The sequence below is a fragment of the Pseudomonas sp. IT-347P genome (assembly GCF_949768005.1).
Classification (GTDB): Bacteria; Pseudomonadota; Gammaproteobacteria; order Pseudomonadales; family Pseudomonadaceae; genus Aquipseudomonas.
On the sequence record NZ_CATKPQ010000033.1, the window covers coordinates 285796 to 747168 of the forward strand.

Below are 461373 nucleotides of genomic sequence, written 5' to 3' on the forward strand. Positions count from 1 at the left end.
GATGGCGGGGGCGGGCAGCCAGTGGATCAGCGGGCATGCGTTGCCGCTGTTGATGGCGGTTGGAGCGTTCGGGTTGGTGCTGCTGCTTCTGCGCCAGGGTGCGTTTGGCGCAGTTACTGAGCCTGCCTGAGATCTTTTGCTTTTCAAAGCATCCGCTCAAGGCCGACCGTGGTGCTGAACCACGCATTGAAGCGCCGCCACCAACTTCCCGGTTCTTTGTTCAGCGTATGCATCTGGCCATTGTCCTCGGTGACCCAGACGATCTGGCCATCTTGCAGTTTCGCCTGATAACTCAACGCCGGCGCCATACCTTGCAAGGCCAGTTCGCGCACATGCTCAGCCAGTTCGGGGCTGTCGACCAAGACCCCGACTTCGGTGTTCCACAGTACCGAGCGCGGGTCGAAGTTGAATGAGCCGATAAACGATTTCTGCCGATCAAAGATCATCGCTTTGCTGTGCAGGCTTGAATCGGAGCCGCGAAACGACTTGCTATAGAAAACATGCGGGCCGCTACCGCCACCGTCTCCAGGCTGGCGTCGCAGTTCATAGAGTTTTACCCCATGCTCCAGCAGCGCCTTGCGATACGGCGCATAGCCTCCGTGCACCGCTGGCACGTCCGTCGCTTCCAGTGAGTTGGTCAGCAGACTGACAGACACCCCCGCATCGGCGCGCCCGGTCAGATACACCAGCCCTGGCTGCCCCGGTACAAAGTATGCGGAGATCATGATCAGTTCTTTGTTGACGCCAGTGAGTTCGGGCGCCAACTGCGTGGTCAGCAGCAATTGCGGATCCGGCTCACCCTTGGCCAGCACCTTGCTCGGCGCATCCCACAACGCCTGATTCCACGCCCAGATCAGCTCCTTGCGCCAGATGTCCATGCGCGGCGCGGTCTTGAACGTCATCAACTGCTGGTACAGCGCGTGATTCTGCTTGCGGGTTTCCTCCAGCGATTCTTCAAGACGCGTGCGGGTGTTCTCCAGGTCCTTGGCGGTCGGTTGGCTGGAGAGGAATTCGTCGATCGGTTTGCTCAGCGCGCTGTTCCAGTATTGGTCAAAACTGTGCCCGAGCTGTTCGGCCACCGGCCCGACGCTGAGCATGTCGATGTCGGTGAAATTCAGGTTCGGCTCGGCGTCGAAATATTCATCTCCCAAATTGCGCCCGCCAACGATGGCCACGCTGTTGTCCGCCAGCCACAGCTTGTTGTGCATGCGCCGGTGTTGCAGCGACAGGTTGAACAAGCGGCCCGCCGCGCGGGTGACGCCGGTGCTGCGGCCCAGGTGCAGCGGGTTGAACAGGCGGATCTGGATCTGCGGATGAGCTGCCAGTGTGGCGATGATCTGGTCCAGACCATCACTGGTGGTGTCATCGAGCAGAATGCGCACGCGCACACCACGGTCGGCCGCCTTGAGCAGTTCCTCTACCAGCATTCGCGTACTGATGCCGTCGTGAACGATGTAGTACTGCAGATCAAGACTGGTCTGGGCGTTGCGGATCAGCTCGGCGCGAGCGGTGAATGCTTCGCTGCTGTTGGACAGCAGGCGAAAACCCGAGCGGCCCTGGTAGGGCGCCGCTTGCGCCTGAATCGAGCGACCGAAGCTGGAGTCGGACGCTGGCAACGCCTGACTGGGCTCACGCGGAATATCGAGACTGGAACAGCCGCTCAGAAACGAGGCGAGTAACAGCAAAGCGAGTAGGGGCTGTCTGAAGCTCACGTAGGATCATTCCGGTTGGCGGCAAGGGTCGGCATATGGACGCGGTTCTCTGGAAAAAAGTCAGTCGGCTTCGGCCAATAATCTGATAGCCGTCGCGCCGACCTTGCGCACGGCCTCTTCGATCTGCGCTGTCGGTTTGGCAGCGTAGTTCATCCGCAGGCAATTGCGGTATTTGCCCGAGGCGGAAAAGATGCTGCCGACGGCGATCTGTACGCCCTGGTCGTGCAACTCACGATTCAGTTTCAGGGTGTCGAAACCTTCCGGTAATTCGACCCACAACATGAAGCTGCCTTGCGGTCGGCTGGCGCGGGTGCCCGCCGGGAAATAGCGGGTCACCCAGTCGATCATCAGGTCGCGACTGCGCTGGTACTGCGTGCGCATACGGCGCAAATGCGGTTCGAAATGGCCGGCCTTGAGAAATTCGGCGATGGCGATCTGTGGCTGCGGCGCGGTCGAGCCGGTGCTGATGTATTTCATGTGCAGCACCCGCTCGAGGTACCTGCCCGGGGCGACCCAGCCAATGCGCAGCCCCGGCGCCAGGGTCTTGGAAAACGAACTGCACAGCAGCACGCGGCCGTCCTCATCGAAGGATTTGATCGTGCGCGGGCGCGGGTAGGTATAGGACAGTTCGCCGTACACATCGTCCTCGATGATCGCCACGTCGAAACGCTGCGCGAGGTTGAGCAGGGCGCGTTTGCGTGACTCCGGCATGATGTAGCCGAGCGGGTTGTTGCAGTTGGGCGTGAGCTGGATGACCTTGATCGGCCATTGTTCCAGCGCCAGTTCCAGCGCTTCGAGGCTGATCCCTGTGAGTGGGTCAGTGGGTATTTCCAGGGCTTTCATGCCCAGGCCTTTGAGGGTCTGCATGGCGCCGTGAAAGCTCGGTGAATCCACCGCGACGATGTCGCCCGGCTCGCAGATCGCGTGGATGCTGGTGGACAGCGCTTCATGGCAACCGGTGGTGATCACCAGATCGCTGGCGCTCAACTGGCAGCCGGAGTCGAGCATCAGTCGGGCGATCTGTTCGCGCAGTTCGAGGGTGCCGTGGATGTTGTCGTAATACAGGCCGGGCATGTCCTGACGGCGGCTGATCCGCGCCAAACCGCGCAACAGTGGTTTCATCGTCGGCGAGCTGATGTCGGGCATGCCGCGACCCAGTTGCACGACATCCTTGCGCGGCACCGCGCGAATCAACTCCAGCACCTGATCCCACTGCGAAATCTCCACCGGCCGTTGGGCCGGACGGCCGACGGCGGGCAGCTCCGGCAGTTCGCGGCCGACCGGCACAAAGTAGCCGGACTTGGGTTTCGGCGTGGCCAGGCCACTGTCCTCGAGCATGCGATAGGCCTGCTGCACGGTGCTCAGGCTGACCCCGTGTTCGACGCTCAAGGCGCGCACCGAGGGCAGCCGGTCACCCGGGCGATAGAAGCCGTTTTCGATGCGCGTGCCGAGCAATTCGGCGAGATTTACATAAAGGGTCATGGCGCTGCCTCGGTGCGGTGATTCGATAAACCAGTACAGATGCGGCAGAAATCGACAATTCAGTCTTCAGGGCGGCAAATCTGTATGGAGTTAATACAGTTGCTTTGAATCTGTAACGGTTTTGCTCGCCCGCGCATCATGGAATCTCTGGCTACCCAAGTAAACAGGAGCAACGAAAATGAACGGCTTGAGCGATGTGCGGCTGACGTTACACAGTCAGGAACTGGCGGCAGGGCGGAGGGACAGTGCACGCAATGAGATGTTGCGTAATGCACCGTCCGGCCTGAGTCGCTGGGGTCTGTTCTGGCATCGTCTGCACACGCGCAAGGCGTTGCTGGTACTGACGGCGGATCAGCTCAAGGACATCGGGCTGACCCGTGAGCAGGCGCAGGAGGAGGGGTTGAAACCGTTCTGGCGGATCTGAGATCTGTATTGTTCTTGCCGGCCCTTTCGCGAGCAAGCTCGCTCCCACAGGGGATCTATGGTGGATGGGAAACTTGTATCCACTGAAGATTAATGTGGGAGCGAGCTTGCTCGCGAAGGCGTTCTTAGGGTCGCTGAAAAGCTGTCAGACCAACTCTTTCATCCGGTGCCACAACATCCCCAACGCCAACAACGGCGAGCGCAAATGCTTGCCGCCCGGGAAGGTGATGTGTGGCACCTTGGCAAACAGATCAAAGCCTCCGCTGTGCTGCCCGCTGATCGCCTCGGCCAGCAACTTGCCCGCCAGGTGCGTGGCATTCACGCCGTGGCCTGAGTAGGCCTGGGCGTAATACACGTTCGGCTGATCATTGAGCCGGCCAATCTGCGGCAAGCGGTTGGCGCCGATACCGATCATGCCACCCCACTGATAATCGATCTTCACCCCGGCCAGTTGCGGAAACACCTCGAGCATCTTCGGTTGCATGTACGCGGCGATGTCTTTCGGATCACGCCCCGAATAATGGCAGGCACCGCCAAACAACAAGCGCCGATCCGCCGAGAGTCGGTAGTAATCCAGCGCCACACGCTGGTCGCAGACCGCCATGTTTTGCGGCAGCAGGTTATGCGCCTGTTCTTCGCTCAACGGTTCAGTGGCGATGATGTAGCTGCCGGCGGGCAGGACTTTGCCGCTGAGTTGCGGGTTCAGGTCGTTGAGATAGGCGTTGCAGCCGAGCACCAGCGTTTTTGCCCGTACCGAGCCTTGCTCCGTGTGTACCTTCACTTCCGGGCCGTAGTCGATACGGGTAACTGCCGAATGTTCGAACAGCTTCACACCCGATTGTTGTGCCGCTGCGGCCTCACCCAAGGCCAGGTTCAGCGGATGCAGATGACCGGAGCCCATGTCGATCAAGCCGCCAACGTAGCGTGTGGAGCCGACCACCGTGTGCATCTCGTCGGCTTGCAGCAAGCGGGTTTCGTAGCGATAACCGAGGCCACGCAATTCTTCGGCGTCTTCGGCAAAGCCTTCGAGGTCGGACGGTTTGTTGGCGAGGTCGCAGTAGCCCCAGGTCAAATCACAGGCGATCTGAAAACGCTCGACGCGCTGGCGAACGATTTCCACCGCTTCCAGGCCCATCCGTTTCATCTCGCGCACGCCGTCGGCGCCGATGACGTTGGCGAACTGATCAAGACCGTGTCCGACCCCGCGAATCAATTGCCCGCCGTTGCGGCCGCTGGCGCCCCAGCCGATCTTGTGTGCTTCCAGCAACACCACGCTGAGGCCGCGTTCAGCCAGTTCCAGCGCCGTGTTCAACCCGGAAAAGCCGCCGCCGACCACGCAGACATCGGCCAGCACTTCGCCTTGCAGCAGCGGGTGATCGGGCTGCGGCAGGCTGCTGGCGGCGTAGTAAGAGGCAACGTGGGGTTGGCTCGCGGAGGTATAGGCGCGGGCAGTCATGGGCGTCATCCAACGGCTAAGTGTCGAGAAAATTTGACGGAGCATAAGCCGCACGCCCGAACGTGGGCAACATTGGTCGGTCTGTGGTGCCTGGATCGCGGCTTTTGCGGCACAATTGCCGCCTCTTCCTCCTCGGTCACCGCTGCAATGAGCTGCAACAGCCAGAAAATCCGTACCTTGCGTCAGCAGATTCCCTCGTTCGAGTGTGTGCCCGGCTGTCACGATTGCTGCGGCCCGGTCACCACCTCGCCCGAGGAAATGGCGCGTTTGCCGCGCAAGACCCGCGCCGAGCAGGATGCAGCGATGCAAGAGCTCAACTGTGTGCATCTGGGGCCGAATGGCTGCACGGTGTATGAAGAGCGGCCGTTGATTTGCCGGTTGTTCGGCACGACCAAGACCTTGCCTTGCCCGAATGAGCGGCGGCCGGTCGAGCTGATTCATCCGCGGGTCGAGAAGCAGATATTCGATTACATGGCGGCGAATCGGCAGGTGTTGGTGTAACGCGTTCACTCGGTACCGAGTTGACGCCATCGCGAGCAGGCTCACTCCTACAGGGGAACGCATTCCAACTGTAGGAGTGAGCCTGCTCGCGATAGGGCCGGATCAGGCCCGGCAATCTTCAGTCTGGAATCGGCAGGCTCAAGCTCTCCTTCACTTCTTCCATCACGATATAACTCTTCGACTCCCGCACATGCGGCAGCTTCAACAGAATGTCGCCCAGTAGCTTGCGGTACGACGCCATCTCGGAAATCCGCGCCTTCACCAGATAGTCGAAATCCCCCGACACCAAATGACATTCCAGCACATGCGGCAACTTCAGCACCGCGCGGCGGAATTCCTCGAACGTGTCGCCGGACTTGTAGTCGAGGCTGATCTCGACGAACACCAGCAAGCTACCCTTCAAGTGCTGCGGATTCAGCCGGGCGTTGTAGCCCATGATGATCCCCTCACGCTCCAGACGCCGCACCCGCTCGGTGCAGGGCGTGGTGGACAGACCGACCTTTTCCCCGAGTTCGGTAAAGGAAATCCGCCCGTCCGCCTGCAGGATGCGCAAGATGTTGCGGTCGATCTTGTCCAGCTCACGTTTGGTCTGAGTGTTGGTACGCATAGGGGATGCGCCTCCGTGAAAAGGGTTTTTGCCGAGAATTGTCGCCAAATATAGGCGCTTATATAGTGAAAAGCACTGGCATTTCTTTTTTACACTGCGCGCATCATTGCTCTAACAACAGACGTACGCGGCCCTGCCGCGATGAGGGATACAAAATGCGCGTAATGGTCTTGGGTAGCGGCGTCATCGGTACCACCAGTGCTTACTATCTGGCCCGTGCCGGGTTTGAAGTGGTGGTGGTCGACCGGCAGCCTGCTGCGGCCATGGAGACCAGTTTCGCCAACGCCGGCCAGGTCTCGCCAGGCTACGCCTCGCCATGGGCCGCGCCGGGCGTACCGCTCAAGGCAATCAAGTGGCTGCTGCAACGCCACGCCCCTCTCGCGATCAAGGCCACCGCCGACATCGACCAGTACTTGTGGATGGCGCAGATGCTGCGCAACTGCACCGCCAGCCGCTACGCGGTGAACAAGGAGCGCATGGTGCGTCTGTCCGAGTACAGCCGCGACTGCCTCGACGAACTGCGCGCTGAAACCGGCATCGCCTACGAAGGCCGCAGCCTCGGCACGACTCAGTTGTTCCGCACCCAGGCGCAGCTGGATAACGCCGCCAAAGACATCGCCGTGCTGAAAGAATCCGGCGTGCCGTTTGAAGTCCTCGACCGCGCCGGCATTGCCCGCGTTGAACCGGCGTTGGCGGGTGTCACTGACATCCTCGCCGGTGCCCTGCGCCTGCCGAATGATCAGACTGGCGACTGCCAGATCTTCACCACGCGTCTCGCCGAAATGGCGGTGAAGCTCGGTGTCGAATTCCGTTTCGGCCAGGACATTCAGAAACTCGATTACGCCGGTGATCGCATCAACGGTGTGTGGATCGACGGCAAGCTGGAAACCGCTGACCGCTACGTGCTGGCGCTCGGCAGCTACTCGCCGCAACTGCTCAAGCCGCTGGGCATCAAGGCCCCGGTTTATCCGTTGAAGGGTTACTCGTTGACCGTGCCGATCACCAACCCGGCAATGGCCCCGACCTCGACCATTCTCGACGAGACCTACAAGGTCGCGATCACCCGTTTCGATAACCGCATCCGCGTTGGCGGCATGGCCGAGATCGCCGGTTTTGACCTGTCGCTGAACCCGCGTCGCCGCGAAACCCTGGAGATGATCGTCAACGACCTTTATCCTCAGGGCGGCAATCTGTCCGAGGCGAGTTTCTGGACCGGCCTGCGCCCGACCACGCCGGACGGCACGCCGATCGTTGGCGCCACGCCGTTCAAGAACCTGTTCCTCAACACCGGTCACGGCACGCTCGGCTGGACCATGGCGTGCGGTTCCGGTCGTTTGCTCGCTGATCTGATGGCAAAGAAAAAACCGCAGATCAGCGCCGAAGGCCTCGATATTTCCCGTTACGGCAACAAAACCCAGGAGTCCGCAAAACATGTCAATCCAGCGCCAGCTCACCAATGAGCGCATGAGTCAGATCGTCAGCCACAACGGCACCGTGTATCTGGCCGGGCAGGTCGGCGACGACTTCGATGCGGGGATTGAACAGCAGACCCGCGACGTGCTGGCCAATATCGAGCGCCTGCTCGATCTGGCCGGGACTGACAAACAACACCTGTTGTCGGCGACGATCTATTTGAACGACATCGAAGCGCATTTCGCCGGGATGAATTCGGTGTGGGATCAGTGGCTGCCAAAAGGCGCTGCCCCGGCCCGCGCCACCGTCGAAGCGAAAATGGCCAAGCCGAGCATACTGGTAGAAATCTCTATCGTCGCCGCGCTGCCGTAAGCCGTTGTAAAGATCCCTCTCCCGGCGCTGTTGGCGGTTCACCGTCAGTCGGCGCCGGTTTTTATTTCCCATGACCGCCTAGAAGTCTGCCGCCATGCGTCCTGCCCGTGCCCTGATCGACCTAGAAGCCCTGCGCCACAACTACCGAATTGCTCGCGAAGTCACCGGCGCCAAGGCGCTTGCCGTGATCAAGGCCGATGCCTATGGCCATGGCGCGGTGCGTTGCGCCCAGGCGCTGGAAGCCGAGGCCGACGGTTTTGCCGTCGCCTGCATTGAGGAAGCGCTCGAGCTGCGCGCCGCTGGTATTCGTGGGCCAGTGTTGTTGCTGGAAGGGATTTTCGAGGCCGATGAGCTGGCACTGATCGTCGAGCATGATTTCTGGACCGTAGTGCATTCGCTGTGGCAGCTCGAAGCGATCGAACAGGCAACCCTGAGCAAGCCGATCACCGTGTGGCTCAAGCTTGATTCGGGCATGCATCGCGTTGGCCTGCATCCGAAGGATTATCCGGGGGCCTACCAGCGTCTGCTGGCCAGCGGCAAAGTGGCGAAGATCGTGTTAATGAGCCATTTCGCCCGTGCCGATGAATTGCACGAGCAGAGCAGCGCCGAGCAGGTCGCGGTGTTCGAAGCAGCGCGTCAGGGCCTTGCCGCCGAAGTCAGCCTGCGTAACTCGCCGGCCGTGCTCGGTTGGCCGCAGATTCACAGCGACTGGGTGCGCCCGGGCATCATGCTCTATGGCGCGACCCCGTTCGAAGAGGCCAACGCCGTGGCTGATCGCCTGCAACCGGTGATGACTCTGGAGTCGAAAGTCATTTGCGTCCGTGAACTGCCCGCCGGCGAGCCGATCGGCTACGGCGCCAAATTCATTACTGACAAGCCGATGCGTATCGGCGTGGTTGCCATGGGATACGCCGATGGCTATCCGCGTCAGGCCCCAACCGGCACGCCGGTGCTGGTGGCTGGTAAACGCAGCCGCATTCTCGGTCGCGTGTCGATGGACATGCTCTGCATCGACCTCACTGATGTGCCGGAAGCCGGCCTCGGTTCGAGCGTCGAGTTGTGGGGTAAAAACATCCTCGCCAGCGAAGTGGCGCAGTGGGCGGACACCATTCCGTACCAGATCTTCTGCAACCTGCGTCGGGTGCCAAGGCTCTATTCCGGGGCTTGACGCCGCTACGGGGGCCAAGTGTTGTAAATACTGAACGCTGTCGCCATGATAACGCTCAATATTCTTACAACATCAGGAGGCTCCCGCCTTGGACGTCGGTGAACGACTGCAATCGATCCGCAAGCTCAAAGGGCTTTCCCAGCGTGAACTCGCCAAACGTGCGGGCGTCACCAACAGCACCATTTCGATGATCGAAAAGAACAGCGTCAGCCCTTCGATCAGTTCCCTGAGGAAGGTGCTGGGCGGGATTCCCATGTCCATGGTCGAGTTCTTTTCCGAAGAAATCCTGCAGGAAGTCCCGACCCAGATCGTCTACAAGGCCAACGAGCTGATCGACATTTCCGACGGCGCCGTGACCATGAAACTGGTCGGCCGCGCGCACCCCAGCCGCGCCATCGCCTTCCTCAACGAAATTTACCCGCCGGGCGCCGATACCGGCGAAGAAATGCTCACCCATGAAGGCGAGGAAACCGGAATTCTGGTGGAAGGTCGCCTGGAACTGGTGGTGGGTCTGGAAACTTTTATTCTCGAAGCCGGCGACAGCTACTATTTTGAAAGTACCAAGCCGCATCGTTTCCGTAATCCGTTCGACGCGCCTGCGCGACTAATCAGCGCAGCCACGCCGGCGAATTTTTAACAAAGAGGTGCCAAGTCATGATGGCAAAGGCATCCGGACCGTTTTCCTACCGCGCGGTATAACCCCTTCGACTATGGGGTTGTTTCAGTGTGGCGGGCTACCCGCTATACTTCCGCCCGCCTGCGAACCGTGGCCGCAGGCGTGAATAGCCACCATTGAGGGTGAACGCGTGAACCTAATTATGAAAATGCTGGCCGCACCAGCAACCGTACTGGCCCTCTGGGCTGTCAGCGCTCAAGCTGCGACGAATGACGACATTGCCAAACGCCTCGAGCCGGTCGGCCAGGTGTGTGTTCAAGGGCAGGAATGCAAGGGGATGGAAGTTGCCGCTTCCGCAGGCGGCGGTGGCGGGGCGAAGTCCCCTGATGACGTGATTGCCAAGCACTGCAACGCTTGCCACGGCACAGGCCTGTTGGGCGCACCAAAAATCGGTGACACGGCAGCCTGGAAAGAACGCGCTGACCATCAAGGTGGCCTCGACGGCATCCTCGCCAAGGCCATTACCGGTATCAATTCGATGCCACCAAAAGGCACCTGCGCCGATTGCTCGGATGAAGAGTTGAAAGGTGCAATCCAGAAGATGTCTGGTCTGAAATAAGGCGCTTCTAACGAAAAAAAACCGTCTTTGGACGGTTTTTTTGTGCCTGCAATATCACTGGAGGTTTTTCGCGATATAGGCGCCGGCAGAGTTCAGCACGGCCTTGTACACGGCATAGGCATCAGTATCTTCGGGTGCTATTTGCTCGCAGCGCCCTCTAGTTATTTGTCTCAGATCACATCCCGGGATCGACATAATGAGAGGAGAGTGAGTCGCGATGATGAATTGCGCGCCGCCGCGCGACAGCTCTATTATCCGGTTGATAAACACCAATTGTCTCAACGGGGATAACGATGCTTCCGGCTCGTCGAGCACATACAGTCCCTGGGCTTTGAATCGGTGGTGGAACAGCGCCTCCATTGCTTCACCGTGCGACATGCAATGCAAATCCACACCGCCGTAATAGGTCTTTATTTCGGGATCAAAGCTCCCCTCTGCATCAAGCTTGCGGATCGCAGTGTTCAAGTTATAGAAGGTTTCTGCTCTGTAGAAAAAAACGTCCTTCTCCCTTCGGTAGCCTTTTGAGAGCGTCAGGGTGTCATGCAGATTCGAATGGGTGTTCTCAGTCGAGAAATTGAAATTCTTGCCACCGCCTTCTGGATTGCATCCCAACTTGATGGCAAGAGCTTCAAGTAGGGTGGATTTTCCAGAACCGTTTTCTCCGATAAATACGGTAATTTTGTTATTGAATTGAAGAGGAAAGAGGCCACGTAAAAAATGAGCCTCCGTCTTGTCTGGCTTCAGGCGTATCTGCTGGATGAATAAATCATTCATATTGGTGCCCCCTGAATACTCTACCGACGGATACCTTTACTCCAATCATCGTTATACCAAGTCTTATCGAACTCGTGCTGGCCATGGTAAAAATTCCGACGTAGCCAAGATACGCAATAAGACGCTCGCCGAATAACTCCGGCGTTGCAGTGGCGCTAAAAATGATGACTGATACTGTTCCGGCCGAGATAGCCATTTCCGGCCAGAAGCACTGAATGGCGTTGGCTTTTTGATATTTGTAGCGTGCCTGTACTGTGTTGCTCAAACATTCATTACTATTGTTGATAAGTGATTGAAAGCTCCGCTCATCAATCGTGGGTGAGCTGAAAGTGCTGATTAACGATTCCTTGTACAGCTCTTCATTGATCATTTCGGCTTTATACAGACTCTGGATTTTTGGTTTTGCAAATCTCAACTGCACACAAGTCAATGTAATGATAAATATCAAGGGGATGAAAAAATAAGCGTTTTCACGGAGTAAGATATAGGCTGTGGCAAATGTCAAAATACAAGATCCTGCCAGATGAATTGAGTCATGAAGGACTGAAGCAATTTTTTCCGCATCTTCTTTGATCATCGTCACGCGAGAGCTTAAAGGACAAGGTCTTTCATCATGCACGATGAAATTGATGATTGAAAATCGAGCTTTCGCTTCCATGAGTGCCGCCATGGAGCTGCCCAGCGTTTGCGTCGCGAGCTTGGATAAAAAAACAGCGGTGAGAATGAAATACAGCGTAGTGCTGACAGCGCCACTACTAAGAGCTGTAAGTCCCTCTGCCACGATCGAAGGTATTAGCAACTGGCATGTGGCTGCTAAAGTTAGGCATATTGTCGAAAACAAAAACAATGGCACGTTTTTTCGCAAGCACATAAGCATATTTCAACGCCCCCCGTACTGTAGGTTATAGCTCAGAATTCGTTTGCGACGATAAGAGGCTTCTCTGCTGGAGTAGTAAATGGATATAAGCGACATCGTTGGGCTGAGCACGCGCTCTAGGTAGATGGCCGAGGCAAAGATATCGCCTGTTGTCATAGCGCTTTCACTTATTAAGTTAGCGGAAATCACGAACAAAACAACTATTGCTACCAAATAACATGTTCCTGAAATTGATTCGAAAAAAGATGCTTTCAGGTTTGAACGAAAAGCGAGGCGCTCAATGTTTTTGATGTCCATCTTGACTCTTTCGTTGTACGGTTTGGCATCGAATACATGTGCACAGATTGCTCCGATTGTAATGGTGTTTACTTGTACAAATTCTTCAAAAAGGGTATCGCTATGTCTCTGGGTTATAAAATATGCAGCTAAGGCATATAGCAGGCCGCTAAGGGGGGCGAGCGCCAGAAGAGGATGATACTGAGCCGTTATTACCAGCGCGAAGATTATGATGCTGACGTTGAGTGACGTGTCAAAGAATACCGAATGGTGTAGATACATCGAGCCGTCAACATCACCGTCGATAAGTTCGATCTGCTCACCTGGATTTCCCCTATATGTGGATGCATTGCTTCGCAGGTGCGTCAGAATTGTCCTTTTCTGGATATATCTTGTCCTGGCAGCAGTCCTTTGCAGATAAATGTTGGCTGCTAGCTTCAAGGGAGGCGTCGCGATGATAAGAAGCGAAGCGCCCGCGAGTGCATATAAATATAAGCGGTCTTGGGATACATACAAATTAATTGAATTGCCGATTAGGTAGGGCGACGCGCTTGTTAGAACTGAGATGCCCAGGCCAAAGCAGCAAAGTATCAGGTTGCTTTTCATGGTTTGATAAATTCCATTTGGTGCGGAAGAAATGGAAACTCATAGTTACGGTCAATCAAACCAATGGAACCGAGCAGTGAGCCCACGCGTCCTATCCATAATCCTAATGGATCTGCGGTTTTTGTTCTCAAGACTCTTGAGTCTTTTTCGCTTAAATTGATGATATTCGACCACAGAAAAACTTGTGGATCGAGCAGTGTTTCCGGTGATATTTTTTTGATGATATTCAGAATCCCATAAGCACCATGGCATAAAGAGTCATTGATGGGTCTCTTTCTCTTTTCGAGATTCGAATAAGAGAATGCGGCTTTTGGTGGGTGCTTTTCCAAGAAATCTAGCGCAGGCTGTACTCCATTGTTTGCGAAATAACTGATCGCCAAATAATTACCGGGTAAACCGTGGCTCCAAGCAAACTCACCGGCGCTTGATTCCGAGCGTTTTCTGTAGTCGCGCCAATTTTCAATTGACTCATCATATTCGTTAATCTCCCAAGACAAAAAGCCTAGGAATAATTCGTGGATTGAATCTTTTTTTGCGATAAGTTTATTGAAATAAAATAATGAGTATGCGCACCCCATTATTCCGTGAGACAGGCCACTCAATAAAGCGTCGCTTCTCGTTGTAATTGCATTGTCGAATGTGGGTAGTTTGCTTCCAGATATAAAGGTGAGTTCGGTCTCTATTTTTTTATATAAGGAGTTAGCTAAATCGGAAAACGATAAATCTTCAGTAAGATCGAATAGCAGTGTGAGTACATTCAGAGTGCCGAACATTCCAGAAAGAAAATCAGAGCCCCAAAAATATTTTTGCCACCATGGTTCTCCCAGTACGTCTTCAACATATTTTTTATACAGCTGTAGTAGTTGGCTTTGCCTTTCATCGTTAAAATAATTTAAGCCTATCAGGAGCGGCACGATGGCGGACGATAGACCGAAGTGAAAGCCCCCTAAGTGCGTACCCTTATTTGTCAGTTTTTTAACTATTCTATTGTGGCAATGATTTAGTAATTCAGTTACCAGAGCTTTATCTATGACGCTGCTTTGACTGGCCGCCACTACGCAGCCATAAAGAATACCAGACAGCCCGTAGTAGAAGTCATCTCCTAATTCCGAGAACTCCATATAGCCACCTGGTGATGAGTGAAATCCTAGCCAGAGCCCATTACTTGAAATTTCGGTACGTAACAGATCATTGATCAAGCATGCGTTGATTTCCGATGATTTCCTGATTTTGTTAATGATCTCGTCAATATTTGAATAGTGGGAGCCCTTCACATCGTCGTGTTGTTTGAAGGCGTGGTCTGTGAGTTTATTTCCGTGTTCATACATGTTTTTCATTGCTAAGAGGGTGTTTGAAGTTAGTTTCTCTTCAAATGCAGTTCTGTTTTTGTCCAATGTTTTGATGTATTGGATGCTGTTGTCTATTCCGTTTATATAGTCTTTGCTCTCGAGGTGCCCTGAACCGCTGTAACCGGGTTCGTAGAACTCAAGAGAACCGGCCTGTCCTCGAGCAAAAGGTATGTCCAGATCCAAGCATGCTGAGACCTCCGCATTGAGAAAGCCTATCGCGGGGGCTGTGTCGTTATTAAGGATGTTTTCCAGAAAGGCCGTTCGTTTGTCAGTGCAACGCATTAAGGTTGCATGCAGGGAACATTGAATGGCGTAGTGATATGTCGCGGTCGGTCTGGGGATATACCGGTTTTGTCGGCCTCTAAAAGATTTAATTGTTTCGATAATTGAGGGTTGCGCATTGTTCAATATAGAAAATAGGGTGGTCAGGCCATCGATGATTTCTTTCTCGTAGTCCCACGGCTGCGCCGGTTTCCCGTTAAAATATAAAACATTCTGATTTGGAAAGATTTTGACTCCGTCCATGCCAAACTGGCTGTGACCTGTTTCGTCTTCTAAGTGTTGGTACAGGTTTAAACTGACATATTGCTCTGATAGCCCACCCAGCGCACTCAAGTCTACACCGATACCATCGGTGCCTTTCCAGGTCCAATTCGGAAGAATACTTGTTTGGGTAACGTTCCACCGAACTTCTCTCGGGATTGTCTCAATGTTTAAGGTGCTGTAAAAAATTGTCTCCAGATCAATGGGTATAGGGCTTGCTCCATGCGCAATCAGATTGTCAGAGGTAATGTCAGCCGCCATAAACGCAGTGCAATAGCCTAATAAAAATCCTGCTCTTTTAAAGTATTGATGTACCTCTTCTTCAGTTTCTGCCTGCTGTTGAGGTGTATGCTCTGACCATCCATGTTCTTTTTTCACCAAATAAATTGGTATTTTCCATTCGCAAAAGTCAGTGCCTGCGGCACTGATCAAGGACAATAGAAAATCGGATGCTTCCGCTTCAAGTTTAAGATTTCTTGGTTTGTAAACTATTTTTATGGAGTTAAAGGAAAGCGTGCAAACGGTCCTCGATCCATAATGCGTTTCGCTAGCCGAGACATCAATTGCGGAGAGGTTGACGTCAGACCCAATATTGAATACTTCGTTAATCTCCTGTCTGTCTTCTATCAAATCAGTAAAAAACTGTAATGTAAATTCGACAAAATTGTGTGATATTTTGGTGAGGACTCGATCTAGCTCCGGATAAGCTTTAATAATTTCGATAAGATAGCTTTTGTTTTCGCTGACTAACTTGTAGTAAGAAGAGGTTTCCATCTCTCTGCCGATGATGGATTTTTCAAATATTTGTTTTTCAGTGATTAAAACGTTATTAGCCGCGTTGGTAATTCTCGCTGCCAGGTTTGTTGCGAAACCGCTGATAATAACTGACTGAGTTTTCAGTGCACTTCCGGATGCTTCTGGAAGTTTTTTTTCGATATGATAAATATAGTAAGACAAATATGGCCATACCGGGCAGTCTGTGGTCAGGCATCGGTGGGAGTTCAATGGTTCAGTTAAAAACTCAATCGGCGTTTTCAATATAAAATCCTAAAGTAAGTGAGAGGGGCGGCACGTATCGACCGCCCCTGGCTAATAACTACATGTAAGTCGCGTAGCAGCATCCTTGCCAACATTGTGAGCAACAACTAGTGCATGGGCGCGAACCACTGCTGGCTGCGCTCAAGTTGCTGAATGCTTGAATTGCCAGCGTTGAAATAGGAGCGCTTGAATTTAGAATGCGTGCCCGCGCACTACGGATTGCTAAGAAGTCGATTTCCATAATCTGTCCTTATAAATTTATGTTTAGCCTAAAGGCGTTGATTGCTAATGAAGTGTTACGTTTATAATGCTAGCTGTGACTCAAATAACTTCAATTAAGAAGTGTCCTGAAGTTATGCGTGATTAAATTCGAATAAATGTAGGAAAGAAGCTCTAGGCTTGTGCGATGATTCTCTTGTTGCTGTTAATTCGTTGTTATTGTTGAAAGTTTTCTGGATGTGTTTGCACCAAGCAACGCACTCGCCCATTTCACTTTTTTCTCACTAATCGCCTTCCCTCTGAAGTAAATCCCCGGCAATCTCGGTCTACCCCTATTCACGGAACGGGCAGGAGGCTTCAGATGGTGCAGTTGTGTTCGATCGAACAAGCAGTGGACGACGTGTTGGCACGCCTGCCAGCGCACATCCACATGGGCATGCCGCTGGGCCTGGGCAAACCCAATCACTTCGTCAACGCGCTGTACCGGCGGATCAAAGGCCTGCCCGAGAGGCAACTGACGATCTACACTGCCCTGTGCCTTGGCCGTCCGAATCTGGGCGATGGTTTGCAGAAGCGCTTTATCGAACCCTTCGTCGAGCGCGTCTTCGGTGATTACCCGGAATTCGATTTTCTCGCCGATCTGCAACGTGACAGCCTGCCCGCCAACATCCGTATCGAACAGTTTTTCATGCAGCCCGGCAGCCTGCTCAACAGCGCGCCGGCGCAGCAGGATTACGTCAGCAGCAACTACAGCCACGCCGCTCGCGACATCAACGCCGCCGGCCTGAATCTGGTGGCGCAGTTATTGGCCAGCAGCAGCGAGCATCCCGATCGACTGAGCCTGAGTTGCAACCCGGACATCACCCTCGACCTGTTGCCGATGATCGCCAAACGCCGCGACGCCGGGGAAACCATTTTGCTGGTCGGCCAGGTGCACACCGATCTGCCGTACATGCCCGGTGACGCCGAAGTCGACATCGACACCTTCGACCTGCTGATCGACGCGAAGGACAGCAGCACGCTGTTTTCCACGCCCAACATGCCGGTGGGGTTTCAGGACCATTTCATTGGCTTGCACGCCAGTACGCTGGTGCGAGACGGCGGCACATTGCAGATCGGCATCGGCTCGATGGGCGATGCGCTGACCGCCGCACTGCTCGCACGTCAGGCAGATAACGCCGGATACACAGCGTTGCTCGATGACATCAACCTCAGTCAGTGGGCGCAGTTGATCGAACGGGAGGGTGGCACCGCGCCGTTTGCCAAAGGCCTGTACGGCTGCAGCGAAATGTTCGTCAACGGCCTGTTGGTGTTGGCGGATGCCGGGATCATCCGGCGCAAGGTCTATCCCGACGTGCAGACGCAGGAACAGGCGAACGCCGGCACCCTCGACGAGGCCGCGCAAACTGACGGCATCTCGGTGCATGGCGGTTTCTTCCTTGGCCCGCGCAGTTTCTATGAACGGCTGCGTGAGCTGCCGCAAAGCAAACTGCTTGAGTTCAACATGACCCGCATCAGCTACATCAACGAACTCTACGGGCAGGAAGAACTAAAGCGTTTGCAACGCCTTGATGCGCGCTTCATCAACACCGTGTTCACCATGACATTGTTGGGTGCGGGCGTGGCGGATCAACTCGAAGACGGCCGGGTACTCAGCGGGGTCGGCGGGCAGTACAACTTCGTGGCGCAGGGGCATGCGTTGCATGATGCCCGCTCGATCCTGATTCTGAGAAGTTGGCGTGAGTCCGGTGGCGATGTCAGTTCCAACATCGTCTGGGAATACGGCCACTGCACGATCCCGCGGCACCTGCGCGACATCGTGGTCACTGAATACGGCATCGCCGATCTGCGCGGTAAATCCGACGCTGTGGTGATCGAGTCGCTGCTGAACATCAGCGATTCCCGCTTCCAGCAGGGCCTTATCGAGCAAGCGCAAAAGGTCGGCAAACTGCCGAAGGATTTCCGCCTCGACCCACGCTTTGCCGATAACACACCGCAGCGTTTGCAAGCGATTGCCGCGCGGCATCCGAACCTGTTTCCGGAGTATCCGCTGGGCTGCGATTTCACCGCGATCGAAAGGGATTTGCTGCGGGCGCTGAACTGGCTCAAGAGCAAATTCAAGCTCACCGAAATCATCGAGCTCGGCAAAGCCGCCCTCGACGCCCCTGAGGCGTCGCTATACCCCGAGCACCTGGAACGCATGCAACTGACTGACCCGGAAGGCCTGAAAGAAGACCTCTTCCAGCGCCTGCTCCTCACCGGCCTCAAAGCCACCACCCAATAACTGCCGGACCCAAAACAACTGTAGGAGTGAGCCTGCTCGCGATGGCGGTGTATCAGTCAAACAAGATGTCGACTGACACTACGCTATCGCGAGCAGGCTCACTCCTACAGGGGGGCTGCGGTGTGGCTTTATTCGATGAAGGTAACGACGCCGTCCTTCAACGATTTCACGCGAGCCAGCGACTCAACGCGGTAGCCCTGCGAGTCCAGTTCGGCGCGGCCGCCCTGGAACGACTTCTCGATCACGATGCCGAGACCGGCAACGGTCGCGCCGGCCTGTTTGATGATCGAGATCAGCGCTTGCGAGGCCTTACCGTTGGCCAAAAAGTCGTCGATGATCAGCACGCGGTCGCTGCTGGTCAGGTGGCGCGGGGAAATGGCCACGGTGCTCTCGGTCTTTTTGGTGAACGAGTAAACGGTCGCCGACAGCAGGTTTTCCGTCAGGGTCAGGGACTGTTGCTTGCGGGCGAAGATCACCGGCACGCCGAGGTTCAGACCGGTCATGATCGCCGGGGCGATCCCTGAGGCTTCGATGGTGACGATCTTGGTGATGCCCGAGTCCTTGAACAGCGTGGCGAATTCGTCGCCGATCAGCTTCATCAGGGCCGGGTCGATCTGGTGGTTCAGGAAGGCGTCGACCTTCAGGACCTGGTCGGAAAGCACAATGCCTTGTTCGCGGATTTTCTGCTGCAATGCTTCCATGAAGCTGTCCTCATTTGGCGCTTGGTGCGCCGAAGGTCTAGTAAAAAAGTGGTCAATTCTAGCGCTTTAACATCGCGCGTATATCGGCCAATGCGTTGTTGCCGCGCACGGCTTTGACTTCGGTCGGTGTGTCGTCGTTGCCTTCCCAGGCCAGATCGTCCGGCGGCAGCTCATCGAGGAAGCGGCTCGGCGCGCAGTCGATGATCTCGCCGTACTGCTTGCGCTTGGCGGCGAAGGTGAAGGCCAGGGTCTGGCGCGCGCGGGTAATGCCCACGTAAGCCAGGCGACGTTCTTCCTCGATGGTGTCGGCTTCGATGCTGGAACGATGCGGGAGGATTTCCTCTTCCATGCCCATGATGAACACGTAAGGGAATTCCAGACCCTTGGACGCGTGCAAGGTCATCATCTGCACGCCTTCGGCGCCGTCTTCCTCTTCCTGCTGACGCTCGAGCATGTCGCGCAGGACCAGTTTGCCGATGGCGTCCTCGACGGTCATTTCGCCTTCCTCGTCCTTCTCGAGGGTGTTTTTCAACGCCTCGATGAGAAACCAGACGTTGCCCATCCGGTAATCGGCGGCCTTGTCGCTGGAGCTGTTGGTACGCAGCCAGTTCTCGTAATCAATGTCCATGACCATGCTGCGCAGCGCCGAGATCGGATCCTCACCGGCGCACTGCTCGCGGACCTTGTCCATGAAGCGCTTGAAGCGCGACAGGCGATCGGTGAAGCGGCTGTCCAGATGTTCGCCCAGACCGATTTCGTCGGTGGCGGCATACATCGAGATTTTGCGTTCGGTGGCGTAGTTGCCGAGTTTTTCCAGGGTGGTCGAGCCGATTTCCCGGCGCGGCACGTTGATCACCCGCAGGAAGGCGTTGTCGTCGTCCGGGTTGACGATCAGGCGGAAGTAGGCCATCAGGTCCTTCACTTCCTGACGGCCGAAGAAGCTGTTGCCGCCGCTCAGGCGGTACGGCACCTGGTGGTGCTGCAGTTTCAACTCGATCAACTTGGCCTGATAGTTACCGCGATAAAGGATGGCAAAGTCGCTGTACGGGCGGTCGGTGCGCAGGTGCAGGCTGAGGATTTCCATGGCCACGCGCTCGGCTTCGGCGTCCTCGTTACGGCAACGAATCACGCGGATCTCGTCGCCGTGGCCCATTTCACTCCACAGCTGCTTTTCGAATTCATGCGGGTTGTTCGAAATCAGCACGTTGGCGCAACGCAGGATGCGGCTTGTCGAGCGGTAGTTCTGCTCGAGCATCACCACTTTCAGCGATGGATAGTCGTCCTTGAGCAACATCAGGTTTTCCGGCCGCGCGCCGCGCCAGGCGTAGATCGACTGGTCGTCGTCGCCCACCACGGTGAACTGGTTGCGCTTGCCGATCAGCATTTTTACCAGCAGGTACTGGCTGGCGTTGGTGTCCTGATATTCGTCGACCAGCAGGTAGCGCACCTTGTTCTGCCATTTTTCGAGGATGTCGGCGTGCTCTTCAAAGAGCTTTACCGGCAGCAGGATCAGGTCGTCGAAGTCCACCGCGTTGAACGCCTTGAGCGTGCGCTGATAGTGGGTGTAGACGATGGCAGCGGTCTGTTCTTTGGGGTTGCGCGCGTTTTCCAGGGCCTGGGCCGGCAGGATCAGGTCGTTTTTCCAGGCGCCGATCATGTTCTTGATCTCATCGACGCCGTCGTCGCCCGCGTATTCCTTCTGCATGATGTCGGTCATCAGGGCTTTGACGTCGGTCTCGTCGAAGATCGAAAAACCGGGTTTGTAGCCCAGCCGCGCATGTTCCTTGCGGATGATGTTCAGACCGAGGTTGTGGAAGGTGCAGACGGTCAGGCCGCGACCTTCGCCGGCGCGCAGCAGGGTGCCGACCCGCTCTTTCATCTCGCGCGCGGCCTTGTTGGTAAAGGTCATGGCGACGATGTACTGGGCGCGGATGCCGCAGTTCTGGATCAGGTGCGCGATCTTGCGCGTGATCACGCTGGTCTTGCCGGAGCCAGCACCGGCGAGCACCAATAGAGGGCCGCCGACGTAGTTCACGGCTTCTTGCTGCCGGGGATTGAGTCGGGACATACGAAAATTCGGGAGTCGTTGACGAAATGGGCCGGCATTTTAACAGGCTCAGAGAATTGTGCTGCTCTGTCCGACTTGTGACGTACCACGCGATTCAAATTTGCCGGTTTTGTTACTTTCGCGGAGGATGCGCGGTGATTTTGCGGCTAATGTACTCATTCGTGACACAAAATAACGGTTTGATAACCGTTGTCATTTGGTCATTGAACGGCGCAACGGCATAATGCCCGGCCCACATCATTGCAGAGTCTAGGGAGCTAGCTTGTCTACGCCTGTCGAACCCTTGCGTTTGCTGCTACTGGCCGAAGAGCCAGCGTGGACAGCGTTATTGCGTGAGTGTCTGGCTCCGATGGGGAGCACGGTGGTGCTGATCAGCGCGCCGAGCTGGGAGTCAGTCAGCAGTTTGTTCGAAGACAACCGCCACGCGGTGTTGTTGACCATTGCGGCGTTGCAACCGGCACCGGGCCGTTGCAGCCTGCCGACGGTGTTGCTGCTGGACCATGAACCGGACACCGCGCCTGTTGGCGTCAGCGACTGGCTGGTGTTCGACGCCCTCGACGCCGGCATGTTGCGCCGTTGCCTGCGCCATGTGCGCGAACGTGGCGTTCTCGAAAACACCCTGCAACGCCTCGCCGAACAGGATCCGCTGACCGGCATCGCCAACCGCCAGGGTTTCCAGACCTTGCTCGCCGCACGTCTCGCGGAAAACGACGGTCGCGGCCTGGCCCTCGGGCATCTCGATCTCGACAACTTCCGCCACGCCAACGATGCGCTTGGCCATCAGGCGGGCGATCGCTTGATCCTGCAAGTCGTCGCGCGGCTGAAAAGTCAGCTCGAAGCGGGCGATCAACTGGCCCGGCTGGGCAGCGACGAATTTGCCCTGCTGATCGACACCCGCCGCGCACCGCAGCGCGCCGAGTGGATGGCCGAACGTATCACCGAAGCTCTCGCCGAACCCTATTGGGTCGATGGCGAAAGCTTGCTGATCGGCTCCAGTCTGGGCATCGCTCATGCCCGTGCGCAGGGCGGCGCCGATCCGTTGATGTGGCACGCCCACATCGCCATGCAGCAAGCCAAGAGCACCCAAGGCTGCACCTTTCATATCTTCAACGAACGCATCAACCGCAATGCGCGGAGCATGGCTGATCTGGAAAGCGAGCTGCGCCGGGCGTTGCGTCGCGATGAGCTGGAGCTGCATTACCAGCCGCGCCTGAATCTCGAGGACGGCCAGATCGTCGGCCTCGAAGCCTTGGTACGCTGGCGTCATGGCGAGCGCGGTCTGCTGCCACCGAGTGAATTTGTCCCGTTGGCCGAGCAGAGTGGTTTGATCGTGCCGCTGGGTTACTGGGTGATTTCCCGTGCCCTGCGGGACATGCAGGCGTTGCGCGAGCGCGGGTTGCCGGCGCTGCACATGGCGATCAACCTGTCGTTCCGCCAGTTTCAGGACAGTCAGTTGTTGCCGACGCTCAGCCGCTTGATCGCCGAGCGTGGCGTCGAGGCGCAATGGCTGGAGTTCGAACTGACCGAAACCGCGGTGATGCGCCGCAGCGATCTGGTCAAGCAGACCATGGACGCCCTCGGCCGTCTCGGCGTGCGCTTCTCGCTGGATGATTTTGGCACCGGGTTCTCGTCGTTCGTGCACCTCAACAGCCTGCCGATCACCTTGCTGAAGATCGACAAGAGTTTTGTCGGCGGCATGGAACAGCGCGAAGAGAACCGCAAACTGGTGCACGCGATGATCAATCTCGCGCACAACCTGCATCTGGAAGTGGTGGCGGAAGGGGTCGAGACGCCGGAGCAACTGGAACTGCTGCGCGGGTTTGGCTGCGATCAGGTGCAGGGGTATCTGATCAGCCGACCGCTGCCGTTGGATGAGCTGGTGGAATATCTAACCTTCGGCTCAAGCCAACAGCCAGCCCTCGAAATCGTCAGCTGACCGCAACTTCGGGTTATGCATAAAACCCTGTGGGAGCGGGCTTGCTCGCGAAGGCGTCGTGTCAGTCAATGCATATGTCGACTGACCCACCGCTTTCGCGAGCAAGCCCGCTCCCACGGGATCTCACTCCGGTTGTGCGACGGCGTATTGCCGTGATGAAGCAGGCTCCAGCCGAATCATCCGCTTCATCTTCCACTCGAATGCCAGCGTCAGACTCACCGCCGCGCACGCCAGGCCCAGCGCCAATCCCCACCAGACGCCCGTCGGCCCCCAGTTCAAGTGGAACGCCATCCACCACGCCGCCGGTGCGCCGATCAGCCAATAGCAGGCGAGCCCGACCAGGAACGTGGTTTTCGCATCCTTGAGCCCACGAATGCAGCCCATGGCAATCGTCTGCGTGCCGTCGAACAGCTCGAACCACGCCGCCACTGCCAACAGGCTCACCGCGAGCCGAATCACCTCGGCAAACGCCGGATCGTTGTGATCAAGGAACAACCCGACCAACTGGTTCGGCAACAACCAGAACACCATGGCGAAACCCAGCATCACCACCGCGCCAAAGACGATCCCGACCCGCCCGGACATCCGCGCATCGCTCAACTGCCCGGCGCCGTAATGCTGACCGACGCGCATGGTGATCGCATACGACATCCCCGCTGGCACCATGAACGCCACAGAGACAATCTGCAGGGCGATCTGGTGCGCGCCCAACTGCGTGCTGCCCATGGTGCCCATGCACAGCGCCGCGAAAGCGAACAAGCCGACTTCTACCGCGTAGGTGCCGCCGATTGGCAGGCCGAGGCGCCACAACTCTTTCAAATACTGCCGGTTCGGCCGCGACAAGCCTGCGCGCAATGGATAAGCGTCATAAGCCGGATGCCGACGGATGTGCCAGGCCAGCGCCAACGCCATGCAGGTGGCGACAATCGCCGTGACCAGGCCAATCCCCGTCAGGCCCATTTTCGGCAGACCGAACATACCGGTGATCAACGCATAATTGAGCAGGAAATTCGCCACGGTGCCGGCCAGGCTGATGACCATCACCGGCGTCGCCCGGCCAATCGCACTGGTGAAGCCGCGCAGGGCCATGAAGCTCAGGTAGCCGGGCAGGGCGAAGGGCAGCGCGATCAGGAATTGCCCGGCGGCGTTGACGTTGGTTTCGGTCTGGCCGAACAGCAGCAATACCGGTTTCAGGTTCCACAGCAACAACCCGGCACCCAATGCCATCAACCACGCCAGCCACAAACCGGCCTGAGTCAGTCGGGCCGCGCCAATAATGTCGCCGGCGCCCTTGCGAATCGCCACCAAAGTGCCGACCGCCGCGATCACGCCGATGCAGAAAATCGACACGAACGAATAGCTCGCCGCGCCGAGACCGCCGCCGGCCAGTGCTTGGGGGCTGATGCGCGCCATCATCAGGGTGTCGGTCAGCACCATCAACATGTGCGCCAACTGTGAAGCGATCAGCGGCCCCGACAGCCGCAGAATGGCCCAGAGTTCGGTACGCACAGGATGCTGCATGGTCATCACCACTCAATTTCAGAGGGAACAGGAGAGCGTCGATTCTCGGCGCTTGGCAGGCGTTGCACAAAGGGATAAAAAGGATGGGTGGCATGATTAAAACTCATCATGAGCGAATTCCGTCGGGATGGCCGCGTCTCGCTATAGGAGCTTTCTGTATGTCCCGTCGTCTTCCTCCCTTGTATGCCTTGCGCGCATTTGAAGTCGCGGCGCGGCACAGCTCGTTCACCCGGGCTGCCGAAGAGTTATCGATTACGCAGAGCGCGGTGAGTCGGCATATCCGGACCCTGGAGGATCACTTCGCCTGTCGGCTGTTTCATCGCAGCGGGCGCAATCTGCAACTGACTGAAGCTGCGCGGTTGCTGCTGCCCGGCATCCGCGAAGGCTTCAGTGCGCTGGAGCGGGCCTGTAATACCTTGCGTGCCGAGGACGACATTTTGCGCATGAAGGCCCCATCGACCCTGACCATGCGCTGGCTGTTGGCGCGGCTCAGCCGCTTCCGTCACTTGCAACCGGGCAACGAAGTACAACTGACCAGCGCCTGGATGGACGTCGATTCAGTGGACTTCAACGATGAACCGTTCGACTGCGCGGTACTGTTGAGCGACGGGCATTTCCCGCCAGACTGGGAAGCCAGCCTGCTGTTTCCTGAAGAACTGATTCCGGTGGGTGCGCCGAACCTGCTGAATGATCAGCCGTGGGATCTGGCTCGACTGGCCTGCACCGAGTTACTCCACCCGACGCCCGATCGTCGCGATTGGCGCAGTTGGCTGGAACACATGGGGCTGTCCGAGCAGGTGTCACTCAAGGGCGGCCAAGTGTTCGATACGTTGGAGTTAGGCATGATCGCAGCGGCTCGCGGTTACGGTGTATCGATGGGTGACCTGTTGATGGTCGCTGAAGATGTCGCCCAGGGACGCCTAAGCCTGCCGTGGCCAACCGCAGTCGCCAGTGGACTGAATTACTACCTGGTGTGGCCAAAGACCCGTCCGGGAGGTGAACGTTTGCGCCGTCTCAGCGACTTTCTGCAGGGCGAAGTCCGCGCCATGGAGCTGCCGGCAGTGGCGCGCTTGAGCTGAAACGTTCGAGCCGCCACAATGCCGGCCTTACGCCATACCCTCGTTGCGCGCTCAAGTATTCGGTTTTACCGCCGACTATGAGCAAGTGGAACCGTCGTGCCGGTTTCCACGATTCACCCCCATTATTAAAAATTTCCGAGCATTGACTGCGATCAAGGAGGATCCGGCAGCTCGGCCAGGAGCTGTCCATGTCTCAACCTCGCGCTCGGATCGCCTCGCAGCTGGGCCTCGCGCTCGCTGTAATACTGGCGATTGTCATCAGTGGCAGTACGGTGTTCGCCCTGCGTTCGCTGGATAACGCCAACCTCGCCACCCGTGAAGAGCATCTGGCCAGTGAGGCGCGGCTGCTGGCCGACCAATTGAGCACCTTCCACGGCACGCTGCGTGAAAGCACGCTGCGCCTGAGCGGATTGTTTGAAAAGCGCTTCGCCAGCGGCTTGAGCGTGCATCCGGACGAGCCGGTGACGGTGGCTGGCGTCCAGACTCCGGGGTTGCGCCTGGGCAATGAGGTGCTGAACAACAACTTCAAGGAAGTCGACGAGTTCAAGCAAATGACGGCCGGTGTTGCCACGGTGTTCGTGCGCAGCGGCGAGGACTTCATCCGCGTCAGTACCAACGTCAGCAAACAGGACGGTACGCGCGCCATCGGCACGGTGCTCGATCATGCCAACCCGGCGTATGCGCGTTTGATGGCGGGGCAGAGTTATGTCGGGCGCTCGTTGCTGTTCGAGCGCTACTACATGTCGCAATACACCCCCGTGCGCGACGGCAGCGGCAAGATCATTGCCGTTTTGTATGTAGGCTTCGATTACACCGACGCGCAGAACGCGCAGTTTGCCAACCTCAAGCGTTTCCGCATCGGTCAGACCGGTTCGCTGGCGCTGCTCGACGAGCAGAACAAATGGCTGGTGCCGATTGCGGGTGTCGAGACGCTGGACAAGGCTGCCCCGATCATCAACGGCCTGGCGAAAACTCCGGGCAAGGGCGAATTCTGGAGTGACAAGGGCGAAGACTTCTACAGCGTTGCCGTGCCGTTCGAGGGCGGGCCATGGTCGGTGGTGGCGAGCATGCCGAAACCCGAGATTCGCGCGGTGACCTGGAGCGTCGGCACGCAACTGGCGATCGGCAGTCTGTTGGCGATGCTGCTGGCTGTTGGCTCTGTGGTCTGGCTGCTGCGCAGCAAACTGGCGCCACTGGGGGATCTGGTGCGTCAAGCCGAAGCCTTGGGCGCCGGCGATCTGAGCGTGCGCCTGAACGTATCGAGCAACGACGAAATCGGTCAGCTGTCCCGTGCGTTCAACCAGATGAGCCAGGCGCTGTCGACCATGGTCGAGCACATCCGCCGCTCTTCGGAAGAGGTCAACAGCCGTGCCCAGGCGCTGTCCGGTCTGTCCGGCGGTGCCTACGAAGGCATGGAGCAGCAGTCCGGCGAGATCACCAGCATGGCCGGCGCGGTGGAAGAGTTCAGCGCGACCTCGCTGAACATCGCCGACAACATGGGCGCGACCCAGCGTCTGGCACAGGAAAATGCCCAGCAGACGCAGATTGGTCGCAGCTCGATGGAAGAAGCTTCGTCCTCGCTTGAGCAAATTGCCGGCGCGCTGAACACCACCGCCACCGTGATCAACACCCTGGGTCAGCGCTCTCAGGAGATCGGCGGCATTGTCAGCGTCATCACTTCGATTGCCGAGCAGACCAATTTGCTGGCACTGAACGCAGCCATTGAAGCTGCCCGTGCCGGTGAACAGGGGCGTGGTTTTGCCGTGGTAGCGGATGAAGTGCGCAGCCTGGCCTCGCGCACCCGCCAGGCCACCGATGAAATTTCCAGCATGATCCACAGCATCCAGCAGGAGACCGGCAACGCGATCAGTACCATGGAGCAGGGCAATGTGTTGATGCAGGAAGGTTTGTCGCGCAACGCCAACGTGGCGTCGGCGCTGGCGCGCATTGATGAGCAGAGCCGTTCGGCGGGGCAGCAGTTTGCGGCGATTACCACGGCGACTCAGGAGCAGAGCAGCACCGCGACGTTGTTGAGCAGCAATTTGCAGAGCATTGCGTTGGCCAATAGTGAACAGCGTGAGGTTGTGTCGAACCTGGCTGTTACCGCGAAAGAGCTGGAGAAACTGGCAGCGGATTTGCGTTCGGAGGTTGATCGCTTCCGTTGATGCGCGCCTGAAATAGCTTTCGCGAGCAAGCTCGCTCCCACAGTTTCCGGAGTAGTTCACAAATCGTGTGAACACCCGAAAAACCTGTGGGAGCGAGCTTGCTCGCGAAGGCAACGCCGCCGATCCATAGCAAATCACCCTATATGCCTCTCATCTCTACTTGCTGAAACGTTTCCGCAGCGCTATAAAAATGGCACAACTCCAATAAAGGCTGCTGCCATGACCCCGCTCAAACTCGCCGTCGCCCTCGGCGCATTCTCTGCTGCTTCCCACGCCATGGCTTGGGACTACGTCCTTCTCGATACCAACAAACCCGCGCAAAACTGGACCCTCACCAGTGCGCAGCTCGGCGTGAATACCGACAAACCCTTCTCCGTAAGCCTGCGTACCTTGCACGGTGGGCGGCAGGAAGGTGTCAGCATCGTCGATATCGATAACGGCACAATGAAACTTTCGGTGGTGCCGACCCGAGGCATGAACGTCTTGCAGGCTTCTGTTGGCAACGTGCGCATGGGTTGGGATTCGCCGGTCAAGGAGGTGGTCAACCCGGCCTTCATCGAACTTAACGGTCGCGGTGGCCTGGGCTGGCTGGAAGGCTTCAATGAGCTGGTGACCCGCTGCGGGTACGAATGGGTCGGCCATCCCGGCATGGACAATGGTGAGCTGCTGACCTTGCATGGTCGCGCCGCCAACATCCCGGCCAGTACCGTCACGCTGCACATCGACGAAAAACCGCCCTACGCCATCAGCCTGCGCGGCGAGCTGAAGGAGCAAGCCTTCAAGAAGGTCGACTTCTCGGTTGTCACTGAACTGGTCACCGAGCCCGGCAGCGCACGCTTCGCACTCAGCGATACGCTGACCAACAACGGCGATTATCCGAAGGAATACCAGGCGCTGTATCACAGCAACTTCAGCACGCCGTTCCTCGAGCAGGGCGCACGATTTGCCGCGCCGGTGAAACAGGTGTCGCCTTTCAATGACAAGGCCAAAGGTGATCTGGCCGACTGGCAGACCTATCGCGCCCCGACCAAGGACTACGACGAAACCGTCTACAACGTCGTGCCCTACGCCGACGCCAAAGGCGAAACCCTGACTGTTCTGCACAACAAGGCGGGCAGCCTCGGTGTCTCCGTGGGCTTCAATACCCAGCAGTTGCCGGTGTTCTCCCTGTGGAAAAACACCGATACCCAAGGGCAGGGTTATGTCACCGGGCTGGAGCCGGGCACCAGTTTTTCCTACAACCGCCACTATCAGCGTCCGCTGAATCTGGTACCGACCATTGCACCCAAGGAACACAAACAGTTCCAGATCAGCTACAGCCTGCTCGCAGACAAGGGTGCTGTGGATAACGCCTTGAAGCGCGTGACCGAGATTCAGGCCGGGCGCGAAACCGAAGTGCGGCAGACGCCGCTGGTTGATCTGACCGAACATTAAGGTGTCGCCGGCCGGTATTGCAGTGCCTCAGCCAAGTGTTCGCGTCTGATGGCATCGGCTTGCTCAAGATCGGCCAGTGTCCGGGCGACTTTGAGCAGTCGATGCGCCGAGCGCAGCGATAAAGTCAGCCGTTCACAGGCTGACTCCAGCCATGTCTCATCGGCTGTGGATAACTTGCAGTGCCGCTTCAACCCTGGCAGATCAAGAAACGCATTGGCACAGCCCTGACGCTTCTGCTGCCGTTCGCGAGCTTCGGCCACCAACGCCGCAGCGCTGGCGCTGTCTTCCCCTGGCTTAACCTGCGGACTCAACGCGGTCGCTTCCCGCGCCACCGTCAGGTGCAGATCAATCCGGTCCAGCAACGGCCCCGAAAGCTTATTGCGATAGCGCTGCACCATGTCCGGTGTGCACGAACACTTGCCGCTCGGTTCGCCAAGATATCCACAGGGGCAGGGGTTCATTGCGGCGACCAACTGGAACCGTGCGGGGAAACGTACGCGATCCTTGGCCCGTGCGATGACTATATGTCCCGACTCCAAAGGCTCGCGTAAAACTTCCAACACCTTGCGATCAAATTCCGGCAGTTCATCGAGAAACAGCACGCCATGATGGGCGAGGGTGATTTCGCCGGGTTGCGGTTTCGAGCTGCCGCCGACCAGTGCCGGCCCGGATGCGGAGTGGTGCGGTTGACGGAAGGGGCGCTGCGGCCAATGGGTCAGCGGTGCGCCACTGGCGACGGACTGAATCGCCGCGACCTCCAGCGCTTCGCTTTCGGCCAGCGGCGGAAGCAGCCCCGGTAATCGGCTGGCCAGCAATGTCTTACCCGTCCCCGGTGGCCCGCTGAACAGCAGGTTGTGCGCACCCGCAGCAGCAATCAGCAACGCCCGTTTCGCCGCCACTTGCCCCTGCACTTCATTCAAGTCGGGATAAGGCTTGCTGGCATGCATCAGTCCGTCGGAGACATAGGGCTCAACCGGCGTATGCCCATTGAAATGCGCCACCGCCTCCAGCAAATGATCCACCGCAAACACCTTCAGCCCCGAAGCCAGACACGCCTCCTCGGCATTCGCCCGCGGCACCACCAGTGCCCGCCCGGCCTTGCGCGCCGCCAGTGCTGCCGGCAATACCCCGCGCACCGCCCTTACTGCGCCGGACAACGCCAACTCACCCAGACATTCCACCTCATCCAGCGTCAGACAGGGCACCTGCACACTCGCCGACAGAATCCCCAAGGCAATCGCCAGATCAAACCGCCCGCCGTCCTTGGGCAGATCCGCCGGCGCCAGATTCAGGGTGATTCGCCGCGCTGGAAACTGCAGCCCGGAATTGATGATCGCGCTGCGCACCCGATCCTTGCTCTCCTTCACCGCCGCCTCGGGCAGCCCGACCATGGTCAGCGACGGCAGACCGTTGGCCAGATGGACTTCGACGGTGACAGCGGGGGCTTCCACGCCAATCTGGGCGCGACTGTGGACGATGGAGAGGGACATGGTCGTTCCTTGAGCTGAATCGGGGAGCCGCTTCCTGCGGGTTTTTGAAGGGTAGTTGGGAGAGCGAATCCAGGCGACACGGATGCGAGGGCAAACCTTCACTGGATGTTGCCAAGGTGCCCTTCCACGTTCAGTAGAGGCGCCACATTAGTTTTCTTCTTCGAGATTTCTTACTTGGCTTCCTCCCCCGGCCAGCCAACCATTCGGTTCGAGTTCTTTACCGTACTTGGCCGCTACCTCAATAAAATGACGCTGATTGGCTGAAATACCTCCGGCTAACCGAAGTGCTTCAGCGTGATATCCAACAATCTCTTCGAGCTTTGCCCGTCTCTTTTTGTCTTTCATTGAGGCCTCGTTTTTTGGGTGACAGATGCTTTGTTGGCCACCGTAGTACAAGGAGGAAAAGTCGCGTAATCAGGCGCAGACGCTGATGTTTGTAGGGCCATGCCCTAATAGGTGTAGGACGCCGGCGAAAGGGGTATGAAGGTCTTGTATCCGGGAGTCGGATGTTCCAGTTTGGCCACTCAATGCAGCCTCTGGAGGCGAAAAATGCACCGCAATGGTATGCGCCCGATTCATCCGGGCGAGGTTCTGAATAAGGAATTCATGGAGCCGCTGGGCATGACTGTCATAGGTCTGGCCTGCCCACGAACTGGCCCGCGTGAGATCGAAAAGCTTGTGAAATGCCAGCTCAGGATCTGCGCCGATCTGGCAATCAGCCTTGCCACTCATCTCGACACTACGCCTGAGTTCTGGATGAATCTCCAATCGACTTACGATTTGCGCAGGGCCCAGCTCCGGCATGCGGGTTTATAGCGATTGCAGCATCCGCGAAGCTCTTTTCCACCATGGCCCCGTCATTGGGCGTTTGGTCTGTTCCCGTTCCACCACCATCAACGGCACATCCTGCAACCGTATCCACGGCTGATTATTCCAGTGCAACAAACTCAACGTCATGTCCGGCCAGTTGAGCAAGCTGAGGTGTGGGCGTTCGCTTGTGCTGGGATGTTGGGCGTCGCGCAGGGTAGGGATGACCTGGTGGGTGAGCCATTCGCGTAGCGCTCGGTATTCGGGGCAGTAGTGGTAGACGAGGAGGGCGTAGATGCCGGATTCGCTGATCAGCAGGGTGTTTTCGATTTGATTGTGGATCAGGGTTTTGCGGGTCTGGTATTGGTCGGGGTCGAGTTTTCGCAGCATGCGTTCGTTGAGGTAGATGTGCAGCAGGCGGCTCAGGTCTCGGGCGCAGAACCAGGGTTGGTTCTGGATGAGGAGGGCGTGGAGGGGGAGTTTGTGGCGGGTGAAGATGTGCGGGGTCAGATAAGACTCTTCTTGATTCATTGAGCAGTTCCTCTTGCTTAAGGGGCTGCCCTCAATAGTCGCCAAACGATTGGGTGGCAGTTGTACGCGGGTTGGCGAACCGGAGCAAAAGGAACCCGGCAGACCCGAAGGTCTCCCACGCACAACCGCCATGAAGCGATGTGGCGGTAAATGTAGCCGCCATCATGGTTGTCGTGCGCCTTAAGCTGTTCGGGTCGCCAAACCCGGTGCTGAACATTCAGCATCAGGTGAGCTTAGAAACCGGGGCTTTTCGGCGCAATCGGACGGCGGTGGTGCAGTGTGTAGGACGTTGCCGGGATGGTTGAAGGGCTGGAGATCAAAAGATCGCAGCCTTCGGCAGCTCCTACAGGGGATTGCGGGGTTACTCGGCTGGGGGATTCAGCTTCGCTTCCATCTCGGCAACCTTGGCTTCGAGGCTTTCGAGGCGAGCGCGAGTACGTGCCAACACAACCATCTGACTATCAAACTCTTCACGGCTCACCAGGTCGAGTTTGCTGAAGGCACTCTGCAGCAGCATCTTGAACTGGCTTTCGATTTCGGCTTTCGGCAGCGGGGTGTCGCCGCTGAAAAGGCGGGAGGCGGTGCCGCTCAGGGCGTCGAGAAAGTCTTTGGGCGCGAGCATGATGGATGTCCTGTAAACAATGGCCGGCAGTGTATCACGCAGTGTCTATAGTCAATCTCGTGGTCAGGGATGCACGCTTTTCGCGCAGGCGGACGGACGGCAACGCACCGTTGTTGTGCGTATCTGGATGAGCGTTCACACGAGGGTGCCTGCAGCAGTGGCCAAGCGATTGAATTCAGTAAGTTTTGGCGAGATGGCAAGGTTTCTGCTTAGTCACCTTCGACCCATGCACTGATGCAGTCGCTGTGACGAATGCAGTGCGGCAGACGGAGCGGGGAGTTTCGTCGGCAGCGGTTAGCTGGCGTCAGTCGGGCAGGTACGGCCGACGATGCGTTACAAAGCCAGGCACTGCGCTTAGACTTGAGTCGGGTTTGTTTTCCTGGGGCAAGTCCACCAATTCGGGAGAGAGTTTTCATGAAGCTAGTCACTGCCATCATCAAGCCGTTCAAGTTGGACGACGTGCGCGAGTCGCTGTCCGAAATCGGCGTGCAGGGCATTACCGTTACTGAAGTCAAAGGCTTCGGCCGGCAGAAGGGTCACACCGAGCTGTATCGCGGCGCGGAATATGTGGTCGATTTTCTGCCCAAGGTGAAAATCGACGTGGCCATCGACGACAAGGATCTGGATCGGGTGATCGAGGCGATCACCAAGGCGGCCAACACCGGCAAGATCGGTGACGGCAAGATCTTCGTGGTCAATCTGGAACAGGCGATCCGCATCCGTACCGGCGAAACCGATACCGACGCGATTTAAGCCGCCACAAACCCCAACGCCCCAGGAGAAAACAATATGACTCTGCGTAAATTCGCAGGGCTAGGAGCCCTGTTGTCTATCGTAATGCCAAGCCTTGCAATGGCGGCAGACGAAGTGGCGGCCCCGGTCCTCAATTCCGGCGACACTGCCTGGATGCTCACCTCGACAGCCCTCGTGCTGTTCATGACCATCCCGGGCCTGGCGCTGTTCTACGGCGGTATGGTTCGCTCGAAAAACATTCTTTCCGTGATGATGCAGTGCTTCGCCATTACCGGTCTGATCAGCATCCTGTGGGTCATTTATGGCTACAGCATTGCGTTCGACACCACCGGCATGGAGCAGGGCGTCGTCAACTTCAACTCGTTCTTCGGCGGCATGGGCAAGGCGTTCCTCGCTGGTGTCACGCCTTCGAGCCTGACCGGCCCTGCGGCGCTGTTCCCTGAGGCGGTGTTCATCACCTTCCAGATGACCTTCGCGATCATCACCCCGGCGCTGATCGTCGGTGCGTTCGCCGAGCGGATGAAGTTCTCCGCGATGCTGATCTTCATGGGCATCTGGTTCACCCTGGTTTACGCGCCGATCGCGCACATGGTCTGGTCCGGCAACGGCGGCCTGATGTGGGACTGGGGCGTACTCGACTTCGCCGGCGGCACCGTGGTGCACATCAACGCCGGTGTCGCCGGTCTGATTGCCTGCCTGGTGCTGGGCAAGCGCAAAGGCTTCCCGACCACCCCGATGGCCCCGCACAACCTCGGTTACACCCTGATGGGCGCGGCGATGCTTTGGGTCGGCTGGTTCGGCTTCAACGCCGGCTCCGCTGCTGCGGCCAACGGGACCGCCGGCATGGCGATGCTGGTCACTCAGATCGCCACCGCTGCTGCCGCGCTGGGCTGGATGTTTGCCGAGTGGATTACCCACGGCAAACCTAGTGCACTGGGCATCGCTTCGGGTGTGGTTGCTGGCCTCGTTGCAATTACTCCGGCTGCTGGCACCGTGGGGCCGATGGGGGCACTGGTGATCGGTCTGGCGGCGGGCGTGGTGTGCTTCTTCTGCGCCACCACCCTGAAACGCAAACTCGGTTATGACGATTCCCTGGATGCGTTCGGCGTACACGGTATCGGCGGTATCCTCGGCGCGATTCTGACCGGTGTGTTCGCAGCTCCCGCTCTGGGTGGCTTCGGCACCGTTACCGATATCGGTGCCCAAGTGTGGATTCAGGTCAAAGGCGTGGGCTTCACGGTGATCTACACCGCGATCGTTACCTTCATCATCCTCAAGGTCCTGGACGCTGTGATGGGGCTGCGCGTGACCGAGGAAGAAGAATCGGTCGGCCTCGATCTGGCACAACACAACGAACGCGGCTACAACCTGTAAGTACGCGCAGCAAAAAACTTGCCCGGTTCGCCGGGCATTTTTTTGTCTGGAATTTGTCGCAAAGAGAGCAGCTGAAAGGATTTTTCGTACGGCTTTGGTCGTGTTTACGACGGGCGTTTTTCTGCGGCCAATGGCTTACGCAATTGCAGGAATATTAGGGCCTTTGTTTTTTCCCAGAGCGCGCTAGAATGCGCCCCGAACGTGCGGAGAACTGTATGTGGCAACAGACTCTGATTACCCTGCGGGCACGGCCCCGGGGCTTTCATCTGGTAACGGACGAGTTACTCGCCGGACTGCCTGAACTCAGGCAGTGTCGGGTCGGTCTGTTGCATTTGTGGCTGCAGCATACCTCGGCGTCGTTGACCATCAACGAGAACGCCGATCCGGCGGTACGTCGCGACTTCGAACGATTCTTCAATCGTCTGATCCCACAAGGAACAGACGGCTATGAGCATAACGACGAAGGCCTGGACGACCTCCCGGCGCACTTCAAGGCCAGCGTGCTTGGCTGCCAGATCAGTCTGCCGGTTTCGGCAGGTCGCCTGGCATTGGGAACCTGGCAAGGCGTTTATCTGGGCGAGCACCGTGATCATGGCGGTGCCCGTAAAGTCCTCGCCACCTTGCACGGTGAAGGGGCGTAAACCGTTGGTCACCAATGGTTACCGATTTTTTTCCGGCGACTTTCGACAGTCGCCAAAGCTGGTCTATAACTAATCTGCTTTTCGCAAGTCATGAGGTAGAACATGAGCGACGATGATCTGGAAAACGACGACCTCGAAGTAGGCGACGAAGACGAGGCCGAGGAAGGCCTGGAAGCAGCAGCGGAAGACGTTGCTGACGACGATGGCGGTGACGATACCCCGGCCCCGGCTGCCAAAGGCAAAGCCAAGGCTGCGGTATCGGTAGACGAATTGCCGAGCATCGAAGCCAAGAACAAGGAGCGCGACGCCCTGGCCAAAGCCATGGAAGAGTTCCTTGCGCGCGGTGGCAAGGTGCAGGAAGTGGAGGCCAACGTGGTCGCCGATCCGCCCAAGAAGCCGGACAACAAGTACGGCAGCCGCCCTATCTGAGGCGTGCTGCTGGCCTGCTGAAAAAGCCCGCCGTCGCTGCGGGCTTTTTCATGCCTGGAATATAGCCATGAATGCACACAACCCCTGTGGGAGCGGGCTTGCTCGCGAAGGCGGTGTGTCATTCAAATCATATGTCGACTGACAGGGCCTCTTCGCGAGCAAGCCCGCCCCCACAGGGGGTAGTGGATCAGTTCGAGGGGGTATTCCAGCGTGCGAGCACCGCTGGCAAATCAGTCAGGCTGCGAATTTCGGCATCCGGCAGGCGATCCGCTTCCCAGACTTTGCCCGCCGGGTTAAACCAGATCGCCCGCAACCCGGCCTGCTGTGCCCCGGCAATGTCATCGCCCGGATGATCACCAACGTGCACCGCCGCTTCCGCGCTCACGCCGCCACCGCGTTGCAGAGCCTCATGAAAAAGCCGCGTATCCGGTTTGGCGATACCGATATCTTCCGCGCACAGCGCAAACTTGAAATAGTCCGCCAGGCCCAAACGGTGCACGTCGGCATTGCCATTGGTGACTACGCCAAGGGCGTAATGATTGGCGAGGATCTCCAGCACCGGCTCGACTTCAGGAAACACTTCGATCTGATGCCGCGCATGCAGAAATACTTCAAAACCCTTGTCCGCCAGGTCGGTTGCTTCGCCATGGGCATAGCCGGCGTCCTCCATCGCATGAAACAACACCCGCCGACGCAGCGCGCTGATCCTGTGCTTGAGCCCCGGCTCATTAGCCAATACACGCTCACGAATCGCCCACAAATGCTCCACCGGCACTGCGCCCAGATTTGGCGCATGTTCGCTCAGCCATTCGCGCAATATCGCTTCGGCACTGGCGATCACCGGAGCGGTGTCCCACAAGGTGTCGTCGAGGTCGAAGGTGATCAACTGGATGCTCATGAATCATCGCCTTTCATGCGTTTGGCCCGTGGATGGGCGCTGTCGTAGACCGCCGCCAGGTGCTGGAAGTCCAGGTGGGTATAGATTTGCGTGGTCTTAATGTCGGAGTGACCAAGCAATTCCTGCACCGCGCGCAGGTCCTGCGAGGATTCCAGCAAGTGGCTGGCGAAGGAGTGGCGCAGCATGTGCGGATGCAGGTTCTGCCCCAGCTCGCGTTCGCCGGCGAGTTTGACCCGCACCTGAATCGCCCGTGGACCGAGGCGTCGGCCTTGCTGGCTGACGAATACGGCGTCGTCCGCCGGGTTGGTCATGGCCCGCAATGGCAGCCATTGCTCCAATGCTTCGCGGGCCTTTTTGCCCACCGGCAGCAGTCGGGTCTTGCTGCCCTTGCCGAGCACTTGAACCATGCCGTCAGCAAGGTCGAGCTGATCAAGATTGAGCCCGGTCAGCTCGGACAGGCGCAGGCCCGACGAATAAAACAACTCGAGAATCGCCTGATCGCGCCGAGCGAGAAAATCATCCTCGACCGCACCCTCCAGCAGTTGCAGGGCGCGATCAGTGTCGAGGGTTTTCGGCAGGCGCCGTTCGCCTTTCGGCGGTGCGAGACCGGTTGCCGGATCGTGGTCGCAAAGGCCTTCGCGATTCAGATAGTGATAGAGGCCGCGCACTGCCGAAAGCAGGCGAGCGAGGCTACGCGAAGACTGGCCCTGCGCATGCAAACGGGCGATCAGGCTGCGCAGGCGCTGAATATCCAGCGCCGCCCAACTGCTGATGTTTTGCTTCACGCACCAGCCAAGGACTTTATCGAGGTCGCGGCGGTAGGCTGACAGCGTGTGCGGCGACACCTGTCGCTCACTGCGCAGGTGTTCGCAGTAAGCGTCCAGTTGCCGTTCCATGTTCAGCGTACCGAGCGCAGGGAGCTGTTGACCCGTGGCAGCACGCGGCCCATGACTTCGGCGATGTAGCTGAGGAACAGCGTACCCACCGAACTCTTGTAGTGCTGCGGATCACGACTGGCGATCGCCAGAATGCCGTGGATGCCTTGATGGCTGACCGCGACCACGGCAGTGGAGCCGATCTGTTTGCGCTGCTCTTCGCCAAACAGGAAATCCAGCTCATGCTCGCGCAAGCTGCCGCTGACGCTTTTGCCTTCGGTGAGCAACCCGCCGATGGCGACTTGCGCGTCAGCGTGGGTGACCCAGCGACCGACCGGTGCCGGGTTGTCACCGAGCAGGATCAGGCTGACAAAGGGCACCTGAAAATCCTGGCGCAGACTGTCTTCGACGCTGATCACCACGTCTTCGAGGCTGGCGGCGTCCATCAGGGCAAGTATCAGGCGACGGGTCTTGTCGAACAGGCGATCGTTGTCGCGGGCGACGTCCATCAATTGCGAGAGGCGATGGCGCATCTCGATGTTGCGGTCGCGCAGGATGGTCATCTGCCGCTCGACCAGGGACACCGTGTCACCGCGTCGATGGGGAATGCGCATGGCGGGCAGCAGTTCTTCGTGCTCGACGAAGAAGTCCGGATGCGCCTCCAGGTATGCGGCAACCGCTGCCGCCTCCAGGCTCTCGGACGCGGATTCGTCGGACTGTCGGGCGGGTACCTGAGGCTTGTCGGTCATGGTTTCTGCTCACTCAAAGACGTACTTGTCCTTCGTATACACGCACTGCCGGGCCGGTCATCAGCACCGGTTGGCCAGGGCCAGCCCATTCAATGGACAGGCGCCCGCCGGGCAGGTCGATCAATAGCGGCGAATCCATCCACCCCTGGCTGATCGCAGCGACAGCCGCTGCACACGCGCCTGTGCCGCAGGCCTGGGTCTCCCCGGCGCCACGTTCCCACACGCGCAGCTGCGCGCGGTGGCGGTCGATGACCTGGAGAAAGCCGACATTGACCCGCGCCGGGAAGCGCGGATGGTGTTCGATTTTCGGCCCCAGCTCATGCACCGGTGCACTGTTGATGTCCTGCACACGCAATACGGCGTGCGGGTTGCCCATCGACACGGCGGCCAGTTCGACCGTGGTGCCATCGACTTCCAGCTGATAGCTGGTCGCTTGCGCCGGCGCTTCAAACGGGATGTCCGCCGGCACCAGACGCGGGGCGCCCATGTTCACGCCGATCTGGCCATCGTTACGCACGTCCAGCTCAATGATGCCGCCCTTGGTCTCGACGCGGATCTGCCGTTTGGCGGTCAGGCGCTTGTCGAGCACGAAGCGCGCGAAGCAGCGCGCGCCGTTGCCGCACTGCTCGACTTCCGAGCCATCGGAATTGAAGATCCGGTAGCGGAAATCCACGTCCGGGTTGCTTGGCGCCTCAACGATCAGCAACTGGTCGAAACCGATGCCGGTGTGGCGGTCGCCCCATTGCTTGGCGTGCTTGGGCTGAATATGCGCGTGCTGGCTGACCAGGTCGAGAACCATGAAGTCATTGCCCAAGCCGTGCATTTTGGTAAAACGCAGCAGCATGGGTTACTCCGGCAGCAGGCTTTCGCCGGCAAACAGCTCGGCCACGGTTTCGCGGCGGCGCACTTCAAAAACCTGATCACCGTCTACCAACACTTCGGCGGCACGGCCGCGGGTGTTGTAGTTGGAACTCATCACGAAACCGTAGGCGCCGGCCGAATGCACGGCCAGCAAGTCGCCTTCTTCCAGCGCCAGTTCACGGTCCTTGGCGAGGAAGTCACCGGTTTCGCAGATCGGGCCGACGATGTCGTATTTGCGTGCGGCGGTGTCACGCGGTTTGACCGCCGTGACATCCATCCACGCTTGATACAGCGCCGGGCGGATCAGGTCGTTCATTGCCGCGTCGACAATGGCGAAATCTTTGTGCTCGGTGTGCTTGAGGTATTCGACTTGGGTCAGCAGCACGCCGCCGTTGGCGACGATGAAACGCCCTGGCTCGAACACCAGCGCCAGATCACGCCCGTTCAGACGTTCGCGTACGGCTTTGATGTAGTCGGCAGCCAGCGGCGGCTCTTCATCGCGATAGCGCACGCCCAGACCACCACCGAGATCGATGTGGCGCAGATGAATGCCGCAATCGCCGAGACGGTCGACCAGGTCGAGCAGGCGATCCAGTGCGTCAATAAACGGCGGCAGCGTGGTCAGTTGCGAACCGATGTGGCAGTCAACGCCGACCACTTCCAGGTTCGGCAGATGCGCGGCGCGCACGTACACGTCTTCGGCATCGGCAATGGCGATGCCGAACTTGTTCTCTTTGAGACCGGTGGAAATGTACGGGTGGGTGCCGGCATCGACGTCCGGGTTCACACGCAGCGAAACCGGTGCGCGAACGCCCAGCTCGGCGGCGACCACTTGCAAGCGTTCGAGCTCATCGGTGGATTCGACGTTGAAGCAATGCACGCCGACTTCGAGGGCGCGACGCATGTCGTCACGGGTCTTGCCGACACCGGAGAAGACGATCTTGTCAGCGCTGCCGCCAGCAGCCAGCACGCGCTCCAGTTCGCCACGGGAGACGATGTCGAAACCGGCGCCGAGGCGGGCCAGGACATTCAGTACGCCGAGGTTGGAGTTGGCTTTGACGGCAAAGCAGACCAGGTGCGGCATGCCGGCGAGCGCATCGGCGTAAGCCAGATACTGGGCTTCGATGTGCGCGCGCGAGTAGACATAAGTGGGCGTGCCGAAGCGGTCGGCGATGGCGGACAGCGCCACACCTTCCGCGAACAGCTCCCCGCCACGGTAGTTAAAAGCGTCCATGGCGATCCCTTATTGGTAAACGTCGTGCTTGTGTGCTTTGGACGGCTGCTTCTGCGAAGACTGGGCTTGCTCGGCCGGGTCCTGATCGTCATCCGGCAGGTACAGCGGGCCTTTTTGACCACAGGCCGAAACGAGGCAGGCAACCGCGACGAGCGCAGCAAGGGAAGAGATCAGGCGCTTCATGGCGAAATCCTTGAAAATGCGTTAATTGCGCCGGAGTATACCGGCCACCCGGCGGCTTGCCTATGTGATGGCCCTCCCGTCCGGCGGGGCTTGCCCAAAGCTGCCCGAACCGCCGCAACCTCTTGTAGGAGTGAGCCTGCTCGCGATAGCGGTTTGTCAGATACATATATGTTGACTGACACGCCGCCATCGCGAGCAGGCTCACTCCTAGGGTTTGGTGTCAGGAGTGGGGCAGGGTGCTTGGTCGTTAATCTTTGCAATCGGCCAAAAGCGTCCGTATCTTTCGGCGCTTGAGCCTGATCAGAACATTTTTTGAGGTTGCCGCAATGAGTTTGTCCGAAGCCCGTTTCCACGATCTGGTCGATGAAACCCAGGAAAAACTGGAAGACATCTTTGATGAAAGCGACCTGGATATCGACCTGGAGAGCTCGGCCGGTGTGCTTACCGTCAAGTTCGAGAACGGCTCGCAGCTGATCTTCAGCCGTCAGGAGCCGCTGCGTCAGCTGTGGCTGGCGGCAGTGTCCGGTGGTTTCCACTTCGACTACGACGAAGAAAGCGAGCGCTGGATGTGCGACAAGAGCGAAGAGCAACTGGGCGAAATGCTCGAGCGCATCGTCAGGCAACAGGCCGGCGCTGAATTCGACTTCGAAGGTCTGTGATTCCGTGACTGACACCGCTCCAGTTCGTCCACCGAAGCCGCTTTACAGCAACATCAGCCCGGCCGTGCCTTCGCCGTGCAGCGGCGTGTGCCGGCTTGATGAGCAAAAGGTCTGTCTCGGCTGCTTCCGTCATGTCGAGGATATTCGCGAATGGCGCTCCGCCGATGATGAGCGGCGGCGGGTAATTTGCGCCCAGGCATCACAGCGCAAGCAGGGCAGCGGGGCGTGACTTGTATATTTTTTGAGCTGTGATAGTGTCCGAACACGCCTCAACCCATCGAGGCCTGGTGAAAACCCCGTCTTTTTTGGCGGGGTTTTGCTTTTTTTGTGTGCAGAAGAAAGGAGTCTGCCCGGATCATGACCGCACCTTCCATCACCCTTACCCGTCTGGACGTGCAACGTCTGGAGCGCCTGATCGACAACCTGAACGAGAAAGACCAGGCTGCGCCGGGCGTGATTGCGCTGCAAACCGAGCTGGATCGCGCTGATACCGTGGTCGGCCACGATGAAGTGCCCGCCGATGTCGTGACCATGAATTCCCGCGTGCATTGCCGTGAAGAAGGCAGTGGCAAGGATTACCACCTGACGCTGGTCTACCCCAAGGATGCCAATGCCGACGAAGGCAAGATTTCCATTCTGGCGCCAGTCGGCAGTGCACTGCTGGGCCTGAAAGTCGGTCAGCACATCGACTGGCCGGCCCCGGGTGGCAAGACCCTCAAACTGACTTTGCTGGAAGTCGAATCGCAGCCGGCCAACGGTGGCGATTTCCGCGAGTAACCCGCCTCAGACCTGTTCGAGCGCTTCGTTCAGGGCGCGTTCCAGGTCAGCCTTGTAGCGTAGATACAGATTGCTTGAACTCTGCCCGTCACCGAGCAGGCCAGAAAGGTCGAGGTCGGTGATGTAGCAGCGATAGCGTTCGCTGTCGCGGCGCTGCTCGACGATTTCCCGGGCGACCACGCTGAACAGCTGGTCGCCATGTTCCAGCTCGCTGAACTCTCGTTGATTGCAATACAGGGTGACCTGCACTTCGCCCGGTGCGGCTTTGCCGACGATCGCTTGTACGTCGTAGAACGGCTTGTTTACCGGCGTCTGCGGTGCTGGTCGCGCTTCGACTCGTCGTGCGCGCCCCGGACCGGAAGGCAATAACTGGTAATACAAAGTTTCGAGGCGGGCATCGGGACCGGCGTCCATCGGCAGCACGGCTTCGCGGCGGAACAGGATCGATTGCAGGAAACGCTGCAACGGTACCAACAGACTTTGCTCGTCGTGATAGGGCAAATGTTGCTGCCACAGCGCGTTGAACTCATCCAATACGTATAACTCGGCCTGCTGCTCGATGATCCGGTAGAACACTTGAATGCACTCCGGCTGACCCATCGGCAGGATCAATGCGAGGTCGTGATCTTCCAGCGCCATCGGATCCAGATGCAGCGGGCTGTAACGCGGCTGTTCTTCGCCGAGGTAATCGAGCAGGGCCGGCAGGGTGGCCAGCGCGACATGGTTGACCTGGCCTGGCACCAACTCCAACACGTGATAGTGCTGCTGCACCTGTATCAGGTAACGATGGTTCAACTCGCTGAGCAGCAGGTTCTGCGCGGTGTCGATGATTTCCTCGACGCGGCGGGCAATGAACTGCGCGCGGTTGTGGCAGAAGCAGCGCACCTTCAACGATGGCTGCAACGGCCCGCGCGGCAGGTTGTTGAGGTAATCGCGCAGGCAATCGAGCAGCGCGTGCGGGCCGTCGAAGCGGTTGACCAGCACTTCGTTCCAGCTGTTCAGCGTGACCTGATCCAGGGTCAGCACAAGGTTTTCGCGCACGCCGGCGTAACTCAGCGAGTCGGTGCGCTCGGTGGTCATCAGGATGTTCAGGTCGCGGTGATGTTTCAGCGGGTCGACGCCGACGTTGATCAGTATCAACACTTCGCTCGGCACTGCGGCGCGCAGCAGCGGCTCTTCGGCCACCGTGGGCAAGGGCAAGGCGATGCACTGTTGCAGGCTGCCGAGCAGGTTGAACAGCTCGAATTCGCTGAGGTCGCTGGTGCCGGGATGCAGGGCCAGACGTGTGCTGCTGTCGATCACACCGTTGCGGTGGCACCAGGTCAGCAATTCAAGCAATTCGCGGCTGCGCTTGATCGGCGCGAAATGTTCCCACTCCAGCGCGGTAAGGCTGCCGTTATACAGGCCCCACTGGGTTTGCCCCGGTTCCTTTTTGTTGCGCGACTGCACCAGGGTCAGGGTGTCTTCAGCCAGATCCGGAGCGATGCCGGGGTTGATGAACTCGACCTTGTCGGCCTTGCGTTCAAAGGCTGCATAGAGTCGGCGGCCGAGTACATTGAGATCCCGCTTGTTGATCAGGCTGACCGTCTGTTCGGTGCGGGCAAACTGGGTCAGGAAGCGATAGCTGTAGTTCAGCTCATTGACCAGCGCGCGGCGTTCGGCGCTGACCTGGCGCACTTTCCACTGACTGCGACTGTCGAGCAGCGTCAGTTGCCGCTGATCCCAATGCCATTCGCTGGCCAGCCGTTCCAGCAACGAGCGTTGCCAGCTCTGGGTGCGACTATTGCCGGTGAGCTTGCGGTTGACCTTCAGGTACAGCGCGCGGCGGACCAGTTCCAGCCGCTCCGGCTCATTGCGTGCTGTGAGGTATTCCTCGATGCGCCGGTACACGACCATGTACGGATCCAGTTCATCCAGATCCAGCTGATTGGCGAACACCGCTTTCTTGAAACGCAGGCTCAGACACTGGACATGCGGGTGTTCGCTGGCATAGACCTCGGTCAGCAGCAGCTTGAGCACCGACTTGTACGGTGACTCGATACCCTTGAACAACTGCCACAATCCGGCGCCGATGAACTCGCCCGGCGGAATGGTCGCCAAGTGCCCGAGGTCGAGGGTTTCGTCGGCCCGGATAAAGCGCTTGGACAGTAGGGTATGGGTGTAAAGGTCGTAGGCGGTTTCTTCGTAAACCGGCACCAGCCACCAGATTGGCGTGCGCCCGGCCAGCCAGATGGCGGTGCGATAAAACTCGTCGAGCAGCAGATAGTGCTGGGTGGTGCCGCAGTTTTCCGAGCTGAGCTGGGCGTCGCGCTCGCCTTTGACGAAGCGCTCCGGGTCAATCAGGAAGAAGTGTGCTTCAGCGCCCTGGCTCGCCGCCCAGGCTTCCAGTAACTGGCATTTCTTGCCCAGTTCAGCGAGTTCGCTTTCGCTCAGATCCGGTGCGTGGCAGACCCACACGTCCATGTCGCTCTGATCGGCCTGCGCCAGGGTGCCGAGGCTGCCCATCAGGAACAGGCCGTGAATCGGTCGCGGCGGATTGCTGCCGTGGCGCGGTTTGTAGGCGAACGAACGGGTCAGGCGCTGCGCTTCGGCGAGGGTGTTGGCGTCCGGCTCGTAATTCGACAGGCCGGCCGGTGTACTGCCCGAGACATAGCCCGGCAGCAGCGGATGGTTGACGTGGAAGAACAGCGGCAACAACGTCAACACGCTCTGCTGGCGGGTCGACAAGCCTTCGAGGGCGCGGCCGAGCCGGCCTTCATTGAGTTTGAGAAAACGCGCGCGCAGTTGGCTGAGTACCTTGCGGTCGATGCCTTCGTCCAGGTCGGGGCGGATTTCGTGGGTGCGCGTCATGTCAGCTCAAACCGGCTCGCAGGCTCGGACGTAGAGGGTCTCGGAATGGGAGGCAGTTTAGCCTTAGCGCAGCCGGACTTTTAGCTGAATTTGTTGTTTGACGTAAGATTGCTATCGCGGGCGGCAGGGTAAGCCCGCGGAAATCCCGTGGCAGGAGTTCCCGTGGGCAAAGTCAGGGGGATCAGGCGGTTTCCTGCTCTCTCAGAATGGTCAGCACGGTTTGCACATTTTGTGCAGCATCGCGACCGAGGCTGGTCAGATAGCCGCCATCGGGCTGGTCGGTCAGTTCTTTTTCAAAGAGGCGTTGGGCGGCGGCAATGTGTTTCGGGGCAGCGGTCTGATGAATTTTCAAACCTTCCTGGGAACTGTCCAGGTTGAAGAGTGCGAGGACTTCCAGTTCGGCAACCAACTCAGGGGTAAGCGACATAAGGACTCCAGACTTTCTAGGAATTGGACGACAGCGCCCCTAAGGTGAACCCGCTTTTGCGGCATGTCCAGTGCTCAGATCAGGGATTTTGTCTTGAGGCGGATTCCAGTGTAGTCGGGGCCCGGGAGTTGGCCGGATGGATACGTTACAAACATTGTAGGAGTGAGCCTGCTCGCGATAGCGCAGTGCCTGTCAGCATATTCTTCACTGACAGAACGCTATCGCGAGCAGGCTCACTCCTACAGGATCGGGGTTACTGCTTTTCCGGTGGTAGTTCTGGCAATGCACGCAACGCCGCTTCGTACCATTCGGTATTGAACGCGCGGTCTTCATCGAGCATCGCGTCAATCTCGTAAGCCAGCACGTGTGCCATCAGATTGAGGATCTCTTCGCGCTCGACGCCCACAAGGGTCAACTTGTTGAAAGTCGCTTTGGCCGCTGGCGGGTTGTCGCTTTCGATCTGGTTCTCGATGGCTTCGATCAAAGTAGCCTCGGTGAACTCTTCTTCGTCGTTGTCGATGTCTGTCGGCTCGCTCATGGCAGGCTCCTCATGGAAAGGCGCCAGTTTACCCGCATTCAGCGGCGTGATGCTGCTGGCGGGAAACGCCTGAGCGATCTATAAACAGGCACTGCCCACCCCGCACGGCCTGGAGGCTATGTGATGCTCAAGCTTTACGGATTCTCAGTCAGCAACTACTACAACATGGTCAAACTGGCGCTGCTGGAAAAAGGCCTGCCGTTCGAAGAGGTGACGTTCTATCCGGCGCAAACCCCGGAATCTCTGGCCATCAGCCCGCGCGGCAAAGTGCCGGTGCTGGGGGTGGATAGCGGTTTTATCAACGAAACCGCAATCATCCTTGAATACCTCGAACAGACCCAGAAAGGCACGCCGCTGCTGCCGAGCGATCCGTTCGAGCGCGCGCAAGTGCTGGCGATTGCCAAGGAAATCGAGTTGTACATCGAGCTACCGGGCCGCGCCTGTTATGGCGAAGCGTTTTTCGGCATGACCCTGCCGGAGGCGATCAAGGAAAAGACCAGGACCGAATTGCTGCTGGGTTTTGCCGCGCTGGGGCGGCACGGCAAATTCGCCCCGTATGTGGCGGGCGAGCGCCTGAGCATCGCGGATTTGTACTTTCTCTACAGTGTGCCGCTGGCCTGTGCGGTCGGGCAGAAGTTGTTCGGGATAGATTTGCTGGCGCAGATGCCACAGGCGAAGGCGCTGCTGGAGCGACTTGAGCAGAATCCGCATGTGCAGAAGATTGGAGTGGACAAGGAAGCGGCAATGCCGGCGTTTTTGGCGATGATCGCGGCCAAGAAATAAATTTTTTGCTGTTCTGAAGATCGTATTCGCGAGCAAGCCCGCTCCCACAGGGGATTTATGTCGGTCACAGATTCTGTGTACGGCATAAATCCAAATGTGGGAGCGGGCTTGCTCGCGAAGCTTTTGGCTTTTAGCGGTTGGCGATCAGTGCCTGACCGCGCGCCACAGCAGCCTTGACCTGCGCCGGCGCAGTGCCGCCGATATGATCACGGGCATTCACCGAACCTTCCAGGGTCAGCACGGCAAACACATCCTGCTCGATCTGGTCGCTGAACTGACGCAATTCTTCCAGGCTCATCTCGGCCAGATCCTTGCCGGTGTCGACGCCGTACTTCACCGCGTGGCCGACGATTTCGTGGCAATCACGGAACGGCAGGCCACGGCGTACGAGGTAGTCCGCCAGGTCGGTCGCGGTGGAGAACCCTCGCAGCGCCGCTTCACGCATGATCGCGTGCTTCGGTTTGATCGCCGGGATCATGTCGGCAAATGCGCGCAGCGAATCGCGCAGGGTGTCGGCGGCGTCGAACAGCGGCTCCTTGTCTTCCTGGTTGTCCTTGTTGTAGGCCAGCGGCTGGCCCTTCATCAGGGTCAGCAGGCCCATCAGGGCGCCGAAGACACGACCGGTCTTGCCGCGCACCAGCTCCGGCACGTCAGGGTTTTTCTTTTGCGGCATGATCGAGCTGCCGGTGCAGAAACGGTCCGGCAGATCGATGAACTGGAACTGCGCGCTGGTCCACAGCACCAGCTCTTCGGAGAAGCGCGACAGGTGCATCATCGCGATGCTCGCGGCCGAGCAGAATTCAATGGCGAAGTCACGATCGGAGACGTTGTCCAGCGAGTTGCCGCCCACGGCGTCGAAGCCCAGCAGTTGCGCGGTGTATTCGCGGTCGATCGGGTAGGTGGTGCCGGCCAGCGCGGCGCTGCCCAGTGGCATGCGGTTGGTGCGCTTGCGGCAGTCGACCAGACGCTCGTAGTCGCGGCTGAGCATTTCGAACCAGGCCAGCATGTGGTGGCCGAAGGTCACTGGCTGCGCGGTCTGCAGGTGGGTGAAGCCAGGCATGATGCTCGCCGCTTCGCGCTCGGCTTGCTCCAGCAAACCTTTTTGCAGACGAGTGATCTCGGCGAGGATCAGGTCGATTTCGTCACGCAGCCACAGGCGGATGTCGGTGGCGACCTGGTCGTTACGGCTACGGCCGGTGTGCAGCTTTTTCCCGGTGACGCCGATGCGATCGGTCAGGCGTGCTTCGATGTTCATGTGCACGTCTTCGAGGTCGACGCGCCAGTCGAACTGGCCGGCCTCGATTTCACCCTGAATGGTCTTCAGGCCATCGATGATGCTGTCGCGCTCGGCATCGGTCAGCACGCCGACCTTGGCCAGCATGGTGGCGTGGGCGATCGAGCCCATGATGTCGTGGCGATACAGGCGCTGGTCGAAAGTGACGGAGGCGGTGAAGCGGGCGACGAAGGCGTCGACGGGTTCACTGAAGCGGCCGCCCCAGGACTGATTGGTCTTGTCAGTGCTCATGAATTCGCTCGTATCGGCTTGAAGAAAAAAGGCGTGAAACGCTGGCGCGGATAATAACAGGGTTGCCAATCCTGTCGCTGACACTGGTCGATACGTTTTTTTCTCATTGTGTGCGCCATAGTCAGCACTGGCCACGGGCGTTTTGCGCAACGATATTTTTCGATTGAGCAATATGAGCCCGACGAGCGTCTACAGTTGGACATAAGGGTCGACGCGGCTGCGGATCGCGCAAAGGTCTGGCCGCCGACTATAAGAAGAGGGGTGGGTGTAATTGTCCTTCGGCATTCCCCGTGAAAAACGCAGGAAACAGCGGGCTTTGAGCAGTACGACCCGGACACTGGCAAATATTGCTGGCCGACGTACGGCACTTTTTGGCGCTCGGGCTAGTCTTAGCGTGGATCGCGGTGACGGACGTCACTTCACCTGTCTACGCTATCCTTGTGCGAGACTCACGCAGGAATCCAGCGCAATATGAATGTCCTGATCGTTGATGACGAACCACTGGCTCGCGAGCGCCTCAGCCGAATGGTGAGCGAGCTCGAGGGTTATACAGTTCTGGAGCCCGGCGCCACGAATGGCGATGAGGCGTTGGCACTGATCGACAGCCACAAGCCGGATATCGTGTTGCTCGATATCCGCATGCCGGGCCTCGATGGCCTGCAGGTGGCTGCCCGTCTGTGCGAACGCGAAACGCCGCCGGCCGTGGTGTTTTGCACCAGCCCCGATGAATTTGCCGTGGAAGCCCTGCAGGCCAGCGCCGTGGGCTATGTGGTGAAACCCGTGCGAACCGAACATCTGCATGACGCCCTGAAACGGGCTGAACGTCCCAATCGGGCGCAACTCTCGGCCCTGACCCGTCCCGCTGCTGAAAGTGGCAACGGCCCACGTAGCCATATCAGTGCCCGCACCCGCAAAGGCATCGAACTGATCCCGCTGGATCAGGTGGTCTATTTTATCGCCGACCACAAATACGTGACCCTGCGCCACGAGGCCGGTGAAGTGCTGCTGGACGAGCCGCTCAAAGCCCTCGAAGACGAATTCGGCGAGCGCTTCGTGCGTATCCATCGCAACGCGCTGGTCGCTCGTGACCGCATCGAGCGTTTGCAACGCACGCCGCTGGGACATTTTCAGCTGTTCCTCAAAGGGCTCAATGGTGATGCGCTGATCGTCAGCCGTCGGCACGTGGCCGGTGTGCGCAAGATGATGCAGGGCTTGTAACCTGGTCACTCCGGGCGACCCCAGTTCCTTTTTACCGGGCATTGCAGGCCAGGGAGGCCGCGCCGACTCTGATTCAAGTCAAAGTGGATTTGGCTGAGCTGTTATTATCCGCCGTATCTATTCAGTACGGATTGATCCATGTCCCCTCGCGAAATCCGCATCGCCACCCGTAAAAGTGCGCTGGCCCTCTGGCAGGCCGAATACGTCAAAGCCCGTCTGGAAGCGGCCCATCCGGGCCTGCTGGTGACGTTGGTGCCCATGGTCAGTCGCGGCGACAAGCTGCTTGATTCGCCACTGTCGAAGATTGGCGGCAAAGGTCTGTTCGTCAAGGAACTGGAAACCGCACTGCTCGAGAACGAGGCCGACATCGCCGTGCACTCGATGAAAGACGTGCCGATGGACTTCCCTGAGGGCCTTGGCCTGTTCTGCATCTGTGAGCGTGAAGACCCGCGTGATGCCTTCGTTTCCAATACCTATGCAAGCCTGGAGGCGTTGCCCGCGGGCAGCATTGTCGGCACATCAAGTCTGCGCCGCCAGGCGCAATTGCTGACCCGTCGTCCGGACCTGCAGATCCGTTTCCTGCGCGGCAACGTCAACACCCGTCTGGCCAAACTCGATGCCGGTGAGTACGACGCGATCATCCTCGCGGCGGCCGGTCTGATCCGCCTCGGCTTCGAAGATCGCATCACCTCGGCGATCAGTGTTGACGACAGCCTGCCGGCCGGTGGCCAAGGTGCAGTCGGCATCGAATGCCGCAGCGCCGACAGCGAAATCCACGCCTTGCTCGCACCGCTGCATCACGCCGACACCTCGTCGCGCGTCACCGCTGAACGTGCTCTCAACAAACATTTGAATGGCGGCTGCCAGGTGCCGATCGCCTGCTATGCCGTACTCGAAGGCGAGCAGTTGTGGCTGCGTGGTCTGGTCGGTGATCCGAGTGGCGGCAAGCTGCTCAGCGCCGAGGCGCGTGCGCCACGTGCGGATGCCGAAACACTGGGCGTGAAGGTCGCCGAAGACCTGCTTGGGCAAGGTGCCGACGACATTCTCAAAGCGGTTTACGGCGAGGCTGGTCACGAGTGACCGGCTGGCGCCTGCTGCTGACGCGCCCTGCGCAAGACTGTGCGGCGCTGGCCGAAACGTTGGCCGCGCAGGGGATTTTCAGCAGTTGTCTGCCGCTTTTGGAAATCGCTCCGCTGCCGGTCTCTGACAAAATACGTCAGGCGATGGCGCGGCTTTCAGCCTGCAGCGCAGTGATAGTGGTCAGCAAGCCGGCAGCGCGAATTGCTGTGGATCTGCTCGGCGACTCGTCTGCGCTGACGATGCCCTGGTTCAGTGTCGGCGCGGCGACTGCGCAGATTTTGCGCGATCACGGACTGGACGCGAGTTTTCCGGAGGCTGGCGATGACAGCGAAGCATTGCTGCGATTACCGCGTCTGCGTGAGGCGGTCAGCCATCCCGGTGCGCAGGTGTTGATCCTGCGCGGGGAGGGCGGACGTGAACTGCTCGCCGAGCGTTTGCGTGAGCTAGGTGCTAGTGTCGAGTATCTGGAATTGTATCGACGCGACCTGCCAGCCTATGCCCCGGATGCGCTGCTGCGGCGGATCGCAGCGGAACGCTTGAACGGGCTGGTGGTCAGCAGTGGACAGGGTTTCGAGCACCTGCGCCAGATGGCCGGCGCTGCCTGGCCGCGCATCGCGCCGTTGCCGTTGTTTGTACCAAGCCCAAGGGTCGCCGAGCTGGCACGTGCCGCCGGGGCTCAAACAGTTGTGGATTGCCGCGGCGCGAGTGCCGCGGCTTTGCTGACGGCGTTGCGGGAGCATCCCGAACCCGTTTTCTAATGCAAAGGATGGATACGTGAGCGAAACAGCCTTGCCAAAAGATGATGCCCAGCCTGTGATTGAACCCCAGGTTGAAACTCCACCGCCGGCCGCAGAGCCGCGTCGAGGCAATGGATTGGCCATCGTCGCCTTGTTGCTCGGCGCCGCCGGTGTCGCGATCGGTGGCTGGGGTGTCTGGCAGGTCCGTCACCTGCAGACCAATACGCAACAACAGTCGGGCCAGGTGCAGGCATTGAACGATCAGGCGCAGAGCCTGAAGCTCAACGAGCAGCGTCTGACCGAGCGCCTCGCGCAGCTGCCGGGTGCCGACGAACTTGCCGAACGCCAGCGTCTGGTGACGCAACTTCAGGGCGATCAACAGCGGCTCAATCAACGCCTGGAAACGGTCCTCGGTGCCAGCCGCAAGGACTGGCGTCTGGCTGAGGCCGAGCATCTGCTGCGGCTGGCCAGCCTGCGCCTGTCGGCGCTGCAGGACATCAGCAGCGCTCAGGCGCTGGTGCAGGGCGCGGACGAAATCCTCCGCGAGCAAAACGATCCCGGCTCCTTCGCCGCCCGCGAGCAAGTGGCGAAAACCCTCGTCGCGCTGCGCAGTACGGCGCAACCGGATCGTACCGGTCTGTTCCTGCGTCTCGGTGCATTGCGTGATCAGGTCATCGACCTCACTGAACTGGCGCCGGAGTACAAGGATCGCGGCGAATCGCTGCTGGGCCTGACCGCCGACGGTGATGGCGCCAATCGTTGGGCGCAGTGGTGGGATCAGGTCTCGCGCTACATCCGTATCGATTTCAATGCCGACAAGAATGTGCGGCCGCTGCTGGCCGGGCAGAGCCTGAGTCAGGTGCGTCTGGCCCTGAGCCTTGCGCTTGAGCAGGCGCAGTGGGCAGCGCTCAACGGTCAGGCGCCGGTCTACACCCAGGCGCTGGCTGAGGCGCGCGATGTGCTCAAGGGCAATTTCAACCCGGACAATCCGCAAAGCAAAGTGATGCTCGAACAGGTCGGTGAGTTGAGCAAGGAACCGGTCACGGTCACCACGCCTGATCTGGCCGGCACGCTGAGTGCGGTGCAAGCCTATCTTGAGCGGCGCAACGTCAATGCCGAAGAGTCGGTGAAACCTTTCGCCAAACCTGCCGCCAACACTGCGCAGGAGAGCACGCCATGAAACGCCTGTATGTGATCGTGTTTCTGGTGATCGCTGCGACGGCGGCGCTGGGGCTGGCGGTTGCCGAGCATTCCGGTTACGTGCTGGTGGCCTACAAAAGCTTCCGCTACGAGTCGAGCCTGTGGGCGACGCTGGCGGTGATCGCAGTATTGTGGCTGCTGATCTGGGGCATCAAGGCGTTGGTCGAGCTGGTCATGACCTCGAGTGGCGTCGTCAACCCATGGTCGCGGCGCAATCGCAGTCGGCGCGTGCAGGTGGCGATCGAGCACGGTCAACTGGATCTGGCCGAAGGTCGCTGGGCCAGCGCTCAGCGTCACTTGTCTCGAGCGGCTGAAGCCGAGCGCCAGCCTTTGCTGTACTACCTCGGTGCTGCCCGTGCGGCCAACGAGCAAGGTCATTACGAAGAGTGCGATCGGTTGCTGGAGCGTGCACTTGAGCGTCAGCCCCAGGCGGAGCTGGCCATCGCACTGAGCCATGCGCAGTTGCAGACTGACCGCGGCGACACCGACGGTGCCTTGGTGACCCTGCAAGCGATGCATGATCGCCACCCTCACAATGCGCAGACACTGCGCCAGTTGCAGCGCTTGTATCAGCAGCGCGGCGAATGGTCGGCGGTGATTCGTCTGCTGCCGGAATTGCGCAAGGACAAAGTTCTGCCGCGCGCGGAACTGGCCGAACTTGAGCGTCGCGCCTGGGGTGAAAACCTGTCGTTGGCGGCGCAGCGTGAAGAGGATGGAAGCGTGGGTTTGCAGTCGCTCACGCGCGCCTGGGAGCAACTGACCTCGGCGCAACGCCAGGAGCCGCCGCTGGTGCTGGCCTATGCCGAACAGCTGCGGCAGTTGGGCGCTCAGGTCGAGGCCGAAGAAGTGCTGCGCACCGCTCTCAAGCGTCAGTACGACAGCCATCTGGCCCGTCTCTACGGTCTGGTACGCGGCAGCGATCCGGCCCGTCAGTTGCAAACCGCTGAAGGCTGGCTGAAGGATCATCCGAACGATCCGAGCTTGTTGTTGACCCTCGGCCGACTGTGTCTGCAAACCAGTCTGTGGGGCAAGGCGCGGGATTATCTGGAAAGCAGCCTGCGAGTGCAGCGCAATCCCGAGGCCTGTGCGGAACTGGCGCGCCTGCTCGCTCAGTTGGGCGATACCGAGCGCAGCAATCAGTTGTTCCAGGAAGGCCTGGGCCTGCTGGACGAACGCCTGCTGGCCGCGCCGCTGCCGGTTCCGGCTCACGCTTGAACAGGCGAGGGAGTTCGCTCCCTTGCTTGACTTTTGTGGCTGAAATTTCAACTTCAGTGAGCGTCTGAGGCAAAGTCCTACAGAGGACTACACTAATTCCTCTCGAACCTGTCGGGTTTTCCCTACACCTCTGGTGAACTGTCGGCAGGACCTTGCCTTGAAAGGCTGACACGCTTTCCTCTACCGTAACCGTCTGTCTCTACTGTTACGGAAAAGCCATGTCGTTGGCCTGCTCACGCTCCTTGTTCTTCATGGCTTTCACTGCGGGGGCCTTTGCTCTGGGAGCTTCCTATTATCTTGAATATGCCGTCGGGCTGACGCCTTGCAGCCTGTGCCTGGTGCAGCGCCTGTTCCTGACCCTGCTGTGTGTCTGCAGCGGTCTGGCGGCGGTGCATGGCCCCAAGCGTGTCGGGTTGTGGTTCTACTGGCTGTTGACCCTGGGTGCGAGCCTGGGTGGCACCACGGCGGCCTGGCGGCAGGTACTGATACAGAGCGATCCGGTGTTGCAGTTGCTCAATTGCACGCCGGCTCCCGAAACATTGCTCGGTGGTCTGCCGTGGATCTGTGCACTGCAAAGGATGTTTAGTGGCGGCGCCGATTGTGCGGAAATTTCCTGGACGTTGTTCGACCTGAGCATTCCGGAGTGGAGCCTGCTGTTCTTTGTCGCGGTATCGATTCTGGCGGTGTATCAATTGTTGCGGCTGGTCTGGAGTGCTCTGCAACGACCGCTGAGCGGCGAAGCGTCGCACCCGGTGCTGCTGCGGGATTAAACACTTGTATGAACTTTATCTCCTGCGTACCTTGAAGCCATAGGCGTGCGGGCATAATCTGGCCCGCACGTGTCATTGGAATTATGTTGCTCGATGACGCTCTGCCCGGCCGTCCCCCAAGCCAAAACCAAAAGAGGGGCGCGGGTGTAGAGCAGCATGACCCACAAGGGAAGAGAGATCGCCATGCTCGAAAGTTGTCAGAATGCTCAGGAACGTTGGGGTGGGGTTCATCTGCTGATCGACCGCTGGTTGCAAGAGCGTGAAGAGCTGATCGGCGCCTACGACAAACTCGGTGCACAGCCTGAGTCGTTGTCCGAGAGTCGCAAGCCCTTGCAGGAATTCTGCGGCGTGCTGGTCGATTACGTGTCGGCCGGACACTTTGAGATCTACGAACAGCTGACCGGTGAAGCCAAGGCGTTCAACGACAAACGCGGACTTGAACTCGCCGAGACGATCTATCCACGCATTGACGTCATCACCGAGAAGCTGCTGGCCTTCAACGATCTGTGCGATGAAGGCAAATGCGTTGCCGAGAAGTTCAAGGAACTCGGTGGCCTGCTGCACGAGCGCTTCGAGCTTGAAGACTGTCTGATTGAAGTGCTGCACACAGCACACAAGGCGGAAGATCCGGTGCAGGCCTGATTCCAGACTCTGGTCGAAAAAACGGTGCGCCCTAAAGCGCACCGTTTTTTATTGCCTGCTCAACTCGTCGCGCCACGCAATTCCACTTCAAACACCAGCGGTGTGAACGGCGCAATCAGGTCACCCGCACCGTCGGCGCCATAGGCCTGATCCGATGGAATCACCAGGCGCCATTTCGCGCCCACTGGCATGTTCTGCAAGGCGGTGCGCCAACCGGCAATCACGCTGTCGAGGTTGAACCATTGCGGCTGACTGTTCTGATCGAACACGGTACCGTCCGGCAGCCGTCCGACATACAGCACCTGCACTTTTCCATCGGGGCCGGCTTTGGCGCCAGTGCCCGGTGTCAGCTCGGTGAGCAGGATGCCGTCAGCCAGTTCCTTCACGCCCGGTCTGGCTTTTTCAGCGCTGAGAAAACGCTGCTCGTTTTCCATTGCCGCATCGCTCGAAGGCTGTGCTGAGTGCTCGGCATTTTGCGCTTCATGATCGGCCAGAATCTGTTCGATGCGGGCTTCGCTCAGTGCCAGCGGTTTACCTTGATAGGCTTGCTGCAAGCCATCGACCAGCGCCTGAATTTGCAGCTGCGGGACTTCCTGACGCAGTCGTTCACCGAGGCTGGCGCCGAGGCTGTAGGCCAGATCGTGAGCATCGTTCGCGGTGGTTTTTTCGTCGGCGTGAGCGAGCGGAAAAATCATGCAGAGGGTTAAAAAAAAGTAGCGCGACATGGGCACTCTCCATCCTGAGATGCGGTGGATTATGCCAGCGCGAACGTCTGCAACGGTGGACTGCTTTTGACTTCGCGCAGAACATTTTCGAATCGGTGCAACGCAACGCAATCGATACTGTCAAGATGCCCTAGCGGCGGTAACTGCAGAGGTCTAGTATGAGCCGCACTCACGTCAGCCAGGAGGTAAACCATGTCGGCCACCAAGAAGCCTGTAAATACTCCGTTGCACTTACTCCAACAACTCTCGGGCAGCCTGCTCGAGCATTTGGAAAACGCTTGCTCGCAAGCCTTGGCTGATGCTGAAAAACTGCTCGCCAAACTGGAAAAGCAACGCGGCAAGGCGCAAGAAAAACTGCATAAATCCCGCACCAAATTGCAGGACGCAGCCACTGCCGGTAAAGCCAAGGCGCAGAACAAAGCCAAGGCTGCAGTGAAAGAACTGGAAGACCTGCTCGATGCCTTGAAAGAGCGTCAGTCGGATACCCGCAGCTACATTCTGCAACTCAAGCGCGATGCTCAGGAAAGCCTGAAACTGGCCCAGGGTGTGGGTCGTGTTCAAGAAGCCGTGGGCAAAGTGTTGTCCACCCGCGCCGCAAAACCGGTAGCGGCACCGGCGAAGAAAGCCGCTGCAAAACCGGCTGCCGTCAAGCCAGCGGCGAAAACTGCAGCGGCTAAACCAGCTGCAAAAACAGCGGCCAAACCGGCTGCCAAGGCACCGGTAAAAGCAGCGGCCAAACCAGCGGCCAAAACTGCTGCAAAACCTGCGGTGAAAAAACCGGCTGCGGCGAGCGCTGCCAAACCGGCGGCGAAAACCACCGCCGCAAAACCAGCGGCCGCCAAGCCAGCCGCTAGAACTGCCGCCGCCAAACCAGCAGCAAAATCCGCCGCGAGCAAAGCGGCCCCAGCGAAAACTGCAGCCGCTAAACCTGCGGCGAAAGCTGTGGCGAAACCCGCCGCAAAACCTGCTGCCAAAACTGCTGCTGCCAAGCCAGCCGCAAAACCGGCTGCGGCTAAACCCGCTGTAAAAACTGCGGCAAAACCTGCCGCCAAGCCTGCGGCAAAAACCGCAGTGAAAGCCGCCGCCAAACCGGCCGCCAAGCCAGCCGTGAAACCTGCCGCCGCCGCGGCTAAACCAGCGACCACAGCTGCCAAGCCTGCGGCTGCCAAACCGGCCGCCAAGCCAGCTGCAAAACCCGCCGTGAAAAAGCCTGCCGCTGCCAAACCAGCTGCCGCGAAACCGGCCACCGCTCCAGCTGCCAAGCCTGCTGCGCCAGCCACGACCACACCAACCGCCGCTGCGCCAGCCACTACCTCGACCCCTTCGACTGCGCCATCGCCAGCCGCTGCGTCGAGCGTCAGCACCAACCCGACCAGCGCTTCCTAAGTGCCGGTCGCCGCGACGCGCAGCACTTGCAGCGCGTCGCGGTTCGGGCTGGCCGCCGCGCCGGCCAATCCTTCAAGCCAGGTGTTTGCGCCTGTATCGTTCCGCGTCCACGCCTGCGCCACTCCTTCAAGCCGTGACAGCAATGCTCGTTCTGCCTCAAGCTCAAGTGACTTGATCTGCTCGCGCATGCTTTTCAACACCGCATCATCGATCGCTCGCGCTTTCCAGTGCATGCGCAGTGTGCGCAGCGGCTGCACCACTTCGGTATCCCAAGGCTCGGTCAGCTTCTGAAGCAGGCTCAAGCGGTGTTCATCACACGTGACGCCGCGTTGTTCCAGCCATAAACCGCACAGCAGCAGGCACACATTGGCCCCCGCCGTTTGCAGTTGCAGGCAGGCATCTTCCACGCCCGGTCGGGCGTAGGTGGCAAGGGAAAAGCTCCACAGGTCAGAGGACATCGTGCTACTCGCGCCAGTTGTGAGCGAAGCTGGTAGACTCCGCCGCCATTATGATCCGACTTCAGAACCTGACTTTACAGCGTGGCCCGCAACGTCTGCTAGAAGACGCCGAGCTGACCCTGCACGCCGGCCACAAAGCCGGCCTCATCGGTGCCAACGGTGCCGGCAAATCCAGCCTGTTTGCCTTGCTGCGTGGCGAATTGCACCCGGATTCGGGCGACTGCCTGCTGCCGGCTGACTGGCGCATCGCGCACATGCGCCAGGAGGTCGACACCCTCGAACGCCTGGCGGTCGACTATGTGCTCGACGGCGACCTGCGTCTGCGCGAGGTGCAACGTGATCTCGCTGTGGCCGAAGCGGCGCACGACGGCGTCGCGCTGGCCCGTCTGCACGCCGAACTCGACAGTGCCGACGGTTACACCGCCGATGCGCGGGCGCGCAAGCTGCTGGCCGGTCTCGGTTTCACCAATGAACAGATGGATCGCCAGGTAGGAGATTTCTCCGGTGGCTGGCGGATGCGTCTGAATCTGGCGCAGGCATTGATGTGCCCGTCGGACCTGTTGTTGCTCGACGAACCGACCAACCACTTGGACCTCGACGCGATCATCTGGCTCGAAGAGTGGTTGAAAAGCTACCCGGGCACCTTGCTGCTGATTTCCCACGACCGCGACTTCCTCGATGAGGTCGTCGATCACGTGGCCCACGTCGATCAGCGCAAAATCACCCTGTACCGCGGCGGCTACACGGCGTTCGAACGCGCCCGTGCCGAACGTCTGGCCCAGCAGCAACAGGCCTACGAGAAGCAGCAGGCGCAACGTGCGCACATGGAAAGTTACATCGCCCGCTTCAAGGCTCAGGCGACCAAGGCCCGTCAGGCGCAGAGCCGGATCAAGGCACTGGAGCGGATGGAAGAGCTGTCGGCGGCCCATGTCGATTCGCCGTTCGACTTCGTTTTTCGCGAGTCGACCAAGATCTCCAGTCCGCTCATCGATCTGTCCGATGCGCGCCTGGGTTATGGCGACAAAACCATCCTGGAGAAGGTCAAGCTGCAACTGACCCCGGGCGCGCGCATCGGTCTGCTCGGGCCGAACGGCGCGGGTAAATCGACGCTGATCAAGAACCTTGCCGGTGAACTCGAACCGCTGGCCGGGCGCCTGACCCGTGGCGAGAACACCGTGGTCGGCTACTTCGCCCAGCATCAACTCGATTCGCTGGATGCCAAGGCCAGTCCGTTGCTGCACTTGCAGCGTCTGGCGCCGGCCGAGCGCGAGCAGACCCTGCGCGACTTCCTCGGCGGTTTCGACTTCCGTGGTGCGCGCATTGATGAGCCAGTGCTGAATTTCTCCGGTGGCGAAAAGGCGCGTCTGGCCCTGGCGTTGATCGCCTGGGAGCGGCCGAACCTGCTGCTGCTCGACGAACCGACCAACCACCTCGACCTGGAAATGCGCCTGGCGCTGACCATGGCGTTGCAGGAATTCAGCGGCGCGGTGCTGGTGGTGTCTCACGATCGGCACTTGCTCAAGAGCACCACCGATAACTTCTACCTGGTCGCTGACGGCAAGGTCGAAGAGTTCGATGGCGACCTCGAAGACTATGCGCGTTGGCTGGTGGAATACCGTCAACGCAACGCGCCGGTCAGCAACACCCCGGTCAACCCGGACAAGACCGACAAGAAGGCCCAGCGTCAGGCGGCCGCTGCGTTGCGTCAGCAACTGGCCCCGCACAAGCGCGAAGCCGACAAGCTCGAAGCCGAACTGGGCAAACTCCACGAAAAACTGGCCAAGGTCGATGCCAGCCTCGCCGACAGCGAGATCTACGAGCCGGCGCGCAAGAATGAATTGCGTGATCTGCTCGCCGAGCAAGCCAGGCTGAAGGTTCGCGAAGCCGAGCTGGAAGAAGCGTGGATGGAAGCCCTCGAGACGCTCGAAAGCATGCAGGCGGAGCTGGAGGCGCTGTCCTGATGGAAGCGTTCAAGCTGCCGCTGCCAGCGGTGTGGGTCGAGCCGATCTGGTTTACGGTGCAGATTCTGCTGATTCTGCTCGCCGGTTATCTCACCCAGCGCTTCGTCGCCAAAGGCCTGACCCGGTTGGGTGAGCGCTATCCGTTCCCGCCGCAGTTGCTGATGCCGCTGCGTGGCGTGTTGCGCTGGCTGATCATGGGCAGTGCGCTGATCTTTGTACTGGAGCGTCTCGGCGTTTCGGCAACGGTGTTGTGGACGGCGCTGTCGGGCTTCGTTGCGGTAGCGGCGGTGGCGTTCTTCGCGATGTGGAGTGTGCTGTCGAATCTGCTCTGCGCGATTCTGATCTTCACGGTTGGACCATTTCGTCTGGGCGATGTGGTCGAGCTGGTCGACACCACCGACAAGCCGGGCGTCAAAGGTCGGGTGGTGGCGATCAATCTGCTCTACACCACGTTGATCGAAGCTGAAGAACTCGGGACGGGCAGCGCCATGGTGCAGGTGCCGAACAGTCTGTTCTTCCAGCGTTCGGTGCGGCGCTGGCGCGGGACCGATGTATTCCCTTCGAGCGGCTTCGAGAAGTAATTCTGCGATATCTGTTCTGTCGCCTTCGCGAGCAGGCTCGCTCCCACATTTGATTGCGCTCTACTGTGGAAGCGAGCTTGCTCGCGAAGGGGCCCTCAGCAGCACCTGCAACATTCAGCAAAAAATCGGTAGTCATCCATTCAAACCCGCATTAGCTTAGGCATTTGTCACGAGCATGAGTCGAGGTGTGCGATGGAGCTTCAAACATGGCTGGCGTTTTTTGCCGCCTGCTGGGTGATCAGTCTGTCCCCGGGTGCTGGCGCCATTGCGTCGATGTCCAGCGGCCTGCAATACGGTTTCTGGCGCGGTTACTGGAACGCCCTCGGTCTGCAGATCGGCCTGGCGGTGCAGATCGCGATTGTCGGCGCCGGTGTTGGCGCGATCCTGACCGCCTCGGCGACGGCTTTCCACGCGATCAAATGGTTCGGCGTGGCTTACCTCGTCTATCTGGCCATCAAGCAATGGCGTGCGCTGCCCATGGACATGAGCGATGACGCGGCGGTACGGCCGATCGGCAGGCCGCTGGCGCTAGTGTTCCGCGGCTTTCTGGTGAACATCAGCAACCCCAAGGCCTTGGTGTTCATGCTCGCCGTGCTGCCGCAGTTCATCAACCCGCATGCGCCGTTGCTGATTCAGTATGTGGTGATTGGCGCTACGATGGTGTTTGTCGACCTGATTGTGATGGCGGGTTACACGGGGCTGGCGTCGAAAGTGCTGCGTCTGCTGCGCACGCCCAAGCAGCAGCGACGCATGAACCGCACGTTTGCCGGGCTGTTCATCGGTGCGGCGGCGTTTATGGCGACGTTGCGTAAAGCGGCGGTGTAAACCTTGCAGGCAGAAAAAAGGCGACCTTTGCGGGTCGCCTTTTTTGTGCCTGAGGCGCAGAGCGTCCCGGCATGCATTCCCACGCAGACCGTCGGAACGATCATGCTTAGCGCAGAATCACCGGCGCAGTGTCACGCGGCAGGTTATTGCGCTGCGGTGCTTCACGCGGCTGCTCGTAACCGCCGCCACCGAGCTGCATGCTCAGTTGCCCGGCCACGTCTTCGCCCAAGGCCTTGGACACGTCACGTACCACCCGTGGGCGATTCAGCGAGATCTTGATGTCGCGATGGTTCACCAGTTTGGTGTCCTGCGCTTCACCCATCGCCGTGAAGGCCGAGGTGATCTCGTAGGTCTTGGTGTTGATCAGGCTGAAGTCCGCCACCAACGTCAGGCCCAGCACTGCCGAATAGCTGTCGGTGTGCGCCAGCTCGTTCATGTCCTGGGTGAAGTCGATGTCCGACACGGTGCCGAACAGCACGTAGTCGGCGCCCTTGAAGTTGCCGGCCTTGATGCGCTTGATCACATCGTAGACGTCACCCTTGGACGACGCGGTGTACGGCGTGCCCTGCACCAGCTGGAACATGCCGGTGCGCAAAATTTCACCCTTGATGTCGCCGGTGAATTTGCGCAACTCGCCTTGCTCGATGTAGCTGGTGCTCGCTTCGATCTCGTTGTAGCTCGAAGAGCCACTGGAGCTGTAGTAACCCTCGCGGTGATTGCTCTGGGCCGAAACGATGTGGATGTATTGCTCCACACGTTCCTGATACGCCAGATCCGTCACCGCGACTTTCGGCGCCGCCTGCACGCTGAACGCGCAAGCCAGGGCCATCATGCCAATCCATGTGCGCATCAATTAACGCTCCGTGGTTTTGCGGATCTCTTTTTCGTCCATCCACTCGGCCAGACCGCTTTCGACGTCGATCAGTTGCAGGCTGAATTTGTAGAAGACGTCCTTGTAATCGCTGCTGCGCTTGACGATCGAGCTGATCGAGCCTTCGATGCGGTACTTGGCGGCAACCATGTTGCCAGTCTTGGCCACGGTGCTCTTCTTGTACAGGCCGCTCTGGTTTTGCAGCTTGAGCTGGTCAACCTGGCTCTGCATGGCGTTGTTGTCGCTGGCGAAACGGGCCACGCCGGTTTTCATCAGCTGCGTCTTGATGCTGGTGGTGATCTCGCGGGTATCGATGTACTCGCTGGTCTTGTTCTTCACGTCGTAGACCTGAACCACCGGACGGCCCTGCAAAATGCCGGACTGTGCCAGCGAGCGGGTCATCGACTCTGCGATCATTTGCAGGTCGGTCGAACCGAATTCGTTGGTCACGGTTTCAACCGCTTTGGTGTCGCCGTAGCTGATGTTCTTGCTGCCCAGGGTCGGCGAAGTGTTGGCGCAACCGGAGGCCAGCAGGGCGATAACGGCGATGCAGGAAAAGCGTGCAAACATGGGAATGCTCTCTAAAACAGGAATAGGGTGGCAGGCTTACGGCGTCTTGATTTCCAGACGGAAGTCCACGGCTTTCGGGGTCGGGGCGATGCCTTGAATGAAGCTGGTCTGGGCGCCGTACATCATTTGGCTTTTCCACACTTCTTCTTCGGCAATCGGGAAGCCTTCCGCGCCGAGCCAGGCGAAGCGGTAGTAGAAAATCTTGTTGCTGTTGAGGGTGTTGCTCAACTGCACGTTGACCGTCATGAAGCCGTTTTCGCGGGCGACGCGCATGGCGCCGACGACGATGTGTTTCTGCGGGCCCATGGCCACGACTTTGCTCGCGGCGCTGCCCGGCTCTGGCGGTGGCGGGGTGGCGCAGCCGCTCGCCAGCAAGGCGAGGGCGGCGACGGCGATGAGTTTGAAGCGCATGCAAAGACTCCGTTCTTAAGGTTGTTTGAGGCTGGCGACGTTGGTCGCGCTGGCGCTCGGGATGACGTGTGCGGCGAGGCCACCGGCGAACACCTGGTTGCCGACGGCGCGCAGGCTGATCACTTGATAACGCTGATCGACCGTGACCTTGACCACCGAACCACCGACGGCGCTCGGCAGACTGACTTGATGCTCGCCCTTTTTCAAACGCAGACGCACTACTTGGGTGTTGTCCGGCAGGGTTCGCCACGTACGGGTATCGGCACCTTCGAGCACAGCTGAAGAGATACCGACGGCCAGACCGGCCAGTGGGTTGGTTTCGTTGATCTTCTTCTGCGCCACGCCTTTGGTGATCGCTCGTACGGTGGTGCGCAGGATAATCCCCGGCATGTCGTCACGCAGGGCGCGGCGGGACATGGCGGTGGTGCTGTTGAGTGCGGTCAGATCGACTTGCTGACCGTCGACACCAATCTGCGCGAATGGCGCGGTGGAGGTGTCGGGTTTGATGATCGGGAACGACAGCGGCGTGATCACCACGTTGTTGGAAATCGGCAATGGCAACGGCACGCGGATCGAATCGCGGGCTGGCGCCAGACCGCTTTGCACCACGATCAGGATGTCGCTGTCGTCGGACTTGCCCGGCTTGTCGAGGTTGACCAGCGCCTGCTCCAGCAGTGGCGTGTTCGGGCGCAGCTCGGCGGCCTTGCGGTAGCCCGGTGCAGCCAGGCCTTTCTCGCCCAGGGCTTCATAGACGAACCCGGACAGATAATGGCTGAACGCACTCTGATAGCTGTTTTTCAGGCCCACCACTTCCGGTGCGTCGAGGCTGGCGACCGGATAGCCTTGCAGGTCCTTGTATTGCGTCTTGATGCCTTCTTTCTCGGCCTCTTCCTCACTTTTGAGGTATTCCTTGTCACGCAGCTCGGCGATCACCGCTTCACGCTCGTGAGTTTTCTTGATCGCGGTCCGTGCGCCGTCGAAGTCGTTGACCGCCAACAGGTTGAGGGCCATCTGCGTGGTCAGCATGACTTTTTCGTAGTCGTAGCCTTCGTAGCGACGCACCTTGTCGTTGACCAGGAAACTGCCGAACTGGGCCAGGTACTTGTCGGTGTCGAGCTTGACCGAATCTTCCCACTTGCCCACCACCTGATCGGCACTGGTCCAGGCATTCTGGCTGCCGGACAGGTCGCCCTTGGCACGCAGCAATTCACCCTTCTCGAAGTAATAGAGCAGGTCTTTGTCGGCGCCGGTGTTGTTCTTTTCCAGCAGGGTCAGCGCGGCGTCAACATTGCCGGTGGCCAGTTGCTGGTTGGTCTGTGCGAGTTCCGAGTCGTAGTTGCGAAACGCCGAACAGCCGGACAGCAGAGTGACAGCGCTGAGCGCAATCAGAGTGGGAGCGCGGAATGCCATGGGGTACTTCTTCCCTGGAGTAATACAGCCGCGAATGCTGGTCGGGCTGATGTGACCCATCGACAGCGGCGTTGGCCTCCTGCCAATTCCTCATAACCAGAGGAGCTTTAATGCCGCTTCGCGATAGCGAGGGCGCGGCATTATAAACGGCGGATGATGGCTATGTAATAGCTTTTTAGTTGCACTTGTTAATTTGGTGCCATTACTTATTTCAGGCTGGATACCACGCTCTTTGCTGGCGCTCCGTTTGACTGGAATGCGCTGCCATTGGCAAACACCCGATCACCCAAGGCACGCAGGCCGATGACCTGGCGGTTCTGGTCGATGCGGATCTTCAGTGGCGCAACCCCGGGCGCGTTGGGCAGGCTGATCAGGCGGTCACCTTTTTTCAAACGCAGGCGCACAACCTGAGTGAGGTTAGGCAGGGTGCGCCAGGTGCGGGTGTCGGCCTGCTCGAAACCGTCCCAGTGAGTGACGTAGGAGGCTTTGCTCGGATCGCGTCGATTGTCCGTGGCCTGAACATCGGCCGCCAGAAATGCCCGATAGGTTGTGCGCTGGATAATGCCCGGCATGTCGTCACGCAGGGTGCGCAGGGACATGTCGGTAATGCTGTTGACCGCGATCAGCTTTTTCTGACGGCCATCGATGGTCATTTGATTGAATGCCGGAGTCGAGCTGTCGGGAACCATCACGGGAAACGAAACATTGGCGACGATGACTTGCCCGTCCGCGAGCTTCACCGGGTAGGGCACGCGCACCGAACTGCGGGCCGGCGCCAGGCCGCTCTGCACGATGATCAGCACATCACTTTCGTCGGCTTTCAGGCCAGGGCTGTCGAGGTCGCGCAAGGCTTGCTGGAAAAACGCCATGTCCGGGCGCAGTTCGATCGCCTGACGATAGCCGGGCGCCGCCAGATCTTTCTCGCCCAGTGCTTCGTAAGTGAAACCGGCGAGGTAGTGACTGAATGCGCTTTGGTAGCCGTTCTTCAACGCCATGACGGCGGGTGATTCCAGCATCACCACCGGGTAGCCTTGCAGATCCTTGTAATGGACGCGGGCGCCGCTGGCCTTGGCCGCTTCTTCGACACGCTCGTATTCCAGCTCCCGTTGCCGGGCGATCAGCGCCTCGCGCTCGTGGGTTTTCTTGATGTCGGCCCGGGCGCCGTCAAAGTCATTCATGGCCAGTTGGTTGAGGGCCATTTGTGTGGTCAGCATGACTTTTTCGTAGTCGTAACCATCGTAGCGGCGCAGCTTGTCATTGATGATGCTGCCCCAATGATTGCCCATGGCCGCGAGCAGCTTGTCGCCGGTGGTTTCGAGGGTGTCCTGGCGTTGTATGACCATCTGCTCAGCGCTGCGCCAGGCGATCTGGCTCTGTGGCAAATCACCGCCCGCGCTCAGCACCGCACCCTTCTCGAAGTAGTAGAGCAAATCTTTCTCTTCATCCGGGTTATGCGCCTCTATCAAGGCCAGTGAGCCGTCGATATTGCCGGCCTTGAGCTGTTGCGTGGTTTGCTGCAGTTCCAGGTCGTAATCGCGGTAAGCGGCGCAACCACTGAGCTGCACAAGTGCAGCGATCAGCAGGAACGGCAGCAGACAGTGGCGCATAACGGGTTCTTCCTTGACCGGAGCAGGCGAAATGATGGCGCATTATAGGGGCGCTTTGTAACTGCCGGAACGCTATGGATGGCGCCACGTTGCGCTAAATGCCGACAAAGCTTGAGGGAAACGCGTTCGAAGTGAACAATATGTAACTTCGCATTTCCATTTGAGAATTCTTCATGACTGCCTCGTCCCGTTTTCTGGCCTGGCTGGTGTTCCCGTTGATTGCCCTGAGCAGCTTCAATCTGCTGGCCGATACTGTGGAAGGCGCCCCGCAAGCGCTGCACCTGCTTGATTACATCAGCGCCGACTACCCGCCGACGGTAGCGGCGGGCAAGGTTGTCGATGATTCCGAATACCGCGAGCAACTGGAATTCATGCGGGCTTTGCAAGGCTTGATCAGCGGCATGCCGGCCAAGCCGGAAAAGGCTGCGCTGGAGCAAGGTGTCAGCGCTTTGCAGGCGGCGATCACTGCGAAGCAGGATGGCGCCGAGGTGGCCCGTCAGGCGCGGCAACTGGGCGCGCAACTGGCGGTGGCGTATGAGGTCAGTCAAGCGCCGATCATTACTCCCGACCCTGCCCGGGGTGCGCCGCTCTATGCGCAGAATTGCTCGGTGTGCCACGGCGACAGCGGCGCCGGTGACGGCCCGGCGGGCCTCGGCATGACCCCGGCGCCGGCTAACCTGCGTGACGCGGCGCGGCTGGATCATCTGAGTCTGTATGCGATCTACAACACCCTCGGTCAGGGCGTTGAAGGCACCGACATGCCGGCGTTTGCCGATCAGCTCGATGATCGTCAGCGTTGGGATCTGGCGACTTACATCGCCGGCTTCAGCGCTGATCCGACGGCGGCCAAAGCCGAAAAGACCTACAACATCGCCGACCTGGCGCGCCAGACCCCGGCCGAAGTGCAGGCCGCCGATGGTCCGCAAGCCGCAGCGACGTTCCGTGCGCAGCGCGCGCAGCCGCCGCAGGTCAAGCGTGGCCCGGCGCAGTTGCTCGACTACACCGCCGCAACCCTGGACAAGAGTCTTGCCGCGTACCGCGCCGGTGAACGCGATCAGGCGTACGACCTGTCGGTCGCGGCCTATCTGGAAGGTTTCGAGCTGGTCGAAAGCTCGCTGGATAACGTCGACGCCAACGTGCGCAAGGACACCGAAAAATCCCTGATGGCTTATCGGCAATCGTTGCAGGACGGCTTGCCGGTCGCGCAGGCCGAGCAGCGTCTGGACGCCGCCAAGGCCAAACTCAAGGAGTCTGCCGGGTTGCTCGGCAGTGACGGTTTGAGCTGGTCGCTGAGCTACATCTCCGGTCTGTTGATTCTGCTGCGCGAAGGTCTGGAAGCGATTCTGGTGCTGGCGGCGATTCTTGCCTTTCTGCGTAATACCGGCCAGCAATCGGCGGTGCGCAGCGTCAACGTCGGCTGGGGCCTGGCGCTGCTGGCCGGCCTCGGCACCTGGGCGCTGGCGGCGTATGTGATCGACGTCAGCGGCTCGCAGCGTGAACTGCTGGAAGGCGCGACGGCGCTGTTCGCCAGTGTCATGGTGTTGTGGCTGGGCGTGTGGATGCATGATCGCCGGCATGCAGCGGCCTGGCAGGATTACATCAAGAGCAGTCTGGTCGGCGGTGGCGGGCGTTTCGGCTTTGCGATTCTGGCGTTCTTCTCGGTGTATCGCGAGCTGTTCGAAGTGATCCTGTTCTACGAAACCCTGTGGCTGCAGGCCGGCCCGGCCGGGCATGACGCGGTGCTTGCCGGTGGTGCGACGGCGCTGGTGCTGCTGGTCGGTCTGGCGTGGGTGATCCTGCGCGGTTCGGCGAAACTGCCGCTGACGCTGTTCTTCAGCATTAACGCAGCGCTTCTGTGCGCGTTGTCGGTGGTATTTGCCGGGCATGGCGTGAAGGCGTTGCAGGAAGCCGGGATCTTCGGCACGCGGCCGGTGGCGTTCTTCGAATTCGATTGGCTGGGCATTCACGCCGATGCCTATTCGCTGACGGCGCAGGCGGTGGCGATCCTGGCGATTGTGGTGTTGTATGGGCGCAGTTGGGTGGCGGAGAAGCGGCGGGTAGTCGTTTAACAGCATTCGCTGCGCTCACATTCGCGGGCAAGCCCGCTCCCACAGGGTTGCGCGTAACCTGTGGGAGCGGGCTTGCCCGCGATGCTTCTGGAAAGAGGAAAACGATAATGCGTGTATGGATCGATGCCGACGCTTGCCCACGGGCGGCGAAGGATCTGGTGGTGAAGTTCGCCCTCAAGCGCCAGTTCGAAGTGGTGCTGGTGGCCGGGCAGCCGCAGATCAAGCCGGGGCTGGCCATCGTCAAACTGATCGTGGTGCCGAGCGGTCCGGACGCGGCGGACGATTATCTGGTCGAGCACGCAGTGCCGGGTGAGCTGGTGATTTGCAGCGATATCCCGCTGGCCGATCGTTTGGTAAAGAAGGGCGTGGCGGCGCTGGATCCGCGCGGCAAGGAATTCGATGCGCAGAACATGGGCGAGCGATTGGCGGTGCGCAATCTGTTCACTGATCTGCGTGAGCAGGGTCAGATGGGCGGCGGCCCGGCGCCGTTTGGCGAGCGCGAGAAGCAGGCATTCGCCAATGCGCTGGACCGGATCCTCACGCGCCTGAGCCGCAAGCCCTGACCCCCAACACCAGTCACTTGTAGGAGTGAGCCTGCTCGCGATAGCGGTCGATCATTCAACAGATATGTTGCCTGACACACCGCCATCGCGAGCAGGCTCACTCCTACAGTAGACCGTGTCAGGCGTCGTTTTCGTGGGTCAGTTCGAGCACGCGATCGACCAGTTTGTTGATCCCCGAAGCGGCCTCACTGATGTTCTGCGCCAGCATGTAAGCCGGGGTCGTCACCAGTTTGCGCGCCTTGTCTTCGATGATTTCGGTCACCGCACAGTCTTCGTGGGTGGCGCCCATCTTGTTCATTGCCGTGGCGGTGTCGGCATCGTTGCCAATAGTGCACGTCACGCCCGGGCCGTAAATCTTCGCCGCCAGTGCCGGCGAAATGCACATCAGGCCGACCGGTTTGCCCGCTTCGGCAAATGCCTCGGCCAGTGCCAGCACTTCCGGTTGCACTGTGCAGCCAGCGCCTTCAATGGCGAAGTTCGAGAGGTTTTTCGCTGCACCGAAACCGCCAGGCACGATCAGCGCATCGAAGTCGTCGACGTCGGCGTCGCGGATGTCCTTGATATTGCCACGGGCGATACGTGCCGACTCCACCAGGACGTTGCGCGACTCGGGCATTTCTTCGCCGGTCAGGTGATTGATCACATGCAATTGCGCAATGTTCGGGGCGAAGCACTGCACCTGTGCGCCGCGCTGGTCGAGGCGCAGCAGGGTGATGACGCTTTCCTGGATTTCGGCGCCGTCGTATACGCCACTGCCGGACAGGATCACTGCAACTTTTTTGCTCATGGGTTTCTCTCCAGATTCATGGCGCTAAATGTCCACTAAATTGTCGTGCGTTGCCATAGGGTTAAAAGGGCGCGGAGCCTAGGATCTGTTCCATACGATTGCGAGCGGGGCGCGTCATGGATCTCATTTTGTATGCGGTGCCGTTTTTCTTTGTGTTGATCGCGGCGGAGCTGCTTGCCGACCGCTGGCGCGGGGTCAGCAACTATCGCCTTGCCGATGCGGTGAACAGCATCAGCACCGGTGTGTTGTCGACCACCACCGGGCTGTTGACCAAAGGCGTGGGGCTGGTGACCTATGCCTTCGCCCTGGAGCATCTGGCCTTGTTCCGGCTGCCCGCGGACAGTGCCTGGGTCTGGGGGCTGGCCTTCGTGCTCTATGACTTCTGCTACTACTGGCTGCACCGCATGGGCCATGAGCGCAACATTCTGTGGGCCGCGCATTCGGTGCATCACCAAAGCGAGGAGTACAACCTCTCCACCGCGTTGCGCCAGACCAGCACCGGGTTTCTGCTCAGCTGGATTTTCTACCTGCCGCTGGCCGTGCTCGGCGTGCCGCTGCTGGTGTTCGTCAGTGTCGCGGCGCTCAATCTGCTCTATCAATTCTGGGTACACACCAGGCACATTCCCAAGCTCGGCTGGTTCGAGTGGTTTTTCGTCACGCCGTCCAATCATCGGGCTCACCATGCACAGAACGCTCTCTACATGGATCGCAACTACGGCGGGGTGTTCATTCTTTGGGACCGGCTGTTCGGCACGTTTCAGGAAGAGGACGACAAGGAGCCGGTGATTTTCGGCGTGACCACGCCGCTGGCGAGCTGGAATCCGCTGTGGGCCAATCTGCAGTTTTATGCGCAGTTGTGGGATGACGCGCGTCGGGCCGAGAGGCGCTGGGACAAGCTGCGGATCTGGTTCATGCGCACCGGTTGGCGGCCAGCGGATGTCGCGGCGCAGTACCCGATCAACAAACCGGATCTGGCCCGCTTCCGCAAATTCGAGGTGCCGCTTGAACGGTGCCAGCAGGGGTACGTGGCCATGCAGTTCTGCGTGTATATCGCGCTTGGCAGTTATCTGATGAATCTGGAGAGAACTCTGCCAACCGCTGCGCTGGTGCTCGGCTGGATGGTGGTGGCGCTGGGCGTGTTTGCGTTGGGCGTGGTGCTGGAGAATCGCCCATGGGCGCTGAAGGTCGAGCTGCTGCGGCTGGTGTTGAACGTGCCGTTGGTGTGGCTGGCGCCGCTGGTCGGGCTATGGCCGGCCAGCCCGGTGATCTGGGCGGGCCTTCTTGGTTACAGCCTGCTCAGTGCAATCGGACTGTATGTTTGTCGCCAGCGCTTTATTCGGCTGGCGTCTTAGGTTCGGCGTCTTTCGCTTGTTCGGCTTGCTGCAATTGCAAGGCTTTGGCGGCTTGCTCGTCGGCGTAAACCTGTTTGGCCAGGCGCGCATTCTTGAAGCGGCGGCGCAGCCACAGGCCGACGCCGAGCACCAGCAACGCACCCAGGACCCATAGCTCGTATTTCTTGATACTGCCGAGCATGCCTTCCAGCACCGCGCCGAAGTGGTAAGCCGCCGCCGCCAGCGCGGTCGCCCAGATTGCTGCGCCGATGCCGTTGAGCAGCAGATAACGTCCCGGCGGATAGCCCGACAGGCCGATCGCTACCGGCATCACCGTGCGCAGACCGTATACAAAACGGAAGCTCAGCACCCAGATGTCCGGATGTTTGCGAATGTGCTCCAGCGCGCGGTCGCCCATCATCTGCCAGCGCGGTTTGCGCGCGAGTAATTTGCGTCCGTGCTTGCGCCCCAGGAAGTACCACAGCTGATCGCCGGCATAGCTGCCGCAGAACGCCACGACCACCACCAGATTGATGTCCATGTATCCACGGAACGCGAGGAAGCCCGCGAGCACCAGAATGGTTTCGCCTTCGAAGAACGTGCCGAGGAACAAGGCAAAGTAGCCAAAGTCATGCAGAAATTGTTGGAGCATTGTCTGGGTGCTGGCGAAATGAACGCGCAGCCTAACCCTTCGGACACATTCATGAAAGTGTCCAAATGTGTCTCGACGTGAACAATTCCTACGCTGAGAATGGAATGCGGCTACATGTCACGGGTCTCACACAACTGTCATCTGTTCGTCATAATGGCCGTCTATAACTGTCACGCTCGCCCGTTTGCGCGGGCTCAGGAGTCTGCCGTGAGCTTTATCCCCGCCAATCGTCTGTTCCCCGCCACTCGCCTGCGTCGCAACCGTCGTGATGATTTTTCGCGCCGGCTGGTGCGGGAGAATGTGCTGACGGTCGATGACCTGATCCTGCCGGTGTTCGTGCTCGACGGTGAAAACCGCCGCGAAGCCGTGGCCTCGATGCCCGGGGTAGAGCGATTGACCATCGATTTGCTGCTCGAAGAGGCGGCCAAGTGGGTCGAACTGGGGATTCCGGCGCTGGCGTTGTTCCCGGTCACTCCACCTGAATTGAAATCCCTCGACGCCGCCGAAGCCTGGAACCCCGAAGGCATTGCCCAGCGCGCCACTCGCGCCCTGCGTGAGCGTTTTCCGGAACTGGGGGTGATCACCGACGTCGCGCTCGATCCATTCACCACTCACGGCCAGGACGGCATTCTCGACGACGAAGGCTACGTACAGAACGACATCACCGTCGACGCCCTGGTCCGTCAGGCCCTGTCCCATGCCGAAGCCGGCGCTCAGGTCGTCGCGCCATCGGACATGATGGACGGTCGCATTCAGGCGATCCGCGAAGCGCTGGAAGTCGCCGGTCACGTCAACGTACGGATCATGGCTTATTCGGCCAAGTACGCCAGCGCCTATTACGGCCCGTTCCGCGATGCAGTCGGCTCGGCGTCGAACCTCGGCAAGGCCAACAAGGCCTCGTATCAGATGGACCCGGCCAACAGTGACGAAGCGCTGCACGAAGTCGGTGCGGACTTGTCTGAAGGCGCGGACATGGTCATGGTCAAACCGGGCATGCCGTACCTCGACATTCTTTTCCGGGTAAAAGATGCCTTCAAAGTGCCGACCTTCGTCTATCAGGTTAGCGGCGAATACGCCATGCACATGGCGGCGATCCAGAATGGCTGGTTGAGCGAGGCGGTGATTGTCGAATCACTGACCGCCTTTAAACGTGCCGGCGCTGATGGCATCCTGACTTACTTTGCTGTCCGCGCCGCTCAATTGTTACGAGAGCAGAAATAGCCCTCCCAGGAACATTCAATGAATACCGAAGGACTCACGGAAGTTGCCGTAAAAGAAGCTCAACCGGTGGTCGAGCAAATCACCGAGACCCCGCCGGAACTGGAGCCTGCGCCACCCGCGCCAGTCACCGAACCTGTCGCGGCGGCGCCAGTGATTGCGATCCCGGGCCTGGATGACAGCAGCCTGTACATCCACCGTGAGCTTTCGCAACTGCAATTCAACATCCGCGTGCTGGAACAGGCGCTGGACGAGTCCTATCCGTTGCTGGAGCGCTTGAAGTTCCTGCTGATCTTCTCCAGCAACCTCGACGAATTTTTCGAGATCCGCGTCGCCGGCCTGAAGAAGCAGATCACCTTCGCCCGTGAACAGGCCGGTGCTGACGGCTTGCAGCCGCATCAAGCACTGGCGCGGATCAGCGAGCTGGTGCACGGTCACGTTGATCGTCAGTACGCGATCCTCAACGACATCCTGTTGCCGGAGCTGGAGAAGCACCAAGTGCGCTTCATCCGTCGCCGCCACTGGACGACCAAGATCAAAACCTGGGTGCGCCGCTATTTCCGCGACGAGATCGCGCCGATCATCACGCCGATCGGCCTCGACCCGACGCACCCGTTCCCGTTGCTGGTGAACAAGAGCCTGAACTTCATCGTTGAACTGGAAGGTATCGACGCCTTCGGTCGCGACTCCGGTCTGGCGATCATCCCGGCGCCGCGCTTGCTGCCACGTATCATCAAGGTGCCGGAAGAAGTCGGCGGCCCGGGCGACAACTATGTGTTCCTGTCGTCGATGATCCATGCGCACGCCGATGACCTGTTCCAGGGCATGAAGGTCAAGGGCTGCTACCAGTTCCGTCTGACCCGAAACGCCGACCTGGCGCTCGACTCCGAAGACGTCGAAGACCTGGCCCGCGCCCTGCGCGGCGAGTTGTTCTCGCGTCGTTACGGCGATGCGGTGCGTCTGGAAGTCGCTGACACTTGTCCTAAACACCTCTCGGACTACCTGCTCAAGCAATTCAACCTGAGCGAGACCGAGCTGTATCAGGTCAATGGTCCGGTCAACCTGACGCGGCTGTTCAGCATCACCGGTCTGGACAGTCATCCGGAGCTGCAATACACGCCGTTCACCCCGCAGATCCCGAAACTGCTGCAGAACAGCGAAAACATCTTCAGCGTGATCAGCAAGCAGGACATATTGCTGCTGCACCCGTTCGAGTCGTTCACCCCGGTGGTCGACCTGCTGCGTCAGGCGGCAAAAGACCCGCACGTTCTCGCTGTGCGCCAGACGCTGTACCGCTCCGGCGCCAACTCCGAGATCGTCGATGCGCTGGTGGACGCCGCGCGTAACGGCAAGGAAGTGACGGCGGTCATCGAGCTGCGTGCGCGGTTCGACGAAGAATCCAACCTGCAACTGGCCAGCCGTCTGCAAGCGGCCGGTGCGGTGGTGATTTACGGCGTGGTCGGCTTCAAGACCCACGCCAAGATGATGCTGATCCTGCGCCGTGAGGCCGGCGAGATCGTGCGTTACGCGCACCTCGGCACCGGTAACTACCACGCCGGCAACGCCCGTCTCTATACCGACTACAGCCTGCTGACGTCTGACGATGCCTTGTGCGAAGACGTCGGCAAACTGTTCAGCCAGTTGATCGGCATGGGCAAAACCCTGCGCATGAAGAAGCTGTTGCATGCACCGTTCACCCTGAAGAAGGGCATGCTCGACATGATCACCCGCGAGACGCAATTTGCGCTCGACGGCAAACCGGCGCACATCATCGCCAAGTTCAACTCGCTGACCGACCCGAAGATCATTCGCGCGCTGTACAAGGCCAGCCAGTCTGGCGTGCGCATCGATCTGGTAGTGCGCGGCATGTGCTGCCTGCGTCCGGGCATCGCCGGGGTTTCGCACAACATTCACGTGCGTTCGATCATTGGCCGCTTCCTTGAGCACACGCGAGTGTTCTACTTCCTCAATGGCGGCGACGAGCAGATGTTCCTCTCCAGCGCCGACTGGATGGAGCGCAACCTGGACAAGCGCGTCGAGACTTGCTTCCCGGTGGAAGGCAAGAAACTGCTGACCCGGGTGAAAAAAGAGCTGGAGCTGTACCTCACCGACAATACCCACAGCTGGAGCCTGCAGTCGGATGGCCGTTACATCCGCAACACGCCGACCGGTAACCAGAACCCCAGGAGTGCGCAGGCGACGTTGCTGGAGCGGTTGGGTAGCCCGATATTGCCGGTGAGCAGCTGAGGCTTGAAAGTCAAAAGCCCCTCACCCTGGCCCTCTCCCGGAGGGAGAGGGGACTGACCGGGTTGGATGGGCGAGTTTTGCCGACCTGAGATATCGAGTCGAACTCAGGTTTTGAACAGCATGCGGTCGGCTCCCTTTCCCCCTCTACCCCCTTGGGGGCGGTCCGACGTTTCGGGAGGGCTGGGGTGAGGGGGATCGATCTTGATTACACCACCTGAACCCAGCCGAACACCCAATAAAAAGGCGATCCAGAAGGATCGCCTTTTTTGCACCTGAGATTTAACTCAGTGAACGGTAAGGACAATCCCCACCCGCGTCAGCCAATCCGCCTCAAGCCCGAAATCTGCCTGAGTCAGCTGGTTCTCATCCAGCCAGTTCTCCGGGAATTCCACATCCAGGGTATTGCCCTTCGCATGCAACACCACCTGCGGCATCGCCTGGGTGCCGCGAATGTGGTGGAAAAGGATCGCAAAGCGCAGCAGCACGCAGAGGCGAATCAGCTTGTCACCGTCATCACCGAAGTCAGCAAATTTGTCCTTGGGAATGTTACGGCGGTGGCCGCGCACCAATAGGGCGAGCATCTGCTGGTCTTCACGGGAGAACCCGGCAAGGTCCGAGTGTTCGATCAAGTAGGCGCCGTGCTTGTGATAGTGATAGTGGGCAATGTCGAGACCGACTTCGTGCACTTTCGCCGCCCAGCCGAGGAGTTCGCGCCAGATGCCGTCATCCAGCTCCCAGTCCTTCGCGACCTGATCGAATGCGTGCAGGGCTTTGCGCTCAACCCGGGCCGCCTGTTCGAGGTCGACGTGGTAGCGCTCCATCAGCGAGGTCAGGGTGCGTTCGCGCACGTCTTCATGGTGATGGCGGCCCAGCAAATCGTAGAGCACGCCCTCGCGCAACGCACCGTCGCAATGATCCATGCGTTGCAGTTCGAGGGCGTCGAAAATCGCTTCGAGAATCGCCAGACCCGCTGGAAAGATTGTCCGGCGATCAGGCTTGATGCCTTCGAAATCGATCTTGTCGACGTCACCGAGCTTGAACAGACGGCGCTTGAGCCACGCCAGACCTTCGGCGTTCACCTCGCCGGTGCCGTGGCCGCCGGCCTTCAGCGCCAGGCCGATAGCGCGGATGGTGCCCGAGGAGCCGATGGCTTCATCCCAGGTCAGGCGATGCAGGGCGTGTTCGATGCTCATGATCTCCAGCCGCGCCGCGGTGTACGCCTGGGCGTAGCGGGCCGGGGTGATCTTGCCGTCCTTGAAATAGCGCTGAGTGAAGCTGACGCAGCCCATTTGCAGGCTTTCGCGCAGCAGCGGCTCGAAGCGCTGGCCGATGATGAATTCGGTACTGCCGCCACCGATGTCGGCGACCAGACGTTTGCCCGGGGTGTCGGCGAGGGTGTGCGACACGCCCAGATAAATCAGCCGCGCTTCCTCACGGCCGGAGATGACTTCCACCGGGTGGCCGAGGATTTCTTCGGCGCGGTGGATGAATTCGAGGCGGTTGCGCGCTTCACGCAGGGCATTGGTGCCGACGATGCGCACGGCGCCCAGCGGCATACCGTTAATCAGTTGGGCAAAACGCTTGAGGCAGTCGAGGCCGCGTTGCATCGACTCTTCGTTGAGCTTGCGCTCATCGTCGATGCCGGCGGCCAGTTGAACCTTCTCGCCGAGGCGCTCGAGAATGCGGATTTCGCCGTTCTGGGCCTTGGCCACGACCATGTGAAAGCTGTTGGAGCCCAGGTCGATTGCGGCGATCAGGGACAGATTCTTGGCTTGGGATTGCGGCATGGTCAGGGGGTCTCGGTCGATAACCTCGACATCGTGCCACGATCAAACGCTGGCGCCAACGCGCACGGTTCAAACCGTTGATTCAGCACAGAAAGTCGGTGACCGCTGCGCGGTCAATCGCGAGCAGACAGGTGAGCGCATTCCCATGTAGGAGTGAGCCTGCTCGCGATGAGGGCCGGGAAGCCCCTGTATTTTCCTCAGCCTGTCGCTTCGACGGTGCCAATAAAATTCGCCAGCTCCGCCGTCTGCGGATTGGCAAACAACACCTTCGGATCCCCCACCTCATGCACTTTGCCATGGTGCATGAACACCAGTTTGTCCCCCACTTCGCGGGCAAAACGCATTTCATGGGTGACCATGATCAGCGTCATGCCTTCCCTGGCCAATTGCCGCACCACGCTAAGCACTTCATTGACCAGTTCCGGGTCGAGCGCCGAGGTGATCTCGTCGCACAGCAACACTTTCGGCGACATCGCCAGTGCCCGGGCAATCGCCACACGCTGCTGCTGACCGCCAGAAAGACGATCCGGGAAGGCATCGAACTTTTCCCCGAGGCCCACGCGTTCCAGCATTGCGCGCGCCAGTTGCGCAGCCTTGGCTTTCGGCACTTTCTGCACCACTTGCGGGGCGAGCATGACGTTTTCGCCCACGGTCAGGTGCGGGAACAGGTTGAACTGCTGAAACACCATGCCGACCTTCTGCCGCAAGCTGCGCAAATCAGCGCGGGCAGCGTCGAGGTATTCGCCGTCGACTTCGATCACGCCGTCGTTGATCGACTCCAGGCCATTAAGTGTGCGCAGCAGGGTGGATTTGCCCGAGCCGCTGCGGCCGATGATCGCCACCACCTGGCCTTCCTCGACGCTGAGGTCGATGCCTTTGAGCACGTGGTGATCGCCGTAGTATTTATGCAGGGCGGAAATTCTAAGCAGAGGCATGCAGTCTCCTTTCCAGGTAGCGCGCACTGAGGGACAAGGGATAGCAGAGCAGGAAATAGCCGAGGGCAACGAGGCCGTAGACCATGAACGGTTCAAACGTGGCGTTGGCGAGCATGCCGCCGGTCTTGGTCAATTCGGTGAAGCCGATGATCGAGGTCACGGCGGTGCCTTTGACCACTTGCACCGAGAAGCCTACGGTCGGCGCCACAGCGATGCGCAGCGCTTGCGGCAGGATCACGTAGCGCAATTGCTCCAGCGGATTGAGCGCCAGACTCGCCGAGGCTTCCCATTGGCCATTGGAGATCGACTCGACGCAGCCGCGCCAGATCTCCGCCAGATAAGCGCTGGTGAATAGGGTCAGGGCAATCGCTGCCGCCATCCACGGCGAGATTTCGATCCCGGCCAGGGCCACGCCGAAGAACACCAGAAACAACTGCATCAGCAGCGGTGTGCCTTGGAACAGCTCGATCCAGGTGCGGGCGATGCTGCTCGGCAGGGAGCTTTTCGAGATGCGCATGATCAGGATCAGCAGCCCGACGATCCCGCCGCCAATGAACGCCACCAGCGACAGCGCCAGTGTCCATTGCAGGCCGGTGAGCAGGTTGCGCAGGATGTCCCAAAAGGTGAAATCGCTCATGCGCGGCTCCTGCTGATGTAGCGCCGGCCGACCCAGTTGAGCAACTGGCGAATCAGCAACGCCATGCACAGGTAGATCAGCGTGGTCAGCGCGTAGGTTTCAAAGGCGCGGAAGTTGCGCGACTGAATGAAGTTGGCGGCGAAGCTCAGCTCCTCAGTGGCGATTTGCGAACACACCGCCGAGCCGAGCATGACGATGATGATCTGACTGCTCAGCGCCGGCCAGACCTTGCCCAGCGCCGGTAGCAACACCACGTGGCGGAACGCTTCGAAGCGCGTCATCGCCAATGCAGCTGCGGCTTCCAGTTGCCCGCGCGGGATCGCTTGAATGCCGGCGCGGATGATCTCGGTCGAATAGGCGCCGAGGTTGATCACCATCGCCAGCACCGCCGCCTGCCACTCGGAAATCTGCAGCCCGAGCGACGGCAGGCCGAAGAAGATGAAGAACAACTGCACCAGAAACGGCGTGTTGCGGATCAACTCGACGTAGACGCCGAAGATTGCCGAGAACGGGCGAATGTTCCACGCCCGTACCAAAGCCCCGACAACTCCGACGCCGACCCCGAGCAGCGCACCGATGGCTGTCAGCTCAAGGGTGAACAGCGCCCCGCGCAGCAGCAGGTCGGTGTTTTCCACCACCGGCATGAAATCGAACTGATAAGCCATAAAGGTCTCCCGCGCAGTCGATCAGAGATCGGCCGGCAGTGGTTCTTTCAGCCAGGTCTGCGAATTTTTCTCCAACGCGCCGTCAGCCTTGGCGGTGCTCAGGATGTCGTTGACCTTGGCCAGCAGCGCCGCTTCGTTCTTGTTCACGCCGACGTAGACCGGCGAATCCTTGAGCTTCACTTTCAGCGCCGGCACGCGTTTCGGGTTCTTTTCGCTGATCGCGACCATCACCACGTTGCCACTGGCGATCAGGTCGACCTGGCCGGCGAGGTAGGCGGCGATGGTCGAGTTGTTGTCTTCGAAGCGCTTGATGGTCACGCCTTCGGGGGCGACTTTGGTCAGCTCGATGTCTTCGATGGCGCCACGGGTGACGCTGATGGTCTTGCCCTTGAGGTCGTCGAGGCTGGCGATGGCAGCGTCTGGCGGACCGAATACGGCGAGGTAGAACGGTGCGTAAGCGCGGGAGAAGTCGATGACCTTCTCGCGCTCGGGATTTTTGCCGAGGCTGGAGATCACCAGATCGACCTTGCCGGTGGTCAGGAACGGAATGCGGTTGGTGCTGTTGACCGGGGTCAGCTCAAGTTTGACCTTGAGTTGATCGGCCAGCAGTTTCGCCGTGTCGATGTCCAGACCCCGGGGCTTCATGTCCGGGCCGACCGAGCCGAATGGCGGGAAATCCTGGGGCACGGCGACTTTCAACGTGCCGCGCTTGACCACATCGTCGAGACCGTCGGCGTGAGCAGAAGCCTGACTGAGCAACAGAGAAGAAAACAGGGCGGCGAGGAGGGCGCTGGAACGCTTGGTCATGGACAATCTCCGGATCGGCGGGAAGTGATTTCTGCGATCGGACAGAGCATGGGTCGTGCCAATACGTGTCTTTCGTCCCGGCAGGCCGCAGTTTCAACGGCTTTGTTCGGTCTTACTGGTCTGAACAGTCAGGTTGTTTTTCGCACTGCCATGGCGCATCTGCCAGGTTCGTCGAACCCTGCTGGGGCACGACTTGCCGGACTCGCCGAATAGCTTTACAACTAGCCGCACATTGGCCTGGCGCGTCTGAAAAACCATGAATTCGATTTCCCGCGCGGTACCCGAAGTGGCGCTGCAAGCGATCCGCAAACTTATCACCGAACAAGGTTTCGGTGCGGGTGATGCCTTGCCGTCGCAACGGGATCTGGCGCTGCAACTGGGCGTCAGTCGGGCATCGTTGCGTGAGGCGTTGTCCTCGCTGAGTGCGTTGGGTGTGGTCAGCATTCAGCCAGGCAAAGGCGTGTTTGTGCAGTCGCCCGTAGAGTTGCCGCGTGGCGCGCAGGCGCCGGGCTGGCCATTTGCGGCGCAAGCGTCGCCGCTGGATATCTTTCAGTTGCGCTATGCGCTGGAAGGCTTTGCCGCCGGGCTGGCGGCGGTCACGTTAAGCACGTTCGATCTGGATGCCCTGGAAGATAATGTCGCTGCGATGCGTGAGCAATTGCGCGCCGGCGACTTTGAGGCTGCGGCGAAACTCGACTTCGAATTCCACCGCCGCATCCTGCTGGCCAGCGGCAATCAGGCGATGCTGAACATCCTCACCGCCAGCGCCGAGATCTTTCTCGAAAGCCAGAAACTGCCGTTCATCCGCGCCGAACGCGCCATGGAAACCTGGCAGGAACATCGCAAGATTTTGCGAGCCCTCGCGCGCCGGGCGTCTGGTGCCGCACAGAAGGCCATGCAGGAGCACGTGCGCAACGCCGCCCTGCGCACCGGCATTTCCTTTATTGCCCCCGCCACGGCGTGACTTGAGCTATACCCAAACTCATCGAGTGCCATAGCAAGACTCAATCAACTGCGGCTTCCTGAACAGGGGAAGGGCGGCTATGATGGGCCACGTTTTTTTGCTTACAACCTGGAGAATTCCATGAGCAGCGATCTTATCAAACACGTTAGCGACGCTAGCTTCGAAGCCGACGTACTCAAGGCCGAAGGCGCTGTCCTGGTCGATTACTGGGCTGAATGGTGCGGTCCTTGCAAAATGATCGCTCCGGTTCTGGACGAGATTGCCGAGACTTACAAAGGCAAGCTGACCGTTGCCAAACTGAACATCGACGAAAACCAGGAAACCCCGGCCAAGCACGGCGTGCGCGGTATCCCGACCCTGATGCTGTTCAAGAACGGCAACGTTGAAGCGACCAAGGTCGGCGCCCTGTCGAAGTCGCAACTGGCGGCTTTCCTCGACGCCAACATCTAAGCGTCGCCGTAAAGTGCGTTAAAAAAGCCTCGCAAATTGCGGGGCTTTTTGCGTATTCAGGGCTAGACGCTCCGAAACTCAGGTGGTACATTCGGCCCCGCACTGGTTTCTCCACTGCCCCCTGCTAGCCGTCGCCGACGCACTCCTTTTCGAATAAGTACGCGATCCTGTCGCCTTCTCTGCGGCGCGGCCTCATTAAGCCAAAAGCTTAATTTCCCCCCCTCCATAAATGATTACGTCATTCCTATATGAATCTGACTGAACTCAAGCAAAAGCCGATTACCGAACTGCTCGAATTGGCCGAACAGATGGGCATAGAAAATATGGCCCGTTCGCGCAAGCAGGACGTGATTTTCTCCCTGCTCAAAAAGCACGCGAAAAGCGGCGAGGAAATCTCCGGTGATGGCGTGCTGGAGATTCTCCAGGACGGCTTCGGCTTCCTGCGCTCCGCTGACGCTTCCTACCTGGCCGGCCCGGACGATATCTACGTCTCGCCTAGCCAGATCCGCCGTTTCAACTTGCGCACCGGTGACACCATCGTTGGCAAGATTCGCCCTCCGAAGGAAGGCGAGCGGTATTTCGCCCTGCTCAAGGTCGACACGATCAACTTCGATCGTCCCGAGAACGCGAAAAACAAGATTCTCTTCGAGAACCTGACCCCGCTGTTCCCGACCGTGCGCATGAAGATGGAAGCCGGTAACGGTTCCACCGAAGATTTGACCGGTCGTGTGATCGACCTGTGCGCCCCGATCGGCAAAGGCCAGCGTGGTCTGATCGTTGCACCGCCGAAAGCCGGTAAAACGATCATGCTGCAAAACATCGCCGCGAACATCGCCCGTAACAACCCTGAAGTTCACCTGATCGTGCTGTTGATCGACGAGCGTCCGGAAGAAGTGACCGAAATGCAGCGCACCGTGCGCGGCGAAGTGGTTGCCTCGACCTTCGACGAGCCGCCGACCCGTCACGTGCAGGTTGCCGAAATGGTGATCGAGAAGGCCAAACGCCTTGTTGAACACAAGAAAGATGTGGTGATCCTGCTCGACTCCATCACCCGTCTGGCCCGTGCCTACAACACCGTGATCCCGAGCTCCGGCAAGGTATTGACCGGTGGTGTCGATGCCCACGCCCTGGAGAAGCCAAAGCGTTTCTTCGGTGCGGCGCGGAACATCGAAGAAGGCGGCTCGCTGACCATTATCGCCACCGCGCTGGTTGAAACCGGTTCGAAGATGGACGAAGTGATCTACGAAGAGTTCAAGGGTACCGGCAACATGGAACTGCCTCTGGATCGCAAGATCGCCGAGAAGCGCGTGTTCCCGGCGATCAACATCAACCGCTCCGGCACCCGCCGCGAAGAGTTGCTGACCGCCGACGACGAACTGCAGCGTATGTGGATTCTGCGCAAGCTGCTGCACCCGATGGACGAAGTGGCGGCCATCGAGTTCCTGGTCGACAAGCTGAAAACGACCAAGACCAACGACGAGTTCTTCTTGTCGATGAAGCGCAAGTAACACGCAAGCCGTTTGAAAAGAAGCGTCCGAAAGGGCGCTTTTTTTTGCCTTGAATTATTTGTATCTGGATTGAAGTTTGCGCGACTGATAACTTCGCGCCTTCAAGGGAATTTGTATCCAGAACAGGTAAGGTTTTTCATGCACACGTTTGGCAATCGCCGTGATATCGACGGATTACGGGCACTGGCGGTTATTCCCGTCGTACTGTTTCATTTCGGATTCACTACATTCAGCGGCGGTTTTGTTGGCGTCGATGTGTTCTTCGTCATTTCCGGATTCCTGATTACCTCGATTCTGTTCCGCGAAATCAGCGCGCAGCGCTTCAGCTTTCTCGATTTCTGGGGCCGCCGTGCCCGGCGCATCCTGCCGGCCCTGACTGTGGTGGTCGTGGTGACACTGGCGCTGGGCTGGCTATTGCTGACGGCCAAAGACCTGGCTGAGCTGGGGCGCACGATTCGTTATCAGTCGCTGTTCATTTCCAACATTCTGTTCATGCGTGAGGACGGCTACTTCGCGCCTGCCTCGGAACTCAAACCGTTGCTGCATACCTGGTCGCTTGCGGTGGAGGAGCAGTACTACATCTTCTTCCCGCTGCTGATGGTGTTGCTGATGCGCTACGTCCGTCATTGGCGCTGGATGCTGTTCGCGGTGCTGCTGGTGTCGTTCGGCTTGAACATCATCTACATCGAACGCCGGCCGGAGTTCGCCTTTTTCTCGTTGCCGACCCGCGCTTGGGAGCTGCTGTGCGGGGCGATGCTGGCGGTAATGCCCGTGACGAAGCATGCCGCGCGACCGTGGCTGCGTCAGTCTGTCGGCCTGGCTGGATTGGCAGCGGTGCTGGTCGCGGTGTTTACCTTCGACAGGTCCACAGTGTTTCCGGGCTGGGCGGCACTGTTGCCGGTATTGGGCACGACGGCGCTGATCTGGTCAGGCGCTCAGGGCGAAACGTGGGCCGGACGCCTGTTGAGTGTGCGGTTTCTGGTGTGGGTCGGCTTGCTGTCTTACTCGTTTTACCTGTGGCATTGGCCGGTTTATGTGTACGCCAACGCGATCTCCATCGACGGCATCCAGCCGCTGGAAGCCATCGGCTGGATCGCCCTGGCGGTGGCGCTGGCCTGGCTGAGCCTGCGTTACATCGAGCTGCCGTTTCGTGAAAAGCGTGTGTTCGCCAGTCGTAACTCGGTGTTGGTCGGTGGTCTGGTATCGATCACCGTGCTGGCGGTTACCGGCTCGGTGATTCGCTCGGCCGACGGCATTCCACAGCGCCTGACGGGCAAGGCACTGGAATACGCGCAATCGCGCGAGTGGAACGCCGGTCAGTCGAAGTGCATGCACTTGAGCACCGATAAGGCGCTGACCAAATCCTGTCTGCTGGGCGGTGATCAACCGATGGCGGCGACCAAGCTGTTCTGGGGCGACAGTCACGCCGCAGCGCTGTTGCCGGCCATCGAAGGCAACGCCGGTCGCATGGTCCAGCCAGTGTGGCTGTACAGTCTGACGGGTTGTCCGCCGATCATTGACGACCACTTGCGCCCTCAGTGCAAAGACTTCAACCAGCGCAACATGGACCGCGTCACGAGTCTGGGGATCAAGGACGTGATATTGGCGGCGAACTGGAGCCTGTACGTTTATGGTCGTGAAGACGGCGATGGCGATCTACAGTTCCTGCTCGATCGCAAGGACAACCCACGCCAGGCGGAGCAGCGCATGGCCGCCGCCCTCAAGGCGCAAGTGGCCGAGCTGCGTGAAGCGGGTGTGCAAGTCTGGCTGTTCAAGGAAGTGCCGCTGCAGCACAAGAGCTACATCGACCGCCTGACCAGCCTGGCCCGCATCGGGCGTTCGGCGGAAGGTCTCGGTCGTCCGCTCAGCGAACATCTGGCGCGCCAGCGGTTTTTCACCGATCTGTTTGGCTCGATGAGCGCTGCCGATTCCGGTGTGCATGTCATCGATCCGACGCCGCTGATGTGCAAGGACGGACTCTGCCCGATCGATGTCGACGGCCACTCGCAATACAAGGATGCAGACCACCTTTCCGACGTCGGCAGCGCCCGACTGAGTCCGTTGTTCGCACCGATCCTGCTGGGTACGAGCCACAATTGAGCGATGCCGGGCACTGACGGGCTGCTGTTTGCCCGTCAGAGCAGGTAGGATGTACGCCTATTTTGAGGGTGCCATCGTCAATGAAATTCAAGGATCTTCGGGATTTCGTGCAGCAGCTTGAGCAGCGCGGAGAGTTGAAACGCATCCAGATTCCCGTCTCGCCGGTGCTGGAGATGACCGAGGTGTGCGACCGCACGCTGCGGGCCAAGGGCCCGGCGCTGCTGTTCGAAAAACCCACCGGCTACGACATCCCGGTGCTCGGCAACCTGTTCGGCACCCCTGAGCGGGTGGCCATGGGCATGGGCGCCGAGTCGGTCAGCGAGCTGCGCGAAATCGGCAAGCTGCTGGCGTTCCTCAAGGAACCGGAGCCGCCGAAGGGCTTGAAAGACGCGTGGTCGAAGCTGCCGATCTTCCGCAAGATCATCTCGATGGCGCCGAAAGTCGTCAAAGACGCGGTGTGCCAGGAAGTGGTCATCGAAGGCGACGACGTCGACCTGGCGATGTTGCCGGTGCAGACCTGCTGGCCCGGCGACGTTGGCCCGCTGATCACCTGGGGTCTGACCGTCACCAAAGGCCCGAACAAGGATCGCCAGAACCTCGGCATCTACCGTCAGCAAGTGATCGGCCGCAACAAGGTGATCATGCGCTGGCTCAGCCACCGTGGCGGCGCCCTCGATTTTCGCGAATGGTGCGAAAAGCATCCGGGCCAGCCGTTCCCGGTGTCCGTGGCTTTGGGCGCGGATCCGGCGACCATTCTCGGCGCCGTGACGCCGGTGCCGGACAGCCTCTCCGAATACGCTTTCGCTGGTCTCTTGCGCGGCAACCGCACCGAACTGGTCAAGTGCCGTGGCAACGACCTGCAAGTGCCGGCCACCGCCGAGATCATCCTCGAAGGCGTGATTCATCCGGGCGAAATGGCCGATGAAGGCCCCTACGGCGACCACACCGGTTACTACAACGAAGTCGACAGCTTCCCGGTGTTTACCGTCGAGCGCATCACCCACCGGATCAAACCGATTTACCACAGCACTTACACCGGCCGTCCGCCGGATGAGCCGGCGATCCTCGGCGTGGCGTTGAACGAAGTGTTCGTGCCGATCCTGCAGAAGCAGTTTCCGGAGATCACCGACTTCTATCTGCCGCCCGAAGGCTGCTCGTACCGCATGGCCGTGGTGACGATGAAGAAGTCGTATCCGGGGCATGCCAAGCGCGTGATGCTCGGTGTCTGGTCGTTTTTGCGACAGTTCATGTACACCAAGTTCGTTATCGTCACTGACGACGATATCAACGCTCGGGACTGGAATGACGTGATCTGGGCCATCACCACGCGCATGGACCCCAAGCGCGATACGGTGATGATCGATAACACGCCGATCGACTACCTCGACTTCGCCTCGCCGGTTTCCGGCCTGGGCTCGAAAATGGGCCTGGATGCCACCCACAAGTGGCCGGGCGAAACCACTCGCGAGTGGGGCCGTGTGATCGTCAAGGACGACGCCGTCACCCAACGGATCGATGCCATCTGGAATCAGTTAGGAATAGATTGATGCGTGTAACCTTGCAGCCCTCCGGAGCAGTGCTTGAGATACAGCCCGGTGAGCGGATTCTCGATGGTGCGCGGCGCTTGGGCTATGAATGCCCGCAAAGCTGCCGCAACGGCAACTGTCACGTGTGTGCGGCGCTGCTGGTTGAAGGCAGCATCGCGCAGGACGGCAAGGTTCACGACCACGGCGAGTTCTACACTTGCATCGCCGAGCCGCTGGAAGACTGCGTCCTGCTGTGGGATGGCGTGCTCGCGCTGGGAGAACTGCCGGTGCGCAGCCTGTCGTGCCAGGTCATCGAATGTCGCGACGTGGGTGGCGACACCTGGCGCGTGCGTTTGCGTGCGCCGGCCGGCAAGCCTCCGCGCTATCACGCCGGGCAGTATTTGATGATCGAGCGCGAGAGCGGCGAGAAATCGGCGTTCTCCATGGCCTCGGCACCTCACGGCGGGCGTGATCTGGAAATCCACGTATTGGCGCGCGAAGCCAGTGCACTGAGCCTGATCGAACAGTTGCAACGCAACGCCATGGTGCGTGTCGAGTTGCCATTCGGCGATACGCATCTGGCGGAATTGCCCGACGGGCCGCTGGTGCTGATTGCCGCGGGTACGGGCATGGGCCAGATTCACAGCCTGATCGAACATTGCCGCGCCAATGGCTTCAAACACCCGGTGCATCTGTACTGGGGCGTACGTCGTCCAGAAGACTTCTATCAGATCGAACACTGGGACGAGTGGCTGAAGCTGCCCAACCTGTTTTTGCACAAAGTCGTCAGCGATCAATGCGGTTGGGAAGGGCGCTGCGGTATGTTGCACGAGGCAGTGTGTGAAGACTTCCCGGATCTGAAGGCCTTGCATGTCTACGCCAGTGGCTCGCCGGCCATGGTCTACGGCACGCTGGATGCACTGGTTGAAGCAGGGATGGATGCCCATCAAATGCGCGCAGACGTATTCGCGTACGCCCCACGCGCCTGATCCTTTATAACTCTATATATAGCCGATCGGTATTTATGTAATTGAATAAATACCGCTAGGTTATATGTCAACAAGGCAATCAATTAACCACAGTGCCATGGCACTCAAATTGCCTTGAAACATATGTGCCTTATTGTTACAGCGGTGCGTTCTATTAAGTAATTCTTCACCCGCGGGGAGCTGAACGCTATTCGCCATGAGCGCCATTGAAAACGCAATCCTGAACCTGGCTTACCCTCCGCGGCTCGATCTTGGGCCGCAGCTGACGCACGAACAACTGCTCGCTTCCATGCATTCGACCATGGCGCGCCACAAGGGCGGGCCGGTGTGGTTGTTCGCGTATGGTTCGCTGATCTGGCGGCCTGAATGCTCGGCGGTGGAGCGGGTACGCGGACGCGTGCATGGTTACCACCGCGGCTTGTACCTGTGGTCGCACGAGCATCGCGGTACACCGGAAATGCCCGGTCTGGTATTCGGTCTGGATCGTGGCGGTTCATGCAGTGGCTTTGCCTACCGCTTGCCGGAAGACAATCTCGATACCGCGCTCTATGCGCTGTGGAAGCGCGAGATGCCGGTACCGTCCTATCGCCCCCACTGGCTCAACTGCCGGCTCGAAGACGGCAGTCAGGTACAGGCGTTGGGATTCGTGTTGGAGCGACACCTGCCCAGCTACGCCGGCAACTTGCCGGATCACGTGCTAAGCCAGGTGTTTGAAAGCGCCAAGGGGCGTTACGGCACCACTCGCGATTATGTCGAGCAGACCGCCCATGCCCTGCGCAGCCACGCCATGCCAGACCGCAATCTGGAGGCGCGGCTCAAGCGCTGTAAGTCACCGTCGGATCAAGCGACTGCTTCACGGCTCTGACTGGCAACTTGCTTGTGCCACAGCGTCGGGGCCAAAAAGGCCATCGACAGCAGGCAAGCGCCTACCAGCAGCACAAAACCACCATCCCAGCCGAAATGGTCAACGGTGTAGCCCATCGCCGCGCTGGCCGCGACCGAACCACCGAGGTAACCGAACAGACCGGTGAAGCCCGCAGCGGTGCCGGCGGCTTTCTTCGGTGCCAGTTCCAGCGCCTGCAGACCGATCAGCATCACCGGGCCGTAGATCAGGAAGCCGATCGAGAACAGCGCGATCATGTCGACGGTCGGGTTGCCGGCCGGGTTCAGCCAGTAAACCAGCGTCGCCACAGTCACCAGTGCCATGAACACCATGCCGGTCAGGCCCCGGTTGCCACGGAAGATCTTGTCCGACATCCAGCCGCACAGCAGCGTGCCCGGAATGCCCGCCCACTCGTAGAAGAAATACGCCCACGAGGTTTTATCCACGGTGAAACCCTTGGCTTCCTTGAGGTAGGTCGGTGCCCAGTCCAGAACGCCGTAGCGCAGCAGGTAAACGAAGACGTTGGCCATGGCGATGTACCAGAGCATTTTGTTGCGCAGCACGTATTTGACGAAAATCTCTTTCGCGCTGAATTCGTCTTCGTGGCTGGCGTCGTAGCCTTCCGGGTAATCGTTCTTGTATTTCTCGATCGGCGGCAGGCCAACCGATTGCGGGGTGTCGCGCATGGTAATGAAAGCAAACACCGCCACGCCCAGCGCTACCGCTGCCGGTACATAGAAGGCTGCATGCCAGTCGTTGAACAGGCCCATGCCAATCAGGAACAGCGGGCCGATCAGGCCGCCGCCGACGTTATGCGCCACGTTCCACACCGACACCACGCCGCCGCGTTCCTTTTGCGACCACCAGTGCACCATGGTCCGCCCACTTGGCGGCCAGCCCATGCCTTGGGCCCAGCCATTGATGAACAGCAGGATGAACATCATGGTCACGCTGGACGTCGCCCAAGGTGCGAAACCGAAAATGAACATGACCCCGGCCGAGACCAGCAGGCCGAACGGCAGGAAGTAGCGCGGGTTGGAACGATCGGACACCAGGCCCATGAGGAATTTCGACAAGCCATAGGCAATGGCGATCGCCGACATCGCCAGGCCCAGATCGCCGCGGCTGTAGCCTTCGTCGATCAGGTATGGCATGGCCAGCGAGAAGTTTTTGCGCAGCAGGTAATAACCCGCGTAGCCAAAGAAAATACCGGCGAAGATCTGCCAGCGCAGGCGTCGGTAGGTACTGTCTATTTTTTCTTCAGGCAATGGAGCCTGATGTGCGGCAGGACGAAAGAAAGCAAACATTCAAGAGCTCCAGATTTCTTGTTTTGACTGCGGATGCGAATGTTACAGTTTCGTTACCGAAAATAGCACCGGTTCGCATCAAGCAAACAGCGGAAAATGTTGGAAGTCGCATGTTCTTTTACGAACCTGTCGCTCAGCTGTAAGAACAGGGCGTTTTTGTCGCGCACAGAACGCTGTGTCTTAGACTCGCGGTCTATAAATCGACTGATATCGCGAGATGACGATGACCCCGAAAGTTCGCAGGCTATTGCCCAGATTGTTGATGGTCGCAGCAGTGACTGTTTCAGTGTTGGCATTGAGCTTCGCCCAAGGTTCTGCGGCGCCGGGCCTGCGCAATGTCACCGTGTTGATTGTCCGTCATGCGGAAAAGCCTGATGTAGGCCGTGAACTCAATGCCTGGGGCGAGCAGCGCGCCGCCGCTTACGCGGACTATTTCACCTCTTTGCAGTTGGATGACCAGACACTCACGCCCCAACGTCTGATCGCTACCGCCGACAGCCCGGAAAGCATCCGCCCGCGTCAGACGCTGATCCCACTGTCCCAGCGCCTGCAACTGCCGATCGAGCAGCCCTACGCCAATAACGATGTCGATAAACTGGTCAACACGCTGCGCAAGAATAATCAGGCGAAAACCGTGCTGATATCCTGGCACCACGGCCACATCAACAAACTGATTGCCGCTTTCGGCGGAGATGGCCCGGCGTTGATCGGTCAGCCGAAATGGCCGGTGGATGTCTACGATTGGCTGATTGTTTTGCGTTTCGATGACAAGGGGCAGTTGGCCCAGTCTCATAGTCAGAAGGTTCAGGAGCATCTGATGCCTGGTGACGTTGCCGGCGCAAGCGGCGGCTAAATCTCCGTAAGAAAAATTACCTGCGACCATTCGTGCAGCGGGTTTGCCCGGTTTCCCGAAGGGATCAAGGAAACGTCCTGCATGCAGCGGCGAAGCTGCGCCATTCAGTTAGAAGTCATTGCTCCGTAACCTTTGTGTTGTTGCTGGATAGGACAACTCACTAGGGAGGGGCAGGATCATGCGATGGTTTTTTGCTGGGTTTTGGTTGTTGGTCGGCTGTTCCGCGCTGGCCTCAGAATTGTTTTTAATACCGGAAAACAATCCCAAGCCGATTTATCCTCTAGAACTGCAAAGGGCAGGTATAACGGGCGAGGTGAATGTTAGTTTCGTCGCCAATGCTGATGGCTCAGTCGGCGAAATCAGCATTCGAGAAAGCACTCACCCTGACTTTTCCGATGCGGTTCGAGTCGCAGTGGCGCAGTGGCGCTTCAAGCCTTGGACGGTTGAAGGGGATAAACCTGAAGAGCAGGAAGTCATCGCGCCAATGATTTTCAGGCTCGATCTGGATCAGCCCATTCACGTCAATCAGCAGCTGAAAGTCTTACGATGCCGTACGGTTAACGAGCATCTGGCCAATATTGCCGAGTATTCATGGGTTGATTCGGCGGTGTTCGCACAAACCCGCGCCTATCTCACGAACGTCTTCCATAAATCTCAGCTACCGGACGCACAGCGTCTGGCGATGATTGCCAAGATGAATCGGCGGGTTGAGACGATCGTCAGGGCTTGTCGAGAGAGCCCGACGCGCAAATTCATAAGCCTGTTACCAACGGAGATCCGTGAGTTGCTTTGATAACAAAGGCCAGTACGACCAAACCGGACATTCTGGCCTTTTATCGAAAGGTCACTCAGCGCACTTGCACCACCACCTTGCCCACCGCCTTGCGCTGGCCAAGATCATTGATCGCCTGCGCCGCATTGCTCAGTGGGTACACCTGCGACACTAGCGGTTTCAGCTTGCCTTCGGCGAACCAGCCGAACAATTGCTGGAAGTTCGCCGCGTTGTCCTGCGGCTGACGCTGGGCGAAGGAGCCCCAGAACACGCCGAGTACCGCCGCGCCTTTGAGCAGGGCAAGGTTGACCGGCAGCTCCGGGATGCGCCCGCTGGCGAAGCCGACGACCAGCAGGCGGCCATTCCATGCGATAGCGCGGATGGCTTGATCGAAGAGGTCGCCGCCGACCGGGTCGTAAATCACGTCAGCGCCCTGGCCGTCGGTGAGGCGTTTGATTTCGTCCTTGAGGCTGGTTTCGCTGTAGTTGATCAGCTCATCGGCGCCGGCAGCCTTGGCCACCGCAAGTTTCTCGGCGCTGCTGGCGGCGGCGATGACGCGGGCGCCCATGGCTTTACCGATTTCCACTGCCGCCAGGCCGACGCCGCCGGACGCGCCAAGCACCAGCAGGGTTTCGCCGGCTTGCAGGTTGGCGCGTTGCTTGAGGGCGTGCATCGACGTGCCGTACGTCATGCTGAACGCGGCGGCGGTGTTGAAGTCCATCGATGGCGGGATAGGCAGGACGTTGTAGCCCGGCACCGCGACCTGCTCGGCGAAACTGCCCCAACCGGTCAACGCCATGACCCGATCCCCGACCTTGAGATGACTGACCTTTTCCCCGACTTCGCGCACCACACCAGCCGCTTCGCCACCCGGCGAGAACGGGAAGGGCGGTTTGAACTGGTACTTGCCCTCGATGATCAGCGTGTCCGGGAAGTTGACCCCGGCGGCGTGCACGTCCAGCAGGATTTCGTTCTTCTTCAGGGCGGGGCTGGCGACGTCTTCCAGCACCAGCGATTCGGCAGGGCCGAAGGCTTTGCACAGCACGGCTTTCATCAGGGCTATTCCTTTGGGAGTGATGGCCGATAAGTGTAGGTGTGTCAGTCAACGGGTCAACGAGCATGCCCGGCCCTGATAGTCAGCCATAAGCTTGTGCTTGCGCGGCGGGTCGTTATGCTAGGCCGCAAACCGGATAAGGAGCGAATTGTGAAAGCGTGGATCATGTTGTTGCTGGCCCTGTCTCTGCCTGTGGCAGCGCTGGCCGAAGAAGCCAAAGAAGGCGAGGCGCCGAAGGTCAATTACATCACCCTGAGCCCGCCCTTCGTGGGCAACTACGGGCTGGATGGCACGCCGAAGCTCAAGGTCTACAAGGCTGATGTGGCATTGCGCGTGACCGGCGAAGAGGCGACCAAACTGGTCAAGGCCAATGAGCCGCTGATCCGTAATCAATTGGTGGCGCTGTTTACCCAGCAAAGCACCGAGGCGATGGGTAGCATCGAAGGCAAGGAAAAGCTGCGTCAGGAAGCGTTGAAGCAGACCCAGCAAGTGATGAATGACGAGACCGGCAAGCCGGTGGTGGAAGATCTGTTGTTCAACAACCTGATCATTCAGTAAGCCATTCGTTGTCCGGGCAGGCCTCATCGCGAGCAGGCTCACTCCTACAGTTGGAATGCGTTCCCCTGTAGGAGTGAGCCTGCTCGCGATGGTGATGTTTCAGGCAACATATTCTTCAAGGCTTGAGGGCAATCACCGCCGCCCATTGCTCCGCCGTAACGGGCATCACCGACAATCTTGATCCCTTCTGCACCAACGGCATCTCGGCCAGCGCCGTCTGCTGCTTCAGATAATCCAGCTTCAACACCCCCGCAAACGTCTCAACGTGCTCGACATCGATTGCACTCCAGGCATTCTTCTCTGGCGTTGCCTTCGGATCGAAGTAATGACTGTCCGGCGCCAGTGCGGTGGGATCCGGATAGGCCGCTGCGATTATTTTGCCGATTCCGGCGATTCCCGGCTCCGGGCAACTGGAATGGTAGAAAAAGAACTCATCGCCCGCCGCCATCGCCCGCAGGAAGTTACGCGCCTGATAATTGCGAACCCCGTCCCAGCGCGCTGTGCCGAGCCTCTCCAGACCTTTGATCGAGAGTTCGTCGGGTTCGGATTTCATCAGCCAATAGGCCATGTCGTGTGCTCCTGAAACGGTCATTGGGCAGGTTGTCGGGCAATTTTATGACAAACCGACAGTCGGTTGACGTCAGCGTTTGCGCGCAGGTTCACGTTGTCGCAAAATGCCGGCCTTTAAAGCTTGACGCTGCTGCACGGCCTACAAACGGAAACCGCTGCTGTCATCGTGATGATGTGCCTTGAGGGGGGCAATCGATGAAACGCAAACCGGATTTGCTATGGACTTTGGTAATTTTGTTCGGCCTGGGCGTCGTGACCACCGGTTACGCACAGAGCCTGTGGTCCAACAAGGCTGATGCGCCGATTGAAGTCGCGCAACAGGTTCAACAGTCGACAGCCTTCAAGCGCTGAAACGACTGCTTCGACGCCGCTGTTCTGCGCGGCGTCCTATCCCGCGAAATACCATGCCTTGTCGCTGACCGTGCCTTGTAACGGTACATCCCAACTCGCCTGCGCCAAGCGTTCGACCTTCTGACATTCATGGGCCAGACCCAACAGCGTCGGCTTGCGCCAGCTTTTTCGTCGAGCCAGATAGGCCAGGCTGCGGTCGTAAAAACCGCCGCCCATCCCCAGTCGCCCGCCGACATCGTCAAACCCGACCAACGGCAGCAACACCAGATCCAGCGCCCAGACCTTGCGTTGCCGGGCTAGATTGGCTCGCGGTTCGAGGATACGGAAGCGGTTGGGTTTGAGTTTCTCGCCGGGGCGAATCCGCTGGAAAACCATTTTGGTCCGCGGCCACGCGCTGAGCACCGGCAAATAAGTCGCTTTGCCGCGGCGCTGCGCTTCACGCAGCAGCAGGCGCGGATCGATTTCGCCGTCGGTGGGCAGATACAACGAGATATGTCTGGCCCGGCGAAAATGCGGGTCTTGCGCCAGTTGCCGGTACAGGCCTTTGGCGGCCTGGCGTTGTTCGCTTTTGCTCAGCGAGCGGCGCGCCTTGCGCAGCAGGCGGCGGAGTTGCGGGCGGGGCAGCAGCGCGGGTTCGGTCATGGTTCGGCTTCGGCAGGGTGGATGCAAAAACGTACGCATAAAAAATCCGATGGCGGTTTTCACCGACATCGGATTCGAATCAGGCTCCCCGGATGAACCGCTGTCAACTTAGCCCTTGAACCCGAAAGTTCAAGGTGGAAGATGCAGTAGACTTTAAGGCTTTCCGTCTAGCGGACATGCACACCAGCCCAACGTGCAACTTCCAGGGTAGTGCGAATCGGCTCAGGGACATCGTCAACTGGCAAGCACCCCAGGGAGTGCCGCGAGTATACCGCAAGCGGCCAGTCGAATCAGCCCTTGGTGGTGTTCTGATCGTCGGCGAGGACCAGATCGACACGATCGAGCAAGTCGCGCACCTGTTCACGGGTCGAGCCGCTGGCCTGGATATCCGGGCGCTCTTCTTTGTGCAAGAGGTCGTGGGTGATGTTCAGCGCAGCCATCACGGCGATACGGTCGGCCCCGATGACTTTGCCGCTGCTGCGGATCTCGCGCATCTTGCCATCCAGGTAGCGCGCGGCACTCACCAGATTGCTGCGTTCTTCCTGCGGGCAGATGATCGAATATTCTTTGTCGAGGATCTGCACGGTGACGCTATTGCTTGAACTCATGAGTCTTGCTCCAGGGCCTTGAGGCGCGAAATCATCGATTCGACCTTACGCCGGGCGATTTCGTTTTTTTCAATGAGGTGAGCGCGTTCCTCGCGCCAGGTTTTTTCCTGAGCTAGTAAGAGTGCATTTTGACTCTTTAGTTGCTCGACTCGACCAATCAGCAATTCGAGTCTGGCCATCAGCGCTTGCAGGTCGGTGTCTTCCATTGTGTCCACTGAGTTGGAGTCTGTCTGATGGGATAGCTGGCGGACAGCCTTTAATAGTCTTGGCGAGTCTGTCGATGTAGGATACAAGGCCTTCATTCTAGACATAGCGCCGTCTGGCGCCTAGCTGCCCATGACCATTGCGAATTCCCCGTACCAAGCCTTTGCCACCCTGCTGACTTCCAGCGGCCACAACGTCTCGCCTGCCGAACTGCACGGCGTGCTGCTCGGACGCAGCTGCGCCGGTGCCGGCTTCGATAACGAAGGCTGGCTGATCGACGCCGCCGAACTGCTCGAAGGCGATATTCAGGACAACGTCCGCAACGCCCTGATCGGCCTGCAAGAGATGGTCAAAGGCGAGCTGACCGGCGACGACGTCACTGTCGTTCTGCTGCTACCGACCGATGACGCGCCGCTGGCCGAGCGCGCCGCTGCACTGGGTGAATGGTGCCAGGGCTTCCTCAGCGGTTTCGGCCTGAACTGTCGCGACAGCAGCATGCTCAGCACTGAAGCCACCGAAGTGCTGCAGGATCTGGCTGCGATTTCCCAGGTGCAAGACGCCTTGGAAGAATCCGATGACGGTGAAAACGACTACATGGAAGTCATGGAGTACCTGCGCGTTGCGCCGCTGCTGCTGTTCTCGGAAACCAAGAAAGCCGACGTGCCGCCAGCCGCCAAGCCGTCGCTGCATTAATCGCGTGCCAGGGAAAGCCATCTGCCCATGACCCATATCCCGAAAGCGGAATACAGCCGTCGCCGCAAGGCCCTGATGGCGCAGATGGTACCCAACAGCATCGCGATCCTGCCCGCCGCCGCGGTAGCCATTCGCAACCGCGACGTCGAGCACGTCTACCGTCAGGACAGCGATTTCCAGTACCTCAGCGGGTTTCCCGAGCCGCAAGCCGTCATCGTCTTGATGCCCGGTCGTGAGCACGGCGAGTACGTGCTGTTCTGCCGTGAGCGCAACGCCGAACGCGAATTGTGGGACGGCCTGCGCGCAGGGCAGGAAGGCGCTATCCGCGACTTCGGTGCCGACGACGCTTTCCCGATCACCGACATCGACGACATCCTCCCGGGCCTGATCGAGGGCCGCGACCGGGTGTATTCGGCGATGGGCAGCAATCCCGAATTCGACCGGCACCTGATGGACTGGATCAACGTGATTCGCTCCAAGGCGCACCTCGGCGCCCAGCCACCGAACGAATTCGTTGCCCTGGATCATCTGTTGCACGACATGCGTCTGTATAAATCGGCGGCAGAAGTGAAGGTGATGCGCGAAGCTGCACGGATCTCGGCGCAAGCCCACATCCGCGCGATGCAGGCCAGTCGGGCCGGACTTTACGAATACAGCCTCGAAGCCGAACTCGATTACGAATTCCGCAAGGGCGGGGCGAAGATGCCGGCCTATGGCTCGATCGTTGCCGCCGGGCGCAACAGCTGCATCCTGCATTACCAGCAGAATGACGCGTTGCTCAAGGACGGCGATCTGGTGTTGATCGACGCCGGTTGCGAGATCGACTGCTACGCCAGCGACATTACCCGCACCTGGCCGGTCAACGGCAAGTTTTCGCCGGAGCAGAAAGCGATCTACGAGTTGGTGCTGGCCTCGCAGGAAGCCGCATTCGCCGAAATCGCCCCGAACAAGCACTGGAATCAGGCGCACGAAGCCACGGTTCGAGTGATTACCACCGGGTTGGTGAAACTCGGTTTGCTGCAAGGCGAGGTTGACGAGTTGATCGCCAGCGAAGCCTATAAGGTCTTTTACATGCACCGCGCCGGCCACTGGCTGGGCATGGATGTGCACGACGTCGGCGAGTACAAGGTCGGCGGCGAATGGCGTGTGCTCGAGGTCGGCATGGCGCTGACCGTGGAGCCGGGCATCTACATCGCCCCGGACAATCAGAACGTCGCGAAGAAATGGCGCGGCATTGGCGTGCGCATCGAAGACGACGTGGTGGTAACCAAAACCGGTTGTGAAATCCTCACCAGCGGCGTGCCGAAAACCGTCGCTGAAATCGAAGCGCTGATGGCGCAAGCAAGGACACACGCGGCATGAGTCGAGTCAATCTGGCAATCATCGGTGGCGGTCTGGTCGGCGCCAGTCTGGCGCTGGCCTTGCAGGCCGGGGCCAAGGCCCGTGGCTGGAAGATCGTGCTGATCGAACCGTTTGCTCCCGGTGACAGTTGGCAGCCGAGCTACGACGCACGTTCGTCGGCGCTGTCCTTCGGTTCGCGGCAGATTTATCAACGGCTGGGCGTGTGGCAGGAAATCTCCCGTCGCGCCGAGCCGATCAAACAGATTCACGTGTCTGACCGTGGCCGCTTCTCCACCGCGCGCTTGTCGGCGATGGAGGAGGGCGTACCGGCGCTTGGTTACGTGGTGGAAAACGCCTGGCTCGGCCAGTGCCTGTGGCAACACCTCGACAAAGACGTGATCAGCTGGCGCTGCCCGGCGGAAGTCACGCGCATGGAGCCGCTGCCTGACGGCTATCGCCTGACCCTCAACGATGAAACCACCCTTGAATGCGACCTCGCGGTGCTTGCCGATGGCGGTCGCTCCGGGCTGCGCGAACAGTTGGGCATCAACGTGCGCAAGCGTCCGTACAACCAGAGCGCACTGATCGCCAACATCACCCCGAGCGAAGCGCACAACGGCATGGCCTTCGAGCGCTTTACCGACGAAGGGCCGATGGCTTTGCTGCCGTTGCCGGAAAACCGCTGCGCACTGGTCTGGACCCGTTTGGGCATGGACGCACAACGTCTGGCCGACTTGAGCGAACGCGATTTCCTCAGCGAACTGCAGGGCGTGTTCGGTTATCGCCTCGGTACGCTGAAGCAGGTTGGCGCACGACATTTGTATCCGTTGTCGCTGGTCGAAGCCGAAGAGCAAGTGCGCTCGCATCTGGCTGTGCTTGGCAACGCGGCGCACAGCCTGCACCCGATTGCCGGCCAGGGTTTCAACCTGTCGCTGCGCGATGCTGATGCCTTGGCCGCCGCGTTGTTGTCCAGTGAAAAACCGCTGGGCGACTTCGCAACCTTGCAGGCGTATCGCGAGCGTCAGCGTCTCGATCAGGATCTCACCGTCGGTTTCTCCGATCAGGTCACCCGGCTGTTCGGCAGCACACAGCCATTGGTTTCGCTGGGGCGCAACATCGGCCTGCTCGGCCTTGATCTGTTGCCACCGGCCAAGCGCTGGTTTGCCCGTCAGGCCATGGGTTTGGGAACGCGTCCGGATGCTTAAGTGGTTGACCGCAAAATTCGGCAAGGCGCGACTGATGCGTTGGGTGATGACGTTTTACCCGCCGTATCTGGGCGCCGGTGTTCGGGTTCGGCATATCAGCGATGACTTCCGCGACGTTCAGGTGTCGATGGGACTGGGCTGGTACAACCGCAACTACGTCGGCACCCAGTTTGGCGGCAGCCTGTATTCGATGGTCGATCCGTTTTTCATGCTGATGCTCATGGAAAACCTTGGCTCGAAGTACATCGTCTGGGACAAGGCTGCCGACATCGATTTCATTGCGCCGGGCAAAGGCCCGGTGTTCGCCCGCTTCAATATCGACGAGACCTTGCTCGCCGAGATCCGCCGGCAGACCGCCAATGGCGAAAAGTACCTGCCGCAGTTGCAGATCGACATTCATGACGGCGCCGGCGATCTGGTGGCGCGGGTCGGTAAAACCCTTTACGTGCGGCTCAAGCCGCAAGCGAGACAGGCTTAAAGCATGGAAATGCGCGCAGATCTGCTGATTGTCGGAGCCGGAATGGTCGGCAGCGCCCTGGCGTTGGCGCTGCAGGACAGCGGTCTTGAAGTCCTGCTGCTCGACGGCAGCCCGCTGAGCGTCAAACCGTTCGACGCCGAAGCCGCGTTCGAACCGCGAGTGAGCGCCCTGTCAGCGGCCAGCCAGCGGATTCTTGAACGCCTCGGCGTGTGGGATGGCATCGCCGCTCGGCGCAGCAGCCCGTACACCGACATGCATGTGTGGGACGGCAGCGGCACCGGGCAGATTCATTTCTCGGCGAGCAGCGTGCATGCCGATGTGCTTGGTCATATCGTCGAAAACCGCGTAGTGCAGGATGCCTTGCTCGACCGTTTGCACGATTGCGATCTGGGCATGCTGGCCAATGCGCGGCTGGAGCAGATGCGTCGCTCCGGTGATGACTGGCTGCTGACATTGGCTGATGGCCGGCAATTGCGTGCGCCGTTGGTGATTGCCGCTGACGGTGCCAACTCGGCGGTTCGCCGCCTGACCGGCGTTGCCACCCGCGAGTGGGATTATCTTCATCACGCCATCGTCACCAGCGTACGCAGCAGCAAGCCGCACCAGATGACTGCCTGGCAGCGTTTCACCGATCACGGGCCGCTGGCGTTTCTGCCGCTGGAACGCGACGGGCAGCAGGATTGGTGTTCGATCGTCTGGTCGACCACTCCTGGCGAGGCCGAGCGCTTGATGGCGCTGGATGAAGCGGCTTTCTGCCGTGAGCTGGAGCGCGCCTTTGAGGGGCGTCTCGGCGAAGTCATCAGTGCCGATCCGCGACTGTGCGTGCCGCTGCGTCAACGCCATGCCAAGCGTTACGTGGCTGAAGGGCTGGCGTTGATTGGCGATGCGGCGCACACCATTCATCCGTTGGCGGGGCAGGGTGTGAACCTTGGTTTCCTTGATGCGGCGGTTCTGGCGGAGGTGCTGTTGCAAGCAGCCGAACGTGGCGAGCGCTTGGCGGATGTGAAGGTACTCAGCCGTTACGAGCGTCGGCGCATGCCGCACAACCTCGCGCTGATGGCGGCGATGGAGGGCTTTGAGCGGTTGTTCCAGGCTGACCCGTTGCCGGTGCGCTGGTTGCGTAATGCCGGGTTGAAGCTGGTGGAGCAGATGCCGGAGGCGAAGGCGCTGTTTGTCCGTGAAGCCCTCGGGTTGACCGGTGATCTTCCGGCCCTTGCCAAACCCTGATTTTTTCGTTGCTGCATATGGCCTCATCGCGAGCCGGCTCACTCCTACAGGGGAACGCATTTCAGATGTAGGAGTGAGCCTGCTCGCGATGGCGCCAGTCCAGGCACCACAATTTTCAAACTGTGCAACATCTGGTAACTCCTTCAAAAAGAGTTCGATTGAGGTGGTAAATGTGAGTCCTTATCATTTGGCCCACATTTTCCGACCGAGAGACCACTCCCATGTTGGCACCCAAGCGTCTTCTGACCGCACTGGCCCTGACCCTGATCGGCAGCACAACGGCCCAGGCTGCTGATGAGGTGGTGGTTTACTCGTCGCGCATCGATGAACTGATCAAACCGGTCTTCGATGCCTACACGGCCAAGACCGGGGTGAAGATCAAGTTCATCACCGACAAGGAAGCGCCGCTGATGCAGCGCATCAAGGCCGAAGGTGAAAACGCCACTGCTGACCTGTTGCTCACCGTTGACGCCGGCAACCTCTGGCAGGCCGAGCAGATGGGCATCCTGCAACCGTTTACCTCGAAAACCATCGACACCAATATTCCGCTGCAGTATCGCTCGTCCACGCACGCCTGGACTGGCCTGAGCCTGCGTGCACGGACCATCGCCTACTCCACCGAACGGGTGAAACCGGGCGAACTGACCACCTACGAAGCGCTGGCCGACAAGAACTGGGAAGGGCGCCTGTGCCTGCGTACGGCAAAGAAGGTCTATAACCAGTCACTGACCGCGACCATGATCGAAGTCCACGGTGCGGCCAAGACCGAGGAAATCCTCAAGGGCTGGGTCAACAACCTGTCGACCGACGTGTTCTCCGATGACGTCGCGGTGCTGGAAGCGATCAACGCCGGGCAGTGCGATGTCGGCATCGTCAACACCTATTACTACGGTCGCCTGCACAAGCAGAAGCCGGAGCTGCCGGTGAAGCTGTTCTGGCCGAATCAGGCCGATCGCGGCGTGCACGTGAACCTGTCGGGCATCGGCCTGACCAAACACGCACCGCACCCGGAAGCGGCCAAGGCTTTGGTCGAGTGGATGACCACGCCTGAGGCGCAGAAGATCTTCGCTGACGTGAACCAGGAATTCCCGGCCAACCCGGCAGTGGCGCCTTCGGAAGAAGTGGCGGCGTGGGGCAAGTTCATCGCTGACACGTTGCCGGTGGAAGTGGCGGGCAAGCGTCAGGCCGAGGCGATCCGGATGATGGATCGGGCGGGTTGGAATTGAGGGTTTTCGTATAACGGTTCATCCTCCAAAATCGCTCCCTCACCCCAGCCCTCTCCCGGAGGGAGAGGGAGCCGATCAATGTTGTCTTCGAAAACTTGAGTTCGACTCGATATCTCAGGTCGATGTAGCTTGCATGAGCACCTAGGTCAGTCCCCTCTCCCCCCGGGAGAGGGCTAGGGTGAGGGCAACAGTCCTGATCTGAAACACCAAGCCCAAGAACACTCACATCCCTCCAGAGTCCAAAAAGTGGCCCACCCCGCCCAACGCCGCTGGTACCCCATCGTCTTCGCCATCGCCGCGCTGGTGCTGTTGCCCCTGAGTGTTCTGCTGCTGTCATGGCAGACCATCGATCAGCAAATCTGGTCGCATCTGTGGGAAACCCAGATGCCGCGCCTGCTCGGCAACACCCTGACGTTGGTCGTCGGCGTCGGTGTCGGCGTGACGCTGCTCGGCGTCAGCCTGGCCTGGCTCACCAGCCTCTGCGAATTCCCCGGTCGACGCTGGCTCGACTGGGCGCTGATGCTGCCCTTCGCCATTCCCGCCTATGTGCTGGCCTTCGTTTTCGTCGGCCTGCTCGACTTCGCCGGCCCCGTGCAGACCTTGCTGCGCGAATGGTTTGGCACAGGCCTGCGTCTGCCCCGGGTGCGCTCCACTGGCGGGGTGATTGTGGTGTTGGTGCTGGTCTTCTATCCCTACGTCTATCTGCTGGCGCGTACGGCATTCCTCGCCCAGGGCAAAGGCCTGATGGAAGCGGCGCGGGTACTGGGTCAATCGCCGTGGCAAGCGTTCTGGCGCGTGGCATTGCCGATGGCGCGTCCGGCCATTGGCGCCGGCGTGGCACTGGCGCTGATGGAAACCCTGGCGGACTTCGGCGCGGTGTCAGTATTCAATTTCGACACCTTCACCACGGCGATCTACAAAACCTGGTACGGCTTCTTCAGCCTGCCGAGTGCGGCGCAACTGGCCAGTCTGTTGCTCCTGGTAGTAATGCTGGTGCTTTATGGCGAGCGTCGCGCGCGCGGGGCCAATCGGGCGAGCAACGAACGGCCACGGGTGAAAGCCCTTTATCACTTGCGCGGATTCAAGGCCTTCGCGGCGATGAGCTGGTGCGGATTGGTATTTGCCTGCGCCTTCGTGATCCCGGTGCTGCAACTGATCGTCTGGTTCTGGCAGCGTGGCCGTTTCGATCTCGATGAACGTTACGCCGGGCTGATACTGCATACCTTGTATCTGGGCGGCATGGCGGCACTGATTACCGTCAGCGTTGCCTTGCTCTTGGCGTTCGCTCGACGACTGGCGCCGACGCAGGCGATCAGCTCCGGTGTGGGTCTGGCCAACCTGGGTTACGCCTTGCCGGGTTCGGTGCTGGCGGTGTCGATCATGCTGGCGTTCAGTTACCTGGATCGCGAGCTGGTGATTCCACTCTCGGGCTGGCTCGGTGGCGCGGGCAAGCCGCTGCTGCTCGGCAGCCTGGCGGCGTTGCTGATGGCTTATCTGGTGCGTTTTATTGCCGTGGCCTATGGACCGCTCGAGAGCAGTCTGGCGCGTATACGGCCATCTTTGCCCGAAGCAGCACGTAGCCTCGGTGTCAGTGGGCCGCGACTGTTTTTCAAAGTGTATCTGCCGCTGTTGTTGCCCGGCACGTTGAGCGCTGCGCTGCTGGTGTTCGTCGATGTGCTCAAGGAAATGCCCGCGACCCTGCTGATGCGCCCGTTTGGCTGGGATACGCTGGCGGTGCGGATCTTTGAAATGACCAGCGAGGGCGAGTGGGCGCGGGCGTCGCTGCCAGCGCTGACCCTGGTGTTGGTCGGTTTACTGCCGGTCATTGGCCTGATCCGCCGCTCGGCGCATCGAAACACTTAGTAGTGAGTCCTGAATCATGCGGCTACAATGCGCGGCATTCGGTGCGGTTCGTCTGACAGACCGGTTCGCTGGGATCGGCTGAGAGCCTTCTATTTCAAGGCTTTCACCCGTGTAGCGGCTGTCCGCACCTTCGCCACGCCCGGAAGGAGAAACCCATGGGACAGCGTACGCCTCTGTATGACCTGCATCTCGCCCTCGGCGCGAAGATGGTCGATTTTGGCGGTTGGGACATGCCACTGCATTACGGCTCGCAGGTCGAGGAGCACCACGAAGTGCGCCGCGATTGCGGGGTGTTCGATGTTTCCCATATGACCGTGATCGACGTCACCGGCACCCAGGCCAAGGCCTGGCTCCAGCATTTGCTGGCCAATGATGTCGACCGCCTGCACCGCCCCGGCCGGGCGTTGTACAGCACCATGCTCAACGAGCGCGGCGGCATCGTCGACGACATGATCGTCTATCGCCTCGAGGACGCTTATCGTCTGGTGTTCAACGCCTCCACCCGCGATCAGGATCTGGCCTGGATGAACGCGCAACTCGGCGCCTACGACGTGCAACTGCACGAACGCGCCGAGCTGGCGATGCTCGCCATTCAAGGCCCGCAGGCCCGGCACAAGATTGCCGAACTGGTGACCCAGTCCCGCGCCACGCTGATCCAGCACCTCAAACCCTTTGAAGGCTACACCGACGGTGACTGGTTTATCGCCCGTACCGGTTATACCGGTGAAGATGGCCTGGAAATCTGCCTGCCGGCCAATCAGGCGCCGGGGTTTTTCAACGATCTGGTCGGCGCCGGCATTTCCCCGATTGGCCTCGGCGCCCGTGACACGTTGCGCGTTGAAGCGGGGATGAACCTGTACGGTCAGGACATTCATCAGGACGTTTCGCCACTGGCCTCGAACATGGCCTGGAGCATTGCCTGGGAACCGGCCACGCGCCAGTTCATCGGCCGTGCTGCGCTGGAGGCGGAAAAAGCCGCCGGCGTCGCGCACAAACTGGTCGGTCTGGTCCTGGAAGAACGTGGTGTTTTGCGCGCTCATCAAGTGGTTCGCATCGCCGATGTTGGCGAAGGGGAGATCACCAGTGGTAGTTTCTCTCCTACGTTGAGCAAATCGATTGCCCTGGCGCGTGTTCCGATGGCAACTGCCGACCGCGCCGAAGTGGAAATCCGTGGCAAGTGGTATCCCGTGCGAGTGGTCAAACCGACCTTCGTACGCCATGGCAAAACTTTGATCTAACCTTTCTCCGGCGGGCAGCCCGCTGACAATTTCTCGAGGACACCGAAGATGAGCGAAATCCCTGCCGAACTGCGTTTTGCCGAAAGTCATGAATGGGCCCGTCTGGAAGCCGACGGCACCGTCACCGTGGGCATCAGCGATCACGCGCAGGAAGCGCTGGGCGATGTGGTGTTCGTCGAGCTGACCGAAGTGGGCAAGGTGTTCGCTGCCGGTGATCAATCCGGTGTGGTCGAGTCGGTGAAAGCTGCTTCCGACATCTATTCGCCGGTCAGCGGTGAAGTCATCGCGATCAACGAAGAACTGAGCGGTTCGCCGGAACTGCTGAACTCCGACCCGTACGGTGCGTGGATCTTCAAGCTCAAGCCAAGCGACAAGGCCGAGCTGGACAAGCTGCTGGATGCTGCCGCTTACCAGGCTGCCATTGGCGAGTAAGCGTTAAGCAACACCGCAAAGCCCCGACCTGTCGGGGCTTTTTTGTGCACGATGATTTCCCCCTGTGGGAGCGGGATTGCTCGCGAAGGCGGTGTATCAGACACATTCATGTCGACTGACACACCGCCTTCGCGAGCAAGCCCGCTCCCACAATGGAAATGCGTCTGATACTGGAATATTGGGCGCGATACGGGCTGCTATGCTGGTTTGACCGTGTTGCGATGACGCCGAGCGCAAGCCAAGAGAGAGCCCGTCATGTCCCGATTGCCGTCCCTGAGCCAGTTACGCGACCCCGACGCTTTTCTGCGTCGTCACCTCGGCCCCGATGCTGCCGAACAACAGGCGATGCTCGACAGCCTCGGCCTCGGCAGTCGCGTTGAACTGATCGAACAGACGGTACCGCCGGCCATCCGCCTCAATCGTGCAATGGACCTGCCGCCGGCCCTCGACGAACAAGCGGCGCTGGCGAAACTGCGTGGTTATGCCGAGCAGAACCAGCTGTTCACCAGCCTGATCGGCATGGGCTATCACGGCACCCTCACTCCCACGGTCATCCTGCGTAACGTGCTGGAAAATCCCGGCTGGTACACCGCGTACACCCCGTATCAACCGGAGATCGCCCAGGGCCGGCTCGAAGCGTTGCTGAATTTCCAGCAACTGACCATCGACCTCACCGGCCTCGAATTGGCCAACGCCTCACTGCTCGATGAAGCCACGGCGGCAGCGGAAGCCATGGCGTTGGCCAAGCGCGTAGCCAAATCGAAGAGCAATCTGTTTTTCGTCGACGAGAACTGTCATCCACAGACCATTTCGGTGGTGCAGACCCGCGCTGAAGGTTTTGGCTTCGAATTGATCGTCGATGCTGTGGACAACCTCAAACAGCATCAGGTGTTCGGTGCGCTGCTGCAGTATCCCGACACCCATGGCGAGGTGCGTGATCTGCGCCCGCTGATCGATCATCTGCATGCGCAGCAAGCGCTGGCCTGCGTAGCCACAGATTTGCTCAGTCTGTTATTGCTGACGCCGCCAGGTGAGCTGGGCGCCGATGTGGTGTTCGGTTCATCGCAGCGCTTTGGCGTGCCGATGGGGTATGGCGGCCCGCACGCGGCGTTCTTTGCCAGCCGCGAGGAATACAAACGAGCGATTCCAGGGCGGATCATCGGTGTGTCGAAGGACGCCCGGGGCAATGTGGCGCTGCGCATGGCATTGCAAACCCGCGAGCAACATATCCGTCGTGAGAAGGCCAATTCGAACATCTGCACCGCGCAGGTCCTGTTGGCCAACATCGCCAGTTTTTATGCGGTGTATCACGGTCCGGAAGGCTTGAAGCGCATCGCCCAGCGTGTGCACCGGCTGACTTGCATCCTGGCAGCCGGGCTTGAGCGCAAAGGGATCAGTCGGGTCAATGTGCAATTCTTCGACACCCTGACGCTGGACGTCGGCGGTGCGCAAACCGCGATCATCGAAAGCGCCCAGGCTGCGCAGATCAACCTGCGGATTCTCGGGCGCGGTCGGGTCGGGCTGAGTCTTGATGAGACGTGCGATGAACACACCGTGGTGAAACTGTTCGATGTGCTGCTCGGCGCCGATCATGGGTTGAACGTCGACGATCTAGACGCCGAAACGCTTGAGTCCGGCATCCCCGACAATCTTCAGCGCAACACTCCCTATCTGCGCCACCCAGTGTTCAATGCCCATCACAGCGAAACCGAGATGCTGCGCTATCTCAAGCAACTGGAGAACAAGGATCTGGCGCTCAATCAGTCGATGATTCCGCTGGGCTCGTGCACCATGAAACTCAACGCCACCAGCGAAATGATCCCGATTACCTGGCCGCAGTTCGCCAACCTGCATCCGTTCGTGCCGCGTGAGCAGGCGGTTGGTTATACGCTGATGATCGAGGAGCTGGAGCGCTGGCTTTGCGCGATCACCGGTTTCGATGCGATCTGCATGCAGCCCAATTCCGGCGCTCAGGGTGAGTACGCCGGGTTGCTGGCGATCCGCAAATATCACGAGAGCCGTCAGCAGGGTGCACGGGACATCTGTCTGATTCCGTCCTCGGCCCATGGCACCAACCCGGCCTCGGCGCAAATGGCCGGAATGCGCGTGGTGATCGTCGAGTGCGACGAGGCGGGCAACGTCGATCTGGACGATCTGAAAGCGAAAGCCGCCGAGGCTGGGGATAAGTTGTCATGCCTGATGGCGACCTATCCGTCGACCCATGGTGTGTACGAGGAAGGCATTAGCGAGATCTGCGAGGTTATCCACAAGCACGGCGGTCAGGTGTACATGGACGGCGCCAACCTCAATGCCCAGGTCGGACTGGCACGGCCGGCGGATATCGGCGCCGACGTGTCGCACATGAATTTGCACAAGACCTTCTGCATCCCCCACGGCGGCGGTGGGCCGGGCATGGGGCCGATCGGTATTCGTGCGCACTTGGCGCCGTTCGTCGCCAATCATCCGGTGGTGCCGATCGACGGGCCACTGGCGCAGAACGGCGCCGTCAGCGCGGCGCCGTGGGGCAGTGCGAGCATTTTGCCGATCAGCTGGATGTACATCGCCATGATGGGCCCGCAACTGGCGGATGCCAGCGAGGTGGCGATTCTCGCAGCGAATTACCTGGCGCAGCATTTATCCGGCGCGTTCCCGGTGCTGTACACCGGACGCAACGGGCGCGTGGCTCACGAATGCATTCTCGACCTGCGGCCCTTGAAGGCGCTGACCGGGATCAGCGAAGAAGACGTCGCCAAGCGCCTGATGGATTACGGATTTCATGCACCGACCATGTCCTTCCCGGTGCCGGGCACCTTGATGGTCGAGCCGACCGAGAGCGAGTCGAAAGCAGAACTGGACCGCTTTATCGGCGCCATGCTGGGCATTCGTGCAGAAATCACCGAAGTACAGAACGGCAACTGGCCGGCAGAGGACAACCCGTTGAAACGGGCGCCGCATACCCTGGCGGATGTCACCGGCGTCTGGGAGCGGCCATACAGCATCGAGCAGGGCATCACTCCGGACGCGCACACCAAGGCCCACAAATACTGGCCGGCGGTGAATCGGGTGGACAATGTTTACGGCGATCGCAACCTGTTCTGCGCCTGCGTCCCGGTCAATGATTACCGCTGACATTCAGACTGTACGCGGTCCTTGTGGGAGCGAGCTTGCTCGCGAAGGCGGAGTGTCAGTCGCCGTAGATTGTGAATGTGAAATGGCCTTCGCGAGCAAGCTCGCTCCCACAGGGTTTTGTGCTGGGCTCAGAAGACAGGCAAAAAAATGCCGCTCGATCGAGCGGCATTTTTGCTTCGGCGAACGGCTTACTCGGAAGCCACGGCGTTCTTCGCCAGAATCGCGTTCGCCAGTTCCATGTCCGTGGCCTGCAAACCCGGATTGTCGGCGCGGACTTTCTGCATCGCGGCTTCCAGATACGGCCCGCGAATGCCGCCTTCACTGGCGACGAAGCTGCCGGCATCGTCCTGTGCGGCGACGATCAGCTTGTGGTCCTTGAAGGTCAGATAAGTCGAACCGGTGGTGGCACCGGACGAAATGACGTTACGCCAAAAGCTGTCCGCCATGGCCGAACCAACGGGAAGGGACAGCAAGGCCAGCGTGGCGACAGCAAGTTTGAGACGCATGATGAGATGACTCCTGGGGGTTAACTAGGGCCTTGGATCGCCATTTCCCCGATCAGGTTCCGTGGCGGCTTATTTCTGCTCGCTTTGTGGCGTCACCCGCAGCACTTCTTCCACCGTCGTCAGCCCCGCCGCGACTTTCTGCGCCCCGGACAAACGCAAACTGCGCATGCCTTCCTTGAACGCCTGTCGGCGAATCGCCGTGAGGTCGGCGTCCGGGGTGATGAACGCCTTGAGGCTGTCGCTCAGTTGCATGATCTCGTAGACCCCGGCGCGCCCGCGATAGCCGGTGTCGCGGCATTCCACGCAACCGATGGCCCGTTGCGCGTTGCCCGGCAACGGTGCTTGCCATGGGCGGGTCAGGGTTTGCCAGTCTTCGTCGGCGAGCGTCAGCGGCGCCTTGCAATGCGGGCACAAGGTGCGCACCAGACGCTGGGCCATGACGCCCAGCACGGTGGCCTTGATCAGGTAATGCGGCACGCCGAGTTCGAGCAGACGGCTGATCGCGCTGGGCGCGTCGTTGGTGTGCAGGGTCGACAACACCAGGTGCCCGGTGAGTGCCGCCTGAATCGCCATTTCAGCGGTTTCCAGGTCGCGGATCTCGCCGATCATGATGATGTCCGGGTCCTGCCGCATCAGCGCGCGCACTCCCGCGGCGAAACTCAGGTCGATGTTGTGCTGCACCTGCATCTGGTTGAACGCCGGTTCGACCATTTCGATCGGGTCTTCGATGGTGCAGAGGTTGACCTCAGGCGTCGCCAGTTTTTTCAGCGTGGTGTACAGCGTGGTGGTCTTGCCCGAGCCGGTCGGCCCGGTGACCAGAATGATGCCGTTGGGCTGGCGGGTCATGTCCTGCCAGCGGCGCAAGTCATCGGCGCTGAAGCCCAATTGGTCGAAATTCTTGAGCAGCACTTCCGGGTCAAAAATCCGCATGACCATTTTTTCGCCGAACGCGGTGGGCAGCGTTGAAAGCCGCAGCTCCACTTCGCCACCGTCCGGGGTCTTGGTCTTGACCCGGCCGTCCTGAGGTTTGCGCTTCTCGGCGACGTTCATGCGGCCAAGGCTCTTCAGGCGACTGACAATCGCCATGGTCACCTGCGGCGGGAATTGGTAGACGTTGTGCAGTACGCCGTCGATGCGAAAGCGCACGGTGCCTTGTTCGCGCCGGGGTTCGATGTGGATATCGCTGGCGCGCTGCTGGAAGGCGTACTGGAACAGCCAGTCGACGATGTTGACGATGTGCGCATCGTTGGCGTCCGGCTCCTGATCGCTGGCGCCGAGGTTGAGCAGTTGTTCGAAGTTGCCGAGGTTGCCGCTCTGCTGATCGGCATTGCTGGCGCCGCTGACCGATTTGGCCAGGCGGAAGAACTCCACACTGAAGCGCTGGATATCCGCCGGGTTGGCCACCACCCGTTTGATTGGCAGCTTCAATACGTGGGTGAGATCGGCCTCCCAACCGGTGACGTAAGGCTGGGCGCTGGCCACGGTGACCGAATCGCGGTCGACGGCCACGGCGAGAATCTTGTGCCGTTGGGCGAAGGCGTAGGACATCAACGGTGTGATCGCGGCGACATTGATCTTCAATGGATCGATTCGCAGGTACGGCTGACCGGCCTGCTGCGCCAGCCACAGGGTCAGGCTTTCCAGATCGAGGTGTTTGCCTGGGCGGCTGAGGTCGTCCAGCTGTTGGCTGGCGATGAATTCCAGCGGATGCATCTGGCCATGGGCGGCGTGACGGCGCCGCGCATTCAGCGCCTGCTCCGCCGAGTCCTGGCAGATAAAACCCTGAGCGACGAGTTCACGCAACACCTCGTTGAGATCCAGCCAGCGGTCCTGAGTGGCAAATTGAACGGACATGCGGGCTTCCTTTTGAGCGACAGTGCGCAAAAGAATAGTCGCGGCCCCGCAGACCGTTGGGCCACTACCCGACGAAGCCGTTGCCGGATTTTTCAGCCGGCCGCTTGCGCCGGCGCTTCCCAGGCGCTGTCGGCGTTTTGCAGGTTGACCGAGCAGACGCTGATCAGGTTACGAAGTTTTTCCGCGATCACTTGCGCGCGGTGCCAGCTCAGTCCGCCCATGACGAGGTCGATCGACAGCAGATCATCCATGCGCTGCACCTTGACCTGCTCAGGCGTGAGGAACTGCAGCGCAAACAGGTTGAGCACCCGCACCAGCAGATCCGGCTCGGCCTCGGCGAGGATCTGATACTGCGCCAGGCAATGGGCGTTGCTGACGTTCCAGACATCGGCGCGGGTTGGCAGGGTGTTGACGGCTTCGAGGTGCGGCATGGCGAGTCTCCAAAATTTCTGGAGGAATTTTTACATTCGGTGGCGGGTATTTCTTGGCTATGATCGACGTTATCGGCGATTGAACGATTGATTCAATTCGCTTAACGATTCAATTGAGGTTTTTCTATGCATAGCGAATTGGACGCCTACGACCGCAGGATTCTCGCCCTCCTGCAGGAGGATGCTTCTCTGTCGAGTGCGCAGATCGCCGAGCAGGTCGGCCTGTCGCAATCGCCGTGCTGGCGGCGGATTCAGCGGATGAAGGAGGAGGGGATCATTCGCGGTCAGGTGACCTTGCTCGATCGCAAGAAGATTGGCCTGAACACGCAGATCTTTGCCGAGATCAAACTCAACGCCCACGGGCGTTCGAACTTCACCGAGTTTACCGAGGCGATTCGCGGTTTTCCGGAAGTGCTGGAGTGTTATGTGCTGATGGGCGCAGTGGATTTTCTGCTGCGGATTGTCGCGGCGGACATCGAGGCGTATGAGCGGTTTTTCTTCGAGAAGCTGTCGCTGGTGCCGGGGATACAGGAAGTGAACTCGATTGTGGCGCTTTCTGAAATCAAGTCCACCACCAGCCTGCCGGTTTGAGGCAAGGCAGCTGGCTTCCTCGCGAGCAGGCTCGCTCCCACAGGGGATTGCATTCCAGTGTGGGAGCGAGCTTGCTCGCGAAAGCGGTGTTACATACGCAGGAGCATTTTCCAGGCACGATTCTGGTAAACCGCAATCGCCTGCTGCTTGCGCGCGTCGAGCAGTTCGTCAGTGAGCGTCGGCTCGTTGGCCAGTTGCGCCAGTTTGTTCAGCTCGCCATACAGGCGATCCATTTCCGGGATGTCCAGCACGTTGCGCGCGTGGTGCAGCCAGACCTGAATGCGCTCGATACGCGGCAGTTGTTCAGCCAGATCTTCCGGCTGCTGCTGATAACGCTGCAATTGCAGAGCGGTGGCTTCTTCGCCCAACAGGCGTGGCAACCAGCTGTGCAACTGCGCGCCGCCCTGACGGTTGCCCCGCACGTTACGGTCGGCGGTCCAGGTGCGAGCCAGCAGCCAGCGTGAAGTACTCAGCGAGAACAGGCCCCAGCGCGGGTCTTCGAGTTCTTCGAGGAATTGCTCTGGCGCGGCTTTGCGCACGTCTTCGTCTTCGATACCGGCCTGCACCAGCGGGCGCCAGTCTTCCAGCAACGCATCCAGCGCGACGCGCAAGTCGTGGGTCGACTGACGCGGCGCGGCCTGGCCGAGGCTGCTGAGCAGGGCGCGCATTTCCGCGAGGTTTTCGACCCAGTCGAGCAGCAGGCGCCAGTGGCCGTTGAAACGATACTGTTCCGCCAGACGCTGGCTGCTGCCGAGCAAGTGCCAGCTCAGCGCAGCGAAGGCGTCGTCGAGTTGGGTTTCCGGGGTCAGCTCCGGCGCCGGCAGGCTCAGCGAGTAGCTGTTGGCGTCGTACAGACGATAGCCGCGCTCAGCCTTGCTGATGTCACACGGCATCAGTGCCAGGGTTTCGGCCAGTTCGGCGGCCAATTCCAGCAGCGCGGCAGGCTCGCCTTCGCGCAACTCGAGTTCCAGCTCGCAGATTTCTTCTTTTTGTTTGCCGACGACAACGTGGCCCAGGTCCAGTGCGGCTTCGATGACCACTTTGGTCTTGCCACGGCCCCAGGCGATTTCGGCGCGCTCGCGGACGAAATCGGTGGTGAAGATCGGCTTGAGGGTTTTCTTGTCCAGCTCGGCCAGCGACTCGGGCCAGCATTCGCCGTCGAGTTTCTTCACGTCGAGCTTGGCTTTCGGCAACTGCCAGTCGTACTCGTTACGCTCGGACAGACCGGCGACGCTCTGGCCCCGGGTCTTGAGGGTCTGAATCACTTCGTCACCGTCCTTGCGCAGGCGCAGGGCGACTTTGGCCTGGGCCAGATCGCGCTCGGGGGTGTCGAAGTACTGGTTCATCAACTCACGGCGTTCCCAGCCACTTTTGTTGCGTTTTTTCAGTAGCGGGTGCTCGCGCAGGGCGGCGAGGGTTTCGCGGCTGACGCGGAGTTTGATTTCGGTTTCTTTCTGCATGGCCGGAAAATCCAGGATCGGGAGCGCAGCCGGGGGAATGTGTGGCTGCCAAGGCCGTGCAGTGTACAGGACTCAAACTTCCTACGCCCTGCGGCGGTTTATTCCGAGCGCCGGATGGTTCTATGATGGACCTCAATTCGGGAGTTGGAGTCAGCGATGCCTTTGCCGTCCATGCAAGACCAGTTCGCTGCGCTGATCGCCGCGCCATCGGTCAGCTGTACCCAACCGAGCCTCGATCAATCCAACCGCGCGGTGATCGATTTGCTCGCCGGCTGGCTGGGTGATCTGGGTTTCAATTGCGATATCCAACAGGTCAGCCCGGGCAAATTCAACCTGCTCGCCAGCTTCGGCAGCGGCCCCGGCGGGCTGGTGCTGGCCGGGCACAGCGACACCGTGCCGTACGACGATGCGTTGTGGCAGACCGATCCGCTGAAGCTGACTGAAGTCGATGGACGTTGGGTCGGCTTGGGCAGTTGCGACATGAAGGGCTTTTTCGCGCTGATCATCGAAGCCGTGCAACCGCTGCTCGATCAACCGTTCAAACAACCGCTGCTGATTCTCGCCACCTGCGATGAAGAAAGCTCGATGTCCGGCGCCCGCGCACTGGCCGAGGCCGGACGCCCGCTTGGCCGCGCGGCGGTGATCGGCGAGCCGACCGGGCTCAAGCCGATCCGCATGCACAAAGGCATCATGATGGAGCGCATCGACATCCTCGGACAGAGCGGCCATTCGTCGGATCCGCGTTTGGGCCACAGCGCTCTCGAAGCCATGCACGATGCAATTGGCGAGCTGCGCGGCCTGCGCCTGCTGTGGCAGCGCGAATTCAACAATCCGCAGTTCAGCGTGCCGCAACCGACGATGAATTTCGGCTGCATCCATGGTGGCGATAACCCCAACCGTATCTGCGGCCAGTGTTCGCTCGAATTCGATCTGCGGCCGTTGCCCGGGATGGACCCGAAAGTCCTGCGTGCGGAGATTCTGCGCAAACTCAGTCCGGTCGCCGAACGCCATCAAGTGAAGATCGACTACAAGCCGTTGTTCCCGGAAGTGCCGCCGTTCGAGCAGGCCGCAGACGCCGAATTGGTGCGTATCGCCGAAAAGCTCACCGGCCACCGCGCCGAAGCAGTAGCGTTCGGCACCGAAGCGCCTTATCTTCAGCGCCTTGGCTGCGAAACCATCGTGCTCGGCCCCGGCGACATTGCCTGTGCGCATCAACCCGGCGAGTACCTTGAAATGTCACGTTTGCAGCCTACCGTGCATCTATTACGGCAACTGATTGAACATTACTGCCTGAGCCCGGACAAAGTTCTATGAATTGAACACTGTCCATGTGGGAGCGGGCTTGCTCGCGAAGGCGGTGTGTCAGACACATAGATGTCTACGGATACACCGCCTTCGCGAGCAAGCCCGCTCCCACAAGGGATCTATGTGTTGCCTGATCAAAAGCTGTAAATTGCCAGCATTCCAACCCGTATTCATGAGGAGAGCGCGCGTGTCGCCAAGCCTGTTCCGACGATAACCATCAGCCCGCTGTGCGTTTTTCGTTTCGCCCCTTTTCCGGCTGCTATTTATTACAGGCCCAGGTTCATGCCCGAATACGTCAATTGGCTTCGTCACGCGTCCCCGTACATCAATGCCCACCGCGATTGCACCTTCGTCGTCATGCTGCCCGGCGACGGCGTGGAGCATCCGAATTTCGGCAACATCGTTCACGACATCGTTCTGCTGCACAGCCTTGGCGTGCGCCTGGTGCTGGTGCACGGTTCGCGCCCGCAGATTGAAACCCGTCTCGCCGCCCGTGGCCTGACCCCGCATTACCACCACGGCATGCGCATCACCGATGCCGCAACCCTGGACTGTGTGATTGACGCGGTCGGCCAATTGCGCATCGCCATCGAAGCGCGTTTGTCGATGGACATGGCGTCGTCGCCGATGCAGGGTTCGCGTCTGCGCGTGGCCAGCGGCAACCTCGTTACCGCGCGGCCGATCGGCGTGCTGGAAGGCGTCGACTATCACCACACCGGCGAAGTGCGCCGCGTCGACCGCAAGGGTATCAATCGCCTGCTCGATGAGCGTTCGATTGTGCTGCTGTCGCCGCTGGGTTACTCGCCGACCGGTGAAATCTTCAATCTCGCTTGCGAAGACGTCGCCACTCGCGCCGCCATCGACCTGGGCGCTGACAAGCTACTGCTGTTTGGGGCTGACCTCGGCCTGATCGACGAAAACGGCAAACTGGTGCGTGAACTCCGTCCGCAACAAGTGCCGGCGCATTTGCAGCGGCTGGGCAGCAACTATCAGGCAGAACTGCTCGATGCCGCTGCCGAAGCCTGTCGGGGCGGCGTGGCGCGTAGTCATATCGTCAGTTACGCCGAAGACGGCGCGCTGCTGACCGAGCTGTTCACCCGTGACGGTGGCGGTACCTTGGTCGCCCAAGAGCAATTCGAACTGGTGCGCGAAGCAGCGATTGAGGACGTCGGCGGTTTGCTCGACCTGATCAGTCCGCTGGAGGAGCAGGGGATTCTGGTGCGTCGTTCGCGCGAAGTACTGGAACGCGAGATCGAGCAGTTCAGCGTGGTTGAGCGTGAAGGCATGATCATCGCCTGTGCGGCGCTGTATCAGATTGCCGATTCCGATGCCGGTGAACTGGCTTGCCTGGCGGTGAATCCGGAGTACCGCCATGGCGGTCGCGGTGATGAGCTGCTGGAACGTATTGAAACCCGTGCACGGGCGCAGGGTTTGAAAACGCTGTTCGTCCTCACCACCCGTACCGCGCACTGGTTCCGCGAGCGTGGGTTCGAGCCGAGCAGTGTTGAACGCCTGCCAGCGGCGCGGGCGTCGCTGTACAACTATCAGCGCAATTCGAAGATCTTCGAAAAGACCCTGTAACCGAGGTGCTCCATTCACGAGCACGCTCGCTTCCACATTTGGTCAATGAAACCATGGGGGAGCGAGCCTGCTCGCGAAGCTTTTATTGCGCCACAAACTTCGCGCTGACGTACGGCGAGTAGTCCGGTAGCACCGTCTCAACCTTGCCCTGTTCCTTCAAAAACTTCGCGGTTTCGCCAATCGCCTTCGCCGTGCCACCGTCGAGCAGCGCTGTGGTTTGCTGCGCCTTGGCATCCGGGAATGCTGAGCCGGCCAGTAACTCAGGCACATCGGCGGCATTGGCACCGGTCAGTTTGGCGATTTTCTGCACGGGCACCGAGTCAGCCGTCCAGCTGTCTTTGTGCGCCGCGTAATCGGCAAATGAATCCAGCGTGACCTTGGCGAACTTCGCGACGACGTCGGGATGTTTTTCGGCAAAATCCTTGCGCGCGACCCAGACTTCGAAGGTCGGTGCGCCCCACTGGCCGACCTGCGCGGCATCGGTCAGGGTCTTGCCGGTCTTGCGGATTTCCCCCAGTGCCGGCGACCAGACAAACGCGCCATCGATATCGCCACGTTTCCACGCAGCGGCGATTTCTGCCGGTTGCAGGTTCACCACTTTGACTTTCGAGGTGTCCAGGCCCCAGTGCTTGAGTGCGCCCAGCAGGCTGTAGTGGGAGGTGGAAACGAAGGGCGTGGCGATGGTCTTGCCCACCAGATCCTGCGGTGTGTTGATACCGCTGCCGTTGCGCACTACCAAGGCTTCGGCGGCATTGATCTGCGCCGACACAATGAACGCCACAATCGGCAGGTTGCGCGAAGCGGCAGCGGCCAACGGGCTGGAACCGAGGTTGCCGATCTGCACGTCACCGGAAGCAATGGCTGTCACAACTTCCGGGCCACTGTTGAAGCGGCGCCAGTCGATTTTCTCGCCAATGGTTTTCTCATAGACACCGTCGGCCTGCGGCACTTTGCTCGGGTCGATACCGGTCTGGTAGCCGACAGTCAGACCGGCGGCATGTGCGGAAAAAGAAATCAGTGCCGACACACAAACTGTAACAAATTGACTTGATAGTGCGCGTTTCGCCATGATGCGTCGCCTTTTCGATGGGTTTGACGTGTTGGGAGTACGACAAAGCTAATCGATCTAAAAAAAGGTCAACAAATACCATTTAGGAATGAGCTTAGGCGCCGATACGCTGTTTCCCAGTGCGGATGGCCATTAATGGGCCATATACCCGAATGGTATGAAAAAGAATGAATAAATTCTTTTTGGGATTATCAGGAAGTCTTTACGCTGCAGGGACCCAATCACTTGCGATTAGACGATGGTCGTAGACATACAAGGTTACGATTGACTTGGCAGTCACGGTCTGGCGCTAATCGCGAATCTTAGGATTCAGGGCAAATCGACCCCGAACCAGGAACACAAGAATTAGAACGAGAGGAGCGATACATGAACAAGTCCACCTTGGCCCTGGCTGTGGCCGTTGGGGTTATGGCGCAGCAGGCAGGCGCCGCCGGTTTCATCGAAGACAGCAAGGCTACTCTGGGTCTGCGCAACTTCTACATCAACACTGACAACCGTGATGGCGCTGGCGCCAACAAGAACGAAGAGTGGGGCCAAGGCTTCGATCTGCGTTTCATCTCCGGTTATACCCAAGGCACCGTCGGTTTCGGTCTCGACGCCATCGGCCTGCTGGGTATCCGTCTTGATTCGGGTGGCGGCACCAACGGCAACAGCGGCACCGCCTACGGTGGCACCGTGTTTCCGAGCGAGTCCAATGGCAAAGCCGTGGACAACTTCTCCAGCCTGGGCCTGACTGCCAAAGCCAAGATCTCCCAGACTGAATTGAAGCTCGGTACCCTGCAGCCAAAACTGCCAGTGATCGTGACCAACGACGGCCGTCTGCTGCCGCAAACCTGGCAGGGTGGCCAGATCACCTCCGGCGAGATCAAGGACCTGACTCTGGTCGGTGGTCAGATCGAAGCGGTGAAAGGTCGTAACTCCAGCAACAACGAAAACCTCTCGATCGGTGGCGCCAACTCCCGTGGCACTGCTTTCCGTGACAGCAACAAGTTCATCTACGCCGGTGGTGACTACAAAATCACCAAAGACCTGACTGCCCAGTACTACTACGGCAACCTGGAAGACTTCTACAAGCAGCACTTCCTGGGTCTGGTGCACAACTGGGCCATCGGCCCGGGCGTATTGAAGTCCGACTTCCGTTACTTCAACAGCTCCGATGACGGCAAGAACGGCACTGATTCGACTTACTACAGCAGCGGTAACTACACCGGTTTCCGTAACGGTCGTGGCGAAGTCGACAACAACCTGTACAGCGGTTTGTTCCTGTACACCGTTGAAGGTCACACCTTCGGTGGCGGCTACCAGGTTTCCAACGGCAGCAGCGATTTCCCTTGGCTGAACCAGGGTGACGGTTCGTCGAACTACACCATCACTGACATGCAGATCCAGAAGTTCGGTCGTGCCGGTGAGAAAACCTGGCAAGCTCGCTACTCGTACGACTTCGCCAAAGTCGGCGTACCCGGCCTGACGGCTGGTGTGGTTTACCTCAAAGGTGACTCGATCGACACCGTTGGCGCCAACGGCCGCGAGAACGCTTCGAACCGTTCCGAGTGGGAACGCGACTTCACCATCGGTTACGTAGTGCCGGAAGGCCCGTTCAAAAACGTCGGCCTGATGTGGAAAAACGCGGTATGGCGCACCGACCTGCCGAACACCCGTTCGCAGGACGAGAACCGCCTGATCGTCAGCTACTCGATCCCGCTGCTGTAATAGCGCGCCTCGATTCGTTGATGTAAAAAAGCCCCGTCCGGCATCGCGCCGGACGGGGCTTTTGCGTTTTCGAGTCAGGCCCACCCCCGTAAGCCTTTCCCGAAGTTTCCCTCTTTACAGCAACTCAAGGCCTTCTCGAACCTTGCGACCGATGTTCGTCGGGATACCTGCCAGCGTCCAGTGAACAGAAGTTTAATATTCACTAATGATCTAGATATCGACTTATTTATTCTTTTTCACGATGGCAAAACCCGGGCTACAGTTGAGGTCTCGAACACCTCATCAGGAGCCGCACCATGAGCCTCAGACTTGGCGACATCGCCCCCGATTTCGAACAGGATTCCAGCGCCGGCAAGATTCGTTTCCACGAATGGCTGGGCGATAGCTGGGGCGTGCTGTTCTCCCACCCGGCCGACTTCACCCCGGTGTGCACCACAGAGCTGGGCTTCACCGCCAAGCTAAAGGATGAGTTCAGCAAGCGCGGCGTCAAAGCCATCGCGCTGTCGGTCGACCCGGTGGACTCGCACCACAAGTGGATCGAAGACATCAACGAAACCCAGAACACTGTCGTCAACTTTCCGATCCTGGCGGATGCCGATCGCAAGGTTTCCGATCTCTATGACCTGATCCATCCGAACGCCAACGACACGCTGACCGTACGTTCGCTGTTCGTCATCGATCCGAACAAGAAGATCCGCCTGACCATCACGTATCCGGCGAGCACCGGGCGCAACTTCCACGAGATTTTGCGAGTGATCGATTCGCTGCAGCTGACCGACAACTACAAGGTGGCCACCCCGGCCAACTGGCAGGACGGTGAAGAGGTGGTGATCGTGCCGTCGCTCAAGGATGAGGAAGAGATCAAGCAGCGCTTTCCAAAAGGCTACAGGGCGGTGAAGCCGTATCTGCGCCTGACGCCACAGCCGAACAAATGAATCAGTGAGATATTTGTTGTAGCTGCCGCCGCTTTCGCGAGCAAGCCCGCTCCCACAGGGGGAACGCATTCCAAAATGTGGGGGCGGGCTTGCTCGCGAAGGCGTCAGCGCAGGCCACCCGGAATTCAGCTTTCAGAACCACGATGCAGGGAATTTGAGGCCGTTACGACGGCCTTTTTTTTCGCCTTGGACACTGCTGACTGCATATCTCTTAAATGCATAACCAAATGAATAAATATGATTTATGGATATATAAATCAGCTGGTAAGGTCACTCCATCGAAGCGAGATCGCAACCCGCGAATCGCCTGTAACACTTAAGGAATTGTCTCAATGCTGGTCGTTTCACTCGGTGGCAGTCCCAGCCTGCGTTCCCGTTCCGGGGTGCTGCTGGAGCGCTCGCAACGCTGGTTGCAGGCGCAAGGTGTGGAAGTGGTGAGTTATCAGGTGCGGGATTTCCCGGCCGAAGACCTGCTCCACGCTCGCTTCGACAGCCCGAAGGTGCTCGATCTGCTGCAACAGATCGAGAACGCCGACGGCCTGCTGATCGCCACGCCGGTGTACAAGGCTTCGTTTTCCGGCGCGTTGAAGACGCTGCTGGATCTGCTGCCCGAGCGTGCCCTGAACCACAAGATTGTCTTGCCGATGGCCACTGGCGGCAGCATCGCCCACATGCTGGTGGTCGATTACGCGCTCAAACCGGTGCTGTCGGCATTGAAGGCCCAGGAAATGCTCCAAGGGATTTTTGCCGAAGACAGCCAGATCGCTTACGGCGAAGGCAGTGCGGCGGCGCAATTGGCTCCAGCGCTGGAGCAACGACTGCATGAAGCGCTGGATCAGTTTGTCGGCGCCATGGCCCGCCGGCCGAAACCGCTGGAACCGGGCTTGTTGAACGAACGTTTATTGAGTGCTCGCTGGAGCATTTAAAAGCCACAACCGAATTTGCTCCACTCACCTTACTTAGCCGCCAACGGTCAAGCAGGTGCAGCCAAAACCCAACAGCAAAAAGGAGAGCGCTATGCGCACTGTATTTTTGCGTCGTGGTCTGGTCGCTCTGTTTGCTGCGGCTGTCACCTTCGGCGCCATCACTCAAGCTCAAGCCGAGACATTGCGGATCGGTTATCAAAAGTACGGCACGCTGGTGCTGCTCAAAGCCAAAGGCACGCTGGAAAAGCGTCTGGCCGCCCAAGGCGTCGACGTGCAATGGACTGAATTCCCCGGTGGCCCGCAACTGCTCGAAGGCCTGAACGTCGGTTCGATCGACTTTGGCGTCACTGGCGAAACTCCACCGGTGTTCGCCCAGGCGGCCGGCGCCGATCTGCTTTACGTCGCCTACGAACCACCCGCGCCGAACAGCGAAGCGATCCTTGTACCGAAAGACTCGCCGATCAAATCGGTGGCCGATCTCAAGGGCAAGAAAGTCGCGCTGAACAAAGGCTCCAACGTCCACTACCTGCTGGTGCGCGCACTGGAAGACGCCGGCCTCAAGTACTCCGACATTCAAACCGTATTCCTGCCGCCAGCCGATGCCCGCGCCGCGTTCGAACGGGGCAGCGTCGACGCCTGGGTCATCTGGGATCCGTACCAGGCCGCCGCCGAGAAACAGCTGCAAGCGCACACCCTGCGCGATGGCAAAGGCATCGTCGACAACCATCAGTTCTATCTCGCGACCAAGCCTTACGCGCAGAAAAATCCTGAGGTGATCAAGACCCTCGTCGAGGAAGTGCGCGCCGTCGGCGAATGGTCGAAAGCCAACCCTGAAGACGTCACCCAACAAGTTGCGCCACTGCTTGGCCTGCCGGCGGACATCACCCTGACCTCGGTGAAACGCCAAGGCTACGGCGCGCTGTTCCTGACCCCGGAAGTGGTCGCCGCGCAGCAGAAAATCGCTGACACGTTCTTCCAGCTCAAGCTGATTCCCAAGCCGCTGAGCATCAAGGATGTGATCTGGACACCTCCGGCCGCTGTGGCCCAAAGGTCGGCCACCCAAGCCCAGTAACTCGAATTCCCAAGGAGACCACTCCATGAGCCTCAATATCTTCTGGTTCCTGCCTACCCACGGCGACGGCCATTACCTTGGCACCGCCGAAGGCGCTCGCGCCGTCGACCACGGTTATCTGCAACAGGTCGCGCAAGCGGCGGATCGTCTGGGCTTCGGCGGCGTGCTGATTCCCACCGGCCGTTCCTGCGAAGACTCGTGGCTGGTAGCGGCGTCGCTGATCCCGGTGACCCAGCGTCTGAAATTCCTCGTTGCCCTGCGCCCCGGGATCATTTCCCCGACAGTCGCGGCGCGGCAGGCAGCGACTCTGGATCGTCTGTCCGGTGGTCGTGCGCTGTTCAACCTGGTCACCGGTGGCGACCCGGAAGAACTGGCTGGCGACGGTTTGTTCCTCAGCCACGAAGAGCGCTATCAGGCTTCGGTGGAATTCACCCGCATCTGGCGCCGTGTGCTGGAAGGTGAAACCGTCGATTACGACGGTCAGCACATCAGCGTAAAAGGTGCCAAGCTGCTCTATCCGCCAATCCAGCAACCGCGTCCGCCGCTGTACTTCGGTGGCTCGTCGGAAGCCGCACAGGATCTGGCTGCGGAACAGGTGGAGATGGTCCTGACCTGGGGCGAGCCGCCAGCAGCGGTCGCGGAAAAAATCGAACAGGTCCGCGCCAAAGCCGCCAAGCTTGGCCGCACCGTGCGCTTCGGCATTCGTCTGCACGTGATCGTCCGCGAAACCAATGCTGAAGCGTGGAAAGCGGCGGATCGGCTGATCTCGCACCTGGACGACGACACCATCGCTCGTGCTCAGGCTTCTCTGGCGCGTTTTGATTCGGTCGGCCAGCAACGCATGGCGGCGCTGCACGGCGGCAGTCGCGACAACCTCGAAGTCAGCCCTAACCTCTGGGCTGGAGTTGGTCTGGTGCGCGGCGGTGCCGGTACCGCGCTGGTCGGCGATGGCCCGACCGTGGCGGCGCGCGTAAAGGAATACGCCGATCTGGGCATCGACACCTTTATCTTCTCCGGTTATCCACACCTCGAAGAATCGTATCGCGTCGCTGAACTGTTGTTTCCGCACCTCGACATCGAGCGTCCGGAACTGCCGAAGAGCGCCGGTTATGTCAGCCCGTTCGGCGAGATGGTCGCCAACGACATTCTTCCCAAAGCCGCGTCGCAGAGCTGAGGCGCGGCCATGAAGAAATTTATCCATAGCCTCGCGCCCTGGGCGTTGCCGGTGTTGTTGCTGGCGGTGTGGCAGTTGTCGGTGTCGGCCGGTTGGTTGTCGACACGGATTCTGCCGGCACCGGTGGCGGTGATCGAGGCCGGTGTGAGCCTGGTGCGCAGTGGCGAAATCTGGACGCACCTGGCGATCAGCGGCTGGCGCGCGGCGCTCGGTTTCACCATCGGCGGCAGCATCGGTCTGGTCTTGGGTTTCATTACCGGCCTGTCAAAGTGGGGTGAACGCCTGCTCGACAGCTCGGTGCAGATGATCCGCAACGTGCCGCATCTGGCGCTGATTCCGCTAGTGATTCTTTGGTTCGGTATCGACGAGTCGGCGAAGATTTTCCTGGTGGCATTGGGCACGCTGTTCCCGATCTACCTGAATACTTATCACGGCATCCGCAACGTCGACCCGGCGTTGGTAGAGATGGCGCGCAGTTATGGTCTGTCTGGTTTCAGCCTGTTCTGGCAGGTGATTTTGCCGGGCGCATTGCCTTCGATTCTGGTTGGTGTGCGCTTCGCTCTGGGCTTTATGTGGCTGACGCTGATCGTGGCGGAAACCATTTCCGCCAGCTCGGGCATCGGTTATCTGGCAATGAACGCCCGGGAGTTTTTGCAGACCGATGTGGTGGTGCTGGCGATCCTGCTTTACGCGGTGCTGGGCAAACTCGCCGACCTTGCGGCCCGTGGACTTGAACGTGTGTGGTTGCGTTGGCACCCGGCTTATCAGGTTGCCAAAGGAGGTGCGGCATGACCGCTCAACAACCTCCACGCCTGCTGCGCGGGATACCGCTGGCGGTGCGCAACCTGCAGAAAACCTTCGGCGCACGGCAGGTGCTGCGTGACATTGATCTGCACATTCCGGCGGGGCAATTCGTCGCCGTGGTCGGGCGCAGTGGTTGCGGCAAAAGTACCTTGCTGCGTTTGCTCGCCGGGCTTGATCTGCCGACTGGCGGCGACTTGCTCGCCGGTGCCGCACCACTGAGTGATGCGCGGGAAGACACCCGCCTGATGTTCCAGGAAGCACGCCTGCTGCCGTGGAAGAAGATCATCGATAACGTCGGTCTCGGCCTCAAGGGCAACTGGCGCCCGCAAGCGTTAGCGGCGCTGGAAGCGGTGGGGCTGGCGGATCGCGCCAATGAGTGGCCGGCAGCGTTGTCCGGTGGGCAGAAGCAGCGTGTTGCACTGGCGCGCGCGCTGATCCACCAGCCGCGTCTGCTGCTGCTCGACGAACCGCTCGGCGCACTGGACGCGTTGACCCGCATTGAAATGCAACAACTGATCGAACGTCTCTGGCAGCAGCACGGTTTCACGGTGCTGCTGGTGACCCACGACGTCAGCGAAGCGGTGGCGATTGCCGACCGGGTGATTCTGATCGAGGACGGCGAAGTCGGCCTCGATCTGCATATCGAACTGCCGCGCCCTCGGGTGCGTGGTTCACATCGACTGGCGACGCTGGAAACCGAAGTGCTTAACCGTGTTCTCTCCCTGCCCGGCGAGCCGCCGGCGCCGGAACCTGTTTCACCACTGCCTACGCAACTGCGTTGGGCTCAATAACTCAAGCAAACGACAGGAATCATTGCCATGACTATCAAAGCCATCAACGTCCGCAACCAGTTCAAAGGCTCGATCAAGGAAATCGTCCTCGGTGACGTGCTGTCGGAAATCGACGTGCAGACCGCTTCCGGCATCGTCACTTCGGTGATCACCACCCGCTCGGTCAAAGAGCTGGAACTGGTGGTCGGCAGCGAAGTGATCGCCTTTGTGAAATCCACCGAGGTGTCGATCGCCAAGTTGTAAGCCGGTGAGCAAAAAACAACCCCGGAGGGCGTGAGCCCTTCGGGGTTTTTTGTGCCTTACCTGAAAACTGCGGCGCGGCCTTCGCGAGCAAGCCCGCTCCCACAGGTTCGGTGTTATTCACAGATTTTGTGTTCACCACAATCATTGTGGGAGCGAGCTTGCTCGCGAAGAGGCCGGTGAATGCTCTAGAGAATTCTCTTGGGTAGATAGGGTGGCAAATACAACCCGATATAGGCATCAAACACCCGCATCCCTTCCTCGGCCATGCGCGGTGTGATCTGCCCGTGCTGCTGCACCGAACGCGCGTATACGCGGTCGCCCAGTTCCATCGCCAAGGCAAACACATCAACATCACTCGGCAGGCGCGGCAACTCGAAGTGATGGTCGAACAGCTTGTGCATCAAGTCGCCCAGTTCGATGTCGTGCTGACGGTCAGCCTGAGTGACTTCGGTCAAACCGTGTTGAGCAAGGATCAACTGACGCGCCGCCGCGTCTTCGTCATAGATCTCCAGCATGCGCTGCTCGACCAGGCGCGACAGATCCCGCCAGTCACGCAGGGCCTCGTGATCGATCGGCGCCTGAAGGCAGGCACGAAACGCGGCGTGCACATCCGCCGTCAGCGCCTCGAGCAGTGCCGGCACGCTGGCGAAGAAGTGATACACGGAGGAGGGCGGAATCTGCGCGCGCTCGGCCACGCTGTAGATCGACAGACTGGCCACGCCCTCGGCGGCCAGCAGCGTGCGTGCGGCGTCGAGTATCGAATCGATGCGCGCCTGACTGCGGGCACGGGGTTTGCGGACGGGGGCGGGTCGCGTCATGGAAGTCTCCTGCGGGGCAGCGGGCATTGTACGAGCCGGGTTCCGTGTTGTCTGCCAGTACGCCTTCGGGAGCAAGCCCCCTCCCACAATGGGTCTCCAGTGAGATGAAATTTTGTGTACACAGGCGGATCCCTGTGGGAGGGGGCTTGCTCCCGAACCGCCGAAGGCGGCCATCCTCCCCATAAACAGGGATGTGTGTTCGGCCATAAAAAAACGCCGTTGGCTGAATCAGCCGACGGCGTTCTTTTTGGTGCTACAACCGCTTAAACGGTATGCAGATACCAGTTGTACTCAAGGTCGGAAATGGAGTGTTCGAACTCCTCCAGCTCGCTTTCCTTGCAGGCGACAAAGATATCGATGTATTTCGGATCGATGTACTTGGCCATCACCTCGCTGTCGTCCAGCTCACGCAGGGCATCGCGCAAGTTGTTCGGCAGGCTCTGTTCGTTCTGCTCGTAGCTGTTGCCTTCCACAGGCGCACCCGGTTCGATCTTGTTGACCAGACCGTGGTGCACGCCGGCCAGTACCGAAGCCATTAGCAGGTACGGGTTGGCGTCGGCGCCGGCCACGCGGTGTTCGATGCGCACGGCATCGGCAGAACCGGTCGGTACGCGAATCGCCACAGTGCGGTTGTCCAGGCCCCAGCACGGCGAGTTCGGTACGTAGAACTGCGCGCCGAAACGACGGTACGAGTTGACGTTCGGGCAGAGGAAAGCCATCTGCGCGGGCAGGGTCTCGAGCACACCGCCGATCGCGTGACGCAGCGCGGCGTTCTGCTCGGGATCCTCGCTGGCAAAAATGTTTTTGCCATCTTTGTCGAGTACCGAAATGTGGACGTGCAGACCATTGCCCGCCTGGCCCGGGTACGGCTTGGCCATGAAGGTGGTGTCCATTTCATGGTCGTAGGCGATGTTCTTGATCAGACGCTTGAGCAGGACCGCGTAGTCGCATGCCTTGATCGGGTCGGCGACGTGGTGCAGGTTGACTTCGAACTGCGCCGGGGCACTTTCCTTGACGATGGCGTCGGCCGGGATGCCTTGCTCTTTGGCACCTTCCAGAATGTCCTGGAGGCAGTCGACGTATTCGTCGAGGTCGTCGATCAGGTAAACCTGCGTCGAGTGCGGACGTTTGCCGGAGATTGGCGAGCGTGGCGGCTGAGGACGGCCGTTCACGTTTTCCTGGTCGATCAGGTAGAACTCGAGTTCGAATGCAGCGCAGATGGTCAGGCCCAGCTCGTCAAACTTTGCAACAACTTGACGGAGCACTTCGCGCGGATCGGCGAAGAAGGGGTCGCCTTCGAGTTCGTGCATGGTCATCAACAGTTGCGCGGTCGGGCGCTTCTGCCATGGCTCGTTGCACAGGGTATCGGGAATCGGATAGCAGATACGGTCGGCGTCGCCGATGTCCAGGCCCAGGCCGGTGCTTTCCACCGTAGAGCCATTGATATCCAGAGCAAATAGAGAGGCCGGCAGGTTGATGCCTTTCTCGTAAACCTTGTGGAGGCTGGTGCGTTCGATGCGCTTGCCGCGCACCACACCATTCATATCCGCAATCAGAAGGTCAACGTACAGAACCTCAGGATGTTCCTTAAGGAACGCGTTCGCTTCGTTAAGCTGAACGGCACGCGGGGGTACCGACATGATGCAACACCTTTGTTGTTAAAAATATCAATCATTGATCTTTTCTGGTTTCAGTCAACCCGAACGGCCTGCCGAAGTCAAGCGAGGCCTTTTTTGCCCTAAAAAAGCGCTGCGAGGGCATTTATGGGGCATTTTCGGGTGGTTTTTTGTCCTTTGGATGCTTGTCACCCACGGGTTTGAGCAGGCCGTGTTGTATTTTTTACGGGGGTGTTGTGTAAAAAAATGAACAAGGCTAAGCTCCGATCAAACCCATAACAGCAATAATACCGGGGTGCTTCATGTCTCGCCTGCCGTTAATCGGCATCACCGACTGCTCGCAACAGTCCGGTCTGCATGCTTATCACATCAGTGGCGACCAATCCGTCGGTAGCGCAGCCAACAAGGCTCGCCCGTTATCGACGATGTTCCCGTCCATGGCCGTTCAAGTGTCAGCGTCCGATATTCTGGACGTACGGGAAAGCATCCTGTTTATGGCGTTCCCCTCCAATATAGTTCGCTTTCATCCCCAAAGCCTGTGCCGTGTTCCCGATCGTGCTCATGATTCTGCACGCCTTGCGTGTGCACAGGAAATGCAACGCCAGCGTAAAGGGCAGGTAAGCTCCTCTTTCATTGTCTATGCGCGGTGCCAGGCGTAAGCCGGCACTGCGCGAGCAAGCCCCCCTTTAACGCGACGCTGCAAGCGTCAAACCTTGCCTGACGTCACGTCAGGAGACTCAGCCCAGAGGCATTTATGAGTAACAACCTCGACCAGCTCACCGATTGGTTGAAAGACCACAAGATCACAGAAGTCGAATGCATGATTGGCGACTTGACCGGTATCACCCGGGGCAAGATCTCGCCGACCAACAAGTTCATCGCCGAAAAAGGCATGCGCCTGCCAGAAAGTGTGCTGTTGCAGACCGTGACCGGCGACTACGTCGAAGATGACATCTATTACGAACTGCTCGACCCGGCCGACATCGACATGATCTGCCGCCCCGACCAGAACGCCGTGTACCTGGTGCCGTGGGCCATCGAGCCGACCGCCCAGGTGATTCACGACACCTACGACAAGCAAGGCAACCCGATCGAGCTGTCGCCGCGCAACGTCCTCAAGAAGGTTCTGAAACTCTACGCCGACAAGGGCTGGCAGCCGATCGTGGCGCCGGAAATGGAGTTCTACCTGACCAAGCGCAGCGACGACCCTGACTATCCGTTGCAGCCGCCGATTGGCCGCTCGGGCCGTCCGGAAATCGGCCGTCAGTCGTTCTCCATTGAGGCGGCGAACGAGTTCGATCCGCTGTTCGAAGACGTCTACGACTGGTGCGAACTGCAGGAGCTGGACCTCGACACGCTGATCCACGAAGACGGCACGGCGCAGATGGAAATCAACTTCCGTCACGGCGACGCACTGTCGCTGGCCGACCAGATTCTGGTGTTCAAGCGCACCATGCGCGAAGCCGCGCTCAAGCACGACGTGGCTGCGACCTTTATGGCCAAGCCAATGACCGGCGAGCCGGGCAGCGCGATGCACTTGCACCAGAGCATCATCGACATCGAAACCGGCAAGAACGTCTTCTCCAATGACGACGGGACCATGAGTCAGTTGTTCCTGCACCACATCGGTGGCCTGCAGAAACTGATCCCGGAACTGCTGCCGCTGTTCGCCCCTAACGTCAACTCGTTCCGCCGCTTCCTGCCGGACACCTCGGCGCCGGTGAACGTCGAGTGGGGCGAGGAAAACCGTACCGTGGGCCTGCGCGTACCGGATGCCGGCCCGCAGAACCGTCGTGTCGAAAACCGTCTGCCGGGCGCCGACGCCAACCCGTACCTGGCGATTGCCGCGAGCCTGCTCTGCGGCTACATCGGCATGGTCGAAGGCCTCAATCCGAGCGCGCCAGTGGTGGGCCGTGGTTACGAGCGCCGCAACCTGCGCCTGCCGCTGACCATCGAAGACGCGCTGGAGCGTATGGAAAACAGCGCGACCATCGAGAAGTACCTGGGCAAAACCTTCATCACTGGCTACGTCGCGGTAAAACGGGCCGAGCATGAAAACTTCAAGCGCGTGATCAGTTCCTGGGAGCGTGAGTATCTGCTCTTCGCCGTCTGATACGCCGGGCGCGGCGCTCAGCCGTCGCGCCTTCACCGATAACAAGGAGAATTGGCATGACCAGCAACAACCCGCAAACCCGCGAGTGGCAAACACTCAGCAATGATCATCACCTGGCCCCGTTCAGCGACTTCAAACAGCTGAAAGAGAAAGGCCCGCGGATCATTACCAACGCCAAAGGCGTTTACCTGTGGGACAGCGAAGGCAACAAGATCCTCGACGGCATGGCCGGTCTGTGGTGCGTGGCCATCGGTTACGGTCGCGATGAGCTGGCCGAGGCGGCTGCCAAACAGATGCGCGAATTGCCGTACTACAACCTGTTCTTCCAGACCGCGCACCCGCCGGCACTGGAACTGGCCAAAGCGATTGCCGACGTGGCGCCGGAAGGCATGAACCACGTGTTCTTCACCGGTTCCGGCTCCGAAGGCAACGACACCATGCTGCGTATGGTTCGCCATTACTGGGCGATCAAGGGCCAGCCAAACAAGAAAGTCATCATCAGTCGCAAGAACGGTTATCACGGTTCGACCGTGGCCGGCGCGAGCCTGGGCGGCATGACTTACATGCACGAACAAGGCGACTTGCCGATCCCGGGCATCGTCCACATCGCGCAGCCGTACTGGTTCGCTGAAGGCGGCGACATGTCCCCGGAAGAGTTCGGTATCTGGGCGGCCAATCAGCTGGAAGAGAAGATTCTCGAAGTCGGTGTCGACAACGTCGGTGCCTTTATTGCCGAGCCGATTCAGGGCGCCGGCGGCGTGATCATTCCGCCCGATACCTACTGGTCGCGCATCAAGGAAATCCTCGCCAAGTACGACATCCTGTTCGTGGCGGATGAAGTGATCTGCGGTTTCGGTCGTACCGGTGAGTGGTTCGGCAGCGATTTCTACGACCTTGCGCCTGACATGATGACCATCGCCAAAGGCCTGACCTCCGGCTACATCCCGATGGGTGGCCTGATCGTCCGTGACTCCGTTGTTGCGGTGCTCAACGAAGGTGGCGATTTCAACCACGGCTTCACCTACTCCGGTCACCCGGTGGCGGCAGCGGTGGGCCTGGAAAACATCCGCATCCTGCGCGATGAAAAAATTATCGAGAACGCGCACAACGAAACGGCACCGTATTTGCAGAAACGTCTGCGGGAACTGAACGATCACCCGCTGGTGGGTGAAGTTCGCGGCGTCGGTCTGTTGGGCGCGATCGAGCTGGTGCAGGACAAGGCCACGCGCAAGCGTTACGAAGGCAAGGGCGTCGGCATGATCTGCCGGCAGTTCTGCTTCGACAACGGCCTGATCATGCGCGCTGTGGGCGACACCATGATCATCGCGCCGCCGCTGGTGATCAGCAAAGCGGAGATCGATGAGCTGGTGACCAAGGCACGCACGTGTCTGGACCTGACCCTCAGTGCGTTGCAAGGCTAAGTGCTAGGCTCTGAGCGGGGGAGCTGCGGCGCACTCGCTCAAAGCTGTCAGAAAGGCTGGTCTTTTCTTGAAAGACCGCCTCGGATCTTGCCAGACTAGCCGCGGTTCCAGTTGTCCGGGTTCGGCCGCTGAACAAAGTGGTTCAAAAAAGAAAAATTTGGAGCATGACGCATGAAGGCATTAGGTAAAAAGCTTGCTGGCAAGACACTTCTCGCGCTGTCCGTGGCGGGCATGATGGCGGGTGCGGTTCACGCGGACGACAAAGTGCTGCACGTCTACAACTGGTCCGACTACATTGCGCCGGACACCGTGGCCAACTTCGAGAAAGCCACCGGGATCAAAGTCGTCTACGACGTCTTCGACAGTAACGAAACCCTGGAAGCCAAGCTGCTGGCCGGCAAATCCGGTTACGACATCGTGGTGCCTTCCAACAACTTCCTCGCCAAGCAGATCAAGGCCGGTGTTTACCAGGAGCTGGACAAGTCCAAGCTGCCGAACTGGAAGAACCTCGACGAAGACCTGCTCAAGGCCGTTGGCGATGCCAGCGACCAAGGCAACAAGCACGCGTTCCCATACATGTGGGGCTCGATCGGCATAGGCTACAACCCGGCCAAGGTCAAGGCTGCGCTGGGCATCGACAAGATCGACTCCTGGGACGTGGTGTTCAAGCCGGAAAACATCGAGAAACTCAAAAGTTGCGGCGTGAGCTTCCTCGATGCACCGACCGAGATGATTCCGGCGGCATTGCACTATCTGGGCAAGCCGACCAACAGCAAGGACAAGGCTGACCTGAAAGCCGCCGAAGACTTGTTCCTGAAAATTCGTCCTTCGGTTGCCTACTTCCATTCCTCCAAGTACATCTCCGATCTGGCCAACGGCAACATCTGCGTCGCCGTCGGTTACTCGGGTGACCTGGAACAATCCAAGACCCGCGCTCAGGAAGCCGGTGACAAGGTCAAACTGGCCTACACCATTCCAAAAGAAGGCGCCGGTACTTTCTACGACATGGTCGCCATTCCCAAGGATGCCGAAAACGTCGAAGCCGCCTACAAGTTCATGAACTACCTGCTCGAGCCGCAAGTGATGGCCGGCATCACCAACGCCGTGCGTTTCCCGAACGGCAACAAGGCGGCCACGCCACTGGTGGACAAGGACATCACCAGCGATCCGAGCATCTACCCGTCGGCTGAAGTGAAGAAGCAGCTCTACGCGATCAGCGACCTGGACGCAGCGACCCTGCGCCTGATCACGCGCAGCTGGACCAAGATCAAATCCGGTAAATAAGCCGGTTTGACGCAACAACCGCTGGCCGTCATTCCCTGTGAGGGCGGCCAGCGGATTAATTAAATGACAGGAAGTTTTGCAGGAACGGTTTTTCGAGGGTAAGTTGCGCGCCGGTTTTGTTGCCGGGCAGCCACGACTGTCATGCAGCGCGGGGCAACTTGGGCCCAACTAATTTAGAGGACCTCCACTTGCCTATTTTTTCTTCTTTGCGCAAAGCCCTGCTGGTTACTGCCGGCCTGACGATCGCTGTCGGAGCCCAGGCCGCCGGTACGGTGCATATTTATAACTGGTCCGATTACATCGGCGAATCGACCCTGGCCGACTTCGAGAAAGAGACCGGGATCAAACCGGTCTACGACGTCTTCGATTCCAACGAAACCCTGGAAGGCAAGCTGCTCGCCGGGCGTACCGGTTACGACGTGGTCGTGCCGTCGAACCACTTCCTCGGCAAGCAGATCAAGGCCGGTGCTTTCCAGAAGCTCGACAAGGCGCAGTTGCCGAATTATGCCAACCTCGACCCGGTGCTGCTCAAGCGCCTGGAGCAGAACGATCCCGGCAACCTCTATGCCGTGCCGTACCTGTGGGGCACCAACGGCATCGGTTACAACGTCGACAAGGTCAAAGCCGTGCTCGGTATCGACAAGATCGATTCCTGGGCCGTGTTGTTCGAACCGGAAAACATCAAGAAGCTGCACAGCTGCGGCGTCGCGTTCCTCGATTCGGCGGATGAAATGATGCCGACCATGCTCAATTATCTGGGCCTGAACGCCAACAGCACCAACACCAAGGACTACGAAAAAGCCACCGCCAAGCTGCTCGCGGTGCGTCCTTACGTGACCTATTTTCACTCGTCGAAATACATCGGCGATCTGGCCAACGGCGACATCTGCGTGGCCATCGGTTTCTCCGGTGACATCTTCCAGGCGAAGAACCGTGCCGAAGAGGCCAAGAAGGGCGTCAACATCGCCTATTCGATCCCGAAAGAGGGCGGCGCGCTGTGGTTCGACATGCTGGCGATCCCCAAGGATTCGTCCAACGTCAAAGAGGCCCACGCCTTCATCAACTATTTGTTGAAACCTGAAGTTATCGCTCAGGTCAGTGATTACGTCGGGTACGCCAACCCCAACCCGGGTTCGGACAAGCTGATGGAACAGTCCATCCGTACCGATGAAGCGGTTTATCCACCGCAGGCAGTCCTCGACAAGACCTACGTGTCGACCGAGTTGCCGCCCAATATTCAGCGTTTGATGACCCGCAGCTGGACCAAGGTCAAGTCGGGCAAATAAGGCACAACTATCCTGGGTTCGTCCGCATTGGGCGAACTGCACTCTTTTTTTCTGGGAGTTTCGTAAATGGCAGTTGCCTCCGGCGCCTATAAGAAAGCCCTCGAGGGCGACCAGACACCTAAACAGGTGCTGGTCAAAATCGACCGGGTCACGAAGAAGTTCGACGAGACGATTGCCGTGGACGATGTGTCCCTGGAAATCAAAAAGGGCGAGATCTTCGCCCTGCTCGGCGGTTCGGGATCGGGCAAATCCACTCTGCTACGGATGCTGGCAGGGTTCGAACGGCCCACGGAGGGGCGCATTTTCCTTGACGGCGTCGACATCACCGACATGCCGCCGTACGAACGCCCGATCAACATGATGTTCCAGTCGTATGCCTTGTTCCCGCACATGACCGTGGCGCAGAACATCGCCTTCGGCCTGCAGCAGGACAAGATTCCCAAGGCCGAGATCGACGCCCGTGTGGCCGAGATGCTCAAACTGGTGCAGATGAGCCAGTACGCCAAGCGCAAGCCGCATCAACTGTCTGGCGGTCAGCGTCAGCGGGTGGCGCTGGCACGTTCGCTGGCCAAGCGGCCGAAACTGCTGCTGCTCGATGAGCCGATGGGCGCACTGGACAAGAAACTGCGTTCGCAGATGCAACTGGAGCTGGTGGAAATCATCGAGCGCGTCGGTGTGACCTGCGTGATGGTGACCCACGATCAGGAAGAGGCCATGACCATGGCCGAGCGCATCGCGATCATGCACCTGGGCTGGATCGCCCAGATCGGCAGCCCGATCGACATCTACGAAACCCCGACCAGCCGTCTGGTCTGCGAATTCATCGGCAACGTCAACATCTTCGAAGGTGAAGTGATCGACGACGCCGAAGGCCACGCGACCATCACTTGCAAAGACCTCGACCGGCAGATCTACGTTGGCCATGGGATCAGCACCTCGGTGCAGGACAAGTCCGTGACCTACGCAATCCGTCCGGAGAAGCTGCTGGTCACCGCCGACCAACCGACCTGCGAATACAACTGGTCGAGCGGCAAGGTGCATGACATCGCCTACCTCGGCGGTCACTCGGTGTTCTACGTCGAATTGCCGAGCGGCAAACTGGTGCAGTCGTTCGTTGCCAACGCCGAGCGCCGTGGCGCGCGTCCGACCTGGGGCGATCAGGTCTACGTGTGGTGGGAAGACGACAGCGGCGTGGTACTTCGCTCATGAACATGCGCAAATTCAAACGCCGCATCAATCGAATAATCCCCAATGGCCGGCAGCTGGTCATCGGGGTGCCATTCATCTGGCTGTTCCTGTTCTTCATGCTGCCGTTCTTCATCGTTCTGAAGATCAGCTTCGCCGAAGCCGACGTGGCCATCCCGCCATACACCGAGATCTACACCTACGCCGAGCAGAAGCTGCAATTGCTGCTGAACCTGGGCAACTACGCGATGCTGGCGGGCGACGAGTTGTACATCGCCGCGTATCTCGGCTCGCTGAAAATGGCCTTTATCAGCACTGTGCTCTGCCTGTTGATCGGTTACCCGATGGCGTACGCCATCGCCACCGCCCGAAAAGAGCTGCAAACGGTGCTGGTGCTGCTGATCATGATGCCGACGTGGACGGCAATCCTGATCCGCGTTTACGCGTGGATGGGCATCCTCAGCAACAACGGTTTGCTCAACGGTTTCCTGATGAGCATGGGGTTCATCGACGAGCCGCTGCAGATCCTCAACACCAACCTCGCCGTCTACATCGGCGTGGTCTATTCGTATCTGCCGTTCATGATCCTGCCGCTGTACGCCAACCTGGTGAAGCACGATCAAAGTCTGTTGGAAGCCGCGTCCGATCTGGGCTCGAGCACCTTCAACAGTTTCTGGAAAATCACCATTCCACTGTCCAAGAACGGGATCATTGCCGGCTGCATGCTGGTATTCATTCCGGTGGTCGGTGAGTTCGTGATCCCGGAACTGCTCGGCGGTCCGGAAACCCTGATGATCGGTAAAGTGCTCTGGCAAGAGTTCTTCAACAACCGTGACTGGCCGGTGGCATCTGCCCTGGCGGTGGTGATGCTGGCGATCCTGATTGTGCCGATCATCCTGTTCAACCGCAGTCAGGCCAAGGAAATGGAGGGTAAAGAATGAAGCGCTTCCGTTTCTCCAGCCTGATGCTGGTCCTGGGTTTATTGTTCATCTACCTGCCGATGCTGATCCTGGTGATCTATTCGTTCAACGCCTCGAAACTGGTGACGGTGTGGGGTGGCTGGTCGATCAAGTGGTACGTCGGTCTGCTCGACAACACGCAGCTGATGGGCTCAGTGCTGCGCTCGCTGGAAATCGCCTGCTACACCGCGGTCGCCGCGGTGGCGCTGGGCACGCTGGCGGCGTTCGTGCTGACCCGTATCACCCGCTTCAAGGGCCGCACGCTGTTTGGCGGTCTGGTGACGGCGCCGCTGGTGATGCCGGAAGTGATCACCGGTCTGTCGCTGTTGCTGCTGTTCGTGGCCATGGCGCAGATGATCGGCTGGCCGCAGGAACGTGGCATCGTCACCATCTGGATCGCCCACACCACATTCTGTGCGGCGTATGTGGCGGTGGTGGTGTCGGCGCGTCTGCGTGAGCTGGACCTGTCGATCGAAGAAGCGGCAATGGACCTCGGTGCACGGCCGTGGAAGGTGTTCTTCCTGATCACCATCCCGATGATCGCGCCATCGCTGGCGGCGGGCGGCATGATGTCGTTCGCGCTGTCGCTGGATGACCTGGTGCTGGCCAGTTTCGTCTCGGGCCCGGGCTCGACCACCCTGCCGATGGAAGTTTTCTCGGCGGTGCGTCTGGGCGTGAAACCAGAAATCAACGCGGTGGCGAGCCTGATTCTGCTGGCGGTATCGATCGTGACCTTCATGGTCTGGTTCTTCAGCCGCCGTGCCGAAGAAGCGCGCAAGAAGGCCATTCAGCAAGCCATCGAAGAAAGCGCTGCCGATTCGTGGAAGCAGCCGGACGTGCGTCGCGCACCGTCGCCGGAAGCGGTGTAAGCCAAAGGGGTTGATCACAAATCTGTGACCAACCCCAATCCCTGTGGGAGCGAGCTTGCTCGCGAAGAGGGCGTGTCAGTCGACTGAAATGTTGGCAGACCCACCGCATTCGCGAGCAAGCTCGCTCCCACATGTTTTTGGGTGGACTTCAAATCCAAGGTGATTGGCGGATGACTTCGACAAAGTTCATCGGCTTGAATCCCGGCTCCTGATCCTTCAGCACATCGGTCTTTACATTGCCGAACGTGGTCTGCGGACGATGGCGCAAGCCGTCGGCAAACGCGCAGATGATGCACTCCTTGAAACCGTCTCCGCGTGGATGCGCATGCACCACCGCCTCACGCTGCACGGTGCTGAACGCGGCGTAATCCATGCCCAGCACGTCCATCTCCACACCGGCGGTCACCAGTGCTACGGTCGGACGCAAATGCTTGGGCACACCCGGCGTGGTGTGCAGGGCAATCGACAGCCAGACTTGCTCGATGTCGTCATCGCTCAGCCCGTACGGCTTGAGAAACGCCGCCGCCGCGTTGGCACCGTCCACTTCAAAGCGCTCGTCATCACTGCGATGACCTTCGACCAGACCCAAGTCGTGGAACATCGCGCCGACGTACAACAGCTCCGGGTTCCAGGCCAGTTGCTGACGCTCGCCGCTCAGTGCGCCGAACAGAAAGACCCGGCGCGAATGGTGATAAAGCAGATCGGATTCGATGTCGCGAATGTATTCGGTGGTGGCCCGGGCGAGGGCGCTGTCGGGAATTTTGATGCCGGCGATGGTCGTGGTCATGGCAGGTTTCCTCACTGAAACGCCGTTGTGGCGCTGATGGGGAAAGTCTGTTCCCGACGCTGAAAGCGAACAATCAATGCATGGCTGCGATCCTTGCCAATAGACCTGCAAATCGTGCCAACTCGGCTCAGATCCCCAAAGGAGCTTCGCAGCCATGAACAAAACCGTCGCCATCGTCGTGTTCGCCGGCGTGCAGTCGCTGGACGTCAGCGGCCCGATGGATGTGTTCGCCGAGGCCAATCGCTTCCTGGCGCCCGAGGATCACTATCGGCTTGAGGTGATTGGTGTCGAACACGGCCCGATGGCCTGTTCCAATGGTTTGAACGTGAGTGCCCATCGGCATTTCAGCGAGGCACTCGACGCCTGCGACCTGTTGTTGGTCGCCGGAGGCCCGCAGCTGCCGTTCATGGATTTTGGCGCGCCGTTCGATGATTGGCTGCGCGGGGCCTGTGCACGGGCGCAGCGCTTCGGCTCGATCTGCAACGGCGCGTTTATCCTCGCCCGCGCCGGTTTGCTGGACGGGCGCACCGTCACCACCCACTGGAACGATGCCGAGGCTTTGGCGCAGTTGTGCCCAAGCACGCGGGTCGAGGCGGATCGCCTCTACGTCGAGGACGGCACGCTTTATACCTCGGCCGGGGTGACGGCGGGGATCGATCTGTCGTTGTACTTGCTGGCGCGTGATCACGGCGCTGAAGTGGCGCTGAGCGTGGCCAAGCGGCTGGTGGTGTTCACCCAGCGCTCTGGTGGCCAGTCGCAGTTCAGCCCGTTCCTGACGCCGCATGCGGAACCGACGTCAGCGGTGGCGATGGTGCAGTTGTATGTGCTGGCCAATCTGACGGGTGATCTGACGATTGCCGATCTGGCCAATGCGGCGAACATGAGTGCGCGCAATTTCTCGCGGGTGTTCGCCCGGGAAGCGAAAGTCACCCCGGCGGAGTTCGTCGAGCGGGCGCGGGTGGATGCGGCGCGGGTGATGCTGGAGAGTACTGCGGCGCCGTTGAAGACCGTGGCGTATCAGTGCGGGTTTCGCGATGCGCAACATATGCGCAGCGTGTTCAATCGCAGGCTGGGCGTGACGCCGCAGCAGTTTCGGTTGAATTTTGCGGTGGTACTTTGACCCTCATCGGAACGCCGCCCGCCCAGCCCTCTCCCGGAGGGAGAGGGGGCCGATTGGGGGATATTGAGGAGATACGCCGACGTGATGTTGCTGTTCCGAATCCATAATCGACTCGATCGCTCAGGTCGGTGCATAGCGAAAGACGCCTCGGTCAGTCCCCTCTCCCTCGGGGAGAGGGCTAGGGTGAGGGGCTTTTAAGGCGTCGCCCGCATCGGCAACAACTTCAAGGTACTGCGCGTATTCGCCGTCACCTCTTCAGCATTGAAATGCGCCTGCACATAAATCCCGTCGACATACGCCTCAGCCTGATCGTCATAGTGACTGTCGAACGGCACGCCGCTCTGACCGACCGGGTTGATCGTCAGCCCATGCGCCGGATCGGCAAAATCCACCAGGCGCCGTGTCGACGGCCCGTAAGTCACCGGCCATGGCGCCGGGCCGATCTTCGCCGACAGATTGTTCGGCACTTCATGACTGCCTGGCGCCGCAAACGGCCCGACATTGAAAATCCGCTCCAGCGGCTTCTGTTGCCCCAGCGGATGACCATGGGTCAGCGTGTGCGCCGCGCCCCATTTCCACTCGGCAGAGTTATCGCCCAGGGTCAGCTTCAAGTGCTGCATGCTCGCCTGCCACGCCGCGCGCATGACATCGGCGCGGGTCTCCTTGTCCGGTGTGCTGCGGTTATCCCACCACGGTGAATCGGCATTCGCTGCCAGTCTCGGCAGCGCCGCATCGATCACCCGTGTCGACAGCGATGTCTCGAAGAAATCATTGCCCAACTCATCGCGCATCGCCGCATCCGCAAGGTCGTAGAGGAACTGGTTGAACAGCGTTGCACTGACCGAGTCCAGCGGATAGTCGCCCGGCCACTGCGCCAGTTGCTCGACCAGTTTCAGCTGCGCCGGATCGCTGACCACCTCGCGCAATACCGGCAGCAACGGAGCGAGCAAGCGCGGGCCGTAACCGGTGGCGGTGCCCAGTTGCAGCTTCTGATTGGCCTCGTTGGTCCACTTCACGCTCTTGTCGCTGAGCTGGCGATTGAGCTGCTGCCCGCGATCGGCGAGGTTGTAGTAACCGGGAATCGCCATCCCGGTCGGCGACACGGGCTGGAAGTTGGCCGAGACGATATAGCCGCGTGCCGGGTTCTCTTCCTGCGGGTTGGCGCTGAACGGGTAGAAGCCATCCTTGTCGGCCTGATTGCTGCTGCCGTCGAGCATGAATTCCGGGCGCACCCCCGCCGGGCGCTTGGGCAGCAGGGCCGAGGCCCACCAGGCGATATCGCCCTTGGCGTTGGCGTAAACCAGATTGAGCCCCGGTGCCTGCACTTTCGCGGCGGCAGCACGGGCCTTGGCCAGGGTGTCGGCGCGGTTGAGTTGATAGAAGCCTTCGAGGATCGGGTTCGGTGTTTCAAGGAAGGCCCACCACATCGCAATTGGCGTCTTGCCGGAAGCAGTGCCGAGGGCATCGTTGACGATTGGGCCGTGGGGCGATTGGCGCAGAGTGAGGGTGACCGGCGTCTGGCCCTTCACATTGATTTGCTGCTGGGTGACGACCATGTCGGTCCACTGGCCGCGATACCAGACCTGATTCGGATTGTCCGGGTTGACCTTCTCGGCGATCAGGTCCAGATCGTCGTTCTGGAACATGGTCAGGCTCCAGCCGAAATCCAGGTTGTGTCCCAGAAACGCGAACGGCACCAGTGCCTGATGGTGGCCATACAACTCAAAGCCCGGCGCCGACAATTGCGCCTCGTACCACACCGACGGCACCGAGAAGCGAATGTGCGGATCACCCGCCAGCAGCGGCTTGCCGCTCTGGCTGCGGCTACCTGCGATGACCCAGGCGTTGCTGCCTTCGAACTGCGGCAGGCCGTTGTCGACCAGCGCTTGTTCGCTGAGGCGGGCGAGAGCGTTGAGGTCTTTCCAGTCGCCGGCAGCGAGGGCTGGCGCTGGCTTGGCGTGACCGTTGACCAGCACGCCTTTGGGCTGCCAGTCGAGGTCGAAAACGTTGAGGTAATCCGCGCCGAGCTGATCGCGCACGTAGGTCAGCAACGGCTCGGTGCGAAACGCCGCGGCAAAGCTGTAGGCCATGTAGCCGGCGACGCTGATGCTGTCTTCAGCGGTGAACGGCCGCTTGGGGATGCCCAGCACGTCGAACTCGATCGGTGCGGCGTGGCTGTCCTGATATTGGTTAATGCCATCCAGATAGGCTTGCAGGCCCTTCCACGCCGGCGACTGCTTGTCGAGGCTGGCAACATAACTGGCGGCGCGTTCACGGATGCGCAGGCTGCGGAACAGTTTGTCGGTGTCGAGCAGTTTCGGCCCGAGCACTTCGGCCAGTTCGCCCCGGGCGAGGCGGCGCATGGCTTCCATCTGGAACAGGCGATCCTGGGCATGCACGTAGCCGAGGGCGCGGTACAGGTCGGTTTCGTTCTCGGCACGAATGTGCGGCACGCCGCGCTCGTCATAGCGCACGGTAACCGAACCCTGCAGGTTGCGCAGTTCAATCTGGCCCTGACGTGTCGGTTGTTTGCTGTAGACATACCCGCCGATGCCAGCAAGCAGAACAACGATGAGCAAGGCCAGTACGGTGAACACGCGCTTCATGGTGACTCCTTGTGCAGGCGGGATTGCCGCCCGTCGGGCTGCAAACAATTAGCACAGTCCTTCTGTGCCGTGCAGCGCTGTCCTTGAAAAGTCCGGAATGCCTTACGGCGTTTCCACCGGCCACGGGCAGTAACAGCCGACCGCCAGGGTGTGCGTGGCATTGACCGGGCGATCTTCCGTCAGGGCATTCAAAATCGGTTCGATAAAGCTGTTGCTGGAGTTGCAGGTCAGGCCTTCGCTGTACGGGCCGAAGTAGGCCAGTTTGCCGCTGCGATCCCAGATTGCCACGGCCGGGCTGGCGGGTACCTGTTCGGAACCGGGCAATATTGTGATGGTTTTCAGACTGCTGAGGGTTGCGGGCAACTGACCGTGGCTGCCGGTTTTTTGCACGGCGAAGAACTCGACGCCCTTGGCGCCGAACTGTTCGACCATCTCGGTCAGGTGCTGTTGGTTACCGACGTTGCACGGGCAGGCCGGGTCCCAGAAATGCACGAGACGGACCTTGCCGGGGCCGGCGAGATTGTCAGGCAGGCGCAACGGATCACCGGAAAACACCGCCGTGTGTTCGCTGAACGCGCGCAGGTAACGCCCCTGAAACCAGTCGTACGCCGCCCACAACACCCCGACGCAGATCAGCGCGAGCAGGCTGGCAAACAGTGCGGTGCGGTAGGGCGAACGCATGGATTTGGTTCCTCAGAGGCGGGCTAGCTTGCCATGTCTGCCTCTACAGATGAATATCGCAGGCCGATAAAGTCTGTTTACCGCTTTGGAATTCCCGCATGCCTGCCACTTTCGACCCCGATCAAATCCGCGCCAGCCTCAAGCCGTTGGCCGAGTGGCAGCCGTTGTCGGACGAGGCCAAGGTCTATCAGCGTTTTTACAAAACCGACTTCCCCGAGCGCGACGTCTGGCGTGGCATGGGCCGTTTCGAGGTCGATGGTTATGAAGTGGTCAGCCATTGCTGGTGGCCGGAAAAGGTCAAGGCGACGCTGTTTCTGCTGCACGGCTATTACGATCACTCCGGGCTCTATCGGCATGTGATCGAGTGGGCGCTGGATCAGGACTTTGCAGTCATAGCCTGCGACTTGCCAGGGCATGGTCTGTCGAGTGGCCCTCGGGCGAGCATTCGCGACTTTTCGGAGTACCAGGATGTCTTGCAAGCCTTGTTCGCCGAGGCGCAGTCGATTGCGCTGCCGCAACCGTGGCATTTGTGCGGGCAGAGCACCGGCGGGGCGATTGTGGTCGATCATCTGCTCAACCATGGCGAAAACAGCCCGGCGCAAGGCCAAGTGATTTTGATGGCGCCACTGGTGCGGCCACGGGCGTGGGGCTGGTCGCAGCTCAGTTATTACCTGCTCAGGCCTTTCGTCCGGGGTGTCGCGCGACGTTTTAGCGAGAACTCCAACGATCCGGACTTCCTGCCGTTTCTGCAGGCCGATCCGTTGCAGCCACGGCGCCTGCCAACGAAGTGGGTCGGTGCGTTATCGCGCTGGATCATTCGCGTCGAGCACGCGAAAAAAAGTCCGCGGCGGCCGCTGATCATTCAGGGGCAGGCGGACATGACAGTAGACTGGCAGCACAATTTGCAGGTGTTGAAATGGAAGTTCGACCGGCCGCAGATTCTGCTGCTGGCCGAGGCGCGGCATCATTTGGCGAATGAGACAGTGGAGATGCGTGAGGAGTATTTCGAGTTCTTGAGCAAGCGCATCAGAGGCAGGAATCTCTAGCGCCTGGTAGGGCCTCTTCGCGCTCCCACAGGGAATTCGGGATGCTCACACATTTTGTGTCCACTGATGATCCAATGTGGGAGCGGGCTTGCTCGCGAAGGCGGTCTGTCAGGCGCCGAAGATTATTGTCCGACCGCCAACCCTGCGCGAATCGCCGCCAGCGCCGCCTGGTAATACGCCTTGCCCTCAGCCGACTCGGCAAACGTCGCAAACTCTTCCAGCTCTTCATCCGACAGATCGCGATAGACGTAGAGCAGCGTGTTGTTCAGGTCCGCGCCGATTTGATCCATCAAGCGCTGGCGTTGGCCATTGAGCATGCCTTGCGCCTGACCACCGCCAAGCAGCCCCGGGATCATCGAACTCAGACTGTCCGCCGCCACGCCGGCAATCGCCAGACTGACCTCGGCGCCAGCCTCTCGGGCAGGCAAGGCCTGGGCGAGGTGGCCGATGATCAGCAGACGGCTGTCGCTGACCTGCATCTTCGGCAGGCCCTTGGCGTTCTTTGCCAATTGATCACGGCGGGTCGCGAGCAATTCGGCGGCGACGATTTTCTTGCCCAGCGCTGATTGAAAGAAGGCCAGGGCCGGTTTCGGGTCGGTGAGCTTCTGCCGCAGTTGCGCCTCGGCGCGTTGATCCATGGCCTGGGGGGCGAAGCGCTGGTTGCTGTTGTTCACCAACGCTTGAAACACGGCGGGCGGCAGGCTGTTCTGGTAGCGCTGCTGCGCGGCACTCAGGGCGTCATTGAAATGCGCACGTTGATCTGGCCAGCCGGCGACCTTGTACAGCTGATCGTGGCCGTCCGCCCAGGCGGGCAAAACGCAGAACATCAACAGTGAAAAAAGCAAACGGCGCATAGGGACTCCTGTCAGCAGCGGACTATTCTCCGTGCGGTGCCGGTACTTGTCGAGAATTCGTAGCAAGCCGCCGCGTGGCTCTGTCGGATTTCTTGCCGCCGACATACTATGCGCGCCATGCCAATATCCTCTGAACACCCACTGCTGTTACGCATCGTCGACGACCTGGCCGAACACGGCTGGTCGCAGCAGAACATATTCCTGCCCGCCGGTTTGACCCGCGAGCTGGCGGCCGAGTGCCGTAAACGTGAGGCCGAGGGTGAACTGGCGCCGGCGGCGGTGGGCCGTGGGCCGTTTTCGGAGATTCGCGAGGGGATTCGTGGCGACCACATTCAGTGGATCGATCCCGGTCAGGCCGAGGCCAGCGACCACTATCTGAACTTGATGGAAAGCCTGCGTGAAGCGCTCAACCGTGGCCTGTTTCTCGGTCTTGAGGACTTTGAGTGCCATTTCGCCTTGTATCCGCCCGGCGCTTTTTATCGCCGGCATGTCGACCGTTTTCGCGACGATGACAAGCGCATGGTGTCGGTGGTGGTCTACCTCAATGACGCCTGGCTGCCGGAGGACGGTGGTCAGTTGCGCATGTACCTGAACGATGAGCGTGTGCATGACGTGCAGCCTACGGGCGGTTGTCTGGTGGTGTTTCTCTCCGGCGAAGTGCCTCACGAGGTTCTGCCGGCAAACCGCGAGCGCCTGTCGCTGACCGGCTGGTTTCGCCGCCGTGGCAACGAGCCGTTCTGACATGCAGAAGATTCTGGTCAGCCGCTGCCTGTTGGGCCACCGCGTGCGTTACGACGGTGGCGCGAGCGGATCGTTTGCTGTGCTTGAGCAGTGGATTGCCGAAGGGCGGGTGGTGCCGTTGTGTCCGGAGGTGGCGGGGGGATTGCCGACGCCACGGGCGGCGGCGGAAATCCCGGGCGGGCAGGGTGGTGAAGTGCTTGATGGTGTCGCGGCGGTGATCACGACCGAAGGCGAGGATGTCAGTGCGCAGTTTCTCGACGGTGCATGGCAGGCGCTGGCGTTGGTGCAGAAGCACGGCATTCGGGTGGCGGTGCTGAAGGCCAACAGTCCATCTTGCGGGAATCTGCTGACGTATGACGGGACGTTCAGTGGCGTGAAGGTGAGTGGCGAAGGGGTGACGGCCGCGTTGCTCAAGCGTCATGGTGTGCAGGTTTTTAGCGAGCTTGAATTGCCTGAGGCTGCGCTAGCTCTGGCGGCTTTGAATTGATCCGGAATCGTTGCCCTCACCCCAGCCCTCTCCCGGAGGGAGAGGGGGCCGACCGAGGTGTCTGGCGCTATCCATCGGCATGAAAGACCTTGGCGATTATGGATCCGACACAGCCATGACAGATCGATTGTGGATTCGACACAGCCATGACCGGTCGATTTCGGATTCGGTAAATCCATTTCAGGTCGGCGTATCTCTGAAGCATCCCCCATTCAGTCCCCTCTCCCTCTGGGAGAGGGTTAGGGTGAGGGGCTTTTAAGGCTTCAACCACTTCTCGGTCAGCGCCGCCAGGCGTCCGTCGTCCTTGATCCGCTGCATCGCGCTCGCAAGGCTGGCCTGAAACGCCGGATTGCCCTTCTGAAACGGAATCGCCAACTCCACCGGCGCCGCCGCTTTCGGCTTCTCTTCAGTCAGCGTTTGCACCAGGACCATCGGCTGTGGCTGTACATCCTTCTTTGCCAGCAACTGCGAATCGACCTTGCCGTAAGACTCGCTGAAGTCGAAACGATCCCTGAGTTCGGGTGTCAGTGCTATGTGGTTGAGCGCGACGTCGTACTTGCCGCTTTCAACGCCCTGGAGCAGGTCGCCCTCGTCGGTGACGATAAAATCGGCGCGTACATCCAGCTCCTGGGCCAGCAGTTGCCCAAGCTCGACCTCGAACCCCGTGAGTGTGTCGCCTTCCTTGTAATTGAACGGCGGTGTATTAGCCTCAAGGGCTATGCGCAGCTCGCCACGGTCGTTGACGTCATCAATCAGTTCGGCGTGAGCCAAAGGGCTCAGAAGGGGTAGCAGGCAGATCAGGCCAGGCAGAAAACGCATGGTCACTCCTTTGAAATCATTATCGCGATGCTCTGAGTCAGGCTCGCTTTGCTATGGTTGTCGAGTGCCTTCGACAACGAATGGTCATGAAGTTGTCATGACCGTGCGGATTTTACGGAAAAACTGGAGAAGAAAATGAAAAGCTTTATGTCACGTGCAGCGTTGGCGGGTGTGCTGATGGGTGTTTCGGTGCTGGCCAGTGCGGCAACACCGGCGCCAAAAGGCGCTGAAGTGTTCATCGTTTCTCCCGAAGACGGGGCCACGGTTTCGCAGACCTTCACCGTCAAGTTCGGCACCAAGGATGTCGCACTGGCACCGGCCGGTGATGCCACCAAAAACACCGGTCACCACCATTTGCTGATCGACGCCAAGGACATCGTTCCGGCCGGTTCGGTCGTCCCTACCGATGCCAACCACATGCACTTCGGCAAGGCGCAGACCCAGGCTGACATCAAGCTCGCTCCGGGCAAGCACACCTTGCAACTGGAACTTGGCGATAGCGGTCACATGGCATTCGACCCGCCAATCGTCTCGAAGAAAATCACTGTCAACGTCGAATAACCTTCGCCGTGCATGAAAAAGGGAGCCCGAAGGCTCCCTTTTTTTGTGGCTCAACGCTAAATCAGAACAACACGCGGCTACGGATAGTGCCGTTGACGTGCTGCAGCTTCTCTTGCGCCAGCTCCGAGTACTCGGCGTCGACGTCGATCACCACGTAGCCGACCTTCTCGTTGGTCTGCAGGAACTGACCGGAGATGTTGATGCCGTTTTCGGCGAAGACCTTGTTGATCTCGCTCATCACACCCGGGATGTTTTCGTGGATGTGCAGCAGGCGGTGCTTGCCAGGGTGAGCCGGCAGGGCCACTTCCGGGAAGTTCACCGACGAAACGGAGGTGCCGTTGTCGCTGTACTTGACCAGTTTTTCCGCCACTTCCAGACCGATGTTGGCTTGCGCTTCGGCGGTCGAGCCACCGATGTGCGGGGTCAGGATCACGTTGTCGAGGCCACGCAGCGGGCTTTCGAACTCTTCGTCGTTGGAGCGTGGCTCCACCGGGAACACGTCGATCGCCGCGCCGATCAGGTGCTTGTCCTTGATCGCGTCGGCCAGGGCGTCCAGTTCGACCACGGTGCCGCGCGCCGCGTTGATCAGTATGCCGCCCTTCTTGATGGCGCGGATTTCCTTCTCGCCGATCATCCACTGGGTCGCCGCGGTTTCCGGCACGTGCAGGGTGACGATATCGGACATGCCCAGCAGTTCGTGCAGGTTGCCGACCTGAGTGGCGTTGCCCAGCGGCAGCTTGGTCACGGTGTCGTAGAAGAACACCTGCATGCCCAGGCCTTCCGCCAGAACCGACAACTGCGTACCGATCGAGCCATAGCCGACGATGCCGAGTTTCTTGCCACGGATCTCGAACGAGTTGGCCGCGGATTTGATCCAGCCGCCACGGTGGCAGGAAGCGTTTTTCTCCGGGATGCCGCGCAGCAGCAGAATGGCTTCGGCCAGCACCAGTTCCGCTACGGAGCGGGTGTTGGAGTACGGCGCGTTGAACACGGCAATACCGCGCTCACGGGCAGCACTGAGGTCAACCTGGTTGGTGCCAATGCAGAAACAGCCGACCGCGACCAGCTTCTTGGCGTGATCGAAAATCTCTTCGGTCAGTTGCGTGCGCGAACGAATGCCGATGAAGTGAGCGTCAGCGATCTTTTCCTTGAGCTGGGCTTCCGGCAAGGAACCTGTCAGGTATTCGATGCTGGTGTAGCCCGCCGCCTTGAGGACGTCGACAGCCGATTGGTGGACGCCTTCGAGAAGAAGGAACTTGATCTTGCTCTTATCGAGAGAAGTCTTGCTCATCTGCGTAAACCTGTATCCCGGAGAAAAATGGCAGGAAATGGTCAACAGACGCTGACCCGGACGACAAGAATGTCGTCTCCGCGGATCTGGCCTTGGGCACTGTCCTGCGGGGTCGATATGCTAGCATAGCCTCCCCGCTAAACACTCATTCCTGCGACGTGAAGCGTTCTCAGGATGACCATGAATTGTTCGAGAGTTCTGTCGATGACCAATCCTGCGCTGATTGATGAACTGAAGACCCTGGTTGAGCCCGGCAAAGTCCTCACCGACGCCGACTCCCTGAATGCTTACGGCAAGGATTGGACCAAGCACTTCGCTCCGGCGCCGAGTGCCATCGTATTTCCCAAAACCATAGAGCAGGTGCAGGCCGTGGTTCGTTGGGCCAACACGCACAAGGTGGCACTGGTGCCGTCGGGCGGGCGCACCGGGCTTTCCGCGGCTGCCGTGGCGGCGAACGGGGAAGTGGTTGTGTCGTTCGACTACATGAATCAGATTCTCGACGTCAACCTCACCGATCGCACCGCCGTTTGTCAGCCGGGCGTAGTCACCGAGCATTTGCAGAACGTCGCCGAAGAAAAAGGCCTGTACTACCCGGTCGACTTCGCCTCGGCGGGTTCCAGCCAGATTGGCGGCAATATCGGCACCAATGCCGGCGGAATCAAAGTGATTCGCTACGGCATGACCCGCAACTGGGTCGCCGGCATGAAAGTCGTCACCGGCAAGGGTGACGTGCTGGAACTGAACAAAGACCTGATCAAGAACGCCACCGGTTACGACCTGCGGCAGCTGTTTATCGGCGCTGAGGGCACCCTCGGTTTCGTCGTCGAAGCGACCATGCGCCTTGATCGCGCGCCGAAAAATCTGACCGCGATGGTCCTCGGTACCGCCGATTTCGACTCGATCATGCCGGTGCTGCACGCCTTCCAGGGCAAGCTCGACCTGACCGCGTTCGAATTCTTCTCCGACAAGGCCCTGGCCAAAGTCATGGGCCGTGGCGACGTACCGGCGCCATTCGAAACCGATTGCCCGTTCTATGCCTTACTGGAATTTGAAGCGACCACCGAAGAAGTGGCCAACAGCGCACTGGAAACCTTCGAGCACTGTGTCGAGCAGGGCTGGGTGCTGGACGGTGTGATGAGTCAGAGCGAAACCCAATTGCAGAACCTGTGGAAACTGCGCGAATACATCTCCGAAACCATCTCGCACTGGACGCCGTACAAAAACGACATTTCGGTCACCGTGTCGAAAGTGCCAGCGTTCCTGCAGGAAATCGATGCAATCGTCGGCGAACACTACCCAGACTTCGAAATCGTCTGGTTCGGCCACATCGGCGACGGCAACCTGCACTTGAACATCCTCAAACCGGATAACCTGAGCAAGGACGAGTTCTTCGCCAAGTGCGCGACCGTCAACAAGTGGGTGTTCGAAACCGTCGAGAAGTACAACGGCTCGATTTCCGCTGAACACGGCGTCGGCATGACCAAACGCGATTACTTGACCTATAGCCGTTCCCCGGTCGAAATCGAGTACATGAAAGCGGTCAAAGCGGTGTTCGACCCGAACGGCATCATGAACCCGGGCAAGATCTTCGCGGTTTGATTGGCAATCCCTTGAATCAATGAAGGCAGGAGTCGGTAAATGAGCTATCAGCACCAGTACGTCGACGGCACGCGCATTCACTTCCCGATCGGGAAAGTCGTGTGCATTGGCCGCAATTACGCCGAACACGCCAAGGAACTGGACAATCCGGTGCCTACCGAGCCGCTGCTGTTCATCAAGCCGGGCAGTTGCGTGGTGCCGCTTGAAGGTGGTTTCAGCATTCCGACCGAGCGCGGTTCGGTGCACTACGAAGCGGAAATCGCCGTGTTGATCGGCAAACCGCTGTCGACCAAACCAAGCCGCGAAGAAGTCCTCGATGCGATCTCCGGTTTCGCCCCGGCGCTGGACCTGACACTGCGCGACAAGCAGGCCGAGCTGAAGGCCAAGGGCTTGCCGTGGGAAATCGCCAAGTCGTTCGACGGCGCGGCGGTGCTCGCGCCGTTCGTGGTCGGCAGCACCTTCGCTGACCTGACCGACATCGGCATTCGCCTGACCATCAACGGCGAAGTCCGCCAGGACGGTAACAGCAGCGCGATGCTCAATCCGATCGTGCCGATGATCCAGCACATGGCCGGCTGCTTCTCGCTGCAGGCCGGTGACGTGATCCTTACCGGCACGCCAGTGGGCGTTGGCCCGCTGAACGTCGGCGATGACATCGTCCTCGAACTGGTCGGCGCGAGCCGCTTCACCAGCAGCGTGCGCTAACCGCCACACTGCAAATCCCCTGTGGGAGCGAGCTTGCTCGCGAAGGCGCCAGGTCAGTCGACATCATCGTTGCCTGACACTCCGTCTTCGCGAGCAGGCTCGCTCCCACATTTGTATGTGATCCATTTTGCAAACGGGCAGGGCAATCCCGCCATTTGCCGTTTTTTTCACATTCTGTACGGATAATTCCTCTCATTCTGGCGTCTGAGCCGGCCTCTTTGTGCTATTACCCATAGCCTGAATTTTCGGAACGCGTCCCTCGATGTCATCTCAAGCTCAGCTCAAACCCACTCGCCGTTCACGTTTCGCCCTGCGCTGGTATGTCTGGCTATTACTGGTGATTGCCGCGGCTTACGCCTTGGCGTTTGCCATGCATTGGGATGATCGTGGTGTGCTGTGGTTGCAGGAGCGCTTCGAGAGCCAGGCCGAGCAGAAAGAAAGCATCTGGCTGCCGGACTATCGGGTGGTGATCGATGCCAAGCCGTTGCCGGGCATGGAGAAGGATGAGGCCTCAGACCTGTCGTATAACCCGCAGACCAAAACGCTGTTTTCGGTCATGGGCAAAAACCCGTTTCTGGTGGAACTGACCCTGCACGGCGAGGTGCTGCGCAAGATGCCGCTGGTGGGCTGGAGCAATCCGGAAGGCCTGACGGTCATGGAAAACGGCCTGATGGCCATTGTCGATGAACGCCAGCACACGCTGTCGATCGTCAAGGTCGACGCCACCACCCGGGAATTGAACATCGGCGATTTTCCGAAATACGATCTCGGCCCTTCGAAAGATCAGAACAAGGCGTTCGAGGCGATCACCTGGGACGCGCACAATCAGCAATTGCTCTTGGGCGAGGAGCGGCCACCGGCGCTGTTCACCTGGAAAAGCGATGGCGGCCAGATTCTCAAGGGCGACAAGCAAAAACTCGCCAGCGATGAACTGGATATTCGCAACCTCTCGGCGCTGGAAGTCGATCCGCGCACGGGCCATACGCTGGTGCTGTCTGCTGATTCGCACCTGTTGCTGGAGCTGGACGAGAAGGGCGAGCAAGTCAGCTTCATGACCTTGCTCGGTGGTTTCAATGGCCTGAAAAACACCATTCCTCGCGCAGAAGGCGTGACCATGGACGAGGCGGGCACGCTGTACATGGTCAGCGAGCCGAATCTGTTCTATCGTTTCGAAAAACAGAAATAGCAGCCTTCGGCCGATCCTGCAGGACTTGTCTTGTGATTTGAGGCAAGTGGCCATTAAGCTTTAATTCAGACGGGCGTGATATTTCATCCGCCTGTTTTGAATCCGAGCCCGCCCGAATGCGTCGACTTGCCCGCCCCAAGCCCCTGATTATCATCCTGTCTGTGATTGCCCTGATCGCGTTGATTGCGATCGGCCAATACATGCGTCTGTTCGAGCGTGCCTGGTTCAACCTGCACACCTTGTGGCAGCCGCTCAACAGTGAAGCCATCGGTCTGGATCAATATCGCGTCGACATCGAGGCGCGGGTGATTGAAGGTCTGGACGACGACGTTTCGGCGCTGACCTTCGATCCGGTACGCAAAAGCCTGTTTACTGTAACCAACAAAAATTCCGAACTGATCGAGTTGTCGCTGCAAGGCAAGATCCTGCGGCGCATCGCCCTGATTGGTTTCGGCGATCCGGAAGCGGTCGAGTTCATCAGCGCCGATACCTACGTGATCACCGACGAGCGTCAGCAGCGGCTGATCAAGATTCACCTGGAAGAAGACACCACCTTCCTCGACGCAGCGGACGCCGAGCAGATGACCCTTGGCGTGCATATGGCCGGCAACAAGGGGTTCGAAGGCCTAGCTTATGATTCGGTGGGCAAACGTCTGTTTGTCGCGAAAGAGCGCAATCCGATGCTGATCTACGAAGTGCATGGCTTTCCGCATTTCAATCCGGAGAAGTCCTACGCGGTGCACGTGATCAACAATCCCAAGCGCGATGCCGGGATGTTCGTGCGCGATTTGTCGAGCCTGCAATACGACGAGCGCAGCGGCCATTTACTGGCGCTGTCGGATGAGTCGCGGTTGATTCTGGAACTGGATGTCGATGGGCGGCCGTTGAGCACCATGTCCATCAGCGGGGGTCGCCAGGGTTTGAAGAAGACCGTGCCGCAGGCGGAAGGCATTGCGATGGATGATGACGGGACGTTGTATCTGGTGAGTGAGCCGAACCTGTTTTACGTCTTCAAAAAACCTGCATCGAACTAACCAACACCACAAAACACTGTGGGAGCGAGCTTGCTCGCGAAGGCGTCGGGTTAGCCAATGAAGATGTTGGCTGATCTACCGCATTCGCGAGCAAGCTCGCTCCCACAGGTTTATTTGTCTGCCCATAAATTTCGGGCAGTCTGGCTTACTCAGCCTTGAGGGTTTTCACGCCTTCGCTGGTCCCCAGCAACAACAGATCCGCCGGACGCGCCGCGAACAGGCCGTTGGTGACCACGCCGACGATCGCATTGATCTGTGCTTCCAGCTCCACCGGGTTGGTGATCTGCAGGTTGAACACATCGAGAATGATGTTGCCGTTGTCAGTCAAAACGCCTTCGCGGTACACCGGGTCGCCGCCCAGTTTCACCAGTTGGCGGGCGACGTGGCTGCGGGCCATCGGGATCACTTCGACTGGCAGCGGGAACTCGCCCAGCACCGGCACCAGTTTGCTGGCGTCGGCGATGCAGATGAAGGTCTTGGCCACGGCCGCGACGATCTTCTCGCGGGTCAGGGCGGCGCCACCGCCCTTGATCAGGTTCAGGTGCGCGTCGCTTTCGTCAGCTCCGTCGACGTAGAACTCCAGGTCGCTGACGGTGTTCAGCTCATACACCGGAATCCCGTGGCCCTTGAGGCGCGCGGCGGTGGCTTCGGAACTGGCGACCGCGCCATCGAACGCGCCCTTGTGCTGGGCCAGGGCGTCGATGAAGCAGTTGGCGGTGGAGCCGGTGCCGACCCCGACAATGCTCTTGTCGTCGAGTTTCGGAAGGATGAAGTCGACGGCGGCCTGAGCCACTGCCTGTTTGAGTTGATCCTGGGTCATGCGGGCTCCGGAAGCGGGCAAGGTGAGAACGGAAAGGCCGGCATTATAGCCGCAAGCGTGGCTAAAACCTCTGGATTCGTGTGGTCGTGCGGGCAAAAGCCGGGTTAGACTCCCCGGTCCCGCTCAACCGCTCAGTGATGCTTTCCGATGCTCGAACAGTACGTCAAAAAGATCCTCACCTCGCGCGTTTATGACGTTGCCGTAGAAACCCCGCTGCAGAACGCTCGCCAGCTCTCCGAGCGGCTGGGCAATGACATTTGGCTCAAGCGCGAAGACTTGCAGCCAGTGTTCTCGTTCAAGATTCGCGGCGCCTACAACAAACTGACACAACTGAGCGATGAAGAGCGCGCCCGTGGCGTGGTCACCGCGTCGGCGGGCAATCACGCGCAGGGCCTGGCTCTGGCGGCGAAAGTGTTGGGCGTGAAAGCCACCATCGTCATGCCAAAGACCACCCCCGAGATCAAGGTCGAAGGCGTGCGTTCGCGCGGCGGCAAAGTGGTGCTGCACGGTGATTCGTTCCCGGAAGCCCTGGCCTACTCGCTGAAACTGGTCGATGAAAAAGGCTACGTCTACATCCACCCGTACGATGATCCGCACACCATTGCCGGGCAGGGCACCGTGGCCATGGAGATTCTGCGCCAGCACCCGCAGCCGCTGGACGCGATTTTCGTTCCGGTCGGCGGCGGTGGTCTGATCGCCGGCATCGCCGCGTACGTGAAATACCTGCGCCCGGACATCAAAGTCATCGGCGTCGAGCCGGATGACTCCAATTGCCTGCAAGCGGCAATGGCCGCCGGTGAGCGCGTGGTGCTGCCGACCGTGGGCATCTTTGCCGACGGCGTGGCGGTGGCGCAGATTGGCCAGCACACCTTCGATATCTGCAAAGACTACGTCGATGAAGTGATCACCGTCAGCACTGACGAGATTTGTGCGGCGATCAAGGATATCTACGACGATACCCGCTCGATCACCGAACCTGCCGGCGCGTTGGGCGTGGCCGGGATCAAGAAATACGTCGAGTCGCGCGGGGTCAGCGGCCAGACCTTCGTCGCCATCGACTCCGGCGCCAACGTCAACTTCGACCGCCTGCGTCATGTTGCCGAGCGTGCCGAACTGGGTGAGGGTCGCGAAGCGATCATCGCCGTGACCATTCCCGAGAAGGCCGGCAGCTTCAAGGCGTTCTGCGAGGCCGTCGGCAAGCGCCAGATCACTGAATTCAATTACCGGTACAACACCGGCAGCGAAGCGCACATTTTCGTCGGCGTACAGACGCACCCGGACAACGACCCGCGCAGCGCACTGCTGGCGAGCCTGACCGAGCAGGGTTTCCCGGTGGTCGATCTGACCGACAACGAACTGGCCAAGCTGCACATCCGTCACATGGTCGGTGGGCATGCGGCGCACGTGATTGATGAGGTGGTGTTCCGCTTCGAGTTTCCGGAGCGCCCGGGCGCACTGTTCAACTTCCTTAATAAGCTGGGCGGGCGCTGGAACATCTCGATGTTCCACTACCGCAACCACGGCGCTGCCGATGGCCGCGTGGTCGCCGGTCTGCAAGTGCCGCATGACGAGCGTCATCTGGTGCCGGCGGCGCTTGAGCAAATCGGTTACCCGTACTGGGATGAAAGCGAGAACCCGGCCTATCAGCTGTTTCTTGGCTGAACGGCTACGCTGAGGGGCATGGCCCAAGGAATAGAAATACATGGAAACCCTGACAACCCTGAAAGTCCTTCACGTCGTGGCGACCGTGGTGATCATCGCGAGCGGATTGGTACTCGCCGCCGTGACCTGGCGCCATCGCAGCGCAGGGCCGGCCAGCACGATGCAGCGACCTTGGTTATTCGTCTGGTGTTTGATGCTGATCGCCATGCTCAGCATGCCCTTTACCGGTTGGTGGCTGGTGCATCTGATCGGCTGGCCATTGGGGCAATTCTGGATTCTGGGGTCCAGCGTGGTCTATGGCGTAGCCACATTCAGTGCGGTCTGGCTGCTCGTTCGGCTTAATCGGCTGTGGACTAGCGGGGTCGGTAACCGCACATTCAATCTGGCGCTGGCGATTGTCAGCGGCATCGGCTTTCTCGCCATTGCGGCGTTGATGGGGGCTAAGCCGGTTTAAGGCTTGAGGCCGAGTTGCCCCATTCGCAAGCAAGCCCGCTCCCACACTGGAGTTGTGAACGACACAGATCCAATGTGGGAGCGGGCTTGTTCGCGAAGGCGTAATCAGTCGCGCAACGAAATCACCGGCCAGCCACGCTTTTCGGCTTCGGCGCGCAAATTCGGATCCGGATCGACCGCCACCGGGTTCGCCACCTGCTCCAGCAGCGGCAAATCATTCATCGAATCGCTGTAGAAATAGCTGTCGTCCAGCGAATACCCGGTCTCTTCCAGCCAACGGTTCAGGCGCGTTACCTTGCCTTCACGGAAACACGGAATGTCGGTGCTGCGCCCGCTGTAGCGGCCGTCGACCATTTCGCATTCAGTGGCGATCAGTGTTTCCACGCCAAGGCGCACGGCAATCGGCGCGGTGACGAAGCGGTTGGTCGCGGTGATGATCACCAGTTTGTCGCCGGCGTCGCGGTGTTTTTTCAACAGCTCCAGCGCCTTCGGCAGCACGATCGGTTCGATGCAGTCGCGCATGTAATCGCTGTGCCATTGCTCGAGCACGGCCATTTCGGTACGGCCGAGGATCTCCAGGCAAAAGTTCAGGTACGCGGCGTTATCCAGTTGGCCGGCCAGGTAATCCTGATAGAACTCGTCGTTGCGCGCCTTGTACGCAATCGGGTCGAGGAAGCCGCGTTCACACAGATAGTCACCCCAGGCGTGATCGCTGTCGCCGCCCAGAAGGGTGTTGTCCAAATCGAATAGAGCCAGGCGCATTGCAGTTACCCGCTGATAAGTCTGTAAAAAGGCGACAAGAATACGGTCTTTTCACAAGAGTGCACATAAGGTAGGAAGCCTCGTTGCCGCCTTATCAACCTTTGTGGAACAATGCGGCGACATGCGTTTGCGAGGTTGTTGCCGTGATCGACCCCGATGGTTTCCGCCCCAATGTCGGGATCATTCTGACGAATGACGCCGGCCAGGTGCTATGGGCTCGCCGTATCAATCAAGATGCCTGGCAGTTTCCGCAAGGGGGAATCAACCCTGAAGAGACGCCGGAAGACGCCTTGTACCGCGAGCTGAACGAAGAAGTTGGCCTGGAACGTGAAGATGTTGAAATACTGGCCTGTACTCGGGGCTGGTTGCGCTATCGTTTGCCGCAACGTCTGGTGCGTACGCACAGCCAACCGCTGTGCATCGGCCAGAAACAGAAATGGTTTCTCCTGCGCCTGATCTCCAACGAGCAGCGGGTGCGGATGGATTTGACCGGTAAACCGGAGTTCGATGGCTGGCGCTGGGTCAGCTATTGGTATCCGTTGGGCCAGGTGGTGACATTCAAGCGCGAGGTGTATCGCCGCGCCCTCAAAGAGCTTGCCCCGCGCCTTTTAGCGCGCGACTGACGACGGAGTTCGACCCCGAGCCATGCTCAATACGCTGCGCAAGATCGTCCAGGAAGTTAACTCCGCCAAGGATCTCAAGGCGGCGTTGGGGATTATTGTGTTGCGCGTCAAAGAGGCCATGGGCAGCCAGGTCTGCTCGGTCTACCTGCTTGATCCCGAGACCAACCGCTTCGTCCTGATGGCCACCGAGGGCTTGAACAAGCGCTCGATCGGCAAGGTCAGCATGGCACCCAACGAAGGTCTGGTTGGTCTGGTCGGCACGCGTGAAGAACCCCTGAACCTCGAAAACGCTTCGGTTCACCCGCGCTACCGCTACTTCGCCGAAACCGGTGAAGAGCGTTACGCCTCGTTCCTCGGTGCACCGATCATTCACCACCGTCGCGTCGTCGGCGTGTTGGTCATCCAGCAAAAAGAGCGTCGCCAGTTCGACGAAGGTGAAGAAGCCTTCCTCGTGACCATGAGCGCGCAGCTCGCAGGCGTTATCGCCCACGCCGAGGCCACAGGTTCGATCCGGGGTCTGGGCCGTCAGGGCAAAGGGATTCAGGAAGCCAAGTTTGTCGGCGTGCCGGGTTCGCCGGGCGCCGCCGTCGGTACCGCGGTGGTCATGCTGCCGCCGGCGGATCTGGACGTGGTGCCGGACAAGACCATCACCGACATCAACGCTGAGCTGGCGCTGTTCAAGACCGCCATCGAAGGCGTGCGCGCCGACATGCGCGCGTTGTCCGCCAAGCTTGCGACCCAGTTGCGCCCGGAAGAGCGCGCGCTGTTCGACGTCTACCTGATGATGCTCGACGATGCCTCGCTGGGCAGCGAAATCACCACCGTGATCAAGACCGGCCAATGGGCCCAGGGCGCGCTGCGTCAGGTGGTCACGGAACACGTCAACCGCTTCGAATTGATGGACGACGCTTACCTGCGTGAGCGTGCGTCGGACGTCAAAGACCTCGGTCGCCGTCTGCTCGCCTATCTGCAGGAAGAGCGCCAGCAGAACCTGGTCTACCCGGAAAAAACCATCCTGGTCAGCGAAGAACTGACGCCGGCGATGCTCGGCGAGGTGCCGGAAGGCACGCTGGTCGGCCTGGTGTCGGTACTCGGTTCGGGTAACTCCCACGTTGCGATTCTGGCCCGGGCCATGGGCATTCCGACCGTCATGGGTCTGGTCGACCTGCCGTACGCCAAGGTCGACGGCATCGAAATGATCGTCGACGGCACCCGTGGCGAGGTCTACACCAACCCCAGCGAAGTGCTGCGCAAGCAGTTCGCCGAAGTCGTCGAAGAAGAGAAACAACTGGCGCTGGGCCTCGACACCCTGCGCGACCTGCCGTGCGTGACCCTCGATGGTCACCGCATGCCGCTGTGGGTCAACACCGGCCTGCTCGCCGATGTGGCGCGGGCGCAGAAGCGCGGCGCCGAGGGAGTCGGGCTGTATCGCACCGAAGTGCCATTCATGATCAATCAGCGCTTCCCGAGCGAGAAGGAACAACTGGCGATCTACCGCGAGCAGCTCGCCGCGTTCCACCCGCAACCGGTGACCATGCGCAGCCTCGACATCGGCGGTGACAAGTCGCTGTCGTACTTCCCGATCAAGGAAGACAACCCGTTCCTCGGCTGGCGCGGCATTCGCGTGACCCTCGACCACCCGGAAATCTTCCTGGTGCAGACCCGTGCGATGCTCAAGGCCAGCGAAGGCCTGAACAACCTGCGGATTCTGCTGCCGATGATCTCCGGCACCCACGAACTCGAAGAGGCCCTGCACCTGATCCACCGGGCTTGGGGCGAAGTGCGCGACGAAGGCACCGACGTGCCGATGCCGCCGATCGGCGTGATGATCGAGATTCCAGCGGCGGTTTACCAGACCAAGGAGCTGGCGCGGATGGTCGACTTCCTGTCGGTCGGTTCCAACGACTTGACCCAGTATTTGCTGGCGGTCGACCGCAACAACCCGCGTGTGGCCGATCTCTACGACTACCTGCACCCGGCGGTGCTGCAAGCGCTGCAAACTGTGGTGCGCGATGCCCATGCTGAAGGCAAACCGGTGAGTATCTGCGGTGAGATGGCCGGTGATCCGGCGGCAGCGGTGCTGTTGATGGCGATGGGTTTCGACAGCCTGTCGATGAACGCCACCAACTTGCCGAAGGTGAAGTGGATGCTGCGTCAGGTGAATCTGAGCAAGGCTCAGGAGTTGCTGGCGGAGTTGATGACCATTGATAACCCGCAGGTTATCCACAGTTCGCTGCAATTGGCGCTGAAGAATCTTGGGTTGTCGAAGATGCATCCGCCGGCGGTCATCAAGGCCCTCTGAAGATCAAAAGCCCCTCACCCTAACCCTCTCCCGGGGGGAGAGGGGACTGATCCGGGGATGCTGCAGAGGTACGCCGACCTGAAAGTGCTGTGCTGAATCCATAATCGAAGCGCACCGACCTGATAGTGCTGTGCCGAATCCATAATTGATCCACACCGACGAAGGTGCTGGGTTGAAGTCGTTTTCGACTCACAGCGACTGAAGATGCTGCTGAATCCATAATCGACTCGGTCTTTCAGGTCGGTGTATGGCTCAAGACACCTCGGTCGGCCCCCTCTCCCTCCGGGAGAGGGCTGGGGTGAGGGTCTGCTTTTAAGCTGTTATCTCCACTTCGCCCAAATGCCCGCCATACGGCCCAAAACTCCGCTCGACCATCCGCCGCGACCCATCCGCCTGCACAATCAACGCCGTACTCGCCCGCGTCCCGTAACTCTGGCTGGCAATAAACACGCTCGACAGCAAAGTCTCAGTGGCCAGACCCACCCCGGTATCTGGCAATTCCGCTTCCTGCGCGGTCTGGGCATTGCTTAGCAAATCGAGCAAGTGCTGCGGCTGCGGATCATCCAGCACTGCGCTCAACGCTGCCTTGGCCTTGAGCAACTTCGGCCACGGCGTATCCAGCCCGGCATTGGATAGCCCGTAAACCCCCGGTTCCAGCATCACTGGCTCCGACAGCCGCGCGTTGAAGTGCCACAGCTCATGACTGTTGCCCAGCAGCAGGTTGAACCCGGCATATTCCACCGAACGCCCGACCACATCGCTCAAATAATCATCAATCGACGCATCACCGGTCAGAAACCGCGCCACCAACTCACCCCGCGACTTGCGCGCTGGCGGCTGCTGCGGATCACGGATATTGGTCAGCGCAGCAAAGCGCCCGTTCGCGCCAATCCCCAGCCAGGTACCGCCGGCCTCCAGATCACGCCCGGCATGCACATGCGGCGCCTCCGGCCACTGCGCCAGTGGCAGGCTTGGCCGGGCGTAGAACTCGTCACGGTTGGCCGCGACGATCAGCGGCTGGGCATGGCCCGGACGCCAGGCGAAAACAATCAGGCACATAAGGTGATCCTTGTGTGTTTTTTGCTCACTCTACGCATCCGGCGGCCGTGCATCCATCGCCAGTGGAGCCAAAGGGCATGCATCCGTTACCATGCCGCTCCGGTTTTGCGGGTGCGGTCTGGGGAGACGGTCATGGAATTTCTGCTCTATCTGGCGCTGGGCGCCTGTGCGGGCGTGCTGGCCGGGCTGTTCGGGGTTGGCGGCGGGATCATTATTGTCCCGGTGCTGGTGTTCAGTTTTACTCTGCAGGGCTTCGATCAGTCGATCCTGACTCATTTGGCGGTCGGCACGTCGCTGGCGACGATCATCTTCACCTCGGTCAACGCTGTGCGTGAGCATCACCGTCGCGGCGCGGTGCGCTGGCCAATCTTCATGTGGATGGCCGTCGGCATTCTGTTGGGTGCCGGTTTCGGTGCGCTGACTGCGGAAGCGATCTCCGGACCCAACCTGCAAAAAATCATCGGTGTGTTCGCCCTGGTGATTTCCGTGCAACTGGCGCTGGACATCAAACCCAAGGCCAGCCGAACGGTGCCGGGCAAACTCGGTCTGACCGTCGCCGGCAGTGTCATCGGTTGGGCCTCGGCGATTTTCGGCGTGGGCGGCGGTTCGCTGACCGTGCCGTTCCTGACCTGGCGCAGCGTGCCGATGCAGCAAGCCGTGGCGACTTCGTCGGCCTGTGGTCTGCCGATCGCGCTGGTCAGTGCACTAAGTTTCATGATTCTGGGGTGGCACGATCCGTTGTTGCCAGCCCATAGTCTCGGTTTTGTCTATTTGCCGGCGTTGTTGGGCATTGCCCTGACCAGCATGGTTTTCGCCCGCATCGGCGCACGGTTGGCGCATCGGTTGTCGCCACGCTTGCTGAAACGGCTGTTCGCCGCTTTGCTGTTCAGCGTGGGTGTGAGCTTTCTGCTTTAACCGCGTCGCAATCCTGGCTTAATCCTGAGGTGGCAGCGTCGCCCGGGAATTCTGCTTTCAACTCTAACGAGGAGTCGCAATGCTGCCTTACCCGCAGATCGACCCGGTGGCTCTGGCCATCGGTCCGCTGAAAATCCACTGGTACGGTCTCATGTACCTCGTCGGCATCGGCGGTGCGTGGCTGCTGGCATCGAGCCGGCTCAACCGCTTCGACCCGACCTGGACCAAGGAGAAACTCTCCGATCTGGTGTTCTGGTTATCGATGGGCGTGATCGTCGGCGGGCGTCTGGGTTACGTGCTGTTCTACGATCTGAGCGCTTATCTGGCCAACCCGACGCTGATTTTCGAAGTGTGGAAGGGCGGCATGTCGTTTCACGGCGGTTTCATCGGGGTGATGCTCGCGGCGTTGTGGTTCGGCAAGCGAAATGGTAAGTCGTTCTTCCAGCTGATGGACTTCGTTGCGCCCATGGTGCCGATCGGTCTGGGTGCCGGGCGTATCGGCAACTTCATCAACGCCGAGTTGTGGGGCAAGGCCACCGACGTGCCGTGGGCCATGGTCTTTCCGCCATTCAGCGACCCGGCGCAGCTGCCGCGTCACCCGTCGCAGCTGTACCAGTTCGCGCTCGAAGGCGTGGCGCTGTTCCTGATCCTGTGGATCTTCTCGCGTAAACCGCGTCCGACGATGGCAGTGTCCGGCATGTTCGCGTTGTTCTACGGCATCTTCCGTTTCATCGTCGAATTCGTTCGCGTGCCGGATGCACAACTGGGCTATCTGGCCTGGAACTGGCTGACCATGGGCCAGGTACTCTGCGTGCCGATGATCGTCGGCGGGCTGTTCCTGATCTGGCTGGCCTATCGTCGCGCACCGGCAGCACCGCTCGCACCGACGGCTTAAACTACGAACCCCGGCGCGCGACGCCGGGGCTCAAAGGACACAGGTAACTCATGAAGCAATATCTCGAACTGGTCTCGCACGTCATCAAGAACGGCAGCAAACAGGCCAACCGCACCGGCATCAACACCATCAGCTTCCCGGGTGCGATGCTGCGTTTCGATCTGCAGGAAGGTTTTCCGGCGATCACCACGCGCAAAATGGCCTTCAAATCGGCCATCGGCGAGATGTGCGGGTTTCTCCGTGGCGTGAACAACGCCGCCGAATTCCGGGCGCTGGGCTGCAAGGTCTGGGATCAGAACGCCAACGAAAACGCGCAGTGGCTGGCCAACCCGTTCCGCCAGGGCGACGACGACCTCGGCGAAATCTACGGCGTGCAATGGCGCCAATGGCCGGCGTACAAGCAGATCCCGCTGAGCAATACCGCCGCCATCGAACAGACTCTGAGCAACGGCTACAAGCAGATCGCTCAAGGCGAAGAAGACGGCCAGGCCTACGTGGTGCTGTACAAAGCCATCGACCAGGTGCGCCAGTGCGTCGACACGATCATCAAGGATCCGGGCAGCCGGCGCATCCTGTTCCACGGCTGGAACGTTGCTCAACTGGATGAAATGGCCCTGCCGCCATGCCATCTGCTCTACCAGTTCCACCCGAATGTCGAGACCAAAGAGATTTCGCTGACCCTGTACATTCGCTCCAATGATCTGGGGCTGGGCACGCCATTCAACCTCACTGAAGGCGCCGCGCTGCTGAGCCTGATCGGTCGCCTGACCGGCTACACGCCGCGCTGGTTCACCTATTTCATCGGTGATGCGCACGTCTACGAGAACCACCTGGACATGCTCAACGAACAGCTCAAGCGCGAGCCGTTTGCCATGCCGAAGCTGAAAATCTCTGATCGCGTGCCGGAGTTTGCCAAGACTGGCGTGTATCAGCCGGAATGGCTGGAGCTGGTCGAGCCGAGCGACTTCTCGCTGGAAGGTTACGAGCACCATGCGCCGATGACTGCGCCGATGGCGGTCTGACAGTCCTCACGCATAACCCTTGTGGGAGCGGGCTTGCTCGCGAAAGCGGTGTATCAGTTAACGACGATGTCGACTGACATACTGCCTTCGCGAGCAAGCCCGCTCCCACATTTGGTTTTGTGTAGGGCTCAGTGGCCGTGGCTGCGGCCTACGTGGGAATGCTCAACCTCCGTCGCCACAACCCCGCCACTCACTTCCAGCCGCTGCAAAATCCCGCACTGATCCGCCCCCGGTCCTTCGCCACAGCGTTGGCGCAGGTCGAGCAACTGTGTTTGCAACGCCAACAGCCCGTCAATACGCGCCTTCACGTGCTGGATATGCTCGTCGATCAAGGCATTGACGCTCTCGCACTGATCCTGCGGGCTGTCGCGCAAGGCGAGCAGGCTGCGGATTTCTTCGAGGGTCATGTCGAGGGTGCGGCAGTTGCGGATGAAGGTCAGGCGTTCGGCGTGCGCCTGGGTGTAGACGCGGTAGTTGCCGTCGCTGCGGGCCGGTTCCGGCAGGAGGTTTTCGCGCTCGTAGTAGCGGATGGTTTCCACGGCGCAGTCGGTGAGTTTCGCCAGTTCTCCGATCTTCATGACGGCCATCTCCAAAAGGGTGCTTGACCCTATAGTGGCTACAGGGTCTTTACTTGGCAACAGGCACCTTCATGGACGCGACCAATGAGCGATTCGCAGCACACCCACAAGCCCGGCGACGGGCACGATCACAGTCATAAATTGCAGCCTGTGCATAAACATTCACATGGCGGCGACTCCTGCTGCGGATCGCAAGCCGCAGCACCGGCACCGGTGCATTCGCATGAAGACGCCTGCTGCTCGTCGAAAGCCGCCGCGCCTGCGTTGGTGCAACTGAGCGAAACAACCAGCGCTGATGCGCGGCTCAGCAGCTTCCGCATCGAGGCAATGGATTGCCCGACCGAGCAGACGCTGATCCAGAACAAGCTCGGCAAACTCGCCGGTGTACAGCAGCTGGAATTCAACCTGATCAACCGCGTGCTCGGCGTGACCCATAACCTGCCGGGTACCGAGCCCATCACCGAGGCGATCAAGTCCCTGGGCATGCACGCCGAACCGCTGGAGGCGGGCGTCGAAGCGTCAGCCCCGGCGCCGGTGAAAAAACATTGGTGGCCGCTGGCACTGTCCGGTGTCGGTGCGCTCGCCGCTGAAGTGATCCACTTCACCAATGCTGCGCCAAACTGGGTGGTGGCGATCATTGCGCTGGTGTCGATCCTCAGCGGTGGCCTGAGCACCTATAAAAAGGGCTGGATCGCCCTGAAGAACCTTAACCTCAACATCAACGCGCTGATGAGCATCGCCGTGACCGGTGCCATCCTTATCGGCCAATGGCCGGAAGCGGCGATGGTGATGTTTCTGTTCACCGTGGCCGAGCTGATCGAAGCGCGCTCGCTGGACCGTGCGCGTAACGCGATCAGCGGCCTGATGCAGATGACGCCGGAACAAGCCACGGTGTTACAGGCTGACGGCACCTGGATTGAACAAGATGTGAAAAGCGTCGAACTCGGTGCCCGGGTGCGGGTGAAACCTGGCGAGCGCATTGCGCTGGACGGCGAAGTGGTCAGCGGCAGTTCGACCATCGATCAGGCGCCGATCACCGGGGAAAGCCTGCCGGTCGAGAAAACCGTCGGCGATAAAGTTTTCGCCGGCACGATCAACCAGGCCGGTTCGCTGGAATACGCGGTCACCGCAGCGGCAAACAACTCGACGCTGGCTCGGATCATCCATGCTGTCGAGCAAGCCCAAGGCGCACGCGCACCAACCCAGCGCTTCGTCGATCAATTCTCGAAAATCTACACGCCCGTGGTGTTCGTGTTTGCCTTGGCCGTGGCGATCATTCCGCCGCTGTTCATGGGCGCGGTGTGGTTCGACTGGATCTACCGCGCGCTGGTGCTGCTGGTGGTTGCATGCCCATGTGCACTGGTGATTTCCACTCCGGTGACCATCGTCAGCGGCCTCGCGGCAGCGGCGCGCAAAGGCATTCTGGTCAAGGGCGGCGTGTACTTGGAGGGCGGTTTCAAGCTCGACTACCTGGCGCTGGATAAAACCGGCACGATCACCCACGGCAAACCGGTGCAGACCGATTACCTGTCGCTGGACCCGACCGCCGACGCCACAGCCCCGGCGATTGCTGCGGCGTTGGCCGGTCGCTCCGATCACCCGGTGTCGCTGGCGATCGCCAACGCCGCTGTGGATAAAAACTTCGACGTGCTGAATGTGGATAACTTCGAAGCATTGGGCGGGCGTGGCGTCAAAGGCGAAATCAACGGCCAGACCTACCACTTGGGCAACCATCGTCTGGTTGAAGAACTGGGCCTGTGTTCGCCCGCGCTGGAAGAAAAACTCTTCGCGCTGGAGAAACAAGGCAAATCCGTGGTGCTGCTACTCGACGGCTCCGGCCCGTTGGCGCTGTTCGCCGTGGCCGACACCGTCAAGGAAACCAGCCGCGAAGCGATCCGCCAGTTGCATGAACTCGGGGTGAAAACCCTGATGCTCACTGGCGACAACGTCCACACCGCTGAGGCGATTGCCGCACAGGTCGGCATCGATGAAGCCAGAGGCGACTTGCTGCCGACCGACAAACTGCAAGCCATCGAAGACCTTTATGCACAGGGCCGGCGGGTCGGCATGGTTGGCGACGGCATCAACGACGCTCCGGCACTGGCCCGCGCCGAGATCGGTTTCGCCATGGCCGCCGCCGGCACCGATACCGCGATCGAAACCGCCGATGTCGCCTTGATGGACGACGATCTGCGCAAAATCCCGGCGTTTATCAGCCTGTCGCGCCATACCGCGAGCATCCTGAAACAGAACATCGTCCTGGCCCTGGTGATCAAGGCGATCTTTCTTGCGGTAACCTTCGCCGGGCTCGCCACCATGTGGATGGCGGTATTCGCCGACATGGGCGTGAGTCTGCTGGTGGTGTTCAACGGGTTGCGCCTGCTGCGCAAATAGATGAGGAAGGGTTGTGCTGAGTGCCGAGCTGAAAGCGTTTTACATGGTCGCCCGCCTGGGCAGCATCACGCTGGCGGCGAAAAAACTCGGCCTCAGCCAACCGACCGTGACCACGCAGATCCGCAATCTGGAAAGCCAGTATTCGGTGGAGTTGTTCTACCGTGGCGGCCGGCGCCTGAGCGTCAGCGACGAAGGCGCGCGGTTGCTGCCGATGGTCAAGGCGCTGTTGCAGCAGGAAGCCGACATCGAGTTTTTCCTGCGCAACAGTGGCCAGGTGCAGGGCACGTTACGGATTGCGGCTACGGCGCCGTATTACATACTTGATCTGGTGAAGACCTTTCGCGAGCGCTTGCCGCAGGTCGAGGTGTCGGTGGAAATCGGCAACTCGCAGCAGGTGCTCGAAGCGCTGGAAGAGTATCGCGTGGACGTCGCCGCTTCGTCGCAGTTGCTCGATGACGCGCGGTTGATTCGCCGGGTGCTCGGCACGGATCCACTGGTGTTGGCGGTGCATCGCAACCATCCACTGGCCACTCAGGAGCATGTGACCCTGAGTGCGCTGGCCGGGCATACCTTGTTGATGCGTGAGTCAGGTTCGACCACACGGCGGCTGACGGAAGAGTTGCTCGCCAGCGCCGGGGTCAGTTTCGGCCCATTGCTGGAGATCGGCAGCCGTGAGTCGATCCGTGAGGCGGTGCTGCGCAATATCGGCATCAGCATCATTGCCCGCCAGGAAGTGCCGCATGATCCGCAGTTGCGCGTGTTGACCATCGAGCATGCACCGCAGATTCCCGAGTATCTGTATTGCCTGAAAGAGCGTAAGGGCGCGCGGTTGCCGGCGGCGTTTCTAGGGTTGGCGCAGGAAATGTCCCCGGCCTGAGATCTTCAGTGCCTGTGCCGGCCTATTCGCGAGCAAGCTCGCTCCCACATTGGATTTGCGTTGTGAACACTATCCCCTGTGGGAGCGAGCTTGCTCGCGAAGGCGGCAGCTCAGGCAACACAGAATCTGAACCAAAATCCCTGAATACCACTATCAGCAGTTTTTGCCTCGTTGCCACATGACGGACGCATTACAACTCTAGGATTGGTCCCATCTGCTTGATGAGGTCTGTCCATGAATCCTGCCATCGCAACTGCCCTGACTAACCCCGGCGCACCCATGAAAGTGCGCGGCGTGCAGAAACGCTTCGGCGCGTTCACCGCACTGGATAACGTCTCCCTCGACGTCGCCGCCGGTGAACTGGTGTGCCTGCTCGGCCCATCGGGCTGCGGCAAGACCACGCTGCTGCGCTGCATCGCCGGTCTGGAGAAACAGGACAGCGGCGAGCTGTACCTCGGCGACCGGGATGTCTCGCACCTCGCCCCGCAAGCTCGGGATTACGGGATTCTGTTCCAGTCCTACGCGCTGTTCCCCAATCTGACGGTCGAAGCGAACATTGCCTACGGCCTCGCCGGCAGCGGTCGCGACGAAGTGCGCGGTCGCGTTGCGCAAATGCTGGAACTGGTCGGCCTCACCGGCAGCGAGAAAAAATACCCCGGCCAATTGTCCGGCGGTCAGCAGCAACGTGTCGCGCTGGCCCGCGCGCTGGCCCCGGCGCCGTCGCTGCTATTGCTCGACGAACCGATGTCGGCCCTCGACGCCCGCGTCCGCGAGCATCTGTGCACCGAGTTGCGCCAGCTGCAGCGCAACCTCGGCATCACCACCCTGATGGTCACGCACAATCAGGACGAGGCCATGCTGATGGCCGACCGCATCGCGGTGATGAACAACGGCCGCGTCGAGCAGTACGCCACCCCGCAGGAAATCTACAACCGCCCAGCCACGCCGTTCGTGGCCGAGTTTGTCGGCCAGGGCAACTGGCTGCCGTTCCAGCGCAGCAGCGACAGTCACGCGCAGGTCGGCGGGATGAACCTGCGCCTCAGCGACGGCAGCATTCAGCGTGCCTCGGGCCGTTTGTTCTGCCGTCCGGAAGCGATCAACGTCAATCCGCCGGTGCATGAAGAAAACCTGTTCCCGGCCAAGGTTCGCGAGATCACCTTTCTCGGCAACCGCTGCCGCATGAGCTTCGAACTCGATCAACTGCCGGGTCACGCACTGCTCGCCGAACTCGCGCCGGAAGCCATGCCGCGCCTCGGCGCCCAGCAAATCATGGTCGCCTTGCCGCCGCGCAGCCTGCAGGTGTTTGCCTGATGAACAGCAACCTCGCGCTGCCGCTACCGCACAAGCAGGTGCGACAGTCTTCGAAAGCCGAGATCGGCGACCGCCTGTTTGTCGTCGGCGGCAAAGTCCTTTTGCTGGTGTTGCTCGGCGTCGCGGTGTTGCTGCCGTTGCTGGCGATTTTCTGGCGCGGCTTCAGCAGTGAAGCCGGGCAGGGCGGTGGCTGGGTCGCGGCGAAGGAACTGGTGAGCAGCGAGAATTTCCACTGGCTGCTTGGCAACAGTCTGAAAGTTTCCCTCAGCGTCGCGGCCATCGTCGTACCGCTGGCCTACCTGTTTGCCTACGCGCTGCAACGCACAATGATTCCGGCGAAAGGCATCTGGCGCGGCATTTCCCTGCTGCCGCTGATGGCGCCATCGATGCTGCCGGGGATTGCGCTGGTTTATCTGTTCGGCAATCAGGGCATGTTGCGCGGACTGCTCTCGGACAACATCTACGGCTTCTGGGGGATTGTGCTGGGTGAGGTGATTTACACCTTTCCCCATGCGCTGATGATTCTGCTCTCGGCATTGTCGCTGGCCGATGCGCGCTTGTTCGACGCGGCGTCGAGCATGGGCGCCAGTCCGGCCAAGGCGTTTCGCAGCATCACTTGGCCGGCGACGCGTCAGGCGGTGTTCGCTGCGTTCTGCCTGGTGTTTACCCTGACCATCACCGATTTCGGTGTGCCGGTGGTAGTCGGTGGCGACTATCAAGTGCTGGCGCTGGAAGCCTATAAAGCCGTGGTCGGCCAACAACAATTCGGTCGCGGCGCGTTGATCGGTATGGTGCTGTTGTTACCGGCGCTGTTCAGCTTCGGCGTCGATGCCTGGCTGCGTCGACGTCACGGCGACTCCATGAGCGGGCGGGCGCAGGTGTTCAAACCGGCGCCGTCGAAAGTGCGCGATGGCTGTTATCTGGCGATTGTCTTGCTGATCAGCGCCGCGTTGATTCTGGTGTTCGGTATGGCGGTGTTCTCGTCGCTGGTGAAGTTCTGGCCGTACAACCTGTCGCTGTCGCTTAACCACTATCAGTTCAACGAAACCGCTGGCGGTGGCTGGCTGGCCTACAGCAACAGTTTGAAAATGGCCTTGGGCACGGCGTTGATCGGCAGCGTGCTGATTTTTACCGGCGCCTATCTGATGGAGAAAACCCGCAGTCAGCGCGGCCTCAACCTGGCGTTGCGCATGCTCAGTTTCGTGCCGATGGCGGTGCCAGGGCTGGTACTCGGTCTGGGTTACGTCTTCTTTTTCAACCTCAGCGGCAACCCGTTGCACGTGCTCTACGGGACGATGGCGCTGCTGATCGTCTGCACCATTGCGCATTATTTGACTACTGCACAAATGACCGCGACCACCGCACTGCGCCAACTCGATGCCGAGTTCGAAGCGGCTGCGCTGTCGCTCAAGGCGCCGCTGTACCGTCACTACCTGCGCGTCACCGTGCCGATCTGCCTGCCGGCGCTGCTGGACATCGTGCGCTACCTGTTCGTCTCGGCGATGACCACGGTGTCGGCGGCGATCTTCCTCTACAGCCCCGATACCATTCTCGCGGCGGTCGCAGTGCTGAACATGGACGACGCCGGCAACGTCGGCGGCGCGGCAGCGATGTCGAGCCTGATTCTGTTCACCTCGGCGGGCGTGTCCTTGCTGCTGGCGTGGGCTTCGCGCGGCTTGCTGCGCCGTTCCCAGGCCTGGCGGCAAACCGCGCCCGGTCACTGATTGCAAATCCGATCAACTCATCTACAGGAAAACGCTCATGTTCAAGCCTATGGCCCTGGCCGCTGCTGTGCTCGCGACTTTCAGCCTGAATGCCTTCGCGGCAAAAACCGAGTTGACGGTGTACACCGCCCTCGAAGCCGAACAACTGAAGTCCTATAAAGAAGCGTTCGAAAAGGCCAACCCGGACGTCGAGATCAAATGGGTGCGCGATTCCACCGGGATCATCACCGCCAAACTGCTCGCCGAAAAGGCCCGTCCACAGGCTGACGCGGTGTGGGGCCTGGCCGCTTCCAGCCTGGCGATCCTCGACCAGCAGGGCATGCTGCAAAGCTACGCGCCGAAGGATCTGGGCAAGATCGGCGCGAATTACCGCGACGCTGCCAACCCGCCAGCCTGGGTCGGCATGGATGTCTGGGCCGCGACGATTTGCTTCAACACCGTCGAGGCCGAGAAGCAGGGCCTGACCAAACCCGTGAGCTGGCAGGATCTGACCAAGCCTGAGTACAAGGGCAAGATCGTCATGCCTAACCCGGCCTCGTCCGGCACCGGTTTCCTCGACGTCAGCGCCTGGCTGCAAACCTTCGGCGAGCAGCAGGGCTGGGCCTACATGGACGGTCTGCACCAGAACATCGGCCAGTACGTTCACTCCGGTTCCAAGCCTTGCAAACTGGCGGCGGCGGGCGAGTTTCCGATCGGGATTTCCTTTGAATACCCGGCCGTTCAGTTGAAGCGCCAAGGCGCGCCGCTGGACATCATCCTGCCCAAGGAAGGTCTGGGTTGGGAGATCGAGGCGACCGCCGTGATCAAAGGCACGCCCCATGAAGAAGCGGCGAAGAAACTGGCTGACTTTTCTGCCAGCGCCGAGGCGATGGATCTGTACAAGGAGAACTTCGCTGTCCTCGCCCAGCCGGGGATCGCCAAGCCGCAGACCGAACTGCCAGCGGATTACGAGCAGCGTCTGATCAAGAATGACTTTGCCTGGGCCTCGAAGAATCGTGACGAGATTCTGACCGAGTGGCGCAAGCGTTATGACGGCAAGTCCGAGAAAGTCGCCGCCAAGTAAGATCTTTATCGACTGACAGGGCCCCTTCGCGAGCAGGCTCGCTCCCACATTGGATCTCCAGTGAACACAAATTTTGTGGGCACAAAAAATCCCCTGTGGGAGCGAGCCTGCTCGCGAAAGCGGTCTCCCATGCAGGACATTTCTAAATGACACAACACAAAGACCTGCTGATCGTCGGGGCCGGCATCCTCGGCCTGTCCCACGCCTACGCAGCCGCCAAACGCGGCCTCAAGGTTGCCGTTTTCGAACGCACCGCCACGCCCCTCGGCGCCTCGGTGCGCAACTTCGGCCAGGCCCTGGTCACCGGCCAGCCACCGGGCACAATGCTTGAACTGGCCAAGGCCAGCCGCGAGATCTGGGGCGATTGGGCGCAGCTCGCCGGGTTGCAGATCAAGCGCAACGGTTCCTACCTGTTCGCCCGCACTGAGGCCGAAGAACATCTGCTGGAAGCCTTCTGCAACGGTCGCGCCGTGGAACACGGTTACAACATCCAGTTGCTGCGTGGCGCCGCATTGCGCGATGTGTACAACGGCCAGTTCAGCCACCACCGCGCCGCTCTCCACGGTATCGATGATCAACAGTTGTACTCGCGCGAAGCGATCCCGGCGCTGATCGACTACCTGCGCCGCGACCTTGGCGTCGAGTTTCACTTTTCCACGCTGGTACGCGATGTGGAGCCGGGACGCCTGCACAGCACCGCCGGCAGCTTTACCGCGAAGCAGATCATCGTCTGCTCCGGCCACGATTATCATACCCTGCTGGCTGAGCCGATTGCCGCACTCGACCCGCAGATCTGCCGCCTGCAAATGCTCCGCGCCAAACCGCAGATCAATCTCGATCTGCAGCATGCTTTGCTCACCGGCCTGAGTTGCGTGCACTACGGTGCCTTCGCCGATTTGCCGGAAGCGGCGGCGGTGCAGGCGCAAATCCTGCGTGAGCAACCGCACCTGCACGACAACGGCATTCACCTGCTGATCAGCCCGACGCCGTACGGCGAGCTGATCATCGGCGACTCGCACCATTACGGCAGCGACCCTGCACCGTTCAACGCCGAGCAAGTGGATAACTGGATGATTGAACTCGCCGAGCAGACGCTGGGCTGCAAGGTGCAAGTGGTCGAGCGCTGGCAGGGCGTCTATGGTTCTCGGGGGCCGGGGCCGTTTTCGTTGCTGCGCCCGGCAGCGGGTTTGAGTGTGGCGCTGATGCACACCGGGGTCGGCATGAGCGTCGGCCCGGCCATGGCCGAGCACAACGTTGCACAGTTGCTGGAGGAAATTGAATGACAGCTCACGAGCAAGTCGTCGCGCGGGTATTCGGGCTGTATGAACGCTTCGGCACCAGCGATTACATCGGCGAGCCGGTGTCTCAGATCGAGCACATGTCCCAGACCGCCGAACTGGCGATCGCCGAAGGCTTCGATGACGAAGTGGTGCTGGCGGCGTTCTTTCATGACATCGGTCATCTGTGTGCCGAGGGCGCGCAAAACATGGGCGGCTATGGCGTGCTCAGCCATGAGCGGCTGGGGGCGGATTATTTGCGCGAGGCGGGTTTCAGCGAGCGCCTGGCGCGGCTGGTGGAATATCACGTGCAGGCCAAGCGGTATCTGACCTTGCGTGAGCCGGGGTATTACGCGCGCTTGAGTGAGGCGAGTCGGCGGACCCTGGAATTTCAGGGCGGGGTGATGACCGAGGCGCAGGCGGATGTGTTTGCGCGTGATCCGTTGTGTGCGGTGAGTTTGCGGATGCGCCAGTGGGATGAGCTGGCCAAGGAGAGGGCGGTGCCGGTGATGGATTTGGCGGTGCTGAAGCGCAAGGCTGAGGTTTTGTTGTCGGCCGGCTGATTGCTACCCTCACCCCAGCCCTCTCCCAGAGGGAGAGGGAGCTGACCGAGTTGTTTTTGGGGCATGCATCGACCTGAGATATCCAGCCGAACTCAGGTTTGAAAAGCATGCAGATCCGCTCCCTTTCCCCCTCGCCCCCTTGGGGGAGAGGGCTGGGGTGAGGGGGGCGCGATCTAAAGCTCAAGCACCCGATCAACCAACCCCTCAATCTGCTCCTGCCTTTCCGCTTGATTGAGCTTTGGGTGTGGATTGAGAGACGACCACTGCGGATGCGCCCGCGCCTTGTTCAGCGCTTCCGGCAACTTGCCCTCACGCCAGGTTTTGTCCTGTGGTGTTGCGACCTGAACCGCATCCATCGCCGCATGCCCACGCTGATCCAGCGCCAACACCAACTGCCGCTGGCGCAGCGCCAACAGCCGCAGCACCCCATCATCCACGGTCAATTCTCGCTGCCCCTTGATCTTGCCGAGCAAACGGCTGCCATAACTGCGCGCCGTTTGCAGCGCACCGCCAGCAATCGCCCCGGCCAGCGCCGCCGCGCCGAGGGTAATCCCGCCGACCAGCAAATCCACGCCAGCCCCCGCCGCTGCACCGGCAGCAATACCGCCGCCGACGCGTACGCCGAGTTGCTTCAACGTTTCCGGGTTGAACAGGTCATCACCCCAGCGTCCATCGAGCAACGGCAAATCACTCGCCGCGGCATCCTGTGGTCGGAACGCATACAGCTTGAGCAACGCCTCAACACACTTCTGCTCGCGCTGGCGCACAGCCTTGCGCAGCTCGCTGATGGCTTGCTGTTCCTGCTCCGCTTCGCTGACCACGCTGCGTCGGCACGCGGCGCAATCGATCAATAACTCAGCAATCAACCGCGCCGCACTTTGCTGACGTGCAAGGCGCTGAGCCCGTTGATCAGCAATCAACCGCTCAAGTTGCGGCCGGGCATTTTCCAGCAGCAACGCGAGACTTTCATACAGCCGGCGCTCGCCATCCTCGGGCGGCGCCACGCTGTCGAAACGCACCAGCGCATGCAATCCAAGCCGCGCCAGCGCCTCGCGCCAATCCGGCTCGCGATGGTTGGCGCTGCTGACAAAATTCAGCACCGGCAGCAGCGGCTTACCGCAACTGGCGAGTACTTCCAGCTCATCACGATACTTGGCCAACACCGGTTCGCGCGCATCGATCACATACAAACCGGCGTCGGAGGCGAGCAGTTGCCGCAGCACTTTGGCTTCCTGCTCGAAACGCTGGCGCGCCTCGCTGCCGTCGAGAAAACGCGTCAGTCGCGCTGGGCCGTCGAGGCGTTCGCCGGGGCGCTCCAGGCGTTCGAGAAAATCCAGCAGGGCGATCGCGTCTTCCAGTCCTGGCGTGTCGTAGAGGTCGAGCAACGGCTCACCGTCCACCGACAACCGCGCGCCTTCGACATGCCGTGTGGTGCTCGGGCGATGGGAGACTTCGCCGAAGCCGACATCGCGAGTCAGCGTGCGCAACAGCGAAGTTTTGCCGACGTTGGTGTGGCCGACCACCGCGAGTTTCAGCGGCGCTTTCCAGGCATCAGTCATGACCAGTCTCCAGCCAGTGCAACGGCGCGCAATCGGCAAACTTCAGGTCAAGCTGTTGCAGCGCGACATGCCAGTCGCCGAGGCGTTCGCCGTCCAGTGCTTCGCCGGGCGGCGCTTGCAGCAGCCACACGCGCGTCTCCCCGGCACTGCGCGCCAGTTCAGCGATCAAGGCGAGGCTGCCGCGATCCGGCGAGCGCCGTGGATCGCAGGCAATCGCCAGGCGTGCCGGCGGGAAGCGGCTCAGTTGTTCGAGGAGTTTGTGGCGGGACTCGCGGCTGTCGAGGATGCCGGCGTTGCTGACGTTTTTCGGCAGCGCGGGCGGCCATGGACGTTGTTCGTCGAGTTCGATGGCGACCAGCAACGCACCTTCGCTGGCGAGTTCGCCGACGGTGCTTTCGACGCGGTGCAGTTGCGCCGGCTCCGGGTCGTTGACGCCGAGGCGTTCGCTGGTCGGCATCAGCCGTTCACGCAATTGCGCGTAGCCGGGCAGGTTCAAGTCCAGACGCAGCGCGGCTTTACCGCTGTTCCAGCGCCAGAAACACAACAGCGTCAGCAGCAGACGCGGCAGCACGCCGTAGACCACCAACACGCCGACCAGCCAGGTTGCCCAGGCCTGACGAGCGCTTTCAATATCGAGCGCGCCGTCGCCGCTGGCGCGGATCATCTCCACCGTTGGCACGTTGAAGCCGAGCAGCGATGGCAGATAACCGAGCGCGTGGGTGACGTGGATAAAGGTGTCGGCGCTGAGAATCGTGGTTTCCCAGACGAAGCCGTAGCGCCGGGTCGCCATCAGCGTCAGCAGCAGAATCAATGCGCTGGACATCGCCAGCAGCCACAAGCCGTTGACCAGCGTACCGAGCGCCCAGCGATTGAGTTTTTTGCGCTGCAGCATCAACAGCAGTGCCGGCGCCAGTTGCGCGGCTTTGGCGTCGCGGGCCATTTTTTCGCTGAGCCATAACCACAATCGGCCGAGCGTGGCGCCGTGCTCGCCGGCAAAGACCAATCCCAAGAGCCAGCTCAGCAGCAGAATCAGGTTCAGCCCGAGCAGGCTGCCCAAGGCCCAGAACACATTGACCGGCGTTTGGCTCAACGCAGCGAAGGCCAGACCGGCGCCGCTCAATACCGCGAAAATCATCAGCAGCACCAGCGCCAGACGCGCGCCTTGCAGCCAGTGTTTGAGTGCCGCCGTCAGCCCGTCGCGCTCGGCCAGCCACAACGCCCGGCGTTGAATGCGGCTCGGCAGATCGCCGCCGGTGGTGCGCGCCAGTCGGTTGGCTTCCAGATCATCCAATGGGCCTGCGTGTTCTTCGCGCAGGCGCACGGTTTCGGTGAGCCAGAGGTTTTGCAGTGGAGTCAGTTCAGTCACGCGGCTTTCCGTCGCTTAATTGATTGAAGAGCATAACCGCTGTGGCGCTTATCGGGGTAAGCGCGGCTCTGGTATCCTCGCCGGCATGACTAAATCACTCCCCCTCAGCCTGATCGCAGCCCTCGGTGAAAACCGCGTGATCGGCGTCGACAACAGCATGCCCTGGCACCTGCCGGGGGACTTCAAATACTTCAAGGCCACGACGTTGGGCAAGCCGATCATCATGGGTCGCAAGACCTGGGATTCGCTCGGTCGGCCATTGCCGGGGCGCTTGAACATCGTGGTCAGCCGTCAGACCGGTCTGGTGCTCGAAGGGGCGGAAGTTTATCCGTCGCTGGAAGCAGCTGTGGTTCGCGCCGAAGAATGGGCGAAGGAACAGGGCGTCGATGAGTTGATGCTGATTGGCGGCGCGCAGCTGTATGCGCAAGGGCTGGCGCAGGCGGATCGTCTGTACCTGACCCGAGTGGCGTTGAGCCCGGAAGGGGATGCGTGGTTTCCCGAGTTTGATCTGAACCAGTGGAAGCTGGTTTCGAATGTTGAAAACCCGGCGGTTGAAGATAAGCCGGCATACAGCTTCGAAGTCTGGGAAAAAGCCTGAGAGCTTCGTCGGAACGCCGCCCGGAGCAAGCCCGCTCCCACATTGGAATGCATTCCAAATGTGGGAGCGGGCTTGCTCGCGAAGAGGCCGGATCAGGCAAAGAAGAGCTTAAGCCTGAGCCAGCTCCGCATGCTCATCGGCATCCAGCAATTCTTTATCAGTCTGCTGCATCACCTGACTGGTAATCGCCCCGGCGGTAATCGAACCGCTCACGTTCAACGCCGTGCGGCCCATATCGATCAACGGCTCAACCGAAATCAGCAAGGCCACCAGCGAAACCGGCAAACCCATCGCCGGCAGCACGATCAGTGCCGCGAACGTCGCACCGCCACCGACACCTGCCACACCCGCCGAACTCAACGTGACAATCGCCACCAGCGTCGCGATCCACAGCGGATCCAGCGGGTTGATACCAACAGTCGGCGCCACCATCACCGCCAACATTGCCGGGTACAGGCCGGCGCAACCATTCTGGCCGATAGTCGCACCAAACGACGCAGCGAAACTGGCGACCGACGACGGGATGCCCAGGCGACGGGTCTGCGCCTCGATGCTCAGCGGAATGGTCGCCGCACTGGAGCGGCTGGTGAACGCGAACGTCAGCACCGGCCAGATCTTGCGGAAAAAGCGTAGCGGGTTGATCCCGGCGGCCGACACCAGCAAACCGTGCACGACGAACATCAGGCCCAGGCCGAGGTACGAGACCACGACGAAACTGCCGAGTTTGATGATGTCTTGCAGGTTGGAACCGGCGACCACTTTGGTCATCAGTGCCAGCACGCCGTATGGGGTCAGCTTCATCACCAGACGCACCAGACGCATCACCCAGGCTTGCAGGGTGTCGATGGCGTTGATCACTTTCTGACCTTTCTCGACGTCATCCTTGAGCAGTTGCAGCGCCGCGACCCCGAGGAATGCGGCGAAAATCACCACGCTGATGATCGAGGTCGGCTTGGCCCGCGCCAGGTCGGCGAACGGGTTTTGCGGGATGAACGACAGCAGCAGTTGCGGCACATTCAGGTCGGCAACCTTGCCGGCGTAGTCGGTCTGAATGGTTTGCAGACGGGCCATTTCCTGAGTGCCGGCGACCAGACCTTCGGCGGTGAGGCCGAACAGGTTGGTCAGGCCGATGCCGATCAGCGCCGCAATCGCGGTGGTGAACAGCAGGGTGCCGATGGTCAGGAAGCTGATCTTGCCCAGTGACGAAGCGTTGTGCAGGCGCGCCACGGCGCTGAGGATCGAGGCGAACACCAGCGGGATGACGATCATTTGCAGCAACTGCACGTAGCCGTTGCCGACCAGATCGAACCAGCCGATCGACGCTTTCAGCACCGGGTTGCCAGCACCGTAAACGCTATGCAGGGCGACGCCGAACGCCACGCCGAGCACCAGCGCGAGCAGGACTTTTTTCGCCAGGCTCCACGTGGTGTGGCGGGTTTGCGCCAGACCGAAGAGCAGGGCGAGGAACACCAGCAGGTTGAGAATCAACGGTAGATTCATGAGAACTCCAGAAAGACTGTGCCAACAGCCTTCCGGGGCTGCTGCGAACCGGCAAGCCTAACAGCTTGATTTGCAATGATTTAATACCAAAATCTTAGGGCGTCCGTCGTTTTTGGAATAAGCCCGTGTCGCTCTCGGCAATGCATCTGGCGCAATAGGGACGCGGACGGTCGCTGACAGGCGAGGACTGTCACACTTATTTGTTAGCGTCGATCTCTTTGAATCAGGGAGAAGAGGCGTATGAAGTTCGCACCGAAATTTCTGGCTGTCGCACTGACGGTGGGCATGGGCCTGGCTACTCAGGCGTTCGCCACCGACCTGAAACACTGGCCGGCCGATCAGGCCAAGGCGCTGGACGCGATGATCGCCGCCAACGCCAACAAGGGTAACTACGCGGTGTTCGACATGGACAACACCAGTTACCGCTACGACCTCGAAGAGTCGTTGCTGCCGTTCATGGAAAACAAGGGCCTGATCACCCGCGACAAACTCGACCCCTCCCTGAAACTGATGCCGTTCAAGGACACCGCCGACCACAAGGAAAGCCTGTTCAGTTACTACTATCGCCTTTGCGAAGTCGACGACATGGTCTGCTACCCGTGGGTGGCGCAGGTGTTCTCCGGCTTCACCCTCCAAGAGCTGAAGGGCTACGTCGATGAGCTGATGGCTTCGGGCAAGCCGGTGCCGGCGACGTATTACGAAGGCGATGTGGTGAAGAAACTCGACGTCAATCCGCCGAAGATCTTCACCGGCCAGCAAGAGCTGTACAACAAGCTGATGGAGAACGGCATCGAGGTTTACGTGATGACCGCTGCCTCTGAAGAGCTGGTGCGCATGGTCGCGGCGGATCCGAAGTATGGCTACAACGTCAAACCGCAGAACGTCATCGGCGTGACCACGCTGCTGAAGAACCGCGAGACCCACGAACTGACCACTGCACGCAAGCAGATTACCGCGGGCAAGTATGACGAGAAGGCCAACCTTGGCCTCGAGCTGACGCCGTACCTGTGGACCCCGGCCACCTGGATGGCTGGCAAGCACGCGGCCATCCTGACCTATATCGACGAGTGGAAGAAACCGGTACTGGTTGGCGGCGATACCCCGACCAGCGACGGTTACATGCTGTTCCACGATGTCGACGTGGCCAAGGGCGGGATTCATCTGTGGATCAACCGCAAGGACAAGTACATGACCCAGTTGAACGGCATGATGGCCAAACACGCGGCAGCGCAGGCCAAGGAAGGTTTGCCGGTAACGGCGGACAAGAATTGGGTGATCGTAAAGCCTGAAGAAATCCAGTAACCCTACATAGATCCAAATGTGGGAGCGGGCTTGCTCGCGGATGCGTCGTGTCAGTCACCCTTTGTATATCTGACACACCGCTTTCGCGAGCAAGCCCGCTCCCACAGTTTTGATCTTCAGTGACTTAGGGATTTCGGCCGGATAAAAAATGCCCCGCACTTTGGCGGGGCATTTTTGTTTCGACGATTTGACGCTTACAGCCCGTCGAGCATCGCTTTGTTGCGCACCGCACCTTTGTCGGCACTGGTCGCCAGCAGGGCATAGGCCTTGAGGGCGGTGGTCACCTTGCGTGGACGCTGTTCGACTGGTTTCCAGCCTTTCTTGTCCTGCTCGGCGCGACGTGCTGCCAGTTCTTCATCGCTGACCAACAGGTTGATCGAGCGGTTCGGAATGTCGATCAGCACCTTGTCGCCGTCCTGCACCAGACCGATCGCGCCGCCGGCGGCGGCTTCTGGCGAAGCGTGGCCGATGGACAGACCCGACGTACCGCCGGAGAAACGCCCGTCAGTGAGCAGCGCACAGGCTTTGCCCAGACCTTTGGATTTCAGGTACGAGGTCGGGTAGAGCATTTCCTGCATGCCCGGGCCGCCTTTCGGACCTTCGTAGCGAATGATGACGATGTCGCCTTCCTTCACTTCATCCGCGAGGATGCCGCGTACGGCGCTGTCCTGGCTTTCGAAGATCTTCGCGTTGCCTTCGAACACATGGATCGATTCATCGACACCGGCGGTTTTCACCACGCAGCCGTCCAGCGCGATGTTGCCGTACAGCACGGCCAGGCCACCTTCTTTCGAATAAGCGTGTTCGAAACTGCGGATGCAGCCGTTTTCGCGGTCGTCATCGAGGGTTTCCCAACGGGTCGACTGGCTGAACGCGGTCTGGGTCGGGATACCGGCAGGGCCGGCCTTGAAAAAGTGGTGCACGGCTTCATCGGTGGTCTGGGTAATGTCCCACTTGGCGATGGCTTCTTCCATGCTGCGGCTGTGCACGGTCGGCAGGTCGGTGTGCAGCAGGCCGCCACGGGCCAGTGAACCGAGGATGCTGAAAATGCCGCCAGCGCGGTGCACGTCTTCCATGTGGTACTTCTGGATATTCGGTGCAACCTTGCACAACTGCGGAACGCTGCGCGAGAGACGGTCGATGTCGCGCAGGTCGAAGTCGATCTCGGCCTCTTGGGCAGCCGCGAGCAAGTGCAGGATGGTGTTGGTCGAACCGCCCATGGCGATGTCGAGCATCATCGCGTTCTCGAACGCCTTGAAGTTGGCGATGTTGCGCGGCAATACGGATTCGTCGTTTTCGCCGTAGTAGCGTTTGCACAGCTCGACGATGGTGCGGCCAGCCTGCAGGAACAGCTGTTCGCGGTCGCTGTGGGTGGCGAGGGTCGAACCGTTGCCCGGCAATGCCAGGCCGAGGGCTTCGGTCAGGCAGTTCATCGAGTTGGCGGTGAACATGCCGGAGCACGAACCGCAGGTCGGGCAGGCGCTGCGCTCATATTCAGCGACTTTCTCGTCAGAAGCGCTGGAGTCGGCAGCGATCACCATGGCGTCGACGAGGTCGAGGCCATGGGCTGCGAGTTTGGTCTTGCCGGCTTCCATCGGGCCGCCGGAAACGAAGATCACCGGAATGTTCAGGCGCAAGGCAGCCATCAGCATGCCCGGGGTGATCTTGTCGCAGTTGGAAATGCAGACGATGGCGTCGGCGCAGTGGGCGTTGACCATGTACTCGACGGAGTCGGCGATGATCTCGCGACTCGGCAGCGAATACAGCATGCCGTCGTGACCCATGGCGATGCCGTCATCCACGGCGATAGTGTTGAATTCCTTGGCCACGCCACCGGCGCGTTCGATCTCGCGGGCAACCAGTTGACCCAGATCCTTCAGGTGCACGTGGCCCGGCACGAATTGGGTGAACGAGTTGGCAATGGCGATGATCGGCTTTTTGAAGTCGTCATCTTTCATCCCCGTGGCGCGCCACAGTGCGCGGGCACCGGCCATGTTGCGGCCGTGGGTGGATGTTTTCGAGCGGTAATCTGGCATGGAGCACTCCGGGCGGCTAATCAGGTATCAAAGGGGAGTGAGCTTCTATTGACGTCTGGAACACTCAGAAATGGCCGTGTGTCCGTGAAGTTGCCGATGACGTTGCGGGATCGCCGCTGGTCTCAGCCTGAGCTCATAAACCCGCCGGGGGATGAATGGCGATGAATCAGCCGATTCTACACCGCTGGCGTCTGGAGGGAATGGCGCAAAGTGTTGTTCCAGCGCAGACGGCATATTTGAAATGACGACCGGCGGGCTTAATCGCCACCGGTCGGCGCCACGACATTGGCTTTGAGGTTTCTGGCGCGCCGGCTGAGGCGGTCATTGAGCACCAGCGCTGTCACGCTCAGCAGTACAAAGCTGTAACCCAGCGTCGATTGCAGATTGGCCGGACTGAGGCTGATCAACGCGCTGATCAGTCCGCCGCAAATAAAGATGATCGTACTGCCCGCCGAGGCCGAGGTGCCGGCGTTTTCCGGAAACAGCCCCATGGCCCCAGTGGTGGCGGCGGGACGCGCAATGGTGGTGCCGGCGGTGCAGATCAGCATTGGCAGCAACACGGTGGCTGGCGCCAACGCATGATTGGCGGCCAGGTACAGCATCGCCAGTCCCGACAGCAGGATCAGGCTCAGCCCGGTGAAGATTTGCTGAACCGGCGTGATCCGTCGATTGAGTACGGCGGCGAGGATCCCGCCGACCACATAGGCCGCACCGTAAACCAGCAGGATCAACGAAAAGTCATAAGGTGCGAGTTGCAGTTGGTCCATGAAAATCAACGGCGAAATCACGATGAACGAGAAGTGGCAGGCGAAGGCGAACGCCGAAATCATCCAGTAGCTGACAAATTCAAAGTCCCCCAACACGCGTCGGTAGGACTGAATGAAGCCGATCCGCGCGCCACTCGAGGTCGGACGGCTGCCCGGTAAAAACAGCCATGCCTTGATCAGCACCGTGGCGGACAGTGCGGTAAAGACCCAGAAACTGCCGCGCCAACCCAGTGTGGCCTGGAGAAAGGTCCCGGCCAGCGGCGACACCGAGATGAATACTCCAGTCGCCGTGACCATCAGAATCCGTAGCCGGTCGCGCTCCTCACCTTCGAACAGATCCTGCACCAGTGCCTGTGACAGTACGAAGCATCCGCAGCCCAGGGCCTGCATCACCCGGAATACCAGGAACAGCGTGTAATCGGAGGTCATCACGCAACCGAGCGCACCCAACATCGATACGCTCATGCCGACGAGTAACAGACCCTTGCGCCCGATCACGTCCGAGAGTGGGCCGATCAGGACCTGAGCAAACGCGATCCCCACGGCGAACAGGCTGATGGACAGCGCAATGTCTGCCGGTGAACGGAGAAAGTGCGTCGCCATTGCCGGAAAGGAAGGCAGCAGCACATCCAGCGGAAACACACCCAGCAGCACCATGGCCAGCAACAGGCTGACTGCGGCGCGGCGCTGCTTTGTGGTTGCCACGGATTGTCCTTTATCCATCGATCAGTCCAGCCTTGGCGAAAAGTTTCTGGTTATGGGGGAGTGCAAAAAAACCGGCTTTGCGTAGTGCGTCCAGCGTTGCAATGGCGCCTGATCGTGCACGGGCGCGGTTGGCTTGCACCGTAGCCATGCCGCCGACGATGTCCATCACGACAGTGTCGGCAATGCCTGCCCCTCGCAGGCTCTGTTGCAGCCAGCGTTCATCGGCCTCGAAAAAAATCCCGATGATCTCCAGCAGTGTCCGGCTTACAAACGCACGCTGGCGACTGTTCATCGACAGCCAGAAATAATGGAACACCTCGCTGAAGTAGCGACTGTGGCGTGCCTCGTCATTCAGATGGTCGCGCAGCATGTCGTTCACGCTGGACACCAGGCTGTCGCGGCAGACGTCCAGCAGCTCCCGGGCAATGATGGTCTCCGAGACGAAACCGAGCAGAAACCATGCCAGTGGCCGGTTGTTCTCCGGGGTGCGGGCGATCAATGCGTTCAGGCGGCTGATGCGCTTCGGCAGCGCCGGACGTCCGGTGAACCCGTAGAACGCGGCGATCTGTTCGGCCAGACGATTGGAGAACAGCGCGTGATAACCCTCGTCGGTGTAGAGTTGCAGCGCCGCGTGCTTCATCGCCAGAGGCACGTAAATGGGCAGCTCCCGGTGCACGATGACCTCCACTGCACGGTTGACGATGCGGTGTTCGAGCAAGGTGGTGTAATCGAGAAAATGCACCAGATGATTGGCTGCCAGTCGATGCTGTACTTCGTGCCCCGCCGCCTGGATGTCAGGATGTGCCAGATAAGGCAGAAAAGCCGGTGGGAACCAGTGGCGGGTTTGCAGTTGCAGCGGCACGTCGTCGGGCAATTGATAATCATGGGTGCTGCTGCGCACCGAGGCCCGGCTCTCCCAGTCTCCCAGGGTGAATTTGAGTGCCCAGGACACCGGTGCTTCATCCGGGGCGGCTATTGACTGGCTCATGCCTGCACCTCGCGCAACAGCTCGCGCATTTCGTGGCACATCACTTGCCCGTCGCTTTGTCCACAACCAACAAAAAACAGTGGTTGTTCAGCACTGCCCTCGATATTGAGCAGTGCTTCGACCTGCTGGTCGGCAAATGCACCCGTCAGCCAGGTGTTGAGGCCCAGCGCGGTGGCCACCAGCTGAAAGGTTTGCGACAGGTGACCGGCCTCGACAAAGGCCATGCGATAGGCCCGCGAGTGCTCGTACTTCCACCAGAGCCGGTCAAGACGAGCGGTGATGAACAACCCCAATGGCAGGTTGTTGATGAAATGCTGGCCACCGAGCAATTGGCCCAGCGCTGGTTGAGGCAGCGGATTGACCCGGCTCAGGGTGTGGTCGGCCGGATGATAGGCATAGATGCCCGGCTCGAGGTCATCGACGTTCTGCGCCAGCAGGAAACCTTCGCAAGCGTTCAGGCCACCTGCGCTTGGACTGCTTCGACGTGCGCTGAACCCGGGCGCGGAGCTGTCGTCGCGATCGTGCTCGCGTTCATGGAGATAACCGAGGGCAAGGTAAAGCAGGGTGCCGACGTCGTTCAGGGTTATCGCTGCGCCCGTGTAGCTGCGGCAGGTCTTGCGCTGAAACAGCACGTTTCCCAGGCTGTCGTCATTTAATGCGCATGGCGGGGGCAGGGTTATCCGCTGTCCGGTTTCAAGTGTCGGGCGATCTGTCGCGGGTGCCGGTGTGGCCAATACTTCATTGCAGTGCGCGAGATAGTCTCTGGACCACTCGTGAATATTCTGTGGAGTGTATTCGCAGGGGATATTTTGCGTGCCGATGTGATAAATCTTCGACAGTTCATCCCAGCCCCATGGCGGAATGTCTATTTTTGAAACGGTTAGAATGTCCGCGCTCAATAGTTGTGTGTCTATTATGTTATGAGTGTCGAACAGTTCGGGGTTGTTGATTAGTTGTGCGAGGCGAGTTGCGTAGTTAAGGTCAAGTTCGTGTTGTGTATGGTTTTTGTAGTTCCATACAACTTGTCCGGGCGAGCGTGGCAATATGAATAAGTAAGGGTTGATGTGCATGTAGGTCGATTCACTTTGGAAGAAGTCAAAAGGACGCCGGGTTGCCGGCACTCCCCAGCGTCCTGACCTACTTAACGGGATTTAGGCGCAACCAGAAAAGCCAGGTTTGCCATTTTTGTACTTTCCAGAGAAATACTTTTCATGATGTGAACTCCTTGTCCGTTGATTGTTGAAGACACCTCGTGGTGACAACTTCATAATAGTTTGTAATGGATTATTGGCAAGGGGATATTAAGTAGGAAATTTCCAGTAATTTTGTCGGAGTGGTCTTTGGTCCGAAACGAACTTGTAGGGCGAATTTCGATAATTAAAAGATGTAAGGAAATGTCCTGCAAGTCTGCAGGAATATAATTGTAGGAAGTTTGCGGATATAGCGAAGGGGAAGGGCGTTTGCGCGCAAAAGCAAACGGGGAGCCTGCTGGCTCCCCGTTATTTGCCGGTATCAGCTGTTGGGCAGCAGGCGGCAGGTAATGCTCTTGATGTAGCGTGTTTCGGCGATGGCCGGATGCACCGGGTGATCCGGGCCCTGGCCGCCACGCTCCAGCAACTGGATATTGCGATCCAGGTGACGGGCGCTGGTCAGCAGGATGTTCTGCAGGTCATCTTCTGGCAGGTGCATCGAGCACGACGCGCTGACCAGGATGCCGTCCTTGTTGAGCAGGCGCATGGCTTGCTCGTTCAGGCGACGATAGGCGCCTTCGCCGTTTTTCATGTCTTTCTTGCGTTTGATGAACGCTGGCGGGTCGGCCACGATCACGTCAAAGCGCTCTTCGCTGGCTTTCAGCTCTTTCAGGGCTTCGAAGACGTCGCCTTCGATGCAGGTCATCTTGTCAGCAAAACCGTTCAGCGCGGCGTTGCGTTCAACCCCATCGAGGGCGAAAGCCGAGGCATCGACGCAGAACACTTCGCTGGCGCCGAACGCAGCAGCCTGCACACCCCAGCCACCGATATAACTGTAGAGGTCGAGGACGCGTTTGCCTTTGGCGTAAGGCGCAAGGCGTGCGCGGTTCATGCGGTGGTCGTAGAACCAGCCGGTTTTCTGGCCCTGGATAACCGGAGCTTCGAATTTCACGCCGTTCTCTTCCAGCGCCACCCACTCCGGCACCAGGCCGAACACGGTTTCGACGTAGCGGTTGAGGCCTTCGGCGTCACGGGCGGCCGAGTCGTTCTTGAACAGGATGCCGCTTGGCTTGAGCACTTGGGTCAGCGCCGCGATCACGTCATCTTTATGCGCTTCCATGGTCGCCGAGGCGATCTGCACCACAAGGATGTCGCCGAAACGGTCAACGACCAGACCTGGTAACAGATCGGAATCACCGTAGACCAGGCGATAGAACGGTTTGTCGAACAGGCGCTCGCGCAGCGACAGGGCTACGTTCAGGCGGTGCACCAGCAGCGATTTGTCCAGCGCAACTTTAATGTCGCGCGACAGCAGGCGAGCGCAGATCAGGTTGTTCGGGCTCATCGCCACGATGCCCAACGGCTTGCCGCCAGCGGCTTCGAGGATGGCCTGGTCACCGGCATTGAAGCCGTGCAGTGGCGTGGCGGCTACATCGATTTCGTTGCTGTAGACCCACAGGTGACCGGCGCGCAGGCGACGGTCGGCGTTGGCTTTGAGGCGCAAGCTAGGCAGGGACATGACGTCGCTCCGGAAAAAAGAGCGGGAGTATAACGTGTTGGCGCTTGTGCCGGGCTTGGCGTGCGATGAAACGCTGATGGCCCCTTCGCGAGCAAGCTCACTCCCACACTGGTCTTGTGTCGGCCACAAATTCCCTGTGGGAGCGAGCTTGCTCGCGAAGGCGGTTTTGACTGCTACGCAGAAAGTGCGTCGATCAGCTCTTTATTGAACGCCGGAATATCATCCGGCTGACGACTGCTGATCAGGTGACCGTCCTTGACCACTTCTTTATCGACCCAGTTGGCCCCGGCATTCACCAGGTCATCCTTGAGTGTCTTGTAACTGGTCATGGTCTTGCCGTTGACCAGCCCCGCCGAGATCAGCAGCCAGCCGCCATGGCAGATCACCGCAATTGGTTTGCCGGCAGAGGCGCCGGTCTTGACCAGGTGCTGGGCGTCCTGATCGATGCGGATGGTGTCGGAGTTCTGCACGCCACCCGGCAGGACGATCGCATCGTACTGCTCGCTGCTGGCACCCTGGAATGTCTGGTCGACCTTGAAGTCGTCCGCCGGTTTGTCGTGGTTCCAGCCTTTGACCTTGCCGGCCTCGGCGGAAAGGATGTCGACCTGGGCGCCGGCCTGCTCCAGTGCTTGCTTGGGTCCGGTCAGTTCGACCTGTTCGAAACCGTCTGTTACCAAAATGGCGACGCGTTTACCGTTGAGTGAAGTGGCCATCGATAAGCTCCTGAGTCTGTGGGAGTTTGTCGCCGCAATGGACCGCAGTGATCCGTGGGGCATTACAGATTCCGAAGCCGCGGCCTGAATGAAAGTTCCTGACAATTGCCCACTGGTGTGTCGTCGTGCGGTTTTTAGAGGTTAGAATCGCCGCCTGTCCCAGAGTGTGTACTTATGTCCCAAGAGCTGACCACCGAACAGATTCAACAATCGCTGCAAGGCATCAGCGTGCCTGCGCAACCGCAGATCATGGTGGATCTGCAAATGGAGCAGTACATGCCCGACCCCGACCTGGAGGTGATCGCCAAACTGATCTCCCAGGATCCTGGCTTGTCCGGTTCGCTGCTGAAAATCGTCAACTCGCCGTATTACGGCCTGAGCAACAAGATTACCTCGATCCAGCGGGCGGTGAACCTGTTGGGCAGCCGTTCGATCATCAACCTGATCAACGCGCAGTCGATCAAGGGCGAGATGAACGACGACACCATCGTCACCCTCAACCGTTTCTGGGACACCGCCCAGGACGTGGCGATGACCTGCCTGACGCTGGCCAAGCGTATCGGTACTCAGGCCGGTGATGAGGCGTATGCCTTGGGCCTGTTCCACGATTGCGGCGTGCCGTTGATGCTGCAGCGTTTCCCCAACTACATGACCGTACTGGAAGAGGCCTACGCCAGTGCCAGCGCGGACTGCCGGGTGGTGGATACGGAAAACCGCGTGTTCAACACTAACCATGCCGTGGTCGGTTACTACACCGCCAAGTCGTGGCGCCTGCCGGAGCATGTCAGCGCCGCCATCGCCAACCACCACAACGCGTTGGCGATATTCAGCGACGAATCGTCAAAGAACAGTCAACTGAAAAATCTCTTGGCGATCCTGAAAATGGCCGAGCATATCTGTGCGTCTTACCGGGTGCTGGGCAACCAGACCGAAGACTTCGAATGGCATGCCGTCGGCCCGCTGGTGCTGGACTATGTCGGTCTGTCGGACTACGACTTCGAAACCCTCAAACAGACGATCCGCGACCTCGGCGCGCATTGATGCGAGGACGCCATGCCTGAACTGCCGGAAGTCGAAACCACCCGTCGCGGGATTGCCCCGCACCTGGAAGGCCAGCGTGTCAGTCGGGTGATCGTGCGTGACCGGCGGTTGCGCTGGCCGATCCCCGAAGATCTCGATGTACGCCTGTCGGGGCAACGCATCGTGCTGGTCGAGCGTCGCGCCAAGTACCTGTTGATCAATGCCGAGGCCGGCACGCTGATCAGCCACCTGGGCATGTCGGGCAATTTGCGTCTGGTCGAAGTCGGGCTGCCGGCGCTCAAACACGAACACGTCGATATCGAACTGGAATCGGGGCTGGCGCTGCGCTACACCGATCCGCGCCGGTTTGGCGCGATGCTGTGGAGCAGCGATCCGCTCAACCACGAACTGTTGATTCGTCTCGGCCCGGAGCCATTGACCGATCTGTTCGATGGCGAGCGCTTGTTCCAGCTCTCGCGCGGGCGTTCGATGGCGGTCAAACCGTTCATCATGGACAACGCGGTGGTGGTCGGGGTCGGCAATATTTACGCGACCGAAGCGCTGTTTGCCGCCGGAATTGATCCGCGCCGCGAGGCCGGGGGCATTTCCCGGGGGCGTTATCTGAAGCTGGCGATCGAGATCAAACGCATTCTGGCCGCTGCTATCGAGCGCGGGGGGACGACGTTGCGTGATTTCATTGGCGGCGACGGCCAGCCGGGGTATTTCCAGCAGGAGCTGTTTGTCTACGGCCGTGGCGGTCAGCATTGCAAGATATGCGGTACCGGGCTGCGCGAAGTGAAGCTCGGGCAACGCGCCAGCGTGTTTTGCCCGCGCTGTCAGACCTGAAAAAAATCCTTGGGTCTATAGTGAGATGTCTCACTGCTTAGCCCGAAGGATCGTGCCATGAAAGTCCTGAAAATCGTCTTCGTCACTCTGCTGCTGTGTTCCAGCCTGAATGTTCAGGCCACGGAAAACGGCAGCGGTGACCCGCGCTACACCCTCCAGAATCCACCGGCCTACGCCATGCTCGGCGATTTGCTGATTGCCCGACCTTTATTGGTGGTGGCAACGGTGATCGGTGCGGGGGCGTTTGTCGTGTCGTTGCCCTTCACCGCGTTGGGTGGCGGGGTGGGCGATGCGGGGCAGGCGCTGGTGGTCGATCCGGCGAAAGCCGCGTTCGTGCGATGTCTGGGGTGTATCGGGGAAGGGTTTGAGCAGCGCGAGTAAGCAGATCAGGGTTTTGTTGTGTGGCTGACGGCCCTTTCGCGAGCAAGCTCGCTCCCACATTGGAATGCATTTCAAATGTGGGAGCGAGCTTGCTCGCGAAGAGGCCCGAAAGAGCGCCACAAATCCGGCGGATCAGGCCTTGCCGGTAATCTTGCGGTACTTCTCCATCAACTGTTCTTCAGTCTCCGGATGCGCTTCGTCCAGCGGAATGCAATCCACCGGGCAGACTTGTTGGCACTGCGGTTCGTCGTAGTGGCCGACGCACTGGGTGCACAGGTTGGGGTCGATCACGTAGATCTCTTCGCCTTGGGAGATGGCGGCGTTCGGGCACTCGGGTTCGCAGACGTCGCAGTTGATGCAATCGTCGGTGATGATCAGGGACATGCTAACTCCAGCCGGGGCGGCAGGCCCGGGCGCTATAAATCAATGCGCGCAATTGTGCCGCATTGGCGAGCGCAGTGCACGTTGCTGCGATCAAGGGCACTGACAGCTGCGATCAAAAAACCAGGATCGTCTGATCGCAGCCCGAGCCTTCGGCAGTTCCTACTTCTTGAAGCGCAGGGTCAGCGCGTCAGCCACGGCAGGGTGGACGAACTTGCTGATATCGCCGCCCAGCGCGGCAATTTCCCGCACCAGCGTCGACGAAATGAACGAATAACGCTCGGACGGGGTGAGAAACAGACTCTCCACGTCAGGGGCCAATTGGCGGTTCATATTGGCCAGCTGGAATTCGTATTCGAAGTCCGACACCGCGCGCAAACCACGCAGGAACACATTGGCGTTCTGCTCTTTGGCGAAATGCGCGAGCAGCGTCGAGAAACCGACCACTTCTACGTTCGGCAGGTGTTTGGTGACCTCGCGAGCCAGTTCGACCCGTTGTTCCAGCGGGAACAGCGGGTTTTTCTTCGGGCTGGCAGCGACCGCAATAATCACGTGGTCGAACAGGCGCGAGGCGCGTTCGACCAGATCGCCATGGCCCTTGGTAATAGGGTCGAAGGTACCTGGGTACAACACTCGGTTCATCGCGTCGTCCTGGCGGGAGTCCGTTGGGGAGTCGGATGGTATCGCAGCCGTCTCGGTCGGCCAAGTCGCCTGTTGGGTAAGAAAGCACTATAGACGCCGCGATTAATTGGTTTTTTCACGGGTTTCTCAGCCGATCGGCGAGGGAAGTCGCCAGTTGCGCGGTCAGCCCATACACCGACAGCTGCGGATTTGCGCCGACGCTGGTGGGGAACAGCGAGCCGTCGTGAATCGATAGATTGGTCAGTTGATGATGTCGGCCGAGACTGTCGGTGACCGCGCTCTTCGGCTCTTCGCCCATCGCGCAGCCACCCATGAGATGGGCGCTGCCCACGCGCGTGCGGTACAGCTCAAGGCTCAGACCATCGATCAGCGTGCGGGCTTCGGCCAGGGTTTTCACGTAACGGGCGTCGGCGTGCAGTGGCATCACCGCTTTTGCGCCGCCGGCGAACTGGATTTCCGCCATGACGTGAAAGGCCCGGCGCAGGCCGTCCCAGGCGTAGGGTGAAATTTGGTAGTCGAGCACCGGCGAACCATCGCCACGCAACTCGACTGAACCGCCCGGGCTGTCCGGGTGAAAGCCGTCGCGCAGCAAGGCCAGCATGGCGTGGGTGTGCGGCAGGTCGGCCATGTGTTGGGCACTTTCCTGACCGAAGCCACCGAGCAACATGGCCGCCAGGGCCGGATGCAGTGGCGGCACTTCGAGCTTGAACGCCATCGGTCCGGTGACGCCGTCCTTCCACTGGAAATGGTCGGAATAGATCGACTGCGGCGCCCCGTAAAACGGGTTGATAACCTCGTCGAAGCGCCCGGCGGACATGTTCACCGGGTGCAGGAAGGTGCGTTTGCCCAGGTTTTCGTGCGGGTCCGGCGCGTCCGAACGCAGCAACAGCGCCGGGCTGTTGATGCCACCGCCGGCCAGTACGTAATGCCGCGCCTTGACGTTGATCGTGCGTCCGGTCGGTTCGACGCAGCGCTCATCCATCGCCACGCATTGCAGGCCAGTGATCTTTTCCCCGCTGATCAGCAGCTTCTGTGCCCGGGCCAGATAAAGCAGTTCGCCACCCTTTTCCAGCATCGCCGGAATGGTCGTGACCATCATCGATTGCTTGGCGTTGGTCGGGCAGCCCATGCCGCAGTAGCCGAGGTTCCAGCAGCCGCGCACGTTGCGCGGGATCACGTGCCAGCTGTAACCCAGTTGCTCGCAGCCTTTGCGGATCACGTCGTTGTTGGCGTTGGGCGGAATCATCCACGGGGCGACACCGAGGCGCTGCTCCATCTTCTCGAACCACGGCGCCATTTCTGCGGGGCTATGGCCTTTGACGTTGTGTTCCCTGGCCCAGTGTTCGAGGGTCGGTTCCGGGGTGCGAAAGCTCGATGTCCAGTTGATCAGCGTCGTGCCGCCGACCGCGCGGCCTTGCAGGATGGTGATCGCGCCGTCCTTGCTCATGCGGCCGATGCCTTCCTGATAGAGGCTGCTGTAGGCCTGGTCTTCGAGCATTTTGAAATCGGAGCTGGTTTTCAGCGGGCCTTCTTCGATGAGCAGCACTTTGTAGCCGGCGGCGCTGAGGATGTCCGCCGTGGTGCCGCCACCGGCGCCGCTACCGATGATGGCCACGTCGGCTTCAAGGGTGAGGTCGTCGCTCAGTTGGGCGCCGTTGTAGGTTTTCCAGCCTCGGGCGAGGCCTTCGCGGAACGGGTCGGGTACGGGCATCGATCAGGTTCTCTTGTTTTTGTTGTTCTGGCGGGCCTCATCGCGAGCAGGCTCACTCCTACAGGGGAATGCATTTCAAATGTGGGAGCGAGCCTGCTCGCGAAAGGGACGACACGGTTTCAGACGGCAGGCGGGCCGGGATAACCGCAATGCGCCCACGACTCCGCGCGGGCGTACCAAGCCAGCATCACCATCTGCTGCAACGAGCTATGGCCCATGCGCAACAAACTCAATGAACTGTTTTCCCAGCGATCAAGAAAATGCCGCATCGCTTCGGGACTGGCGTTTTCCCAACTGCCCCAGATCCCTGTGAGTGGCCCGCGGGTTACCGCCATGCCCAGCACATCGAACAGTTGCCGGGTGAGTTTGAGCATTTCCGGCGACAGGTGATCGAGGCTGTAGTCCAGTGACTTGAGTGTGCCGTCGACGGCGGCCGGCATTTTTTCCGCCGCCACGGCGCCATCGAGCATCACCGGAATCAGTGCGCGCAAAAACAGCAGGTCGCCGTCGCGCAACGAGGCAAATCCGTTGGCCGCGACGCTCGATGAGCAGCCACTGAGGCTGGCGCCGAGTCCGGCGGTGGCGAGAAACGCTGTGGCGCCGAGGCTGAATTTCAGCAGGCCACGGCGCGACAGTGCAGGTGTTTCGGTCAGGCTTGGGTGCATTGTTTTTATTACCCGGCGGTGACGAATGTTTAGCGAATGAACAGCTTCTGAATCAATTTCTGAATCGATGTGCCGTAAGGCGGGTAAATCAGTCTGGCTGCATTGAACCGCTGTTTGATCAACACGCCTTTGGCTTTGCTGAAAGTCAGAAAGCCTTCGTGCCCGTGGTAGTGGCCCATGCCCGAAGCGCCGATACCGCCAAACGGCATATCGTCCTGAGCCACGTGCAGCAACGTGTCGTTGAGGCACACGCCGCCGGAATGGGTTTCGTGCAGCACGCGGTTCTGTTCGCGTTTGTCGTAGCCAAAGTAGTAAAGAGCCAGAGGACGTGGCCGCTGATTGATGTAAGCAAATGCCTGGTCAAGATCCTGATACGGCACGATCGGCAGTAGCGGGCCGAAGATTTCGTCCTGCATCACCGTCATTTCATCGCTGACATTCAGCAGCACACTGTGCGGCATGCGTCGACCCTGACCCTGTTCGAACAGCGGAATCAACAGCGCGCCCTTGCTGGTGGCATCGCTGACGTAGCCATTGAGCCGTGCCAACTGGCGTTCGTTGATGATCGCCGTGTAGTCCGGATTGTCGGTGAGTGTCGGGTAAAAAACCTGCACGGCCTGGCGATAGGCTTCGACAAAAGCGCCGACGCGGTCTTCCGGCACCAGCACGTAATCCGGGGCAACGCAGGTCTGGCCAGCGTTGAGGGTTTTACCGAAGGCGATGCGCTCGGCGGCATCCTTGAGCGGCACATCGCGGGAGACGATGGCCGGCGACTTGCCGCCCAGTTCCAGGGTGACCGGGGTGAGGTTTTCGGCAGCGGCGCGCATCACGTGTTTGCCGATACTGGTGGCGCCGGTGAACAGCAGGTGATCGAAGCGCAGGCGCGAGAACGCCACGCCGATGTCGGCTTCCCCGAGTACCACGCAGACCAGGTCCTCGGGGAAGATCCGTGCCAGCAATTCTTTGAGCAATAGTCCGGTGGCCGGGGTTGATTCACTGAGCTTGAGCATTACCCGGTTACCCGCCGCCAAAGCGCCGACCAGCGGGCCGACGGCCAGATACAATGGGTAGTTCCATGGCACGATGACGCCGACCACGCCCAATGGCTGATAGACCACTTTCGCCGAGGCCGGCTGGAACGCCAGACCGACCTTGCGCCGCGAGGCTTTCATCCAGCCCTTGAGATGGCGGCTGGCGTAGTGAATGCCGTGCAGGCTTGGCATCAGTTCGGCGAGCAGGGTTTCATCGGCGCTGCGATGACTGAAATCGGAGCTGATCGCCGCGATCAAGGCCTGACGTTCGTTGCTGAGCAAATCACTCAACGCCTTGAGCCATTGCTGGCGCTGAGCAGCGGGCGGCATCGGATTGGCGGCATACGCCGCCCGCTGCGCCTCGAACAACCGGTCCAGTTCGGCCAGCGGTTGTTGCAGCGTTTGCAGGTAGGCAATGTCGGCAGTCATGGTCTGCTCCGGATTTATTGTAGTGACGACTTTTTAGAGTCCATGCTCTAGAAAGTCAAATGACTTCCTTGCACAGCATTGTTTTATCCATTTCCGGTTAGGTCGTAAGATGCCCCCCAACGCACTCTGAATTAAAGCTCAAGCCATGGCCCCACGAATAAAAACCAGCGAGCGTATCGTGCTGAACAGCCTCGAGCTGTTCAATCAGCAGGGCGAGCGCAGCATCAGCACCAATCACATTGCCGCCCACATGGAGATTTCTCCGGGCAATCTGTACTACCACTTCCCCAACAAGCAGGCGATCATCGCCGTTTTGTTCAGTGAGTACGAAAGCCTCGTGGACAGCTTTCTGCGCCCGCCGCAGGGACGCGCGGCGACGGTCGAGGACAAGCGGTTCTATCTCAAGGAATTGCTCTCGGCGATGTGGCGCTACCGCTTTCTGCACCGCGATCTCGAGCATCTGCTCGACAGCGATCCGGAACTGGCCGCCCGCTATCGGCGCTTTTCCCAGCGCTGCGTGATCCAGGGCGCGGCGATCTACGAAGGTTTTGTTGCCGCCGGGATCCTTGATATGGATCGCGTGCAGATCGAATCCCTGACCCTCAATGCCTGGATCATCCTGACGTCCTGGGTGCGCTTTCTGTGCACCACCCGCGAAAACTCCAACCACCTCAGTGAACAAGCCATTAAACGTGGCGTGTATCAGGTGCTGGTGCTGGAAGCCGGGTTTGTCACCGAGCAGGCGCGTGATGAGGTCAATGCGTTATTCGAGGAGTTCTACGTGCCGCTGGCCCAGGCTCTCGAAGACGTCAAGTAAACCGTTCCGTTGAAACCTCCCAGGAGCCCGTTATGCCGATTGCGCAACTGATCAGCCCTGAAGCACTGGATGCCCGCAAGGCGCAGCCGGGGCTGGTGATTCTGGATTGTCGTTTTGCCCTCGAAGACCCGGACTACGGTCAGCGCAGCTATGCCGAAGGGCACATTGCCGGGGCGAGCTTCGCCGACCTTGAGCGTGACCTCAGCGGCACCGTGGTCAAAGGTGTGACCGGTCGTCATCCGTTGCCCGCGCCAGCGGCGCTGATCGAACGCCTGCAAGCCTGGGGCATCAATCCTGACAGCGACGTGGTTCTGTATGACGACGGCCCCGGTGCCTATGCTGCGCGGGCGTGGTGGTTGCTGGCATGGCTGGGCAAGCGCGACGGCGTATTCATTCTCGATGGCGGACTCAAGGCGTGGCATGCGGCGGGGTTGCCGCTGAGCCTGGATGCGCCGACGGTCAATCGCGGCACCTTCAGTGGTCAGCCGGACATGCGCCTGTTGCTCAGCGCCGAGCAACTGCAACAGCGGCTCGGTCAACCGACACTGACGTTGATCGATGCCCGGGCTTTGCCACGTTTCAAAGGCGAGGTCGAGCCAATTGATCCGGTTGCCGGGCACATTCCCGGCGCGCAATGCGCGGTGTTCACCGACAACCTTGGCAGCGATGGACGATTCCTGCCGGCGGATCAACTCAAGCAGCGTTTTGCCGGCAAACTCGGTGAGCGTTCGCCAGCGGATCTGGTTGCGTATTGCGGTTCTGGTGTGACGGCGTGTCACAACCTGTTTGCCCTGTGCCTGGCGGGTTATCCACTGGGAGCGCTGTATGCCGGATCGTGGAGCGAGTGGATCAACGAGCCTTCGCACGGTATTGCCACCGGCGAATAGTCACCCCACATTCCTGTAGGAGTGAGCCTGCTCGCGAAGGCGTCGGATCAGTCGACATTAATGTTGAATGAACAACCGCTTTCGCGAGCAGGCTCGCTCCCACATTGGTTATTCGTTGTCTGAAGGAAACTGTCGGGCGCTCCGGTACGCGGCGGGCCCGACGCCATAAGCCTGTTTGAACTGCCGGCTCAAATGGCTCTGATCGGCAAAACCCAGTTGCGCGGCGACCTCCACCGGCAAGCAGCCGTGCTGCAGGAGCGTGCGAGCCTGGGCGATGCGTTGTTGCATCAGCCAGGTGTGCGGCGGCATGCCGGTGGCGCGGCGAAACACCCGGGCGAAATGAAAGGGCGACAGATTGACCGCCGCCGCCAGTTCTTCCAGTGACGGTGGCGCCGCCAGTTGTGCGCGCAGCAGTTCTTTGCCCAACAGCACCGCACGGTGTTCCTTGCCGACTCGACCAGGCACTGGCACAGCCGCATGGCGCTGCAACAGCAGCAACATCATCTCGCGCCATACCGTTTGCTGTTGCAGCGCGGCGGCCGGGCTTTCGAGCAAACGGTGCAGCCGCGCAAACCCGTTGACTAGATCCGGGTCGCGATAAAGCGTGGCGCCGAACGCCGGCAGGTTCGTGGTGGACAGCTCCAGTTCATCCAGCAGCGAAACGATTTGCGCGGTATCAGGATAAAACGCCCGATATAGCCAGCCATCCTCGGTGCCCTTGTGTCCGGTGTGCAACTCGTCGGGATTGATCAACACCAGCGTGCCGCTGCCGGCCAGATGTTCGGCGCCGCGATAGCGATAACGCTGCGCGCCAGCCATGATCATGCCGATCACGTAGTTGTCATGCACATGCGGGGCGAAACGCTGCTCAATGTAGCGCGCCGACAATAACTCGACCCCGGCCAGCGGCGCTGTTTGCCAGAAACGAATCGACTCGACCTGACTGATCATGACGGCAGGTTTGCCAGCCACTGCGGGATGCGTCGTTCCAGGTAGTAACCGGGCTGACGAATCGAACCGTCGACGAAGCCGACGTGCCCGCCGCGGGCCTGCAATTCGAAGGCCGTCGACGTCGACAGCTCACTGGCCTGCGGCAAACTGTGGGGGAACACGAACGGGTCGTCCGCCGCTTGAATGATCAGGGTTGGGGTGCGGATCTCACCGAGAAAGTAACGGCTCGAAGCGCGGCGATAGTAATCCTCGGCATCATTGAAACCATGCAACGGTGCGGTCACGCGGCCATCGAAATCCCAAAAGGTGCGCATGTTTTCCAGCGAACCGAGGGCTGCCAGCGCGGCAAGTCCGTCTTCGCGCCCATCGTGTTGAAACTGCCGCTGCTTGTTCTTGATGTAGGCGACCATCTCGCGCATGAAGTGCGCCTGATAGACCCTGGAAAACCCTTGGCCGATGCGGTCGGCGCATTGGTCGAGGCGAAACGGTACGGACACCGCCACGGCACCGAGCACGCCGCTGGCGCTGCCTGTTTCCCCGAGGTGTTTGAGCAGGATGTTGCCGCCCAGCGAATAGCCGACGGCATACAACGGCGCCAACGGTCGTTTGGCGCGCAGATGCCTGATGGTTTCGGCGAGGTCTTCGCTGGCGCCGGAGTGATAGCTGCGCGGCAGCAGATTCGGTTCGCCCGAGCAGCCGCGCCAGTTCAAAGCGACACTGGCCCAGCCTTGATCAGCCAGCGCCTTCTGAATGCCGGCGACATAAGGCGAATTGGAGGAACCGGTCAGCCCATGCAGTACGAGTACCAGCGGTGCATCTACTGAATGCGGGCCGTGCCAGTCGAGGTCGAGAAAGTCGCCATCTTCCAGCCACAAGCGTTCGCGTTCACGTTCGATATGTACGGTTTTGCGCCACAGCGGCCCCCACAAGGTCTGCAGGTGCGGATTGCCGAGGCCGAAGGCGGGGGTGAAGCGTTCTGAGGAAGCGGACACGATGATTCTCGATGCAGAGCGGCGGCCCTGTTGGAAGGGGCGCCGCCTATTCAGACCGGTCGATTAACCGGCGATCTCTGCCGTACGTTGCCACAGCGCGTAGTAAACCCGGCCGGATTTCTGTTCGCGGTGCAGGCGCCAGTTGCCCGGCAAGCCCAGCGTCGATGGCGCCGTTTCGCTTTCAGTGTAGATCCACGAGTCGGGCGCCAGCCACTGACGCTCTTCGAGCAAAGTGCAAACCGCCGGCAGCAGGTTCTGGTTGAACGGCGGGTCGAGGAACACCAGGTCGAAGGCGCTGGCGGTCTGGGTTTCCAGATAGCGCAAGGCGTCGGCGGTCTGCACCTGGCCGTTGGTGCAGCGCAGGGTGCCGAGGTGTTCTTTCAGGCTGGAGACGGCAATGTTGCTGGCATCCAGCGCCTGACCCATGGCCGCACCACGGGACAACGCTTCGAGAAACAGCGCGCCGCTGCCGGCGAATGGATCAAGCACCTTGGCTCCTTCAACGTACGGCGCCAGCCAGTTGAACAGGGTTTCACGCACACGATCCGGCGTCGGGCGCAGGCCCGGTGCATCAGGGAAACTCAGCTTGCGGCTGCGCCATTGGCCGCCAATGATGCGCAACTGGTTCACACCGTTATGGACGTTGTGCGCAGGTTTTTTAGGCGATCGGGTAGCCATTAATGCTCCGGAACCCCGAGCGGTTGCTCGGCAGGTTTATCAGATGGGGCCGGTAACGGCTTTTGTGGCACGGTCGGACCAGCAGTGACGATGACCATTTTGTCCGTGCTCAGGTGTTTGTTCAGGGCGTCGCGGACTTGCTCGACGGTCAGGCTCTGCGACTGACGCATGAAGTCATCCAGATAGCTCAACGGCAGATTATAGAAGCCCATGGCGCCGAGCTGGCCGACGATATCGGCATTGCTCGCGGTGGACAGCGGGAAGCTGCCGGCCAGTTCGCGTTTGGCATCGTCGAGTTCTTTCTGCGTCGGCCCGGTTTTCAGGTAGTCGGCGAGCACGTCCTGCACCAGTTTCAGGGTGCCTTCGCTCATTTCTGCGCGGGTCTGCAGATTGATCATGAACGGGCCGCGTGCCTGCATCGGGCTGAATGCCGAGTACACGCCGTAGGTCAGGCCGCGCTTCTCGCGCACTTCACTCATCAGACGCGTGCCGAAACCACCGCCACCGAGGATCTGGTTGCCCATCGACAGTGCGGCGTAGTCCGGGTCGTCACGGTCGATGCCCAGTTGCGCGAGCATCAGGTTGGTCTGTTTCGACGGGAACTCGATGTGGTTGACGCTGGCCTTCGGTTCCTGCGGCTGAGCGATCTTCGCCAGTGCCGGGCCTTTGGGCAGTGCGCTGGAGACCTGATTGGCAATCGCCTCGGCTTCCGCACGCGACAGGTCACCGACCAGCGCGATCACCACGTTGCCGGCCGCGTAAGCCTTGGCGTGGAATTCACGCAATTGCGCGAGGGTAATCTTCGGCACACTTTGCGGATTGCCGTCGCTCGAATGTGCGTACGGGTGATCGCCATACAGACGCTTCATCAGCACGAGGCTGGCGAGTTTGCCGGGGTTCTGTTTCTGGTATTCGAAACCGGCGAGCATCTGGTTCTTGATGCGCGCGAACGAGTCGGCCGGGAAGGTCGGTTTGCCAATCACCTCCGAAAACAGCTTCAACGCCGGTTCACGCTTGTCGGCGGCACTCAGACTGCGCAGAGACGCCAGCGCCATGTCCTTGAAAGCGCCGTTGCCGAAATCCGCCCCCAGACCTTCGAAGCCTTGCGCGATGGCGCCGACGTCTTTGCCGGCGACACCTTCGTTGAGCATCGCGTTGGTCAGCACCGCCAGGCCCGGCGCATTGCCGTCCTGACTGCTGCCGGCGGCGAAGATCAGACGCATGTCGAACATCGGCAGTTCATGGGCTTCAACGAACAGCACCTTGGCGCCTTCGGCGGTGTTCCAGGTTTGCACGTCGAGTTTGCGGCTGGCCGGGGCCTTGCCGTCGAGTTCGGTCAGCGATTGCAGTTTCTGGCTGGATTTGGCGTTGTCGAGGGCCTCGCTGGCTTTGCTGTCAGCGCTTGGCGTCAGGTAGAACGCGGCTGAGCCGATCACTGCGACGGCAATCAGGCCGAGCAGCAGGCGTGGGGATTTGCGCTCACTCATGAGTCGTCTCCAGTGGCAGGACGTGGGCGACGCTGAGACGTTCGCGGGTGAAATACAGCTTGGCGGCGTTCTGGATATCTTGCGGGGTCACGCTTTCCAGATCCGCGAGTTCGGTGTCCATCAGTTTCCACGACAGGCCGACCGTTTCCAGTTGGCCAATCGCAGTGGCCTGACTGGTGATCGAATCACGTTCGAACACCAGACCGGCAATTACTTGCGCACGCACGCGCTCCAGTTCTTCGGCGGACGGTGCGGTGGTTTTCAGCTGCTCCAGCAGTTTCCACAGACCGGCCTCGGCTTGTGCGATGGTCTTTTTCTTCTGGGTGTTCGGGGTTGCCGACAGCGTGAACAGACTGTCGCCACGGGTATACGCGTCGTAGCTCGACGAACCGCCGGAGACCAGCTCTTCGCCGCGCTCCAGTTGCGTCGGGATGCGCCCGCTGTAACCGCCGTCGAGCAGCGCCGAGATCAGGCGCAAGGCGTTGACCGAGCGCTTGTCTTCGGCCGTGGCAATGCTGGGCACGTTGAAGCCGAGCATCAGGCTCGGCAGTTGAGTCTGCACGTGCAAAGTGATCTGGCGTTCGCCGGGCTCGGCCAGTTCCAGCGGCTTTTTCGCCGGTGGCACATCGCGCTTGGCGATCGGGCCGAAATAGCGTTGGGCGAGGGTTTTCACTTCGTCCGGGGTGACGTCGCCGACCACGACCAGCGTAGCGTTGTTCGGCACGTACCAGGATTGGTACCAGTGGCGCAGCTCCTCGACCTTCATGCGCTCAAGGTCAGCCATCCAGCCGATGGTTGGCGTGTGGTAGCCGCTGGCCGGATAAGCCATGGCTTTGTAGCGCTCGTAGGCCTTGGACATTGGCTTGTCATCAGTGCGCAGGCGGCGCTCTTCCTTGATGACTTCGATTTCCTTGGCAAACTCGTCGGCCGGCAGGCGCAGGTTGGCCATGCGGTCGGCTTCCAGCTCAAAGGCCACGCCCAGACGGTCGCGGGCCAGCACCTGGTAATAAGCGGTGAAGTCGTCGCTGGTGAAGGCGTTCTCTTCAGCGCCCAGATCACGCAGGATCAGCGACGCTTCGCCGGGGCCGACTTTCTCGCTGCCCTTGAACATCATGTGCTCAAGCGCGTGGGACAGACCGGTCTGTCCCGGGGTTTCGTAGCTGGAGCCGACCTTGTACCAGACCTGCGAGACCACCACCGGCGCGCGATGGTCTTCGCGCACGACGACCTTGAGGCCGTTGTCGAGGGTGAATTCGTGGGTCGGTTGCGGGTCGGCCGCCAGGGCCGAAAGGGGCAGGCAGACTGTGCTGAGCAGCAGGCCTGCAGCGCGGCGGGCTAGAGCATTCATTCGTTTTTTAACCTGTTGAGCTGCCCGCTTGGTCTTAGCGTCGGCGGGCGAGAGGGTGCTAGGATACTGATCCGTTTTACCGGCGACCACGCCTATCAGGTTTTCAGGCCTGATCCGGCTGTATGGGTTTGCGCCAGAAAGCTGCGGTTTGTCGACTAGACTTCGCTTTTTCGCCGATTTTGCCGGTTTTGTCCTTCGTTAATACGAATCTTTGAGGTGCCGTTGGCGCCTCGACAAAATGTTGCGCGTGAACAAGCTGGATGAAACACAGTCTGTTCTGCATCGAATATTTATTTGCCGGGGCGCCCTTATGGCGCGTCGCTACCGTGAGATAGCCGTCCTCCATGTTTGGTTCCAACGACGACAAGAAGACCCCAGCTGCGGCTGGCGAGAAGAAAAGCCTGTTCGGATGGCTGCGTAAGAAACCGCAGGAAACCGTTGTCGAACAGCCGCCCGCGATTCCTGAACCCGCCCCGGCGCCGGCTCCGGCAATAGAAGAAGAGCCGGCACCGATTGTGCTGCCGCTTGCCGAGCCGGTGCTGCAACCGGTCGAGCCAGAACCCGAGCCTGAAGCGCCAGTGGCGGCTGAACTGCCGCTGACTCCGGCGGCTGCGCCATGGCTGACCTTGCCCGTGGCGGAAGAGCCGGTGGCACTGGTTGAAGAAGCTGCGCCGCACATTACCCCGGAAATTCCTGCGCCTGCTGCGTTGGTGCCCGAGGCGGCTCCGGCACCTGTGGTTGAGCCGGTTGTCGAGCCTGCGCCGGTTGTTGCTGAACCTGTTGCCCCGGTTGTTCAACAACCCGAGCCTGCGCCTGTTACCGCTGCTCCAGCCGTGCCGGTTGAAGTGGTGCCTGAAGCGCCGGTCGAAGCGCCGCGCACCGAAGAAACCAAAGCCGGTTTCTTCGCTCGCCTCAAACAAGGCTTGTCCAAGACCAGCGCCAGCATCGGCGAGGGCATGGCCAGTCTGTTCCTCGGCCGCAAAACCATCGACGACGATCTGCTCGACGACCTCGAAACCCGTCTGCTCACCGCCGACGTGGGTGTTGAAGCCACCACGCAGATCATTCAGCGCCTGACCCAGAAGGTCGCCCGCAAAGAGCTGGCCGACGCCGACGCGCTGTACAAATCCCTACAGGCCGAACTGGCCGCAATGCTCAAACCGGTCGAACAACCGCTGAAAATCGCGTCGCAGCACAAGCCGTTCGTGATTCTGGTGGTCGGTGTCAACGGCGCCGGCAAGACCACCACCATCGGCAAACTGGCGAAGAAGCTGCAATTGGAAGGCAAGAAAGTCATGCTCGCCGCCGGCGACACCTTCCGCGCCGCCGCCGTGGAGCAGTTGCAGGTCTGGGGCGAGCGCAACAAGATTCCGGTGATCGCCCAGCATACCGGCGCTGACTCGGCTTCGGTGATCTTCGACGCCGTGCAGGCCGCCAAGGCCCGTGGCATCGACGTGCTGATCGCCGACACCGCCGGCCGTCTGCACACCAAAGACAACCTGATGGAAGAACTGAAGAAGGTTCGTCGCGTGATCGGCAAACTCGATGCCGACGCGCCGCACGAAGTGCTGCTGGTGCTCGACGCCGGTACCGGCCAGAACGCCATCAACCAGGCCAAGCAATTCAACCAGACCGTCGAATTGACTGGTCTGGCGCTGACCAAGCTCGACGGTACCGCCAAGGGCGGGGTGATCTTCGCCCTGGCCAAGCAATTTGGCTTGCCGATCCGCTACATCGGCGTCGGTGAAGGCATCGACGATTTGCGTACCTTTGAAGCCGAACCCTTTGTCCAGGCACTGTTTGCCGAGCGGGAGCGTTCATGATTCGTTTCGAACAGGTCGGTAAGCGCTACCCGAACGGTCACGTCGGCTTGCATGAGCTGAGCTTTCGAGTCCGTCGTGGCGAGTTCTTGTTTGTCACCGGCCACTCCGGTGCCGGTAAATCCACCTTGTTGCGCCTGTTGCTGGCGATGGAGCGGCCGACCAGCGGCAAACTGCTGCTCGCCGGGCAAGACCTGAGCACCATCAGCAACGCGCAGATCCCGTTCCTGCGCCGACAGATTGGCGTGGTGTTCCAGAATCACCAGTTGCTGTTCGATCGCACGGTGTTCAACAACGTCGCCTTGCCGCTGCAGATCCTCGGCCTGTCCAAGGCCGAAATCGCCAAGCGCGTCGACTCGGCGCTGGAGCGTGTGGCGCTGTCGGATAAAACCGATCTGTACCCGGGCGACCTGTCCACCGGTCAGCAACAGCGCGTCGGCATTGCTCGCGCCATCGTTCACCGCCCGGCCCTGCTGCTGGCGGACGAACCGACCGGTAACCTCGACCCGCGTCTGGCGGCCGAAATCATGGGCGTGTTCGAAGATATCAACCGTCTGGGCACCAGCGTGCTGATCGCCAGTCACGACCTGGCGCTGATCGCGCGCATGCGGCACCGCATGCTGACGCTGCAACGCGGTCGATTGATCGGCGACGGGGAGGCCGGGGTATGAGTGCGACACGCAGTCCCAAGGTTTCCGAGCGCGTGGCGCCAAAAGCCGCCGATCCGCAGCCGCCGAAGAAGAAAAAGCACGACGAAGACGACGGCCCGGACTTCGCCACGCTGTTCCGTGCCTGGATCGAAAGCCATCGCGCCAGCCTGCTCGACAGTCTGCGTCGTCTCGGCAAGCAGCCGATCGGCAGCTTCTTTACCTGCATGGTGATGGCGGTCGCGCTGAGCCTGCCGATGGGGCTTTCGCTGTTGCTCAATAACGTCGAGCGTCTTGGCGGTTCGTGGCAGCGTGCGGCGCAGATCTCGTTGTATCTGCAACTCGACGCCAGCCCGGAGCAGGGCGAGTCGTTGCGCGAGCAGATCAAAGGCATGCCTGGCGTAGCGGATGCGGAATATGTCGGCCGCGATCAGGCGCTGGAGGAGTTCCAGCAGCAATCCGGACTGGGCGAAGCCCTGCGCGAACTGCCGGAGAACCCGTTGCCGGGCGTGGTGCTGGTCACACCAAACGAAGTCGACAAGCCGACGCTGGAAGCATTAAGACAAAAACTTTCCGAGCTGCCGAAGGTACAACAGGCACAACTTGATCTAGTCTGGGTCGAGCGTCTGGCCGCCATCCTCAAGCTGGGCGATCGTTTTGTCTTCGGTCTGACGGTGCTGCTGGTTTCTGCATTACTTTTGGTGATAGGCAATACCATTCGTCTTCATATTGAAAACCGCCGCACCGAGATAGAAGTGATTAAACTCGTCGGCGGCACTGACAGTTATGTGCGTCGTCCCTTCCTTTATATGGGCGCGCTGTATGGCTTCGGTGCGGGGCTGTTGTCCTGGGGTGTATTGGCGTTCGGCCTGGACTGGCTGAACGATGCGGTGGTTGGGCTGGCCGGCTTGTACGGCAGTGATTTCGCGCTGGCCGGAGTGCCAGTTGCCGATGGTCTGTCGCTCTTGCTTGGCGCGGTGCTGTTGGGTTATATCGGTGCATGGATTGCAGTCGCACGCCATCTCAGGGAGCTGGCGCCGAAGTAGAATCTTTTTTGCGCGTGATTGACCTTGCGGTTTTTTTGGGAACTTGCACTTGAATTCCCGGTCAATTTTTCGCAGTGCCGAGAGGCACGAGTATGTAAGTGGGAGGTTTTTTCGTATGACCAATTCTTTGCAACCTGCGTATGCGTTGGTTCCGGGTGCGAACCTGGAAGCCTACGTGCACACCGTCAACAGCATTCCATTGCTGACGCCGGAGCAGGAGCGTGAACTGGCCGAGAGTCTCTACTATGAGCAGGATTTGGGGGCGGCTCGGCAGATGGTGCTCGCCCACCTGCGTTTTGTCGTACACATTGCCCGTAGCTATTCCGGCTACGGTCTGGCTCAGGCTGACCTGATCCAGGAAGGTAACGTCGGCCTGATGAAGGCCGTTAAACGCTTCAACCCGGAAATGGGTGTGCGTCTGGTGTCGTTCGCCGTGCACTGGATCAAGGCGGAAATTCACGAGTTCATCCTGCGCAACTGGCGCATTGTGAAAGTCGCGACCACCAAGGCCCAGCGCAAGCTGTTCTTCAACCTGCGCAGCCAGAAGAAACGTCTGGCGTGGCTGAACAACGAGGAAGTCCACCGTGTGGCGGAAAGCCTCGGCGTCGAGCCGCGGGAAGTGCGCGAGATGGAAAGTCGCCTGACCGGCCATGACATGGCTTTCGACCCGGCTGCTGAAGCCGATGACGACAGCGCTTTCCAGTCGCCGGCCAACTATCTGGAAGACCACCGGTACGACCCGGCGCGTCAACTGGAAGATGCCGACTGGAGCGACAACTCCAACAGCAACCTGCACGAAGCGCTGGAAGTGCTGGACGAACGTAGCCGCGACATTCTCTACCAGCGCTGGCTGGCCGAAGAGAAAGCCACGCTGCATGACCTGGCGCAGAAGTACAACGTGTCGGCCGAGCGTATCCGTCAGCTCGAGAAGAGTGCGATGAACAAGCTCAAGTTGTCGATCGCCGCATAACCGGCGCTTCGGCAATAAAAAACGCCCCGATCAGCGATGATCGGGGCGTTTTTCATTTCTGCTTCAACACAAAACCATTGTAGGAGTGAGCCTGCTCGCGATAGCGGTGTGACAGTCAGCATTGCCGTCACTGATGTACCGCTATCGCGAGCAGGCTCACTCCTACATTTAAATGCTCGGTGTTATCGCGACCACGGTGCCCGACGCGAATCGTTGAGCCCCAACAGATAACTATCCCCACCCAACTGACTCATCTGCTGGCGAATCCAGCCAGCCCTTCGCGACACATACCCAGTCGGATGACTCGCGCTCCACACCCGCGGATTGGGCAGAACGGCCGCCAGATAACTCGCCTGCTGCCGTGACAACGACTTCGCGCTCACACCAAAGTGATGGCGGGCCGCCGCTTCAGCGCCAAATACCCCGTCATCCCACTCGACGCTGTTGAGATACACCTCAAGAATCCGCTGCTTGGGCCAGAACACCTCGATCAGCGCGGTAAACCACGCCTCCAGACCTTTACGCAGATAGCTGCGACCGGCCCATAGAAACAGGTTTTTCGATACCTGCTGGCTCAAGGTACTGGCGCCGCGAATCGATCCGCCTAGCTCGTTGTGCGCCAACGCTGCCTGGATCGCACTGAAATCAAAACCCCAATGCTCGGGAAACTTCTGATCTTCACCGGCCATGACCGCAACTTTGAGGTCATCGGAGATCTCGTCCCACGGCTTCCACGTGCGTTGCAGATCAATCGGCTCACCATCGACCCAGGATTCGACCTTGCGCTCGACCATCAACGCCGTGCCCGGTGGCGGCACGAAGCGAAACACCAGCACCAGCAAGATGCTGCCGCCGGCGAACCAGAGCAGGGCCTTCGTGAGACGACGGAAAATAGTACGCAGCATAGAGATGGCTTGGCCGAACCGGTGGAGCGGGCCATTATACAGACCCTGCCGATCGAGTCTGACTGGAGTTCCCAATGCTGCGTGGCTTTTTGATGCTGGCCGCTTTTTTCGGTTTCACCGGGGTCGCTTTGGGCGCATTCGCCGCCCACGGCCTGAAAAATCGCCTGACGCCCGAGTACCTGACGATTTTCCACACCGGCGTCACCTATCAACTGGTGCACACCCTGGCGCTGTTCGGTGTAGCGCTGCTGGCCACGCAGATTCAGGGGCGACTGGTGACGTGGGCCGGCATTTCCTTCACCGTCGGCATTCTGTTGTTCTCCGGCAGCCTGTATGTGCTGACCATGACTGGCATCAGCAAGCTCGGCATCATCACCCCGTTCGGTGGCCTGGCATTTCTGGCCGGATGGGTTTGTCTGGGGCTCGCCGCCTGGCGCCTGCAACCAACCGCTTGACGCTTGGTGCTGACCTTTAGGTCATGATCGGGCTAGAATGCCAGCCCCTAAAAATGATGGCGGCGTTACGCATGCGCATTCAATTGAACGGCGAATCCCTTGAACTGCCCGACGGTGAAACCGTTGCGGCGCTGATTACCCGTCTGGAGCTGACCGGACGCCGGGTAGCAGTCGAACTCAATCTGGATATCGTCCCGCGCAGCCAGCATGCCAGCACCACACTGAACGACGGCGACAACGTCGAAGTGGTGCACGCCATCGGCGGCGGCTGATCCCCCGGCCCGCAAGGGCACAGAATTCTGCAAGACCCTCACCCTTAAAGAGGATTCCCCATGAGCATCGTTCGTAGCGACAAGCCTTTTGTGCTGGCCGGTCGTACTTACCAGTCGCGTTTGCTGGTCGGTACCGGCAAGTACCGTGACATGGAAGAAACCCGGCAGGCCATCGAAGTCTCGGGTGCCGAGATCGTCACTTTCGCTGTGCGCCGTACTAATCTGGGTCAGATCGAAGGCGAGCCGAACCTGTTAGACGTGCTGTCACCGGAGCGCTACACCTTCCTGCCGAACACCGCCGGTTGCTACGACGCCATCGAAGCCGTGCGCACCTGCCGTCTGGCCCGTGAATTGCTCGACGGCCACAATCTGGTGAAGCTGGAAGTGCTGGCCGACCAGAAAACCCTGTTCCCCAACGTGATCGAAACCCTCAAGGCCGCGGAAACGCTGGTCAAGGAAGGCTTCGACGTGATGGTCTACACCAGCGATGACCCGATCATCGCCCGGCAACTGGCGGAAATCGGCTGCATCGCGGTGATGCCGCTCGCCGGTCTGATCGGTTCCGGTCTGGGGATCTGCAACCCGTACAACCTGCAGATCATCCTTGAAGAAGCGAAAATTCCTGTGTTGGTCGATGCCGGTGTCGGCACTGCGTCCGATGCAACCATCGCCATGGAACTGGGTTGTGATGCGGTGCTGATGAACTCGGCCATCGCCCACGCCCAGCAGCCAGTGATGATGGCTGAAGCCATGAAACACGCCATCGTTGCAGGCCGTCTGGCCTACCTCGCTGGCCGTATGCCGAAAAAACTCTATGCCAGCGCCTCTTCGCCGCTGGATGGTCTGATCAAGTAAGAGCCATTGATGACTGAATCGAACGACACGCCTGTCCAGACGGAAGAAGGCGACGAGCGCCAACACCGCCGCATCAAGAGTTTCGTGATGCGCGCCGGGCGCATGACCGAAGGCCAGCAGCGCGGTCTGGACCAGGGCGCGCCGCTGTACGTGCTGCCGCTGGCTGACGCGCCGGTGGATTACGATCAAGTGTTCGGCCGCTCGGCACCGCGCTCGCTGGAGATCGGTTTCGGCATGGGCCATTCGCTGCTGGAAATGGCTGCGGCGGCACCGGAGCAGGATTTCATCGGCGTGGAAGTGCATCGTCCGGGTGTCGGCGCGCTGCTCAATGGCGTGCTGACTCAGGGCCTGACCAACCTGCGCGTCTACGATTGCGACGCGATCGAAGTGCTCAACCGTTGCATCGCCGACAACAGCCTCGATCGCCTGATGCTGTTTTTCCCGGATCCATGGCACAAGAGCCGTCACCATAAGCGTCGTATCGTTCAGGCTTCGTTTGCTGAGCTGGTGCGGAGCAAGTTGAAGGTTGGCGGCATTCTGCACATGGCCACCGACTGGGAGCCGTACGCCGAATACATGCTGGAAGTGATGAACGTCGCCCCGGGCTATCGCAACCTTGCCGAAGACGGCAAGTGCGTGCCACGCCCGGCCGAACGCCCGATTACCAAGTTCGAACGCCGCGGCGAACGTCTTGGCCATGGTGTTTGGGACCTGAAGTTCGAAAAGCAGTCCTGAGCATCACGCGGTAAAAATGTAGGAGTGAGCCTGCTCGCGATAGCGCACTGACAGTCCCCGAAAAGGTTGAATGTCAGGCCGCTATCGCGAGCAGGCTCACTCCTACAGTTGTTTTGGCTGTGCTGAAAGATCAGCGGCGATCGGCGACTACGCCGATGAGGACGAGGACTACCAACAATACTGGCGCCAGGCTGTAGTTGTTGAACTGGCTCAAACCCTTGATCACCCACGGCGTGGCGTAGATCAGTGCGGCGCCGCTGCCGATCACGCACAGCAGCGCCATCAGCGGCACGCGCAGGGCGCCGGCGATGCTGCCCAGGCGTTGCTCGACCCAGCCTTTGAAGTCGGCACCAAACAGCACCAGCAGGCAGCCGACCAGCGCCAAGGCGATTTCCGAGAGGTTGCTGCGGCTCCAGCGGGAGACGGTGGCGAGCAGGTCGAGTATCAAATCCATGCGTTTTCCCTTGGGACAGAAGTTGAGGGTTGGGCTCAGTTCAGAAATCGTTGCAGCAAGTCGTTGAGAAACAGCTGTCCGCGCTCGGTGGCCGCCAGACGTGACGGTTCGACCTGCAGCAGACCGCTTTGTTCTGCCGCTGCCCGGCCTTCGGCGAGGCTTTCCAGCGACAGACCAGTGCGCTGCGGATACAGGCGCGATTCGACGCCAGCGGTCAGGCGCAAAGCATTCATCAGAAACTCGAACGGCATCTCGTCATTGGTCAGGGCTTTCTCGCCGGCCTGAAAGCTTTTCGCCGGGTTGAGATAGTCCTTCGGCAGCCGTGTCTTCCACGTACGCACGATGCGCCCGTCCGGATGGCTCAGCTTGCCGTGCGCACCCGCGCCGATGCCGATGAAGTCGCCAAAACTCCAGTAATTGAGGTTATGCCGCGCCGGGCGTCCAGCCTGGGCATACGCCGAGACTTCGTACTGCGCGTAGCCGTGCTCGGCCAGCAGCGCCTGCCCGGCTTCCTGAATATCCCACAGCGTGTCGTCTTCCGGCAGCACCGGCGGTTGGTTCCAGAACACGGTGTTCGGCTCCAGCGTCAGCTGATACCAGGAGATGTGCGTCGGCTTCAGTTCGATCGCCTGGCGCAGATCGCTCAGGGCGTCTTCCAGCGATTGATCGGGCAAACCGTGCATCAAGTCGAGGTTGAAGTTATCGAAACCGGCCTGCCGCGCCATGCCTGCCGCGCGCACCGCTTCGTCACCGTTGTGAATCCGTCCGAGGGCTTTGAGCTTTTCCTGCTGAAAGCTCTGGATCCCGATCGACAGGCGATTGATCCCCAGCTTGCGGTACGCGACGAACTTCTCTTGTTCGAAGGTGCCGGGGTTGGCTTCCAGGGTGATTTCGATGTCGTCGGCAAACGGAATACGCTGCTCGACGCCTTCGAGCAATCGCCCAAGGGCTTCGGCGCTGAACAGGCTCGGCGTGCCGCCACCAAAGAAGATCGAGCTGATTTCACGACCGTAAACCGCATGCAGGTCCTGATCGAGATCGGCCAGCAGCGCATCAACGTATTCCTGCTCCGGCAACACCGGGCTGGCGGTGTGCGAGTTGAAATCGCAATACGGGCATTTACGCACACACCACGGGATGTGGATGTACAGCGCCAGGGGCGGCAGCGTCGGTAGCGGCGCCCGAGGCGAAGAGGCGGCGCCGCCGACAATCAGCGACGACGCAGAAGAATCACCGGTCATTTCAAGCCCAGACGCTGGCGCAGCAGATCCATTGCACGGGCGCGGTGGCTGATCTGGTTCTTGTCGGCCGGACTCAATTCGGCGCTGGAGACGTCACGCTCCGGCACCCAGAACAGCGGGTCATAACCGAAACCGTGCTCGCCGCTGGCAGCCGACAGGATGCGCCCGTGCCACAGGCCTTCGCAGAGGATCGGCAACGGATCATCGGCGTGACGCACCAGCGCCAGCACGCAAACGAACTGCGCACCGCGCTCGGCTTCAGGCACATCTTTCAGCGCATCGAGCAGTTTGGCGTTGTTCGCGGCATCACCCTTGCCGTCGGCATAACGCGCCGAATAGATGCCCGGTGCGCCGCCGAGGAAATCCACCGCCAGACCGGAATCGTCGGCCAGCGCCGGCAACCCGGAAATGCGTGCGGCGTTGCGCGCCTTGAGGATCGCGTTCTCGACGAACGACAGGCCGTTTTCTTCCGGCTCGACCTTGCTCCACTCGCCAATCGAGCGCAGCTGCACTGAGTCGCCGAGCATGGCCTGGAGTTCTTTGAGTTTGCCGGCGTTATGGCTGGCCAGTACGAGCTGCTTGATGTTCATCATTCGCCGGGAAAGAGTTCTTGGTTGAAATTGATGGTGTTGATCTTGTCGCCGTTCTGCACCTTGATTTCAAAGGTGCGGGTTTCCTGCTGTTCCACCGGGTACTGGGCGATGTAGTAGATCGCGCCCTGTTCGGTGACCTGGCGGAATTTCAGCGGCACGCTGTTGCTGGTCAGGTCTTTGACCGTGCCGGTGACATTGGCAATCAGCGGTTTGCCGTCCTTGATTACCGAGACATTGATCACGCCCTGATTTTTGCTGCGAATCAGCTCCGCAGCCTTGGCGATGTCCGGTTGCAGGAACGTCGAGTTGAAGGTGTTGTAGTGCACCGTCACGTCGCCAAAGGTTTCCTTGCGCTCACCCTTGATGACGTCGGCCGCCAGAGCGCTGGCGCTCAGGCAGGCAGTCAATAACAACAACGCTAAACGACCCATGATCGTGCTCCTCGAAATGACGGGATTCAGACCGCGACTTTGTGGTCTGCAAGCTGCGGGCTGCTGACGCGGTAGATACCGATCTCACCTAACAGATTAGGCCATAGCTTACTGGCCCACCCGTGGCGGTGCTGTTGATCCACGGCAAGCCGATCAATGACCTTCGCATCACGTTCGCGGCAAAGTTCTTCAAAGTCTTCGAAGGTGCAGAAGTGGATGTTCGGCGTGTTGTACCAGGTGTACGGCAGAAACTCGGACACCGGCATGCGGCCCTTGCTCGCCAGATACCAGCGGCAGCGCCAGTGGCCGAAATTGGGGAAGGTGATGATGCACTGACGGCCGACACGGAGCATTTCGTCGAGGATCCTGTCCGGGTAATGCACAGCTTGCAGGGCCTGGGTCATGACGACGATGTCGAAACTGTTGCTGGCGAAGTTGCCCAGCCCTTTGTCCAGATCCTGCTCGATGACGTTGATGCCCTTGGCCACGCACTCGGCGATGTTGTCGGCGTCGTTTTCCAGGCCATAACCGGTGACGTTCTTGTTGTCGCGCAGCCAGGTCAGCAGTTCGCCGTCACCGCAACCGAGGTCGAGGACGCGGCTGCCGGCGGGGATCCATTCCTGGATGATTTCCAGATCAGCTCTCATGGCTTTCTCACAACGTGATGCGGTTCATGTAATTGCCGAACGCCTGCAAGTAGCGCGGGATCGGAATCAGGAAGGCGTCGTGGCCCTGCGGTGCGTCGATCTCCAGATAGCTGACGTCTTTGCGTGCCGCCATCAGTGCATCCACCAGCTCACGAGAACGGGCCGGGGAGAAGCGCCAGTCGGTGGTGAACGACATCACGCAGAACTTCGCCGTGGCGTTTTCAAAGGTTTTGGCCAGATTATCGTCGAAGTTCGCCGCCGGATCGAAGTAATCCAATGCCTTGGTCATCAACAGATAGGTGTTGGCGTCGAAGCGTCCGGAGAACTCTTCGCCCTGATAGCGCAGGTAGCTTTCGACCTGGAATTCGACGCTATGGAAGTCGTAGTTGAGCTTCTCGCTCTTCAGGCCACGGCCGAATTTCTCACCCATCGAGTCGTCGGACAGGTAGGTGATGTGCCCGACCATGCGGGCCAGCATCAGTCCACGCTTGGGGATCACACCCACTTCCTGGAACGAACCGCCGTGGAACTCAGGGTCGGTGAGGATCGCCTGACGCGCGACTTCGTTGAAGGCGATGTTCTGCGCCGACAGCTTGGGGGCCGAGGCGATCGCCAGGCAATGACGCACGCGATCCGGGTAAGTGATGGTCCATTGCAGCGCTTGCATGCCGCCGAGGCTGCCGCCGATCACTGCCGCCCACTGGCCGATGCCGAGCAGGTCGGCCAGACGCGCCTGACTGTGCACCCAGTCTTCCACGGTGAGCACCGGGAAGTCGGCACCGAACGGTTTGCCGGTCTCCGGGTTGACGCTGCTCGGGCCGGTGGAGCCGTTGCAGCCGCCGAGGTTGTTCAGGCTGACCACGAAAAATTTATTGGTGTCGATCGGTTTGCCCGGGCCGATGCAGCTGTCCCACCAACCGGGTTTGCGGTCGTCAACGCTGTGATAACCGGCGGCGTGGTGATGGCCGGACAAGGCGTGGCAAATCAGCACGGCGTTGCTCGCCTGGGCGTTCAGCGTGCCGTAGGTTTCGTAGATCAGGTCATAGGCGGCCAGCGAACGACCACAGGCCAGCGCCAGCGGTTCGCTGAAGTGCGCGGTTTGCGGCGTCACCAGACCAACAGAATCGGGGGGAAAGGCAGTTGGCATCGACCCTGCTCTCGTTGAAATGAGGCGTAAGTCTAAAGACCGGGGGGGTTAGCGGCAAGCGGCCCTCACCCTAGCCCTCTCCCAGAGGTAGAGGGGACCGACCGAGGTGTTCTTTTGAGCTACGCCGATCTGATCTATCGAGTCGAACTCAGGTTTTGAAAACCACCCAAATCGGCTCCCTCTCCAGTGGGAGAGGGCTGGGGTGAGGGGCACAGACGCCGCGAAACTCAAGACAAGCGCCCAACCAACCCCGGCAAATCCGGCAACTTCTTTGGAGAGCAGATCTTCACTCGCTTCTGCCGGTTCAGCTCGCCGCTGAGCAAACTGACCTGGCTCTTGGAAACCCCGAACGCCTTGGCCAGAAAGCCCATCAGATACGCATTGGCCTTACCCTCTACCGGCGGCGCGGTCAGGCGAATCTTCAGCCGATCCCCATGCAGCCCGGCGAAGTCATCGCTGCGGGCCGCCGGTTGCAGGTGACACTCGAGGATCAAGTCGTCACCGTCCCAACGAAACCAGCTCACATCAGCAGACGGAGGATTTCCGGCATCATCGTCATTGCCGCCAGATTGTTGATCACCAGCATGTCGATCAGCTTCAGCGCCAGAAACGCGAAGATCGGCGACAGGTCCAGACCGCCGAGATTCGGCAGGATCTTGCGGAACGGCGCCAGCGCCGGCTCGCAGATCTGGTTGACCAGTTCCGCGCCCGGATTGTGGCTGCCCGGCGCGACCCACGAGAGAATCACGCTGATGATCAGGGCGAAGAAGAAAATCTTCAGGAACAGTGCGGTCACGCCGATCAGCGACCAGATAAACAGTTGCAGCGGGTTGCCAGTGGTGCCGTACGTCAGCAGCAGGGTCAGCGCCATCAGCGCCAGTTGCACCAGAATCGCCAGGACCAGTGAGGACATGTCCAGACCGAACAGGCTCGGGATGATCCGGCGCAGCGGCTTGAGCAGTGGCTGGGTAGCCTTGACCACGAACTGGCACAGCGGGTTGTAGAAGTTCGCCCGTACCAGTTGCAGGACGAAGCGCAGCAGCACGATCAGCAGGTACAGACTGCCGAGGGTTTGCAGCACGTAAACCGCTGCGGTATTCAATCCAATCATGTAAGGCTCCTTATTTGCCCAGTTGTTCGGCCATTTCGGCCGAGCGGTGCGCGGCGGCGCCGAGTGCGGTTTCGACCAGGGCTTCGAAGCCATTGGCCTGGAATGATTTGATTGCAGCTTCTGTGGTGCCGTTTGGCGAGGTCACGCGACGGCGCAGTTCGGCGGCGTCGACATCACTGGAGACCGCCATGTGCGCGGCGCCCAACGCGGTTTGCAGCGTCAGTTGTTCGGCGATGTCTTTCGGCAGGCCGAGGTTGACGCCGGCGGCGGTCATGGCCTCGATCAGCAGGAAGAAGTACGCCGGGCCGGAGCCGGACACGGCAGTGACGGCGTCCAGTTGCTGCTCTTCATTCAGCCACAGGGCAATGCCGACGGCGGACAGCAGCTCTTCGGCTTGCTGACGTTGCTCGGCAGTCACTTCGCTGGTCGCGTAAAGGCCGCTGACGCCCTGACGCAGCAGCGCCGGGGTGTTGGGCATGCAGCGCACGATCGGCTGTTCGCCGAGCCATGCGGTCATGCTTGCGCAAGTGATGCCGGCGGCAATCGACACCACCAATTGATTCGGCTTCAAGCTCGGGCGAATCGCTTCGCACACGGCTTTCATCGCCTGTGGCTTGACTGCCAGCACAATCACATCGACGCCGTCGATGGCCTGGGCGTTGTCAGCGAAGGTCTCGATGCCGTGTTCGGCACTGACCTTGGCGCGGGTTTCTTCACCCGGGTCGCTGGCGCGGATCTGCGCTGCTTCCAGGCCCTTGGCGCGCAGGCCGCCAATCAGACTGGCCGCCATGTTGCCCGCACCGATAAACGCAATACGTGTGTTGCTCATGTGTGGTCCTTATCTGGAATCGTTCAAGACTGGGAATAATTTCTGGCACCAAACAGGGCTGTACCGATACGCACCCAGGTGGCGCCTTGGGCAATGGCCGACTCGAGGTCGTGGCTCATGCCCATTGAAAGTGTGTCGAGTGGCAGATCAAGGCTGGCCTGCAACTTCTGCACGGCAGCGAAAGCCACGTCCTGCTCGGCGCGATCCTCGGTCGGCTCGGGAATAGCCATCAGCCCGCGCAGTTTCAACCGGGGCAGGGCGCTGATGGCTGCGGCCAGCGCCGGCAGGTCGGCCGGGGTGCAGCCGGACTTGCTCGCTTCACCGCTGACGTTGACCTGAATACAGATGTTCAGCGGCGGCATGTCAGTCGGGCGCTGTTCGGACAGGCGTTGCGCGATTTTCAGGCGATCCACGGAGTGCACCCAGTCGAAATGCTCGGCGATGGCGCGAGTCTTGTTCGATTGAATGGGGCCGATGAAGTGCCAGATCAAGGGCAGGTCGGCCAGTTCGAGCTGTTTGCCCAAGGCTTCCTGCAGGTAGTTCTCGCCAAAGTCACGCAGGCCGGCGGCATACGCTTCGCGCAGCGCTTCGGCGGGCTTGGTTTTACTGACGGCCAGTAACTGAACGCTGTTTTCAGCACGGTGTGCGGCTTGGGTCGCGGTCTGGATGCGCGAACGAACCTGAAGAATGTTGTCTGCTATCGTGGACATCAAGAGGCGCCGGCGGTCTGTAGGTTCGCGGCATTCTACTGGAATTGAGGAGCGCTATGGATATCACTGAACTGCTGGCCTTCAGCGCCAAACAGGGAGCTTCCGACCTGCACCTGTCGGCCGGTCTGCCGCCGATGATCCGTGTCGATGGCGATGTGCGGCGGATCAATCTGCCGGCACTCGACCACAAGCAGGTGCATGAGCTGATCTACGACATCATGAACGACACCCAGCGGGTCGACTTCGAGAAACATCTGGAAACCGACTTTTCCTTCGAAGTGCCGGGTGTTGCGCGTTTCCGGGTTAACGCCTTCAACCAGAACCGTGGCGCCGGAGCGGTGTTTCGTACCATTCCGTCGAAAGTGCTGAGCATGGAAGATCTGGCCATGGGCGATGTCTTTCGCAAGATCACCGATGCCCCGCGTGGGCTGGTGCTGGTCACCGGGCCGACCGGTTCGGGCAAGTCAACCACGCTGGCGGCGATGATCGACTACCTCAACACCCATCGTCACCACCACATTCTGACCATTGAAGACCCGATCGAATTCGTTCACGAATCGCGCAAATGCCTGATCAATCAACGTGAAGTCCACCGTGATACCCGTAGTTTTGCCACCGCTTTGCGCTCTGCGCTGCGCGAAGACCCGGACGTGATCCTGGTTGGTGAGATGCGTGATCTGGAAACCATTCGCCTGGCGTTGACCGCTGCCGAGACCGGGCACCTGGTGTTTGGCACCTTGCACACCACGTCTGCGGCGAAAACCATCGACCGGGTCGTGGACGTGTTTCCCGGAGATGAGAAGTCGATGGTGCGTTCGATGCTGTCGGAGTCGTTACTGGCGGTAGTCTCGCAGACGCTGATCAAAAAGATCGGCGGTGGGCGGGTGGCGGCGCACGAGATCATGCTGGGCACGTCGGCGATCCGTAACCTGATCCGCGAGGACAAGGTGGCGCAGATGTATTCGGCGATTCAGACCGGTGGGTCGTTGGGCATGCAGACACTGGACATGTGCCTGAAGGATCTGGTGACCAAAGGCTTGATCAGCCGCGAGCATGCGCGGGAGAAGGCGCGCACGCCGGATAATTTCTAAGGGAGAGGCTGGTGTTGCTTTCACTGGCCCCTTCGCGAGCAAGCCCGCTCCCACATTGGATCTGTGTCGTACACAAATACATTGTGGGAGCGGGCTTGCTCGCGAAGGCGTCAGTGCTAGCGAAATAACTTGTGGATCAGTCAGCTCAGCGCTGAACCACGCGCATCTGGCTCTGTTCTTTCGGCAACACACGCTTGGCCACCACGTAATGCTGCTGCCAGTACGGCTTGTTCAACGTATCGATGCTCACCGCTTTGCCACGTCGTGGCGCGTGGATGAAGCGGTCGTTGCCCAGGTAGATGGCAACGTGGTTGACCCGACGGCTTTTGATGTTGAAGAAAATCAGGTCGCCCGGCTTCAGATCCTTGCGCTCGACTTTCTCGCCGTGGCCGCTGGCCATGGCGTTCGAGGTGCGTGGCAGGTCGAATGTGGCGTCGTTGAACGCGTATTTCACCAGACCGCTGCAATCGAAGCCTTTACTTGGGCTGCTGCCGCCCCAACGATAAGGTGTACCGAGGACGTTGACCGCACGGCTCAGCACATTGCTGCTTTCCTTGCTTGCCATCGGTGGCACCAGCTTGCTGTGGCTCTTGCTGCTCAGCGTGGTGGTTTTGCTTTTGCTGCTTTTGCTCGACGGTGCCGAAGCATGGGATTTAGGGGTGAAACCGTTAACGTTGGGAAGACGTTGCTCACGATTGGTGGCGTGGGCGGCCAGTGGCATTAATAGGCAGATGGTTAGCCATGTCTTGAAAAATGGTCGCATTAGGCGTGGCTCTTAAGTGATAGCGCGCAACTTTATAACAGCTTTTTTGTCCCTTCCGAGTCCGTTGGTCGATTCAACAGGTGGGCAACGGAACCAAATAAGCGGGAGATTGACGCGATTGTCGGACAGAAGTCCGGTGCCACAAGGCTTTGCGCAGGATGTAACAGTGAAGAGCCACTTGTCGGCTCGACACAAAAAAGTCACACAAAGTCAGAAAAAATTTATCTATCGAGGCAAATGAGGTCATCCATGAACCGCTATCAACAGGTTACGCAACCCCAGGATACGCACAGCAAGGTGATCGGCTATCTGCTGTGGATTTTCGGTTTTACCGGCGCTCACCGTTTCTATTACGGCAAGCCGGTGACCGGGACGATCTGGTTTTTTACCTTCGGTTTGCTCGGCATTGGCTGGTTGATCGACTTGTTTCTGATCCCGGCAATGGATCGTGAGGCGGATCTGCGTTTCACCGCAGGGCCGATCGAGTACAACGTGGCGTGGATTCTGCTGACGTTCCTGGGAGCACTGGGTGTGCACCGGATGTATCAGGGCAAGTGGATCAGTGGCCTGATCTATCTGCTGACGGGTGGGTTGTTCTTTCTGGGGGTGCTGTATGACTTCTGGACGCTGAATGATCAGGTGTCGGTGCGTAACGCCGAAGGCAGAGGCGCTTTCCAATAAAGCTTCGCGAGCAAGCTCGCTCCCACAGGGTTCGCGGTGATCCTTGTGGGAGCGAGCTTGCTCGCGAATGGGGGCAACCCGGTATCAAGCCTGGTGGCTGATCCGCCCATCCACCAGGGTGTAGCGAACCACACCCGGCAAAGTGTGCCCAATGAACGGGCAATTCTCACCCTTCGACAACCAGCCTTCACCGGCCACCGTCGAAGCCTGCGGATCGAACAGCACGATATCCGCCGCACCGCCCACCGCCAGTTTGCCGGCCGGCAGGCGCAGCGCCTCAGCCGGGCCTGCGCTCAGCCGCGCCAGCAGGGTCGGCAGATCGAGCAAACCATCCTCAACCAGCGTCATCGCCAGCGGTAGCAGCAACTCAACGCTGCTGATACCCGGCTCGGTCGCGCCGAACGGTGCCAGTTTGGCATCACGCTCGTGCGGCTGGTGATGGCTGGAAATCGCCGAGACCACGCCGGACTTCACCGCTTCACGCAAACCATCGCGATCCGCACGCGTACGCAGCGGCGGCTGCACGTGATACAGGCTGTTGAAGTCGATCAGCGCTTCGTCGGTCAGAATCAGTTGATACAGCGCAACATCCGCCGTCACCTTCAAGCCACGTGCCTGGGCCTGAGCGATCAGGGCCACGCCGCGAGCGCTGGTCAACTGGCTGAAGTGCGCACGCACGCCGGTCTGCTCGACCAGCAACAGATCACGGGCCAAGGCCACGGTTTCAGCGGTTTCCGGAATCCCCGGCAGGCCGAGGAAGCTGGCAACCGCGCCTTCATGAGCCAGACCGCCCTCGGCGAGATCGTGATCCTGCGAGTTGAAAATCACCGTCAGGTCGAACGTCGCCGCGTATTCCAGCGCCCGGCACAGGGTGCGGGTGTTGCGGAAGCTTTCGAGGCCGTTGCCGAACGCTACGCAACCGGCATCGCGCAGGGCAACCAGTTCGGCCAGTTGCTCGCCGTCCAGACCTTTGCTCAGCGCGCCAATCGGGAACACCTTGGTGTTGCCGGCTTCGCGGGCGCGGTCGAGGATCAGCTCGGCCACGGCGGAGGTGTCGAGCACCGGTCTGGTTTTCGGTGGGCAGCACAGACTGGTGACACCGCCGGCGGCGGCCGCACGGGTCTCGCTGACGATCGAACCTTTGCGGCTGTAGCCCGGCTCGCGCAGGGCCACGTTCAGATCAACCAGGCCCGGAGCGGCGACAAGGCCTTGGGCGTCGATGGTTTCTACTGCCGTGAAACCGGCTGGAGCGGCGCCGAGGGCGACGATCTTGCAGGCTTCAACGTGAATGTCGGTGACTTGATCCAGGCCGCTGCTTGGATCGATGACGCGTGCGCCGAGAATGCTGAGCTTCACTGGGCGTTCTCCTGCTCGAATTGGCGCTGGGCGGTTTGCCCGCTCATGGCCATGGACAGCACGGCCATACGAATTGCGATGCCGTAAGTCACCTGGTTGAGGATCACCGAGTGCGGGCCGTCGGCCACTGCGGACTCGATTTCCACGCCACGGTTGATCGGGCCCGGGTGCATGACGATGCAATCGGGTTTGGCCCCGGCCAGACGCGCGGTGGTCAGGCCGAACAGGCGGTAGAACTCGCCTTCGCTCGGCAGCAGGCCGCCGGTCATGCGTTCACGCTGCAAGCGCAGCATGATCACCACGTCGACGTCTTTCAGGCCTTCGGTCATGTCGGTGTAGACCTTCACGCCGTATTGCTCGATGCCGATCGGCAGCAGGGTTTTCGGCGCGATCACGCGGATGTCCGGGCAGCCGAGGGTTTTCAGCGCGAGCATGTTCGAGCGCGCCACCCGCGAGTGGAGGATGTCGCCGACGATCGCCACCGAGAGGTTTTCGAAACCGCCCTTGTGCCGACGGATGGTGAGCATGTCGAGCATGCCCTGGGTCGGGTGAGCATGACGGCCGTCACCGCCGTTGATGATCGCCACTTGCGGGCAGACATGTTCGGCGATGAAGTGCGCGGCGCCGGAATCACCGTGGCGCACGACGAACATGTCGGCGGCCATGGCTTCGAGGTTGCGCAGCGTATCGAGCAGCGTTTCACCTTTACTCGCCGACGAGGTCGACACGTTCAGGGTGATCACGTCCGCCGACAGCCGCTGGGCCGCCAGTTCGAAGGTGGTGCGGGTGCGCGTGGAGTTTTCGAAGAACACGTTGCACACGGTCTTGCCGCGCAGCAACGGGACTTTCTTCACCGCCCGGGCACCGACTTCGAGGAACGAGTCGGCAGTGTCGAGGATTTCCGTCAGCAACTCGCGGCGCAGGCCGTCGAGCGAGAGGAAGTGGCGCAGCTGGCCCTGATCATTGAGCTGCAGCGGGCGCTTGGTATCTAGAGGCGTCATCGCGAGGGGGACTCTCAATAGGGCGGATTAAAGGTTGAAGTCTTGCAGTTCCAGCGTCAGCGGCTCGGGGCCGGACAGCTTCACCCGTTCGTGAGCAGCCAGCGACAGCGTCGCGCCGACCACGTTCGGGCGAATCGGCAGTTCACCGGCGTCCAGGTCCAGCAGGCAGACCAGGGTCACACTGGCCGGGCGGCCGTAGTCGAACAATTCGTTCATGGCGGCGCGGATGGTGCGGCCGCTCATCAGTACGTCGTCGATCAACACCAGATGCTGGCCTTCGATCTCGAAGGGCAGGGCGGACGGACGGACTTGCGGGTGCAGGCCGTTCTGGCTGAAGTCGTCGCGGTAGAAGGACACATCCAGCGTGCCCAATGGCGCGTCGCTGCCCAGTTCCTTGAGCAAGGCCTGCGCGACCCAGATGCCGCCAGTACGAATGCCGATGTAACGTGGCTCGCTGATTTCACGTTGGGCAAGGTGCGCCTTGAGGCGGGTCGCCATCTGGCTGATCAGATCGGCGGGATTGGGCAGGCTCATGGTTGCTCCTTGTTGAGTCCGAGCGGCGTCCTGCCGGACGAGGCTCGGGTTATAACCAAAAGAAAAGCGCCGAAGCGCTTGTCAGGATTCAAACAATGCAGTGTTTTCATCGAGCCAGCCCTGCAACAGCAGGGCGGCGGCGATGGCGTCCACCGGGTTGTCGCGGTAACTGCCTTTCTGCCCGCCACGGGCCAGGCGCTCGCCTTTGGCCTCGAACGTGGTCAGGCGCTCGTCATGGGTATAGAAGGGCAGGTTGAAGCGGCCGTTGAGGCGGCGGGCGAATTTCTCCGCGCGTACACACATGTCGCTCGGGGTGCCGTCCATGTTCAACGGCAGGCCGACGACCACAGCGTCGGGTTTCCACTCCTTGACAAGAGCTTCGACCTGGTTCCAGTCGGGAACGCCGTTCTGTGCCTTCAACGTGCACAGCTCGCGGGCTTGGCCGGTAATGACCTGGCCGACCGCGACGCCGATCTGTTTGGTGCCGTAGTCGAAGCCGAGAATCAGGCGCAGGGCCATCAGGCGTGACCTGCCTGGCTGGTGAGCAGATTGAGGTCGATCCCCAAGTGCCGCGCCGCCGCTTCCAGGCGCAGTTCGCTGCTGGTGTTGAACAGGATGTCGGCGTCGTAGGGGCAGGTCAGCCAGGCGTTGTCGGCGAGTTCCGCTTCAAGCTGCCCGGCTTCCCAGCCGGCATAACCGAGGGCAATCAGGCTTTTCGCCGGGCCAACGCCGTCAGCGATGGCGAACAGCACATCCTGCGAAGTCGACAGGGCCAGATCGCCGTCCAGCTGCGCGGTGGCCTGGAAGGACTTGCCCGCCGGGTGCAGGACAAAACCGCGATCGGTCTGCACCGGGCCGCCAATGAAAATCGGTACGTGCTGGCACAGTGCTGGCGGGTCGATGTCCGGGCGCAATTGCTCGAGGATGTCGGCCAGATTCAGCTCTTGCGGCCGGTTGACCACAATCCCCATCGCGCCATTGGCCGTGTGCTCGACGATGTAGGTCAAGGTGTGGGCAAAGTTCGGGTCGGCCATGTGTGGCATGGCGATCAGGAAGTGATGCTTGAGGTAGCTGGGGCTGACGTTTTTCATGTGCGCTAGTGTGGCGTCGCAAGGGCGAACTGACAAGCTGAGGATCAGAGAGCAATGAAGATCAAATGTGGGAGCGAGCTTGCTCGCGAAGGCGGCCGGTCAGGCAATATCAATGGTGCATGTGCCGGCCTCTTCGCGAGCAAGCTCGCTCCCACAAGGTTTCTGTGGTGTGTCAGTTGCTCGAGAGTTTGTCGCCCCGGGCAAATTTCCAGGTGCGAATAATTTCCAGGCGATCGATATCCGACAAGTCCCCGGTAAACGGCGCAAACGGTGCCGCCAACCGGACGATGCGCTGCGCCGCCTGATCCAGCAGCGGCTGGCCGGACGATTCCAGCACCAGCACTTCGTACAGCGAGCCGTCGCGATTGATCGAGACCATCAAGCGCAAATTGCCGTAGATCTGCTTGCGCCGTGCCTCTTCGGGGTAATTGAGGTTGCCGATGCGCTCGACCTTCTTGCGCCAGTCGTCCTTGTACCAGGCGCCCTTGTCGCGCATGGTCGACGCCGCGCTCAAGCGGTGGATGCGCGGGCGCTTGGCGTACAGCTGTTGTTCCTTGGCCAGTTCGGCTTCGAGGCTGGCGATGTCGCTGGACAGCTGCGAGCTGTCGAACTCTGGCGCATCAACCGTCGGTTTGACCTCGGTTTTGCTTTCTTCTTTCTTGGTGGGCGCCTTTTTCGGCTTCGGCGCGACGGTGGTCACCGCAGCCTTGGGCGCGGCTTCCTGCACTTGCGGCTTGGCGGCCGGTGGCGGGGTGACTTTCTTGACCTGATTGTCCTGAAACGGCGCCACTTCTGTGGTCTTGGGGGTCGCCTTCTTGTCCAGTGTGCCGCTGCCTTCCTGGTTTTCCTGGGCGAGAAAGTCAGCCTTCTCCGGCTTCTTTTCGCTCTTGAAGGTGGCGAGGGTGATTTCCAGGGTTTTGCTGATTTGCTTGGGCTCGACCATGGTGAAGCCGACGCCGAGCAGCAGCGCCAAATGGATCAGCGCGGCGAGAAACAGGGTAAATCCGAGGCGATCGGCCGGGCGCACGCCACGGTGGGCGAGTTCAGCGGGCAGATCGGACGGGAGGGTCATGACAAGAAAACCAACATCGCGTTTTTCAGAGGCTGCGCATGATAACGCAATGTTGGTTTCGCGCCTTGGGCTTCACGCTTCAAGCGACAGACTGCATGTGACGTGCATCAAGCTTGTGGCTTTTTGCCGGCGGCTTGCAGCTTCTGGGCGATGGCATCCATCAGCATGCCGCCGATATCCGTGCCAAACGCATTGTCGATTTCACGGATGCAGGTCGGGCTGGTGACGTTGATTTCGGTCAGGTGCTCGCCGATGACATCAAGGCCGACAAACAGCAGGCCTTTCTCGCGCAGCGTCGGGCCGACCTGTGCGGCAATCCAGCGATCCTTGTCGGTCAGCGGACGCGCTTCACCGCGGCCGCCGGCGGCGAGGTTACCACGGGTTTCGCCGAGTGCCGGAATCCGCGCCAGGCAGTAATCCACCGGCTCGCCATCGATCATCAGGATGCGCTTGTCGCCATCGACGATGGCCGGCAGGTAGCCCTGAATCATGATCTGCTGCTTGCCGTGCAGGGTCAGGGTTTCGAGGATTACCGACAGGTTCGGGTGGCCGGCGGTGTGGCGGAAGATCGACGAACCGCCCATGCCGTCCAGCGGCTTGAGGATCACGTCGCCGTGATGGTCGGCGAATTCACGCAATACATCCGGGCGACGGCTGACAATGGTCGGCGGCGTGCACTGCGGGAACAGCGTGGCGAACAGCTTTTCATTGCAGTCGCGCAGGCTCTGCGGCTTGTTCACCACCAGTACGCCGGCGGCTTCGGCCTGTTCGAGCAGGTAGGTGGAGTAGACGAACTCCATGTCGAACGGCGGATCCTTGCGCATCAGGATCACGTCCAGATCGCTCAGCAGGTTGTCCTGTTCAGCGTCCAGTTCGAACCATTTTTCCGGGTTGGCGAAGACCTTCAGCGGCTTCATGCGCGCCCGCGCCTGACCTTCGGCCTGATACAGGTCCTTCTGTTCCATGTAGAACAGTTCCCAGCCACGCTTCTGCGCGGCCAGCAGCATGGCCAGCGAGCTATCCTTTTTATAGGAGATGCTGGCGATAGGGTCCATGACAATCCCGACGCGAACGCTCATTGGGTTTTCCTCGAAAATTGGCTACCGGATCGGTATTGAAAAAGTGCCGCCAGAGTGGCGCCGGGCGGGTTTTCGGTCAAGGAAAAACCCGTCGATAGATTGCATCTGGAGACTGTGCTAAAAAGGCTGCCATGCAGTGCTGGCCCTTGAACATCAAGGGTTTCCAGCCATCAGTCATCGCAAAACGGACAAATTGATTCGCAAAGGCGACGGTAGAGCCCTCTTATGGAACAGCAGTCCAGCGCCTTGAAGGTCATGGTGATCGACGACTCGAAAACGATTCGTCGCACCGCCGAAACATTGTTGAAGAATGTCGGTTGCGAAGTGATCACGGCGATCGACGGTTTCGACGCCCTGGCCAAGATCGCCGACAACCATCCCGGGATCATTTTTGTCGACATCATGATGCCGCGTCTGGATGGTTATCAGACCTGCGCTTTAATCAAGAACAACAGTGCGTTCAAGGCCACACCGGTGATCATGCTGTCATCGCGCGACGGGCTGTTCGACAAGGCCAAGGGGCGCATTGTCGGTTCTGATCAATTTTTGACCAAGCCGTTCAGCAAGGAAGAACTGCTCAACGCGATTCAGGCCCATGTTCCGGGCTTCGCCGCCGTTTTGCCGCAGTAACACACGTACAGAGACGCGCGGCCAGCGGGCCGGACGTCGACAAGAAAAATGGGGAAAACCATGGCACGTATCCTGATCGTCGATGATTCGCCGACTGAAATGTACAAACTGACCGGCATGCTCGAAAAGCACGGTCATGAAGTGTTGAAGGCCGAAAACGGCGCCGACGGTGTGGCCCTGGCCCGTCAGGAAAAACCCGACGCCGTGCTGATGGACATCGTCATGCCCGGCCTCAACGGTTTTCAGGCGACCCGCCAGTTGACCAAGGATGCCGACACCAGCCACATCCCGGTGATCATCATCACCACCAAGGATCAGGAAACCGACAAGGTCTGGGGTACCCGTCAGGGCGCCAAGGATTACCTGACCAAACCGGTCGATGAAGAAACCCTGATCAAGACCCTGAACAACGTACTCAAAGGCTGATCGCACAACCATGAGCGAATCGCTGACCGCGTTCGAACTGCTCTGGCAGATCGACCAGCGCTGCCGCTTGCTGGCGGCGGACTTGCCGTCGCAACCGGCGCGTCAGGATCGCTGGAGCGGCATCGGCTTTCGCCTCGGTGAGCATTGGTACGTGGCGCCGATGGGCGAAGTCAGCGAAGTGCTGCACGAACCGCGCTTCACTCAGTTGCCCGGGGTCAAGCCGTGGGTCAAGGGTGTGGCTAACCTGCGTGGGCGCCTGCTGCCGATCATGGACCTTTGCGGTTTCTTCGGCCATGAGCTGTCGCCGTTGCGTAAACAGCGACGGGTGTTGGTGGTCGAGCATGGCGATGTGTTCGCCGGACTGATGGTCGATGAGGTGATCGGCCTGCAGCATTTTGAGCAGGGCAGCTTCGAGCCGATTTCGCTCAGCAAGCGCCAGGGTTCGAAGGCCGAGTTCGTCAAAGGCTATTTTCGGCGCGAGCAGAACTGGCGGGTGTTCAGCCTGTTTGCGTTGGCGAAATCCCCGGTGTTCATGAGCGTCGCAATCTAGTCGAACCAACAGAGAACCCATGTGGGAGCGGGCTTGCTCGCGAATACGGGCTGACATTCAACATTGATGCTGGCTGACCCACCGCATTCGCGAGCAAGCCCGCTCCCACATTGGACCGTGGCAGGTTTCATAGGCGAGGACCGATGACAAAAGCAAAAACAGGCAAGCCGGCGGAAGGTTCGCGCAGTCGCTCGCAGATCATCGTGCTGTTCATCGCACTGATCGTGTTCATCATGCTGCTGTTCGCCAACTTCGCTTACCTCAACACTCAAGCGAACTACGACAAACAGTACATCGGCCACGCCGGTGAGCTGCGCGTGCTCTCGCAACGCATCGCCAAGAACGCCACCGAAGCCGCCGCCGGCAAGGCCGCTGCGTTCAAATTGCTCAGCGATGCGCGCAACGATTTTGCCCAGCGCTGGGGTTATCTGAAGAAAGGCGACCCGGCCACCGGCCTGCCACCAGCACCCGCCACCGTGCGCCCGGAAATGCGCGCGGTGCAGCTGGACTGGGAACGCCTGCTGAAAAACACCGACGCGATTCTTTCCAGCGAGCAGACTGTGCTGTCGCTGCATCAGGTCGCCGCGACCCTGGCCGAAACCGTGCCGCAGTTGCAGATCGAATACGAAAAAGTCGTCGAAATCCTCCTCCAGCGCGGCGCACCGGCAGCGCAAGTGGCGATGGCCCAGCGGCAGTCGCTGCTCGCCGAGCGCATCCTCGGCGCGGTCAACACCGTGCTTGCCGGTGATGAAAACTCGCAGCAAGCCGCCGATGCCTTTGGCCGCGACGCCACCCGTTTCGGCCAAGTGCTCAACGGTATGCTGCAAGGCAACCCGGCGCTGAAAATCAGCCAGGTCGAAGACCGCGACGCCCGTGCGCGTCTGAGTGAAATCTCCGAGCTGTTCCAGTTCGTCTCCGGCTCGGTGGATGAAATCCTCGAAACCTCGCCGGAGTTGTTCAAGGTCCGTGAATCGGCGAGCAATATCTTCAGCCTCTCGCAAACCCTGCTCGACGAAGCCTCGCACCTGGCCACTCGCTTCGAGAACCTTGCCGGCGGACGCAACACCGACACCATCGGCGGCTATGTCCTCGGTTTGCTGGCGCTGGCCTCGATCATCCTTATCGGTCTGGTCATGGTCCGTGAAACCAACCGGCAACTGCGCGAAACCGCCGAGAAGAACGAGCGCAACCAGAACGCGATCATGCGCCTGCTCGATGAAATCGAGGACCTTGCCGACGGCGACCTCACCGTGACTGCCTCGGTGACCGAAGACTTCACCGGCACCATCGCCGACTCGATCAACTACTCCGTCGACCAGTTGCGCGATCTGGTCGCGACCATCAACCTCACCGCCGGCCAGGTTGCTGCTGCGGTGCAGGAAACCCAGGCCACCGCCATGCACCTGGCCCAGGCCTCGGAGCATCAGGCCCAGCAGATTTCCGAAGCCTCGACCGCGATCAGCGACATGGCCGAATCCATCGATCAGGTTTCGGCCAACGCCGCCGAGTCTTCGGCGGTGGCGGAGCGTTCCGTGGAAATCGCCAACAAGGGCAACGAGGTGGTGCACAACACCATCCACGGCATGGACAACATTCGTGAACAGATTCAGGACACTGCCAAGCGCATCAAGCGTCTCGGCGAGTCGTCGCAGGAAATCGGCGACATCGTCAGCCTGATCGATGACATTGCCGACCAGACCAACATCCTCGCCCTCAACGCGGCGATTCAGGCGTCGATGGCCGGTGATGCCGGGCGCGGTTTCGCCGTGGTCGCCGATGAAGTGCAGCGCTTGGCCGAGCGCTCGTCTGCCGCTACCCGGCAGATCGAAACCCTGGTGCGGGCGATTCAGACCGACACCAACGAAGCGGTGATCTCGATGGAACAGACCACCACCGAAGTGGTGCGCGGCGCGCGACTGGCGCAGGATGCCGGTGTGGCCCTGGAAGAAATCGAAGGCGTATCGAAGACCCTCGCGGCGCTGATTCAGAGCATTTCCAATGCGGCGCAGCAGCAGACCTCTTCTGCCGGGCAGATCTCGCTGACGATGAACGTGATCCAGCAGATCACCTCGCAGACCTCGTCGGGTTCCACGGCCACTGCGGAAAGCATCGGCAACCTGGCGAAAATGGCCAGTCAGTTGCGGCGTTCGGTGTCCGGGTTCACCTTGCCGGCAGCGACAGATAAGGCGTGAGTGGAGTGGTTATGGGTGATCGGCACGACTATGTGGCCCTCGAATGGGTCAAAGGCGAAATTGCCGAAACGCTGAAGCTGGCGCATCAGGCGATTGAAGCCGTGCTTGATGATCCGCAGGCCTTTCCCGGGCTGGACGAGTGCCTGGCGTACATCCATCAGGTCCACGGCAGTTTGCAGATGGTCGAATTCTACGGCGCAGCCTTGCTCGCCGAAGAAATGGAACATCTGGTCGAAGCCTTGCAGCACGAGCGCGTCAGCCATCGCGACGAAGCCCTGCATCTGTTGCTACAAGCCCTCGGGCAATTGCCGATCTACCTCGATCGCGTACAGAGCGCCCGGCGGGATCTGCCGCTGGTGGTGTTGCCGTTGATCAATGATCTGCGCAGCGCCCGTGGCGAAAGCCTGCTCTCGGAAACCAGTCTGTTCAGCCCGCAACTGCCTGAGCTGGCACCGCTGAGCGCAGAAGCCCTGGCGCTGCTTGAGCCGGCAGAGCTGCCGAACGTGCTGCGCAAACTCCGCCAGACGCTGCAAATGGCCTTGGTCGGTTTGCTGCGCGAGCAGGATGACCAGACTCACCTCGATTATCTGGCCAAAGTCTTCACCCGTCTCGAAGCGCTGAGCGGTGATTCGCCGCTGAGCCCGCTGTGGCAAGTCGCCTCGGCACTGGTCGAAGGCATGCGTCAGGGCGTCATCGCCAACAGTCCGGCGTTGCGCAGCCTGTTCAAGGACGCCGACAAACAGCTCAAGCGCCTGCTCGAACAAGGCATGGCCGGCCTCAATCAGGCGCCACCGCCAGAACTGCTGAAAAGCCTGTTGTTCTATATTGCCAAAGCCGAACATCCCACCGGGCAGATGCTGACCATGAAAGATCGCTACTCCCTGGACGACGCGTTGCCCGACAGCGCGATGGTCGACGAAGAACGCGCGCGCCTGGCCGGACCCGACCGCGATGCGATGCGCTCGGTGCTCGCTGCGTTGTGTGAAGAGCTGGTGCGGGTCAAGGAACGCCTCGACCTGTTCGTGCGCAGTGACCGTCAGCACACCTCGGATCTGGAAAGCCTGCTCGCACCGCTGCGGCAGATCGCCGATACCCTCGCCGTGCTCGGTTTCGGCCAGCCGCGCAAAGTCATCATCGATCAATTGGCCGTGGTGCTCAGCCTCGCCCAAGGCCAGCGTGAACCGAACGACGCGATCCTGATGGACGTTGCCGGTGCGCTGCTCTACGTCGAAGCGACGCTGGCCGGAATGGTCGGCACGGTCGAACCGGAAAGCCCGGAAGACTCGCGCCTGCCGACTACCGACCTGACGCAGATCCATCAGATCGTCATCAAGGAAGCGCGCATCTGCCTGCAACAGGCCAAGGACATGATCGTCGACTACATCGACGCCGATTGGGATCGCCAGCACCTGCAACCGTTGCCGGCGCTGCTGACTCAGGTGCGCGGTGCGCTGGCGATGATTCCACTCAGCCGTGCGGCGAGTCTGGTCGAAGCCTGCAATGGTTTTATCCGCGAACATTTGCTGCTTGATCCGCATGAGCCGGGTTGGGAACAACTCGATCATCTGGCCGATGTCATCAGCAGCCTTGAGTATTACCTCGAACGCTTGAGTGACGACCCGCACGCACCGGGCGAACAATTGCTGGATGTCGCGCAGAAGTCCCTCGCCAGTCTGGGTTTCTTTCCCGATGAGCAGCCCGGCGCGCAGCATGTGCCAGTGCTTGAAGACGTTCTCAGTCCCAGCGAAGCGCTGGTAATGCAGGACATGCAGGCGCTCGATGATCCGGAAACCGTGCAGTCGCTGGCCGACGTCCTGGCCAGCCCGGTTTCGGCGCTCAACCCGCCGGCTCTGATTACTCCTGGCAGCCTGATGCCGCCACCGGCCGATGAAGAGCCGGTCGACGATGAACTGCGCGAAGTGTTTCTCGAAGAGACCGACGAGGTCCTCGAGGTTCTCCACGAATACCTGCCGCGCTGGTCGGCCAATCCGCAGGATCGCGCCGCGTTGACTGAACTGCGCCGCGCCTTTCACACCTTGAAGGGCAGCGGGCGCATGGTCCGTGCGTTGATCCTTGGCGAGCTGGCGTGGTCGGTGGAAAACCTGCTTAACCGTGTACTGGAACAAAGCGTCGAACCCGGTTCGGTGGTACAGCAACTGCTCACCGACACCGTGCTGTTGCTGCCCGAGTTGATCAATGAATTTGCCACCAACCGCCAGCGTCAGCGCAGCGATGTCGATCAACTCGCCGCCCGCGCTCACGCCTTGGCCAAGGGTGACGAGCCGCTGGCCGCCGAAGATGTCGACGATGTCGCAGCGCTCGATCCGCTGTTGCTGGAGATCTTCCGCAACGAAGCCGAAACCCACCTCGCCAGCCTCAACCGTTTTCTCGATCAGGCCGCCGAGCATGTGCCGTTGCAGGCCAGTGACGAGTTGCAGCGCGCCTTGCACACGCTCAAGGGCAGTGCGTCGATGGCCGGCGTATTGCCGATTGCCGAACTCGCTGCACCGCTCGATCAACTGGCCCGCGAGTTCAAGGCGCACCAGTTGCCGCTGGACCTCGACGAAGTGGAGTTGCTACTCGAAGCCGAGGGCTTGTTCCGCGTCGGCCTGCGTCAACTCAAGCATGATCCGCTGGCGCCGATTGTCGGCGCGCAGTCGCTGATCAAACGCTCGGAAACCTTGCTCACCGAGCGCCTGGCGTCGATCCTCGATGCGCCCAATACCGGCCTGCGGATCAAGCGCGATCCGCAACTGATCAATAACTTCCTCGCTCAAGGCATGGACATCCTGCTGGATGCGGAGAGCCTGCTACAGCGCTGGCAACAACACCCCGGCGAGCGCCAGGAACTCAGCGCCTTGCTGGATGAACTGACCACCCTCGGCGAAGGCGCGCATTTGGCGGATTTGCTGCCGGTGGATGTGTTGTGCGAAGCCTTGCTCGATCTCTACGGCGCCGTGGAAGAAAGCAGCCTGGCGGTCAGCGAGCAGTTTTTCCAGGAAGCGCAGAACGCCCATGAAGCGCTGATCAACATGCTCGATGAACTGGCTGCCGGTCAGGAAGTCACGCCGCAGCCAGAGCGGATTCGGGCGTTGCATGATCTGCTCGATCAGAGCCTCGATCCTTCTTCCATGGGCCTGATTCGCAGCGATGGCAGCCGCACCCTGAGCATCCGTGAACTGGGCAGCGCCACCGCTGAGTTGCAGCAAAAGGCAACGGCGCTTGAACCCGATGACGAGATCGTCGAGATCTTCCTTGAAGAGGCGGTGGACATTCTCGACAGCTCAGGCCAGGCCCTGCAGCGCTGGCTGAACGACCTGGACAACACAGCGCCACTGTCCTCGTTGCAGCGGGATTTGCATACGCTCAAGGGCGGCGCGCGGATGGCCGAAGTCGAGGCGATTGGCGATCTGGCTCAAGAGCTGGAAAGCCTTTACGAAGGTTTGGTCGATCGTCGTTATCACTACAGCGAAAGCCTGGGGCGCTTGCTGCTCAAGAGCCATGACCGCTTGGCGTTGTTGCTTGATCAACTGCAAAACCATCAGCCGCTGACCCCGGCGCAGGATCTGATCGACGTTATTCGTCAGGTCCGCCAAGGCCAAAACGTTGCCGAAACTCCAGCTGCACCCGTCGATCACGACAGCGCTGGCCACGATCCGGAACTGCTGGAGATCTTCCTCGAAGAAGGCTTCGACATCATCGAAAACTCCGGCGCCGCGCTGCTGCGCTGGCAGGCGGAGCCTGGCAATCGTCAGGAAGTGGAAACCCTGCTGCGCGACCTGCACACCCTCAAGGGCGGCGCGCGAATGGTCGAAATCGGCCCGATCGGCGACCTCGCCCATGAGCTGGAATACCTCTACGAAAGCCTTTCCACCGGGGCGTTGCAGCCCTCGGCGGAACTGTTTGCGCTGGTGCAGCGCGGCCATGATCGTCTGGCGCAAATGCTTGATGGCGTGCGCGCCGGGCAACCGTGCCCGCCGGCGGATCGGCTGATCAATGCGATCCAGAATTTCAGCCACCCGGTGACGGTAGAAACGCCGCCAGTGCTACCTGTGCCGGTCAAGACTGACGCGGCGCCGCCGGCTGCCGACGCCGGCGCGGACATGGTCAAGGTCTCCGCCGAACTGCTCGATGAGCTGGTCAATCTGGCCGGCGAAACGTCGATCTTCCGGGGCCGTATCGAACAGCAAGTCAACGACGCACAGATTGCCCTGAACGAGATGGAAACCACCATCGAACGGATGCGCGATCAGTTACGCCGGCTCGACACCGAAACCCAGGGGCGGATTCTCAGCCGTCAGCAAGTCGATGCCGAACGCCTCGGCTACGAAGAATTCGACCCGCTGGAAATGGACCGCCATTCGCAGTTGCAACAACTGTCGCGGGCGCTGTTCGAATCCGCCTCTGACTTGCTCGACCTCAAGGAAACCCTCGATCGCCGTAATCACGACGCCGAGAACCTGTTGCAGCAACAGGGCCGCATCAACACCGAGTTGCAGGAAGGCCTGATGCGTACGCGCATGGTGCCGTTCGAGCGTATGTTGCCGCGCCTCAAACGCATCGTCCGCCAGGTCGCTGAAGAGCTGAACAAAGACGTCGCCTTCGTCGTCGGCAACGCTGAAGGCGAGATGGATCGCAACGTCCTCGAACGCATGGCCGCGCCGCTGGAACATATGCTGCGCAACGCCGTTGACCATGGTCTGGAGTCCGCCGAAGTGCGGCTGGCGGCGGGTAAACCGGCGCAGGGCACGATAAGCCTGGACCTGTCCCGCGAGGGCGGCGACATCGTTTTCGATATTCGCGACGACGGCGCCGGGGTGCCACTGGAAGCCGTGCGCAAGAAGGCGATCAAACGGGGGCTGCTCGCGCCAAATGCCGAGATCAGCGACCGCGACGTGTTGCAGTTCATCCTGCAGCCGGGGTTTTCCACTGCGGAGAAGATCACGCAGATTTCCGGACGTGGCGTCGGCATGGACGTGGTCCATGAAGAGGTCCGCCAGTTGGGCGGGACCATGAGCATCAATTCGGTGCCGGGGCAAGGCGTGCATTTCCGTATTCGTCTGCCGTTCACCGTGTCGGTCAACCGCGCGTTGATGGTGCAGTGTGGCGAGGATCAGTACGCGATTCCGCTGAACACCATCGAAGGCATTGTTCGCGTGTTGCCGAATGATCTGGAAGGGCATTTCCGTCAGGATCCGCCGCGCTATCAGTACGGCGGCCAGACCTATGAGCTGTGCTACCTCGGTGAACTGCTGAAAACCGCGCCACGGCCGAAACTGCTTGGCCAGAACCTGCCGTTGCCGGTGTTGCTGGTGCATTACAACGACCGGCACATTGCGGTGCTGGTGGATACCATGGCCGGCACCCGCGAGATCGTGGTCAAGAGCCTCGGCGCGCAATTCGCGGCGGTGCAGGGCGTGTCCGGGGCGACGATTCTGGGCGATGGCCGGGTGGTGCTGATTCTTGATTTGCTCGCGCCGATTCGGGCGATGCAGGCGCGGGTTGTGCAGACGCCGACGCTGCCGGAGCTCGACAGCGAACCGCAGAAACCGCTGCTGGTGATGGTGGTCGACGACTCGGTCACGGTGCGCAAGGTCACCAGCCGTTTGCTCGAGCGTCACGGCATGAACGTGCTGACCGCCAAGGACGGTGTCGACGCCATGTTGCTGCTGGAAGAACACATGCCCGACCTGATGCTGCTCGACATCGAAATGCCGCGCATGGACGGCTTCGAAGTCGCCACCCGAGTGCGCAACGACGAACGCCTGCAACACCTGCCGATCATCATGATCACCTCACGCACCGGGCAGAAACACCGCGACCGCGCCATGGCGATCGGCGTCAACGATTACCTCGGCAAGCCGTATCAAGAGTCGGTGCTGCTTGAAAGCATTGCCCAGTGGAGCAAGAAACATGGATGAGCGCCGACATAATCAACGCAGCAGCCAACTCACCGGGTTGCTGCTGCCGCTGGCGGATCGCAATCTGATCCTGCCCAACGTCGCCGTTGCTGAGCTGATTGACTATCAGGCCAGTGCGTTCGATCTGGACACACCGCCGTGGTATCTGGGGCGAGTGACGTGGCGTGAGCGGCAGATTCCGTTGCTTAGTTTTGAGTCGGCATGCGGGCAGAAAATCGTTATTGGCGAGCGGGCGCGGATCGTGATTTTGAATGCGCTGGGCGGGTTGCCGGAGTTGAAGTTCATTGCGCTGCTGGTGCAGGGGATTCCGCGTTCGTACAAGCTTGATAGCCAGTTGAGTTATGTCGACGTGCCGTTGTGTGGGCTGGAGCAGGCGGCGGTGCAGATCGGGGAGCAGGTGGCGAAGGTGCCGGATTTGTTGGGGTTGGAGAAGTTGTTGGTGGATGCGGGGCTCGTTGACTGATCTGGAATCTTCAGTGTTCTGACTGGCCTCTTCGCGAGCAAGCCCGCTCCCACTGGGGATTTGTGTCGTGCACAAAACCTGTGGGAGCGGGCTTGCTCGCGAAGGCGGCAGCTGCATCGCCAGATCCCTACAGGAAAATTCCCGATTTCTGCAGCGCAATAAACACCTTCCAGCACAGCTGTTTAAAGACACTCAGTGTTACGTCCGACAGCCTACAAATCCTTGCGCCGCTGCCTACGCATGCACCAGAATCCGCCGGCTTGTGCGCCCTGGGCATGCTGCGTAACTTGATTCCGTCACTGATTTCCAGTGATCGGGTTTAGTAGCCCGTCATATTTGGGGCGTATAGCTCATCAGACAGTCAGGTACTCCATACCTGCACTTTATGGTGGTTGTGCGCAGGGCGCTTCGGCGCGCCGGTTTCCCAGATCCCCGGTCTACTAACCTGCGCACAGCTGCCTCCACTTCTTTTAGTAGAGAAGCGGTGGCTAGCCTGAATGAGGATCTGGTAAATGTTCAAAGTAACGCCTAACCCGCCGGTCTCCGACCCGGCATCCCCCTACGAATCCCCCGATTCGAAGAAATTCCACGAAGCCGCCGAGCGCGCCCTCGACCATTACCTCGGCCCGACCAACGCCGACCTGATGGCCACGCCTTACACCCCCAACACGCTGTACATGGCCAATCCCAATGCCGACACCGAATCCCTGCTGGCCGACGCCAGTGAAACCCTCGGCTCGGCTACGGTCATGCTCAACAACCATGCGGCAACGGTGGACGGCACGCACCGCAAGACTGTGCAAGGAATTGCGCAGGTGGTGATGGTGGCGGAGATGGCTGTGAATCGTGTGTTGGATAAGTTGGTGCCGACGGAGTGACTTAAAAGCTGACCCTCACCCCAGCCCTCTCCCGGAGGGAGAGGGGGCCGACCGCAGGATGCTCATAAGTTACGCCGACCTGAAAATACTGCTGTGAATCCATAATCGACTCAGTGGGGCAGGTAGATGTATGGCGCCAGACACCTCGGTCAGTTCCCTCTCCCTCCGGGAGAGGGCTAGGGTGAGGGCGGCTCTTGATCGTTACCCTGAGCGTAATGATTCACCGCCGCGCTTGATTGATGCCCCCATACCACACGCCTACCTTAGCTCCACGACAGCGAACCCCGTGGAGTGAGCATGACAACAACAATTTCCCCCGACTCGCGCTGGACGCGGCGGCGCGATGAGAAGCAGCGCCGCCTCGACAAGGTGCGCGGGCTGGCCGACGGTGTGGTGTTGCCCACCGACAAGATCGTCGCCGCGCTCGAAGCGTTGATTCATCCCGGTGACCGTGTGGTGCTCGAAGGCAACAACCAGAAGCAGGCGGATTTCCTTTCCCGTTCGCTGGCCAAAGCCGACCCGGAAAAGCTCCACGACCTGCACATGATCATGCCCAGCGTCGGTCGCTCCGAGCACCTCGACCTGTTCGAACGCGGCATCGCCCGCAAGCTGGATTTCTCCTTCGCCGGCACCCAGAGTCTGCGCATCAGCCAGTTGCTGGAAGACGGCCTGCTGGAAGTCGGCGCGATCCACACTTACATCGAACTCTACGCCCGACTGGTGGTGGACCTGATCCCCAACGTCGTGCTCTCGGCCGGTTTCATGGCCGACCGCGCCGGTAATATCTACACCGGCCCGAGCACTGAAGACACGCCCGCACTGATCGAACCGGCGGCGTTCAGCGACGGCATCGTCATCGTTCAGGTCAACCAATTGGTCGACGACGTCAGCGAGCTGCCCCGCGTTGATATTCCCGCCTCGTGGGTCGATTTCGTCGTGGTGGCGGACAAGCCGTTCTACATCGAACCGCTGTTCACCCGCGACCCTCGGCACATCAAGCCTGTGCACGTGCTGATGGCGATGATGGCGATCCGTGGCATCTACGAAAAACACAACGTGCAGTCGCTCAACCACGGCATCGGTTTCAACACCGCCGCCATCGAATTGATCCTGCCGACCTACGGCGAATCCCTCGGTCTCAAAGGCAAGATCTGCCGCAACTGGACGCTCAACCCGCATCCGACGCTGATCCCGGCGATCGAGAGCGGCTGGGTGGAGAGCGTGCATTGCTTCGGCACCGAACTGGGCATGGAAAACTACATCGCTGCGCGCCCCGATGTGTTCTTCACCGGTCGCGACGGCTCGCTGCGCTCCAACCGCATGTTCTGCCAACTCGCCGGGCAATACGCGGTGGATCTGTTTATCGGCGCGACGTTGCAAGTTGATGGCGACGGCCATTCCTCGACCGTGACCCGTGGACGCCTCGCCGGTTTCGGCGGCGCGCCGAACATGGGCCACGACCCACGCGGTCGCCGTCACGGCACCCCGGCGTGGCTGGACATGCGCCATGACGACTCGCAGCAACCGATGCTCGAACGCGGCAAGAAACTCGTGGTGCAAATGGTCGAGACCTTCCAGGAGGGCGGCAAACCGACCTTCGTCGAAACCCTCGACGCCGTGGAAGTGGCGAAGAAAAGCGGCATGCCGCTGGCGCCGATCATGATTTACGGCGACGACGTCACCCACCTGCTCACCGAAGAAGGCATCGCCTACCTGTACAAGGCGCGCTCGCTGGAAGAGCGCCAGGCAATGATCGCCGCCGTTGCGGGTGTCACCGCCATCGGCCTGCGCCACAACCCGAAAGACACCGAACGCATGCGCCGCGAAGGCCTGGTCGCCTTGCCCGAAGACCTCGGCATCCGCCGCACCGACGCCACCCGCGAACTGCTCGCAGCGAAAAGCGTGGCCGATCTGGTCGAGTGGTCCGGCGGCCTGTACAACCCGCCCGCCAAATTCAGGAGCTGGTAATGCACGCACTTAACCTGCAAGCGAAACCAATATCTCTGGCTGAGCGATTGGCCGATCTGGCGGTGGACGCGCTGATCGACGAAGCCGATCTGTCGCCGAAACCGGCACTGGTCGACCGTCGCGGCAATGGCGCGCACACCGATCTGCACCTGGGCCTGATGCACGCTTCGGCGCTGGCGTTGTGGCCGGCGTTCAAGGAAATGGCTGAAGCGGCGGTTGCAATCGGCGAAGTCGATTCAACGTTGCGCGAAGCGATTGGCCGCATCGGTCGCGAAGGCGAGCAAGCCATGCTCACGACCACTAACGGCGTGAACACCCATCGCGGGGCGATCTGGGCTTTGGGATTATTGGTGACGGCTGCTGCACTTGATCCGCAATCTTCCAGCGCCAATGCCGTGACCTTGCGTGCTGCACGTCTGGCCTTGCTGGATGATCGCTACGCACCCAAACCTCTGAGCCACGGCGCCCAAGTCGCCCTGCGTTACGGCGCCCGCGGCGCTCGCGAAGAAGCACAACTCGGCTTCCCTTCGGTGTTGCAACGCGGTCTGCCGCAACTCAAGCGCAGCCGCGCCAACGGCCACGGCGAACAGAACGCCAGGCTCGACGCTTTGCTCGCGATCATGATTGACCTCGCTGACACCTGCGTGCTCTACCGCGCCGGCGAAGAGGGTCTGCAGGCCATGCAACACGGCGCGCAAGCCGTGCTCGACGCCGGTGGCAGCGCCAGCCTCAGCGGTCGTCGTCGCTTGCACGAACTCGATCAACAACTCATCGCATTGAATGCCTCGCCCGGTGGCGCCGCCGACTTGCTCGCCGCCACGCTGCTGCTCGATCGCATCGAGCGCGACGGCATCTATCAGGGAGCGTTTTGATGGAAACCCTATCGTTTGAATTCCCCGCCGGGCAGCCGCCACGCGGTCGCGCGCTGGTCGGTTGTGTCGGCTCGGGTGATCTGGAAGTGCTGATCGAGCCGGGTCTGGCCGGCAAGCTGACGATCAATGTGCAGACATCGGTGAACGGTGCGCAGCTGCGCTGGCAGCATCTGTTTGCGCGGATGTTCGACGGCACCACGCCGCCGGCGATGGCCATCGATATCCACGATTTCGGCGCGACGCCGGGGGTGGTGCGCTTGCGCCTGGAACAAGGTTTCGAGGAGGTTGGCCATGACTGACAGCACAGAGCTGCTCAACAAGCACAGCTTCGTCGAACTCGGCGCGCGGCAACGGGCGAAGGCCTTGCTCGATGCCGGCAGTTTTCGTGAACTGCTCGACCCGTTTCAACGGGTCATGTCGCCGTGGCTCGAACGTCAGGGCGTGGTGCCGCAGGCCGATGACGGGGTGGTGATTGCCAAGGGCAGCCTCGATGGTTTGCCGGTGGTCATTGCCGCGATTGAAGGTGCGTTTCAGGGCGGCAGCCTCGGCGAAGTCGGCGGGGCGAAGATTGCCGGCGCGCTGGAATTGGCCGCTGAAGATAACCGCAAAGGCATTCCGACCCGCGCTGTGCTGTTGCTGGAAACCGGTGGTGTGCGCTTGCAGGAAGCCAATCTCGGGCTGGCGGCGATTGCTGATATTCATGCGGCGATTGTCGATTTGCAGCAGTACCAACCGGTGGTCGGCGTCGTGGCGGGCAGCGTTGGGTGTTTCGGCGGTATGTCGATTGCCGCTGCTCTGTGCAGTTATTTGCTGGTGACTCAGGAGGCACGCCTCGGCTTGAACGGCCCGCAGGTGATCGAGCAGGAAGCCGGGATCGAGGAATACGACTCTCGCGACCGGCCCTTTATTTGGAGTCTGACTGGCGGCGAGCAGCGTTTCGCCAGTGGACTGGTCGATCGATATGTCGCCGATGACGTGGCGAAGATTCGTCAGCAGGTCGGCGAATTGCTCCAACAAGGTTTGTCAAAGCTACCGCGCAGTCAACGTGCCGAATGGTTTCTGCAGAAGTTGAGCAGTCTGAACACTGACCCGCAAATCGAACCGTCGGTGGTTCGCGATCTGTATCAAGGAGAGCGCTCATGAGCGGTTATTCGCTGCGTGGTTTGAACTGGTTCGACGCGTTGAGCGCGGGCGCTAAAAGTGTCGAAGGGCTGCCGCCATCGTTGAAGGTTGCCGACGGTGAGCTGGGGCGTTTTATCGCTGTGGTCGCTGACCCGGACAATCGTTTCCCTCGCGCTCGTAATGGCGAAGTCGGTTTGCTCGAAGGCTGGGGTCTGGCCAAGGCTGTGGATGACGCGATCAGCTCTGACCATGGTAAAGCGCAGAAGCGTCCGATCATCGCCATCGTCGATGTGCCGAGCCAGGCTTACGGTCGTCGCGAAGAAGCCCTCGGTATTCACCAGGCGCTGGCCGGTGCGGCGGACAGTTATGCCCGCGCACGATTGGCCGGGCATCCGGTGATTGCGTTGCTGGTCGGTAAGGCGATGTCCGGGGCATTTCTCGCGCATGGTTATCAGGCCAACCGTTTGATTGCGCTGCGTGATCCGGGCGTGATGGTGCATGCGATGGGCAAGGCGTCGGCAGCGCGGGTGACGTTGCGCAGTGTTGAAGAGCTGGAAGCGCTGGCCGCCAGTGTGCCGCCGATGGCCTATGACATCGACAGTTATGCCAGCCTTGGCTTGCTCTGGGAAACCCTGTCGGTGCAGCAGATTGAACAGCCGACGGCCGAGGATCTATCAAGGGTTAACGAATGCCTGAAGCAGGCCATTGGCGATATCTCCGGTACTGACTTGAGCAATCGACTCGGCGCGAAAAACCGTGCGGCCTCCAGCAAGGTTCGCGAATTGCTGAGGGCGCAGTGGTGAACACGCCTCTGGCCCACGACCTGCTCTGGGGCATGACCCCGGCGCAGTTGCCGGCGGATGCGCCACAGTGGGCGGTCGAGTCACTGGACGCCGGGCAACCGGTGGTGGTGCGGCGGGCGTTGAGCGAAGAAGGTTTTGTCGCGGTGGGCGTGCGCGGTGTGTTGCGCGAGCAACGGCTGGCGGCGTTTATGGCGCTGGATTCCATTGCCTGTCGGGTCAGTCCGGAGGCGCTGTGTCACGTCGGCAGCGAGCGCGATCTGCCGGTCATGCAGGCGCTCAAACAACTGCGGCCGATGCTCGACGATTGCGGTTGGGTCTGGGGTGTCAGCGGCAGTGTCGGGTTTGAATTGGCCAGTGGTTTTATCGCGATGCACGCGGCCAGCGATCTCGATCTGATTCTGCGTACACCGCAGCTGATCACGCGTAATCAGGCTCGTAAATTCGTAGAGATTTTCGATCAAGCCGAGTGCCGGATCGACATGCAGTTGCAGACGCCGTTCGGTGCTGTCGCACTGCGCGAATGGGCCAGCGGAACTGCACGCGTGCTGCTGAAAAACGAGCATCAAGCCTGTCTGGTGAGTGATCCATGGAACCCGCAGGAGCAGGCAGCGTGAGCAGCCTGCTGGTATTTCCCGGCCAAGGCGCGCAGCAAGCCGGCATGCTTCAGCGCGTGTCTCGGGAAACGTTGACCGAGGCCAGCGATGTGCTCGGCGAAGATGTCTCGCTGCTTGACTCCAGCGAAGCGCTGCGCACGACAAGGGCCGTTCAGCTGTGCCTGCTGATTGCCGGCGTCGCTGCATCTCGGCAGTTGTTGCAGGACGGACTCTCGGCGAATTACGTCGCCGGCCTGTCCATCGGCGCTTACCCGGCAGCAGTGGTTGCCGGCGCTTTGAGCTTCAGCGATGCGTTGCATCTGGTCAGCCTGCGCGGTGAACTGATGCAGCGAGCTTATCCACAAGGCTACGGCATGACCGCGATCATCGGCCTGCAATTATCCACAGTCGAAATGCTGCTGGCACAGGTACACAGCGAAGACTCGCCGGTGTATCTGGCCAACATCAATGCCGATAACCAAGTGGTGATTGCCGGCAGCGACAAGGCCATGCAAACCGTGGCCGAACTGGCGCGCAGTCGCGGCGCTGGTCTGGCAAAACGTTTGGCAGTGAGCGTGCCGTCGCACTGCCCATTGCTGGGAACACCGGCGCAAACCCTCGCCGAAGCCTTTGCCAAGGTTGAACTGAAAACCCCTCGGATCGCCTACCTGAGCGGCAGTCGCGCGCGCCCTGTGACCAAAGTAGAAGCGCTGCGCGACGACCTCGCCTTCAACATGTGCCGCGTGGTGGATTGGCGCGGCACCGTGCAAAGCGCCTACGAGCGCGGCGTACGATTACAGATCGAGCTGCCGCCCGGTGCGGTGCTGACCGGGCTGGCGCGCCGGGTGTTCGAGCAGGGCACGGTCACTGCCTTCGACAGTGCGCGGCTCGACACCTTGCAGGCGCTGCTGCGTGAGGAGGATGGCCGCCAACTCTAAAACCGCCGACTCAAGCTTCGAACAACAAAAACAACATTCGACGATGCACTTTGAGGACTACAACAATGATTATTTACGGTGTGGCGCTGCTCGCGATCTGTACGCTGGCAGGGGTGATCATGGGTGACATGCTCGGCGTGTTGCTGGGCGTGAAATCCAACGTCGGCGGGGTCGGCATCGCCATGATCCTGCTGATCTGCGCGCGGTTGTGGATGCACAAGCGCGGCGGCATGACCAAGGATTGCGAGATGGGCGTCGGCTTCTGGGGCGCGATGTACATTCCGGTGGTGGTGGCGATGGCCGCGCAACAGAACGTTGTCACGGCGCTGCACGGCGGTCCGGTGGCGGTGCTGGCGGCGATCGGTTCGGTGGTGGTCTGTGGTTGCACGATTGCTTTGATCAGCCGCACGCATAAAGGCGAACCATTGCCTGACGAACCGGCGGAAATTTCTCCGGTCGGCACGCCAGTAGGAGGTCGCTGATATGTGGGATCTCATCGAAAAAGGGCTGGAACATAACGGGCTGGTCACCGCATTCGCCTTCGTCGGCGTGATCATGTGGGTGTCGGTGGTTCTGTCCAAACGCCTGACGTTCGGACGCATTCACGGTTCGGCGATTGCCATTGTTATTGGTCTGGTGCTGGCCTGGGTCGGCGGCACCATGACCGGCGGGCAGAAGGGCCTGGCGGATCTGACGTTGTTCTCTGGTATCGGCCTTATGGGTGGGGCGATGCTGCGTGACTTTGCGATTGTGGCCACCGCGTTTGAAGTGCAGGCGACCGAGGCGAAGAAGGCCGGGATGATTGGTGTGATTGCGCTGCTGCTGGGCACGATCCTGCCGTTCATTGTCGGCGCGAGCATGGCCTGGGCGTTCGGTTATCGCGATGCGGTGAGCATGACCACCATTGGCGCGGGCGCGGTGACTTATATCGTCGGGCCGGTGACCGGTGCGGCGATTGGCGCGACCTCGGATGTGATGGCACTGTCGATTGCCACCGGGTTGATCAAGGCGATTCTGGTGATGGTGGGTACGCCGGTGGCGGCGCGCTGGATGGGCCTGGATAATCCGCGTTCGGCGATGGTGTTTGGTGGTTTGGCCGGGACAGTGAGTGGGGTGACGGCGGGGCTGGCGGCGACGGATCGGCGGTTGGTGCCTTATGGGGCGTTGACGGCTACGTTTCATACCGGGCTTGGGTGTTTGCTTGGGCCGTCGTTGTTGTTTTTTATTGTTCGCGGGATTGTGGGCTGAAAATCAAAAGCCCCTCACCCTAGCCCTCTCCCGGAGGGAGAGGGGACTGACCGCGGGGGATGTTGGAGGTACGCCGACCTGAAAATCCTGAGTCGAACTCAGGTTCTGAAAAACCCCCGATCTGCTCCCTTTCCCCCTCGCCCCCTTGGGGGAGAGGGCTGGGGTGAGGGGGTAGCTGTTGATTTTGATCTTGATCTAAACCCCACCCTGCCGATTCGCATACATCCGACACTCCGCCAACAACGCCAGCAAATTCGGATCCCGCTCCTTGGCCTTCAAGAACACCACACCAATGTGCTGCTGCAACCGGTACTTCTCCTGCAGCGGAATCAGCTTCACCCGGTTCTCATACACCGCCGCAATCCTTCCTGGCAGCAACGCATAACCCACCCCCGAGCTGACCATGCTCAACAGCGTGAAGATGTCATTCACCTGCATCGCCACCTTCGGCTCGAACCCCGCCTGCTTGAATACCCGCACGCCATCCTGGTGGGTCGCAAAGCCCTGGGTCAGCGTGATAAACGTTTCATCACGCACCTCAGCCAGATCCACTTCACTGCGCTGGGCAAACTTCGAGTCCGCCGGGGTGGCGAGGAAGATGTCGTCGGAGAACAACGCAATCTGCTCGCAATCCGGGTCGTTGATGCTCTCGTCCAGTGACACCAGGATCGCGTCGACTTCCATGTTTTTCAGCTTGTAGAGCAGGTCGATGTTCGAGCCGAGGATCAGGTCGATATTGAGTTCGCTGCGGCGGATTTTCAGGCCCATGATCAGTTGCGGCACGGTCTTCACCGTCAGCGAATACAACGAGCCGAGTTTGAAGCGCTCGGCGGAGAACCCGGCGGCTTCGCGGGTCAGACGTACGCTTTCGACGACGTCGTTGATCAGCTTCTGCGCGCGTTCCTCCAATACATAGGCACTTTCCAGCGGCGTCAGATTGCGCCCTTCGTGCTTGAACAGCGGGCAACGCAGGGCGCTTTCCAGTGAATGAATCGCGCGGTGAACGCTGACGTTGCTGGTCTGCAACTCGGCGGCGGCGCGGCTGAGGTTGCCGGTGCGCATGAAGGCGAGGAACACCTCGAGTTTTTTCAGGGTCAACTCTTCGTCGATCAGCATGGCGCGGACTCTTTTTGGTATCGGCCGATTGTGCCCAATTACCACGACATGTGCAGGCTGGTGTTGAACAGAAACATTGCGCTTTTACGCTCAAGGCCCGAGCCTTGCGCGCTGCGGTAACGAATGTGAGGTGAGCAATACATGTATCACGGAGAACGATTGAACGCCTGGACCCATCTGGTCGGGGCGGTGGCGGCATTTATTGGTGGCGTGTGGATGTTGGTGATTGCCTGCCTCGACGGCAGCCCGTGGAAGATTGTCAGCGTGGCGATTTACGCGTTTACCTTGCTGGTGCTTTACAGCGCCTCGACCGTGTACCACAGCGTGCGCGGGCGCAAGAAAGCGATCATGAAGAAGGTTGATCACTTTTCGATCTACCTGCTGATTGCCGGCAGTTATACGCCGTTCTGCCTGGTGACCCTGCGCGGGCCGTGGGGCTGGACGTTGTTCGGGATTGTCTGGGGGCTGGCGCTGATCGGTATTCTGCAGGAAATCAAACCGCGTTCGGAGGCGCGGATTCTGTCGATCGTGATTTACGCGGTGATGGGCTGGATCGTGTTGGTGGCGGTGAAACCGTTGATTGCGGCGCTGGGCACGACCGGGTTTGCCTGGCTGGCGTCGGGTGGGGTTTTGTACACCGTGGGGATTATCTTTTTTGCCCTTGATCACCGGTTGCGGCATGCGCACGGGATCTGGCATTTGTTCGTGATCGCCGGGAGTCTGCTGCACTTTGTGGCGATTCTGTTTTATGTCCTCTAAATTACCGCAGACCCTGTGGGAGCTGGCTTGCCAGCGATGGCGGTGGATCAATCAACATAAGAGTCGACTGACACTCCGTCATCGCTGGCAAGCCAGCCCCCACAGGATTTTCATTCACCTTAGAGTGGTGCAGGGTTCAGGTTATTGAGTTGTTCTTGTGCGCGATCGCTGAAGATTTTCAGCAGGTCACTCAGGGTATGCGGCGGTGGTTCGCTGGCGCGGGTCACGGCGTACAGCGTGATTGGCAGCGATGGAGCCAACGGGCGAATGGTGGTGGTCGCCGAAGATGCGCCGAGGGCCGTGAACGGGTCAATCACCGCCACCCCCGCGCCGGATTCCACCATTGCCCGCGCCAGTGAATAGGTCTGCACGGCAATCCGCACCAGCGGTGGCGGTTCGACCGCTTCCAGATAACTGTCGAGCCGGGCCGCCAACGGATCGGCACTCGACAAACCAATCAACGGCACCCCCGCCAGCGCCATCAACGGCAAGGGTTTTCCTGCCGTCTCAACCGGCCAGAAATCCTTCGGCGCCAACGCGACCAAAACCCCCGATGCCAGCGCTTGCACCTTCAATCCCGGGTGATCGGTCATTTGCAAGGTCAACGCGGCATCCACCTCGCGCATCAACAAACTCTGCATCAGCTCACGGCTGTGGGCGCTGGACAGTTCGCAAGCGATGTCCGGATAACGCGTCGTCCACTGGTGAATTGCCGGCGGTAGCAGCGACAAGGCCAGCGCTGGCGTCGCACCAATGCGCAAACTGTGGCCCGGCTCGCGGCGCAGGCTCTGAGCCAGGCGCCGCACGCTCTGCAGACTTTCCGTGACCTTGTCGACTTCGCGCTCCAGTTCCAGTGCCTCTGGAGTCGCCTGCAATTTGCCACGCACGCGCAGGAACAATGGAAACCCCAGTTGTTGTTCGGCGTGCTGCAACACTTTGCTCACCGCCGGTTGCGAGACGTGCAGCAACTGCGCCGCGCCGCTGACCGAGCCGGTCTGGCGGATGGCCTGGAAAATCTCGATGTGACGTAGGCGCATGGCGAGTCCATAACCTTTGTTTATGGTTCAGGCATCTTTATTCATTGTTCGGCAGCTGTCACCTGGCGCTAACCTCGCAACCGTCTTTAGCAGGGTTCAGAGGCAGCAATGGCTCAGCGTGTGTGCATCATCGGCGGTGGCGTGATCGGGCTGACAACGGCGTATGCGCTGGTGCGCGACGGCTTTGCGGTGACGGTGATCGAGGCGCGTGATTCGCTCGGCACCGAGACCAGTTTTGCCAACGGCGGCCAGTTGTCCTATCGCTACGTTGCGCCGCTGGCCGATGCCGGTGTGCCGGTGCAAGCGATTGGGTGGATGCTGCGCGGCGATTCACCGCTCAAGCTGCGTCCGCGTCTGGACCCGGCGCAATGGCGCTGGATGGCGTCGTTTCTCGCCGCCTGCCGCACGTCGGTCAACCGTGAAAATGCCGCGCATCTGTTGCGGCTGGCGCTGTTCAGCCAGAGCACATTGAAGCGCTGGCGCGAGGACCAGGGAATGGACGGATTCAACTGGCGACGCAACGGCAAACTGGTGACCTTCCGCAATGCCGGCAGCTTTGAGCATGCGCGTAAAGGTTTGGCCGATCCGCAGCAACAGCAGGTGTTGTCCGCCAGCGAGTGCGCGCAACTGGAGCCGGCGCTGGCCGATGCACCGTTTGTTGGCGCGATCTACACGCCGGATGAGGAGGTCGGCGACTGCCACGGTTTCTGTCAGCAACTGGCCGTGCGCTTGAGGGCGTCGGGGCGTTGCGAGTTTCGATTCGGCCAAGCGGTGACCGCGATCCGGCATAGCAATGGGGCGGTCACGGCTATCGAATTGGGCGATGAAACGCTGCCGATCGAGCAACTGGTCATCGCCGCCGGCCATCGCAGTTCACTGCTGGCGCTGCCCGGTCTGCGTTTACCGCTGTACCCGCTGAAGGGCTACAGCCTGACCGTGCCGATCGGCAGCGAACACCGCGCGCCGGACGTGAGCATCACCGACTACGACCGCAAGATCGTTTACGCACGTATCGGCGAACAGCTGCGCGTGGCGGCGATGGTCGATATTGTCGGCTTCGATCCGGCGGTTGATCCACAACGATTGGCGCTGATCAAACGTCAGGCCCGTGACACGTTTCCCGACGCCGGAAACTACGACGCCGCTGTCGAGTGGGCCGGTATGCGTCCGGCTACGCCAACCGGTGTGCCACTCCTAGGCGCCACGGCCTATCGCAATCTATGGCTCAATCTCGGCCACGGTGCGCTTGGTTTTACCTTGGCCTGCGGCAGCGCACAGTTGCTCAGTGAGCTGATTGGCCAACAACATACGTCGATTGATCTGCACGGTTTCAATCCTCGTGCGGCGTGATTGATCAACGCTCTACCGTTCAAAACAACCACATCGACAACGGAGAATAACAATGCAAAAAGTCACGTTGCTTGCCTGTACGCTGGGACTGCTGATAGGCGCTCAGGCCCACGCCAATGAGGCGCCATTGACCGGCACGCTTGGCAAGATCGCCAGCGCCAACAGCATCACCCTGGGCTATCGCGATGCCTCGGTGCCGTTCTCTTACGTGGGCGATAACACTGGTAAACCGATGGGCTATTCGGTGGATCTGGCGGGCAAGATTGTCGAGCGCATCCAGCAGACACTGTCGTTGCCGGAGCTGAAGGTGAAGTACAGCCTCGTCACCTCGCAAACGCGGATTGCGCTGGTGCAGAACGGCACGGTCGACCTTGAATGCGGCTCCACCGGCGTCACCGCCGAGCGGCAGAAACAGGTGTCGTTTTCCTATGGTTTCATCTACGTCAAAGGTCAGTTGCTGACGGCCAGGGACAGCGGCATCAAAAGCTTCGATGATCTGCGCGGCAAGAACGTGGTGACCACGGCGGGCACGACCAATGAGCGCTATCTGAAGAGCTACAACCACGACCATAAACTCGACATGTCAGTGATCAGCGCCAAGGATCACGGCGAGGCGTTCCAGATGCTCGAGTCGGGACGTGCAGCGGCGTTCTATATGGACGACGCGCTGCTCTACGGCGAGCGGGCCAAGGCGCGCGATCCGCACAACTGGGTGGTGGTGGGGGAGGAGCAGTCGCGGGAAATCTACAGCTGCATGGTGCGCAAGGACGATCCGCAGTTTCTGGCGCTGGTGAATGGCGCGTTGGCGGATCTGTACCGTTCGGGTGAGATCAACGGGATTTATCAGCGCTGGTTTGAACGGCCGATTCCGCCGAAGGGGTTGAACCTGGAGTTTCCGATGACCAGCGAGTTGAAGGCGATTATCGCCAAACCGGTCAGCGATCCTGTGGAGTAACGGTTAGACCGAGGCGCTGCCATTCGCGAGCAAGCCCGCTCCCACATGGTTACTTGGGTGGATACACATTTTGTGTTCACTGAAGATCCAATGTGGGAGCGGGCTTGCTCGCGAAGAGGCCCTAAAAATCACCCCAAAGTTGCTGAGCCACCGCCAATGCAACCACCGGCGCAGTCTCTGTCCGCAACACCCGCGGCCCAAGCCGGGCAGCATGGAAGCCGTTGCCCTTGGCCTGTTCAACCTCAGCATCCGTCAACCCACCCTCAGGCCCGATCAGGAACGCCAGCGTCGCCGGCTTGGCATGGCTCACCAGCGGCTCAGCCACCGGGTGCAGCACCAGTTTCAACTCGGCTTCAGTCTGCTTGATCCAGTCCGCCAGCAACACCGGCGGATGAATCACCGGCACCCGCGAACGACCACATTGCTCGCAAGCGCTGATTGCCACTTGGCGCCAGTGCAGCAGGCGTTTGTCGGCGCGCTCATCCTTCAGTCGCACTTCGCAGCGGTCGCTGAAGATCGGGGTGATTTCATTCACGCCCAGTTCGGTGGCTTTCTGAATCGCCCAGTCCATCCGCTCGCCCCGGGACAGGCCTTGGCCAAGGTGGATGTGCAGCGGCGACTCGACCTGGCCTGCGAGTTGTTCGTCGATCTGCACCACCACGCGTTTCTTGCCGACTTCCACCAGCGAACCACGAAACTCGTGGCCGGAACCGTCGAACAGCTGCACCGCATCACCTTCGGCCATGCGCAGTACGCGGCTGATGTAATGCGCCTGGGCCTCGGGCAATTCGTGTTCGCCGGTGCTCAGGGGGGCGTCGATAAAGAAGCGGGACAGTCTCATTTCGGGTCTCTGAAAAGATGTGAATCCGTTGGATCGGTGTCGACTTCATTCGCGAGCAAGCTCGCTCCCACACTTGAAATGCATTCCCCTGTGGGAGCGAGCTTGCTCGCGAAAGCGGCAGTTCGAACACCGCAAATCTCAAACAAGCTGAATCAACCCGGATCGCGAAAGCCGGGATGGAAGTCTTTCGGCACGGCCACACTGACGCTGTCACGTGTGGCGATGTCGATGCCTTCGCTGGCCACTTCGGCCAGAAAGTCGATCTGCTCCGGGGTGATCACATAGGGCGGCAGGAAATACACCACGCTGCCCAGCGGACGCAACAACGCGCCGCGCTCCAGCGCATGCTGGAACACCTTCAAGCCGCGACGTTCCTGCCAAGGGTAGGCCTCTTTGGTGGCTTTATCCTTGACCATCTCGATGGCCAGGACCATGCCGGTCTGGCGCACTTCAGACACGTTCGGATGATCGACCAGATGCGCCGTCGCCGAGGTCATGCGCTGGGCCAGGGCTTTGTTGTTCTCGATGACGTTGTCCTGCTCGAAGATATCCAGCGTCGCCAAAGCTGCCGCGCAGGCCAGCGGGTTGCCGGTGTAGCTGTGCGAATGCAGGAACGCGCGCAGGGTCGGATAGTCGTCGTAGAACGCGCTGTAGACTTCATCGGTGGTCAGGCACGCGGCCAGCGGCAGATAGCCGCCGGTCAGGGCTTTCGACAGGCAGAGGAAGTCCGGACGAATGCCAGCCTGCTCGCAGGCGAACATCGTCCCGGTGCGGCCGAAGCCGACGGCGATTTCGTCGTGGATCAGGTGCACGCCATAGCGGTCGCAGGCCTCGCGCAGCAGCTTGAGGTAGACCGGGTGATACATGCGCATGCCGCCCGCGCCCTGAATCAGCGGCTCGACGATCACTGCCGCAACGCTGTCATGATGCTCGGCCAAAGTCTGTTCCATGGCGGCGAACATATTGCGCGAGTGTTCTTCCCAGCTCATGCCCTCGGGGCGCCCGTAGCAATCCGGGCTCGGCACCTTGATGGTGTCCATCAGCAGCGCTTTGTAGGTTTCGGTGAACAATGGCACGTCGCCGACCGCCATCGCCGCCATGGTTTCGCCGTGGTAACTGTTGGTCAGGGTGACGAAACGTTTTTTGTTCGGCTGGCCGCGATTGAGCCAGTAGTGAAAGCTCATTTTCAGCGCGACTTCGATGCAGGACGAACCGTTATCGGCGTAGAACACCCGGTTCAGGCCTTGCGGGGTCATCTTCACCAGACGTTCGGACAGCTCGATCACTGGCTGATGGCTGAAACCGGCCAGAATCACGTGTTCCAGCTGATCGACCTGATCCTTGATGCGCTGGTTGATGCGCGGGTTGGCGTGGCCAAACACGTTGACCCACCACGAGCTGACCGCGTCGAGGTAGCGCTTGCCTTCGAAGTCTTCGAGCCAGACGCCTTCGCCGCGCTTGATCGGGATCAGCGGCAGCTGTTCGTGGTCTTTCATCTGGGTGCAGGGATGCCACAACACCGCGAGATCGCGTTGCATCCACTGGTTATTCAGGCCCATTTACAGTCTCCTCGAGGCGGCTCGCGACAGGCGCGGGCAAACAATCGCGCAAGCCTATGCAATGCATCGCGCGGGGACAACCCATTGTGTCGATTGAGCTACTTTGTATGAGCCGATAGACGTCGCTGGCGGCGTTTTGATGGCTAACGTATTCTTCGCGGTTCTTTGGGTCGTCTGACCCGCACAACTGCTTTTTTCTGTGTATTTCCGGAGTTCGCTGAATGTCTGTCGGTTGGCTGCGCGCCTGTGCGCTGGTGATGTTGGGGCTGTTCAGCGTTACGGCGCTGGCCAAGGATAAAACCGCAATTGTGATCGGCGGCGGCCTGTCGGGCCTGACTGCTGCTTACGAACTGCAAAACAAGGGATGGCAGGTCACGCTGCTGGAAGCCAAGCCGAGCCTGGGCGGCCGCTCGGGCATGGCCACCAGCGAGTGGATCGGCAACGACAAGACCCAGCCAGTGCTGAACAAGTACGTCTCGACCTTCAAGCTCGGTACCACGCCGGCACCGGAATTCGTGCGTACCCCAGGTTATCTGATCGACGGCGAGTACTTCTCTGCCGCGGATCTGGCAACCAAGCAACCGGCCACCGCCGATGCCTTGAAGCGCTACCAGAAAACCCTCGATGACCTGGCGCGTTCGATTGACGACCCGCAGAACCCGGCGGCGACCAGCACCCTGCACGCACTGGATCAGATCAACGTGTCGAGCTGGCTCGACAAGCAGAACCTGCCAGCCACCGCGCGTCAGTTGATCAATCAGGACATCCGCACCCACTACGACGAACCTTCGCGTCTGTCGCTGCTGTACTTCGCTCAGCAGAACCGCGTGTATCGCGGCATCTCCGACCGTGACCTGCGTGCTTCGCGTCTGGTCGGCGGCAGCCAGGTGCTGGCGCAGGCGTTCGTCAAACAGATCAAAACCATCAAGACCAACTCGCCAGTGTCCGCCATCACCCAGGACAAGGACGGCGTGACCGTCAAGGTTGGCAGCGTCGGTTACCAGGCCGATTACGTGGTGCTGGCCGTGCCATTGCGCGCATTGAACAAGATTGCCCTGACCCCGGCACTGGATGCTCAGCATCTGGCTGCAATCAAAGGCACCAACTACGGCTGGCGCGACCAGATCATGTTGAAGTTCAAGACGCCGGTGTGGGAAAGCAAGGCGCGCATGTCCGGCGAGATTTACAGCAACGCCGGCCTCGGCATGCTCTGGATCGAACCAGCCCTGAAGGGCGGCGCCAACGTGGTGATCAACCTGTCTGGCGACAACGCCCGTGTGATGCAGGCGTTCGGCGACAAGCAGATGGTCGATCAGGTGTTGATCCGCCTGCACGCGTTTTATCCACAGGCCCGTGGCTCGTTCACCGGTTATGAAATCCGTCGCTACAGCACCGACCCGTCGATGGGCGGCGCCTACCTGGCCTTCGGTCCGGGCCAGATCAGCAAGTTCTGGCGCCTGTGGGAACGTCCGCTGCAACGCGTGACGTTCGCCGGCGAACACACCGATACCTTGTTCCCGGGCACGCTGGAGGGCGCACTGCGCACCGGTCAGCGTGCGGCCAGTCAGGTTGAAGATCTGGCGGCGGGCAAGTCGTTTGAACCGGCGAAAGTCGTGCCGGCCGCAGCCGCGGCAGGCGCGGCGGGTGCGGCGGGTGCCGTGGCGGCGAAGAAGGGCAACTTCTTCAGCAACCTGTTTGGCGGTTCGGATGACGAGAAGAAGCCTGAGCCTGTGAAGGCGCCAGAGCCGGCTCCAGCTCCGGTTGCTCCAGCGCCTGCGCCAACCCCGGCCCCTGCGCCAGCTCCGGTGGAAGCGCCGAAGCCTGCGACACCGGTGAAGGCTGAACCGGCGAAAAAAGCGGCAGCCAAGCCTGCAGCGAAGAAGCCTGCTGCGAAAACCGACGCGAAAAAGCCTGCGGCGAAACCGGCAGCGAAGAAGGCTGAGCCGGCGAAGAAGCCAGCGGCCAAGCCTGCTGCCACCACTGAGACGAAGGCGCAGTAAGCCTTTGCTTCAATAAAAAACGCGGCCTTCGGGTCGCGTTTTTTTTCCTGCATTTTTGTCCTTCGCCATCCGGTCACGGAGCTTACTTGTGTACCGGAGCCTTCCCACAAAGTACTCAGAGTGAGGTGATAGCGGGTGCCCCGGCGCCAATTCTATGCTGGGAAAAATAGGAGGCACTTGATGAAAACGTTCACGCTCATGCTTTTGCTGATTGCACTTCCCGGTTGCTCCAACGGGCGTTTCTTTCCTGGCGGTTATAGTTCAGAGCTCGCGCATAAATGCCAGATAGATCCCTACAGCGCCGATTGTCTGCAACCGCCGGCGGTACTTCATAACTAATCAGCCATGAATAGAGGGCCGGTTACTTGAATAACGCTGTCCCGTTCGGCCGTTTCCCTCGGCCACCTTTGCTTGCGCTTGTGCAGGCGCCCGAGAGTTCAGCAACGATCATTTGTCCAGACGTCCCACGCCGTAATCGCCTTTAATCTTTCCTTAACACGCCACTTCCAGACTCTTGATCGTATTTCTCGATATTTCAAAGCAAAATTTTCCGCTTTAATTCGATAGATAACTCGCTAGTCTTGGTTCGCAGTTCTCACAGGATTTGGGCAATGCAGCTACGTAACTCTTCTTCGCGCTATGGTTGGGTCAGCATTTTCATGCACTGGGGCGTGGCGCTGGCGGTCTTCGGGCTGTTCGCGCTGGGCCTTTGGATGGTTGGCCTGGATTACTACAGTAGCTGGCGCAAAGACGCGCCGGATCTGCACAAGAGCATCGGTCTGGTGCTGCTGGGTGTGATGGTGTTGCGGGTGTTGTGGCGCTTTATCAGCCCACCGCCGCCGACGCTGCAAAGCTACAGCCGCATGACCCGCATCGGCGCCAAGTTTGGCCACGGGTTTCTGTATCTGGCGCTGTTCGCTGTGATGCTTGCCGGTTACCTGATTTCCACCGCAGACGGTGTCGGGATCCCGGTGTTTGGCTTGTTTGAAGTTCCTGCACTGGTTTCCGGGCTACCGGATCAGGCAGATACCGCTGGGGTGATTCATCTCTGGCTGGCGTGGGCGCTGGTAATTTTTTCCGGTCTCCATGCGTTGGCAGCATTGAAGCACCACTTTATCGATCGTGATGCGACCCTCACTCGAATGCTCGGTCGCAAAGCCTGAAGTTCAACCTCGACTCAAAGGAAAAGAAAGCATGTTGAAAAAGACTCTGGCCGCTCTGGCAATCGGTTCTGCCGTGCTGTCCGCCAACGTAATGGCTGCTGACTACGTAGTAGACAAGGAAGGCCAGCACGCCTTCGTCGACTTCAAGATCAGCCACCTGGGTTACAGCTACATCACCGGTACCTTCAAGGACATCGACGGCAAGTTCAGCTTCGACGCTGCCAAGCCTGAAGACAGCAAGATCGAGTTCAACGTCAACACTGCCAGCGTGTTCACCAACCACGCCGAGCGCGACAAGCACATCGCCAGCGATGACTTCCTCAACGCCAGCAAATTCGGCAAGGCCACTTTCGTTTCCACCAGCGTCAAATCCACCGGTGCCAACACTGCTGACGTGACCGGCGACCTGACCCTGCTGGGCGTGACCAAGCCAGTCGTCGTCAAGGCCACCTTCCTGGGCGAAGGCAAGGATCCATGGGGCGGCTACCGTGCCGGCTTCGAAGGCACCACGACCATCAAGCGTTCCGATTTCGGCAAGCAGAAAGACCTCGGTCCGAAGTCCGATGCGGTCGAGCTGTATGTTTCGTTTGAAGGTGTGAAAGCGAAATAACTTTCGCCGCCACACAAAAACGCCCCCGGTCGCAAGGCTGGGGGCGTTTTTTATTGTCCGTCACATGACTTGAGACCAGCGCATATCCACTGTGGGAGCGAGCTTGCTCGCGAATGCGGTGTGTCATTCACCAGAGGTCTCGACTGATCCGACGCTTTCGCGAGCAAGCCCGCTCCCACAGGGAGTTGAGTGATCTTGCGATTTCCACAAGTCAAAAAAAATGCCCCGGCTCTTTCGAGTCGGGGCATTTTCATTGCGGCGTGAAATCAGCGATTGCGGGTCAGCAAGGCTGGTTTCTCGCCACGCGGGCGGCTTGGCAGTTGATCGAGCTGCTCAGGCGTCGGGAAGCGGTCGGCTTTCGATTCCTTGTGCATGATCTTCGGGCCATTGCTGCGCGGGTTCTGCACGGCAGGCTCGCTGCGTGGCTGATCGTCACGGGCCGGACGGCGATTGCGCGACGAAGACTCGTCACGACGGCCCGACTGACCATCGCGCGGTGCGCCATTGCGCGGGCCGCTGCGTTTGGCTGGCGGGGTGCCGGTGCTCGAGCCGTTGCTGTTGCGCGGACCGTTCTGACGACCCTGCGACTGACCGCCGCGTGGTGCGCCGGAACCTGCGCCAGCACCTTGAGCCGGTGCGCCTTGACGACGACCACGGCCGCCGGCAGGAGCCGGCTTCGGCACGTAGTCAACGCGGTTACCGAAGTTATCGATATCGTCGTCGAGGAACTCGTCCGGTGCACGATCAGCCGCTGCACGTGGCGGCTGGCTCGGACGCTGTTCGCGGCTCGGCGTGCCTTCGCGCGGCTTCTGCTGACGGGCAGGGCGCTCGCCACGTTCACCGGCCGGTTTTTCCTTGCCCTTGTCTTTGCCTTTGTCTTTACGACCGCCACCACCACCGCCGCCATTCGGGCCGTCGCCGCGCGGGCCACGTGGGTTACGCGGGTTGCGCATGTCCGGACGCTCACGGGCTTCCGGCTTCTCGGCTTCAATGGTGCTCGAATCGAAGCCCATCAGGTCGCCGTCGGCGATTTTCTGCTTGGTCATGCGTTCGATGCTTTTCAGCAGTTTTTCTTCGTCCGGGGCCACCAGCGAGATCGCCTCGCCCGAGCGACCGGCACGGCCAGTGCGGCCGATACGGTGCACGTAGTCTTCGTCGACGTTCGGCAGTTCGAAGTTGACCACGTGCGGCAACTGGTCGATGTCCAGACCGCGCGCGGCGATGTCGGTGGCGACCAGAATGCGTACCTGGTTGGCCTTGAAGTCAGCCAGTGCCTTGGTGCGCGCGTTCTGGCTCTTGTTACCGTGGATCGCCACAGCCGGCAGGCCGTGTTTGTCCAGGTACTCGGCCAGACGGTTGGCGCCGTGCTTGGTGCGGGTGAACACCAGCACCTGTTCCCACGCGCCAGCGGTGATCAGGTGTGCCAGCAGCGCACGCTTGTGGCTGGCCGGCAGACGGAATACGCGTTGTTCGATGCGCTCGACCGTGGTGTTCGGCGGCGTCACTTCGATGCGTTCCGGGTTGTGCAGCAGCTTGCCGGCGAGGTCGGTGATGTCTTTGGAGAAGGTCGCCGAAAACAGCAGGTTCTGACGCTTGGCCGGCAGACGTGCGAGGACTTTCTTCACGTCGTGCACGAAACCCATGTCGAGCATGCGGTCGGCTTCGTCGAGGACGAGGATTTCCACGTGTGACAGGTCAACGCTGCCCTGACCGCAGAGGTCGAGCAAACGACCCGGGCAGGCGACGAGCACGTCGACGCCACGGGACATGGCCTGAACCTGCGGGTTCATGCCGACGCCGCCGAAGATGCAGGCGCTGACGAATTTCAGGTCACGGGCGTAGATCTTGAAGCTCTCGTGAACCTGGGCCGCGAGTTCGCGGGTCGGGGTCAGGACCAGTACGCGCGGTTGGCGCGGGCCATGACGCTGGGATTTGTCCGGGTGACCGTTGGGGAACAACCGCTCCAGGATCGGAAGGGCGAAACCGCCGGTTTTACCGGTACCTGTCTGTGCCGCAACCATCAGGTCGCGACCTTGCAACACGGCGGGAATGGCCCGCTGTTGCACCGGAGTAGGCTCGGTATAGCCCGCATCTTCGATGGCGCGGACTAAAGCCTCGGAGAGACCGAGGGAAGCAAAGGACATGAGTAATCCTGTTTTAGTTAGGGCTTGGCCCAATGGGAGTCTTGCCTGGCGCGAATGGCGTTTAAGAGGACGCAATCCCGTCCGGTCCTGCTGCGGTTCCGAAGGCACGTCTGGAGTGCTCGCGCGGGCTGCAAAGCTGCGCTGTAGCGGGTCGAGAGGCCTGTTACGGTTCCGGGCGTCCGGGCGTGAGCCTGGCGGGAACGCCGGAGTATAACAGAGCAATCACTGCGCGCTGCTTTCCTGCTGCTCAACGGTTTTGCCGCTGGCCGTGGCAGTGCCCAGCGGCGCAGCCATGGCGGGAGCCGCGCCGTACCGTGCGCTCAGCTCGGCGTACGCCGGTTCGCGCTTGAATCGCTTGAGTTCGGCACCGAAACGTTGCACCAGCAAATCCATGCCGGCATTGCGCCGAACCGCCAGAAACTGGCTCTGGCGGCTAATGACAGTGGGGTTTTCAGTGATCTGATCGCGAATATTCAATTCATCGAGCAAATGCTGACCGACACGGCGGTCGGTGATCAGCAAGTCGATGCGACCGCGCACCAGTTTGCCGAAATTGGCTTCATGAGTCGGCGCCGGTTCACGGGTAAACAATGTTGATTCACTGAAATCGGAGCTATACAGATAACCCGGCGAGGTGCCGATGGTCAGGCCTTTGAGTTCTTCGAGTTTGCGGAACGGGTGCGGCCGGTCGTTGGCGTAGAACAGGACGAACTCGACGTCTGACAGCGGTTCGCCCGGGTAGAGAAGGGTGGCGTCGCGCTCATCGCTGTGAAAAATATCCAGGGCACCGTCGGCCTGACCGGTTTCAAGCATCGACAGGCAGCGCTTCCACGGCAGGAACTGCCATTCGACTTCAATGCCCAGCCGTTTGAAGACAATGGCCGTGGTTTCGTAATCCAGCCCGAGGTTTTTACCGTTCTCTTCGTAGACGTACGGCGCCCACGGCTCGGTGACAATACGCAATTTCTCGCCTCGAGCGGCGAAGCTCAGGCAAGCGAAAACCAGCACGGCGAATAACTGTGTGATCAAAGGCATGGCTTGAGATTACGACGAGAAACGTGAAAGAGCCAGAAAGCGCCTGCACAAGCTCTGTTTCGGGCCTTTAAAAGCAAAAGATCGCACCTGCGACAACCCCTTTAGGAGCTGCCGAAGGCTGCGATCTCTTGATCTTGCTTGTCGCTTTCAGCTTGAGGCTTGCCGCTGTTTCAACGCGGCAACTTCAGGTTGTTCCAGATCGCCAGGCTAGGCTCAGCCTGATTCATGGAATAGAAGTGCAGCCCCGGCGCGCCGCCCTGCAACAGGCGTTCGCACATCTCGCTGACGACCTGTTCACCAAAGCGCTGAATGCTTTGCGTGTCATCGCCGTAGGCTTCCAGTTGCTTGCGGATCCAGCGCGGAATTTCCGCACCGCAGGCATCGGAGAAGCGCGCGAGTTTGCTGTAGTTGGTGATCGGCATGATCCCTGGCACCACCGGAATGTCTACGCCCAGTGCCTGCAAACGCTCGACGAAGTAGAAGTAGCTGTCGGCATTGAAGAAGTACTGGGTGATCGCGCTGTCGGCGCCGGCCTTTGCCTTGCGCACGAAGTTGGCGAGATCGTCTTCGTAGTTGCGTGCTTGCGGATGCATTTCCGGGTACGCAGCGACTTCGATGTGGAAATGATCGCCGGTTTCTTCACGAATGAATTCAACCAGCTCATTGGCGTGACGCAGCTCACCACTGGTCATGCCCATGCCGGACGGCAGGTCACCCCGCAGGGCGACGATGCGCTTGATGCCGGCAGCCTTGTACTCGTTCAGCAGGCCGCGCAGGTCGTCCTTGCTGTCGCCGACGCACGACAAGTGTGGTGCGGCCGGAATTTTGACTTCGCTTTCCAGTTGCAGAACGGTGTTGAGGGTGCGATCACGGGTCGAACCACCAGCGCCATAAGTGCAGGAAAAGAAGTCAGGATTGTAGGTGGCCAGCTGACGGGCAGTGGCGAGCAGTTTTTCATGCCCAGCATCGGTCTTGGTCGGGAAGAACTCGAAGCTGTAGCGACGGTCTTGGGACATGGTCATACCCTTGGAAACAAGAACCTACGAGGCGCTGCAATCCCGTGTGGGAGCGAGCCTGCTCGCGAAAGCGCCGGGTCAGACAACACGAATGCTGAATGATAAACCGTCTTCGCGAGCAGGCTCGCTCCCACAGGGAGAGCGAGCAGTCAGCGCCTGTTAGTAGCGGTAAGCGTGCGGCTTGAACGGGCCTTCGACGGTCACGCCGATGTAGTCAGCCTGTTGCTTGGTCAATTGCGTGACCACGCCGCCGAAGCCGCGAACCATTTCCAGGGCCACTTCTTCGTCGAGTTTCTTCGGCAGTACTTCAACGGTCAGGCGCTCGGCTTTCTGGGCTGGCGACAGGTCGGCGTACTTCTGGCCGAACAGGAAGATCTGCGCCAGCACCTGGTTGGCGAACGAACCGTCCATGATGCGGCTTGGGTGACCGGTGGCGTTGCCCAGGTTGACCAGACGGCCTTCGGCCAGCAGGATCAGGTAGTCGTCGTTCTGTGCGTCGAAAGCGCCCGGGCCGGTACGGTGGATCTTGTGTACCTGTGGCTTCACTTCTTCCCATGCCCAGTTCTTGCGCATGAAAGCGGTGTCGATTTCGTTGTCGAAGTGACCGATGTTGCAGACCACGGCGCGCTTCTTCAGGGCTTTGAGCATGTTCGCGTCGCAAACATTGACGTTACCGGTGGTGGTCACGATCAGGTCGATCTTGCCCAGCAGCGCTTTGTCGATGCTCGCTTCGGAACCGTCGTTGATACCGTCGATGAATGGCGAAACCAGTTCGAAGCCGTCCATGCATGCTTGCATGGCGCAGATCGGGTCAACTTCGGAGACTTTAACGATCATGCCTTCCTGACGCAGGGACTGCGCGGAGCCCTTGCCCACGTCACCGTAACCGATAACCAGCGCTTGCTTGCCGGACAGCAGGTGGTCAGTACCACGCTTGATCGCGTCGTTCAGGCTGTGACGGCAGCCGTACTTGTTGTCGTTCTTGGACTTGGTCACCGAGTCATTGACGTTGATGGCCGGGATTTTCAGCTCGCCCTTGGCCAGCATGTCCAGCAGACGGTGTACACCAGTGGTGGTTTCTTCGGTCACGCCGTGAACGCGGTCCAGTACTTGCGGGTATTTCTTGTGCAGCAGCTCGGTCAGGTCGCCGCCGTCGTCGAGGATCATGTTGGCGTCCCATGGCTGGCCATCCTTGAGGATGGTCTGCTCCAGGCACCACTCGTACTCTTCTTCGGTTTCGCCTTTCCAGGCGAAAACCGGGATGCCGGCAGCAGCGATAGCGGCAGCGGCCTGATCCTGAGTGGAGAAAATGTTGCAGGACGACCAGCGCACTTCGGCACCCAGGGCAACCAGGGTTTCGATCAGCACGGCAGTCTGAATGGTCATGTGGATGCAGCCGAGGATCTTGGCGCCTTTCAACGGCTGTTCGCCGGAGTACTTGCGACGCAGGCCCATCAGAGCCGGCATTTCCGATTCGGCGATGATGGTTTCGCGACGGCCCCAGGCAGCCAAAGACATGTCGGCAACTTTGTAATCGGTAAAATCTGCAGGCGTGATAACAGCGCTCATGAAGAGCCTCCATTCGTAATGTATGCGAATGGGCGCCGTTGTGCGTTTAGTGTCCGGCCTGAGCCGGTCAACGCCCCATCCGAGCCTGACAGGTTGAACCTGCTGCAGCGCCCCTCGGACAGGTGGCGGGAAAACGGTATCAATCGAAGATGACCGTTTTGAAACGGGGGCGATTATAGCCGTCTAGACTGATCTTCCAAAGGGTTTCTGTCGGCCAGATGAAGATCGCTAATGGCGACCATAGTCGAAGCTGCATGGAGCATGACCGCTCAGTCTGCCAAGATACCGTTCATCGTTCGGCAAGACACTCAGGAGTGAAGATGAATTTCCACACCCGCAAATGGGTAAAACCCGAAGACCTCAACCCCAACGGCACCCTGTTCGGTGGCAGCCTGTTGCGCTGGATCGACGAGGAAGCGGCGATTTACGCGATCGTCCAGTTGGGCAATCAGCGCGTGGTGACCAAGTACATTTCCGAAATCAACTTCGTCAGCGCCTCGCGCCAGGGCGACATCATCGAACTGGGCATCACCGCCACCGAGTTCGGTCGTACATCGATCACCCTGACCTGCGAAGTGCGCAACAAGATTACCCGCAAGAGCATTCTCACCGTCGAGAAGATGGTTTTCGTGAATCTGGGTGAAGATGGTTTGCCGGCGCCGCACGGGCGGACCGAGATCAAGTACGTCAAAGACCAGTTCAAGGAAGATGAATTAGTTACCAAGTGACATCGGCGGCGCGCCCTTCGCGAGCAAGCCCGCTCCCACATTTGGAATGCGTTCCCCTGTGGGAGCGGGCTTGCTCGCGAATGCGGTTGTGCAGCCATCGAATCCTTATCTGGCCACTGAACAGTCGTGAGCCGCGGGAGTCGTAGGTAAACACCACCCCCACGGTTCCCACGCCATGACCACCCCGACAGACGGCAAGACCCCCGACCTCTCCGCCAAAGAACAGCACGAAGTGGAGAAAAGCCAGCCGCCCCGCGCGGCGGTTCTGCATGAAATCATTCGCACCCAAGGCGACCAGGAACTGGAGCGCAGCATTGCCGCGCTGTGGTGGTCGGCACTGGCCGCAGGGCTGACCATGGGCCTCTCGCTGATGGGCATGGGTCTGCTCAACTCGCGCCTGCCTGAGGGCGACGAATTCAAGGTAATCGCCAGTTTCGGCTACTGCGCAGGGTTCCTCGCGGTCATTCTCGCCCGCCAGCAACTGTTCACCGAAAACACCCTGACGGCCGTGCTGCCGGTCATGACCAAACCGACACTGCTCAACTTCGGACGGCTGATCCGGCTTTGGACCGTGGTGCTGGTCGGCAACCTCTGCGGCACGATTCTGGTGGCGTACGTGATGCTGGAATTGCCGATTTTCGACACCAAGACTGATCACGCCTTCCTCGAAATCGGCCGCAAGGTCATGGAAAACCACGCCAGTCAGATGTTCGCCAAGGGCATCGTTTCCGGCTGGATGATCGCCACCATGGTCTGGATGATCCCGTCCATGGAGAGCGCGAAGATGTGGATCATCATCCTCATCACCTATTTGATGGCGCTCGGCGATTTCACCCACATCGTGGTGGGGTCGGCGGAGGTGTCGTATCTGGTGTTTGCCGGCGAGTTGCCGTGGAGTGATTTCTGGGCGGTGTTCGCGGGGCCGACGCTGGCGGGGAACATCATTGGCGGCAGCTTTATTTTCGCGCTGATCAGCCATGCGCAGATCCGCAGCGAGAGCGGTGCGCCGAAGGAGTCTGCGGATCAGGCCGAGAAACCTGATCCACAGCAGATCAAAAAGTGATCAGTGGTGCGCAGGTTCAGTGGTGGTTGCCGGCTCGTTGCGAGTCGCGTGCTTGACCAGTTTACCGATGGTCAGACCCTGCAGCAGGATCGACGACAGCACCACGATGTAAGTGATGCTCAACAGCAGGTCGCGCTCCGGGCCCAACGGCAGGGCCAGCGCCAATGCCACCGAGACACCGCCGCGCAAACCGCCCCAGGTCAGAATCCGGATGGTGCCGGCCGGTACCGTCCGCCAGCGGCGCAGCAGGACAATCGCCGGAGCCACGGTGAGCAGGCGCGAGAGCAGAATCGCCACCGCCAACAGGCTCGCCGCCGCCACGTGCAGCCAGTTGAACGGCAGCAGCAACAGTTCCATGCCGATCAGCGCGAACAGCAGTGCGTTGAGCATGTCATCGAGCAACTCCCAGAAACCGTCGAGATAGCGTCGGGTCATGTCGTTCATCGCCAGCGTGCGCCCGAGGTTGCCGATGATCAGACCGGCTACCACCATCGCAATCGGCGCGGAAACGTGAATCTCCGTGGCCATCGCCGAACCACCGATAACCAGCGCCAGCGTCAGCATCACGGTGATCTGGTGCTGCTCGACACTCTTGATCATCCGATAAACCAGATAACCGATAAGCCCGCCGAACAGCACGCCGCCAATGGCTTCGTGAACGAACAGCATCGCGGTGGCGCTGACGGTCGGGGTTTCGCCGAGTTGGGCGATGCCCAGCAATACGGTGAACACCACTACCGCGGTGCCGTCGTTGAACAGCGATTCGCCGACGATGGTGGTTTTCAGCGGCTTTGAAGCGTTGGCGGTTCGCAACACACCGAGCACGGCAATCGGGTCGGTCGGCGAAATCAACGCGCCGAACAGCAGGCAATACAAGAAACTCACGTGCCAGCCGAACAGGGCAAAAATGTAATAGGCGAGGCTGCCGATTACTGTGGTGGCAATCAACACGCCGAAAGTCGCCAACAGGCCGATGGGCCAGCGGTAGCTGCGCAGATCATTCAGGTTGACGTGCAGGGCGCCGGCGAACAGCAGGAACGAGAGCATCCAGTTCATCAGCAGATCGCCGAAGTCGATCTGGCCGATCAGTTGCTGCACGCGTTCTTCGAGGCCGGGGTAACCGAGCACGCTCAGACCTTGCAGGATCAACGAGAACAGCAGTGCGGTGACCATCACGCCGATGGTCGGCGGCAGGCCGATGAAACGGAAGTTGACGAAGGTGAGGAGGGTGGTCAAACAGATAAAAGCGGCGACAAGTTCAAGCATCCGGGGTCCTTTGGATGAGGGGTGAAAAGACAGCGCACCGAATATTTGGTGCAGGGCTTGGATGGGCTGAGTCAGGATCGGGACACAGTTGATGGTGCGATGAGATCAAGAGCCCCCTCACCCCAGCCCTCTCCCTTAGGGAGAGGGGGAAAGGGAGCAGATCTTCAAGTCTTTCAGGGCCTGAGTTCGGCTCGACATTTCAGGTCGATGTAACTCGAACATTCAACACGGTCAGTCCCCTCTCCCACTGGGAGAGGGTTAGGGTGAGGGTTAGCCGGACACATTGACCGCAGCCGCGCCACGACGTTGCAGATAGATGAAAAACAGCGCCGTCAGCACCGTCAATACGCCGACCAGCGCACCGGTCCACGGCAAGTCCGCCAGATCCGCACCGCTGGCCACCACCAGACCGCCGATCCATGCACCCGCCGCGTTACCGAGATTGAACGCGCTCTGGTTCAGGGTCGAGCCGAGGTTCGGCGCTTCATGGGCCTGATCGATGATCAGTAATTGCAGGATCGGGCACAGCGCAAAAGCGAAAATCCCCCACAGCACCAGTGTGATCGCCGCCGGTACCACCGAGCGGCTGGTCTGGCTGAACGCCGCCAGAATCACCACCACCGCCAGGGCCACGCCGACCAGCGACGGCAACAAACGACTGTCGGCCAGACGCCCGCCGAGCATGCTGCCGCCGGTCAAACCGACGCCGAACAACAGCAGCATCACCGTTACCCCATGCGGGCTGACGCCGGTGATTTCCTGCAGGATCGGCGCGATGTAGGTGAACACACTGAACAGGCTGGTCGACGCCAGCACACTCATGCCCAGCGCCAGCAACACGTTGACCTTGCCCAATACTTTGAACTCGCTGGCGAGGTTGGCCTTGTCCATCGGGATGTGCTTGGGCAGCCACAACCATTGAGCGAGCGCCGCAATCACACCGATCACCGACACCGCCCAGAAGGTCGAACGCCAACCGGCGTATTGTCCGAGCGCTGTGCCCAATGGCACGCCGAGGACGTTGGCCAGGGTCAGGCCGGTGAACATCATGGCAATCGCCTGCGCACGTTTGTTCGGCGCAACCAGCCCGGCGGCAACCACCGAGCCGATGCCGAAGAACGCGCCGTGACACAGAGCCGTGACCACACGAGCGGCCATCAGCGTCGCGTAGTTTGGCGCGAGTGCGCAGAGGACGTTGCCGAGGATGAACATCAGCGTCATCCCCAACAGCGTCGCTTTGCGCGGCATGTTCGCGGTGCCGATCGCCAGGATCGGTGCGCCGAACACCACGCCCAGGGCGTAGCCGGTAATCAGCAGGCCCGCATGGGGAATACTCACGGAGAGGTCGCGGGCGACATCGGGCAGCAGGCCCATGATGACGAATTCAGTGGTGCCGATGCCGAACGCGGCAACAGCGAGTGCAAGCAAGGCGAGTGGCATGCGCAAGGTCTCTATCGGTAGTCTTGACGCTTTGATCAGGCATACGCAGGCCAATCACCGCTCTCGAAGGAGTGCAGTGCAGGCGGGAATTATTGGTATTTTTCTGTGCGCAACTGAGTGCGGCGTGGTCGCTTGCAGTATAAACAGCTGCTGACACATCGCGAATCAATAATCTGACTATTCGCTTCTCGGGTGTTCACGGTAGGAGCTGCCGCAGGCTGCGATCCTTTGATCTTGCTGTTAAACAATCAGCGTCCAGAAATCGCAGCCTTGGGCGGCGCCTTCAGGGGCGCAATAAAAATAAGGAGTGGGTTTGTGCTGGCGACGGGGTTGGTATTGGTGGCGGCGCTGTTGCATGCGGCGTGGAATACCCTGATCAAATTCAGTGCCGAGCGGCTGCTGGTCGTTGCGTGCATGGACACCGTGGCGCTGTTATTTGTCGCTATTGCGTTGCCCTTCGTGAATCTGCCGCCGATGGAAATCTGGCCGTGGATTCTCGCATCGGCAGCGTTTGAACTGCTCTATCGCTATCTGCTGATTCAGGCCTACCGGGTCGGCGATCTCGGCCTGGTCTATCCGCTGATGCGCGGATTATCGCCGCTGGTGGTGCTGGCGCTGACGTTGATCTTCGCCGGCGAAGTGCTCACCGCGCAGCAGATTTTCGGGATCATGCTCATCCCGTTTGGCATGGCTTGCCTATTGTGGCAGGGCGGTGGTGGTAAACATTTGCCGTGGTCGATGCTGCCGGTGGTGGCGCTGATCGGCCTGTGCATCGGCTGCTACACCTACATCGATGGCCAGGCGTTGCGGCGCTGGTCGCATCCACTCGATTACCTGGTCTGGGTCACGTTGCTCAGTGCCTGGCCGTTTCCGCTGCTGGCGTCGGTCGCCAAGCGTCCGGCGTTCATGCAGTTCTGGCGTGAGCAATGGAAACTGGGGCTGGCCGTCGGGTTCTGCGTGCTGTTCAGCTACGCTCTGGTGCTGTGGGCGATGCAGTTGGGCTCGATTGCGGAAGCGGCGGCGTTGCGTGAAATCAGTGTGATTCTGGTGGTGCTGTTCGGCATGCGCTACTTGCAAGAACCTTTTGGCCGCCCGCGGCTCTTAGCCTGTGGGCTGGTGCTGATCGGCATGCTGGTGATGAAGTTCTGACCGCTCGCGAATTCTATGACTCGAAAAAGGACGGCGTTATGACGGTGGCTCTGTGGTGTGTATTGATCGCGATTTTTCTGCCGTATGTGTGCACGATTGTGGCCAAGGCCTCGGGCGGTTTCAGGCTGCAAGACAATCATGATCCGCGGGATTTTCTCGATAGCGTGGGCGGCGTGGCCCGGCGGGCGCACGCGGCGCAACTGAACAGCTTTGAAGTGATGCCAGCGTTTGCGGCGGCGGTGATCGTCGCGCACCTGGTGGGCACGGCGCAGCTGGTGACGGTGAATGTGCTGGCGGTGCTGTTTATCACCAGTCGCCTGCTGTACATCATTTGCTACCTGGCGGACTGGGCCATCCTGCGGTCGCTGGTGTGGTTTGTGGGGATGGGGTTGATCGCTTCGTTCTTCTTTGTGTCGGTCTGATTATCGGTGTTGCTGATGGCCTCATCGCGGGCAAGCCCGCTCCCCCAGGTTTTTTTGGTGTACACAAAATTTGTGGTCACCATCAATTACTGTGGGGGCGGGCTTGCCCGCGAAGGCGATTGAACAGGCGCCGCAGAACTCAAGATTTGTCTTTGGCTGTATCCGCCACCTGCGGCACTTGCGGCAGCGCCGCACCTTTCGGCCAGAGCATCCAGATCTGCCCTTGCTGTTTCATGTCTCCGGCCAATTGCCCGGCCGCATCACCCGTACCCCAGAACAGATCCGCACGCACTTCGCCGGCAATTGCCCCGCCGGTATCCTGTGCCGCCACCGGGCGTACCAGTGCCGTGCCATCCGGTTTTGTCGTTGATAGCCACAACAGGCTGCCCAATGGAATCACCTTGCGATCCACCGCCGCGCTATAACCCGCGGTCAACGGTACGTTCAGCGAGCCGCGCGGGCCTTCGTTGCTGTCCGGGTTGCGGGTGAAGAACACATAGCTCGGATTACTGCCCAGCAGTTCCGGGATTCGCGAAGGATTGGCCTTGGCCCAGTTGCTGATGGCGCTCATGGTCACGTCTTCTTTCTTCAACTCGCCTTGCTCGACCAGCCAGCGCCCGATTGGGCGGTACGGATGGCCGTTCTGATCGGCGTAGGCGATGCGCAGCTGTTTGCCGTCCTCGGTCTGGATCCGCCCGGAACCCTGGATCTGCAGGAATTGCAGGTTCATCGGATCGGTCAGGTAGGCAACCACAGGGGCTTTGACACCTTTCGATTCGATGGTCGCGGCGTCGTCGTAAGGTTTGAGCACCCGACCTTCGAGGCGACCGCGCAGACGCTTGCCTTTTAGTTCGGGATAAAGGCTGTCCAGCGAGACAATGATCATGTCTTCCGGCACGCCATACACCGGCACATTGGCTGTGGCGGTGGGCGTCAGGCTGCCGGGGTAGACGGGTTCGTAGTAACCGGTGATCAAACCGTTCGGGTTGTCGTTTTCAGCGCGCAGGCCGTAGACGTCGAGGTTTTGCTTGAGGAAGGCGCGAATCTCGCCAGCACTCTGCGGCACATTGACCGCCGCTGCGCAGGTGCTGCCCCAGACCGGATCTGCCTTGAGACGGGTGCAGGCGCTGCGCCACGAGCCGAAGCCGGCAACCAGGTCGCTGTCGGATACTGCCGGCAATGCTTCCCAAGTGGCGCTGGAATAAGTGGCCAGCGCGTGGGTTTTGGGCTTGGCGCTGTCACCGCCGGTGCAACCGGCGAGGATTGCCAGCAGCGGCAGGGTTGCGATCAGCGGGTGACGCCAGGCTTTGAAAGGGCTGCTCATGGAGTGATTCCTGTGCCGGTTGTCCGCGTGCTCCATGCGTTCGGACAACCCGTATTTTTAATAGGGCTATTGGTGTTTGGCGGTGAGCCGAGGATACTGGCCGCCGAATTCCGTGACCTGAAGCCACCATGACTCTTAAACGCATTGCTGTTGTATTGCTGGCCTGTCTGGCCCTTTCCGCCTGTGGCGGTGTCGATCCGAATTCGCCGCTGGGCCAACGCAAGGCCATCTTCAAGCAGATGCTCAAGACCGGTGAAGACCTGGGTGGCATGTTGCGTGGACGCATTCCGTTCGATGGGCCGAAATTCGCCGAAGGCGCGGTCAAGCTCGACGCGTTGTCCCATGAACCGTGGAAGCATTTCCCGCCGGTTCGCGAAGAAGATCACACCAGCGCCAAGGATGATGTCTGGCAGAAGCAGGCGCAGTTTCAGGACATGGCCCGCAACCTTGAAGCCGCCACCGGTGAATTGGTGATCGCCAGTCAGGTTCAGCCGTACAAGGCCAGTAACCTTGGGCCGGCGGTGCAGAAAGTGGAAGATGCCTGCAGCGCTTGCCATAAACAGTTTCGCGATCATTGAATGGTGTCGTCTGCACTGATGCCTTCGTCGGATCGCCGCCCGGAGCAAGCTCGTTCCCACAGTTGACCGGGTTTTAAATGAGCGCGCGGTCTAATGTGGGAGCGAGCCTGTTCGCGAAGCGGTCTGAAAGTCAGCGCGAAACTGAATCCTTACTTGTCGATCTCGTCCAGCGCGTCCTGCAGTTCTTTACGCGACTCGGCGAGTTTGTCTTTGCGCTTGTTGATCTTCTCCGGATCGCCTTTCTTCATCGCCTTGTCGAGATCGGCCTGGCGCTGGCTGACTTCGTGCTTGGCTTCCAGCACCTTGTTTTCGCGTTCTTTTTTCAGCCCTGCGTCGGTGCAGTGTTCAGTCACTTCACGCAAGGCCGTTTCCAGACCTGCCTGCTGATCGGCGTTGCCGCGCGACTTGGCCTGTTCGATCTGATTCATGATGCCCTGCTTCTTGGCAGCGCAACCGGTCAGGCCCGGGGCGTCTTCGTCGGCCATGACAGGGGCGGCCATTACGCTGCAAAGGGTCAGCATGGCGAGCGGTGCGAGAAATTTCATAAAAGCTCCATGTGCAAAGGCATTCGGTCGGGGCGGCACTGCGCTGTTGGAGCGCCTCGGTGGTGGTTGGGTTCCCGGCGTACCGGTATTGCGTGTTCAGAAACCGTTGATGCCAGCAGTACGCAAGGTATCGCTCAAGGCTAACACCTGCGGGTCGCGGAAGAAGGCGCTCAATTGCGCTGCGCGCCCGGGGCCGATGCCGGGTTCTGCCTGCCATTGTTCGGTGTCACGTTGTGCCAGCGCCTGCCACGAATCAGGCAGTTTTGCCTGACCGGTTGGCGGCAAGCCCAGGGCCTTCAGCCACTGGGCGAAGGGCCGTTGGCGGGCGCTGTGAAAACTGTTCATCAGACGTTCGCTGCTGCGCTCGCCGAAGCCGGCAATGTTAGCAAGCTCCGGCCCGTCGAGGGTCAACCAATCCAGCAGGTTATTCAGGCGGCCTGTTTCGAAAAGTTTCTCCCAGGTGCCGCGCCCGACATGCTGCATTGCCAGTCCCTGTTTGCCACTGAGCCAGGTCAAGCGGGCGAGAAACTGGCTTTCGCAACCAGGGGTCGGTTGCCAACAGCTCAAGGCATGGAAGTCGTCGGCGTTGGGGACATTGATAGCGGCCCGCTCGGCGGTGCGCAGCACGACGCCGTCGAGCCGCGGAATGGTCAGGCCGGCGAGGCTGATTGCCACCTGATCGCCGGGACGAATATCCAGCGTTTGCCAGCGTTTTAGCGAACTGGCACTGACCCGTTTGATTTCTCGGTCATCCAGCATGACCGGGTTCAGCTCGATTACCGGAGTGATGCGCCCGGTACGTCCGATCTTGAAGTTGACCTTGCGCACTTCGGCCAGTACCTGCGCGAACGGGTATTTCCAGGCGATGGCCCAGTAGGGTGCACGTGCCTGCCAGCGCTCGGCGGGTGGGCGCTGACCCTGGCGCAGAACCACGCCGTCGGTGGCAAACGGCAGGGGTGAGCGATACCAGTGATCACGCCATTTCTGCGCCTCTGCGAAGTCGCTTACGGGATGGCTGAACGGCTCGATTGTGGCGAAACCCAGTGCTGCCAATCTGGCGATACGCTCGGCTAGGTCCAAGGATTCTTGCGGCCAGTCCCAGACGAACAGTCCGATGCCGGCGGCGTGTTCGGCCTCCAACGATTTTCGTCCCATCAGACCTGCCACGGTCGCGCGGGCGTTGATGCTGCCGGCTCGAGCTTGCACGTGTTCGTTCAAGCGCCAGTAGAGTTCGCCTTGCACCAGCAGATCCACTGGTTGTGAAAGACGTTTAGGGATCGCGACAATCTTCTGTGCCGAAGTCGTCCAGTCTTGGCCACGAACGCCGTTACCACGACTGATGGCCTGATGCAGAACGCCTGCGCGATAAATCAGCGTCACCGCGACACCGTCGACTTTGGGTTGTACCCAGACATCCTTGCGATCACGTAGCCACGTTTCCACCGCCTCGGCCTTATGCAGTTTATCCAGGCCGGTATGGGCGATAGGGTGGGCGATCGAGCCCGAGGCTGTGCGCAAGGGATCGGGTGGCGAGGGCAATTTGAAACACTCTCGCCATTCCTTCAGGCGCGTGCGCGATTGATCGTAGAGTTCGTCGGCAATCAGTGAGCGGCCTTCGCGGTGGTAGGCGTCGTCCCATTGGTTGATCTGTTTTTGCAGGGCAGAGATTTCGCGTTGGGCGTGTGCAGCGGGCAAGTTTGGGCAGGTGGCTTGCGCGCTGAATGTTGCGGGCATCAGCAGGAAAATAAATAACAGGCGCAGTGTGGCAAGCATCGTGAGCGTCCTTGCTCAAGGGGAATGTTTGAAGGTTAGGCGAAGATATTTACTCCGCCGGGTGGGTGTTTTACCGCTTGTTTCTTTGCAGTGAAAACAGCCCCTCACCCTAACCCTCTCCCGGAGGGAGAGGGGACTGACCGAGTGGTTTGCTGGATATGCATCGACCTGAACGTTCTGAGTTGAACTCCCGGTTTCAGGCATGAAAAAGCCCCGCACGGCGCGAACCGTGCGGGGCTTTTTTGTACTGCGGGGAAAGGCTTACAGGCCAGCAGCAGAACGCAGGGCGTCGGCGCGGTCGGTTTTTTCCCAGGTGAACGTGGTGAAGGTGTCTTCGCCAACGGTCTTGGTCTGTGGCGCGCGACCAAAGTGGCCGTACGCTGCAGTTTCCTGGTACATCGGGTGCAGCAGATCGAGCATGGTGGTGATCGCGTATGGACGCAGGTCGAACACTTCACGGACCAGTTTGATGATCTTGTCATCGCTGATCTTGCCGGTGCCGAAGGTGTTCAGCGAGATCGAGGTAGGCTGAGCCACGCCGATCGCGTAGGAAACCTGAATCTCGCAACGCTCGGCCAGGCCGGCAGCGACGATGTTCTTGGCCACATAACGGCCAGCGTAGGCCGCCGAGCGGTCAACCTTCGATGGATCTTTACCGGAGAACGCGCCACCGCCGTGACGGGCCATGCCGCCGTAGCTGTCGACGATGATCTTGCGACCGGTCAGACCGCAGTCACCTACCGGGCCGCCAATGATGAACTGGCCGGTCGGGTTGATGTGGAACTGGGTGTCTTTGCTCAGCAGTTCGGCAGGCAGCACGTGCTTGACGATCAGCTCCATCACGCCTTCGCGCAGGTCTTTGTACGACACTTCCGGGTTGTGCTGGGTCGACAGAACAACCGCGTCGATACCGACAACCTTGCCGCCTTCGTAACGGCAAGTCACTTGCGACTTGGCGTCCGGGCGCAGCCAAGGCAGCAGACCCGATTTACGGGCTTCAGCCTGGCGCTGCACCAACTGGTGCGAGAAGGTGATCGGGGCTGGCATCAGCACGTCAGTTTCGTTGCTGGCGTAGCCGAACATCAGGCCCTGGTCGCCGGCGCCCTGATCTTCAGGCTTGGCACGGTCAACACCCTGGTTGATGTCTGGGGACTGCTTGCCGATGATGTTCATCACGCCGCACGTCGCGCCGTCGAAGCCGACTTCGGAGCTGGTGTAGCCGATGTCGCAAATCACGTCACGAACGATCTGCTCCAGGTCGACCCAGGCGCTGGTGGTCACTTCACCGGCAACGATGGCCACGCCGGTCTTGACCAGGGTTTCCACGGCAACGCGTGCGTGTTTGTCCTGGGCAATAATGGCGTCCAGCACCGCATCGGAAATCTGGTCGGCGATTTTGTCCGGATGCCCTTCGGACACGGACTCGGAGGTGAAGAGGGAGTATTCGCTCATCTCGATGTTTTCCTGAATTTACCGATGGTGAGTGTCGCCAGCCGGTCGCTGAAAGTGGCGAACCTGGATCTGGAAACCATTACGTAAGCCTACATAGAGGCTTTCCCCGGGAACGAGTCCCGCAGCGGTGGCCCAACGGGCCAAATCGTCCTGTTCAAACCCCAACCACAGATCACCGCAGGCCTCCCTGGCCCAACTCTGGTTGTGGCTACATAACTCTGTCACGAGCAGGCTACCGCCCGGTTGCAGCAGGTCGGCCATGTGCCTGAGCGCATCGGCCGGCGCGGCGAAATGGTGCAGCACCATGTTCAACACCACGCAATCGGCCGTAAGGCTGGTGCCATTCAATGCATCGGCCAATTGCAGACTGACGTTAGCCAACTGTTCACGTTCACATACCTGACGCGCCAGTTCGAGCATCGCCGGGCTGTTGTCCAGCGCGGTTACGGTGCCGAAGCGGCGGGCCAGTTCCGGCAGAAAAGCACCATCGCCGGGGCCGACTTCAATGGCCGTGGCTGCGCCATCGAAGTTCAGTTTGTCGAGCAGGGCCAACACGCTGTCACGGTACTGCGGCAAGCCTGCGATCAAGTCTTGCTGGGCACGGAATTTCTCCGCGACCCGGGCGAAAAAGTCCTGGCTGGCCGCGGCACGTTGGCCGTGAACCTGTTCGATGCGCGCTTGCACGTCGTCAGGCAGATCCAGGTTGTCGACTTCTTCTAACAATGCCGCGTGCAACTTGCCACCCAGCAGGTCGCTGTGGGGCAGGGCGCGGCGATAGAAAATCGCGTTGCCTTCGCGGCGCGTCGCCACCAGGTCAGCCTGGGCCAGCACCTTGAGATGGTGGCTCATGCCGGACTGGCCGATGCCGAAAATCTGCGCCAGTTCCAGCACGCCGAACGAATCGTTGGCCAGCGCGCGCAGTACATTCAGCCGCAGCGGATCACCGCCGGCCTTGCACAGGGCCGCCAGCTCGTCGCAATCGTCATGGCGAATGGAAGGCACGCGTAAGTTCATAGGGCTGGCAGTCTAGAGACGGGGACATAGCATCGCAAGGCCAATATCAAAAAGTTTTGATATTGCTCGATAAATGGCACTTCTCTCAAAACCGTCAACTCTACAAACCAATAGCGGAAAGGTTTCACCTGGCGAAACCACTGCTATCCATTGGAAAAACGCCCCCGGATGACTATCTGTCATTGCCCCGAGGCGCTCCGGTGAGGGAAAATGCCCTCCTTTTTTCCGTTTCAGTCTATTCACACCCAGGAGATCAGCGATGCCTAGCCGTCGTGAGCGTGCCAACGCCATTCGTGCCCTCAGCATGGATGCCGTGCAAAAAGCCAACAGCGGCCATCCCGGTGCCCCTATGGGTATGGCAGATATCGCCGAAGTGCTTTGGCGCGACTACCTCAAGCACAACCCGAGCAATCCATCGTTCGCCGACCGTGACCGCTTCGTGCTGTCCAACGGCCACGGCTCGATGTTGATCTACTCGCTGCTGCACCTGACCGGTTACGACCTGTCGATCGACGACCTCAAGCAGTTCCGTCAATTGCACAGCCGCACCCCGGGCCACCCGGAATTCGGTTACACCCCGGGCGTTGAAACCACTACCGGCCCATTGGGTCAGGGTCTGGCCAACGCCGTCGGTTTCGCCCTGGCAGAAAAAGTCCTGGGCGCGCAGTTCAACCGTCCTGGCCACGACATCGTTGACCACCACACCTACGTGTTCCTGGGTGATGGCTGCATGATGGAAGGCATTTCCCACGAAGTCGCTTCCCTGGCCGGTACTCTGGGCCTGGGCAAGCTGATCGCTTTCTACGATGACAACGGCATCTCCATCGACGGCGAAGTCGAAGGCTGGTTCACCGATGACACCCCTAAGCGTTTCGAAGCCTATAACTGGCAGGTAATCCGCAACGTCGACGGCCATGATCCGGAAGAGATCAAGACCGCCATCGAAACTGCGCGCAAGAGCGCTCAGCCGACCTTGATCTGCTGCAAGACCACCATCGGTTTCGGTTCGCCGAACAAGCAGGGCAAAGAAGACTGCCACGGCGCCCCGCTGGGTGACGCGGAAATCGCTCTGACCCGTCAGGCGTTGAACTGGAATTACGGCCCGTTCGAAATCCCGGCCGACATCTATGCCGAGTGGGATGCCAAGGAAAAAGGTCGTGCGGTGGAAGCCGAATGGGATCAGCGTTTCGCGGCCTACTCTGCAGCGTTCCCGAGCGAAGCCAACGAACTGGTGCGTCGTCTGAGCGGCGAGCTGCCGGCCGACTTCTCGGAAAAAGCTTCGGCGTACATCGCTGAAGTCGCGGCCAAAGGCGAAACCATCGCCAGCCGTAAAGCCAGCCAGAACACCCTGAACGCGTTCGGCCCATTGCTGCCGGAACTGCTCGGCGGCTCCGCTGACCTGGCCGGTTCCAACCTGACCCTGTGGAAAGGTTGCAAAGGCGTCAGCGCTGAAGATGCCAGCGGCAATTACATGTACTACGGCGTGCGCGAATTCGGCATGACCGCGATCATGAACGGCGTGACTCTGCACGGCGGTCTGGTGCCTTACGGCGCGACCTTCCTGATGTTCATGGAATACGCCCGTAACGCAGTGCGCATGTCCGCTCTGATGAAGAAGCGCGTTATCCATGTCTACACCCACGACTCCATCGGTCTGGGCGAAGACGGCCCGACGCACCAGCCGATCGAGCAACTGACCAGCCTGCGCACCACACCGAACCTCGACACCTGGCGTCCAGCCGATGCCGTGGAATCGGCCGTGGCCTGGAAAAACGCTCTGGAGCGCAAGGACGGCCCATCGGCGCTGATCTTCTCGCGCCAGAACCTGCAGCACCAGGAACGCGATGCCGGTCAGATTGCCGACATCAGCCGTGGCGGCTACGTGCTGAAGGACTGCGCAGGCGAGCCTGAGCTGATCCTGATCGCCACCGGTTCGGAAGTGGGTCTGGCGGTTCAGGCCTTCGACAAACTGACCGAGCAAGGTCGCAAGGTGCGTGTGGTGTCCATGCCGTGCACCAGCGTGTTCGACGCGCAGGACGCGGGCTACAAGCAATCGGTTCTGCCGTTGCAGGTCAGCGCACGTATCGCGATCGAAGCGGCTCACGCCGATTTCTGGTTCAAGTACGTGGGTCTGGAAGGTCGCGTGATTGGCATGACCACCTACGGCGAATCGGCACCGGCTTCGGCACTGTTCGAAGAGTTCGGCTTCACCCTGGAAAACATCCTGGGTCAGGCTGAAGAGCTGCTGGAAGACTGATCCAGGAGTCGCGTCGTCTGGACGGACGCCTTCGCGAGCAAGCCCGCTCCCACAGGGGGATTTGTTGTGTGACACAAACAGTGTTCACAACCCTGATCCAATGTGGGAGCGGGCTTGCTCGCGAAATCGGTGGCTCAGACACCACTGCAACAACGGATTCAAACGGTAATCGAGAACCCCATGCCTCAACCGCGTCCCTACAAAGTTGCACTCAACGGCTACGGCCGGATTGGTCGTTGCGTCTTGCGTGCGTTGTTTGAGCGAGGCGAGAAGGCCGGGTTTGAAATTGTCGCGATCAACGATCTGGCCGACATGGCCAGCATCGAATACCTGACACGCTTCGACTCCACCCACGGCCGTTTTCCGGGCGAAGTGCGAGTGGAAGGCGACTGTCTGCATATTAATGGCGACTGCGTGAAGGTCCTGCGCAGTGCCACCCCCGAAGGCATTGATTGGGCGTCGCTGGGCGTCGATCTGGTGCTTGAATGCTCTGGTGCCTATAACACCCGTGAAGACGGCCAGCGCTTTCTCGCTGCCGGCGCGCCACGCGTGTTGTTCTCGCAGCCGATGGCCAGCGAGGCGGATGTCGACGCAACCATCGTTTACGGCGTCAATCAGGACTGCCTGACCGGCGACGAACTGCTGGTGTCCAACGCCTCCTGCACCACCAACTGCGGCGTGCCGCTGTTGCGCCTGCTCGACAAGGCCATTGGCCTGGATTACGTGTCGATCACCACGATTCACTCGGCGATGAACGATCAGCCGGTGATCGACGCCTATCACCATGAAGACCTGCGCCGCACCCGTTCGGCGTTCCAGTCGGTGATCCCGGTGTCCACCGGTCTGGCGCGCGGTATCGAGCGCCTGCTGCCGGAACTTGCCGGGCGAATTCAGGCCAAAGCCGTACGCGTGCCGACGGTCAACGTGTCCTGCCTCGACATCACGATGCAGACTGCCACCGCGACCGACGCCAATGAGGTCAACCGGATCCTGCGCGAAGCCGCCACCCACGGCCCGCTCAAAGGTTTGCTGGCTTACACCGAGCTGCCGCACGCCAGTTGTGATTTCAACCATGACCCACATTCGGCCATCGTCGATGCCAGTCAGACCCGTGTTTCCGGCCCCAGGCTGGTGAACATCCTGGCCTGGTTCGACAACGAATGGGGTTTTGCCAACCGAATGCTGGACGTTGCAGAACACTATCTGCAAACAGCAACTTCAAAAAAACCGTAGGAAGTGCGACCCATGACCGTGTTGAAGATGTCCGACCTCGATCTGCAAGGTAAGCGCGTATTGATCCGCGAAGACCTCAACGTCCCAGTCAAGGACGGTGTTGTCAGCAGCGATGCGCGTATCCTGGCTTCGCTGCCGACCATCAAGCTGGCCCTGGAAAAAGGTGCGGCCGTGATGGTCTGCTCGCACCTTGGCCGTCCGACCGAAGGCGAGTTCTCTGCCGAGAACAGCCTCAAGCCAGTCGCTGACTACCTGAGCAAAGCACTGGGCCGCGAAGTGCCGCTGGTGGCTGATTACCTGGGCGGCGTTGACGTCAAGGCCGGCGACATCGTGCTGTTCGAAAACGTGCGCTTCAACAAAGGCGAGAAAAAGAACGCTGACGAACTGGCCCAGCAATACGCCGCCCTGTGTGACGTGTTCGTGATGGACGCTTTCGGCACCGCTCACCGCGCCGAAGGTTCGACCCACGGCGTAGCCAAATTCGCCAAAGTCGCTGCCGCAGGCCCGCTGCTGGCTGCTGAACTGGACGCGCTGGGCAAAGCCCTCGGCGCACCGGCCAAGCCGATGGCGGCCATTGTTGCTGGCTCCAAGGTCTCGACCAAACTTGACGTGCTCAACAGCCTGAGCCAGATCTGCGATCAACTGATCGTCGGCGGCGGCATCGCCAACACCTTCCTGGCGGCGGCCGGTCACCCGGTTGGCAAATCGCTGTACGAGCCGGACCTGCTCGACACCGCACGCGCCATCGCTGCCAAAGTCAGCGTGCCACTGCCGGTCGACGTCGTGGTTGCCAAAGAATTCGCTGAAACCGCCGAAGCCACGGTCAAGCTGATCGCTGACGTTGCTGCGGACGACATGATTCTGGACATCGGCCCGCAAACCGCAGCCAACTTCGCCGAACTGCTGAAGTCGTCGAAAACCATTCTGTGGAACGGTCCGGTCGGCGTCTTCGAATTCGACCAGTTCGGCAACGGCACCAAAGTGCTGGCCCAGGCCATCGCTGAAAGCTCGGCGTTCTCCATCGCTGGCGGTGGCGACACCCTGGCCGCGATCGATAAATATGGCGTGGCTGAGCAAATCTCCTACATTTCCACCGGTGGTGGCGCGTTCCTCGAATTCGTCGAAGGCAAAGTGCTGCCAGCCGTTGAAGTCCTGGAAAGCCGGGCCAAGGCCTGAGGCCGCCTGTTTGGCCAGGCAAAGGAGTGTTTACATGGTCAAGTCGTTAGCGCTGTTGTTGCTGACCGGTACCCTGGCGGCCTGCGGGAGTAACCCGAAGGCCGAAGCCACGCCGGCACCGAGCGAGTCGCAGAAGGGCTGTTATCAGGCCGACTGGCAGGCCGAAACCAACCCGGTGCTGAACAAGCGTTCCGGACCGGACGGCCTGGAGAAATACGAGACGCAAACCCCGGCCAAGGAACATGGTTGTCCTTGACGGGTCTGACTCTTTAACTCAGGGCTGGCGGCGTGCGTCGTCAGTCGAGGAACACGGATGAAAGGCTTGATCGTCATTGCGGCGTTGGCATTGTTGGGTGGTTGCGCGCAGTTGAACCTGTTTCAGTCGTCCGCCCCGGCGGATAACTGGACCACCTGGACCTGTGACAGCCAGGCCAAAGTGCTCTGGCGCTACGCCGATGCTGGCCAGAAGGAAGTCGACGTTCGACTGGGTGGCGGTGATCAGGTCTATCGCCTGAAAGAAGAGCCGGGCGCCTCGGGCACGTTGTACAGCGACGGCATGCTGGCGTTTCACGTCAAGGGTGACGAAGGCCTGGTGTACTGGGTCGCCACCAATGACTTGATTGGCCGCGGCTGCAAAGCCGAGTAATTGCAACACCGCAGGCCCAATGTAGGCCTTCGCCTGCTCGCGATAGCGGCCTGACAGTCGCTGCAATATTGACTGAAAGATTGCTATCGCGAGCAGGCTCACTCCTACAAGGGTTCTGCGCAGTTCTGAAGAATTGGCTTTATCGAATCACCAGACCGGGCCTCAACCCCCGATCTGCAATCACTTGAATAGCCGCCGCCGCTCCGGCAGGCTGGCACGATTAACGACCCTCAACCGGGAGAGACACACACAATGGCACTTATCAGCATGCGCCAGATGTTGGACCACGCAGCCGAATTCGGCTACGGCGTTCCAGCCTTCAACGTCAACAACCTTGAGCAGATGCGCGCCATCATGGAAGCCGCTGACAAGACTGACTCCCCGGTGATCGTTCAGGCTTCGGCCGGCGCCCGCAAATACGCCGGCGCGCCATTCCTGCGTCACCTGATCCTGGCCGCGATCGAAGAATTCCCGCACATCCCGGTGTGCATGCACCAGGACCACGGCACCAGCCCTGACGTCTGCCAGCGTTCGATTCAACTGGGCTTCAGCTCGGTAATGATGGACGGTTCGCTGGGCGAAGACGGCAAGACCCCGACCGACTACGACTACAACGTCCGCGTTACCCAACAGACCGTGGCCATGGCTCACGCCTGCGGCGTTTCGGTAGAAGGCGAGCTGGGCTGCCTGGGTTCGCTGGAAACCGGCATGGCCGGTGAAGAAGACGGCATCGGCGCCGAAGGCGTTCTGGATCACAGCCAGATGCTGACCGACCCGGAAGAAGCCGCTGACTTCGTCAAGCGCACCCAGGTCGATGCCCTGGCCATCGCCATCGGCACCAGCCACGGCGCCTACAAGTTCACCAAGCCACCTACCGGTGACGTGCTGGCGATCGACCGCATCAAGGAAATCCACAAACGCATCCCGAACACCCACCTGGTAATGCACGGTTCGTCGTCCGTTCCACAAGAGTGGCTGGCGATCATCAACCAGTACGGCGGCGACATCAAAGAAACCTACGGCGTACCGGTTGAAGAAATCGTTGAAGGCATCAAGTACGGCGTGCGCAAGGTCAACATCGACACCGACCTGCGTCTGGCGTCCACTGGTGCGATGCGTCGCCTGATGGCCACCAACCCGAGCGAATTCGACCCGCGTAAATTCTTCGGTGCGACTGTTACGGCGATGCGTGATGTGTGTATTGCTCGTTATGAAGCGTTTGGTACCGCGGGCAATGCTTCGAAGATCAAACCGATCTCGCTGGAAGCGATGTACCAGCGTTATCTGAAGGGTGAGTTGAACGCTAAGGTTAACTAAGCCTTCGAGTTGTAGATGCACTAAAAAACCGCCGTCGGGCGGTTTTTTAGTGCATTAGGAATGGTCAACTCAGTATCGGCACTCGCTGAGCTGTTTGGATATTTCGCCTACATTAAATTTCCGTTAACTATCAGTCCTGCAGTACCCCCCGACAAGTCCTTATAAAATGGCCATAGCGAAGTGGTCTCGGGGTTGGATTTTTCTTTTTTCCGACCGTTCCACTCCTCGAAGTCTGGACCATCGTTGTTGTATTTAGCCTCGAACGCCCAATTTGCGTCGGATGTTGAAAAGCTCAAATCAGTTTTCTTGGCTGCGTTGTTAAAATGAAATCCGCCGCTGATGTTTTCCTTGCCAGCAGCGGTGAGAAAAGTACCTGTAAAGCGACCAGTCGATTCATCCATGGTAGTGATTACAAGTTGATGGCCTTTCGGAAACGAGTTGTAAATACCTTTCATATTTGAATTGGACATTTGAAGCCCTCCGCTGAAAATTATTGAATTCAGTTCCTTTGAGTTGTACCTAAGGAACCGTTGGTGCGAGAACAGATTAGTTTTCAGTATTATTCGCTGTCACCTGTAATAAGTGACAGGTTTTTATATGCTTTTGAAATAACGATCTGCGCAATATGGTCTATAGAAAAAGGGGGGTTAGTAGAAAAAAGGCGACGATTTATTTATCAATTGCTACTAAGGACGTAACACCAAAAGTCCCGGCATCCGCCACCCTTCCAGTTGCAAGAGGTGCACAAGAGGCGACAGATTTATTTGAGCACCACAAAAAGGGACCACAAAATGGGACAGATTTGAATGGCACTTACTTAACATGTTTTGGGTGCCCGTTTTTTCTGACATCTGCCCTTGCTGACCGACGTGGATTGGTCAGCAAGGGGTAGGCTTGAGGTATTCGTTTTATGGCTTGCGGCTCGATACGACCAGGCCGATTTCCGACGCTCCTCTGAGCAATCAGCATCAATAAATTCAACAGGCCATCCGCTTCTTCGGGGCTGCCATATTGTCGCAGCGCCAGCTATAGCTGAAGGCTGTGTTTGAAGCTCAGTTCGCAAGGTAAACAGTCAGCTAACAGAGCTGATTGTGCCATCAGCATTCGGATCAGATTGTGAGCTAACAGATAGACCCATAACTCTTTACTGCCATGCCTGGGGGTTTGCAGCTTAACTTTCCTAAAGCAACAATGCGTGACGTGTGTATCGCTCGATATGAGGCGTTCGGTACTGCCGGTAATGCTTCGAAAATCAAACCGATCTCGCTGGAAGCGATGTATCAGCGTTATCTGAAGGGTGAGTTGAACGCTAAGGTTAATTAAGCGTTCGCAGGATTACCTGCGTTGTGAAAAACCCGCCGAGAGGCGGGTTTCTTGTTTAGCAAAACGCTCAGGTTAGGTTATCTTGAAAATTGCTGTATTAGACCAGTTGTTATTCTTGACTAAGCCGTTGACCATCTCGCTAACTACGGCGTTGTAGTTGCCTGGAGAGAGGGGAATGGTCGGAATTGTGAATAGACCATCACCGCGAGTTTCACCTTGTCCCAGATGCGCGCCTGATCAATTTTGTGCTACATAAATTTTAGTATTGGCTGGTCCCGTTCCATTTAAAATAGCTTGGTTGCCAACGACGGTGACGCTGTCAATCTTTGTTGTGGCCATTTCGAGATCCTTCCAGTGGAGAGTGATAAATAAATTCAAAACTTGCCATTCAATAACTTGTTGGCGTTAGAAACTATAAGTGTAAATATGGCTTCGGTAACCTGTAAAAAATCACAGCTTTTTATAACGCTTTGTGATTGACAAGGCATGAAAACTTATAAATCTGATCTATACGAGAGAAGAGAGAGGCGAGTTAGTAAATTTTTCAGTGAAAAGGGGCAAAGAATTATTAAATCTATTTTTGTCAGTTTTTTTGTAAGCGTCTGCACTATTTCACAGGTCGCCTCTAGAGCGTTGTGAAACCCGCATTACCGTGATGTGTTCAATTTCGTTCTGTGAAACGCGGACTGCCCATCAATAGATTAGAGAAGTCTGTCCCTTTTTTTCCCTTTCATTCGAATAAATCTCCAAGCTCTTCAAGGGTAGGCATCGTTGCTGGAACCACCGAGAGTTCGCAGTCCAAAGCAGCCAAAACGCGCGCGTAAGCGATCATGCCGACAGAAAGGGTGCCTTTCTCCACCGCGATGACTTTGTATCGCGTCAGTCCCGCCAGCTCGGCGAGCTGCGCCTGCGTCAGGCCACGATTTATACGTTTTTCACGTAATTGAATGCCGAGACGGGTAATTAAAAGAGAATAATCCATGTTGCGCTACCGTCACATTTTGATGTCAATGTAGCGTATGCGGAACATTTAATCTAATTGGCTCAAGAAGCCCGCGGTGAGGCGGGCTGTTTGTGGACGACTATTCCTTCAGTTCAACGTGATCCAGCGCCTGATTCACCGCCAATTCACCGAGCATGACCACTTGCGCGATGCCTAGCGCGGTCTTGCGGTGTGAGGTGTCGAGCATGGCGGCGAAGTTGTTGAGCATTTCGCTGGCTGAACCCAGGGTTTCGCTGGCGTTGGCCAGCAGGGATTCGGTGTTGTACTTCGGGTTGGCGAGGTACATGGGCTCGGGTTTGTGTGTGCTGGCCATGATGAAGGCGGACGGTTTGAGGTAATGGTCGAGGGCGCGCTCGGCGGCGTCGTTGAGTTTTTTGGAATCGAGGGATTCGTAAGGGGAGGCCGGGTCGGTGACCGGCGGGTGAGGCGTTGATTTGATCATGTTGCGTCTCCGGTAAATGGGGCCGACACCGGATCGCTACTAAACGAAGGGGTGGCAGCTGAACGCAGGTTAGTAGACCGGGGAGACGCGACCGGCGCACCCGAAGGCGCCCTGCGAACAGCTGCCATCAAGCGCGGGCTTGTGCCCGACTGATGGTGCTGATGCGCATCGCGTAACCACGGGCTACTAAACCCGATCACTGGAAATCAGTGACGCGAATCAAGTTACCGATGGCCCGCCAGGCGCACAAGCCGGCGGATTCTGGCGTAGTGGTAGGCAACGACGCAAGCTGTCGTAGGCATCCGGAAGTAACCGCTGACAGATCTAAACATCGCTGTTTAAAGGTAGGCGCTGCCGAAGGCTGCGATCTTTCGGTTTTGTCTTTTTAGCATCAAAAAACAGGATCAAAAGATCGCGGCCTGCGGCCGCTCCTGCAGGAGGACGCGGATTATTTGTCGTGATCGATATCGAGCTTGGAGAAGGTCACTTGGCCACCTTCGCTGGTGTATCCCGTGTTGTCCTGCACATAAACCCCAGCCTTGAAGTAAAGCGGCTTGTCACGCCACGTCGCGCTGATCTGTGAATCCCACTGATAACCCGCGGCACTCACACCCAACGCGCCGCCGGGGCTCAAGTGGATGAGGTAGTTGAATTCGCGATCCAGTTTGATTCCGGTGGCGAGGGTGATGACGCGGCTTTCCGCTTCGTCGGGGTGCATGCGCACTTTGATCACCAGATTGCCGGTCTGGGTTTTTTCTTTGTATTGGTATTCGAGTTTGACCATCGGCCGCTGACTTTCATACGCGTGAATCTGGCCGATGACGATCTTGCCGGAGCTGGGCACTTTGTTGACGGTGAGGGTCGCGCGCAGCAGGTTGTCGGCGTCCGGGTAGTACCAGTTGCGCAGGGTGCCGTTGCTGTAGGTTTCGCGCAGTTCGGTGCGCGGATAAATGGCGTTTTCGGTTTTTGACCCGGTAACCGGTGACCAGAAGAACAAGGTACCGGTATCGGAATGGAAGTATTGATCCTTGAAGCCGTTCACCAGTTTTTCGGTTTCGACGGTGTAGGGCGGACTGCCAACGGGAACGCTGAGGTTCCAGGTTGCGAGATCGATCATAACGGTGCTTCCACTCAGTTCATCCTGAACGCGGGTACCAGAAGCTCTAGCCCGCGCCTTTTGGGGCGGCCTTTATAAGCGTAGAGGGATTTTTTGTTAATGCCCGTTTGGCAGGTAATTGGCGTCAACATCCTGTCGAAATGCCATCTGTGCCGGTTTCCGGGGGCTTCAGCGCTGACCGTTAGTCGGCAAACTCACGCTTTGGTTAAATGATGGCCTGATGACAGCTTCTGCTTTTTCGGATCCACGACTAGAGTGAAGGCTCGATGTGTGTACGGTTTTACCGGAATCGCCCTGAAGTCCCGACAAGAGAAGCAGCATGGAATGCGCGCAACCCCCGCCAGGTGAAGGCAACTCTGTCCTTTTGATCGTTGATGATTACCCTGAAAATCTGATCAGCATGCGCGCGTTGCTGCAGCGTCAGGATTGGCACGTCCTCACCGCCGCCTCCGGTTTCGAAGCGCTCAATATTCTGCTCTCCCATGACGTCGATCTGGTGCTGCTGGATGTGCAGATGCCGGGCATGGACGGCTTTGAAGTGGCGCGGCTGATGCGCGGTAGCCAACGCACGCGCTTGACGCCGATTATCTTTCTGACCGCCAACGAGCAATCACAAGACGCCGTGATCAAGGGCTATGCCAGTGGCGCGGTGGATTACCTGTTCAAACCGTTCGACCCGCAGATTCTCAAGCCCAAAGTGCAGGCGTTGCTGGAGCATCAGCGCAATCGCCGCGCGTTGCAGCGTCTGAGTCATGATCTGGAAGTGGCGCGCGCCTTCAATGCCTCGGTGCTGGATAACGCTGCCGAGGGAATATTGGTGGTGGGCGAGGACGGTTTGATCCGTTTTGCCAACCCGGCGATTTCACGTTTGTTGAATGCGCCGGTGAAGGAGCTGGAAGGTAAGGAATTTCTCGATTATCTGCAGAAGCCGCACATCCCGGTGTGGGCCGATTCCGAGTTTTATGCCGGCTATCAACGCGGCGAAACCCTCAGACTGCACGATGCCTTGCTGCGCACCGCGCCCGGCCAGCAAGTGCCGGTGGCCCTGTCCTGTGCGGCGTTGCCCTCCGAACAACACGCGATGGTGGTGACCGTGCTGGACATGTCGGTGGTGCGCCACTTGCACCAGCAACTGGAGTTTCAAGCGGTGACCGATCCGCTGACCGGTTTGCTCAATCGTCGCGGGTTTTACCAGACCGTTGAAAACCTGCTGCTGCGCGGCGAGCGCAGCGACAGCAGTTGGGTGTTGCTCTATCTGGATCTCGACGGCTTCAAACGGGTCAACGATTCCCTCGGTCACGACGCCGGCGATCGGGTGTTGCGCTGGGTCTCCGAGCAACTGAAGGCGTGCCTGCGACCGTTCGACATTCTCGCGCGCATGGGCGGCGATGAATTCACCGCGCTGCTGGATCTGGAGTTTCCCGAGCAAGCGGCGAAGATTGCCGAAAAGCTCATTGAGCGGGTGTCGATCTGTCAGCAGATTGAGGGGTTGGACATCGCTCTCGGCGCCAGCATCGGCATCGCCACTTATCCGGATTGCGGCTCGAACCTCGACGGCTTGCTGCGCGCCTCTGACATTGCCATGTACGAGGCCAAACGCGCCGGACGTCAGCAATATCGTTTCTACGATCATGAAATGAATGGTCGGGCGCGCTCGCGGCTGATGCTCGAAGAGAGCGTGCGTGCCGCCATCGAAAATCGCGATTTCAATCTGGTCTATCAGCCGCAAGTGGCCATCGACACGGGGCAGATTCGTGGTTTTGAAGCTTTGCTGCGCTGGCAGCACCCGAGCGTCGGCGATGTGCCGCCGGGATTGTTCTTGCCGCTGCTGGAAGAGGCGCGGTTGATCAGTCGCCTCGGCAGCTGGATTTATCATCGTGGCGCCGGCCAGCGCAAAGCCTGGGAAACCCTGTTTGCCGAAGACCTGGTGCTCGGCGTAAGTTTGAGCAACACCCAGTTCAGCCTGCCGAATCTGGTCACCGAGCTGCGCCAGGTGATGGAGCGGCACGCCTTGCAGCCTCGGCAACTGGAGGTCGAGGTCACCGAAGAAGCGCTGATGCAGAATCCCGACGAAACCCGCAAACAGCTGCGTTTGCTGCGCAATCTCGGCGTGCGCGTGGCGCTGGATGATTTCGGTTCCGGGCCGTGTTCGCTGGCGCATCTGCGCGATCTGGAGCTGGACACGCTCAAGCTTGATCGCCATCTCATTGCGCGCTTGCCGGAATCCAAACGTGACGCCTCACTGGTCAGTACGGTGATCAGTCTGTGCAAACAATACGGCTTGCTGGTGATTGCCGAAGGGGTGGAAACCATCGAGCAATACCAATGGCTGCAAGCCCATGGCTGTGAATATGTGCAGGGTTTCCTCGTTGCGCGGCCATTGATGGCCGAGGATGCGGTCAGCTTCGCCGAACCGTTTGACTGGAGCGCGCTGGCCGGTTGAATTCGCTACACTGGCGGACCTTTTTCGAACCGTGTCGCTCGTCCATGACTGTGTTGAAGTACCTCCAGGCCTATCCCGCGCAATTACAGGATCAGGTGCGCCAATTGATCGCTGAAGGGCGTCTGGGTGAATACCTGAATCAGCGCTATTCGGGGCGGCACGACGTGCAGAGCGACAAGGCCTTGTACAGCTACGCGCTGGACCTGAAACAGGAATTCCTGCGCAACGCCCCGGCCATCGACAAGGTGCTGTTCGACAACCGCCTCGACCTGACCCACCGCGCCCTCGGTTTGCACACCACGGTTTCACGGGTTCAGGGCGGCAAGCTCAAGGCCAAGAAAGAGATTCGTATCGCCTCGTTGTTCAAGGATGCCGCGCCGGACTTTCTGAAAATGATCGTGGTGCATGAACTGGCGCACTTCAAGGAATCGGATCACAACAAGGCCTTCTATAAATTGTGCGAGCACATGCTGCCGGGGTATCACCAGGTCGAGTTTGACCTGCGCGTGTACCTGACGTGGCGCGATCTGCAGGCTTAACAGTAGGCAACCAGGAAGGTGTGGATGGACGTCAGCAAGACCAAAAGCAGTTTCTACCGCCGCTTGTATGTGGCGTACCTGATCGACAGCGGTCTGGCGCCGAGTGTGCCGGCACTGACCGAAGTGACCGGCATGCCGCGACGCACGGCGCAGGACACGATTGCCGCGTTGGCGGATCTGGATATCGTCTGTGAATTTGAGCAGGAAGAGGGCGCGCGCAATCATGCGGGGCGCTATCGGATTCGTGACTGGGGGGCGATTGATCGCGGGTGGATCGAGCGCAATTTGCGGCAGATCAAGGCTGTTCTGGAGTATCCCTGAAAGTTATTGGCCTGAGCTGACGCCTTCGCGAGCAAGCCCGCTCCCACAGGGGAATGCATTCCAAATGTGGGAGCGGGCTTGCTCGCGAAAGGGCCCTTAAGAACGACGCATCCCGATATGCGGAATGTCATCCTCCAGATATTCCTCGCCCGCCACCACGAACCCGTACTTGCCGTAATACCCCTGCAAATGCGCCTGCGCTGACAGATAGATCGGCACTTGCGGCCAATGCTTCTCGGCCTGTTTCAACGCCTGTTCCATCATTTCGTGGCCCAGCCCTTTGCCGCGCCCTTGCGGTGCGGTTATCACCCGGCCGATCACCACGTCACCGCCCTGGGATTCCGGATCCAGAAGCCGCAGGTACGCCATCAACTGGTCATTCTCCCACCCCATCAGATGGTAGGTGTCGCCTTCCAGATCCTGGCCGTCGAGGTCCGGGTAGGCGCATTTCTGTTCGACCACGAACACGTCGGAGCGCAGCTTCAATAGCGCGTACAGCTGTTCCTTGCCCAGATCACTGTGATGTTTGCAGACCCACTCGATTGTCATGTGCCGATTCCTTGAACGTGTCGCCCGATACTAAGCGCCTGCGGCAAAGATGTCTTTATGGCGTAAGAGTCTGTGACAAAGGTCAAAATGCCATCATTCCTTCCTCGCAGCCTCGGCGACTTTGTGTAATCTGCTGGAGAGCCCTGTGCACTGGCTGCAATGAGCTAATGTTAGGGCCTGGGTTTTGCCGGTAAGGGGCCTTGGGGTTTTGGCTGAAAACGTGCTGGGCGAAGTGCCCGCTAAGGATTTTCAAGCATGCCGCGTTTGCATCGAGCTTTTGCTTTGATCGGACTGCTCTTGCTGGCTCAGATCGCTGCAGCGGAGAAGCTGCGGCTGGTGTTTGATATCTGGCCACCCTTTACCGACGACACGCTGGTCAACGGCGGACTGGCCACCGATATTGTCAGCACCGCACTGGCCCGGGCCGGTTACGCCAGCAGTTATGAACAGGTGCCGTGGGCGCGGGCGCTGCTGGGGATTGGCGAGGGGCGTTACGATGTGTTGGTCAACGCCTGGTACAACGATGAGCGGACCAGGTTCGGTCAGTTTTCCGGGGAGTATTTGCTCAACCGCATTCGCTTTCTCAAACGTAAAGACACGCCGCTCGATTACTCCAATCTGCAGCAACTGCACACGTACCCGATTGCGGTGGTGCGCGGCTACGCCTATTCGGCACCGTTCGATGCCGACACGGCGTTGCAGAAAGTCCCTGTGCATAACTTCGCCATGGCCGTGCGCATGCTGGCGGCGGATCGGGTCAAGCTGACGCTGGAGGATGAGTATGTGGCGAAGTATTACCTGGCGCGGGAATCAGCCAAGGTGCGCAATTCGGTGGAGTTTCTGCCCAAGCCGTTGAGTGAGAACAGCCTGCACATTCTGGTGAGCCTGAAGAATCCGCAGCATGAGCAGATTGTCGCGGGGTTTGATAAGGCGATTGCGGCGATGAAGGCGGATGGGAGTTATGACAAGTTGCTTCGCCAGCATGGGATGTGAGGGCTGATCCAGAATCCTCTGTGTGGCTGATGGCCTCTTCGCGAGCAAGCTCGCTCCCACATTGGATTCGTGACCGACGCAGAACAAATGTGGGAGTGAGCTTGCTCGCGAAGGCGTCTTGTCAGCCAGCACTGACCTCACTGGTGTCCTTTATCAGGTGCGCCGCCAAGGTACGCAACGGCCCCAACTGCCGGCAGATCAACGCCAATTGCGTCTGCACCAACCGCTGCCCCTCATCGATCTCATCCGGCATCTGTTCCAGCTCATTGGCCAGTGCTTCTTCTTCGTCACTCTGAATCGCCACCGGCTGTTTGTTCGCCAGCCCTTGGGCGATTTCGTCGATGCTTGTCGCCAGTTTCACCCCGGCGCCATCAATCAAATGTTCACGCACATCGGCGGGTAACTGGGTTTCCCTGTGTGCGCCGAGTCCTGACAGATAGCTCAGCAACGTATGTGACAGCACCAGAAAACGGAAGCCGACATCCGCTTCCTTACGGAAATGCCCCGGTTCCATGAGCATGTTCGCCAGCGTCGTCGACAGCGCGGCATCGGCGTTGTGCGCGTTGCGTCGGGCCAGACGATAGGCGAGGTCATCGCTTTTACCAGCGGCGTATTGCTGCATGATCTGGCGCAGGTAGATGCTGTTGCAGGTCAGGGTGTTGGCCAGCACTTTGTTCAGGCGTCGGCCCTGCCAGTCCGGGAGGAAGAGGAATACCGTCAGACCGGCAATCAGGCTGCCCAGCAAGGTATCGAACAGCCGTGGCAGGAACAGTCCGTAACCGTCACCGACCTGGTTGAAGCAGAACAGCACCATGATGGTGATCGCCGCCGTCGCCAGGGTGTAGCGGGTGGTGCGGTTGGTAAAGAACACTACCCCGGCGGCGATCGCAAAGCACGATTGCACCAGCGGACTCGGGAACAGATCGAACAATGCCCACGCCACCGTCAGGCCGATGGCGGTGCCGAGAATCCGCTGACCGAGTTTGCGCCGCGTCGCGCCGTAGTTCGGCTGGCAGACAAACAGGGTGGTGAGGATGATCCAGTAACCCTGCGACGGGTGAATCAAATGCACCATGCCGTAGCCGATACTCAGCGCCAAAGGCAGGCGCAGGGCATGCCGGAACAGCAGCGAGGTCGGTGTCAGTTGCGTACGCAGACGTATCCAGACGTCCTTGAGGTTGCGCGGCGAACGGTCGAGCAGGCTGCTGTCGGTCGCGTCAGCCAAGGCATCGGGGTTGCTCGCGTCGCTGAGCAAACGGTCGAGGGTGCCGAGGTTGGCCGCCAGCGCGCGTAGCGAACGTAGCAACCCGCGCCACGCCGGGTTGCTCTGGATACGCAGATGTTCGAGGGAGGCGTCGAGATCGCTCAGGGCTTCGGCGAAACTGGCGTCGTAAATGAACGGCTGGCGCATCTGGATCGATTCGGCCAGTGCACGGCAGGCCTTGCCTTGTTGGCGTAACAGGCGCTGGCAGCGGAACAGCACGTCACTGTGGAAGAACGCATCGGCCAGCGCGTTGTACGGATAGTGCGAGGAGCTGGCGCGTTCGTGGATGTCTTGAGCAAGGAAGTACAGCTTCAGGTAGCGACTGACTTTCGAGCCGGGGCGGCCGTTGCCGACGCGGTGCAGGATGATTTCCTTGGCACTGTTCAGCGCCGCCACCACCCGGCCGTTTTGCTGGGCCAGTTCAAGTCGCCGGGCTTCAACGTCCATCTGCCGGATCGGCTCGAACAGCGATGATTTCAGCTTCAGGTAAAAGCCCAGTTCACGGAACAATCGCGCCAGGCTCTGCTGCACCGGCTGGTTGGAAAACAGCGCCTGCCACAGCACCGAGAGCAAGCCGTACCACGCTGCGCCGGCCACCAGCAGCATCGGTTCGTGCCAGAAATCGGTGACCGCGCCACCGCGCTGATCGACGCCGATCATCGTGTACACCGACAGGATCAACGTCGCCGAGGCAATCGCCCCATAACGCTCGCCGAGCGCACCGAGCATGGTCAGGCCGAAGCTGGCCAGCGCCAGGGCAATGGCAAACACGATGGGGTAAGGGAAGAGCAATTCCACTGACAGCGCGGCGATGCTGAAACACACCAGCGTCACGGCGAGGGCGTTGAGGCGGCCCTGCCAACTGTCGTCGGTTTCGGCCAGGGCGCTGGCGATAATCCCCAGGAACAACGGGATCAGCAGGCCCATTTCATCCTGATACCAACACAGCGCCATGCTGCCGGTCAGGGCGATGAACACCCGCACGCTGTAGCTGAATTTATCCAGCGCCCACAGGCGCCGCAAAGACTGACGAAACGAGGTCGAGGACATGAAGTGCGAAGGCCTTCCGAGGCGATGCCGCTAAATTGAGCCAGTAATGACGCCGACGCAATGGCGCCGATCACATCTGACAGCAAAAAGTGTTCCTTACTGCATCACACAGAACAAATGTGGGAGCGGGCTTGCTCGCGAATGCGGAGTGTCATTCAACATCATCGTTGATTGATAGATCGCATTCGCGAGCAAGCCCGCTCCCACAGTTTTGATTTGTGTCTGGTCAGACGTACTGCGCGGCGGCGTAGCCCGAGGCCCAAGCCCACTGGAAGTTGAAACCGCCCAGGTGGCCGGTGACGTCGAGCACTTCGCCGATGAAATACAGGCCGGGGCTTTTCAGTGATTCCATGGTCTTGGAGGAGACTTCGCGGGTATCAACGCCACCGAGTGTTACTTCAGCGGTTCGATAACCCTCAGTCCCGGCCGGCACAACCTTCCAGCTGCCCAGCTTTTCGGCGATTTCCGCCAGCTCCGCATGGGTGTACTGCTTCATCGGCTTGGACACGAACCAGTTGTCCGCCAGCAGATTGGCCATTTTCTTGGTGAAGATCTCACCGAGCAAAGTTTTCAATTCACTGTTCGGGCGCTCGGCCACTTGCTGTTGCAGCCAGCTCGCCGCGTCGTGATCCGGCAGCAGGTTGATTTCCACCGTGTCGCCTGATTCCCAGAACGAGGAAATCTGCAAAATCGCCGGGCCGCTGAGGCCGCGGTGTGTGAACAGGATGTTCTCGCGAAAGCTCTGGTCGTTGCAGCTGACCAGACAATCCACCGACGTTCCCGACAACTCGGTGCACAGTTCCTTGAGCTGATCGGTGATGGTGAATGGCACCAGACCGGCGCGGGTTGGTAGCAGTTCATGGCCGAACTGTTTGGCCACTTGATAGCCGAAACCGGTCGCGCCGAGCGTCGGGATCGACAATCCGCCGGTAGCGATCACCAGCGATTGGCACTGAATCTGGCCGAGGGTGGTGTCGAGCAGGTAACCGCTCTCGACCTTCTCGATGGTCTGAATCGACGTATCCAGATGCAACTCGACGCCGACCTGATCGCACTCGTCGAGCAGCATGCCGAGGATGTCGCTGGATTTGTTATCGCAGAACAACTGGCCGAGTTTTTTCTCGTGGTACGGCACGGCGTGCTTGCCGACCATGCCGATGAAATCCCACTGGGTGTAGCGCGCGAGTGCGGATTTGCAGAAGTGCGGGTTCTGCGAAAGGAAATTGCTCGGTTCGGTGTACATGTTGGTGAAATTGCAACGGCCACCGCCCGACATCAGGATTTTCTTGCCGGCCTTGTTCGCGTGGTCGAGCAGCAACACCTGACGGCCGCGCCCGGCGGCGGTCAGTGCACACATCAACCCAGCGGCGCCAGCGCCAATGATCACGACTTCGGTAGAGCGCAAAACGGTGTCCTCACAAAGAATTCAAAACTCACCAAAGACCAATGTGGGAGCGGGCTTGCTCGCGAAGGCGGTATGTCAGTCAACATTGATGTCGTCTGACACTCCTCTTCGCGAGCAAGCCCGCTCCCACAGGTGATCTCTGTCGGCCAGCAGATCGTTTACAAAATGCGTACGCGCAACGAACGGCCTTTGATCTTGCCGTCGTTCAGGCGCTGCAAGGCCTGCATGGCCACGGTGCGGTCGACGGCCACATAAGCCTGAAAATCGAAGATCGCGATCTTGCCCACCTGGGCACCCGGAATGCCGGCATCACCGGTCAAGGCGCCCAGAATGTCGCCCGGACGCACTTTGTCTTTACGCCCGGCGCCGATGCACAGCGTGGTCATCGGCGGCTGCAGCGGGGCGAGGCCCTGGGACTTGAGGTTGTCGACCTGATCCCAGTTCAGCGGCGATTTCTGCAACTGTTCGATGGCCTGTGCACGGTGCGCTTCGCCCGGAGCCACCAGGCTGATCGCAATACCTTTCTCGCCAGCGCGACCGGTACGCCCGACGCGGTGAATGTGGATTTCCGAGTCGCGCGCCAGTTCGACGTTGATCACCATGTCCAGCGCATCGATGTCCAGACCGCGGGCGGCGACGTCGGTGGCGACCAGTACCGAAGTGCTGCGGTTGGCGAACATCGCCAGCACCTGATCGCGGTCACGCTGTTCCAGATCGCCGTGCAGGCCGACGGCGGAAATGCCTTTGGCGGTCAGGTGATCGACGGTTTCCTGAACCTGCTGCTTGGTGAAGCAGAACGCCACGCAGGACGCCGGGCGGAAGTGGTGCAGGACTTTGGTCACTGCACTCATGCGGTCTTCCGGGGAGATCTCGTAGAAACGCTGCTCGATCTGCGTGTCATCGTGGAACGCTTCGGCTTTCACCGTTTGCGGGTCACGCATGAATTTCGACGCCAGTTGCTTGATGCCCACCGGGTAAGTGGCGGAGAACAGCAGGGTCTGACGACGCTCCGGGGTCTTGACGATGATGTCTTCGATGGCGTCGTAGAAACCCATGTCGAGCATGCGGTCGGCTTCATCGAGGATCAGCGTGTTCAGGCCATCGAGGACCAGCGAACCTTTGCGCAGGTGCTGCTGGATGCGGCCCGGGGTGCCGACGATGATGTGCGCGCCGTGCTCCAGCGAAGCGATCTGCGGGCCGAACGACACGCCGCCGCACAGGGTCAGGACTTTGATGTTGTCTTCGGCACGGGCCAGACGACGGATTTCCTTGGCGACCTGGTCCGCCAGCTCACGGGTCGGGCAGATCACCAGCGCCTGGCAACCGAAGTAGCGCGGGTTGATCGGGTTCAGCAGGCCGATGCCGAACGCGGCGGTCTTGCCGCTGCCGGTCTTGGCCTGGGCGATCAGGTCCATCCCCTTGAGGATCACCGGCAAGCTCTGCGCCTGGATCGGCGTCATCTGGGCATAACCGAGGGATTCGAGGTTAGCCAGCATGGCGGCGGACAGCGGCAGAGTATTAAAAGCGGTGGCGATGGTGGTCACGGGACTGGCCTGCAAAACAAAATGTCGCGCAGTGTAGCAGCCCCGTGCCACTTTCTTCGAAAGTTCTGGACGAACAGTGGTTAATGTTCGATGTGTTCTTCCGGGCGTTTGGCGCGCCGGCCGTCTTCTTTCGACAGCTGCGAGAAGATCGTCGCGGCGAGCATCGCCATGATGCCGACGGTCACGAAGGTCAGCTGGAACGCGCCGAGCACGGTTTCCACACCATCGTTACCAATCTCTGCGGTAAACCCGCCGAGCAACGCACCGGCGCAGGCGACGCCTAGACTCAGCGACAACTGCGCCACCACCGAGAGCAGGCTGTTGCCGCTGCTGGCGCTTGCATCGTCGAGATCAATCAGCGTTACGGTGTTCATCGCGGTGAATTGCAGCGAGTTGATCGCGCCCAGCACTGCCAGCAGGCATAGCAGCAGCCAGTACGGCGTCTGCTCGCTGACCAGGCCCATGCTCGCCAGCATGATCCCCAGCGCCAGCGTGTTGCCGGTCAGCACGATGCGATAGCCGAAGCGTTCGATCAGCGGTCGCGCCATCCATTTGGCAAACATCGCCGCCGCTGCCAGCGGCAGCATGCTCATCCCCGCTTGCGACGGCGAATAACCCAGCGCCACTTGCAGCAGCAACGGCACCAGAAATGGCAAGGCGCCGCTGCCCAGTCGGGCAAACAGGTTGCCGAGAATGCCGACGGCGAACGTGCGGGTTTTGAACAGTGACGGCGCGAACAGCGGGTTTTCGATGTGCCCGGCGCGCAACCAGTACGCCGCCAGACAGGCCAGGCCGGCGAACAGCAGCAACATCACCCGCAGGTGCGGCAAGTGCAGTTCGCCGAGGCCTTCCATGGCGATGGTGATCAGGATCATCGCCGCGCCGAATAGCAGGAAACCCAAGCTATCGAAACGCGTGCGCTCGGTGCCGCGCAGGTCGGGAATGAATTTCCACACCGCATAGCAACCGATCACGCCGACCGGCAGGTTGATCAGGAAGATCCAATGCCAGGTCAGGTACTCGACCATCCAGCCGCCCATGGTCGGGCCGATCAGCGGGCCGAGCAGACCGGGGATGGTGATGAAACCCATGATCCGTACCAGTTCGGATCGCGGATAGGCGCGTAATACGACGAGGCGACCGACCGGCAGCATCAGCGCACCGCCAAGGCCCTGAATCACCCGCGCGCCGACCAGCATGCTCAGGCTGCTCGACAAGGCGCAAAGCAGCGAGCCGAAGCTGAACAACAGAATCGCGCCGAAGAAGATTTTCTTGGTGCCGAAGCGGTCGGCGATCCAGCCCGAAGCCGGAATCAGCAAAGCCACGGTGAGCATGTAGGCGATGATCACGCCTTGCATGCGCAAGGGGTCTTCGGCCAGATCGCGGGCCATGGCGGGCAGGGCGGTGTTGAGGATGGTCCCGTCGAGGGACTGCATGAAGAAGGCAATGGCGACGACCCACGGCAACCAGCGTGCGGTGATGGCGTCGAGAGGCGGGCGGTTGGGCATGGAACCTCTTGTGGTTGGGGTTAATGCATATCCATTGTTGAGCGCGGTCAAGCTTTGGGTGGGAGCGGGCTTGCTCGCGGATGCAATGTGTCAGTCGATATTGATGGTGACTGATGCACCGCTTTCGCGAGCAAGCCCGCTCCCACACTAGATCTCCATTGTTCTGGAGATATTTGTCTTACAGGGTCAGCGTAAGTCGGCTGACCAGGGCCCCCGGCAGCAACGCCGACGAGGTATTGCGCTGGCTATAGGTACTCGCCGACAGCAGCAACTCACGCTCGGCGGTCAACGCTTCCAGTTGCGAACCAAGCAGGCTGTAGGCGCTGTCGTCGAAACGCATGGTGCTGACCGGCGCCTGGATCTCGCCGTTCTCGACCCAGAAGGTGGCGAAGCGGGTCATGCCGGTCATGCGCGCCGCCGGTTGATCCGAGTAGTTCAGGTACCACAGGTTGCTGATGTACAGCCCGGTACCCAACTGCTTGAGGATCTCTGCTTGCGACAGATCACCCGCTGCCATGTTCAACGCACTCGGCATTTCACCGCCGCCGGCGCCGTTGGCGGTCAAACCGTATTCGGCGGCACTGCGCGAGCCGACCAGTTGATCGCCCGCCTTGCCTTCGACGATCAGGCGCAGATCGCTGCGCGGATAACCCTCGCCGGAGAACGCCGGGCTTAACGATTCGCTGACTTTCTCGTCCAGTGACACCAGCGGACTGAACGCCTGATCGCCGACATACAGTTTTTGCAGCGGGCTGCTCTTGCTGGCGATCGACTGCGCCGAGAAACCGCCCCAGCTCAACATGCCCATGATTTCTTCCAGCGCCGCCGGGGCCAGGTACGCACGGTATTGCCCCGGTGCCAGGGTGCGCAGCGGTCGACCGAGAAACTCCAGTTGCTCGCGGGCCTGAGCAAAGCGCTTGGCGAAACCTTCGCTGCTCCAGTCATGCCCGGCGTAGCTGGCTTTCACCGCTTCACCGTTCTCGTGGAACAGGCTGAAATCGAAGTTGAAGCTGTTGGCCTGATGCCAGCCAAACGCCCCCGCAGAACTGGCGAAACCACGGCTGATCGGGCCGGCCGCATAGAAACCCACCAGGTCCAGACCTTCAGCGGCGGCGCAGATTTCATCGACAACCTGTTCAGTGTCCGGCAGTGGATGCTCCTGCACATTCTTGCTCTGCCAGCCCGTGTGGTTGAGCAACAGATACGGGTCCTGCGGCAGCAGCGGCAGGGTTTCGCGCAGTTGTTGCAGACCTTCGGCAAGCCGTTGCAAATCGGCTTCCTGATCACCGGACAGGGTCACCTGCAGGTCGGCGTGGCGACCGTCGTTGATCAGTTTCAGGACGATGTTGGCCTGCTGCACTTGCCCGGCCTGACGCACCTTGGCGTGATTGAAACGCACGAACGCCGAAGATTCGGCGGCGTAGCTGAGGGTGAATTGTTCCGGCCCGCGCACGCTATCGCGCAGCCAATTGACCATGACCTTGAAGGCGTCGGACTGACTCTTCGAAATGCTCATCAGGCGTCTCCCCCAAACACATCAACGTTACTGAATACGCAGGCCGGCGAAGCGTGGCCGACGCGGATCACCTGGTTCGGTTCGCCCTTGCCGCAGTGCGGTGTGCCTAGCACCTTGACGGTGTTGGCGTCGCCGACGGCGCGCAGGCTTTTCCAGAAGTGCGCGGAAATCGCCCGGTAGTTCGGATTTTTCACCACGCCTTTCAGTTCACCGTTTTCGATCAACTGGCCCCATTCACAGCCGAACTGGAATTTGTTGCGCGCATCGTCGATCGACCATGAGCGATTGGTGCTCATCAAAATGCCGTGCTCGATGCCTTTGATCAACTGCTCAAGCGGCTGGTCGCCCGGTTCGATATTGAGGTTGGCCATGCGGTCGATCGGTGGACGGTTCCAGCCACAGGCGCGGCTGTTGGCGACCCCGTCGAGACCGGCGCGGAATTGCGACAGCGCACCGCCCAGTGGACGCAGCAGCAAACCGTCGCGGATCAGGAATTGTTTGCTCGCTTTGCTGCCGTCGTCATCGTGGCCATAACTGGCGAGTTCTTCGGGAATGCCCGGATCGAAGGTCACGTTCAGCAGTTTGGAGCCGTATTGCAGGCTGCCGAAGTCGCTGGCTTTGACGAAGCTGGTGCCGGCGTAGTTGCGTTCGTCACCGAGGATGCGGTCGAGTTCCAGCGGGTGGCCGATCGATTCGTGGATCTGCAGCATCATCTGGTCCGGCATCAATAGCAGATCGCGCGGGCCTTGCGGGGTGTTCGGCGCGAGCAGCAACTGCAGCGCTTGATCAGCGACTTGCGGGCCGGCACCGATCAAACCGCAGCGGCTGATCACGTCAGCGCCGCCCTGTTGGCCGAAGTTCTCGCGACCGAGGGTGCGGGTCTGGCTGTCGTTGCCGTCATAGGCGGTAACGTCGAGGCCCGGGTAGACGAAGCGCTGGGCCTGGCGCAATTCAGCCCCGGCGCTGCTCAGGTAGATCTGTTCGACGTGGGTGATGCCAATGCTCACTTGCCAGTTCACCAGGCGCTCATCCTTGGGCACCGAGGCGGATTCCGCGCCGAGCAGTTCGAAAATTTCGCTCAGGGACGGGAAGGCTTGTTCGAGATTGGGCGAAAAGTAATCAGCGCGATCACTGGATACCGGCTGATCACGCAGATCGAGCAAGGCGTGCGGCTTGAGGCGGCGGGCTTGGTGTTCGGCGCGTTCAAGGGCGGCTTGCAGGCCCTGTTGCGACAGGTCGTTGGTTGCGGCGTAGGCCTCGACACCGTTGACGCGCACGGTGAGCATCGCGCCTTCGTCACGGCTCAGGCTCGGCGGCTCGGCGACATTCTTGCGTACCGACAGGTACTGGCCGGACTCGCGTACATACCGCAGGGAAAAAAACTCAGCGCCCGTGCGCAAGGCAGCGAAGCGCTGCTTGAGCTGGGGGTGGAAATCGAACATTCGGGAACCTCCTTGTCAGGGGGAAGCGGTAGAGCAACGGCGGGGAGGGGGGTGAAACGGTTGCGCGAGGTCTAGAGTAGGCCTGCGTGGGGGTAGGATCAAGTGAAGAGGGGGTGTAGGGGGATTTACTGTGCAGCAGAGGAATTTGTGCTGGATATCAGGGCCCCTTCGCGAGCAAGCCCGCTCCCACAGTAGATCTCCAGTGAACACAAAATTTGTGAACACCCGGGATCCAATGTGGGAGCGGGCTTGCTCGCGAAGGCCGCGCCTCGGTATTACGTCTTACTGAGCAACAGGGGTGATATCACGCATCGGCTTGCCCTTCACCGGCGCACCGCCAGCCACGTAGTACGCTGCATTGCTACGCGGCAATGGCTTGCGGCCACGGATCTTGTCGGCGATTTTCTCGGCGATCATGATCGTCGGCGCATTGAGGTTGCCGGTGGTGATGATCGGCATGATCGAAGCATCGACCACACGCAGGCTCTGCATGCCGTGCACGCGACCTTCGCCATCCACTACCGCCATCTCGTCGGTGCCCATCTTGCACGAGCAGGACGGGTGGAACGCGGTTTCGGCGTGCTCGCGGATGAACTTGTCCAGTTGCTCATCGGTTTGCACGTCGATGCCCGGGCTGATTTCGCGGCCACGGAAAGCATCCAGTGCCGGCTGTTGCATGATTTCGCGGGTCAGGCGGATGCCGTCGCGGAATTCCTGCCAGTCCTGCTCGGTGGCCATGTAGTTGAACAGGATGCTCGGGTGCTGGCGCGGATCCTTGGACTTCAGCTGGATGCGGCCACGGCTCGGCGAACGCATGGAGCCCATGTGCGCCTGGAAGCCGTGCTCTTTCACACCGTTGCTGCCGTTGTAGTTAATTGCCACCGGCAGGAAGTGGTACTGGATGTTCGGCCACTCGAATTCCGGACGCGAACGAATGAAACCGCCGGCTTCGAACTGGTTGCTGGCGCCGATACCGGTGCCGTTGAACAGCCACTCGGCACCGATGGCCGGCTGGTTGTACCAGAGCAACGACGGGTACAGCGAAACCGGCTGGGTGCAGGCGTATTGCAGGTACAGCTCAAGGTGATCCTGGAGGTTTTCGCCGACGCCTGGCAGATCGTGAACGACCGGGATGTCGAGGCTTTCCAGCAGTTTCGCCGGGCCGACACCGGAACGCTGCAGAATCTGCGGCGAAGCGATGGCGCCGGAGCACAGCAGGACTTCCTTGCGTGCCTTGGCTTCAACGCGCTCTTCAGCGTCGCCGATCAGGTAACGCACGCCGACCGCACGCTTGCCTTCAAACAGAATCTTGTCAGTCAGGGCGTGGGTGACGATGGTCAGGGTCGAGCGCTTCTTGGCGATGTCGAGGTAACCACGGGCGGTGGAAGCACGGCGGCCGTTTGGCGTCACGGTGCGGTCCATCGGGCCGAAGCCTTCCTGCTGGTAACCGTTCAAGTCTTCGGTGCGCGGGTAACCGGCCTGTACGCCGGCTTCAACCATGGCGTGGAACAGCGGGTTGTTGCCCGCTTTCGGCGTGGTCACGCTGACCGGACCTTCGCCACCGTGGTAATCGTTCGGGCCGATGTCGCGGGTTTCGGCTTTGCGGAAGTACGGCAGGCAGTCGAGGTACGACCAGTCTTCCAGGCCGGGCAGTTTCGCCCAGCCGTCGTAGTCCATCGCGTTACCACGGATGTAGCACATGCCGTTGATCAGCGACGAACCACCGAGGCCTTTGCCGCGACCGCATTCCATCCGGCGACCGTCCATGTGTGGCTCTGGATCGGTTTCGTACGCCCAGTTGTAACGACGACCCTGCAGCGGGAACGCCAGAGCGGCTGGCATTTGCGTGCGGAAGTCGAAACGGTAATCCGGACCACCGGCTTCGAGCAGCAGGACGGTGACGCCTTCGTCTTCAGTCAGACGGGTCGCCAGGGTGTTACCGGCCGAGCCGGCACCGATGATGATGTAATCGAATTCTTGGGACATTGAATGCACCCTCTTTAGATGTGGTCAGGTCGGCCTCACGAGTGCTTCGCACTCGATTCGCGAGCAAGCCCGCTCCCACATTTGAACTCTGGTGTACACAGGATATGTGTCCGCCACGGGCTCCTTGTGGGAGCGGGCTTGCTCGCGAAGAGGCCTCGCGGGCAATACAGATCTCGGGTCTTAGAACACCGAGACGTAATCGCCCAGCTCGACCTGTACCGATTTGATGCGGGTGAAGTTGTTCAGCGAGCTGATGCCGTTCTCACGGCCAACACCCGACTGCTTGTAACCGCCGACCGGCATTTTTGCGTCGGACTCGCCCCAGGCGTTGATCCAGCAGATACCGGCTTCCAGTTGATGAATCACGCGGTGGGCGCGGTTCAGGTCTTTGGTGACGATACCGGCGGCCAGGCCGAAGTCGGTGTCGTTGGCGCGGCGGATGACTTCTTCTTCGGTTTCGTAGGAGAGGATCGCCATGACCGGGCCAAAGATTTCTTCACGGACGATGGTCATGTCGTCGGTGCAGTCGGTGAATACGGTTGGCGCCACGAATGCGCCTTTGGCGAACTCGCCGTCGGTCAGACGACCGCCACCGCACAGCACGCGGGCACCTTGTTCTTTACCCTTGGCGATGTAAGCCAACACGCTTTCCATGTGCGCGAAGCTGACCAGCGGGCCGAAGTTGGTGTTTTCGTCTTCCGGGTTGCCGACGCGGATGCGTGCAACGCGCTCAACGATCTTGGCTTCGAAAGCGGCTTTCAAGTGCGCCGGTACGAACACGCGAGTGCCGTTGGTGCAGACCTGACCGGAGCTGTAGAAGTTGGCCATCATCGCAGTGTCGGCGGCGCGATCGAGGTCGGCGTCGTCGCAGATGATCAGCGGGGACTTGCCGCCCAGTTCCATGGTCACGTCTTTCAGCGACGAAGCCGAAGCGCTGGCCATCACCTTCTTGCCGGTGTCGGTGCCGCCGGTGAAGGAGATTTTTTCGATGCGCGGGTGCTCGGTCAGCCAGGTGCCGACTTCACGGCCGCTGCCGGTCAGCACGTTGAACACACCGTTTGGAACGCCGGCTTCGGTGTAGATCTCGGCCAGTTTCAAGGTGGTCAGCGAGGTGACTTCGCTTGGTTTGAAGATCATCGCGTTACCGGCCGCCAGGGCTGGCGCGGATTTCCACAGGGCGATCTGGATCGGGTAGTTCCACGCGCCGATACCGGCGACCACGCCCAGCGGCTCGCGACGGGTATAAACGAAAGAGGTGTCGCGCAGGGGGATCTGCTCGCCTTCGATGGCGGGTACCAGGCCTGCGTAGTATTCCAGCACGTCGGCGCCGGTGACGATGTCAACGTACTTGGTTTCGGAGAAGGATTTGCCGGTGTCCAGGGTTTCCAGCGCGGCCAGCTCATCGTTGCGCTCGCGCAGGATGTCGACGGCGCGACGCAGGATGCGCGAACGCTCCATGGCGGTCATCGCGGCCCAGATTTTCTGGCCCTTTTCAGCGCTGACCACGGCGCGCTCGACGTCTTCCTTGGTCGCACGTTGCACCAGTGCGAGGACTTCACCGTTAGCCGGGTTGATGGCTTCGAAGGTGGCATCGCTGCCGGCGTCGGAGTACGCGCCATCGATGTAAAGTTTTTGCAGTTCGAAACGGGCCATAGTGTCCTCGCAAGTGCATTGGTTGTTGGCGTTGACCACCGCGATCACGCTGCGGTGGAGTTCAGGGGCCGAGCGTTTTCTGTGTGCTCTAGCTCACCTTCTTGGCCAATTGGAAATCCATGTATTCGTAAGCAATCTGTTGTGCCTGCGCGGTGTCGAAAGCGTCTCCCGACAGCGCGCCGCGCAACCACAAACCGTCAATCAACGCTGCCAGGCCTCGGGCGGCGCTGCGCGCATCTTCGAGCGGCAGCACACGGCGGAACTGGCAGCACAGGTTGGAATACAGACGGTGATCGTTGATCCGCTGCAACCTGTGCAAAGACGGCTGGTGCATGCTGGTGGCCCAAAAGGCCAGCCAGGTTTTCATTGCCGGGCCATTGACCTGGCTGGCGTCGAAGTTGCCTTCGATGATCACCTGCAGATGCGCCCGTGGGCTGTTATCTGCCAGCGCCTGACGGCGCGCGGTGACACTCTCGCTGAGGGCGGTCATCAGGTACCGCATCGTGGCGGCGATCAGGCCGTTCTTGTCCTGAAAGTAATGACTGATGATGCCATTCGAGACACCGGCCAAACGGGCGATCAGCGCAATGCTGGCGTCCCCCATTCCGACCTGATCGACCGCCTGCAATGTGGCTTCGATCAGTTGTTGGCGGCGGATGGGTTGCATACCGACCTTGGGCATCTTGCACATCTCCTTAGGCCTTCCGAGGGGCGAATGACGCCGATCGGATTGAGGGCCAGTCTATTTTGTTTTGATTGAACGTTCAATCAACAAAGAATAAGATCTGCGACAATTCGTCGCTGCCTACAGAAAATTCCTACGCGTGATGACGATAAAAACCGACACCTGAAACGGCTCGAAACCTGCGTGGGGCATGGCGCGGTTTGCGATTCGAAGGACGTGTTGAAAGGGCAAGACGCTCGGGGCCAGGTTTCGGATGAACGTCCGGCACCTCCGGCCACGAAAGCGCATACGCAACGCCATTTCGGCAGGTTCGGGCTTTTTTCGGAGTGTCTTTATATCACCCGCCGGTCGGCTGCCAACTAACCGATTGGTCGGGTTCCGTGTTGCCTTGTGTTCTTCTCTCGCACTGCCTGGAGCATTTGTGCCATGAGTTCTGCCTCGCTAATAAAGACCCCGCCCGAGAAGGTGACGGTCAACGGTTGGGTGTTTTACACCTCGACCGCACTGATTCTGTTGTTGACCGCCATTCTGATCATCGCCCCGCAAGAGGCCGGCAGACTGTTGGGTATCGCTCAGGCCTGGTTGTCGCGCAGCTTCGGCTGGTACTACATGGTGGTGATCGCCGCCTACCTGGTATTTGTCGTGGGCCTGGCGTTTTCCTCGTACGGCAAACTCAAACTGGGCAGCAAGGACGACACCCCGGATTTCAGTTACGGCGCCTGGGCGGGGATGCTGTTCTCGTCGGGCATCGGGATCTCGCTGTTGTACTTCGGCGCGTCCGAGCCGCTGGACCACTACTTCAACCCGCCGGAAGGCGCAGCGGCCAGCAATCTGGCCGCGCGTCAGGCGGTGCAACTGACGTTCCTGCACTGGGGCCTGCACGGCTGGGCGATCTACGCACTGGTCGGTCTGGCCGTGGCGTACTTCGCTTACCGGCATAACCAACCGCTGGCCCTGCGTTCGGCGCTGTATCCGCTGGTCGGCGAGCGTTGGGTCAAAGGCGCGGCCGGTCACGCGGTGGACGGCTTCGGCATGTTCGTGACCCTGCTGGGTCTGGTGACCAACCTGGGGATTGGTTCGCTGCAAGTGTCGTCGGGTCTGGAAAACCTGTTGGGCATGGAACACAGCAACACCAACCTGTTGATCGTGATCATCGTGATGAGCACCGTAGCGACTATCGCTGCCGTCTCCGGCGTGGAAAACGGCATCCGTCGTCTGTCCAACCTGAACATCGTGCTGTTCAGCGGTCTGCTGATTTTCGTCCTGCTGTTTGGCCCGACTTTGCACCTGCTCAACGGCTTCGTGCAGAACATCGGCGACTACCTCAACGGTGTGGTGCTGAAGACGTTCGACTTGTACGTCTATGAAGGCGACAACGCCAAGTCCGACCGCTGGTTGGGTCTGTGGACCCTGTTCTACTGGGCGTGGTGGATTTCCTGGGCGCCATTCGTCGGCATGTTCATCGCGCGTATTTCCCGTGGCCGTACCGTGCGTGAGCTGGTGGCGGGCGTGCTGCTGATTCCGCTGGGTTTCACCCTGGCCTGGCTGTCGATCTTCGGTAACTCGGCGCTGGATCTGGTGATGAACCAGGGCGCGGTGGAGCTGGGCAAGACGGCGCTGGAACAGCCATCGATGGCGATTTATCAGTTGCTTGAGCACTACCCGGCGTCGAAAGTCGTCATCGGTGTGTCTATCTTTGTCGGTTTCGTGTTGTTCCTGACCCCGGCCGACTCCGGCGCGGTAATGATGGCGAATCTGTCCTGCAAGGGCGGTAACGTCGACGAAGATGCGCCGCACTGGCTGCGGATCTTCTGGTCGGTGGTCATCACCCTGGTGACCATCGGTCTGCTGTTTGCCGGTAACTTCGAAGCCATGCAAACCATGGTCGTGCTGGCTGGTCTGCCGTTCTCGGTGGTGTTGATCTGCTTCATGTTCGGCCTGCACAAGGCCATGCGCCAGGACGTGCAGATCGAGCAGGAGCAAGCGCAACTGGCGGAGCGCGGTCGTCGCGGTTTCAGCGAGCGGCTGACGCAACTGGATCTGCAGCCGAGCCAATCGGTGGTGCAGCGCTTCATGGACAAACACGTCACCCCGGCGCTGGAAGATGCAGCGGCGCAATTGCGTAATCAGGGGATTGAAGTGCAGACGCTGCTGGGCAAAGCCAAACGTTGCATGGGCGTGCGGGTCGAGATGGAAGAGGGCAACCCTTTTGTTTACGAAGTGAGCCTGGATGGTTATCTGGCGACCCCGACCGAATCGGCCCAGTCCGATGAAGCGCGCCAGCGTTACTACCGCGCCGAAGTGTATCTGCACAACGGCAGCCAGGATTACGACCTGATGGGCTTCACCCCGGAGCAGATTACGCGGGATGTGCTGGATCAGTTTGAAAGTCATCGGCAGCTTCTTGGCCGGGTGTATAGCTAAAGTCAAAAGCCCCCTCACCCCAACCCTCTCCCCAAGGGAGAGGGGGAAAGGGAGCAGATCGGGGGCTTTTAAAAGCCTGAGTTCGACTCGATATTTCAGGTCGATGTAGCTTGACCGTGCAACTCGGTCGGTCCCCTCTCCCTCCGGGAGAGGGCTAGGCGGGCGGCGTTCCGATGAGGGGCTTTTCCCTGACCCGATAAAAAAGGGATCGCTCACCGCGATCCCTTTTTTTATCCCACCTGGCGCATTACCCGAGATTCTTGCCTAACAACGCGTGATACAACTCGCTGTCACCCAGAATCCCCACCACATGATTGTCATCGTGCAGCACCAGCTTGTTGCCGGTCTGATAACGAATCTGCAGCGCATCACGCATGCCAATGTTCGAATCCACCAGCGTCGGCTTGCGCTCCAGTCCCTCTACGGCTTGTCCCGGTGCCCAGTTCTGCAGGTTCAGCACCGAACCATTCTGCCTCGCACCTTTGATGGTGTTGCCTTCGGCAAGGTCCAGCCACGAATCGCCGCCCGGATCGAGGCACACCGAGCCGTTGATGCGTTTGCACTTGTCCAGCGTGCGCATCAGGCTACGACCGCAGAGCACGTTGAGCGGGTTGGTGTGCGCGACGAAGGTGCGAACGTAGTCGTCCGCCGGGTTCAGCACGATCTCTTCCGGCACGCTGTACTGGATGATCCGGCCGTCCTTCATGATCGCGATGCGGCTACCCAGTTTGAGTGCTTCATCAAGGTCGTGGCTCACGAACACGATGGTTTTGCTCAGCTTGCGTTGCAGTTCCAGCAGTTCATCCTGCAGGCCCTGACGGATCAGCGGGTCGAGGGCCGAGAACGGTTCGTCCATCAGCAGAATGTCGGCGTCCATCGCCAGCGCTCGCGCCAGACCGACACGCTGCTGCATGCCGCCGGAGAGCTCGTCAGGCTTCTTGTTGCGCCATTGGGTCAGGCCGACCAGTTCGAGTTTTTCGTCGACCAGTTTCTTGCGTTCCTTCTCCGGGCGCCCCTGCATTTCCAGGCCGAAACTGATGTTCTCGCGCACCGTCAGCCAAGGCATCAGGGCGAACTTCTGGAACACCATGGCGATGCGTTTGGTGCGCATCATTTTCAGTTCGGCCGGAGTGCAGGAGGCGATGTCGATCTGACGGTTTTCATGCTCGACGAACAGCTTGCCGCGGCTCACCGTGTTAAGGCCGTTGATGCAGCGCAGCAGGCTCGACTTACCGGAACCGGACAGGCCCATCAGCACACAGATCTCACCTTTATTGATGTCCAGCGAGGCCTTTTCCACGCCGACAATCTGCCCGGTCTTTTTCAGGATCTCGTTGCGGGTCATGCCCTGATCCAGCAGCTTGAGTGCTTCGCGCGGATCTTTGGAGAAGATTACGTCGACGTCTTCGAAGCGAATTATGCTCATGCGTCACCCCCTACTTTGGCGTCGGGTTGTTTGCAGATACGGTCGAGCATGATCGCCAGCAGTACGATCGCCAGGCCCGCTTCGAAGCCCAGGGCGATATCAGCAGTGTTCAGTGCGTTGACCACCGGTTTGCCGAGTCCGTCGGCGCCTACCAGTGCGGCGATCACCACCATCGACAGCGACAGCATGATGCACTGGGTGATGCCGGCCGCGATGCTCGGCATGGCGTGAGGCAGTTCGATCCTTGAGAGCAGTTGGCGACGCGAGCAGCCGAAGGCCTTGCCGGCGTCCATCAGTTCTTGCGGGACATCGCGGATGCCCAGGTAGGTCAGGCGGATCGGCGCGGCAATGGCGAACACCACCGTGGAGATCAGGCCCGGGACCACACCCAGCCCGAAGAGGGTCAGGGTAGGAATGAGGTAAACGAAGGTCGGTACGGTCTGCATCAGATCGAGTACCGGCCGCATCATGGTGTAGAACATCGGCTTGTGCGCGGCGACGATGCCCAGCGGCACGCCGATGACCACGCAGACCAGCGTCGCGAACATGACCTGGGCGAGGGTTTCCATGGTCTCCTGCCAGTACCCCAGATTGAGGATCAGCAGAAAGGAGGCGACCACAAACGCGGTCAGGCCCCATTTGCGTTGAATCAGATGGGCGAGGATGGCAATCAGGCCAATCAAGACCAGTGGGTTGAACCAGGTCAGCGCAAACGTCACGCCGTGGATCATCGTTTCCAGAGTCACGGCGATTGCGTCGAAGGTGTTGGCGCCGTGTTGCGTCAACCATTCAACGAAGCCCGCGATGTACTGGCCTAAAGGTATTTTCTGATCAATCAGCATGGTAGTGAACGTCCGCATGCAAGGAAATAAACAGCCCGGGTGGGCGAACCCACCCGGCATAAGCGATTACTGAAGCTTGGCTTTCACGGCCTCCAGGCCAGGTTTACCGTCAATGGTGGTCACGCCAGCGAGCCAGGTATCGAGCACTTGTGGATTCTTTTTCAGCCAGGCCTTGGCGGCCGCGTCAGGCTTCATCTTGTCGTCGAGGATGTTGCCCATCAGTTCACTTTCCATGTCGACGGTGAACTCCAGGTTCTTCAGCAACTGACCGACATTGCTGCATTCCTCGGCGTAACCCTTGCGGGTGTTGGTCGCCACGGTCGCGGCACCGAAATCGGGGCCGAAGAAATCATCGCCGCCGGTCAGGTATTGAATCTTGAAACGCTTGTTCATCGGGTGCGGCGCCCAGCCGAGGAAGACCACGGCGGTGTCGCGCTTCTGCGCCCGGTCGACCTGCGAGAGCATGCCGGCCTCGGAGGATTCGACAACTTTGAAGCCGGCGGTTTTCAGGCCGAAGGCGTCCTTGTCGATCATGCTCTGGATCAGCCGGTTGCCGTCGTTGCCCGGCTCGATGCCGTAAATCTTGCCGTCGAGTTCTTTCTTGAATTTGGCGATGTCGGCGAAGTCATGCAGGCCTTTGTCGTACAGGGCTTGCGGCACGGCGAGGGTGTACTTGGCGCCCTTGAGGTTGGTGCGCACGGTTTCCACGGTGCCGGCGTCGCGGTAGGCCTTGATGTCGTTTTCCATGGTCGGCATCCAGTTGCCGAGGAACACGTCCATGTTCTTGCCATCGGCCAGCGACTTGTAGGTCACGGGCACGGAGATCATGGTGGTCTTGGTCTTGTAGCCTAAGGCGTTGAGGACAACGGAGGTGGTGGCGGTGGTCGCGGTGATGTCGGTCCAGCCGACATCGGAGAAGTTAACGGTACTGCACTGCGCCGGTTCTGCAGCTTGCGCCAGTAACGGCAGACTCAGCATGGCGGCCAACAACAACGACGGGGAACCTTTCATGGATGGACTCCTTGGTGTTTTTTTTGGCAGTGTTCCGACTGTGGACCACCGCACTTATAGGTTGCGGTTGGGTGGCGTTCTGGAGACAGCTCTGTCACGGCGCCTTGCAATCGAGTCATAACGATCATGTACCAGTGAAAATCTGACGCCTACAGGGGGGGTCGTATCCAGTACAGGGATGGTCGCATCCAGTGTCAGTGACGTCGTTTACAGCTTTTTTCCGCCCCGAATGGCCATCTGAACCGCATAAAAACGGCGAAAAACCGGGGCGAAAACGGCGCGGCGCTGGTGGACATGAGTGCGTCGGTGTCAGACGCCGTGCGCTCCGGCAAAAGCCTGATGATGCGGGCATTCCGGCGGATCGCAGCTTGAGCGTAGCAGCTCCGCCAGCGGGCGCTTTTGCGTCCCGGACCGGTATCCTCAGGAGCTCTGCAGCAATGGCTATCAGTGTTTTCGACCTGTTCAAAATCGGCATCGGCCCCTCCAGTTCCCACACCGTCGGGCCTATGCGCGCCGCGGCGTTGTTCGTCGAGTCGCTTCGGGACAAGCACCAGTTGGAACAGGTGCGTCGTATAGAAGTGCAATTGTTCGGATCCCTGTCGGCCACGGGCATTGGTCACGGCAGCGACAACGCGGTGATCATGGGCCTGATGGGCGAGTGGCCGGACGCGATCGACCCGGCGCAGATCGGCCCGCGCATTCAAGCGCTGCGCGAAACCCATACCTTGTTATTGGATGGTCGTTTGTCGGTGCCGTTTGTCTGGGCGCGGGACATGCGCCTGATCGACGAGAACCTGCCGTTCCACCCCAATGCGATGACGATTGTTGCCGAGGGCGATCACGGCGAACTGCATCGCGACACTTACTATTCGGTCGGCGGTGGCTTTGTCGTCGATGAAGCGCAGGCCTCCAGCGGCGTGGTCGATCTGGACCGCACCGAATTGCCTTATGACTTTTCCAGCGCGGTCGAACTGCTGGCGCTGTGCAAGCAGAACAATTTGCGCGTCGCCGAATTGATGATGGCCAACGAAAAGGTCTGGCGCAGCGAAGAAGAAATCCGCGCCGGGCTGATGAAGCTGTGGCGGGCGATGCAGGATTGCGTCGAGCAGGGCCTCAGGCACGAAGGCATCCTGCCCGGCGGATTGAATGTGCGTCGGCGCGCGGCGAAGTTGCATCGCAGTCTGCAGGAATTGAACAAGCCCAACGTGATCGGCTCGACACTGAGCGCGATGGAGTGGGTCAACCTGTTCGCCCTTGCAGTGAATGAAGAAAACGCAGCGGGCGGGCGCATGGTTACGGCACCGACCAATGGTGCGGCGGGAATCATCCCGGCGGTATTGCACTACTTTATGAAATTCAGCGAAGCGGTGACTGACGCCAACGTGGTCGATTACTTCCTCGCGGCGGCAGCGGTGGGGATTCTGTGCAAGAAGAATGCTTCGATCTCGGGCGCCGAAGTGGGTTGCCAGGGCGAAGTCGGTTCGGCGTGCGCCATGGCCGCAGCGGGGCTGGCAGAGATTCTTGGCGCCACGCCGGAGCAGTTGTGCAACGCCGCGGAGATTGGCCTGGAGCATAACCTCGGGCTGACCTGCGATCCGGTCGGTGGCCTGGTGCAGGTGCCGTGCATCGAGCGCAATGCGATCGCGGCGGTGAAGGCAATCAACGCGGCGCAAATGGCGTTGCGTGGCGATGGTCAGCACTTTATCTCGCTGGACCGGGTGATCCGCACCATGCGTGATACCGGCGCTGACATGCATGACAAATATAAAGAGACCTCGCGCGGTGGCCTGGCGGTCAGCGCGGTTGAGTGCTGAGACCGAGTCGCCTCAATCGCGAGCAGGCTCACTCCTACAGGGGAGCGCATTTCAAATGTAGGAGTGAGCCTGCTCGCGATAGCGTCAGACCAGTCAAAACTGCTCACCAAGTGAACACGGACAATCAATCACGCCACCTTTTAGCGCGTCGCAAACAGATAAGAGTCTTTCCCACCTGTTACAGGCAATCAGCACCCCCTACCGTCCGTCACCTGTGCTTGCGGTGACACTGTCCTACAATCGCGCGCAGGCCAGTTCCCACAAGTGCTACCGATCTGCTCACACCTGCCGGAGCAGGGCTTTTGCTGCCGCTGATGGCACTTCGAAACTCCACTGGGCGGACCGCTCGTATAGACACGTCGCGACGTCGTTTTCAGGAGTTATTGAACAGCCATCCAATTTTAGGCATGGCAATTGCTCTGTCATAACAAAGCCCGTCTCTCACGCGAGAACGATGGCAATAACAAGAGCCTCCGCCTGAGGCCACCACCCGCTTTGTGTGAGGAGATACCGCGATGACGTCGTTCAACTCCGGGGCCCAACCCCAGAACCGTGCGCCTCAATCCATCGGCTTTTTGCTGCTGGACAATTTCACGCTGATTTCTCTGGCCTCCGCAGTAGAACCTCTACGCATGGCCAACCAATTGTCCGGTCGCGAGCTGTATCGCTGGAGCACCCTCACCGTCGATGGCGGCCAGGTGTGGGCCAGTGACGGTCTGCAAATCACCCCGGACGCGTCCATGCACAAAGCGCCGCCGCTGGACACCGTGATTGTCTGCGGCGGCATCGGTATCCAGCGCACCGTGACCCGTGAACACGTTTCCTGGCTGCAAAGCCAGGCACGTCAGTCCAAGCGCCTCGGCGCCGTGTGCACCGGCAGTTGGGCGCTGGCCTGCGCCGGCCTGCTCGACGGCTTCGATTGCAGCGTGCACTGGGAATGTCTGGCGGCGATGCAGGAAGCCTTCCCGCGCGTGGCCATGAGCACGCGCCTGTTCACCCTCGACCGCAACCGTTTCACCAGCTCTGGCGGCACCGCGCCGCTGGACATGATGCTGCACCTGATCAGCCGCGATCACGGCCGGGAACTGTCCGCGGCGATCTCGGAGATGTTCGTCTACGAACGCATTCGCAACGAACAGGATCACCAGCGCGTGCCGCTCAAGCACATGCTCGGCACCAACCAGCCGAAACTGCAGGAAATCGTCGCGCTGATGGAAGCCAACCTCGAAGAGCCGATCGACCTCGACGAACTGGCTGTATACGTCGCCGTGTCGCGTCGACAACTGGAGCGGCTGTTCCAGAAATATCTGCACTGCTCGCCATCGCGTTACTACTTGAAGCTGCGCCTGATCCGCGCCCGGCAACTGCTCAAGCAGACGCCGATGTCGATCATTGAGGTGGCGTCGGTGTGTGGTTTCGTCTCGACGCCGCACTTCTCCAAGTGCTACCGCGAATACTTCGGCATTCCGCCGCGTGACGAGCGCGTAGGTTCCAACACCACCCAACAAGTGGCGATGCTGCCGCTGCCGCAGGCAATCGTGATGTCGCCGCTGTCGGGACCGATGTCGGCGTTGAGTCAGGCGCGCAATGAATCGACATTTGCCAGTGTAAGGCTGTAGACCGAGTCGCCCCTATCGCTGGCAAGCCAGCTCCCACAGTGATCCGGGCGAACACGACATTTGTGTACCGCACCGATCCTGTGGGAGCTGGCTTGCCAGCGATGGCGTCCTGTCAGGCGCTGTGGTTCTGTTGGTAATCAGCCAAGGCCGGCAACAACTGCTTGTCGATCGCCTGGCGCACGGCGGGCTGGATACTGGCGCCGCTGGTGTACATGTCCTTGACCATCTTGCGCAGTTCAAACGCGCGAACATTATCCAGACCACGCACTGCGCACTCGCAAGCCTGATCGGCGGTAGTGCCACTAGGTACTTGAATACCCAATGCCTTGAGCTGGCCCAACAAATCTTCCTGATCGATCAAATCGGCATACATCATGACGCGCATCCTTCTTCAATAACGGAGGTCGTGGCTCGATTCTGGTAGCCATGCCGGGGCACGGCAAGGGCGATTTGTCGCAGTGGCTGCGACGGCTATGAACAGGTCGTTTTCGGCTAACCCGGCGCGAAAGAGAGTCGGCACACTGGCGCAAGCTCGCTTCACGAAGGTTTGGTCACCCTCGCCTGGCAGCTCCTCAACAGTACCCTCCTCAGCTCCGATCCTGTCACGGCTTGATCGGAGTTTTTTTTGCCTGTGAATCAGGGAATGGTGTCTTGCTGCTCGCGAAGAACGATGACGCGGTCTAGCGCTGCAACACCAGAATCCGCGACAACAATTCATCCCGATCGATATAGCAGCCCTGAAAATGCCGCGCCCCGGTGGCCGGATCGAAGGCATTGCGCGCATGCAATGTGCGGCGATTATCAAAGCACCACAGCTCCCCCGGATTGAGCCGCTGCATCAGTCGAAACCGTGGCTCGCGGGTCATCGCGATAAAGCGCCGATACGCCCGATACAACAACGGCATCTGCTCCACCGACGTATCAAACGCCCCGCGCAGAAAGTTCGCCATGCGAATTTCTGCCACGCGACCCAGGGCATCCAAAGCAATGATCGGCGCCAGGCAGCGATAGTCGCTGTGACGATCCTTGTTGCGAAATTCCACGGGGATTTCACACAGGGCCTGAAACGAGGCCGGGTCTTCGCTGCGCAGCGCATCGGCAATCGCAAAACCATCGACAAAAATGCTTTCGCCCCCTTCAGCGTCATTCACCAGGCAATGCAGAAATTGCAGCCCCGGTTGCAGCTCCCGCGTGGGCAGATCGGTGTGCAACGGCAGGTTGAAAGCGGTGTAGGCATTGCTGTCGGCATCGGCTTTGGATTGCACGTTGAACAGCACGCCGAAGTTGCTTTCGCGAATGAAGGAAATGCGTTGAGCGATGAGCGTCAGCGAACCGGGTTCGGTGGGCACGCCGCGCACTTGCGTCAGGCCGATGTCGCGTATCGCGAGCAGCCATTGCAGCAGCGCGGCATTGTCGTTCATCAGTGCCAAGTATTCGAACACCGGCAGTTGCAGATCGCTGCGCCACAGATAGGGCTTGGGCTTGGCGACCAGGCGTTCGGCGCGGGACTCATCGTCATAGGCATGAGCGCGCAGCCAGCCCGGATCGAAACGGCTGAGATGGCCATCCTGCCAGTCGATGCGCAGGCAGCCGTTGGTATCAATATGCGCGGCGGCAGGCTTGAGGTCTTCAGCGGCGTCGACAATCTCGAAGACCTGTTCGCGGGTGACGTTGTAGACGCACTGCGGGCATGGGCAGTTATCCCGTAACCAGACGTGGTGAAACGGGCTGACGCGACCGTCAGCCCATGCGATGGCAACGCGATCCGCCAGGGTCTGCACGCCACCGAGCGCGCTGATCAACGGATAAGTACGGAAATCGGCAACAGCGGCAGCAGTGTGCATAGCGGCTCCTTGTGATCGATGGATTACCGGGCGGGTGGCAGCGCGATAACGCGGCCGATGTAAGCGGGGGCGGGCAGGTCTTTCTGCTCGGCGACGATGTCTTGCAGGCGGCTCAAGGTGTCCGGGCTGAACAGCGCCGACCGCGGGCCGGCGAGATCGACGTGCAGCAGCATCTGCTCGTTGCCGGCGAGCTCCTGCGCATCACCGACCTTGTGCAGGCTGTGATAGAGATGCAAGCGCTTGCTGTCGTGGCCAATGATTTGCGTGCGCACTTCGACCTCGCTGTCGAGCTTCACTTCGTGCAGGTAATTGAGGTGCAGTTCGAGGGTGAACAGCGAGTTGCCGCTGGCTTCGCGGTTACTGCTGTCCATGCCGAGGCGGTCCATCAGGGCATCGGTGGCGTAGCTGAAAATCAGCAGGTAGAAGGCGTCGCGCAGGTGGCCGTTGTAGTCGACCCAGTCGGGGATGATTCGGGTTTGGTAGGTGGTGAGGGTGGGCATGATTGGGTTCCGGCAGGTGGCGGGTCGTTAGGATCAAGAGCAACCCCCTCACCCCAGCCCTCTCCCCCAGGGGGGAGAGGGGGAAAGGGAGCCGATCTTTATGCTATTCAAAACTTGAGTTCGGCTCGGTGGCGCAAGTCGGTGCAGCTCGCATAAACACCGCGGTCAGTCCCCTCTACCTCTGGGAGAGGGCTAGGGTGAGGGCAGCGATGTCATGCCATACACATCACTCGCTAAAACTCATTCCATGCTTTTCCTTGGTGGTCTTCACCGCCTCAAGCACCGCCAGCAGGCAATCATCACGATAGCGCTCCAGCGCCGAAATGCTGTGGCGACCGAGCTGATCACTCGTGCCGTCGACTACATCGTCAATCAACTTGTCAGTCAGCTCCGGAGCCGGCAGATAGGTCCACGGCAACTGCAACGCCGGGCCGAACTGCGACATGAAGTGACGCATGCCGGCATCACCACCGGCCAGGGTGTAGGTCAGGAATGTGCCCATGAACGACCAGCGCAAACCGGCGCCAAAACGGATTGCATCGTCGATCTCGCCCGTCGTCGCCACGCCGTCGTTGACCAGGTGCAGCGCCTCACGCCACAGCGCTTCAAGCAAGCGGTCGGCGATGAAACCAGGCACTTCCTTGCGCACATGCAGCGGGCGCATGCCGAGGGATTCGTAGACTTTCATCGCCGCTTGCACGGCCTCCGGGGCGGTATTCTTGCCACCGACCACTTCGACCAGCGGCAGCAGATACACCGGGTTGAACGGGTGGCCGACCACGCAGCGTTCCGGGTGCGTCGAACTCTCGTAGAACTCGCTCGGTAACAGGCCGGAAGTGCTTGAGCCAATCAAGGCATCAGGCTTGGCGGCGGCGCTGATTTTGCTGTGCAGATCGAGTTTCAGCTCGAGACGTTCCGGGGCGCTTTCCTGAATGAAGTCGGCATCGCGCACGCATTCTTCGATGGTCGCGACAAAGCGCAGACGATCCTGTGACGCGCCCGGCGCCAAACCATTTTTTTCCAGCGCGCCCCAGGCATTGGCCACGCGTTTGCGCAGCGCCGCTTCGGCGCCGGGCGCCGGGTCCCAGGCCACCACGTCGAGGCCGTGGGCGAGGGCGCGGGCCACCCAGCCGCTGCCGATGACACCGCTGCCCAGCGCGGCGAAGGTTTTGATTTCGGTGATAAAGCTCATGGTGATTTCCTGAATAGTTCGGCGATCAACTGTGGGAGCGAGCTTGCTCGCGAAAGCGGTGGCGCTGCTGATGAAGATGCTTCGGATGTACGGGCCTCTTCGCGAGCAGGCTCGCTCCCACAGGGTTTTGAGGTGAGTTCGTTAGCCGCGCTGGGTCAGGCCCATCTTTTTGCGGCCCTCTGCCGGGGTCAGCACACGAGCGCCGAGGCGGCTGAGGATTTCCGTGGCGCGCTCAACCAATTGGCCATTGGTCGCCAGCACGCCTTTGTCCAGCCACAGGTTGTCTTCCAGCCCGACCCGCACGTTGCCGCCCAGCAGCACCGCTTGTGCGGCCATCGGCATCTGCATGCGGCCAATGCCGAACCCGGCCCACACCGCATTGGCGGGCAGGTTGTCGACCATGGCCTTCATGGTCGTGGTGTCGGCCGGTGCGCCCCACGGGATGCCCAGGCACAACTGGAACAGCGGGTTGTCGAGCAGGCCTTCCTTGATCATCTGCTTGGCGAACCAGAGGTGACCGGTGTCGAAAATCTCCAGTTCGGCCTTCACTCCCAGCTCGGTGATGCGTTTGGCGCCGGCGCGCAGTTGCGCAGGGGTCGAGACGTAAATGGTGTCGCCGTCGCCGAAGTTCAGCGTGCCGCAATCGAGGGTGCAGATTTCCGGCAGTAGTTGTTCAACGTGAGCCAGACGGGTCAGTGGACCGACCAGATCGGTGTTCGGGCCGAACTCCATCGGGTTCTCGCCAGCGCCGATTTCCAGATCGCCGCCCATGCCGGCGGTGAGGTTGACGATGATGTCGACGTCCGCCTCGCGGATGCGCTCCATCACTTCGCGGTACAGCGCCACGTCACGGCTGAACTTGCCGGTCTGCGGATCGCGCACATGGCAGTGCACCACCGTGGCGCCGGCCTTGGCCGCTTCCACCGCAGCGGCGGCGATCTGTTTCGGGGTGACCGGCACGTGCGGGCTCTTGGCGGTCGTGTCGCCAGCACCGGTGAGTGCGCAGGTGATGATGACGTCGTGATTCATGGTGCGGTTTCCTTCAGGCGTGATGGGTCTGTCCGCAGCCCTTTTCCGGGCTGCGAAGCTTCGTCCAGTTCACTCTCCCTTTGGGAGAGGGTCAGGGGCTTTTCAAAAGGGAGTTATTTGCTGGTCAGCTGCAGGTTTTCAGCCGCCGGTTTGCCATCGAATGTGGTCACACCTTCGAGCCAGCGCTGCTTGTCCTCGGGGTGATCCTTGAGCCACTGTTTGGCCGATTCCAAGGCATCCTTGTGATCGAGCAACGGCTGCATCATCCGGCTCTCGTCTTCGGCGGTGAACGTCAGATTGGTCAGCAGACGGCCAATGTTCGGGCACTGCTCGGCGTACTTCGGCGCGGTGACGGTCCAGACGGTGGCCATGCCTTCGTTCGGGCCGAGGGCGTCGTCGCTGCCGGTCAGATAGGTCATCTGCACGTTGACGTTCATCGGGTGCGGCGCCCAGCCGAAGAACACCACGGCTTCCTTGCGGCGCACGGCGCGATCGACGGCGGCGAGCATGCCGGCTTCGCTCGACTCGACGAGCTGGAATTTGCCGAGGCCGAACTGGTTCTTTGCGATCATTGCCTTGATCTGGGTGTTGGCGCCCGAACCTGGCTCGATGCCGTAGATCTTGCCGCCCAGCTCTTTCTCGAATTTGGCGATGTCGGCGAAGGTTTTCAGGCCCTTGTCCGCCAGATATGTCGGCACGGCGAGGGTCGCGCGGGCGTCTTTCAGGCTCGGCGCATCAAGCACCTTGACCTGATTTGCCTCGACGAACGGTGTGATGGTCTGGGTCATCAGTGGGTTCCAGTAACCGAGGAACAGGTCCAGGCGCTGATCGCGAATCCCGGCGAAGATGATTTGCTGGGACGCGCTGGTCTGTTTGGTGTTGTAGCCGAGTCCGTCGAGCAGGACCTGGGTCATGGCACTAGTGGCGATCACGTCGGTCCAGTTGACCACGCCCATGCGTACGTTCTTGCAGGATGCGGGTTCGGCGGCCATGACGCCGGCGCTGAAGAAAGCGGTACCGCTGAGTGCAAGAACGCAGCTACTGATCAGTCGTTTCATGTCGGGTTCCTCGGCAGGTCGTTTATTGTGGGGCCCGGCGTCTGATGCGCCGGTGATGCCAAGTTACGCAGCTACACGCCCGTAAAAGCGCACTGCGGCGACTGGCATTTGCACTGTAGCGACCTGCACGCTTGAACGCCGCCGACAATCGGCGTATCAACGATTCACGCGACCCGCCGACCGAGTGCGCCCATGTCCCAGGATTTCTACTTTTTGCTGATGCCGGGGTTCTCCGCCATTGGCTTTATTTCCGCGATCGAACCGCTGCGCGTGGCCAATCGCTTCCGTGGCGAGTTGTACCGCTGGCATGTGCTCAGCGCCGATGGCGGGGCGGTGCTGGCGAGCAATGGCATGTCGGTCAACGCCGATGCGGCGCTGGAGCCGCTGAAGAAAGGCGCGACGCTGCTGGTGGTGGCCGGATTCGAACCGCTGAAGTTCGCCACACCGACGCTGGAGCATTGGTTACGGCGGCTGGATCACGATGGCGTGACCCTCGGCGCCATCGACACCGGCAGCTTTGTTCTGGCTGAAGCAGGCCTGCTCGATGGCCATCGCCTGACCCTGCACTGGGAGGCGATCGATGCGTTCAAGGAATCTTATCCACAGCTCAGCGTCGTTCAGGAGTTGTTCGAGATCGACCGGCGGCGCATCACTTCGGCGGGCGGCACAGCATCCATCGATCTAATGCTCGATCTGATCGCCCAGGCCCACGGCCCGCAACTGGCGATTCAGGTCAGCGAGCAGTTTGTGCTGGGGCGCATCCGTCCGCGCAAAGACCACCAGCGCATGGAAGTCGCCACACGTTACGGCATCAGCAACAAGAAACTCGTACAGGTGATTGGCGAGATGGAGCAGCACAGCGAACCGCCGCTGACCACGCTGCAACTGGCGGAATCGATCAAGGTGACGCGGCGGCAACTGGAGCGTTTGTTTCGGCTGCATCTGAACGACACGCCGAGCAATTTCTATCTGCGCTTAAGGCTGGACAAGGCCCGGCAGTTGTTGCGCCAGACGGATATGAGCGTGCTGGAAGTCAGCATCGCCTGTGGGTTTGAATCACCGTCGTACTTCACCCGCAGCTATCGCGCACGGTTCGCCCGTTGCCCGAGAGAAGACCGGCGTACCGCCAACGCCTGAATGGATGCACACAAATCCAAATGTGGGAGCGGGCTTGCTCGCGAAGACGGCGTGTCAGTCAATACAGGATTGACTGATCCACCGCTTTCGCGAGCAGGCTCGCTCCCACATTTGGATCTTCATGGTCTGGAAAAACACTTACTTCTTCACCAGCGCCGAACACGCCGCCTTGTAAGCCTCATGCTGATACTTGTTCAGCGTCCCCGGCAGCTCGAAGTTGTGCTTCTTGGCCTGCGCATTGATCGTCTGCGGCGACAGCAACGTCACTTCACAACCATCGAGCAGCTGAAACACGCCTTCAACCTTGAAGGTCGTCGGCCCGCCGGCGAACTCACCCTTCTTGCTGCGCTTCTTGATCGCAATCCGGTCAATCGAGTTCTCCCGCACAAACGACGCTACCTGCGCCGCGAAGCGTTTGACGTTGGCCGCTTCGTCGTCATCGTCGAGGGCGATTTTCTTGGTGCTGAGGGCGACGTGGCTCAGCGTTGCCCCGTCAAGGGAGGCTACGGCGATGATCGCTTCGCTGCCTTTGATTTCGATGCCGCAGATGTTCATGAGTGTCCCTTGATTGGCTATATGAAGCACAGCTTACAGCGCAGATCCTCACTCTTGCCCAATCGACTCCAAAAACTCCGACCGTTCGTCACTCATCCGCGCCACACAGTCATTCTGCGCAATCTTGAACGCCTTGCTGCCTTCGGTGGCCGGGAACGCTTCCACCGCGCAATCCGCATCCCGCGTTTTCAGCCACTGCTGCTGGGCGATTTTCAGTTTGGCGGCGATGTCGGCCAGTTGCGTCGGGTTCTTGCCGTACGCGGTCTGCATGCGTTCGTTGAGGCTGGCGTAGTTGTCCTTGAGCAGGTCTTCGGCGGTGGTGCGGCTGTAGGTCGAGCATTCCAGGGTCTGGACGTCGTTTTCCACCGCGTCGCACGGGTTGTTCTCGGATTCTTCGGCGGCGTGGACGCCAGTCGCAATCAGTGCCAGGGCGAGGAAGATCGATTTCATGGGGGGCGCTCTAATCCGTGGGTAGGTGCAGGCTGCGGCAGATTCTGGCGCAAGCGCGCGGGCTTGAACAGCCAGCCGAGGAGGGCGGCTGACGACCCTTTGTCGCGGATTGACGCTTTCGGCAATTCCCCTGTCGTTTTTGCACCCGGTCGCCCCGGCACCGAGGCATATGCTGGCCCCAAAGCGCCGGCAGACGATTCGGCGCATGAATCGCCAATAAGGGGACGCCTGATGAGCCCAGCCGAATTACACGCCGACAGCATCGTTATCGACGGTCTGATCATTGCCAAATGGAACCGCGAGCTGTTTGAAGACATGCGCAAGGGCGGTCTGACGGCAGCCAACTGCACTGTGTCGGTGTGGGAAGGCTTTCAGGCGACCGTGAACAATATTGCCGCGAGCCAGAAGCTGATCCGCGAGAACAGCGACCTGGTGATGCCGGTGCGCACCACCGCCGACATCCGTCGCGCCAAGGAACAAGGCAAGACCGGCATCCTCTTCGGTTTCCAGAATGCCCACGCCTTCGAAGACCAGATCGGCTATGTCGAGGTGTTCAAGCAGCTCGGCGTCGGCATCGTGCAGATGTGCTACAACACCCAGAACCTGGTCGGCACCGGTTGCTACGAGCGTGATGGCGGCCTGTCGGGCTTCGGACGCGAGATCGTGGCCGAAATGAACCGCGTCGGCGTCATGTGCGACCTGTCCCACGTCGGCTCAAAGACTTCCGAAGAAGTCATCCTCGAATCGAAAAAACCGGTCTGCTATTCCCACTGCCTGCCGTCGGGTCTCAAAGAGCACCCGCGCAACAAGTCCGATGAAGAGCTGAAGTTCATTGCCGACCACGGCGGGTTCGTCGGCGTGACCATGTTCGCGCCGTTCCTCGCCAAGGGCATCGATTCGACCATCGACGATTACGCCGAAGCGATCGAATACACCATGAACATCGTTGGCGAAGACGCCATCGGCATCGGCACCGACTTCACCCAAGGGCACGGCCAGGACTTCTTCGAATACCTGACCCACGACAAGGGCTACGCCCGCCGTCTGACCAGCTTCGGCAAGATCATCAACCCGCTGGGCATCCGCACCGTCGGCGAGTTCCCGAACCTGACCGAAACCCTGCTCAAGCGCGGCCATTCCGAGCGCGTGGTGCGCAAGATCATGGGCGAGAACTGGGTCAACGTCCTGAAAGACGTCTGGGGCGAGTAAACGCTTACTCAAGACCGCCGCCGATCTGCTCCCTCTCCCTCCGGGAAAGGGCTGGGGTGAGGGCCGCGGCCAACACTGAATCTAAAATTTTTCTGGAGTTAAGTTTCCATGGCCAAGATCGCCCCGCAATTGCCAATCGAAGTCGACAGCGAGACCGGTGTCTGGACCTCCGACGCCCTGCCGATGCTGTACGTGCCGCGTCACTTCTTCGTCAACAACCACATGGGCATCGAAGAGGTTCTGGGCGCTGACGCCTACGCCGAAATCCTCTACAAGGCCGGCTACAAGTCCGCCTGGCACTGGTGCGAAAAAGAAGCTGAATGCCACGGCCTGGAAGGCGTCGCGGTGTTCGAGCACTACATGAAGCGTCTGTCGCAACGCGGCTGGGGCCTGTTCAAGATCCAGGACATCGACCTCGACAAAGGCACCGCCAGCGTCAAGCTCGAACACTCGGCATTCGTCTACGTCTACGGCAAGGTCGGGCGCAAGGTCGACTACATGTTCACCGGTTGGTTTGCCGGGGCCATGGACCAGATTCTGCAAGCACGCGGCAGCAGCATCCGCACCGTCGCCGAGCAAGTCTACGGTGGCTCCGAAGAAGGCCACGACGACGGCCTGTTCACCGTCAAGCCGTTGTAAGTCGAGGAACCCGCCATGGCTTTCGAAGCAATGTTCCAGCCGATCCAGATCGGCAAACTGACCATCCGCAACCGCGTGCTCAGCACCGCGCACGCCGAGGTCTACGCGACGGACGGCGGTATGACCACCGACCGCTACGTCAAATACTACGAAGAGAAGGCCAAGGGCGGGATCGGCCTGGCGATCTGCGGTGGTTCGTCCGTCGTGGCCATCGACAGCCCGCAGGAGTGGTGGAGTTCGGTCAACCTGTCCACCGACCGGATCATTCCGCACTTCCAGAATCTGGCCGACGCCATGCACAAGCACGGCGCCAAGATCATGATCCAGATTACCCACATGGGGCGTCGTTCGCGCTGGGACGGCTTCAATTGGCCGACCTTGATGTCGCCCTCGGGCGTGCGCGAGCCGGTGCACCGTGCTACCTGCAAAACCATCGAGCCGGAAGAAATCTGGCGGGTGATCGGCAACTACGCGCAAGCCGCGCGCCGCGCCAAGGCCGGTGGCCTGGACGGCGTCGAACTGTCGGCAGTGCACCAGCACATGATCGACCAGTTCTGGAGCCCACGGGTCAACAAACGTACTGACGAATGGGGCGGCAGCTTCGAGGGCCGCATGAAGTTCGGTCTGGAAGTGTTGAAAGCCGTGCGCGCCGAGGTCGGTGACGATTTCTGCGTGGGCATGCGCATCTGCGGTGACGAGTTCCACCCCGATGGCCTGTCCCATGAGGACATGAAGCAGATCGCCAAGTACTACGACGACACCGGCATGCTCGATTTCATCGGCGTCGTAGGCTCGGGTTGTGATACCCACAACACCCTGGCCAACGTGATTCCGAACATGAGTTATCCACCGGAACCGTTCCTGCACCTGGCGGCCGGTATCAAGGAAGTGGTCAAGGTTCCAGTGCTGCACGCACAGAACATCAAGGATCCGAACCAGGCCACGCGGATTCTGGAGGGCGGTTACGTCGACATGGTCGGCATGACTCGCGCGCACATTGCCGACCCGCACCTGATCGCCAAGATCAAGATGGGTCAGATCGACCAGATCAAGCAGTGCGTCGGCGCCAACTACTGCATCGACCGCCAGTACCAGGGCCTGGATGTGCTGTGCATCCAGAACGCGGCGACCTCCCGTGAATACATGGGCCTGCCGCACATCATCGAGAAAACCACCGGCGTGAAACGCAAGGTGGTGGTGGTCGGCGCCGGGCCTGCCGGAATGGAGGCCGCGCGTGTGGCGGCCGAGCGCGGTCACGATGTCACGCTGTTCGAGAAGAAGGCGTTCATCGGTGGCCAGATCACCACGGCTTCGAAAGCGCCGCAACGGGATCAGATCGCCGGCATCACCCGCTGGTACCAGCTGGAACTGGCACGCTTGAAAGTCGATCTGCGCCTGGGCACCGCGGCGGATGCGCCGACCATCATGGACTTGCGTCCGGACGTGGTGGTACTCGCGGTCGGCGGTCATCCGTTCATCGAGCAGAACGAACACTGGGGCGCGGCGGAAGGCCTGGTGGTCAGCAGCTGGGATGTTCTCGACGGCAAGGTTGCACCCGGCAAGAACGTGCTGGTCTACGACACCATTTGCGAGTTCACCGGCATGTCCACCGCCGACTTCCTCGCCGACAAGGGCAGCCAGGTCGAGATTGTCACCGATGACATCAAGCCGGGCGTGGCCATCGGGGGTACGTCGTTCCCGACTTACTACCGCAGCATGTACCCGAAAGAAGTGATCATGACCGGCGACATGATGCTGGAAAAGGTCTACCGCGAAGGCGACAAGCTGGTGGCGGTGCTGGAAAACGAATACACCGGCGCCAAAGAGGAGCGGGTCGTGGACCAGGTGGTGATCGAGAACGGCGTGCGTCCGGACGAGGAAATCTACTACGCGATGAAGGAAGGCTCGCGCAACAAGGGCCAGATCGACGTCGAAGCCTTGTTCGCGATCAAGCCGCAACCTTGCCTGGAGCAGAGCGGCGATGGCTACCTGCTGTTCCGCATCGGTGACTGCGTGGCCCAGCGCAACGTGCACGCCGCGATTTATGACGCACTCAGACTGTGTAAAGACTTCTAAGGCTTGCACATAACCCTGGGGGAGCGAGCCTGCTCGCGATAGCGGTGGATCAGTCGACATCGATGCTGAATGTCAGTCCGCCTTCGCGAGCAAGCTCGCTCCCACAGTGACCGAGTAAGGCAACTCGACCTGCAAGACCCGAGGTCTTTGGGAGCTTCACCATGTTGAACACCCTTCTTCCAATCCTGTTGTTTGCCGCTCTGGGCCTTGGTGTCCTCGGCGCGTTGCGGCGGGTGGCCATGTGGCGCCGGGGCCGGGCTTCGAAAGTCGATCTGATCGGCGGCCTGTTCGCCATGCCCAAGCGCTACATGGTCGATTTGCACCATGTGGTGGCGCGAGACAAATACATCGCCAACACTCACGTAGCCACGGCGGGCGGCGCGGTGGCGTCGATTGTGCTGGCGCTGCTGGTGCACGGTTTCGGCCTGCATAACCGCATCCTCGGTTACGCTTTGTTGCTGATGACGGCGGTGATGTTCGTCGGCGCGATCTTCGTTTATCTGCGTCGGCGCAACCCGCCCGCGCGGTTGTCGAAAGGCCCGTGGATGCGCCTGCCGAAAAGCCTGCTGGCGTTCTCGGCGTCGTTCTTTCTGCTGACTTTGCCGGTGGCCGGGATTCTTCCGGAGAACTTCGGTGGCTGGATGCTCGCGGCCATTCTGGGCGTCGGTGTGCTGTGGGGCGTGTCGGAACTGTTCTTCGGCATGACCTGGGGCGGGCCGATGAAACACGCCTTTGCCGGTGCCCTGCATCTGGCCTGGCACCGTCGCGCCGAGCGCTTTGGCGGCGGCCGTTCCACCGGTTTGAAACCGCTGGATCTGAATGATCCGAGCGCGCCACTGGGCGTGGAAAAGCCCAAGGATTTCACCTGGAACCAGCTGCTCGGCTTTGACGCCTGCGTGCAGTGCGGCAAGTGCGAGGCGGCGTGTCCGGCGTTCGCTGCCGGCCAGCCACTGAACCCGAAGAAGCTGATACAGGACATGGTCGTCGGCCTTGCTGGCGGCACTGACGCGAAGTTCGCTGGCAGCCCGTATCCGGGCAAACCGGTTGGTGAACACGGCGGCAATCCGCATCAACCGATCGTCAACGGTCTGGTCGAAGCCGAAACCCTGTGGTCGTGCACCACCTGCCGCGCCTGCGTCGAGGAGTGCCCGATGATGATCGAGCACGTTGACGCCATCGTCGACATGCGCCGCCATCTGACCCTGGAAAAAGGCGCGACCCCGAACAAGGGTGCCGAAGTCCTCGAAAACCTGATCGCCACCGATAACCCTGGCGGTTTTGCCCCGGGCGGGCGGATGAACTGGGCGGCGGACTTGAACCTCAATCTGCTCAGCGAGAAGAAATCCACCGACGTGCTGTTCTGGGTCGGCGATGGTGCCTTCGATATGCGCAACCAGCGCACGCTGCGTGCGTTCGTCAAAGTGCTGAAAGCGGCGAAAATCGACTTCGCTGTACTCGGTCTCGAAGAGCGTGACAGTGGTGACGTGGCCCGTCGTTTGGGCGATGAGGCGACCTTCCAGTTGCTCGCCAGGCGCAACATCCAGACCCTGGCCAAATACAGCTTCAATCGCATCGTCACCTGCGACCCGCACAGCTTCCATGTGCTGAAAAACGAGTACGGCGCGTTCGACGGTAACTACCTGGTGCAGCACCACAGCACCTACATGGCGGAAATCATTCAGGCCGGCGCGCTCAACCTGGGTCAGCACAAAGGCAACAGCGTGACTTATCACGACCCGTGCTACCTCGGCCGCTACAACGGCGAGTACGAGGCACCGCGTGAAGTGCTGCGTGCTCTCGGCATCGAGGTGAAAGAGATGCAACGCTCCGGCTTCCGTTCACGCTGCTGCGGCGGCGGTGGCGGCGCGCCGATCACCGACATTCCGGGCAAACAGCGGATCCCCGACATGCGCATGGAAGATATCCGCGAGACCGGCGCCGAACTGGTGGCGGTGGGTTGTCCACAGTGCACAGCGATGCTCGAAGGTGTGGTCGAACCCCGTCCGCTGATCAAGGACATCGCCGAACTGGTGGCCGACGCGCTGCTCGAAGACGCCGCGCCAAGCAAACCTGCCACGCCGGCCAAACGTGAACCTGCGGAGGCCCACTGATGAGCGACATTATCCGCCGCGACCCACGCGCCGAATGGATTGCGCGTAATCGTCTGCACCCGCTGCATGCGGCGATGCAACCGGCACAACACAGCTGGATGGGGCCCAACGGCATCATCCGTAAAAATCTGCACGGCATCGGTTTTATCGGCCCCAACGGCATCAAGCGGATCGACCGCAGCGGCGCGCAGCAGGGCGGGGCGGTCAAGCGTTCGGCCACGGTTGAAGTGCAATTGCCGCTGCATCAAGTTCCAGCCCCGACGTTCTACATCAGCGTGGTGCCGGACATGGTCGGCGGCCGTCTGAGCAGCCATGACCGCGACTTGCTCGGCCTTGCCCATCAACTTGCCGGCCAGGACGGCGCGGTGTTGGCGGTGGTCTTTGGCGAGCATAAGGAAAACGCTTTCGCCACCGCAGGCGTCGATCGTTTGCTGGTACTCGAAGGTGAGGAATTCAGTGGTTATGCACCGGAACAACGGGTGCAGGGTTTGCGTGCTGTGGATAACCAGTTCAACCCACGTCACTGGCTGCTGCCGGACAGTCGCAGCGGTGGTGGTGAACTCGGTCGGCGCTTTGCCGCGGCACTGGGAGAGCGCCCGGCGACAAGGGTCTGGCAGGTCAAGGATCAGGAATGTATTGGCCGCGCAGGTGCGGGCTTGCAAGACCTCGCCCGTCCGGTCGCGCGGTTGATTCTGGCGGCGGCCGAATGCGCCGAGCCAGTCAGCGAAACCCGACATGAAGCGTTGCCGGTGGAGTTATCCACAAGTGTCGCGCGTAGCCTGTCGCGAATCGAAGATCTCGGCGCCGTGGCGGTAGATCCGGCGGCGATTCCGATGGCCGAAGCCGAGTTCATTTTCTCCGGCGGCAACGGGGTCAAGGACTGGGCACTGTTCCACGAAACCGCCGCCGCACTCGGCGCTACCGAAGGCGCCTCGCGGGTGGCGGTGGACGATGGCTTCATGGCCCGTGATCGCCAGGTCGGCGCGTCCGGCACCTGGGTCACTGCGCGGGTGTATGTCGCTGTGGGTATCTCCGGGGCGATTCAGCACCTGCAAGGCATCGGCGCTTGCGACAAGGTCGTGGCAATCAACCTCGACCCGGGCTGCGACATGATCAAACGGGCTGACCTGTCGGTCATCGGCGAGAGTGCCGAAATTCTTCAAGCCTTGATCGATGCGGTAGCGGCTTACCGCAACGACGCCAAGCGCGATGCGGCTTAAGGGAAGGAAAGGGTTATGAGCACGAAAATCATCAGCCTTGTCTCCATCGGCGCCCACCCGACCTCCGGCCGGCCACGCCGCGCCGAACAGGACGCGCGCGCGGTAGAACTGGGTCTGCAACTGGCTGGGGATAACCTGCACGTGCTGCATGCCGGCGACGTGGCGGAACCGGCCTTGCGCGCGTATCTGGGCATGGGCCTGGAACAGTTGCATGTCTTGGAACAACCCGCGGGTGCAGATGCGTTGCCGGCGCTGACCGAGTACTTGCGTGATGCCGGGGCACAACTGGTGTTGACCGGCAGCCAGGCGGAAACCGGCGAAGGTTCGGGGATGTTGCCGTTCTTGCTGGCGGAAGGTCTGGGCTGGCCGCTGGTGGTAGGCCTGGCGCAGGTCGAGTCGATCAGTGAGGGTTCGGCGCTGGTCCTGCAAGCGTTGCCGCGTGGGCAGCGGCGGCGGTTGAAGGTGAAGTTGCCGTTTCTGGCAACTGTGGATAACGCCGCGCCGAAACCTCGACAGAGTGCCTATGGCCCGGCGCGGCGAGGCATTCTGGAGGCTGATGAGGTTGAAGTCGTCGACGATGAGCTCTTGTCTGTCGCCACTCTGCAACCGGCCAAACCACGGCCCAAACGCCTGAAAGTGATCAAAGCCAAAAGCGGCGCCGACCGCATGAAGGCCGCGACCGCCAAAGCCAGTGGCGGCGGCGGGCAAGTGCTCAAGGGCGTCACCCCACAGGCTGGTGCCGAAGCGATCCTCAAGTTGCTGATCGAGGAAGGCGTGGTCCGCTGACCCTCGCAACCATTGCTCGTGCGGGCGGGCCGACAGCTGTCATTGGTTGACACGAAAAACCTGGCGCGTCTGTTTGCGGCCGGTTTCAAACGCAGGGTAGAAAAGCCACTCACCCCACAAGGAGTCAAATGAATGACCGTCAAGTTTCGCCCTGCCCGGCGCTCAGATGCGCGCGACATTGCGCGTCTGTTTCAGATTTCCTCGGAAGGCGCCTCGGATTACATCTGGAGCCAGTTGGCGGAGCCTGGGGAGGCGCTGCTGGATGTCGGCGAGCGCCGTTATGCCCGCGACGACGTGGATTTCTCCTGGCAGAACTGCATGATCGCTGAGGCCGAAGACCGGGTCGTTGGCATGATGCACAGTTATGCGATGCGCGAGGATCCCGAGCCGACGCCGTCCACTGATCCGGTGCTGGCACCGTACGCCGATATGGAAGTGGCCGATTCGTTGTACATCTCCAGCCTGGCGCTGCATGAAGGCTGGCGCAATCGGGGCTTGGGTGTGCAATTCCTCCAGCATGCCCAGACGCGTGCGGACCAATTGGCGCTGAACGGCCTGAGCCTGATTGACTACGCGGCCAACACCGGTGCGCGGCGGTTTTATGAGCGCCATGGCTTCGGCATCATCAAGACTTGCCAGGTCACGCCGCATCCGCTGATTCGGGTAACCGGAGAAGCCTATCTGATGCACCGCGCTTAGCGTTCGGTTATCCACAGGACAGCGGTTACGCACAATCCCTGTTGGTCAGTCTGTGGATAACGTGTTCGCCCTTCATCACAGGTCACGTAAATCGTGGCCGGCAGCCCGCAGATCAAAAAACAACCAACCTGACTCACGGTTTTTACGAGGTTTTTCTGCGGGATAACGCCATAAGTTGCCCCCAATCTCTGTTGGTGCTTCTGTGGATAAGATGTTCGCTGCCCGCTAGGAGCCATACAAATCAAGCCCTGTACGGGATTGGTCAATATTTGATCGCTTTGCGCTTTTCATCCTCTAATTCATCTGTAAGCCCTGGTTATTCGCAGGTTTGAGCATTTTTCCACAGACGCGGCAAAGTTACCCCCGAACTCTGTTGGCGCTTCTGTGGATAACGTGTTCGCTATCCTCCACAGGCCATGAAACTCTTGGCTTGCAAGGATATGATCAAAAAACAATCAATGTTCTCCGCAAACGGTTGTTCTGCATAAGTCACGATTTTTCTTCTCAAATCAGTCGGTTATTTTTCCAGTCATCCACAGTTACCCCCAATTGCTGTGGGTGGCTATGTGGATAACTTGTTCGCCAAACCCTGCAAGCCTCGCCCCGCTTAGTCCAAACGGCAATTGATCAGATTTCATACAGTTCTAAGACCTTGCCTTGACTTCGATTCCCGCGCTGTCTTCACTGCAATGGCACAAGGACAGCCGTCACTTATCCACATCAGGTTCTGGGAGAACGCATGATGGATAGTCAGCCACACCGCCCCTCGCCCTCGCCACGCAAGCGCACGCTCCGGCGCGCCGCCAATCAGCACGCTCGCCTGTAGCGCGCCACACCTGCCAGACCGCTGTGCTGTCGCCGGACTTTATCCGGTGGCCAGGTGCCCGTTCGCCCATCGATTGCAGGCAACCGCAGAGTTGCCCCCATCTGCCTGATTAGAGGAACCACCTCATGACACGGATCGCAACGCCCATCAGCGAGATCAAGGAACACTACGATGTGATTGTCATTGGTTCAGGCTACGGCGGCGGCATTGCTGCCTCGCGCCTGTCCCGTGCCGGCAAACGTGTGTGCCTGCTCGAACGCGGTCGGGAAATCCAGCCCGGCGAATACCCCAACACCATGATCGCCGCCACCGAAGAACTGCAGGTGCATGACCCGGATGGTCATATCGGCTCGCGCACCGGGCTGTTCGACTTGCACGTCAACGCCCAGCAAAACGTCGTGGTCGGTTGCGGCCTCGGTGGTACTTCGCTGATCAATGCCAATGTGGCCCTCGAACCGGAGCCCGGCGTATTCGATGACCCGCGCTGGCCGCAAGCGGTGCGTGAACACCGCGATACGCTGCTCAAGGATGGTTACGCCCGCGCCCGGGAGATGCTCAAACCCAATCCTTATCCGAATACTGCGCCGAACCTGCCCAAGCTCGACGCCAACAAGAAGTCTGCGGACTACCTCAAGCAGGGCGCGCACTTCTACAAGCCGCCGATCAACGTGACCTTCGACAAGCTGCCGAACAACCTCAACCACGTCGGCGTCGAACAACTGCCGTGCAACCAGTGCGGCGACTGCGTGTCGGGCTGTAACAACAAGGCCAAGAACACCACGTTGATGAACTACCTGCCGGACGCCTGGAACCACGGCGCAGAGATTTTCTGCCAGGCCGAAGTGCGGCATCTTGAGCGTGATGGCGACGGCTGGATCGTGCACTTCCAATACCTCGACAGCGGTCGTGAGATGTTCAGCGCGCCGACGCTGTTCGTGAAGGCCGACATCGTCGTGGTATCCGCCGGCACCCTCGGCTCCACGGAAATTCTTTTGCGCTCGCGCGACAAAGGCGTGGCGATGTCCGCCCAGCTCGGCGAGAACATGAGCGGCAACGGCGACATCCTCGGCTTCGGCCACAACTGCGAGCAGACCATCAACGGCATCGGTTTCGGCGCGCATTCGGCCAAGGAGCTGCACCCGGTCGGCCCGTGCATCACCTCGGTCATCGACATGCGCACCGAAGGTGACTGGCGCAGCCGCATGGTCATCGAGGAAGGCTCGATCCCGGGCGCGCTCGGCAGACCGATGGTGCCGGCCATGGCCGGTTTTGCCGAGATGATCGGTGTCGCCACCGATGACAGTTTCAGCGGCAAGGTCAAATACAAGGAGCGTGAAGCCGAAAGCTTCCTGCGCGGCCCTTATTACGGCGCACTGCACAACATGCAGACTTACCTGATCATGAGCCACGACAGTGGCCAGGGACGGATGGTCCTCGACAGCAAGGATCAACTGCGCATCGACTGGCCCGGCGTTGGCGAGCAGGAGAACTTCAAACTCGGCAACGAGCGTTTGCAGCAGAGCACCAAGGCGTTGGGCGGGGTCTGGGTGGAGAACCCGATCTGGACCAAACTGCTCAAGCACAGCATCGTCTCGGTGCACCCGTTGGGCGGTTGCGTGATGGGTGAAGACGCGGCGCAAGGCGTGGTCAATCACAAGGGGCAGGTGTTCAGCGCTGTCAGTGGCACCGATGTCTACGCCAACTTGTACGTGACGGACGGCGCGGTGATTCCGACGTCGCTGGCGGTCAATCCGCTGCTGACCATCTCCGCGGTGAGTGAGCGCAACATGGGCCTGCTCGCCGCCGACCGTGGCTGGCAGATCGACTACACGCTGCCGTCGGCGCCGCGCAAACCAGTGGCGCCGCCCACCCTCGGCGTGCAGTTCACCGAAACCATGAAGGGCTATTTCTCCCGCGCCTTCACTGCGGCGCAAAGCACCGACCTGAAAGTCTACGAAGCGGCGGCCAAGCGCGGCGAGGCGGACAATTCGCCGATCAACTTCACCCTGACCATCACCGCCAGCGATATGAACCGGATGATCAAGGAGCCGGAACACGCGGCGACCCTCGTCGGCACAGTGATCGCCCCGGCGCTGTCGCCACAACCGCTGACCGCCAGCAATGGTGTGTTCAACCTGTTCGAACAGTTCGAGCAGCAGGTCGATACGCGCCACATGAAATACGACATGAAGCTGACCGCCGAGGACGGCAACGATTACTTCTTCAGCGCCTTTAAAACCGTGCCGGAAGACAACGGCGTGCTGAATATCTGGCACGACACCAGCACGCTCTATGTGACGCTGTATCGCGGGCCGGACAAGTCCGGCGAGGTGATCGGTTCCGGGGTCATGCACATTCTCCCAAGCGACTTCGCCAAACAGATGACCACCATGAAGGTGCTCAATGCGCGCAACGAACGTGAGCGCATCGAAGGCCTGGCGCGCTTCGGCAAATTCTTCGCCGGGATTCTCTGGGAAAGTTACGGCGGCGTGTTTGCCGGGGATATTTACTTCAATCCGGATGCACCGCCAAGGCTGAAACGGCCGCTGGATGCGCCAGCCCCGGCAGTGCATTTCTTTCCCACCGAGGACGGCGTCGAACTGCGCCTGACCCGTTACCAGGCCGGCAGCAAAGGCCCGGTGATGCTGGTGCATGGCCTGGGCGTGGGTTCGAATATCTTCTCCACCGACACCATTCAAACCAACCTGCTCGAGTATCTGTGCAAACACGACTACGACGTCTGGCTGCTGGATTTCCGTGTGAGCATTCTGTTGCCAGCGAGCAAGAAGGAGTGGAACGGCGACCAGATCGCCCAATACGACTTCAAGGCTGCGATCGCGCAGATTCAGCAGCAAACCCAGGCCAAGGATGTGCAGTGCGTGGTGCATTGTTACGGCGCGACCACTTTCTTCATGTCGCTGCTCGCCGGTTTGCAGGGCGTGCGTTCGGTGGTCTGCTCGCAGATTGCCGCGGATACCGTGGTCGCCACGGCCACAGGGCTGAAGGCCGGTTTGCACTTGCCGGGGATGCTCGATGCGATCGGCATCAAATCGATGACTGCTTACGCCGACAGCAAGGAAAACTGGTTCAACAAACTCTACGACAAGGCTCTCAACGGTTATGCGCGGATCGAGGCGCAGGGCTATTGCACCAACCCGGTGTGCCACCGCATCACTTTCATGTATGCATCGCTGTATCGCCACGACACCCTCAATGAAACCCTGCATGACAACCTGCACGAATTGTTCGGCGAGTCGAACATCGAGACGTTTGAGCATCTGGCGCTGATCGTGCGCAAAGGGCATCTGGTGGATTTCAAAGGCAACGATGTGTACATGCCGCACTTTGATCGCCTGACCATGCCGATCTGCTTTATCAGCGGCGCCGACAACCAGTGTTACCTGCCGGAAAGCACTCTCAAGACCTACCAGCGAGTGTGCGAAGTCAATGGGCCGGAGCGCTACAGCCGGCACGTGGTGCCGGGCTACGGCCATATCGACTGCATGTTCGGCAAGAACGCGGTGGTCGATGTCTATCCGTTCATCCTTGAACACCTGGAGAAAACGGCCCTCGGCTGACTGCAGACCGAGTCGACCGCTTCGCGAGCAGGCTCGCTCCCACAGGGGCACGCATTCCAATGTGGGAGCGAGCCTGCTCGCGAAAGCGGAAGGTCAGGCGCTACATCTCTCCGGTCTGCACAAGGAAATGGATGACATGGACAGCTACATCCGCTGGTTTCAACGCTTCATCTGGATCGGCATTGCGATGAACATGGTGTTCGCCATCCCCGCGCTGTTCGCGCCGGGCTTGCTGACATCGGTGGTCGGCCTGCCGCCGCAACTCTCCGACCCATGGCTGGAAAACGCCGGGATGCTGCTGGTCGGCATCAGCGTGTTCTACATGCCGTCGGGCTTCAACGCACCGCGCTACGTGGTGCATTCCTGGTTGTGCGTACTGACACGGTTGATCGCCGTGATCTTCTGGATTTACCTGATCAACACCAGCATTCAGGGCTCGGTGTTCGTGCCGTTGCTGATGGGCGATCTGAGCTTCTTTCTGATCCTCGGCATTTTGCTGTACCTCGGCACCACGCCGGCGAACCGGCCATGGGCGCTGCTCTGCGATGGCTGGCGCGAATGGCGCGCGGCGTGGCGGCGGCAATGGCAAAGTCACGCGTTCAAGGTCGGCACGCTGATCGTGATCGCGGTGCTCGGTTTTATCGGTTACCAAACCTGGTATCAGATGCTCCGCGTCGTTCCTGAACAGGAATACGCCTCCGACGAAGACCACTACAAATATGCCGCCATCGGCCTCGGCATCGAAGCGCGCATCCCGTATTACCTGTTCGCCGTGCTGCCGCAGATGTGCCCGGAGAAAATGCCCAAACCCGGCGGCTGGGAGGTATTCGGCTTCCTCTTTGAAAACGGCAAGGACCTGCCGATCGGCATGGCCAAACGGCAGATCGGCTACCCGACCGTTGAGCCGAACTGCGCGCTGTGCCACACCGGTTCTTACCGCGCCAATGCCAGCGACGTCGCCGTCAATGTCCCGAGCGCACCGGCCAATACCCTGCAACTGCAAGCCTTCCAGTGGTTCGCCTACGATTGCGCCAGTGATCCGAAATTCACCACCGACGCGGTGATGGTGGCGATCAACAGCAAGTTTCAGTTGGGCTTCTTTGAGAAGCTCTACAACCGCTACCTGATCATGCCGATGGCCAAAAGCGCCTTGCTCAAGCAGAAGCAGGCCTACGCGTGGCAGAAGCTGCGTCCGCAACAGGGGCCGGGCCGCACCGACACCTTCAACCCGACGAAAATGGTGGTGTTCGGCTTCCCGGATGACTCGACCATCGGCACCGTCGACCTGCCGCAAGTGTGGAACCAGAAACCGCGGGAATCGATGTACCTGCACTGGGATGGCAATAACAACAAGATCCACGAACGCAACTACGCCGCCGCGATGGCGGTGGGCGCGACACCTGAATCGGTGCTGCCGCCGAGCTTCAACCGGGTGACCAACTGGCTGCTCGGGCACAAGGCGCCGGCGTGGCCGTGGACGCTGGATCAGGCGAAAGTCGCGCAGGGCAAGCCGATCTGGGAGGCGAACTGCGCCGCGTGCCACGACTTCGGACGTGCCGACACCGGGCAAGTGACCACCAACATCGACCAACTGGGCACCGATCCGCATCGGCTGAACTCGTTCACTACCGGTCTGGTGAGCGCATTCCATACCTTCAAAAAGCCGCCGTTCGACTTCGGTGCCTACCGCAAGACCCAGAGCTACAGCAACACGCCCACCGACGGCATCTGGCTGCGCGCGCCGTACCTGCACAACGGCTCGGTGCCGACCTTATGGGACTTGCTGCAACCAGCGGAAAAACGTCCGCAGACCTTCATCACCGGCTCTGATGTTTACGACCCGGTCAACGTTGGTTTCGTCACCAGTGGCGCCCAGGCCAAAGCTTCGGCCGATTTCAAATATGACACGCGGCTGGAGGGCAACCACAACACGGGTCACCTGTACGGCACGACGCTGTCGGACGACGACAAACGCGCGTTGATCGAATTCATGAAAACCCTGTGAACCTTACGGATAGAGGATTACGCCATGTCACTGGTCAGTCATTGGGAACACGAGTACGACAAGGTCAAACTGCGCATTCACGGTTTGTTCACGCGCATGGAAATGGCCTGGATGAAACTCATCAGCGAGCTGGAGCCCCAGGAGTTTCAGGCGATCATCAAGCTGCTGCAGCGTGGGCACGATCAGGCGCAGTACGTGCTGAAAAATGGCGAGTTGCCGAGCGACGAGCCGGCGGTGCCATGGGAGTTGGCCCACGGCCTGTCGATCCTGCGCATCGGCAATGCCACGCCGTTGCCGCAGTCCACCGATCAACTGGCGACCCGGGTGCTCAAGGACGGCAGCCTGCTCGGCTGTCGCAAGTGGGAATTGCTCGATCTGCTGTGGAGCGAGGCGCTGTTGAAGTGGATCGAAAACCTGCGTCATCACGCGACCTTCGGCACTGATCCGGCCTTGGTGCAAATGGATCGCGACGTGACCCTGGCGATTGCCGGCGACTGGGGCACCGGGCCGTTCGACAGCCATGCGCCGGCGGTCTCGGTGGCCGATCAGATGCAGTTGGCTCAGGCCGATTTCACCATTCACCTGGGCGATGTGTATTACGCCGGCAGTCATTCCCAGGAAGACGTCGACATGGCCGGTTGGCCGCTGGGCACCCACGGTTCGTTCACCCTTAACTCCAACCACGAGATGTACAGCGGCGCTCACGGTTATTTCAAGGAACTGGCCAAGCGTTTTCCGGGGCAGCAGGGCACCAGTTATTTTGCCTTGATCAACGATGACTGGCTGGTGGTCGGACTGGATTCTGCGTACGCGTCGGACGCGATGAACCTGTACATGGACGGCACCTTGAACGAGCCGCAGATCCAATGGATGAAAAGCCTGCCGAAGCGCAAGAAGATCATGGTGCTCAGCCATCATCAGGGCTTTGATATTTCCGGGCACAACAAGACCGCGCTGTATCAGCCGGTGTGCGATGCGCTTGGGCGCGAGCCGGATTACTGGTATTGGGGGCATCTGCACAACGGCATCGTTTACGCGCAGCAGGGCGGTTTGCACGCGCGTTGCGCCGGGCACGGGGCGATTCCCTATGGCAATGCCAGCGAGCTGAACGGGCATTCGCGAGTGTTGTGGTCGGAGACCCAGGATGCCAACGACCCGGCGTATCCGCTGCGGGTGTTGAACGGGTACGCAAAAATCAGGTTGGTGGGGGAGGATATTTTCGAGGAGTTTATTGGTGAGGACGGATCGGTGAGGTGGTCATCGAAGTGATGCAGCGATTGTAATGACGCCATCGCGAGCAGGCTCACTCCTACAATTGGAATGTTCCCCTGTAGGAGTGAGCCTGCTCGCGATGCCTTTGCTTTTAGCCCTGGACCGGGACGCCTTTGAGGTACGGTGCAGGCTCGGCGCCGAGGTTGCTCAGCATGCGCTCGCTGTACCAGTCGACGAAGTTGACCACGCCAAATTCATAGGTCTTGGAATAAGGCCCAGGCTGGTAAGCGGTGGAGTTGATCCCGCGCTGGTTCTCTTCGGCCAGACGACGATCCTGATCGTTGGTCGCGTCCCACACCTGACGCATGCGTTCCACGTCGTAATCGACGCCTTCAACCGCATCCTTGTGCACGATCCACTTGGTGGTGACCATGGTTTCCTGTGCGCTGATCGGCCACACGGTGAAGACGATGATGTGGTCACCCATGCAGTGGTTCCACGAGTGCGGCAGGTGCAGGATGCGCATCGAACCCAGATCCGGGTTCTTGATCCGGCCCATCAGTTTCGCGCAACCCTGTTTGCCGTCGAGGGTCATCGACACGGTGCCTTTGAGCAGCGGCATGCGCACGATGCGGTTGCGCAGGCCGAAACTGGCGTGGGCGTAAGGAATCTTCTCGGCTTCCCAGGCAGCTGCGGAGGCGGCGACGTGATCCTTGAACGCCTGATCGGCGCGCGGATCAGTGACGTCGTCCCATTCCAGCAGGGTTTTCAGCAGTTCCGGGTGCGATGCGTTGCAGTGATAGCACTCGCGGTTGTTTTCCAGCACCAGTTTCCAGTTGGCCTTTTCCATCAAGGTGGTGGTGATCGCCACCTTGGTGTTCTCCATGTCGTACGGTTCCATGTAGTGGTTCAGCGTCGACAGGAAGTCATCGATGGCCGGCGGGTTCTCCGCCAGGCTGATGAAGATATAGCCGCCGGCGGTTTTCACGTTCACCGGTTTCAGGCCGTACTGCTTCATGTCGAAGTCAGCGCCCATTTCGGTGCCGGCGAACAGCAGGCGACCGTCCAACTCGTAGGTCCACTGGTGGTAGTGGCAGACCAGTTTGGCGACCTTGCCTTTTTCACTGGTGCACAGGCGCGAGCCACGGTGGCGGCAGACGTTGTGGAACGCATGCACCACACCTTCGGCACCACGAATGACGATGATCGGGTTTTTGCCGACCTGCAGGGTCAGGTAGTTGCCCTTGGCCGGGATCTCGCAGGTCATGCCGGCGATCAACCACTCTTTCTGGAAGATCTCCTGCATGTCGATATCGAACAACCGCTCGTCGCTGTAGAACGGTTGCGGCAGCGAAAACGTGCGCTCGCGCTCTTGCAGCATTTGTGCAGTGGCCTTGCGTGCGGGTTCCAGCGGATCGCCCAGGCTGATTTTTGCGGTGACGTCCATCGATGTGATCCTCATGGCCATCTGCGTGGCCGGCGAAAAGTGGCTGATCAGGGGTACGGCTAACGGTTGCTACGCAAGGTGTAAAGAATCTGTCTTGGTGTTGGGGCGAGTGTGGGGCCGGCGCGGGGCGGAACCTTATCCATGGGCGACATGGTGCAATCTGTTCCCGACGCGCAACCCCCGGTGGTTGGGGGCTGGTCGCGATAAGTATGCCGATGTCGCGGATAGGTAAACGGGCGGTTCGCGCTATACGCAGAATCGCCAACATGAGGCCGGCAGTCGGCCGTGGAGAACAGCATGTCCAACAGCTTCCTGAATCCGGTCACCACCCAGACCTGGGCCAATGGCCGACACATCGTCCGTTGCGTCAAAGTCATCCAGGAAACCTGGGATGTGCGCACCTTCTGCTTTATGGCCGACCAGCCGATCCTGTTCTTCTTCAAGCCCGGGCAGTTCGTGACCCTGGAGCTGGAAATTGAAGGCCAGCCGATCATGCGCTCGTACACCATTTCCAGCTCGCCGTCGGTGCCGTACAGCTTTTCGGTGACGATCAAGCGCGTGCCGGGCGGCAAGGTGTCGAACTGGTTGCACGACACCCTGCATGAAGGCCAGGAGCTGGCGGTGCACGGCCCGGTCGGGCTGTTCAATGCCATCGACTTCCCCAGCCCGAAAGTCCTGTACCTGAGCGGCGGCGTCGGTATCACGCCGTGCATGTCGATGGCGCGCTGGTTCTACGACACCAACGCCAACGTCGACATGACCTTCGTGCACAGCGCGCGCTCGCCGAAAGACATCATTTACCACCGCGAGCTGGAACACATGGCGTCGCGGATCGACAACTTCAGCCTGCACCTGATCTGCGAGAAACATGGCCTGGGTGAACCGTGGGCCGGTTATCGCGGTTATCTGAACCATAAAATGCTCGAACTGATGGTGCCGGACTTCCTTGAGCGCGAAGTGTTCTGCTGCGGCCCGACGCCGTACATGACCGCCGTAAAGCGTCTGCTGGAAGCGGCCGGTTACGACATGTCGCGTTATCACGAGGAATCCTTCGGTGCCACGCCGCCTGAAGCTCGTGCCGATGCGGTGGAGCAGGCGGAACAAGCGGCCGATGCCCCGGAAATCGATGCCGCGGATCTGCATCAGGTCGAATTCACTTCGTCGGGCAAGAGCATTCGCGTGGCACCGGGCGAGACCGTGCATGCGGCGGCGGCCAAGCTTGGCTTGATGATTCCGAAGGCCTGCGGCATGGGGATTTGCGGAACGTGCAAAGTGCTTAAGCTCGGTGGTGAAGTGGAGATGGAGCACAACGGCGGGATTACCGAGGACGACGAGGCGGAAGGGTTTATCCTGTCGTGCTGCAGCGTGCCGAAAGGCGACGTGCGTATCGATTTCTGAGTGCAGCGAGCTTCTGCGTAAGGCTTTCCCCTCACCCCAGCCCTCTCCCGGAGGGAGAGGGGGCCGACCGAGTTGTCTTAAGGCATCCATCGACCTGAAAGATCGGGTCGATTATGGATTCGGTAAAGCAGATTCAGATTGGCGTATTCCTTGAGCATCCCCCATCAGTCCCCTCTCCCTCCAGGCCAGGGAGCCGACCGAGGTGTCTGGTGTTCTGCATCGAGCTGAACGACCTTATCGATCATGGATTCGGTAAAGCAGTTTCAGGTCGGCGTACTCCTTGAGCATCCCCCAATCAGTTCCCTCTCCCTCTGGGAGAGGGTTAGGGTGAGGGGCTTCTCAGTCAACGAACAAATCCGGCATGAGTGCCGCGTCGCTTTCTCGATCAAAGCGGTATTGATCAAACTCCTTCACACCGCTCTCTCGCAAAACCTCCTCATCAATCAACAACCGCCCGGTAATCTGCCGCTGACCGCTATCCAGAATCAAATGCGCCGCATCCGCCATGATCGCCGGTGTCCGCGCCTGCCTGAACGACTCCCGATTACCCAGCTGAAACTCGATCGCCGCCGTGGCAATCATCGTCTGCGGCCACAACGAATTGACGCTGATCCCGTAACCGGCAAATTCCTCGCTCATCCCCAGCGTCAGCATGCTCATGCCGTACTTGGTCACGGTGTACGGACTGAACTGGGCGAACCACTTGCTCGCCATGTTCAGCGGCGGTGACAGGTTGAGAATATGCCCGGCGGATTTCTTCAGATAGGGCAGGGCAGCCTGACTGCACAGCAGCACCGCGCGGGTGTTGATCTGGTGCATCAGGTCGAAACGCTTGAGTTCGATGTGTTGCACGCCGGTGAGCTTGATTGCCCCGGCGTTGTTTACCAGCGCATCGATAGCGCCGAAATGTTCGTTGGCCTGGGCCAGTGCGCGGCGCACCGCATCTTCATCACGTACGTCCACCTGCAACGCCAAGGCCTTGCCGCCCGCCGCTTCGACTTCGGCGGCGACGCTGTGGATAGTGCCGGGCAATTTGCCGTGGGGTTCGGCGCTTTTCGCCGCAATGACGATGTTGGCCCCGTCCCTCGCGGCACGCAGCGCAATCTCACGGCCAATGCCACGGCTGGCGCCGGTGATGAACAGGGTTTTGCCTTGTAACGACATGCCGATGCTCCTGCTTATTGTTATGTGAGCGGAGGGCTCGACAGACAATGTAGACCACGCAGAAGCACAACCCGCGTAGGAGCTGCTGAGGGCTGCGATCTTTTGATTTTGTTTTTCAAGATCAAAGGATCGCAGCCTGCGGCAGCTCTAACAGGGGGAAAGTGTGGAATCAGGTCAGGCGGACATGACTTCGCGGATGTCGCGCGCGAGTTCGCGGACGCGTTCTTCCTCGGTGTCCCACGAGCACATGAAGCGCGCGCCGCCCTTGCCGATGAAGGTGTAGAAGCGCCAGTTTTTCGCGGTCAGCGCGGCGATGGCCGGTTCCGACAGTTGCAGGAACACGCCGTTGGCCTGTACCGGGAACATTAGCTCGACGCCGGGAATGTCGCTGACCAGTTCGGCCAGCAGTTGCGCGCAGTGGTTGGCGTGGCGAGCATATTTCAGCCAGGCGTCGTTTTCGAGGATGCCGACCCAGGGTGCCGAGAGAAAGCGCATTTTCGACGCCAGTTGCCCGGCCTGTTTGCAGCGGTAATCGAAGTCTTCCGCGAGTTTGTGGTTGAAGAACAGGATCGCCTCACCCACGGCCATACCGTTTTTGGTGCCGCCGAAGCACAGCACGTCAACCCCGGCCTTCCAGGTCAGATCCGCCGGCGAGCAGCCGAGGAACGCGCAGGCGTTGGAGAAACGTGCGCCGTCCATGTGCAGGTGCAGTCCGAGTTCTTTGCAAGTGGCGCTGATGGCGCGGACTTCTTCCGGGGTGTAGACGCTGCCGACTTCGGTGGCTTGAGTCAGGGTGACTACGCGCGGTTTCGGGTAGTGAATGTCCTGACGCTTGAGCGCGACTTCGCGGATCGATTGCGGGGTGATCTTGCCGTTTTCAGTGCCGGCGATCAGCAGTTTCGAACCGTTGGAGAAGAATTCCGGGGCGCCGCATTCGTCGGTTTCGACGTGGGCGGTTTCCGAGCAGATCACGCTGTGGTAACTCTGGCACAGCGACGACAGGGCCAGCGAGTTGGCGGCGGTGCCGTTGAAGGCGAAGAACACTTCGCAGTCGGTTTCGAACAATTGGCGGAAATGGTCGGCCGCGCGTGCGGTCCATTCATCGTCGCCATACGCGCGCTGGTGGCCGTGGTTGGCCTGTTCCATCGCAGCCCAGGCCTCAGGGCAGATACCGGAATAGTTGTCGCTGGCGAATTGTTGGCTCTTGTCGGTCATGGCCGGCTTCCGTGGTCGAGACTCTTGTGAAGGCTCGTGGTCAATGAGGGTGCGCACTTTACCGAAGATCTTCCGGGGAGCACATGTGATGTCGGGTGTAGGAAATTACCAGTTTATGGGCCGATTATGCACCTGAGCCAACGCGACGGTGCCCTGGATCTGCTCAAGTGGCTGGCGCTGCTGAGCATGTTGCTCGATCACCTGCGATATGTCGGCTTTTCCGCCGATTGGCTATATGTGCCTGGGCGGCTGGCGTTTCCGTGGTTTTGTCTGGCGATGGCGGCGAATCTGGCGCGTGCCGGGGCGCAGAAGACCGAGTGGCGCTATCTGGGCTGGCTTGTGCTGTTCAGTATGGTGAGCGAGATTCCGTATCGGTTGTACATTCCAGAGCCGGATACATTGAATGTGATGCCGACGCTGGCGCTGGGGTTGCTGGTGGCGCGGGGTTGGCAGGATCCCTCGATCATGGCGCGATTGCTGGGCGTTGCTGCGCTGGTGCTGGCAGTCGTTTTCCCGGAGCGGCTGATGTTCGGGTTCTTTGGTGTCGTGTTGCCGCTGGCGCTGCTGCTGGTGTTTCGGCGCCCGTGGCATTTCAGCCTGCTGCCGGGATTGATTTGTCTCGCTGCCAATCAATGGCAAGTGCTGTACGACTCGGCGAGGTTCGGCAGTAGCGTGGCGGTTCTTGGCATTGCCACCTGTCTGTTTGCGCCACTGCTCGGGATGTTCCTGTTGCGACATGGGCGACATCTTCAGCCGCCACCGATGCGGCGCTGGGCCTACGCCCTTTATCCCGCGCATTTCCTCCTATTGCTCGCCGTCCGCGCGGCATACACCTGACCCCTGTGGGAGCGGGCTTGCTCGCGAAAGCGGTGTGTCAGGCGGCATAGATGTCGACCGACACGGCCTCTTCGCGAGCAAGCCCGCTCCCACTGGGGATCTCCACGCTTTTGGATGATGTGTCCGACGAGCCTTTTTCAGCCATGTCGTAAACGCACCTTTGCGTGGCGTCCGCAGGCATTTGAGCTGTCTGCGCCGGTCATACCATCGGCATCAAAGGGCACTGCCATCATTGCCAGTGCCTTACCGAGACGAATGGCGCACAGATGCCGCTGGGAGAGACGCGATGTTCAGCAAGCAAGACCAGATCCAGGGTTACGACGATGCACTGCTGGCGGCGATGAATGCCGAGGAGCAACGTCAGGAAGATCACATCGAGCTGATCGCGTCGGAGAACTACACCAGCAAACGCGTGATGCAAGCGCAGGGCAGCGGCCTGACCAACAAATACGCCGAAGGCTATCCGGGCAAGCGCTACTACGGTGGCTGCGAACACGTGGATAAAGTCGAAGCGCTGGCCATCGAGCGCGCCAAGCAACTGTTCGGCGCCGACTACGCCAACGTCCAGCCGCACTCCGGTTCTTCGGCCAACAGCGCCGTGTACCTGGCGCTGATCCAGCCGGGCGACACCATCCTCGGCATGAGCCTGGCCCACGGCGGTCACCTGACCCACGGCGCCAAAGTGTCGTCCTCGGGCAAGCTCTACAACGCCGTGCAGTACGGCATCAACACCGACACCGGGCTGATCGACTACGACGAAGTCGAGCGTCTGGCCGTTGAGTCCAAGCCGAAAATGATCGTTGCCGGGTTCTCCGCTTACTCGAAGACCCTGGACTTCCCGCGCTTCCGTCAGATCGCTGACAAAGTCGGCGCGCTGCTGTTCGTCGACATGGCCCACGTCGCCGGTCTGGTTGCCGCCGGTCTGTACCCGAACCCGCTGCCGTACGCCGACGTGGTCACCACCACCACGCACAAAACCCTGCGCGGTCCACGTGGCGGGCTGATCCTGGCCAAGTCCAACGAAGAGATCGAGAAGAAGCTCAACGCCGCCGTGTTCCCCGGCGCTCAGGGCGGCCCGCTGATGCACGTCATCGCCGGTAAAGCCGTGTGCTTCAAGGAAGCGCTGGAGCCTGGCTTCAAGGCCTATCAACAGCAAGTGATCGACAACGCTCAGGCGATGGCCAGCGTGTTTATCAAACGTGGCTACGATGTAGTGTCCGGCGGTACCGATAACCACCTGTTCCTGGTCAGCCTGATCCGTCAGGGCCTGACCGGTAAAGACGCCGACGCTGCCCTCGGCCGTGCTCACATCACTGTCAACAAGAACGCCGTGCCGAACGATCCGCAATCGCCGTTCGTGACTTCGGGCCTGCGCATCGGCACCCCGGCCGTCACCACCCGTGGCTTCAAGGTTGCCCAATGCACCGAGCTGGCCGGCTGGATCTGCGACATCCTCGACAACCTTGGCGATGCCGATGTTGAGGCGGATGTGGCGAAAAACGTCGCCGCCCTGTGCGCAGACTTCCCGGTTTACCGCTGAGCGTTCTGGAGTAAATGACTATGCAACGCTATTCGGGCTTCGGCCTCTTCAAACACTCCCTCAGCCACCACGAAAACTGGCAGCGCATGTGGCGCACGCCAACGCCGAAGAAAGTCTACGACGTGGTCATCGTCGGCGGCGGCGGGCACGGTCTGGCGACCGCTTACTACCTGGCGAAAGAGCACGGCATCACCAATGTTGCCGTGGTGGAAAAAGGCTGGCTGGGCGGCGGTAACACCGCGCGCAACACCACCATCGTCCGTTCCAACTACCTGTGGGACGAATCGGCGCACCTGTACGAGCACGCGATGAAGTTGTGGGAAGGCCTGTCGCAGGATCTCAACTACAACGTGATGTTCTCCCAGCGTGGCGTCTACAACCTGTGCCACACCCTGCAGGACATTCGTGATTCCGAGCGTCGGGTCAGCGCCAACCGCCTCAATGGCGTCGATGGCGAACTGCTCGACGCCAAGCAAGTCGCTGACGAGATTCCGTACCTCGACTGCTCGAAAAACACCCGCTACCCGATCATGGGTGCAACTGTTCAGCGTCGCGGCGGCGTCGCCCGTCACGATGCCGTGGCCTGGGGCTTTGCCCGTGCCGCCGATGCCCTCGGTGTGGACTTGATCCAGCAGACCGAAGTGATCGGCTTCCGCAAGGAAAACGGTGTGTGCATCGGCGTCGAAACCAACAAGGGTTTCATCGGCGCCAAGCGCGTCGGTGTGGTCACTGCCGGTAACTCCGGGCACATGGCCAAACTCGCCGGTTTCCGTCTGCCGATCGAATCCCACCCGCTGCAAGCGCTGGTGTCCGAGCCGATCAAACCGATTATCGACAGCGTGATCATGTCCAACGCCGTGCACGGTTACATCAGCCAGTCCGACAAGGGCGACCTGGTGATCGGCGCCGGTATCGACGGCTACAACGGCTACGGCCAGCGCGGTTCGTACCCGGTGATCGAACACACCATTCAGGCCATCGTCGAGATGTTCCCGGTGTTGTCCCGCGTGCGCATGAATCGCCAGTGGGGCGGCATCGTCGACACCACGCCGGATGCCTGCCCGATCATTTCGAAAACCCCGGTACCGAACATGTTCTTCAACTGCGGTTGGGGCACCGGTGGCTTCAAGGCTACACCTGGCTCGGGCAACGTGTTTGCCGCGAGTCTGGCCAAGGGTGAAATGCACCCGTTGGCCGCACCTTTCTCCATCGACCGTTTCCACAACGGTGCGTTGATCGATGAACACGGCGCTGCTGCGGTTGCCCACTAACAGGAGAAATCCCCATGTTGCATATCTTCTGTCCTCACTGCGGCGAACTGCGCTCCGAAGAGGAATTCCATGCATCCGGTCAAGCGCATATCCCGCGCCCGCTGGATCCGAACGCCTGCACTGATGAAGAGTGGGGCGACTACATGTTCTTCCGCGACAACCCGCGCGGTCTGCACCACGAGCTGTGGGATCACGTTGCCGGTTGCCGCCAGTACTTCAACGTCACCCGCGACACTGTGACCTACGAGATTCTCGAGAGCTACAAGATCGGCGAGAAACCACAATTCACCGACAAGGCTGGCACTGCGAAAACAGCCACGACGGCGCTGGGAGAGAAGGTATGAGCCAGACCAATCGCCTGTCCAACGGTGGACGGATCGACCGCAACAAAGTGCTGAGCTTCACCTTCAACGGTCAGAGCTACAAAGGCTTCGAGGGTGATTCGCTGGCCGCCGCACTGATCGCCAACGGCGTCGACATCATTGGCCGCAGCTTCAAGTATTCGCGTCCTCGCGGCATCTTCGCCGCCGGTGCCGAAGAGCCGAACGCGGTGCTGCAGATCGGTGCTACCGAAGCTACGCAGATCCCCAACGTGCGCGCCACGCAACAGGCGTTGTACCAAGGCCTGGTCGCGACCAGCACCAACGGCTGGCCGAGCGTCAACAACGACATGATGGGCATTCTCGGCAAGGTCGGCGGCAAGCTGATGCCACCGGGTTTCTACTACAAAACCTTCATGTACCCGCAATCGTTCTGGATGACGTACGAGAAGTACATCCGCAAGGCTGCCGGCCTCGGCCGTTCGCCAACCGAGAATGATCCGGACACCTACGACTACATGAACCAGCACTGCGACGTGCTGATCGTCGGCGCCGGCCCTGCCGGTCTGGCGGCTGCCCTGGCCGCTGCGCGCAGCGGTGCCCGAGTGATTCTGGCCGATGAGCAGGAAGAGTTCGGCGGCAGCCTGCTCGATTCCCGTGAAAGCCTCGACGGCAAACCGGCGATGGAGTGGGTGGCCAGTGTCATCGCTGAACTGAAGAACACCCCGGACGTGCTGCTGTTGCCGCGCGCCACGGTCAACGGTTACCACGACCACAACTTCCTGACCATTCACGAACGTCTCACCGACCACCTCGGTGACCGTGCGCCGATCGGTCAGGTACGTCAGCGTATTCACCGCGTTCGCGCCAAGCGCGTGGTGCTGGCGACCGGCGCCCATGAGCGTCCGCTGGTCTACGGCAACAACGACGTGCCGGGCAATATGCTGGCCGGTGCGGTGTCGACTTACGTGCGTCGCTACGGCGTCGCACCGGGCAAAAAACTGGTGCTGTCGACCAACAACGATCACGCCTACCGCGTGGCGCTGGACTGGCTTGACGCCAGTTTGCAAGTGGTCGCCATCGCTGACGCCCGCAGCAACCCGCGTGGTGCGCTGGTGGAAGAAGCCCGCGCCAAAGGCATTCGCATCCTCACCGGCAGCGCCGTGATCGAAGCCCGTGGCAGTAAGCGTGTTACCGCTGCCCGTGTCGCCGCAATTGATGTCAAGGCACACGCCGTGACCAGTCCCGGCGAATGGCTCGACTGCGACCTGATCGCCAGTTCCGGCGGTTACAGCCCTGTCGTCCACTTGGCTTCGCACCTCGGTGGCAAGCCGGTCTGGCGCGAAGACATTCTTGGTTTCGTACCGGGCGAAGCGCCGCAGAAACGCGTGTGCGTCGGTGGCATCAACGGTGTCTACGGTCTTGGCGATTCGCTGGCTGACGGTTTTGAAGGTGGCGTGCGCGCTGCCGCTGAAGCCGGTTTCCAGACCGTCGAAGGCGTGCTGCCCAAGGCCCTGAGCCGTCTCGAAGAACCGACGCTGGCGCTGTTCCAGGTGCCCCACGAGAAGAACTCGGCACGTGCGCCGAAGCAGTTCGTCGACTTCCAGAACGACGTCACCGCCGGTGGCATCGAACTGGCGACCCGCGAAGGTTTCGAGTCGGTCGAGCACGTCAAACGCTACACCGCGCTGGGCTTCGGCACCGATCAGGGCAAACTCGGCAACGTCAACGGTCTGGCCATTGCCGCCCGTTCGCTGAACGTGACCATCCCGCAGATGGGCACCACCATGTTCCGCCCGAACTACACGCCGGTGACGTTCGGCGCCGTGGCCGGTCGTCACTGTGGGCACATCTTCGAACCGGTGCGCTACACCGCGCTGCATGCCTGGCATGTGAAGAACGGTGCGGAATTCGAAGACGTCGGTCAGTGGAAGCGTCCATGGTACTTCCCGAAAAACGGTGAAGACCTGCATGCCGCCGTCAAGCGTGAATGCAAAGCCGTGCGCGACAGCGTCGGCCTGCTGGACGCTTCGACCCTGGGCAAGATCGACATTCAGGGCCCGGATGCCCGCGAGTTCCTCAACCGCGTGTACACCAACGCCTGGACCAAACTCGACGTGGGCAAGGCTCGCTACGGTTTGATGTGCAAAGAAGACGGCATGGTCTTCGACGACGGTGTGACGGCTTGCCTGGCGGACAACCATTTCGTCATGACCACCACCACCGGCGGCGCGGCTCGCGTGCTGCAATGGCTGGAGCTGTACCACCAGACCGAATGGCCGGACCTGAAGGTGTACTTCACCTCCGTCACCGATCACTGGGCGACCATGACCCTGTCCGGGCCGAACAGCCGCAAGCTGCTCAGCGCCGTGACCGACATTGATCTGAGCAACGAAGCGTTCCCGTTCATGACCTGGAAAGAAGGTCTGGTCGGCGATGTGCCGGCGCGGGTGTTCCGTATCTCGTTCACCGGTGAACTGTCGTACGAAGTCAACGTCCAGGCCGACTATGCGATGGGCGTGCTGGAGAAAATCGTCGAGGCCGGCAAGCAGTACAACCTGACCCCGTACGGCACGGAAACCATGCACGTCCTGCGTGCCGAGAAGGGTTTCATCATTGTCGGTCAGGACACGGACGGCTCGATGACCCCGGACGACCTGAACATGGGCTGGTGCGTCGGTCGTACCAAGCCGTTCTCGTGGATCGGCCAGCGTGGCATGAACCGTGAAGATTGCGTGAAGGATCAGCGTAAACAACTGGTGGGCCTGAAGCCGATCGATCCGACCAAATGGCTGCCGGAAGGCGCGCAACTGGTGTTCAACACCAAGCAGGCGATCCCGATGACCATGGTTGGCCACGTGACCTCCAGCTACGCGCACAACTCCCTCGGTTATTCGTTTGCCATGGGTGTGGTCAAGGGCGGTCTCAAGCGTCTCGGTGAGCGGGTGTTTGCACCGCTGGCCGATGGCAGCGTGATCGAGGCGGAAATCGTTTCTTCGGTGTTCTTCGATCCGAAGGGTGATCGCCAGAACATCTGACAGACCGAGTCGCGGCCTTCGCGAGCAAGCCCGCTCCCACAGGGGAATGCATTCCAAATGTGGGAGCGGGCTTGCTCGCGAAGGCGTCAGTAGATTCATCACAGAATTCAGCAAAGGTGCTTTATGACCACAGCCAACGTGTACCAACAACGCCCAACCACCGGTGCCCGTGCCGAGTCGTCGTTGCACCACGCCGACCTCGCCAGCCTGGTCGGCAAGGGTCGCAAGAACGCCGGCGTGATCGTGCGGGAAAAGAAACTCCTCGGTCACCTGACCATTCGTGGCGATGGCCACGATGCAGCGTTCGCCGCCGGCGTACATAAAGCGTTGGGCATCGAATTGCCCGGCGCCCTGAGCGTGATCGTCAAAGGTGAAACCAGCCTGCAATGGATGGGCCCGGACGAATGGCTGCTGATCGTGCCGAGCGGTGAAGAGTTCGCCGCCGAGCAGAAACTGCGCGAAGCGCTGGGCGACCTGCACATCGCCATCGTCAACGTCAGCGGCGGCCAGCAGGTTCTTGAACTGAGCGGGCCGAACGTGCGTCAGGTGTTGATGAAATCCACCAGCTACGACGTGCACCCGAACAACTTCCCGGTCGGTAAAGCGGTCGGCACGGTGTTCGCCAAGTCGCAGTTGATGATTCGCCACACGGCGGAAGACACCTGGGAATTGCTGATCCGTCGGAGCTTTTCCGATTACTGGTGGTTGTGGTTGCAGGATGCGTCGGCCGAGTACGGGTTGAGCGTACAAGCCTAAAAGCTCACCCCCTCACCCCAGCCCTCTCCCCCAGGGGGGAGAGGGGGAAAGGGAGCCGATCTCGGGTGTTTTTGCGATCTGCATTCACATTCGGAATCTCAGGTCGGCGTAGCTCGAAAGAACAATTCGGTCAGTCCCCTCTCCCTCTGGGAGAGGGTTAGGGTGAGGGAAAAACCTGACCCCCCGCACAAAGAACAGGAGTCACCGCACCATGAGCCGCGCCCCAGACACATGGATTCTGACCGCCGACTGCCCCAGCGTCCTCGGCACGGTGGACGCGGTCACGCGTTTTCTGTTCGAGCAGGGTTGCTACGTCACCGAGCACCACTCGTTCGATGACCGCCTCTCCGGGCGCTTTTTCATTCGCGTGGAATTCCGTCAGCCCGACGGCTTCGACGAACAGTCCTTTCGCGCCGGCCTCGCCGAACGGGGACAGGCGTTTGGCATGGTCTTCGAACTCACTGCGCCGAATTATCGGCCGAAAGTGGTGATCATGGTCTCCAAGGCCGACCACTGCCTCAACGACTTGCTCTACCGCCAGCGCATCGGCCAGTTGTCGATGGACGTGGCGGCGGTGGTCTCCAATCATCCCGATCTCAAGCCTTTGGCCGACTGGCACCAGATTCCCTACTACCATTTCCCCCTCGACCCCAACGACAAGCCGTCGCAGGAGCGTCAGGTGTGGCAGGTGATCGAAGAGTCCGGTGCCGAACTGGTCATTCTCGCCCGCTACATGCAGGTGCTGTCGCCGGAGTTGTGCCGCAAGCTCGATGGCAAGGCGATCAACATTCATCACTCGCTGCTGCCGGGCTTCAAAGGGGCCAAGCCGTATCACCAGGCTTATAACAAGGGTGTGAAACTGGTTGGCGCGACGGCGCATTACATCAACAACGACCTCGATGAAGGGCCGATCATCGCCCAGGGCGTCGAGGCGGTGGATCACAGTCATTACCCCGAGGATCTGATTGCCAAGGGGCGGGATATTGAAGGTCTGACACTGGCGCGGGCAGTGGGGTATCACATTGAGCGGAGGGTGTTTCTCAACGCCAATCGCACGGTTGTTCTCTAGATCGCTTTCGCGAGCAAGCCCGCTCCCACAGTTCGATCTCAGGTGTGACAGAGATCTTTGTTTCAACCCAAATCCCCTGTGGGAGCGGGCTTGCTCGCGAAGAGGCCATAACTGACAACGCAAAACCAACAAGCAATAACCCGAGCACTTAACGCGCTGCCCAACCGGGGCAACGCAGTTCCATAAAAACAACAGCGAGGTGAAAGCATGTCTGGCAATCGTGGTGTGGTGTATCTCGGCGCTGGCAAGGTCGAAGTACAAAAAATCGACTATCCGAAAATGCAGGACCCGCGCGGTCGCAAGATCGAGCACGGGGTCATTCTCAAAGTGGTTTCCACCAATATCTGCGGCTCCGACCAACACATGGTGCGTGGCCGTACCACGGCGCAGACCGGTCTGGTGCTGGGCCACGAGATCACCGGCGAGGTGATCGAAAAAGGCTCCGACGTCGAAAACCTGAAAATCGGTGACCTGGTTTCCGTACCGTTCAACGTGGCTTGCGGGCGCTGCCGTTCCTGCAAAGAGCAACACACCGGCGTCTGCCTGACCGTCAACCCGGCTCGTGCCGGCGGCGCTTACGGGTACGTCGACATGGGCGACTGGACCGGTGGACAGGCCGAATACGTGCTGGTGCCGTACGCCGACTTCAACCTGCTGAAACTGCCGGATCGCGACAAGGCCATGGAGAAAATCCGCGACCTGACTTGCCTCTCCGACATCCTCCCGACCGGTTATCACGGCGCGGTGACGGCGGGCGTTGGCCCGGGCAGCTCGGTTTACATCGCCGGCGCTGGCCCGGTCGGTCTGGCGGCTGCAGCTTCGGCGCGTCTGCTCGGTGCTGCGGTGGTGATCGTCGGTGACGTCAACACCATCCGCCTGGCTCATGCCAAGGCGCAGGGTTTTGAAGTGGTCGACCTGTCCAAGGACACGCCGCTGCACGAACAGATCGCTGCACTGCTGGGCGAACCGGAAGTGGATTGCGCGGTGGACTGCGTCGGTTTCGAAGCCCGCGGCCACGGCCACGACGGCGTGAAAGCCGAGGCGCCCGCTACCGTGCTCAACTCATTGATGGGCGTGGTGCGGGTTGCCGGCAAGATCGGTATTCCGGGCCTGTACGTCACCGAAGATCCGGGCGCCGTCGACGCCGCCGCGAAAATGGGCAGCCTGAGCATTCGCTTCGGTCTGGGCTGGGCCAAGTCGCACAGCTTCCACACTGGTCAGACGCCAGTGATGAAGTACAACCGCCAGTTGATGCAAGCGATCATGTGGGATCGCATCAACATTGCAGAAGTGGTGGGCGTGCAAGTGATCAGCCTTGATCAGGCGCCGGAAGGTTACGGCGAGTTCGATGCGGGCGTGCCGAAGAAGTTTGTGATTGATCCGCATAAGTTGTTTAGTGCGGCGTAAGGCTTAAGCGCAATACAAAACGGCGACCTCAGGGTCGCCGTTTTTTGTTGGGGGGCAAGGTCAAAAGCTACCCTCATCGGAACGCCGCCCGCCCAGCCCTCTCCCTGAGGGAGAGGGGGCCGACCGAGGTGTCTTGCGTCCTACATCGACCTGAAAGATCGAGTCGACTATGGATTCAACGCAAGTCTTTCACGTCGGCGTATTACGTCAATATCCCACGGTCAGTCCCCTCTACCTCTGGGAGAGGGCTAGGGTGAGGGGCTTTGCTTTACAGCGCCGCCAAGACCCCCTGATACAGAACCGGCCCCGTCGGCTGCCCGGTCGGTGAACCACCTTTAGGCTCAAGACTTACCGCCAGCGCAATCGGTTTACCGATCAAGGCTTTCTGCGCCTCATTCAACTCCAGGCAAAGGCCGGGCGACGAGGGCTGGGCTCGGACTGTTCGCAGGCTAGTTCAGCGACAGCGGTTGTGCCATTCATCGCGGGGGTGTCCGGGATTTCACGTTTTATATACGCAGGCCGGATGAAAATGGATGCGCCGCGCCGGAACATGCCGGCGGATACCCGGTCAAACCGGCAGTTTCACTGCCCATTCTGCGGGTGGTTTTCACAGCGCAAGAGGATGTCTGAATGAAGATTTCACGCGGTTTTGCCTTGGCATCGCTCCTGACCCTGGCCGCCGGGCCGGTGTTTGCCGGTTTCAGTCTGAATGACGTGGCCGGTGCGGTTTCGGGGATGCAGGGTGGCGATAAGGCGGCCGCTGCGGCGCCGACCTCGGAGACCGCCGGTTTGTTGAGTGCCCTGAGTGCGCTGGATGTCACGCCGGAGCAAGCCGTTGGCGGCACCAGTGCGATGCTCGGGCTGGCGAAGAATCAATTGAGCAGCACCGACTACTCGCAACTGGCCAAGGAAGTGCCGGGCATCGACAAGTTGTCCGGCGGTAGCGGCAATCTGGCGGCGCTGGGCGCGTTGCTCGGTTCGTCCGGCAAGTCTGCCGGGCTGGAAAATGCGCTGGGCAACGTCAAGGACACCAATGACCTGAACAATGCCTTCAGCGCACTGGGCATGGACAGCGGCATGATCGGCCAGTTTGCCCCGGTGCTCCTGCAATATCTCGGTCAGCAGGGCGTCGGCGGTTCGCTGCTGAGCAGCCTGGGCAGCATCTGGGGCGCCAGCACCGGTAGCTGATTCAGCGCCGCTCGCTGCGCAGTTCGGCGATGCGCTGATCCTTCTCGGTCCAGAGCTGGTTGACCCAGCTCTGGACCTTCGCGCGAAACGCCGGATCATTTTCGTAATCGCCCTGCCACAGCGCCGGGTCGAGTTCGCGGGTCTTGATGTCGACGATCACGCGCGGCACGTTGCCGCTGATCAAATCCCAGAAACCCGGAATTCTCTCCTGTGGATAAACCACAGTGACGTCGAGAATCGCATCCAGCTGCTCACCCATCGCCGCCAACACGAACGCCACGCCGCCTGCCTTGGGCTTGAGCAAGTGCTGGAACGGTGATTGCTGCTGGGCGCTTTTCGCCGCGGTGTAGCGCGTGCCTTCCAGATAATTCACCACGGTCACCGGCTGGCGTTTGAACAGCTCGCAGGCCTGTCGGGTGATTTCCAGATCCTTGCCGGCCAGTTCCGGATGCCTGGCCAGAAAGGCTTTGGTGTAGCGCTTCATGAACGGATAATCCAGCGCCCACCACGCCAGCCCCAGAAACGGCACCCAGATCAGTTCTTTCTTGAGAAAGAATTTGAAGAACGGCGTGCGCCGGTTGAGCGTCTGGATCAGCGCCGGAATGTCGACCCATGACTGGTGGTTGCTGACCACCAGATACGAGGTGTCACCGCGCAGGTCATCGCCGCCGCGAATATCCCACTGGGTGGGAATGCACAGACGGAAAATCAGTTTGTCGATCTCAGCCCAGGTCTCGGCGATCCACATCACCGCCCACGACGCGTAGTCGCGCCAGCGGCCTGGCGCAACCAGTTTGAGCAGGGCGAACACCATCAACGGCCCGATCAGGATCAGGGTGTTGAGCAGCAACAACAGGGTGACGAAACAGCCGGTGAGCAGGCGGCGCATAGGCAACTCTTTGAAAACGGATGGGCGCGCCATGATAAGCAGCTTCGCGCAGCAGGCCAAATCGGCGGTGACGAATGTTTCACCTTTGGCTGGGTATGCTTTGCTCAAGCGTTGTGTTGAATGTGCTGGCCTCTTCGCGAGCAGGCTCGCTCCCACACTGGATTCAGGCGTATTGAAAATGTGTGCTCAACACAAAACCCTGTGGGAGCGAGCCTGCTCGCGAAAGCAATTTCAAGGCGAACGAATGAATCAATGGGTGTCTAAAATCCCAGTCGCCGCCCTCATTTTCCAAGGAAGCCCCTTACGTGAAATCCCTCCTTGCACTGTTTGCCCTCGTCGCCCTGCCGGTCATGGCCGCCGAGCCGACCCTGTACGGGCGCTATGAGTACATCGCGCTGCCGGAAATCGGCGGTGAAGTGCTCAAGGCCAAGATGGACACCGGCGCACTGACCGCCTCGCTGTCGGCCAAAGACATTGAAACCTTCACCCGCGATGGCGATGAATGGGTGCGGTTCCGCCTCGCCACCAAAGACGCCAGCAACAAGGTCTACGAACACAAGGTCGCGCGGATCAGCAAGATCAAGAGCCGTTCGGACGAAGAGGATGAGGGCGAAAGCACCGAAGTCGCCAAGCGCCCGGTGGTCGACCTGGAGCTGTGTCTGGGCAACGTCAAGCGTACCGTCGAGGTCAACCTGACCGACCGCAGCAACTTCAATTACCCGCTGCTGATCGGTGCCAAGGCCTTGCGCGAGTTCGGCGCTGCCGTTAACCCGGCGCGGCGCTTTACGGCGGACAAGCCGGACTGCTGAGCCAAGTGGTCTCATTGACGTAAGGTCAGGCTTGGGGCACCGTTCGCGCACTTAACCTACGGGCTCGGACGCCATGCCTCATATCCTGATTGTCGAAGACGAAGCGGCGATTGCCGACACGCTGATTTTTGCCTTGCAGGGCGAAGGCTTCACCACCACGTGGCTGAACCTGGGCGCTCTGGCGCTGGAGCATCAGCGGCAGACCCCGGCCGATCTGATCATCCTCGACATCGGCCTGCCGGACATCAGCGGTTTCGAGACCTGCAAACAGCTGCGGCGCTTCAGCGAAGTGCCGGTGCTGTTCCTCAGCGCCCGCGATGCCGAGATCGATCGCGTGGTGGGCCTGGAGATCGGCGCCGACGACTACGTGGTCAAGCCGTTCAGCCCGCGCGAGGTCGCGGCGCGGGTCAAGGCCATCCTCAAGCGCATGGCACCGCGTCCGGCCATTGAAGCCAATTCCGCGCTGTTCCGTGTCGATCCAGAACGGATTCAAATCATTTATCGCGGCCAGACCTTAAGCCTGACCCGCCACGAATTCCGCCTGCTGCAATGCCTGCTTGAGCAACCCGAGCGGGTGTTCAGTCGCGAGCAATTGCTCGATACGCTGGGGGTCGCCGCCGACGCCGGCTACGAGCGCAGCATCGACAGCCATATCAAAAGCGTGCGCGCCAAGTTGCGGCTGGTGCGCGCCGACGCCGAGCCGATCCAGACCCATCGCGGCCTCGGGTACAGCTACAGCCCGGGGCACAGCTGATGTCGCTGGGGCTGCGGATCTTTCTGGTGTATGTGCTGTTTGTCGGCCTGACCGGCTATTTTGTGCTCAACACGGTGATGGAAGAGATCCGCCCCGGCGTGCGCCAGTCCACCGAAGAAACCCTGGTCGATACCGCTAACCTGATGGCGGAAATCCTCCGTGACGATTTCAAGGCTGGCACCCTCAGCGAGAACCGCTGGCCGGAGTTGCTGCGCGCTTATGGCGAGCGGCAGCCGCAAGCGAGCATTTGGGGCTTACCGAAAAATCAGGTCAACCACCGCATTTACGTCACCGACGCGAAAGGCATCGTCGTGCTCGATTCCAGTGGCGTCGCGGTCGGTCAGGATTATTCGCGCTGGAACGACGTCTACCTGACCTTGCGTGGCGAGTACGGTGCGCGCTCCAGTCGCAGTGATCCGGATGACCCAACATCTTCAGTCATGCACGTCGGCGCACCGATCCGCGACAACGGGCAGATTATCGGCGTGGTCACCGTGGCCAAACCCAACAGCTCTTTACAGCCTTACGTGGATCGCACCGAGCGGCGCCTGCTGTTTTACGGCGCGGGTTTGATCGGACTCGGTTTGCTCTTTGGCGCATTGCTGTCGTGGTGGCTGAGCCGCGCATTGCACCGTTTGACCGGTTACGCCCAAGCGGTGAGCGAAGGCCGGCGGGTGGAAGTGCCGCATTACCGTGGCGGTGAACTGGAACAACTGGCGACCGCCGTGGAACAGATGCGCACGCAACTGGAAGGCAAGGCCTACGTCGAGCGTTATGTGCACACACTGACCCATGAACTGAAAAGTCCGCTGGCGGCGATTCGTGGCGCCGCGGAGTTGCTGCAAGGTGACATGCCGCCGGTTCAGCGCTTGCGGTTTGTCGGCAACATCGACAGCGAAAGTGCGCGAATGCAGCAGTTGATCGAACGCTTGCTCAATCTGGCGCAGGTGGAACAGCGACAGGGCCTTGAAGAGCGGGTCGCCGTGCCGTTGGCAGCGCTGGTTGATCAGTTGTTACAAGGGCAGGCCGCGCGGGTTGAAAGCAAGCAGTTGCGGGTCGAACAGGCGATTGCAGCGGATCTGCTGTTGATTGGCGAGCCGTTTTTGCTGCGTCAGGCGTTGGGTAATCTGCTGGAAAATGCGCTGGATTTCACCCCGTTTGAGGGGCTGCTGCGGTTCAGTGCCGAGCGGGTTGGCGAGCAGATCGAATTCCGCTTGTTCAATGAGACGGCGGCGATTCCCGATTATGCCTTACCGCGTTTGACTGAGCGCTTCTACTCGTTGCCGCGTCCGGACAGTGGGCGCAAAAGCACGGGGTTGGGGCTTAACTTCGTTGAAGAAGTGGTCAAGTTGCATGGTGGGTCTATGCATATTCGCAATGTCGAGAACGGTGTTGAAGTGATATTGCGCTTGCCTTGATATCGAGTCGTTGCCTTCGCGAGCAAGCTCGCTCCCACAGGGGATTTGTGAACGACGCAGATCCAATGTGGGAGCGAGCTTGCTCGCGAAGGGGCCTGAACAGTCTCCACACAATCTCCATAATCCCCCCACATTCCCCTCATACAGCAACACCAGACTCTGCCCATCCAAACAGGGAGAGTCCCATGAACAAGAATCTGACGATAAAGCTCGGCGCCATCGCCTTGCTGATCCTGCTGTTGCTTATCCCACTACTGATGATTGACGGCGTCATCGACGAACGCCAACAGCTGCGCGACGGCGTGCTGGAAGACATCGCCCGCAGTTCCAGCTACAGCCAGCAACTCAGCGGCCCGGTGATGGTAGTGCCGTATCGCAAAGTGATTCACAACTGGAAAACCAACGACAAAACCAACCAGCGTTACGACGAGCCGAGCGAAGAACGCGGCCGTTTGTACTTCCTGCCGGAGCGTTTCGAACTCGACGGTCAGGTGCAAACCGAACTGCGTGCGCGGGGCATTTATGAAGCGCGGCTGTTCCACGCCGACAACCGCATCAACGGCCATTTCTCATTGCCGGCGCAATTGGGCATCAAGGAAGATTTCACCGATTACCAGTTCGATGCAGCGTTTCTCGCGGTCGGTATCAGCGACATTCGCGGCATCGAAAATGCGCTGAAACTGGAGCTCGATGGCCAGCGTCTGGACTTCGTTCCCGGTACGCAAGTCGGCTGGCTCGGTGAAGGTGTGCGGGTCGCGCTGCCGCTGCTCGACACCAGTAAAACCACCGAGCTGAGCTTTGCTTTCGACCTCCGTCTGCAAGGCACCGGTTCATTGCAAGTGTTGCCGGTGGGCAAGTCCAGCAGTGTCAGCCTCACCGTCAACTGGCCGCATCCAAGCTTTGTCGGCAACTTCCTGCCGGGCAAGCGTGAAATCAACGATCAAGGCTTCAGCGCCGATTGGCAGACCACGTTCTTCTCCACCAACCTGCAAGACGCCATGAGCCGTTGCGTGAGCAGCAATGACTGCGAGGCATTCAACGGTCGCAGCTTCGGTGTGAGCTTCATCGATCCGGTGGATCAGTACCTGAAGAGTGACCGGGCGATCAAATATGCGCTGCTGTTCATCGTCCTGACGTTCGCCGGTTTCTTCCTCTTCGAAGTGCTCAAGAGTCTGGCCGTGCACCCGGTGCAATACGCGTTGGTCGGGGTGGCGCTGGCGTTCTTTTATCTGTTGCTGCTGTCGCTGTCGGAGCACATCGGTTTTGCCCTGGCGTATTTGTTGTCGGCCAGCGCTTGTGTGGTGTTGATCGGGTTTTATGTCTGCCATGTGCTGCGCAGCGTACGTCACGGTTTGAGTTTTTCGGCGGGGCTGGCGGCGTTGTATGGCCTGCTCTATGGATTGCTGAGCGCTGAGGATTACGCGTTGTTGATGGGCTCGTTGTTGCTGTTCGGCCTGCTCGGCATGTTCATGGTGCTGACGCGCAAACTGGATTGGTACGGGATCGGGCAGAAATCGGCCAGGCCGTTGGAGTTTGATGTGGAGGCGATGCAATGAGCCGGGTGGGATTGCGTGAAGATCAGCGGGAGCTGGAGGTTTTGGTGACGCTGATTTTTGCAGCGCTGCCATCGGAACCGAGGTGGTGCATTCGCGAGCAAGCCCGCTCCCACATTGGATTTTTGTTGCTGCAACCATGGCATGAACAACACAAATCAACTGTGGGAGCGGGCTTGCTCGCGAAAAGGCCGGAACAGGCGCCGCCGACTTAAGGCTTGGGCATTGTGGCGATCATGGACGGTCGCTGACTCACTTCAAAAAACCAGTTGGCCAGTTGCGGGTTGGCATCCCGCCAGCCCAGGTCCGGGAAGCGCAGGTCGAGGTAACCCAGCGCACACGCCACGCTGATCGCCGCGACGTCGAAGTGGCTGGTCAGCTCGGCAATCGCGTCGCGCTCCAGCACGGCGAGGGCGCGGCGGATCTTGTCGCGCTGGGCATCGAGCCATTCGTCCCAATGCTTTTCCGGCGCGCGCAAAGCCAGCTCATAACGCACCATCACCGACGCATCCATGATCCCGTCGGCCATCGAGGCCAGGGTCAGTCGGCGCCAGCGGGCCGCACCTTCGCGCGGAATCAGCGGGTTGCCGACGTGTTGTTGATCGAGGTATTCGAGGATCACACGGCTGTCATGGATGACGTTGCCATCGGCCAGGCGCAGGGCGGGAATCTTGCCCAGCGGGTTGTCAGCATTGAGTTCGGTGCTCGGGCTGACCGGACTGAGTACGCAGTCTTGCAAGGCCACGCGATCCTGCTGACCGGTCTCGTGCAGCAACACCATCACTTTGCGCACGAACGGGGAGAGCGGGTTGTGGTACAGGGTCATGCTGGGGGCGGACATTGGCAAACCTCGGTGATCGTCGAAGAGCAGGAGGTTAGCCTAGCCAGATGCGGCGAGGCTGGCGAGGAATTGATGGTGTATTTATTGCCGCCTTCGCGAGCAAGCTCGCTCCCACATTTGGAATGCGTTCCCCTGTGGGAGCGAGCTTGCTCGCGAAGGGGCCATGTCAGGCAGCGCAGACTTCACCCGCGCAGCAACAATCCCCTGATCGCCAGAAATGCCGGGACACCCAGCCCGACCCAGCTCAACGCATCCCAAACGCCATCCCCCAACAACGCCGCAAACAGCCCTGCCGCACTGAGCAGCGCAATCACGATCGGCGTGCTGAACACCTTCCAGAAATTCGACTGACGCGGCTTCATGCAGATGCCTCCGCTGTTTCCAGCGCAGGTTTTGCCGCTTTACGCCGCACCACCCACAAGTACACGCCACTGGCGAGGACGATGATGGTCAACACATCCAGCGTGGCCCAGAGGATTTTCATCGGCATGCCGCCGTAATCACCGAAGTGCAGCGGTTGCGACATACCCATGGCGTCCATGTACCACGGCCGTTCGGCCACCGCAGTGACCTGCAGCGTGGTGGCATCGATCAGCACCGGCGTCAGCAGATGCGAGGTCAGGTGCGTGCCGCCCTTCATGAACACCGAGTAATGGTGTTCGCTGGAAAACCGCGTGCCGGGGAAGGCAATGAAGTCCGGTTTCATCTCCGGTGCCACTTCGCCAGCAATCTCGAGCAAACGCGTGGCCGGCGCCAGGTGCGTCAGCGGCGGAGCATCGCGATACGGCGCGATCAAGGTGTTCAAGGCATCGTTGCGCCACGCCGCGATCAACAGATCGGCGCAGGCGCTGATCACGCCGGTCACGCCGACCACCAGCGCCCAGGTCAGGGTGACGACGCCGATCAGGTTATGCAGGTCGAGCCAGCGCAGCCGTGTCGACTTGTCCTGGCGCACCGTGCCGAACTTCAGACGGCGCATGAACGGCAGGTACAGCACCGTCCCGGATACGATGGCCACGACAAACAGCAGCCCCATGAACGCCAGCAGTAATTTGCCCGGCAGCCCGGCGAACATGTCGACGTGCAGACGCAGGATGAACAGCATCAAACCACCGTTGGCCGACGGGGTTTCCAGTGCTTCCCCGGTCCGCGCATCGAGCATGAACGTGTGCGAGGAGTTCGGTTCGGTGCCGGCGGTTTTCGCCATGATCGTCAGCACGGCGTTCGGCTCATCGTCATCGAAACCGAAGTACTGCACGACGTCATCGGGGCGATGTTTTTCGGCGGCCTCGACCAGTTGCGCCAGATTCAGTCGTGGCGTATCGGCGGGCATCTCGCGCACTTCGGGTGCATCGCCGAGCAGGTGCTCGATCTCATGATGAAAGATCAGCGGCAAACCGGTCAGGGCCAGCATCAGCAAAAACACGGTGCAGACCAGGCTGGTCCAGGTATGAACGAACGACCAGCGGCGGATTGTTTTACTTTTCATTTCATGACCTTCAAAAACACCGAAGCCGTCCACGAGGGACGGCCTGGTTACAGGGCCTGTTTCAGCTCAGCCGCTTACCACTTGTAAGTGGCGCTGGCGACGACACTGCGCGTGTCGCCGTAGTAGCAGTAAAAGCTGTCGCAGGTGGAAATGTAGTCCTTGTCGAACAGGTTGGTTGCGTTGACGGCCAGCGACGCGCCTTTGAGGCTGTTGTCCAGGCGGCCGAGGTCGTAATGCACGCTCGCGTCGAACACGATGTAGGCGTCAGCCTTGCCCAGCCAGGTGTTGGCCTTGTCGCCGTAGGTGTTGCCGGTGTAACGCACGCCACCGCCAATGCCGAAGCCGTCGAGCACGCCGGCGTGCCAGGTGTAGTCGCTCCACAGCGAGGCTTGCTGGTTCGGCATCAATTGCAAGCGATTGCCCTTGTCGACGCCATTCTGCACTTCGGATTTGGCCAGGGTATAGGCAGCGATGACTTTGAGGTTGTCGGTGATGTCGGAAACCGCTTCCAGCTCCAGGCCTTTGACTTTCACTTCGCCAGTCTGGCTGGTGATCGACACGTTGTTGACGAAGGTGTTGACCGAAACGTTCTTCTGGGTGAGGTCATAGACCGCGGCGGTCAGCAGGGTTTTGCTGCCCGGTGGCTGGTACTTGATGCCCAGCTCCCACTGCTTGCCTTCGGTCGGTTTGAGCGAGCCGGTCGAAGTGGCGTCGGCCCCCGTGGTCGGCTGGAAGGATTCGGCGTACGACAGGTACGGCACGAAACCGTTGTCGAACACGTAGCTGAGTGCGGCGTTGCCGCTGAACGCTTTGTCACGCTGGGTGTTGGTGGCATCGCCCTTGTTGATGAATTTCGTGCTGGTGTGCACCCAGTCTTCACGGCCGCCGAGGGTCAGGCGCCACTGGTTAAAGGCCATCTGATCCTGGATGTACAGGCCGGTCTGGTAGGTCTTCTGGTCGTAATCGTAAAACGCCGTGGAGCGCGCCGGACGCACGATCGGCTGACCGTAGATCGGGGTGATCACGTTGGTGGGCAAGCCGTCACCGAAGATCGAGGTGTAGTTGGTATTGCTGCGCTGGTGATCAAGGCCCAGCAGCAGGGTGTGGCGGATGTCGCCGGTGGCGAAGTCGGCCTGGAAGTTGTTGTCCACGGCGAACTGGCTGATGTCTTCTTCGACGCTGGTGCGTCCGACATTGCCTTGCGCATCGACTTCGGTGAATGGGTACGACCCCGGCGTCAGCGACTGGAACGACAGATCCGACTTGGTGTAACGCAGGTTCTGCCTGAACTGCCAGACATCGTTCAGACGATGTTCGAAGGCATAGCCCAGCGCGTAGTAGGTGCGATCGTAATATTCCCAGTCCGGATCACCCAGGTTCTTGTGGTGGGAAATATCACCGAACGGCGACTTGATCTTGGTGCCCTGCACCGGCAGGAACTGGCTGGTGATGCCGGTATCGTCGCGGGTGAACTGGCTCAGTAGGGTGAATTTGGTGTCGTCGTCGATGTTCCAGGTCAGGCTCGGCGCGATGTTGTAGCGCTTGTTGTCGACGTGATCGACCTGCGTGCCGCTGTCGCGCACCACACCGCTGAGGCCATAGAGAAACTGGCCAGCGTCATCGATCTTGCCGGTGCTGGCAAAGTTGATCTGGCGGTGATTGTCGCTGCCGTATTGCAGCTGGATTTCGTGGCTGGCTTCAGCACTCGGACGACGGCTGACCATGTCCAGCAGGCCGCCCGGCGGGGTCTGGCCGTAAACCGAGGAGGCCGGACCGCGTAGCAGGGCGAGGCGATCGAGGTTCCAGGTTTCCTGTTTCGGGTTGGCGTACACGCCTTTCGGGAGGGGCAGGCCATCGAGGAACTGGGTCGGTTCGAAACCGCGCACACGCAGCCAGTCGGCGCGAGTGTCGCTGCCGTAGCTGCTGGCGGTGATGCCCGGCATATAGCGCACCGCGTCATCGAGGCTGTGCACGCTGCGGTCGTCCATTTGCTGGCGAGTCGCGACGGAGATCGAACGCGGTGCTTCGACCAGCGCGGTGTCGGTCTTGCTGCCGGCAGCGGTGCGGGTGGCGGTGTAGCCTTCGACCGGGCCCCAGGCGCTTTCGAAGTTTTCCACGCCGATGACCGAAGTTTCCGGCAAGGCCAACGTTCCTTCCGGCACGGCCACGAGGGTGTAAGTGCCGGTGCTGCTGTGCTCCAGTTGCAGACCGGTGCCACGCAAGGCTGCGCGCAAGGCACCGGCTGCATCGTACTGGCCGTTGACCGGCGCCGAGGTCTTGCCTGCCGCCAGCGACGGATTCAGCGACAGCGCGATACCGCCCTGGCTGGCGATCTGGTTCAGGGTAGTCGACAGTGGTGCCGCCGGCAGATTGTAGGCGCGCACGCTGGACGCCTGTTCAGCGGCAAGCAACGGACTGCTGATCAGCGGCGCGCTGAGCGCGATGGCGACGGCCAGCAGACTGGGGCGCAACAAGGTGTCTAGCGAACGGGACATACGGCGGCTCCTGAATGGAAATATTTCTCAATTGCCTGTGTGCCGGATGAAAAGCAAAAAGTGATAGGGCTGGATGGAAATAATTTCGATTAAAGTTTGAATGCCGCTGATTGACGCGTTTGAGCGGACTTGTATCGCGCGTCGAATGGCCCTTTCGCGAGCAAGCTCGCTCCCACATTGGAATGCGTTTCCCTGTGGGAGCGAGCTTGCTCGCGAAGGCAATTTGTCAGGCACCACACTACTCAGGCTTGACATCGGCCTTCGCGACAGTGACCCAATACGGCGTATGCCGCTCGATCTGCACCGGCAGGGTCGGCAGCAGCGCGCTCAGAGCCTTATCGGTGTCATGCAGCGGAAAGCTGCCGGTAATCCGCAGGTCCGCCACTTCCGGCGCCACACCTAGGTGCCCGCGACGATAACGCCCCAGTTCATGTACAAGATCGCTCAGGCGCGCGTTATCCACCACCAGCATGCCGCGCGTCCAGGCATCGGCACCGGGATTGAGCGCGACAATCGAGCCCAGCCCGTCACTGCGCAGCAGCACTTGCTGGCCTTCATGGAGGATTTGTTCTTCAGGGCTGGATTGCGGGTGCGCCGCAACCGCAGACTGCAACACGCTCAGGCGCGTGCCGTCGTCTTCACGCTTGACCAAAAATCGCGTACCCAAGGCGCGCATGCTGCCTTCGCGGGTTTCAACGATGAAGGGGCGCGCATCGCCGTGGCCGGTTTCGACAAGAATTTCGCCTTCCTGCAACACGATCAACCGGCGCTTGTCATCGAACCGCACATCCACCGCACTGTGGGTGTTGAGATTCAGCACGGTGCCGTCAGCCAGGCGCACGGTGCGCTGCTCACCGGTTGCGGTGCGCTGATCGGCGAGCCAGTAATCCAGTGGCAGAAAGCGTTCACTGGCAAACAGCGCCACACCGACAAACACCACGACGCTGGCCAGCCCGGTGCCAAGCTTGCGTACCCGCCGGCGAATGCCCTCGCGTGATTGCAGCAAGGCACTGCGCGCCGGCCCTTTGGCCACGCTGAAACGCTGATCGAGCATGCCCAATTGCCGCCAGGCACGGGCATGTTCTTCATGGGCCGCATGCCATTTGGCGAACTCCTCGCGCTCCAGCGGACTGCTCGAGTCGAGGGTCAGTTGCCAGGCAATCGCCGCGTCCAGCACATGCGCCGGCACCGGTCTGGAGCTGGCCGGGCTCACGTCGGCTCACCGTACAGGGCGATGTAGCACTGACGAATGCCTTGCGCCAGGTACTGACGCACGCGCGGTACCGAGACGCCGAGTTTCCCGGCGATCTCGGCATGGCTGAGGCCGTCGAGGCGGTTATAAAGGAAGGCAGCGCGGGCCTTGGTCGACAGTTTGCCGAGCAAGCGATCAATGGCTTTGAGGTCTTCGAGGATCATTTGCTGTTCTTCCACCGACGGTTGTTCGTCTTCGGGGATCAGCATCAGCTCGGTGAGGTAGGCCTGTTCCAGCGCCGCGCGACGGAAGTAGTCGAACAGCAGGCCTTTGGCGATCGCCACCAGAAAGGCGCGTGGCTCGCGGGGTGTGAGCATGTCGTCGCGACCGAGCAGACGGACGAAGGTGTCCTGGCTCAGATCCTCGGCGCGCTGCGGGCACGCCACATTGCGCCGCAGCCATGCCAGCAGCCAACCGCGATGGTCGCGATACAGCGCACCGACGAGCTCACTGTGAGGGCTTGGGACTGACGACACCGGACATCACCGATTGGGAAATGTTAACTAACGCGAATTGTTCGCGATTGTGGCAGAGGTGGGAATGGTTAGCAATTGGCCACTGGTCAGGTGGGCGTTGAAAGGCGGACCCTCACCCTGGCCCTCTCCCAGAGGGAGAGGGGACCGATTGAGGGATATTCAGGAGATACACCGACCTGAACGATTTTCAGTGAATCCATACTCGACTCGATCTTTCAGGTCGATGAAAAGCCCGAGACACATCGGTCGGCTCCCTCTCCCTCTGGGAGAGGGCTGGGGTGAGGGCCTTCTGATTCAGAACGAAGGCGCCTGCTGCCTACGTTTCCACTGGCTCAACCGCTGCTGCAAATTCAACGGGCTATGAATCTGCTGCTGTCGCGCCCGGCTGAACAGAATCAGCGCCAGTTCCGCCGTCGCCAACGCATCGGCACTCGCGTTATGCCGCTCGAACACCTCAAGCTTGAACCAGTCGATCCACTCATCCAGCCCGGCCTCACGAATGTGCGCTTGCGGACACACCAGCGGCGCAATATCCGCCACATCAAGAAACACCTGCTGCAACTTGTGCCCCAGATGCTCCTTCAACGCGCGCCCGAGCATGTGTTGATCGAACGGTGCATGAAACGCCAATACCGGGCTGTCGCCGATAAATTCCATAAGCTCCAGCAACGCCTCGGCCGGCTCACTGCCCGCCGCGATCGCATTCGGCCCCAGTCCATGAATCAACACACTGGGACTGAGTTTCAGCTCGCGACATTGCAGCGTGCGCTCGAACTGCTGACTGAAATCGATCGCGCCGTCCTCGATCACCACCGCGCCAATCGACAACACCCGGTCCTTGTTCAGATTCAGCCCGGTGGTTTCCAGATCCAGCACCACCCAGCGTTGTTCGCGCAGGCTGCACTCGCCGAGCTCGCTGATCACCGGCAACGCCGACAGACGCTGTTGCCACTCCACCGGCAGCACCGGGCTGGCCGGACGCAACCACGAGAACAGGCTCATAGCTGATACCGCAACGTCAGGCTGCTTTGCAGGCGCTGGGCCTGGCGCAGGGATTCGCGCAAGATGCGCCGGTCGAGATGGTTGAGGCTGTCCGGGTCGACACGGTTGGAGTAGGGCAGATTTTCCCGGGTCTGCAGTTGATGCTGTTGCATGCGCGTTTGCTGAATGAAGTGATAGGCCTCTTCATACGCTGCGCCATCCAGTCGTTCGATGACTTCTTTCTCGACCAACTGACGGAAGCGTTCGAGGGTGTTGTTGGCGTCGATACCGTTGGCCAAAGCGAGCAGTCGCGCGCCATCCACGAACGGCGTAAGCCCCTGTACCTTCAGGTCCAGCGTGGCTTTCTCGCCATTCTTGCGTGCCAGCACGAACTCGCGGAAACGACCCACCGGTGGACGATTGCGCAGGGCGTTCTCGGCCATCATGCGCTGGAACAAGCGGTTGTCGCCCACCTGATCGAGGATGCCCCGGCGCAACTGTTCGCAGCTTTTTTCATCGCCCCAGACCACGCGCAAATCGAAATAGATACTCGAGCCGAGCAGATTCTCCGGCGTCGCCTCGCGAATGAACGCTGCAAATCGCCGCGCCCATTCCGCCCGCGACAGACACAGTTCGGGGTTGCCGGCCATGATGTTGCCCTTGCACAGGGTGAAACCGCACAGCGCCAGGCTGTGGTTGACCTGCTGGGCAATCGGCAGCAGCTTGCCGCGAATCTCCGCCGCATGCGCAGCATCGCGAGCGTCGAACAGAATGCCGTTGTCCTGATCGGTGTGCAGCGTCTGCTCGCGGCGACCTTCGCTGCCGAAACACAACCAACTGAATGGCACACCGGGATCGCCTTTTTCCGCGAGGGTCAGTTCGATCACGCGGCACACGGTGTGGTCGTTGAGCAGGGTAATGATGTGGGTGATCTGCGTTGAAGACGCGCCGTGAGCGAGCATGCGCTCGACCAGTTGGCCGATCTCGCCGCGCAGGCTGACCAGTTGTTCGACGCGCTGGGCGCTGCGGATGGTCCGGGCCAGATGCACCAGGTCGACCCGTTGCAGCGAGAACAGATCGCGCTCGGAAACCACGCCGCACAGGCGCTGATCCTTGACCAGGCAAACGTGAGCGATGTGCCGTTCGGTCATGGCGATCGCCGCATCGAATGCGCTGTGATCCGGCGATAAGTAGAAGGGCGCGGGCGTCATATGACGCTCGATCGCTTCGCTGAAATCGCCGACGCCGGCGGCCACCACATGACGCAGATCGCGCAGGGTGAAAATCCCCAACGGTGCCTTGTGCTCATCCACCGCGACGATGCTGCCGACCTGCTGCTCGTGCATCAGTTTCACTGCTTCACGCAATGGCGTTTCAGGCCCGCAGGTTACCGGGTGCCGCATTGCCAGTTCGCCCAGGCGGGTGTTCAGCGAATACTGGGTGCCGAGGGTTTCCACGGCTTTCTGCTGCACTTGCTGGTTGACCTGATCGAGCAGGCTGCTGACCCCGCGCAAGGCGAAGTCGCGGAAGGCGTTGGAGAGGGCGAACAGTTTGATGAACGCCAGCTTGTTCAGTTGCAGGCAGAACGTGTCTTCGCCAGCGAGGTGTTCGGTGCGGGTCGCGCGTTCGCCGAGCAGCGCGGCGAGTGGAAAACATTCGCCGGTGGTGATCTCAAACGTGGTCTCGGTGCCGGGTTTGGTGATGTGCTGACGTTCGCCGACCACCCGACCTTGCTTGACGATATAGAAGTGTTCGACCGGGCCGTCGGCAGGTTTGATGATGCTCTCGCCCTGACCGTAGAAACGCAGCTGACATTGCTCCACCAGATAAGCCAGGTGGGCGTGTTCCATCTGATTGAAGGGCGGGAAGCGCTGGAGGAATTGCAGGGTGCCCTGAATGTTCTGCAATACCGCGGTTTTCCCTGCCTGGGTGAAGGCGTCCGCTTTACTCATAACCATTACCGCAGTCTTTTTCGAATTGTTGTTGTCGGATCGTTCTGGCCATGGTCGACCCCTGCGGGCAGGGTGCCCATTGGACGTAAGTCTAGGTTTGAGCTGGCGGTGGGCACATTTGGGAAGTGCCCTACAAAAACAGTCGGAAATTCGCCCGCCGGCCTCTTGGAAAAAAATCCGACGAAGTGCACATTGAAGCGCTGTCTGGTGATGTCTGACGACTTGCCAGGGATTGTTTGAACATTTAGAGAATGCCATGTCCGACCACGATATTTTGAGCGACGCCGAGCGTGAAGCGCTCAGCGCTGTAATGCTCGAACCCGACTTGCCGCCGCAGCGTGTACTGATCGTCGATGACGACAAGGACGCCCGGGAGTTGTTGTCGGAGATTCTCGCGTTGGATGGCATTCATTGCATGACCGCAGCCAGTGGCGAGACGGCGCTGAAGATGCTGGAGGCGAAACCTTCGATCGGGCTGGTGATTACCGATCTGCGCATGGGCAATGTCGATGGCCTTGAGCTGATCCGTCAGGTGCGCGAATCGGAGCGGGCGGCGCTGCCGATCATCATTGTCTCGGGCGATGCTGATGTGAAAGACGCGATTGCCGCGATGCATTTGAGCGTGGTGGATTTTCTGCTCAAACCGATTGATACGGGCAAGTTGTTGGCGTTGGTGAAACATGAATTGGGGATAGAACCTTAAGAGCCCCTCACCCTAACCCTCTCCCAAGGGGAGAGGGGACTGACCGAGGTGGATGTGCAAAGTACACCGACTTGAAATTCCTAAGTCGAACTCAGGTTTTGAAAAGCACCAATATCTGCTCCCTTTCCCCTCAACCCTTGGCAATTCCTGAGCTGAGCTCAGATTTTGAAAAGCACAAAGATCGGCTCCCTTTCCCCCCTCGCCCCCTTGTGGGAGAGGGCTGGGGTGAGGGGGAAGGATCTCAAACCGATCACAAAAACTGACCCCGCCGCACAAACAAAAAAGCCCTGATCTCTCGATCAGGGCTTTTTCATGTCCGGCATTCAGCGCAAGTTACAGGCCGTTGGCCTTCTTGAACTCGCGACGACGACGGTGCAGCACTGGCTCGGTGTAGCCGTTCGGCTGTTTGGTGCCCTCGATCACCAGTTCGACTGCCGCCTGGAAGGCGATGTTGCTGTCGAAGTCCGGTGCCAGCGGACGGTACAGCGGGTCGTTGGCGTTCTGACGATCCACCACCGGCGCCATGCGCTTGAGGCTTTCCATTACTTGTGCTTCGGTGACGACACCGTGGCGCAGCCAGTTGGCGATGTGCTGGCTGGAAATACGCAGTGTGGCACGGTCTTCCATCAGGCCGATGTCGTTGATGTCCGGCACTTTCGAGCAACCCACGCCCTGGTCGATCCAGCGCACCACGTAACCGAGAATGCCTTGGGCGTTGTTGTCCAGTTCGTTCTTGATTTGCTCCGGCGTCCAGTTCGGGTTGACCGCCAGCGGGATGGTCAGGATGTCGTCCACTGAAGCACGCGCACGTTTGGCCAGTTCGGCCTGACGGGCGAACACGTCGACCTTGTGGTAATGCAGGGCGTGCAACGCAGCAGCAGTCGGCGACGGAACCCAAGCGGTGTTGGCGCCGGCCAGCGGGTGGGCGATTTTCTGCTCAAGCATCGCGGCCATCAGGTCGGGCATCGCCCACATGCCTTTACCGATTTGCGCGCGACCTTGCAGGCCGGTGCTCAGACCGATATCGACGTTCCAGTTTTCGTAAGCGCCGATCCACTTCTCGGCCTTCATGTCGGCCTTGCGTACTACCGGGCCGGCTTCCATGGAGGTGTGGATTTCGTCGCCAGTGCGGTCAAGGAAACCGGTGTTGATGAATACCACACGCTCGCTGGCCGCCTTGATGCAAGCCTTGAGGTTGACTGTGGTGCGGCGCTCCTCGTCCATGATCCCGACTTTCAGCGTGTTGCGCGTAAGGCCCAGCACGTCTTCGATGCGACCGAACAGCTCGTTGGTGAACGCCGCTTCTTCCGGGCCGTGCATTTTCGGTTTAACGATGTAGACCGAACCGGTGCGGGTGTTGCGACGCGAGGTGTTGCCATTGAGGTTGTGCATCGCTGCGAGGCAAGTGACCAGACCGTCGAGGATGCCTTCCGGCACTTCGTTACCGTCTTTGTCGAGGATCGCGTCGATGGTCATCAGATGGCCAACGTTACGCACGAACAGCAGCGAACGACCGTGCAACGTCACTTCACCGCCATTTGGCGCGGTGTAGGTGCGATCCGGGTTCATGGTGCGGGTGAAGGTCTGGCCACCCTTGGACACGGATTCTGCAAGGTCGCCCTTCATCAGGCCGAGCCAGTTGCGGTAGATCACTACTTTGTCGTCGGCATCGACGGCAGCGACGGAGTCTTCGCAGTCCATGATGGTGGTCAGCGCTGCTTCCATCAGGATGTCTTTAACGCCGGCGGCGTCGGTCTGGCCGACCGGTGTACTGGCGTCGACCTGGATTTCGAAGTGCAGACCGTTGTGTTTCAAAAGGATGGCGATTGGCGCGTTGGCATCGCCCTGGAAACCGATCAACTGAGCGTCGTCGCGCAGGCCACTGTTGCTGCCGCCCTTGAGGGTAACCAGCAGTTTGCCGTCAGCGATTTTGTAGCCGGTCGAATCGACGTGGGAGCCAGCGGCCAGTGGCGCTGCTTCGTCGAGGAAGGCACGGGCGAAGGCGATGACTTTGTCGCCACGCACCTTGTTGTAGCCTTTGCCTTTTTCCGCGCCACCCTCTTCGCTGATCGCGTCGGTGCCGTAGAGGGCGTCGTACAGCGAACCCCAGCGGGCGTTCGAGGCATTGAGAGCGAAGCGGGCGTTCATCACCGGCACCACGAGTTGCGGGCCGGCGGTACGGGCGATTTCATCATCGACGTTTTGCGTCGTTGCCTGGAAGTCAGCCGCTTCTGGCAGCAGATAACCGATTTCCTGCAGGAACGCTTTGTAGGCGACGGCGTCGTGCGCTTGACCGGCGCGTTCCTGGTGCCAGGCATCAATGCGAGCCTGGAAGTCATCGCGTTTGGCGAGTAGGGCTTTGTTCTTCGGCGCCAGGTCATGAATGACCTTGTCGGCACCTTCCCAGAATGTCTCGGCGGTGAGGCCGGTACCGGGAATGGCTTCGTTGTTCACGAAGTCGAACAGGACTTTGGCGACCTGCAGGCCACCGACTTGAACGTGTTCAGTCATTGCTTGCCTCACTCTGCTCAGCTATTTCGCTTTTCAGCTCTTCAATTTTGACAATGAAGCCTCTGGCCATTTAAACCACAAACCTGCCGACCAGTACATGCCATTGCTGGCGGCTGGGCTGGGACCAATCAACGGCTTGGGGCCTTGCTGACGGGGCTTTCAGGGTTGCGAACAGGCCTTGGGCAGACATCGATCCGGCGTTATGTAGTGCGCGCTGCGGCATACTACATGATGAGTTGCGCTTGTGAAAATCAGACTAATTACGTCGTTCTGCGACCTCATGTCGCATTGCGGTCACATCGCGGAACGGGATGTTCTCAAAAAACAGATGGATTGTTCCAGCTAAATATAAAAAGTTGTACACGATTCGTGGTTTCGCGCGCTTGAGGCGGCTGACCGCCCGTTGCCTATACTTGCCCTTCTACAACACAAGAGGGCTGCGCCATGGACCATCTCGTACTCACCGTATTCGCCCCGGACAAGCCCGGGCAGGTCGAGCGCATCGCCCAATGCATTGCCGAACACGGCGGTAACTGGCTGGAAAGCCGCATGTCACGGATGGCCGGGCAGTTCGCCGGGATTCTTCGGGTGGGAGTGCCGGCAGAGGCTTACGACGAATTAGTCGATGCCTTACAAGCACTGTCTGCTCATGGCATCCGGGTGCTGATTGCCGAAAGCGGTATCGAGCAGTCCTGTACCTGGAAACCGATTGCCATGGAATTGGTGGGCAATGATCGGCCCGGCATCGTTCGCGACATCACCCGGCTGTTAAGCGAGCAAGGCGTCAACCTGGAAAGACTGGTAACCGAAGTGCGCCCGGCACCGATGAGCAGCGAGCCGCTGTTCCACGCCGAAGCGATTCTTGCAGTACCGCTGACACTGTCGCTCGACGTTTTGCAGTCGCGTCTGGAAACGCTGGCCGACGATCTGATGGTGGAGCTGGTGTTACGCACAGACATTTAAGTGGCGTTGGGGTTATCCAGTTTAAACGTGCACCCGCCTGTGGATAACCTGTAGAGACCGGGCGCAGCGCCAAGCCGGCCGGGGCTTGTGCGGAACTGATCAAAAAACCACCAGGATTCAGTGACTTGCGCACAAACGGCGGGGATCACGCTGTGGATAACCTTGGGAAGGAACGATGCAGGCCACGAGAACCGTGGCCTGTGAGGGTTTGTGCGTTTTTTGATCAGTTGCGTCGACGCAGACTTATCCACGCATCGACGCTGTAAACCGCCAAACCGGCCCAGATAAAGATAAACGCAACCAGCGTGCTCGACGACAGATGTTCGCCGAACAGCAACACCGCTTGCAGCAGCACCAAGGTCGGCGCCACGTATTGCAGGAAACCGATGGTGGTGTAGGGCAAGTGGCGCGTGGCGGCGTTGAAGCACACCAGCGGCACCAGCGTCACCGGACCCGCCGCCACGAGCCACCAGGCCTGTGATGTGGTCCAGAACTCCGGCTGAGCGCTGGTCGCGGTCTGGTTGAACAGCAACCAGGCAATGGCGATTGGCACCAGCATCCAGGTTTCCACCACCAGCCCCGGCAACGCCTTGACCGGTGCCTGCTTGCGGATCAGACCGTAGAAGCCGAACGTCAGCGCCAGCGCCAGCGACACCCACGGCAGACTGCCGACCTGCCACACTTGCTGCGCCACGCCAACGGCCGCCAGGCCGACCGCGAGCCATTGCATTCGGCGCAGCCGTTCCCCAAGAAGCACCATGCCCAACAGCACGTTGACCAGCGGATTGATGTAGTAACCCAGACTCGCCTCGAGCATGCGCCCGTTGTTCACCGACCACACGTAGGTCAGCCAGTTGGCCGCGATCAGCGTCCCGCTCAACGCCAGAATCGCCAGACGTTTGGGGTTGTCCAGCAATTCGCGCAACCAGCCCGGGTGTTTCCACACCATCAGCAACAACCCACCAAACAGCGCCGACCACAACACCCGATGGATGATGATTTCAACGGCTGGCACGTCGGCGATGGCTTTGAAGTAGATCGGGAACAGGCCCCAGATGATGTAGGCACTCAGGCCCAGAATGTACCCGCGACGCGGGTTGGCGGCTTGCATGCAGAATCCTTGCTTAGGCAGCTGACAAAGGAGGGATTGTAAGGAGGTTTGTCGGCGAGTGCCGTAGCTGATTGGTCAGAAATGTGTGAACACACAACCCCTGTGGGAGCGAGCTTGCTCGCGAATACGGACTGACATTCAACATTATGCTGACTGACATGACGCCTTCGCGAGCAAGCTCGCTCCCACAGGGTTCAGGTTTGGATCAGAAGAGTTTCAGTGGTTCTTCGTTAAGCGCTGATAGCTGCTCACGCAACGCCAACACTTGATCGCCCCAATACCGCTCGGTGCCGAACCACGGGAAACTATGCGGGAACGCCGGGTCATCCCAGCGCCGCGCCAGCCAGGCGCTGTAGTGCATCAGGCGCAGCGCGCGCAACGGTTCGATCAACGCCAGTTCGCGCGGGTCGAAGTCGTGGAATTCGTTGTAGCCATCCATCAGTTCCGACAGCTGCCCCAGGCATTCCTGGCGATCGCCGGCGAGCATCATCCAGATGTCCTGCACCGCCGGGCCCATGCGGCAGTCATCAAGGTCGACGATGTGGAACATCTCGTCGCGGCACATCATGTTGCCGGGGTGGCAGTCGCCGTGCATGCGAATGTTCTGGTGCGGCGTGTTCGCGTAGGCATCTTCCACGCGTTTGAGCAGGTCGCGGGCCACCGACTCGTAGGCCGGCAGCAGGCTTTTCGGAATGAAGTTGCCTTCGAGCAAGGTGTTCAGCGAGGCGTGGCCGAAGTTCTGCACGGCGAGGGCTTCTCGGTGTTCAAACGGCTTGGTCGCGCCGACCGCGTGAATACGCCCGAGCAGTTGGCCGAGACGATACAGCTGATCGAGATTGCCCGGCTCCGGCGCCCGACCGCCGCGACGCGGGAACAGAGTGAAGCGGAAACCGGCGTGTTCATGCAGGGTTTCGCCGTTGTGGATCAGCGGCGCCACCACCGGAATCTCGACGTCGGCCAGTTCAAAGGTGAATTGGTGTTCTTCGAGGATGGCCTCGTTGGTCCAGCGTTGCGGACGATAGAACTTGGCGATCAGCGGTTCGGAGTCTTCGATGCCGACCTGATAGACGCGGTTTTCGTAGCTGTTGAGCGCCAGAATGCGCGCATCGCTGAGGAAGCCGATGCTTTCAACGGCATCGAGCACGAGGTCGGGGGTGAGGGTTTCAAACGGGTGGGCCATGCTGACTCCTGCGCGCAGCAGGCTGCCGCGTCCGGCCCAGCATGGTAGCGCAGATGGCAGGCCCTTAGGGGGTTGGTGTCTGGGCTGATGCTATCGCGAGCAGGCTCACTCCTACATTTGGAGTGCGATCCCCTGTGGGAGCGAGCTTGCTCGCGAAGGCGGTGTATCAGGCGCCGACGATCCCGCCATCCTCACGGGTAATCGCCATCACCGAAGACCGCGGCTTGCCATTCGGCAAATGCTCAGGGAAGGTCGAACCACCGTTTTCCCCCGGATGCTGAATCCCGACAAACAGAGTCTTCTGATCCGGCGAGAAGCTGATCCCGGTCACCTCACAACCAACCGGCCCGACCATAAAGCGACGAATTTCACCGGTCTTGGGATCGGCGCAAAGCATCTGGTTGTTGCCCATCCCGGCAAAGTCGCCGGCGTTGCTCGAATCACCATCGGTGAGAATCCACAAACGCCCGGCCTTGTCGAAGCCCAAACCATCCGGGCTGTTGAACATGTTCTGCGGGGTGATGTTCTTTGAGCCGCCCTTCGGCGTCCCGGCATGTACGCCCGGGTTACCGGCAACTACAAACAGATCCCAGGCAAACGTCTTCGAGGCGTGATCGTCGCGGTCGGTGCGCCAGCGCAGAATCTGTCCGTAGACGTTTTTCTCGCGCGGGTTTGGTCCGCCCACCGGCTGACCGTCTTCGCCGCGCTTGGCGTTGTTGGTCAGGGTGCAATAGACCTGGCCGTCCTTCGGGCTGACGACGATCCATTCCGGACGGTCCATGCGCGTTGCACCGACCACGCTGGCGGCGAGGCGTGCGTGGATCAGCACTTCGGCCTGATCGGCGAAACCGCTGCTGGCGTCGATGCCGTTCTTGCCGTGGGTCAGCTCGATCCACTGGCCCTGGCCTTTCGGGTGATCGGGATCGCCATCACCGGCGTCGAACCTGGCCACGTACAAGGTGCCGTGATCGAGGATGTCGCGGTTGGCCTTGGCGTTGCGGTGGTTGATGCGGTCGCGGCTGACGAATTTGTAGATGAACTCGCCACGCTCGTCGTCGCCCATGTACACCACGGCGCGACCGTCGTCGGTTTCGGCCAGTGCGGCGTTTTCATGCTTGAAGCGGCCCAGCGCCGTGCGTTTGACCGGGGTCGATTGCGGGTCGAACGGATCAATCTCGACCACCCAGCCGTGACGGTTGAGTTCGTTGGGGTTCTTGGCCATGTCGAAGCGCGGGTCGTACGGGTGCCAGTTGATCTCGCGGCTGGCGGCGGTGACGCCGTAGCGCTTCTGCGCCGGGTCGAACTGCTGCTGGGCATTGCTGCTGCCGAAGCAGTCGGTGAAGTTTTCTTCGCAGGTCAGATAAGTGCCCCACGGCGTTTTACCATTGGCGCAGTTCTGGAACGTGCCGAGGACCTTCTTGCCGTGTTTGTCGGCAGCTGTTTTCATCAGCTCGTGACCGGCCGCCGGGCCGCTGATGCGCAGCGGCGAGTTGCCGTGAATCCGGCGGTTGTAGCGCGAGCCCTGGACGAACTGCCACTGACCGTTCTTGCGCTGCACTTCAATCACCGACACGCCTTCGCAGGCCAGCGCCTTGCGCACATCTTCGGCCGATTGCGGCATGCCGCCGTGCGGGTAGAGATAGCGGTAGTTGGTGTATTCGTTGTTGATCGCCATCAACGCGCGGTTGCGGTCGTCGGGGAAGGCGAACAGGCTCATGCCGTCGTTGTTGTCGCCGAACTGCACTTCCTGGGCTGCGGCGGTGCCGTTGCCGCTCGGATCGAAGGCCGGGCCGTTCTTGTGCAGTGGCTGGCCCCAACTGATCAGCACCGAAGACTTGTAGCCTTTGGGCAGGCTGATCACGTCGGTGGTCGCCGCCGGAATACTCTCGAAACCGAGCAGACGGCTGTTGCCGGCGCTGACGCCGGTGGCCAGCGCACTGCGGCTCAACAGGCTGCCGCCGAGGAACATCGCCGCGCCGCACAGCGCACCGGCGCCGATGAAACCGCGACGGCTGAGGCCGACCATTTTTTCCAGGTCAGTGGATTGGTTTTCTTCTAATAGGCTCACATCAGGCTCCCTGCATGGTTTTGGCAGCCACCTTAATGAGCGTCGATGACGCTTTCGTTGCAGCGCCGGATTACAGCGGCGTGCCGATCAGCACATTGGACGGCGAGAACTGCACTTGCACCGGTTGTTCGACGCTCAGTCCGCGAGTGCGCAAGTCCAGCGGTTCCGCGAGGGCGCAGAGGGTATGGCCGTTGGGCAGGGTAATGCGTACTTCGCTCGGACCGTCCTCGGCATCAAGAATTGCGTCGATGATACCGTTGAGAAGATTGTGACCAGACGTTGCAGGCTGCTCGTTGCTCAGCAATTCCAGCCAGCCAGCCTTGATCAGTGCGACCACTTCGGTGCCGGCCTGCAGTTCCAGATGCTCGGTGCTGTCGTGGGTGATCTGCGCGTCCAGGCACAGCCCTTCGGCCAGTTCGAGACGGATCAGGTCATTGCGCCCCTGCGCTTTGATCGCCACGACTTTGCCGTGCAACTGATTGCGCGCGCTGGTTCTGAGCATCAAGCGGCCGAGCAGATCCAGATCGCTGGCGTCTTCCGCGGCCTCCAGCACCTGGGCCTGCAAGGCCTGCAGCTTTTGGTAAAGGCGCAAAACGCGCTCGCCCTCGCTGGAGAGTTTTGCGCCGCCACCGCCCTTGCCACCGATGGCGCGTTCAACCAGCGGTTTTTGTGCGAGGTTGTTCAGCTCATCGATAGCATCCCACGCTGCTTTGTAGCTCAGGCCTGCGCTTTTCGCGGCGCGGGTAATCGAACCCTGTTCGGCGATGTGTTGCAGCAGGGCGATGCGCTGCGGACGGCGGACGATGTGCTGGGACAGCAGGGAAGGCATGGACATGCGTGGATGCTTTTTTGTGGCGGTGAACGTGGAAGTTGGCCGCTAGCGACGCGAGAGTCAAGCCGAGATCTGTGTAGGAGTGAGCCTGCTCGCGATAGCGGTGGATCAGCCAGTATAGATGTTGGCATTGATGACGCTATCGCGAGCAGGCTCACTCCTAAAGAGGGATTGCGTTAGTTTCAGGTGCCGGGTTTCGGAGTGCGAGCCAGGCAATAGACATCGACCCGCGCAGCGCCAGCGTTCATCAGCAACCGGGCCAGTGCCTGTGCGGTCGCGCCAGTGGTCAGCACATCATCAACCAACGCCAAATGCCGGCCTCGTACCTGCGCATCCGGCATGATCTCGAAGGCATCGCGCAGATTATGTTTACGCGCCTTGGCATCAAGATCCTGCTGAGCACTGGTCTCCTTGATTCGGCGCAGAACCTGTTCCTCACAAGGCAGATCCAGCGATTGACTCAACCACCGCGCCAGCATCGCCGCCTGGTTGAATCCCCGTTGGCGCAAACGCTTACCAGCCAGCGGCACTGGCAACAACGCATCCGGCCTCGGCAATCCTTCATCGAAGCGATGTTGCAGGTATTGCCCGAGAACGTCGGCGAGCAGGTGGCCAAACGGCCATTTTGCGTTGTGTTTAAAACGCGTAATCAAACTGTCGACCGGAAAGCCATAGAGCCACGGCACCACCACCTGCTCGAAGGCCGGCGGCTCTAGCAGGCACTCGCCGCAGGTCATGCCGGCGGCGAGAAGTGGCAGGGCGCAGCTCTGGCAGTGGTCGCCAAGCCAAGGCAAATCGGTTTCGCAGGCCACACAGATTGGCATTTCCGCTTCTGCCGGTTCGTCGCAAAGCAGGCAGTGCTGTACATTATTTAAACAGATGTAAACCTGACCTTCGTATCGTGGTTGACAGCGCATCACTCTTCCTTAAATATGCCGAACATCCGTGTTACGCCTGTGGGTATTCCATTCCCGCAGCCGCCAGCCAAGCATAACCAAGGAACTACCCATGAGCGCGAGCACCACCGCCACCTTGCGTCACGACTGGTCTCTGGCCGAAGTCAAAGCACTCTTCGTACAGCCATTCAACGACTTGCTGTTCCAGGCGCAAACGGTGCATCGCGCACATTTCAACGCCAACCGCGTTCAGGTTTCGACCCTGCTGTCGATCAAGACCGGCGCCTGCCCGGAAGACTGCAAGTACTGCCCGCAGTCCGGTCACTACAACACCGGTCTTGAAAAAGAAAAACTGATGGAAGTGCAGAAAGTCCTCGAAGAGGCGGCACGCGCCAAGGCCATCGGTTCGACGCGGTTCTGCATGGGCGCGGCGTGGAAGCATCCATCGGCCAAAGACATGCCGTACGTGCTGAAAATGGTCGAAGGTGTGAAAGCCATGGGCCTGGAAACCTGTATGACCCTCGGTCGCCTCGATCAGGATCAGACCGAAGCGCTGGCCAAGGCCGGTCTTGATTATTACAACCACAACCTCGACACCTCGCCGGAGTTCTACGGCAGCATCATCACCACCCGCACCTACAGCGAGCGCCTGCAGACCCTGGCCTACGTGCGTGAATCGGGGATGAAGATCTGCTCCGGCGGCATCCTCGGCATGGGCGAGTCGCTGGATGACCGCGCCAATCTGCTGATTCAGTTGGCCAACCTGCCGGAGCATCCGGAGTCGGTGCCGATCAACATGCTGGTGAAAGTGGCCGGCACGCCGCTGGAAAACGCCGAAGACATCGATCCGTTCGACTTTATCCGCATGCTCGCCGTGGCCCGTATCCTCATGCCGCAATCCCATGTGCGCCTGTCCGCCGGCCGCGAAGCGATGAACGAGCAGATGCAGGCCCTGGCCTTCTTCGCCGGCGCCAACTCGATTTTCTATGGCGACAAACTGCTGACCACCGCTAACCCGCAGGCGGACAAGGACATGCAACTGTTCGCGCGTCTGGGTATCCAGCCCGAAGCCCGTGAAGAGCATTCCGACGAGGTGCACCAGGCCGCGATTGAGCAGGCATTGGTTGAGCAGAAGAGCAGCGAGCAGTTCTACAACGCCGCCGTCTAAAACCTCTGAAGGAATGCAAACCCCCTGTGGGAGCGGGCTTGCTCGCGAAAGCGTCAGTCCAGTCAACATCACTGTTGAATGTCAGACCGCCTTCGCGAGCAAGCCCGCTCCCACAGGGAATCTGTGTCACTTGAAAGTCGAGGCCTGCATGTCTTTCGATCTCGCCGCACGCCTTGCTGCCCGTCGTGCCGAAAACCTCTATCGCCAGCGTCCGCTGCTCGAGTCTCCGCAGGGGCCACAAGTGGTGGTCGACGGCAAACCGTTGCTTGCCTTCTGCAACAACGATTACCTCGGCCTGGCCAATCACCCGCAAGTGATCGAAGCCTGGCGCGCCGGCGCTGAGCGCTGGGGCGTTGGTGGCGGCGCCTCACATCTGGTGATCGGCCATAGCGGCCCGCATCACGCCCTTGAAGAAGCGTTGGCTGACCTTACCGGTCGCCCGCGTGCGCTGCTGTTTACCACCGGCTACATGGCCAACCTCGGTGCAGTCACGGCGCTGGTCGGGCAGGGCGACACGGTGCTGGAAGACCGGCTCAATCACGCCTCGCTGCTGGACGCGGGGCTGTTATCCGGCGCGCGTTTCAGTCGCTATTTACACAACGACGCCGACAGCCTGGGCAAGCGGCTGGAGAAAGCCACCGGCAACACGCTGGTGGTCACCGACGGTGTGTTCAGTATGGACGGCGACCTCGCTGACCTGCCGGCGCTGGCCCGTGAAGCCAAGGCCAAAGGCGCGTGGTTAATGGTTGATGACGCTCACGGCTTCGGTCCCCTGGGTGCGAACGGCGGCGGCATCGTCGAGCATTTCGGTCTGAGCCAGGAGGATGTCCCGGTACTGGTCGGCACCCTCGGCAAAGCGTTTGGCACGGCGGGGGCATTTGTCGCCGGCAGCGAAGAGCTGATCGAAAGCCTGATCCAGTTCGCCCGTCCGTACATCTACACCACCAGCCAGCCACCGGCGCTGGCCTGCGCGACCCTGAAAAGTCTCGAGTTGCTGCGCACTGAACGCTGGCGCCGGGAACATTTGCAAAGCCTGATTCGCCAGTTTCGCCAGGGCGCCGAGCAGATCGGTCTGGAACTGATGGACAGCTTCACGCCGATCCAGCCGATCATGATCGGCGATGCCGGGCACGCGGTGCGCCTGTCGCAGATGTTGCGCGAGCGCGGGCTGATGGTCACCGCCATCCGCCCACCTACCGTGCCTGCCGGCAGTGCCCGCTTGCGTGTAACCCTGACCGCTGCCCACAGCGAGGCGCAGGTGCAGCTATTGTTAGAAGGACTGGCCGATTGCTTTGCCCAACTGTCGTCGGAGCCAAGCCATGCGTAATCGCCTGATTCTGCTGCCCGGCTGGGGCCTCGGTGTGTCGCCGATGGAGCCTCTGGCCGCCGCATTGCAAGGCCTCGATGAACACCTGAAAGTCGACATCGAACCGTTGCCGGAACTGGATTCCAGCGACCTGCAGGACTGGCTCGACGAACTTGATGAAAGCATTCCTCAGGACGTCTGGCTCGGTGGCTGGTCGCTGGGCGGCATGCTTGCGTCCGAATTGGCGGCGCGCCGTGGCGAGCGTTGCTGCGGTTTGCTGACACTGGCGAGCAATCCTTGCTTCGTTGCCCATGAGCAGTGGCCGAACGCGATGCCGGGCGAGACCTTCGAGGCGTTTCTCGCCGGTTGCCAGGCTGATCCGCGCACAACCCTCAAACGCTTCTCGCTGCTCTGTGCTCAAGGTGCGCGGGACCCACGTGGATTGTCGCGTTTAATGCTGGGCGGCGCGCCGAATACCGCGCCGTCGGCGTTGATGGCGGGTCTGGAATTGCTTGCGCAACTGGACACCCGCGAAGCGCTGCAGGCATTTCGTGGCCCGCAATATCATTTGTTTGCCGGACAGGACGGTCTGGTCCCGGCGGAAGCGGCGGGGGCGTTGTTCGCTCTGTTGCCGGATATCGAAATAGGTCTGATCGAACAGGCCTGTCATGCGTTTCTTCTGGAAGACCCCCACGGACTGGCGGGTGCTATCCAGGCTTTTCTACACGAGTGCGGTGATGACTGATTTGTCTCTTGTGCTGCCTGGCGGCTTGCCTGACAAGCGTCAGGTCGCGGCCTCTTTCTCTCGTGCGGCGGCCAGTTACGACAGCGTCGCCGAGTTGCAACGTGATGTTGGTACACAGTTGCTTCAGCGCTTGCCGCAAAATTTTATGCCCGCACGTTGGCTGGATCTGGGCTGTGGCACCGGTTATTTCAGCCGGGCACTGGCCGCGCATTTTGCCGAGGGCCATGGTCTGGCGCTGGATATCGCTGAAGGCATGCTTGAGCATGCACGGCCATTGGGCGGTGCCGAGCATTTTATTGCTGGCGACGCGGAGCGGCTGCCGCTGCGGGATTCGACTTGCGACCTGATCTTCTCCAGCCTCGCGGTGCAGTGGTGTGCGGGTTTCGATGCGGTGCTCAGCGAAGCGTTTCGTGTGTTGAAACCCGGTGGGATCTTCGCGTTTGCTAGTCTTTGTGCAGGGACGCTGTTTGAGTTGCGTGACAGCTGGCGGCAGGTCGACGGGATGGTGCACGTCAATCGCTTCCGCGAGTTCGCCCGCTATGAGCAATTGTGCGCGGCCAGTGGTTTGCGCACATTGAGTCTGGAGAATCAGCCTCACGTGTTGCACTACCCGGATGTGCGCAGTCTGACCCATGAATTGAAAGCGTTGGGGGCGCACAATCTGAATCCGGGGCGCCCGGGCGGTTTGACCGGGCGCGCGCGGATTCTCGGGCTGGTCGAAGCTTACGAGCAGTTCCGTGAAGCGCCGGGATTGCCGGCGACTTATCAGGTGGTCTACGCCGTGTTGGAGAAACCCGTATGAGCGCAGCCTATTTCATCACCGGAACAGATACCGATGTCGGCAAGACTACGGTCGCCGCCGGATTGCTGCATGCGGCGCGGTCGGCGGGCTTGAGTACGGCGGCGGGCAAACCGGTGGCGTCCGGGTGCGAGGTGACGCCCAAGGGTTTGCGCAATTCCGATGCATTGGCGCTGTTGGCCGAATGTTCGCTGCCACTGACTTATCAACAGGTCAATCCGGTGGCGTTCGAGCCGGCGATCGCTCCGCATCTGGCGGCGCGTGAAGCGGGTGTGGCGTTGACCGTGCAATCGTTGCTGGCGCCGATGCGCGAGATTCTGGCGATGAATGCTGATTTCACCTTGATCGAAGGCGCGGGAGGCTGGCGCGTGCCGTTGGCGGATCAGGACAATCTGTCGGATCTGGCGATTGCGTTGAGGTTGCCGGTCATTCTGGTAGTGGGCGTGCGTCTGGGATGTATCAGTCATGCCTTGCTGACCGCCGAGGCGATTGCCCGTGATGGTCTGCAACTGGCCGGGTGGGTGGCGAATATCATCGATCCGAAGACTTCGCGGCTGGAGGAGAACCTGGCGACATTGGCTGAGCGGATTCCGGCGCCGTGCCTGGGGCGCGTGCCGAAACTCAAGAGCTTGAATGCCGAAGCGGTGGCCGATCATTTGCAACTGGATCTGCTCGACTAAGCTTTTCTCTATGGGCAGGCACTGTGCCATTAGTGTTTTTGACGGGTGTTTTTCTGACGCCTCTGGTTCAATGGCGCCATTGATCCTTCCCAGGGATGAGAACTGTTATGGAAATCTCCGGTAACACAGCTTTTTATGCAGGTCTGAGTTCGATTCAGAGCGGGCAGAACCGCGTCGATCAGGCCGCCAGCCAGATTGCCAACAACACCATTGAGCGCTCGGTCACCAGCCAGTCCTCGGAAGCGCAGGTTGATCGTCTGCGCGGCGTTGATCGCAGCCAGCAAATGGATCTGGGCAGTGACATGGTTCAAATGGCCCAAGGCAAATTCCAAGTAGAGCTGGGCGTGAAAGTTGCAAAAGCTTCCGACGAAGTGCTCGGTACCATCATCGATACATTCGCTTGATATTTCGCCAGCTGCATCCTGAACGCCGCGCTTTGTCGCGGCGTTTTTCGTTGTAAGTCCTTCTCCCTCAACTAATCTTTCTTTAGCCGCCGTGGCTCGGTCGAGCGCATGGCGCTTTGCTGTGTCCGGCGTTTAAAAGATGCGATGACGAACGGCAAAAGATCGACGCTTGACAAGATTTCGGCGTAAACGTATGTTTCAAACAACTGTTTGACCGTCACAACAAATCAACACGGTCGTTCATTCCCGGTTACATCAGCAGAGGTTTATCGCTATGCCTGACTACAAGGCCCCCTTGCGTGATATTCGCTTCGTTCGTGACGAACTGCTCGGCTACGAAGCGCACTATCAGAGCCTTCCGGCTTGCGCAGACGCAACTCCGGACATGGTTGACGCCATTCTCGAAGAAGGCGCCAAGTTTTGTGAGCAGGTACTGGCACCGCTGAACCGCGTGGGCGACCTCGAAGGGTGCACCTGGAGCGAGTCCGGCGTGAAAACCCCGACTGGCTTCAAAGAGGCTTACAAGCAATTCGTTGAAGGCGGCTGGCCAAGCCTGGCGCACGACGTTGAGCATGGTGGCCAGGGCCTGCCTGAGTCGCTGGGTCTGGCAGTGAGCGAAATGGTTGGCGAAGCCAACTGGTCGTGGGGCATGTACCCAGGCCTGTCGCATGGCGCGATGAACACCATCTCCGAGCACGGCACTCCTGAGCAGCAAGAAGCCTATCTGACCAAACTGGTTTCCGGCGAATGGACCGGCACCATGTGCCTGACCGAACCGCACTGCGGCACTGACTTGGGCATGCTGCGCACCAAAGCCGAACCTCAGGCTGATGGTTCCTACAAAGTTTCCGGCACCAAGATCTTCATCTCGGCCGGTGAGCACGACATGGCCGACAACATTGTCCACATCGTGCTGGCCCGCCTGCCGGATGCTCCAGCTGGCACCAAAGGCATCTCGCTGTTCATCGTTCCAAAGTTCCTGCCGAACGCAGATGGCACCGTTGGTGCTCGCAACGCGGTGAGCTGCGGTTCGCTGGAACACAAGATGGGCATCCACGGCAACGCCACTTGCGTGATGAACTTCGACGGCGCCACCGGTTACCTGATCGGCCCGGCGAACAAAGGCCTGAACTGCATGTTCACCTTTATGAACACCGCACGTCTGGGTACCGCGCTGCAAGGTCTGGCCCACGCCGAAATCGGTTTCCAGGGCGGCCTGAAGTACGCTCGCGATCGTCTGCAAATGCGCTCCCTGACTGGCCCGAAAGCGCCGGACAAAGCCGCTGACCCGATCATCGTCCACCCAGATGTACGTCGCATGCTGTTGACCATGAAGGCGTTCGCCGAAGGCAACCGTGCGATGGTGTACTTCACTGCCAAACAGGTCGACATCGTCAAATACGGCGTTGATGAAGAAGAGAAAAAGAAGGCTGACGCGCTGCTGGCATTCATGACCCCGATCGCTAAAGCGTTCATGACCGAAGTCGGTTTCGAATCCGCCAACCACGGCGTGCAGATCTACGGCGGCCACGGCTTCATCGCCGAGTGGGGCATGGAGCAGAACGTTCGCGACAGCCGCATTTCGATGTTGTACGAAGGCACTACCGGTATCCAGGCACTCGACCTGCTGGGCCGTAAAGTGCTGATGACGCAAGGCGAGGCCCTGAAAGGCTTCACCAAGATCGTCCACAAGTTCTGCCAGAACAACGAAGGCAACGAAGCCGTTGCAGAGTTCGTCGCACCGCTGGCCGCGATCAACAAGGAATGGGGCGAGCTGACCATGAAGGTCGGTATGGCCGCCATGAAAGATCGCGAAGAAGTCGGCGCGGCGTCCGTGGACTACCTGATGTACTCCGGTTATGCCTGCCTGGCTTACTTCTGGGCCGACATGGCGCGTGTCGCTGCCGAGAAACTGGCAGAAGGCAGCGGTGACGCGGCGTTCTACACTGCCAAGCTGCAAACCGCGCGCTTCTACTTCCAGCGCATCCTGCCGCGTACCCGTACCCACGTGGCCACCATGCTGTCGGGCGCCAACAACCTGATGGACATGAAAGAAGAAGACTTCGCGCTGGGCTACTAAGCCTTGACGTAGTCTCATGAAACCGCTGCTCCCGTTAGGGGGTAGCGGTTTTTTTATTGGTGAATCGCTCAGATAGTCGGGGTTCCGGCCGTTAAAGAGACTGCGTGTGATCTGGATCACATTGTTTGGGCTTGGCTGCTCTTTGCAGGCACAATGCTATCTCTTTGCCATGACGGGTCGGAGCTTACCCTTGCCGCGTTCTTCCGCTGTACGTTTCAGCCATTTTCTCCCTTCACTGCTGTTGTTACTTGCGGGGTTGGCGGCTGCGTATGTCAAAGACCTCAACGTGTTCTTCACCTCACTGTTCAACGTGTTGCCTACGCTGGTCCTGCTATTGGGCGGCGCGTATTGCGCGGTTTATCGACGTCAGCGCGAACTGTTTCTGATGCTCACGGTGTACATCGCCTACTTTCTGCTCGATACACAGACCGACTATTACCGCGACAACGGCAAGGTCCGCGAAGACGCTGCGGTAGTCTTCCATCTCGTCTGTTTATTGCTGCCGTTGTTGTTTGGTCTGTTTGCGGCGTGGCAGGAGCGCACGCATCTGTTCCAGGACATGGTTGCGCGCTTCGCCGTGTTGCTGGCCTTTGGCAGCGTGGCACTGGGCCTTGAGCAAAGTTATCCCCAGGCATTGCTGATCTGGCTCTCGGAGATTCGCTGGCCAGCGCTGCACGGTGCGTGGATGAGTCTGATCCAGCTCTCGTATCCGGTGTTTATCTCGGCGTTCCTGCTACTGGCCTGGCAGTACTGGCGCAATCCGCGTCCGCTGCATGCAGCGCAATTGGTTGGCTTGCTCGGTGTGTTCTGGATGCTGCCGAAAACCTTCATCCTGCCGTTTACCCTGAACATCATGTGCAGTCAGGTGATGTTGATGATCGCCGCCGCCGTTGCGCACGAGGCTTATCAAATGGCCTTCCGCGATGAACTCACCGGTCTGCCGGGCCGTCGCGCGCTCAACGAACGCATGCAGCGCCTCGGTCGCAACTATGTATTGGCGATGAGCGACGTCGATCACTTCAAGAAATTCAACGACACCCATGGCCACGATGTCGGTGACCAGGTGTTGCGCCTGGTCGCCAGCAAACTGTCGAAAATCAGCGGTGGCGGTAGGGCATATCGCTATGGCGGTGAAGAATTTGCTCTGGTGTTTGCAGGCAAGACCCTTGAAGAATGCATGCCACACCTGGAGGTGATCCGCGAATCGATTGCTTCCTACAACATCCAGTTGCGCAATCAGGAAAATCGTCCGCAGGATGATCAGCAAGGTCGGCAGCGCCGTGCCGGTGCCGGTGCTTCCAGCGTTTCGGTCACCGTCAGCATCGGCGTCGCCGAACGGATCGAGCAGCGCACCCCGGAAGAGGTGCTGAAGTCCGCTGACCAGGCGCTCTACAGCGCCAAGGGGGCGGGGCGTAACTGCGTGATGGCGTTTGGGCAAAACCGCCGTGGCGCGGTGCGTATGGACACAGCCGCAGGTTGAGTGATGACGGCGCATTCAGCGTCTGGACAGTGATTGTGGGGTGTGGTGGCCGGCAGTAGGTTGGAGAAATCTGCTGACGGAGAAGCCACCATGCCTGAGTACAAAGCTCCCCTGCGCGACATGCGCTTTCTGATTGACCACGTCTTCGACTTCCACAGCAACTACGCCGCTCTCGGCGCCCACGACGCCAGCCCGGACATGATCAACGCGATCCTCGAGGAGGGCGCGAAGTTCTGCGAGAACGTGCTCGCGCCGCTCAATCGCAGCGGTGACGAAGAGGGCTGCCATTTCGACAACGGCGTAGTGACAACGCCTACAGGCTTCAAGCAAGCCTTCGCACAATACGTCGAAGGCGGCTGGCACGGTCTGGCGGCAGATCCGACCTATGGCGGCCAGGGCTTGCCGAGTTCGCTGGGGCTGGTGATCAGTGAGATGGTCGGCTCGAGCAACACGTCCTGGGGCATGTACCCGGGCCTGACTCACGGCGCGATGTCGGCGATCCATGCCCATGGCAGCGCCGAGCAGAAAGACACCTACCTGAGCAAACTCACCGCCGGCCAGTGGACCGGCACCATGTGCCTGACCGAAGCCCATTGCGGCACCGACCTGGGCATCATCAAGACCCGCGCCGTGCCTCAGGCAGACGGCAGTTATGCGGTCACCGGCAGCAAGATTTTCATCTCTGCCGGCGAGCACGACATGAGCGACAACATCATCCATCTGGTGCTGGCCAAACTGCCGGATGCGCCGGCCGGGACCAAAGGCATTTCGCTGTTTATCGTGCCGAAGTTCCTGCCGGATGCGGCGGGGCAAGCCGGTGCGCGCAACGGCGTGTCCTGCGGTTCGATCGAACACAAAATGGGCATCAAGGCTTCGGCCACCTGCGTGCTCAATTTCGACGGCGCCAAAGGCTATCTGATCGGCGAGCCGAACAAGGGCCTCAACTGCATGTTCACCATGATGAACCACGCGCGGCTCGGCACCGGCATGCAGGGGTTGTGTCTGGGTGAGGCGAGTTTCCAGGGCGCGATCAAATACGCCAACGACCGCTTGCAGATGCGCGCGCTGACCGGCGCCAAAGCCCCCGATAAAGCAGCCGACCCGATCATCGTCCACCCGGACGTGCGGCGCATGCTGCTGACCATGAAAGCCTTTAACGAAGGCAACCGTGCGCTGACTTATTTCACTGCGCAGTTGCTCGATGTCGCACATCTGAGCAGCGATGCAGAGGCGCGTCAGGAGGCCGAGGATTTGTTGGCGTTCCTCACGCCGATCTGCAAAGCGTTCATGACCGACACCGGCCTGGAAGTGACCAACCACGGCATGCAGGTGTTCGGTGGACACGGGTTCATTCGCGAATGGGGCATGGAGCAACTGGTGCGCGATTGCCGGATTGCGCCAATCTACGAAGGCACCAATGGCATTCAGGCGCTGGATCTGCTCGGGCGCAAGGTGCTGGGCAGTCAGGGCAAGTTGTTGCGCGGCTTCACCAAAATCGTCCACAAGTTCTGCGCGGCCAACGTCGAACACCCGCAACTGGGCAGCTTCGTTGCGCAGCTCAATGAGCTGAACCAACAGTGGGGCGACCTGAGCATGAAAATCGGCATGGCGGCGATGAAAAACCCGGATGAAGTGGGCGCGGCGTCGGTGGATTATCTGATGTACAGCGGTTACATCATCCTCGGTTATCTGTGGTTGCGCATGGCCTTGGTGGCGCAGACGCAACTGGAGGCGGGCGAGGGCGAGGGCGAGGCGGATTACCTGCGGGGTAAATTGGCGACGTGCGAGTTTTACTTCAGGCGTTTGTTGCCGCGTACGGCAGCGCATCGGGCGGCGATCGAGGCGGGAAGTGATTGTCTGATGAAACTGCCTGCCGACATGTTTGCGCTTTAAGGACGATCAAATGATCGCAGGCTGCGGCAGCTCCTACACGGGATCCGGTTTTACCTGTAGGAGCTGCCGAAGGCTGCGATCTTTTTCTGGTGACTAAAAATAACAAAACAGTCACCGGTTGACCCTATGTGTCGCAAAAGTTGTTGAGGTACACTCCGGCTCAACGAAAACACCATTCCACGAATCACCTGTTTAGATCTTGCGAGGTTTGCCATGGCTGACTACAAAGCGCCGCTGCGCGATATGCGCTTCGTCCTCAATGAAGTGTTCGAGGTCGCCAAACTCTGGGCCGAACTGCCGGCGCTGGCCGAGACCGTCGACGCCGAAACCGTTGAAGCCATTCTCGAAGAGGCCGGCAAGGTCACCAGCAAAAGCATCGCGCCACTGAGCCGTGCCGCTGACGAAGAAGGTTGCCATTGGGCCGACGGTGCCGTCACCACTCCGGCAGGTTTCCCACAGGCTTATCAGACTTATGCCGAAGGCGGCTGGGTCGGCGTCGGTGGTGATCCGGCCTACGGCGGCATGGGCATGCCCAAAGCCGTGTCCGCGCAGGTTGAAGAAATGGTCAATTCCGCCAGCCTGTCCTTCGGTCTGTATCCGATGCTTACGGCCGGCGCCTGCCTGTCGATCAACGCCCACGCCAGCGAAGAGCTGAAAGCCGCGTATCTGCCGAACATGTACGCCGGCATCTGGGCCGGTTCCATGTGCCTGACCGAGCCGCACGCCGGCACCGATCTGGGGATCATCCGCACCAAGGCCGAGCCTCAGGCCGACGGTTCCTATAAAGTCAGCGGCACCAAAATCTTCATCACCGGTGGCGAACACGACCTCACCGAAAACATCATTCACCTGGTGTTGGCCAAACTGCCGGACGCCCCGGCGGGTCCGAAGGGTATTTCGCTGTTCCTGGTGCCGAAGTTCATGGTCAATGCCGACGGCAGTCTGGGCGCACGCAACCCGGCGAACTGCGGTTCGATCGAACACAAAATGGGTATCCAGGCGTCCGCGACCTGCGTGATGAACTTCGACGAAGCCGTGGGTTATCTGGTCGGCGAGCCGAACAAGGGCCTGGCCGCGATGTTCACCATGATGAACTACGAGCGTCTGGGCGTTGGCATTCAGGGCCTGGCCACCGGCGAGCGCTCTTATCAGAACGCCATCGAGTACGCCCGCGACCGTCTGCAAAGCCGTTCGCCAACTGGCGCGCAGAACAAAGACAAAGTGGCTGACCCGATCATCGTTCACCCGGACGTGCGGCGCATGCTGCTGACCATGAAAGCCTCGAACGAAGGCGGCCGTGCGTTCTCCACCTACGTGGCGATGCAACTCGACACCGCCAAGTTCAGCGAAGACGCCACCACCCGCAAGCGTGCCGAAGATCTGGTCGCGTTACTGACGCCGGTGGCCAAAGCATTCCTCACCGATCTGGGGCTGGAAACCACCGTGCATGGCCAGCAGATTTTCGGCGGCCACGGCTACATCCGCGAGTGGGGTCAGGAGCAATTGGTGCGTGACGTGCGCATCACCCAGATTTACGAAGGCACCAACGGCATTCAGGCGCTGGACCTGGTGGGGCGCAAGATCGTCGGCAGCGGTGGCGCGTTCTACAAGCTGTTTGCCGACGAGATCCGCCATTTCACTGCAACCGCGAACGCCGATCTGGGCGAATTCACCAGGCCGCTGAACGAGGCTGTCGACACCCTCGACGAGCTGACTTCGTGGTTGCTGGATCGGGCGAAAAACAATCCGAACGAAATTGGCGCGGCCTCGGTCGAATATTTGCAAGCATTCGGGTACACGGCGTATGCCTACATGTGGGCATTGATGGCCAAAGCTTCGCTGGGCAAAGAAGCGCAAGACGATTTCTACGCCAGCAAACTGGGTACCGCGCGCTTCTACTTCGCCCGTCTGCTGCCGCGTATTCACTCATTGAGTGCGTCGGTGAAGGCCGGTAGCGAGTCGTTGTTCCTGCTGGATGCGGCGCAATTCTGATGCGATGACGTCATGTAAGCATTTTCTTACATGACGTGCTGCTGTTCTCCCATAGGCGTAGATTGGATCCACGGCTAATCTACATTTCATGGACGTCGCGCAGGAAGCGCAAAGCAACAACACGGACACGTAGGATTCTGCCAGGGTGGCGGAGTGAAATGGATGTCAGGGAAACAGTCTGCAAAGCCCCGCTTCGGCGGGGTTTTCTTTTGCCTGAAGAAAAGTGCTCAGGTCAGCGGATCCAGCGCTGGTCTCACCTCACGCTCCATCACTTCCTCCAGCAAAGTCCGTAGCAGCGCCAACGATGCCTGTTGACGTTGCACATCGCGACACACCAGGCCCACCTTCAGCGGCACCCGTGGTTCGCTCAGCGGTTTCCACAGTAGATCCTGATCGCCGTACTCTTTCTGCGAACGCCCCGGCAGCACCGTCGCCAGTCTGGTGTGCGGCAGGCTGTCGAGAATCCCCACCATATTGTTCAACTCGGCCTGGACTTGCGGGCGACGCCCGAGCGCGCTCAATTGCGCCTGCCAGATCTGGCGGATCTGAAACTCTTCGCCCAGCAGCAACATCGGCAGTTCGGCCGCCTGGCGCATCGAGACTTTCTTGAACTCGCGCAATGGATGATCGGCCGGGATCACCAGTGTCAGTTCATCTTCGTACAGCATGACGCCATGCAGGCCCGGTTGGCGCGGTGGTAGATAGCTGATGCCGATGTCCAATGAACCGTTGAGCAAACGCCGCTCGATCTCAAGTCCGGTCAATTCATAGATTTGCACCACCAGATGTGGCTGTGCCTTGCGCACCCGTTCGAGCATTTGCGGCACCAGACTGGTATGCACCGTTTGCAGCACGCCGATCGCCAGTGTGCGCACGGCCTGGCCCTTGAAGTTGCCCAACGCCTCGCGCGCCCGCTGTAATCCGTCGAGCAGCGGCAGGGCGTGGTTGTACAAGGTGTGCGCGGCAAGGGTTGGCAGCAGACGCTTGCTGCTGCGTTCGAACAGGGTGACGTCGAGGTTCTGCTCAAGCTGGCGGATCTGTTGCGAGAGTGCCGGTTGCGAGATCGACAGCCGTTCAGCGGCGCGGCCGACATGGCCTTCTTCGTAGACCGCGACGAAATAACGCAGTTGTTTGAAATCCATAAGTAACGCTTATCGAAAATGCTGAGAAATCGAAATGGCCCGCAGGCCTCAGTGAGCCTAGTCTAACCGCATTCACAAGGCTTACAGGGCCAGAAAGCGCGATGAGTAGCGTTCGCTTCGACAGGGTTTACATAGGCAGTTCAAAACACCTTGAGCGAGGTGTTTTTCAATGAATCTGTTCAGTCTGCGGCGCCAGACGCCGAGTCTTGATGACCTCGCCTTTGAGGCTGACCCTTCTGATATCAAAGAAAATCTGCGTACCGAGCGCCTGATGCCCAGCGTCGAACGGCCGCAGCAGGTGTTCGTTCGGGGTCAGGGCTCCTGGTTGTGGGACAGCAATGATCGCGCGTATCTCGACTTTTCCCAGGCCGGTGGCGCCAACAGTCTTGGGCACAGTCCTTCGGCATTGGTCAAAGCCATCAGCAGCCAGGCGCAGGCGCTGATCAATCCCGGTTTCAATTTGCACAATCGCGGCATGCTCAGCCTCGCCGAACGTTTATGCGCCAGCACCTCCAGCGATCAGGCGTATCTGCTCAACAGCGGCAGCGAAGCCTGTGAAGCGGCGATCAAACTGGCGCGCAAATGGGGCCAACTGCATCGTGGCGGCGCCTCGCGAATCATTGTCGCGAAGCAGGGTTGCCATGGCCGCAGTCTGGCGACGATTTCCGCCTCCGACAGCTGCAACCTGCACAATCGTTTTGCGCCGTTGCTGCCGGGTTTCGATCTGGTACCGTTCAACGATTTGCCGGCCCTGCACGCGGCGGTCGATGCGCAAACCGTGGCGATCATGCTTGAGCCGATCCAGAGCGATGCCGGGGTCGTGCCGGCGACCGAGCACTACCTCAAAGGTGTTGAACGTCTGTGCCGAGAGCTGGGCATTCTGCTGATTCTCGACGAAGTGCAAACCGGCATCGGCCGCTGCGGCACCTTGCTCGCCGAACAGTCCTACGGCGTACGCGCCGATATCGTCGTGCTCGGCAAAGGCCTGGGCGGCGGTGTGCCCCTGGCGGCGCTGCTGGCGCGGGGCAAGGCGTGTTGTTTCGACGCGGGTGAACTGGGCGGCACGCATCATGGCAATGCGCTGATGACAGCGGCAGGGCTGGTGGTGCTCGACAGCGTTTACGATCGCAGTTTTCTGCAGCAGGTCTACGATAACGGCCAGCATCTGCGCGAAGGCCTGGCCCGACTGGCTTGCCGCTACGACCACGGCGAACTGCGCGGTCAAGGCCTGTTCTACGGACTGTCCCTGTCAGACGATTCCGCCGACGCCGTGGTCCACGCCGCCCTGCACGAAGGTTTGCTGCTCAACGCGCCGCAGGCCAACTGTTTGCGCTTCACCCCGGCACTCACCGTCAGCAAAACAAACATCGACGAAATGCTCCTGCGCCTGGGGCGTGCGTTCTCGCGAGTGCGCACCGCGCAACTGCAATGCCGCAAAGGGATTGCCGTCTGAGCTGAAGTTTCCCAGCCGATTTCCAGAACCGTCTCGCGGTATAACGCACGCCCCACGCCTGATTCTTTTGGCGTGGGGCGTTTTTTTGAGCGGGGTGGTGGCGATCACATGGCAGTTGCACTGAACCCTGACGAACGGCGCGGGTCGATTAGCTTGTATGGCTCATGTGAGCCAACCCCCATTCAGGAGCTGACCCATGGACTTCATTCGCATCATCATCGCCATTCTGTTGCCGCCACTGGGTGTTTTTCTGCAGGTCGGGTTTGGCGGGGCGTTCTGGTTGAACATTCTGTTGACGCTGTGCGGGTATATTCCGGGGATCGTGCATGCGGTGTATATCATCGCCAAGCGCTGAGGTCAGCGGCGTCAGATAGGCTGAGGTCAGCGGCGTCAGATAGATAGCCTTCGCGAGCAAGCTCGCTCCCACATGTGGTCGTGTTATCAACACAATCTCTGTGGGAGCGAGCTTGCTCGCGAAGGGAGCGACTCGGTGTTCAGTCCGCCAGTTCCATCACCCGCCGATAGAACTTCCATTCCTGTTCCAGCGCATGCGCCTGATTGGTGGCGCGTCGGAAGCCGTGGCGTTCGTCGGGGTAGTAGTGCGCTTCGACAGGGATGCCGTTCTCCTCAAGTGCCGTGACCATGTCGCGAGTCTGTTGCGGGACAACGACCGCATCCAGCTCACCCTGAAAGAAAATCACCGGCACGCGAATGTTGCTCGCGTACAGCAACGGTGTTCGGGCCGCGTAGCGTTCGGCGTCCTGCTCGGGATCACCGATCAACCAGTCCAGATAATCACCTTCAAATTTGTGCGTTGCGCGAGCCAATGCAACCGGGTCGCTAACGCCGTATAAACTCGCTCCGGCGCGGAAGACTTGTTTGAACGCCAGCGCACACAACGTTGTGTAGCCGCCCGCGCTGCCGCCACGAATGAACGCCCGTTCACCATCGATCAATCCCTGCTCGGCGAGATAATTCACCACGGCGCAAGCATCCTCGACATCCACCTCACCCCAGCTCAAGTGCAGCGCTTGCCGATATTCGCGGCCATAACCACTGCTGCCGCGATAGTTGAGATCGGCGACGGCAAAGCCGCGTTGCGTCCAGTACTGGATGCGTGGGTCGAGCATCGGGTAGCAGGCTGATGTCGGGCCGCCGTGGATGAACACCACCAGCGGCGGTTTTGTCTCGCCGCTCATGGCTGAATAAAAGAAACCGTGAGCTTCACCTGTACCGCTTGGGTAGCGCAGGGTTTGCGGACGGCTGATGCGTTCAGCGGGCAGGGGCGCAACACCACCGGCCAGCACATTCACTTCGCGGCTGGTTCGATCAATAGCGATGACCGCCGAAGGACTGATCGGCGAGGCGGCGATGCAGTAGATGTTCTGTGCATCCAGCGCCAAATGGCGGAAGCGGCTGTAGTCCCCCGTGTAATCTTCATCGCCAAGCGTCAGACGCCCAAAACCACCTTCGCTCCAACTGGCTAAAAAGGAATCTCCAACAGGGAACCAAGTGCAGCCGCCGAGTTGCCACGGCGCCGGAGCATGATCGGCCTGCGCAGCGAGCATTGGTTTCAAGCCATCGCTAGTTTCAACCCACGGCTGCCAGAAACCACCCCGATCAGTCAGGCAGTACAAACGACCTTCGGCATCGAATCGCGGTTGTTGAATCGACTCCTCAACCTGGTCTCCCGCCACGCAACGGGGCGCAGAAAAATCACCGTCAGCCACCATCAATCGTGTTGAAGTCCAAGGCTGATGAGGCCGGCTCCACTCGATCCACGCCCAACGCTGACCATCCGGGCTGAGGATAGGCGCCGCGTAGAAATCCGCACCCTCGGCCAGCACACGTCGCGCGCCATCCGCCAGATCAATCGCTACCAGTCGATGTTGATCCAGCTGTTCCTCGACGGCCAACACCCGGCCATCGGCGAAGTGCAGATCGCCGTAGCGACAATCCCCAGAGGTCAGCGCTTGGGGTTCGCCATCCAGCGATTGCCGATACAACTGCTGATCGGCCTCAGCGACGAAAACCACCCCATCCGGCGTCAGACAAAACGCACCACCACCATATTCGTACACCCGACTGCGCACACTGAAGCCATCCGGTGTCAGACATTTCGCCACACCATCGCGCCAATGCCAGATCCGGCACGCGGCATCTTCCGGGCGGTATTCATTCCAGAACAACCCGTTGGCACCGAGCTGCAACTCGGCGAAGTCCATGCCGGCGGCGACGGCTTGCGAAGCGCTGAAAGGCTCAGCCTTTGGCGATGAGGCGCGAGTTTCGTTCATTGCGGAAGGCCAGTTGTTCGATGGTCTGGGTGGCGGTCTCGGCTTCTTCGCGGGCCTTGAGGATCACGCCGTGATGTTCGGACTTGCTGCATACCGGGTCGGCGTTGCTCGCATCACCGGTGAGCATGAACGCCTGGCAGCGGCAGCCGCCGAAGTCTTTTTCTTTCTCGTCGCAGGAGCGGCATGGCTCGGGCATCCAGTCGTAACCACGGAAGCGGTTGAAACCGAACGAGTCGTACCAGATGTGCTGCATGCTGTGATCGCGCACATTGGGAAATTGCACCGGCAACTGTCGGGCGCCGTGGCAGGGCAGGGCGGTGCCGTCCGGGGTGACCGTCAGAAAGATGCTGCCCCAGCCGTTCATGCAGGCTTTCGGACGTTCTTCGTAGTAATCCGGGGTGACGAAAATCAGCTTGCACGGATGCCCTTCGGCTTCCAGCCTGGCGCGGTATTCGTTGGTGATGCGCTCGGCGCGCACCAGTTGTTCCTGGGTCGGCAACAGGCCGACACGATTGAGTTGTGCCCAACCGTAGAACTGGCAGGTGGCGAGTTCGACAAAATCGGCCTCAAGCGCAATGCACAGTTCGATAATGCGGTCGATCTTGTCGATGTTGTGCCGATGGGTGACAAAATTCAGCACCATCGGATAGCCGTGGGCCTTCACCGCGCGGGCCATTTCCAGCTTCTGCGCAAATGCCTTTTTCGAGCCGGCGAGCAGGTTGTTCACTTGCTCGTCGCTGGCCTGGAAACTGATCTGGATGTGATCGAGCCCGGCCTTTTTGAAGTCGCTGATTTTCTGCTCGGTCAGGCCGATGCCGGAGGTGATCAGGTTGGTGTAGAAGCCCAACTGGCGCGCCTCGCGAATCAGCTCGGCCAGGTCCTGACGCACCAGCGGTTCGCCCCCGGAAAAACCCAGTTGCGCCGCGCCCATCTCCCGCGCTTCGCGGAACACCTTGATCCACTGCTCGGTGCTCAGCTCCTTGCCCTGCTCGGCGAAATCCAGTGGATTGGAGCAGTACGGGCATTGCAGCGGGCAGCGGTAGGTCAGCTCGGCGAGCAGCCACAGCGGCAGGCCGACTTCAGGCTTGGGCGGCAGATCAGGCAAGTTCGATCCAGTGCTGCGCACGGGCAACCTCCATGAATTGCTCGATGTCGTCACCGAGCTCGGGCACGCCGGGGAACTGCTCATCGAGTATGGCGATGATCGCCGCGACATCGCGCTCACCGTCGATCAAACCGCCGATCAACGCGGCGGTTTCGTTGAGTTTGATCATGCCTTCCGGGTACAGCAACACATGGCCTTTTTGCGCCGGTTCGTATTGGAAGCGGTAACCGGGACGCCAGCTCGGAACTTTGCTGCGGTCGAAACTCATAAGGTAATTCCTTTATGCCAGACCCGTTGTTCGGTCACGCTGTGATACGGCGGGCGGTTCAGTTCGTAGGCCATGCTCATGGCATCGAGCATGCTCCAAAGAATGTCCAGTTTGAACTGGAGAATTTCCAGCATGCGCTCCTGGCCTTCGCGCGTCTTGTAGTGCTCGAGCGTGATCGCCAGACCGTGCTCGACATCACGCCGCGCCTGACCGAGACGGGTGCGGAAATATTCGTAGCCGGCCGGGTCGATCCACGGGTAATGCTGCGGCCAACTGTCGAGGCGCGACTGGTGGATCTGCGGCGCGAACAGTTCGGTCAGCGAACTGCTGGCGGCTTCCTGCCAACTGGCGCGACGGGCGAAGTTGACGTAGGCGTCGACGGCGAATCGCACGCCGGGCAATACCAATTCCTGGGAGCGCAGTTGATCGGGGTCGAGACCGACCGCTTGACCGAGGCGCAGCCAGGCTTCGATACCGCCATCCTCACCGGGGGCGCCGTCGTGGTCGAGCAGGCGCTGAATCCATTCGCGGCGGATTTCCCGGTCGGGGCAGTTGGCGAGGATCGCCGCGTCTTTCAGGGGGATGTTTACCTGATAGTAGAAGCGGTTGGCGACCCAGCCCTGAATCTGTTCGCGAGTGGCACGACCTTCGTACATCGCCACGTGGTAGGGGTGGTAGATGTGGTAGTAGGCGCCTTTGGCGCGCAGGGCCGCTTCGAATTCGGTGGGGGACATTGCGGTGTCGGTCATTGCGGTTCTCCGGGGAACAACCCTAGAAATATCTGGTGTCTGTGCCGGCCTTATCGCGAGCAGGCTCACTCCTACAGGTGATCGCATTCCAATGTAGGAGTGAGCCTGCTCGCGATAGACTGCGCAGCGGTCTCAAATGCTTACAGCACAATACTCATGCCATCGAACGCCACTTCAACATTACGCCGCGCCAGCTCCGCGCGCTCCGGCGAATCCTCGTCGAGAATCGGATTGGTGTTGTTGATGTGGATAAGCACCTTGCGCTGCTCCGGCAGCTGCTCCAGCACTTCCAGCATGCCGCCAGGGCCGTTCTGCGCCAGATGGCCCATCTCGCGACCGGTACGGGTGCCAACGCCACGGCGCTGCATTTCATCGTCGTCCCACATCGTGCCGTCGACCAGCAGGCAATCGCTGCCGGCCATGATCTCCAGCAGCGGCGCATCGACCTTGCCCAGACCCGGCGCGTAGAACAGTTTGCCGCCGGTATTGAGGTCTTCAACGATCAAACCGATGTTGTCGCCCGGATGCGGATCGAAGCGGTGCGGCGAGTAGGGCGGCGCGGCGCTGCGCAAGGGCAGCGGGGTGAAACGCAGGTTCGGGCAGGCTGCCACAGTGAAACTCTGATCCAGTTCGATGCGGTTCCAGTTCAATCCGCCATTCCAGTGGGTGAGCATCTTGAACAGCGGAAAACCGGTGCTGAGGTCTTCGTGAACCATGTCCGTGCACCAGACCTGATGCGGGCAGCCTTCGCGCAGGCTGAGCAGGCCGGTGGTGTGGTCGATCTGGCTGTCCATCAGGATGATCGCGCTGATGCCGGTGTCCCGCAGGGCGCGGCCCGGTTGCATCGGGGCGAAGCTTTGCAGCTGCGCGCGGATGTCTGGCGAGGCGTTGCACAGTACCCAGTTCACACCGTCATCGGAAATCGCGATGGACGATTGGGTGCGGGCCTTGGCATTCAGGCTGCCGTCGCGAAAGCCTGCGCAATTGACGCAGTTGCAGTTCCACTGCGGAAAACCGCCACCGGCGGCCGAACCCAGAATCTGGACGAACATGAACGCTCCATCATTTCAACGCGGAAAATAAAACGCCCCGGCGAGCCGAGGCGTTGCACTGCAATTCTACGTAAGCAGAACTCAGCGGCTGGCGAAGTACATGGTGACTTCGAAGCCGATACGCAGGTCGGTGTAAGCCGGTTTTGTCCAGGACATAGGGTGTCTCCTCAGGTTGGGTGGGATAGCGCTGTCCATAGGTATAGTCCACGACAGCGCAAAGATGTTCCAAATAGTTAGGCGGCTATGTTACTCAAAATTTCACCGGAATTGCCCGTGAATCTTTGAGAAAGCTCCTTGCAGCCTCGGTAATGATCAATTTGTCGTTTGCCAGGGGGGGCCGGGTGCAGGATCGCTGGCGAGGCAGAGCCAGCCACCTTCGGCGTTGATCAAGCGCTGTGCCGCGTTAAGCAACGCCTGGCGATCAAGCTGGCCGATGGTGGCGCGCAGTTGCCCGAGATATTCCGACGAGTGGCCTGCAAGTCTGGCCTGCCAGAGCAGTTCGGCGACCTCTTTGCCGGACAGGTTGGCTTCGTCGAATTGATCCGCGAGGTTTTGTCGCTGCTGATTAAGGCTGGCCTCATCAAGCTCTTCGATCAGCGCGAGCATACCGTTGAGGAACTGTTGAATGTGCTCGAGCAACTCCGCAGGAGTGGCACGCGGGGATTGCACGCCGAACAGCAGTGCGGTTTGACCATTCATCTGGCGCAGCGCACTGAACACCGCATAGCCCAATTGCAGGTCGACGCGCAGGCGCTGATAGAACGGCGTCTGGCACAACTGCGCCAACAGTCGCCATGCGGCTTCGTCGGCGATGTCGCGGCTGGCGGTCGGGCAGAACAGCAGCACGGCGTGTTCGCTGGAGGTCGTATCGATAGCTATCCAGCGTTTGTGCACGGTGATCGCCGACGGCGCTGCCAACTGATTGTCCGCGATCCCGGGAACACGGCTCAGAGCCAGGCCCATGGCGGATTGGGTCTGGTGGCTCAGTCCCAGCGCGAGGCCGTCCCAGTGCGAAGTTGTCCACAGGTGTTTGGCGTCGTCGCTGGTTTTGGCTGATTGCAGCGCCTGTTTCGGCAGCGCTTGAAGCAACTGGCGAATGGCGATCAGCGGCGTTTCCGGCTCACTACGCGGCGAATCGGCGTCAACCTGCGTCAGACATTTCAGCGCGTGCTCCAGGACGCCGGGCATTGGCTCCTGCAGTCCTGTGAGCTTGAGCAACCATTGATGGCTGGCAGTGCTGAAAGACAATTCGACCCCGGCCTCACGGGCGTCTTGCTGTGTTTGCCGAAGGCTGCGCTGCAGGCGCGATTGCAGATCAGCGCTGGCGGCGGCCTCGACCTGCCAACGCAGATAAATCGCGCCGTCGTCACTGTTGTCCGGCAATGCCTGACTGAACTGCATCGGCGAGCGTTCCCGCCGGCCGCGCGAACGATCCTGAGCAAACGTGCGCAGGCCGCGGTGAGCGCTGGTCTGGCCGCGGATCAGCCCCGCATTGGCGAGCGGTTCGCTGGCGCGCAGGAATGGATTGGCGGCGGGTAAGCGCCAGTGAGCGCTGAAGTTATCCACAACACCGATTTCACGGAGCAGATGTTTGAGGGCGCAGACGCCGCTGTCGGACAGGTCGCTTTCTGCTTGCTCGCTGTCGAGCCGGGCCAGTTGCAGGGCACTGCTGATTTGTTGCTGGCGCTGAACCAGGGCTGTGTATTCCGCACGCAGCGGCGTCCAATCCTGTTGCGCGAAGAAGCTCAGCCAATCCGAAACGTGCTCGCCAATCGCGCTCATCGATTCGGCGGGCGCGGTGAACTCCAGGTGCAACAAGGCTTGCCCGGCAAAGCAGTACAGTGGCGCCGCTTTCAGATCATCTGCCAGATCCTGTTCGTGCAGATAGGTCAGCAGCCCACCGGGCTTGGCGCTGTTCAACCAATGGCAAAGAAACTTCATCGCCTCGGCGCAAGACTTCGGCAAATCATCAAAGGCAAATAACAGATTGCCGCCGCGTTCGCCGACCTGTTGATAACTTTTCACCGCCAGTGGCAGAGGCGCAGCCTGTGCAACGTTATCCCCAGCAGGCAACAGGGAGGCAAATTGCTCAGCCAGTGCTTTCAGTTCTTCAAGACTTTGCGGTCCGGCCAAACTCAAGGTCATTTGCCCGCTCTGATAAAACTGTTGGTGGAAATCCTTCAGCGCCTGCTGAAACGCCGGCAACTCCACTTTCAGGCTATCCCGATTCCCGGCATGAAACCCGCGCAACGGATGCTCTGCCGGTAAACCCTCATACAACGCAAACTGCTGCTGAGCCGCAGAATCTTGCGACCAGGCGACAAATTCTGCCTGCAACACTTCCCGTTCCCGCAACTGATCGTCCAGTTGCATACGCGGTTGAGCGAGCATGTCTGACAGGCGCTCCAATCCGGCGCTGAACGCCCGGGTCGGCACCTCAAAAAAGAAGTCAGTGGTGCGTTCTCGCGTGCTGGCATTCACTTGCCCACCGTGACGTTGCACGTAAGCCATCAGTCCTTCGCCAGCGGGAAATCGCTCGGTACCGAGAAATAGCAAATGCTCAAGAAAATGCGCCAGCCCCGGCCACGCCAACGGTACGTCATGACTGCCGGCAGCCACGCGCAAGGCAGCGGCGCTGCGTTTCAGACCTGGCACATGACGCAGGGTCACGCGCAAGCCGTTAGCCAGGGTTTCAGTGTGGGGACGGGGGGCAGTCGGCGCAGGCATGGGCACTTCCAGAACAGTGAAGTGCCAATGCTAGCGGATTAGCGCTGGTTCAGCGCGCCGTAAAGCTCCGGGCGGCGATCGCTGAGGTAGCGATTGGCCGCGCGGGAGTCGAGCATCAGTTGCCGATCCAGCTCGCCGACAATCAGCGCTTCGTCGAGCCCGGCCTGGGCGATACGGCTGCCGTCCGGCGCGGCGATGCTGCTTTGCCCGCAATAGTGGATGTCGCCTTCGCTGCCGCAATAGTTGGCGTAGGCCACGTAGCACTGGTTTTCGAAGGCGCGGGAACGCACGGTCACGTCGGCGACGAAATCGAAGGGAATCATGTTCGCCGTCGGCACCAGGATCAGCTCGGCGCCGGCGAGTGCCAGGCGACGGGTGTTTTCCGGAAACTCCAGGTCGTAGCAGATCAGGAAGCCGAGCTTCCAGCCGTTGAGCTCAACGAGGGGGAAGTCGTCATCGCCCGGGCTGAACATCGAGCGATCCAGATCACCGAACAGATGGGTCTTGCGGTAATTGCACAAGCGCTCACCGTGCGCGTCGATCAACTGCACCGCGTTGTAGATCTGACCGTCGGCGGTGCGTTCCGGATAGCCATAAACAATCGCCAGACCTGCCGCCTTGGCGATCCGGCCGATCTGCTGCGCCCATTCGCCGTTGTAGACCTCGGCCAGGGTACTGACCGCGTCCGCGCCGATGTTATAGCCGGTCATGAACATCTCCGGCAGCACCAACAGATCGGCGCCTTTAGCCTCCATCGCCACTTGATGCAGGCGTTGCAGGTTGGCAGCGGGGTCCAAAGGCAGCGGCGGACATTGGTAAAGGGCTACACGCATCAGGGATTCCTCTTACTCGGGCAGGGCGATAGGGCCGATGTCTTTGAACACATCACCCGGGCCCGGGTTCGCTTTATGTGTCGAACCGCCGAAATGCTTCATGATCCCCCACACCGCGTTGAGCGAGGTTTGCACCGCGCCTTCGACCCATGCCGGCGTCCACGAAACGTCGTCGCCGGCGATGAAAATCCCGCGCTGCTCGGCGGGCATGTCGTCCTGCATGAAGTGCGCGTACATGCGCTGGTTGTAGCGATAGTGGCCGGGCAGGGCGCCCTTGAATGCACCGAGGAAATAGGGATCGGCTTCCCACGACACGGTGATCGGGTCGCCGATGATTCGCGCGGCAATATCGACTTTCGGATAGATCTTTTTCAGTGCATTCAATGCCAGCTCTACGCGTTTTTCCACCGGGTGCGGCAGCATCTTCAGTGCGTCGCTCATCCACGAGTACGACAGACAAATCACCCCCGGTTTGTCGTCACCGTTGTCGAACAGATAGGTGCCACGGGTCAGGCGATCGGTGAGGGTCATGCTCATTACGTCGCGACCGGTTTCGGGGTCTTTGTCCTTCCAGAACGGCCGATCGACCATCACAAAGGTTTTCGACGACTGCATATAGCGGGTGCGGTCGAGGGCCATCCACATTTTCTGCGAGAACAGGGTTTCATCGCATTCGATCTGCGTGGTCAGCAGCCAGCTCTGGCAGGTGGTCAGCACGGCAGCGTATTCGCGGGTGTCGCCATTGTTGTCGGTGACCGCGAAACGGCCCTGCGGCGCGTGAGCGATTTTCTTCACCCCGGAACGCGGCGCGCCACGGTGCAGGGATTTCAGGCTGGTGCCTTCCGGCCAGTGCACGCAGCGCTCCGGCACATGGCGCCAGATGCCTTGTGGCACTTGTTCAACACCACCGACCACCAGATGCTGATGATCGTCGCAGTTGGTCATTACGACGCGGAAGATTTCCAGCATCGAATTGGGGAAGTCCGAATCCCAGCCGCCGGTGCCGAAACCGACCTGGCCGAACACTTCGCGGTGTTGGAACGACAATTTGGCGAAGGCTTTCGAGGTGGCGACGAAGTCATAAAAGGTCCGGTCGTCCCACAGCGGCACCAGCTTGTTCCACAGCTCTTTCAGGCGCGGCACATCGCGGTCGCGAATGGCTTGTTGAATGTCGGAGAATTGCGAGCCGGCTTCCAGCGCATCCGCCCACGCGTCTGCCACTTCCTGAAACAACGCAGGAAGATCCTTCAGGCTTTCGGCGTAATAGGTTTCGCCTTCCAGATCGATCACGGTGCTGCCAGAAGCGCCGGTCAACGGATTGGGGAAAGGCTTGGTCTCGAGACCGAGCTTGTCAACGTAGTGATAGAACGCCGTGGAGGACACGGGAAAACGCATGCCGCCCAGTTCCGCGACGATAGCGTCAGTGCCGTTGAAGGCTTGCGAGCGCAGACGGCCGCCGAGTTTCGACGCTTCGTACACCACTGGCTTCAAACCGAGTTTCATCAGTTCATACGCAGCCACCAGACCGGCAATGCCCGCACCGACAATCGCCACCTCAGCGCCATGGTGTTGCTCAGGAATGCTGCCCAGACCAGCGGGATGTTCGATCCAGTCGTCGAACGCGAACGGAAAGTCCGGACCGAAAATGGTGACGGGTTTCTTTCCGTCTGCTGGATGGCGATTGTTCTTGTTCATGGCTGACCTTGCTGGCGACTCGACGCAGGATGCGCGTCTGAGTATAGGAAAAGATGCCAGTCATTCTAGGCAGCGTAGAACACGTTAATAAGACGCAAAGTGTCGTCGTTTTGCTATCAAATGGTTCATAACGACGATATTGGACTTCACTTCGATCACTGTGGAAGCGGGCTTGCCCGCGAAGAGGCCTTCACATTCAACCGAGAAATCTCGGTGAGAAAATTCAAACCGGCTGCCCCCGATCAATCTTGCTACTCAAAATAATCGAAGTCGTGGTCTTCTCCACCCCATCCACGCTACCAATCTGATCGAGCAACTGATCCAGCTGCTCCGGCGAATCGGTACGCAACCACGCCACATAATCGAACTCGCCACTCACGGCACACAACTGCTGCACCTGCGCCATCGCACTCAACCGACGCAGCACCTCTTTGCCGGAACGTGGCTGTACCTTGATCCCGACATACGCCTGCAAGCCCCCATCGACCACTCGCTGGCCGAGGCGCACGCCATAGCCGGTGATTACTTTGGCCTTCTCCAGGCGCGCCAGACGCGACGTCACGGTGGTTCGCGCAATGCCCAATTGCCGGGCAAGCATGGCCACACTTTCGCGGGCATTGATCTGCAGGGCGGCGATCAACTGACGGTCGATTTCATCGAGCACGGGCGGGCGGATGTCGGGCAAGGGAGGCTCCATGGGGCGCGGATCTTTGGGCGAGCATGTTACAGGCTCAACCGACGACACGCTTGTGGGCGGTAAGCGAATGGTTTTGCCAATCGGGAGCGAAGCGTGAAAACAAAAAAATCCGCGTATTGCGCGGATTTTTATGCGTTGGATTGACCGTTATCTGGCCATTCTGCGCAAGGCTTGATCGATAAGTTCGATCTGGAAGCGGTATCGGAGATTTACGTGTTTGAGCAACACCGCTCCCATGGAAAGACCGAGTACCAAGGCAATGATCATCAACAAGGCGCTATTACCCCAGTTCCCGCTCACAGGGCCGGCCAACAAGGTCTTACTGATCCAGGGAAAACCGCCGAATTTTTCCGCGCAGACGTAGGCCGTTCCCAGCAGCGCGAGGGCTGCAGCCTTTTCTCCAAAAAACAGGGCGACCCGCGCTTCTGCTCGATTGATTCTGAGTTCGAGCCAATACTTTGCATCCAGAAGTGCCACTTCCGAATGAGGTTGAAGTGAATCTACTAACGCACTCTCGTGTCTGACATCGGCAATCATGCTTTTCAAGGTCATGGTCTCCCATCGGAAGAGCGCATGGATCAGTACCAACATGGGTGTAAGCAGCGACAGCAAAGTAGCTATGGTCGAGAAGAGCAAAAGATAGAGAGCCAGATACTTGGCCCCTTCCGGCAGCGGCGTATGCGACGTATGCCAGTAGGCCATGCAGGCAGCGACGGCCATCCCGGCACCGCCGAGAACGAGACACCAATTGGCAAATTTCTCTGCATTCACTTCGAACCTGCTGCGTCTTGCAGATGCCTTCAGAGGCCTGCATGTACTCAAGTGCTCAAGAGCTTTGATGGTGTCGTCGATGTGTATTTCTGGAAATTCCTTTTCCATTACGCTCATTGCGTGCTCCTTGCGATTTGATTTTACGTCTGTCCCGCATGCACCACTCACGTCCAGGTGGACGGGTTCGAATGATTGGCTGACGAGACACAAAAACAAAAAAGGCCTATGCCATCAAGCATAAGCCTTTGTTTGTTTGGTGGGCCCACACGGACTTGAACCGTGGACCAAAGGATTATGAGTCCTCTGCTCTGACCAACTGAGCTATAGGCCCTCAGTAGGTCGCGGATTATAGCGACGGTTTCTCGGCTGTGCTATCCGAAAAATCCGATACGGTTACACGAAGAAACGTTGCCGCGAATTCTTCCGGCGGCAGCGGCAGGCTGACGATGTAGCCCTGGATCTGTTCACAGCCTTCGGCGGCGAGAAATTGTTGTTGTGCCTGGGTTTCCACGCCCTCGGCGATAACGGTGAATTGCATGCTCCGGCCCAGCGCGATGATGGCTCGGACAATGGCCGCGTCGTGGGGGTCGTCGGGCAGTCCGCGGACGAACGACTGGTCGATTTTGAGGATGTCCAGTGGCAGGCGCTTGAGGTAGCTGAGCGAAGAATATCCGGTGCCGAAGTCATCGATCGCCAACTGAACGCCGAGGTGTTTGAGTTGGTGCAATACGGCCAGCGCCTCTTCGGCCTGACTCATGATGAAATTTTCGGTAATTTCCAGTTGCAGTAAATCCGGCTGCAGGCGGTTGTCGTTGAGCAACTGTTCGATGCGTCCGAGCAGATTCGGCTGCCGCAGTTGCGCGCCGGCGAGGTTCACTGACAGCGGACCGAGGCTGTCGTAGACCTGACTCCATTCGAACATTTGCCGGCACGCGGTCTCGAGTACCCAGTCGCCAATCTGCAGGATCATGCCGTTCTCTTCGGCCAGCGGAATGAAGTGCTCTGGCGGCACGTCGCCGAAGGTCGGATGGCGCCAGCGGATCAGTGCTTCAGCGCCGACCAGGCGATGGTCGTCGAGGCTGATTTTCGGCTGGTAGTAGAGAAACAGTTCATCGCGTTCGATGGCCCGGCGCAGTTCATGCTCCAGCGCTATGCGTTCGCTGGCCTGGGCGGTAAGGTCACGGGTGTAGCTCTCGACGCGGTTGCGGCCCTTGGCCTTGGAGCGGTACATCGCTGCGTCGGCGTTTTTCACCAAGGTGGCGACGTCGCAACCATCCCGTGGATAGAGGCTGGTGCCGATGCTGGCGCTGATGAAGAACTCATGCTCGCCGGCCTGGAACGGTGCGCCGAAGCAATTGAGCAGTTTGGTGGCGATGTTGTCGGCATCGCTGGCCTGTTGCAGGCCGGGTAACAGAATGATGAATTCGTCACCGCCCAGACGCGCCACGGTATCGATGTCTCGCAGCTGCTCTTTCAAGCGCACGGCGATACCCTTGAGCAACAGATCGCCGACCGGGTGACCAAGACTGTCATTGATGTGTTTGAAGCGATCCAGATCGAGAAACAGCACGGCGCCTTGGCCGCCGTTCTCTTGCTGACTGTTCAGCGCCATCAGCAAGCGGTTTTCGAACAGCGTGCGGTTGGGCAGACCGGTGAGCGGGTCGTGGTGCGCCTGATAATCGAGTTTGGCTTGTGCATGTTTGAGGCTGGAGATGTCGGCAAACACCGCGACAAAGTGGGTAATGAACTTGTCGCGGTTGCGCACGGCACTGATGGTCAGCCAGCTCGGGTATAACTCGCCGTTCTTGCGCCGGTTGGAGATCTCGCCTTGCCAGTGACCTTCGTCGGTCAACTGGTGCCACATCGCCGCATAAAAGGCGCTGTCGTGCAGGCCGGAGGCGAGCAGGCGCGGTGTATGCCCGAGCGCTTCGCTTTCGCTGTAACCGGTGATTTCCGTGAAAGCGCGATTGACCGCACTGATGTGCTGTTGGGTGTCGGTGATCAGTACACCTTCCGCAGTACTTTCGAACACGGTGGCGGCCTGTTGCAGTTTTTCCTGCATCAGATGACGCTCGGTGATGTCGCGGGCAATGGTCAGCATGCAGTCTTCGTCGCCAATCGGCAGTGGACGGCTGGAGACTTCGCAGAGCCGGATCTGTCCGTCACTGCGGCGAATATGGCAGGTGAAATCACGGACGAAGCCGTCGCGATGCAACAGGTCGAGCATCTGTTTACGTTCGTTGAGGTTGACCCAGATCCCCAGATCCAGCGCTGAGCGATCCACCGACATGGCGCTATTGAAACCGGTGATACGGCTAAAACCCTCGTTGACCTCCAGCAGCAGGCCATCGCTCTGGCGTGACAACAACAAGCCGTCCGGCGAGGCATGGAAGGCTTTGGCGAACTTCTCTTCGGAGGTTTGCAGTTGCTGTTGGGTTTCCTTGAGCTGAGTGATGTCACGTACTACCACGACGAGCGCGGGGGTGGTGTCGAGGTCAAACGGTTCGGCGGAAATCAGGCCCGTGAACAACTGGCCATTGTTGCGGCGAAAGGGCATCTCCAGATTGCGAATACTGCCCGCCTGCAGGCGTTGCAGCAGTCCCGGGCCAACGCCGGCAATCCCCCAGATATTCAGCTCGGTCGCCGTTTGGCCCAGCACTTCCTCGGCTTTGAGGCCGATCTGCTCTTCAAACGCTTCGTTGACCTCCAGCAGGCAGCCATCAGACAGTCGTGCAATCACCAGAATGTCCGGGCATTGCTGGAATACCGAGGCGAATTTTTGTTCCGAGAGTCGTAACGCCTCTTCAGTGCGCTTGATTTCGCTGATATCGATCATCAAGCCGCGCATCACCGGCTCGTGGCCATGTTCGATCAGGCTGACGATGTCGCGCACCCACAGGCAGCGGCCATCCGCGGTGATCACGCGATAGTCGACGATGTGATCGCGACGCTGGCGAAGCGCTTCTTTGCAGTAACTCTGGGTGCGGGTCAGATCGGCCGGGTGAATGATGTTGTGCCAGAAGCCGGGGATCAGCCAGTGGGATTGTGGATAGCCGAGCAAATCTTCAGCGTGTGGCGAGACATAGCTGTAGGTGAAGTCGCTCATCCGCGCTTCCCAGGCGATGGCCGACAGGCTCTCGACCAGGCCACGATAGTGGTATTCGCTGCTGCGCAGTTCCTGTTCGAGGTCGATACGTCGGGCGATTTCCGAACTCAGGCGGCGATTGATGCGGATCACCACGGCGAGGATCGTCACCAACAGCAACAGCCCCGGCAAACCGTAGATCAGCAGGTCCGACCAGAATGTCCGATGATCAAGGACGTTACCCACCCAGTGTTCCTGGATGCTGCTGATTTCATCAGGGCTCATGTCCGCGAGCACTTTGTCGAGAATCCCCACCAGCACCTTGTTGTCACGCGGTACGGCCATGGCCAGTTGGTAGCGATAAGGGGTTTCGCCGCTGACGTACAGACCGTCGAGTTTGAGCTGGCGCAGGCTCCAGACGCTGGACGCGAGGTCGCCGACCACGGCGTCAACTTCGTCGGTGGCCAGCGCCTGCAGCGCCGAGCTGACATTGGGCATGGCTACCAGATTCAGATCGGGATGGTGGGTGCGCAACAGTTCGTGGGGCGCGTAGTTTTCCACCACGGCGATTTTCAAACCGTACAGGTCGTCGAGTTTGCGCGGTTGCGCGCCGCCGATGTGGGCAAGAATGACGATCGGGAAGTCGAGGTAAGGGCGGGTGAACGACAGATAGGTCTGGCGTTCAGGGGTGGACATGATGCCAGGCAGAAGATCGATCTTGCCTTGTTTCACCTGCTCCAGCACCACCGTCCAGCTCACCGGTTCGATGGGCGTCAATTTGATCGCCAGACGTTGGCGAATCACGTCGATATAGTCCGCCGCCAGGCCCTGATAACGGGTCTGGTCGTCGCGGAACTCAAAGGGCGGCCACGATGCATCGACCCCCAGGCGCAAATCCGGGTGAGCCGCCAGCCAGCTGCGTTCTTCTTCGGTCAGAGTCAGCGCTTCAGCCGTGGCGGTCCAGATCATCAATGACAGCAAGAAAAGCACGGGCGCCAGTCTGGGCATAACGCTCTCGGTAGGGCTCGGAGGTGTTTGTTTCGAGTGTAGACGGGGTATGCGGCGGGGAGGGTGGAGCGGGGAATTTAATCTGCCATAAAACAAAACCCCCGGCCTGGGCCGGGGGTTCTGGTATCACTCGTCGAGGAAGGAGCGCAGATGCTCGCTTCGCGTCGGGTGGCGCAGCTTGCGCAGCGCCTTGGCTTCGATCTGACGGATCCGCTCACGCGTTACGTCAAACTGTTTGCCCACTTCTTCGAGTGTGTGGTCGGTGTTCATGTCGATGCCGAAACGCATGCGCAGTACTTTGGCTTCACGGGCTGTAAGGCCGGACAGTACTTCGCGAGTCGCTTCTTTCAGGCTCTCAACAGTGGCGACATCGATTGGCGACTGCATGGTCGAGTCTTCGATGAAGTCACCCAGATGGGAGTCTTCGTCATCACCGATCGGGGTTTCCATGGAGATCGGCTCTTTAGCGATCTTCAATACCTTGCGGATCTTGTCCTCAGGCATTTCCATGCGTTCGCCCAGCTCTTCCGGGGTCGGTTCGCGGCCCATTTCCTGCAACATCTGCCGGGAAATACGGTTGAGCTTGTTGATCGTCTCGATCATGTGCACCGGAATACGGATGGTGCGGGCCTGGTCGGCAATCGAGCGAGTGATCGCCTGACGGATCCACCAGGTGGCATAAGTCGAGAACTTGTAACCACGACGGTATTCGAACTTGTCCACCGCTTTCATCAGACCGATGTTGCCTTCCTGGATCAGATCGAGGAATTGCAGGCCGCGGTTGGTGTACTTCTTGGCGATCGAGATCACCAGACGCAGGTTGGCTTCAACCATCTCTTTCTTCGCGCGGCGGGCCTTGGCCTCACCGATCGACAGGCGACGGTTGATGTCCTTGATTTCTGCGATGGTCAGACCGGTTTCGGTTTCCAGCGCGATCAGTTTCTGCTGGCAACGAATGATGTCCGGCTGTACGCGACCGATGGCTTCGGCGTACTTGCTCTTGCCTTTGGCCAGAGCGTCGGACCAGCTTTCGTCGACTTCGTTGCCCGGGAACTGACGCAGGAAATCGGCGCGTGGCATACGTGCATCACGTACGCACAGTTGCATGATCGCACGCTCTTGCTGACGCAGACGATCCAGGGCACTGCGAACACGCTCGACCAGGCCTTCGAATTGCTTCGGCACCAGTTTGATCGGCATGAACAGCTCGGCCAGTGCGAGCAACTCGGCAATCGCTGCCTTGTTGTTGCGACCGTGCTTTTTCAGGGCCTTGCGGGTGATTTCCATCTGGTCAGCCACGGCGCCAAAGCGCTGGGCAGCGATGACCGGATCCGGACCGCTTTCGGCTTCTTCTTCGTCATCGGAAGATTCGGCTTCATCGTCGTCGGTTTCGTCGTCGGCTTTCGCCGCTTTCGCTTCGACCGGTGGCGGCACTTCGGCAGGCGGCGCAATGCCGTCGTCCGGGTCGATATAACCGCTCAGAACGTCGGACAGACGACCACCTTCGGTGGTGACGCGGGTGTACTCGGAGAGAATGTGGTCAACCGTGCCAGGGAAGTGCGCGATTGCGCTCATCACTTCACGGATGCCCTCTTCAATACGTTTGGCGATTTCGATTTCGCCTTCACGAGTCAGAAGCTCGACCGTACCCATTTCACGCATATACATGCGCACTGGGTCAGTGGTGCGACCGATATCGGTCTCCACCGCTGCCAACGCAGCGGCTGCTTCTTCCGCAGCGGCCTCGTCGGTATCGGCGTCGGCCAACATAAGGGCGTCCGCATCCGGAGCACTCTCGTGTACGGGGATCCCCATGTCGTTAATCATGCGGATGATGTCTTCCACCTGCTCAGGATCTGAAATATCCTCGGGCAGGTGGTCGTTGACCTCGGCGTAAGTCAGATACTTCTGCTCACGACCCAGTTTGATCAACTCAATAATACGAGACTGCTGTTGCGCTTTTCCGGACATAACACCCTATCCACTGAAGGTCTTGGCGGGCAAAAAACAAGCCGAGGATTATACCTGAGCTATGACCTCACGCGCCAGTTGAGGTCGGGTTTGATGCGGAAACATTGCGACTTAATAGGTCGCGCAGTTGGTTTTTCTCTTCAATGCTCAGTTCGCTTTGACGCGCTTTCCTGAGCAACTGTTCCAGATTTCGCTCGCGTTGGCGGGCTGACAAGCTAGTAATGGTGTCGAAAAACTGTTGTTCAAGGTTATCGCCGTCAATCAGCCACTCCTTTTCTGCCAGTGCCTTGAGCAAGCGTCCCTGTTCAGTGCCGTGCCATCGCGCGATCAACTGAAATGAGTTTAGCTTGGGATTCTTCTGTACGGCTTCGAGCAGCGCCACAAGTAACTGGGCGTTGGTCTGATTCTCGTCCGCAATGTGCCCGGCATCTTCTACGCGCTCGGCCAGTTGCGGGTGATGAAGCAGTGTGCGCAGGGCAGTCAGGGTTGGCGACTCGACGCCAATCGGTGTGCGCGGGCGCTGCTGTTCGCGATCACCGCCACGCTTGCCGTTCTTGTCCCAGGGCTTCTTGTCCCATTTCTTGCCGCCAGCGCCGGGTTTCTTGGGCGTCCATTCCTGCTGCGGCACATACATATCCTGTGCCTGCGGCTGATGGTAGTCGCTGTAGTCCGGCATTGCGTCGTAATCGATGCCCGGATCGTAGGCGGGCGGCGCTTCCTGCGGCGCGCTTTGCGCCAGCTGACTGACGGTTTCGCTGCTCAGGCCGGTGATTTCGGTCAGGCGTTGACGCATCAGAATCCGCAGGTTGGCGCCCGGCACCTTGTCGATCAACGGTGCTGCGAGGGTGGCCAGATGGGCCTTGCCTTCGAGCGAGCGCGGGTCGGCCTCTTCGGTCAGTTGCTGGAAGAAATAATCCGCCAGCGGCTGAGCGTGCTGATTGATTCGGGCCTTGAAGGCATCAGTGCCTTCGGCGCGCACCAAGGTATCCGGGTCTTCGCCTTCGGGCAGAAACAGGAAGCGTGCGCGACGGCCGTCCTGCAGGCTTGAAAGCGTGGCTTCCAGTGCGCGCCAAGCGGCGTTACGACCGGCCTGGTCGCCGTCGAAACAGAACAATACGTTCGGTACGACGCGGAACAGGCGTTTCATGTGTTCTTCGCTGGTCGCGGTGCCCAGCGTCGCCACAGCGTTCTTCAACCCCTGCTGAGCGAGGGCGATGACGTCCATGTAGCCTTCGACGACGATGATTTCGTCGAGGTTGCGGTTGTTCTTGCGCGCCTCATACAGGCCGTAGAGTTCCTGGCCTTTATGAAATACCGGGGTTTCCGGTGAGTTCAGATATTTCGGCTTGTCGTCACCGAGCACGCGGCCGCCGAAAGCGATGATCCGCCCGCGGGTGTCGCGGATCGGGAACATCACGCGATCGCGGAAGCGGTCGTAACGTTTGCCGGTTTCGGCGTTTTCGATCAAAAGGCCGGCATCGATCATCGCCTTCTGCTGCAACGTGTCGCTGCTCAAATGCTTGAACAGGTTGTCCCAGCCCGGCGGGGCAAAGCCGAGGCCGAAATCCCGGGCGATCTCGCCAGTCAGGCCGCGGCCCTTGAGATAATCCACCGCGGCTTTGCGTGCTGGATGGCTCTTGAGCGCCTGCCGGTAAAAGTCGGCGGCGGCGGTGAGCAGCGGATACAGCGGCGAATCGGTGGGCTGCCGTGGCTTGCGATCGCGGCCGCTCTCTTCGCGGGGGATTTCCATGCCGGCGGCTTTCGCCAGGTCCTCGACGGCCTGGGGGAAATCCAGGTTGTCGTGATCCATGAGAAAGCCGAGGGCATTACCGCCGGCGCCGCAGCCGAAGCAGTAATAGAACTGCTTGTCGGGGCTGACGCTGAAGGACGGAGTTTTCTCTTTGTGAAACGGGCAACAGGCGGTGTAGTTCTTGCCGGCCTTCTTCAATTGCACGCGCGAACTGACCACATCGACGATGTCGGTGCGGTTCAGCAGGTCGTCAATGAAGCTCTGGGGTATCAGCCCGGCCATGGCATTCTCGTCGTCTGCGCTCTAAAAAGTCCGCTGCGAAAGGCTGTCGGACGCGGGTCATCGTTTGAAGCGCGCAAAATATGCGGCTCGACCGGTGTCGTTTGCGTAATCGCTGTCGGGAAGTGTATCTGCCGAAAATCCACTGACGTTAGTACTCATCAGTCGTCGACTATTTGAAAGTGTTGCGCTGAATCCGCTGACGGCCGGTTCAGGGCCTCGGATAGCTCAATAAAGCGGGCACGCATGCAGGTGCCTTGGGCTGATCGTCGTAAGAGGAATCAGTGGGTGTGCTCGTCAGTAGCCTTGAAAGGCTCGTCAGAAAAGACGTGCACCGCTGGCAAAAGAGCCAGGTCTGACGCGTGAAGCAGATTTGTCTCGGTCGCGTGTGCGGCTTCGACGGTGAAGCATCAAGCGTTTTACGCAAATGCCATTAGCCCGGCTGAGAGCCGGGCTTAGGCAAGAAGCTTGCTACGAACGTCTGTGTATTAGTACAGACGAACGGCGCGGCGCTGTTCGCGCTGAACTTTCTTGGCGTGACGCTTAACAGCGGCTGCTGCTTTGCGCTTACGCTCAGAAGTTGGCTTCTCGTAAAATTCGCGGCTACGAACTTCAGCCAGTACACCGGCTTTTTCGCAGGAGCGCTTGAAACGACGCAGAGCTACGTCGAAGGGTTCGTTCTCTTTAACTTTGACGGCTGGCATCCAGAGCTACCTTCATTCATTACCGGGGTCAACATCCTCGCGGCAAAAGAGCACTTGAAGACGTCGGTTTTTAAGGGTTGCGGATGTTAACCCCTCATCGCTCGGAATGCAAAGCCTCTGATCGAAAACCGCTGGTCGGGGCATCACGCGGCGACTATTATGCGCGCCTTCGAATTCAGCCTAAACAAGGCGCAAACCCATGCTAGTACTGGGATTAGAAACCTCCTGCGACGAAACCGGCGTCGCATTATATGACAGCGAACGCGGCTTGTTGGCCGACGCTCTCTTCAGTCAGATCGACCTGCATCGCGCTTATGGCGGTGTAGTGCCGGAGCTCGCCTCGCGTGACCACGTCAAGCGCATGCTGCCCTTGATTCGTCAGGTGTTGGCCGAGGCTGACTGCGTGCCGACCGAGATCGATGCGATCGCCTATACCGCAGGCCCTGGCCTGGTTGGCGCGTTGCTGGTCGGCGCTTCCTGCGCTCAGGCGCTGGCGTTTGCCTGGGGCATTCCTGCGCTCGGTGTGCACCACATGGAAGGGCATTTGCTGGCCCCGATGCTGGAGCCAAAACCGCCGCAATTCCCGTTCGTCGCTTTGTTGGTCTCGGGTGGTCATACGCAGCTGGTTCAAGTCGATGGCATCGGTCAATACAGCCTGCTTGGCGAAACGCTCGACGACGCCGCCGGCGAAGCCTTCGACAAAACCGCGAAAATGATGGGCCTCAATTACCCGGGCGGGCCGGAAATCGCCAAGTTGGCGGAGAAAGGCGTTGCCGGACGTTTCACCTTCCCGCGTCCGATGTGTGATCGTCCGGGTCTGGATTTCAGCTTCAGCGGCTTGAAAACCTTCGCCCTCAACACCTGGCAGCAATGCGTCAACGCCGGGGACGACAGCGAACAAGCCCGTTGCGACATCGCGCTGGCGTTCCAGCAGGCCGTGGTGGAGACTTTGACCATCAAGTGCAAGCGTGCCCTGAAACAAGCGGGCATGAAGCGTCTGGTGATTGCGGGCGGCGTCAGTGCCAACAAGGCGTTGCGGGTTTCGCTGGAAAAGATGCTCGGTGACATGAAGGGCGATGTGTTTTATGCGCGTCCGGAGTTCTGCACCGACAACGGCGCGATGATTGCGTTTGCCGGTTGCCAGCGTTTGCAGGCCGGACAGCAGGAAAGTCTGGCGATCAGCGTGCAGGCGCGTTGGCCGATGGAGCAATTGTCGGCCTTGTAATGAGCGACGCTCATCGACGGTATTTAAAAATGCCGTTCGCGCCCGGCAAACAGGTCGCGTAGATTGCCGCGGTGGCGCCAGACGATCAGCAAGGTCAGTGCGCTCATCGGCATCAGCGCTTGCGGTTCCTGCCAGGCTAACAGTGGCAGGGTCAGTGGCGTGGCGATCAGCGCCGCCAGCGAGCTGGTGCGGGTCAGGTAGAACGTCAGCAGCCAGGCGCACACGGCCAGCAACGCGGCGGGTGGGTACAGGCCGAGCAGCATGCCGGCGGCGGTGGCGACGCCTTTGCCGCCACGGAAGCGGAAGTACAGCGGGAACAGGTGACCGATCACGGCGCAGACGCCGATCCACGCCTGATCCTGCAGCGAAAGGCCGGCAGCCGATGCGATCAGCACCGGCGCCAGGCCTTTGCACAGATCACCCAGCAAGGTCAGGATCGCCAGTTTGCGACCGGCCAGGCGCAGCATGTTGGTGGCGCCGGCATTACCCGAGCCACTCATTCGCGGATCCGGGTTTCCGGTCAGGCGGCTGAGCAAAATGGCGAAGGACAGCGAGCCGAGCAGGTAGGCGAGAGTCGCCAGTAACCAAAACATGCTAACTATTCCGGGCGAGGACGCCCTGATTCTAACGGCGCATTGCGCCCTTGTCGTGCAGCGGAGAGAAGTGCTTGGACAGAGTGTTTATCGAGGGCCTGGAAGTTGACACCGTCATTGGTGCCTATGACTGGGAGCGCGGCATCCGCCAGTGTCTGCGACTTGATCTGAGCTTCGCCTGGGACAATCGCCCGGCCGCCGCCGGTGACGACCTGACCCTGGCGCTCGACTACGCCAGCGTGTCCACGCGCATTCAGGCGTTTGCCGAGCAGGCGCAGTTCCAGCTGGTCGAGACTTTCGCCGAGCGTCTGGTCGAAGTGCTGATGAGCGAATTCAAGATCACTTGGGTACGTCTTAAGCTGACCAAACCCGGCGCCGTACCGGCCGCGAAAGGTGGTGTTGGCGTGGAGATCGAGCGCGGATGTCGCTGACTCAGGTGTACCTCGGGCTCGGTAGCAATATCGAGCGCGAAACCCATTTGCGCGCAGGGCTCGAAGCCCTGGCGACGTTTCTGGTGGATATCCGCTGTTCAGCGGTGTTCGAGAGCGCGCCAGTGGGCATCAAGAGCGGGCCTTTTTTCAATTTTGTGGTGTCGGCGTATACCGACCTGCCGTTGATGGAACTGGACCGACGCTTGAAGTTCATCGAGGCCGATAACGGTCGCTATGCGCCGGATCGCAAGGGCTTGCCGCTGGATATCGACGTGCTGCTGTATGGCGATCTGGTGGGTAATTTCGATGGGTTGGTTTTGCCGCGCGCGGAGATTCTGAAAAATGCTTTTGTGCTGTGGCCGTTGTCGCTGATTGCACCGGATCGCGTGCATCCGGGCGTGGGAAAAAGCTTCGCGACATTGTGGGCAGAGGCGCAGATTGAACAGGTGCTGGCGCCAGTAGCGTTCGAGTGGCGTGGCGCACAACTGACCCCATCAGATCTTCGTTGATCTGACGGACGCTTTCGCGAGCCGGCTCGTTCTCACATTTGGAATGCATTCCCTGTGGGAGCGAGCCGGCTCCGGGCGGCGATCCGACGACGCCTCTTCAAGCAGACGCTGCTTCTTTGTAGATCTTCAACGCCTTCAGTCGCTCACGCTTCAGCGCTTCGCCCAGTTCCGGACCTTTGAATCCCTTCTCCAGCAACGGCTGCACCGCCACTTCCCGCGCAGCCTTCGCCGCACCTCGCAAATAATCGGCCTGTGGATAACTTCTCTGCTCCAGTCCCTTGCGCCCGCGAGCATCCATTTCGCACGCGGCGATAAATTCTTCGAACCGCTGCGGCCGGCGATACACGTCAAAACTCTGCAGCAACTCCAACAATGTCGAAGCCTTCAGCTCCAGTGCCCGGTGGCCATGGGTGTGGTATTGGCCGACCAGTAACGCCAATTCCTGACAATCCTTCGGTGCCTTGAAGCGTTCGTTGACCGCTTTGATCAGCTTCAGCCCGGTGTGCTCATGGGCGATATGCCGCGGCCACTCTTCTTCCGGAGTCAGGCCTTTGCCGAGGTCGTGCAGCAGGCAGGCCCAACGCACCGTGAGCGGTTGTTTGTGCAGCGCCGATTGCTCCAAAACGCTCAGGGTGTGGAGGCCGGTATCGATTTCCGGGTGATGCGCTTCCGGTTGCGGCACACCGAAGAGCGCGTCGACTTCCGGCATCAGCACCTTCAGCGCGCCGCAGTCGCGCAGCACCTGAACGAATACTTGCGGCTGCTCTTCCATCAGCGCACGAGAGATTTCTTTCCAGCTGCGTTCGGCCGTCAGCGCCTCCAGCTCGCCGGATTCGCTGAGCTCGCGCATCAATTCCAGCGTCTCCGGCGCAACAGTAAAGCCGAGCCCGGCATAACGCGCAGCGAAGCGGGCAACGCGCAGCACACGCAGAGGATCTTCGGCGAACGCCGGGGAAACGTGGCGCAGAATCCGCGCTTCCAGATCACGCTGGCCATGGTAGGGATCGGTCAGATTGTGCTGGTCGTCCTCGGCCATGGCGTTGATGGTCAGGTCGCGGCGAATCAGGTCTTCTTCGAGTGTCACCTCGGGGCTGGCGTGAAAAGTGAAGCCGCCATAGCCGCGCCCGCTTTTGCGTTCGGTGCGGGCGAGGGCGTACTCCTCGCCACTCTTGGGGTGAAGGAACACCGGGAAATCCGCACCGACCGGGCGATAACCCTGGGCGAGCATTTCGTCCGTGGTGGCACCGACCACAACCCAATCGATGTCCGTGACCGGTTTGCCCAGCAAGCGATCACGTACAGCACCGCCAACCTTGAAAATCTGCATAAAAAACCTCCGTTAGCCCGACAGGATAACCCTTGCGTCAGACTTCCGGAGGCCGAAACCGGATCAAAGATGAATCACGGCAAGGTCAAGCCGACCGTAATCTCCTTCGCTGTGGTCACTGCGTGGCGGAACGTGGTGGGTTTTCATGATCTGGTCGCCTTGCAGGGTTTCCAGATGAATATCGAAGCCCCACAAACGATGCAGGTGTTTAAGCACCTCGTCGGTGGAGTCGCCCAGCGGTTTGCGGTCGTGTTGTTGGTGGCGCAGGGTCAGTGAGCGATCGCCGCGCCGATCGATGCTGTAGATCTGTATGTTCGGCTCGCGGTTACCCAGGTTGTATTGCGCCGCCAGGGTTTCGCGGATGATCCGGTAGCCGGGTTCATCGTGGATGGCCGGCACCAGCAGATCGTCCTTCTGGTCGTCATCGAGAATGCTGAACAGCTTCAGGTCGCGGATCACTTTCGGTGACAGGTACTGCAGGATGAAGCTCTCATCCTTGAAGCTGCTCATGGCGAACTTGATGGTCGACAGCCAGTCGGTCCCGGCAATTTCCGGGAACCAGCGGCGGTCCTCCTCGGTAGGTTCTTCACACATGCGCCGGATGTCACGATACATCGCAAAGCCCAGCGCGTAGGGGTTGATGCCGTTGTAGTAGGGGCTGTCGAAGCCTGGCTGGAACACCACGCTGGTGTGCGAAGTCAGGAATTCCATCATGAAGCCGTCGGTGACCAGCCCTTCGTCGTACAGGTCGTTCATCAGCGTGTAGTGCCAGAACGTTGCCCAGCCTTCGTTCATCACTTGGGTCTGACGCTGTGGGTAGAAATACTGGGCGATCTTGCGCACGATCCGCACGATCTCGCGTTGCCACGGTTCCAGCAACGGTGCGTGTTTTTCGATGAAGTAGAGGATGTTTTCCTGCGGTTCGGCCGGGAAACGAGCGTTGTCCTTGTCGCTGTATTTATCCGCGCCTTTGGGAATGGTGCGCCACAGATCATTGATCTGCTTCTGCATGTGCTCTTCACGATCCTTCTGCCGACGCCGTTCCTCTTCGGCGGAAATCGGGTACGGACGTTTGTAGCGGTCGACGCCGTAGTTCATCAGGGCATGGCAGGAGTCGAGCAGGTCTTCCACCGCATCGATGCCGTGGCGCTCTTCGCACTGCATGATGTACTGCTTGGCAAACACCAGGTAATCGATGATCGAACTGGCGTCGGTCCAGGTGCGGAACAGGTAATTGCCCTTGAAGAAGCTGTTGTGGCCGTAGCACGCGTGCGCCACCACCAGCGCCTGCATGCAGATGGTGTTTTCTTCCATCAGATAAGCGATGCACGGGTCGGAGTTGATCACGATTTCGTAGGCCAGGCCCATCTGCCCACGGCTATAGGATTTTTCAGTGCTTAGGAAATGTTTGCCGTAGGACCAGTGGTGATAGCCCAGCGGCATGCCTACCGAGGCATAAGCGTCCATCATCTGCTCGGCGGTGATCACCTCGATCTGGTTGGGGTAGGTATCCAGCGCATAGCGCGCCGCGATCCGGGCGATTTCGCGGTCGTAAGTCTGGATCAGCTCGAATGTCCATTCGGAGCCGGTGGAAATGGGTTGGCGCTTCTGCTCTTTGGCGGTCATGTCACTAACCTGCGCTGGAAGAGTTCACGGAAGACCGGATAGATATCCCCGGCCGAGACCAGTTGCTGCTGGGCAAAAGTGTCAGAGAAGGCTTCGGCGATGCGTTCGTATTCGTACCACAAGGCCTGATGTTCGCGCGGGGTGATCTCCACGTAAGTGTAGTACTGCACAAACGGCATGATCTGATTGATCAGAATGTCGCGACAGATCGGCGAATCATCGTTCCAGTTGTCACCGTCGGAAGCCTGCGCCGCGTAGATGTTCCACTCATTGCTCGGATAACGTTCGGCCATGATCTCCTGCATCAGTTTCAGGGCGCTGGAAACGATGGTGCCGCCGGTTTCCCGTGAATAGAAAAACTCCTCCTCGTCGACTTCCCGGGCGCTGGTGTGGTGGCGGATGAACACCACGTCGATCTTGTCGTAGTTCCGTTTCAGGAACAGGTACAACAGGATGAAAAAGCGCTTGGCGATGTCCTTGGTCGCCTGGGTCATGGAGCCGGAGACGTCCATCAGGCAGAACATCACCGCTTTCGAACTGGGATTGGGTTGTTTGATCAGCAGGTTGTACTTCAAGTCGAACGTGTCGAGAAACGGCACGCGATGAATACGCGCGCTGAGTTTCTCGATTTCCGCTTCGAGTTCCTGAATATCGCCGAAGTTGTCTGGTTCTTCCCGTCTCAGGCGTTCAAGTTCCGCTTTGACTTCACGCAGTTTCGCCCGGCTGCTGCCGGACAGCGCAATGCGCCGTGCATGGGCTGAGCGCAGGGTGCGGATGATGTTGATCCGCGACGGGTTGCCTTCGTTGCTGATACCGGCGCGTACGGTTTTGAAGGTGTCAGTACCGCTCAGGTTGCGTTTGACCAGATTAGGCAATTCGAGGTCTTCGAACATGAACTCGAGAAATTCTTCCTGGGTGATCTGGAAGACGAACTCGTCCATGCCCTCGCCGGAGTTGCCGGCCTTGCCCGGGCCGCGTCCGCCGCCACCTCCCGGTGGGCGGGCGATATGTTCACCGGCGGTGAACTCCTTGTTGCCCGGATGAACCACAGTCTGCTTCCCGCCGCGACCATGGTGAAGCACCGGTTCGTCGATGTCGCGACCGGGAATACTGATCTGTTCGCCGTGTTCCATATCGGTAATGGAACGCCGGCTGACCGCCTCTTCGACAGCCTTCTTGATGTGGTCACGGTAACGCCGCAGGAAACGCTGGCGGTTCACCGTGCTCTTGTTCTTGCCATTGAGACGTCGGTCGATCACATAACTCATAGGAAGCCCTCCGGGCAGCTTCAAGTTGTGAGCCTCAAGCTGCAAGTAAAAGCAGGTTCCCGGGCATCAGTGGGTTACGCGCTTTGTTCTTGCAGCTTGTAGCTGGAAGCTTGCTGCTGCTTCACTGCGACTTCCGGACCCGTAGGTACCATTCGGACAGCAGTCGTACCTGTTTGTCGGTGTAGCCACGTTCGACCATGCGTGTAACGAAGTCGTTGTGCTTTTGCTGATCCTCTTTGCTGGCCTTGGCGTTGAAACTGATGACCGGCAGCAGGTCCTCGGTGTTCGAGAACATTTTCTTCTCGATGACCACCCGCAGTTTTTCGTAGCTGAGCCAGGTTGGGTTCTTGCCGTTGTTATTGGCCCGCGCACGCAAGACGAAGTTGACGATCTCGTTGCGGAAATCCTTCGGATTGCTGATACCGGCCGGTTTCTCGATTTTCTCCAGTTCTTCGTTGAGCGCGACGCGGTTGAGGATCTCGCCGGTTTCCGGATCGCGGTATTCCTGATCCTGAATCCAGAAGTCCGCGTACAGCACGTAGCGGTCGAAGATGTTCTGGCCGTACTCGCTGTAAGACTCGAGGTACGCGGTCTGGATCTCCTTGCCGATGAATTCGATATAACGCGGTGCCAGGTATTCCTTCAGATAACGCAGATAGCGTTCGCGGGTCTCGGCCTGGAACTGTTCCTGTTCGATCTGCTGTTCCAGCACATAGAGCAGGTGCACCGGGTTGGCGGCGATTTCATGCGGGTCGAAGTTGAAGACCTTGGACAGAATCTTGAACGCAAACCGGGTCGACAGGCCGTTCATGCCTTCGTCGACGCCTGCCGAGTCGCGATATTCCTGAATCGACTTGGCCTTCGGATCGGTGTCCTTGAGGTTTTCGCCGTCGTAGACGCGCATCTTCGAGTAGATGTTGGAGTTCTCCGGCTCCTTCAGGCGTGACAACACAGTGAACTGCGCGAGCATCTTCAGGGTGTCCGGGGCGCAATGGGCCTTGGCCAGGGAGCTGTTGAACAGCAGTTTGTCGTAGATCTTCACTTCGTCACTGACGCGTAGGCAATAAGGCACTTTGACGATGTAGATCCGGTCGATGAACGCTTCGTTGTTCTTGTTGTTGCGGAAGGTGTGCCATTCCGATTCGTTGGAGTGGGCGAGCAGGATCCCGGTGAACGGAATCGCGCCGAGGCCTTCAGTGCTGTTGTAGTTGCCTTCTTGGGTCGCGGTCAGCAATGGGTGCAGCACCTTGATCGGTGCCTTGAACATTTCGACGAATTCCATCAGGCCTTGGTTGGCCCGGCACAGCGCACCGGAGTAGCTGTAGGCGTCGGCGTCGTTCTGTGGGTATTCCTCGAGTTTGCGGATGTCGACTTTACCGACCAGCGCCGAGATGTCCTGGTTGTTCTCGTCGCCCGGTTCGGTCTTGGCCACGGCGATCTGATTGAGGATCGACGGGTACAGTTTGACCACGCGGAACTGGCTGATGTCGCCGCCGAATTCGGCCAGGCGTTTGGTCGCCCAGGGCGACATGATGGTGTTCAGGTAGCGCCGTGGAATGCCGAAGTCTTCCTCGAGGATCGCGCCATCTTCGGTGGCGTTGAACAGACCCAGAGGCGATTCGAATACCGGCGAGCCCTTGATCGCGTAGAAGGGCACTTTTTCGATCAGCTGTTTCAGCTTCTCGGCCAGGGACGATTTACCGCCACCGACGGGACCGAGCAGATAAAGAATTTGTTTCTTCTCTTCCAGGCCTTGGGCGGCATGGCGGAAATACGAGACGATCTGGTCGATGCATTCTTCCATCCCGTGGAAGTCTTCAAAGGCCGGATAGCGACGAATGACCTTGTTGGAGAAGATGCGTGACAGCCTCGAATTGGTCGAGGTGTCGAGCAGTTCCGGCTCACCGATGGCCAGCAATAGACGCTCGGCGGCGGAAACGTAGGCGCTACGGTCTTTCTTGCACAGCTCCAGGTACTCTTGCAGCGAGAGTTCTTCCTGGCGTGTGGACTCGAAGCGTTGTTGGAAGTGGCTAAAGATACTCATGACGTCACCTCGCTCGATACGTGGAGCCGACGCCGGATCACTCAGTCGATGCTGGCAAACAACCGCTATGGCAGCTGTTTGTTTACCCCCCAGAACACTTCCACGATCGACAATCGCGAAAGTCACTCCCGATGACCCGTGCGCCGGTGTACCGGCTCTCCCCTGTTTTGGATGGCCTGGGCTTAAGGATAGTTGCTAATTCGGGAGGTAAAGGCGAGATACGTAATTATGTGTGGCAAGACCGTTCGTCTGCCAGCGCAGGCCCACGGCAGCCGGGGCCTGCACGTGACAAAAAAAATTATTCGGCGGTGCCTTGCGCGGTTTCCGACGGATAAGTCGTGCGCCACAACTCGAAGCCGCCGTCCATGCTGTAAACATCAGAGAAGCCCTGGCTGATCAGGTACGCCGCAGCACCCTGGCTGGAATTGCCGTGGTAGCAAACGACGACGGTCGGCGCATCGAGGTCGGCGCCTTGAATGAAAGCGTGCAGCGAGTGATTGTCCAGATGTTTCGAACCACTGATATGCAGCGCGGCAAAAGTGGCCGGGTCGCGCACGTCGACCACGACAGCGCCTTGTTCACGCAGGGCCTGGGCCTGTTCCGGGGGGATTCGTTTGAATTCGCTCATGGCGGGTTCCTGTTGCTCGGCTGAAAGCGCAGTCTAACGCGTCACGCGGACTGGCGAAGTTTCGGGGATAAGTGGTGCGACGGTCGGGGCGAGGCCGCCGTGTTCATCGCATTTGCACGACACGCGCTCGCCGCTGTCGACGTTCATCAGGGTCAGGCTGCCGCCCCAGACACAACCGGTGTCCAGCGCCGAGATGCCGGGCTCGTGAATATTGCCTTCGAGTGCCGCCCAATGGCCAAAGATGATGCGCAGGCCTTTGGTCTTGCGTTCCTTGTGCTGGAACCACGGTTTGTAACCGGCGGGTGCCGTGTCGAGGCCTTCCTTGCTCTTGAGGTCGAGTTTGCCTTCGGCGGTGCAGAAGCGCATGCGCGTGAAATAGTTGGTGATGACGCGCAGACGGGCCACGCCTTTAAGATCGTTGTCCCATTTCGCCGGCTCATTGCCATACATGCCGTCGAGGTAGGCGGGCAGCAGGTTATCGTCGCGCAGAGCGGTCTCGACTTCGTCAGCGCACTTCAGGGCCCGGCGCAGCGACCACTGAGGTGGGATGCCGGCGTGAACCATGGCGACATCGCGCTGCTCGTCGTAATGCATGAGCTTCTGTTGGCGCACCCATTCCAGCAGTTCGGCACTGTCCGGCGCCTCGAGAATCTCGCGCAGGGTGTCGGACTTCTTCAAACGCTCGATGTTTTTCGCCGCAGCCAGCAGGTGCAGGTCGTGATTGCCCAGCACGCAGACCAGCGATTCCCGCATGCCATACAGAAAACGCAGGGTTTCCAGTGACTGCGGGCCACGGTTGACCAGATCGCCGACCAGCCACAGGCGGTCGAGTTTCGGATCGAATGCGACCTCCCTGAGCAGGCACTTGAGCGGTTCGAGGCAGCCTTGCAGGTCGCCGACGGCGTACGTCGTCATCAGTGCAAGGCTCCGGGTACGGCGAGGAGGAAAGGTTTGATAACGGCGTCGAAATGTTTGCCGTCGTCGGCAACCATCTCGTAAGTACCTTGCATGGTGCCAACTTTGGTCGTCATCACGGTGCCGCTGCTGTAGGTGTGGCTTCGGCCGGCTTCGATCAACGGTTGCTGGCCGACGACGCCGGCACCGCGTACTTCCTCAACGTGGCCATCACCATCGGTTATCACCCAATGCCGCGATAACAGTTTGGCGGGAATCTCGCCGTTGTTCTGCACAGTGATGGTGTAGGCGAAGGCGAAGCGGTCGTGCTCGGGTTGCGATTGGTCTGCCAGATAGCGGGTAACGACGCTGACATCGACCTGGTAACGGGAATCGGACATGCAAAGGGCCTTAAACGAAGCGGAACGCGGGGCGTAGCTGATGGGGAATCAGTCTAGGCAAGTATCGGGCAGTAAACCAGAGTGGCGTCCTGCCCGATAGCGTTCATCGCCGGTCAGTCGGCGGCGGGGGCGGCCGGGACTTGTACGGCGAGCTGGTCGGCCAGGCGTACGAACGCCGCCAGATCCAGTTGCTCCGGGCGCAGGCTGCCATCGACACCGGCGGCTTCAATTTCTGCATTGCTGAGCAATTGCTTGAGGGTGTTGCGCAAGGTTTTGCGGCGCTGGTTGAACGCTTCGCGCACCACGCGCTCCAGCAACTTGTGATCCTTGGCCGGGTGCGGCAGTACGGCGTGCGGTACCAGACGAACGATGGCCGAGTCGACCTTCGGCGGCGGATTGAACGCGCCCGGGCCGACATTGAACAGGTGCTCTACGCGGCAGTGGTACTGAACCATGATCGACAGGCGACCCCAGTCACCGCCCCCCGGCCCCGCCGCCAGACGTTCGACCACTTCTTTCTGCAGCATGAAGTGCATGTCGCGAATAATGCCGGCGTTGTTCAGCAGGTGAAAAATCAGCGGCGTCGAGATGTTGTACGGCAGGTTGCCGACCACACGCAGGCTGTTCGGCGCGGCATTGAGGGTGTTGAAGTCGAACTTCAACGCATCGCCCTGGTGCAGGTTGAAGTTGCTCTTGCCGGCAAACTGCCGATTGAGGATCGGGATCAGGTCCTTGTCGAGCTCTACCACGTCGAGTTGCGCGCCGGAATTGAGCAGGCCGGCGGTCAATGCGCCCTGGCCGGGGCCGATTTCCAGCAGGCGGTCTTCAGACTTGGCGCTGATGGAACGCAGGATGCGATCGATAACGCCGGCATCGTGCAGGAAGTTCTGGCCAAAGCGTTTGCGCGCCTTGTGTTGGTATTGCTCGGTCATAAATGGGTCTCGGCCATCTGGTAGGCGGTTTCCAGTGCGACTTGCAGGCTGCCGGTGTCGATCTTGCCGCTGCCGGCCAGATCCAGGGCCGTGCCGTGGTCAACCGAGGTGCGGATGATCGGCAAACCCAGGGTCACGTTGACGGCAGCGCCGAAGCCTTTGTACTTCAGCACAGGCAGGCCCTGGTCGTGGTACATCGCCAGCACTGCGTCGCAGTGCTCCAGATATTTGGGGGTAAACAGAGTGTCGGCAGGCAGCGGGCCACGAAGGTCCATGCCCTCGCCGCGCAGGCGCTCTAATGTCGGTTCAATGATGTCGATTTCTTCATGGCCCAGATGTCCGCCCTCACCGGCATGCGGGTTAAGCCCGCAGACCAGAATGCGCGGCCGGGCGATGCCGAATTTGTTTTGCAGGTCGCTGTGCAGGATTCGCGTGACCCGCTCCAGCCGTTCCGGAGTGATCGCGTCGGCAATCTCGCGCAGGGGCAGGTGAGTGGTGACCAGTGCCACACGCAGACCGCGGGTGGCGAGCATCATTACCACTTGGGCGGTGTGGGTCAGGTCAGCGAGGAATTCGGTGTGCCCGGAAAAGGCGATGCCGGATTCGTTGATCACGCCTTTGTGCACGGGGGCGGTGATCATTCCGGCAAAGTCGCCATTCAGACAGCCGTTGCCGGCGCGCGTCAGGGTTTCGAGGACGAATGCGGCGTTGGCCTTGTCCAGTTGCCCGGCCTCCACGGGGGCGCTGAGCGGCGTATCCCAGACGTACAGGCTGTTGGCAGGCGCCGGAGCGTCAGGCCAGCAGTCAGGCGTAACTTCCAGCAGATTGACAGCCAGCCCCAGTTGCGCGGCCCGCTCAAGGAGCAGGTCGCGGCTGGTGATGGCAATCAGGGGATGTGGCTGGGCCTGCGAGGCGAGCAGCAGGCACAGGTCGGGACCGATGCCGGCTGGTTCGCCGGGTGTCAGCGCGAAACGCTTGGGTTTCACTGCACTGCCTGGTCTGCGCCAGGAAGTTTGATCTCTACGTACGCTTCGTCACGGATCTGACGCAGCCAGGTTTGCAGCTCTTCGTCGTATTTGCGGTTACGCAGTACGGTCATGGCTTGCTGCTCGCGGGCCTGTTCGGTGCTGTCGGTGGCACGACGGCCAAGGACTTCCAGAACATGCCAGCCGTATTGGGTCTGGAACGGCTTGGACAGCTGACCTTGTGGGGTCTTTGCCATCACTTCGCGGAATTCCGGAACCAGTGCGTTAGGGTCGATCCAGTTCAGGTCGCCGCCGTTGAGGGCAGAACCCGGGTCCTCGGAGTAGTTTTTCGCCAGTTCGGCGAAATCTTCACCGGCGACGATGCGCTCATACAGCGATTGCACCAAAGCTTTGGTCTTGGCTTCGTCGCGAATCGGACTCGGCTTGACCAGAATATGACGTACATGCACTTCGTCACGCATCTGGGCTTCGCCGCCGCGTTTGGCCAGCAGCTTCAGGATGATGAAGCCACCCGGCGTGCGTGCAGGCTGCGTGATGTCGCCGACGGCCATGCTGCTCAACTCGCGGTCGAACGGCGGTGGCAGTTGGGCGGCTTTACGCCAGCCCATGTCCCCGCCTTCCAGTGCGTTGTCGCTACCGGACCTGGCCACGGCCATCTGGCCGAAGTCAGCGCCTTGCTTGAGCTGCTGGTAAACCTCCATGGCCTGACGGGCAGCGCTCTGAATCGCATCAGAGTTAGCGCTTTCCGGCGTCGGGATCAGGATGTTGGCCAGGTGCAGTTCTTCGGACAGTTGCATCTTGCCCAGGTCGGATGCGAGGAAGTTCTTCACTTCCTGCTCGGAGACCTGAATACGTTCTGCCACGCGACGCTGACGCACACGGCTGATGATCATCTCGCGCTTGATCTGGTCACGGGCGTCGTCATAGTTCAGACCATCGTGAGCCAGGGCGGCGCGGAACTGCTCGACCGTCATGTTGTTGCGCTGCGCAATGGTACCGACCGCCTGGTTAAGCTCTTCGTCGGTGATGCGGATGCCAGAGCGTTCGCCGATCTGCAATTGCAGGTTTTCAACGATCAGGCGCTCAAGCACCTGTTGATCCAGAACGCCAGGAGGCGGCAAGCCGCCGCCACGCTTGGCGATGGTCTGCTGCACTTCGTGAACACGCTGGTCCAGTTGGCTCTGCATGACCACGTCGTTGTCGACGATTGCTACGACTTTGTCGATGGACTGTACTGCGGCGTTGGCCGCAGTACCCAGGAACAGCGCGCCCAGCATCAGCGGGCGCAGACAATCAGAAAGCTTGGTCTTCACGTTCACGATAACCTTGAATGCCTTTGTCGAGGAAGCTCTCTACCTTGGCGCCAGTGAGGCCGCCGAGTCCCTTCAGAACAATTTGGAGGAAGACGCCATGGTCGCCTTTTTCGTTTTGCGGAGCTTCCTGGCTGAACTCGTCATAGGAAACCCAGTAACGGTTGATCAGGCGCAGTTTCCAGCAGCAGTTGTCGTACTCGAAACCGCCGAAGGCTTCCAGGGTACGGTTACGGTTGTAGTCGTACTGCCAGCGGCTGATCGCGTTCCACTGCGGAACGATCGGCCAGATGACCGAGAAGTCATGCTGCTGGATCTTGTAGTAGTCCTTCACGTAGCCAGGCTGGCCCGGGGTGCCGTAGTCACCACCGCCCACCGACCATTTACCGGTGTTCTGGTCGTAACGGACCTGGTCATTGCGATAGCGATAACCGGCGTTGATGACCTTGTTCGGGTTGTCTTCAGGCTGGTAGTGGAACATCGCGCTGCCGGAACGCGGGCTGCGGCTGTCCGGGTCCCAGTTGTAGTCGGCCGTGGTGCGCCAATCGCGGTTCCAGCGGTACTCGTATTCCAGAGCGTATGGCGAAACGTCGGACTGGGCATCCTTGCGATCCTTGAACGCGATGCCTGGCAGTTGTACTTCACGATCCTTGAAATAGTAAGCCTGACCGACGCTGATGCGTTGACGTTCGAAACCGTCGTCTTCGATCCAGCGGCTGGTCACGCCCAGCGACAGCTTGTTCTCGTCACCAACACGGTCGGAGCCGGAGAAACGGTTGTCGCGGAACAGCGAGGCGTAGTTGAAGGTGTACTCGCTGGTGTCGAATACCGGAATGTCTTCTTGGTCCACCTCGGGAACATAAAGGTAGAACAGGCGTGGTTCCAGGGTTTGACGATAGTTTTTGCCGAAGAACTGTGTATTGCGGTCGAAGTACAAACCGCTGTCGATGCTGGCAATCGGTACGCCACGGTTCTGGTTGCTGTCGAATTCACCGTTGAGCTTTTTCTGCTCGGCAGTCATCGCATCGATCTGCGATTTGCCGGTGTTGTCCAGATCAAGCTGATATTGGGTGTACTGGTACTTGAGCGACGGCTTCAGGAAACCGTAAGTCCAGTTCATCGGCAGGCTGACACCTGGCTTCAGGTTCAGACGGTCGCCGTTGGCTCGGTCCAGGCCACGAATATTGGTATCGAGGCGCGGAGACGCATTGCCATTTTCATCGATGAAGTTACCGTTTTTCAGGTCGCGATCAAAGCGTACCAGCTCGGTCTCGTAATCGAAGTTCAGGCCTTCCGGGTGGTACGGCAGCTGACCATTGAAGGTGATCTGCGGCAGACGACCATACGGGGTGATGTTCGAAACGGTAGCCAGTTGGTACTGCTGAGCATTCAAGCGGGCGGTGTAACTGTCGCCACGGTAAGTGACCGCGCCCTGCTGATTCACGTAGTCGCTGCTTTTCACACCAATCTGATCGGTCTGCAGATCCTGGAAGTAATACGGATCGCTGATCTTGGTGTAGTCGACTTCAGTGAACACACGGGAGTCGAGACCGCCCTTGTGCTGCCAGTTGTACATGTAGCGGGTTTTTTCGTAGTCGGTCTGCTTGCTGCGCTCGGTATCGTCATCGTTCAGATACGCGGCACCGAACTGACCTTCACTCGACTTGGTCAGGTAACGGAATTCGCCTTCCACCAGCATGCCGCGCTTGCTCATGTAGCGCGGGTACAACGTGGCGTCGTAGTTCGGCGCCAGGTTGAAGTAGTACGGCGTGACCAGCATGAAGCCGGTGTCGCTGCCGCTGCCGATGGTCGGCGGCAGGAAGCCCGACTGACGACGGTCGTCGATCGGGAAATAGATGTACGGCGTGTACAGGATCGGAATGTCTTTGACGCGCAGCGTCACGTTGGTCGCGGTACCGAAACCGGTGGCCGGGTTCAAGGTGATGTTGTTGCCCTTGAGCTGCCAGGCGTTGCTGTTCGGTTCGCACGTGGTGTACGTGCCGTCCTTCAAGCGGATGATCGCGTTCTCGGCACGCTTGGCGTACAGCGCGTTACCGCGGATGCGCGATTTGTGCATCACGTATTCGGCGTTGTCGACCTTGGCTTCACCGGTGTCGAGCTGCACATCGGCGTGGTCGCCGACGATCAGCGCGCCGTTGTCACGGATACGCACATCGCCATTGAGTTCGGCGCGGCTCTCGGCCTGATACAGGCTGGCCTCGTCGGATTCGACCTGCATGCTGCCCTGACGCAGGACAACATCACCGGCCAGCGTACCGACTTGATCATCGGTGTTATAGCGCGAGGCTTTTGCGCCGATAAAGGTCGGAGCATCGCTTTTGTTCGTCTTGTCATTCATGCCAGGACGAGTCGGCTCGATGTAGGCACCCGAGCAGTAAGGCCCGGTCTCGGCCAGTTGGGCAGCGGTGAGCTTCTCGCGCGGAACCCAGTCGAGGTGACTGAAGTCTTCGCTACGGGATTTCAGACCGCGGCCCTTGGCTTCGGTCACCAGCACCGGTTTGGCGCCAGTGTCGCTCGTCGAGCCGTTCTCTGCTGCAGCTTCACCCGTGGCGCTGACGGCACTGCCGTCATGCACCGGACGCGGCGGCAACGCAGCAGCCGGTGATTTGGGCGCACAGGCCCAACCACCCGTAGCCGAGACGGAGCAGTCATACTGCTCGGCGGCAACAACGAATTGACTGGCCAGAGGTTGCATAGCCAGCAGACTGCCGGTTACCAACAACGGAAATTTTTTACGAAACGCGGGGGATTTCAATGCCATCTTATTAGTCCGGGCTTCCTGCGTGCCATCTGCCCGCGGTGTGGGCCGCACGCCTCTCGATGGTCTGAAAAAGATGCTGGATAATAAAGCATGACCCGCTTGACGGCTAGCGCCGTCGGAGACCCTTGCAATGCCTGACCAAGATGTACGCTTGCAACACCTGAAAGTTTGGCTCGATGAGCAGTTGGCAACGTTGTTTGCCGAGCAGGGCTGGGGCACCGTGCCCCCGGCCACGTTGACTGCGGCCAGCAGCGACGCGAGTTTCCGCCGTTACTTCCGCTGGGAAGGCGAGGGGCGCAGCTTCGTCGTGATGGACGCTCCGCCACCCCAGGAAAACTGCAAACCGTTCGTGGATATCGCTTTTTTGCTGGCGAAATCCGGAATTAACGTGCCGAAAATTTATGCAGAAGACCTCGATCGCGGATTTCTTTTGCTCAATGACCTGGGCAACAAGACCTATCTCGACGTGATCAATGGCGAAAATGCCGACGCGTTGTTCGGCGATGCCCTGCAAGCGCTGCTGGCTTTTCAGCAGTTGCCGATGGTCGCGCCGTTGCCGAGCTACGACGTTGCCTTGCTGCGCCGCGAGCTGGAACTGTTCCCCGAGTGGTATGTGAAGCGTGAACTGGGTGTCGAATTCGACGCGACCCAGCAACAGCAGTGGCAGCAGGTCAGCGATCTGCTGATCGACAGCGCACTGGCCCAGCCCAAAGTGCTGGTGCACCGCGACTATATGCCGCGCAACCTGATGCTCAGCGAACCGAACCCCGGCGTGCTGGATTTCCAGGATGCGGTCTACGGCCCGGTAACCTACGACGTGACCTGCCTGTTCAAGGACGCTTTCCTCAGTTGGCCCGAAGAGCGCGTGCGCGCTTGGCTGGAAAGTTACTGGCAACAAGCCTCGGCATTGAACATTCCAGTGCAGCCGGACTTCGAAGACTTCCTGCGTGCCAGTGACCTGATGGGCGTGCAGCGCCACCTGAAAGTCATCGGCATCTTCGCGCGCATCTGCCATCGCGACGGCAAACCGCGCTACCTCGCCGACGTGCCGCGCTTCTTCTCTTATATAGACGCGGTGATTGCGCGTCGTCCTGAATTGGCGGAGCTGCAGGCACTGTTCACCTGCTTGCGGGGTGGAGCAACAGCATGAAGGCAATGATTCTGGCGGCAGGCAAAGGCGAGCGCATGCGCCCGCTGACCCTGACCACGCCGAAACCACTGGTACGCGCCGGCGGTGTTCCGCTGATCGAATATCACCTGCGCGCCCTCGCGGCTGCAGGATTCACCGAAATCGTGATCAACCACGCCTGGCTCGGTCAGCAGATCGAAGATCACCTGGGCGACGGTTCGCAGTTTGGCGTGAGCATTCAGTACTCGCCGGAAGGTGAACCGCTGGAAACCGGCGGCGGGATTTTCCGTGCGCTGCCGCTGCTGGGCGACGATGCGTTTCTGGTGGTCAACGGGGATATCTGGACCGATTACGATTTCAGCGTCCTGCACCAGCCGATCAACGGGCTGGCACATCTGGTGCTGGCGGACAACCCGGCGCATCACCCGAACGGCGATTTCACGTTGGCCGACGGTCAGGTGATCGATGGCCAGCCTGACGCGGCCACGCTCACCTACAGCGGTATCGCCGTGCTGCATCCGCAGTTGTTCGACGGGTGTTCCGACGGCGCATTCAAACTGGCACCGCTGCTGCGCAATGCCATGGCGGCCGGCGAGGTGAGTGGCGAACTTCTGAAAGGTCACTGGGTCGATGTCGGCACGCATGAGCGTCTGGCTGAAGCTGAAGCATTGATAGAAGCGAGTCGCTGATATGTTGTGGCCAGGGACTCTGATTGGAGCCGGAGCGGGTTTTGCGATCGCCAGCATTCCGGGGGCCATGCTTGGGGCATTGTTGGGGCAGGCGCTGGATCGGCGTCTGAACCTGCAAAGCTTTGGACATCTGCGGGAAAAGCTCGGCGGTCGGCCGATGCTGCGCAACGACGAACTCTTGTTTGTGTTGCTCGGGCGTCTGGCCAAAAGTGATGGTCGGGTCGCCGACGGGCATATCCAGCAAGCGCGGAACGAGATGCGTGCGCTGGAGATGAGTGAGCCGGCCACGCGCCGTGCCATCGCGGCATTCAACCGTGGCAAGTCGGGTAATGACAATCTGCGTGGCTACCTGCGACGTCTCAGCGCGCAACCCCACGCGGCGGAAGGTGTGCTGCGGGCGTGTTGGCGGATGGTCTGGGCCGATGGTCGCGCGGGCGTCAGCGAGCGTGAATTGTTGGCGCAGTGGGGCAAATGGCTGGGCTGGACGCCGCATCAGGTGCAGGCGCTGGCCAGTGATTACGAGCCGGGTAAACGGCCTATCGTCAGTGCTGCGGTGAGCTATCAGGAGGCGATGCGTCTATTGGGCGTGTCGGCTTCCAGTGAACCGGCGCAGATCAAACGGGCCTATCGGCGCCTGCTCAGTCGTCATCATCCGGACAAGATTGCCGGAACGGGGGCGACGCCAGCACAGGTGCGTGAAGCAACCGAGCGCACTCGCGAGTTGCACAATGCCTATACATTGATTCGCGAGCGGCGGAATTTTCGTTAGCCGTTAGAGGTGTAGCGTCTGCGCTGGCCTCTTCGCGAGCAAGCTCGCTCCCACATTGGATCTGCGTACACAATCCATTGTGGGAGCGAGCTTGCTCGCGAATGAAGGCGCCTCGGTCTTATTCGGTCAGTCCGTGTTCTGCGGATTCAACCAGCCCCGCACCCGGCGGAACAACTGTTCCTGCTCAGCCTTGTTATCCGGCAGCGCCTTGAGCGCGACCTGGCTGAACGCCGAGGTCTTCAAACGCTTGCTCGCCTGCATGCGCTCCAGCGCGGCGTTGCGATCCAGCGGCTTGTCCATGTAGAAAATATCGGCGGTCGGCAGCTTCAGGGTTGGCGTCAGTTCGGCCAGTGGCGGCTGGGCCTTGGCCGGCATCTGCGCATCGACCATGACGAATTTCTCTACCTGCGCCGTTTGTTTTTCGCTCAGGTATCGTGCGGCCCAATAGGCGCCAGTGCCGTGTCCGAGCACGACGATGCTGCGTGCGCTCTGCTGCTCCGCGTAGGCAATCGCGGCGTCGATGCGGGCGAAGATGCGTTCGGCGTCAGCCTTGGATTGTTCTTCGGTGGTTTCGGCGACCACTTGATCCGCCACTTCGGCTTCACCGCCGGCGGCCTGCTCGATCGGCTGCGCGGTGGTGGCGTCCTTGCTCCCGCTTTCCGGTGCTTTCGGCGCGGCGACGGGCTCGATCACACGCGGTGCGATGGCATCGCTTTGCAGGTCGGGCAGGGTGATACTCAGGCTGCTCCATTGCGCATCCGGCAGTTTGCGCCGCAACGGGCCGATCACTTGCGGCCAGTCAGCGGTTTCGCCGGCGCCGGGGATGATGATCACTGCGCCTTTGGGTTCGGCGGTGTTGGCCGGTTTCCACAGGGCGAGGAAGGTGTCGCTGCCGGCCTGCAACTGTTGCTGTTGTTGCACCGGGACTTTGCGTTCCAGTGCGGCGGCCTCTTCCTGACTACGCTCAAGCAGTGGCTGGCGTTCGGCCGGTTTTTCTTCTGCCGGTTTTTCTGCTGCAGGGGCGGGATCGGCGGCGTTGACGGAAAACGCACAAGGCAGGAGCAGCGACAGGCACAATGCTGGCATTGCCAGGCGGTAAACAGAGGGCATCGGTTATTCCAGGCCAGAAAGTATCCCGGCAGCCTAATGGGTTGGTCAGAATTTGTCAGTGTATGAGACTTCAATGAAGCGATTTTGCTACCTGTGGGTTATCGGCTGTTTGTGGTTTCCCTTGATGGGCTGGGCGGCGCCTGCGCCCCCGGCACACGTTGCACAATTATCGGCGAGCGAGCAGCAGTGGCTGGCGCAGCACACTGAATTGCGCGTCGGTGTTGTGCTGCAAGCGCCGTATGCGCAATACGACCGGCGTCTGCAGCGGCTGTCCGGGGCCAACGTCGAACTGATGAAGTTGCTGGCCAAGGCACTCAATGTCGAGCTGAGCTGGCGCAACTTTATAGATCTTGCACAACTGGAAACCGCCGTGCGCGAGGGTGAGATCGATATCGCTCCGGGCCTGAGTCAAACCCCGAGTGCGTTGCGTTTGTGGCAGTTTTCCGATCCGTACATGCGCGTGCCGCAACTGGTGGTCAGTGATCAGAAGTCCAGTGGCGTGGTCGATCTGGAGAAACTCGACAGCCAGGTCCGCGTCGCCGTGCGCATGCCCAGCAGCACCGCCGATTATCTGCGTGGCAACTATCCGCATCTGAACCTGCAAGGCGTGCCGCTCGAGCGTCAGGCCTTGCAGTTGCTGTTGAGTCAGCAGGCCGCTTACGCCGTGATCGATGAGGCGCAACTCGGTCGGTTGTCGGTAGAGCCGGAGTTCGCCGAGCTGGTGGTGGTCGGCGATATCGGCCTGCCGCAACTGTTGCGAATCGGCTCGCGCCGCGATTGGCCGGAGCTGGCCGGCATCGTGCAAAGTGCCTTGCGTGCGATTCCGGCCAAGGATCTGGAACAACTGCACAACCAATGGCTGCAACCGAAATACCCGCGCCTGTCGGAGTCGCCCGGCTTCTGGCAGAACCTCAGTCTGTTGTTTGCAGTGATGCTGCTCAGTTGTGTGGCGATTGTGTTCTGGCAGCGCCGTCAACAGCACAGTCTGGAACAGCGATTGCTGGCCGCCCGGGAAGACATCGCCTTGCGCGCGGCCAGTGAAGAAGCGCTACGACTGACGCAGTTCTCCATCGATCAAAGCACCGTCGGCATCCTCTGGGTCAACTGGGACAGCCATGTGCGCTACGCCAATCGCGCGGCGGAAAACATGCTCGGTTATCCCTCGGGCGGACTGATCGAGCGACCCTTGATCGACTTCGAACCGGGGCTGCACATGGATCGCTGGCTCAATCTGTGGAAGCGTGCGCGGGCCAGTGAAGAAGGGCCGCTGAGTTTTGAAACCAGTTGCGTGCGCGCCGACGGCAGTGTTTTACCCGCGGACGTGTCGCTGAGTTTTCTGCGTTTTCGCGACAGCGAATACCTGGTGGTTTACCTCACCGACGTCACCGAGCGCCGCCGCGCACTGGCGGCGTTGCAGGAAAGCGAGGCGCGGTTGCAAGGCATCGCCGCCAACGTACCGGGGCTGGTGTTCCGTCTGGAGCGGGCGCCGGTGACCGGGCAGATCGACTTTGCCTACATCAGCGAAGGCAGCGAAAGTCTGGTCGGTTACGCCCCGGCCACGCTCGCGCATCGCGACATGGGCCTGCGCAGCCTGGTGCATCCCGACGACAAGGCCAGCTATCACCGCACCCAGGATCAGGCGCTGGACACCGACAGTGACTGGTCATGGCAGGGTCGAATCGTCACGCGTCAGGGCGAGCAGCGCTGGGCCGAGATCAAGGCAATCACCCGGCAACTGGAGGATGGCGCTTACGTCTGGGACGGCATCGTCTGGGACATCACCGAGAGCAAGCGTATCGAGCTGGAGCTGGCGGCCTCCCGCGAGCAACTGCGCGAACTGTCGGCGCACCTCGAAAGCGTGCGTGAAGAAGAGAAGGCGCGTATCGCCCGTGAGGTTCACGATGAGCTGGGGCAGATGCTCACGGTGCTGAAGCTGGAAACATCGATGTGCGAACTGGCTTACGCGCAACTCGATCCGGGTCTGAACGAGCGGCTGAACAGCATGAAGCGTCTGATCGCCCAGTTGTTTCAATTGGTGCGCGATGTGGCAACGGCGCTGCGCCCACCGATTCTCGACGCCGGGATTGCCTCGGCAATCGAGTGGCAGGCGCGGCGTTTCGAGGCGCGTACGCAGATTCCGTGTCTGGTGCAGGTGCCGGACAATCTGCCGGCGCTCAGTGATGCCAAGGCAATTGGTCTGTTCCGGATTCTGCAGGAAGCGCTGACCAATGTGATGCGCCATGCCCAGGCGCATACTGTGGAACTGACGCTGGCGCTTGCGGGCGACGAATTGTGTCTGACGGTCAGTGACGATGGCGTAGGATTTGTCCCCGCTGCCGGTCGGCCGACGTCGTTTGGTCTGGTGGGCATGCGTGAACGGGTGCTGATCATGGGCGGGCGGTTGACGCTGGAGAGTGAGCCGGGGGAGGGCACCAGTCTGGTGGTGTGGGTGCCGGTGAGTGAGGTCTGAAAGTCTGTAGTGTTTGGGCTGGCGCTATCGCGAGCAGGCTCACTCCTACAGGGAATGGTGTGCACCTGAAATCTGGAGAAAAGAATTGATCCGTGTACTGGTAGCCGAAGACCACACCATCGTCCGCGAAGGCATCAAGCAATTGATCGGCCTGGCCAAGGATCTGCAAGTGGTGGGCGAGGCGAGCAACGGTGAACAACTGCTCGAAACCCTGCGCCATATTCCGTGCGAAGTGGTGCTGCTCGATATTTCCATGCCAGGGGTCAACGGCCTCGAAGCAATCCCGCGAATCCGTGCGCTGAACAATCCGCCGGCGATTCTGGTGCTGTCGATGCACGACGAAGCGCAGATGGCCGCGCGGGCGCTGAAGGTCGGCGCAGCGGGGTATGCAACCAAGGACAGCGATCCGGCGCTGTTGCTCACTGCCATTCGCAAAGTCGCGGCGGGTGGGCGATACATCGATCCGGATCTGGCGGACCGCATGGTTTTCGAAGTCGGCCTGACCGATGCGCGGCCGCTGCACTCGTTGCTGTCCGAACGCGAGTTCTCGGTGTTCGAGCGCCTGGCCCAGGGCGCCAACGTCAACGACATCGCCCAGCAACTGGCCCTGAGCAGCAAAACCATCAGCACTCACAAGGCGCGGCTGATGCAAAAGCTCAACATCACCTCGCTGGCCGAACTGGTCAAATACGCGATGGAACACAAACTCCTTTAAAGATCACCGCAATCAAACCTGTGGGAGCGGGCTTGCTCGCGAATGCGGTGTAGCAGCCACAGAGTGAGTTGAATTAGCCACCGCGTTCGCGAGCAAGCCCGCTCCCACAAGGGATCTGTTTGTGGCTGGTATCGGGGGCATATCTGTCAGCGACAGGCGCTTGTGCTTGTTCTCGCGGCTTGCAGCCTGGCACTCGTAGCTCGCTTGCCAATGCGCGCCATCCCTGTAGGGCAATCCCTACCCCCAATCTTCCATCCGGCTGAGGCGATTCTCTCCTGCGCCCCGATTTGCGCGCCTGTCAGCAACCACTAGGCTTAATCCACAAGCAGTTATCAACAACAAAGGTGTGGGTATGAGCCAGGTCGAAACAAACGCAGGAGCCAGCGATGTGCTGGTCAGCTTTCGTGGAGTGCAGAAGAGCTACGACGGCGAGAACCTGATCGTCAAAGACCTCAACCTGGACATTCGCAAAGGCGAATTCCTCACCTTGCTCGGGCCGTCCGGTTCGGGCAAGACCACCAGCCTGATGATGCTCGCCGGTTTCGAAACGCCGACCGCTGGCGAGATTCTGCTGGCCGGGCGCTCGATCAACAACGTGCCGCCGCACAAGCGCGACATCGGCATGGTGTTCCAGAACTACGCACTGTTCCCGCACATGACCGTGGCGGAAAACCTCGCGTTTCCACTGACCGTCCGAGGGCTGAACAAAAGCGACGTCAACGACAAGGTCAAGAAAGTCCTGAGCATGGTTCAACTCGACGCGTTCGCTTCACGCTACCCGGCGCAGTTGTCCGGCGGTCAGCAGCAACGTGTGGCGTTGGCCCGCGCCTTGGTGTTCGAGCCGCAACTGGTGCTGATGGACGAACCCCTTGGCGCTCTCGACAAACAACTGCGCGAACACATGCAGATGGAAATCAAACACCTGCACCAGCGCCTCGGTGTGACCGTGGTCTACGTGACCCACGATCAGGGGGAAGCGCTGACCATGTCCGACCGAGTGGCGGTGTTCCATCAAGGCGAAATCCAGCAGATCGCCCCACCGCGCACGCTCTACGAAGAGCCGAAAAATACCTTTGTCGCCAACTTCATTGGTGAGAACAACCGCCTCAACGGCCGCCTGCTCAGCCAGAGCGGCGAGCGCTGCGTGGTCGAGTTGGGCCGTGGAGAAAAGGTCGAGGCGCTGGCGGTCAACGTTGGCCAGACCGGCGAACCGGTAACCCTGTCGATCCGTCCGGAGCGCGTCAGCCTCAACGGTTCCAGTGATCAATGCGTTAACCGCTTCTCAGGGAGGGTGGCGGAATTCATCTACCTGGGCGACCACGTCCGGGTGCGCCTGGAAGTCTGCGGCAAGACCGACTTCTTCGTGAAACAACCGATTGCCGAGCTCGATCCTGCGCTCGCTGTCGGTGACGTGGTACCGCTTGGCTGGCAGGTCGAGCACGTTCGCGCGCTTGACCCACTTTTAGAGGCGCATTAATCGCCCCGGCAATACCAACACCAACCCTGCACGTGGAGAGAACAATAAATGTTGAGATCCCTGAAGTTCACCGCCCTGACCCTGGGCCTGATGGGTGCGACCGGCGCGATGGCCGCCGGCCCGGACTTGACCGTGGTGTCGTTTGGCGGGGCGAACAAGGCGGCGCAAGTCAAAGCCTTCTATGCACCATGGGAAGCGGCGGGCAACGGCAAGATCGTCGCCGGCGAATACAACGGCGAAATGGCCAAGGTCAAAGCCATGGTCGACACCAAGAGCGTGTCGTGGGACCTGGTCGAAGTTGAATCGCCAGAGCTGTCCCGTGGTTGCGACGAAGACATGTTCGAACAACTCGACCCGGCACTGTTCGGCAAGAGCGAAGATTACGTCAAAGGCGCGATTCAGCCTTGCGGCGTAGGCTTCTTCGTTTGGTCGACCGTACTGGCTTACAACGCCGACAAGCTGAAAACCGCGCCGACCAGTTGGGCGGATTTCTGGGACACGAAAAAATTCCCGGGCAAGCGTGGCCTGCGCAAAGGCGCCAAATACACCCTCGAATTCGCGCTGATGGCCGACGGCGTTGCGCCGAAAGACGTCTACAAGGAACTGGCGAGCAAGGGGGGTCAGGATCGCGCGTTCAAAAAGCTTGATGAGTTGAAGCCGAACATCCAGTGGTGGGAAGCCGGCGCACAACCGCCGCAGTACCTCGCTTCCGGTGACGTAGTGATGAGTTCGGCCTACAACGGTCGCATCGCGGCGGTGCAGAAAGAATCCAACCTGAAAGTGGTGTGGAACGGCGGCATCTACGACTTCGACGCCTGGGCCATACCGAAAGGTCTGGACGCCAAGCGTGCGGAAGCGGCGAAGAAGTTCATCGCCTTCTCGGTACAACCGCAGCAGCAGAAGACCTACTCGGAAAACATCGCTTACGGCCCGGCCAATACCCAGGCTGTGCCGCTGCTGGCCAAGGATGTTCTGAAAGACATGCCGACCACCCCGGAAAACATTGCCAACCAGGTGCAGATCGACGTCAGTTTCTGGGCTGACAACGGCGAGCAACTGGAACAGCGCTTCAATTCCTGGGCTGCGAAATAACCGAGGGCTCGCTCTCCTGTGGGAGCGAGCTTGCTCGCGAAGGCGCCAGTACATTCAACGTTGATGTCGACTGATGCGCCGCCTTCGCGAGCAAGCCCGCTCCCACATTTGGATCTGTGTGCATCAATCGATCGAGGTGGCTCGCCACCTCTGTAACGATCAAAGATTTGCGGAGTACGTCATGGCCATCGCCGTTCCCCTGAACGAGGGCACCAGCCCCACCTTGAAGCAGAAGCTCAAGCATGCCGAGCGGGTCAACCGCTGGAAGGCTCAAGCGCTGATTGCGCCGCTGGTGCTGTTTCTGTTGCTGGTGTTTCTGGTGCCGATCGTGGCGCTGCTCTACAAAAGCGTCGGCAACCCCGAAGTGGTCGGCGGCATGCCGCGCACCGTGGCGGCCATCGCCAGTTGGGACGGCCGTGGCCTGCCCGCTGAACCAGTCTACAAAGCTGCCGGCGAAGACCTCGCCGAAGCGCGCAAAAACCAGACGCTGGGCGATCTGTCCAAGCGCTTGAACATGGAGTTGGCCGGTTATCGCAGCCTGCTGACCAAAACCGCCCGGGCGCTGCCATTCGCCAGCGAACCGGCCTCTTATAAAGAAGCACTCGAAGGTCTGGACGAGCGTTGGGGCGACCCGGCCTACTGGCAAGCGGTCAAACGCAACACCAGCAGCATCACGCCTTACTATCTGTTGGCGGCGGTCGATCACCGTATCGACGACCTCGGCGAAATCGCCCCGGCCACCCCGGATCAGGCTATCTACCTCGACATCTTTGCCCGCACCTTCTGGATGGGGCTGATCATCACCGTGATCTGCCTGCTGCTCGCCTATCCACTGGCTTACCTGCTGGCGAACCTGCCATCGCGGCAAAGCAACCTGCTGATGATTCTGGTGCTGCTGCCGTTCTGGACCTCGATTCTGGTGCGTGTAGCCGCCTGGATCGTGTTGTTGCAATCGGGCGGGTTGATCAACAGCGCGCTGATGGCGATGGGCATCATCGATAAACCGCTGGAACTGGTGTTCAACCGCACCGGTGTGTACATCTCGATGGTGCACATCCTGCTGCCGTTCATGATCCTGCCGATCTACAGCGTGATGAAAGGCATCTCGCCGACCTACATGCGCGCGGCGATTTCCCTCGGCTGCCACCCGTTCGCCAGTTTCTGGCGGGTGTACTTCCCGCAGACCTACGCCGGTGTCGGCGCCGGTTGCCTGTTGGTGTTCATCCTCGCCATCGGCTACTACATCACCCCGGCGCTGCTCGGCAGCCCGAACGATCAAATGGTCAGCTACTTCGTCGCGTTCTACACCAACACCAGCATCAACTGGGGCATGGCCACCGCGCTGGGCGGGCTGTTGCTGCTCGCGACCGTGGTGCTTTATCTGATTTACAGCTGGCTGGTGGGCGCCAGTCGCCTGCGCCTGAGCTAAGGGGAATTGGAAATGCTGAGTCCTTACATGTCGCCCATCGAACGGGTGTGGTTCTACAGCCTGCGGATACTCTGCGGCCTGATCCTGTTGTTCCTGATTCTGCCGGTGCTGGTGATCGTGCCGTTGTCGTTCAACTCGGGCAGTTTTCTGGTTTATCCGCTGCAGGGCTTTTCGCTGCAGTGGTACCACGACTTCTTTGCTTCGGCGGAATGGATGCGTGCGTTGAAGAACAGCATCATCGTCGCTCCGGCGGCAACGGTGCTGGCGATGATCTTCGGCACGCTGGCGGCGATTGGCCTGACCCGTGGTGACTTTCCGGGCAAGTCGCTGGTGATGGCGCTGGTGATTTCGCCGATGGTGGTGCCTGTGGTGATCATCGGTGTGGCGAGTTATCTGTTTTTTGCGCCGCTGGGTTTGGGTAACAGCTTCTTCTCGCTGATTGTGGTGCACGCGGTGTTGGGTGTGCCGTTTGTGATTATCACGGTGTCGGCGACGTTGCAGGGGTTTAATCATAATCTGGTGCGTGCTGCTGCGAGTCTCGGCGCATCGCCACTCACCGCGTTCCGTCGGGTGACCTTGCCGCTGATTGCGCCGGGTGTGATTTCCGGGGCGCTGTTTGCGTTTGCGACTTCGTTTGATGAGGTGGTGGTGACGCTGTTTCTGGCCGGGCCTGAGCAGGCGACGTTGCCTCGGCAAATGTTTAGCGGGATTCGCGAGAACCTTAGCCCGACGATTGCGGCGGCGGCTACTTTGCTGATTGCCTTCTCCGTCATCCTGCTGCTGACTCTGGAATGGCTGCGCGGTCGTAGCGAGAAACTGCGCACTGCTCAGGTTTAAGGGCCAGATCAAAAGCTTACCCCCTCACCCCAGCCCTCTCCCCCAAGGGGTAGAGGGGAAAGGGAGCAGATATTCGTGCTTTTCAAGGCCGGAGTTCGACGCGGTATCGCACGTCGGTGTATCTCTTCCATTCACCTCGGTCGGTCCCCTCTCCCTTTGGGAGAGGGCTAGGGTGAGGGGCTTTTGCTTTTGATCATTCATGACCTGAATAGCAGACAACCCCAAATCCCCAGCTAATCTTGTGCCCAGCTCCCACATCTATAAGAGGCTGCGCACGATGAGTCTGTCCCAGTTCAAAATCGCTCACAAACTGATCACCGGCGCCGCAGCCATCGAGCAACTGGCCGCCGAACTCACCCGCCTGGACATCGACAATCCGCTGATCGTCACCGACGCCGCCCTGGTCAAGTCCGGTACCGTCGAGCTGGCACTGGTGCAACTCGGCGGGCGCGACTACGAGATCTTCGACCGTGTACTGCCAGACCCGGAAATCGCCATCGTCGAAGACTGCATGCGTGCTTACCGCGAAGGCGGACATGACGGCTTGATCGGCCTCGGTGGTGGCAGTGCCATCGACATCGCCAAAAGTGTTGCCGCGTACGCCGGTTACCACGGTGCTCTGGAAGACCTGTTCGGCGTCGATCAGGTGCCGCGCAAAGGCCCGCCGCTGATCGCTATCCCGACCACCGCCGGCACCGGTTCCGAAGTGACCAACGTGGCGATCCTTTCGGACAAAGTCGCGCAGTTGAAGAAAGGCATCGTCAGCGACTATTTATTACCGGACGTGGCGCTGGTCAGCCCGCAGATGACTCTGACCTGCCCGCGCAGCGTCACCGCCGCCAGTGGTGTAGATGCGCTGGTGCACGCCATCGAATCCTATCTGTCGGTAAATGCCTCGCCGATCACCGATTCGCTGGCCATCGGCGCCATCAAGCTGATCGCCAAGGCTTTGCCCAAGGCCTACGCCAACGGCGCCAACCTGCAGGCCCGCGAAGACATGGCCACCGCCAGCCTGATGGCCGGTATGGCGTTCGGCAATGCCGGGGTTGGCGCGGTGCATGCGCTGGCGTATCCGCTGGGTGGGCGTTTCAACATTGCCCATGGCGTGAGTAACGCCTTGCTGCTGCCGTATGTCATGACCTGGAACAAGATGGCCTGCGTCGAGCGCATGCAGGATATTGCCGAAGCCATGGGCGTGAAGACCGCTCATCTGAGTGCCAGCGAAGCAGCGGACAAAGCGGTGCAAGCGATGACCGATCTGTGCGCGGCGGTGGAAATCCCCGCCGGGCTGCGCAGCTTTGGCGTGCCCGAAGACGCGATCCCGGCGATGGCCGTGGAAGCGGCGGGAATCGAGCGTTTGATGCGCAACAACCCGCGCAAGCTCAGCGCCGTCGACATCGAGAAGATCTACCGCGCCGCCTACTGAGGCTCGGTCACATCGGACTCATGGCACAACCCAATCATCGCGGTCACGGTGCGCGCGCCCAAGCATGAGGCTACAATGCGCGCCATCGTGATTTAGCTCAGAAAAGGTGCGTCATGCAGCCCTTCGTAATTGCTCCGTCGATTCTCTCCGCCGACTTCGCCCGCCTCGGCGAGGAAGTGGACAACGTTCTCGCCGCTGGCGCCGACTTCGTCCACTTCGACGTCATGGACAACCACTACGTGCCGAACCTGACCATCGGTCCGATGGTTTGCGCGGCATTGCGCAAATACGGCATCACCGCGCCGATCGACGCGCATCTGATGGTCAGCCCGGTGGATCGCATCGTTGGCGATTTCATCGAAGCCGGCGCGACCTACATCACCTTTCACCCGGAAGCCACACTGCACGTTGATCGCTCGCTGCAACTGATCCGTGAAGGCGGCTGCAAATCCGGCCTGGTGTTCAACCCCGCGACCCCGCTGGATGTGCTCAAGTACGTGATCGACAAGGTCGACATGGTCTTGCTGATGAGCGTCAACCCGGGCTTCGGCGGTCAGAAGTTCATTCCCGGCACCCTCGATAAACTGCGCGAAGCGCGGGCGATCATTGACGCTTCGGGCCGTGATATTCGTCTGGAAATCGATGGCGGCGTCAACGTCAACAACATCCGCGAAATCGCCGCGGCTGGCGCTGACACCTTTGTCGCCGGCTCGGCGATCTTCAATGCGCCGAACTATCAGGAAGTCATCGACAAGATGCGCTCCGAACTGGCGCTGGCCCGCCCATGAGCGGATTTGAGCAGCTGTTCCCGGGAAAACTGCCACGGCTGGTGATGTTCGATCTGGATGGCACACTGATCGACTCGGTTCCGGACCTGGCAGCCGCGGTGGACACCATGCTGCTCTCCCTCGGCCGTCAAGCGGCGGGCATTGACTCGGTGCGTGAATGGGTCGGCAACGGCGCGCCGGTTCTGGTGCGCCGTGCGTTGGCCGGTGGCATTGATCATTCGGCAGTGGATGACGTCGAGGCCGAGCACGCGCTGGAAGTCTTCATGCAAGCCTACGGCGCCAGCCATGAGCTGACCGTGGTCTATCCCGGCGTGCGTGAAACCCTCAAGTGGCTGCACAAGCAAGGCGTGGCCATGGCGCTGATCACCAACAAGCCGGAGCGTTTCGTCGCGCCGCTGCTGGATCAGATGAAGATCGGCCGTTACTTCAAATGGATCATCGGCGGCGATACCTTGCCGCAGAAGAAGCCTGACCCGGCGGCGCTGTTCTTCGTGATGAAAATGGCCAACATCCCGGCCTCGCAATCGTTGTTCGTCGGCGACTCGCGCAGCGACGTGCTGGCGGCGAAGGCGGCGGGGGTCAAGTGCGTGGCGCTGAGTTATGGCTATAACCACGGCCGACCGATTGCCGAGGAATCGCCGGCGCTGGTGATCGACGATCTGCGCAAGCTAATTCCCGGTTGCCTCGGTACGGCCGCTGAGATAACGTTGCCCGACGCTGCTCACTCCCGTTCTGGAAACGCCATCGTGGTGGTCACTCGCAAACTCTGGATGAAAGTCATCAAGGCCCTGGCCCGCTGGCGTTGGCGCGCCTGACTTGTTCCTGGCCGGCCTGCCGGCGCGTTTGCATACCTGACTGATTTGCACCTCACACCACGAGGCACCTTATGATCCGCGAAGAATTCCTGCGCTTGGCCGCTGACGGCTACAACCGCATCCCGTTGGCCTGCGAAACCCTGGCCGACTTCGACACGCCGCTGTCGATCTACCTGAAACTGGCCGACCAGCCCAACTCCTACCTGCTCGAGTCGGTGCAGGGTGGCGAGAAATGGGGCCGTTACTCGATCATCGGTCTGCCATGCCGCACCGTGCTGCGGGTTCACGATCATCACGTGAGCATCACCGTTGATGGTATCGAGACTGAAAGCCACGACGTTGAAGACCCGCTGGCGTTCGTCGAAACCTTCAAGGCGCGCTACAACGTGCCGACCATCGCCGGTCTGCCGCGCTTTAACGGCGGTCTGGTCGGTTACTTCGGTTACGACTGCGTGCGCTATGTCGAGAAGCGTCTGGGCAAGTGCCCGAACCCGGATCCGCTGGGTGTGCCGGACATTCTGCTGATGGTCTCCGACGCCGTCGTGGTGTTCGACAACCTCGCCGGCAAAATGCACGCGATCGTACTGGCCGACCCTGCGCAGGCCGATGCCTTCGAGCAAGGTCAGGCGCAACTGCAGGCGTTGCTGGAAAAACTGCGTCAGCCGATTACGCCGCGCCGTGGCCTGGACTTCAGCAAGCAGCAATCAGCTGATCCAGTGTTCCGCTCCAGTTTCACCCAGGACGATTACGAAAAAGCCGTCGACACCATCAAGGAATACATCCTGGCCGGAGACTGCATGCAGGTCGTGCCGTCGCAGCGCATGTCGATCGACTTCAAGGCTGCACCGATCGATCTGTACCGCGCGCTGCGTTGCTTCAACCCGACGCCGTACATGTACTTCTTCAACTTCGGCGATTTCCACGTCGTCGGCAGTTCGCCGGAAGTGCTGGTGCGCGTTGAAGACAACCTGATTACCGTGCGTCCGATCGCCGGCACGCGACCGCGTGGCGCCACCGAAGAAGCCGATGTGGCGCTGGAAGAAGACCTGCTGTCGGACGACAAGGAGATCGCCGAGCATTTGATGCTGATCGATCTCGGTCGTAACGATACCGGGCGCGTCTCGGAAATTGGCTCGGTGAAACTCACCGAGAAAATGGTCATCGAGCGTTATTCCAACGTGATGCACATCGTCTCCAACGTGACCGGCCAGTTGAAAGCCGGGTTGACGGCGATGGACGCGCTGCGGGCGATTCTGCCGGCCGGCACCTTGTCGGGCGCGCCGAAGATTCGCGCGATGGAAATCATCGATGAACTCGAACCGGTCAAACGTGGTGTGTACGGCGGCGCGGTCGGTTATTTCGCCTGGAACGGCAACATGGACACCGCGATTGCGATTCGCACGGCGGTGATCAAGAACGGCGAACTGCACGTGCAGGCCGGTGGCGGCATCGTCGCCGACTCGGTGCCGGCCCTGGAATGGGAAGAAACCCTGAACAAACGCCGCGCGATGTTCCGCGCTGTGGCCCTGGCCGAGCAAACCCCGGAAGCCTGAGCCAACACAAACCCCCTGTGGGAGCGGGCTTGCTCGCGAAAGCGGTGGATCAGTCGACTTTTACATCAACTGACTGAATGCATTCGCGAGCAAGCCCGCTCCCACATTTGCTTTGTGTATTGCCATAAATAGCGGCGCCTTTAAGGGCACCGCTTTTTTTGCATCTGTAAGTCAGAAATCCAGCACAATCCCGACATTCAGTCCCTGCTGCTTGAAGTCATCATCCTTGCGCAACGTATAACCCCCGCGCAACGCCAGATCAGCCGTGAGCTTGTGGCTGACGCCCAGACTCAAGCGGTTCAAATGACTCTGCGGTGTGTAACCCTCAAGTTTGAAGTCATTGGCCGGCAAGGTATTGAGCGCAATGTTGACCTTCTGCACATCATCCTCGTACTCCCGCTCGTGAGCGTACTCACCAAAAACCTGGGTCTGCGGGGTGATGTTGTACTTGCCCTGCAAACCAAGGCCCAGACGTTTCGAGTCACGAGTCTGATCATCGAAGGTCAGCGCTGTGGCGCGGTTGCTCTTCTCCGAGTAGCCGTCGACATCGACGCTGGCGTAATCGGCGCTGACAAATGGTGACAGGTGCCACTCGCTGCCCGGCTGGGCAATGTCATATCCGACTCGAGCGCTGAACGCCCAGAGGCTGCCGTCAGTGTCGCCTTTCTCCGCACCCTCGCTGGCACCCAGATCAAACTTGCGCTTGAGGTTGTCGTAGTCGAGTTTGCCACCGGTCAATGCGGCGTCAGCCCACCAGCGGTTTTGCTGGTACTGGGCAAATGCCGTGGCCATGTAGCTGTTGAGTTTGTAGTCGGAATCGTTATGCCCGGCCTCCAGGTTCTGCCGGTAGAAACCGCCTGCCACGCCGACGCGCCAGGCGTCGTTCAAGCGGTAGCTGCCGCCGACGTTGAGGTTGTAACCGCTGCCATCGGCACTGGCGCCGCTGCTTTGACTGTCGACATCCAGATGCTGACCGCCCGCCGAAACAATGGCGCGCCATTGACCCACCGCTTGCCAGTTCTCCCAGTCCGCCTGCCATTGGTTGCGCAGTTCATCCTGATGCGCGCGCACGGTGGCGTGGGCCATTTCCGGTAGCAACGTCAGCTCCCATGGCGCGGCGAGCAGTGAATAGGCGTAATCGGAGATCAGTTTTTGCCCGGCTTCTGTCGGGTGCACGCCGTCGTTATAGATCAGCTTGGTCGGATCGGGTGTCGCGCTGTTGATCCCGTAACGGGCGTTCTCGGTGCAGCCGCTGCCACTGAAGCAGGTCGCGGTGAGGTTCTGATCGGTCGCGAGGCCAAAGCGCCCGGGATCGGCAAACACTTCCGACAGCAGCACCGGAATGTTCAGCGGAATGATTTCGGCGTTGATCCCTTGCAGGCGTGTGACCAACTGACTGTTGAACTGCGTGGCGAGCTGGCTGCTGAAGGCTTGCAGCGGTGTACCGTTGATGGCGGGCGTCAGGCCAACATCAGGCAACAGCCAGACCATCACGTACTTGGCGCCGGCGGTTTGCAGGGTCTGCACGCTGTCGGCCAGACGATCGGCGGCAGCGTTGGCTTGCGGCAGGCTGAGAATACGACCTTGCAGGAAGTCGTTACCGCCCCCGGAAATGTAATACAGCGCATTCGGGTCAGCACGGAAACCGTTGGAGGGCAGGTAACCGGCGCGGGTGCGTTCACCGGTGGCGGATTGAGTCGTGATCGAGTCGAGAATCTGGTCGGTGCGATAACCGCCGACCGCCCAGTTGTTGCCATCCGCTTGGCCATTATCGGCGCGCACGGCGGAGCTCGAAGAGGCTGTTTGATCCGGTGTGAATCCGAGCCGTCCACCCAGCAGCTGTGTGGAGTTCAGCGAGCGCAGTTCACCGCTGCCATCCAGATACACCGGCCCCGTCCGGTTGGTGTAGCGCTGAGTGGCGCCGGCCGGGCCGCCAGTGTCGGTGAAGGTCCCGGCATCATTCAGGCTGTCGCCGAAAACAATGAAATTCGAATAAGGATTGGGTGCAGCATTCGCCTGGGCGCAGGCCAGTGCGAGCAGGCAGCCAGCCAGCGGTACAAACAACGTCTGTTTGATCATGAGCAAGTCCGTTTATTTATTGTTGTAGGTGAACGAAACGACAGTACCAAAAACTCCCGGCGTTTTGCCATCGGTCGCGAATCCTTCCCCGGTTTTATCTCCCGCAGCCCCGGCCATATTGCACGCTCCGCCCAGCTAAGTTACTGTGCCGGAACGTATGAACGAGACCTTCCCCGTGTTGATCACCAGCAAACTTCTGGATCAAGTCATCAAGGCACACGCCCGCTGGCGTTGGCGCGCCTGAATCTTCTTTGCCGGCTCTGCCGGATCTGTATCGCTTTGCCTTCCTTGCCTGTTTGAAATGCCGCTGTGCCGACGCATCTACCTGCGTCCGACATCGTGCAGCGCCCTGCGGGCAAGTGATCTGAAGGCTGTTTTCAAATCAGAATTCAAGAGGTTCGACACGCCATGTTGCTGATGATCGACAACTACGACTCCTTTACTTACAACGTTGTGCAATACCTCGGCGAGCTGGGTGCCGACGTCAAAGTCGTGCGCAACGACGAACTGACCATCGGCGAAATCGAAGCACTCAAGCCTGAACGCATCGTGGTATCGCCAGGCCCTTGCACGCCGACCGAAGCTGGCATCTCCATCGAAGCCATCAAACACTTCGCCGGCAAGCTGCCGATCCTCGGCGTCTGCCTCGGCCACCAGTCCATCGGCCAGGCTTTCGGCGGCGATGTAGTGCGCGCGCGTCAAGTGATGCACGGTAAGACTAGTCCGGTATTCCACGAGGACAAGGGCGTCTTTGCCGGTCTCAATCATCCGCTGACCGTCACCCGTTACCACTCGTTGATCGTCAAGCACGCGACATTGCCCGATTGCCTGGAGCTGACCGCGTGGACACAACACGATGACGGTTCGGTCGATGAAATCATGGGCCTGCGGCACAAGACCCTCAACATCGAGGGCGTACAGTTCCACCCCGAGTCGATTCTGACCGAGCAGGGGCATGAACTGTTTGCCAACTTCCTCAAACAAACCGGCGGCACGCGCTAAGGACTTCCCATGAATATCAAGACAGCCCTGAGCCGTATCGTCGATCACCTCGACCTCAGCACCGATGAGATGCGCGATGTCATGCGCGAAATCATGACCGGTCAGTGCACCGAAGCGCAGATCGGCGCGTTCATGATGGCCATGCGCATGAAGAGCGAGAGCATCGACGAAATCGTCGGCGCCGTGTCGGTGATGCGTGAGCTGGCCGACCAGGTTGAACTCAAGACCCTCGACGGCGTGGTCGATGTGGTCGGCACCGGCGGTGACGGCGCGAATATCTTCAACGTCTCGACCGCGTCTTCCTTTGTTGTCGCAGCGGCTGGCTGCACCGTGGCCAAGCACGGCAACCGCGCGGTGTCCGGCAAGAGCGGCAGCGCTGACTTGCTCGAAGCTGCCGGCATCTATCTGAACCTGACGCCGGTGCAGGTTGCGCGTTGCATCGACAACGTCGGCATCGGTTTCATGTTCGCCCAGACCCATCACAAAGCCATGAAGTACGCCGCCGGCCCGCGCCGCGATCTCGGCCTGCGTACGCTGTTCAACATGCTCGGCCCGCTTACGAATCCGGCCGGTGTGAAACATCAGGTGGTGGGCGTGTTCACTCAGGCATTGTGCCGGCCATTGGCCGAAGTCTTGCAGCGCCTGGGCAGCAAGCACGTGCTGGTGGTGCATTCGAAGGACGGCCTGGATGAGTTCAGCCTCGCTGCACCGACCTATGTCGCCGAGCTGAAAAACAACGAAATCACTGAATATTGGGTCGAGCCGGAAGATCTCGGCATGAAAAGCCAGAGCCTGCACGGTTTGTCGGTCGAAGGCCCGGAAGCATCGCTGGCATTGATCCGCGACGCACTTGGCAAGCGCAAGACCGAGAACGGTCAGAAAGCCGCTGAAATGATTGTGCTCAATGCCGGTGCGGCGCTGTATGCCGCTGACCTGGCCAGCAGTTTGAAACAGGGCGTCGAGCTTGCGCACGACGCGCTGCACACCGGCCTCGCTCGGGAGAAACTCGAGGAGTTGGGTGCCTTTACCGCGGTATTCAAAGTGGAGAATGAAGGATGAGTGTACCGACGGTTCTGGAAAACATTCTGGCCCGCAAGGTTCAGGAAGTCGCCGAGCGTAGCGCCCGTGTGAGCCTGAGCGAGCTGGAAAGTCTGGCCAAGGCGGCCGATGCACCCCGTGGTTTTGCCCAGGCATTGCTGGCGCAAGCCAAGAAAAAACAGCCTGCGGTGATTGCCGAAATCAAAAAGGCCTCGCCGAGCAAAGGCGTGATTCGCGAGAACTTTGTTCCGGCCGACATCGCCAAAAGCTACGAGAAGGGCGGGGCAACCTGTCTGTCCGTGCTGACCGACATCGACTATTTCCAGGGCGCCGATGCCTACCTGCAGCAGGCCCGCGCCGCGTGCAAACTGCCGGTGATCCGCAAGGACTTCATGATCGATCCTTACCAGATCGTAGAAGCCCGCGCGCTGGGGGCTGACTGCGTGCTGCTGATCGTCTCCGCACTGGATGACGTGAAAATGGCCGAACTGGCCTCGGTCGCCAAAAGCGTCGGCCTCGACGTGCTGGTCGAAGTGCACGACGGCGATGAGCTGGAGCGCGCGCTGAACACCCTCGACACGCCGCTGGTCGGGGTCAACAACCGCAACCTGCACACGTTTGACGTCAGCCTCGAAACCACCCTTGATCTGCTGCCGCGCATTCCGCGCGATCGTCTGGTGATCACCGAGAGTGGCATCCTCAATCGTGCTGATGTCGAACTGATGGAAATCAGCGACGTGTACTCGTTCCTGGTCGGTGAAGCGTTCATGCGCGCCGAGAACCCGGGTACTGAACTGCAGCGCCTGTTCTTCCCGGAACGTGGCACGTCCATCAGCGGTTCGACCCTCGACTGATTCGCTCCAGACCGAGTCGACTCATTCGCGAGCAAGCCCGCTCCCACATTGGAATGCATTTCTCCTGTGGGAGCGAGCTTGCTCGCGAAGAGGCCCTAAAATCCGCTAAAGATGTTCACTCTGTCGGAGCCCTCCATGTCGCTGCCAACCCCCCTGACCATCGAAGCCGGCCTGCAAGCCGAACAGGATTTGCTGGCCTCGGTCTGCGCTGGCGACTCAGAATTCGGCCTGCTGTTCTGGCAACCCAGCGATCGCGCCCTGGTCATGCCGCGCCGCCTCAATCGCCTGCCCGGATTTGATCACGCCTGCGAAGTCTCTGCCGCTGCCGGTTGGCCAGTCCTGCTGCGCGAAACCGGCGGCGAACCCGTCCCGCAATCTGCCGCGACAATCAATATCGCCCTGGTCTACGCACCACCCCGCAGCGAAAGTGATTTGAACCGCATAGAAACCGGCTACCACCGTCTCTGCGATCCGGTCTGTCAGTTGCTGGACGAGTTGGGCGGCACCTCATCGTTGGGCGAAATCGATGGCGCATTCTGCGACGGTCGCTTCAACGTCAATCTCGATGGTCGCAAAATGGTCGGCACGGCCCAGCGCTGGCGCCAGAGCCAGAGCCAGAGCGGACAGCGTCCGGTCGGCCTGGTGCACGGTGCGCTGCTGATGGATAACGAACGCGAATCGATGGTTGCAGCGGTCAATCGCTTCAACGAAGCCTGTGGCCTGGAGCAGCGGGTGCGGGCTGAGAGCCACATCGCCCTGCACGAGAAATTTCAGGCGCCACAGGCCTTGGTGCGTCTCGATGAGCTGTTTCGTCTGATGCTGGCGCAGATCTACAGCGCCTGATTTCGGGCTTAACGCGTACCGAAGACCACCATGGTCTTGCCTTTCACATCGACCAGGTTGCGCTCCTCAAGATCCTTGAGCACCCGACCGACCATCTCCCGCGAACAGCCAACAATCCGGCCGATTTCCTGACGGGTCACCTTGATCTGCATGCCGTCCGGGTGGGTCATCGCGTCCGGTTGCTTGCACAGTTCCAGCAGGCAGCGCGCCACCCGGCCGGTCACGTCGAAGAACGCCAGATCACCGACCTTGCGCGTGGTGTTGCGCAGGCGTTGTGCGATTTGTCCGCTGAGCACGTAAAGAATGTCTGGATCCTGTTGCGATAATTCGCGGAACTTGGCGTAGCTGATTTCCGCTGTTTCGCACTCGACCTTGGCCCGCACCCAGGCACTGCGTTGCTGCTCCTGACCTGCTTGCTCGAACAGGCCCAGTTCGCCAAAGAAATCCCCGGCGTTGAGGTAGGCGATGATCATCTCGCGACCGTCGTCATCTTCGATCAGGATTGTCACCGAGCCCTTGATGATGAAGTACAGCGTGTCCGAGCGATCGCCCGCACAGATGATGTTGCTCTTGGCCGCATGGCGACGGCGCTGGCAATGCATCAACAGCTTGTCGAGGTTCTTGATTTTGGGTGTGGGGGTAATAGCAACCATGGTTGTATCCCGAAAAGACTGCACGGTGATGTTTGATTTTTTTATGAGGCGCTGAAGGCGGTCGCTACGCAGCTGACGTGGGCGCCAGCGAATTGGCGCCAGCTTAACAGACACTTCGTCGCAAATTCGAGAAATTACCTACAGCGCGCGGGCATCCTGTCCTAGGAACGTAGCTCGCTGTCCGGGCCAAGCCCTGTGCTAAGCTGGCGACCCTTTTTTTACAGTGGAGTCTGGGCGATGAAGGCACGCATCCAATGGGCTGGCGAAGCCATGTTCCTCGGCGAATCCGGTAGCGGTCATGTCGTGGTGATGGACGGCCCGCCGGACGCCGGTGGTCGTAATCTGGGTGTTCGTCCGATGGAAATGCTTCTGCTGGGTGTCGGCGGTTGCAGCAACTTCGACGTGGTCAGCATCCTGAAGAAATCCCGCCAGGCCGTTGAGAGCTGCGAAGCCTTCCTCGACGCCGAGCGCGCGACCGAAGATCCGAAGGTGTTCACCAAGATTCACATGCATTTTGTGGTCAAGGGCCGTGGTCTGAAGGAAGCACAGGTCAAGCGTGCCATCGAATTGTCTGCCGAGAAGTATTGCTCCGCCTCGATCATGCTTGGCGCGGCTGGCGTGGCGATCACCCACGACTATGAAATCGTCGAACTCGGTTGAACCGACATTCAACTATCATAAATGCAGTGCAGACTCTGGCGATCCCTCGCTGACGTCTGCATAATGCGCCACTTTTTTCAGGGCAGTGATCGGTCAGCCGACGGATCAGCCGCCTGAACAGATAACCAAAATCGCCATCGCGAAGAGGTGTTAACCGTCCTACGCAGGTGCGTTGTTCGCACTTGACGGGCATGCTTGATCACGCGGCCGGGCCGCATACATAGAGAGTTTTTAACGGTGAAAAGCAAACTCAAGCTCCACGGGTTCAATAACCTGACAAAGACCTTGAGCTTCAACATCTATGACATCTGCTACGCGGAAACCCCGCAAGACCAGCAGGCTTACGTCGAGTACATCAATCAAGAGTACAACGCGAAACGCCTGACGCAGATTCTCACAGAGGTTGTCGAGATCATTGGTGCCAACATCCTGAATATTGCCAGTCAGGACTATGAACCTCAGGGCGCCAGCGTCACGATTCTGATTTCTGAAGAGCCGGTAACCCCGACTGAAAGCCAGATCGAAGAATCGCCGGGCCCGTTGCCCGAAATTATCCTGGCCCACCTCGACAAGAGTCATATCACGGTGCACACCTATCCGGAAATTCATCCGGACGATGGTATTGCCACCTTCCGTGTGGACATCGACGTGTCGACGTGTGGTGTCATTTCACCGCTCAAAGCCCTCAATTTCCTCATTCACCAGTTCGATTCGGACATTGTGACCGTGGATTATCGTGTGCGCGGCTTCACCCGTGACGTTGAAGGCAACAAGCACTTCATCGACCACGAGATCAACTCGATCCAGAACTACCTCTCCGAAGACACCCGCGACGCGTACCAGATGACCGACGTGAACGTGTACCAGGAAAACCTGTTCCACACCAAAATGCTGCTGAAGAACTTCGAACTGGACAACTACCTGTTCGGCGACGCCACCAGCAACCTGTCCTCCGAGCAACGCGCTCAGGTGACCGACCGGGTGAAACACGAAATGCTCGAAATCTTCTACGCGCGCAACATGCCGAGCTAAGATTTCCGGGCACAAAAAAGGCGACTACTTTGCGGTAGTCGCCTTTTTTATGGCTGGAACACAGAGCCCTGCAGGAGCGAGCCTGTTCGCGATGAGGCCCTTGGCACCCACACAGACCTCAGATCCGATAGGTACTCTTGGTCATCACCTTGGCCAAAATACTCATCCCGAACTTCACCGGCGCCGGAAAACGAAAACCTCCAGCCTCCAGCGCACTCTCCGCATGATGTTCTTCGTCAATGCGCATCTGCTCCAGAATCGCCCGGGACTTCTCGTCCTCGGCGGGCAACTGTTCCAGGTGCTCGTTCAGATGCTTGCAAACCTGGTGTTCGGTTGCCGCGACGAAACCGAGACTGACCTTGTCGCTGATCAATCCGGCGACTGCGCCGATCCCGAACGACATGCCGTAGAACAGTGGATTCAAAACGCTGGTGTGACTGCCCAACTGATGAATGCGTTGTTCGCACCAGACCAGATGATCAATCTCTTCTTCGGCGGCGTGCTCCATGGCCTCGCGCACCTGAGGCAGCTTGGCGGTCAATGCCTGCCCTTGATACAACGCCTGGGCGCAGACCTCACCGGTATGGTTGATGCGCATCAGGCCGGCGACGTGGCGGGTGTCTTCGTCGCTCAGTTGCGTTTCCGGCTGCAAAATCGCCGGCGATGGGCGGTATGGCTGGCCACTGAAGGGCAGCAGCGTGCGCATCGCGGCATCGGCTTGCAGCAGAAGACGGTCAATTGGCGAGTAGTGACGTTGGGTAGTCATGCTGACCTCCGGGAAGAATCTCGGCGGCCAGTTTAACCGAATCGGCCGGGGAAGGTTTGCGCTGGGTCATTGGCCGCGCGGTCGTGCTTTTTTGTGGGAACGAGCCTGCTCGCGAAAGCTTACTGTCAGACACTGATGTGTTGAATGTACTGAAGCCTTCGCGAGCAGGCTCGCTCCCACAGGGGATGGGGTATGCCTTAGCCCGGTGGCCAGTTCATCTGACGCTGACCAAGTACGTGCATATGAATGTGATAGACGGTCTGCCCACCCTTTTCATTGCAATTCATCACCACCCGAAAACCTTCTTCGCAACCCAGTTCCAGTGCCAGACGCTGCGCAGTGAACAGGATGTGCCCGGCCAGTGCCTTGTCGTCTTCGGTCAGGTCATTGAGGGTGCGCACCGGTTTTTTCGGGATCACCAGAAAATGTACCGGTGCCTGCGGGGCGATGTCGTGGAACGCCAGAACCTGGTCGTCTTCGTAAATGATCTTGGCCGGGATCTCCCGGTTGATGATCTTGGTGAACAGAGTATCCACTGCTGTTTTCTCCGTTGTATGGGCTGGCCTGAGTGTACTCATGGGAAATGAGCCCGCCCAGTGTTTTACCTGTAGGGCATTTCAGCGCGGGCAGTAAGCCTTGTTGACCATGCCGACGATGGTGCGGTTGAGCCAGCGCGAACCCAGTCGCGGCAAAAACGCGAACCAGCGGTTGCGCCGCCCGGGAATGATGATGGCGCGGTTCTTGTCGAGGGCGCGCACGGTGTACAGCGCGACTTCCTCGGGACTCATCAACAAGTTGCTGTCTTTGAGTTTGTCGCTGTTGAGCTGTGCCGTGCGGAAAAATGCCGTACGTGTGGGGCCGGGGCAAAGCACTGAAACCTTTACCGCACTTTGTTTGAGTTCGACCCGCAAGGCTTCGGAGAAGTGCAAAACATACGCTTTGCTGGCGTAGTAAGTGCTCATCCATGGGCCGGGATTGAAAGCGGCCACCGAGGCGACATTCAGAATCTGCCCGCCGCCCTGCAACGCCATGCTGTTGCCGATGGCGTGGCAGAGACGGGTGAGGGCAAGGATGTTCACTTCAATCAGATCCTGTTCGGTCATCCAGTCCTGCGCGAGAAACGGGCCGCAGGTGCCGATGCCGGCACAATTGACCAGCAAGTCGATCTGCCGGTCACCTTCTTCAAGCTCTAACAAAAAACCGGACAGGCGCAACGGCTCACCCAGATCGCAGGCGCGAAACAGCACTTCTACACCAAAGCGTTGGGTCAGTTCGATCGCGATACTTTCCAGCTGATCACGTTGTCGTGCCACCAGAATCAGGCTGCGGCCGCGCCGGGCCAGCGCTTCGGCCAGTGCCAGACCGATACCGCTGGAGGCGCCAGTGATCAGAGCGTAACGGGTCATGCAATTCTCCATCGCAACAGCTCCGCGCCAGCGACGCGGGTGTCACGGCGGGGAGCGCTGTTCATTCTTTCGCAGAGTCTACAGGGGCCTGCGCCGCTTCGGCGGCTTCGTCGGCGGAATCCACAGGTGATACGGCTTCCACTTCGACTTCATCAGTGGACACCGAGCCACTTTCGTAGCTGCTTTCCAGATTGCTTTCGTACTCCTGCTGGATCGCCGAGATCCCACCCAACATGCCACCGACAAAAATCAGCGCGAAGAACACGATCCACAGGGAGCACAGCACTTTCACCGCCGTGCTGTTTGGCGGCGGCGGAGGGCCGTAACGGTTGGCGCCGGTGTTGCCTGGCACAACCATGATGACCAGCGGGAAGAAGCTGCCCACGAACGGCACCAGGTTCAGCAGCCACAACCAACCCGACCAGCCGATGTCGTGCAAACGCTGGACGCTGAACAGGATGCTGACAATCAGGAAGCCGATAAACAGGAAGAAGGCAAAGATCCCGCCAATGATCAGGCCGGTGGTGGAGTCGCCGCTGACCAGCCCCAGAGCCAGCAGAGCGAACACGCCGACGATGGGCAAAGTCACCAGGCTCAGGACCATTGTCCATGCCAGAAAGCGCAGACGGCCGATTCGCCCTTCGACGCTGAACGGCTTGAGTGTGGCGAACGCCGGCAGGTTCTCGCCGACGCTGGCGCGCGGTGGTGCGTAAGGAGAGTCAGGTTCTGCCACGGCCGGAGCATGCTCGTGAACATCGGCCAGGTTCAGCTCGATGCCTGGTTCCGCTTCAATGCGCGCATCGATCCCGGTTTTGCTCAGCGCTTGCAGATAAGTCTGCGCATCGCTGTGGGATAAATCACGTTTGAGAGCAACGGTGCGGCCATTGAACAGGCGCTCGATCGCGGCAACCTCACTCTTGAACAGATCCGCCAGATTCAGTTTGGCGGTGGTGATATCGACACCGGGCTGGAGGGCACCGTCGAAGACGATCTTGTAACGGGGTTCGCTCATGGCCGAGGCATCCTTGTCGCGAATGGATTGAAAGGTCAGCAGTGTAAGGCCAGCCCACCTGGGCTGGCCTGGTTTTTCTTAGCGTGGCCAGCGTTTCGGCAACTGTGCCGCGCGTTCCTGTGCCTGGCGATACTCGGCGTCCAGCCGTGCGATCAATTGATCCACGCTCGGCAGGTCATCGATCTGCCCTACACCTTGCCCGGCCGACCAGACGGTTTTCCAGGCTTTGGCTTCATCGTTGATCGGCTTGAGCTTGTCACCGAAATTCACCTCGCCTTTACCTTGCAGAGCGGCCATATCGAAGCCGGCCGCTGCCAGGCTCTGCCGCATAAAGCTCGCTGGCACGCCCGAGACCGCTGGAGTATGGATGATGTCCGCAGCCTTGGCTGTCAGCAGCATTTCCTTGTAGGCGTCAGGCGCATGACTTTCCGTGGTGCCGATAAATCGCGTACCGAAGTAGGCCAGATCCGCACCGAGCAGCTGTGCGGCGAGAATCTCATGGCCGTGGTTCAGACAGCCTGCAAGCAACAGGGTTTTATCGAAGAACTGGCGGATTTCGGCGGTCAGCGCAAACGGACTCCAGGTCCCGGCATGGCCACCGGCGCCGGCCGCCACGGCGATCAAACCGTCGACACCGGCCTCGGCCGCTTTCTCGGCATGTCGGCGAGTGGTGACGTCATGGAAGACCAGTCCGCCATAGCTGTGTACCGCGTCGACCAGTTCCTTTACCGCACCGAGGCTGGTGATGACGATCGGCACTTTGTGTTCGACGCAGATGTTCAAGTCCGCCTGCAAGCGCGGGTTGCTGTTGTGCACGATCAGGTTCACGGCGTAGGGCGCCGGATTGTCCAGTGTCGCCAGTCCCGCTTCGATCTGTTCCAGCCAGGCTTTGAAACCGCTGCTTTCGCGCTGGTTCAAAGCCGGAAAGCTACCAACCACGCCATTGCGGCAGCACGCGAGCACCAGTTCCGGGTTGGAAATCAGGAACATCGGCGCTGCCACGACAGGCAGGCGCAGACGTTGTTCGAGCAGAGCGGGCAGCGACATTATTAACACCCCAAAGATCTGTACAGGTTGAAGTTAGAACGGCTTGACCACGACCAGAATTACGATAGCCAGCAATATCAGAACCGGCACTTCATTGAACCAGCGATAAAAGACATGGCTGCGGGTGTTCTCGCCACGGGCAAAACGTTTTACCTGCGCACCGCACATGTGGTGGTAGCCGATCAGCAAGACGACCAGGGTCAGTTTGGCGTGAATCCAGCCGCCCATGCTGAAGATGCCCGGGTTCAGGTAAATCAGCCAACCACCGAAAATCAGCGTGGCGATCATCGCCGGTCCCATGATGCCGCGATACAACTTGCGCTCCATGACGCTGAAGCGTTCCTTGCTGATCGTGTCTTCGCTTTGTGCGTGGTAAACGAACAGTCGCGGCAAGTAAAACAGCCCGGCAAACCAGCAAACGACGCTGACAATGTGCAGCGCTTTGATCCATAGATAGAGCATTTTTGGTTATTCCCTCATTCACGGTAGCCGGATAGTAGAGGCTTGAGCGTCCGCACGTCACCTTGACGGTTGTCGCAGGGGCGCTCGGCCCCTATTATCGACGGCTTTCCAGTGGGTTCTTTGAGGGCAGGTTATGGTCAAGGTCGGTATCGTCGGCGGCACGGGTTACACCGGTGTCGAACTGCTGCGTCTGTTGGCGCAGCATCCGCAGGCAGAAGTGGTGGTGATCACTTCCCGATCCGAGGCCGGTCTGGCCGTGGCTGACATGTACCCGAACCTGCGCGGCCACTACGATGGCCTGGCCTTCAGCGTGCCGGACATCAAGACCCTCGGCGCTTGCGACGTAGTGTTCTTCGCCACTCCGCACGGTGTGGCTCACGCATTGGCGGGTGAATTGCTGGCGGCGGGGACCAAGGTCATCGACCTGTCGGCCGATTTCCGTCTGCAAGACGCTGAAGAGTGGGCCAAGTGGTACGGTCAGCCGCACGGCGCGCCTGAACTGTTGGACGAGGCGGTTTACGGTCTGCCGGAAGTCAATCGCGAGCAGATCAAGAAGGCTCGCCTGATCGCGGTGCCGGGTTGCTATCCGACTGCTACGCAACTGGGTTTCCTGCCGCTGCTTGAGGCCGGTCTGGCCGATACTTCGCGTTTGATCGCTGACTGCAAATCCGGCGTCAGCGGTGCCGGTCGCGGTGCGGCGGTCGGCTCGCTGTACTCGGAGACCTCGGAAAGCATGAAGGCCTACGCGGTAAAAGGTCACCGTCACCTGCCGGAAATTCGTCAGGGCCTGCGTCGTGCAGCGGGTAAGGACGTTGGTCTGACCTTCGTTCCACACTTGACCCCGATGATCCGTGGCATCCATTCCACGCTCTACGCGACCGTGGTTGATCGCTCGGTGGATCTGCAGGCGCTGTTTGAAAAGCGTTATGCCAACGAGCCGTTCGTCGACGTGATGCCTGCCGGTAGTCATCCGGAAACCCGTAGCGTGCGCGGTGCTAACGTTTGCCGTATCGCCGTTCACCGTCCGCAAGATGGCGATCTGGTGGTGGTGCTGTCGGTGATTGATAACCTGGTCAAAGGCGCGTCGGGTCAGGCGGTGCAGAACATGAACATCCTGTTCGGACTGGACGAGCGCTTTGGTCTGTCCCACGCCGGTATGCTCCCCTAACACTTCAAGCAGTACAGCAAAAAGGCCCGTTAAACGGGCCTTTTTGCATCCTGAACAGCTCGTCGGGTTTATTGATATACCGTAACAATAGTTGACCGATTTTCTCGGACAAGCGGATAATGCGCGTCATCACGCATTATGGCGGCGTAACGCCGGGAGATAGTCAGCATGAGCGTCGAATCCTTCACCCCCACGGCTTTGCAATTCACCCACGGTGCCGCGCACAAGGTGAAGAGCCTGGTCGATGAAGAGGGGAATGATCGCTTGAAGCTGCGCGTATTCGTTACGGGCGGCGGTTGTTCAGGGTTTCAGTATGGCTTCACCTTCGATGAAGATGTGGCCGAGGACGACACCATCGTCGAGCGCGAAGGCGTGAGTCTGGTGGTGGATCCGATGAGCTTCCAGTACCTGGCCGGTGCTGAGGTGGACTACCAGGAAGGTCTGGAAGGTTCGCGCTTCGTGATCAAGAATCCGAACGCGACCACGACGTGTGGTTGCGGGTCCTCGTTCTCGATCTGATCGCACTGCGTTTCAGATAACAAAACGCCGCAGAGCCTTACGGTTCTGCGGCGTTTTGCTGTGCGTGGTTTTTACGCAGGATAGATGGCGCCGAGTATCCGCAGACCGCGTGCACCGGTGACGCTTGGGCGATTGGCAGCAATGCCTTCGAGGCAGCAATGGGCCAGCCAGGCAAAGGCCATGGCTTCGACCCAGTCCGGATCAACGCCGTGAGTGGCAGTGCTGGCGACTTTGGTGTTCGGCAGCAGCTCGGCCAGACGTTTCATCAGCGTGGCGTTGTGCGCGCCGCCGCCACAGACCAACAGTTCGCGAGTATCGGTTTGAGCGTTTTGCAGAGATTCGATGATGGTCAACGCGGTCAGCTCAAGCAACGTGGCTTGCACGTTTTCGGCAGCAAAGGCTGGCAGGTGCGAGAGATGTTGTTCCAGCCAGGGCAGGTTGAACACTTCGCGGCCGGTACTTTTCGGTCCCTTGGTGACGAAGAATGGATCGCTGAGGAGCGCGTGAAGCAGTCTCGGCTCAACCGAACCTGTTTTTGCCCAGTCGCCATTGCGATCGTAGTTTTCACCGCGCTGCTGCTGAATCCAGGCGTCCATCAGCACATTCCCCGGGCCGCAGTCGAAACCGGCTACAGGTTTGGTCGGTTCAATCAGGCTCAGATTACTGAAACCGCCGACATTCAAGACGGCCTGGTTGCCGGTCCGCTCTTCAAATAACGCTTCGTGGAACGCAGGTACCAGCGGAGCGCCTTGGCCCCCGGCTGCTACATCGCGGCTGCGGAAGTCGCTGACT

Annotated in this window: 418 protein-coding genes, 1 tRNA gene, 1 other RNA gene, 4 pseudogenes and 1 riboswitch (2 of these 425 cut by a window edge); of the genes and pseudogenes, 223 read left to right on the forward strand and 201 right to left on the reverse strand. The window is 60.0% G+C overall.

Annotated features, from left to right (window positions below):
- Positions 1-130, forward strand: partial view of an MFS transporter gene (locus ACM6IV_RS14075; RefSeq protein ID WP_414870448.1) — the 3' end only. It extends 1016 nt beyond the left edge of the window; 130 of the gene's 1146 nt are visible here — the last part of the coding sequence; its start codon lies beyond the left edge, outside the window; its stop codon occupies positions 128-130.
- Positions 131-143: 13 nt separating this feature from the next.
- Here the strand turns inward: ACM6IV_RS14075 and ACM6IV_RS14080 are convergent, their stop codons facing one another.
- Together ACM6IV_RS14080 and ACM6IV_RS14085 are read right to left on the reverse strand one after the other, a co-directional pair.
- On the reverse strand, positions 144-1712 hold the full coding sequence (locus ACM6IV_RS14080) for a phospholipase D family protein (RefSeq protein ID WP_414870449.1): 1569 nt from the start codon (positions 1710-1712) through the stop codon (positions 144-146).
- Between the two features lie 60 nt (positions 1713-1772).
- Positions 1773-3194: a PLP-dependent aminotransferase family protein gene (locus ACM6IV_RS14085; protein WP_250605680.1), complete on the reverse strand. Its 1422-nt coding sequence runs from the start codon at positions 3192-3194 to the stop codon at positions 1773-1775.
- A 178-nt stretch (positions 3195-3372) separates the two neighbouring features.
- On the opposite strand from ACM6IV_RS14085, the gene ACM6IV_RS14090 reads away from it, so the two are divergent.
- Positions 3373-3618, forward strand: a complete 246-nt coding sequence (locus ACM6IV_RS14090; RefSeq protein WP_414870450.1) for a DUF1127 domain-containing protein — start codon at positions 3373-3375, stop codon at positions 3616-3618.
- Between the two features lie 144 nt (positions 3619-3762).
- On the opposite strand, the gene ACM6IV_RS14095 is transcribed toward ACM6IV_RS14090, so the two are convergent.
- Entirely contained in the window at positions 3763-5073 is a 1311-nt protein-coding gene (locus ACM6IV_RS14095) for an NAD(P)/FAD-dependent oxidoreductase (RefSeq protein ID WP_414870451.1), read from the reverse strand.
- 147 nt (positions 5074-5220) lie between these two features.
- On the opposite strand from ACM6IV_RS14095, the gene ACM6IV_RS14100 reads away from it, so the two are divergent.
- Complete coding sequence (locus ACM6IV_RS14100) at positions 5221-5574, forward strand: YkgJ family cysteine cluster protein (protein WP_414870452.1); 354 nt, start codon at positions 5221-5223, stop codon at positions 5572-5574.
- A gap of 118 nt (positions 5575-5692) precedes the next feature.
- On the opposite strand, the gene ACM6IV_RS14105 is transcribed toward ACM6IV_RS14100, so the two are convergent.
- Positions 5693-6181 (reverse strand): Lrp/AsnC ligand binding domain-containing protein, encoded by a 489-nt coding sequence (locus tag ACM6IV_RS14105; protein WP_003177284.1) that lies wholly within the window; start codon positions 6179-6181, stop codon positions 5693-5695.
- A 155-nt stretch (positions 6182-6336) separates the two neighbouring features.
- Here ACM6IV_RS14105 and dadA point away from each other — a divergent pair, with 155 nt between their 5' ends.
- The 5 genes from dadA to ACM6IV_RS14130 all read left to right on the forward strand — a co-directional run bounded on the left by dadA (position 6337) and on the right by ACM6IV_RS14130 (position 10369).
- Positions 6337-7641: a D-amino acid dehydrogenase gene (gene dadA / locus ACM6IV_RS14110; RefSeq protein ID WP_414870453.1), complete on the forward strand. Its 1305-nt coding sequence runs from the start codon at positions 6337-6339 to the stop codon at positions 7639-7641.
- The gene (locus tag ACM6IV_RS14115) at positions 7613-7966 is read left to right on the forward strand and encodes a RidA family protein (RefSeq protein ID WP_034152045.1); all 354 of its coding nucleotides are present in this window, start codon (positions 7613-7615) and stop codon (positions 7964-7966) included. The genes dadA and ACM6IV_RS14115 overlap by 29 nt, the downstream gene beginning before the upstream one ends.
- A gap of 94 nt (positions 7967-8060) precedes the next feature.
- Complete coding sequence (gene alr / locus ACM6IV_RS14120) at positions 8061-9134, forward strand: alanine racemase (protein ID WP_414870454.1); 1074 nt, start codon at positions 8061-8063, stop codon at positions 9132-9134.
- Between the two features lie 88 nt (positions 9135-9222).
- On the forward strand, positions 9223-9771 hold the full coding sequence (locus tag ACM6IV_RS14125) for a cupin domain-containing protein (RefSeq protein ID WP_007920393.1): 549 nt from the start codon (positions 9223-9225) through the stop codon (positions 9769-9771).
- A 181-nt stretch (positions 9772-9952) separates the two neighbouring features.
- Complete coding sequence (locus tag ACM6IV_RS14130) at positions 9953-10369, forward strand: c-type cytochrome (RefSeq protein ID WP_414870758.1); 417 nt, start codon at positions 9953-9955, stop codon at positions 10367-10369.
- A 54-nt stretch (positions 10370-10423) separates the two neighbouring features.
- Here the strand turns inward: ACM6IV_RS14130 and ACM6IV_RS14135 are convergent, their stop codons facing one another.
- The 4 genes from ACM6IV_RS14135 to lanM are packed head-to-tail and all read right to left on the reverse strand — an operon-like array spanning position 10424 to position 15832.
- Positions 10424-11143: an AAA family ATPase gene (locus ACM6IV_RS14135; RefSeq protein WP_414870455.1), complete on the reverse strand. Its 720-nt coding sequence runs from the start codon at positions 11141-11143 to the stop codon at positions 10424-10426.
- Complete coding sequence (locus tag ACM6IV_RS14140; protein ID WP_414870456.1) at positions 11136-11996, reverse strand: hypothetical protein; 861 nt, start codon at positions 11994-11996, stop codon at positions 11136-11138. The genes ACM6IV_RS14135 and ACM6IV_RS14140 overlap by 8 nt, the downstream gene beginning before the upstream one ends.
- Before the next feature lie 27 nt (positions 11997-12023).
- Positions 12024-12902 carry a hypothetical protein gene (locus tag ACM6IV_RS14145; protein WP_414870457.1) on the reverse strand — a complete coding sequence of 293 codons (879 nt, stop codon included), beginning with the start codon at positions 12900-12902 and terminating at the stop codon, positions 12024-12026.
- Entirely contained in the window at positions 12899-15832 is a 2934-nt protein-coding gene (lanM, locus tag ACM6IV_RS14150; protein ID WP_414870458.1) for a type 2 lanthipeptide synthetase LanM, read from the reverse strand. Before lanM ends, ACM6IV_RS14145 begins: the two co-directional genes overlap by 4 nt.
- A 580-nt stretch (positions 15833-16412) precedes the next feature.
- On the opposite strand from lanM, the gene ACM6IV_RS14155 reads away from it, so the two are divergent.
- A complete protein-coding gene (locus ACM6IV_RS14155) occupies positions 16413-18335 on the forward strand; it encodes an acetyl-CoA hydrolase/transferase C-terminal domain-containing protein (RefSeq protein WP_414870459.1) in 1923 nt (640 codons plus the stop codon).
- 128 nt (positions 18336-18463) lie between these two features.
- On the opposite strand, the gene ACM6IV_RS14160 is transcribed toward ACM6IV_RS14155, so the two are convergent.
- Both ACM6IV_RS14160 and rep read right to left on the reverse strand, forming a co-directional pair.
- Positions 18464-19036, reverse strand: coding sequence for a xanthine phosphoribosyltransferase (locus ACM6IV_RS14160; RefSeq protein ID WP_007962388.1), 573 nt, complete (start codon positions 19034-19036; stop codon positions 18464-18466).
- Positions 19037-19094: 58 nt separating this feature from the next.
- Positions 19095-21104, reverse strand: coding sequence for a DNA helicase Rep (gene rep, locus ACM6IV_RS14165; RefSeq protein WP_414870460.1), 2010 nt, complete (start codon positions 21102-21104; stop codon positions 19095-19097).
- A gap of 262 nt (positions 21105-21366) precedes the next feature.
- Between rep and ACM6IV_RS14170 the strand changes: the two genes are divergently transcribed.
- Positions 21367-23040, forward strand: coding sequence for a putative bifunctional diguanylate cyclase/phosphodiesterase (locus ACM6IV_RS14170; RefSeq protein WP_414870461.1), 1674 nt, complete (start codon positions 21367-21369; stop codon positions 23038-23040).
- Positions 23041-23163: 123 nt separating this feature from the next.
- Here the strand turns inward: ACM6IV_RS14170 and ACM6IV_RS14175 are convergent, their stop codons facing one another.
- Positions 23164-24561 (reverse strand): NorM family multidrug efflux MATE transporter, encoded by a 1398-nt coding sequence (locus ACM6IV_RS14175; RefSeq protein WP_414870462.1) that lies wholly within the window; start codon positions 24559-24561, stop codon positions 23164-23166.
- Between the two features lie 158 nt (positions 24562-24719).
- Between ACM6IV_RS14175 and ACM6IV_RS14180 the strand changes: the two genes are divergently transcribed.
- The 3 genes from ACM6IV_RS14180 (at position 24720) to ACM6IV_RS14190 (ending at position 29239) form a co-directional block, all read left to right on the forward strand.
- On the forward strand, positions 24720-25640 hold the full coding sequence (locus tag ACM6IV_RS14180; protein ID WP_414870463.1) for a LysR substrate-binding domain-containing protein: 921 nt from the start codon (positions 24720-24722) through the stop codon (positions 25638-25640).
- Positions 25641-25828: 188 nt separating this feature from the next.
- Positions 25829-27805, forward strand: a complete 1977-nt coding sequence (locus tag ACM6IV_RS14185; protein WP_414870464.1) for a methyl-accepting chemotaxis protein — start codon at positions 25829-25831, stop codon at positions 27803-27805.
- 219 nt (positions 27806-28024) lie between these two features.
- Positions 28025-29239, forward strand: a complete 1215-nt coding sequence (locus ACM6IV_RS14190) for an aldose 1-epimerase family protein (RefSeq protein WP_414870465.1) — start codon at positions 28025-28027, stop codon at positions 29237-29239.
- Here the strand turns inward: ACM6IV_RS14190 and ACM6IV_RS14195 are convergent.
- Entirely contained in the window at positions 29236-30729 is a 1494-nt protein-coding gene (locus ACM6IV_RS14195) for a YifB family Mg chelatase-like AAA ATPase (RefSeq protein ID WP_414870466.1), read from the reverse strand. The two genes, ACM6IV_RS14190 and ACM6IV_RS14195, sit on opposite strands and share 4 nt — an antisense overlap.
- 147 nt (positions 30730-30876) lie before the next feature.
- Positions 30877-31074 (reverse strand): hypothetical protein, encoded by a 198-nt coding sequence (locus tag ACM6IV_RS14200; protein WP_160059876.1) that lies wholly within the window; start codon positions 31072-31074, stop codon positions 30877-30879.
- A 204-nt stretch (positions 31075-31278) separates the two neighbouring features.
- Here ACM6IV_RS14200 and ACM6IV_RS14205 point away from each other — a divergent pair, with 204 nt between their 5' ends.
- Complete coding sequence (locus ACM6IV_RS14205) at positions 31279-31545, forward strand: HigA family addiction module antitoxin (RefSeq protein WP_414870467.1); 267 nt, start codon at positions 31279-31281, stop codon at positions 31543-31545.
- On the opposite strand, the gene ACM6IV_RS14210 is transcribed toward ACM6IV_RS14205, so the two are convergent.
- A complete protein-coding gene (locus ACM6IV_RS14210) occupies positions 31540-32067 on the reverse strand; it encodes a Bro-N domain-containing protein (protein WP_414870468.1) in 528 nt (175 codons plus the stop codon). The two genes, ACM6IV_RS14205 and ACM6IV_RS14210, sit on opposite strands and share 6 nt — an antisense overlap.
- A gap of 361 nt (positions 32068-32428) precedes the next feature.
- Positions 32429-32689: an accessory factor UbiK family protein gene (locus tag ACM6IV_RS14215; protein ID WP_016772581.1), complete on the reverse strand. Its 261-nt coding sequence runs from the start codon at positions 32687-32689 to the stop codon at positions 32429-32431.
- A 414-nt stretch (positions 32690-33103) separates the two neighbouring features.
- On the opposite strand from ACM6IV_RS14215, the gene glnK reads away from it, so the two are divergent.
- From glnK to sutA, 4 genes are all read left to right on the forward strand, one after another.
- Positions 33104-33442 (forward strand): P-II family nitrogen regulator, encoded by a 339-nt coding sequence (gene glnK, locus ACM6IV_RS14220; RefSeq protein ID WP_002555808.1) that lies wholly within the window; start codon positions 33104-33106, stop codon positions 33440-33442.
- Between the two features lie 36 nt (positions 33443-33478).
- Positions 33479-34816, forward strand: a complete 1338-nt coding sequence (locus tag ACM6IV_RS14225) for an ammonium transporter (RefSeq protein WP_311995910.1) — start codon at positions 33479-33481, stop codon at positions 34814-34816.
- A 215-nt stretch (positions 34817-35031) separates the two neighbouring features.
- The gene (locus ACM6IV_RS14230; RefSeq protein WP_095049349.1) at positions 35032-35457 is read left to right on the forward strand and encodes a secondary thiamine-phosphate synthase enzyme YjbQ; all 426 of its coding nucleotides are present in this window, start codon (positions 35032-35034) and stop codon (positions 35455-35457) included.
- A gap of 102 nt (positions 35458-35559) precedes the next feature.
- Entirely contained in the window at positions 35560-35886 is a 327-nt protein-coding gene (gene sutA / locus ACM6IV_RS14235; RefSeq protein ID WP_007964546.1) for a transcriptional regulator SutA, read from the forward strand.
- Positions 35887-36073: 187 nt separating this feature from the next.
- Here sutA and ACM6IV_RS14240 read toward each other — a convergent pair whose 3' ends face one another.
- From ACM6IV_RS14240 to lptM, 6 genes are read right to left on the reverse strand one after another with little or no spacing between them, the layout of a single operon-like run.
- The gene (locus ACM6IV_RS14240) at positions 36074-36784 is read right to left on the reverse strand and encodes an HAD family hydrolase (RefSeq protein WP_414870469.1); all 711 of its coding nucleotides are present in this window, start codon (positions 36782-36784) and stop codon (positions 36074-36076) included.
- Positions 36781-37680 (reverse strand): tyrosine recombinase XerC, encoded by a 900-nt coding sequence (gene xerC / locus ACM6IV_RS14245; RefSeq protein ID WP_414870470.1) that lies wholly within the window; start codon positions 37678-37680, stop codon positions 36781-36783. The genes ACM6IV_RS14240 and xerC overlap by 4 nt, the downstream gene beginning before the upstream one ends.
- 2 nt (positions 37681-37682) lie before the next feature.
- Positions 37683-38408, reverse strand: a complete 726-nt coding sequence (locus ACM6IV_RS14250; RefSeq protein WP_414870471.1) for a DUF484 family protein — start codon at positions 38406-38408, stop codon at positions 37683-37685.
- Positions 38409-38421: 13 nt separating this feature from the next.
- Positions 38422-39252 (reverse strand): diaminopimelate epimerase, encoded by an 831-nt coding sequence (gene dapF / locus ACM6IV_RS14255; protein ID WP_414870472.1) that lies wholly within the window; start codon positions 39250-39252, stop codon positions 38422-38424.
- 3 nt (positions 39253-39255) lie between these two features.
- Complete coding sequence (gene lysA, locus ACM6IV_RS14260) at positions 39256-40503, reverse strand: diaminopimelate decarboxylase (protein ID WP_414870473.1); 1248 nt, start codon at positions 40501-40503, stop codon at positions 39256-39258.
- A gap of 9 nt (positions 40504-40512) precedes the next feature.
- Positions 40513-40686, reverse strand: a complete 174-nt coding sequence (gene lptM / locus ACM6IV_RS14265; RefSeq protein WP_007911098.1) for an LPS translocon maturation chaperone LptM — start codon at positions 40684-40686, stop codon at positions 40513-40515.
- A gap of 326 nt (positions 40687-41012) precedes the next feature.
- On the opposite strand from lptM, the gene cyaY reads away from it, so the two are divergent.
- From cyaY to rnk, 3 genes are all read left to right on the forward strand, one after another.
- A complete protein-coding gene (cyaY, locus tag ACM6IV_RS14270) occupies positions 41013-41345 on the forward strand; it encodes an iron donor protein CyaY (protein ID WP_414870474.1) in 333 nt (110 codons plus the stop codon).
- A gap of 4 nt (positions 41346-41349) precedes the next feature.
- Positions 41350-41574 carry a DUF1289 domain-containing protein gene (locus ACM6IV_RS14275; RefSeq protein ID WP_414870475.1) on the forward strand — a complete coding sequence of 75 codons (225 nt, stop codon included), beginning with the start codon at positions 41350-41352 and terminating at the stop codon, positions 41572-41574.
- 128 nt (positions 41575-41702) lie between these two features.
- Positions 41703-42122 carry a nucleoside diphosphate kinase regulator gene (rnk, locus tag ACM6IV_RS14280; RefSeq protein ID WP_038359156.1) on the forward strand — a complete coding sequence of 140 codons (420 nt, stop codon included), beginning with the start codon at positions 41703-41705 and terminating at the stop codon, positions 42120-42122.
- A 6-nt stretch (positions 42123-42128) separates the two neighbouring features.
- Here the strand turns inward: rnk and ACM6IV_RS14285 are convergent, their stop codons facing one another.
- The 3 genes from ACM6IV_RS14285 to ACM6IV_RS14295 form a co-directional block, all read right to left on the reverse strand.
- The gene (locus ACM6IV_RS14285; RefSeq protein ID WP_414870476.1) at positions 42129-44972 is read right to left on the reverse strand and encodes a class I adenylate cyclase; all 2844 of its coding nucleotides are present in this window, start codon (positions 44970-44972) and stop codon (positions 42129-42131) included.
- Between the two features lie 181 nt (positions 44973-45153).
- Positions 45154-45399 (reverse strand): TIGR02647 family protein, encoded by a 246-nt coding sequence (locus tag ACM6IV_RS14290; protein ID WP_039757399.1) that lies wholly within the window; start codon positions 45397-45399, stop codon positions 45154-45156.
- A 253-nt stretch (positions 45400-45652) separates the two neighbouring features.
- Positions 45653-45937, reverse strand: coding sequence for a hypothetical protein (locus ACM6IV_RS14295; protein ID WP_007911108.1), 285 nt, complete (start codon positions 45935-45937; stop codon positions 45653-45655).
- A 123-nt stretch (positions 45938-46060) separates the two neighbouring features.
- Between ACM6IV_RS14295 and ACM6IV_RS14300 the strand changes: the two genes are divergently transcribed.
- Positions 46061-46720: a glutathione S-transferase family protein gene (locus ACM6IV_RS14300; RefSeq protein WP_414870477.1), complete on the forward strand. Its 660-nt coding sequence runs from the start codon at positions 46061-46063 to the stop codon at positions 46718-46720.
- Positions 46721-46850: 130 nt separating this feature from the next.
- On the opposite strand, the gene argH is transcribed toward ACM6IV_RS14300, so the two are convergent.
- On the reverse strand, positions 46851-48245 hold the full coding sequence (gene argH, locus ACM6IV_RS14305) for an argininosuccinate lyase (protein WP_323166929.1): 1395 nt from the start codon (positions 48243-48245) through the stop codon (positions 46851-46853).
- A gap of 334 nt (positions 48246-48579) precedes the next feature.
- On the opposite strand from argH, the pseudogene ACM6IV_RS14310 reads away from it, so the two are divergent.
- From ACM6IV_RS14310 to ACM6IV_RS14345, 8 genes and pseudogenes are all read left to right on the forward strand, one after another.
- Positions 48580-48720, forward strand: a pseudogene (locus ACM6IV_RS14310) (sensor histidine kinase); the annotation flags it as partial.
- Entirely contained in the window at positions 48717-49463 is a 747-nt protein-coding gene (locus ACM6IV_RS14315) for a LytR/AlgR family response regulator transcription factor (protein ID WP_414870478.1), read from the forward strand. The pseudogene ACM6IV_RS14310 and the gene ACM6IV_RS14315, both read left to right, overlap by 4 nt.
- Before the next feature lie 138 nt (positions 49464-49601).
- A complete protein-coding gene (gene hemC / locus ACM6IV_RS14320) occupies positions 49602-50543 on the forward strand; it encodes a hydroxymethylbilane synthase (protein WP_414870479.1) in 942 nt (313 codons plus the stop codon).
- Positions 50540-51301: a uroporphyrinogen-III synthase gene (locus tag ACM6IV_RS14325; RefSeq protein ID WP_414870480.1), complete on the forward strand. Its 762-nt coding sequence runs from the start codon at positions 50540-50542 to the stop codon at positions 51299-51301. Before hemC ends, ACM6IV_RS14325 begins: the two co-directional genes overlap by 4 nt.
- Before the next feature lie 16 nt (positions 51302-51317).
- Positions 51318-52460, forward strand: a complete 1143-nt coding sequence (locus tag ACM6IV_RS14330; RefSeq protein WP_414870481.1) for a uroporphyrinogen-III C-methyltransferase — start codon at positions 51318-51320, stop codon at positions 52458-52460.
- A complete protein-coding gene (locus ACM6IV_RS14335; RefSeq protein WP_414870482.1) occupies positions 52457-53695 on the forward strand; it encodes a heme biosynthesis protein HemY in 1239 nt (412 codons plus the stop codon). The genes ACM6IV_RS14330 and ACM6IV_RS14335 overlap by 4 nt, the downstream gene beginning before the upstream one ends.
- A gap of 218 nt (positions 53696-53913) precedes the next feature.
- The gene (locus ACM6IV_RS14340) at positions 53914-54465 is read left to right on the forward strand and encodes a disulfide bond formation protein B (RefSeq protein WP_414870483.1); all 552 of its coding nucleotides are present in this window, start codon (positions 53914-53916) and stop codon (positions 54463-54465) included.
- 183 nt (positions 54466-54648) lie between these two features.
- Positions 54649-55107 carry an Rsd/AlgQ family anti-sigma factor gene (locus tag ACM6IV_RS14345; RefSeq protein ID WP_016772602.1) on the forward strand — a complete coding sequence of 153 codons (459 nt, stop codon included), beginning with the start codon at positions 54649-54651 and terminating at the stop codon, positions 55105-55107.
- Between the two features lie 59 nt (positions 55108-55166).
- On the opposite strand, the gene ACM6IV_RS14350 is transcribed toward ACM6IV_RS14345, so the two are convergent.
- A complete protein-coding gene (locus ACM6IV_RS14350; RefSeq protein WP_414870484.1) occupies positions 55167-55832 on the reverse strand; it encodes an FKBP-type peptidyl-prolyl cis-trans isomerase in 666 nt (221 codons plus the stop codon).
- A 192-nt stretch (positions 55833-56024) separates the two neighbouring features.
- Between ACM6IV_RS14350 and ACM6IV_RS14355 the strand changes: the two genes are divergently transcribed.
- The gene (locus ACM6IV_RS14355) at positions 56025-57218 is read left to right on the forward strand and encodes an AlgP family protein (protein WP_414870485.1); all 1194 of its coding nucleotides are present in this window, start codon (positions 56025-56027) and stop codon (positions 57216-57218) included.
- Here ACM6IV_RS14355 and ACM6IV_RS14360 read toward each other — a convergent pair.
- Entirely contained in the window at positions 57215-57676 is a 462-nt protein-coding gene (locus ACM6IV_RS14360; RefSeq protein WP_414870486.1) for a TIGR02444 family protein, read from the reverse strand. The genes ACM6IV_RS14355 and ACM6IV_RS14360 overlap by 4 nt on opposite strands.
- Before the next feature lie 50 nt (positions 57677-57726).
- Here ACM6IV_RS14360 and ACM6IV_RS14365 point away from each other — a divergent pair, with 50 nt between their 5' ends.
- From ACM6IV_RS14365 to ACM6IV_RS14375, 3 genes are all read left to right on the forward strand, one after another.
- Positions 57727-59637, forward strand: a complete 1911-nt coding sequence (locus ACM6IV_RS14365; RefSeq protein WP_414870487.1) for an ATP-binding cassette domain-containing protein — start codon at positions 57727-57729, stop codon at positions 59635-59637.
- A complete protein-coding gene (locus ACM6IV_RS14370; protein ID WP_414870488.1) occupies positions 59637-60218 on the forward strand; it encodes a mechanosensitive ion channel domain-containing protein in 582 nt (193 codons plus the stop codon). Before ACM6IV_RS14365 ends, ACM6IV_RS14370 begins: the two co-directional genes overlap by 1 nt.
- A gap of 192 nt (positions 60219-60410) precedes the next feature.
- Positions 60411-61043, forward strand: coding sequence for a LysE family transporter (locus tag ACM6IV_RS14375; RefSeq protein WP_414870489.1), 633 nt, complete (start codon positions 60411-60413; stop codon positions 61041-61043).
- A 106-nt stretch (positions 61044-61149) separates the two neighbouring features.
- Here the strand turns inward: ACM6IV_RS14375 and ACM6IV_RS14380 are convergent, their stop codons facing one another.
- The 5 genes from ACM6IV_RS14380 to ACM6IV_RS14400 form a co-directional block, all read right to left on the reverse strand.
- Positions 61150-61893 carry a penicillin-binding protein activator LpoB gene (locus ACM6IV_RS14380; protein ID WP_414870490.1) on the reverse strand — a complete coding sequence of 248 codons (744 nt, stop codon included), beginning with the start codon at positions 61891-61893 and terminating at the stop codon, positions 61150-61152.
- 3 nt (positions 61894-61896) lie between these two features.
- On the reverse strand, positions 61897-62484 hold the full coding sequence (gene lpoB / locus ACM6IV_RS14385) for a penicillin-binding protein activator LpoB (RefSeq protein ID WP_016772610.1): 588 nt from the start codon (positions 62482-62484) through the stop codon (positions 61897-61899).
- 36 nt (positions 62485-62520) lie between these two features.
- Positions 62521-62895, reverse strand: coding sequence for a YcfL family protein (locus ACM6IV_RS14390; protein ID WP_007911131.1), 375 nt, complete (start codon positions 62893-62895; stop codon positions 62521-62523).
- A 15-nt stretch (positions 62896-62910) separates the two neighbouring features.
- The gene (locus ACM6IV_RS14395) at positions 62911-64305 is read right to left on the reverse strand and encodes a COG3014 family protein (protein ID WP_414870491.1); all 1395 of its coding nucleotides are present in this window, start codon (positions 64303-64305) and stop codon (positions 62911-62913) included.
- Between the two features lie 206 nt (positions 64306-64511).
- Complete coding sequence (locus tag ACM6IV_RS14400) at positions 64512-65912, reverse strand: COG3014 family protein (protein ID WP_414870492.1); 1401 nt, start codon at positions 65910-65912, stop codon at positions 64512-64514.
- Positions 65913-66085: 173 nt separating this feature from the next.
- Between ACM6IV_RS14400 and ACM6IV_RS14405 the strand changes: the two genes are divergently transcribed.
- Together ACM6IV_RS14405 and ACM6IV_RS14410 are read left to right on the forward strand one after the other, a co-directional pair.
- The gene (locus tag ACM6IV_RS14405; protein ID WP_414870493.1) at positions 66086-67981 is read left to right on the forward strand and encodes an FTR1 family protein; all 1896 of its coding nucleotides are present in this window, start codon (positions 66086-66088) and stop codon (positions 67979-67981) included.
- A 107-nt stretch (positions 67982-68088) separates the two neighbouring features.
- Positions 68089-68544, forward strand: a complete 456-nt coding sequence (locus ACM6IV_RS14410; protein WP_414870494.1) for a YaiI/YqxD family protein — start codon at positions 68089-68091, stop codon at positions 68542-68544.
- Positions 68545-68662: 118 nt separating this feature from the next.
- Here ACM6IV_RS14410 and elbB read toward each other — a convergent pair whose 3' ends face one another.
- Entirely contained in the window at positions 68663-69331 is a 669-nt protein-coding gene (gene elbB, locus ACM6IV_RS14415; protein ID WP_414870495.1) for an isoprenoid biosynthesis glyoxalase ElbB, read from the reverse strand.
- Between the two features lie 116 nt (positions 69332-69447).
- On the opposite strand from elbB, the gene ACM6IV_RS14420 reads away from it, so the two are divergent.
- A complete protein-coding gene (locus ACM6IV_RS14420; protein WP_414870496.1) occupies positions 69448-70683 on the forward strand; it encodes a sterol desaturase family protein in 1236 nt (411 codons plus the stop codon).
- Here the strand turns inward: ACM6IV_RS14420 and ACM6IV_RS14425 are convergent.
- Positions 70664-71314, reverse strand: a complete 651-nt coding sequence (locus ACM6IV_RS14425) for a DedA family protein (protein WP_414870497.1) — start codon at positions 71312-71314, stop codon at positions 70664-70666. The two genes, ACM6IV_RS14420 and ACM6IV_RS14425, sit on opposite strands and share 20 nt — an antisense overlap.
- Positions 71315-71521: 207 nt before the next feature.
- Between ACM6IV_RS14425 and hemB the strand changes: the two genes are divergently transcribed.
- Both hemB and ppk1 read left to right on the forward strand, forming a co-directional pair.
- Positions 71522-72535, forward strand: coding sequence for a porphobilinogen synthase (gene hemB / locus ACM6IV_RS14430; protein ID WP_414870498.1), 1014 nt, complete (start codon positions 71522-71524; stop codon positions 72533-72535).
- Between the two features lie 18 nt (positions 72536-72553).
- On the forward strand, positions 72554-74779 hold the full coding sequence (gene ppk1, locus ACM6IV_RS14435; protein ID WP_414870499.1) for a polyphosphate kinase 1: 2226 nt from the start codon (positions 72554-72556) through the stop codon (positions 74777-74779).
- Between the two features lie 284 nt (positions 74780-75063).
- On the opposite strand, the gene ppx is transcribed toward ppk1, so the two are convergent.
- From ppx to ACM6IV_RS14460, 5 genes are all read right to left on the reverse strand, one after another.
- Positions 75064-76566, reverse strand: coding sequence for an exopolyphosphatase (gene ppx / locus ACM6IV_RS14440; RefSeq protein WP_414870500.1), 1503 nt, complete (start codon positions 76564-76566; stop codon positions 75064-75066).
- Between the two features lie 197 nt (positions 76567-76763).
- Complete coding sequence (locus ACM6IV_RS14445) at positions 76764-77501, reverse strand: amino acid ABC transporter ATP-binding protein (protein ID WP_414870501.1); 738 nt, start codon at positions 77499-77501, stop codon at positions 76764-76766.
- A complete protein-coding gene (locus tag ACM6IV_RS14450) occupies positions 77488-78138 on the reverse strand; it encodes an amino acid ABC transporter permease (protein WP_414870502.1) in 651 nt (216 codons plus the stop codon). The genes ACM6IV_RS14445 and ACM6IV_RS14450 overlap by 14 nt, the downstream gene beginning before the upstream one ends.
- Positions 78135-78803: an amino acid ABC transporter permease gene (locus tag ACM6IV_RS14455; RefSeq protein WP_414870503.1), complete on the reverse strand. Its 669-nt coding sequence runs from the start codon at positions 78801-78803 to the stop codon at positions 78135-78137. Before ACM6IV_RS14455 ends, ACM6IV_RS14450 begins: the two co-directional genes overlap by 4 nt.
- 21 nt (positions 78804-78824) lie before the next feature.
- Positions 78825-79610 (reverse strand): transporter substrate-binding domain-containing protein, encoded by a 786-nt coding sequence (locus ACM6IV_RS14460; RefSeq protein WP_414870504.1) that lies wholly within the window; start codon positions 79608-79610, stop codon positions 78825-78827.
- Between the two features lie 256 nt (positions 79611-79866).
- Here ACM6IV_RS14460 and ACM6IV_RS14465 point away from each other — a divergent pair, with 256 nt between their 5' ends.
- The 7 genes from ACM6IV_RS14465 (at position 79867) to ACM6IV_RS14495 (ending at position 88012) form a co-directional block, all read left to right on the forward strand.
- A complete protein-coding gene (locus ACM6IV_RS14465) occupies positions 79867-80574 on the forward strand; it encodes a FadR/GntR family transcriptional regulator (RefSeq protein WP_414870505.1) in 708 nt (235 codons plus the stop codon).
- A 120-nt stretch (positions 80575-80694) separates the two neighbouring features.
- Positions 80695-81024, forward strand: a complete 330-nt coding sequence (gene trxA / locus ACM6IV_RS14470) for a thioredoxin TrxA (RefSeq protein WP_003206727.1) — start codon at positions 80695-80697, stop codon at positions 81022-81024.
- A gap of 248 nt (positions 81025-81272) precedes the next feature.
- Complete coding sequence (gene rho / locus ACM6IV_RS14475; protein ID WP_003229334.1) at positions 81273-82532, forward strand: transcription termination factor Rho; 1260 nt, start codon at positions 81273-81275, stop codon at positions 82530-82532.
- A gap of 138 nt (positions 82533-82670) precedes the next feature.
- On the forward strand, positions 82671-84632 hold the full coding sequence (locus ACM6IV_RS14480) for an acyltransferase family protein (RefSeq protein ID WP_414870506.1): 1962 nt from the start codon (positions 82671-82673) through the stop codon (positions 84630-84632).
- An 80-nt stretch (positions 84633-84712) separates the two neighbouring features.
- Entirely contained in the window at positions 84713-86179 is a 1467-nt protein-coding gene (ubiD, locus tag ACM6IV_RS14485) for a 4-hydroxy-3-polyprenylbenzoate decarboxylase (RefSeq protein WP_003229330.1), read from the forward strand.
- Positions 86179-87147: a CDP-6-deoxy-delta-3,4-glucoseen reductase gene (locus tag ACM6IV_RS14490; protein WP_414870507.1), complete on the forward strand. Its 969-nt coding sequence runs from the start codon at positions 86179-86181 to the stop codon at positions 87145-87147. Before ubiD ends, ACM6IV_RS14490 begins: the two co-directional genes overlap by 1 nt.
- Positions 87148-87343: 196 nt before the next feature.
- Complete coding sequence (locus ACM6IV_RS14495; protein ID WP_414870508.1) at positions 87344-88012, forward strand: gamma-glutamylcyclotransferase; 669 nt, start codon at positions 87344-87346, stop codon at positions 88010-88012.
- Here the strand turns inward: ACM6IV_RS14495 and glpT are convergent.
- Positions 87988-89337, reverse strand: coding sequence for a glycerol-3-phosphate transporter (glpT, locus tag ACM6IV_RS14500; RefSeq protein WP_047596691.1), 1350 nt, complete (start codon positions 89335-89337; stop codon positions 87988-87990). The two genes, ACM6IV_RS14495 and glpT, sit on opposite strands and share 25 nt — an antisense overlap.
- A gap of 223 nt (positions 89338-89560) precedes the next feature.
- Here glpT and ACM6IV_RS14505 point away from each other — a divergent pair, with 223 nt between their 5' ends.
- Both ACM6IV_RS14505 and ACM6IV_RS14510 read left to right on the forward strand, forming a co-directional pair.
- Entirely contained in the window at positions 89561-90190 is a 630-nt protein-coding gene (locus ACM6IV_RS14505) for a flagellar basal body-associated protein FliL (RefSeq protein ID WP_414870509.1), read from the forward strand.
- Positions 90191-90368: 178 nt separating this feature from the next.
- Positions 90369-90983: an energy transducer TonB gene (locus tag ACM6IV_RS14510; protein ID WP_414870510.1), complete on the forward strand. Its 615-nt coding sequence runs from the start codon at positions 90369-90371 to the stop codon at positions 90981-90983.
- 55 nt (positions 90984-91038) lie between these two features.
- Here ACM6IV_RS14510 and ACM6IV_RS14515 read toward each other — a convergent pair whose 3' ends face one another.
- Positions 91039-92016: an NADPH:quinone oxidoreductase family protein gene (locus ACM6IV_RS14515; RefSeq protein ID WP_414870511.1), complete on the reverse strand. Its 978-nt coding sequence runs from the start codon at positions 92014-92016 to the stop codon at positions 91039-91041.
- A gap of 150 nt (positions 92017-92166) precedes the next feature.
- Here ACM6IV_RS14515 and ACM6IV_RS14520 point away from each other — a divergent pair, with 150 nt between their 5' ends.
- Positions 92167-92574 carry a flagellar basal body-associated protein FliL gene (locus ACM6IV_RS14520; RefSeq protein ID WP_041476900.1) on the forward strand — a complete coding sequence of 136 codons (408 nt, stop codon included), beginning with the start codon at positions 92167-92169 and terminating at the stop codon, positions 92572-92574.
- Between the two features lie 115 nt (positions 92575-92689).
- On the opposite strand, the gene ACM6IV_RS14525 is transcribed toward ACM6IV_RS14520, so the two are convergent.
- Positions 92690-93142 carry an EVE domain-containing protein gene (locus ACM6IV_RS14525; RefSeq protein ID WP_414870512.1) on the reverse strand — a complete coding sequence of 151 codons (453 nt, stop codon included), beginning with the start codon at positions 93140-93142 and terminating at the stop codon, positions 92690-92692.
- A 197-nt stretch (positions 93143-93339) separates the two neighbouring features.
- On the opposite strand from ACM6IV_RS14525, the gene ACM6IV_RS14530 reads away from it, so the two are divergent.
- Positions 93340-93495, forward strand: a complete 156-nt coding sequence (locus ACM6IV_RS14530) for a hypothetical protein (RefSeq protein WP_016985917.1) — start codon at positions 93340-93342, stop codon at positions 93493-93495.
- 36 nt (positions 93496-93531) lie between these two features.
- On the opposite strand, the gene ACM6IV_RS14535 is transcribed toward ACM6IV_RS14530, so the two are convergent.
- The 4 genes from ACM6IV_RS14535 to ACM6IV_RS14550 form a co-directional block, all read right to left on the reverse strand.
- Positions 93532-94137 carry a 5-formyltetrahydrofolate cyclo-ligase gene (locus ACM6IV_RS14535; protein ID WP_414870513.1) on the reverse strand — a complete coding sequence of 202 codons (606 nt, stop codon included), beginning with the start codon at positions 94135-94137 and terminating at the stop codon, positions 93532-93534.
- Positions 94138-94218: 81 nt separating this feature from the next.
- Positions 94219-94397, reverse strand: a non-coding RNA gene (ssrS, locus tag ACM6IV_RS14540) — 6S RNA.
- 30 nt (positions 94398-94427) lie between these two features.
- The gene (locus tag ACM6IV_RS14545; RefSeq protein WP_034151990.1) at positions 94428-94745 is read right to left on the reverse strand and encodes a cell division protein ZapA; all 318 of its coding nucleotides are present in this window, start codon (positions 94743-94745) and stop codon (positions 94428-94430) included.
- Positions 94742-94951 carry a TIGR02449 family protein gene (locus ACM6IV_RS14550; RefSeq protein ID WP_007911197.1) on the reverse strand — a complete coding sequence of 70 codons (210 nt, stop codon included), beginning with the start codon at positions 94949-94951 and terminating at the stop codon, positions 94742-94744. The genes ACM6IV_RS14545 and ACM6IV_RS14550 overlap by 4 nt, the downstream gene beginning before the upstream one ends.
- A gap of 130 nt (positions 94952-95081) precedes the next feature.
- On the opposite strand from ACM6IV_RS14550, the gene ACM6IV_RS14555 reads away from it, so the two are divergent.
- From ACM6IV_RS14555 to gcvP, 10 genes are all read left to right on the forward strand, one after another.
- On the forward strand, positions 95082-95642 hold the full coding sequence (locus ACM6IV_RS14555) for a YecA family protein (protein ID WP_414870514.1): 561 nt from the start codon (positions 95082-95084) through the stop codon (positions 95640-95642).
- A gap of 27 nt (positions 95643-95669) precedes the next feature.
- Positions 95670-97004, forward strand: a complete 1335-nt coding sequence (gene pepP, locus ACM6IV_RS14560) for a Xaa-Pro aminopeptidase (RefSeq protein ID WP_414870515.1) — start codon at positions 95670-95672, stop codon at positions 97002-97004.
- Complete coding sequence (gene ubiH, locus ACM6IV_RS14565) at positions 97001-98188, forward strand: 2-octaprenyl-6-methoxyphenyl hydroxylase (RefSeq protein ID WP_414870516.1); 1188 nt, start codon at positions 97001-97003, stop codon at positions 98186-98188. Before pepP ends, ubiH begins: the two co-directional genes overlap by 4 nt.
- Positions 98181-98666 (forward strand): DUF4442 domain-containing protein, encoded by a 486-nt coding sequence (locus ACM6IV_RS14570; protein WP_414870517.1) that lies wholly within the window; start codon positions 98181-98183, stop codon positions 98664-98666. Before ubiH ends, ACM6IV_RS14570 begins: the two co-directional genes overlap by 8 nt.
- A 9-nt stretch (positions 98667-98675) precedes the next feature.
- Entirely contained in the window at positions 98676-99893 is a 1218-nt protein-coding gene (locus tag ACM6IV_RS14575) for a 2-octaprenyl-3-methyl-6-methoxy-1,4-benzoquinol hydroxylase (protein WP_414870759.1), read from the forward strand.
- Between the two features lie 221 nt (positions 99894-100114).
- Entirely contained in the window at positions 100115-101119 is a 1005-nt protein-coding gene (locus ACM6IV_RS14580) for an extracellular solute-binding protein (protein WP_414870518.1), read from the forward strand.
- A gap of 246 nt (positions 101120-101365) precedes the next feature.
- Positions 101366-102982, forward strand: a complete 1617-nt coding sequence (locus ACM6IV_RS14585; RefSeq protein WP_414870519.1) for an ABC transporter permease — start codon at positions 101366-101368, stop codon at positions 102980-102982.
- A gap of 155 nt (positions 102983-103137) precedes the next feature.
- Entirely contained in the window at positions 103138-104220 is a 1083-nt protein-coding gene (gene gcvT / locus ACM6IV_RS14590) for a glycine cleavage system aminomethyltransferase GcvT (protein WP_414870520.1), read from the forward strand.
- Between the two features lie 48 nt (positions 104221-104268).
- On the forward strand, positions 104269-104652 hold the full coding sequence (gene gcvH / locus ACM6IV_RS14595; RefSeq protein WP_414870521.1) for a glycine cleavage system protein GcvH: 384 nt from the start codon (positions 104269-104271) through the stop codon (positions 104650-104652).
- A gap of 255 nt (positions 104653-104907) precedes the next feature.
- Positions 104908-107781, forward strand: a complete 2874-nt coding sequence (gene gcvP / locus ACM6IV_RS14600; protein WP_414870522.1) for an aminomethyl-transferring glycine dehydrogenase — start codon at positions 104908-104910, stop codon at positions 107779-107781.
- A 188-nt stretch (positions 107782-107969) separates the two neighbouring features.
- Here gcvP and ACM6IV_RS14605 read toward each other — a convergent pair whose 3' ends face one another.
- The 3 genes from ACM6IV_RS14605 to ACM6IV_RS14615 all read right to left on the reverse strand — a co-directional run bounded on the left by ACM6IV_RS14605 (position 107970) and on the right by ACM6IV_RS14615 (position 110572).
- On the reverse strand, positions 107970-108290 hold the full coding sequence (locus tag ACM6IV_RS14605; RefSeq protein WP_414870760.1) for a DUF2388 domain-containing protein: 321 nt from the start codon (positions 108288-108290) through the stop codon (positions 107970-107972).
- 66 nt (positions 108291-108356) lie between these two features.
- Entirely contained in the window at positions 108357-110141 is a 1785-nt protein-coding gene (locus ACM6IV_RS14610; protein WP_414870523.1) for a GspE/PulE family protein, read from the reverse strand.
- 92 nt (positions 110142-110233) lie between these two features.
- On the reverse strand, positions 110234-110572 hold the full coding sequence (locus ACM6IV_RS14615) for a hypothetical protein (protein WP_414870524.1): 339 nt from the start codon (positions 110570-110572) through the stop codon (positions 110234-110236).
- A gap of 126 nt (positions 110573-110698) precedes the next feature.
- Here ACM6IV_RS14615 and ACM6IV_RS14620 point away from each other — a divergent pair, with 126 nt between their 5' ends.
- On the forward strand, positions 110699-111163 hold the full coding sequence (locus ACM6IV_RS14620; RefSeq protein WP_414870525.1) for an Lrp/AsnC family transcriptional regulator: 465 nt from the start codon (positions 110699-110701) through the stop codon (positions 111161-111163).
- Between the two features lie 89 nt (positions 111164-111252).
- On the opposite strand, the gene ACM6IV_RS14625 is transcribed toward ACM6IV_RS14620, so the two are convergent.
- Positions 111253-112623 carry an inorganic triphosphatase gene (locus ACM6IV_RS14625; protein WP_414870526.1) on the reverse strand — a complete coding sequence of 457 codons (1371 nt, stop codon included), beginning with the start codon at positions 112621-112623 and terminating at the stop codon, positions 111253-111255.
- A gap of 156 nt (positions 112624-112779) precedes the next feature.
- Between ACM6IV_RS14625 and argE the strand changes: the two genes are divergently transcribed.
- Positions 112780-113937 (forward strand): acetylornithine deacetylase, encoded by a 1158-nt coding sequence (gene argE / locus ACM6IV_RS14630; protein WP_414870527.1) that lies wholly within the window; start codon positions 112780-112782, stop codon positions 113935-113937.
- Between the two features lie 273 nt (positions 113938-114210).
- Positions 114211-115509 (forward strand): amino-acid N-acetyltransferase, encoded by a 1299-nt coding sequence (gene argA, locus ACM6IV_RS14635; protein WP_414870528.1) that lies wholly within the window; start codon positions 114211-114213, stop codon positions 115507-115509.
- Positions 115510-115591: 82 nt separating this feature from the next.
- On the opposite strand, the gene tauA is transcribed toward argA, so the two are convergent.
- Positions 115592-116581: a taurine ABC transporter substrate-binding protein gene (gene tauA / locus ACM6IV_RS14640; protein ID WP_414870761.1), complete on the reverse strand. Its 990-nt coding sequence runs from the start codon at positions 116579-116581 to the stop codon at positions 115592-115594.
- A 363-nt stretch (positions 116582-116944) separates the two neighbouring features.
- On the opposite strand from tauA, the gene ACM6IV_RS14645 reads away from it, so the two are divergent.
- The 8 genes from ACM6IV_RS14645 to ACM6IV_RS14680 all read left to right on the forward strand — a co-directional run bounded on the left by ACM6IV_RS14645 (position 116945) and on the right by ACM6IV_RS14680 (position 124233).
- Positions 116945-118288 (forward strand): OprD family porin, encoded by a 1344-nt coding sequence (locus ACM6IV_RS14645; RefSeq protein ID WP_414870529.1) that lies wholly within the window; start codon positions 116945-116947, stop codon positions 118286-118288.
- A gap of 296 nt (positions 118289-118584) precedes the next feature.
- Positions 118585-119223: a peroxiredoxin gene (locus ACM6IV_RS14650; RefSeq protein ID WP_007913831.1), complete on the forward strand. Its 639-nt coding sequence runs from the start codon at positions 118585-118587 to the stop codon at positions 119221-119223.
- Positions 119224-119555: 332 nt separating this feature from the next.
- Positions 119556-120149, forward strand: a complete 594-nt coding sequence (gene ssuE, locus ACM6IV_RS14655) for an NADPH-dependent FMN reductase (RefSeq protein WP_007913832.1) — start codon at positions 119556-119558, stop codon at positions 120147-120149.
- A gap of 91 nt (positions 120150-120240) precedes the next feature.
- The gene (locus ACM6IV_RS14660; RefSeq protein WP_414870530.1) at positions 120241-121221 is read left to right on the forward strand and encodes a sulfonate ABC transporter substrate-binding protein; all 981 of its coding nucleotides are present in this window, start codon (positions 120241-120243) and stop codon (positions 121219-121221) included.
- 25 nt (positions 121222-121246) lie between these two features.
- Entirely contained in the window at positions 121247-122395 is a 1149-nt protein-coding gene (gene ssuD, locus ACM6IV_RS14665; RefSeq protein WP_414870531.1) for an FMNH2-dependent alkanesulfonate monooxygenase, read from the forward strand.
- 9 nt (positions 122396-122404) lie between these two features.
- Complete coding sequence (gene ssuC, locus ACM6IV_RS14670; protein ID WP_011336451.1) at positions 122405-123187, forward strand: aliphatic sulfonate ABC transporter permease SsuC; 783 nt, start codon at positions 122405-122407, stop codon at positions 123185-123187.
- Positions 123184-123990 (forward strand): aliphatic sulfonates ABC transporter ATP-binding protein, encoded by an 807-nt coding sequence (gene ssuB, locus ACM6IV_RS14675; protein WP_414870532.1) that lies wholly within the window; start codon positions 123184-123186, stop codon positions 123988-123990. The genes ssuC and ssuB overlap by 4 nt, the downstream gene beginning before the upstream one ends.
- A 27-nt stretch (positions 123991-124017) precedes the next feature.
- Positions 124018-124233, forward strand: a complete 216-nt coding sequence (locus ACM6IV_RS14680) for a TOBE domain-containing protein (RefSeq protein WP_003229256.1) — start codon at positions 124018-124020, stop codon at positions 124231-124233.
- Between the two features lie 185 nt (positions 124234-124418).
- Here ACM6IV_RS14680 and ACM6IV_RS14685 read toward each other — a convergent pair whose 3' ends face one another.
- Both ACM6IV_RS14685 and ACM6IV_RS14690 read right to left on the reverse strand, forming a co-directional pair.
- Positions 124419-125051 (reverse strand): TetR/AcrR family transcriptional regulator, encoded by a 633-nt coding sequence (locus ACM6IV_RS14685; protein ID WP_226500866.1) that lies wholly within the window; start codon positions 125049-125051, stop codon positions 124419-124421.
- A gap of 263 nt (positions 125052-125314) precedes the next feature.
- Positions 125315-126691, reverse strand: a complete 1377-nt coding sequence (locus ACM6IV_RS14690) for a glutamine synthetase family protein (protein ID WP_003229254.1) — start codon at positions 126689-126691, stop codon at positions 125315-125317.
- A gap of 278 nt (positions 126692-126969) precedes the next feature.
- Here ACM6IV_RS14690 and ACM6IV_RS14695 point away from each other — a divergent pair, with 278 nt between their 5' ends.
- The 8 genes from ACM6IV_RS14695 (at position 126970) to ACM6IV_RS14730 (ending at position 135784) form a co-directional block, all read left to right on the forward strand.
- Entirely contained in the window at positions 126970-127326 is a 357-nt protein-coding gene (locus ACM6IV_RS14695) for a glutamine amidotransferase (protein ID WP_414870533.1), read from the forward strand.
- Positions 127327-127421: 95 nt separating this feature from the next.
- Complete coding sequence (locus tag ACM6IV_RS14700) at positions 127422-128780, forward strand: glutamine synthetase family protein (RefSeq protein ID WP_414870534.1); 1359 nt, start codon at positions 127422-127424, stop codon at positions 128778-128780.
- A 56-nt stretch (positions 128781-128836) separates the two neighbouring features.
- Positions 128837-130201: an aspartate aminotransferase family protein gene (locus tag ACM6IV_RS14705; protein ID WP_414870535.1), complete on the forward strand. Its 1365-nt coding sequence runs from the start codon at positions 128837-128839 to the stop codon at positions 130199-130201.
- A 171-nt stretch (positions 130202-130372) separates the two neighbouring features.
- Positions 130373-131485, forward strand: coding sequence for a polyamine ABC transporter substrate-binding protein (locus ACM6IV_RS14710; protein ID WP_090287291.1), 1113 nt, complete (start codon positions 130373-130375; stop codon positions 131483-131485).
- A gap of 188 nt (positions 131486-131673) precedes the next feature.
- Complete coding sequence (locus ACM6IV_RS14715; protein WP_414870536.1) at positions 131674-132771, forward strand: polyamine ABC transporter substrate-binding protein; 1098 nt, start codon at positions 131674-131676, stop codon at positions 132769-132771.
- A 66-nt stretch (positions 132772-132837) separates the two neighbouring features.
- Positions 132838-133980, forward strand: coding sequence for an ABC transporter ATP-binding protein (locus ACM6IV_RS14720; protein ID WP_103302476.1), 1143 nt, complete (start codon positions 132838-132840; stop codon positions 133978-133980).
- A gap of 35 nt (positions 133981-134015) precedes the next feature.
- On the forward strand, positions 134016-134897 hold the full coding sequence (locus ACM6IV_RS14725; protein WP_414870762.1) for an ABC transporter permease subunit: 882 nt from the start codon (positions 134016-134018) through the stop codon (positions 134895-134897).
- Positions 134894-135784 (forward strand): ABC transporter permease subunit, encoded by an 891-nt coding sequence (locus ACM6IV_RS14730; RefSeq protein WP_414870537.1) that lies wholly within the window; start codon positions 134894-134896, stop codon positions 135782-135784. Before ACM6IV_RS14725 ends, ACM6IV_RS14730 begins: the two co-directional genes overlap by 4 nt.
- A gap of 148 nt (positions 135785-135932) precedes the next feature.
- Here ACM6IV_RS14730 and ACM6IV_RS14735 read toward each other — a convergent pair whose 3' ends face one another.
- A complete protein-coding gene (locus ACM6IV_RS14735; RefSeq protein WP_414870538.1) occupies positions 135933-136571 on the reverse strand; it encodes an HD domain-containing protein in 639 nt (212 codons plus the stop codon).
- A gap of 154 nt (positions 136572-136725) precedes the next feature.
- Between ACM6IV_RS14735 and ACM6IV_RS14740 the strand changes: the two genes are divergently transcribed.
- Positions 136726-137691, forward strand: a complete 966-nt coding sequence (locus ACM6IV_RS14740) for a GlxA family transcriptional regulator (protein WP_414870539.1) — start codon at positions 136726-136728, stop codon at positions 137689-137691.
- Between the two features lie 194 nt (positions 137692-137885).
- Here ACM6IV_RS14740 and ACM6IV_RS14745 read toward each other — a convergent pair whose 3' ends face one another.
- Entirely contained in the window at positions 137886-140297 is a 2412-nt protein-coding gene (locus ACM6IV_RS14745) for a penicillin acylase family protein (protein WP_414870540.1), read from the reverse strand.
- Positions 140298-140399: 102 nt separating this feature from the next.
- On the reverse strand, positions 140400-140978 hold the full coding sequence (locus ACM6IV_RS14750; protein ID WP_414870541.1) for a DUF6436 domain-containing protein: 579 nt from the start codon (positions 140976-140978) through the stop codon (positions 140400-140402).
- A 98-nt stretch (positions 140979-141076) separates the two neighbouring features.
- Between ACM6IV_RS14750 and ACM6IV_RS14755 the strand changes: the two genes are divergently transcribed.
- Complete coding sequence (locus ACM6IV_RS14755; RefSeq protein WP_414870542.1) at positions 141077-142024, forward strand: alpha/beta hydrolase; 948 nt, start codon at positions 141077-141079, stop codon at positions 142022-142024.
- Positions 142025-142146: 122 nt separating this feature from the next.
- Here ACM6IV_RS14755 and ACM6IV_RS14760 read toward each other — a convergent pair whose 3' ends face one another.
- Positions 142147-142878 carry a DUF2059 domain-containing protein gene (locus ACM6IV_RS14760; protein ID WP_414870543.1) on the reverse strand — a complete coding sequence of 244 codons (732 nt, stop codon included), beginning with the start codon at positions 142876-142878 and terminating at the stop codon, positions 142147-142149.
- Positions 142879-142986: 108 nt separating this feature from the next.
- Between ACM6IV_RS14760 and ACM6IV_RS14765 the strand changes: the two genes are divergently transcribed.
- Together ACM6IV_RS14765 and ACM6IV_RS14770 are read left to right on the forward strand one after the other, a co-directional pair.
- Complete coding sequence (locus ACM6IV_RS14765) at positions 142987-143619, forward strand: 2OG-Fe(II) oxygenase (protein ID WP_414870544.1); 633 nt, start codon at positions 142987-142989, stop codon at positions 143617-143619.
- A 1-nt stretch (position 143620) separates the two neighbouring features.
- A complete protein-coding gene (locus tag ACM6IV_RS14770) occupies positions 143621-144106 on the forward strand; it encodes a DUF523 domain-containing protein (protein ID WP_414870545.1) in 486 nt (161 codons plus the stop codon).
- 255 nt (positions 144107-144361) lie between these two features.
- Here the strand turns inward: ACM6IV_RS14770 and ACM6IV_RS14775 are convergent, their stop codons facing one another.
- Positions 144362-144925, reverse strand: coding sequence for a transporter substrate-binding domain-containing protein (locus tag ACM6IV_RS14775; protein WP_414870546.1), 564 nt, complete (start codon positions 144923-144925; stop codon positions 144362-144364).
- 135 nt (positions 144926-145060) lie between these two features.
- Here ACM6IV_RS14775 and ACM6IV_RS14780 point away from each other — a divergent pair, with 135 nt between their 5' ends.
- Positions 145061-145486, forward strand: a complete 426-nt coding sequence (locus ACM6IV_RS14780) for a DUF4399 domain-containing protein (protein ID WP_414870547.1) — start codon at positions 145061-145063, stop codon at positions 145484-145486.
- Positions 145487-145547: 61 nt separating this feature from the next.
- Here ACM6IV_RS14780 and serA read toward each other — a convergent pair whose 3' ends face one another.
- Positions 145548-146777 carry a phosphoglycerate dehydrogenase gene (gene serA / locus ACM6IV_RS14785; RefSeq protein ID WP_025112046.1) on the reverse strand — a complete coding sequence of 410 codons (1230 nt, stop codon included), beginning with the start codon at positions 146775-146777 and terminating at the stop codon, positions 145548-145550.
- Between the two features lie 204 nt (positions 146778-146981).
- Here serA and ACM6IV_RS14790 point away from each other — a divergent pair, with 204 nt between their 5' ends.
- The 4 genes from ACM6IV_RS14790 to ACM6IV_RS14805 all read left to right on the forward strand — a co-directional run bounded on the left by ACM6IV_RS14790 (position 146982) and on the right by ACM6IV_RS14805 (position 151301).
- Entirely contained in the window at positions 146982-148376 is a 1395-nt protein-coding gene (locus ACM6IV_RS14790) for an FAD-binding oxidoreductase (protein ID WP_414870548.1), read from the forward strand.
- Positions 148377-148415: 39 nt separating this feature from the next.
- Positions 148416-149081, forward strand: coding sequence for a fumarylacetoacetate hydrolase family protein (locus ACM6IV_RS14795; protein WP_414870549.1), 666 nt, complete (start codon positions 148416-148418; stop codon positions 149079-149081).
- A gap of 262 nt (positions 149082-149343) precedes the next feature.
- The gene (locus tag ACM6IV_RS14800; protein WP_414870550.1) at positions 149344-150267 is read left to right on the forward strand and encodes an SdiA-regulated domain-containing protein; all 924 of its coding nucleotides are present in this window, start codon (positions 149344-149346) and stop codon (positions 150265-150267) included.
- Positions 150268-150383: 116 nt separating this feature from the next.
- Positions 150384-151301: an SdiA-regulated domain-containing protein gene (locus ACM6IV_RS14805; protein ID WP_414870551.1), complete on the forward strand. Its 918-nt coding sequence runs from the start codon at positions 150384-150386 to the stop codon at positions 151299-151301.
- A 145-nt stretch (positions 151302-151446) separates the two neighbouring features.
- Here ACM6IV_RS14805 and rpiA read toward each other — a convergent pair whose 3' ends face one another.
- Positions 151447-152121: a ribose-5-phosphate isomerase RpiA gene (rpiA, locus tag ACM6IV_RS14810; protein WP_007913886.1), complete on the reverse strand. Its 675-nt coding sequence runs from the start codon at positions 152119-152121 to the stop codon at positions 151447-151449.
- 147 nt (positions 152122-152268) lie between these two features.
- Between rpiA and ilvA the strand changes: the two genes are divergently transcribed.
- Together ilvA and ACM6IV_RS14820 are read left to right on the forward strand one after the other, a co-directional pair.
- Entirely contained in the window at positions 152269-153783 is a 1515-nt protein-coding gene (gene ilvA, locus ACM6IV_RS14815; RefSeq protein WP_414870552.1) for a threonine ammonia-lyase, biosynthetic, read from the forward strand.
- Positions 153784-153823: 40 nt separating this feature from the next.
- Positions 153824-154237, forward strand: a complete 414-nt coding sequence (locus ACM6IV_RS14820; protein ID WP_414870553.1) for a DUF2269 family protein — start codon at positions 153824-153826, stop codon at positions 154235-154237.
- Between the two features lie 104 nt (positions 154238-154341).
- On the opposite strand, the gene ACM6IV_RS14825 is transcribed toward ACM6IV_RS14820, so the two are convergent.
- Positions 154342-154998 carry an HAD family hydrolase gene (locus ACM6IV_RS14825; protein WP_414870554.1) on the reverse strand — a complete coding sequence of 219 codons (657 nt, stop codon included), beginning with the start codon at positions 154996-154998 and terminating at the stop codon, positions 154342-154344.
- A gap of 143 nt (positions 154999-155141) precedes the next feature.
- On the opposite strand from ACM6IV_RS14825, the gene ACM6IV_RS14830 reads away from it, so the two are divergent.
- Both ACM6IV_RS14830 and ptsP read left to right on the forward strand, forming a co-directional pair.
- The gene (locus tag ACM6IV_RS14830) at positions 155142-155621 is read left to right on the forward strand and encodes an RNA pyrophosphohydrolase (RefSeq protein ID WP_003229203.1); all 480 of its coding nucleotides are present in this window, start codon (positions 155142-155144) and stop codon (positions 155619-155621) included.
- Between the two features lie 22 nt (positions 155622-155643).
- Positions 155644-157923 carry a phosphoenolpyruvate--protein phosphotransferase gene (gene ptsP / locus ACM6IV_RS14835; RefSeq protein WP_414870555.1) on the forward strand — a complete coding sequence of 760 codons (2280 nt, stop codon included), beginning with the start codon at positions 155644-155646 and terminating at the stop codon, positions 157921-157923.
- A gap of 312 nt (positions 157924-158235) precedes the next feature.
- Here the strand turns inward: ptsP and ACM6IV_RS14840 are convergent, their stop codons facing one another.
- Positions 158236-158982, reverse strand: coding sequence for an NRDE family protein (locus ACM6IV_RS14840; protein WP_414870556.1), 747 nt, complete (start codon positions 158980-158982; stop codon positions 158236-158238).
- 132 nt (positions 158983-159114) lie between these two features.
- On the opposite strand from ACM6IV_RS14840, the gene ACM6IV_RS14845 reads away from it, so the two are divergent.
- The 3 genes from ACM6IV_RS14845 to ACM6IV_RS14855 all read left to right on the forward strand — a co-directional run bounded on the left by ACM6IV_RS14845 (position 159115) and on the right by ACM6IV_RS14855 (position 161814).
- Positions 159115-159897 (forward strand): sulfite exporter TauE/SafE family protein, encoded by a 783-nt coding sequence (locus ACM6IV_RS14845; protein WP_414870557.1) that lies wholly within the window; start codon positions 159115-159117, stop codon positions 159895-159897.
- Between the two features lie 79 nt (positions 159898-159976).
- Positions 159977-160792 (forward strand): prolipoprotein diacylglyceryl transferase, encoded by an 816-nt coding sequence (lgt, locus tag ACM6IV_RS14850; protein ID WP_064116307.1) that lies wholly within the window; start codon positions 159977-159979, stop codon positions 160790-160792.
- Positions 160793-160842: 50 nt separating this feature from the next.
- Complete coding sequence (locus tag ACM6IV_RS14855; protein ID WP_414870558.1) at positions 160843-161814, forward strand: thymidylate synthase; 972 nt, start codon at positions 160843-160845, stop codon at positions 161812-161814.
- 128 nt (positions 161815-161942) lie between these two features.
- Here the strand turns inward: ACM6IV_RS14855 and cadR are convergent, their stop codons facing one another.
- The gene (gene cadR / locus ACM6IV_RS14860) at positions 161943-162392 is read right to left on the reverse strand and encodes a Cd(II)/Pb(II)-responsive transcriptional regulator (protein WP_025112060.1); all 450 of its coding nucleotides are present in this window, start codon (positions 162390-162392) and stop codon (positions 161943-161945) included.
- 84 nt (positions 162393-162476) lie between these two features.
- Between cadR and ACM6IV_RS14865 the strand changes: the two genes are divergently transcribed.
- The 7 genes from ACM6IV_RS14865 (at position 162477) to ACM6IV_RS14895 (ending at position 171601) form a co-directional block, all read left to right on the forward strand.
- Positions 162477-164786, forward strand: a complete 2310-nt coding sequence (locus ACM6IV_RS14865; RefSeq protein WP_414870559.1) for a heavy metal translocating P-type ATPase — start codon at positions 162477-162479, stop codon at positions 164784-164786.
- A 13-nt stretch (positions 164787-164799) separates the two neighbouring features.
- On the forward strand, positions 164800-165663 hold the full coding sequence (locus tag ACM6IV_RS14870) for a LysR family transcriptional regulator (protein ID WP_414870560.1): 864 nt from the start codon (positions 164800-164802) through the stop codon (positions 165661-165663).
- Positions 165664-165897: 234 nt separating this feature from the next.
- Positions 165898-166974, forward strand: a complete 1077-nt coding sequence (locus ACM6IV_RS14875) for a putative 2-aminoethylphosphonate ABC transporter ATP-binding protein (protein ID WP_414870561.1) — start codon at positions 165898-165900, stop codon at positions 166972-166974.
- Positions 166974-168698 carry a putative 2-aminoethylphosphonate ABC transporter permease subunit gene (locus tag ACM6IV_RS14880; RefSeq protein WP_414870562.1) on the forward strand — a complete coding sequence of 575 codons (1725 nt, stop codon included), beginning with the start codon at positions 166974-166976 and terminating at the stop codon, positions 168696-168698. The genes ACM6IV_RS14875 and ACM6IV_RS14880 overlap by 1 nt, the downstream gene beginning before the upstream one ends.
- 37 nt (positions 168699-168735) lie before the next feature.
- Positions 168736-169761, forward strand: a complete 1026-nt coding sequence (locus ACM6IV_RS14885; RefSeq protein WP_414870563.1) for a putative 2-aminoethylphosphonate ABC transporter substrate-binding protein — start codon at positions 168736-168738, stop codon at positions 169759-169761.
- Positions 169762-169907: 146 nt separating this feature from the next.
- Complete coding sequence (locus ACM6IV_RS14890) at positions 169908-171044, forward strand: TIGR03364 family FAD-dependent oxidoreductase (RefSeq protein WP_414870564.1); 1137 nt, start codon at positions 169908-169910, stop codon at positions 171042-171044.
- A complete protein-coding gene (locus ACM6IV_RS14895) occupies positions 171041-171601 on the forward strand; it encodes a phosphonate degradation HD-domain oxygenase (protein ID WP_414870565.1) in 561 nt (186 codons plus the stop codon). The genes ACM6IV_RS14890 and ACM6IV_RS14895 overlap by 4 nt, the downstream gene beginning before the upstream one ends.
- Before the next feature lie 173 nt (positions 171602-171774).
- On the opposite strand, the gene ACM6IV_RS14900 is transcribed toward ACM6IV_RS14895, so the two are convergent.
- Both ACM6IV_RS14900 and ACM6IV_RS14905 read right to left on the reverse strand, forming a co-directional pair.
- Positions 171775-173160, reverse strand: a complete 1386-nt coding sequence (locus tag ACM6IV_RS14900; RefSeq protein ID WP_414870566.1) for a GTPase/DUF3482 domain-containing protein — start codon at positions 173158-173160, stop codon at positions 171775-171777.
- Positions 173153-174526, reverse strand: a complete 1374-nt coding sequence (locus ACM6IV_RS14905; RefSeq protein ID WP_414870567.1) for a DUF2868 domain-containing protein — start codon at positions 174524-174526, stop codon at positions 173153-173155. The genes ACM6IV_RS14900 and ACM6IV_RS14905 overlap by 8 nt, the downstream gene beginning before the upstream one ends.
- An 85-nt stretch (positions 174527-174611) precedes the next feature.
- Between ACM6IV_RS14905 and ACM6IV_RS14910 the strand changes: the two genes are divergently transcribed.
- The gene (locus tag ACM6IV_RS14910; protein WP_414870568.1) at positions 174612-175124 is read left to right on the forward strand and encodes a dihydrofolate reductase; all 513 of its coding nucleotides are present in this window, start codon (positions 174612-174614) and stop codon (positions 175122-175124) included.
- 108 nt (positions 175125-175232) lie between these two features.
- Here ACM6IV_RS14910 and ACM6IV_RS14915 read toward each other — a convergent pair whose 3' ends face one another.
- Complete coding sequence (locus tag ACM6IV_RS14915) at positions 175233-176624, reverse strand: L-cystine transporter (RefSeq protein ID WP_414870569.1); 1392 nt, start codon at positions 176622-176624, stop codon at positions 175233-175235.
- 240 nt (positions 176625-176864) lie between these two features.
- Between ACM6IV_RS14915 and ACM6IV_RS14920 the strand changes: the two genes are divergently transcribed.
- Positions 176865-177926, forward strand: a complete 1062-nt coding sequence (locus ACM6IV_RS14920) for a haloacid dehalogenase-like hydrolase (RefSeq protein ID WP_414870570.1) — start codon at positions 176865-176867, stop codon at positions 177924-177926.
- A gap of 194 nt (positions 177927-178120) precedes the next feature.
- Here ACM6IV_RS14920 and ilvD read toward each other — a convergent pair whose 3' ends face one another.
- The 6 genes from ilvD to ACM6IV_RS14950 form a co-directional block, all read right to left on the reverse strand.
- Positions 178121-179962, reverse strand: coding sequence for a dihydroxy-acid dehydratase (gene ilvD, locus ACM6IV_RS14925; protein ID WP_414870571.1), 1842 nt, complete (start codon positions 179960-179962; stop codon positions 178121-178123).
- Positions 179963-180219: 257 nt separating this feature from the next.
- Positions 180220-181452 carry an MFS transporter gene (locus ACM6IV_RS14930; protein WP_414870572.1) on the reverse strand — a complete coding sequence of 411 codons (1233 nt, stop codon included), beginning with the start codon at positions 181450-181452 and terminating at the stop codon, positions 180220-180222.
- Entirely contained in the window at positions 181445-182422 is a 978-nt protein-coding gene (locus tag ACM6IV_RS14935; RefSeq protein ID WP_414870573.1) for a diiron oxygenase, read from the reverse strand. Before ACM6IV_RS14935 ends, ACM6IV_RS14930 begins: the two co-directional genes overlap by 8 nt.
- A complete protein-coding gene (locus ACM6IV_RS14940; protein WP_414870574.1) occupies positions 182419-183492 on the reverse strand; it encodes a SagB family peptide dehydrogenase in 1074 nt (357 codons plus the stop codon). The genes ACM6IV_RS14935 and ACM6IV_RS14940 overlap by 4 nt, the downstream gene beginning before the upstream one ends.
- A 442-nt stretch (positions 183493-183934) precedes the next feature.
- Positions 183935-185131, reverse strand: a complete 1197-nt coding sequence (locus ACM6IV_RS14945; protein ID WP_093429813.1) for a class I SAM-dependent rRNA methyltransferase — start codon at positions 185129-185131, stop codon at positions 183935-183937.
- Between the two features lie 173 nt (positions 185132-185304).
- Positions 185305-185844: a type 1 glutamine amidotransferase domain-containing protein gene (locus tag ACM6IV_RS14950; protein ID WP_095121544.1), complete on the reverse strand. Its 540-nt coding sequence runs from the start codon at positions 185842-185844 to the stop codon at positions 185305-185307.
- A gap of 228 nt (positions 185845-186072) precedes the next feature.
- Here ACM6IV_RS14950 and ACM6IV_RS14955 point away from each other — a divergent pair, with 228 nt between their 5' ends.
- The 3 genes from ACM6IV_RS14955 to ACM6IV_RS14965 are packed head-to-tail and all read left to right on the forward strand — an operon-like array spanning position 186073 to position 188091.
- The gene (locus ACM6IV_RS14955; protein WP_414870763.1) at positions 186073-186885 is read left to right on the forward strand and encodes an HDOD domain-containing protein; all 813 of its coding nucleotides are present in this window, start codon (positions 186073-186075) and stop codon (positions 186883-186885) included.
- 12 nt (positions 186886-186897) lie between these two features.
- The gene (mutM, locus tag ACM6IV_RS14960; protein WP_414870575.1) at positions 186898-187710 is read left to right on the forward strand and encodes a bifunctional DNA-formamidopyrimidine glycosylase/DNA-(apurinic or apyrimidinic site) lyase; all 813 of its coding nucleotides are present in this window, start codon (positions 186898-186900) and stop codon (positions 187708-187710) included.
- A gap of 57 nt (positions 187711-187767) precedes the next feature.
- Positions 187768-188091: a multidrug transporter gene (locus ACM6IV_RS14965; protein WP_414870576.1), complete on the forward strand. Its 324-nt coding sequence runs from the start codon at positions 187768-187770 to the stop codon at positions 188089-188091.
- A 132-nt stretch (positions 188092-188223) separates the two neighbouring features.
- On the opposite strand, the gene ACM6IV_RS14970 is transcribed toward ACM6IV_RS14965, so the two are convergent.
- The 5 genes from ACM6IV_RS14970 to ACM6IV_RS14990 form a co-directional block, all read right to left on the reverse strand.
- Complete coding sequence (locus ACM6IV_RS14970; RefSeq protein WP_003195146.1) at positions 188224-188475, reverse strand: YfhL family 4Fe-4S dicluster ferredoxin; 252 nt, start codon at positions 188473-188475, stop codon at positions 188224-188226.
- A 159-nt stretch (positions 188476-188634) separates the two neighbouring features.
- The gene (gene coaD / locus ACM6IV_RS14975; RefSeq protein WP_003229157.1) at positions 188635-189114 is read right to left on the reverse strand and encodes a pantetheine-phosphate adenylyltransferase; all 480 of its coding nucleotides are present in this window, start codon (positions 189112-189114) and stop codon (positions 188635-188637) included.
- Positions 189115-189229: 115 nt separating this feature from the next.
- Entirely contained in the window at positions 189230-190825 is a 1596-nt protein-coding gene (locus ACM6IV_RS14980) for a GMC family oxidoreductase N-terminal domain-containing protein (RefSeq protein WP_414870577.1), read from the reverse strand.
- Between the two features lie 119 nt (positions 190826-190944).
- Positions 190945-191490, reverse strand: a complete 546-nt coding sequence (locus ACM6IV_RS14985) for a twin-arginine translocation pathway signal protein (protein ID WP_414870578.1) — start codon at positions 191488-191490, stop codon at positions 190945-190947.
- Positions 191491-191519: 29 nt separating this feature from the next.
- Entirely contained in the window at positions 191520-192950 is a 1431-nt protein-coding gene (locus ACM6IV_RS14990) for a coniferyl aldehyde dehydrogenase (protein ID WP_414870579.1), read from the reverse strand.
- 145 nt (positions 192951-193095) lie between these two features.
- Here ACM6IV_RS14990 and ACM6IV_RS14995 point away from each other — a divergent pair, with 145 nt between their 5' ends.
- Together ACM6IV_RS14995 and ACM6IV_RS15000 are read left to right on the forward strand one after the other, a co-directional pair.
- The gene (locus tag ACM6IV_RS14995; protein WP_007913599.1) at positions 193096-193767 is read left to right on the forward strand and encodes a TetR/AcrR family transcriptional regulator; all 672 of its coding nucleotides are present in this window, start codon (positions 193096-193098) and stop codon (positions 193765-193767) included.
- A gap of 32 nt (positions 193768-193799) precedes the next feature.
- Positions 193800-194654: a sulfurtransferase gene (locus ACM6IV_RS15000; RefSeq protein WP_414870580.1), complete on the forward strand. Its 855-nt coding sequence runs from the start codon at positions 193800-193802 to the stop codon at positions 194652-194654.
- Between the two features lie 108 nt (positions 194655-194762).
- On the opposite strand, the gene ACM6IV_RS15005 is transcribed toward ACM6IV_RS15000, so the two are convergent.
- From ACM6IV_RS15005 to ACM6IV_RS15030, 6 genes are all read right to left on the reverse strand, one after another.
- Positions 194763-195605, reverse strand: a complete 843-nt coding sequence (locus ACM6IV_RS15005; RefSeq protein WP_414870764.1) for an AraC family ligand binding domain-containing protein — start codon at positions 195603-195605, stop codon at positions 194763-194765.
- Complete coding sequence (locus tag ACM6IV_RS15010) at positions 195602-196597, reverse strand: hydrolase (protein ID WP_414870581.1); 996 nt, start codon at positions 196595-196597, stop codon at positions 195602-195604. The genes ACM6IV_RS15005 and ACM6IV_RS15010 overlap by 4 nt, the downstream gene beginning before the upstream one ends.
- A gap of 63 nt (positions 196598-196660) precedes the next feature.
- Positions 196661-197275 (reverse strand): 16S rRNA (guanine(966)-N(2))-methyltransferase RsmD, encoded by a 615-nt coding sequence (gene rsmD, locus ACM6IV_RS15015; RefSeq protein ID WP_077574913.1) that lies wholly within the window; start codon positions 197273-197275, stop codon positions 196661-196663.
- Positions 197275-198762, reverse strand: a complete 1488-nt coding sequence (locus tag ACM6IV_RS15020; RefSeq protein WP_414870582.1) for a M16 family metallopeptidase — start codon at positions 198760-198762, stop codon at positions 197275-197277. The genes rsmD and ACM6IV_RS15020 overlap by 1 nt, the downstream gene beginning before the upstream one ends.
- A complete protein-coding gene (locus tag ACM6IV_RS15025; RefSeq protein WP_414870583.1) occupies positions 198755-200110 on the reverse strand; it encodes a M16 family metallopeptidase in 1356 nt (451 codons plus the stop codon). The genes ACM6IV_RS15020 and ACM6IV_RS15025 overlap by 8 nt, the downstream gene beginning before the upstream one ends.
- A 103-nt stretch (positions 200111-200213) precedes the next feature.
- The gene (locus ACM6IV_RS15030) at positions 200214-200456 is read right to left on the reverse strand and encodes a hypothetical protein (RefSeq protein ID WP_414870584.1); all 243 of its coding nucleotides are present in this window, start codon (positions 200454-200456) and stop codon (positions 200214-200216) included.
- Between ACM6IV_RS15030 and ftsY the strand changes: the two genes are divergently transcribed.
- The 4 genes from ftsY to rpoH all read left to right on the forward strand — a co-directional run bounded on the left by ftsY (position 200455) and on the right by rpoH (position 204593).
- Positions 200455-201933, forward strand: coding sequence for a signal recognition particle-docking protein FtsY (gene ftsY / locus ACM6IV_RS15035; protein ID WP_414870585.1), 1479 nt, complete (start codon positions 200455-200457; stop codon positions 201931-201933). The genes ACM6IV_RS15030 and ftsY overlap by 2 nt on opposite strands.
- Complete coding sequence (gene ftsE / locus ACM6IV_RS15040) at positions 201930-202601, forward strand: cell division ATP-binding protein FtsE (protein WP_003229148.1); 672 nt, start codon at positions 201930-201932, stop codon at positions 202599-202601. The genes ftsY and ftsE overlap by 4 nt, the downstream gene beginning before the upstream one ends.
- Positions 202598-203623: a permease-like cell division protein FtsX gene (gene ftsX, locus ACM6IV_RS15045; RefSeq protein WP_414870586.1), complete on the forward strand. Its 1026-nt coding sequence runs from the start codon at positions 202598-202600 to the stop codon at positions 203621-203623. Before ftsE ends, ftsX begins: the two co-directional genes overlap by 4 nt.
- A 115-nt stretch (positions 203624-203738) precedes the next feature.
- A complete protein-coding gene (gene rpoH, locus ACM6IV_RS15050; protein WP_007913617.1) occupies positions 203739-204593 on the forward strand; it encodes an RNA polymerase sigma factor RpoH in 855 nt (284 codons plus the stop codon).
- A 182-nt stretch (positions 204594-204775) separates the two neighbouring features.
- Here the strand turns inward: rpoH and mtgA are convergent, their stop codons facing one another.
- Positions 204776-205498 carry a monofunctional biosynthetic peptidoglycan transglycosylase gene (mtgA, locus tag ACM6IV_RS15055; protein ID WP_414870587.1) on the reverse strand — a complete coding sequence of 241 codons (723 nt, stop codon included), beginning with the start codon at positions 205496-205498 and terminating at the stop codon, positions 204776-204778.
- 74 nt (positions 205499-205572) lie between these two features.
- On the opposite strand from mtgA, the gene ACM6IV_RS15060 reads away from it, so the two are divergent.
- The 4 genes from ACM6IV_RS15060 (at position 205573) to trmB (ending at position 207815) form a co-directional block, all read left to right on the forward strand.
- Positions 205573-205953, forward strand: coding sequence for a DUF423 domain-containing protein (locus ACM6IV_RS15060; RefSeq protein ID WP_414870588.1), 381 nt, complete (start codon positions 205573-205575; stop codon positions 205951-205953).
- A 71-nt stretch (positions 205954-206024) separates the two neighbouring features.
- Positions 206025-206225 (forward strand): sulfur carrier protein ThiS, encoded by a 201-nt coding sequence (gene thiS, locus ACM6IV_RS15065; RefSeq protein WP_123454333.1) that lies wholly within the window; start codon positions 206025-206027, stop codon positions 206223-206225.
- A 60-nt stretch (positions 206226-206285) separates the two neighbouring features.
- Entirely contained in the window at positions 206286-207080 is a 795-nt protein-coding gene (locus ACM6IV_RS15070; RefSeq protein ID WP_414870589.1) for a thiazole synthase, read from the forward strand.
- A 9-nt stretch (positions 207081-207089) separates the two neighbouring features.
- A complete protein-coding gene (gene trmB, locus ACM6IV_RS15075; protein WP_194936104.1) occupies positions 207090-207815 on the forward strand; it encodes a tRNA (guanosine(46)-N7)-methyltransferase TrmB in 726 nt (241 codons plus the stop codon).
- A gap of 130 nt (positions 207816-207945) precedes the next feature.
- On the opposite strand, the gene ACM6IV_RS15080 is transcribed toward trmB, so the two are convergent.
- From ACM6IV_RS15080 to ACM6IV_RS15125, 10 genes are all read right to left on the reverse strand, one after another.
- On the reverse strand, positions 207946-208269 hold the full coding sequence (locus tag ACM6IV_RS15080; protein ID WP_007913629.1) for a DUF3392 domain-containing protein: 324 nt from the start codon (positions 208267-208269) through the stop codon (positions 207946-207948).
- 35 nt (positions 208270-208304) lie between these two features.
- Positions 208305-209510, reverse strand: a complete 1206-nt coding sequence (gene hemW, locus ACM6IV_RS15085; protein WP_414870590.1) for a radical SAM family heme chaperone HemW — start codon at positions 209508-209510, stop codon at positions 208305-208307.
- Positions 209507-210103, reverse strand: coding sequence for an RdgB/HAM1 family non-canonical purine NTP pyrophosphatase (gene rdgB, locus ACM6IV_RS15090; protein WP_414870591.1), 597 nt, complete (start codon positions 210101-210103; stop codon positions 209507-209509). The genes hemW and rdgB overlap by 4 nt, the downstream gene beginning before the upstream one ends.
- Entirely contained in the window at positions 210100-210534 is a 435-nt protein-coding gene (locus ACM6IV_RS15095; protein WP_414870592.1) for a DUF4426 domain-containing protein, read from the reverse strand. The genes rdgB and ACM6IV_RS15095 overlap by 4 nt, the downstream gene beginning before the upstream one ends.
- A 26-nt stretch (positions 210535-210560) precedes the next feature.
- Positions 210561-211181: a methionine biosynthesis protein MetW gene (gene metW, locus ACM6IV_RS15100; RefSeq protein WP_064116270.1), complete on the reverse strand. Its 621-nt coding sequence runs from the start codon at positions 211179-211181 to the stop codon at positions 210561-210563.
- Between the two features lie 7 nt (positions 211182-211188).
- Positions 211189-212328 carry a homoserine O-succinyltransferase MetX gene (metX, locus tag ACM6IV_RS15105; protein ID WP_414870593.1) on the reverse strand — a complete coding sequence of 380 codons (1140 nt, stop codon included), beginning with the start codon at positions 212326-212328 and terminating at the stop codon, positions 211189-211191.
- A 227-nt stretch (positions 212329-212555) separates the two neighbouring features.
- Entirely contained in the window at positions 212556-212852 is a 297-nt protein-coding gene (locus tag ACM6IV_RS15110; protein ID WP_007913642.1) for a DUF167 domain-containing protein, read from the reverse strand.
- Complete coding sequence (locus ACM6IV_RS15115; protein ID WP_414870594.1) at positions 212849-213439, reverse strand: YggT family protein; 591 nt, start codon at positions 213437-213439, stop codon at positions 212849-212851. The genes ACM6IV_RS15110 and ACM6IV_RS15115 overlap by 4 nt, the downstream gene beginning before the upstream one ends.
- 10 nt (positions 213440-213449) lie before the next feature.
- Positions 213450-214268, reverse strand: a complete 819-nt coding sequence (proC, locus tag ACM6IV_RS15120) for a pyrroline-5-carboxylate reductase (protein WP_414870595.1) — start codon at positions 214266-214268, stop codon at positions 213450-213452.
- 23 nt (positions 214269-214291) lie between these two features.
- The gene (locus ACM6IV_RS15125) at positions 214292-214978 is read right to left on the reverse strand and encodes a YggS family pyridoxal phosphate-dependent enzyme (protein ID WP_414870596.1); all 687 of its coding nucleotides are present in this window, start codon (positions 214976-214978) and stop codon (positions 214292-214294) included.
- A 56-nt stretch (positions 214979-215034) separates the two neighbouring features.
- Here ACM6IV_RS15125 and ACM6IV_RS15130 point away from each other — a divergent pair, with 56 nt between their 5' ends.
- Positions 215035-216069, forward strand: coding sequence for a type IV pilus twitching motility protein PilT (locus tag ACM6IV_RS15130; RefSeq protein WP_007953348.1), 1035 nt, complete (start codon positions 215035-215037; stop codon positions 216067-216069).
- A gap of 145 nt (positions 216070-216214) precedes the next feature.
- Here the strand turns inward: ACM6IV_RS15130 and ACM6IV_RS15135 are convergent, their stop codons facing one another.
- A complete protein-coding gene (locus ACM6IV_RS15135; RefSeq protein WP_016985978.1) occupies positions 216215-216832 on the reverse strand; it encodes a C40 family peptidase in 618 nt (205 codons plus the stop codon).
- Positions 216833-217081: 249 nt separating this feature from the next.
- Here ACM6IV_RS15135 and ACM6IV_RS15140 point away from each other — a divergent pair, with 249 nt between their 5' ends.
- Positions 217082-217513, forward strand: coding sequence for an NINE protein (locus ACM6IV_RS15140; protein ID WP_414870597.1), 432 nt, complete (start codon positions 217082-217084; stop codon positions 217511-217513).
- A gap of 84 nt (positions 217514-217597) precedes the next feature.
- Here the strand turns inward: ACM6IV_RS15140 and ACM6IV_RS15145 are convergent, their stop codons facing one another.
- The 7 genes from ACM6IV_RS15145 to gshB all read right to left on the reverse strand — a co-directional run bounded on the left by ACM6IV_RS15145 (position 217598) and on the right by gshB (position 223646).
- The gene (locus ACM6IV_RS15145) at positions 217598-218869 is read right to left on the reverse strand and encodes a dihydroorotase (protein WP_414870598.1); all 1272 of its coding nucleotides are present in this window, start codon (positions 218867-218869) and stop codon (positions 217598-217600) included.
- Entirely contained in the window at positions 218866-219870 is a 1005-nt protein-coding gene (locus tag ACM6IV_RS15150; protein WP_007913665.1) for an aspartate carbamoyltransferase catalytic subunit, read from the reverse strand. The genes ACM6IV_RS15145 and ACM6IV_RS15150 overlap by 4 nt, the downstream gene beginning before the upstream one ends.
- Positions 219871-219897: 27 nt before the next feature.
- Entirely contained in the window at positions 219898-220404 is a 507-nt protein-coding gene (pyrR, locus tag ACM6IV_RS15155; protein ID WP_016985973.1) for a bifunctional pyr operon transcriptional regulator/uracil phosphoribosyltransferase PyrR, read from the reverse strand.
- 81 nt (positions 220405-220485) lie between these two features.
- Entirely contained in the window at positions 220486-220923 is a 438-nt protein-coding gene (gene ruvX / locus ACM6IV_RS15160) for a Holliday junction resolvase RuvX (protein WP_414870599.1), read from the reverse strand.
- Complete coding sequence (locus ACM6IV_RS15165; RefSeq protein ID WP_414870600.1) at positions 220923-221495, reverse strand: YqgE/AlgH family protein; 573 nt, start codon at positions 221493-221495, stop codon at positions 220923-220925. Before ACM6IV_RS15165 ends, ruvX begins: the two co-directional genes overlap by 1 nt.
- A 172-nt stretch (positions 221496-221667) precedes the next feature.
- Positions 221668-222567, reverse strand: coding sequence for an energy transducer TonB (locus ACM6IV_RS15170; RefSeq protein ID WP_414870601.1), 900 nt, complete (start codon positions 222565-222567; stop codon positions 221668-221670).
- 107 nt (positions 222568-222674) lie between these two features.
- On the reverse strand, positions 222675-223646 hold the full coding sequence (gene gshB / locus ACM6IV_RS15175; RefSeq protein ID WP_414870602.1) for a glutathione synthase: 972 nt from the start codon (positions 223644-223646) through the stop codon (positions 222675-222677).
- A gap of 225 nt (positions 223647-223871) precedes the next feature.
- Here gshB and pilG point away from each other — a divergent pair, with 225 nt between their 5' ends.
- From pilG to madM, 16 genes are all read left to right on the forward strand, one after another.
- Positions 223872-224276 carry a twitching motility response regulator PilG gene (gene pilG, locus ACM6IV_RS15180; RefSeq protein ID WP_007913673.1) on the forward strand — a complete coding sequence of 135 codons (405 nt, stop codon included), beginning with the start codon at positions 223872-223874 and terminating at the stop codon, positions 224274-224276.
- Between the two features lie 60 nt (positions 224277-224336).
- Positions 224337-224702 (forward strand): twitching motility response regulator PilH, encoded by a 366-nt coding sequence (pilH, locus tag ACM6IV_RS15185; RefSeq protein ID WP_122596931.1) that lies wholly within the window; start codon positions 224337-224339, stop codon positions 224700-224702.
- 10 nt (positions 224703-224712) lie between these two features.
- The gene (locus ACM6IV_RS15190) at positions 224713-225252 is read left to right on the forward strand and encodes a chemotaxis protein CheW (RefSeq protein ID WP_414870603.1); all 540 of its coding nucleotides are present in this window, start codon (positions 224713-224715) and stop codon (positions 225250-225252) included.
- A gap of 143 nt (positions 225253-225395) precedes the next feature.
- Positions 225396-227444 carry a methyl-accepting chemotaxis protein gene (locus ACM6IV_RS15195; RefSeq protein ID WP_034153650.1) on the forward strand — a complete coding sequence of 683 codons (2049 nt, stop codon included), beginning with the start codon at positions 225396-225398 and terminating at the stop codon, positions 227442-227444.
- Between the two features lie 11 nt (positions 227445-227455).
- The gene (locus ACM6IV_RS15200; RefSeq protein ID WP_414870604.1) at positions 227456-233365 is read left to right on the forward strand and encodes an Hpt domain-containing protein; all 5910 of its coding nucleotides are present in this window, start codon (positions 227456-227458) and stop codon (positions 233363-233365) included.
- Positions 233358-233828: a chemotaxis protein CheW gene (locus ACM6IV_RS15205; protein ID WP_414870605.1), complete on the forward strand. Its 471-nt coding sequence runs from the start codon at positions 233358-233360 to the stop codon at positions 233826-233828. Before ACM6IV_RS15200 ends, ACM6IV_RS15205 begins: the two co-directional genes overlap by 8 nt.
- Positions 233829-234340: 512 nt before the next feature.
- Positions 234341-234706, forward strand: coding sequence for a DUF6124 family protein (locus ACM6IV_RS15210; RefSeq protein ID WP_414870606.1), 366 nt, complete (start codon positions 234341-234343; stop codon positions 234704-234706).
- A 297-nt stretch (positions 234707-235003) separates the two neighbouring features.
- Positions 235004-236674 (forward strand): malonate decarboxylase subunit alpha, encoded by a 1671-nt coding sequence (gene mdcA / locus ACM6IV_RS15215; protein WP_236427394.1) that lies wholly within the window; start codon positions 235004-235006, stop codon positions 236672-236674.
- Positions 236674-237546, forward strand: a complete 873-nt coding sequence (locus tag ACM6IV_RS15220; protein ID WP_414870607.1) for a triphosphoribosyl-dephospho-CoA synthase — start codon at positions 236674-236676, stop codon at positions 237544-237546. The genes mdcA and ACM6IV_RS15220 overlap by 1 nt, the downstream gene beginning before the upstream one ends.
- A complete protein-coding gene (locus tag ACM6IV_RS15225; protein ID WP_150706385.1) occupies positions 237546-237845 on the forward strand; it encodes a malonate decarboxylase subunit delta in 300 nt (99 codons plus the stop codon). Before ACM6IV_RS15220 ends, ACM6IV_RS15225 begins: the two co-directional genes overlap by 1 nt.
- The gene (locus ACM6IV_RS15230; protein WP_414870608.1) at positions 237838-238689 is read left to right on the forward strand and encodes a biotin-independent malonate decarboxylase subunit beta; all 852 of its coding nucleotides are present in this window, start codon (positions 237838-237840) and stop codon (positions 238687-238689) included. The genes ACM6IV_RS15225 and ACM6IV_RS15230 overlap by 8 nt, the downstream gene beginning before the upstream one ends.
- Positions 238686-239471 (forward strand): biotin-independent malonate decarboxylase subunit gamma, encoded by a 786-nt coding sequence (gene mdcE, locus ACM6IV_RS15235; protein ID WP_414870609.1) that lies wholly within the window; start codon positions 238686-238688, stop codon positions 239469-239471. The genes ACM6IV_RS15230 and mdcE overlap by 4 nt, the downstream gene beginning before the upstream one ends.
- Positions 239465-240085 (forward strand): malonate decarboxylase holo-ACP synthase, encoded by a 621-nt coding sequence (locus ACM6IV_RS15240; RefSeq protein WP_414870610.1) that lies wholly within the window; start codon positions 239465-239467, stop codon positions 240083-240085. The genes mdcE and ACM6IV_RS15240 overlap by 7 nt, the downstream gene beginning before the upstream one ends.
- Complete coding sequence (gene mdcH, locus ACM6IV_RS15245; protein ID WP_414870611.1) at positions 240082-241002, forward strand: malonate decarboxylase subunit epsilon; 921 nt, start codon at positions 240082-240084, stop codon at positions 241000-241002. The genes ACM6IV_RS15240 and mdcH overlap by 4 nt, the downstream gene beginning before the upstream one ends.
- A gap of 65 nt (positions 241003-241067) precedes the next feature.
- Complete coding sequence (gene madL / locus ACM6IV_RS15250) at positions 241068-241484, forward strand: malonate transporter subunit MadL (protein WP_414870612.1); 417 nt, start codon at positions 241068-241070, stop codon at positions 241482-241484.
- A gap of 1 nt (position 241485) precedes the next feature.
- Positions 241486-242250, forward strand: coding sequence for a malonate transporter subunit MadM (madM, locus tag ACM6IV_RS15255; RefSeq protein WP_414870613.1), 765 nt, complete (start codon positions 241486-241488; stop codon positions 242248-242250).
- Between the two features lie 195 nt (positions 242251-242445).
- On the opposite strand, the gene ACM6IV_RS15260 is transcribed toward madM, so the two are convergent.
- Positions 242446-243366 (reverse strand): LysR substrate-binding domain-containing protein, encoded by a 921-nt coding sequence (locus ACM6IV_RS15260; protein ID WP_414870614.1) that lies wholly within the window; start codon positions 243364-243366, stop codon positions 242446-242448.
- Between the two features lie 141 nt (positions 243367-243507).
- Between ACM6IV_RS15260 and trhA the strand changes: the two genes are divergently transcribed.
- A complete protein-coding gene (gene trhA, locus ACM6IV_RS15265) occupies positions 243508-244125 on the forward strand; it encodes a PAQR family membrane homeostasis protein TrhA (RefSeq protein WP_038358773.1) in 618 nt (205 codons plus the stop codon).
- A gap of 119 nt (positions 244126-244244) precedes the next feature.
- Here the strand turns inward: trhA and ACM6IV_RS15270 are convergent, their stop codons facing one another.
- Positions 244245-245162: a LysR family transcriptional regulator gene (locus ACM6IV_RS15270; protein WP_414870615.1), complete on the reverse strand. Its 918-nt coding sequence runs from the start codon at positions 245160-245162 to the stop codon at positions 244245-244247.
- Positions 245163-245270: 108 nt separating this feature from the next.
- Between ACM6IV_RS15270 and ACM6IV_RS15275 the strand changes: the two genes are divergently transcribed.
- Together ACM6IV_RS15275 and ACM6IV_RS15280 are read left to right on the forward strand one after the other, a co-directional pair.
- On the forward strand, positions 245271-246512 hold the full coding sequence (locus ACM6IV_RS15275; RefSeq protein ID WP_414870616.1) for a D-amino acid dehydrogenase: 1242 nt from the start codon (positions 245271-245273) through the stop codon (positions 246510-246512).
- Between the two features lie 52 nt (positions 246513-246564).
- Complete coding sequence (locus ACM6IV_RS15280) at positions 246565-247467, forward strand: transporter substrate-binding domain-containing protein (protein WP_414870617.1); 903 nt, start codon at positions 246565-246567, stop codon at positions 247465-247467.
- A 121-nt stretch (positions 247468-247588) separates the two neighbouring features.
- On the opposite strand, the gene ACM6IV_RS15285 is transcribed toward ACM6IV_RS15280, so the two are convergent.
- Positions 247589-248308, reverse strand: a complete 720-nt coding sequence (locus tag ACM6IV_RS15285) for a 16S rRNA (uracil(1498)-N(3))-methyltransferase (RefSeq protein ID WP_414870618.1) — start codon at positions 248306-248308, stop codon at positions 247589-247591.
- A gap of 152 nt (positions 248309-248460) precedes the next feature.
- Positions 248461-249867 carry an adenosylmethionine--8-amino-7-oxononanoate transaminase gene (locus ACM6IV_RS15290; protein ID WP_414870619.1) on the reverse strand — a complete coding sequence of 469 codons (1407 nt, stop codon included), beginning with the start codon at positions 249865-249867 and terminating at the stop codon, positions 248461-248463.
- Between the two features lie 221 nt (positions 249868-250088).
- On the opposite strand from ACM6IV_RS15290, the gene ACM6IV_RS15295 reads away from it, so the two are divergent.
- The 3 genes from ACM6IV_RS15295 (at position 250089) to ACM6IV_RS15305 (ending at position 253640) form a co-directional block, all read left to right on the forward strand.
- Positions 250089-251867, forward strand: a complete 1779-nt coding sequence (locus ACM6IV_RS15295; RefSeq protein WP_414870620.1) for a flavin monoamine oxidase family protein — start codon at positions 250089-250091, stop codon at positions 251865-251867.
- 611 nt (positions 251868-252478) lie between these two features.
- Complete coding sequence (locus tag ACM6IV_RS15300) at positions 252479-253030, forward strand: cytochrome b (RefSeq protein WP_414870621.1); 552 nt, start codon at positions 252479-252481, stop codon at positions 253028-253030.
- 31 nt (positions 253031-253061) lie between these two features.
- Positions 253062-253640, forward strand: a complete 579-nt coding sequence (locus ACM6IV_RS15305; RefSeq protein WP_122612377.1) for a YceI family protein — start codon at positions 253062-253064, stop codon at positions 253638-253640.
- A gap of 266 nt (positions 253641-253906) precedes the next feature.
- Here ACM6IV_RS15305 and ACM6IV_RS15310 read toward each other — a convergent pair whose 3' ends face one another.
- The 4 genes from ACM6IV_RS15310 to ahcY form a co-directional block, all read right to left on the reverse strand.
- On the reverse strand, positions 253907-255784 hold the full coding sequence (locus ACM6IV_RS15310) for a DEAD/DEAH box helicase (RefSeq protein WP_414870622.1): 1878 nt from the start codon (positions 255782-255784) through the stop codon (positions 253907-253909).
- A gap of 222 nt (positions 255785-256006) precedes the next feature.
- Positions 256007-256819 carry a substrate-binding periplasmic protein gene (locus ACM6IV_RS15315; RefSeq protein ID WP_414870623.1) on the reverse strand — a complete coding sequence of 271 codons (813 nt, stop codon included), beginning with the start codon at positions 256817-256819 and terminating at the stop codon, positions 256007-256009.
- A gap of 170 nt (positions 256820-256989) precedes the next feature.
- Positions 256990-257835 (reverse strand): methylenetetrahydrofolate reductase [NAD(P)H], encoded by an 846-nt coding sequence (gene metF, locus ACM6IV_RS15320; protein ID WP_414870624.1) that lies wholly within the window; start codon positions 257833-257835, stop codon positions 256990-256992.
- Positions 257836-257994: 159 nt separating this feature from the next.
- The gene (ahcY, locus tag ACM6IV_RS15325) at positions 257995-259404 is read right to left on the reverse strand and encodes an adenosylhomocysteinase (protein ID WP_414870625.1); all 1410 of its coding nucleotides are present in this window, start codon (positions 259402-259404) and stop codon (positions 257995-257997) included.
- A gap of 23 nt (positions 259405-259427) precedes the next feature.
- A riboswitch (S-adenosyl-L-homocysteine riboswitch) is annotated at positions 259428-259526 on the reverse strand.
- A 198-nt stretch (positions 259527-259724) separates the two neighbouring features.
- On the opposite strand from ahcY, the gene ACM6IV_RS15330 reads away from it, so the two are divergent.
- Both ACM6IV_RS15330 and ACM6IV_RS15335 read left to right on the forward strand, forming a co-directional pair.
- On the forward strand, positions 259725-260132 hold the full coding sequence (locus ACM6IV_RS15330) for an acyl-CoA thioesterase (protein WP_003229043.1): 408 nt from the start codon (positions 259725-259727) through the stop codon (positions 260130-260132).
- Between the two features lie 175 nt (positions 260133-260307).
- On the forward strand, positions 260308-261195 hold the full coding sequence (locus ACM6IV_RS15335) for a formate/nitrite transporter family protein (protein WP_414870626.1): 888 nt from the start codon (positions 260308-260310) through the stop codon (positions 261193-261195).
- On the opposite strand, the gene ACM6IV_RS15340 is transcribed toward ACM6IV_RS15335, so the two are convergent.
- Together ACM6IV_RS15340 and ACM6IV_RS15345 are read right to left on the reverse strand one after the other, a co-directional pair.
- Positions 261196-262461 (reverse strand): cation:proton antiporter, encoded by a 1266-nt coding sequence (locus tag ACM6IV_RS15340; protein WP_414870627.1) that lies wholly within the window; start codon positions 262459-262461, stop codon positions 261196-261198. It lies immediately after the preceding gene.
- Between the two features lie 270 nt (positions 262462-262731).
- Positions 262732-263901 (reverse strand): MFS transporter, encoded by a 1170-nt coding sequence (locus ACM6IV_RS15345; protein ID WP_414870628.1) that lies wholly within the window; start codon positions 263899-263901, stop codon positions 262732-262734.
- Between the two features lie 315 nt (positions 263902-264216).
- Here ACM6IV_RS15345 and ACM6IV_RS15350 point away from each other — a divergent pair, with 315 nt between their 5' ends.
- On the forward strand, positions 264217-265050 hold the full coding sequence (locus tag ACM6IV_RS15350; RefSeq protein WP_414870629.1) for an EamA family transporter: 834 nt from the start codon (positions 264217-264219) through the stop codon (positions 265048-265050).
- A 38-nt stretch (positions 265051-265088) separates the two neighbouring features.
- Positions 265089-265472 (forward strand): MAPEG family protein, encoded by a 384-nt coding sequence (locus ACM6IV_RS15355; protein ID WP_311996979.1) that lies wholly within the window; start codon positions 265089-265091, stop codon positions 265470-265472.
- 139 nt (positions 265473-265611) lie between these two features.
- Here ACM6IV_RS15355 and ACM6IV_RS15360 read toward each other — a convergent pair whose 3' ends face one another.
- On the reverse strand, positions 265612-266796 hold the full coding sequence (locus tag ACM6IV_RS15360) for a murein transglycosylase A (protein WP_414870630.1): 1185 nt from the start codon (positions 266794-266796) through the stop codon (positions 265612-265614).
- A gap of 128 nt (positions 266797-266924) precedes the next feature.
- Here ACM6IV_RS15360 and ACM6IV_RS15365 point away from each other — a divergent pair, with 128 nt between their 5' ends.
- Entirely contained in the window at positions 266925-267374 is a 450-nt protein-coding gene (locus ACM6IV_RS15365) for a c-type cytochrome (protein WP_414870631.1), read from the forward strand.
- 149 nt (positions 267375-267523) lie between these two features.
- On the opposite strand, the gene ACM6IV_RS15370 is transcribed toward ACM6IV_RS15365, so the two are convergent.
- From ACM6IV_RS15370 to ACM6IV_RS15385, 4 genes are all read right to left on the reverse strand, one after another.
- Entirely contained in the window at positions 267524-267919 is a 396-nt protein-coding gene (locus ACM6IV_RS15370; RefSeq protein ID WP_414870632.1) for a DUF1090 domain-containing protein, read from the reverse strand.
- A 96-nt stretch (positions 267920-268015) separates the two neighbouring features.
- Positions 268016-269692, reverse strand: a complete 1677-nt coding sequence (gene ligB / locus ACM6IV_RS15375; protein WP_414870633.1) for an NAD-dependent DNA ligase LigB — start codon at positions 269690-269692, stop codon at positions 268016-268018.
- Between the two features lie 261 nt (positions 269693-269953).
- The gene (metK, locus tag ACM6IV_RS15380; RefSeq protein WP_003229025.1) at positions 269954-271144 is read right to left on the reverse strand and encodes a methionine adenosyltransferase; all 1191 of its coding nucleotides are present in this window, start codon (positions 271142-271144) and stop codon (positions 269954-269956) included.
- Positions 271145-271162: 18 nt separating this feature from the next.
- The gene (locus ACM6IV_RS15385) at positions 271163-272158 is read right to left on the reverse strand and encodes an ArsR/SmtB family transcription factor (RefSeq protein WP_414870634.1); all 996 of its coding nucleotides are present in this window, start codon (positions 272156-272158) and stop codon (positions 271163-271165) included.
- Positions 272159-272417: 259 nt separating this feature from the next.
- Here ACM6IV_RS15385 and tkt point away from each other — a divergent pair, with 259 nt between their 5' ends.
- The 6 genes from tkt (at position 272418) to fba (ending at position 278787) form a co-directional block, all read left to right on the forward strand.
- Positions 272418-274415, forward strand: a complete 1998-nt coding sequence (tkt, locus tag ACM6IV_RS15390; RefSeq protein WP_414870635.1) for a transketolase — start codon at positions 272418-272420, stop codon at positions 274413-274415.
- A gap of 180 nt (positions 274416-274595) precedes the next feature.
- On the forward strand, positions 274596-275648 hold the full coding sequence (gene epd / locus ACM6IV_RS15395) for an erythrose-4-phosphate dehydrogenase (protein ID WP_414870636.1): 1053 nt from the start codon (positions 274596-274598) through the stop codon (positions 275646-275648).
- Positions 275649-275660: 12 nt separating this feature from the next.
- Positions 275661-276824 (forward strand): phosphoglycerate kinase, encoded by a 1164-nt coding sequence (locus tag ACM6IV_RS15400; protein ID WP_414870637.1) that lies wholly within the window; start codon positions 275661-275663, stop codon positions 276822-276824.
- Between the two features lie 34 nt (positions 276825-276858).
- A complete protein-coding gene (locus tag ACM6IV_RS15405; RefSeq protein WP_064119176.1) occupies positions 276859-277080 on the forward strand; it encodes a hypothetical protein in 222 nt (73 codons plus the stop codon).
- Between the two features lie 57 nt (positions 277081-277137).
- A complete protein-coding gene (locus ACM6IV_RS15410; protein ID WP_414870638.1) occupies positions 277138-277470 on the forward strand; it encodes an MliC family protein in 333 nt (110 codons plus the stop codon).
- Positions 277471-277722: 252 nt separating this feature from the next.
- Positions 277723-278787, forward strand: coding sequence for a class II fructose-bisphosphate aldolase (gene fba, locus ACM6IV_RS15415; RefSeq protein WP_007913760.1), 1065 nt, complete (start codon positions 277723-277725; stop codon positions 278785-278787).
- 107 nt (positions 278788-278894) lie between these two features.
- Here fba and ACM6IV_RS15420 read toward each other — a convergent pair whose 3' ends face one another.
- Together ACM6IV_RS15420 and ACM6IV_RS15425 are read right to left on the reverse strand one after the other, a co-directional pair.
- Positions 278895-279257 (reverse strand): hypothetical protein, encoded by a 363-nt coding sequence (locus ACM6IV_RS15420; RefSeq protein ID WP_414870639.1) that lies wholly within the window; start codon positions 279255-279257, stop codon positions 278895-278897.
- A gap of 343 nt (positions 279258-279600) precedes the next feature.
- Positions 279601-279977, reverse strand: a pseudogene (locus ACM6IV_RS15425) (IS4 family transposase); the annotation flags it as partial.
- Position 279978: 1 nt separating this feature from the next.
- On the opposite strand from ACM6IV_RS15425, the pseudogene ACM6IV_RS15430 reads away from it, so the two are divergent.
- A pseudogene (locus ACM6IV_RS15430) lies at positions 279979-280110 on the forward strand (fructose-1,6-bisphosphate aldolase); the annotation flags it as partial.
- A 730-nt stretch (positions 280111-280840) separates the two neighbouring features.
- Here the strand turns inward: ACM6IV_RS15430 and ACM6IV_RS15435 are convergent.
- From ACM6IV_RS15435 to ACM6IV_RS15445, 3 genes are all read right to left on the reverse strand, one after another.
- Entirely contained in the window at positions 280841-281092 is a 252-nt protein-coding gene (locus ACM6IV_RS15435) for a helix-turn-helix domain-containing protein (protein ID WP_186616169.1), read from the reverse strand.
- Between the two features lie 100 nt (positions 281093-281192).
- The gene (locus ACM6IV_RS15440) at positions 281193-281555 is read right to left on the reverse strand and encodes a DUF6124 family protein (RefSeq protein WP_414870640.1); all 363 of its coding nucleotides are present in this window, start codon (positions 281553-281555) and stop codon (positions 281193-281195) included.
- A gap of 448 nt (positions 281556-282003) precedes the next feature.
- On the reverse strand, positions 282004-282672 hold the full coding sequence (locus ACM6IV_RS15445; RefSeq protein ID WP_414870641.1) for a polysaccharide lyase family 7 protein: 669 nt from the start codon (positions 282670-282672) through the stop codon (positions 282004-282006).
- Between the two features lie 319 nt (positions 282673-282991).
- Here ACM6IV_RS15445 and ACM6IV_RS15450 point away from each other — a divergent pair, with 319 nt between their 5' ends.
- The 3 genes from ACM6IV_RS15450 to ACM6IV_RS15460 are packed head-to-tail and all read left to right on the forward strand — an operon-like array spanning position 282992 to position 285975.
- Positions 282992-285115, forward strand: coding sequence for a putative bifunctional diguanylate cyclase/phosphodiesterase (locus ACM6IV_RS15450; RefSeq protein WP_414870642.1), 2124 nt, complete (start codon positions 282992-282994; stop codon positions 285113-285115).
- 44 nt (positions 285116-285159) lie between these two features.
- Complete coding sequence (locus ACM6IV_RS15455; protein WP_414870643.1) at positions 285160-285654, forward strand: M48 family metallopeptidase; 495 nt, start codon at positions 285160-285162, stop codon at positions 285652-285654.
- 24 nt (positions 285655-285678) lie between these two features.
- Positions 285679-285975 carry a winged helix-turn-helix domain-containing protein gene (locus ACM6IV_RS15460; RefSeq protein WP_134787524.1) on the forward strand — a complete coding sequence of 99 codons (297 nt, stop codon included), beginning with the start codon at positions 285679-285681 and terminating at the stop codon, positions 285973-285975.
- A gap of 96 nt (positions 285976-286071) precedes the next feature.
- Here ACM6IV_RS15460 and ACM6IV_RS15465 read toward each other — a convergent pair whose 3' ends face one another.
- Positions 286072-286524, reverse strand: a complete 453-nt coding sequence (locus ACM6IV_RS15465; protein WP_414870644.1) for a GNAT family N-acetyltransferase — start codon at positions 286522-286524, stop codon at positions 286072-286074.
- Positions 286525-286779: 255 nt separating this feature from the next.
- Here ACM6IV_RS15465 and ACM6IV_RS15470 point away from each other — a divergent pair, with 255 nt between their 5' ends.
- The gene (locus tag ACM6IV_RS15470) at positions 286780-287517 is read left to right on the forward strand and encodes a substrate-binding periplasmic protein (RefSeq protein ID WP_414870645.1); all 738 of its coding nucleotides are present in this window, start codon (positions 286780-286782) and stop codon (positions 287515-287517) included.
- Positions 287518-287638: 121 nt separating this feature from the next.
- Here ACM6IV_RS15470 and yccS read toward each other — a convergent pair whose 3' ends face one another.
- The 9 genes from yccS to betI form a co-directional block, all read right to left on the reverse strand.
- Entirely contained in the window at positions 287639-289831 is a 2193-nt protein-coding gene (gene yccS / locus ACM6IV_RS15475) for a YccS family putative transporter (protein ID WP_414870646.1), read from the reverse strand.
- Positions 289832-290057: 226 nt separating this feature from the next.
- Positions 290058-291236, reverse strand: a complete 1179-nt coding sequence (locus ACM6IV_RS15480) for an NAD(P)/FAD-dependent oxidoreductase (RefSeq protein ID WP_414870647.1) — start codon at positions 291234-291236, stop codon at positions 290058-290060.
- Between the two features lie 158 nt (positions 291237-291394).
- Positions 291395-292732 (reverse strand): ATP-dependent RNA helicase DbpA, encoded by a 1338-nt coding sequence (dbpA, locus tag ACM6IV_RS15485; protein WP_230669476.1) that lies wholly within the window; start codon positions 292730-292732, stop codon positions 291395-291397.
- A gap of 128 nt (positions 292733-292860) precedes the next feature.
- A complete protein-coding gene (gene mdtD / locus ACM6IV_RS15490) occupies positions 292861-294288 on the reverse strand; it encodes a multidrug transporter subunit MdtD (RefSeq protein WP_414870648.1) in 1428 nt (475 codons plus the stop codon).
- A 178-nt stretch (positions 294289-294466) separates the two neighbouring features.
- Complete coding sequence (locus ACM6IV_RS15495; RefSeq protein ID WP_414870649.1) at positions 294467-295804, reverse strand: TldD/PmbA family protein; 1338 nt, start codon at positions 295802-295804, stop codon at positions 294467-294469.
- Complete coding sequence (locus ACM6IV_RS15500; protein WP_414870650.1) at positions 295804-297246, reverse strand: TldD/PmbA family protein; 1443 nt, start codon at positions 297244-297246, stop codon at positions 295804-295806. Before ACM6IV_RS15500 ends, ACM6IV_RS15495 begins: the two co-directional genes overlap by 1 nt.
- A gap of 282 nt (positions 297247-297528) precedes the next feature.
- Positions 297529-299232, reverse strand: coding sequence for a choline dehydrogenase (gene betA / locus ACM6IV_RS15505; protein WP_414870651.1), 1704 nt, complete (start codon positions 299230-299232; stop codon positions 297529-297531).
- Between the two features lie 180 nt (positions 299233-299412).
- Complete coding sequence (gene betB, locus ACM6IV_RS15510; RefSeq protein WP_414870652.1) at positions 299413-300885, reverse strand: betaine-aldehyde dehydrogenase; 1473 nt, start codon at positions 300883-300885, stop codon at positions 299413-299415.
- An 88-nt stretch (positions 300886-300973) separates the two neighbouring features.
- On the reverse strand, positions 300974-301567 hold the full coding sequence (betI, locus tag ACM6IV_RS15515; protein WP_414870653.1) for a transcriptional regulator BetI: 594 nt from the start codon (positions 301565-301567) through the stop codon (positions 300974-300976).
- A 486-nt stretch (positions 301568-302053) separates the two neighbouring features.
- Between betI and ACM6IV_RS15520 the strand changes: the two genes are divergently transcribed.
- On the forward strand, positions 302054-303994 hold the full coding sequence (locus ACM6IV_RS15520) for a BCCT family transporter (protein WP_414870765.1): 1941 nt from the start codon (positions 302054-302056) through the stop codon (positions 303992-303994).
- A gap of 247 nt (positions 303995-304241) precedes the next feature.
- Here the strand turns inward: ACM6IV_RS15520 and choV are convergent, their stop codons facing one another.
- The 3 genes from choV to ACM6IV_RS15535 form a co-directional block, all read right to left on the reverse strand.
- Positions 304242-305420, reverse strand: a complete 1179-nt coding sequence (gene choV, locus ACM6IV_RS15525) for a choline ABC transporter ATP-binding protein (RefSeq protein ID WP_007918297.1) — start codon at positions 305418-305420, stop codon at positions 304242-304244.
- Positions 305417-306262 (reverse strand): choline ABC transporter permease subunit, encoded by an 846-nt coding sequence (gene choW / locus ACM6IV_RS15530; RefSeq protein ID WP_414870654.1) that lies wholly within the window; start codon positions 306260-306262, stop codon positions 305417-305419. The genes choV and choW overlap by 4 nt, the downstream gene beginning before the upstream one ends.
- Before the next feature lie 66 nt (positions 306263-306328).
- A complete protein-coding gene (locus tag ACM6IV_RS15535; RefSeq protein ID WP_007918300.1) occupies positions 306329-307273 on the reverse strand; it encodes a choline ABC transporter substrate-binding protein in 945 nt (314 codons plus the stop codon).
- A 437-nt stretch (positions 307274-307710) separates the two neighbouring features.
- Between ACM6IV_RS15535 and ACM6IV_RS15540 the strand changes: the two genes are divergently transcribed.
- Together ACM6IV_RS15540 and ACM6IV_RS15545 are read left to right on the forward strand one after the other, a co-directional pair.
- Positions 307711-309087 carry an L-serine ammonia-lyase gene (locus tag ACM6IV_RS15540; RefSeq protein WP_414870655.1) on the forward strand — a complete coding sequence of 459 codons (1377 nt, stop codon included), beginning with the start codon at positions 307711-307713 and terminating at the stop codon, positions 309085-309087.
- 515 nt (positions 309088-309602) lie between these two features.
- Positions 309603-310706: a GlxA family transcriptional regulator gene (locus ACM6IV_RS15545; RefSeq protein WP_007949927.1), complete on the forward strand. Its 1104-nt coding sequence runs from the start codon at positions 309603-309605 to the stop codon at positions 310704-310706.
- Positions 310707-310818: 112 nt separating this feature from the next.
- On the opposite strand, the gene ACM6IV_RS15550 is transcribed toward ACM6IV_RS15545, so the two are convergent.
- The 6 genes from ACM6IV_RS15550 to ACM6IV_RS15575 form a co-directional block, all read right to left on the reverse strand.
- Positions 310819-311082 (reverse strand): hypothetical protein, encoded by a 264-nt coding sequence (locus ACM6IV_RS15550; protein ID WP_414870656.1) that lies wholly within the window; start codon positions 311080-311082, stop codon positions 310819-310821.
- 304 nt (positions 311083-311386) lie between these two features.
- Entirely contained in the window at positions 311387-312550 is a 1164-nt protein-coding gene (locus ACM6IV_RS15555) for a gamma-butyrobetaine dioxygenase (protein WP_414870657.1), read from the reverse strand.
- Between the two features lie 23 nt (positions 312551-312573).
- Entirely contained in the window at positions 312574-313050 is a 477-nt protein-coding gene (locus ACM6IV_RS15560; protein ID WP_414870658.1) for a thioesterase family protein, read from the reverse strand.
- Between the two features lie 226 nt (positions 313051-313276).
- The gene (locus tag ACM6IV_RS15565) at positions 313277-314242 is read right to left on the reverse strand and encodes an L-carnitine dehydrogenase (protein WP_414870659.1); all 966 of its coding nucleotides are present in this window, start codon (positions 314240-314242) and stop codon (positions 313277-313279) included.
- Positions 314243-314383: 141 nt separating this feature from the next.
- Entirely contained in the window at positions 314384-315271 is an 888-nt protein-coding gene (locus tag ACM6IV_RS15570; protein ID WP_414870660.1) for a 3-keto-5-aminohexanoate cleavage protein, read from the reverse strand.
- Between the two features lie 113 nt (positions 315272-315384).
- Positions 315385-316329, reverse strand: a complete 945-nt coding sequence (locus tag ACM6IV_RS15575; protein ID WP_414870661.1) for a choline ABC transporter substrate-binding protein — start codon at positions 316327-316329, stop codon at positions 315385-315387.
- A gap of 192 nt (positions 316330-316521) precedes the next feature.
- On the opposite strand from ACM6IV_RS15575, the gene ACM6IV_RS15580 reads away from it, so the two are divergent.
- On the forward strand, positions 316522-317466 hold the full coding sequence (locus ACM6IV_RS15580; RefSeq protein WP_414870662.1) for a GlxA family transcriptional regulator: 945 nt from the start codon (positions 316522-316524) through the stop codon (positions 317464-317466).
- Between the two features lie 138 nt (positions 317467-317604).
- Here the strand turns inward: ACM6IV_RS15580 and ACM6IV_RS15585 are convergent, their stop codons facing one another.
- The gene (locus ACM6IV_RS15585; RefSeq protein ID WP_414870663.1) at positions 317605-318021 is read right to left on the reverse strand and encodes a DUF3010 family protein; all 417 of its coding nucleotides are present in this window, start codon (positions 318019-318021) and stop codon (positions 317605-317607) included.
- A 48-nt stretch (positions 318022-318069) separates the two neighbouring features.
- A complete protein-coding gene (locus tag ACM6IV_RS15590; RefSeq protein ID WP_414870664.1) occupies positions 318070-318471 on the reverse strand; it encodes a lysozyme inhibitor LprI family protein in 402 nt (133 codons plus the stop codon).
- A 231-nt stretch (positions 318472-318702) separates the two neighbouring features.
- On the opposite strand from ACM6IV_RS15590, the gene ACM6IV_RS15595 reads away from it, so the two are divergent.
- The 10 genes from ACM6IV_RS15595 to ACM6IV_RS15640 all read left to right on the forward strand — a co-directional run bounded on the left by ACM6IV_RS15595 (position 318703) and on the right by ACM6IV_RS15640 (position 334889).
- The gene (locus ACM6IV_RS15595; protein WP_027610650.1) at positions 318703-319680 is read left to right on the forward strand and encodes a dipeptidase; all 978 of its coding nucleotides are present in this window, start codon (positions 318703-318705) and stop codon (positions 319678-319680) included.
- Positions 319681-319788: 108 nt separating this feature from the next.
- Positions 319789-320319 carry a DUF5943 domain-containing protein gene (locus ACM6IV_RS15600; RefSeq protein ID WP_007907543.1) on the forward strand — a complete coding sequence of 177 codons (531 nt, stop codon included), beginning with the start codon at positions 319789-319791 and terminating at the stop codon, positions 320317-320319.
- A gap of 15 nt (positions 320320-320334) precedes the next feature.
- Positions 320335-322395 carry a dimethylglycine demethylation protein DgcA gene (dgcA, locus tag ACM6IV_RS15605; RefSeq protein ID WP_414870665.1) on the forward strand — a complete coding sequence of 687 codons (2061 nt, stop codon included), beginning with the start codon at positions 320335-320337 and terminating at the stop codon, positions 322393-322395.
- 161 nt (positions 322396-322556) lie between these two features.
- Positions 322557-324506 carry a dimethylglycine demethylation protein DgcB gene (dgcB, locus tag ACM6IV_RS15610; RefSeq protein WP_414870666.1) on the forward strand — a complete coding sequence of 650 codons (1950 nt, stop codon included), beginning with the start codon at positions 322557-322559 and terminating at the stop codon, positions 324504-324506.
- Positions 324506-325726, forward strand: coding sequence for an electron transfer flavoprotein subunit alpha/FixB family protein (locus ACM6IV_RS15615; RefSeq protein WP_414870667.1), 1221 nt, complete (start codon positions 324506-324508; stop codon positions 325724-325726). The genes dgcB and ACM6IV_RS15615 overlap by 1 nt, the downstream gene beginning before the upstream one ends.
- 15 nt (positions 325727-325741) lie before the next feature.
- Positions 325742-326512 (forward strand): electron transfer flavoprotein subunit beta, encoded by a 771-nt coding sequence (locus ACM6IV_RS15620; protein WP_414870668.1) that lies wholly within the window; start codon positions 325742-325744, stop codon positions 326510-326512.
- A gap of 132 nt (positions 326513-326644) precedes the next feature.
- Positions 326645-327211 carry a GNAT family N-acetyltransferase gene (locus ACM6IV_RS15625; protein ID WP_414870669.1) on the forward strand — a complete coding sequence of 189 codons (567 nt, stop codon included), beginning with the start codon at positions 326645-326647 and terminating at the stop codon, positions 327209-327211.
- 951 nt (positions 327212-328162) lie between these two features.
- Positions 328163-331615, forward strand: coding sequence for an alpha/beta fold hydrolase (locus ACM6IV_RS15630; protein ID WP_414870670.1), 3453 nt, complete (start codon positions 328163-328165; stop codon positions 331613-331615).
- 136 nt (positions 331616-331751) lie between these two features.
- Positions 331752-333620, forward strand: coding sequence for a hypothetical protein (locus tag ACM6IV_RS15635; RefSeq protein WP_414870671.1), 1869 nt, complete (start codon positions 331752-331754; stop codon positions 333618-333620).
- A 24-nt stretch (positions 333621-333644) separates the two neighbouring features.
- A complete protein-coding gene (locus tag ACM6IV_RS15640) occupies positions 333645-334889 on the forward strand; it encodes a metallophosphoesterase family protein (protein WP_414870672.1) in 1245 nt (414 codons plus the stop codon).
- 94 nt (positions 334890-334983) lie between these two features.
- Here the strand turns inward: ACM6IV_RS15640 and gbcA are convergent, their stop codons facing one another.
- On the reverse strand, positions 334984-336279 hold the full coding sequence (gene gbcA / locus ACM6IV_RS15645) for a glycine-betaine demethylase subunit GbcA (RefSeq protein ID WP_414870673.1): 1296 nt from the start codon (positions 336277-336279) through the stop codon (positions 334984-334986).
- A 297-nt stretch (positions 336280-336576) separates the two neighbouring features.
- Between gbcA and gbcB the strand changes: the two genes are divergently transcribed.
- Entirely contained in the window at positions 336577-337677 is a 1101-nt protein-coding gene (gene gbcB / locus ACM6IV_RS15650) for a glycine-betaine demethylase subunit GbcB (protein WP_414870674.1), read from the forward strand.
- Between the two features lie 339 nt (positions 337678-338016).
- Here the strand turns inward: gbcB and ACM6IV_RS15655 are convergent, their stop codons facing one another.
- The gene (locus ACM6IV_RS15655) at positions 338017-338841 is read right to left on the reverse strand and encodes an SDR family oxidoreductase (RefSeq protein ID WP_414870675.1); all 825 of its coding nucleotides are present in this window, start codon (positions 338839-338841) and stop codon (positions 338017-338019) included.
- Between the two features lie 174 nt (positions 338842-339015).
- The gene (locus ACM6IV_RS15660; RefSeq protein ID WP_007913115.1) at positions 339016-340056 is read right to left on the reverse strand and encodes a low specificity L-threonine aldolase; all 1041 of its coding nucleotides are present in this window, start codon (positions 340054-340056) and stop codon (positions 339016-339018) included.
- Positions 340057-340182: 126 nt separating this feature from the next.
- Between ACM6IV_RS15660 and ACM6IV_RS15665 the strand changes: the two genes are divergently transcribed.
- The 8 genes from ACM6IV_RS15665 to fdhA all read left to right on the forward strand — a co-directional run bounded on the left by ACM6IV_RS15665 (position 340183) and on the right by fdhA (position 350294).
- Positions 340183-340893 (forward strand): TraX family protein, encoded by a 711-nt coding sequence (locus ACM6IV_RS15665; protein ID WP_414870676.1) that lies wholly within the window; start codon positions 340183-340185, stop codon positions 340891-340893.
- 286 nt (positions 340894-341179) lie between these two features.
- Entirely contained in the window at positions 341180-342433 is a 1254-nt protein-coding gene (glyA, locus tag ACM6IV_RS15670) for a serine hydroxymethyltransferase (protein ID WP_414870677.1), read from the forward strand.
- Positions 342434-342453: 20 nt separating this feature from the next.
- On the forward strand, positions 342454-343704 hold the full coding sequence (locus ACM6IV_RS15675) for a sarcosine oxidase subunit beta (protein WP_016772829.1): 1251 nt from the start codon (positions 342454-342456) through the stop codon (positions 343702-343704).
- 14 nt (positions 343705-343718) lie between these two features.
- On the forward strand, positions 343719-344048 hold the full coding sequence (locus ACM6IV_RS15680; protein WP_016772830.1) for a sarcosine oxidase subunit delta: 330 nt from the start codon (positions 343719-343721) through the stop codon (positions 344046-344048).
- Positions 344045-347062, forward strand: coding sequence for a sarcosine oxidase subunit alpha (locus ACM6IV_RS15685; protein ID WP_414870678.1), 3018 nt, complete (start codon positions 344045-344047; stop codon positions 347060-347062). The genes ACM6IV_RS15680 and ACM6IV_RS15685 overlap by 4 nt, the downstream gene beginning before the upstream one ends.
- Positions 347063-347185: 123 nt before the next feature.
- Positions 347186-347818: a sarcosine oxidase subunit gamma gene (locus ACM6IV_RS15690; protein WP_034155013.1), complete on the forward strand. Its 633-nt coding sequence runs from the start codon at positions 347186-347188 to the stop codon at positions 347816-347818.
- Between the two features lie 211 nt (positions 347819-348029).
- A complete protein-coding gene (purU, locus tag ACM6IV_RS15695) occupies positions 348030-348887 on the forward strand; it encodes a formyltetrahydrofolate deformylase (protein ID WP_064589552.1) in 858 nt (285 codons plus the stop codon).
- 207 nt (positions 348888-349094) lie between these two features.
- Positions 349095-350294 carry a formaldehyde dehydrogenase, glutathione-independent gene (gene fdhA / locus ACM6IV_RS15700; protein WP_016772834.1) on the forward strand — a complete coding sequence of 400 codons (1200 nt, stop codon included), beginning with the start codon at positions 349095-349097 and terminating at the stop codon, positions 350292-350294.
- Between the two features lie 268 nt (positions 350295-350562).
- Here the strand turns inward: fdhA and ACM6IV_RS15705 are convergent.
- Positions 350563-350700: pseudogene (locus tag ACM6IV_RS15705) on the reverse strand (anti-sigma factor); the annotation flags it as partial.
- 224 nt (positions 350701-350924) lie between these two features.
- Between ACM6IV_RS15705 and ACM6IV_RS15710 the strand changes: the two are divergent.
- The gene (locus tag ACM6IV_RS15710; protein WP_414870679.1) at positions 350925-351482 is read left to right on the forward strand and encodes a DUF2780 domain-containing protein; all 558 of its coding nucleotides are present in this window, start codon (positions 350925-350927) and stop codon (positions 351480-351482) included.
- A 1-nt stretch (position 351483) separates the two neighbouring features.
- Here ACM6IV_RS15710 and ACM6IV_RS15715 read toward each other — a convergent pair whose 3' ends face one another.
- Positions 351484-352371 (reverse strand): acyltransferase, encoded by an 888-nt coding sequence (locus ACM6IV_RS15715; protein WP_414870680.1) that lies wholly within the window; start codon positions 352369-352371, stop codon positions 351484-351486.
- Positions 352372-352676: 305 nt separating this feature from the next.
- On the opposite strand from ACM6IV_RS15715, the gene ACM6IV_RS15720 reads away from it, so the two are divergent.
- The 4 genes from ACM6IV_RS15720 (at position 352677) to creD (ending at position 356908) form a co-directional block, all read left to right on the forward strand.
- Complete coding sequence (locus tag ACM6IV_RS15720; RefSeq protein WP_095050277.1) at positions 352677-353180, forward strand: ATP-dependent zinc protease; 504 nt, start codon at positions 352677-352679, stop codon at positions 353178-353180.
- Positions 353181-353253: 73 nt separating this feature from the next.
- Positions 353254-353934, forward strand: coding sequence for a two-component system response regulator CreB (gene creB / locus ACM6IV_RS15725; RefSeq protein WP_414870681.1), 681 nt, complete (start codon positions 353254-353256; stop codon positions 353932-353934).
- Positions 353934-355352, forward strand: coding sequence for a two-component system sensor histidine kinase CreC (creC, locus tag ACM6IV_RS15730; protein ID WP_414870682.1), 1419 nt, complete (start codon positions 353934-353936; stop codon positions 355350-355352). Before creB ends, creC begins: the two co-directional genes overlap by 1 nt.
- A 185-nt stretch (positions 355353-355537) precedes the next feature.
- Positions 355538-356908, forward strand: a complete 1371-nt coding sequence (gene creD / locus ACM6IV_RS15735; protein WP_414870683.1) for a cell envelope integrity protein CreD — start codon at positions 355538-355540, stop codon at positions 356906-356908.
- A 208-nt stretch (positions 356909-357116) separates the two neighbouring features.
- On the opposite strand, the gene ACM6IV_RS15740 is transcribed toward creD, so the two are convergent.
- The 8 genes from ACM6IV_RS15740 to ACM6IV_RS15775 form a co-directional block, all read right to left on the reverse strand.
- Entirely contained in the window at positions 357117-357746 is a 630-nt protein-coding gene (locus ACM6IV_RS15740) for a glutathione S-transferase (RefSeq protein ID WP_414870684.1), read from the reverse strand.
- A 182-nt stretch (positions 357747-357928) separates the two neighbouring features.
- Positions 357929-358108, reverse strand: a complete 180-nt coding sequence (locus ACM6IV_RS15745; RefSeq protein ID WP_122604348.1) for a hypothetical protein — start codon at positions 358106-358108, stop codon at positions 357929-357931.
- The gene (locus ACM6IV_RS15750; RefSeq protein ID WP_414870685.1) at positions 358105-359235 is read right to left on the reverse strand and encodes a PepSY-associated TM helix domain-containing protein; all 1131 of its coding nucleotides are present in this window, start codon (positions 359233-359235) and stop codon (positions 358105-358107) included. The genes ACM6IV_RS15745 and ACM6IV_RS15750 overlap by 4 nt, the downstream gene beginning before the upstream one ends.
- 74 nt (positions 359236-359309) lie before the next feature.
- Positions 359310-361730, reverse strand: a complete 2421-nt coding sequence (locus ACM6IV_RS15755) for a TonB-dependent siderophore receptor (protein ID WP_414870686.1) — start codon at positions 361728-361730, stop codon at positions 359310-359312.
- A 238-nt stretch (positions 361731-361968) separates the two neighbouring features.
- On the reverse strand, positions 361969-362943 hold the full coding sequence (locus ACM6IV_RS15760; RefSeq protein ID WP_414870687.1) for a FecR domain-containing protein: 975 nt from the start codon (positions 362941-362943) through the stop codon (positions 361969-361971).
- Positions 362940-363458, reverse strand: coding sequence for an RNA polymerase sigma factor (locus tag ACM6IV_RS15765; RefSeq protein WP_414870688.1), 519 nt, complete (start codon positions 363456-363458; stop codon positions 362940-362942). The genes ACM6IV_RS15760 and ACM6IV_RS15765 overlap by 4 nt, the downstream gene beginning before the upstream one ends.
- A gap of 294 nt (positions 363459-363752) precedes the next feature.
- Positions 363753-364460, reverse strand: a complete 708-nt coding sequence (locus tag ACM6IV_RS15770) for a PolC-type DNA polymerase III (protein ID WP_414870689.1) — start codon at positions 364458-364460, stop codon at positions 363753-363755.
- Positions 364457-366391, reverse strand: a complete 1935-nt coding sequence (locus ACM6IV_RS15775; protein WP_414870690.1) for a putative nucleotidyltransferase substrate binding domain-containing protein — start codon at positions 366389-366391, stop codon at positions 364457-364459. Before ACM6IV_RS15775 ends, ACM6IV_RS15770 begins: the two co-directional genes overlap by 4 nt.
- Positions 366392-366647: 256 nt before the next feature.
- Here ACM6IV_RS15775 and ACM6IV_RS15780 point away from each other — a divergent pair, with 256 nt between their 5' ends.
- A complete protein-coding gene (locus tag ACM6IV_RS15780; RefSeq protein WP_414870691.1) occupies positions 366648-367094 on the forward strand; it encodes a response regulator in 447 nt (148 codons plus the stop codon).
- A 333-nt stretch (positions 367095-367427) separates the two neighbouring features.
- Here ACM6IV_RS15780 and ACM6IV_RS15785 read toward each other — a convergent pair whose 3' ends face one another.
- Positions 367428-369605, reverse strand: a complete 2178-nt coding sequence (locus ACM6IV_RS15785) for a malate synthase G (protein ID WP_414870692.1) — start codon at positions 369603-369605, stop codon at positions 367428-367430.
- Positions 369606-370049: 444 nt separating this feature from the next.
- On the opposite strand from ACM6IV_RS15785, the gene ACM6IV_RS15790 reads away from it, so the two are divergent.
- Complete coding sequence (locus tag ACM6IV_RS15790; protein ID WP_311997901.1) at positions 370050-370568, forward strand: glycine cleavage system protein R; 519 nt, start codon at positions 370050-370052, stop codon at positions 370566-370568.
- Positions 370569-370791: 223 nt separating this feature from the next.
- Here ACM6IV_RS15790 and rarD read toward each other — a convergent pair whose 3' ends face one another.
- The 5 genes from rarD to ACM6IV_RS15815 form a co-directional block, all read right to left on the reverse strand.
- A complete protein-coding gene (gene rarD / locus ACM6IV_RS15795) occupies positions 370792-371679 on the reverse strand; it encodes an EamA family transporter RarD (RefSeq protein ID WP_414870693.1) in 888 nt (295 codons plus the stop codon).
- Positions 371680-371884: 205 nt separating this feature from the next.
- Positions 371885-372859, reverse strand: coding sequence for a serine/threonine protein kinase (locus ACM6IV_RS15800; protein ID WP_110720743.1), 975 nt, complete (start codon positions 372857-372859; stop codon positions 371885-371887).
- Positions 372860-373025: 166 nt separating this feature from the next.
- A complete protein-coding gene (locus ACM6IV_RS15805; RefSeq protein WP_414870694.1) occupies positions 373026-374927 on the reverse strand; it encodes a PhoX family protein in 1902 nt (633 codons plus the stop codon).
- 70 nt (positions 374928-374997) lie between these two features.
- Positions 374998-375762: a TOBE domain-containing protein gene (locus ACM6IV_RS15810; RefSeq protein WP_414870695.1), complete on the reverse strand. Its 765-nt coding sequence runs from the start codon at positions 375760-375762 to the stop codon at positions 374998-375000.
- A 179-nt stretch (positions 375763-375941) separates the two neighbouring features.
- On the reverse strand, positions 375942-376676 hold the full coding sequence (locus ACM6IV_RS15815; protein WP_414870696.1) for a double zinc ribbon domain-containing protein: 735 nt from the start codon (positions 376674-376676) through the stop codon (positions 375942-375944).
- A gap of 91 nt (positions 376677-376767) precedes the next feature.
- Between ACM6IV_RS15815 and bioB the strand changes: the two genes are divergently transcribed.
- The 10 genes from bioB (at position 376768) to ACM6IV_RS15865 (ending at position 389202) form a co-directional block, all read left to right on the forward strand.
- Positions 376768-377823: a biotin synthase BioB gene (gene bioB / locus ACM6IV_RS15820; protein ID WP_160059674.1), complete on the forward strand. Its 1056-nt coding sequence runs from the start codon at positions 376768-376770 to the stop codon at positions 377821-377823.
- 148 nt (positions 377824-377971) lie between these two features.
- Positions 377972-379150 (forward strand): 8-amino-7-oxononanoate synthase, encoded by a 1179-nt coding sequence (gene bioF, locus ACM6IV_RS15825; RefSeq protein ID WP_414870697.1) that lies wholly within the window; start codon positions 377972-377974, stop codon positions 379148-379150.
- On the forward strand, positions 379143-379874 hold the full coding sequence (locus ACM6IV_RS15830) for an alpha/beta fold hydrolase (RefSeq protein ID WP_414870698.1): 732 nt from the start codon (positions 379143-379145) through the stop codon (positions 379872-379874). Before bioF ends, ACM6IV_RS15830 begins: the two co-directional genes overlap by 8 nt.
- Positions 379867-380676 carry a malonyl-ACP O-methyltransferase BioC gene (gene bioC / locus ACM6IV_RS15835; protein WP_414870699.1) on the forward strand — a complete coding sequence of 270 codons (810 nt, stop codon included), beginning with the start codon at positions 379867-379869 and terminating at the stop codon, positions 380674-380676. The genes ACM6IV_RS15830 and bioC overlap by 8 nt, the downstream gene beginning before the upstream one ends.
- Entirely contained in the window at positions 380673-381353 is a 681-nt protein-coding gene (gene bioD / locus ACM6IV_RS15840; protein ID WP_414870700.1) for a dethiobiotin synthase, read from the forward strand. Before bioC ends, bioD begins: the two co-directional genes overlap by 4 nt.
- 107 nt (positions 381354-381460) lie before the next feature.
- Positions 381461-381757, forward strand: a complete 297-nt coding sequence (locus ACM6IV_RS15845; protein WP_016983171.1) for a hypothetical protein — start codon at positions 381461-381463, stop codon at positions 381755-381757.
- A gap of 274 nt (positions 381758-382031) precedes the next feature.
- On the forward strand, positions 382032-383837 hold the full coding sequence (locus ACM6IV_RS15850) for a phenylacyl-CoA dehydrogenase (RefSeq protein ID WP_414870701.1): 1806 nt from the start codon (positions 382032-382034) through the stop codon (positions 383835-383837).
- A gap of 190 nt (positions 383838-384027) precedes the next feature.
- Positions 384028-385317, forward strand: coding sequence for a GGDEF domain-containing protein (locus ACM6IV_RS15855; RefSeq protein ID WP_414870702.1), 1290 nt, complete (start codon positions 384028-384030; stop codon positions 385315-385317).
- 90 nt (positions 385318-385407) lie between these two features.
- A complete protein-coding gene (locus ACM6IV_RS15860; RefSeq protein ID WP_414870703.1) occupies positions 385408-387210 on the forward strand; it encodes an acyl-CoA dehydrogenase C-terminal domain-containing protein in 1803 nt (600 codons plus the stop codon).
- A gap of 213 nt (positions 387211-387423) precedes the next feature.
- Positions 387424-389202 carry an acyl-CoA dehydrogenase C-terminal domain-containing protein gene (locus tag ACM6IV_RS15865; RefSeq protein WP_414870704.1) on the forward strand — a complete coding sequence of 593 codons (1779 nt, stop codon included), beginning with the start codon at positions 387424-387426 and terminating at the stop codon, positions 389200-389202.
- Between the two features lie 227 nt (positions 389203-389429).
- Here ACM6IV_RS15865 and ACM6IV_RS15870 read toward each other — a convergent pair whose 3' ends face one another.
- Positions 389430-390344 (reverse strand): LysR family transcriptional regulator, encoded by a 915-nt coding sequence (locus ACM6IV_RS15870; RefSeq protein WP_414870705.1) that lies wholly within the window; start codon positions 390342-390344, stop codon positions 389430-389432.
- Between the two features lie 169 nt (positions 390345-390513).
- Between ACM6IV_RS15870 and ACM6IV_RS15875 the strand changes: the two genes are divergently transcribed.
- Together ACM6IV_RS15875 and ACM6IV_RS15880 are read left to right on the forward strand one after the other, a co-directional pair.
- Positions 390514-391797 carry an aspartate aminotransferase family protein gene (locus tag ACM6IV_RS15875; protein ID WP_414870706.1) on the forward strand — a complete coding sequence of 428 codons (1284 nt, stop codon included), beginning with the start codon at positions 390514-390516 and terminating at the stop codon, positions 391795-391797.
- A gap of 196 nt (positions 391798-391993) precedes the next feature.
- Entirely contained in the window at positions 391994-392152 is a 159-nt protein-coding gene (locus tag ACM6IV_RS15880; RefSeq protein WP_003228885.1) for a YqaE/Pmp3 family membrane protein, read from the forward strand.
- A 139-nt stretch (positions 392153-392291) separates the two neighbouring features.
- Here the strand turns inward: ACM6IV_RS15880 and ACM6IV_RS15885 are convergent, their stop codons facing one another.
- The 16 genes from ACM6IV_RS15885 to rpsU form a co-directional block, all read right to left on the reverse strand.
- On the reverse strand, positions 392292-394091 hold the full coding sequence (locus ACM6IV_RS15885) for a prolyl oligopeptidase family serine peptidase (protein WP_414870707.1): 1800 nt from the start codon (positions 394089-394091) through the stop codon (positions 392292-392294).
- A complete protein-coding gene (pqqE, locus tag ACM6IV_RS15890; RefSeq protein ID WP_414870766.1) occupies positions 394057-395196 on the reverse strand; it encodes a pyrroloquinoline quinone biosynthesis protein PqqE in 1140 nt (379 codons plus the stop codon). The genes ACM6IV_RS15885 and pqqE overlap by 35 nt, the downstream gene beginning before the upstream one ends.
- Positions 395189-395464: a pyrroloquinoline quinone biosynthesis peptide chaperone PqqD gene (gene pqqD, locus ACM6IV_RS15895; protein ID WP_414870708.1), complete on the reverse strand. Its 276-nt coding sequence runs from the start codon at positions 395462-395464 to the stop codon at positions 395189-395191. The genes pqqE and pqqD overlap by 8 nt, the downstream gene beginning before the upstream one ends.
- Positions 395461-396213 carry a pyrroloquinoline-quinone synthase PqqC gene (pqqC, locus tag ACM6IV_RS15900; RefSeq protein WP_414870709.1) on the reverse strand — a complete coding sequence of 251 codons (753 nt, stop codon included), beginning with the start codon at positions 396211-396213 and terminating at the stop codon, positions 395461-395463. The genes pqqD and pqqC overlap by 4 nt, the downstream gene beginning before the upstream one ends.
- A 140-nt stretch (positions 396214-396353) precedes the next feature.
- On the reverse strand, positions 396354-397265 hold the full coding sequence (gene pqqB / locus ACM6IV_RS15905; RefSeq protein ID WP_103520389.1) for a pyrroloquinoline quinone biosynthesis protein PqqB: 912 nt from the start codon (positions 397263-397265) through the stop codon (positions 396354-396356).
- A gap of 81 nt (positions 397266-397346) precedes the next feature.
- A complete protein-coding gene (gene pqqA, locus ACM6IV_RS15910; protein WP_003422658.1) occupies positions 397347-397421 on the reverse strand; it encodes a pyrroloquinoline quinone precursor peptide PqqA in 75 nt (24 codons plus the stop codon).
- Positions 397422-397577: 156 nt separating this feature from the next.
- Positions 397578-399992 carry a pyrroloquinoline quinone biosynthesis protein PqqF gene (gene pqqF, locus ACM6IV_RS15915; protein WP_414870710.1) on the reverse strand — a complete coding sequence of 805 codons (2415 nt, stop codon included), beginning with the start codon at positions 399990-399992 and terminating at the stop codon, positions 397578-397580.
- Between the two features lie 38 nt (positions 399993-400030).
- The gene (locus ACM6IV_RS15920) at positions 400031-400825 is read right to left on the reverse strand and encodes a carbon-nitrogen hydrolase family protein (RefSeq protein ID WP_414870711.1); all 795 of its coding nucleotides are present in this window, start codon (positions 400823-400825) and stop codon (positions 400031-400033) included.
- 12 nt (positions 400826-400837) lie between these two features.
- Complete coding sequence (locus ACM6IV_RS15925) at positions 400838-402520, reverse strand: flavin monoamine oxidase family protein (RefSeq protein WP_414870712.1); 1683 nt, start codon at positions 402518-402520, stop codon at positions 400838-400840.
- A gap of 223 nt (positions 402521-402743) precedes the next feature.
- Positions 402744-403205: an Lrp/AsnC family transcriptional regulator gene (locus tag ACM6IV_RS15930; protein ID WP_007910086.1), complete on the reverse strand. Its 462-nt coding sequence runs from the start codon at positions 403203-403205 to the stop codon at positions 402744-402746.
- A 159-nt stretch (positions 403206-403364) separates the two neighbouring features.
- The gene (locus tag ACM6IV_RS15935) at positions 403365-404105 is read right to left on the reverse strand and encodes a hypothetical protein (RefSeq protein WP_414870713.1); all 741 of its coding nucleotides are present in this window, start codon (positions 404103-404105) and stop codon (positions 403365-403367) included.
- Positions 404106-404242: 137 nt separating this feature from the next.
- Positions 404243-404319, reverse strand: a tRNA-Ile gene (locus ACM6IV_RS15940).
- A gap of 15 nt (positions 404320-404334) precedes the next feature.
- Positions 404335-408081 (reverse strand): bifunctional diguanylate cyclase/phosphodiesterase, encoded by a 3747-nt coding sequence (locus ACM6IV_RS15945; RefSeq protein WP_414870714.1) that lies wholly within the window; start codon positions 408079-408081, stop codon positions 404335-404337.
- Positions 408082-408207: 126 nt separating this feature from the next.
- A complete protein-coding gene (gene rpoD, locus ACM6IV_RS15950) occupies positions 408208-410052 on the reverse strand; it encodes an RNA polymerase sigma factor RpoD (RefSeq protein ID WP_414870715.1) in 1845 nt (614 codons plus the stop codon).
- A gap of 67 nt (positions 410053-410119) precedes the next feature.
- Positions 410120-412084 carry a DNA primase gene (dnaG, locus tag ACM6IV_RS15955; RefSeq protein WP_414870716.1) on the reverse strand — a complete coding sequence of 655 codons (1965 nt, stop codon included), beginning with the start codon at positions 412082-412084 and terminating at the stop codon, positions 410120-410122.
- 485 nt (positions 412085-412569) lie between these two features.
- On the reverse strand, positions 412570-412785 hold the full coding sequence (gene rpsU / locus ACM6IV_RS15960) for a 30S ribosomal protein S21 (RefSeq protein WP_002551877.1): 216 nt from the start codon (positions 412783-412785) through the stop codon (positions 412570-412572).
- Positions 412786-412984: 199 nt separating this feature from the next.
- On the opposite strand from rpsU, the gene tsaD reads away from it, so the two are divergent.
- Positions 412985-414010 carry a tRNA (adenosine(37)-N6)-threonylcarbamoyltransferase complex transferase subunit TsaD gene (gene tsaD, locus ACM6IV_RS15965; protein WP_414870717.1) on the forward strand — a complete coding sequence of 342 codons (1026 nt, stop codon included), beginning with the start codon at positions 412985-412987 and terminating at the stop codon, positions 414008-414010.
- A gap of 23 nt (positions 414011-414033) precedes the next feature.
- On the opposite strand, the gene plsY is transcribed toward tsaD, so the two are convergent.
- Complete coding sequence (plsY, locus tag ACM6IV_RS15970; RefSeq protein ID WP_414870718.1) at positions 414034-414603, reverse strand: glycerol-3-phosphate 1-O-acyltransferase PlsY; 570 nt, start codon at positions 414601-414603, stop codon at positions 414034-414036.
- A gap of 74 nt (positions 414604-414677) precedes the next feature.
- On the opposite strand from plsY, the gene folB reads away from it, so the two are divergent.
- Positions 414678-415034, forward strand: coding sequence for a dihydroneopterin aldolase (gene folB, locus ACM6IV_RS15975; RefSeq protein ID WP_064390789.1), 357 nt, complete (start codon positions 414678-414680; stop codon positions 415032-415034).
- Positions 415025-415543, forward strand: coding sequence for a 2-amino-4-hydroxy-6-hydroxymethyldihydropteridine diphosphokinase (folK, locus tag ACM6IV_RS15980; RefSeq protein ID WP_414870719.1), 519 nt, complete (start codon positions 415025-415027; stop codon positions 415541-415543). Before folB ends, folK begins: the two co-directional genes overlap by 10 nt.
- 97 nt (positions 415544-415640) lie before the next feature.
- On the opposite strand, the gene ACM6IV_RS15985 is transcribed toward folK, so the two are convergent.
- The 11 genes from ACM6IV_RS15985 to ACM6IV_RS16035 form a co-directional block, all read right to left on the reverse strand.
- Positions 415641-416870, reverse strand: a complete 1230-nt coding sequence (locus ACM6IV_RS15985) for a multifunctional CCA addition/repair protein (protein WP_414870720.1) — start codon at positions 416868-416870, stop codon at positions 415641-415643.
- 63 nt (positions 416871-416933) lie between these two features.
- Positions 416934-418496, reverse strand: coding sequence for a SpoVR family protein (locus ACM6IV_RS15990; RefSeq protein WP_414870721.1), 1563 nt, complete (start codon positions 418494-418496; stop codon positions 416934-416936).
- A complete protein-coding gene (locus ACM6IV_RS15995) occupies positions 418493-419764 on the reverse strand; it encodes a YeaH/YhbH family protein (RefSeq protein ID WP_090286856.1) in 1272 nt (423 codons plus the stop codon). Before ACM6IV_RS15995 ends, ACM6IV_RS15990 begins: the two co-directional genes overlap by 4 nt.
- Positions 419765-419885: 121 nt before the next feature.
- The gene (locus tag ACM6IV_RS16000; protein WP_007910115.1) at positions 419886-421808 is read right to left on the reverse strand and encodes a PrkA family serine protein kinase; all 1923 of its coding nucleotides are present in this window, start codon (positions 421806-421808) and stop codon (positions 419886-419888) included.
- Positions 421809-422106: 298 nt separating this feature from the next.
- Positions 422107-422436, reverse strand: a complete 330-nt coding sequence (gene glpE / locus ACM6IV_RS16005; RefSeq protein WP_123589042.1) for a thiosulfate sulfurtransferase GlpE — start codon at positions 422434-422436, stop codon at positions 422107-422109.
- A 33-nt stretch (positions 422437-422469) separates the two neighbouring features.
- The gene (locus ACM6IV_RS16010) at positions 422470-423351 is read right to left on the reverse strand and encodes a symmetrical bis(5'-nucleosyl)-tetraphosphatase (protein ID WP_414870722.1); all 882 of its coding nucleotides are present in this window, start codon (positions 423349-423351) and stop codon (positions 422470-422472) included.
- The gene (gene apaG / locus ACM6IV_RS16015; protein WP_414870723.1) at positions 423351-423731 is read right to left on the reverse strand and encodes a Co2+/Mg2+ efflux protein ApaG; all 381 of its coding nucleotides are present in this window, start codon (positions 423729-423731) and stop codon (positions 423351-423353) included. Before apaG ends, ACM6IV_RS16010 begins: the two co-directional genes overlap by 1 nt.
- A 113-nt stretch (positions 423732-423844) precedes the next feature.
- On the reverse strand, positions 423845-424663 hold the full coding sequence (gene rsmA, locus ACM6IV_RS16020; RefSeq protein ID WP_414870724.1) for a 16S rRNA (adenine(1518)-N(6)/adenine(1519)-N(6))-dimethyltransferase RsmA: 819 nt from the start codon (positions 424661-424663) through the stop codon (positions 423845-423847).
- Positions 424660-425649, reverse strand: coding sequence for a 4-hydroxythreonine-4-phosphate dehydrogenase PdxA (gene pdxA / locus ACM6IV_RS16025; protein WP_414870725.1), 990 nt, complete (start codon positions 425647-425649; stop codon positions 424660-424662). Before pdxA ends, rsmA begins: the two co-directional genes overlap by 4 nt.
- Complete coding sequence (surA, locus tag ACM6IV_RS16030) at positions 425646-426968, reverse strand: peptidylprolyl isomerase SurA (RefSeq protein ID WP_414870726.1); 1323 nt, start codon at positions 426966-426968, stop codon at positions 425646-425648. Before surA ends, pdxA begins: the two co-directional genes overlap by 4 nt.
- Positions 426943-429741, reverse strand: a complete 2799-nt coding sequence (locus ACM6IV_RS16035; RefSeq protein WP_414870727.1) for an LPS-assembly protein LptD — start codon at positions 429739-429741, stop codon at positions 426943-426945. The genes surA and ACM6IV_RS16035 overlap by 26 nt, the downstream gene beginning before the upstream one ends.
- Positions 429742-429871: 130 nt before the next feature.
- On the opposite strand from ACM6IV_RS16035, the gene ACM6IV_RS16040 reads away from it, so the two are divergent.
- Genes ACM6IV_RS16040 through ACM6IV_RS16050 form a run of 3 tightly spaced genes read left to right on the forward strand, consistent with a single transcriptional unit; the run spans position 429872 to position 432328 of the window.
- The gene (locus ACM6IV_RS16040; protein ID WP_414870728.1) at positions 429872-430891 is read left to right on the forward strand and encodes an aminoglycoside phosphotransferase family protein; all 1020 of its coding nucleotides are present in this window, start codon (positions 429872-429874) and stop codon (positions 430889-430891) included.
- Positions 430888-431559, forward strand: coding sequence for an N-acetylmuramate alpha-1-phosphate uridylyltransferase MurU (murU, locus tag ACM6IV_RS16045; RefSeq protein ID WP_414870729.1), 672 nt, complete (start codon positions 430888-430890; stop codon positions 431557-431559). Before ACM6IV_RS16040 ends, murU begins: the two co-directional genes overlap by 4 nt.
- A gap of 1 nt (position 431560) precedes the next feature.
- Complete coding sequence (locus ACM6IV_RS16050) at positions 431561-432328, forward strand: TerB family tellurite resistance protein (RefSeq protein ID WP_414870730.1); 768 nt, start codon at positions 431561-431563, stop codon at positions 432326-432328.
- Between the two features lie 126 nt (positions 432329-432454).
- On the opposite strand, the gene ACM6IV_RS16055 is transcribed toward ACM6IV_RS16050, so the two are convergent.
- A complete protein-coding gene (locus tag ACM6IV_RS16055) occupies positions 432455-433438 on the reverse strand; it encodes an alpha/beta hydrolase family protein (RefSeq protein ID WP_414870731.1) in 984 nt (327 codons plus the stop codon).
- A 73-nt stretch (positions 433439-433511) separates the two neighbouring features.
- On the opposite strand from ACM6IV_RS16055, the gene ACM6IV_RS16060 reads away from it, so the two are divergent.
- From ACM6IV_RS16060 to trpE, 10 genes are all read left to right on the forward strand, one after another.
- On the forward strand, positions 433512-435908 hold the full coding sequence (locus ACM6IV_RS16060) for a PAS domain S-box protein (protein ID WP_414870732.1): 2397 nt from the start codon (positions 433512-433514) through the stop codon (positions 435906-435908).
- 85 nt (positions 435909-435993) lie between these two features.
- Positions 435994-436623, forward strand: a complete 630-nt coding sequence (locus ACM6IV_RS16065; RefSeq protein ID WP_038363404.1) for a response regulator transcription factor — start codon at positions 435994-435996, stop codon at positions 436621-436623.
- A 352-nt stretch (positions 436624-436975) separates the two neighbouring features.
- A complete protein-coding gene (locus ACM6IV_RS16070) occupies positions 436976-438100 on the forward strand; it encodes an ABC transporter ATP-binding protein (RefSeq protein WP_414870733.1) in 1125 nt (374 codons plus the stop codon).
- 48 nt (positions 438101-438148) lie between these two features.
- A complete protein-coding gene (locus tag ACM6IV_RS16075; RefSeq protein WP_414870734.1) occupies positions 438149-439192 on the forward strand; it encodes an ABC transporter substrate-binding protein in 1044 nt (347 codons plus the stop codon).
- A 181-nt stretch (positions 439193-439373) separates the two neighbouring features.
- On the forward strand, positions 439374-440621 hold the full coding sequence (locus tag ACM6IV_RS16080) for an ABC transporter permease (protein WP_414870735.1): 1248 nt from the start codon (positions 439374-439376) through the stop codon (positions 440619-440621).
- A 12-nt stretch (positions 440622-440633) separates the two neighbouring features.
- The gene (locus ACM6IV_RS16085; protein ID WP_093097808.1) at positions 440634-441458 is read left to right on the forward strand and encodes an ABC transporter permease; all 825 of its coding nucleotides are present in this window, start codon (positions 440634-440636) and stop codon (positions 441456-441458) included.
- 277 nt (positions 441459-441735) lie between these two features.
- Positions 441736-442884 (forward strand): iron-containing alcohol dehydrogenase, encoded by a 1149-nt coding sequence (locus tag ACM6IV_RS16090; RefSeq protein WP_414870736.1) that lies wholly within the window; start codon positions 441736-441738, stop codon positions 442882-442884.
- Between the two features lie 113 nt (positions 442885-442997).
- Positions 442998-443672: a ribulose-phosphate 3-epimerase gene (gene rpe / locus ACM6IV_RS16095; RefSeq protein ID WP_003228808.1), complete on the forward strand. Its 675-nt coding sequence runs from the start codon at positions 442998-443000 to the stop codon at positions 443670-443672.
- Positions 443669-444487: a phosphoglycolate phosphatase gene (locus ACM6IV_RS16100; RefSeq protein WP_414870737.1), complete on the forward strand. Its 819-nt coding sequence runs from the start codon at positions 443669-443671 to the stop codon at positions 444485-444487. Before rpe ends, ACM6IV_RS16100 begins: the two co-directional genes overlap by 4 nt.
- Positions 444488-444558: 71 nt before the next feature.
- Positions 444559-446040, forward strand: coding sequence for an anthranilate synthase component I (gene trpE / locus ACM6IV_RS16105; RefSeq protein WP_414870738.1), 1482 nt, complete (start codon positions 444559-444561; stop codon positions 446038-446040).
- Between the two features lie 171 nt (positions 446041-446211).
- Here the strand turns inward: trpE and estP are convergent, their stop codons facing one another.
- Complete coding sequence (gene estP, locus ACM6IV_RS16110; RefSeq protein ID WP_414870739.1) at positions 446212-448119, reverse strand: esterase EstP; 1908 nt, start codon at positions 448117-448119, stop codon at positions 446212-446214.
- Between the two features lie 408 nt (positions 448120-448527).
- Here estP and ACM6IV_RS16115 point away from each other — a divergent pair, with 408 nt between their 5' ends.
- From ACM6IV_RS16115 to ACM6IV_RS16130, 4 genes are all read left to right on the forward strand, one after another.
- Positions 448528-449121, forward strand: a complete 594-nt coding sequence (locus ACM6IV_RS16115; RefSeq protein WP_414870740.1) for an aminodeoxychorismate/anthranilate synthase component II — start codon at positions 448528-448530, stop codon at positions 449119-449121.
- A 9-nt stretch (positions 449122-449130) separates the two neighbouring features.
- Positions 449131-450180, forward strand: a complete 1050-nt coding sequence (gene trpD, locus ACM6IV_RS16120; RefSeq protein WP_414870741.1) for an anthranilate phosphoribosyltransferase — start codon at positions 449131-449133, stop codon at positions 450178-450180.
- Entirely contained in the window at positions 450177-451013 is an 837-nt protein-coding gene (gene trpC / locus ACM6IV_RS16125; protein ID WP_414870742.1) for an indole-3-glycerol phosphate synthase TrpC, read from the forward strand. The genes trpD and trpC overlap by 4 nt, the downstream gene beginning before the upstream one ends.
- A 135-nt stretch (positions 451014-451148) precedes the next feature.
- On the forward strand, positions 451149-451856 hold the full coding sequence (locus ACM6IV_RS16130; protein WP_414870743.1) for a biotin/lipoate A/B protein ligase family protein: 708 nt from the start codon (positions 451149-451151) through the stop codon (positions 451854-451856).
- A gap of 8 nt (positions 451857-451864) precedes the next feature.
- Here the strand turns inward: ACM6IV_RS16130 and crp are convergent, their stop codons facing one another.
- Positions 451865-452509, reverse strand: a complete 645-nt coding sequence (crp, locus tag ACM6IV_RS16135) for a cAMP-activated global transcriptional regulator CRP (RefSeq protein ID WP_095122650.1) — start codon at positions 452507-452509, stop codon at positions 451865-451867.
- 237 nt (positions 452510-452746) lie between these two features.
- Between crp and ACM6IV_RS16140 the strand changes: the two genes are divergently transcribed.
- Positions 452747-453169: an OsmC family protein gene (locus ACM6IV_RS16140; RefSeq protein ID WP_016772921.1), complete on the forward strand. Its 423-nt coding sequence runs from the start codon at positions 452747-452749 to the stop codon at positions 453167-453169.
- A 237-nt stretch (positions 453170-453406) separates the two neighbouring features.
- Positions 453407-454201: an adenosylmethionine decarboxylase gene (gene speD / locus ACM6IV_RS16145; protein ID WP_414870744.1), complete on the forward strand. Its 795-nt coding sequence runs from the start codon at positions 453407-453409 to the stop codon at positions 454199-454201.
- Between the two features lie 118 nt (positions 454202-454319).
- Here speD and coq7 read toward each other — a convergent pair whose 3' ends face one another.
- The 6 genes from coq7 to hemJ all read right to left on the reverse strand — a co-directional run bounded on the left by coq7 (position 454320) and on the right by hemJ (position 458894).
- Positions 454320-454967 carry a 2-polyprenyl-3-methyl-6-methoxy-1,4-benzoquinone monooxygenase gene (gene coq7, locus ACM6IV_RS16150; RefSeq protein WP_414870745.1) on the reverse strand — a complete coding sequence of 216 codons (648 nt, stop codon included), beginning with the start codon at positions 454965-454967 and terminating at the stop codon, positions 454320-454322.
- Positions 454968-455164: 197 nt separating this feature from the next.
- Positions 455165-455503 carry a histidine triad nucleotide-binding protein gene (locus ACM6IV_RS16155; RefSeq protein ID WP_003228789.1) on the reverse strand — a complete coding sequence of 113 codons (339 nt, stop codon included), beginning with the start codon at positions 455501-455503 and terminating at the stop codon, positions 455165-455167.
- Positions 455504-455584: 81 nt separating this feature from the next.
- Positions 455585-456373, reverse strand: coding sequence for an SDR family NAD(P)-dependent oxidoreductase (locus tag ACM6IV_RS16160; RefSeq protein WP_414870746.1), 789 nt, complete (start codon positions 456371-456373; stop codon positions 455585-455587).
- 61 nt (positions 456374-456434) lie between these two features.
- Positions 456435-457385: a DUF805 domain-containing protein gene (locus tag ACM6IV_RS16165; protein WP_414870747.1), complete on the reverse strand. Its 951-nt coding sequence runs from the start codon at positions 457383-457385 to the stop codon at positions 456435-456437.
- Positions 457386-457463: 78 nt separating this feature from the next.
- On the reverse strand, positions 457464-458432 hold the full coding sequence (locus ACM6IV_RS16170) for an NAD(P)H-dependent flavin oxidoreductase (RefSeq protein WP_414870748.1): 969 nt from the start codon (positions 458430-458432) through the stop codon (positions 457464-457466).
- A 33-nt stretch (positions 458433-458465) separates the two neighbouring features.
- Positions 458466-458894: a protoporphyrinogen oxidase HemJ gene (gene hemJ, locus ACM6IV_RS16175; protein WP_414870749.1), complete on the reverse strand. Its 429-nt coding sequence runs from the start codon at positions 458892-458894 to the stop codon at positions 458466-458468.
- A gap of 133 nt (positions 458895-459027) precedes the next feature.
- On the opposite strand from hemJ, the gene argC reads away from it, so the two are divergent.
- Positions 459028-460062 carry an N-acetyl-gamma-glutamyl-phosphate reductase gene (gene argC, locus ACM6IV_RS16180; protein WP_034155112.1) on the forward strand — a complete coding sequence of 345 codons (1035 nt, stop codon included), beginning with the start codon at positions 459028-459030 and terminating at the stop codon, positions 460060-460062.
- A 168-nt stretch (positions 460063-460230) separates the two neighbouring features.
- The gene (gene erpA / locus ACM6IV_RS16185) at positions 460231-460581 is read left to right on the forward strand and encodes an iron-sulfur cluster insertion protein ErpA (protein ID WP_008077999.1); all 351 of its coding nucleotides are present in this window, start codon (positions 460231-460233) and stop codon (positions 460579-460581) included.
- A 71-nt stretch (positions 460582-460652) separates the two neighbouring features.
- On the opposite strand, the gene ACM6IV_RS16190 is transcribed toward erpA, so the two are convergent.
- Positions 460653-461373, reverse strand: the 3' portion of a protein-coding gene (locus ACM6IV_RS16190) for an anhydro-N-acetylmuramic acid kinase (protein ID WP_414870750.1). The gene runs 371 nt beyond the window's last position; only the last 721 of its 1092 coding nucleotides appear in the window; its start codon lies beyond the right edge, outside the window; its stop codon occupies positions 460653-460655.

Coding starts and splice junctions, on each gene's coding strand:
- ACM6IV_RS15600 (WP_007907543.1), top strand. CDS start 319,789: ATGGCCAAGATCGCCCCGCAATTGCCAATCGAAGTCGACAGCGAGACC.
- ACM6IV_RS14755 (WP_414870542.1), top strand. CDS start 141,077: ATGCCTGCCACTTTCGACCCCGATCAAATCCGCGCCAGCCTCAAGCCG.
- ACM6IV_RS15025 (WP_414870583.1), bottom strand. CDS start 200,110: ATGAATGCTCTAGCCCGCCGCGCTGCAGGCCTGCTGCTCAGCACAGTC.
- rho (WP_003229334.1), top strand. CDS start 81,273: ATGAATCTGACTGAACTCAAGCAAAAGCCGATTACCGAACTGCTCGAA.
- metX (WP_414870593.1), bottom strand. CDS start 212,328: ATGCCAACTGCCTTTCCCCCCGATTCTGTTGGTCTGGTGACGCCGCAA.
- ACM6IV_RS14650 (WP_007913831.1), top strand. CDS start 118,585: ATGAGCCTCAGACTTGGCGACATCGCCCCCGATTTCGAACAGGATTCC.
- ACM6IV_RS14965 (WP_414870576.1), top strand. CDS start 187,768: ATGAAAGTCCTGAAAATCGTCTTCGTCACTCTGCTGCTGTGTTCCAGC.
- mdtD (WP_414870648.1), bottom strand. CDS start 294,288: ATGCCCAACCGCCCGCCTCTCGACGCCATCACCGCACGCTGGTTGCCG.
- ACM6IV_RS15400 (WP_414870637.1), top strand. CDS start 275,661: ATGACCGTGTTGAAGATGTCCGACCTCGATCTGCAAGGTAAGCGCGTA.
- ACM6IV_RS16010 (WP_414870722.1), bottom strand. CDS start 423,351: ATGACGACGTACGCCGTCGGCGACCTGCAAGGCTGCCTCGAACCGCTC.
- ACM6IV_RS14940 (WP_414870574.1), bottom strand. CDS start 183,492: ATGCACATCAACCCTTACTTATTCATATTGCCACGCTCGCCCGGACAA.
- ACM6IV_RS15555 (WP_414870657.1), bottom strand. CDS start 312,550: ATGCACACTGCTGCCGCTGTTGCCGATTTCCGTACTTATCCGTTGATC.
- argA (WP_414870528.1), top strand. CDS start 114,211: ATGCCCGAATACGTCAATTGGCTTCGTCACGCGTCCCCGTACATCAAT.
- betB (WP_414870652.1), bottom strand. CDS start 300,885: ATGGCCCGTTTCGAACTGCAAAAACTTTACATCGATGGCGCGTACTCC.
- ACM6IV_RS14515 (WP_414870511.1), bottom strand. CDS start 92,016: ATGAAAGCCGTGCTGTGCAAAGCCTTCGGCCCTGCCGAATCGCTGGTG.
- ACM6IV_RS15620 (WP_414870668.1), top strand. CDS start 325,742: ATGAGCACGAAAATCATCAGCCTTGTCTCCATCGGCGCCCACCCGACC.
- alr (WP_414870454.1), top strand. CDS start 8,061: ATGCGTCCTGCCCGTGCCCTGATCGACCTAGAAGCCCTGCGCCACAAC.
- ACM6IV_RS15000 (WP_414870580.1), top strand. CDS start 193,800: ATGCCGATTGCGCAACTGATCAGCCCTGAAGCACTGGATGCCCGCAAG.
- ACM6IV_RS14910 (WP_414870568.1), top strand. CDS start 174,612: ATGACTAAATCACTCCCCCTCAGCCTGATCGCAGCCCTCGGTGAAAAC.
- ACM6IV_RS14410 (WP_414870494.1), top strand. CDS start 68,089: ATGCGTGTATGGATCGATGCCGACGCTTGCCCACGGGCGGCGAAGGAT.
- ACM6IV_RS15355 (WP_311996979.1), top strand. CDS start 265,089: ATGACGGTGGCTCTGTGGTGTGTATTGATCGCGATTTTTCTGCCGTAT.
- ACM6IV_RS14185 (WP_414870464.1), top strand. CDS start 25,829: ATGTCTCAACCTCGCGCTCGGATCGCCTCGCAGCTGGGCCTCGCGCTC.
- ACM6IV_RS14365 (WP_414870487.1), top strand. CDS start 57,727: ATGATCCGACTTCAGAACCTGACTTTACAGCGTGGCCCGCAACGTCTG.
- ssuC (WP_011336451.1), top strand. CDS start 122,405: ATGAAGAAATTTATCCATAGCCTCGCGCCCTGGGCGTTGCCGGTGTTG.
- betI (WP_414870653.1), bottom strand. CDS start 301,567: ATGCCCAAGGTCGGTATGCAACCCATCCGCCGCCAACAACTGATCGAA.
- ACM6IV_RS14195 (WP_414870466.1), bottom strand. CDS start 30,729: ATGTCCCTCTCCATCGTCCACAGTCGCGCCCAGATTGGCGTGGAAGCC.
- ACM6IV_RS14390 (WP_007911131.1), bottom strand. CDS start 62,895: ATGCGCTTCAAACTCATCGCCGTCGCCGCCCTCGCCTTGCTGGCGAGC.
- ACM6IV_RS14340 (WP_414870483.1), top strand. CDS start 53,914: ATGTCGTTGGCCTGCTCACGCTCCTTGTTCTTCATGGCTTTCACTGCG.
- ACM6IV_RS14250 (WP_414870471.1), bottom strand. CDS start 38,408: ATGACCGACAAGCCTCAGGTACCCGCCCGACAGTCCGACGAATCCGCG.
- ACM6IV_RS14085 (WP_250605680.1), bottom strand. CDS start 3,194: ATGACCCTTTATGTAAATCTCGCCGAATTGCTCGGCACGCGCATCGAA.
- ACM6IV_RS14355 (WP_414870485.1), top strand. CDS start 56,025: ATGTCGGCCACCAAGAAGCCTGTAAATACTCCGTTGCACTTACTCCAA.
- trmB (WP_194936104.1), top strand. CDS start 207,090: ATGACTGAATCGAACGACACGCCTGTCCAGACGGAAGAAGGCGACGAG.
- ssuD (WP_414870531.1), top strand. CDS start 121,247: ATGAGCCTCAATATCTTCTGGTTCCTGCCTACCCACGGCGACGGCCAT.
- ACM6IV_RS14300 (WP_414870477.1), top strand. CDS start 46,061: ATGCTCAAGCTTTACGGATTCTCAGTCAGCAACTACTACAACATGGTC.
- ACM6IV_RS14985 (WP_414870578.1), bottom strand. CDS start 191,490: ATGCACCCAAGCCTGACCGAAACACCTGCACTGTCGCGCCGTGGCCTG.
- ACM6IV_RS14400 (WP_414870492.1), bottom strand. CDS start 65,912: ATGCGCCACTGTCTGCTGCCGTTCCTGCTGATCGCTGCACTTGTGCAG.
- ACM6IV_RS15300 (WP_414870621.1), top strand. CDS start 252,479: ATGCAGCTACGTAACTCTTCTTCGCGCTATGGTTGGGTCAGCATTTTC.
- ACM6IV_RS16060 (WP_414870732.1), top strand. CDS start 433,512: ATGAAGCGATTTTGCTACCTGTGGGTTATCGGCTGTTTGTGGTTTCCC.
- cyaY (WP_414870474.1), top strand. CDS start 41,013: ATGAGTTTGTCCGAAGCCCGTTTCCACGATCTGGTCGATGAAACCCAG.
- estP (WP_414870739.1), bottom strand. CDS start 448,119: ATGATCAAACAGACGTTGTTTGTACCGCTGGCTGGCTGCCTGCTCGCA.
- ACM6IV_RS14455 (WP_414870503.1), bottom strand. CDS start 78,803: ATGGCTTATCAGTTCGATTTCATGCCGGTGGTGGAAAACACCGACCTG.
- ACM6IV_RS14145 (WP_414870457.1), bottom strand. CDS start 12,902: ATGAAAAGCAACCTGATACTTTGCTGCTTTGGCCTGGGCATCTCAGTT.
- ACM6IV_RS14460 (WP_414870504.1), bottom strand. CDS start 79,610: ATGACCAAGCGTTCCAGCGCCCTCCTCGCCGCCCTGTTTTCTTCTCTG.
- ACM6IV_RS15920 (WP_414870711.1), bottom strand. CDS start 400,825: ATGCGTGTAGCCCTTTACCAATGTCCGCCGCTGCCTTTGGACCCCGCT.
- bioC (WP_414870699.1), top strand. CDS start 379,867: ATGACTGATTTGTCTCTTGTGCTGCCTGGCGGCTTGCCTGACAAGCGT.
- crp (WP_095122650.1), bottom strand. CDS start 452,509: ATGGTTGCTATTACCCCCACACCCAAAATCAAGAACCTCGACAAGCTG.
- glpE (WP_123589042.1), bottom strand. CDS start 422,436: ATGAGCGAATTCAAACGAATCCCCCCGGAACAGGCCCAGGCCCTGCGT.
- ACM6IV_RS15845 (WP_016983171.1), top strand. CDS start 381,461: ATGGAAATCTCCGGTAACACAGCTTTTTATGCAGGTCTGAGTTCGATT.
- ACM6IV_RS15775 (WP_414870690.1), bottom strand. CDS start 366,391: ATGAGTAAAGCGGACGCCTTCACCCAGGCAGGGAAAACCGCGGTATTG.
- ACM6IV_RS14710 (WP_090287291.1), top strand. CDS start 130,373: ATGAAGGCATTAGGTAAAAAGCTTGCTGGCAAGACACTTCTCGCGCTG.
- ACM6IV_RS14095 (WP_414870451.1), bottom strand. CDS start 5,073: ATGACTGCCCGCGCCTATACCTCCGCGAGCCAACCCCACGTTGCCTCT.
- ACM6IV_RS14935 (WP_414870573.1), bottom strand. CDS start 182,422: ATGAGCCAGTCAATAGCCGCCCCGGATGAAGCACCGGTGTCCTGGGCA.
- ACM6IV_RS16055 (WP_414870731.1), bottom strand. CDS start 433,438: ATGCCCTCTGTTTACCGCCTGGCAATGCCAGCATTGTGCCTGTCGCTG.
- ACM6IV_RS16115 (WP_414870740.1), top strand. CDS start 448,528: ATGTTGCTGATGATCGACAACTACGACTCCTTTACTTACAACGTTGTG.
- ACM6IV_RS15060 (WP_414870588.1), top strand. CDS start 205,573: ATGCTGCGTGGCTTTTTGATGCTGGCCGCTTTTTTCGGTTTCACCGGG.
- ACM6IV_RS15875 (WP_414870706.1), top strand. CDS start 390,514: ATGAATCTGTTCAGTCTGCGGCGCCAGACGCCGAGTCTTGATGACCTC.
- argC (WP_034155112.1), top strand. CDS start 459,028: ATGGTCAAGGTCGGTATCGTCGGCGGCACGGGTTACACCGGTGTCGAA.
- ACM6IV_RS15200 (WP_414870604.1), top strand. CDS start 227,456: ATGGGTGATCGGCACGACTATGTGGCCCTCGAATGGGTCAAAGGCGAA.
- ACM6IV_RS14315 (WP_414870478.1), top strand. CDS start 48,717: ATGAATGTCCTGATCGTTGATGACGAACCACTGGCTCGCGAGCGCCTC.
- glyA (WP_414870677.1), top strand. CDS start 341,180: ATGTTCAGCAAGCAAGACCAGATCCAGGGTTACGACGATGCACTGCTG.
- dapF (WP_414870472.1), bottom strand. CDS start 39,252: ATGCTGCTGCGTTTTACCAAAATGCACGGCTTGGGCAATGACTTCATG.
- ACM6IV_RS14845 (WP_414870557.1), top strand. CDS start 159,115: ATGGAATTTCTGCTCTATCTGGCGCTGGGCGCCTGTGCGGGCGTGCTG.
- erpA (WP_008077999.1), top strand. CDS start 460,231: ATGAGCGTCGAATCCTTCACCCCCACGGCTTTGCAATTCACCCACGGT.
- ACM6IV_RS15545 (WP_007949927.1), top strand. CDS start 309,603: ATGACGTCGTTCAACTCCGGGGCCCAACCCCAGAACCGTGCGCCTCAA.
- rpoH (WP_007913617.1), top strand. CDS start 203,739: ATGACCAATTCTTTGCAACCTGCGTATGCGTTGGTTCCGGGTGCGAAC.
- pqqD (WP_414870708.1), bottom strand. CDS start 395,464: ATGAGTTTCGACCGCAGCAAAGTTCCGAGCTGGCGTCCCGGTTACCGC.
- ilvD (WP_414870571.1), bottom strand. CDS start 179,962: ATGCCAGATTACCGCTCGAAAACATCCACCCACGGCCGCAACATGGCC.
- ACM6IV_RS15535 (WP_007918300.1), bottom strand. CDS start 307,273: ATGAAAGGTTCCCCGTCGTTGTTGTTGGCCGCCATGCTGAGTCTGCCG.
- lgt (WP_064116307.1), top strand. CDS start 159,977: ATGCTGCCTTACCCGCAGATCGACCCGGTGGCTCTGGCCATCGGTCCG.
- ACM6IV_RS15865 (WP_414870704.1), top strand. CDS start 387,424: ATGGCTGACTACAAAGCGCCGCTGCGCGATATGCGCTTCGTCCTCAAT.
- ACM6IV_RS16160 (WP_414870746.1), bottom strand. CDS start 456,373: ATGACCCGTTACGCTCTGATCACTGGCGCCTCCAGCGGTATCGGTCTG.
- ACM6IV_RS15335 (WP_414870626.1), top strand. CDS start 260,308: ATGACCACCCCGACAGACGGCAAGACCCCCGACCTCTCCGCCAAAGAA.
- ACM6IV_RS14405 (WP_414870493.1), top strand. CDS start 66,086: ATGACTGCCTCGTCCCGTTTTCTGGCCTGGCTGGTGTTCCCGTTGATT.
- trxA (WP_003206727.1), top strand. CDS start 80,695: ATGAGCAGCGATCTTATCAAACACGTTAGCGACGCTAGCTTCGAAGCC.
- ACM6IV_RS15440 (WP_414870640.1), bottom strand. CDS start 281,555: ATGATCAAATCAACGCCTCACCCGCCGGTCACCGACCCGGCCTCCCCT.
- rnk (WP_038359156.1), top strand. CDS start 41,703: ATGACCGCACCTTCCATCACCCTTACCCGTCTGGACGTGCAACGTCTG.
- ACM6IV_RS14105 (WP_003177284.1), bottom strand. CDS start 6,181: ATGCGTACCAACACTCAGACCAAACGTGAGCTGGACAAGATCGACCGC.
- ACM6IV_RS15580 (WP_414870662.1), top strand. CDS start 316,522: ATGTCCCAGGATTTCTACTTTTTGCTGATGCCGGGGTTCTCCGCCATT.
- ACM6IV_RS14615 (WP_414870524.1), bottom strand. CDS start 110,572: ATGCCGCACCTCGAAGCCGTCAACACCCTGCCAACCCGCGCCGATGTC.
- ACM6IV_RS15550 (WP_414870656.1), bottom strand. CDS start 311,082: ATGATGTATGCCGATTTGATCGATCAGGAAGATTTGTTGGGCCAGCTC.
- ACM6IV_RS15860 (WP_414870703.1), top strand. CDS start 385,408: ATGCCTGAGTACAAAGCTCCCCTGCGCGACATGCGCTTTCTGATTGAC.
- ACM6IV_RS14445 (WP_414870501.1), bottom strand. CDS start 77,501: ATGCCTCTGCTTAGAATTTCCGCCCTGCATAAATACTACGGCGATCAC.
- ACM6IV_RS14775 (WP_414870546.1), bottom strand. CDS start 144,925: ATGCGTTTTCTGCCTGGCCTGATCTGCCTGCTACCCCTTCTGAGCCCT.
- ACM6IV_RS14190 (WP_414870465.1), top strand. CDS start 28,025: ATGACCCCGCTCAAACTCGCCGTCGCCCTCGGCGCATTCTCTGCTGCT.
- ACM6IV_RS15115 (WP_414870594.1), bottom strand. CDS start 213,439: ATGATTGGATTGAATACCGCAGCGGTTTACGTGCTGCAAACCCTCGGC.
- ACM6IV_RS14865 (WP_414870559.1), top strand. CDS start 162,477: ATGAGCGATTCGCAGCACACCCACAAGCCCGGCGACGGGCACGATCAC.
- ACM6IV_RS14610 (WP_414870523.1), bottom strand. CDS start 110,141: ATGTCCGTTCAATTTGCCACTCAGGACCGCTGGCTGGATCTCAACGAG.
- ACM6IV_RS15625 (WP_414870669.1), top strand. CDS start 326,645: ATGACCGTCAAGTTTCGCCCTGCCCGGCGCTCAGATGCGCGCGACATT.
- ACM6IV_RS16130 (WP_414870743.1), top strand. CDS start 451,149: ATGTCGCTGCCAACCCCCCTGACCATCGAAGCCGGCCTGCAAGCCGAA.
- rpoD (WP_414870715.1), bottom strand. CDS start 410,052: ATGTCCGGAAAAGCGCAACAGCAGTCTCGTATTATTGAGTTGATCAAA.
- ACM6IV_RS14995 (WP_007913599.1), top strand. CDS start 193,096: ATGGCCCCACGAATAAAAACCAGCGAGCGTATCGTGCTGAACAGCCTC.
- ACM6IV_RS15270 (WP_414870615.1), bottom strand. CDS start 245,162: ATGCGCCTACGTCACATCGAGATTTTCCAGGCCATCCGCCAGACCGGC.
- ACM6IV_RS14680 (WP_003229256.1), top strand. CDS start 124,018: ATGACTATCAAAGCCATCAACGTCCGCAACCAGTTCAAAGGCTCGATC.
- ACM6IV_RS15210 (WP_414870606.1), top strand. CDS start 234,341: ATGTTCAAAGTAACGCCTAACCCGCCGGTCTCCGACCCGGCATCCCCC.
- ACM6IV_RS15420 (WP_414870639.1), bottom strand. CDS start 279,257: ATGTCCAATTCAAATATGAAAGGTATTTACAACTCGTTTCCGAAAGGC.
- ACM6IV_RS15615 (WP_414870667.1), top strand. CDS start 324,506: ATGAGCGACATTATCCGCCGCGACCCACGCGCCGAATGGATTGCGCGT.
- ACM6IV_RS14295 (WP_007911108.1), bottom strand. CDS start 45,937: ATGAGCGAGCCGACAGACATCGACAACGACGAAGAAGAGTTCACCGAG.
- ACM6IV_RS14375 (WP_414870489.1), top strand. CDS start 60,411: ATGGAGCTTCAAACATGGCTGGCGTTTTTTGCCGCCTGCTGGGTGATC.
- ACM6IV_RS14690 (WP_003229254.1), bottom strand. CDS start 126,691: ATGTCGGTACCCCCGCGTGCCGTTCAGCTTAACGAAGCGAACGCGTTC.
- ACM6IV_RS14695 (WP_414870533.1), top strand. CDS start 126,970: ATGTCTCGCCTGCCGTTAATCGGCATCACCGACTGCTCGCAACAGTCC.
- gcvH (WP_414870521.1), top strand. CDS start 104,269: ATGAGCGAAATCCCTGCCGAACTGCGTTTTGCCGAAAGTCATGAATGG.
- ACM6IV_RS15990 (WP_414870721.1), bottom strand. CDS start 418,496: ATGACCGCCAAAGAGCAGAAGCGCCAACCCATTTCCACCGGCTCCGAA.
- ACM6IV_RS15310 (WP_414870622.1), bottom strand. CDS start 255,784: ATGTCCTTTGCTTCCCTCGGTCTCTCCGAGGCTTTAGTCCGCGCCATC.
- ubiD (WP_003229330.1), top strand. CDS start 84,713: ATGAAATTCAAGGATCTTCGGGATTTCGTGCAGCAGCTTGAGCAGCGC.
- ACM6IV_RS15405 (WP_064119176.1), top strand. CDS start 276,859: ATGGTCAAGTCGTTAGCGCTGTTGTTGCTGACCGGTACCCTGGCGGCC.
- epd (WP_414870636.1), top strand. CDS start 274,596: ATGCCTCAACCGCGTCCCTACAAAGTTGCACTCAACGGCTACGGCCGG.
- ACM6IV_RS15005 (WP_414870764.1), bottom strand. CDS start 195,605: ATGATCAGTCAGGTCGAGTCGATTCGTTTCTGGCAAACAGCGCCGCTG.
- trpE (WP_414870738.1), top strand. CDS start 444,559: ATGATCCGCGAAGAATTCCTGCGCTTGGCCGCTGACGGCTACAACCGC.
- ACM6IV_RS15220 (WP_414870607.1), top strand. CDS start 236,674: ATGCACGCACTTAACCTGCAAGCGAAACCAATATCTCTGGCTGAGCGA.
- rsmD (WP_077574913.1), bottom strand. CDS start 197,275: ATGGCTACCCGATCGCCTAAAAAACCTGCGCACAACGTCCATAACGGT.
- ACM6IV_RS14555 (WP_414870514.1), top strand. CDS start 95,082: ATGACCATTGCGAATTCCCCGTACCAAGCCTTTGCCACCCTGCTGACT.
- ACM6IV_RS14795 (WP_414870549.1), top strand. CDS start 148,416: ATGAGCTATCAGCACCAGTACGTCGACGGCACGCGCATTCACTTCCCG.
- ACM6IV_RS14545 (WP_034151990.1), bottom strand. CDS start 94,745: ATGAGTTCAAGCAATAGCGTCACCGTGCAGATCCTCGACAAAGAATAT.
- argH (WP_323166929.1), bottom strand. CDS start 48,245: ATGAGCACTGACAAGACCAATCAGTCCTGGGGCGGCCGCTTCAGTGAA.
- ubiH (WP_414870516.1), top strand. CDS start 97,001: ATGAGTCGAGTCAATCTGGCAATCATCGGTGGCGGTCTGGTCGGCGCC.
- gbcA (WP_414870673.1), bottom strand. CDS start 336,279: ATGGACGTCACCGCAAAAATCAGCCTGGGCGATCCGCTGGAACCCGCA.
- ACM6IV_RS15330 (WP_003229043.1), top strand. CDS start 259,725: ATGAATTTCCACACCCGCAAATGGGTAAAACCCGAAGACCTCAACCCC.
- metF (WP_414870624.1), bottom strand. CDS start 257,835: ATGTCCCAAGACCGTCGCTACAGCTTCGAGTTCTTCCCGACCAAGACC.
- ACM6IV_RS14450 (WP_414870502.1), bottom strand. CDS start 78,138: ATGAGCGATTTCACCTTTTGGGACATCCTGCGCAACCTGCTCACCGGC.
- hemW (WP_414870590.1), bottom strand. CDS start 209,510: ATGACCGGTGATTCTTCTGCGTCGTCGCTGATTGTCGGCGGCGCCGCC.
- ilvA (WP_414870552.1), top strand. CDS start 152,269: ATGCTCGAACAGTACGTCAAAAAGATCCTCACCTCGCGCGTTTATGAC.
- coaD (WP_003229157.1), bottom strand. CDS start 189,114: ATGAACCGAGTGTTGTACCCAGGTACCTTCGACCCTATTACCAAGGGC.
- ACM6IV_RS14200 (WP_160059876.1), bottom strand. CDS start 31,074: ATGAAAGACAAAAAGAGACGGGCAAAGCTCGAAGAGATTGTTGGATAT.
- ACM6IV_RS14700 (WP_414870534.1), top strand. CDS start 127,422: ATGAGTAACAACCTCGACCAGCTCACCGATTGGTTGAAAGACCACAAG.
- plsY (WP_414870718.1), bottom strand. CDS start 414,603: ATGTTTTGGTTACTGGCGACTCTCGCCTACCTGCTCGGCTCGCTGTCC.
- ACM6IV_RS14820 (WP_414870553.1), top strand. CDS start 153,824: ATGGAAACCCTGACAACCCTGAAAGTCCTTCACGTCGTGGCGACCGTG.
- ACM6IV_RS14570 (WP_414870517.1), top strand. CDS start 98,181: ATGCTTAAGTGGTTGACCGCAAAATTCGGCAAGGCGCGACTGATGCGT.
- ACM6IV_RS14735 (WP_414870538.1), bottom strand. CDS start 136,571: ATGACCACGACCATCGCCGGCATCAAAATTCCCGACAGCGCCCTCGCC.
- ACM6IV_RS14790 (WP_414870548.1), top strand. CDS start 146,982: ATGACCAATCCTGCGCTGATTGATGAACTGAAGACCCTGGTTGAGCCC.
- gshB (WP_414870602.1), bottom strand. CDS start 223,646: ATGAGCGTTCGCGTCGGGATTGTCATGGACCCTATCGCCAGCATCTCC.
- ACM6IV_RS14645 (WP_414870529.1), top strand. CDS start 116,945: ATGAACAAGTCCACCTTGGCCCTGGCTGTGGCCGTTGGGGTTATGGCG.
- ACM6IV_RS15080 (WP_007913629.1), bottom strand. CDS start 208,269: ATGGATTTGATACTCGACCTGCTCGCCACCGTCTCCCGCTGGAGCCGC.
- ACM6IV_RS14380 (WP_414870490.1), bottom strand. CDS start 61,893: ATGCGCACATGGATTGGCATGATGGCCCTGGCTTGCGCGTTCAGCGTG.
- ACM6IV_RS14620 (WP_414870525.1), top strand. CDS start 110,699: ATGCATAGCGAATTGGACGCCTACGACCGCAGGATTCTCGCCCTCCTG.
- ACM6IV_RS15830 (WP_414870698.1), top strand. CDS start 379,143: ATGCGTAATCGCCTGATTCTGCTGCCCGGCTGGGGCCTCGGTGTGTCG.
- ACM6IV_RS15315 (WP_414870623.1), bottom strand. CDS start 256,819: ATGCCTTTGATCACACAGTTATTCGCCGTGCTGGTTTTCGCTTGCCTG.
- ruvX (WP_414870599.1), bottom strand. CDS start 220,923: ATGGCCCTGCGCCTGATTCTCGGCTTCGACTACGGCACCAAACAGATC.
- ACM6IV_RS14115 (WP_034152045.1), top strand. CDS start 7,613: ATGTCAATCCAGCGCCAGCTCACCAATGAGCGCATGAGTCAGATCGTC.
- ACM6IV_RS14100 (WP_414870452.1), top strand. CDS start 5,221: ATGAGCTGCAACAGCCAGAAAATCCGTACCTTGCGTCAGCAGATTCCC.
- ftsY (WP_414870585.1), top strand. CDS start 200,455: ATGTTTGGTTCCAACGACGACAAGAAGACCCCAGCTGCGGCTGGCGAG.
- ACM6IV_RS14215 (WP_016772581.1), bottom strand. CDS start 32,689: ATGCTCGCGCCCAAAGACTTTCTCGACGCCCTGAGCGGCACCGCCTCC.
- ACM6IV_RS15165 (WP_414870600.1), bottom strand. CDS start 221,495: ATGAAAAACGTCAGCCCCAGCTACCTCAAGCATCACTTCCTGATCGCC.
- ACM6IV_RS15595 (WP_027610650.1), top strand. CDS start 318,703: ATGAGCCCAGCCGAATTACACGCCGACAGCATCGTTATCGACGGTCTG.
- ACM6IV_RS15360 (WP_414870630.1), bottom strand. CDS start 266,796: ATGAGCAGCCCTTTCAAAGCCTGGCGTCACCCGCTGATCGCAACCCTG.
- dbpA (WP_230669476.1), bottom strand. CDS start 292,732: ATGCTGGCTAACCTCGAATCCCTCGGTTATGCCCAGATGACGCCGATC.
- gbcB (WP_414870674.1), top strand. CDS start 336,577: ATGTCCAACAGCTTCCTGAATCCGGTCACCACCCAGACCTGGGCCAAT.
- ACM6IV_RS14180 (WP_414870463.1), top strand. CDS start 24,720: ATGTCCCGTCGTCTTCCTCCCTTGTATGCCTTGCGCGCATTTGAAGTC.
- ACM6IV_RS14285 (WP_414870476.1), bottom strand. CDS start 44,972: ATGACGCGCACCCACGAAATCCGCCCCGACCTGGACGAAGGCATCGAC.
- ACM6IV_RS14740 (WP_414870539.1), top strand. CDS start 136,726: ATGAACAAAACCGTCGCCATCGTCGTGTTCGCCGGCGTGCAGTCGCTG.
- ACM6IV_RS14210 (WP_414870468.1), bottom strand. CDS start 32,067: ATGAATCAAGAAGAGTCTTATCTGACCCCGCACATCTTCACCCGCCAC.
- ACM6IV_RS15225 (WP_150706385.1), top strand. CDS start 237,546: ATGGAAACCCTATCGTTTGAATTCCCCGCCGGGCAGCCGCCACGCGGT.
- ACM6IV_RS15095 (WP_414870592.1), bottom strand. CDS start 210,534: ATGGGTCGTTTAGCGTTGTTGTTATTGACTGCCTGCCTGAGCGCCAGC.
- ACM6IV_RS15230 (WP_414870608.1), top strand. CDS start 237,838: ATGACTGACAGCACAGAGCTGCTCAACAAGCACAGCTTCGTCGAACTC.
- ACM6IV_RS14625 (WP_414870526.1), bottom strand. CDS start 112,623: ATGCAGAAAGAAACCGAAATCAAACTCCGCGTCAGCCGCGAAACCCTC.
- ACM6IV_RS15365 (WP_414870631.1), top strand. CDS start 266,925: ATGACTCTTAAACGCATTGCTGTTGTATTGCTGGCCTGTCTGGCCCTT.
- ACM6IV_RS14350 (WP_414870484.1), bottom strand. CDS start 55,832: ATGTCGCGCTACTTTTTTTTAACCCTCTGCATGATTTTTCCGCTCGCT.
- ACM6IV_RS16070 (WP_414870733.1), top strand. CDS start 436,976: ATGAGCCAGGTCGAAACAAACGCAGGAGCCAGCGATGTGCTGGTCAGC.
- ssuB (WP_414870532.1), top strand. CDS start 123,184: ATGACCGCTCAACAACCTCCACGCCTGCTGCGCGGGATACCGCTGGCG.
- ACM6IV_RS15500 (WP_414870650.1), bottom strand. CDS start 297,246: ATGTTCGATTTCCACCCCCAGCTCAAGCAGCGCTTCGCTGCCTTGCGC.
- ACM6IV_RS14920 (WP_414870570.1), top strand. CDS start 176,865: ATGAAGTTCGCACCGAAATTTCTGGCTGTCGCACTGACGGTGGGCATG.
- ACM6IV_RS14840 (WP_414870556.1), bottom strand. CDS start 158,982: ATGTGCCTGATTGTTTTCGCCTGGCGTCCGGGCCATGCCCAGCCGCTG.
- ACM6IV_RS15690 (WP_034155013.1), top strand. CDS start 347,186: ATGACCACAGCCAACGTGTACCAACAACGCCCAACCACCGGTGCCCGT.
- mutM (WP_414870575.1), top strand. CDS start 186,898: ATGCCTGAACTGCCGGAAGTCGAAACCACCCGTCGCGGGATTGCCCCG.
- ACM6IV_RS15455 (WP_414870643.1), top strand. CDS start 285,160: ATGACTGTGTTGAAGTACCTCCAGGCCTATCCCGCGCAATTACAGGAT.
- ACM6IV_RS14880 (WP_414870562.1), top strand. CDS start 166,974: ATGAACAGCAACCTCGCGCTGCCGCTACCGCACAAGCAGGTGCGACAG.
- trpD (WP_414870741.1), top strand. CDS start 449,131: ATGAATATCAAGACAGCCCTGAGCCGTATCGTCGATCACCTCGACCTC.
- pqqC (WP_414870709.1), bottom strand. CDS start 396,213: ATGACCGACACCGCAATGTCCCCCACCGAATTCGAAGCGGCCCTGCGC.
- ACM6IV_RS15750 (WP_414870685.1), bottom strand. CDS start 359,235: ATGAAAAGTAAAACAATCCGCCGCTGGTCGTTCGTTCATACCTGGACC.
- ACM6IV_RS15850 (WP_414870701.1), top strand. CDS start 382,032: ATGCCTGACTACAAGGCCCCCTTGCGTGATATTCGCTTCGTTCGTGAC.
- thiS (WP_123454333.1), top strand. CDS start 206,025: ATGCGCATTCAATTGAACGGCGAATCCCTTGAACTGCCCGACGGTGAA.
- ACM6IV_RS15755 (WP_414870686.1), bottom strand. CDS start 361,730: ATGTCCCGTTCGCTAGACACCTTGTTGCGCCCCAGTCTGCTGGCCGTC.
- ACM6IV_RS15020 (WP_414870582.1), bottom strand. CDS start 198,762: ATGAGTGAGCGCAAATCCCCACGCCTGCTGCTCGGCCTGATTGCCGTC.
- pilG (WP_007913673.1), top strand. CDS start 223,872: ATGGAACAGCAGTCCAGCGCCTTGAAGGTCATGGTGATCGACGACTCG.
- ACM6IV_RS14575 (WP_414870759.1), top strand. CDS start 98,676: ATGCGCGCAGATCTGCTGATTGTCGGAGCCGGAATGGTCGGCAGCGCC.
- tsaD (WP_414870717.1), top strand. CDS start 412,985: ATGCTAGTACTGGGATTAGAAACCTCCTGCGACGAAACCGGCGTCGCA.
- madM (WP_414870613.1), top strand. CDS start 241,486: ATGTGGGATCTCATCGAAAAAGGGCTGGAACATAACGGGCTGGTCACC.
- ACM6IV_RS14525 (WP_414870512.1), bottom strand. CDS start 93,142: ATGGCCTATTGGCTGATGAAATCCGAACCCGACGAACTCTCGATCAAA.
- ACM6IV_RS15935 (WP_414870713.1), bottom strand. CDS start 404,105: ATGAGCGTAATGGAAAAGGAATTTCCAGAAATACACATCGACGACACC.
- ACM6IV_RS15945 (WP_414870714.1), bottom strand. CDS start 408,081: ATGCCCAGACTGGCGCCCGTGCTTTTCTTGCTGTCATTGATGATCTGG.
- ACM6IV_RS16090 (WP_414870736.1), top strand. CDS start 441,736: ATGAGTCTGTCCCAGTTCAAAATCGCTCACAAACTGATCACCGGCGCC.
- pyrR (WP_016985973.1), bottom strand. CDS start 220,404: ATGAGCCTGCCCAATCCCGCCGATCTGATCAGCCAGATGGCGACCCGC.
- rep (WP_414870460.1), bottom strand. CDS start 21,104: ATGTCCCGACTCAATCCCCGGCAGCAAGAAGCCGTGAACTACGTCGGC.
- ACM6IV_RS16140 (WP_016772921.1), top strand. CDS start 452,747: ATGAAGGCACGCATCCAATGGGCTGGCGAAGCCATGTTCCTCGGCGAA.
- ACM6IV_RS15740 (WP_414870684.1), bottom strand. CDS start 357,746: ATGTCCGCCCCCAGCATGACCCTGTACCACAACCCGCTCTCCCCGTTC.
- ACM6IV_RS16100 (WP_414870737.1), top strand. CDS start 443,669: ATGAGCGGATTTGAGCAGCTGTTCCCGGGAAAACTGCCACGGCTGGTG.
- ACM6IV_RS14425 (WP_414870497.1), bottom strand. CDS start 71,314: ATGCTCCAACAATTTCTGCATGACTTTGGCTACTTTGCCTTGTTCCTC.
- yccS (WP_414870646.1), bottom strand. CDS start 289,831: ATGTCCTCGACCTCGTTTCGTCAGTCTTTGCGGCGCCTGTGGGCGCTG.
- coq7 (WP_414870745.1), bottom strand. CDS start 454,967: ATGACTACCCAACGTCACTACTCGCCAATTGACCGTCTTCTGCTGCAA.
- ACM6IV_RS14395 (WP_414870491.1), bottom strand. CDS start 64,305: ATGGCATTCCGCGCTCCCACTCTGATTGCGCTCAGCGCTGTCACTCTG.
- mtgA (WP_414870587.1), bottom strand. CDS start 205,498: ATGCTGCGTACTATTTTCCGTCGTCTCACGAAGGCCCTGCTCTGGTTC.
- ACM6IV_RS15030 (WP_414870584.1), bottom strand. CDS start 200,456: ATGGAGGACGGCTATCTCACGGTAGCGACGCGCCATAAGGGCGCCCCG.
- mdcE (WP_414870609.1), top strand. CDS start 238,686: ATGAGCGGTTATTCGCTGCGTGGTTTGAACTGGTTCGACGCGTTGAGC.
- ACM6IV_RS16080 (WP_414870735.1), top strand. CDS start 439,374: ATGGCCATCGCCGTTCCCCTGAACGAGGGCACCAGCCCCACCTTGAAG.
- ACM6IV_RS15885 (WP_414870707.1), bottom strand. CDS start 394,091: ATGAACGAAACTCGCGCCTCATCGCCAAAGGCTGAGCCTTTCAGCGCT.
- ligB (WP_414870633.1), bottom strand. CDS start 269,692: ATGCTTGCCACACTGCGCCTGTTATTTATTTTCCTGCTGATGCCCGCA.
- cadR (WP_025112060.1), bottom strand. CDS start 162,392: ATGAAGATCGGAGAACTGGCGAAACTCACCGACTGCGCCGTGGAAACC.
- ACM6IV_RS16165 (WP_414870747.1), bottom strand. CDS start 457,385: ATGAGCGAACCCCGTTACAAGATCGTCTTCGACGGTGCCCTCCAGCCC.
- ACM6IV_RS14825 (WP_414870554.1), bottom strand. CDS start 154,998: ATGCGCCTGGCTCTATTCGATTTGGACAACACCCTTCTGGGCGGCGAC.
- ACM6IV_RS14930 (WP_414870572.1), bottom strand. CDS start 181,452: ATGGATAAAGGACAATCCGTGGCAACCACAAAGCAGCGCCGCGCCGCA.
- ACM6IV_RS14290 (WP_039757399.1), bottom strand. CDS start 45,399: ATGTCGCTTACCCCTGAGTTGGTTGCCGAACTGGAAGTCCTCGCACTC.
- ACM6IV_RS15995 (WP_090286856.1), bottom strand. CDS start 419,764: ATGAGTTATGTGATCGACCGACGTCTCAATGGCAAGAACAAGAGCACG.
- ACM6IV_RS15635 (WP_414870671.1), top strand. CDS start 331,752: ATGGACAGCTACATCCGCTGGTTTCAACGCTTCATCTGGATCGGCATT.
- ACM6IV_RS15370 (WP_414870632.1), bottom strand. CDS start 267,919: ATGAAATTTCTCGCACCGCTCGCCATGCTGACCCTTTGCAGCGTAATG.
- ACM6IV_RS14730 (WP_414870537.1), top strand. CDS start 134,894: ATGAAGCGCTTCCGTTTCTCCAGCCTGATGCTGGTCCTGGGTTTATTG.
- ACM6IV_RS15345 (WP_414870628.1), bottom strand. CDS start 263,901: ATGCCACTCGCCTTGCTTGCACTCGCTGTTGCCGCGTTCGGCATCGGC.
- ACM6IV_RS14090 (WP_414870450.1), top strand. CDS start 3,373: ATGAACGGCTTGAGCGATGTGCGGCTGACGTTACACAGTCAGGAACTG.
- ACM6IV_RS14230 (WP_095049349.1), top strand. CDS start 35,032: ATGTGGCAACAGACTCTGATTACCCTGCGGGCACGGCCCCGGGGCTTT.
- pepP (WP_414870515.1), top strand. CDS start 95,670: ATGACCCATATCCCGAAAGCGGAATACAGCCGTCGCCGCAAGGCCCTG.
- creD (WP_414870683.1), top strand. CDS start 355,538: ATGAACAAGAATCTGACGATAAAGCTCGGCGCCATCGCCTTGCTGATC.
- ACM6IV_RS14370 (WP_414870488.1), top strand. CDS start 59,637: ATGGAAGCGTTCAAGCTGCCGCTGCCAGCGGTGTGGGTCGAGCCGATC.
- apaG (WP_414870723.1), bottom strand. CDS start 423,731: ATGTCCGATTCCCGTTACCAGGTCGATGTCAGCGTCGTTACCCGCTAT.
- mdcA (WP_236427394.1), top strand. CDS start 235,004: ATGACAACAACAATTTCCCCCGACTCGCGCTGGACGCGGCGGCGCGAT.
- ACM6IV_RS15070 (WP_414870589.1), top strand. CDS start 206,286: ATGAGCATCGTTCGTAGCGACAAGCCTTTTGTGCTGGCCGGTCGTACT.
- ACM6IV_RS15340 (WP_414870627.1), bottom strand. CDS start 262,461: ATGCTTGAACTTGTCGCCGCTTTTATCTGTTTGACCACCCTCCTCACC.
- ACM6IV_RS15460 (WP_134787524.1), top strand. CDS start 285,679: ATGGACGTCAGCAAGACCAAAAGCAGTTTCTACCGCCGCTTGTATGTG.
- ACM6IV_RS14495 (WP_414870508.1), top strand. CDS start 87,344: ATGAGCGCCATTGAAAACGCAATCCTGAACCTGGCTTACCCTCCGCGG.
- ACM6IV_RS14135 (WP_414870455.1), bottom strand. CDS start 11,143: ATGAATGATTTATTCATCCAGCAGATACGCCTGAAGCCAGACAAGACG.
- ftsE (WP_003229148.1), top strand. CDS start 201,930: ATGATTCGTTTCGAACAGGTCGGTAAGCGCTACCCGAACGGTCACGTC.
- ACM6IV_RS15815 (WP_414870696.1), bottom strand. CDS start 376,676: ATGCGCTGTCAACCACGATACGAAGGTCAGGTTTACATCTGTTTAAAT.
- ACM6IV_RS14175 (WP_414870462.1), bottom strand. CDS start 24,561: ATGCAGCATCCTGTGCGTACCGAACTCTGGGCCATTCTGCGGCTGTCG.
- ACM6IV_RS15710 (WP_414870679.1), top strand. CDS start 350,925: ATGAAGATTTCACGCGGTTTTGCCTTGGCATCGCTCCTGACCCTGGCC.
- ACM6IV_RS15435 (WP_186616169.1), bottom strand. CDS start 281,092: ATGGATTATTCTCTTTTAATTACCCGTCTCGGCATTCAATTACGTGAA.
- ACM6IV_RS14890 (WP_414870564.1), top strand. CDS start 169,908: ATGACACAACACAAAGACCTGCTGATCGTCGGGGCCGGCATCCTCGGC.
- pqqB (WP_103520389.1), bottom strand. CDS start 397,265: ATGTTCGTCCAGATTCTGGGTTCGGCCGCCGGTGGCGGTTTTCCGCAG.
- ACM6IV_RS15880 (WP_003228885.1), top strand. CDS start 391,994: ATGGACTTCATTCGCATCATCATCGCCATTCTGTTGCCGCCACTGGGT.
- ACM6IV_RS14705 (WP_414870535.1), top strand. CDS start 128,837: ATGACCAGCAACAACCCGCAAACCCGCGAGTGGCAAACACTCAGCAAT.
- ACM6IV_RS14970 (WP_003195146.1), bottom strand. CDS start 188,475: ATGTCCCTGATCATCACCGACGATTGCATCAACTGCGACGTCTGCGAA.
- ACM6IV_RS15640 (WP_414870672.1), top strand. CDS start 333,645: ATGTCACTGGTCAGTCATTGGGAACACGAGTACGACAAGGTCAAACTG.
- ACM6IV_RS14855 (WP_414870558.1), top strand. CDS start 160,843: ATGAAGCAATATCTCGAACTGGTCTCGCACGTCATCAAGAACGGCAGC.
- serA (WP_025112046.1), bottom strand. CDS start 146,777: ATGAGCAAGACTTCTCTCGATAAGAGCAAGATCAAGTTCCTTCTTCTC.
- ACM6IV_RS15685 (WP_414870678.1), top strand. CDS start 344,045: ATGAGCCAGACCAATCGCCTGTCCAACGGTGGACGGATCGACCGCAAC.
- creB (WP_414870681.1), top strand. CDS start 353,254: ATGCCTCATATCCTGATTGTCGAAGACGAAGCGGCGATTGCCGACACG.
- ACM6IV_RS14770 (WP_414870545.1), top strand. CDS start 143,621: ATGCAGAAGATTCTGGTCAGCCGCTGCCTGTTGGGCCACCGCGTGCGT.
- ACM6IV_RS14990 (WP_414870579.1), bottom strand. CDS start 192,950: ATGACTGCCGACATTGCCTACCTGCAAACGCTGCAACAACCGCTGGCC.
- ACM6IV_RS15195 (WP_034153650.1), top strand. CDS start 225,396: ATGACAAAAGCAAAAACAGGCAAGCCGGCGGAAGGTTCGCGCAGTCGC.
- ACM6IV_RS15285 (WP_414870618.1), bottom strand. CDS start 248,308: ATGAGACTGTCCCGCTTCTTTATCGACGCCCCCCTGAGCACCGGCGAA.
- ACM6IV_RS15410 (WP_414870638.1), top strand. CDS start 277,138: ATGAAAGGCTTGATCGTCATTGCGGCGTTGGCATTGTTGGGTGGTTGC.
- purU (WP_064589552.1), top strand. CDS start 348,030: ATGAGCCGCGCCCCAGACACATGGATTCTGACCGCCGACTGCCCCAGC.
- ACM6IV_RS14530 (WP_016985917.1), top strand. CDS start 93,340: ATGAAACGCAAACCGGATTTGCTATGGACTTTGGTAATTTTGTTCGGC.
- ACM6IV_RS15205 (WP_414870605.1), top strand. CDS start 233,358: ATGGATGAGCGCCGACATAATCAACGCAGCAGCCAACTCACCGGGTTG.
- glpT (WP_047596691.1), bottom strand. CDS start 89,337: ATGTTTGCTTTCTTTCGTCCTGCCGCACATCAGGCTCCATTGCCTGAA.
- glnK (WP_002555808.1), top strand. CDS start 33,104: ATGAAGCTAGTCACTGCCATCATCAAGCCGTTCAAGTTGGACGACGTG.
- ACM6IV_RS14875 (WP_414870561.1), top strand. CDS start 165,898: ATGAATCCTGCCATCGCAACTGCCCTGACTAACCCCGGCGCACCCATG.
- rdgB (WP_414870591.1), bottom strand. CDS start 210,103: ATGATGAACATCAAGCAGCTCGTACTGGCCAGCCATAACGCCGGCAAA.
- ACM6IV_RS14685 (WP_226500866.1), bottom strand. CDS start 125,051: ATGACGCGACCCGCCCCCGTCCGCAAACCCCGTGCCCGCAGTCAGGCG.
- ACM6IV_RS15810 (WP_414870695.1), bottom strand. CDS start 375,762: ATGTCCATGCCTTCCCTGCTGTCCCAGCACATCGTCCGCCGTCCGCAG.
- ACM6IV_RS15570 (WP_414870660.1), bottom strand. CDS start 315,271: ATGAATCACGACGTCATCATCACCTGCGCACTCACCGGTGCTGGCGAC.
- ACM6IV_RS14480 (WP_414870506.1), top strand. CDS start 82,671: ATGCACACGTTTGGCAATCGCCGTGATATCGACGGATTACGGGCACTG.
- folK (WP_414870719.1), top strand. CDS start 415,025: ATGTCGCTGACTCAGGTGTACCTCGGGCTCGGTAGCAATATCGAGCGC.
- ACM6IV_RS14205 (WP_414870467.1), top strand. CDS start 31,279: ATGCACCGCAATGGTATGCGCCCGATTCATCCGGGCGAGGTTCTGAAT.
- ssuE (WP_007913832.1), top strand. CDS start 119,556: ATGCTGGTCGTTTCACTCGGTGGCAGTCCCAGCCTGCGTTCCCGTTCC.
- gcvP (WP_414870522.1), top strand. CDS start 104,908: ATGTCCCGATTGCCGTCCCTGAGCCAGTTACGCGACCCCGACGCTTTT.
- ACM6IV_RS14510 (WP_414870510.1), top strand. CDS start 90,369: ATGCGATGGTTTTTTGCTGGGTTTTGGTTGTTGGTCGGCTGTTCCGCG.
- ACM6IV_RS14660 (WP_414870530.1), top strand. CDS start 120,241: ATGCGCACTGTATTTTTGCGTCGTGGTCTGGTCGCTCTGTTTGCTGCG.
- ACM6IV_RS14915 (WP_414870569.1), bottom strand. CDS start 176,624: ATGAATCTACCGTTGATTCTCAACCTGCTGGTGTTCCTCGCCCTGCTC.
- ACM6IV_RS15445 (WP_414870641.1), bottom strand. CDS start 282,672: ATGATCGATCTCGCAACCTGGAACCTCAGCGTTCCCGTTGGCAGTCCG.
- bioF (WP_414870697.1), top strand. CDS start 377,972: ATGTCTTTCGATCTCGCCGCACGCCTTGCTGCCCGTCGTGCCGAAAAC.
- gcvT (WP_414870520.1), top strand. CDS start 103,138: ATGGGACAGCGTACGCCTCTGTATGACCTGCATCTCGCCCTCGGCGCG.
- bioD (WP_414870700.1), top strand. CDS start 380,673: ATGAGCGCAGCCTATTTCATCACCGGAACAGATACCGATGTCGGCAAG.
- ACM6IV_RS15680 (WP_016772830.1), top strand. CDS start 343,719: ATGTTGCATATCTTCTGTCCTCACTGCGGCGAACTGCGCTCCGAAGAG.
- metW (WP_064116270.1), bottom strand. CDS start 211,181: ATGAGAGCTGATCTGGAAATCATCCAGGAATGGATCCCCGCCGGCAGC.
- ACM6IV_RS15385 (WP_414870634.1), bottom strand. CDS start 272,158: ATGAACTTACGCGTGCCTTCCATTCGCCATGACGATTGCGACGAGCTG.
- ACM6IV_RS14505 (WP_414870509.1), top strand. CDS start 89,561: ATGACCCCGAAAGTTCGCAGGCTATTGCCCAGATTGTTGATGGTCGCA.
- trhA (WP_038358773.1), top strand. CDS start 243,508: ATGTATCACGGAGAACGATTGAACGCCTGGACCCATCTGGTCGGGGCG.
- ACM6IV_RS14780 (WP_414870547.1), top strand. CDS start 145,061: ATGAAAAGCTTTATGTCACGTGCAGCGTTGGCGGGTGTGCTGATGGGT.
- ACM6IV_RS15925 (WP_414870712.1), bottom strand. CDS start 402,520: ATGAACAAGAACAATCGCCATCCAGCAGACGGAAAGAAACCCGTCACC.
- hemJ (WP_414870749.1), bottom strand. CDS start 458,894: ATGCTCTATCTATGGATCAAAGCGCTGCACATTGTCAGCGTCGTTTGC.
- ACM6IV_RS14490 (WP_414870507.1), top strand. CDS start 86,179: ATGCGTGTAACCTTGCAGCCCTCCGGAGCAGTGCTTGAGATACAGCCC.
- ACM6IV_RS15540 (WP_414870655.1), top strand. CDS start 307,711: ATGGCTATCAGTGTTTTCGACCTGTTCAAAATCGGCATCGGCCCCTCC.
- elbB (WP_414870495.1), bottom strand. CDS start 69,331: ATGAGCAAAAAAGTTGCAGTGATCCTGTCCGGCAGTGGCGTATACGAC.
- ACM6IV_RS15450 (WP_414870642.1), top strand. CDS start 282,992: ATGGAATGCGCGCAACCCCCGCCAGGTGAAGGCAACTCTGTCCTTTTG.
- hemC (WP_414870479.1), top strand. CDS start 49,602: ATGTCCCCTCGCGAAATCCGCATCGCCACCCGTAAAAGTGCGCTGGCC.
- ACM6IV_RS14895 (WP_414870565.1), top strand. CDS start 171,041: ATGACAGCTCACGAGCAAGTCGTCGCGCGGGTATTCGGGCTGTATGAA.
- ACM6IV_RS15630 (WP_414870670.1), top strand. CDS start 328,163: ATGACACGGATCGCAACGCCCATCAGCGAGATCAAGGAACACTACGAT.
- ACM6IV_RS15295 (WP_414870620.1), top strand. CDS start 250,089: ATGTCTGTCGGTTGGCTGCGCGCCTGTGCGCTGGTGATGTTGGGGCTG.
- rsmA (WP_414870724.1), bottom strand. CDS start 424,663: ATGACCGAGCAATACCAACACAAGGCGCGCAAACGCTTTGGCCAGAAC.
- ACM6IV_RS14420 (WP_414870496.1), top strand. CDS start 69,448: ATGGATCTCATTTTGTATGCGGTGCCGTTTTTCTTTGTGTTGATCGCG.
- ACM6IV_RS15715 (WP_414870680.1), bottom strand. CDS start 352,371: ATGCGCCGCCTGCTCACCGGCTGTTTCGTCACCCTGTTGTTGCTGCTC.
- ACM6IV_RS16050 (WP_414870730.1), top strand. CDS start 431,561: ATGTTGTGGCCAGGGACTCTGATTGGAGCCGGAGCGGGTTTTGCGATC.
- ACM6IV_RS15585 (WP_414870663.1), bottom strand. CDS start 318,021: ATGAACATCTGCGGCATCGAAATCAAAGGCAGCGAAGCGATCATCGCC.
- ACM6IV_RS14800 (WP_414870550.1), top strand. CDS start 149,344: ATGTCATCTCAAGCTCAGCTCAAACCCACTCGCCGTTCACGTTTCGCC.
- xerC (WP_414870470.1), bottom strand. CDS start 37,680: ATGGAACGGCAACTGGACGCTTACTGCGAACACCTGCGCAGTGAGCGA.
- choW (WP_414870654.1), bottom strand. CDS start 306,262: ATGCTGATTGATCAGAAAATACCTTTAGGCCAGTACATCGCGGGCTTC.
- creC (WP_414870682.1), top strand. CDS start 353,934: ATGTCGCTGGGGCTGCGGATCTTTCTGGTGTATGTGCTGTTTGTCGGC.
- ACM6IV_RS15800 (WP_110720743.1), bottom strand. CDS start 372,859: ATGGCCCACCCGTTTGAAACCCTCACCCCCGACCTCGTGCTCGATGCC.
- argE (WP_414870527.1), top strand. CDS start 112,780: ATGCCTTTGCCGTCCATGCAAGACCAGTTCGCTGCGCTGATCGCCGCG.
- ACM6IV_RS16170 (WP_414870748.1), bottom strand. CDS start 458,432: ATGTCGCTGCCCGCTCTGCTCGAACAACGTCTGCGCCTGCCTGTCGTG.
- ACM6IV_RS14980 (WP_414870577.1), bottom strand. CDS start 190,825: ATGCCCGTACCCGACCCGTTCCGCGAAGGCCTCGCCCGAGGCTGGAAA.
- ACM6IV_RS14765 (WP_414870544.1), top strand. CDS start 142,987: ATGCGCGCCATGCCAATATCCTCTGAACACCCACTGCTGTTACGCATC.
- ACM6IV_RS14345 (WP_016772602.1), top strand. CDS start 54,649: ATGCTCGAAAGTTGTCAGAATGCTCAGGAACGTTGGGGTGGGGTTCAT.
- trpC (WP_414870742.1), top strand. CDS start 450,177: ATGAGTGTACCGACGGTTCTGGAAAACATTCTGGCCCGCAAGGTTCAG.
- ACM6IV_RS15665 (WP_414870676.1), top strand. CDS start 340,183: ATGCACCTGAGCCAACGCGACGGTGCCCTGGATCTGCTCAAGTGGCTG.
- dgcB (WP_414870666.1), top strand. CDS start 322,557: ATGTTGAACACCCTTCTTCCAATCCTGTTGTTTGCCGCTCTGGGCCTT.
- ACM6IV_RS14750 (WP_414870541.1), bottom strand. CDS start 140,978: ATGCGTTCGCCCTACCGCACCGCACTGTTTGCCAGCCTGCTCGCGCTG.
- rarD (WP_414870693.1), bottom strand. CDS start 371,679: ATGCAAGCCGCCAACCCGCGTCGCGGGTACATTCTGGGCCTGAGTGCC.
- ACM6IV_RS15260 (WP_414870614.1), bottom strand. CDS start 243,366: ATGCTGATCGACGAAGAGTTGACCCTGAAAAAACTCGAGGTGTTCCTC.
- ACM6IV_RS15660 (WP_007913115.1), bottom strand. CDS start 340,056: ATGACCGACAAGAGCCAACAATTCGCCAGCGACAACTATTCCGGTATC.
- ACM6IV_RS15190 (WP_414870603.1), top strand. CDS start 224,713: ATGAGCGAATCGCTGACCGCGTTCGAACTGCTCTGGCAGATCGACCAG.
- dgcA (WP_414870665.1), top strand. CDS start 320,335: ATGGCTTTCGAAGCAATGTTCCAGCCGATCCAGATCGGCAAACTGACC.
- ACM6IV_RS15275 (WP_414870616.1), top strand. CDS start 245,271: ATGGCTCAGCGTGTGTGCATCATCGGCGGTGGCGTGATCGGGCTGACA.
- ACM6IV_RS15150 (WP_007913665.1), bottom strand. CDS start 219,870: ATGACGCCTCTAGATACCAAGCGCCCGCTGCAGCTCAATGATCAGGGC.
- ACM6IV_RS16000 (WP_007910115.1), bottom strand. CDS start 421,808: ATGAGTATCTTTAGCCACTTCCAACAACGCTTCGAGTCCACACGCCAG.
- ppx (WP_414870500.1), bottom strand. CDS start 76,566: ATGCCGCAATCCCAAGCCAAGAATCTGTCCCTGATCGCCGCAATCGAC.
- ACM6IV_RS15560 (WP_414870658.1), bottom strand. CDS start 313,050: ATGCCCACCCTCACCACCTACCAAACCCGAATCATCCCCGACTGGGTC.
- murU (WP_414870729.1), top strand. CDS start 430,888: ATGAAGGCAATGATTCTGGCGGCAGGCAAAGGCGAGCGCATGCGCCCG.
- tkt (WP_414870635.1), top strand. CDS start 272,418: ATGCCTAGCCGTCGTGAGCGTGCCAACGCCATTCGTGCCCTCAGCATG.
- betA (WP_414870651.1), bottom strand. CDS start 299,232: ATGTCCCAAGAATTCGATTACATCATCATCGGTGCCGGCTCGGCCGGT.
- ACM6IV_RS15465 (WP_414870644.1), bottom strand. CDS start 286,524: ATGACAATCGAGTGGGTCTGCAAACATCACAGTGATCTGGGCAAGGAA.
- ACM6IV_RS14240 (WP_414870469.1), bottom strand. CDS start 36,784: ATGAGCATCCAGTTGATCACCTTCGACCTCGACGACACCTTGTGGGAC.
- ACM6IV_RS15675 (WP_016772829.1), top strand. CDS start 342,454: ATGCAACGCTATTCGGGCTTCGGCCTCTTCAAACACTCCCTCAGCCAC.
- dnaG (WP_414870716.1), bottom strand. CDS start 412,084: ATGGCCGGGCTGATACCCCAGAGCTTCATTGACGACCTGCTGAACCGC.
- ACM6IV_RS15565 (WP_414870659.1), bottom strand. CDS start 314,242: ATGAGCTTTATCACCGAAATCAAAACCTTCGCCGCGCTGGGCAGCGGT.
- madL (WP_414870612.1), top strand. CDS start 241,068: ATGATTATTTACGGTGTGGCGCTGCTCGCGATCTGTACGCTGGCAGGG.
- ACM6IV_RS16040 (WP_414870728.1), top strand. CDS start 429,872: ATGCCTGACCAAGATGTACGCTTGCAACACCTGAAAGTTTGGCTCGAT.
- ahcY (WP_414870625.1), bottom strand. CDS start 259,404: ATGAGCGCTGTTATCACGCCTGCAGATTTTACCGATTACAAAGTTGCC.
- ACM6IV_RS14225 (WP_311995910.1), top strand. CDS start 33,479: ATGACTCTGCGTAAATTCGCAGGGCTAGGAGCCCTGTTGTCTATCGTA.
- ACM6IV_RS14535 (WP_414870513.1), bottom strand. CDS start 94,137: ATGACCGAACCCGCGCTGCTGCCCCGCCCGCAACTCCGCCGCCTGCTG.
- pqqF (WP_414870710.1), bottom strand. CDS start 399,992: ATGCCTGCGCCGACTGCCCCCCGTCCCCACACTGAAACCCTGGCTAAC.
- ACM6IV_RS14805 (WP_414870551.1), top strand. CDS start 150,384: ATGCGTCGACTTGCCCGCCCCAAGCCCCTGATTATCATCCTGTCTGTG.
- lysA (WP_414870473.1), bottom strand. CDS start 40,503: ATGGACGCTTTTAACTACCGTGGCGGGGAGCTGTTCGCGGAAGGTGTG.
- ppk1 (WP_414870499.1), top strand. CDS start 72,554: ATGAATACCGAAGGACTCACGGAAGTTGCCGTAAAAGAAGCTCAACCG.
- ACM6IV_RS16035 (WP_414870727.1), bottom strand. CDS start 429,741: ATGGCATTGAAATCCCCCGCGTTTCGTAAAAAATTTCCGTTGTTGGTA.
- ACM6IV_RS14130 (WP_414870758.1), top strand. CDS start 9,953: ATGAAAATGCTGGCCGCACCAGCAACCGTACTGGCCCTCTGGGCTGTC.
- ACM6IV_RS14950 (WP_095121544.1), bottom strand. CDS start 185,844: ATGGCCACTTCACTCAACGGTAAACGCGTCGCCATTTTGGTAACAGAC.
- ACM6IV_RS16085 (WP_093097808.1), top strand. CDS start 440,634: ATGCTGAGTCCTTACATGTCGCCCATCGAACGGGTGTGGTTCTACAGC.
- ACM6IV_RS14885 (WP_414870563.1), top strand. CDS start 168,736: ATGTTCAAGCCTATGGCCCTGGCCGCTGCTGTGCTCGCGACTTTCAGC.
- sutA (WP_007964546.1), top strand. CDS start 35,560: ATGAGCGACGATGATCTGGAAAACGACGACCTCGAAGTAGGCGACGAA.
- ACM6IV_RS15575 (WP_414870661.1), bottom strand. CDS start 316,329: ATGAAACGACTGATCAGTAGCTGCGTTCTTGCACTCAGCGGTACCGCT.
- ACM6IV_RS14900 (WP_414870566.1), bottom strand. CDS start 173,160: ATGACTGATGCCTGGAAAGCGCCGCTGAAACTCGCGGTGGTCGGCCAC.
- ACM6IV_RS15790 (WP_311997901.1), top strand. CDS start 370,050: ATGGACCATCTCGTACTCACCGTATTCGCCCCGGACAAGCCCGGGCAG.
- ACM6IV_RS15140 (WP_414870597.1), top strand. CDS start 217,082: ATGAACCGCTATCAACAGGTTACGCAACCCCAGGATACGCACAGCAAG.
- fdhA (WP_016772834.1), top strand. CDS start 349,095: ATGTCTGGCAATCGTGGTGTGGTGTATCTCGGCGCTGGCAAGGTCGAA.
- ACM6IV_RS15495 (WP_414870649.1), bottom strand. CDS start 295,804: ATGAGCATTTCGAAGAGTCAGTCCGACGCCTTCAAGGTCATGGTCAAT.
- ACM6IV_RS16075 (WP_414870734.1), top strand. CDS start 438,149: ATGTTGAGATCCCTGAAGTTCACCGCCCTGACCCTGGGCCTGATGGGT.
- ACM6IV_RS15305 (WP_122612377.1), top strand. CDS start 253,062: ATGTTGAAAAAGACTCTGGCCGCTCTGGCAATCGGTTCTGCCGTGCTG.
- choV (WP_007918297.1), bottom strand. CDS start 305,420: ATGAGCATAATTCGCTTCGAAGACGTCGACGTAATCTTCTCCAAAGAT.
- ACM6IV_RS14550 (WP_007911197.1), bottom strand. CDS start 94,951: ATGGAAGACACCGACCTGCAAGCGCTGATGGCCAGACTCGAATTGCTG.
- rpe (WP_003228808.1), top strand. CDS start 442,998: ATGCAGCCCTTCGTAATTGCTCCGTCGATTCTCTCCGCCGACTTCGCC.
- ACM6IV_RS15130 (WP_007953348.1), top strand. CDS start 215,035: ATGGATATCACTGAACTGCTGGCCTTCAGCGCCAAACAGGGAGCTTCC.
- ACM6IV_RS15870 (WP_414870705.1), bottom strand. CDS start 390,344: ATGGATTTCAAACAACTGCGTTATTTCGTCGCGGTCTACGAAGAAGGC.
- ACM6IV_RS15170 (WP_414870601.1), bottom strand. CDS start 222,567: ATGACCCTCCCGTCCGATCTGCCCGCTGAACTCGCCCACCGTGGCGTG.
- ACM6IV_RS15770 (WP_414870689.1), bottom strand. CDS start 364,460: ATGAGCCTGTTCTCGTGGTTGCGTCCGGCCAGCCCGGTGCTGCCGGTG.
- ACM6IV_RS14335 (WP_414870482.1), top strand. CDS start 52,457: ATGAAACGCCTGTATGTGATCGTGTTTCTGGTGATCGCTGCGACGGCG.
- dadA (WP_414870453.1), top strand. CDS start 6,337: ATGCGCGTAATGGTCTTGGGTAGCGGCGTCATCGGTACCACCAGTGCT.
- metK (WP_003229025.1), bottom strand. CDS start 271,144: ATGAGCGAATACTCCCTCTTCACCTCCGAGTCCGTGTCCGAAGGGCAT.
- fba (WP_007913760.1), top strand. CDS start 277,723: ATGGCACTTATCAGCATGCGCCAGATGTTGGACCACGCAGCCGAATTC.
- ACM6IV_RS14745 (WP_414870540.1), bottom strand. CDS start 140,297: ATGAAGCGCGTGTTCACCGTACTGGCCTTGCTCATCGTTGTTCTGCTT.
- pilH (WP_122596931.1), top strand. CDS start 224,337: ATGGCACGTATCCTGATCGTCGATGATTCGCCGACTGAAATGTACAAA.
- ACM6IV_RS14360 (WP_414870486.1), bottom strand. CDS start 57,676: ATGTCCTCTGACCTGTGGAGCTTTTCCCTTGCCACCTACGCCCGACCG.
- ACM6IV_RS15785 (WP_414870692.1), bottom strand. CDS start 369,605: ATGACTGAACACGTTCAAGTCGGTGGCCTGCAGGTCGCCAAAGTCCTG.
- ftsX (WP_414870586.1), top strand. CDS start 202,598: ATGAGTGCGACACGCAGTCCCAAGGTTTCCGAGCGCGTGGCGCCAAAA.
- ACM6IV_RS15470 (WP_414870645.1), top strand. CDS start 286,780: ATGCCGCGTTTGCATCGAGCTTTTGCTTTGATCGGACTGCTCTTGCTG.
- ACM6IV_RS15125 (WP_414870596.1), bottom strand. CDS start 214,978: ATGTCCACGATAGCAGACAACATTCTTCAGGTTCGTTCGCGCATCCAG.
- ACM6IV_RS15780 (WP_414870691.1), top strand. CDS start 366,648: ATGTCCGACCACGATATTTTGAGCGACGCCGAGCGTGAAGCGCTCAGC.
- ACM6IV_RS14580 (WP_414870518.1), top strand. CDS start 100,115: ATGTTGGCACCCAAGCGTCTTCTGACCGCACTGGCCCTGACCCTGATC.
- ACM6IV_RS15280 (WP_414870617.1), top strand. CDS start 246,565: ATGCAAAAAGTCACGTTGCTTGCCTGTACGCTGGGACTGCTGATAGGC.
- rpsU (WP_002551877.1), bottom strand. CDS start 412,785: ATGCCAGCCGTCAAAGTTAAAGAGAACGAACCCTTCGACGTAGCTCTG.
- ACM6IV_RS14720 (WP_103302476.1), top strand. CDS start 132,838: ATGGCAGTTGCCTCCGGCGCCTATAAGAAAGCCCTCGAGGGCGACCAG.
- ACM6IV_RS15135 (WP_016985978.1), bottom strand. CDS start 216,832: ATGCGACCATTTTTCAAGACATGGCTAACCATCTGCCTATTAATGCCA.
- proC (WP_414870595.1), bottom strand. CDS start 214,268: ATGAGCAACACACGTATTGCGTTTATCGGTGCGGGCAACATGGCGGCC.
- ACM6IV_RS14160 (WP_007962388.1), bottom strand. CDS start 19,036: ATGGAAGCATTGCAGCAGAAAATCCGCGAACAAGGCATTGTGCTTTCC.
- ptsP (WP_414870555.1), top strand. CDS start 155,644: ATGCTCAATACGCTGCGCAAGATCGTCCAGGAAGTTAACTCCGCCAAG.
- ACM6IV_RS15985 (WP_414870720.1), bottom strand. CDS start 416,870: ATGCAGATTTTCAAGGTTGGCGGTGCTGTACGTGATCGCTTGCTGGGC.
- ACM6IV_RS15290 (WP_414870619.1), bottom strand. CDS start 249,867: ATGGGCCTGAATAACCAGTGGATGCAACGCGATCTCGCGGTGTTGTGG.
- ACM6IV_RS14155 (WP_414870459.1), top strand. CDS start 16,413: ATGGTGCAGTTGTGTTCGATCGAACAAGCAGTGGACGACGTGTTGGCA.
- ACM6IV_RS14465 (WP_414870505.1), top strand. CDS start 79,867: ATGAATTCGATTTCCCGCGCGGTACCCGAAGTGGCGCTGCAAGCGATC.
- lptM (WP_007911098.1), bottom strand. CDS start 40,686: ATGAAGCGCCTGATCTCTTCCCTTGCTGCGCTCGTCGCGGTTGCCTGC.
- ACM6IV_RS14760 (WP_414870543.1), bottom strand. CDS start 142,878: ATGCGCCGTTTGCTTTTTTCACTGTTGATGTTCTGCGTTTTGCCCGCC.
- ACM6IV_RS15745 (WP_122604348.1), bottom strand. CDS start 358,108: ATGAAGCCGCGTCAGTCGAATTTCTGGAAGGTGTTCAGCACGCCGATC.
- lpoB (WP_016772610.1), bottom strand. CDS start 62,484: ATGTTTGCACGCTTTTCCTGCATCGCCGTTATCGCCCTGCTGGCCTCC.
- ACM6IV_RS14945 (WP_093429813.1), bottom strand. CDS start 185,131: ATGTCCCTGCCTAGCTTGCGCCTCAAAGCCAACGCCGACCGTCGCCTG.
- ACM6IV_RS15655 (WP_414870675.1), bottom strand. CDS start 338,841: ATGTCGTTACAAGGCAAAACCCTGTTCATCACCGGCGCCAGCCGTGGC.
- bioB (WP_160059674.1), top strand. CDS start 376,768: ATGAGCGCGAGCACCACCGCCACCTTGCGTCACGACTGGTCTCTGGCC.
- rpiA (WP_007913886.1), bottom strand. CDS start 152,121: ATGACCCAGGATCAACTCAAACAGGCAGTGGCTCAGGCCGCCGTCGAC.
- ACM6IV_RS15590 (WP_414870664.1), bottom strand. CDS start 318,471: ATGAAATCGATCTTCCTCGCCCTGGCACTGATTGCGACTGGCGTCCAC.